Below are 448,312 nucleotides of genomic sequence, written 5' to 3' on the forward strand. Positions count from 1 at the left end.
GATGTGGCGGCGAACCGGTTCTCGGTCATCGTGGGGCCGTCGGGCTGCGGCAAGTCCACGCTGCTGCGCCTTGCGGCGGGGCTCGAGGTGCCGACATCGGGGGTGCTGCGCCTTGACGGCCAGCCGATCGACGGGCCCTCGGCGGACCGCGGCATGGTGTTCCAAAGCTACACCCTGTTCCCCTGGCTGACGGTGCGCGAGAACGTCATGTTCGGCCCCAGGCTGAAGAAGCTCGCGAAATCCGAATGCGAGGACATCGCCGACCGGCTGATCGGCGCGGTCCACCTGAAAGGGTTCGAAAACTCCTATCCGCAGGAGCTGTCGGGCGGCATGAGGCAGCGCGTGGCGCTGGCGCGGGCGCTGGCCAATGACCCGCGCATCCTGCTGATGGACGAACCCTTCGGGGCGCTCGACAGCCAGACCCGCCAGCAGATGCAGGAACTGCTGCTGGAGATCTGGCAGGACAGCCGCAAGACCGTCCTCTTCATCACCCATGACATCGACGAGGCGATCTTTCTGGGTGACGAGGTGCATGTGATGGGGGCGCGGCCGGGCCGCATCCGCCAGTCCTTCGCCATCGACATCCCCCGGCCGCGCGACATCGAGGTGCTGACCAACCCCGCCTTCACCGCCTACAAGCGCGAGATCCTGCACCTGATGCACGGCGGCGAGACCCGCGTGGCCTAACCCGCCAGCTGCGCCGGGGCGATCCGGCGCAGCCGCAGCGCATTCGACAGCACAAAGACCGACGACAGCGCCATCGCCCCCGCCGACAGCATCGGCGACAGCAGCACCCCAAGGCCCGGGTACAGCACCCCCGCCGCCACCGGGATCAGCGCGGCATTGTAGGCAAAGGCCCAGAACAGGTTCTGCCGGATGTTGCCCATGGTCCGGCGCGACACCTGCAGCGCGTTCACCACCCCGCCCAGGGCCCCCGACATCAGCACCACATCGGCAGATTCGATCGCCACATCCGTGCCGGTGCCGATGGCAATGCCCACATCCGCATGGGCCAGCGCCGGGGCATCGTTGATGCCATCCCCCACAAAGGCCACCCGGCGCCCGCCCTGCTGCAGTTCCGCCAGCGCCGCCACCTTGCCATCGGGCAGCACCCCGGCGATCACCCGGTCGATGCCGGTCTCGGCGGCGATGGCACGCGCGGTTTCCGCGCGGTCGCCGGTGATCATCGCGACCTGCAGGCCCTGCGCCTTCAGCGCCGCGATGACCGCGCGGCTGTCGGGCTTGACCGGATCCGCCACGCCGATCACCGCCGCCAGCCTGCCATCGACGGCGGCAAAAAGCGCCGTGCGCCCCTGCGTCGCCAGCGCCGTTTCCCGATCCGCCAGCACCGCCGTGTCGATGCCTTCGCGCGCCATGAAGCGCCCGGCGCCCACCAGCACATCCGCGCCCCCGACCCGGGCCCGCACGCCATGCCCGGTGACCGAGGCAAAGTCTTCGGCGGCAAGTGCGGCCAGCCCCTCGGCCTGCGCCGCGCGGGTGATGGCCTGGGCGACGGGATGTTCCGAACGCCCCTCGACCGCGGCGATCTGCGCCAGCAGGGTGGCGCGGTCAAAGCCGGGCGCAAGCTCCAGATCCGTCAGCGCGGGGCGGCCTTCGGTGACGGTGCCGGTCTTGTCGAGCGCCACCACCTGCACCGAGGCCAGCTGCTGCAGTGCATCCCCCTTGCGGAACAGCACCCCCAGATCGGCGGCCCGCCCGGTGCCCACCATGATCGAGGTGGGCGTCGCCAGACCCATCGCGCAGGGGCAGGCGATGATCAGCACCGACACCCCCGCCACCAGCGCCAGCGTGCCACCGGGACCAAAGATCAGCCAGGCCAGCACCGTCAGCACCGCGATCCCCATGACCACCGGCACGAACCACAGGGTGATGCGGTCCACCAGCCCCTGGATCGGCAGCTTGGCGCCCTGCGCCTCTTCGACCATGCGGATGATCTGCGCCAGCGTCGTGTCGGCCCCCACCCGCGTGGCACGCAGCCCCAGCGCGCCCGTGCCGTTCACCGTGCCGCCGGTCACCGCATCGCCCGGGGCCTTCAGCACCGGGGCAGGTTCGCCGGTCAGCATGCTTTCATCGACGCGGCTTTCGCCCTCGGTCACCTCGGCATCGACGGCGATGCGTTCACCGGGACGAACCTGAAGGATGTCGCCCACGCGGACCTCCTCGACCGGCAGATCGACGGCCTGGCCATCGCGCAGAACCCGCGCGGTGCGCACCTGCAACCCCAGCAGAGACTTGATCGCGGCGCCGGTGCGGCCCTTGGCGCGGGCCTCCAGGAAGCGGCCCAGCAGGATCAGCACGACAATGACGGCGGCGGCCTCGAAATAGACGGCGCGCACCGCCTCGGGCAGCAGCCCCGGCAGGAAGGTCGCGATGACCGAATAAAGATAGGCCGCCCCCGAACCCACCGCGACCAGGCTGTTCATGTCGGGCGCGCCCTTCAGCAGCGCCGGGATGCCGCGCAGGTAGAACATCCGCCCCGGCCCCGCCAGCACCAGCGTCGTCAGCACGAACTGCCCGATCCAGCTGGCTTCCTGCCCCAGCGTGGCATTGATCCAGTGGTGGAAGGCGGGCACCAGATGGCCGCCCATCTCGACCAGGAAGACCGGCAGCGCCAGCACCGCCGCCAGGATCATCCGGCGGGCCAGGTCGTGGGCCTCCTGTTCCTTGCGGGCGCTGCGGTCCAGGGTTTCCCCGGATTGCGCCAGGCTGGCCGGATAGCCCGCCGCCGCGCTGGCCGCCACCAGATCAGCCGGCGTCACCGCGCCTTCGGCATAGCGCACCCGGGCGGTTTCCGAGGCCAGGTTCACGTTCACCTCCAGCACCCCCGGCACCGCCTGCAGCGCCCGGTCCACCCGCCCCACGCAGGAGGCACAGGACATCTCGTGCACGCTCAGCACCGCTTCGGCCGTGCGCGCCGGATAGCCCAGCCGATCAAGCGCCTGCACCACCTGCGGCAATTGCGCGGGCGAGGCCAGCGTCATCCGCGCCGTTTCGGAGGCGAGGTTGACCGAGACATCCCCCACCCCCTCCACCGCCTTCAGGCCACGGTCGACACGGCCCACGCAGGAGGCGCAGGACATGCCTTCGACAGACAGGGTAACAGGGGTTTGCATGGACATCTCGGCCTCCGGTTTGTTTCAGATCTGTGGCCTAGATCGGGCTTCCAGCAACTGGAAGGTCAACCCTCGTCGGAAAACTTTCTGCCGGCCGCGCCGAAAGGCTTGACCTTCCCCCTGCTGGAACCTCCATCTGCTGGGTCAGCAATTTGCAAGGAGAGTTCGCCATGAACTTCAACGTTCCCGAAATGAGCTGCCGTCACTGCACCGCAGCGATCGAAACCGCCGTCAAGGCCGCAGACCCTGCCGCCGCCGTGACCTGCGATCTGGACAGCCATCTGGTGAAGATCGACAGCGGGCTTTCCGCCGAGGCCCTGGGCGCCGCGATCCGCGACGCCGGCTATGACGCCCAGCCGGTCGCCGGCTGAACCAGCCCGGTCAGCCGGTCGAATGCCCTGACAGGGCATAGGCCGGCGGCCGGCGCCCCGGGGCCGGCGCCTGCAGCGCCATGGTCGTCACGGCAAGTTTCGGCGTCAGGCCGATGGCCCGCAGGAAGGTGGCGAAATCCCCCTGCCCCAGCCGCGTGTCGACGCGGACGAATTGCCCACGCCGCCCCGCCAGCAGAGCAGCCACCAGCGCGATGGCATCGGCCTCGTGCCAGGCGGCAACCGGGCCCACGAACAGCCCGCGCCCAAAGCGGCGCCGCAGGGCAAAGCCCCGGATATGCCCGGCCCGCTCGATCACCCGGCTGTCCGACCGGGCCAGCAGCGATTCCAGTACCGCCTTGCGATCGGCGCCATAGACCGCATGGTCAAGGTCCGAGATCTGCGGCAGATCCGCGGCAACGACCGGGCGCACCGCAGGATCCTGCGGCGCCTGCGGCGTCAGCAGATCCCCCGACAACACCCCCTGAAACCGGAAGACGCCGCTGGTGGCCCGGGCCTTCAGATGACGGAACAGCGCCACGTCCTCGGGGCAGGCATTCAGAAAGGTGGCACCACCCCCGGCGCGTTCCAGGATTTCCTGCGCCATGCGGTCCTTCAGGCCGCCGGCGCGCAGGTGCGGATGGCAGATCACCATGCCCACGGCCGCCGGCCCGTCGGCATAGGGAAAGTACATGGCCGAACCATGCACCCGCGCCATCCCGTCTACTGCCACAATGCCCCGGCCCGCCGCCAGATTGTCCGCCCAGTCGTCGCGCCGGTGCGGCCAGCCGACGCTGACCGACAGCCGGTGCAGGGCATCCAGATGCTGCGGACCCATCTCCTGCAACGCCAGCGCGCGCGGCAGGGCCCGCGTGGACTGCGAAGGAACGAGGCTGGACATGACAGGTCTCCGGCAGGCGCAGGGACGGCCCCTGCCCCGCCAGAGGGCGCCATTGCTCCCGCAACGTCAAGCCCGCCCCGGCGGCACCCCGGCCATAGCCCGAACAGGCATCCCCACCCTGGCCGCACGGGCGGTTCCCGGCCATCGGCATCAGCCATTCGGGCCCTGTAACTTTGTCCGAATTTATTTCACCCGTTGCGTTCCCTAACACTGTCTTTGGAAACGATCGGAGGAGCGTTTCCAATTCCAAGGCAAGGCGATTTCTTCGCCAAAAGGGAGGTACCAGAAATGAAAGTTCTTATTGTCACCGCATCCGCATTGTTCCTGACCGCCGGCATCGCATCCGCCGATACCGTGCTGGGGACCGGCGCATGGTCGGGCTCGGAAAGCGGCGCGTCGTTTAGCGGCTCGTCCGGCGCGGGCACCTTCGGCGGCCTGTCGGGCGCATCCAACACCACCACCATGGCCATGAGCTCGTCCGGCCAGGCAGGCGGCACGACCGCCCTTGGCTGGGGCGGCGCGATCTCGGGTGCGGGCTCGACCACCACGTCGGTGGGCAGCGTGCAGAACAGCTCGGCCTCGGGCTCGATCGGCTTTGGCGGCGCGGCGGCTTCGGGGGGCTACTCGGGCTCCAACGGCAGCTCTGCGGGCGCCTTCGGCGGGTTTGGCACCATCTTCTAACGAGGGGTGCCAAATGCCCGGACCAGCCTAGGACCGGTCCGGGCTGGCCGGAGTGGGTATCCGAACGTACCGCTCCGGCCTCACGTTTAACCTCTGCGTTCGGAGGGGAGTATGAAACCATGAAAAGCATCACGAAGGATCTGACAGTCGCCGTCTGCTCGGCCGCCACCCTGTTCGCCGCCACCGCGTTCTTGGACGGCGCGGCCCTGGCCCAGACCACCACCACCAGCACGGCGGGCTCCAGCTCTGCCAGCTCGGCGCAGGTCGAGAGCTCGGCCGGGGCCTATGCCTCTGGCGGCACATCGAATGCCCAGATCTATCTGGACCAGAGCACGCCCGCGACGATCACCAGCAAGCAATATTACCGGGGCGCCTACACGGTGCGCTCGGCCCCTGCGGTGCAGCCGCCCTCGATGGGGTCCGGGCATCCCTGCGCGCTGTCCAGCAGCATCGGGATCTCGATCATCGGCGGCGGCGCAGCGGGCGGCCTGGGCCGCGTCGACGAGGCCTGCCTGCTGGCGCAGATGGGCCAGGGTCAGGCCGCGCTGCTGATGATCGCACGCCGCGACACCGAGGCCTGCATCGCACTGCGCCAGGTCGGCACCATTCCCGCGAACAGCCAGTGCTCGGCCGCGGAACGGCGCGCCAGCGCCCGCGTGCAGCGCACCAGGGCGGCCGATCCCGCAGTCACGCGCACAGCACCGCAGCCCGTGGCCGCGACCCCGGGGCCACGTCCGATCGCCAGCTACGTGCGCTGCTCGCGCCGCTCGGATGGCAAGATCCTGGCGCAACGCCAGAGCGGCACGCCCTATACGGATGCCCAGGTTGCGGACTATTGCCGCAGTCAGATCCGCTGATCCCGCCCCGGACAGGCAATCGGGCCCAGGGCCAATGCGGCCCCGGGCCCTTTCGGCGTGACAACGACATCACATTCAATTTCGATGGGGGGGGGAATTTTAAAAATACACACCCGCCCCAATAGGAATCAACCCTGTCCGAAAATGAATAAATCAACCGGATTTATTTCCATTCAAGGCGAGGAAAAAGGCCAATTTGGCGCAACCCAATTCCCCGCGATACCTCTGAACGTGATCCTTCCCCGCCCGTCAGACACAGCCGGTGTCGGGATCCGGCAGGTAGCCTGCGTAATGGGCACGGATCCCGGCGGTCAATCGCCCGAAATACTCGGCATAGGTGGGCACGGTCATCAGATGGCGCGGCGTCGCCAGCACCATCTTCTGGGCCGTCCGGCCGATGTCGTAGAAGGCCACCTGGCTGCGGATGCGCTGCGACAGATTGCTGTGCAGCGTGATCGAAACATGGCAGCTGGCCAGCCCTGCGGCGACGATTTCGACCGCGCCAAGGTGCAGGTCGCTGCTGAAATAGGGCACTGCGGTCGGCAGATGCGCCTGGAACCACAGATCGCTCGTGGCACGCCATTCATGCGGCACATCCACCAGCACGCGGTTCAGCAAGGGTGCCGGCAGCCCCGAGGGCACCGCCCCCGCCGCGATGATGCCGCGCACCAGCGCCGGATCGACGCTGCGCGGCACCGCCCACAGGATGCGGTCCTCGTACAGGACCTCGGTGCGGAAGGCCGGGGTTTCCGCCAGCGTGCCGGTCATCGCCATCAGCGCCACATTGGCCTTTCGGATCTCAAGGTATTCCAGCAGCACGCTGCTGGAGGGCGCCCAGCTGACCGCGAATTCCGAGATCAGCGGATCGGCCCGTGCCTCGGTCGCGGCCAGTCCCAGCACCCGGCCGGAATGCGACGGCATGGTGGCAAAGCGGATCTTGTAGAGATGCTGACCGAACAGTTCGCGGTGCCGATAGGTGCCGGTTTCAAGATCCGCCAGAACCGAGCGCGCGGTCCGCGCCCAGAGCTCTCCGGCGGCGGTCAGTACCTCTGTTCGCTGGCGGTCGCGATGTACCAACCCGGTGCCGAGCGCCTCTTCAAGCTTGGCCAGCTGCGCCGAGATGGTCGGCTGGGTCAGCCCCAGCAGCTTGCCCGCCTGCCGCATCGAGCCCGCCACCGCGATGGCATTCAGCACCTCCAGCTGGCGTATCGTGATCGCAGTCGAATAACCCATTGCCGTCCCCAAGGGGCGAAGCCGGCCCTACGGCCCCGGACCCGCCCCTGTCGGGATCCGGCCCGGAAACTTCACACCCATAGATTGAACAATACGTTATCCCAAGCGCTTGACCAACCTTTTCGGATCTTCAGCCATGGCCGTGGTGAAAACAGATCGCCGCCTCGGTCCGGTTCGAGACCCCAAGCTTGGTCATGATCCGGTGGATATGCAGCTTGACCGTATGGGCCGACACCGACAGGTCATTGGCGATGACCTTGTTCGGGCGCCCCGCCGCAAGCAGCGTCAGCACCTCACGCTCGCGCGGGGTCAGCCGTGCCACGGCGGCGCTTTCGGGGGCTTCGGGAACGGTCTGCGGCGCCGAAGGCTCGGGTGGTGGCGGCGCCGATAACAGGGTGGCGGGCAGATAATGCGCGCCGCAGTCGATCAGCCGGATCAGCTGGATCCAGGCATTCAGGTTCAGGTTCATCGGCAGGATGCTGACACGCGATCCCGTCAGCAGGCTGCCCCAACGCGCCATCAGCGCTGCCGCGCCCGCCTCTTCGCGGACGGCCAGGGCAAGGATGACGCCCGCCAGCAACGGATCCCTGCCGCGCAGCAGCAGCGCCAGATCCGCCCCCTGACGTTCATCGACGATCAGCAGCCGCAGCGGCGGCCGACCGTCCTGGCCGTGATGCGCAAAGACCAGCGCACAGGTGCCGACATCGGGACAGCGCGCCGCCCTGACCCCCGGAAACTCGGTCTCGATCGTGCGCAGCACCACGTCCGAGAACAACCTTTGCGATCCTATGAAACCGAACAGGACCTGACGGCCCGGTTCCTCTGGCCCAGCGGGCCCGGTCGTTTCCGGTGCGCCCATGGGTCACCTCCTTCACCATTCAATTTAGGGGTCCGGGCACGGCCCTGCCCCCAGTCTGTCCAGCATCCCCAGCAGCCCCAGACACAACCTGAAGGTTAACAGAAATCGAATGCACGTTAATCTATTCGCCGAACGGGAAATCTTTGCCACCTGCCCGAATGGGGGATCCCCATGCCCGCGAGAGATCCAAATAAAATCTTTTAACCACAATATATTGAGAGACATTTTCCGGCCCCTGACCCAAGGGTCTCATGGCGAAATGGCGCGGATATATCCTTAAGGATAGGTAAACAGACGGAGATCATCCGCCCTGCCCGCATGGCTCTGCCACCAGGATTTTTGCGTTCAGTATCCGCAAGTTGGGTAGAAGAGGCGGGGCATCGCCCGAATGTCCGACTGTGCGCAGGCCCTGCCCTGAGGCATCAAGAAAGGGTCCCGGCCCCGTTGACCCCGGGGCCTCCGGGGCGCGGCTGCTGCACTCCGGAGCCGGTGGCGGCGCCCCCTACCCCGGTTGCCGTCGCCAAGGGGCGCGCTTCCCCCGATTGGCATCCCAGTGTCAAAGCGCGCCGCCTCGTCGTCCGGGGGCCGTCCGTTTCCACGGCAGGCGGAAACGGACGCGCCCCGGGCGCCGGGTCAGTGTTCTCCGTGGCAAAGCCATCCGATCCCATGACCCGCAAGACCGCGGCGGCGCTCAGGCCGCGCGGGTCAGCCGGGCCTGCCAGCAATTGTTGCGGGCTGATCGCAGGTCGACAAAGGCCACATCTGCGCGTTCCAGCAGGCTGTCAGCATAGGCTGAGATATCCGCCAGCGGCGTCACCCGGCCGGTTCCATAGAGGATGCGCTCGTCCCTGGAATAGGCCTTCAGAAGGTAGTCCGGCGACACCAGACAGGCCGGCAGCCCGCCCCCCGTGGCAGCACGGCAACGGTCGGCGCACAGAAAGACCGGGCCGGTTTCGGCATAGGGCTGCAATGCACCAAAGGGCCGGTAGGCCAGCACCAGCATCGCCTGCCCCTCGGGGATCATCGACAGGCAGCAGCGACAGGGCGCCCCGCCGGTACTTGGGCGCCGTTCAGGCGCATTGCCATAGGCATCGGGGGCACCGTCACGGTAGGCATCGGCCAGCGCGGGTGGCATTCCGGTGAAAATCGGCATGGGAACCTCCTGTTGTACCGGCCGATGAAGCATCCCGGGGCCGCCCCGCACGACCCGGAACCTGCGCAATCCGGGCGTCGTCCTGACAGCCCGTCCCTGTTCCACGGACACAGCATGCCGCCAAAGCCTGTTGACCAACCTGGCGTCCGCCCTGATCACGCCCCCGACCCGTTTGCAGGCGATTTGGCCGAATTTGACCGTCGGCGCGATCCGCAGCCGTTCGTTCAGAAATCAAGCGGCCAGGATCATCGTAAGCGCTGTCTGCGCCCCACATTGCCGACGATAGGCATCATTGCGAATTGATACGCATCCGAAGAGAGGGAGTGCGTTTCGCAATGTTCGCAAAGAATTCGTTTCTCACAGCGCTTGGTGTTGAATTCTTCGCCTCCGCCCATGTCCAGCGCCCCGCCCCTCAGCACCCCGATCCCCGAGAGCCAGCGCGCCGCTGTGCTGGCTCTCTTGCAGGAGAACGACGCGCTGAAGGACGCCAACCGGCGGCTGGAGCATCTCATTGCCGAGCTGAACCATGTCATGCATGGCAAGCGGTCCGAGTAGCTGCGCGATGATGACCGGCAGCTGGCCTTTGAGGGCGAGCCGTTGTCGCGCCATTGGTCCGAGCGACAATGGCGAGCGAAACCGCCGTCGCCGAGGTCGAGACCCGCAAGGAGCAACCACGACGCCGCGCCGGTCACGGCAGCGCAACCCCGGCCATCTGCCTGCGGGCTTGCCACGCATCGAGCGTGTGATTGAGCCAGCCAGCCTCGATTGGTCGCCATTGTCGCGCCATCGGTCCGAGCGACGATGGCGACGCGGCTGCGGCCGCATGCATCGGATTGGCGAGGACCGCACCGAGCGCCTCGACATCAGTCCCGGCGCAGCTTCGTGTGCTGGTCGACATCCGGCCGAAGCATGCCTGCCGTACCTGCTCGGATGGGCTCACCCAGGGCGAGCCATTGTGCGCCATTGGTTCAAGAACAATGGCGGTCGCCGCGCCTTGGCTGATCGAGGGCGGGCTGCCGACCGAGGGTGCCATCGCCCACGTGCTGGTGTCCAAGTTCGCCGACCACCTGCCGTTTTGCCGGCAAAGCCAGATCCTTGCCCGCTCCGGCATCCAAGTCGATCGCAGCACCCTGGCGGACTGGGCCGGCACTGCGGCCTTCCACCTCGGCCCCGTGGCCGATCGACTGACCGACCTGATCGAGCAGGGTGCGCCGGCGTTCGAAGCCGTCACGCTGCAAGCGTGCCTCCGGCGCGACGCCGATCCTGACGCAGCTCCTGAGGGCTGAGGTCGCGGAGCGCGAGGTGCGCTCGATCGCCTCCCACATGAAGGTGGCACGCTTCCCGGCCTACAAGGATCCGCCCAACTTCGACTTCTCGTCCAGCGAGATGAACGAGGCCCCGGCAGCGGCAGTTGCATCGCGGCGAGTTCATGGAAGGAGCGCAGAACGTCGTTCTCATCCACTGCCCGGCAGGGCATTGCGCAGCAATGTCCCGAGAGGGGCGGCCCCGGCACTGAGAAGACCCACATCGCAACCGCGGTCGGGCATGCCATCGAGCATCATCGCAGGAGAGTGCGCTTCTTCTCGACCATCGAACTCGTCGACGCTCCCGAGCAGGAGAAGGCCAAGGGAAAAGCCGGACACATGGCGGAGCCTCTCACCCGCCTCGACCTGGTGATCCTGGACGAGCTCGGACACCTGCTGTTCAGCGCTTCAGAAGGCGCCTTGCTCTTCCATCTTCTGAGCAAGCTCCAGCGCACCAGCGTGATCATCACCACGAACCTCAGCTTCAGCGAGTGGGCCACAGTGTTCGGCCCCTCTCGTGACTTTGCTGCGCAAAGCACTGCCGGGCAATGGATGCCAAGATGACCACCGCGCTGCTCGATCGGCTGACACATCCTTGAGACCGGAAACGACAGCTTCCGTTTCAAGGACAGCGCGGCTGCAGCAACGCGGAAAAAGAGGGAGGAAAGCCATGTCTTGACCCAAACATGACCCGCTCAGCATAATCCAAGGTGGGTCACTTCTCGATGGAAACCCGGGTCAGTTCTGGGTGGAAATCAACAGGTCCAGAGCGAAGCAAGCTATGACCCCTGGCCGGAAGCGCAGCTGCAAAAGCTGATCAGTGACGGCAAGCCGGAAATCGTCAAGGTCGCGCTGATGGGCATCTACACCGGGCAGCGGCGCGAAGACCTGCTGCAGAAGCTGACCGATGACAGCATTTCCAGCGACGTATGGTACGTCACCCAGGGCAAGACGAAAAACCCGGTGCCCGTGCCGCTCTTGCCGGTCGCCCTGTCCATCATCGACATAGAGCGTCACGCCATGCGCCAGGCTCAGATTACCGATCCCCGCCGCCCCCTGCTGACGAACTCGCGCGGGGAACCCTGGACCAGCAGCGGCTTTGGCGCTTCATGGCGCAAGGAACTCATCCGCCTTGGCCTGAAACCCGAACGCCAGGATGACGCCGCCCCGGATCAGTTCCGCGCGACCTTCCACGGCCTGCGCCACACGAACGCCACGATGATCGCCAACGCGGTGGCCCGGAACCCGAATGTTTTCGGTGGGATTGCCCGTGTAAAATCCATGCTGGGACACCTGACGGAGGCCATGTCCAGGCACTACGCACGACAGGCGGAAGCCGAGCACATGAACCGCGAAACGGCCCTGCTTTTGCCCGAAATTGGGAAACTTCCCGCTTGGATTGGGAAACTTTCCTGATAGGATTTCTCTAAGTATCTGATTTCATGGTGGGTGATGAGGGACTCGAACCCCCGACATCTTCGGTGTAAACGAAGCGCTCTACCAACTGAGCTAATCACCCGCAGGGCGACCCTCTACCCCATGCCCTGCCGGGATGGCAAGAGGTGACATGACACATCCGCCTTTCATCGTCTTCACCGATCTCGACGGCACCCTGCTGGATCATGCCAGCTACGGCTGGGACGCCGCCCGCCCTGCCCTGTCCGCCCTGGCCGCACGCGACATCCCGGTAATTCTGGCCTCGTCCAAGACCGCCCCCGAGATCGCCAAGCTGCGCGCCGCCATGGGCCTGTCGCACTGGCCCGCCATCGTCGAGAACGGCGCAGGCCTGCTGCCCGCGGGCGTGGATGCGCCGGCCGCAGATGCCACCTACAGCCGCCTGCGTGCCGGGCTGGACCGCCTGCCCGCCGCGCTGCGCCGGCCGTTTCGCGGCTTTGCCGACATCGGCCCCGAGGGCGTGGCAGCCGATGCCGGGCTTGCGCCGGAAACGGCGCGGCTGGCCTGCCAGCGCAGCTTTTCCGAACCCGGCCTCTGGGACGGCGATGCCCGCACCGAGGCCGCCTTTGTCGCGGCGCTCGCCCGCGATGGCATCACCGCCCGGCGCGGCGGCCGCTACCTGACGCTGTCGTTCGGCGGCACCAAGGCCGACCGGATGGCTGCCATCGCCGGCAGCTTCGGCGCCCGCCACAGCGTGGCCCTGGGCGATGCCCCGAACGACCGCGAGATGCTTGAGGCCGCGGACATGGGCTTCATCATCGCCAACCCCCATGGCACCGGCCTGCCGCCGCTTCCGGCAGAAGCGACCGGACGCATCCGCCGCAGCACGAAAAACGGCCCCGAAGGCTGGTCCGAGATGATCCTGCCGCTACTATCGAAGGCAACGGACACCTGACAGGAGCTTCCGGTGGCAGACTTTCACCAGAACGGCAACATCGCCACCATCCACAACCTGCGCACCCGCAGCACCGAGGACATGACGCGCGAGCTGGCAAGCTTTGCCACCCTGCGCAAGATCAGCCTGGTGCTGCCCTCGCTTTATTCGGAACTGCAAGGCGAGGCGCTGCCGAACATCCTTCGGGAACTTTCCGAGGTGCCCTACCTGCACCGCATCGTCATCGGCCTGGACCGTGCGACCGAGGACCAGTACCGCCACGCCCGGCAGTTCTTTTCCGTGTTGCCGCAGAACCATGTGGTGATCTGGAACGACAGCCCGCGCATGCAGGCGATCCACCGGCGGCTTGAGGACCTGGGGCTGGGCCCGATCGAACCTGGCAAGGGCAAGAACGTCTGGGGCTGCCTGGGCTTCCTGATCGCCTGCGCCGACAGCGCCGTGGTGGCGCTGCATGACTGCGACATCGCCACCTATCACCGCGACATGCTGGCGCGCATGGTCTATCCGGTGGCGAACCCCACCTTCCCCTACCAGCTTTCCAAGGGCTACTATGCGCGGGTGGGCGCCAGCCGGATCAACGGCCGGGTCAGCCGGATGCTGGTCTCGCCGCTGCTGATCGCGCTCAAGCGCACCATCGGAGACCGCGATTACCTCGATTACCTGCGCGCCTTCCGCTACCCGCTCTCGGGCGAGATGGCGATGCGCACGACGGCCCTGCCGGACCTGCGCATCCCCTCGGACTGGGGGCTGGAAATCGGCGTGCTGTCGGAAGCCTGGCGCAACATGGCCCCCAAGGCCGTCTGCCAGGTCGAGATCGCCGACAGCTACGACCACAAGCACCAGGACCTGAGCCAGGCCGACAAGACGCAGGGCCTGAGCCGGATGTCGATCGACATCTGCAAGGCGATCTTCCGCAAGCTGGCCGCCGACGGCACGGTCTTCACCGAAGAGGTGTTCCGAACGCTCAAGGCCACCTACTACCGCTCCGCGCTCGATCTGCTGGACTGCTACTACAATGACGCCCGCGCCAACGGGCTGATCATTGACCGCCATCAGGAGGAAATCGCGGCCGAGCTCTTTGCGGAAAACATCATCGAGGCCGGGCAGGCCTTCCTGGCGAACCCGCACGAGACCCCGTTCATTCCGACCTGGAACCGCGTCCATGCGGCTGATCCGGACCTGATGGCGGACATGCTGAAGGCCGTCGCGGAAGACCTGAGGGAGTTCGCCTGATACGAACCGTCGCCGGGGGCTCTGCCCCCGCCGGCGCTGCGCGCCGCCTCCCCCGAGGTATTTCAGACAAGAAAATGATGGGGGCCACGCGCCTCTTTTCACCATGGCTGACCCGCAGGTGCTGGCTGAAAAGTGCGTGCCAGCGATAATGCGCAACAACAATCTGCCCGCCGTGGACAAAATGAATGGGACATTGGCATCGGTCGAAAGCACCAGCAATTCGCGGGCGTGGATCACGATGGCGCAACGCTGGTCCCATGGACGAGCCGCTCCGCAACGCCATGGCAGCAGTGTGTCAAGCCAGCTGACCTTGGGCTCATGGATACGGTCGAGGATGTCGGGACGCCTGGCCTGCGGATCTAGCCCGCTCATCTTGGCGGTTTCGATGAGCGTCTTCGCCCGGGCGCCTCCTCGCCTCTGTCGGCTTTTATGCGCGGGCTGCTCTCGCCCAGATCGCGGGCGGCCTCGCCTTCTGGGCCTGGCTCCGTCTGGACGGCTCGGCCCTCTGGCTTTTCCCCGGCGCGATCTCCCTTGCCCTGCTGACCCGGGTTCAGGTCGCGCATACGCGGCCAACGGCGGCATCTATCGCATGGCTTTGTGCGGTAGAGGGGCAGATCCCGACCCGATGGGATATCATCGACACAATCATTTGCATGACCGTCAGTCGCCCCACTGTTTCAGACGCAGGCTGCGGGTTCAACCGGGCGGTTCCTTTTCATCTTTCCCCAAATACGGAAAACGCGACGCCTGCCACGGGCGCACGGCCAGCCTGTTTACAGCTTGCTTTCATCTTTCCCCAAATATGCAATCGCCCCGGAAACCAAAGGCACTTAGCCCCGATTGGTGACCCAGCGGCATTGATAGGGCGCAAAGCGGATCGGGCCGCCCGAAGGGTCTATGGCCTCGTCCGACAGCAGATCCGTCCAGGCCTCTCCGTCGATCATGTTGATTGCCAGGGGATCGATCTCGACCGTCTCGTCCGAGACATTGTGCAGCGCAAAGATCGACTGATCGCGGTCCAGGCTCTGCCGCCAGAGACCGAAGAGACGCTGGTCAAGCTGCAGGGTGAACTGCGTCGCGTTCGGATGGAAGGCGCGCTGGCGGCGGCGCACGCCAATCCGGCGGCGCATCTCGGAAAGGACCTGCGCCTGGGTCGAGGCCGGATCGTCGAGGCGACCAAGCAGCGTCTCGTAATCCCAGCGGTGGCGGTTGATGGCCCGGTTGTGGCCGGATTTCTCGACACCCTCGATGTCATTAGGGGTGCCGAGCAGGGAATGGATGTAGAAGGCCGGGATGCCCTCCAGCGCCATCATCATCGTCTGCGAGGCCAGGAAGCGCTGCAGCTGGTGGCCATCTTCGCCCTTGAAGGTGCCTTTCATCGCCTCGAACCAGGTGATGTTCAGCTCGTAGGGGCTTTCGCCGCCGCCCGGCAGCGCCCGCATCGACACCCGGCCGCCGAAGTCGCGCACCGAGGCGATCACCCGGGCGGTGTCATCCGGGGGCAGGATGCCCTCGGCCGGGCGCATGCCGATGCCGTCATGCGAGGCGGTGAAATTCAGGTAGGCACAGCCCAGCTGCGCCGGTGGCATCGTCGCCTGCCAGCGGATCAGGTATTTCGCCGTCCCCGCCAGCATCGCGTGCAGGATCAGCGGCGGCAGGGAGAAATTGTAGACCGCATGGGCCTCGTTTCGGTTGCCGAAATAGGACAGGTTTTCCGCGTTGGGCACATTGGTTTCGGTCAGCAGGATCAGGCTTTCCGAGGCATAGTCGAAGAACAGCCGCATCAGCCGGATGATCGCATGGGTCTGCGGCAGGTGGATGCATGTCGTACCCACCTCCTTCCACAGGAAGGCCACTGCATCCAGGCGGATGATGCGCACGCCATTGTCGACATGCAGCCGCATCACCCGCAGGAATTCCTTCAGCACCTCGGGGTTGCGGAAATCCAGATCGACCTGGTCGTGGCTGAAGGTGCACCAGACATGTTTCTGGCCATTCGCGGTCGAGACCTCGCGCAGCAGCGGATGGGTGCGGGGCCGGACGACCTGGCTCAGGTCATCTTCGGGCGCGGCCTCGAAGAAGAAGCGGTCGTAGGGCGCATGACCCTGGCGGTAGGCATTGAACCAGGCCGAGGAGCTGGAGACATGGTTCAGCACCAGATCCGACATCAGCAGGAAATCCGCGCCGATCCGCCGGATATCCGCCCAGTCGCCCAGGATCGGGTTCACCGCGCCATAGTCCGTCACCGCAAAGCCATCGTCCGAGGTATAGGGGAAGAAGGGCAGGATATGGACGCCATTGACCACCCCCGCCAGGCGCTCTTTCAGGAAGTCGTGCAGCAGGTCGAGGGGCTTGTGCTGGCCGTCCACGATCGAATTGCCGTAGGTGATGACCAGCGCGTCGCGTTCCGACCACTGCCGGTTGCCGGGCACCCGGCCACGCTTGCGGCGGGTGCCTGCGTCAGGCCAGAAGGCATCGACCAGCTGGGTCGCCAGGGCGGGGGCCGCATGGTCGGGATAGATCTGCCGGACAAGGGTTTCCAGCTTGTGGCGGAAGGTCGAGGTCTGCTCGGATGTCTGCAAGGGCACGCTCCGGTTCTTGCCTGCAAGGGGACCAGACTTTGACCGGGGGTGCAAGACGTTACGTCATCGCGTGCGGCCTTCTGCCCGGCCCGGGCCCGGATCTGTCCCCGCCGCGGTCATCTGGGGGGCAGCGGGCAGCGCCGCCAGCAGGTCCCGGCGCAGCAGCGGGTCATAGCCCTGGGTGGCGGGAAACAGGTCCTCGGGCCAGAGCTGGCCGGGGGTGTCGGCGCGCAGCTGTTCAAGCGCGGCCGGGTCGTGCAGCGCGATGACCCGGGCCGCAAGGTCCTGCGGGCGGGGGCTGCCGCGCAGCGCCCGGGCCGCCGCCTGCTGGCCGGCACGGTCCCCCAGGCGGAACTGGCTGAGGAAAATGGCATAGGCCAGCCCGGCGGCTGCATCCGGGTCCAAAAGCGCGGCGCGGCGCAGGTAGATCAACGCCTCGGCCGCATGGCCGCGCAGCGCCATCGCCTCGCCGACACCGGCAGCAATCATCGCATCATAGGGGTTCAGCCGCACCGCCATACGCCCCGCCGCCAGCGCTGCCGAGACCTCCTCGGCCGCCAGCCGGTCCCGGAACCAGGCATATTGCATCAGCGAGGATCCACCATCGTGGCCCATCCCCCCAGAGACCGGCGGGCCGCCCGCAGCCAGCGCCCGCAGCGCCCGCAGATAGGCCGGATCACCGCGCCCGGTCGTCCGCATCGCGCAGGACGCCGCCTGTCCCCCGGCTTGCGCGGCATAAAGCACGGCCCCGCAATGCAGCGCCCCCGCGATCGCACCCCGCCCGGCAACGTCGCGCCAAAGCGGCCCCTGCCCCTGCACCAGCCCGGCCACCCGTTGCTCGACCGGGCTCAGGTCCAGACCCGACAGGCTGCCGGCCTCGGGCGGGCGGGTCAGGCTGTCGGAGCCCCCGGCACGGCTGACATGGGTCAGCAGCGGCCGGCGGTCCGGCCCGTGACGCAGGATCATCACCACCGTGTCGGGCGTGGCGACGAAATCCAGCACGTAATCCGCCGGCCCCATGGCCTGCGGATGCTCCAGGCCCATGTCGCGCACCTCCAGCATCTCGAAATGCTCCAGCGCCTCATGGGCCTGCACCAGCAGCGGCGCGATCCGCGCCCCCTCGCCACTGCCCTGCAGATACAGCGTCACCCGATCCGGGGTCGCCGCCAGAAGCGAGCGCAGCCACAGCTGCCCCGGCACCGCCAGCGCCGCCACCAGCAACGCCAGCAGCAACGCCAGCAGCCCGAGCGCCACGAAGACCGGACGGCGACGTGACGGCGACGGCACCGGATCCGCGGGCGGCGGCTCTGCAGCGCCGGGCAGCAGCCGCAGGTCCGGGTTCGGCAGGAAGACCGGCCGGTAGCTGCCTTTTTCGAAATGGATGATCAGCCGGCAGGCGCGCCCCTCGCCGGCCTGAAACAGGTCCAGCGCGCGGCGCAGGCGGGCCATCTCGACCCGGACGATGCTGTCGGTGGAGGGGTTGAAATCCGCGCTTCGGCCCAGCACGTCGGTGCCGATGGAATAGGCCTTGATGCGGTTGCCGCGCCCGGCCAGTTCCTCTTGCACCAGATACCCAAGGATCGCCGGCAAGCGCGAGCTTTGGCCCAGATAGCCGCTGTCGACGATCGCCCGGACAAATGCCTGTGCCTCTGCGGCCAGATCTGTTCCGGGACCGCACAGATCCACTGACCGCGCAGGTTCCAACCGGCCCTCCCTTGCTCCCGGAGCCCCTCCCCCGAAGGTTCTCTCCCTTGGGTTGACTGGACTACGCCGCAGCGCAACACGCAAGGGAAAAGACGGGGCCGTGGGCCGGACGCCGCAGGCCCCGCACCGGACCCGGGGGACGGGCTGGCAGGGCCCGACCCAGCTTTTGCGGGCGTTTTGGAAACGGGCCATGCCGGGCGCGCAGCCCCGGATCCCGGACCAAAGGCCCGGCCTTGCGACGCCATGTCGCGGCCCGAAGCCGCCGGGCCGCAGCCTGCCTCAGAACAGCGGTGCGCCGGGCGGGGCCATGGCGGGGGCAAAGCCGTCCAGGCTCTGGGCTTCGATCTTGCGCAGGAGGCCGATCATGCTGTCGACGACGGCCTCGGCATGGATGGCGCCCTTTTCCGGCGTTGCCAGATGCGCCTCGCCCACGACGCCCGCGGGGTTGCAATCGGCCGCCGTCCAGCCATAGGCCACAGCCCCCACCGGCGAGATCAGCGAGGTCTCGGCAGAGGAACGGAAGTCCTCGGCCAGCGACATGTCCACGCTGCCGGGGGCAAAGTTCAGCACCTGGCTGGTCTCGCTGTCGCCGCCATGGATGCCAAAGGTGCGCTCCTGCTCGGAATAAAGGCCCTGAGGCCCACCGGTAGCGCCCCATTGCAGGCGCACGCAGAACATCCCCGCCCGCACCCGCAATTCCCGCGCCACGATGGAAATCAGATCGGTATTGCCGCCGTGGGAATTGACGATGACCATCTTGCGGATGCCGGTGCGGGCGACGGAAAGGCCGATCTCGGTCCAGGCGCGCAGGGCGGTCTCGGCCGAGAGGGTCAGCGTGCCCGCGGCCCAGAGGTGCTCGTTCGACTTGCCCACCGCCTGCACGGGCAGGATGCGGATATCCATGTCTTCGGGGGCGCGGGCCTTCAGCAGCGCCAGGTTGCCCTCGTTGATGATGGTGTCGGTGCCGACGGGCAGATGGGGGCCGTGCTGCTCGATCGCGGCAACGGGCAGGATGGCGATGGTCTTCATCGGGTCCAGGCCGATGAACTCGGGGGCGCGGAATTCCTTCCAGTCACGGGCGCTCATCCGGGTCTCCTTCAGATGCTGAGTGGGCGGACAAGGCGTTTCATCCGGCGCGACACGCGCGCCAGGTGCCTTGCCCGGCTTTCGGGGGTCGAGCTGTCCATCAGGTAATGGGCAGCAAAGCTGCGGCGGGCGCGGCGGTGCAGCAGCAGGCCAAGACCGCGGGCGATGGTGCGCCGTCCGGGGGCGCCGACAAAGCGCGTCAGCCACCACGAGGCGCCGCAGGTGGTAAAGATCCCCAGGCGCGTGATGTGATGCAGGCCGGGGCGGATGACCTCGCCTTCGGCCTTCGGCATCAGGAAGGCCACGTCGGGCAGGAACACCCGGTCCAGCCAGCCTTTCAGCATCGCGGGCAGCCCATACCACCAGGTCGGATAGACGAAGATCAGCGTGTCGCACCATTCGATGTCGGCGCAGTGGTCCTCGACCGGGGCGCGGTTGGCGGGGCTGTCCAGATAGCCCGCCCATTCCGCCAGCGGCAGCACCGGGTCAAAGCCCTCGGCGTAAAGGTCGCGCAGGCGGATCTGGGCGCCTGCATCGCGCAGGTGCTGCAGCACCAGATCGCGGATACCGGCGGTGAAACTTTCCCCCGACGGGTGGCAATAGATGACGAGGGCCTTCATCAGAATGCCTCCATTTCCCGGCCCACGCGGGTCAGGAAGGCAGTGCGGCGTTCATCCGTGGCGCGGTTCATGTCGTAGATCGCCAGGAACTTGCGTTTCGCCATCCCCCCGGTCGAGGCCCAGGCAGAGCGCATCACCGCTCGCCGCGGCGGATCACCGGCAAAGCGCGCCTTCCAGCGGGCGCCGCCATAGGTACAGACCGCGCCGATCTTGCGGATGTTGGTCAGCGCCGGAACCGTCACGCCGTTCTGCATCTTGAAGGACACGCCCGGCAGGTAGACCCGGTCGAAGAACCCCTTCAGCATCGCCGGATAGTACATGTTCCAGACCGGAAAGCACAAAACCAGCGCATCCGCCGCCCGCAGCCGGTCGACATAGGACTGCACCGGTTTCGTGTTGATATCGAGGTTGTGGTAGGTGCGGCGTTCCTCGGCCGTCAGGATCGGGTTGAACCCTTCGGCATAAAGATCGCAGTCATCCACCTGCCAGCCGCCCCGCGTCAGCGCCGCCACGGTTTCCCGGTGCAGCGCCGCGCCAAAGCTTTCCTCGCAGGGATGCGCATAGACGACCAGCGCGCGTTTCATCACTCGGCCGCCTTCTGCAGCCCCGGCCAGGCATACATCGTCTCGTAACCCCAGTCGGGATCATCCCAGCTGATCATCTTGCCCGGGTTCAGCAGCCCCTTCGGATCGGCCGCGCGCTTGAATTCCAGCTGGCGGGCATCGGTGGCCTGGCGCCCGCCCTCTTCCAGCGTATAGCGGTGCGGGTTGAAGTTCGGGATGCCCATCGCCTCGTGCTGGGCGACGATCTGGTCCAGCCGTTCCTCGGTCGAGAATTTGACCAGCGTCAGCCCCGCCATGTTCACCCGGCCGCCGCTGCGCGTCACCTCGATATGCTGCAGGCATTCGGGCGAGAATTCATCGCGCGCCTCCAGCACCTTCGCGACCGGATCCTCGGTCCCGTAGGAGGTCTGCAGATAGGTGATCGAAGGGTCGATCTTCATCGCGCGCAGGGTGGTGTGGTTCCAGCCGTATTCAAAGACATGGCCCGGCGCCTTGGCCCACTGCGTTTCATCGCTGCGATAGATCACCTGCGCGCCTTCGTGGCGGGCGGTGAAGGTGTCAAAGCCGGCCATCGACTGCGGCGCCACCATGATCGCCAGAACGGTCTGATCGGGCGTCACATGGGGTTTGACGCGCAGGAAATAGTCATGCGCGACGGGCGGTTCGAAGACGGAGATCAGCTTCAGCAGGATGCCGTCCTGGCTGGCCAGATCGTAGGCATAGCGCAGCGCGTCGCCGAAATCGGGGAAGGTGACGAACAGGCCCACCCAGTCATAGGCGGCGGTCAGCGGCATCTCCAGCTCGGTGATGATGCCGTTGGTGCCATAGGCATGGGCGACGCGGGTCAGGTCCTCGCCGGTGATTTCCTTGATCTGCGGCTCGGCCTCCATCGTGACGACGCGCAGGCGGATGATGTTGCCGGGATCGCGCAAGGACCCCCAGCGGACGCCCCCCACCCCGCCAGAGCCCCCGGCGATGAACCCGCCGATGGTCGCCGTGGCCCAGGTCGAGGAGAACATCCGCAACTCTTGCCCGCTGTCGGCCTTGCAGGCGGCATCCAGATCGCGCAGCACGGCGCCCGGTTCCACCACCACCGCGCCGGGGCGGATCTGCTTGACCTTGTTCATGTTGGCAAGGTTCAGCACGCAGCCCCCCGCCAGCGGCATCGCCTGGCCGTAATTGCCGGTGCCGGTGCCGCGCGCCGTCACCGGAACGTCATGGGCAAAGCAGGTCTTCAGCACCTCGATCACCTCGGCCTCGCAGGTGGGCGAGACGACGAAATCGGCGGTGACGTGATCCAGCCGCGCCTTCAGCACCGGCGAATACCAGAAGAAATCGCGGCTTTTGGCCTTCACCGAAACCGGCTTGGTGTCGATGTCGAGATGCGAAAGTGCCTTGATGCAGCCTTCGAGGTCCATGTCAGGCGATCCTCATGATATCGTCTAGCTCTTCGTAATCGGGCAGCGTCGTGTCGATGCAGACGCCGCCCACCATCACGAGGCGGTCATGTTGCGGACGCGAGAACAGCTCGGTCCAGTTGCGGGCATTGCAGATCACCATGTCGGCGCGCTTGCCCGGGGCAAAGTCGGGGGTGTCAAAGCCGCAGGCGGCAGCCGGGTTGGCCAGCACGCTGCGGAACCAGGGATAGTCGCAATGGTCCAGATGGCCGATCCGCATCGCCTCGCGCATCACCTCGATCATGTCCAGATCGCCATAGGCATAGAACGGATCACGGGTGTTGTCGGAGGCGAACGAGACGTTGATGCCGCGCTCAGCCATCTCGTGCACCAGGGTCAGGCCGCGATTGCGGGGCGTGCGCCCGGCGTGGCGGTCCTGCAGATAAAGGTTGCACATCGGCAGCGACACCACGTCGATCCCGGCTTCGGCCACCAGGTCGAGGGTCTCCAGCGCCTCCTTTTCCGGCATGGTGGACAGCGAACAGACATGGCCCACCTGCAGCTTGCGGTCATAGCCGCGCGCCAGCACGGTCTTCGCGATCTCGCGCAGGGTGTTGACGGTGGGATCCATCGTCTCGTCGACATGCAGGTCGGTCGACAGGCCGCGGGCATCGGCGGTGTCGAAGAAGGCATCGAGCTGCGCCTGCAGATCGGCATTGGGATAGGTCACCGCCCCCAGGATGCCGCCGGTCTTCTGCACCCAGTCGGCCGTGCCCTGGAAGGCGGGATCGGTCAGGAACAGGCAGGTCACAAGGCAGCTTGCTTGCAGCGCGATGCGGTCGGCCCAGTCTTCGCGCACCTCGGCAAACAGCGGCCAGGACACGCTGTCCTTCGGCGGCTGGCTGTCCAGATGGGTGCGGATGGCGCCGGTGCCATGGGCATAGGCCGATTTCAGGGCGAAGGTCATGCGGGCGCGGACGTCTTCGGTCGTCCAGCGGGCGGCGGCATCGGCGCCGACCGCGCCAAGCGCGCCTTCGAAGGTGCCGTTGGGGTTGGGCATCCGGGGCGCGATATGCCCCTTGTCGAGATGCGTATGCGCCTCGACAAAGCGGGGAAAGGCGATGGCGCCGCGCATGTCGATGACCGGCAGGCCGGTGGTCTCGGCAGTGAAGCGCCCGCCCCGGATCGCGACCGAGGTGGTCGCGAAGGGCGTGTCGGCGCCCACCAGATAGCCGGGCACAGTCAGGTTGGTCAGCCGCAGCGGGCCGTCGGGAAGTTGGGGAAGTGCCATTCGATTACTCTCGGTTCAGCGCCGATTCATGCCATTTGCGCAGGGTCAGCCAGCTCAGCAGAGAGGTCAGACCGTAGATCAGCACGCCGGTCGCCGCGATCAGGATCAGCCCCGCGAACATCCGCGGGATATTGAGGCGATAGCTGGCCTCGAGGATGCGGAACGCCAGACCCGAGCCGATGCCCCCGGTGCCGGCGATGTATTCCGCGACCACCGCCCCGATCAGCGCCAGCCCCCCCGCGATGCGCAGCCCGCCCATGAAATAGGGCAAGGCCGAGGGCAGTTGCAGGTAGCGCAGCCGCTGCCAGCGGTTGGCGCGGTAGATGGTCATCAGGTCGGACAGGTTGTGGTCGACCGACTTCAGCCCCAGCGTGGTGTTCGACAGGATCGGGAAGAAGGCCACGATCCAGGCGCAGAACAAAAGCGCGATAAAGCGGTTGTCGATGTAGATGAAGATCAGCGGCGCGATGGACACCACCGGCGTCACCTGCAGGATCACCGCGAAGGGCGCAAAGGACATCTCGGCAAAGCGCGACAGCGAGAAGAGGACCGCGATCGCCACCCCCCCGATCACCGCGACGCCCAGGGCCATGGCGGTGATCTTCAGCGTCACCAGCAGCGCCGACGACAGGATGCCCCAGTCGGAAAACAGCGTCTTCATCACCAGCCCGGGGCCGGGCAGGATGTATTTGGGGATGTTGTTCCAGACCACCAGGCGGTCCCAGTACCAGACCGCCAGCGCCATCACGAGGACCGGAAGAACGTATTTGGCGATTTTCTCGGCCTTCTTGCGGCGGGCCTTGCGCTCTTCCTGGGCGTCGTGCATCGGCCCGTCCAGGGGCTGGTCATCGGGGCGGGTGTCGGTCAGGCTCATTGCGCGGCCTCCTTGTGGTCCAGGGCACCGTGCAGCGTGTCCGAGGCCTCGCGCGCCAGGCGGCTGTATTCGGCCGAGGTGCGCCATTCGATGCCGCGCGGATAGGGTTCGGGGACCTCGATCTCGCGGATGATGCGGCCCGGGCGGGCGGCCATCACCAGGATGCGGTCCGACAGGAAGACGCTTTCAAAAACCGAATGGGTGACGAAGATCACCGTCGCCCCGGTGCGCGCCTTCAGGTTCAGCAGGTCGTCGTTCAGCTTTTGCCGGGTGATTTCATCCAGCGCGGCAAAGGGTTCGTCCATCAGGATCAGCCGCGGCCGGGTGACCAGCGCCCGCGCGATGGATACCCGCATCTTCATGCCGCCCGACAGTTCGCGCGGATAGGCATTGGCGAATTTCTCAAGGCCCACCAGCGACAGGGCTTCCTCGATCCGGTCCTTCACCGAACGGAACGACTGGCCGCGCAGGCGGAACGGCGTCCAGACGTTCTTGGCCACCGTCGCCCAGGGCATCAGCGTGGGTTCCTGGAACACCACCCCCAGGTCATCGGCGCCCTGCCCTCCGGTCCAGTCGATCTTGCCGATCGAGGGCTCCATCAGGCCGGCGATCATCCGCAGGGCCGTGGACTTGCCGCAGCCCGACGGGCCCAGGAGCGATATGAAATCGCCCTGGTTCACCGTCAGCGACAGCCGGCGGAGCGCGACGACCCCCTTGTTGAACGTCTTGTCGACAGAGCGGACGTTCAGGATCGGGGCACGGTTTCCAAGCTCGGCTGTCATGATCTTACTTCTTCAGGTCCATGCCGACGCCCTTGTCGACAAACTGGGTGGTATAGGACTTGGAGATATCGAGGCCCGCCTTGACGACGCCACCCTCGACCATCTTGTCGTAAAAGTCCTTCTCGCGTTCGTCGGTGATGGCGCCGATGCCCAGCTTCAGCGCGTCGCCGGAATCGACGATCCCCTCGTCCTTCATGGCCTGCACGGCATAGTCGATGGCCGCCTGGCTCATGTCGGGGTTCACCTCCTTGATCATCGCATCGGTCTTCGAACGATCCCCGTAGAGGTAGTTGTACCAACCCTTGATCGAACCATCGACGAAGCACTGGACGACCTCGGGCTTCTTGTCGATCGTGGCCTGCATGGTCTGGATCGTCGTCGCATAGGCGGTATAGCCGTGGTCGGCCAGCAGCCAGACATCGGGTTTCCAGCCGGTCTGCTGTTCGATCGAGAACGGCTCGGACGAGACATAGCCCTGCTGGGCGGAATTCTCGTCGACGATGAAGGGGGCCGAGTTGAAGGTATAGGTCTGGCGCTGTTCATCGGTGAAGCCGTAGGCCGCCTTGAGCCAGCTGTAATAGGGCGTGGCATCCGCCACGATCATCTTCAGCGGCTTCAGATCCTCGAAGGTCTTCACCTTGCCCGGATGGGTCAGCAGCACCTGCGGATCCTTCTGGAACAGCGCCGCCACATCCACCAGCGGCAGGTCCTGTTCCACCCCGAAGAAGGCCCCCAGGGTCGAACCCATGTAGAAGTCGATCTTGCCCGCCAGCAGCAGCGCCTGGTTGTTGACCTGCGGCCCGCCCGGCAGGATCGTCACGTCAAGGCCGCAGGCCTTGTAGGTGCCATCGACGACAGCCTGGTAGAAGCCGCCATGTTCGGCCTCGGCCACCCAGTTGGTGCCGAAGGTCACCTTGGTCAGATCCTGCGCCGCCAGCGGAGCCGCCATCGCCAGAAGCGCCGCAGCCGAGGCAAGTTGAGTACGGAACATCTTTTTTCTCCCTGTCCTGTGACGCCAGCCTTGGCGTGCCCTCGCGCCGAGGCGACGGAAATTCACGGCCCGCTGCGGGACTTTTCCCGCATTGGTGCATTTTTTGACTTTTCGGTCAGGCCATTGCCTATCCCTTGGGCATCACATGGACGGTAGCCTTGAAATCCCGGCAACCGGGGTGCCTGTTTTGGTGGCACATCCCCGGGACCGAGTCTGCACCGCCCGGCCTTAAGGGCACCGATGTTCCCCTGAGCGCAACAGGAAAGAATAGGGATAACAACACCCTAGAAAGCCGCGCCCCGAAATTGCTGGGCTGTCCCCGAACTGCTGCGAAACTATGCCGCGGGGCCTGCGGGGCAGCGGGGAACAGACGGGTATGCCGCAGCGCAGCAATTGACACCGGCGGTGGACGGGCGTTGGGTCCGCGCAGTTTCCGCGCCCTCCCCGCGCCCTTTCGTGTATCCGGTCCGATGTCCCATCCCCTGTCCGCCGCGACCCGCCTTCGGCGCCGTGCCATTCCCCTCGTCGCCCTGCTGCTGTGGCTGCAGACCGTGCAGAACATCCTGTGGCCCGATCCCCATGTCCGGCTGGCAGCGATGGGGCTGTTCGCGCTGTATCTGGCGATGACGGCCGGGCAGGCACAGAAGCCGACGCGGGTGATCGTGGTCATCGGCTCGGCGGTGATGGCGCTGGCGCTGGCTACGGGGGCGCCGCTGGCAGCAGTGGCCAGGGGGCTGGACACGGTGCTGCTGTTCATGGGCTTTTTCCCGGCGATCACCCTGATTTCCGTGATGATCGAGCAGGGCGGCGCGTTGAACCGCGTGACCGAGCGCGTCAGCGCCATGCCTGACCACCAGCGCCCCGGCGCCACGCTGATCGCCGCCCATGCCATCGGCGCGGTGATGACGGTGGGCGCCTTCATCGCCCTCGCCCCGCCCTTCCAGACCCTGACCGGAGACGGCGCCCGCCAGCGCGCGGGCCTGGTCGCCATGCGCGGCGTCGGGCTGGCGCTGCTGTGGACGCCGTTCTCGCTGGGGGCGGGCTTTGCCAGCAGCCACCTGCCCAGCGTGCCGCTGTGGCTGGGGCTGGGCTGCGGAGCGCTGCTGGCGATCTGCGGGCTGCTGCTGTCGCTGCGGGAATGGAACCCGCTGCGGCTGGGGCCGTCGCTGTCGCTGGTCAGCCAGATGGCGCTGCCGATCATCGGCACCGCCGTACTGCTGATCGTGCTGAACGCGGTCACGGGGCTGTCGGGCACGGGGCTGGTGATCCTGCTGACCCCGGTGGCCTTCGGCCTGTGGCTGACCCGCCAGGATACGGCCGTGCGGCGGTCCTCGGGCGACAGGATCTGGCGAGAGCTGGGCAAGCTTGGCAACACCGCCTGGCTGTTCGGCGCCTCGATCACCATGGGGGCGGTGCTGTCGCAGACGCCCTGGTTCCTGACCGCGCTGACCCATCTGGGGCTGGCCGACCTGCCGGCGCCGGCGATCTTCGGCGTGCTGATCCTGTGCAGCATCCTGATGGGCATCTGCGGCATGCATTCCACCGTCATCGGCGCCATCCTGGTGGCGCTGCTGGCCGGGGTGGGCGACGCGCTGGAGCCCCTGGCCGCCTTCATCCTGATCCTCTTCGGCTGGCAATGCGGCATGGCGCTGTCGGTCGCCTCGGCCTCGGTCTCGATCGCGACGCGCAGCTTCGATCTGCCGCTGGCGCGCATCGTCTGCGGGCCGAACCTGGGCTTTCTGGCGGGGCTGGGCGTGGTCACCACGGCGCTTTACACGGCATTGCACCTGACCCTGGGCTGACGCCGCCGCGGCCGGGGTTTGACACGCCCCCCGCCCTGTGAAACACCCGATCCTGCGACAGGGGCGCCCGCACGGGCTGAGACGTACCCTTAGAACCTGACCCAGATAATGCTGGCGGAGGGAGGCGCAGGATCGTCGGCCCCTCGCCCCGCTCCAGCTCTTTCTCGCCGGTCCTCATGCGCGAGTGAAAGAGCGAATGACCGACCTTCCCGCAACCCTGGAACGGATGCGTGCGACCGCGCCGCTGGTCCAGAACATCACCAACTATGTCGCGATGAACGTGATGGCCAACGTGATGCTGGCCATCGGCGCCTCGCCCGCGATGGTCCATGCCCGCGAAGAGGCCGCCGAATTCGCGGGCCTGGCGCAGGCGCTCAGCGTCAATATCGGCACGGCGGATCCCGCCTGGGGGATCTCGATGGCGGAAGCCGCCGCCGCGATGACCGCCCGGGCCAGGCCCTGGGTGCTGGATCCGGTGGCGGTGGGCGCCACCGCCTTCCGCCGCGATCTGGGCGCCCGGCTGCTGGCGCTGCGGCCCACGGTGGTGCGGGGCAATGCCTCGGAAATCCTGGCGCTGGCGGGGGGGCTGGCGGCCGGCAAGGGCGCCGATGCCGCCGACAGCGTCGAGACCGCCCGCGCCGCAGCCCTGGCGCTGGCGCGGGCGTCGGGCTGCGTGGTGGCGGTGACAGGCCCGGTGGATTTCATCACCGACGGCCGCCGCACCGCCGAGGTCGCGAACGGCGATCCGATGATGCCCAAGATCACCGCCCTGGGCTGTGCGCTGAGCGGGGTGGTGGCGGCCTTCACCGTGGGCCAGGACCCGTTCGAGGGCACGCTGGGCGCGCTGACCGCCTATGCCGTGGCGGGCGACATCGCGGCCGAGACCGCGCGCGGCCCGGGCAGCTTTCAGGTGGCGTTCCTCGATGCGCTGCACGCGCTGACGCCGGCCGATCTGGCGGCGCGGGCGCGCGTCAGCGAAGGGGTCGCGGCATGATCCCGGCGCTGTGCTTCATCACCGATGCCGGCGCGCCGCGCCCGATGCTGGCCCAGGCCGAAGCGGCCGCGCGCGCCGGGGCCCGCTGGATCCAGCTGCGCGACAAGACCCTGCCCGATGCCGCCTTCGCCCGCCTCGCCCGCGAGATGGCCGAGCGTCTGGCCCCGACCGGCGCGCGGCTGATCCTGAACGACCGCATCGACGTGGCGCTGGCAATCGGCGCCGACGGGCTGCATGTCGGCCAGAGCGACGGCGACCCGGCCCGCATCCGCGATCTGATCGGCCCCGAGATGATCCTGGGCCTGTCGGTGGAAACCGAACCCCAGCTGGCGGCCATCCCCGTCGACTGCGTCGATTACCTGGGCGTGGGCCCGGTCTACGCGACCGCCAGCAAGCCCGACCATGCCCAGCCCCTGGGCCATGCGGGTCTGGCACGCATCGTTGCGGCCGCGCCGTTGCCCTGCCTGGCCATCGGCGGCATCACCGCCGCCGATGCCGGGCCGCTGAAGGCGATGGGCTGCGCGGGCATGGCCGTCGTCTCGGCCATCGCGCGGGCGCCCGACATGGGGGCCGCCACCGAAACCCTTCTGCACGCATGGAGCGCCGCATGATCCCCAACATCCTGACCATCGCGGGCTCGGACCCTTCGGGGGGCGCGGGCATCCAGGCCGACATCAAGGCGATCAGCGCCAATGGCGGCTATGCCATGAGCGTGATCACCGCGCTGACCGCGCAGAACACCCGGAGCGTCACCGGCGTGGCACTGACCGATCCGGCGATGATCCGCGCCCAGATGCAGGCGATCCGCGACGACATCCGCATCGATGCGGTCAAGATCGGGATGCTGGGCACCCCCGAAATCGTGCAGCTGGTGGCGGACCTGCTGGATGGCCTCGACTGTCCGGTGGTGCTGGATCCGGTGATGGTCGCCAAGGGCGGCGACCGCCTTCTGGCCGCCGAAGCGGTGGCGGCGCTGCGCGACCATCTGCTGCCCAAGGCCACCGTCATCACCCCCAACCTGCCCGAGGCCGCCGACCTGCTGGGCCAGCCCGAGGCCACCGAAAGCGCCCAGATGGAGGCTCAAGCCCGCGCCCTGCTGGCCCTTGGTCCGCGCGCGGTGCTGCTGAAGGGCGGGCATCTGCCCGGCGCGCTCAGCCCCGATCTGCTGGTCACCGAGCAGGCGCAGCTGACCCTGCCCGGGACGCGCATCGCCACCAGGAACACCCATGGCACCGGCTGCACGCTGTCGTCGGCGCTGGCCACGCAGCTGGGCATGGGCCTGCCGCTGGAGACCGCGGTGCGCGCCGCCAAGGCCTATATCACCGCCGCCATCGCCGGGGCGGATCGCCTGCAGGTGGGCCATGGCCACGGCCCCGTCCACCATTTCCACGCCTTCGCCCATCCCCAAACCTTCGCAAGGACCTGATCATGAGCTTTACCAAGGATCTCTGGGCCGCCACCGCCGATCTGCAACGCCAGATCGCCGAGATGCCCTTCAACCGCGAACTGGCCGACGGCACCCTGCCGCCCGAGACCTTCCGCGGCTACATCATCCAGGACGCCCATTACCTGGAAGGCTATGCCCGCGTGCTGGCAATGGCTGCCGCCAAGGCCCCCGATGCCGCCGCCATCGAGCAGCTGGCGCAATCGGCCACCAATGCCATCGCGGTGGAACGCGGGCTGCACGCGCATTACATGGGCCTTTTCGGCGTCACGCCCGAGGATTACGCCGCCACCGGCCCCTCGCAGGCCTGCGACCATTACGTGTCCTATCTTGCCGCGCGGATCACGCTGGGGGATTTCGCCGAAGGTCTGGCCGCGATCCTGCCCTGCTTCTGGATCTATCACGAGATCGGCACCCGGATCCACGCCACCGCCGCCGCCGACAACCCCTACCGCGCCTGGATCGACACCTATGCCGGCGAGGCCTTTGCCGAAGGGGTGCGCCGGATGCTGGCGCTGGTCGACCGCACCGCCGAGGCCGCCACCCCCGAGACCCGCACCCGGATGCACCGCGCCTTTGCCGCGGCCTCCTGGCACGAATGGCACTTCTGGGACAGCGCTTGGCAGCGGCGCGGCTGGGCGCAACCGTAACGCCCTGATCACGGGGATTTTTCAGTTTCCCCCGGATTTCCGCCGGTCCGGGAGCAGGTTTCGGAAAATCCCCGCCACTTTCGCCGGAAGGGGGGCAGATTTCCCCTGCTTTGTTCCTATATGCTGGCAGGGCAAGGCGCCGCCTGCCGGTGCCCTGTCCACCGCCCTTCCAACATCAAGACCTGAACGGACCCGCCCCGCCTTATGGAGATCGTTGCCCTTACCACCATCGTCGCCGGCCTCTTCCTGATCGTGGGGGTGTGCGAGCCCCTGGCCGATCGCCTCAGGCTGCCCTTCACCGTCATCCTGGCCATCGTGGGCATCCTGATCGGATCCGGCGCGGCCTTTTTCCTGTCGGTGAACTTTGCCAATTCGCTGAACTTCATCGCCGCGACGCTGACCGACCTGCCGGTGAAGGCCAATGCCTTCCTCTATATCTTCCTGCCGACGCTGCTGTTCCAGGTGACGCTGGGCATGGACATCCGAAGGATGCTGGACGACTGGGTGCCGATCATCCTGCTGGCGGTGGTGGCGGTGGTGCTGTCGACCTTCGCCATCGGCCTGTCGCTCTACTGGCTGGGGATCGTGTCGCTGGCAACCGGGCTGCTGGTGGGATCGGTCGTGTCGACCACCGACCCCTCGGCGGTGGCCTCGATCTTCAAGTCGCTCTCGGCGCCCAAGCGCCTGGGCCGCATCATCGAGGGCGAAAGCCTGCTGAACGACGCCGCCGCCATCGCGCTGTTCGGCCTGTTCATCAGCTTTACCATGGTCGCCACGCCCGAACCGACGATCCTGGAAACGCTCAAGACCTTCCCCTATCTGGTCGGCGCCGGCGCGCTGGTCGGCTGGGCGATGGGGCGCATCGGCGTCTGGATCATGTCCTGGCTGAACCGCTTCGAACTGGCGCAGGTCAGCGTCTCGGTGGCGCTGCCGTATTTCTCCTATATCATCTCCGAGGAATTCCTGTCCGCCTCGGGTGTGATCTCGGTGGTGGCTTGCGGGCTGGTGCTGAACTTTACCGGGCCCGGCCGCATCGACCCCAGCCGCTGGGACAAGCTGCGCGAGGTCTGGGACATCCTGGCGCACTGGGCCGGGGCCCTGATCTTTATCCTGGCCGCCATCCTGATCCCGAAACTGATGGAAAGCGTCACCTGGATCGACCTGTTCTATGTCGGCGTGGTGGCCCTGGCGGCGATTGCCGCGCGCGCCGTGGTGCTGTTCGTCCTGCTGCCGCTGCTGACGCTGACGCGCCTCTCTCCGAAGGTGGAAACCCCCTACAAGGTGGCGATCCTGTGGGGCGGGCTGCGCGGCGCGGTGACGCTGGCCCTGGCGCTGGCGGTGACGGAAAACCCGCTGATCCAGTCCTCGACCAAGCATGCGGTGGGTATCCTGGCCACCGGTTTCACCCTGTTCACGCTGATGGTCCAGGGCACGACGCTGCGCATGGTCATCGCCCGGCTGAAGCTGGACCGGCTGTCGCCGCTGGATCTGGCGTTGTCGAAACAGGTGGTCGCCGTCGCCCTGCAAAGCGTGCGCGAGCGCGTCGCCATCGCGGCCGATGCGCTGGATCTGACCAAGGAGATCGTGCGCACCGAGGCCAAGGAATTCGGCGAACGCCTGGACACCGCGGTTGAGCAGGCCGAGACCGAGGAGGGCATCCAGGACCGTGACCGCATCACGCTGGGCCTGATCGCCCTGGCCGGGCACGAGCTGGACCTGGTGGACCGCGGCTATGACAGCGGCCTGATGTCGGCCAAGGTCTATGAACAGGTCCGCGCCCTGTCGGAACGGGTGCTGGAAGGCGCGCGCAGTTCCGGCCGGACGGGGTACCGCGCGGCCTACCGTCAGACCCTGGGCTTTGACCGGCGCTTCCGCGCGGCGGTGTTCCTCGACAACCGGACACGGATCTCGCGGCCGCTGGCGGTGCTGACCGCCGACCGGTTCGAACTGCTGCTGGCGCAGCGGCTGGTGCTGAAGGGGCTGCACGGCTTCATCGACACCCGCATCCGCCGCATCCACCGCCGCCGCGTCGCCGACCTGCTGCACGAGCTGGTTGAGCGCCGGATCGAGGCCGTGGAACAGGCGCTGGAGGCGCTGAAGCTGCAATACCCCGGCTATGCCGAGGAGCTGGAGCGCAAGTTCATCCGCCGCACCGGCCTGCGGCTGGAGCGTCAGGAGATGGACGACCTGATGGAAGAGGGCCTGATCGGCCCCGAGCTGCACCTGACGCTGTCGCACCGGCTGGATGCCAAGATGGCCCGCGAACGCGCCCGGCCCAAGCTGGATCTGGCGATGCGCCGGGTCGATCTGGCGCGGCAGATCCCGATGTTCTCGGAATTCGACGACGCGACGCTGAAGAAGCTGTCGAAGACCATGGTCACCCGCTTTGCCAGCCCGGGAGAGATCATCCGCCGCAAGGCCGACGTGGCGCGTTCGGTCTTCTTCATCGCCTCCGGCGCGGTCGAGATCCGCGGCCCCAAGCAGACCACGCGCCTGGGGCGCGGAGAGATGTTCGGCTCGATCTCGTTGCTGACGGGGGAACGGTACCGCGGCGATGTGACGACGATCGCGCCGACGACGCTGCTGGTGCTGGACGAGGCCCGCTTCCGTCACATGCTGCAGACCCGCAAGGGGATCCGCAAGGCGATCCTGCGCATGGCCGAGGGCCGCGAGATGTCAGAGGCAAACCTGGCCAAGCTGCGCGCCATGCTGGGGGGCGATGACGAGGAACTGGCCAGCCGCAGCGCTCCGCCACCGCCAAGCACACCGGCCCCCGACCCCGCGCCCCGCGCGCCCGCTGCGGCGCTGCCGCTGGACGGGACCGGTCAGCCCGACGCGCGCCCGGACGGGGCCGAGGCCGATGCGGCGCCCCCCGGCAATACCGAAAAGCGCGAGGCCCCGGCGGACTGAGCCGCGCGGGTCAGGCGCGGGCCAGGCGCGGGCCAGGCGCGGGCCAGGCGCGGGTCAGTCCGGGGCCCCGGCATGGCCCGATCGGGACACTGGTGCGGCTCAGGTCGGGGCGCTGGTGCGGCCCGGTGCAAGGCGCTGGTGCAGCCCGGCCCGAACCACTGCCGCGGCCCGGTTCAGAGCGCTGGTGCAGCCCGGTCCGGGGCTCTGGTGCCGCCCCGTTCAGAGCGTTGGTGCAGCCTGGCCCGGGCTGTGGTGCCGCTCAGCTCGGGTCGCATTTCTCGGGCAGGGCTTTGTCCAGCGGCGCCTCGACAGGGGCCAGCTGGCCCTGCCGGATCGCGATCGGATCGAAAGGCGGCGTGTCCTGCACCTGTGGATCGGGCTGCGCCAGCGTGTAGCAGCCGGCAAAGACCTTGTGGCTGCCGTCTGTCATGGTGGCCTCGATGGCGGTGGGGACGCTCCAGTAGGTAGTGCCCGCGGCGCCTTCGGGCTGGGGCGTACCCAGCCGCAGCCGCACCGATGCGGTATCGGCATAGCCCGCCTTGAGGGCATCGTAATCGGGGCGCTGCTCTTCGGCGAAATAGCTCCAGGCGCGCAGCGGCTCGTGGCGGTCGATGGCGTTGTAGTAGGATTTCAGCACCGCCTCGGCGCTGGAACGGTCATCGCTGTAGGCGGGCAGTTCGGCCGGGGTTTCGGCCAGCGCGGCACCGGCCGAAAGGGCCAGCATCATCAAGGGGACAAGCGGTTTCATCAGGCCTCCGGGGGAAGGGTGTCCCCCGAAGAGCTAGCGCGCCGTGGCAAAAGTCACGCCGGGCGGTGGCGCCGTCCTGCGGGTCGCCCCTGCCCCAGCACCGGCGCCAGCACCGCCACCATCAGCGCGAAGACCCCCAGCAGCATGAACGCCAGCCGCAGTGACCCCATCTGCGACAGCTGCCCGATCACCGGCGGCCCCAGCAGCAGCGCCCCGTAGCCCAGCGTCGAGACCGAGGCCAGCGCCTGTCCGGGCGGCACATCCGGGTCCGAGGCCGCCCGGCTGACCGCCAGCGGCATCAGCGTCGCATAGCCCACCCCCATCAGGACAAAGCCCGCCAGCGCTGCCTGAAAGCCCGGCAGCAGCGTCGCCATCGCCACGCCCACCGCCGCCAGCAGGCCGCCGCCGCGTGCCACCGGCACCGGCCCCGCCCAGGTGATCACCCGGTCCGCCAGCAGCCGCGTGATCAGCATCGCGACCGAGAACACCCCATAGCCCAGCGTGGCCTGCGCCTCGGTGGCGCCGGCGTTCTGGGCCAGGAAGACGGCGCTCCAGTCGGCCATGGCGCCTTCGCCGATGCCCGAGGACAGGCCGATCAGCCCCACCAGCACCAGCGCGCCGCGCGGAATGGCAAAGATCGCGCCGCCGGACTTCGCGGTGCGGCGTTCGGACTGCCAGGGGATGTTCATCGGCGGCACCGTCAACGCCAGCATCAGCGCCGCGGCGATCAGGAAATGCACCGGCATCGGCGTCCCCAGCTTGACCAGCACAAAGCCCAGGGCCGCCGAAATCCCCGTGCCCACGCTCCACATGGCGTGGATCGAGGACATCACGGCGCGCCCCATGTGGCGTTCGACCTCGGCCGCCCAGGAGTTCATCGCGACATCCATCGCCCCGTGCCCCGCCCCGAAGCAGAACAGGGCGATCCCCAGCCCCACCGCGCCGGGCGCCACCGACACGCACAGCATCGCGCCCGCCAGCCAGAAGGCCAGCCAGAAGGTCACCCGCGCCGGGCCCAGCCGGTCGGTGATCCGCCCGGCCAGCGGAAAGGACACCAGCGCCCCGATGCCCATCAGCAGCAGGTAGATCCCCAGGCCGCTGCGCGTCAGGCCGTGGGCCTCCATTACGGCGGGCACGCGTGCGGCCCAGGTGCCGATCGCCATGCCGTTGAAGATGAAGGCGGCGGCAACGGCGCGCCAGGGGGTCCGGGTCAGGGCCATGCGGCCTCTCCTGAAAATCGACGTCCCGCCGGGGCCCGGGCACGGCCGGTCCGAAGGGGCATGTGAAGGAAGCAGGGCGCGCGTGACACCTGCGGTCACGGAACAGCCCTGCCCCGGACTTGGCAGCTTGGGCGCACACGCGCAAGTGAAGCGATCATGACAGCAGGGGCAAAAGCGCTGTTGCCTGCGATAGCGTTAACGGACGTTTACCGTTGTGGGACGCGGGCGGCACGCAGGCGCAGGATCTGCGACAGGGCCTCGGCCGGGGTGATCAGGCTGAACATCTCGCGCAGCATCTTCGCATCGGCCTTCAGCCCGGCCAGGCGCCCGACCTTCTGGGATTTCCAGGGGCTGTCGACACCGGGCCAGCGCACCACCGCCAGGCGCGCGCGGTCCTGCAGCCAGATCCGGTTCATGAAGACCTCCAGGCCAAAGCCCGGCAGGCTGGCGATCTGCTCTGCCACCGGCGCCAGCATGGCCCGTGGCAGCACCCGTTCGCCCGAAATGTAGTCAAGGCCGATTGCCCGCCACACCCCCGGCGCATTGCGCCGCAGGGAAATCGCCACATCTGCCGCGCCGCTGCGCACCGGCGCGATCAGCGCCGCCAGCGCCGCGGGCGTCAGCCCCAGAAGATCGGCATCGAGCAGCAGCAGATGACTGCCGCGGGCCTCGGCAATACCGCGGGCGACAGCGCGCGACTTGCCGCCGTTCTGTGGCTGCACCAGCACCCGGGCGCGCGGATCGCCCTGCAGCGCGGCGCGGGCCTCGGCCACGGTATCATCGCGGGAGCCATCGTCGATGACGATGATCTCGTCCACCGCATCGCAGGCGCGCAGCACCTGCAGCACGCCGCCGATCCGGCCCGCCTCGTTATAGGCGGGCACCAGGCAAGAGACGCTCAGTTGCATTTGCGGTGCAGGCCGCGGCGGATGAACCAGGCGGCGGCGACAGCGATCAGCAGGCCCGCCATGATCAGCGTGCCCTTGCCGATCCAGCCGTCGATCTTGGTGTAGGCGGAGCCCAGCGTATAGCCCAGCACCACGAAGACCAGGCTTTTCGGCACGGTGGCGACCAGGTTGTACCAGATGAACTGCCAGACCGGCATCCGCGCGATCCCGGCCGAAACCAGCACCAGAAAGCCCGCCGAATGGGTCAGCTTGCCAAGGATCAGCGTGCGCCCGCCCTTCTGGGCGAAATGTTCGGCCAGGGCATTCAGCCGGGCGCGGCGCAGGCCCAGCTTGACCCGCCATTTCGCCGGCACATGGCCCAGCCCCCAGCGGCCGAGCGCATACATCAGCCCGTCGCCGAACAGATCCGCCGCGATCACCACCAAGGTCAGGCTGACCGGATCAAACATTCCCTGCGAGGCCAGCCAGGCCGCGATCACCGTAACGATCGGGCCTTCGATGACAGCGATAGGAGCAACGATCCAAAGGCCCTTTGCAGTCATCAGGGCCACGATGCTCTCAAGTCCGAACATGCTGTCCTTTCGTGCGGGACGTCTTCTTGCGCGTGACCGCCTGGCCCTGCCAGGTCAGCCCGCCACCGCCCCAGGTGGCGTACCACACCGCCGGCAGCATCAGATCGCGCAGGATCATCGCCAGCAGGTCGCGCGGTCGTGCGGGCCAGCCCGCGATGCGCGCCGTGCCCCATTCCATGCCGTACCAGAAGGCCAGCAGGATCGGCACCGTCCAGTCGGGCAGCGCCCCCATGAACCACAGCCCCGCCAGACCCAGCATCGACAGGGTCGGCCCCTGCAGGATCTCGGCCAGGAAGATCAGCGGAAAGCCCTCGCGGCGGATCTGCGACCAGCGCAGCTGCCGCGCCCAGACGGTCTTGGGCGTGCGCCGGGGCACCGGCTGGGCGTAAAGGCGATGGGTCAGGCGCACCCGCATCCCCTGCGCGCGCACCAGCTTGGTCGAGGCGACGTCCTCGGCCAGGTTGCCCGCCAGCGCCTGCACGCCGCCGCCCGCCTCCAGCACGTCGCGGCGATAGGCCAGCGTCTTGCCCTGGGCAAAGCCATGGCCAAGCGCATCTGCGGCCAGCTGCCAGCGCGCCTGGTTGGTGTTCAGGAAGGCGCATTCGACGGCGGCCCAGATGTTCTGCGCCCCCCGCCCGATCGGCGGCCCCGAGACCATGCCGACATCGGGTTCGAACCGGTCGACCAGACGCCAGATGTAATCGGGCTCCAGCATCAGGTTCGAATCCGTCATCACGACGATCTCGCCGGTCGAGGCCTCCCAGCCTTTTTCGACGTTATTAAGCTTGGGGTTGCCGCTGAAATGGCGGTCGCCCACCAGGATGCGCGCATTGACGTTGGGCCGCGCCCGCATCAGGTCGCGAATGAACGGCAGCGCCGGGTCATTGGCCTCGGAGGCGCAGAACAGGATTTCCAGGTTCGGGTAATCCAGCAGGAAGGTCGAGGCGAGCGTGCCCTTCTCGGACGGATCCAGCCCGCGGACCGGGCGGATCAGCGTCACCGGCACGGCGGCCAGGAACGGGCGCACCGGGGCCTCCTTGCCGCGATAGCGCCAGGCTGCCAGCGACAGGGTGGTCAGATGCACGCCAAGCGGTACTGCCACCAGTACCAGACAGACGATCAGGAGGATGCTTTCCATACGCTTCCCTCCGGGACAGTTTCGGGACGCGCGGCGGATGCCGGCGCAGGCGCTTCGGCCTCGTTAAGTAGACGCATAGTCCCGTTGGCAAGTTCCACGAGACCGGTGTGACTGTCGACCCAATCGCCGCAATTGGCAAAAAGGAACCCTTGGGTTTCCTTCAATGCGGGCTGGTGGGAATGGCCGCAGACGACACCGTCGCAGCCATGGGCGCGGGCCAGTTCGGTGACGCGGGCCTCGAAGCGGGGGCCCATGGCCAGGAAGGAATGCACCCGGTCGATGCCCCATTCCAGGAAGGTCCGCTGCGCCTCGGGCAGGTTGCGAATGCGCCGCAGCAGCGCATTGGCGGCACGCGCCGTGCCATCGACGCGGCTGCCGAAGCGGGTCATGAAGTGCCATTGCAGCAGGCGCGGATCGCATTGGTCGCCATGCACCACCAGATAGCGGCGGCCATCGGCGGAATGGTGGATGTCGGTTTCGGCCATCTTCCATTGCCGCACCGGCGACTGTTCGGCCCGGCGCAGCATCGCATCATGGTTGCCGGTCAGATAGATCACCTCGGCGCCGCGTTCGGCATGGGCCACCAGTTCACGGATGATCGCATCATGGGCATCGTCCCAGTGGACGCGACCGCCGTGCCAGATGTCGAAGATGTCGCCCACCAGATAGATCTTGCCGGCCTCGAAGCGCCGCAGGAAATTCAGGATCTTGTCGGCCTGGGCACTGCGCGCGCCCAGGTGGAAGTCAGACAGAAAGACCGTACGGACAAGTTCGCGACCTGACGCTCGCGGCGCATCGAACGCCATGTCATGCTCCACAGTTCCGGAACCCGCACCCGTGCGAGTGTACGATAAGGGGTATATGTCCGCAGAATATTTCTTCAATGTGACAGCGCCTGCAAAACCCTCAACTCACGCAAGCTTGTTGCGTGTTACAATGCAGGTGCAGCATTCCAGTCACACCTTGCGTTCGCCTTACTGACCCTGCTGACGCAACGCGCGCCAGACCAGCCAGGTTTCAAGGTCACCCGCGAACGCATTGATGTCCACGATTCCACTGACCCCGGGCACCACGCCGGTACCCGTATATTGCCAGAAACTCCAGCGTTCGTTCGGATACCTCTCCGAAGGGTGACCGGCAACAGAGCGCAGCCAGAATTCATACCCTACCATGGTCCCCAGCTGGTTGTCGGCGAAAAAGTCCGGCGTGGTATAGATCACCGGCGGCGTGCCGTAATGCGGCGTCACGATATTGACGAACTGACGAATTTCCTGCCGCACCGTCGCCGGATCGGGATTGCGCGAGCAGGTCTTGGATTGGTGATTCCACTCGATATCCAGCACCGGCGGAAGATCGCCGGGCGTATAGGGCACGTTGCGGATGAACCAGTTCGCCTGCTCTGCAGGCGTCCGGCAGAAGTAATAGAAATGGTAGGCGCCAACCGGCACCCCCGCCGCCCGCGCCCGGGGCGCGTTCTGTGCATAGCCCGGATCGACGTAATCGCCGCCTTCGGTGGCCTTCAGCCAGGCGAAGGCGATGCCATGGGCACGCGCCTGCGCCCAGTTGATGGTGCCCTGGTAGCGCGAGGCATCGATGCCGTGCACCTGGTAGAGGCTGGGCGTGACGCCGTCCCAGTCATGCGGCTTGGTATCACCAAAGACCTTCGGAATGCCGTCGGCACGGTAATCCTGGGCGCGCAATTCGCGCGGCGCCGCCATCTTGCCGGTCCGGGGGCCACCGCCCCCGCATCCCGCAAGAATGGATGCCGCGCAGAGGGCCGCCACCCCTGCCCGGATCTGCCGCTGCATTGCCTGCATGTTGTCTCCTGCCTCTCGCGTCCTGCCGGTTTCGCCTGCAACCTAGGGCGGTGACGCGGCCTTTCGACCGTCTTTTTTCACCACGCGCCCGTTGATCCAGCCAGAGCAGAGCCGCCGCCCGCCGTCGAGGGGGCGCGTGAGGTCGGCCGCGAAAAACGCAACAATCTGCCGGTTTTGCCGGACGATCTGCAAGGACAGGGAAGAGAGGGAGAGTGCGGCAGCCCCTAGGGAGGAGGAGTGGGGCTGCCGCATATTTCCGAGGCTCAGGGAGGAGGAGGAGAGCCCCAGGAAAACTCATCGACATCGTTGATGTCTGTGAAAACCTTATGCCATGCGGCACCGCAGCAAACAATCGACGGATCGTCAGACCCGCCTTGCATCCAGCGCATGGCAGGACGGGGGGCCTCAGATCCCCTCGTCGTCCGAGACCACCCGGTTGCGCCCACCGGTCTTGGCCGCATAAAGCGCCCGATCGGCCCGCGCCACGACCTGTTCGGGGCTGCCGGCCGAGACCGGCACAACGACACCGATGCTGACGGTGGCGGGCACATGGGCCCCGCCCGGCAGGACCACGCCGCGACGCGCCACGGTGCGGCAGACCCGTTCGGCGGCCGACAGCGCATCGCTGTCGCGCACCCCGGGCAGGATCATGGCGAATTCCTCGCCGCCATAGCGGAAGGCCATGTCGGTGGCGCGCGCCTCCGAGACCAGGCTTTCGGCGACCTGGCGCAGGGCCTCGTCGCCGGCAAGGTGGCCATGGGTGTCGTTGAACATCTTGAAATGATCGACATCCAGCATCAGCAGGGCAAAGCGGCCGCCCTCTTCGGGCAGCGCCGCAACCTGGGCCTTCAGCGCCTGATCGAAGGCGCGGCGGTTCTTCAGCCCGGTCAGGCTGTCGGTCTCGGCCGCCAGCGCCAGCTGGGTTTCCTGGTGCTGGATCTGCCGGGTCATGACGTTGAAGGCATCGGCCACCTTCGCCAGCTCGGGCGGCACCTGCACGTCGATCACCGCCGAACGATCCCCGGTCGAGATGTTCATCGCCCCCGCCACCAGACGGTCGGTGCTGGCGATCAGCGCCCGGTCGATGATCTGCACCGCCGCCACCACGAAGAGGATCGTCAGCACCACCGCCCCGGCCGCCATGTATTCCAGATGCCGCATCGCCCGCAGCGCCAGGGCATGGCTGGCCTCGTTCTGCTGGCGCAGGTCCTCGCTGAGGGTTTCCAGCCGCCGCGCGGTTTCCGAAATCACGTCCTCGAACCGTTCCAGCGCCGGATCGGCCTGCGCCGGATCACCGGCCTCGACGGCGGCGGCGGCGCGCTGGACCTCGGTCCATTCGCGGCTGACCCCCTCCAGCACCGGACCGTAAAGGCCATAGTCGCGCACCGCCGCCTGCAGTGCCGACAGGTGCTGCGCCACATGGCCCTCGGTCGTCTCAAGGCTGCGGTGATAGCTTTCGGCGCCGTTGTCGGCATAGTCGTTGACGGCCACGCTCAGCTCCCACAGCTCGCCCTGCAGGCGTTCCAGGGGCAGCATGATCCGGTGTTGTGCCATCAGCACGCTGCGGAAGGGCTGCGCGATCCGGCTGTGATAGGTGGCGTAGAACAGCGCCCCCATCACCAGAAGCGGCAGCACTGCCACCACCATCCCCACCGTCAGCCAGCTGCGCAGCGAAAATCCCCGCAGCATTTCGCGCAGGTTTCGGTGTCCGGTCGTCGTCATGGCGTGATCCGCTTCGTTCTGGGCTCTGGCCCGATGGTTGCAGGCAGCGCCCGCACAGGCAAGCACCCACGACAGCGCGCAGGCTTTCGGTTGCAGGATTCGAGGGCAAGGGATCCGGCGACCCCCGTCCCCGCCCCGGGCATCCACCATCACGAAAGCGCGATCCAAACGTGATCCATCCCCCGACCACATCCCCCCGGAACCTGGGCGCCACCCGGCATTTTCCCTGATTTTTCAGAAAAGATGCCGGGCCGCCCCCCTGCCCCGCGATGCTCACGACCGGCCAAATCCACCCGCAGCACCTTCACGCCCCTGTCACAGAAGCGGCCCATCAGACCCCCGAGACCGCCGCCCACCCTGCACTCGGCAGGGGCCAGGGGGACCGGCGGCCGCTGCCACAACCGGAGACACCGATGTCCCTTCGCCTGATCCCGACCCGTACCGCGCTGCTGGCCGGTGCTGCCCTTGTCACCCTTGCCGGCACCGCCATGGCCGGCGACATCTCGGGGGCCGGTGCCACCTTCCCCTTCCCGATCTATTCCGCCTGGGCCAAGACCTACCAGTCCGAGACCGGCACCGGCCTGAATTACCAGGCCATCGGCTCGGGCGGCGGCATCAAGCAGATCGAGGCCCGCACCGTGACCTTCGGCGCATCTGACGCGCCGCTGAAGGGCGACGAGCTGAAGAAAAACACCCTGGTGCAGTTCCCCACCGTCATGGGCGGTATCGTCCCGGTGGTGCATGTCGAAGGCATCGAACCCGGCAAGATGGTGCTGGACGGCCCGACCCTGGCCAAGATCTACCTGGGCGAGATCACCAAATGGGATGACCCGGCCATCGCCAAGCTGAACCCCGGCCTGAAGCTGCCGTCGAAGGCGATCGCCGTGGTCTACCGCTCGGACGGGTCGGGCACGACCTTCAACTTCACCACCTATCTGGGCGATGTTTCGGCGGCCTGGAAGGACAAGGTGGGGGTTGCCACCTCGGTCGAATGGCCGGTGGGCATCGGCGCCAAGGGCAACCAGGGCGTGTCGGCGGATGTCGAGCAGACCGCGAATTCCATCGGCTATGTGGAATATGCCTACGCGCTGCAAAACCACATGACCTATACCGACATGATCAACGCCGCCGGCAAGCGCGTGGCCCCCAAGGCCCAGGCCTTTGCCGCCGCAGCAGCCAATGCCGACTGGTCCAGCCAGCCCGGTTTCGGCGTGATCCTGGCCAACCAGCCGGGCGATGCGACCTGGCCGATGACGGCCGCCACCTTCATCCTGATGCATTCCGACGCCAAGGATGCGAGCGCTTCGGCCGAGGCGCTGAAGTTCTTCGACTGGGCCTATGCCCATGGCGACGATGCTGCCGGCAAGCTTGACTACATCCCCATGCCCGACAGCGTCGTGGCACTGGTCAAGCAGGAATGGCAGCAGATCCAGGGCAGCGACGGCAAGCCGGTCTACACCGACGCCACCAACTGACCTGAGCCCGGCCGGGCGGCGCCCCAATGAGTGCTCCGGCTCTGCCCGGCCCGATCCCTTCCCCAAGGCCCCGCGCGTTCCCCGCGCGGGGCGCCTTCGCTTCGGAGAGACCATGACCGTGATCGATCCCCTTCTGTCCCCCAGCCGCGCCCACAGCCGCGCCCGGCGGGGCGACCGCATCGCCCATGGCGCCAGCCTGGCGGCCGCGGTGCTGGTGCTGGTGGTGCTGGCCGGGGTCTGCCTGTCGCTGGCCGCAGGCGCCTGGCCTGCCTTCCGCGACCTTGGACCGGGCTTCCTGACCGCCCGGGTCTGGAACCCCGTCACCGACCATTACGGCGCCTGGCCCGCGCTTTACGGCACCATCGTGTCTTCGGGGCTGGCGATGCTGATCGCGGTGCCCCTGGGGCTGGGCATCGCCCTTTTCCTGACCGAGATCTGCCCCCGCCCGCTGCGCCGCCCCATCGGCATCGCGATCGAGCTTCTGGCCGGCATCCCCTCGATCATCTACGGGATCTGGGGCCTGTTCGTGCTGGCGCCGGTGATGCAGCATGTCGTGCAGCCGGTGCTGATCGACACGCTGGGGGCGCTGCCGGGGATCGGCGCGCTGTTTCAGGGCCCGCCCTACGGCATCGGCCTGCTGACCGCCGCGCTGATCCTGGCGATGATGGTGCTGCCCTTCGTCGCCTCGCTGTCGCGCGACATCTTCCTGACCACCCCGCCGCTACTGCGCGAGGCCGCCTTCGGCATGGGCCTGACCACCTGGGAGGTCACCCGCCACATCACCCTGCCCCGGGCCGCCCCGGCGCTGATGGGTGGCATGATGCTGGCCCTGGGCCGCGCCCTGGGCGAGACCATGGCCGTCACCTTCGTCATCGGCAATGCCCACCGCGTGCCCAGCAGCCTGCTGCAACCCGGCACGACGATCTCGGCCTCGATCGCGAACGAGTTCAACGAAGCCAGCGCCGGTGCCTACAGCGCGGCGCTGATCGCGCTTGGTTTCGTGCTGTTCGTGCTGACCTTCCTGGTGCTGGCGGGCGCCCAGCTGCTGCTGCGCCGCCTGCAGCGCCGCACCGCCTAGGAGACCCCGCATGACTTCCCCGTCCCGGCTGCGCCGCCGCAAGGCGCTGAACGGCGTGATGATGACGCTCGCCACCCTCTCGGCAGTGGCGGGCCTTGCCGTGCTGGCCCTGATCCTGGGAGAACTGTGCCTGAAGGGCCTGTCGGCACTGAACGCCCATGTGCTGACCCAGGACACCCCCGGCCCGATGCAGGAAGGCGGCCTGCGCAACGCGATCATCGGATCGCTGCTGCTGTCGGGGCTGGCGGTGCTGATCGGCACGCCCATTGGCCTGTTCGCCGGCACCTACCTGTCGGAATATGGCCGCCATTCGCGGCTGGCGCAGGTGCTGCGGTTCCTCAACGACATCCTGCTGTCGGTGCCCTCGATCATCGTCGGCCTCTTCGTCTACCAGGTGCTGGTGCGGCCGGTGGGGCATTTCTCGGGGCTGGCAGGCGCGGTGGCGCTGGCGATCCTGGTCATCCCCACCGTCGTGCGCACCACCGAAAACATGCTGCGCCTGGTCCCCGACACCCTGCGCGAGGCCGCGCTGGCGCTTGGCGCGCCGCGCTGGCACATGATCCGCCGGGTGATCTGGAAGGCCGCGCTGTCGGGCATCGTCACCGGCGTGCTGCTGGCCATTGCGCGGATCTCGGGGGAAACCGCACCGCTGATCTTTACCGCGCTGTCGAACAACTTCTTCAGCCTCGACATGACCCGGCCGATGGCCTCGCTGCCGATCACCATCTACCAGTTCGCGCTGTCGCCCTATGACAACTGGCAGGCCCTTGCCTGGGCCGGCGCCTTCCTGATCACCCTCGCCGTGCTCGCCCTTTCCGTCATCGCACGCACCGTCACCGCCAGAGGACACCGCCCATGACCCTTGATACCCTGACAGCCCCCCCCGAGGTCTTTGCCGGTGTCGATCCCGCCCCCGCCGCCCGCCTGTCGATCCGCGGCCTGAACTTCCACTACGGCACCAGCCACGCGCTGAAGGATGTCTGGCTGGACCTGCCGCGCAACATGGTCACCGCCTTCATCGGCCCCTCGGGCTGTGGCAAGTCCACGCTGCTGCGCTGCCTGAACCGGATGTATTCCCTCTATCCCGGTCAGCGCGCCACCGGAGAGATCCTGCTGGACGGCGCCAACATCCTGGACCCGCGCACCGATCTTGAGGCCCTGCGCAGCCGCATCGGCATGGTGTTCCAGAAGCCCACCCCCTTCCCGATGTCGATTCGCGACAACATCGCCTTCGGGCTGAAGCTGGCCGGGCTGACCGCCCGGTCCGAACTGGACGGCCGAATCGAGGCCGCCCTGCGCGCCGCAGCCCTGTGGGACGAGGTGAAGGACAAGCTGCACGCGCCGGGCAGTTCGCTGTCGGGCGGTCAGCAGCAGCGTCTGTGCATCGCCCGCACCATCGCCACCGAACCCGAGGTCATCTTGCTGGACGAACCCGCCTCTGCGCTTGACCCGATCTCGACCGCGCGGCTGGAAGAGACGATCCTGACGCTGAAGGAGCGATTCACTGTCGCCATCGTCACCCACAACATGGGCCAGGCCCGGCGCGTCAGCCAGCGCACCGCCTTCATGTACATGGGAGAGCTGGTCGAGACCGGCGAAACCGCCCGCCTGTTCGAGGCGCCGCGCGAATCCCGTACCCTCGATTACGTCTCGGGGCGCTTTGGCTGAAAAGCCTTAAAATCTGCAAAACCGCTCTGCATCCACACACTTTGCAGGTGCGGCAAACCCATTCCGCTACCGTAATGTAAACAAGCCGCTGTAATTACAGCGGCTTTTTTACATGCCTGTGACATCCCGCCCCATTGAAAGCCAAATACCGGCACACGCATGCCGAAAATTTCCGCATCGCAGCGATTGAAAAAATAAACCTGCGTAGTAAATCAGGGGCCGGGGAGGAGCTCTCAAAGGGGGCCTCACCATGGAGGAACGCAAGACGCACGCCGACGGCCAGGTCGATGTACTGCTCGTAGGCGGCGGTATCATGAGCACCACGCTGGGTGTGCTTTTGCAGGAGCTGGAGCCGGAGTGGCGGATCGGGATGGTCGAACGTCTCGATGCCGTGGCCGAGGAAAGCTCGAACGGGTGGAATAACGCAGGGACCGGTCACTCGGCCCTGTGCGAGCTGAACTATACGCCGCAGATGGCCGACGGCAGCGTCGACACCACCAAGGCACTGAACATCAACGAGCAGTTCCAGATCTCTCGTCAGTTCTGGGCGCATCAGGTCGAGACGGGCGTGCTGAAGACACCCCGCAGCTTCCTGAACGCGACCCCGCACATGAGCTTTGTCTGGGGCCAGAAGAATGCCGACTTCCTGGCCCGCCGTTACGAGGCCCTGAAACGCAACGCGATGTTTGCCGGGATGGAATTCTCGACCGACCGCGCCAAGATCGCCGAATGGGCACCGCTGATGGTCGAGGGGCTGGACCCGAACGAGACCGTCGCCGCAACCTATGCGCCGCAGGGCACCGACGTGAACTTTGGCGAGTTGACCCGCCAGATGGCCGCTTCGCTGCAGCGTTCTGCCAACTTCGAGCTGCACACTGGCACCGAGGTCACCGACCTGCACCGGGATGGTGACGGCTGGCGGGTGATTCTGCGCGACCGCCGCAGTGGCGCGCGCAAGACCCTGCGGACCCGGTTCGTCTTCCTGGGTGCCGGTGGCGGGGCCCTACCCCTGCTGCAGAAATCCGGCATCCCCGAGGCCGCCGATTACGCCGGCTTCCCCGTCGGCGGGTCCTTCCTGGTCTGCGACAATCCCGATGTCGTGGCCCGCCACAATGCCAAGGTCTACGGCAAGGCCGCCGTCGGCAGCCCGCCGATGTCGGTGCCGCACCTCGACAAGCGGTTCCTTGACGGCAAGGAGGTCCTGCTGTTCGGGCCCTTCGCGACCTTCTCGACCCGGTTCCTGAAGGCCGGTTCGCTGATGGACCTGCCGAAGACGATCACCGGGCGCAACATCTTCCCGATGATGTCGGTGGGTCTGAACAACTTCGACCTGATCAAGTATCTGGTGGGTCAGTTGCTGCTGACCGATGCCGCCCGGATGAAGGCCCTGCGCGCCTACTTCCCCGAAGCCCGCGACGGCGACTGGAAGCTGTGGCATGCCGGCCAGCGCGTCCAGATCATCAAGCGCGAACCGAAGGGCGCGGCGCTGAAGCTCGGGACCGAGATCGTCGCCTGCCAGGACGGTTCGGTGGCAGCCCTGCTGGGGGCCAGCCCGGGGGCCTCGACCGCGGCGCCGATCATGCTGGAGCTGCTGAAGAAGGCCTTCCCGCAGCGGATCCAGCAGATCGACTGGCAGATGAAGCTGCAGCGCATCATCCCCAGCTACGGCACTGCCCTGCGCGACGATGCCCGTGCCCTGGCCCAGGCCTGGACCGACACCTCCCGCACCCTGGACCTGCCCGAGCCCCCGGTCGAGATCGCGGCCCTGGCCGAGCAGCCCGATACCGGCAACGTGCTGCGGATGGCGGCCCGCTAAGGGCAGCCGCTTGCCCTGACAGACAAAACGGCGGGCAGGTCATCGGACCCGCCCGCCTTTTTTTCTCCGTCCGGTATCCGGTCGGCAGCACCGGCCCCCTCGGCCCCCGAACCAGACGCAAGGACAGCCGGACGGCCCGCCCGCCCGACAGCGACAGCGACAGCGACAGCGACAGCGACAGCGACAGCGACAGCGACAGCGACAGCGACAGCGACAGCGACAGCGACAGCGACAGCTATTCTGCGTATGGCCGCCCGCCAAGCGCTGCTGCTTCGGCAGACATCAAAAACGATTGGGTGGTCATCGGGCCCGCCCGCGCTCTTCTCTCCTCCCCGAAGACCCAGGACCACCCGGCAGCGCGCGCGCCCCCGAGCCCCGCAACGGGACGCCAGGGAAAACCACCGTCCTGGCCCGTCCGGCAGCGGCAGAATGGCCGCACGCCAAAGACAGCCGTCCTGAAACGCGAAACGGCGGGCGGATCATCAGACCCGCCCGCCGTCATTCATGCCGTGACAGGACTGGCCCCCAAGAGGACCGGACCGGGATCAGCCCTTGCGGGTCAGCTGCGTGACGTCGCGCACCGCGCCCTTCGCGGCCGAGGTCGTCAGCGCCGCATAGGCCTGCAGTGCCGCCGAAACCTTGCGCTTGCGCGGCTCGGCCGGGACCCAGCCCCTGGCATCCTGCGCGGCGCGGCGTTCGGCCAGAACCGCGTCCGACACGGCCAGGTGGATGGTGCGGTTCGGGATGTCGATCTCGATCTTGTCGCCGTCCTCGACCAGGCCGATGGTGCCGCCCTCGGCCGCTTCCGGCGAGACGTGACCGATCGACAGCCCCGAGGTCCCGCCCGAGAACCGCCCGTCCGTCAGCAGCGCGCAGGCTTTGCCCAGGCCCTTCGACTTCAGATAGCTGGTCGGGTACAGCATTTCCTGCATCCCCGGACCGCCGCGCGGGCCTTCATAGCGGATCACCACCACGTCGCCTTCCTTGACCTTGCCGGTCAGGATGTCGCTGACCGCCGCGTCCTGGCTTTCGCAGACATGGGCGGTGCCGGTGAACTTCAGGATCGAGGCATCGACGCCCGCCGTCTTCACGATGCAGCCGTCCTGCGCGATGTTGCCGAACAGCACCGCCAGACCGCCATCCTGGCTGAAGGCGTGTTCCTTGGCCCGGATCACGCCCTTTTCACGGTCGGTATCCAGCGTCTTGAAGCGGTTTTCGGTGGAAAACGCCTGGGTGGTGCGCACGCCGCCGGGGGCGGCCTTGAACAGCTGCTCGGCCTCGGGGTTGTTGGCAACCTTGATGTCCCAATGCGCGATCGCCTCGCCCATGGTCGAGGAATGCACCGTGGCGCAATCGTCATGCAGCAGGCCGGCGCGCGAGAGTTCCCCCAGGATCGAGAAGATGCCACCGGCGCGGTGGACGTCCTCCATATGGACGTTCTCGATATTGGGCGCGACCTTGCACAGGCAGGGCACCTTGCGCGACAGCTGGTCGATGTGATCCATGGTGAAGTCCACGCCGCCCTCGTTGGCAATCGCCAGCAGGTGCAGCACGGTGTTGGTGGACCCGCCCATGGCGATATCGAGGCTCATGGCGTTCTGGAACGCCTTGAAGGTCGCGATTTCGCGCGGCAGCAGGCCCTCTTCTTCCAGCTCGTAATGGCGGCGGGTGATCTCGACGATCTTGCGGCCGGCTTCCAGGAACAGGCCCTTGCGGTCGGCGTGCGTGGCCAGCGTCGAGCCATTGCCCGGCAGCGCCAGACCAAGCGCCTCGGCCAGGCAGTTCATCGAGTTCGCGGTGAACATCCCCGAGCACGACCCGCAGGTCGGGCAGGCGTTTTCCTCGATATGCTGCAGCTGGGCATCGGTGTACTTGTCCGAGGCGGCGGCGACCATGGCATCCACCAGGTCGATCTTCTTGACCTCAAGATCGGCCAGATCGATCTTGCCCGCTTCCATCGGGCCGCCCGAGACGAAGATCGCCGGGATGTTCAGCCGCATCGCGGCCATCAGCATGCCGGGGGTGATCTTGTCGCAGTTCGAGATGCACACCATCGCGTCGGCGCAATGGGCATTGACCATGTATTCGACCGAATCCGCGATCACCTCGCGCGAGGGCAGCGAATACAGCATCCCGTCATGGCCCATCGCGATGCCGTCATCGACCGCGATGGTGTTGAATTCCTTGGCAACACCGCCCGCGCGCTCGACCTCGGCGGCGACCAGCTGGCCAAGGTCCTTCAGGTGCACGTGGCCCGGCACGAACTGCGTGAAGGAGTTGACGATGGCGATGATCGGCTTGCCGAAATCGCCGTCCTTCATCCCCGTGGCCCGCCAGAGGCCGCGTGCACCCGCCATGTTGCGGCCATGGGTACTGGTTCTGGAACGATAATGGGGCATCGAACCCTCCCTTGATGACATTTGGCGCGGACCATACCGGCCTGGATCATGAGAGTGAAATATATTATTGTGCGCTTATTAGGTCGCAAGGAATATCAGATGGACATTCGCCAGCTGCGCCATTTCCTGGCGGTGGCCGAGGTGCTGCATTTCGGCCGCGCGGCCGAGAGGCTGGGCATGACCCAGCCGCCGCTGTCGCAGTCGATCAAGGCGCTGGAGGCCGAGCTGGGTGCGCAGCTGTTCGCGCGCACCAAACGCTCGGTCGCGCTGACGCCCTTCGGGGCGGGCTGGAAGCCGCATGTCGAGGCGGCGCTCGCGGCCGTCGACCGCCTGCCGGGCACCGCCGCCAGCATCCTGTCGGGCACCTCCGGGCGGCTGGAGCTGTCGTTTGTCTCGACCGCCGACTATTCGATCCTGCCGGCGCTGGTGCACCGCTTCCGCGGGCTTTACCCGGGCGTCGACCTGTCCCTGACCGAGGCCACCAGCGACACCCAGATCGCCGCCCTGCGCGAGGGGCGCGGACAGGTCGGCCTGATCATCCCCGAGGCCGCCACCCCCCTGCCCGACCTGTTCCGTTATCGCCGTCTGGTGCGCGAACCGCTGGTCGCCGCCGTCCCCCAGGCCTGGATCGCCGAAGGCCGCCTGCCGGATGCCCCCCTGACGCCGGGGGCGGTGATCGCCTCGCCGCTGATCGTCTTTCCGCGCCGCGCGTCGCCGTCGTTCTATGATCTGGTGACGGGCTATTACGCCGATTGCGGCGGCAGTGCCCATGTGGTGCAGCAGGCGATCCAGATGCAGACGATCATCAGCCTGGTCTCGGCCGGGATGGGCATCGCGCTGGTGCCGGCGTCGCTGCGGCATCTGGCGCGCTCGGGCGTGCGTTACCTGGATCTGGCGGGGCCGGTGCCGGAACTGGAAACCGGCGTGATCTGGCGGCGCGACGACGCAAGCGCGACGCTGGCGAATTTCCTGGCCATGACCTTTGCCCTGGACCTGCCCTGACCTTCCCGGAACTGGAATCCCGCCCTATATTCAGGACAAAGGAGACCGCCCATGAACATCAGCGACGCCGCCCGCGACACCGGCCTGCCCGCCAAGACGATCCGGTACTACGAAGACATCGGCCTGATCGCGCCCGAGCGGCGCGCCAATGGCTACCGGGATTTCTCGGACGCCCAGCTGCAGCGGCTGCGGATGCTGGCGCAGGCGCGGCTGATGGGCTTTTCCCTTGAGGAATGCCGCAAGCTGCTGGCGCTGAATGCCGACGAGCACCGCGCCAGCCGCGACGTGCGGGATCTGGCGTTGCAGAACCTGGCCTCGGTTCGCGACAAGATCGCAGAGCTGCGCGCGCTGGAGGCGCGGCTGGAAGGGCTGGTGGCGCAGTGCCATGGCGATGACGACCCGGACTGCGCGATCCTGAACAGCCTGACGGGGGCCGCGCCCTGCTGCGCCACCGCCGCCGATCGCGGCCGCTGACCCCGGCCCGGTCACGGGGCACCGCCGCCCCTGCCCGGGGATCATCGGGCCCCACCCTGCCGGGGCCCGATGGCAGGGCCCGCGCCTAGCGCAGGAAGTTGTCGGCCATCAGCTCGACCACCTCTTTCGCGCGGCCATGGGCCACCGCCTTGGCGCCGAACAGCGCGGTCGAGGCGACCTGGCCGAATTCCACCTTGGGCGGCATCACCAGTTCCATCCGCGACACCTTCACATCCAGCACCGCCGGACCCTCGGCCGCCAGCCAGTCGGCCACGGCGCCCGGCAGGTCATCGGCCGTCTCGACCTTGCGCCCCCACAGGCCGATGACCTTTGCAAGCTCGGCGAAATCGGGGTTCTGCAGGTCGGTGAAACTGTCCAGCAGCCCCTCGACGCGCTGCTCCATCTCGACGAAGCCCAACGAGGCATTGTCGTAGATGACGATCTTGACCGGCACCTGCTCCTGTTTCAGCGTCAGCAGATCGCCCATCAGCATCGACAGCCCGCCATCGCCGCACAGCGCAATCACCTGACGGTCCGGATAGGCCTTCTGGATGCCGAGCGCCTGCGGGTAGGCATTGGCCATGGTGCCATGCAGCAGCGAGGTCAGGAAACGCCGCTGCCCCTTCGCCCGGATATGCCGCAGCATCCACACCATGGGCGAGCCGCCATCGGCGGTAAAGATCGCGTCCTCGGCCGCCTGCGCGTCGATCATCCGGGTCAGCGCCTGCGGGTGGATCAGCGTCGGGTCCTTTTCGCGGGCCTCGTCGCGATAGCCTTCCAGATCCTTCTCGTATTGCTTCAGTGCCTTGTCGAGACGGCGCGAGGACGCCACGTCCTCAAGCCGCGGCAGCAGCGCGTCGACGGTGGGGGCGACATCGCCGATCACCCCCAGATCGACCGGCGCCCGGCGCCCCAGGGCCGTGGGGTCGATGTCGACCTGAATGATCTTGGCCTTCTCGGGGTAGAACTGGGTATAGGCGAAATCGGTGCCAAGGCACAGCATCACATCCGCCTCTGCCACGGCCTCCATCCCGGCGCGGTTGCCCAGGATCCCGGTCATGCCGACCTGGAAGGGGTTGCCCGGCTCGATGAATTCCTTGGAGCGCGTCGAATGCACGATGGGCGCCTTCAGCTTGTCCGCCAGCGCGATCAGCTGCGATTTCGCCCCCCGCGCGCCGATGCCCGCATAGATCACCGGGCGCTTGGCCTTGTTCAGCAGCTTGGCCATGCGGTCCAGTTCCTCGGGGTGCGGGACGCTCAGGGGACGGGGGCGGTGGACGGACCAGGGCAGCGCGTCATCGGTCTTTTCGGTGAACATGTCGCCATTGACGATCAGCACCGCCACGCCCCCCCTGGTCAGCGCCGCCTGCGCCGCCATCACCGTCATGCGCCGCGCCTGATCGGGGTGGTTCAGCCGCTCGCAGAAGACCGAGCACTGTTCGTAGATCGGTTTCTGGTCGACCTCCTGCGGGAAACCCAGCCCCTCTTCGTTGCGCGCCACGTTCGAGGCGATCAGCAGCACCGGCGCGCCGTTGCGGTGGCTTTCGAAGATGCCGTTGACGAAATGCAACGAGCCCGGCCCGCAGGTGCCCGCACACAGCGTCAGCTCTCCGGTCATGTAGGCCTCGCCGCCCGCGGCAAAGCCGCCGACCTCTTCGTGGCGCACATGCACCCAGTCGATGCCGGATTTGCGGATCTCGTCGGTGAAATGGTTGATCGTGTCGCCCACCACGCCGTAGCAGCGCTGCGCGCCGGCGGCTTCGAGCGTCTCGGTGATGACCTTTGCAACGGTCTTGCTCATGTCATGTCCTTTCCAGGGGAGGGCCTCAGATCGAGGCAAGGGAATGGGGTTCCACCACGGCGGTGCGCGACAGGTCGGCACAGGGGCGGAAGGAATGCGGGTCGGCGGCATCCCACCAGGCCTTGAAGGCGGTGGTCTCGGGGGCGTCCAGCAGCTGGCCGGGCAGCACCCAGTCATGCAGTTGGCCAAGGCCCCGCGCCCGCACCGGGCTTTCGCGCTTCATCAGGTGGTGCGGTTCGATCTGCGAGGGGTGATCCAGGCCAAGCGCCCCGGTGATGTCGCCAAGCGCATCCAGCGTCTTGCCGTGAAAGCGCGCGGCGCGGTCGGCTTGCACGTCGATCACCAGGCCGCGCTGGCGGGCGGGATCCTGGGTGGTGATGCCGGTGGGACAGGTGCCGGTGTGGCAGCGCTGCGCCTGGATGCAGCCGATCGACAGCATGAAGGCGCGCGCCGCATTGGTCCAGTCGGCGCCAAGCGCCAGAGAATGCGCGATGCCCGCCGCCGAATAGATCCGCCCCGAGGCGCCCAGCCGGATCCGGTCGCGCAGCCCGGTGCCGACCAGCGCATTGTGCACCAGCGGCAAACCGTCGTTCAGCGCCCAGCCGACATGGTCCGACAGCTCCTTGGGGGCCGCCCCCGTGCCGCCCTCGGCGCCATCGACCACCAGGAAATCGGGGGTGATGCCGGTCAGGCGGATCGCCTTCATCAGGGCGAAGACCTCGTGCGGCTGGCCGACGCAGAACTTCAGCCCCACCGGTTTGCCGCCCGACATCTCGCGCATGCGGGCCGCGAATTCCAGCATCCCGACCGGGGTGGCAAAGGCCGAATGGCCGCTGGGCGACAGGCAGTCCCGGCCGGCCTCGACCTGGCGGGCCTCGGCGATTTCCGGCGTCACCTTGGCGCCCGGCAGCAGCCCGCCATGGCCGGGCTTGGCGCCCTGGCTCAGCTTGATTTCCGTCATCTTCACCTGGGGTTCGCGGGATTTCTCGCGGAAGGCGCCGGGGTCGAAGGTTCCGTCATCGTTGCGGCAGCCGAAATAGCCCGAGCCCACTTCCCACACCAGATCCCCGTCATGGGCCAGATGGTGTTTCGACAGCCCGCCCTCGCCGGTGTCGTGGTAAAAGCCGCCCTTCTCGGCCCCGAGGTTCAGCGCCCGGACCGCATGGGCCGACAGCGCGCCGAAACTCATGGCCGAGATGTTGAACAGCGAGGCCGAATAGGGCTGGCTGCACTGATCGCTGCCGATGGTCACGCGGGGGCGGCGTTCGGGGGCCTCGACCGGCTGCATCGAATGGCTGAACCAGTCATAGCCCGGCGCGTCCGGGTCCAGTTCGGTGCCGAAGGGCTGGGTGTCGGTCTCGCCACGGGCGCGGGCCTGAACCAGCTCGCGGGCTTCGAAGGGATAGGGGCGCCCCTCGCGGTCGCCTTCGACGATGTACTGGCGCAGGTAGGGCCGCAGGTCATAGAACAGCCACCGCAGCCGCGCCGCGATCGGATAGTTGCGGGTGATTGTCCAGCGGTGCTGGGCGCAGTCATAGACCCCGAGCGCCACCAGAGGCAGCGTCAGCACCACCAGCACCAGCCCCCATCCCGACACCAGCACCGTCAGCGCCAGCCCCAGCAGGCACAGCGCCAGCGCCAGGATCAGCAGGATGTAACGCTTGGTCAGGGAAAGCAGGCTTTGCATCGGGGGTCCTCGCAGTGTCTGAGCTGTCAACGAACCCGCCGCCGGGGATGTTCCCACACCGTTTCGAGAGGTCCCCCCACCAGCGCCGCAAAACCCGCCTTTGCCCTTGGCAGCCTTCCGCCTTTCGTTATATCGAGAATCGTCCCCAGGGACCCCTGCGCCCGGGCCGTCCCCGGCGCCCCAGATTTCAGGCATACCGGCATGAGCACCCCCCCGACGGCCGCCCCCACGGCCCCTCCCATCCCTCCCCGTCCCGTCGTCAGCCCCGGCCAGCTGAGGCTGATCTTTGCCGGGCTGATGCTGGCCATGGGGCTGGGCGCGCTGGATCAGAGCATCGTCAACACCGCCCTGCCGCGCATGGCGGGCGAACTGGGCGGCCTTGCGCACCTGAGCTGGGTGGTGACGGCCTTCATGCTGTGTTCGACCATCGCCACGCCGATCTTCGGCAAGCTGTCGGACATGTTCGGGCGGCGGAACTTCCTGCTGGGCTGCATCACGCTGTTCATCATCGCCTCGGCGCTGTGCGGGCTGGCGCAGTCGATGGGGCAGCTGATCGCGTTCCGCGCCTTGCAGGGGATCGGCGGCGGCGGGCTGATGACGCTGTCGCAGACGGTGATCAGCGTCGTGGTCAGCCCGCGCGAACGGGTCCGCTATCAGGGGCTGTTCACCGGGGTCTTCGCCTTCTGCTCGGTCGCGGGGCCGCTGATCGGCGGCGGGCTGACCACGGCGCTCAGCTGGCGGTGGGTGTTCTATGTCAACATTCCTGTCGGGCTGCTGGCGCTGGCGCTGCTGCTGGCCGGGCTGAAGCCCACCGGCCTGCCGCGCCAGAAGCACCGCATCGACGTGCTGGGGGCGATGCTGCTGGTGGCCTGCGCGGCGCTGGCGCTGCTGCTGTTCAGCTTTGCCGGATCGGTCTTTGCGTGGAATTCGGCCACGGCGCGGGGCATCGGGGCCGCCGTTCTGGTGCTGCTGGTGCTGTTCGTGCTGCAGGAACGCCGCGCCGCCGAACCGATGCTGGACCTGAAGCTGTTCCGCATCCGCAGCTTTTCCGTCGGCGCCGGCACCACCGGCTGCATGGGGTTCGCCATGATGAGCGCGATGGTCTTCCTGCCGCTCTATTTCCAGCTGGTGCTGGGGCTGAACCCGGCGCAGGCGGGGCTGATGCTGCTGCCGCAGATCACCATGATGCTGGTGACCTCGATTCTGGGCGGGCGGCTGGGGGCCAGGGTGGGCCGGCCGAAGCCCTTCCTGATCTTCGGCATCGTGCTGGAGGCCACGGGCCTGGGCTGTCTGGCGCTGCTGGCCTTCCTGCAGGCCGATCTGGTGTGGTTCCTGGGGGCGCTCGCCGTGCTGGGCACCGGCATGGGCGTGGCGATGCCCAATGCCACCGTGATCGTGCAGAACGGCGTGCCGAAGGCGAACCTGGGGGTGGCGACCTCGGGGATGGCCTTCCTGCGCTCGCTGGGGGGCGCGCTCGGGGTGGCAGTGTCGGGGGGCACGATGGCCGGGCATCTGACGGCGCGGCTGGCGCAGTTCGGCGGCGACATCGACGCGCGGCAGCTGATCGACGGCGGGATGCAGGCGATTGCCGCCCTGCCCGCCGCCCAGCAGGCCGAGGTGGCCGAGGCCTTCCGCCATGCCATCGCCTACAGCTTCCTGACCGGCGGGCTGGTGATGGCGCTGGCGCTGCTGCCTGCGCTGCTGCTGGAAAACGTCAAGCTGTCGGACGAACGCCCGACCCGCTGATCCCTGCCCCTTACGGCCAACGAAAAGCCCCCCGAACCGGGGGGCTTTGCCGTGTTCCGCAGCGCACTCAGCGCATCGAGAACGCTTCCTGGTGGAAATCGCGTCCCACCTTCAGCCCGGCGCGGGCAAAGTCGCGGCGCAGCGCGCGGCCGAAGGCGGCGGGGCCGCAGAACCAGACACTGGCCTGCGGCCAGTCGGGAACGGCGGCGCGGATCCGCGCGCCATCCAGCCGCCCCTGCGCCGCCGTATCGACAAGGTGCAGCGTGACGTTGGCCTCGGCCGCGGCCTGCTGCAGGCGGGCGGCATCATCAGGCGTCACCTCGTGCCGGGTGTGAAAGAAATCAACCCGGGGGGCATCATTGGCCCGTGGCGCGGCGGCCAGATCCGCCAGCCTTGCCAGGAAGGGCGTGATGCCGATGCCCGCCCCCACCCAGATCTGCCGGGGCCGGTCGTCGGTGAAATCGAAGCAGCCATAGGGGCCCTGCACCGTCACCTTCTGACCGGGGGCGACGCTATGGGCCAGCCCGGCGGTGTAGCGGCCGGCCTGCTTGATCAGGAACGACACCTCTTGCGTCTCGGCATCCCAGGCCGAGGTCAGCGAGAACGGATGCGGCCCCTCGCGGCGGTCGAAGGTGACGAAGGCGAACTGGCCCGCGCGATGGCCCGGCCATTTGCCCTGAAGGGCCAGCTGCACGTCGGTGGCCTGCAGCCCCGCGTCCCGGGATACGGCCGTGACCTGCCCCGCAACGCGGCGCTGTGCACCGATGCGGCGGCACAGCGACACCACCGCGCCCCAGCAGCCCCAGGCCATCAGCCCCCCAAAGACCACCCCCAGCGGCGTCGCCCAGTAGCTGGCATCGGTCAGGATGACCGAATGGAAGACCAGCACCAGATAGACCAGCGGCATGACCCGGTGGGTCAGGTAGAACATCTTGTAGGGCAGCCGGGTGATCAGTGCGATCACCAGCACCGCGACCATGACATAGAAGGCATAAAGCCCCCAGACCTCGGACGAGCGGTGGAAGGTGGACACCACCTGCGGCCAGAACCCGGTGGGCGCGGCGCCGCCCTGTGGCCGGTGCCCCGAGGTCGCAAGCCCCAGATCGGCCAGCCAATGCGGCCATTCCGACATGACCCAGTGCAGGACCGAAGCCACCAGCGCGCTGATCCCCAGCCATTTGTGCAGCCGGTACATCTTGTCCAGGCCGCCGATCCAGCGTTCCGGGAAGCGCGGCCGCAGCGACAGGATCATCGAGACCGCCATCGCGCCGGTGGCGATGATGCCGGTGTATTGCAGCACCGGGTTGCGCAGCGCACTGTAGCTGAGCCCGGTCAGGCTGCTCCATCCGACGGACAACCACAGGAGCGTCAGAGCCCCCATGATTCCCCAGAAAATCCTGCCGTGTCGCGTCATCGAAATACCTCCTGGCTGGGCCGCGCGGGCGTGGCGTGGTGCATGTCACAACCAAACGCCGGAACGGCCCTGCTCCGTCGAGGATTTCGATGATTATTCCCGCAAGACCGCGAATGCCCCCGGGCGCGACGAAAGATCCGCTTTGGCGCCAAGGGGTTGTCCGCCGCCTCGCGGATCTTCACAGGGCTGTGAGTCGCGACGGGATCCGCCCCGCGGGCCCGGCCCCGGGATCAGAAATCGGCCGAGATCCGGATGTCGCGCAGCGGCCGCACCCGGTCGATGCTTTCCTGATAGAGCGGATGCGCCTTGAAGGCCTGCAGCGCCGCCATGTCGGGGAATTCGCCGTAGACCACCACGTCCACCACATCCGACAGCGGATCGACCTTGGTGTTCTCCATCACCTCGAAGGTCAGCGACCCGGGAATGCCCTTGAGGATCGACAGGCCCTCGCGGATGCGCTCCAGGTCCGCGCGGTCGCGGGCGCTGAAGAAGACGACGTGACGGATGAAGCTGCGCTCGCTCACGGGGGGATTCCTCTTGCAGATGTGGGCGCAGACGGTGTTTCACCAATCGGCCGGCCATGCAACCGAGTCCCCCGGCCGCCGGCGTCCCCCGCCCCGTCCCCGCCCGTCAGGCCGGCTGGGTGTCATCCCCGGGGCCGAAGTCCTGGCGCAGCGCATCGACCGCCGCCCGCGCCTTTTCCGAGGCCTCGTCCAGCCCCGCCGCGATCTGCCCGATCATCGGATCATCCGACAGCCGCCGCAGCAGGTTGGCGCTGCTGGCACTGATGCTGGAGACATTGGCCATGGCATGCAGCGCCTCGGCAAAGCGATCCAGCCGCGCCTGCGCTGCGGCAGGGCTGCGCTGTTCGCAGGCCAGCACCAGCACCTTGGCCACCGCCCCCTGCTGCCATTCCAGCGGGAACAGCTCGACCTGCCATTCGGCCTCGTGCGCGCAGCGGCCCGCGAACTCGGCCGGGGTGCCGGCAAAGGCCTGCGCCAAGGCGGCCTCGGCGCCGGGGCGGGCGGTCGTATCCCAGAACCCCGCCCACAGCTGGCCGCAGACCTGCGCCGCCTCCTGCCCCATCCGGTCCAGCCCGCGGCGGTTGATGGCTATGATCTGCCCGTCGCGGTCCAGCACCAGCGCGCACAGGTCCGCCCGCTGGGCCAGATAGCCCGTCATGACGGACATCGACTGCGCCGTCAGCCTTTCCGTATCGAAGACAACCACCATCACGCACACCTCACTTCGCGGTGAGATCCATACAACGCCGGGCATGCCGGTTCCAACAGCAGAGTGATGACCGCACGGTCTAATCGCCTGCCAGCGCCCGTTCGAAGGCCGCCTGCAACGCGCTGGCCGAGAACGGCTTCTGCACGATGATGCAGGGCGGGTAGGCCTCCAGCAGCTCGGGCGCGGCGCCGTATCCGGTGGCCAGAACGAAGGGCGTGCCCATGGCATGCAGCCGTTCGGCCACCGGGACCGACTGCTCCTCGCCCAGATTGACATCCAAAAGCGCGAAATCGACCCGGTGGCGGTCCAGGAAGGCCAGCGCCGCAGGCACCGAGGACAGGATCTTGACGTCCTCGCCCCCCAGGTCCTCCAGGATGCCGGCGGCGTCCATGGCGATGATCAGCGTGTCCTCCAGCACCATGCCGGTGCCCTGCAGCGCAAAGGGCTGCGCGGCGGCAGCGGGGGCGGCGGCGGGCCGCGCGGCCTCGGCCTGCCGGACCGAGGAAATCACCACCGCCGGCAGACGGAAATGCGCCTCAAGCCCGGTCAGGCGATAGTTCACCTCGGCATCGCCCTTCAGCTCGTGCGGGACAGAGCCCTCGATGATCATGCTGCCGAAACCGCGCCGCTTGGGCGGCACCACCGGCGGGCCGCCGCGTTCCACCCAATCCAGCGTCACGCTGCCATCGGGACGTTCGCCGATCCGCACCTGGACGCGGCCCGAGGCCTCTTTCAGGGCGCCGTACTTGACCGAATTGGTCGCCAGTTCATGCAGCACCAGCGCCATCGTCGTATAGGCCTGCGGCGCGATCATCGCGTCGGGCCCCTCGATCGACAGGCGCTCGGCCTGGCCGGTGGCATAGGCCTCGACCTCGCAGCGGATCAGCGCGGCCAGCGAGGTGGGCTCCCATTGCTCGTTCGTCAGCTGGTCATGGGCGCGCGCCAGCGCATGGATGCGGCCATCGAGGTTGCGGGTGAATTCCTCCATCGTGCGGGCGGAACTGCGGGTCTGCGACAGCAGGCCCCGCATCAGGTTCAGGATGTTGCGGACGCGGTGGTTCAGTTCGGAAATCAGCAGCTGCTGCTGTTCCTGCGCCCGCTTGCGTTCCAGGTTCGAGGCATCGGTGATCTTCAGGAAGATCTCCAGCAGCACGACGCGCAGCAGCTCGGCCGCATGCAGGTCCTCGGGCGCCCAGGGGGCAGAGCGTCCCTCGACCGTTTCGGCCCACAGATCGAAGCTGCGACGGGGCGTCAGGCGGATGCCGTTCGGCCCCACCTCCATCGCCTTCGCGGGCGCCCCGGCCCAGTCCACCGTCGCACGAACCTCGCGGCGGCACAGCACCAGATAATCGCGCGGCCGCTTCGAGATCGGGATCGCCAGCAGCCCGGCACAGCGCCCGGCGTAATCGCGGGCGGGTTCGTGTTCGTCCCCCAGCCGGTCAGTGGCATGCACCCCCAGCCCCATGCTGCGGTCCAGGTAGCGGGCGATTGAACGGAATTCCTCCTCGGAGGGGGTGCGGCCGCGGGCATGGAAGGTATCGTTCTCGAACAGGACGATGCCGTCATGGGGGATGACGCTGCCGATGTCCTCGGAGACCGCGATCAGGCTTTCCGCCAGCCCCCGCCCATCGGCCATATGGGCCATCAGCCGGGTCTGCAGGCGGTTGGCGTCGCCCTCGGCCTTCTTGCGCTGCGCCTCTTCAAAGCGCGTCAGCTCGTACGAGAACATGTGGGCATACATCTCGATCGCGGTGCGGCGTTCGTAATCGATGTAGCAGGGGCCGGAATGGTGGCAGGCAAACAGCCCCCACAGCATGTCGCCCTTCATGATCGACACTGACATCGAGGCGCCGACCTTCATGTTCTTCAGGTATTCGATATGAATGGGCGACACCGCCCGCGTCACCGCCAGAGACAGGTCGAGCGGCCGGCCCGCATTGTCGATCCCCGGCCGCACCGGGCTGCCGGGATCGGCCACATCGGCAATCAGCCGCAGCAGCGAACGTTTGTAAAGCGCGCGCGCCTGCACCGGAATATCCGAGGCCGGGAACATCAGCCCGTCATAGCGCGTCTCGCCGTCCAGCCGGGTTTCGGCGATCACCTTGCCGGAATGGTCGGGCTGGAACTGGTAGACCATCACGCTGTCAAAGCCCGACAGCGCCTGCAGGCCCCGCGCCGCGTCGCGCGCCAGCGTGCGCAGGTCGCGGTCCTTTCGCAGGCCGGCGATATGGGGGTAGACCTCGGTCATCACGTCGCGGTCAGCGCGGGCGCGCTTGGGTTCGAACTCGATCAGCAGATGGGCGCCCGAGGGGTGGATGCAGATGTCGAAGGCCCGCCCGTTCGGCCGCAGTGCCACGTTGAACAGCCGCATCACCCCGTCGCGGCCGCTGCTGTCGCGCAGATTGCGGCGGATGCGGTCCATGCCCTCGGGCGACAGCAGCGCCGACAGCGGGCTGCCGATGGCGGCATGGGCGTCGACGCCGAAGATCTCCAGCAGGTTTTCCGAGGCGTGCTGGACGATCCAATCGGCCGAGACCGCCAGCAGCGCACCATAGGACTGCACGCGGCCCAGCAGGTGGATCGGCTCGCGGTCGCAATTCGTCAGGTCGGTGGCCTGCCCCATCGAGGCGTCAGGCGAATGATGCATGATCTTGGGCTTTCGGCAGGCAGGAGGGAAGCGGGGACTGGGCGCGCGCGGCCTGCGCGAACAGGGCAAAGCCCGCGCGCACCTGCCCGGTCAGGGCGGCGGCACGGGGGCTGTCGGGGGCGATCCGGTCCAGCCGGGCGCACAGCTGCCCCCAGGCGGCGCGGTCCTCGGGGGCGTCGAAATAGCCGGGAAGGGTCTGCCCTGGCAGATGCGCGGCCAGGCGGCGGCGCAGCACCTCGGTGCCCAGGCGGGACCCTTGAAGGATGTAATCGACCGCCAGCGGATCCAGCGCCTGCCCCGGCACCGCCTGCCAGCCCTGCCCTATCGCGGACAGATCGGCATCCAGCCGCGCCAGCAGCCCCAGGGCCATCCGGCGCGTGGCGTGATCGTCGGGCAGTCCGGGCAGCAGCGCGTCAATACCCGCCCGTTGCGCCGCCAGGAACCAGCCCAGGGCGCCGGTCATGTCGCGCAGGAAGGGCGCGAACAGCGCCTCGGTGTCGTCGTGGGTATCGCGGGTGGCCAGCCTCAGCCGATGACGGAAGCCTTCGGCTCCGGGACGTTGTTCGTCGTGCCCTGGCGGGTCCCCCAGGTCCTGTCCCGTCTGCAACTGCGCTGCCATCTGTCCCCCAGCCCGCAAGGGCCGTTCACGATTAACACGCGGCAGAGGCTCCGGGTTCCCGAAAAATTAAATTAAAGTTAAAGGCAGTTTCGGGCGGATCCGTGCCGCCCCGCCGACCTTCACGCCAATCTTGCCGCAAGGACACCGGCGACAGATCGAAAATAGCGCTTGCGCGCTTCCGGCTGAGCGGCTACATCGCCCCCACGACGCGCTGGTAGCTCAGTTGGATAGAGTACTTGACTACGAATCAAGGGGTCGGGGGTTCGAATCCTCCCCAGCGCGCCATTTCCAACTGACACGACGAAAAGCACCGCCCCTCGGGGCGGTGTTTTCGCGTTTGCATCAGCCTTGCCACAGGGCGCGGTACAGGGCGGCCACCTCGGCCTCGGTCGCAAGGCGCGGATTGTTCGCGGGCGTCCCCGAAGCCAGCGCCTGACGGACCATTTCCGGGATCATCGCCTCGTAGGCGGCAGCGTCGATGCCGCGTGCGCGGATCAGCGGCACCTGCAGGCGGGCGTTCAGCCCCTCAAGCCAGGTGGCCAGATCATCCCCCGCCCCCAGCGCCTGCGCCGCGCGGGCATAGGCCTGCGGCGCGGTGGCGATGGAAAAGCGGGTGACCAGCGGCATCAGCATGGCGTTCGACATGCCATGGGGGACGTGGAAGGCGGCACCGATCGGGCGGCTCATGCCGTGGATCAGCGCGGTCGAGGTATGCGACACCGCCAGCCCCGCCAGCATCGCCCCTGTCAGCATCGCCTTGCGGGCATCGCCATCCTGCGGCGCCCCGGCGACACGTTCCAGAGCGCCCCCGATCAACCCCAGAGCCTGCAGCGCCAGCCCGTCGGAATAGGGGCTGGCATTGCGGTTCACCAGCGCCTCCAGCGCGTGCGACAGCGCATCAAGGCCGCTGTCCACCGTGACGCGGAACGGGCAGCTGACCGTCAGCTGCCAGTCCAGCAGCGCCAGCGCGGGCAGCAGCGCCGTGCCCAGCATCAGCAGCTTTTCGTGGCTGGCGGCATCGGTGATGACCGCAGCCCGCGTCACCTCGCTGCCGGTACCGGCGGTGGTGGGCACGCAGATCACCGGAGCGACCGGCAGATCGACGATCTTGGGGACCGCATGATCGCGGGGGTGGCCGCCATGGCGCGATAGCAGCGCCGCGACCTTGGCAATGTCCATGGCGCTGCCGCCGCCGATGCCGACGATGCCGTCGGCACCATGATCGCGGGCGGCCTGGGCTGCCGCCATCGCCTCGGTGTCCAGCGGATCGGGCGAGACACCGGAGAAGACCGAGACCACCAGCCCCGCCCCCGACAGCGCCTGCAGCGCCGGTTCGGCAATGCCCAGCGCCAGGACGCCGGGATCGACCACCACCAGCGGGCGCAGGCAGCCAAGGCCCCGAACGGCCTCGCCCAGGGTCGAGACGGAGGTGATGCGGATATCGCGGGGGGAAAGAATGCGTGTCATGTCAGTGCTGCAGGATCTTGGAGAGGAATTCGACCGCGCGGGGGCTTTTCGGGGCGCCGAAGAAATCGTCCTTGGGGCTGTCCTCGATCACCTCGCCGGCATCCATGAAGACCACGCGATCCGCGACGCGGCGGGCGAAGCCCATCTCGTGGGTGACGACGATCATCGTCATGCCCTCGCGGGCCAGTTCCACCATCACGTCCAGCACCTCGTTGATCATCTCGGGGTCCAGGGCGGATGTCGGTTCATCGAAGAGCATCGCCACCGGGTCCATCGCCAGGGCCCGGGCGATGGCGACGCGCTGCTGCTGCCCGCCCGACAGCTGGATCGGGAACTTGGCGGCATGGGCGGCAAGGCCCACGCGCTCCAGCAGGGCCATCGCCTTGGCCTCGGCCTCGGCGCGCGGGCGGCCCATGACCTTCTGCGGCCCGATGCACAGGTTGTCGAGGACGCTCATGTGGGGGAACAGCTCGAAATGCTGGAAGACCATGCCGACGCGGGCGCGCAGCTTGGTCATGTCGGTCTTCGGATCGGTGACCTGCGCGGTCTCGATGGTGATAGTGCCGCCCTGCACCGGCTCCAGCCCGTTGACGCATTTGATCAGCGTCGACTTGCCGGACCCGGAGGGGCCGCAGACCACGACCACCTCGCCGCGCGCCACGTCCAGCGAACAGCCCTTCAGCACCTGAAACCCGGGGCCGTACCACTTGTCGATGCCCCGCAGGGAAATCAGCGGTGTCATGGAAGCCTCCTCAATGTCCGGTGGAGATGTCGAAGCCACGGCCGAAGCGGCGCTCGATCCGGCGCTGCACGAAATCCCAGGCGGTGGTCATGATCAGGTAGTAGATCGCGGCCACCACGAAGAGCTCGAGCACCATGAACTTTTCCTGGATCAGCACCTGGGTGCGGCGCAGCAGTTCCTCCATCGAGATGACGGAAGCAATCGAGGTCGTCTTCAGGCAGCCGTTGACCGAATTGCCAAGCGGCGGGATGATGATCCGCGCGGCCTGCGGCGCCACGATGTAGCGCATGATCTGCCAGTCCTTCATGCCGATGGCGCGGGCGGCGTTCGACTGGCCGCGCGGCACCGCGTTGATGCCCGAGCGGATGATCTCGGCCAGATAGGCGGCCTCGTTCATCACCAGACCGATCAGGGTCGATTCCAGCACCGTAAAGCGGATGCCCATCTGCGGCAGGCCGGTGTAGATGATGATCAGCTGCACCAGCACGGGCGTGCCGCGGAACAGCCAGATGTAGAAATGCGCGAACCAGCGCAGCGGTTTCACCGGGCTCATCCGCAGCAAGGCAATGACAAAGCCGAGCACCAGGCCCAGCGCGATCGAGGCGACCGTCAGCCCAAGCGTGACCAGCGCGCCCTGGAACAGGTAGCCATTGGTCAGGTACTCGAAGAATCCGGTCCAGTTCCAGCCGTGCAAGGCGGCCTCCCTTCATGCGTCCTTGGGGGCCGGACCCGGGATGGGACCGGCCGGGTTCGGGGATTACAGGCCGGGGCCCGCCAGCTTCAGACCGCCCTCGGCGGGTTTGACGCCATATTTGGCCATCAGCGCCGGCAGCCAGCCATCAGCCTGCATCTCCTCCATGACCTTCTCGATCTGGGCGGCGAAGTCGGGGTTGTCGAAGGTCAGCGAACCGGGCGTCGCATACATGCCCGACAGCGCCTGCCGGAAATCGCCCTGGTCCTGGTACTGCTTGGCCACCGGGTCGATCGAGACCGCCGCATTCACCTGCCCCGCCCGCAGCGCCTGGAAGACGGTGGCGTAGTTGTCGAACAGCTGGATGGTCATCGGCTTCAGGCCCTTGGCCTCGAACTCCTTGTTCAGCTCGCGCATCTTGGCGGCGTCATAGCCGCTGACCTCGGTGCTGATGGTCTTGCCCGCCAGGTCCTCGATCTTGGTGATCGAATGGTCATCCGGCAGCGTCGAGGCCGAGATCGCCAGGCTTTCGTAGGGGATCATGTAGAGGATCTTCAGCCGCTCGGGGGTGACGAACAGCCCGGCGTCGATCAGGTCCCAGCGGCGCGCCTTCAGCCCCGGCACCATGCTGGCATATTCCGTCGAGACAAAGTTCGGCTCCAGACAAAGGCGCTTCGCGATCTCGTCGCCAAGGTCGATGCGCAGGCCCTTCAGCTTGCCGGTCGAATCCGCAAAGGCCATCGGCGGCAGGGTCGGGCTGACCGCCATGGTCAGCTTGCCCTTCTCGACCAGGTCCTTGGCCGCAATGGGAGAGGTGCAGTCCGCGGCCTGCGCCGCCGCCGCCAGTCCGAAGGCCGCGCAAACCGAAAGCGCGAGGCGTCGGGAAATATGTTTCATGGTCACCCTGCTGTCGTGTGTATGATGGAATACCATAATACGACGCGGGCTTTCCCGCTGCGTCAACTGTGCAGGGGCATCCGCACGCCCTGCACGGGGTGCGTGTGCGGGTTTGCGGAATATATCGGCGCTCAAGGCTTTGGCGCTGGCAGCGCCGGGCCTGGGGACCGGCAGCAGGGGTAAGGGCCAAATGCAAAAAGCAGGCCCAGGGCCTGCTTGCGTTTCTTCAGCGATGTCCATCTTGAAGAAGATGGTGCCCGGGGGCGGAATCGAACCACCGACACGAGGATTTTCAATCCACTGCTCTACCCCTGAGCTACCCGGGCACCGGGGAGGACGCTGTTGTCGTCCTCGGGTGAGGCGTCTTCTAAGTGAGGTGGCGGGCCCTGTCCAGAGGCTTTTTCGAAAAAATCGCCGCCGGACAGGTTTACCTTACAACCCCCTGAGGATACTCAGGAAAGGCGTCCCGACGGGGGCGCCTTCGACAGCTCCTGCTCGACCGCGTCCAGGGCCTCTTCGATATCCTCGGGATCGGTCGAGGGCACGGCGTAGCGGCCGTTCAGCCAGCGCGCCAGATCCAGATCCGCGCAGCGCTTCGAGCAGAACGGCCGGTACTGCGGATCGGTCTTTTCGGCGCAGATCGGGCAGCTCATGCCATCAGCCGCGCCAGAATCGCCGCCTGGGGCAGCCGGTCGCGCTTGCGCTGCAGCTCGAAATTGCCCAGCGGCGTCCAGCCCGCCAGCACCGTCTCGATCGTGTCGGTGCGGAAGGCGGCCTTGATGGCGCCCTCGAACTGGCGGCGGTCCTTCTTGCCCATTGGCGCGAGGTCCAGATAGATGATGCCGCCCAGCCCCCGCACGCGCAGCTGCCGGGGCAGTTCGCGCACGGCGTTCAGGTTGGCCTTCAGACCCGCCGCGGGGCTGTTGTCGCCGCCGGTGTTGACGTCGATGGTGACGCAGGCGCGCGTCGGCTCGACGAAGATCGAGCCGCTGCCCGACAGCGGCACCTCGGCGCCGAAGGGGCCCAGCAGGTCCAGCACGCCCTCGGCCTCGTAGGCGGCCAGGGGCTTGGTGCCCGGATCGGTCACGGGCGCCGCGGGCCAGTCGCGCAGCGCCAGCGCGTGGGCGGTGGGGCCGTCGACCAGCAGTTCCGCCTCGGAGCCCTCGTCCGCCATCACCTGCGCGGCCAGATCGGCCATGGCGGCGATGTCCTCGGCGATGTCGTCCATCTCGGCGCCCTCGCAGGCCGAACGCAGGATCAGCCCGGCGCCCTGGGCGGCCACCGGATGGCCCGCGAAGACCTCATGGGCGATCACCGTCAGCTCGTCGCGCAGGTCATCATCCTTGAGCGCGCGCGAGATGTTCATGCCCGGCGCGCCGGGGGTGACGATGGCATAGCGGCTCTTGAACAGGACCTTGGTGGTCAGCGGCAGCGCCTTGCCGGGTTCGGCATAGCCCGTCACCTGCACCAGCACGGGCTGGCCGGGCGACATGCCGCGCAGCTGGCGCAGAAAGCCGGTGCCGTCGGGGGTTGTCACGAACATGCCCCCCTGCCCCTTCACCGGCCGGTCGCAGATGGCGCGGTAGATCGCGCCCGGCGCGGGCTGGTCGGGGTGATCGACGATCAGGTCCTGAAGACGCCCCTCGGTGATCAGCGCCGCGGTCTCGACGGCTTCGCCGTCCATGTCGATGTGATCGAGGACGATCTGGCTGCCCTTCATGGCTGTTCCCTCCAGAGCGGCCAGCCGGCGGCGCTCAGCAAAGTTGCGGTCTCGGCGACGGGCAGGCCCATCACCGCAGAAAATGATCCCTGGATCCAGGGAATGAAGGCGCCCGCAGGCCCCTGAATGCCGTAGCCCCCGGCCTTGCCGCGCCAGTCACCGGTGGCAAGATAGCCGTTCACCTCGATATCCGAGAGACGTTTCATGCTGACCTGGGTCACCACGTCGCGTTCCCACAGGCGATCCCCCAGCTTGATCGCCAGCGCGGTGATGACCCGGTGGCGGCGGCCCGACAGCGCATGCAGGAAGGCCGCGGCCTCGCCCGCATCGGCAGGCTTGCCCATGATGCGGCGGCCAAGCGCCACGGTGGTATCGGCAACCAGCACCAGTTCATCGGCGGCGGCGGGCACGGCCTGGGCCTTTTCGCGGGCCATGCGCTGGCAATAGGGGCGCGGCAGCTCGGCCTTCAGGGGCGTTTCGTCGATGTCGGGCGGGCGGATATCGTCGGGCACCAGGCCAAGCTGGGCCAGAAGCTCCAGCCGGCGGGGGCTGCCCGATCCGAGGATGAGTTTCATGCGAACCTCGTGTTCTGGTTCCGGGGGGAAGCACCCTTCCCCTGAGAAAAAGGCCCGCCGTCGCCGGCAGGCCCTTTGCAGTCCATCGTGCCGCTTGCGCGGAGGCTTCGTTACTTGAAGCGGTAGTTGATCCGGCCCTTGGTCAGATCGTAGGGGGTCATTTCGACCTGCACGCGGTCGCCTGCGAGGACACGGATACGGTTCTTCCGCATCTTCCCTGCCGTATGTGCGATGATCTCATGGCCGTTCTCGAGCTCGACCCGGAAAGTCGCATTGGGCAGGAGTTCCTTCACGACGCCGGGGAATTCGAGAATGTCTTCCTTGGCCATGTGTACTCCTAATTTGAGGGATTCCGTTCCAGCGGAACGGATGGCGCGTAAATGGGCCTTGTCGGGCGGAAATTCAAGCCGAATCTACCGAAGCACGCAAAGTTCCACGGGCTCCGGCGTCTCTGCCGTCCCGCCGGGCTGTTCGGTCCAGTGCGCCCGGTTGCGCACGTTGCCGTTTTCGCGCACTTCCGCGACCCGGGCAAGGTCCACCTCGGCATAGGTCCAGCCGGGGCGGTTCAGCGCCCCTTCGGCCAGAACGCCGGTGGGCGGGAACCCCGCGTCGGGCGGGCCGAAGATGCCGCCCGTACCTGTGCATTCGGCCACCGCCTCGATCTGCGGGAAATCCCCCACGATCGAGGACATGACGCTGATGAACTGGTTTTCCAGCGCCCGCGCCATGGCGCCGATGCGGACCCGCCAGTAGCCTTCCAGGGCCTCGGTGCAGGACGGCACCAGCAGCAGAACGGCATCGCGCTGCGCCCGGGCGTGCAGGGGATATTCGCTGTCGTAGCAGATGTTTACCCCGATCAGCCCCAGATCGGTATCGAACAGTTTCAGCGGCCGTCGCCCCGCGACACCCCAGGGGTCGCGTTCCCACAGCGTCATGATCTGCTTGTCCTGAAAGCCGCTCTTGCCGTTCGGCGCATAAAGCGGCGCGCGGTTGACCAGCGTATTGTCCGCCAGCAGGACCGGCCCCGAGGCGCCCAGGATATGCACCCCGAACCGCGCCGCCAGATCCAGGTGCAGCGCCGCCACCTGCGGCATCAGGTCCGACACGGTGCGGCTGGCCAGCATCAGGTCGGCGCAGGCTTCGGCCCCGCCCAGCGTCGCCAGCTCCATCGCGCCGTATTCGGGAAAGACCAGCAAATCGGCCCCCTGCCCCGCGGCCTCGGCCACCCAGGCGGTGATCTTGTCGGCATAGGCGGCAAAGTCGTCGAAGGCATCCAGCGGATAGGCGGCGGCGGCAAGTTTCATGCGAGTCTCTTCATCCAGAACGTCAGATCGTGGTCCGAAGGCGCCGCCGCACCGATGTCGGTCCAGCGAAAGCGGGCCACGACGCCCGGCAGCGGCGCATAGCCCCGCTTGTGCCAGAAGCCATCCAGCGGGCGGTACCCCTGGGGGCGCAGCGGATGCGGATCAGGGCGCTGCACGGCACAGAATGCCGCATAATCGCGCCCCAGATCGCGGGCATGGGCCTCGCGCGCGTCAAAGAACGCATGGCCCAGCCCCTGCCCGCGGTAATCCGGCAGCAGCACCGACTCGGCGCAGTAGAAGATGTCCTCCAGCGCCTCGGGGCGGTGCGCGAAGGGGGCCGAGAAATCGTCGGAATGCGCCTCCATCCCCATGCCGGTCGCCACGCCCACGATCCGCGCCCCATCGAGCGCCGCCACCACCACCGCCGTCTCGGAGCGGTAGACATCAAGGTACTGCCGCTCATAGTCCAGCGAGCCCTCGTAGAGATAGGGCCAGTCCCGAAACACCGCGATGCGCAGCCGCGCGACGTCATCAAGCGCCGCATCCAGGCGGGCGCCCGTCAGGACCTCGACCTTCACGCGCTGACCTGACGGATCCAGTCCGCGAGGTTGTAATAGGTGGTGACACGGCTGATCAGCCCGGCCTCGTCCAGCTCCATGAAGGATCCGGCAGGCAGGCGGTAGGTCTGGCCGCGCGCGGGCGGCAGCCCCTCGTCCGAGGCAAGATAGGTGCCGTTGACGATGAATTCGGCCGCGGCGCGACGGCCGCCCTCGGCCTCGAAGATCACCAGATCGGTCAGCTCCTCGCGGTAGCAGCGGGTCATGTGGGCGTTGAATTCCGCGAACAGCGCCTTGCCGCGGCGGATCTGCCCCTCGTTGACGTGGTGGGCGATGTCCTCGGACAGGCAATCGAGCATCGCGTCGGTATCACCGGCGTTGAAGGCCGCGAAATAGCGGCGGACGGTTTCGGTCATGGAAGGGTCCTGAAATCAGAGGGTTTCGGTGGTTCCGAAGCGGCGCTTCAGCCGGTCCGCGATCTGGTCGCGGCTTTGGCGATAGGCGTTCAGCTTCTGCTCGCGTGTTTCTCCGATGCCGGTCGGGTCCATGATGGGCCAGTATTCGACGGACAGGTGAAACAGCCGCGTCAGCTCCAGCGCACAGCGCTGGCTGGCGGGCGACAGCGCCACGATCAGGTCGAAGGACGACAGGTCGTCCCCCCATTCCTGCATTTCCTCGAACGAGCGCGAGCGGTGGCGGTGCAGTTCCACCCCCAGCTCGGCGCAGACGGCAATGGCAAAGCCATCGACCTCCAGGTCATTGTGGACGCCGACGGACTGGACGTAGATGTCCTTGCCGTAGAAGGCCTTCATGATGCCCTCTGCCATGGGAGAGCGGACCGCGTTGTGATCGCAGCAGAACAAAACCGATTGCGGACGTTCCGCTGGCAAGTCCCTTCATCCTCCGAAGTGCAGCACGCAGATCAGCGTGAACAATCGGCGCGCCGTGTCGTGGTCGACGATGGCCTTGCCTTCGAGGCGTTCCACCAGCACGCGAGCGCCCTCATCATGGATGCCACGGCGCGCCATGTCGATGGTCTCGATCTGCGCGGGGGGAAGATTCTTCACCGCGTCGAAGTAGCTTTTGCAGATCGCGAAATAATCCTTCACCACCTGCCGGAACGGCCCCAGCGACAGCAGGAAGCTGGTCGCCTCGGTGCCGTCCTCGGTGCGGATGTCGAAGACCAGGCGCTTTTCGCGAATCGACAGCCCGACGCTGTAGGGGCCTTCGGGCACAAGGCGGTCGTCCCGCTTGGGCAGCGAGAACGAATTCTCTTCCATCAGATCGAACATGGCGACCCGGCGCTCCTGCTCGATCTCCGGGGTCGGGGGCGGCAGATTCCGGTCGTCCAGTTCGATATGGGTGATGCGAGACATGATCATCGGATCCCCTCGGCGGTTACGGATGTTCCTCCGGTCAGCTTATGCTGCATTGCAGAAAAACGCCACAAATTCTTAACAAACGGTAAACGCCGTCGCCGGTTTCTGTGGCGACGGGGCCTCAGTCCTGCGGGGCTTCGTTCAGTCGGTCCAGGCGGGCACGGACCGAAAGTCCATGGGCCTCAAGGCTTTCCGAGATCGCGAGCGTTTCCGCTGCAGGTCCGATAGCACGCAAAGCCGCAGGGGTCATTTGTGCCAAGGTCGTACGCTTGAGGAAGTCCAGAACCGACAGCCCGGAGGAGAATCGAGCCGAGCGCGCGGTGGGCAGCACGTGGTTCGGACCACCGACGTAATCGCCGATGGCCTCGGGCGTCCAGGCGCCCAGGAAGATCGCGCCGGCATGGGTGCAGTGTTCGGCCAGCGCCTGCGGATCGGTCACGCACAGCTCCAGGTGCTCGGGGGCGATGCGGTTCGACAGGGTGGCGGCCTCGGCCATGTCGCGCACGGTGATCACCGCGCCATAGTCGCGCCAGCTGGCCCCCGCGATGGCGCGGCGTTCCAGGGTTTCCAGACGTTTCGCGACGGCCTCGGCCACCGCCTGACCAAAGGCCGCGTCATCGGTGACCAGCAGCGACTGGGCGCTTTCGTCATGCTCGGCCTGGCTCATCAGGTCGAGGGCGATCCAGTCGGGATCGTTGTCACGGTCGGCGATCACCAGGATCTCTGAGGGGCCGGCGATCATGTCGATGCCCACCTTGCCGAAGACCCGCCGCTTGGCCGCCGCCACGAAGGCATTGCCCGGGCCGGTGATCTTGTCGACGGGGCGGATGCTTTCGGTGCCATAGGCCAGCGCGGCAATCGCCTGGGCGCCGCCGACGCGATAGATCACGTCGACGCCCGCCAGGCGCGCGGCCATCAGCACCAGCGGATTGGCCTTGCCATCAGGCGTCGGCACCGCGATCGCCAGACGTTCCACCCCCGCGACCTTGGCGGGAATGGCGTTCATCAGCACCGAGGACGGATAGGAGGCCAGCCCCCCCGGCACGTACAGACCCGCAGCCGACACGGCCGACCAGCGCCAGCCCAGAGACGCCCCGTCGGGATCGGTCCAGAAGGCATTTTCCGGCATCTGGCGCACGTGATAGGCACGGATGCGCTGCGCGGCGGTTTCCAGGGCCTGTTTCTCGGCCTGGGGGACCTGGGCGCAATAGGCGTCGATCTCGGCTTCCGAGAAGGCGATGGTGTCGGGGGTCAGCTGCAGCCGGTCGAAACGCGCGGTATAGTCGATGACCGCCTGGTCGCCGCGCGCCCGCACATCGGCGATGATCGCGGCGACGGCTTCGTCCACGTCGGGGCTGTCCTCGCGCTTGGCATTCAGCAGCGCGGTGAAACGGGTTTCGAAATCGGCATCAGCCGTGGACAGGAAATGCGGCATGGGACCCTCCGGGCGCGGTTCGCCCCTCCTTACAAGGGGGAACCGCGCGCCTCAAGGTCAGGCTGTGATCACAGCCCGTGGTCGGGCGCGCGCCCCGAAGGCGCACGATAGGGCCGCGTCACGTCGCGCAGGCGGACCTCCAGCGCCTCAAGGCGCAGCCGCAGCGCCCCGTCGCCGGCCAGCGTGATCACCAGATCGCCGCCCGGCGGTTCGGCATCGGGGGTGAAATCCAGCGACAGGATCGACAGGATCACCTCGGGGTCCTCGCGGCTGACCCCCTGCCCCGCGACCGACAGCACGTTCTCGAAGACCAGCATCGACTGGACCCGTTCGGCGCCGTGGCGGTCGCGCCCGCCGTCCTCCCAGCGAAAGCGGTTCACCAGCAGGGCAAAGCGGCGTTCGTGCCTGAGAAAGCGCACCTCCTTCAGGGGAACGATGGCATCCTGCACCAGCGCCGAGATCACCTGAAGGTCGCCGGGCTCCAGTGCGCCCAGGTTCAGCGGTGCCTCGCGGGCGTCTTCGAAACGTGCGTCTTCGGTCATTTACTGCCCCGTGATCCGTTCGATCTTGGCGCCGCAGGCCCTCAGCTTTTCCTCGACGCGCTCATAGCCGCGGTCGAGGTGATAGACGCGGCTGACCACAGTTTCGCCCTCGGCGGCCAGACCTGCAAGGATCAGACTGACCGAGGCGCGCAGATCGGTGGCCATCACCGGTGCGCCCTTCATCTTGGGCACGCCATGAACGGTCGCATGACCGCCGTGGACCTCGATATTGGCGCCCATGCGGATCAGCTCGGGGGCATGCATGAAGCGGTTCTCAAAGATCTTCTCTTCCAGCACGGCAGAACCCTCGGCGGTGCACATCAGCGCCATCATCTGGGCCTGCAGATCGGTCGGGAAGCCCGGGAAGGGTTCGGTCACGACATCCACGGCCTTCACCCGGCCATTGCGGCGTTCGACCGCCAGGCCGTTCGCGGTCTCTTCAACCGAAACGCCCGCCTCTTCCAGCTTGTCGCAGAAGGCGGCCAGCAGATCACGGCGCCCGCCCAGCAGCTCCACCCGGCCGCCGCAGATCGCGGGGGCCAGCATGTAGGTGCCCAGCTCGATCCGGTCGGTGACGACGGGATGCGTCGCGCCGCCCAGACGGTCGACGCCCTGGATGGTGATGGTCGAGGTCCCCTCGCCCTCGATCTGCGCGCCCATGCGGCGCAGGCATTGCGCCAGATCGACGATCTCGGGCTCGCGCGCGGCGTTTTTCAGCACCGTGGTGCCCTTGGCCAGCGTCGCCGCCATCAGCGCGTTTTCCGTGGCCCCGACCGAGACGATGGGGAATTCGTAGGTGCCCCCCTTCAGCCCGCCCGGCGCCTTGGCATGGACATAGCCTTCCCTCAGCTCCAGCTCGGCGCCCATGGCCTCCAGGGCGCGCAGGTGCAGATCGACGGGGCGCGCGCCGATGGCACAGCCGCCGGGCAGCGACACGATGGCATGGCCATCGCGCGCCAGCATCGGCCCCAGCACCAGGATCGAGGCCCGCATCTTGCGCACGATGTCGTAATCGGCCTTGTGGTTGTTCAGGTCGTGGCTGGACATGGCCAGCACCTTGCCATCCTGCATCCGGGTCACTTCCGCGCCCAGCGATTCCAGCAGGGTGGTCATGGTGCGGATGTCCGACAGCCGCGGCGCATTGGTCAGCGTCAGCGGCTCTTCGGAAAGCAGCGTGGCCGGCATCAGCGTGAGGCAGGCATTCTTCGCCCCCGCGATCGGGATCTGCCCGTTCAGAGGGCCGTTGCCCGTCACCAGAATCGAATCCATCTGCTCTCTCAATCCTTATCGTTGTCGCCGGGCGATTCTTTCTCGTCCGGTTCGTTGGCCTTGCGGGCCCGGGCCTGCGCCTTGCGCCGTCCCAGATTCGCTTTCAGGGCCGCCTTCAGCCGGTCTTCCCTGCTTTGCAGGCCCTTTTCATGGGGGGATCTATCGCTCATGTGCATTCTGTAAAGGAGCCGCAAAAAAGCGTCCAGTTTCTGCTTGCACCCCCCGAAGTTCACCGCTAGATACCCGCTCACGGTCGGCGGCAACGCTGACACGGACGCCGGAACCGACGCCGCAAGGCAAGGCAAGATCCGGACGGCGCCGCAGTAGCTCAGTGGTAGAGCGCACCCTTGGTAAGGGTGAGGTCGGGAGTTCAATCCTCCCCTGCGGCACCATAAAACACCCCGATATCAGATGGTTGTGCGGCGCCTCGCAGGGCGCCTTCTGTCGTGTGCCGCAAGGGTTCGGGGCGCGCTAGGCGCCCCAGGTCCGTTCCAGCACCGCCAGCCAGTTGCCATGGGTCAGCCGGTCGATCAGCGCCGCATCATAGCCATGGGCGCGCATCGCCTCGACCAGGCGCGGCAGGCCCGCCACATCGCCCAGATCCTGCGGCATCGTCGCCCCGTCGAAATCCGATCCCAGCCCCACGCGGCCCTCGCCCAGGATGCCCAGCAGGTGGTCGAGATGACGCAGCAGCGGATCGAAACCCGCGAAACTGTCGGCCAGCCCGTCGGGACGCAAAAAGCCGGTGGCGTAGTTCAGCCCGACCATGCCGTCGGAATCGCGGATCACCGCCAGCTGCCGGTCGGTCAGGTTGCGCGACGATTCGCTGATCGCATGGGCGTTGGAATGGGTGGCGACCAGCGGCGCATCCGACAGCGCCGCCACATCGTCAAAACCCTTCTCGTTCAGGTGGCTGAGGTCGATCATGATCTTCAGCGCATTGCATTCCTTCACCAGCCGCTTGCCGGCCTCGGTCAGGCCGGGGCCGGTGTCGGGGGAATGCGGAAAGGCGAAGGGCACGCCATGGCCGAAGGCCGTCGGGCGCGACCAGACCGGCCCCAGAGACCGCAGCCCCATCGCGTGCCAGACATAGAGCGCGTCCAGATCCGGGTCGATCGCCTCGGCGCCTTCGAAATGCAGGATGGCGGCGATCTGGCCGGCGGCGATGGCGGCGCGGATCTCGGCGACGGAACGGCAGATCTTCAGCCCGCCCTGGCGTTCCATCCACATCAGATGGCCGACCATCTTCATCGCCATCGGCAGCGCCTGGTCAAAGGGGATCGCCTCGGGCAGCGGGTTGCTGTAGGGCGGCGTGCTCATCATCGACATGACGGAATCGGCATCGGCAGAGGCGGGCGACGGCACGTAGACGGCAAAGAAGCCGCCGACAAAGCCGCCCGCCTTCATCCGCGGCAGGTCCAGCTGGCCGCCAGTGCCCTTCAGCCAGGCGTCCCGGCGGGTTTCGGGGGCATTCAGCAGCCGCAGCAGGAAATCGTTGTGACCGTCAAAGACGGGAACGGGGGTGGTCATGGTGCATCAACTTTCGTGTAACCGGCCGAGGCCTTCAACAGCCGGCGGGTGTAATCGGTCGTGGCGCGGCCCTGCCGCAGGTCCTCGCGGGTCAGCTCCTCGACCGAGAGGCCATGTTCCATCACCAGAAGCCGCTCGCACATATGGGCAATGACGGCCAGGTCGTGGGAAACCATGACATAGGTCAGCCCGCGCTCGATCCGCAGGCGTTCCAGCAGGTTCAGCACCTCGGCCTGGATCGAGGCATCCAGCGCCGAGGTCGGTTCGTCCAGCAGCAGGATCTGCGGCTCCAGGATCAGGGCGCGGGCGATGGCGACGCGCTGACGCTGCCCGCCCGAGAGCTGGTGCGGATAGCGAAAGCGGAACCCCTGCCCCAGCCCCACGTCGTCCAGCGCCCGGGCGATGCGGGCATCGCGGTCATCAAAGCGCTGGATCGCCAGCGGTTCCGACAGGACGGAATCGATGGTGTGGCGCGGGTGCAGCGAGGCATAGGGATCCTGGAACACCATCTGCACCCGGCGATAGAAGGCGGCGGGCCGGGGCGTCGGGATGGGCGCACCATCCAGCAGCATCCGCCCCCCCGTCACCGGCGCCAGACCGCAGAGCGCCCGCAGCACCGTCGACTTGCCCGAGCCCGATTCCCCCACGATGCCATAGCTTTCGCCGCGCGCGACCGTCATGCTGACGCCGCGCACCGCGCGCACCTGATCGGCGCCGCGGGTGAAGGTGACTTCCAGGTCTTCGATCTTCAGCATCGTCCTACCCTGCCCAGGCTGCATCGCGGTCCAGCACCGGCAGCGGATGGCGGTCCTGGTCCAGGCGCGGCAGGCAATCCAGCAGGCCGCGCGTATAGGGGTGGCGGGCCTGCGACAGATCGCTGGCGCGCAGTTCCTCGACCACGCGGCCGGCGTACATCACCAGCACCCGGTCGCAGAAGGAACTGACCAGCCGCAGATCATGCGAGATGAAGATCAGCCCCATGCCGCGATCGCTGACCAGCCGGTCGAGGATGCGCAGCACCTCGATCTGGATGGTCACATCCAGCGCCGAGGTCGGCTCGTCCGCGATCAGCAGGTCGGGTTCCGACACCACCATCATGGCGATCATCACCCGCTGCCCCATGCCGCCCGACAATTCGTGGGGGAAGGCGCGAAAGACGCGCTCGGGGTCGCGGATCTGCACCGCCTCCAGCATCTCAAGGGCGCGGCGGCGGGCCTCGGCGCGGGGCGTGCCATGGGTGCGCAGGGCCTCCATCAGCTGCTTGCCCACCGGCATCACCGGATTGAGCGAGAACTTGGGATCCTGCATCACCATCGACATCCGCTTGCCACGGTAGCGCCGCCATTGCCGGGGCGACAGGGCGCGCAGGTCGGTGCCGTCGAACTGCAACCGGTCGGCCGTGGCCTGCCCCGGGGGCGCCGTCAGGCCCAGGATCGCGCGGCCGGTCTGTGACTTGCCCGATCCGCTTTCACCGACGATCCCCAGACGCTCGCGGCCCAGGGAAAAGCTGACACCGCGCACGACCTCGGCCGGGCCCTGGCGGGTCGGGAAGCTCACGCGCAGGTTTTCCACGTCAAGAAGGCTCATTTCCGCCTCTTCGGATCAAGGACATCGCGCAGCCCGTCGCCCAGCAGGTTGAACCCCAGCGAGACGATGAAGATGGCAAGGCCCGGCATGGTGGCGACCCACCACTGGTCGACCAGAAAGTTGCGCCCGCCCGCGATCATCGCGCCCCATTCGGGCTGCGGCGGCTGGGCGCCAAGGCCCAGGAACCCAAGGCCCGCGGCGGTCAGGATGATCCCCGCCATGTCCAGCGTCACCCGGATGATGACCGAGGACATGCAAAGCGGCACCACATGTTTCCAGATGATGCGCGCGGCCGATGCCCCCTGCAGCCGCGTCGCCGCGATGAAATCGGAATTGCGGATGGTCAGGGTTTCGGCCCGCGCCAGCCGCGCATAGGGTGGCCAGGCAGTGATCGAGATGGCGATGATCGCGTTCTCGATCCCCGGGCCCAGTGCCGCGACGAAGGCCAGCGCCAGGATCAGCTTGGGGAAGGCCAGCACGATGTCGGTAAAGCGCATCAGCACGCTGTCGACCCAGCCGCCGAAATAGCCCGCAGCCGTGCCCACCAGCAGCCCCAGCGGCGTCGCGATCACCGCGACCAGCGCCACCACCGCCAGGGTGATCCGCGATCCGTAGATCAGCCGCGACAGGATATCGCGGCCCTGATCATCGCTGCCCAGCCAGTAGCCCGGGGTCAGCGGCGGCAGCAGCCGGGTGTGGTTCAGATCGCCCGTCAGCGGGTCATGCGGCGCCAGCCAGGGGGCAAAGATGGCCATGATCAGCAGGATCAGCACGATCGCCACGCCGAACATCGCCAGCCCGTTGGTGCGGAAATCCAGCCAGGTGCGATAGGCCTGCCCCATGCGGGCCTGACGGCGCGACAGGGGCTGTTCGCTCAGCAGCCAGTCACGGGTGAGGGTCATCGCTGGTTCCTCGTGCGGGCATCAAGCAGGGCATACAGAAGGTCCGAGAACATGTTCAGCCCCACGAAGATCGCGCCGATCACCAGCGTGCCGCCCAGCACCGCGTTCATGTCGGCATTCTGAAGCGAGTTGGTCAGATATTGCCCCAGGCCCGGCCAGGCAAAGACCGTCTCGGTCAGCACCGAGCCCTCCAGCAGGTTGGCATAGCTGAGCGCCACCACCGTCACCAGCGGCACGGCGGCATTGCGCAGCGCCTGCACCCAGATGATGCGCCATTCCGGCACGCCCTTGACGCGGGCGGTGGTGATGTATTCCTGCCCCAGCTCGGTCAGCATGAAGCTGCGGGTCATCCGGCTGATATAGGCCAGCGACAGGTAGCCCAGCAGCGAGGCCGGCAGGATGATGTGAGAGATCACGTTGAAAAAGGCGCTCCAGGCGCCCTGCAGGGCGGTGTCGATCAGGAACAGCCCCGTCACCGGCGTGAAGTCGTATTCATAGGAAATGTCGACCCGACCCGGGCCCCCGATCCACCCCATCTTGAAGTAGAACAGCAGAAGGCCCATCAGCCCCAGCCAGAAGACGGGCGCCGAATAGCCCACCAGTCCCACGACGCGCACCAGCTGATCGACCAGACGGCCCTGCCGGACCGCGGCCCAGACCCCCATCGGGATGCCGATCACCGTGCCCAGCACGATCGCCACCGTCGCCAGTTCCAGCGTGGCGGGAAAGACGCGGGCGATATCCTCGGCAATCGGGCGGGTCGTCAGGTTCGAGGTGCCAAGTTCGCCGTGAAACACCTTCAGCAGCCAGATCCAGAATTGCTCCAGCAGCGGCTTGTCGAGGCCAAGCGCATGGTAGGCGGCATCGTATTGCGCCTGGGTCGCGCGGTCGCCCACCACCGAAAGCACCGGATCCACCGGCACCACGCGGCCGATCAGGAAGGTGACGAACAGCAGCCCAAGGAAGGTGATCCCCACCTGCCCCAGCGTCGCGCCCCCCTTGCGAAGCCAGAGGGCGCCGCGGCGCCCCCCGATAACAGTCCCCGCCATTCTACTTGGACGCGTGGGCAAAGCTGTTGTCGCTGAAGGACGGGCCGATCACCACGCCTTCGACATTCTTGCGTTCGCCCATGACCTCGATTTCCTGGGCGTAGGTCACGAAAGGCCCGTCGGCCAGCACCTTCTTCTGCTCGTCCACATACATGGCGGCGCGCTTTTCGGGGTCGCGTTCCAGCATCGCGGCCTCGGTTTCCTTCGACAGCTCGGGGATGTCCCAGGCATTGCGCCAGGCCAGCGGCTTGGAGGTGGCCTCGTCCGAATTGTCGGGGTTGTAGGCAAAGGTCGAGGCGTTGGTATGCGGATCCTGGAAATCCGGCCCCCAGCGGCCGATGTAGATGTCATGGGTGCGGGCGCGGTATTTCGTCAGCGTCTGCTTGCCGTCGCCGGGGATCAGCTCCAGCTTGATGCCGGCCTGGGCCATGGTCTGCTGCATGGCCTGGGCCATGGCGGTGATCTCGGGGGTGTTGCGGGTGTCCATGGTGACGGTGAAGCCGTCGGGCAGACCGGCCTCGGTCAGCAGTTCCTTGGCCTTGGCGACGTCCAGCTTGTAGGGGTTCTCGTCATAGGCGCCCAGGAAGCCCTCGGGCAGGAAGGCCTGGTGCACCTTGACCTTGCTGGCCATGATCGTGTTGGCGATCGTGTCGTAATCCAGCAGGTATTTCATCGCCTCGCGGACCTTGGGCTTCGACAGGTACTGGTTCTTCTGGTTCAGGCCCAGATAGTACAGCGTCCCCTTGACGCCGCTGTCGATCTTGACGTCGGCATCGTCCTTCAGCGCCGAGATATCCTCGGCCGTCAGGTTGCGGGCAATGTCGATATCGCCCTTCTGCAGCAGCAGCCGCTGGGTCGAGGTTTCCGGCACATGGCGGTAGATGATGCGCGCCAGCGGCGGCTTGTCCCCGGAATAATGCGGGTTGCGTTCCAGCACGACGGCCTCGTTCGGGCGCCAGTCGCGGATCATGAAGGGGCCGGAGCCCGCGTAATGCGTCTTCAGCCAGGCATAGCCCAGATCGCCGTCCTTCGCGTGTTCCATCACCAGCTTCTTGTCGACGACCGAGGCGACGGTGGCGGTCAGGCAATACAGCACCAGCGAGGGCGCATAGGCCTTGTCCATCTTGAAGTCGAAGGTCATCGGGCCGGTCTGCACGATCTGCTGATCGACGTTTTCCGGCGTCATGCCCAGCTGGCCGATGATGAAGGCGGGCGACTTGTTCAGCTTGACCGCCCGCGTCAGCGAGAACACCGCGTCCTCGGCCGTGATCGGGTTGCCCGAGGCGAAGGTGCGGTCGGGCTTCATGGTAAAGCTGATGGTCTTGCCGTCCTCGGACACGCTCCAGCTTTCGGCGGCCTTGCCGAAGACCTTCGAGACATCCTTGGGATCATAGCCGATCAGGGGCTCGTAGGTGTTGCCGGCGATCTCTCCGGCGGTGAATTCAAAGATCTCGGCCGGGTCTAGGGTGATGATGTCGTCGATCGACCAGGCCTGGACCAGGGTATCGGGGGGCGTGGCGGCAAGGGTGACGGCGGGCGTGGCGCCCAGCAACAGCGCACCCAGGGCGACGCTGGCCAGCAAACGGCTGTGGAACATGGCTCTCTCTCTGTCTGTGGCGGCAGGGTCCGGCCCTGCCCGGCCCGGTTTGTCCGGGCACTGGGATCAACCTAACCGGATGGTCAAATTTCGAGTCAAGGCTGAAGGCCCTCTGTGCCGCCCCCCCGCAGGCGGGGGGCCCAAAGCTTGGTCACTCGGGGCTGCCGCGTGATCAAATGCGCAAGTGCATCCGCCCCGACCCGTCCCAAAGCCCGGATGCCCATGCGTCCGACTGTCACAGGCGGGAAAAATCGCAGGTTTCAGAGGCATTTCTGACGCATTCAAATTTGATCACATCACACCCTGCAAAATCCTGCGCAGCCCCTGATTATTTCACGAGCGCAAAGGTCGAGAATCTGTCAGGATCCGCGATGGCCCGGATCGGCGGCCCTGCGCCCCGATCCACCGCGCCTTGCCGTCAGCGCTGCACAGCACGGCACCTCTCCTGGATCTTCCCAGATGCTTTTCGACCTTGGACCCTATGCGCCCTACGGGGCAATCGTCCTGATCGTCCTGATTTTCCTGATGTTCCTGACCGAGCGTTTCTCGGCCGAGGTGACGGCGCTTGGCGGGGTGGCGGTGGCGCTGCTGTTCGGCCTGGTGGGCACCGACGACGTGCTGAAGGCGCTCAGCAACCCCGCCCCCGCCACCATCGGCGCGATGTTCGTCCTGAGCGCCGCACTGGTGCGCACGGGCGTGCTGGAGGCCGTGGCCGAAACCCTCGGCCGGCAGCTCTCGGCGCGGCCCGCGCTGACCATCGCCTGCTTCTTCGGGCTGGCGGCGGTGGCCTCGGCCTTCATGAACAACACCCCCGTGGTGATGATCCTGATCCCGGTGGTCTTCGGGCTGGCGCGGCAGATGAATGCCCCGGCCTCGCGCTTTCTGATGCCGCTCAGCTTCGTGGTGATCCTGGGCGGCACCTGCACGCTGATCGGCACCTCGACCAACCTGCTGGTGGACGGGGTGGCGCACGGGCTGGGCCTGGTGCCCTTCTCGCTGTTCGAGATCGCCCCCCTGGGCATCGTGCTGGCGCTGCTGGGCTCGGCCTATCTGGCGCTGATGACACCCCGGGTGCTGCCGCTGCGACAGGCGCTGTCGGACAGCAGCGCCCTGCGCGGGTCGCGCTCGTGGCAGGTGGAACTGTTCGTGCCGCAGGGCTCGGCGCTGATCGGGCGCAAGCTGCTGGAGCTGGCCGAGTTCCGCCGCCGCGGCACCCGGCTGATCGACCTGATCCGCGGCGACGTGTCGTTGCGCCGCGACTGGCAGGAGGCCACGCTGCAGGCCGGCGACCGCATCGTGCTGCATGCCGCCGATACCGAGGTCATGGGCTTCCGCGGCAGCGAAACGCCGGGCCTGAGGATCTCGGGGACGGAACAGGCGGGACTGCGGCGGCACCAGCTGGTCGAGGCGCTGGTCAAGCAGCGGCTGGGCAGTTTCGCCACGCTGGGCTGGCGGCGCAGCCATGGCGTCTACCCGATCGCGGTGCATCGCCAGGGCAGTGCGCTCGACATTACCGACACCACGCTGGAACTGCGTCCGGGGGACACGGTGCTGCTGGACGGCGCCCCCGAAGACATCGCCCGCCTGGCCCGCGACCAGGACCTGGTGCTGCTGTCGCCCCTGCAGGTGCGCGCCTTCCGGCGTGGCCGGGCCCCCATCGCGCTGGCGGTGCTGGCGCTGGTCGTCGTGGGGGCGGCGCTGAACCTGGCGCCGATCCTGCCGCTGGCGATCATCGGCGCGGCGGTGGTGTTGCTGACCGGCTGCGTCGACCCGGACGAAGGCCTGGGCGCCATCGACGGCCGGCTGCTGCTGCTGATCGTGTCGATGCTGGTGCTGGGCACCGCGCTCGAGAAAAGCGGCGCCATGACGCTGATCGTGCAGGCGCTGTCGGTGCCGCTGCAGCATGCCGGGCCCTGGGCGGCGCTGGCCTTGATCTACGCCGTGGCTTCGGTGCTGACCGAGGTGGTGACCAACAATGCCGTGGCGGTCATCCTGACGCCCATCGCGGTGGGGGTGGCGCACAGTCTGGGCTTTGATCCGCGCGCCTTCGTGGTGATGGTGATGTTCGGCGCCAGCGCCAGCTTCTCGACCCCGATCGGCTATCAGACCAACACGATGGTCTACAATGCCGGCGGCTACCGCTTTACCGACTTCCTGCGGCTGGGCCTGCCGCTGAACCTGCTGGCGGGCGTGGTGACGGTGGTGATGGCGCCGCTGATCTGGCCCCTGCACCCCTGAGGGTGTTGCCTATGACCGCGGCCCGGGTCTTTATGCCCGGACCGCGGAAGGAGCCCGAGATGAGCAGCCACACCACCCCGGCGACCCAGGCCCTGAAGAAGGCCGGTGTCGCCTATGCGCTTCACGAATACAGCTACGAATCCGGTCACCAGATCGGCGAGCACGCCGCCGCCGCCATCGGCGCCGACCCCGCGCGGGTCTTCAAGACCCTGATGATCGAGGTCGACGGCCGCCCCTGCTGCGTGGTGATCCCCGTCGCCGCCAGCGTGAAGCTGAAGGCCGCCGCCGCCGTGCTGAAGGGCAAGGGCGCCCAGATGATGGATGCCGCCAAGGCCGAGCGCCTGACCGGGTTCCATGTCGGCGGCATCAGCCCCTTCGGCCAGAAAAAGCGTGTGCCGGTGGCGATTGACGACAGCCTGCTGGCGCATCCCTTGGTGATCCTGAACGGCGGCCGCCGTGGTCTGATGGTGGAACTGGCCCCTGCCGAGGCAGTTGCTGCCCTGGGCGCCACCGTCGCCCCCCTGACCGCCTGACCGCCTGACCGCCTGACCCGGACTGCTGCCACTGCGCTGTGTCAAACGGGCCGGCCCGGGGCGCATCGCACGGCCTCTGCACCGCTGCGCAAGGTCGGGATATCGATGACCGACGACAACAGCCCATCTGGATCGACGTCAGCGCCCTGACCGATCAAGGCACCATGATGGCGTTGGCCCGATACGGCACCGTTCGAAGCAAAAGCCTCCTGAGATGCCTCGGACTGGAGCGACACCATCGAACCCAAGCCGGGCCCACAATCCCATCCCATACGCCTTCAAATGAAGGATGTGCAGGAGGCGGGTCCCTGAAACACAATGCCCCCGCCGGAAGGCCTGGCGAGGGCATTGGACAGATCCGTCCCGGTCAGTCCCAGTCGGGGGACATCTCCCCTGGCGAGATGATCCGCCCGTCGGTCCGCGCGAGGCCGTGGATGGCCTGCGTCTCGGCAGCGCTCAGCGCGAAGTCGAAGATGCCAAAGTTCTCGGGCAGACGCCTGAGCTTCGCTGTCTTCGACAGACTTACCACGCGGGGCTGCTGGACCAGCCAGCGCAGGGCAACCTGGGCGGCCGTTTTACCGTGCGCCGCGCCGATATCCTGCAGAACCTCCTCCTGCGGCACCAGGCCATCGGCCATGCCGTAGTAGCCGGTCAGCGCCATGCCGAGGTCTTCGCAGGCCTTCAGAACCGGCGCTTGGCTGAGATAGGGGTGATATTCCACCTGGTTGGTGGCCAGCGGTGCGTCGGAGAGCTCTGCCGCCTCGTGCATCTCGGCGGTGTTGTAGTTGCTGACACCGATGTGGCGCGCCATGCCGCGCGTCACCGTCTGGTTCAGTTGCGCGATCTGCACATCGCGCGGGGTGGCGCTGCCATGCGGCCAGTGCAGCAGCAGCAGGTCGACGTGGTCGACGCCCAGCTTCTTCAGGCCCTCCTCGACGGAGGGCAGGAAGTCGGCCTCGGCGAAATTGCTCACCCAGACCTTGGTGGTCAGAAAGATCTCGTCCCGGGCCAAGCCAGAGGCACGGATCGCCGCGCCCACAGCGGCCTCGTTGCCATAGATCTGGGCGGTATCGATATGGCGGAAGCCAAGCTTCAGCGCCTCGGGCAGCACGGCGGCCACCTCGGCGGCGTCCATGCGGAACGTGCCAAAGCCCAGTGCGGGGATTTCCGCCCCATTTGCGGTTACGTTATGCATCTCGGTTTCCTTCATTTGCCCTTGGGCGGCCGTGTCTGTTCGGCGTGCTGGCGCGCCTTGTCCTCTTCCGACTGGAACTTGCGCTCGGCTCCGATCTTCTGCGTCGCCGCATCGCCGCCGATGACGCTGTTCACGCCATTTCGCATCGCCTCGACACCTTGCCGGGCGACAAGCGCCGGATCGTTCTTCCAGCTGTTGTCGCCGAAACGGGTCGCATCCATACCGGCGCGGTGGTGGAATTCGGTCGCTGTGGCACCGGGATGCAGCAGGGTGACGCAGACCCCGGTCCCGCGCAATTCTTCGCGCAGGCCGTGCCCGAAGGAGGTCATGAAGGCCTTCGACGGCCCATAGACGCTCTCATATGGGGTGGGTCCGAAAGCCGAGATCGAGCTGACCATCAGGATCCTGCCCCGGGTCTCGATCAGGTCGGGCACGAGCGCATGGCACAGCCGCACGGTCGAGCCGATGTTCAGCTCGATCAGGTTGAGGTGCCGCTCCAGCGCGATGTCAAGGAAGGCGCCGCCGACCGCGATACCGGCGTTCAGGACCATGACATGCAGCGGGCCCGCGGCACGTACGGCATCGATGACCTGCTGCACCCCCTCGGGCCGCGACAGATCAGACTGCACCGCGACAACGTCGCAGCCCATGGCGCGCAACTCTTCCGCCGTCGCATGGACCGCGGCACTGATCCCGGTGATGATCAGGTCATGGCCATCTGCGGCCAGCAGTTTGGCGATCTCTTGCCCGATCCCGCTGGATCCGCCGGTGACAAGTGCGTGGGGTTTCACGATTTCATCCATTGGGCAAAGTCCTCCTTGTAATCGGGGTGCCAGCGCGACAGCGCAGGGCGGTTGCGGATCATGTCGTCGGCGGCCCAGCGGATGCGTTTCGCATCCATCGCGGGCGTCACCTCGTTGTCGGGGCACAGGATGTAGAAGTCGCCGTTCAGCAGCCGGGCCATGAAGTAATCGACCATCTGTTCAGCCGACCACGGCGCGTCGGGCCTGGTGTCGCCGGGCTGTGCGTCGGGGAAATTCATCGGGGTGTAGGTGTAGCCCGGCACCAGCAGATGCGCCGAAAGGCGGCCATCGGTGGCGTTGCGCAGCTCGTGCTCCAGCTGCTCGGTCAGCACCTTGATACCAGCCTTGGCGACGGAATAGGCAGCCTGGCCGGGTGGCGTGGTGATGCCCTCCTTGGAGCCGAGGTTGACGATGGCACCGGGCCCATCGCCTGCGATCATGTCCGGCACGAAGAGGTGCTGCATCCGCAGGGCGGAGGTAAAGTTCACGTCCAGCACCTCGCGCCACTCTTCTGGCGAGGCCCACGGCCCCGGTCGACGCATCATGCCCGCGTTATTGATCAGCAGCTGCGGCACGCCGAATTGGTCGGTCACCGCTCTGTGCAGGTCCCCGCAATCCTTTGCCAAGGCTGCATCCCCTGTCACCGTCAGCACTTCGGTGTTCAGCCCGGTCGCAAACGCTTCGAGCGCCTCGGCGTCGCGGTCGAAAAGTGCCAGCTTCATGCCCCGCGCGGCGAGATCTTCGGCGATAGCGGCACCGATGCCCTTCGCCGCACCCGTGATGACGGCGGTCTTGCCGGGAGAGACGATGTCTTGCATGCGCGTCATGGATCAGCCCTTTCGTTGGAATTTCAGCGCGATGGTAAAGATGACCAGCCCGGCCAGCGCGAGCGCCGCGCCCACGTAGCCGGTCGAGGCCCAGCCCAGGCCCGCCGAGATCGCGAGCCCGCCAGTCCAGGCGCCGATGGCATTCGAGAGGTTGAAAGCGGAGTGGTTCATCGCCGAGGCCAGCGACTGTGCGCGGGGGGCCGCGTCCATCAGCCGGGCCTGCAGAGCCGGGACCAGGGCAAATCCGATGCCCACGAGGAACAGCCCCAGCCCCGCCAGCCAGACATTGGCCGCGACCGCACCGAAAAGCGCCAGCGTCGCCGCCGTCCAGGCAAAGAACCCCAGGATCGCGCCGGTCAGGGATTTGTCCGCCAGCCGGCCGCCCAGCGTGTTGCCCACGACCATGCCCAGCCCCCACAGCGCCAGCATCCACGGCACCTGTGCCCTGGCGATCCCGGTGACCTCGGTCAGCGTCGGCGTGATGTAGCTGTAGACCGCGAACATCCCGCCGAAGCCGATGGCCGCCGTCGCCAGCGTCAGCCAGACCTGCAGGGCGCCGAAGGCCGACAGTTCCGAGAGAGGGGACGCATCCCTTTCTGCGGGCCGCTTCGGCACAATCAGCAGGAGCAGGATGAAGAGCAGCACGCCGCCTGCCGCCACCGACCCGAAGGCCGAGCGCCAGCCGAAGACCTGCCCCATCCATGTCACCAGCGGCACGCCCGCCACATTCGCGGCTGCAAGCCCCAGCATGACATGCCCGATGGCCTGCGTGCGCTTCTCGCGCGGCACGAGGGATGCCGCCACCAGCCCCGCCGTGCCGTAATAGGCCCCGTGCGGCAGCCCGGCGACAAAGCGCGCCACGCCGATCTGGCCAAAGCGCGCGGCCAGCGCCGAACCGGCATTGCCCAACACGATCAGAATGGCGAGCGCCATGAGCAGCCGGCGCTTTTCCATCCGCGCGGTGACGACAGTGAGCAGCGGCGCACCGACCACGACCCCGATGGCATAAAGGCTCACCAGGTGGCCAGCAGCAGGCACGTCCACTTGATAGGTTTCCGCAATCGAGGGCAGGAGACCCATGGCCGCGAACTCGGCCGTGCCGAGGAACAGCCCGCCGAGCGCAAGGACGAATTGAGCGATGGCAATTTGCATTCGGGGCTCCTGTCTTGCCTTGCGGACGACAGGTAGCGGCACGACGGGCTGAGGATAAGACAAGCACAGCTGCACGCAGCGTTGAGTGAAATTCACCACACACAGTGTTATATCTGGCCGGAAGGAGCCGTCATGAAACTCAACCGTACCGATCTCGGGGATCTCAACCTGTTCAGGACCATCGCCGAGACGGGCGGTTTCCGGAAGGCTGCGGCCGAATTGGACCTCTCGCCATCCGCGCTCAGCCATGCCATGCGGGGCCTTGAGGCGCGCCAAGGGGTGCGCCTGTTCAATCGCACCAACCGCAGTGTCACCCTCACCCATGCGGGCCGCGAATTGCTGGCGCATGTGCAAGCCGGGTTTGATGCCATCGAAGGCGGGCTTGAGGGGCTGAACCGCTACCGGGATCGCCCAGCGGGCCATTTGCGGATCAACGTTCCCTCGGATGCGGCCCGCCTTGTGCTGGCACCGATCATCGCAGACTACATGCGCCAGTTTCCCGACGTCAGGGTCGAGATCGAGATCAACGACCATGTCATCGACATTGTGCAGGAAGGGTTTGACGCGGGCATCCGCTACGGTGGCACCGTGCCGGAGGACATGATCGCCCTGCCGATCGGCCCCAAGCTGCGCTGGCTGGCGGTGGCCTCGCCGGAATACCTCGCTGCGGCGCCACCGTTGGAGCACCCTAAGGATCTGAGAAATCATCGCTGCATCGGCCTGCGCATGGGAACCGGCAGGATCTACAACTGGGAGCTGGAACGCGGTACCGACGAGGAGGTCGAACTTGCTCTCGACTGGTCCGTCATCGTCAACGAAACGATCCTGTCATTGGAAATCGCAAAAGGCGGCGGGGCAATCTGCTACACGCTTGAAGACCGGGTCCGGGCAGAATTGGAAACTGGAGAGCTGCTTCACGTCTTGCCGGACTGGTCCTCCATGGGCCCGGCCTTCCACCTTTATTATCCCAGCCGCAGGCAATTGCCCGAAGCGCTCCGGGCGCTGCTGCGGTCCATGCAGGGCAGGAATGTGTGTCCGAGCAATTCCACGTCACCGTGGTAATGGCCTGCCCTCGCGCTGACCGAGATCCGCGCGCGCCTGTCGATCCTCGCGCAGCGCGGCCGCATCGGCCCGGTGATCACCAGCGAGCGCACAGGCCTGCCCTACAACACCCACAGCTGGAGCCAGGCCTACCGCCGGATCCGCAATGACCTGGGGCTGCCGGCCGACCTGACGATCATGGACACGCGCGCTGGCCTCGCAGGCCTGGCGCTCGGCCCACCCCTGCTCGACCACACCGGCCAGGATGGGCCGAATGGTCGAGTTCGAGACCTTCGCCAAGTCGGACACGGCGGTGTAGGTCGGCTTCACGCCGCGCTCCATCAAGGCGCACCGCAGTCAGCCCTGCCTGCGATCACTGCTATGCCGAGGGCTGGGCGAAGCGCAGTGGGCATGTCCAATGGGGGCCGCACGGTGGGCGTCGCCGCACGAAGACCTGGGGCAACCCGGTCAAGTGGAACCGGCAGGCCAAAGGCGCCGCCGAGCGCCCGCGCGTCTTCTGCGCCAGCTTGGCCGACGTCTTCGACAACCACCGCAGCATCAAGAACGCATGGCGTCTGGATCTGTGGCATCTGATCCGGCAGACGCCGAACCTCGACTGGCTGCTGCTGACGAAGCGCCCGCAGAACATCGCGCGCTACCTGCCCGCAGATTGGGGTGACGGCTATCCGAACGTCTGGCTAGGCACGACGGTCGAGAACCAGGAAGAGGCAGACCGGCGCATCCCGGCGCTGCTGCGCGTCCCGGCGTGCATCCGCTTCCTTTCCATGGAGCCGCTGCTGGGGCCGGTCGATCTGACCCCATATCTCTGGGGCCGTACGGACCCGTGCCCTGATTGCCCCCGAGATGCTGACTGCGATTGCGGATCGCTTCCAAGGCATATGCTTGGGGAGGAGCTAGACCTGGATTGGGTCATCACGGGCGGCGAGAGCGGACCGAGCTTCCGTCATGCCGATCCTGACTGGTTCCGGTCCCTGCGCGACCAGTGTGCCGACGCTGGGGTGCCGTTCCTTTTTAAGCAATGGGAGGGGCGCCACCAGAAGGAGATCAAGGCCAAGGGCCGCGCGCTCGATGGCGTTGTGCATGACGGATACCCGGAGGTGCGCCGTGGCTGACCATCCCATTCTGTTCAGCGGGCCGATGGTCCGCGCGCTTCTCGAAGGGCGGAAGACGCAGACGCGGCGTATCATAAAGGCCGGGAAATACCCGCCTGAATTCTGCGGAGGGCGCCACGATGACAAGGGCGATCCATCCTGCTGGGGGTGGGAAGACTGCCATTGGGGCGAGTGGATTACGCTCGATCAGTGGATCAATTACACCTTCGTTCCATATCGCGTCGGAACCCGCCTCTGGGTGCGCGAGGCGTGGGCGCCGATTGATGCCTGCACCCACATCGACCCCGGATCACAGGCGCTCGCTGATCGCGGTTTCTATCGCGCTGATCACCCTGTCGATTGCGGAGACGTGTCACGCTGGCGACCCTCAATCCATATGCCCCGGTGGGCCAGCCGCCTGACCCTGCGCGTCACCGATGTGCGCGTGCAGCGGCTGCAGGAGATCAGCGACACTGACGCGGTGGCAGAGGGCGTTGAGCCTTATGGCCTGGCGACATGGAAAAATTACCAGAGCGATGGGGTAACTCATTGCGTCCTTAATGCAAGGAGCAGCTTCCGCACCCTCTGGGACGGCCTCAACGCCAAGCGCGGCTTCGGCTGGGACCAAAACCCGTGGGTCGCTGCCTACAGCTTCACCGTCCACCGCTGCAATATCGACAGCTTGGAGCCGGTAAACACCTGAAAAGGTGCCTCATTAAAGGTCCAGAAAATTAACATGAGGGGGTCAAAATGACTGACCACACGATGACCCGGGATGCTGCCTGTGGCAGCGCCCGATGGGCGGCGGGCTTCATGGGCATGAGCATCCGCACCTTCTACAGCAAGCGCCCGACCCTTGAGGCCAAGGGCTTCCCGCGCCCGGACCCCGTCCTGAACCTCTACATCAAGGCCGACGTGAAGGCCTGGCTGGAGAAACGCCGCCGCATCCAGGATTCGGATAAGGTGGTCGTCGGCATCGAGAGACCGAGCATCAATCTCGACGCCCTCTGATCCGCATGGTGCTCCAAAACGAAAGTGAACCTCATGGCTTACAAGGAAGCCCTCTGGGATGGGTCCGACCCGTCCTATGCCCCAGGCGCGGTAAGGTCCCGCGACCTGTGGTACTGGAAGCCCAGCACGAAATTCCGCCAGCTGGGCTACCCCAAGACCTCTGTGCGGCTGACCGGCGCACATGGCGATGGTCAGGATCTGGTCCGGGCGCGGGAATGCCGCGAGCTGACCCGCGAGATGCTGGCCCATTTCGGCGCAGGCATCGAGCAGCACGAGGTCGGCACCTGGGGCTGGCTGATCCACCGCTTCACGACCGACCGGCACAGCCCGGTCCACGGCGTCAAGGCGAACACGCGCAGCAACTATGTCTGGATCCTCGATCGCTGGACGAAGGCCATCGGCTCCGTGCAGATCGCGAGCACGGATTACACGACGATCTGCGACCTGCGCGACGGCATGAAGGCGAAGGGGCGCGATGCCGCCTACATCCACCGCATGTTCGAGCGCCTGCGCGCTGTCGCGAAATACGGCAAGCTGCTGAAGCACGCGCCGGCGCGCGAGGTTTCGGACATCCTGCGCGACATGCGCTTCCAGTCGCCGCCGCGCCGCTCGGTGACGCCAACGCGCGACCAGATCCGCGCCATCGTGGACGAAGCCGATGCCCGGGGCATGTTCGGGTTCTCGACCGGGCTGCTGATCCAATGGGTCTTCTGCCTGCGCGCCGTCGATGTGCGGGGCCAATGGCTGGACTGCAATCCGAACGAGGGCGGCATCGTCCGCGAGCTGTCGCGCAACCGGAGCCAGATCGGGCTGCCGCAGAAATTCGAGCGCTGGCAGGACGGCCTGACCTGGGACATGCTGGATGACGGCCTGACCTATTTCGAGAAGGTCATCTCCAAGACCTCGAAGTCGATGCCCGACCCGATCCGGTTCGAGCTGACCGATGCGCCCGAGATCCGCGCGCGCCTGTCGATCCTCGCGCAGCGCGGCCGCATCGGCCCGGTGATCACCAGCGAGCGCACGGGCCTGCCCTACAACACCCACAGCTGGAGCCAGGCCTACCGCCGGATCCGCAATGACCTGGGGCTGCCGGCCGACCTGACGATCATGGACACGCGCGCCGGCGCGCTGACCGAGGCGAAGAACCTGGGCGTTGACCCCTACATCCTGCGGGATGCGGGCCAGCACCTGAACGTGACGACGACCGACCGCTATGCGCGTGGCCGGAACGATTCCATCGCCAAGGTCGTCAAGCTCCGCAGCGGGGCCTGAGACCACCGACACAACGGCGACACAACGCGCCCTGATGGCACAACGAAATTCACGCTAAGTTATTGATTTTTGGTGCCCCCACACGGACTCGAACCGCGGACCCACTGATTACAAATCAGTTGCTCTACCAGCTGAGCTATAGGGGCACTCAGGCGGGGTGTACGCGGCTTCCGGGCACCGATCAAGGGGGATTTGGCAGACCTCTCCTCGCCCACCCCGCCCCCCTTGTCAGCGGCAGGGTGTCGCAACCCGGCCCGCACCCGGCAGCCCTCTGCGAAACCCCCTTGGCCTGTGGGATTGCCAATGTATACCTGTGGTTGAGCGAGGAAAGGAACGCGCATGCAGATCGCCCTCCACGCCGGGCTGCACGCCACCGACGAGGACCGCCTGATCCGCGGATTGCTGAAGAACCGCGATGCGCTGTTCGGCGCCGGGATCTGTGTGCCCGGCCCCTCGCGCTATCGCCGCCCGCTGCGCGACGCCCTGCACGAGCTGATCAAGGCCCCCGCCACCGCCGCCACGCGGCAGGCGCTGATGGCGCAGATCTCGGACCATGATGCGCCCTCGCGGCTGGTTCTGTCGCACGAAAACCTGTTCTGCGTGCCCAAGCTCGCGCTGCAGGAGCGCCAGCTTTACCGCACCGCCGAGGGGCGCCTGGCCGACCTCGCTGAACTCTTTCCCGGGGATGACATCACGCTCTACCTCGGGCTGCGCAACCCGGCGTCCTGGATTCCCGACCTGTTCCGCCTGACCCCGGAGGAGGACTTTACCGCCTTCCTCGACGGCTACCGGCCCCGCGACCTGCTGTGGTCTGACCTGATCCGACGGCTGCGCGGCGCGGCCCCCGAGATCCCCCTGACGATCTGGTGCAACGAGGACACGCCGCTGATCTGGGGCGACATCCTGCGCCGGATGACCGGCCTGCCGCCCGAGGCGCCCGTCGCCGGCGGCTGGGACATGCTGCGCGAGATCATGGCCCCCGAAGGGCTGACCCGGTTCCGCGATTTCCTGGATGGCCATCCCGGCATCGACGAAACCCACCGCCGCCGGGCCGCCGAAACGATTCTGGCGCGCCACGCCCTGCCCGATGCGCTGAGCCAGACCATTGCCCTGCCCGGCTGGGACGATGCGCTGGTCGAGGACCTGACCCGCCTCTACGAGGACGACATCGAGGACATTGCCCGCATCGACGGCGTCTGCCTGATCCGGCCGTGACCCGCTGACGGACCGGGCGCCACCGCCCGGTCCCGGCCCCCGCCCCGGCATCATGCCCGGCGGGAAGGCCCTGAAACATGGCCCTTCGGGCTCAGCTCATGCCGAGGGCTTCCATGTACATTTCCAGCACCGCCTCTTCCTCGGCAATGTCGTTCTTGTCGCGCTTGCGCAGCGCGATGATCTTGCGCATCACCTTGGTGTCGTAGCCACGGCCCTTGGCCTCGGCCATGACCTCTTTCTGCTGGTCGGCAATATCCTTCTTCTCGGCCTCCAGGCGCTCGAAGCGCTCGATGAACTGGCGCAGCTCGCCCGCGGAGACGCGGTAGTTTGCCTCGGCAAGGCTTTCCTGTTCTTCCATCTCGATCCCTCTGATGCTTGTCCCGCCCGCAGCGGCAGGCCCTTTTGCTAGCCGCGCAGGCCTTCTGCCGCAAGGGGCGCCGCACCGCTTGCATCGCGCCCTCTGCTGCTTTACGCGCAGGGCCGGACACAGGTGGCGGCGGAGGACGCGCGATGGAATGGCTGATCTGGATCGGGACGGCGGTCTCGGCATGTGGGCTGACCGGGCTGGTCTGGTCGATCGTCCGCGTCGCCCGGGCCAAGCGCGCCCAGCTGGAAGATGCCGAACTGCGCGAAGCCGTGCGCCGCGCCATGCCGCTGAACATGGGCGGGCTGGCATTGTCGGTCATCGGGCTGATGATGGTGATCACCGGCATCTCGCTCAGCTGAGCGGACCTGAGACACCCTGACGCAGGGGCAGCGCCCGTCAAGGCGGCAAAACCCAGGCCCCCCGGGGGATCGCACGGCCCTGCAAGGGACTGTTAACACCGAATCACGACATGTTTCAGCGCCGCAGCATTTCTGCGGCATTGCGGCAAAAGTCATTGGTGCGACTACAAAAAACCCGCCGGATATATCACCGGCGGGGCTCTTGATGGCAATGCGGCCGCCCATGACGGGCGGCAGGCGGTCTTAGATGGGCATGTTGTCGAACCGGGATTCGATGGCCTCGTTGGTGAGGTCCTCCTGCAGACGGCGCAGGTTCGGCGGCACTCCCAGACCCTTCCTGGAGAAATCTCCAACAAGTTCATGGAGTTTCGAGAGGTGCTGATGGCGGTTGCCCGGCCGCGTCCCCGCGATCAGATCCGAGACATCGGCCAGTTTCCGGTGCAGTTCACTTGATGTGGCAGTATTCATGACTCTCTCCTCCGGAAGTTGCGAGGACGACCGGGGCAGCAAATTGGCTGTCTGGCGCACCCTCGCAATTTCATGCTGACACCGGGCGCGTCTCCCATCGCGGTCCGGCTGGGTTAGACTATAACCAAAGTCGTAGTCTGCGCCAAAGAAAATGACTCAGGCTCTTCCCGACCCGCCGAAACGGGCCTATGTCCGGGCAGCGCCAGACGCAGGCACCACAGGAGTCCAGGCATGAACATTCGTCAGATCACCCCGAGCTATTCCGTCTCTCCGCAGATCGAACCCACGGACCTGCCCGCGATCCGCGCGGCCGGGTTCGCCCGCGTCATCTGCAACCGCCCCGACGCCGAAAACCCGCCCAGCCACCAGGCCGAGGCCATGGCCCTTGCCGCCGAACAGGCTGGCATCGACTTTGTCGTGCTGCCGCTGACCCATGACACCATGACCCCCGACAACGTCGCCCTGCAGATGGAGATGCTGGAGACCGCCGGTGGCCCGGTGCTGGCCTATTGCGCCTCGGGCACGCGCAGCTCGGTCATCTGGTCGCTGGGCCAGGCCGTGGCGGGCACCCCCGTGGACGAGATCCTGGCCACCACGGCGCGGGCAGGCTACGATCTGGGCGGCCTGCGCCCCCGCCTGCAGCAGATCCTCGGCTGAGGCACGCTGCCGCCCACGGGGCCGGTCAGACAGGGGCGCCGCACAGGGCGCCCCTTTTGCCATCTGCCCCGGCATCCTGCGCAGGACCGCCGCGTGACCGCCCCCGGATCCCCGGGCGCGGCAGCCCCAACGGCGGGATCCGCCCCCCGGACCTTCGCGGGTCGGGTCTGCCCGAAGCCCCTCGCCCCTCCGGCCGGCCACAGGTCGGCCTTCTCCGGGCCAGTCGGTCAAAGGCCAGCCAGTCACCAGCTGTTCAAAGGCCAATCCTTCAAAGACCCGCCCTTCAAAGACCAGTCCTCAAATGGCAAAGCCTCTCAAGTCCGGCCATCCCTCCGGCAATCTTTCGCCGGACATTGTCAAGAAATCGGGGAACAGGCGGAACAGAGTGGATCTGCAAACACCCTCCCGCCATTCCGCCCGCAGGCAAAAGCGGTTGGCCATAGGGCGCCATAAAGGAACAACATCCTAGAATTTCAGGATAATTTCAGGATCCTGGAGGTTCTCGACACAATCTCCGGGTGGCCCTCCCTCGGACAGCCCGCCGTCACCGATGGGCGCCCGGTCGCGATCCGCCTCCCCCGCGCCGGACGTCCCTCAGCCTTGGATCCGGCGGAAATGCCCCCGATGCCCGCGCCATCCCCGGACAGGCGCGTCGGACGGAAAGCTGCCGCCGGGACCCTGCCCGACCGCCAACCGGGTACGGACCCGGTGGTGGCGCCTCAACCGTCCAGATCCGGCAGGTCCCCCATCGGCGCCATGGCGAAGGAGGGGAAGTCCTCTTCGCCCTCGCCCCCCAGCTCTGGCAGATCCGACAGGTCCGGCAGGTCGTCGAAAGACAGCGGCGGCAGCGGATCCGGTTCAGCCTCGGGCTCGGCCCCGGGCAGATCCATCGCGCCCATATCAAGCGCCGGCAGATCCGGCAGCGGCTCGGGGTCGGGCGCCGCCGTGGCGGGCATGGTCCAGTCGTCCTCCCCGGCCGAGGGATCGGCGGGTTCGAACCCATCGGGTGCCCCGCCCAGCAGGCCGCGGGCCTCGGCCAGTTCGGCCATGGTCAGGCGCACCGCGCGGAAGCCGTTCATCTGCCCCAGCCGCACCTGCCCGATGCAATGCGGCCGGCCGGCATCGCCGGTGGTTTCCAGCCGCGTCTCGGTCAGGGCCGAACGCGGCACCGAAATGACATCCCCGACCTTCAGGCGGCTCATGTCGCGCAGCGGCATCCTGACCCGGTGCAGCACCGCCTGGATCGTCGCCGGCGCCGACAGGACCGCCGCGCCCAGCGTGCGCCCGTCGCCACTGGCATCGCTGCCCACGAAGATCTCGGGCGGCGGGGGACGGTCCGGGAAGGCCATGCGGATCATGCCGCGCTTGATGCCACCGCCGAACTCGACCTCGAGGGTGAACAGGGTGAATTCCGCCGCATCCAGCGCCAGCCCCATCAGCCGCAGGTTCTCGATCCGCGAACCAAAGCGGAAACCGGTCAGCCACCAGCTGTCGCGGTCGCCCTCAAGCATCATCGAGACCCGCAGGAACACATCGTCCAGGAACGGCGCCATCAACGCCGCGTCGGTGGCGGTGGGGGCGCGGGCCTCGGGCTCGGAATGGCTGACGTAGCCCATGGTGTTCTGTTCCACCAGCGCCGAGGTCGCGGGCAGATCCATCGCCACCACGCCCACACAGCGCTCCGGCCCGTCGGTCAGCAACAGCAGCATGTCGTCCGACAGATGCCCCTTCAGCCCCTCGGCCGAAACGACATCCGACGTTGCCGAAATCACCACCAGCGGCAGTTCCAGCAGTTCATCGGCACTTTTCGCACAGGCCAGACGCAAGGCCTTGGCCGGCGACATCGAGCGCGCAAGGTGGACCTCGCGGGCTGCGGACGCCTTTCTGCGCAAGATTGCGTTGGATTTGCTGCTGGACATTCTTCTCCGCCACCGCCAACCGCGGACATTCCCCTGTATCTAGGGGCCCGAAGGTTACCATTCGATTGAAACCGGCCTAGCGGGCGGCAACTTCGCCGCGGCGCGGCAAGGTGATGCGGAAGGCGCCGCCGCCCTGACCCGGCAGATAGGCGATGGTGCCGCCCAGACGGGCCATGATCTCGCGGCAGATGGCCAGACCCAGGCCCGCGCCACCGGCCTTCTGATCCCCGACCCGGGCGAATTTCTCGAAGATGACGGCCTGCTGGTCATGCGGCACGCCACTGCCATTGTCGGTGAAATCGACACTCCAGGCGCGGGCACTGCCCGAGACGGTGATGCGCAGGTCCGGCCGGGGGGCGTCGCAATATTTGCGGGCATTGGCGATCAGGTTGATGAAGACCTGCGTCAGCCGGTCGGCATCGGTCACCACCAGCGCGCTTTCGGCGATCCGGTCGCGGCGGATCCGCAGGCCTGCGGCCTCGGCGCGGGTGGCGTCGATGGCGCGGTCGATGACCTCGGACAGCTGGACGGTCACCAGGTTCAGCGTCACCTTGCCGTTTTCCAGCACCGACAGGTCCAGCAGGTCATCCAGCAGCCGCGTCAGCCGCAGCGCCTCGTCATGGATGATGCGGGCATAGCGTGCCTTCTGCTCGGGCGTCATGTCGGGGACATCGCGCAGGATCTCCGAGAACGAGCGGATCGAGGTCATCGGCGTGCGCAGCTCGTGGCTGATCTGGCTGAGGAAGGCGTCCTTTTGCAGGGAAATCTGGGTCAGCGTCTCGTTCGCCTGGCGCAGCTGGCGGGCGGTGCGCACCAGCTCGGCCGACTTGGCCTCCAGCTGGCTGGAATATTCCATGATCTGCGCGGTTTCATCCGCCACCGCCAGCAGGTCCTCGACCGAGACGGCGGCGCGGCCGACGATCTGGCTGACCATGGCATGGGCGGTGGCCGCGCCCACCGATCCCGACAGCTCGCGCTCAAGCCGCAGCAGGAAGGCGGCCGAGGGATCGGGCAGCACGCCCTTCAGGCCCTGACGCTCGGCCTCGGCCTGAAACAGCGCCTGCGCTTCGCGCGCGCCCAGCAGGCGCTGCGCCATGATCAGCAGGTCCTCGCTCTGGGCGGTGCCGCCGGACCAGCTGCGCGGCGTCGCGGAATGCTGGAAGACATTGACGAACTGGGCGCCCTGCAGGCGCTCCATCGGGCTGGGGAACGACAGCAGCGAGGCCAGCGTGAAAGCCAGCGCGTTCAGCAGGATCGACCACAGCACCCCATGCACCAGCGGATCCAGCCCCGCGATCCCCAGCAGCGCCTGCGGCCGCAGCCAGTCCAGCCCCCAGGGCCCCTGCGCCAGCACCGATGCCGGGATCACAACGCCGTCGCCGAACGAGGGCAGAAAGAGGCACCACAGCCAGATCGCGAACCCCGTGGCCAGCCCCGCCAGCGCCCCCATCCGCGTCGCCCCCCGCCAGAAGATCCCCCCCAGCATCGGCACCAGGAACTGCGCCACGCCGGAAAAGCTGATCAGCCCGATCGAGGCCAGCGCCGCGCCGCCCCCCGACAGCCGATAGTAAAGGTATCCCAGGAACAGCACCCCGATGATCGACACCCGCCGGGCGCTGATCACCACATGGCGCACATCGCCCGACACCATCGCCCCCTGCCCGGCCTGCATCTTCAGCCAGATCGGCATGACGATGTGGTTCGACACCATGGTCGACAGCGCGATTGCCGCCACGATCACCATCGAGGTGGCCGAGGAAAACCCGCCGATGAAGCTGAAGACCGCCAGGCCGTTCTGCCCCTCGGACAGCGGCAGGGTCAGCACGAACATGTCGGGATTGGAGCCCTCGGGCAGCAGCGACAGCCCGGCGATGGCGATCGGCATGACGAAAAGGCTCATGGCGATCATGTAGGCGGGAAAGGCCCAGGCGGCGGTGCGCAGGTGACGCTCGTCCTCGTTTTCCACCACCAGCACCTGGAACATCCGCGGCAGGCACAAAAGGGCGGCACCCGACAGAAAGATCAGCCCCGACCAGCGCCCGCCCGCCACCTGCCAGTGGCCCAGATCCGCATGGGCATCGATGGCCGCCAGCGTCTGCGCGACGCCGCCGCCCAGCCCCCAGACGGTGAAGATGCCCACCGCCAGCAGCGCGCACAGCTTGACCACCGCCTCGACCGCGATGGCGATGACGACGCCGTGGTGGCGCTCGTTGGCATCCAGGTTGCGGGTGCCGAACAGCACCGTGAAGGCCGCCAGCCCCGCCGCCACCCACAGCGCCAGGGATTGCGTGTCGGCCACAGCGCCGGGGCCCTGGGGGGCGGCAAAGACGGCAAAGCTTTGTGTCACGGATTGCAGCTGAAGGGCGATGTAGGGCGTGGTGCCCACCACCGCGATGGCCGTCACCGCCACCGCCAGCAGGTTCGACTTGCCGAACCGGGACGAGATCAGGTCGGCCACCGACGTGACCCGCTGGCTGCGCCCGATCCGCAGGATCTTGCGCAGCCCCACCACCCAGCCGATCATCACCAGCGAGGGGCCGATGTAGATCGTCAGGTATTCCAGCCCCGAACGCGCCGCATAGCCGACGGCGCCGTAGAACGTCCAGGCGGTGCAGTAGACCGACAGCGACAGCGTGTAGACCAGCGGGGCGCGCAGCCAGCCCTTGCCGCCGCGCCGCGCCGCGCGGTCGGCGGCGAAGGCGATCAGGAACAGGAAGGCGCCATAGGTCAGGCAGACCGCGATCAGCAGGTTCAGCGAGGGCATCTAGCGGCTCTCTCCCGGCTCCTGCGGCAGAGGCTGAGGCTGGGGCGCGCGCCCGGTGTCGAAGGCCCCCGCGTCATAGGCGTCCAGCGCATCTTCCGGCAGCCGCCGCACCAGCAGCGCCGCGACGATGGCCAGCCCCGCCCAGACCCCGAAGATGTAAAGGATCGCGCGCGAGGCGGGCACGCCGCCCTCTGCCACAGGCGTCGCCGGCCACAGCATCGGCAGCGCCAGCAGCCCCAGCCCCAGCAGCGGCAGCAACCGCACCGCATCGATCAGCCGGCGCAACCGGTAGCTGCGGCGTTCAAGAAAGACCGGGCCGCGCGGGCGCCTCATGGGGCGATCAGCGCGTTCACCGCCTGCAGCACCTCGGCGTTGGAGAACGGCTTGGTCATGAAATGGCTGGCGCCGGCCTCGGCCGCCAGGCGGCGTTCGCGGGCCTGGCCCCGGGCGGTCAGGATCAGCACCGGCAGATCCCCCGTCGCCGCATCGGCGCGCAGGTCCCGCAGGATGTCATAGCCCGAGCGCCCCGGCAGCATCACGTCCAGGATCACCAGATCGGGCTTGCGCCGCTGCACCGCCTGCACCGCATCGACGCCGTTGGCATGGGTCGCCACGCGCCAGCCATCCCGCGACAGGATAAAGCCGATCGCCTCGCTGATGTTCGGCTCGTCCTCGATGACAAGCACGGATTTGCCCATTCGGTCCTCCCCTCCCTCCTGGCCAAGTCACACAGGTGTTACCAGCCTTTGGCCGCTTCGGGAAAGCACCATCTGCGCCGCGCGGCTTTTGCCGCAGGCTCAGGGGGCCTCGGCCAGGATCGAGGGGTCGCGGCGGCCGCGGCAATCGGGCTTGGGGCAGATCCGGCAGGTGATGCCGATGCGGGGCAGATCCGGCGTGACCTCGACCTCGGGGGCGGGCTGGAACAGCATGTGGGCCTCGAACATCGGTTCCCGGTTCGGCACCGGCGGGCCTGCGGGCTGGGCGATGGCATGGATGCGGAACACCCGGTCGCTGCGCCCCGCCAGCCGCACGACCGAGGCCAGCGGCATCATCGGCCGGCTGAGCGCCTGGAACAGCGGCCACAGCGGACAGGCCGCCCCGAAACGCGGCAGCGCGAAACGATCAAGCGGCTTGCGGAAGGTCAGCGTACCCGAGGCGTCGCAGGCCACCAGCCCCGGCACCGGCTGGCCCAGATCCTGCCAGACCGCGCGCGGCAGCGCCGCCAGCCGCCGCATCATCCGCGCCGGATCCAGCCCGAAACGCGCCGCCAGCGCCCCGGGATCCAGCCGCTCCGGCGCCCGCGGCAGCGCCGGGATCAGCCGTTCGGCCGGCAGAAGCTGCGCATCGGCGGCGTAGCGGCGCAGGATCCGCCGCGCCATGGCCTGCGCCGCGATGCTGCCAAGGGCTGCGCTGTCCAGCACCGCCTCGGCCAGCCCGCCGCCCTCCAGCGCGGGAAAATGGTAGTCATGGGCGGCCAGGAAGGCCTCGACCTCGTCCTCGGGGGTCGACAGATCCGCCGGGCGGTCGCCGTCGCCCTCCAGATCCGCCACCAGCCGCCGGGCGCCCTCGGCCAGGCGGGCGCTGTCCTCGGCGATGTTGCGCTGGAAGCGGTCGCGCCATTCGGGCTCCAGCGTGCGTTCGGCCACCAGGATCCCCGCCGCCGCATGGATCGCCGTCACGGTCGAGAGGACCTCGTGCAGCGAGGCCGCCAGATGCGGATCATGGCCCAGACGGTCGCTCAGGGCCTCGACGCTGCGTTCCAGCGTCGCCAGCCGCCGGTTCTGCACCGCCAGCACCCCCGCCCAGCCGGGAAAACGCCCCGAGAACTCCTCGATCTTCTCCAGCTCGGCCCCGGCCTGGGGCACGGCGGCGGCGGCCTGGCGCAGCGTTGCCAGCAGCGCGGCCTCGGCCCCCTCGCTCAGCGCCGAGGGTTCGACCCCCAGCTGCGCGGCCAGCGCCAGCAGCAGCTTGCCGCCGATTCTGCGGCGGTTGTGCTCGATCAGGTTCAGATACGAGGCCGAGATCCCCGCCGCCCGCGCCAGATCCGCCTGCTTCAACCCCAGGTGCAGGCGCCGGTCACGGATTCGCGTGCCGGTCAGTTCCCGCCCGCGCCCCTCTCGCGCCATGCGATTTCCCTGTCCTATCAAGCCGTTTCTGCAAGCGCGAATGAAGGAATTTACCACTTTCGCGCGATCATGGTGATTTTATTTACAGAAAAATCCTGCGTTTCAAGTGTCTTGTTGCCTGATTTTCCATTTCCCTGCGATGATCCCTTTGCATGGCGCGGCATTCGGGAGATGCCAGGCCTGCACGCGGAAGGGCAGAGGAGGCCCCAACGCACAATCAGGGAGGATACTCATGTCAAAGCTTCTGACCCGTCGCGGGGTGCTGAAGACCGGGGCCATCGGCTCGGCCGGTCTGGCTCTTCCGACGATCTTCACAAGCGCGGCCGACGCCTTTACCAACGCCCCCACCGGCGGCACGGTGACGCTGGGCTTCAACGTGCCGCAATCGGGCCCCTATGCGGACGAGGGCGCCGATGAACTGCGCGCCTTCCAGCTGGCGGTCGAGCACCTGAACGGCGAAGGCGACGGCGGGATGCTGAACACCTTCAGCTCGAAGGCGCTGGAGGGCAACGGCATCCTGGGCAAGAAGGTGGCCTTCGTCACCGGCGACACCCAGACCAAATCCGATGCCGCCCGCGCCAGTGCCAAGTCGATGATCGAGAAGGACGGCGCGATCATGATCTCGGGCGGGTCGTCCTCGGGGGTGGCCGTCGCGGTGCAGGGCCTGTGCCAGGAAGCAGGCGTCATCTTCATGGCGGGGCTGACGCATTCCAACGACACCACCGGCAAGGACCGCAAGGCCAACGGGTTCCGCCACTTCTTCAACGCCTACATGTCGGGCGCGGCGCTGGCACCGGTGCTGGCCAAGACCTACGGCACCGACCGCAAGGCCTATCACCTGACCGCCGACTACACCTGGGGCTGGACCCAGGAGGAAAGCATCAAGGCCGCCACCGAGGCGCTTGGCTGGACCACCGTCAACACGGTGCGCACGCCGCTGGCCGCGACGGATTTCAGCAGCTACATCACGCCGATCCTGCAAACGGACGCAGATGTGCTGATCCTGAACCATTACGGCGGGAACATGGTCAACTCGCTGACCCAGGCGGTGCAGTTCGGCCTGAAGGACAAGATCGTCAACGGCAAGCAGTTCGAGATCGTCGTGCCGCTTTATTCCCGCCTGATGGCGCGGGGCGCGGGGGCTGCGGTCAAGGGCATCTACGGCTCGACCAACTGGCACTGGTCCCTGCAAGACGAGGGCACCAAGGCCTTCGTGAAAAGCTTCGGCACCAAGTACGGCTTCCCGCCCAGCCAGGCGGCGCACACCTGCTACGTGCAGACGCTGCTTTATGCCGATGCCGTGGCGCGGGCCAAGTCGTTCAACCCCTGTGACGTCGGCGCGGCCCTGGAAGGCTACGAATTCGACGGGCTGGGCAATGGCAAGACCCTCTACCGTGCCGCCGATCACCAGTGCTTCAAGGACGTTCTGGTGGTGCGCGGCAAGGAAAACCCGCAGTCCGAATTCGACCTGCTGGAAGTGGTCGAGGTGACGCCGGTCGATCAGGTCACCTATGCGCCCGACCACCCGATGTTTGCGGGCGGATCGCTGGGCGCCTGCAATCCCGGGGCGTAACTCCCTGACATCGCGGCGGTCTTCTGCCGCGATGCTTCGCCCTGCGGGCTGCGCCCCTTCTGCGCGGCCCCTGCCCGGGCCGTGGGTCCCCTCCTCCGGGGGAACCCGCGCCCGGGTTCTTCGCAAAAATTCGAGGTAGGGACATGGACGCCATCATCCTGCAAATCCTGAACGGGCTCGACAAGGGCTCTGCCTATGCGCTGATCGCGCTTGGCCTGACACTGATCTTCGGCACGCTGGGGGTCGTGAACTTTGCCCATGGGGCGCTGTTCATGATCGGCGCCTTCTGCGCGGTGACGCTGAACAAGATCCTGAACCTGTCGTTCCTGACGATCGACCCCAGCCGCACCGATTTTCTGGGCAACCCGCTGAAGGTCAAGACCCCCTATGTCGAGGCCTGGTTCGGCCCCGATGTCGGCGCGGTGCTGATCAACTGGTCGGTGCCCCTTGCCATCCTGTTTTCCATCCCCGTCATGATCGCCATCGGCTATGTCATGGAACGCGGGCTGATCAAGCATTTCTACCGCCGCCCCCATGCGGACCAGATCCTGGTGACCTTCGGCCTGGCCATCGTCCTGCAAGAGCTGATCAAGCACTATTTCGGCGCCAACCAGATCGCCACCCCGGCCCCCGACGTGTTCCGCGGCAGCTTCGATTTCGGGGCACTGCTGGGGATGGATCCGAACGTCATCATCTACCCCTACTGGCGGCTTGTGTATTTCGCCTTCGCCGCCGTCATCATCGGAGGGGTCTTCGCCTTCCTGCAGTTCACCACCTTCGGCATGGTCGTGCGCGCCGGCATGGCGGACCGCGAAACCGTGGGCCTGCTGGGCATCAACATCGACCGCCGCTTCACCATCATGTTCGGCATCGCCGCCGCCGTCGCCGGCATGGCGGGCGTCATGTACGCCCCGATCAATTCGCCCAACTACCACATGGGCATGGATTTCCTGGTGCTGTCCTTCGTGGTGGTCGTGGTCGGCGGCATGGGCAGCCTTCCGGGCGCCGTCATGGCAGGCTTCCTGCTGGGCATTCTGGAAAGCTTCGCCTCGATGAATGCCATCAAGGCGCTGATCCCCGGCATCGACCAGATCATCATCTACGTCGCCGCCATCGTCATTCTGCTTATGCGTCCGCGGGGCCTGATGGGCCGCAAGGGCGTGATGGAGGACTAATCCATGCTGGGTCTCGGAAAGAAAGACTTTGCCCTTCTGCTGATCGTCGCCGCGATGGTGATCTTCGCGCCCTTCATCCTGAACCCCTTCCCCGCCGACAGCGCCCTGGCGCAGTTCAACGCGGGCTATCCCGACCTGATGCAGCGCTTCGTGATCTTCGGGATCTTCGCGGTGGGCTTCAACATCCTGTTCGGCCTGACCGGATACCTGTCCTTCGGCCATGCGGCCTTTCTGGGGGTCGGCAGCTATTCCGCCGTCTGGATGTTCAAGCTTCTGTCGATGAACGTCCTTCCGGCGATCCTGCTGTCGGTCGTCGTGTCGGGCCTCTTCGCGCTGCTGATCGGCTTCATCAGCCTGCGGCGCTCGGGGATCTACTTTTCGATCCTGACGCTGGCCTTCGCCCAGATGAGCTTTAACCTCGCCTATTCGGTCCTGACGCCGCTCACCAACGGCGAGACCGGCCTGCAGCTGACGCTGAACGATCCGCGCATCTTCGGCGCCTCGCAGACGGCCGCCGGCGGCATTCCTGTCACCAACTTCTTCGGGCTGGAAATGCGCGAAACCACCACCCTGGTCCTGGGCGGCTGGAGCTTCCCGTTCAACGCCGGCTACTACCTGTGCGGCGCGGTGCTGCTGGTGGCCTTCTACATCGCCATCCGCATCTTCCGCTCGCCCTTCGGGCTGATGCTGCGGGCGGTGAAATCGAACCAGCGCCGACTGAACTATACCGGGCTGAACACCAAGCCCTACACCCTTGCGGCCTTCGTGATCTCGGGGATGTATGCGGGGCTGGCGGGGGGGCTGATGGCCTCGATGGATCCGCTGGCGGGCGCCGAGCGGATGCAGTGGACCGCCTCCGGCGAGGTCGTTCTGATGACCATCCTGGGCGGCGCGGGCACGCTGATCGGCCCGGTGCTGGGCGCGGGCTTCATCAAGTATTTCGAGAACATCTTCTCGAAAATCAACGACAACGTGCTGCATTCGTGGTTCCACGCCCTGCCCGACAGCATCGAAAATGGCGTGATCTGGGTGGTCGAGCATTTCGTTGGCTCGGGCTGGCACCTGACGCTGGGCCTGCTGTTCATGCTGGTCGTGACCTTCCTGCCCGGCGGGCTGGTCGAGGGCGGCAGCCGCGTGATGCGCCTGTTCCGCAGATCCGAAGAGGCCGGCAAGGCCACCCAGTCCACCCCGGCCGAATAAGGAGGCGACCATGGGCATTCTCGAAGTCAAGAACGTGGGCAAGCGCTTTGGCGGGTTGCAGGCGCTGTCGAACGTCAACCTGTCCATCGCGGAGAACTCGGTCCATGCGCTGATCGGGCCGAATGGGGCGGGCAAGTCCACCCTGCTGAACTGCCTGGTGGGCAAGCTGATCCCCGACACCGGCAGCGTGATGTTCGACGGCCAGTCGGTTCTGGGGCGCACGCCCTATGAAATCAACCAGATGGGCATTTCCCGCGTGTTCCAGACACCCGAGATCTTCGGCGATCTGACGGTGATGGAAAACATGATGATCCCCTGCCTTGCGAAACGCGACGGCGCCTTTCGGCTGAACGGCATCCGCAATGTCGAAAAGGACGCCCAGATCCGCGACAAGGCGGAACAGATGCTGATCGACATGAACATGATCGAAAAGCGCAACATGCATTCCGCCTCGATGAGCCGCGGCGACAAGCGGCGGCTGGAAATCGGCATGTGCCTGGCGCAGGAACCGCGGCTTCTGCTGCTGGATGAACCGACCGCCGGCATGGCGCGGGCGGATACCAACAACACCATCGACCTGCTCAAGCAGATCAAGGCCGAACGCGACATCACCATCGCCATCATCGAACACGACATGCACGTGGTCTTCAGCCTGGCCGAACGCATCACCGTGCTGGCCCAGGGCACCCCCCTGGTCGAGGACACCCCCGAGAACATCAAGGGCCACCCGAAGGTGCGCGAAGCGTATCTGGGCGAAACCGCCGCCGCATAGGAGAGACCGGGATGAACACCAGAGCCGACTTTTCCAGGGGCCACAACCTGGCCGAAACCGCCCCCGCCTTCCTCTCTGTCTGGAACATGGAGAGCTATTACGGCGAAAGCTACATCGTGCAGAACGTCAGCTTCAACGTCCACGAGGGCGAGATCCTGGCCCTGCTGGGGCGCAACGGGGCGGGCAAGACCAGCACGCTGCGCTCGATCGCGCGGATGAATTCCCCGCAGGTGACGCATGGAGAGATCTGGCTGGACCACCAGCCGCTGCACAAGATGGCCAGCCACCAGGCGGCGCAGGCGGGCATTGGCCTCGTGCCCGAGGACCGCTGCATCATCCCCGGCCTCACGGTCGAGGAAAACCTGCAGCTGGCGCAGATCGCCCCGCCCATCGGCTGGTCCATCGACCGCCTCTATGACCTGTTCCCGCGGCTGGGCGAACGCCGCCGGCAGGAGGGCGTGACCCTCTCGGGCGGCGAGCAGCAGATGCTGGCAATTGCCCGCGCGCTGGCCCGCGACATCAAGGTCCTGCTGCTGGACGAACCCTATGAAGGGCTGGCCCCCGTCATCGTTGACGAGATCGAAAAGACCCTGCGGATCATCAAGCAGCAGGGCATCACCACGATCCTGGTGGAACAAAATGCCGTGCGGGCGCTTGAACTTGCGGACCGTGCGGTGATCCTCGACACAGGGTCCGTGGTCTATGACGGCTCGGCCGCCGAGGTCCTCTCGAACGAGGCGCTCCGGGCCGAATACCTCGCGATCTGAGGGGACCTGCGCCCAACGTCGCAGTTGCCGACGCCCGGGCGCGGGCCTAACCATTAACGTGAGGAAAGATATTCGAAGGGAGGAGGCCCCGAGATGAACGATCAAGCGTTTACCCCCAGCGCAGATTTCACCCGCGACGCCCATATCGACATCGCCAGGTACGACAGCATGTACAAGGCCAGCATCGCCGACCCTGACGCCTTCTGGGGCGAACAGGGCAAGCGGCTGGACTGGATGAAGCCCTATACCAAGGTGAAGAACACCAATTTCACCCTGGGTGAGGTGTCGATCAACTGGTTCGAGGACGGCACGCTGAATGCCTCGGTCAACTGCATCGACCGGCATCTGAAGACCCGCGGCAACCAGGCGGCGCTGATCTTCGAACCCGATGATCCGGGCGAACAGGCGCAGTCGATCACCTATCGCGACCTGCACCGCCGGGTCTGCCGGATGGCCAATGTGCTGCGCGACATGGGCGTGGGCAAGGGCGACCGGGTGATCATCTACCTGCCGATGATCCCCGAGGCGGCCTATGCCATGCTGGCCTGCGCGCGCATCGGTGCGATCCATTCGGTGGTCTTTGCGGGCTTCTCGCCCGATGCGCTTGGCCAGCGGATCAACGGCTGCGACGCCAAGGTGGTGATCACCGCCGATTACGCACCCCGCGGCGGCCGCAAGACACCGCTGAAATCCAACACCGACACCGCCCTGCTGCACTGCAAGGACACGGTGAAATGCCTGATGGTGCGCCGCACCGGTGACCAGACCACCTGGATCGAGGGCCGCGACTACGATTACAACGAACTGACGCTGGAGGCCGATGACTACTGCAACCCCGAGGAAATGAACGCCGAGGACCCGCTGTTCATCCTCTATACCTCCGGCTCGACCGGCCAGCCCAAGGGCGTGGTGCATACCACCGGCGGCTATCTGGTCTATACCGCGATGACCCATCAGCTGGTCTTCGACTACCATGACGGCGACACCTACTGGTGCTCGGCCGATGTGGGCTGGGTGACGGGGCACAGCTATATCGTCTACGGGCCGCTGGCGAACGGCGCCACGTCCCTGATGTTCGAGGGCGTGCCCACCTATCCCGATCCCGGCCGCTTCTGGGCGGTCTGCGAAAAGCACAAGGTAACGCAGTTCTACACCGCCCCCACCGCCATCCGCGCCCTGATGGGCCAGGGGCCGGAATGGGTGGACAAGCACGACCTGTCGACCCTGCGCGTGCTGGGCACCGTGGGCGAACCCATCAACCCCGAGGCCTGGAGCTGGTACAACGATCACGTCGGCAAGGGCCGCTGCCCGATCGTCGACACCTGGTGGCAGACGGAAACCGGCGGCCACCTGCTGACGCCCCTGCCCGGCGCCACGCCGCTCAAGCCCGGGTCGGCCACGGTGCCGTTCTTCGGCGTGCAGCCCGTCGTGCTGGATCCGCATTCCGGCCAGGAAATCGAAGAGACCAAATGCGAGGGCGTCCTTTGCCTCAAGGACAGCTGGCCCGCCCAGATGCGCACCGTCTGGGGCGACCACGAGCGCTTCGAGAAGACCTATTTCAGCGACTACAAGGGCTACTACTTCTCGGGGGATGGCTGCCGCCGGGACGAGGACGGCTATTACTGGATCACCGGCCGCGTCGATGACGTGATCAACGTCTCTGGCCACCGCATGGGCACGGCCGAGGTCGAAAGCGCCCTTGTCGCCCACCAGAAGGTCGCCGAGGCCGCCGTCGTCGGCTATCCGCATCCGATCAAGGGTCAGGGCATCTATGCCTATGTGACCCTGATGAACGGAGAAGAGCCCTCGGACGCGCTGCGGGCGGAACTGGAACGCTGGGTGCGCTCGGAAATCGGGCCGATCGCCAAGCCGGACCTGATCCAGTGGGCGCCGGGCCTGCCCAAGACGCGCTCGGGCAAGATCATGCGCCGGATCCTGCGCAAGATCGCCGAGAACGACTTTGGCAGCCTGGGCGACACCTCGACGCTGGCCGACCCCTCGGTGGTGGACGAGCTGATCGAGAACCGCATGAACCGCGACTAAGGGACTGTCGCTTCTGCGATTTCCCCTGACATGCCCGAACCCCGGCCGCGCGAGTGGCCGGGGTTTCACATGACCATTCCGGGAAACGTGACGGAACCCGGACGGAACCATGGCGGGGGGCCCCTCGTTATCTCCCCGAACGACGGAAAAGGAGATCCGCCATGAAACCGCTCAAGACCCTTATGACCAGTGTGGCCGCCATTGCACTTCTCGCAGGGCCGACGCTGGCGCAGACCACCTCGACCGACAGCCAGATGAACCTGACCGCCCAGGCCCAGCAGGACCAGGCGCAAAAGGACCAGGAACTGAAGAAGAAAGAGGCCGAGGCCAAGGCGCATGACGCAGCCCGGGACACCAAGCAGGCCGCCGGCGACACCGGCGCGGCCGTGAAGGATGGCGCCCAGGCCGCGGGCCAGGCCACGGCGAATGCCGCAGGTAATGCTGGTGACGCCATTAAGAAAGGCGCCGAAAACACCAAGGAAGGCGCCGAACATGCCGGCACGGCCGTGAAGAACGGCGCCGAGGCCGCAGGCCACGCGACCGCCGATGCCGCCGGCAATGCCGGTGACGCCATCAAGAAGGGCGCCGACAGCACCATGCAGGCCGCCGGCGACATGGCCCACAAGACCGGCGAGGCGATGAAGAACGGCGCTGACAAGACCGCCGAGGCCGTCGGCAACGGCATGACCAAGGCCGGCAACAAGATCGAGGACCTGGCCGACAAGACCAAGCCCAGCGACCTGTCGCCCGCCACGCTGACCGTGGGCGCGCTGCTGGGCGCCGATGTGAAGGTCTCGGAAAACGAGACCGTTGGCGAGATCGACCAGATCGTCTCGGTCAACGGCAAGGATATGGCGGTGATCGGCGTGGGCGGCTTCATGGGCCTGGGCGAACATGACGTCGCCGTGCCGCTGAGCGACCTCAGCAGCGATGGCAGCAATGTCTGGGCCAAGGGCTATAGCAAGGACAAGCTGAAGCAGATGGCCGCCTTCGACAAGGACAGCGCCACCCCCGTCAACAACGACGCGCCGGTGAAGCTGGGCCAGTCCTGAGCCCCGTTCACCCAAACGTGCACGATATCACCATGGGCCGTCCCGTCAGGGGCGGCCTTTCCCCTGTCATCCACGGCTTTTCCTTGCTGGTCGCATTCTCTATAAGCGGTGCAATCACGGGGGCTGGATGGCCCGCAATCCGACCGAGGGTGCAATGACCGAAAAGACGCATGACGCAGACGTGGCCTTCATCAAGGCTCTGGCAGAACTGCTGCGCGACAACGACCTGACCGAACTTGAAGTGAAGCGGGAATATGCCAAGGACGACCAGCTGAACGTGCGCGTCAGCCGCAAGACCGAGATCGCGCAGACCTACGCGATGCCGGCGCCCGTCGCCGCCGCACCCGTGGCCGCAGCGCCCGCCCCGGCCGCCGCCGCCCCCGCGGCCGCCGCTTCCGAAGACCCGGCCGATCACCCCGGCGCGGTGACCTCGCCGATGGTCGGCACGGTCTACCTGCAGCCCGAACCCTCTGCCCCGGCGTTCGTCAAGGTGGGCGACCAGGTCTCCGAAGGCGACACGCTGCTGATCGTGGAAGCCATGAAGACCATGAACCACATCCCGGCGCCGAAATCGGGCACCGTCACGCGCATCCTGGTCGGGGACAAGGCCGCCGTCGAATACGGCTCGCCGCTGATGATCATCGAGTGAGCGCCATGTTCGACAAGATCCTGATCGCGAACCGGGGCGAGATCGCGCTGCGCGTGATCCGTGCCGCGCGGGAAATGGGCATCCAGAGCGTCGCGGTGCATTCCACCGCCGATGCCGATGCGATGCACGTCCGCATGGCCGACGAAAGCGTCTGCATCGGGCCGAATTCCAGCGCCGAAAGCTATCTGTCGATCCCGGCCATCATCGCCGCCGCCGAAATCACCGGCGCCCAGGCGATCCACCCGGGCTACGGCTTCCTGTCGGAAAACGCCGCCTTCGTGCAGATCGTCGAAGACCACGGCATCACCTTCATCGGTCCGCGCGCGGAACATATCCGCGTCATGGGGGACAAGATCACCGCCAAGGACACGATGAAGAAACTGGGCGTGCCCTGCGTGCCCGGCTCGGACGGGGGCGTGCCCGACATCGCCGCCGCCAAGAAGCTGGGTGCCGAAATGGGCTATCCGGTGATCATCAAGGCCACCGCCGGCGGCGGCGGGCGCGGCATGAAGGTGGCGCATGACGCCTCCGAGATCGAAAGCGCCTTCCACACCGCGCGCGCCGAGGCCAAGGCCGCCTTCGGCAACGATGAAGTCTACATCGAGAAGTACCTGACCACCCCCCGCCACATCGAGATCCAGGTCTTCGGCGATGGCAAGGGCAAGGCGGTGCATCTGGGCGAACGCGACTGTTCCCTGCAGCGCCGTCACCAGAAGGTGCTGGAAGAGGCCCCCGGCCCCTGCATCACCGAGGAAGAGCGCGCGCGCATCGGCAAGGTCTGCGCCGATGCCGTGGCCAAGATCGGCTATGCCGGTGCCGGCACGATCGAATTCCTCTACGAGAACGGCGAGTTCTATTTCATCGAGATGAACACCCGCCTGCAGGTGGAACATCCGGTGACGGAATCGATCTTTGGCGTCGACCTGGTGCGCGAACAGATCCGCGTGGCTTCTGGCCTGCCGCTGTCGTTCGAACAGGACGATCTGAAGATCAACGGCCACTCGATCGAGGTCCGCATCAACGCCGAGACGGTCCCGGGCTTTGCCCCCCGCCCCGGCACGATCACCGCCTACCACGCCCCCGGCGGGCTGGGCGTGCGGATGGATTCGGCGCTGTATGACGGCTACAAGATCCCGCCCTATTACGACAGCCTGATCGGCAAGCTGATCGTGCACGGCCGCGACCGCCGCGAGGCGCTGGCGCGTCTGCACCGTGCCCTGGGCGAGCTGATCGTCGACGGCGTGGAAAACACCGTGCCGCTGTTCGACATGCTGCTGCGGGAACCCGACATCCAGTCGGGCAACTACAACATCCACTGGCTGGAACAATGGCTGGAGCGCACCTTCGCAAAGCATTGATCTTCGCGACCGCGCCAGCGGCGGGGCCCCTGCGGGGGCCCTGCCCTGCTTTCGCCGCATACGCTTTCGAAAGCACCCCTGATCCAGGATCGGCCCCATGAAGGACAACGAACCCGGAATCACCCCCGAACTTTTGCTGCAGGCCTACATGTCGGGGATCTTCCCGATGGCCGAAGGCCGCGACGACCCGGAACTGTTCTGGGTCGACCCCCGCCGCCGCGGGGTGTTTCCGCTGGCGGGCTTCCATGTGTCACGCTCGCTGGCGCGGATGATCCGTCGCAATGATTATACCGTCACCATCGACCAGGATTTCCAGGGTGTCATGGACGGCTGCGCCGACCGCCCCGAAACCTGGATCAATGCCGAGATCCGCGCGCTTTACACCGCGCTCTTCCTGCGCGGCCATGCCCATTCTCTGGAGATCCGGGCCCTCGACGGCCAGCTGATCGGCGGCGTTTACGGCGTCACGCTGGGCGGGGCGTTCTTCGGGGAAAGCATGTTCTCGCGCCGGACGGGGGGCTCGAAGATCGCGCTGGCTTGGCTGGTGGACCGGCTGCGCCAGACCGGGTTCAGCCTGTTCGACACCCAGTTCCTGACCGATCACCTGGCCTCGCTCGGGGCCGAGGAAATCAGCCGCGCCGAATACCATTCCCGCCTGCAGGACGCGCTGCGCCGCAAGGGCGATTTCGCCCGCGAGATCCACCAGGACCGCGACGGCCTGCTGGCCCGGCTGCGGTCCTGAGGCCATGAGGCCATGAGGCCATGAGGCCATGAGGCCATGAGGCCATGAGGCCATGAGGCCATGAGGCCATGAGGCCATGAGGCCATGAGGCCATGAGGCCATGAGGCCATGAGGCCATGAGGCCATGAGGCCATGAGGCCATGAGGCCATGAGGCCATGAGGCCATGAGGCCATGAGGCCATGAGGCCATGAGGCCATGAGGCCATGAGGCCATGAGGCCATGAGGCCATGGTCGGGTCCTGCCACGGCCTCTGCAAGCTATTTTTCGGCGGCGCCAAGGGGCAGATCCGCAGGCCGGGATCCATCGGGACTGGCAGAAAGGGGCGCGGCGACGACCTGGGGCAGCGCTTCGGCGGCTGCGCAACCTGGGCCTACCGCCCCGGCCCGAGCCGCCGCCCCCGCCGGAAAATGGAAACGGGGCCCCAAGGCCCCGCCTGTCTCACTCGTTCGGAATACTCAGTCGTTCGGAATATCGGCGTCCGGCACCGGGTTCTTGCCCTCGGTAAAGTCGGGCTTGGGCGCGGGCTGTTCGGCGCCGGCGGGCACGGTGCAACGCAGCACCCAGACATCGTAGCGGAAATGGTCCAGCGCGTTCAGCGCCGGGCTGGAGGCAATCATCCAGCCATCGAACAGCTCGCTCTTGGCCTTGCCGGGTTCGGTGATGTTCAGATAGGCATAGGCATCCCCCGCCGGGTTGCCCACCGGGTAGCGGCAATCCTTGAGGGTAACCTTCAGGCTGCCGTAGCTGACAGTCTCGCCCATCTTCAGGGTGAAGTCCTGGGTGGTGGCGTCGATCTTGTCGAGACCCCGCAGCATCGCGCCGGTCCCTTCGCTCACCTGATCCTGTGCGATGGTCTGGGCCTGGGATGCGCCCGCCGCAAGGCAGGCCACCACAGCCAGGGCAAGGCCGTTCAGTCGTGTCATTTGCTCTCCGAGGAGTCGTCGTCCTTGCTGCCACCGCCCGCGACGAACTTCAGCAGCAGGTTGATCAGGCTGGTTGCGCCCTGCGTATCGGTGACCTCATCCCCCGGTTCCAGGTTCATCGGCGAGCCGCCAGGCAGGATCTCGACGTAATTTCCCCCCAGAAGCCCCTCCGAGGAAATCACGATCTGGCTATCATCGGGGATCTCGATGCCGGTCTGGACGGTGAAATCGGTGTCGGCGCGGAAGGTCTTGGGATCGAAGGTGATGCCCGTAACGGTGCCGACCTTGACGCCGGCCATGCGCACGTCAGTGCCCAGCTTGACCCCCTCGACCGATCGGAAGGAGGCATGAAGGTGATAGCCCGAGGGCCCGCCGCCGACACCCGCCACCTGGCTGATGTAGAACAGGAAGGCCGCGGCCACGGCCAGCACGCCTGCGCCGACGACGACTTCGGTGGTCTTGTAGGAGGACATGGGAGGAATATTCCGGACAGTCGGGAGGAAGGGGTTATTCGGGGCTCCAGGCCTCGTAATCCTGGCGCGGCTTCGGTTCGGCCTGACGCAGCGAACCGGCAGGGGCATAGGCCAGGGGCGAACCGGTCAGGTTCTCCAGGTGCGGCTTTTCCCAGGCCTTGTGCTTGAGCGGCTGCGCGGTCGGCGGTTCATCATAGGTGTGATGCAGCCAGCCATGCCAGTCGGGGTCGATGCGGCTGGCCTCGACCTCGCCGTTGTAGATGACCCAGCGGCGCGAGCCGTCCGCCAGCTGGTAGAAGACGTTGCCCTGGCTGTCCTCGCCGACCTTCTGGCCCTTGCGGCGGGTGTACATCGCGGTGCCCACGGTCGAGCCGTTCCACCAGGTCACGGCTTTCAGGAAACTGTTCAGAATGGCCATGAGCAACTCCTCTGTTGATCGGCTCCGTTATGACGAATGGGGCGGCAGAGGTCCAGAGCCTGCATGACACGCCACCGTGCCTTCCCCGGCGCCTGCGGGGAAAGCCGCTCAGGCAAGGGCGGTGACCTCGATCTCGATGCGGTATTTCGGATCGATCAGGCCGCATTCCAGCATGGTCGCGGCGGGGGGATTCTCGCCGAAGGCGGCCTGCAGGACCGGCCAGCAGGCCTCGAATTCATGGCGGTCGGGCAGGTAGTAGGTGACCCGCACCACCCGGTCCAGGCCCGATCCGGCACGTTCCAGCGCCTCGCCGATCACGGCCAGCGCCGCGCGGCACTGTTCCATCACCGTGTCGCCCTGCCCGACCGTGCCTGCCACATGCACGAAGCCGCCGGCCACGACGGCCCGGCAGTACCCGATCCGGGCTTCGTAGGGGCCGCCCGATGAAATCCGCGTGATGCTCATTCTGTCCTCATCCAAAGAAAAAGGCGGGGCACCGCTGCCCCGCCTTCCGTTATTTCCGCAACCGCCTGGGCCTCAGCCCGCGGTCACTTCGCCCTTCTTGGCATCGGCGTAGATCAGCAGCGGTGCCGCCGGAGAGGTCACGGCCTCTTCGTTCACCACCACCTCGTTGACGCCTTCCATGCCCGGCAGTTCGAACATCGTGTCCAGCAGGATGTCTTCCAGGATCGACCGCAGGCCACGTGCGCCGGTCTTGCGCTGGATGGCCTTCTTGGCGATCGCGCTCAGCGCGTCATCGGTGAAGGTCAGGTCCACGCCTTCCAGTTCGAACAGGCGCTGGTACTGCTTGACCAGTGCGTTCTTGGGCTGGGTCAGGATGGTGACCAGCGCGTCCTCGTCCAGGTCTTCCAGCGTCGCCAGAACCGGCAGACGGCCGACGAATTCCGGGATCAGGCCGAACTTCAGCAGATCCTCGGGTTCGAGGTCCTTGAAGATCTCGCCGACGCCACGGTTGTCATTGTCACGCACATCGGCACCAAAGCCCATGGCGCTGCCCTTGCCACGCTGCGCGATGATCTTGTCGAGGCCCGCAAAGGCGCCGCCGCAGATGAACAGGATGTTCGTGGTGTCCACCTGCAGGAATTCCTGCTGCGGATGCTTGCGTCCGCCCTGCGGCGGCACAGAGGCCACGGTGCCTTCCATCAGCTTCAGCAGCGCCTGCTGCACGCCCTCGCCCGAAACGTCCCGCGTGATCGAGGGGTTTTCGGACTTGCGGGTGATCTTGTCGACCTCGTCGATGTAGACGATGCCGCGCTGCGCCTTCTCGACATTGTATTCCGAGGCCTGCAGAAGCTTCAGGATGATGTTCTCGACATCCTCACCGACATAGCCTGCTTCGGTCAGCGTGGTCGCATCGGCCATGGTGAAGGGCACATCCAGGATGCGTGCCAGCGTCTGGGCCAGCAGCGTCTTGCCGCAGCCGGTCGGGCCGATCAGCAGGATGTTGGACTTTGCCAGCTCGATGTCGCCGCCCTTGGCCGAGTTGTTGAGGCGCTTGTAGTGGTTGTGGACCGCAACCGACAGGACCCGCTTTGCGCGCATCTGCCCGATCACGTAATCGTCCAGCACGCCGCAGATGTCCTTCGGCGTCGGAACGCCATCCGTGGACTTGAGCCCGGTGGACTTCGTTTCCTCGCGGATGATGTCCATGCAGAGCTCGACGCATTCGTCGCAGATGAATACGGTCGGTCCCGCAATCAGCTTGCGAACCTCGTGCTGGCTCTTGCCGCAGAAGCTGCAGTAGAGCGTGTTCTTGCTGTCACCGCCGGAATTCGTCGCCATTTCTATTTACCTTTCGCCCCGCAGGGCTCTGCTTGCGCACCTCGGACCCCACGCCATCCTCTGTAACAAGAGTAGGACAGCACCCGCGGGCGGACAACACCTGAGTTGTCCTTTTGCCCTCTCCCGCCGTCACGGAAGAGGGCTGGACGATTTACGCAGCGCCGCCAGAGAGGGCTTCACGGCTCTCGACGATTTCGTCGATGAGACCCCAGTCCTTGGCTTCCTGCGCGGACATGAAATTGTCACGCTCCAGCGCATCGACCACCGTCTGGTAGTCCTGGCCGGTATGCTTGACGTAGATCTTGTTGAGGCGCTCTTTCAGCTTCTCGGTGTGGCGGGCGTGGATCAGGATATCCGTCGCCTGGCCCTGATAGCCACCCGAGGGTTGGTGCACCATGACTTCCGAGTTCGGCAGCGAGAAGCGCATGCCTGCGGCACCGCCCGCCAGCAGCAGCGAGCCCATCGAGGCCGCCTGGCCCACGACCAGCGTCGAGACCTTGGGCTTGATGTACTGCATGGTGTCGTAGATCGACAGGCCGGAGGTCACGACACCGCCCGGGCTGTTGATGTACATCGAAATTTCCTTCGACGGGTTCTCTGCCTCCAGGTGCAGCAGCTGGGCGACGATCAGGCTGGACATGCCGTCGTGCACCGGCCCGGAGAGGAAGATGATCCGCTCCTTCAGCAGCCGAGAGAAGATGTCGTAGGCGCGTTCCCCGCGGCTCGTCTGTTCGACGACCATGGGAACCAGGTTATTCATGTAAAAGTCTACCGGATCGTGCATTCCGCCCCTGCCTTCGATGTTCTTTTCGACCCCTAGCGATCGAACCCTAACAGAGTCTTAGTTGTGGCCCTGCCCCGCTGCAAGGGCGGGCGGATAATTTGCGACCCACCCGGTTAACGGGTGCCCCTGCGGATACGGCGGCGCAGGGTCCCGCAGGCCACGTGAACGTGAGGCCCCGTGGCCGGTTTCGCAGGCTGGCACGCATCATTCCCCTGTCATCACGCTGGGGCTAAAAGATACCAAATGCCGCGGAGAGCCCGATGACCGATTACGCCCGTTACGCGATCTATTACCTGCCCGAACCGGGCGATCTTGCCGATTTCGGCGCCGCCTGGCTGGGGTGGGACATCCAGGCGGGCCGCGCCGTGCCCCAGCCCGAAACCGGCCTGGACCTGCCCGCGATCACCCAGACGCCGCGCCGCTACGGCTTTCACGCCACAATCAAGCCGCCCTTCCGGCTGCCCCCCGGCCAGGACCCGCAGGCACTGCGCGAAGCCGCCGTTGCGCTTTGCGCACGGCTGGAACCGGTGACCCTGGCGGGGCTGGCGCTGCATCGGCTGGGGCGTTTCCTGGCGCTGACCCCGCAGGGCGACACTGCGGCGCTCGGGGCCTGCGCGGCGGCTGTGGTGCAGGGCCTGGATGCGTTCCGCGCCGCCCCGACCGAGGCCGAGCTGGCCCGCCGCCGCGCCACCCGCCTGACGCCCCGCCAGGACGCGCTGCTGACCCGCTGGGGTTATCCCTACGTGCTGGAGGAGTTCCGCTTTCACATGACGCTGACGGGGCGGTTGTCCGAAGCCGGCGCCGAGGCCGCCGAATCCGTCCTGCGCTCGCGGCTGGCGCCGCTCACAGCGGGCGCGCTGCGGATCGCGGATCTGTGCCTGTGCGGGGAAACACAGGACGGCCGTTTTCGGTTAATTGAACGCATGCCCCTGAACCGATAACCGGTCGGCCAGCAAAATCCTGCTGGCTGCGGCGCCCTGTCACTGGCCTGTCACGAACACCTGCGATAGAGACACCACAAATTGATTTTCAGCAGCTTAGGCGGCACTCTTCATCTTGAAGAGGCCGCCTTTTTGCATGGGATCACAGGGCCACGCGCAGCAGCGCCTCTTGCCGGACACTGGCCACCAGGCGGCCGTCACGGGTGAAGACGCGCCCCTCGCACAGGCCGCGCGCATGGCCGGTCCAGGGGCTGCGCAGACTGTAAAGCAGCCAGTCATCCATCCGGAAATCCTCGTGGAACCAGATCGCGTGATCCAGCGAGGCGGTGCGGTTGCCCTCGTCGAACAGATCCCGTCCGTGCCGCCACAGCGACGAGATCAGCAACCCCAGATCCGAGGCATAGGCCAGCGCCGCCCGGTGCAGCCCCGGATCGTCGCCCAGCGGCTGGCGGGCACGCATCCAGCGGTGGATCTCGCCCTCGACGGGGCCGGGGCGAAACGGCGGGGTCTCGGTGGCGGGGCGGACTTCGATGGGGCGGTTGCGCTCATAGAAGGCGCGGGCGGTGGGCGTCAGCGCGTCGCCGCGGCGCAGGGCCAGGTCATAGTCGCTTTCCAGATCCTCGGGGGGCGTGACGCCCGCGGGCATCGGATCCTGGTGCGACAGCCCCCCGGCCTCCTGCGCGAAAGAGGCCGACAGCGTCAGGATCGGCCGCCCGGCCTGGATTGCCACGACGCGGCGGGTGGCAAAGCTGCGCCCCTCCATGTCGCGGTGCACCTGATAGAGGACCGGCGCCGTGGCATCGCCCGGGCGCATGAAATAGGCGTGCAGGGAATGGCAGCTGCGGTCGGCCTTGACCGTGCGCCCGGCTGCGGCCAGCGCCTGCGCCACCACCTGACCGCCAAAGCTGCGACCCTGTCCGCCGGGCGTCGCGATGCCACGGAAATAGTCCTGCTCGATCTGTTCAACGTCGAGAATGGGAAGAAGGATATCGCTGCGCATGGGGCCTCCGGGCAAGATCGGGCCGCAGGATCGCGCCTGCGGCCCGGAATGCAAGGGGGCCTGCGGGTTTGTCAGCCGAAGGCGCGGCGGCTGCGGGGGGCGGCATCCAGCAGCGTGACGCCCCAGACCACCAGGCCCGCGACCGACAGCGACGCCCCCACCAGCCCGATGGTCGGCCAGTCGGCCCCCATCGTCAGCGCCAGCCCGCCCAGGATCGGCCCCAGGGCATTGGCCACGTTGAAGGCGCTGTGGTTCAGCGCCGCCGACAGCGTCGGGGCATCGCCCGCCAGATCCATCAGCCGGGTCTGCAGGATGGTCGACAGACCGCCCGTCAGCCCGATCAGGAACAGCACGACGCCGACCAGCCACAGGTTCAGGCTGGCGGTGGCGTACCAGAAGCCCACCAGCAGCACCGCCCCCGCCGCCAGCGTCACGCCGGCCGCGCCCATCAGCGACTTGTCCGCGCCCCAGCCGCAGACCGCCTGGCCGAAGGTCATGCCGATGCCGAAGATCATCAGCATCACCGGCACGACGGTTTCGGGGGCGTGGAAATGCAGCATCACGATCGAGGCGATATAGGTGTAGACGCAGAACATGCCGCCGGTGCCGATCGCTCCGATCAGCAGGGTCAGCCAGATCTGCCGCGACGCCAGGGTCGAGATCTCGCGCATCGGGCTGGCATCTGCCGGGGCCGGCAGGGCCGGGGCAAAGGCGCGCACGGTCAGCGCACAGCCCGCCGCCAGCACCACGACCAGGGCAAAGCTCCATTCCCAGCCCAGACGGGCGCCGAAGATATTGGCCAGCGGCACGCCCAGGATGGTCGCCACCGTCAGGCCCATCATCACCCGGCTGACCGCCTGGGCACGCTTGCCGCGCTCGACCAGCGAGGCCGCCATCAGGCCGGCCACGCCGAAATAGGCGCCATGCGGCAGGCCGGCCAGGAACCGGGTCGCCACGAAGCTGTTCCAGCCCGGGGCAAAGGCCGACAGGCCATTGGCGACCGCATAGAAGGCCATCAGCGCCACCAGCAGGGTGCGGCGCGACACCCGCGCGCCCAGCAGCGCCAGCAGCGGCGCCCCGACACAGACGCCAAAGGCATAGGCGCTGATCGCATGGCCGGCAGTGGCCTCGTTCACGCCGTAGTCGCGGGCAAAATAGGGCAGGATCGACATCGTCGCGAATTCCGCCACCCCGATGGCGAACCCTCCGAGGGCAAGGGCCAGCATCACGAGGCCGCGGCGCGCGGCTTTCGCATCATCGCTCATGTGTCACTCCGGTACACGCAGCGACTGCCACTGGGCCGGCCGGCCCGGCAGCAGCCGGTAAACTGTCTATGGTTGAGTCGGGCAGAGAGGGAGGAAGGCCCGCTGCCCGAAGGAAATGCCATGTACGCCCTGGGCTCAAGCCCCACGGAACGCCAAGACGGGTTTGCATCGCGTGAAACCGCCGCAACGAAGACACGCAGGGGTTGCAAAGCTGAAAACGTTGGCAGCCGCAACCGGATCGTCGGAAAAAGCAAAAGGCCCCTCCTGCCGGAGGGGCCACTTTTCCATCATCTGATGGTGCGGTCGAAAGGACTCGAACCTTCACGGGTGTTACCCCACAGCGACCTCAACGCTGCGCGTCTACCAATTCCGCCACGACCGCACGTGATCAGGTAGATGTGAGGCGCCGTATACCTAGGCCCCACGGCGAAGCCAAGGGGAAAATCACGACCCCCGCCACTTTTCTTATCCACAGGCAAAGACCCCTTGTTTCAAGGGCTTCGCCGGCCCGCAGCGGCCGCGCAGCCCGCCACCCTGGCCTGCCCCATGGCCTTTTGCCCGGCAGGGGACTAATCCCTGCGCCCAGAGAATCCCGCAGCGGAGACCAGACATGAGCACCGAACCCGTCGAATGGATCATCAGCCCCGGCCAGGTGGGCTACGAAGAGGCCCTGGCCTTCATGGAGGCCCGCGTTGCCGCCATTGCCGCAGGCGAGGCCCCCGAGGCGATCTGGCTGCTGGAACATCCGCCGCTTTATACCGCCGGGACCTCGGCGAAAATCGAGGACCTGAAGGACCCCGAGCGCTTTCCCGTCTTCGAGGCGCGCCGCGGCGGTCAGTACACCTATCACGGCCCCGGCCAGCGGGTGGTCTATGTGATGCTGGACCTCAACACCCGCGGCCGCGACATCCGCGCCTTCGTCGAGGCGCTGGAAACCTGGGTGATCCGCACGCTGAACAGCTTTGGCATCTCGGGGCAGATCCGCGAGGGGCGCGTCGGCGTCTGGGTGCCGCGCCCGGAAAAGGCCAGGCTGCCCGATGGCCAGATGCACGAGGACAAGATCGCCGCCATCGGCATCCGGCTGCGCAAATGGGTCAGCTTCCACGGCATTTCCATCAACGTGGAACCCGAGCTTGAGCATTTCAGCGGCATCGTGCCCTGCGGCATCACCGGCCATGGCGTCACCAGCCTGGTCGACCTGGGCCTGCCGGTGACGATGGAGGATCTGGACGTGGCGCTTCAGCAGACCTTCTCGGAGGTCTTCTCTTCGACCACCGCCACGGCCTGAGGATCCGACAGCCCCGCCAACAGGGTATGGATCATCGCCGACAGCAGGCGCCGGTATTCCCCCGGCCCCTGCCCCGCCACATGGGTGCAGCCATGCGCCGCGGCGATCATCTGGGTCGCCGCCGCCGGCAGCCCGGCAATATGCAGCACCGCCTCGACATCTTCCCAGATCGCGGCCTCGTAGGCGGCGATGGTGCCAGCCTCGACCACGGGCGGCAGATAGACCAGTTCCTGCGCATGGGGCGAGGAAAACAGCACCCGCCAGGGCTCGCCCACCGCATGGTGCAGATAGGCCGACAGCGCATGGCCCAGCTCTTCCTCCGAGGTCAGCGCCTCGCGGGCGGTTTCCAGGAAGTCCCGGGTCATCCCCGAGGCGAGCGTCGCAAAGATCTCTTCCTTGGACGTGAACTCCAGATAGACCGATCCCTTGGCGATGCCGGCGGCGCGGGCGATGTCCTCGACCGAGGTGCGCCGGATGCCATGCACCAGATAGAGCCTGCGCGCCGCATCCAGGATGCGCTGGCGGCGCGGGCTTTCCTGACGGGGGGCGGCGGTGGTCTGGCGGGGCGGCTGCGGTGCGGCGGCGCGGCTCATGCGCGGCCCCCGCGCCTGGGATGGCCGCCAGAAACGCTACAGTTCCACATCACTCGTTCCCCCGAAGTCACCGTTACCCCCCGTGGTATAGCTTTGCGATTCCGCTGCTCGCAAGCGGCGGGTGCACAGCGGCGGCAGATCGCCCAGCAGGTGGCGCCGGCGTGCTTCACAAAGACGCGATGCGACAAATCGCCTTCCCCGTGCCGCTTCGGTTCAGGGGACGAATCCTCTATCGCAGGGGCCATCCGCCCCAGAAGGAGCCGCCGATGACCCGTTTCTCTCCTGCCCTTGCCGTGCTGGCCGCGCTGGCGCTGACCGGCCCTGCCGTTGCGGGCAGCCCGCTGGGCGATCCGGCCAAGGGTGCCAAGCTGTTCAACAGCTGCCGCGCCTGCCACAGCATCGTTTCACCTACGGAAACGATCGTGCATGGCGGACGCACCGGCCCGGACCTTTTCGGGGTGATCGGACGGCAGGCGGGATCGCGGGATGATTTCCGCTACGGCGCCGATCTGGTCGAGGCCGGCAAGAAGGGCCTGATCTGGAACACCGACAACATCCAGGACTACATGACCGACCCGCGCAAGTTCGTCTCGGCGCAGCTGGGACGGTCGGCGCAGGTCAAGATGACCTGGCGGCAGACCCGCGACCAGGCCGACCTGGCCGCCTATCTGGCACAGTTCCAGGACCCGGCCACGGGCGACGCCGCAGCGCAGCAGACGCCTGAAAAACAACCATAAGACGAATGCCGCATCCGCGAAAAGCCGGGCCAGATCCGGCGGGCGCGGCCGGAACCCGTGGAAAATAATCGTGCGGGGATCGAAAGGATGTGTTGCCCGAACCGGGCAGCTCTTCTAAGAATCCTTTATTCACAGGCGGTCACGGGCCTCTGAAGGTCAGTGACGCCGGTCCATCAGGAGGCGCAGATGGCGGACGCGATCGTTCACGAGCCCGGCCATGGGGACAACCGTGGGTTTTTCACCCGCTGGTTCATGTCCACCAACCACAAGGATATCGGCATCCTCTACCTGATCACCGCGGCGGTCGTCGGGCTGATCTCGGTGCTGTTCACGGTCTACATGCGAATGGAACTGATGACGCCCGGCGTCCAGTTCATGTGCCTTGAGGGCGCACGGTTCTGGCCCTCGTCGGCGGAATGCACGCCGAACGGCCATCTGTGGAACGTGATGATCACCTACCACGGCGTGCTGATGATGTTCTTCGTGGTCATCCCCGCGCTGTTCGGCGGCTTCGGCAACTACTTCATGCCGCTGCAGATCGGCGCGCCGGACATGGCGTTTCCGCGGCTGAACAACCTGTCCTACTGGCTGTACGTGACGGGCTGCGCCCTTGGCATCGCCTCTTTCCTGGCGCCGGGCGGCAACGGACAGACCGGGGCGGGGGTGGGCTGGGTGCTGTACCCGCCGCTGTCGACCTCGGAGGCGGGGCATGCGATGGATCTGGCGATCTTCGCGGTGCACGTCTCGGGGGCGTCCTCGATCCTGGGGGCGATCAACATCATCACCACCTTCCTGAACATGCGCGCGCCCGGCATGACGCTGTTCAAGGTGCCGCTGTTCGCCTGGTCGGTCTTCGTCACCGCATGGCTGATCCTGCTGTCGCTGCCGGTTCTGGCGGGCGCCATCACCATGCTGCTGACGGACCGCAACTTTGGCACCACCTTCTTCCAGCCGGCGGGCGGAGGGGATCCGATCCTTTATCAGCACATCCTGTGGTTCTTCGGCCATCCGGAGGTCTACATCATCATCCTGCCGGGCTTCGGGATCATCAGCCACGTCATCGCGACGTTCTCCAGGAAGCCGATCTTCGGCTACCTGCCGATGGTGCTGGCGATCATCGCTATCGGCGTGCTGGGCTTCGTGGTCTGGGCGCATCACATGTACACCGTCGGCCTGTCGCTGACGCAGCAGAGCTATTTCATGCTGGCCACCATGGTCATCGCGGTGCCCACCGGCGTGAAGGTCTTCAGCTGGATCGCAACGATGTGGCAGGGCTCGATCGAGTTCAAGACGCCGATGCTCTGGGCCTTCGGGTTCCTGTTCCTGTTCACCGTGGGCGGGGTGACCGGCGTGGTGCTGAGCCAGGCCGCCGTCGATCGGGCCTATCACGACACCTATTACGTGGTGGCGCATTTCCATTACGTGATGTCGCTGGGGGCGGTCTTTGCGATCTTCGCGGGGATCTACTTCTGGTTCGGCAAGATGACCGGGCGGCATTACCCGGAATGGGCGGGCAAGCTGCATTTCTGGATGATGTTCATCGGCGCCAACCTGACCTTCTTCCCGCAGCACTTCCTGGGGCGGCAGGGGATGCCCAGGCGCTATATCGACTACCCGGAAGGCTTTGCGCTGTGGAACTTCTGGTCGTCGATCGGCGCCTTCATCAGCTTCGCCAGCTTCGTGTTCTTCTTCGGCATCGTGTTCTGGTCGCTGTTCAGGGGCGCGAAGGTGACGCAGAACAACTACTGGAACGAATATGCGGACACGCTGGAATGGACCCTGCCCTGCCCGCCCCCGGAACATACCTTCGAGGAACTGCCCAAGCCCGAGGACTGGGATCACGCCAGAGCGCACTGAGCGCGTGGCATAAGGGGGGCGCCTTGCGGGGCGCCCTTCGTGCTTTTGGCACCCGGAGCAGCCCGTATTTGGGGAAAGATGAAAGCCGGGGCGGCGCCTCCGGCGGGCATATTTGGGGAAAGATGAAAGGGAGGCGGCAGTGCCCTATCGCTGGACGGGGCCGGGACGGGTGGAGCTGTGGCCGCATCGCGCGCTGACGGCGCGGGGATTCGCCGCCGTGATCGGGCTGTTCTGCGCCCTGGCCGGGCTGGCGCTGGCCGAGGTGCTGGGAACCTGGGCGCTGTGGGTGATCCTGCCCTTCCTGCTGCTGGCCGGCGGCGGCCTATGGGCGGGGCTGAGGCGGTCAGACCGGGACCGGCAGATCCGCGAGGTGCTGATCATCTCCTCCCGTATCTGCGTCCTGGAGCGCCGCGGCCCAGGATCCGCACGGGCGGGCTGGGACTGTGCGCCGCACTGGGTGGTGCTGGAGTGCCACGAGCAGGGCGGGCCGGTGCCCGCCTATCTGACGCTGCGCGGCAATGGCCGCCAGGTCGAGATCGGCGCCTTCCTGAGCGAGCCGGAGCGCCGGGCCCTGCACGCGGATCTGGCCGAGGCGCTGTCGCGGGCAAGGCGGCCATGAAAACCCCCCGACCTTGCGGTGCGGGGGTGTGTCTGTTTCGGCAAGCTCAGGCGGCGAAACGCTTTTTCACCCGGGCGCCGGCGGCACCGAAGTCCATCTGGCCGGTGTATTTCGTCTTCAGATGCGCCATGATCTTGCCCATGTCGCGGATCGAGGCGGCACCGGTGGAGGCGATGGCCTCTTCGATGGCGGCCTGGATCTCGGCCTCGCTCAGCTGGCGGGGCAGGAATTCCTCGATCACCTTGATCTCGCCCAGTTCCTGCTCGGCCAGGTCGATCCGGCCACCCTCTTCGTAGGCGCGGGCACTTTCCTGGCGCTGCTTGGTCATCTTGCCGAGGATCGCGAGGACCTCGTCATCACCGACGCCATCGTCATTGCCTTCCCCCCTGGCAGCAATGTCGCGGTCCTTGATGGCGGCATTGATCAGCCGCAGGGTGCAGAGCCTGTTGCTGGCACGGTCCTTCATCGCCTGCTTGATCGCGGCGTTGACCTGGTCCCTGAGTTGCATCTCGCCTCTATCCTCGAGTTGATTGCAGGTGCCGACCATATCCGAATGCTGCATCAGCAACAAGCGTTCCGGTGTCCGGCACCCCCGTATCGAAAGGGGGCGGTCTACATCCGGACGGGTCCGGGCGCAAGCCCGCGGCCCTGCAGCCCCGCCCTGTCCCCGCAGGCCTTGACCCTTCCGGCCCCGGGAAATAGGTATGCGCCAATTTGCCCACACCAGAGAGTCGCCACCATGCCCCTTTCCCAAGGACAGAAACCGACCGCCTGCCTCGCCCTGGCCGATGGCACGATCTTCTACGGCAAGGGGTTCGGCGCCACCGGCGTCACCGAAGCCGAGCTGTGCTTCAACACCGCAATGACCGGCTATCAGGAGATCATGACCGATCCCTCCTATGCCGGCCAGATCGTCACCTTCACCTTCCCCCATATCGGCAACGTCGGCGTCAATGCCGAGGATGACGAGACGCTCGATCCCGTCGCCGCCGGCATGGTGGTGAAATGGGATCCGACCGCGCCCTCCAACTGGCGCGCCGCGGAAGAGCTGGGCCCCTGGCTGGCCGCGCGCGGGCGCATCGCCATCGGCGGCATCGACACCCGCCGCCTGACCCGGGCCATCCGGGCCCGCGGCGCCCCCCATGCCGCCCTGGCCCATGATCCCGAAGGCAAGTTCGACGTCGAGGCCCTGGTCGCGCGGGCACGCGGCTTCAAGGGCCTGGTGGGCCTGGACCTGGCCAAGGATGTCACCTGCGCCCAGTCCTACCACTGGGACGAGATGCGGTGGGCCTGGCCGGAAGGCTATGCCCGGCAGACCGGTGCCCGTCACAAGGTCGTGGCCGTCGATTACGGCGCCAAGCGCAACATCCTGCGCTGCCTGGCCTCGGCCGGCTGCGACGTGACCGTGCTGCCCGCCACCGCAACGCTTGAGGACGTGCTGGCGCATAATCCCGACGGCGTCTTCCTGTCGAACGGCCCGGGCGACCCGGCCGCGACCGGTGAATATGCCGTGCCGATGATCCGCGGCGTGCTGGAGCAGACCGACCTGCCGATCTTCGGCATCTGCCTTGGCCACCAGATGCTGGCGCTGGCGCTTGGCGCCAAGACCGTCAAGATGAACCACGGCCACCACGGCGCCAACCACCCGGTGAAGGACATCGAGACCGGCAAGGTCGAGATCACCTCGATGAACCACGGGTTCGCCGTCGACAGCCAGACCCTGCCCGCCGGCGTGATCGAAACCCATGTCAGCCTGTTCGACGGCTCGAACTGCGGCATCCGCATGACCGACCGGCCCGTCTTCTCGGTGCAGCACCACCCCGAGGCGAGCCCCGGCCCGCAGGACAGCTTCTACCTGTTCGAGCGCTTCGCTGCCTCGATGGAAAAGGTCTCCTGAGCCATTCCCCAGGGAAACACGCAACGGCCCGCCATCCCCGGCGGGCCGTTCGCGTTTGCGGGGCTGCGTTACGCACCCGTGCTTTAATGCCTTATTAATCAATCATTAAAAGCGAATTAACCAAGCACTGCCACTGATGACCTGCCGCAACGGGCGGGGGGATCATGGCTGCCGAGCCGCGACAGACGGGAAGGTCCAGACCGGCCGAGGCCGGGGCGCTGGTCTATGCCCATGGTCAGCCCCGCAGCCGGGGCGCCCTGCAGGAGGCCGCCGCACCGTTCCGCCATGCCGGCGCCAGCGTCTCGGACGAGCTGATCGCGGGTCTGCGCCGCGACGTGGCCGAGGGGCAGATCTCGGAGGGGCGGCTGCTGGAGATCCTGGGCCTGTACTACGGAATGCGCTGCATCGACCTGGAGGAAGACCCGCCCGATCCGGACCTGGCCGACCTGCTGACGCCGCAGCTGTGCCTGACGCTGCAGGTGATCCCCTGGCAGCTGGACCAGGACGTGCTGATCGTCGCCACCGCCCGCCCCGAGGCCTTTGCCGCGGTGGCCGCGCGGATTTCCTTTGCGCTGCGCCAGAAGCACCGGCTGTCGCTGCGCCCGGTGCTGGCGCCTCGCAGCGCGATCCAGGGGCTGATCGCCGCCCGCGCCCGCCCCGAACTGACCGAAGCCATGTCCTGCCGGGTGCCCCTGGCCGACAGTTGCCGCAGCTGGGAACGGGCCGAGCACCGGCTGCGCAAGATCGCCATCCCCTCGGCCGTGATCGCGGCGCTGGCGCTGTGGATGCCGGATGCGGTGTTCCTGCTGCTGTTTGCCTGGGCGACGCTGACGCTGATCTTCGCCATCGTGCTGAAGGGCTGCGCCGCGATGATGCACCTGATGCTGCCCGACCCGGATCCGCCCCCCGCCCCCGGCCGCCTGGACCAGCTGCCCGACATTTCCGTGCTGGTGCCGATGTTTCGCGAACGCGACATCGCCGGGACGCTGATCGCCAACCTGCAACGGCTGGACTATCCGCGCGACAAGCTGGACGTGCTTTTGTGCCTGGAAGAGGCCGACCAGGTCACCCAGGACACCGTGGCCGCGATCACCCTGCCGCACTGGATGCGCGTCGTCGTGGTACCGCGCGGCGCCCCGCAGACCAAGCCCAGGGCGATGAACTATGCGCTGGATTTCTGCCGCGGCCAGATCATCGGCATCTTCGACGCCGAGGACCGCCCCGAGCCCGACCAGCTGCACCGCGTCGCCCGGCGGTTCCATGCGGCGCCGCCGGATCTGGTCTGCCTGCAGGGGGCGCTGGATTATTTCAACAGCCGGCAGAACTGGATCGCGCGCTGCTTTGCCATCGAATACAACAGCTGGTTCCGGCTGGTGCTGCCCGGGATGGCGAAGATGGGCTTCACGATCCCGCTGGGGGGCACGACCCTATACATGCGCCGCGACGTGCTGGAACGCATCGGCGCCTGGGATGCCCATAACGTCACCGAGGACGCCGACCTGGGCATCCGCCTGGCCCGCCGCGGCTACCGGACCGAGATCCTGGATACCACCACCTGGGAAGAGGCCAACTGTCACGCCTATCCTTGGGTGAAACAGCGATCGCGCTGGCTGAAGGGCTATATCGTCACCTATCTTGTGCACATGCGCGAACCTCGCCGCCTGATCCGCGAACTGGGGCCCTGGCGCTTTCTGGGCTTCCAGATGCATTTCACCGCGGCGATTTCCCAGTTCCTGCTGGCGCCGCTGCTGTGGTCAAGCTGGCTGATCGTGCTGGGGCTGCCGCATCCGCTGGCGACCCATGTGCCGCAGGCCTGGATGGTGGCGCTGGCGACGCTGTTCTTCAGCGCCGAGATCCTGAACATCGTGCTGGGGCTGATCGCCACCCGCGGCCCCTTCCACCGCCATCTGTGGCCCTGGGTGGTGACGATTTCCCTCTATTTCCCACTGGGATGCCTGGCCTGTTACAAGGCCTCGTACGAGATGGTCACCAACCCGTTCTACTGGGACAAGACCATGCACGGCCATTCGGTCAAGCGGAAAAAGCGGAAGAAGGGTTAAAGCTCGCCCTCGATGCGCGCCGCATCCAGCCGCAGCCGGGTCATGAACGCCTTCGAGATATGGGTGCGCAGCGCCTCGGCGGCCTTGGCCTCGTCATGGGCGGCAATGGCGCGCACGATGGCGTCATGTTCGGCCAGCGCATCGCCGCCGCGCCCTTCCGCCGCCAGCGAGGTCGTCGCCAGCAGCGCCATCGAGCGGTGCACAAGGTCCAGCTGCTGCACCAGGAAGCGGTTGTGCGAGGCCAGGTGGATCTGGTGATGGAACCGCCGGTTCGCCCGCGCCAGCGCCGAAGGGTCGTTCATCAGCTTGCGGTCCTCGGCCACCATGTCCTGCAGCACGCGCACCTCTTCGGGGCTGGCGTGGCGGGCGGCAAGGCGGGCGGCCAGGGCCTCCAGCTCGGCGCGCACGACATAGAGTTCCGAAAGCTGGTTGTGATCCAGCGAGGCCACGATCAGCGAGCGCCCGTCGCGGGTCAGCAGGGCCTGGGTCTCAAGCCGTTGCAGGGCCTCGCGGATGGGCGTGCGCGAGACGCCGAAACGCTCGGCCAGCTCGCTTTCGACCAGCCGGTCGCCGGGGCGGTAGATGCCGACATCGATGGCTTCGAGGATCAGCGAATAGGCATCGCCCTGGGCGGGTTTGCTGGCCATGCAGGGCCTCCTTCTCAAGTCCGGGAACATTAGGCGGGGCGATTCCCCATGGCAAGCGGCAGCCTTGGACAGGGTTTCCGCGCGGCGCCGCTTGCGCCTGCCCCGGGGGCGCACTAGCGTCCCGGTCATGCTGCAGCAATCCTTCTCTCACGTCACCACCTGGGTCTTCGACCTGGACAACACCCTCTATCCGCCCGAGGCGCGCCTGTTCGACCAGATCGAGGTCCGCATGACCGACTGGGTGATGCAGATGCTGGAGGTCGACCACGCCGAGGCCGACCGCCTGCGCGCGCAGTACTGGCACGACCACGGCACCACGCTGTCGGGGCTGATGCGGGTGCACGGCATGGATCCCGGCCCCTACATGCACCATGTCCACGACATCGACATGAGCCACCTGCAGCGCGATCCGGGCCTTGCCGCCAACATCCGCGCCCTGCCCGGCCGCAAGATCGTCTATACCAACGGCTCGGCCCCCTATGCCGAACGGGTGCTGGAGGCGCGCGGCCTGTCGGGGCTGATGGATGCGATCTACGGGGTCGAGCACGCAGGCTACCTGCCCAAGCCCGAGCGCGCCGCCTTCGAGACGGTCTTCGGCCTCGACGGTTTCGACCCCGCCCGCGCCGCCATGTTCGAGGACGACGCCCGCAACCTGGTCGAACCCCACGCCATGGGCCTGCGCTGCATCCATGTCGCCCCCGAGGCAAGACCGGCCGATCACATTCACTTTCACACCGACGACCTGCGCGGATTTCTGGCGCAACTCGTCTGAAAGTGGCGCAATGCGGCGGCTTGTCGCCTTGTGCCTGTGCGTGGCACACTCCACCTGCCCGCACCGGACACGAGAGAAAGAGGAGCCCCCGCATGTCCCCTGCCCCCGCTGCGCCGAAAGGCTGGTTCTACCGCATTCCCGTGATCGGCTGGATGGCCCGGGACCTTGCGCGCGATTTTCACGGCAACATCTATTACGCGCTGGTCGCGGTGCTGACGCTGCTGGTGGTGGCGGTCAAGGTCTGGGGGCTGGTGGCGCTTGGGCTGACGGCGGTGATCGCGACGCCGGTGATGTTCGTCATCCTGATCCTGCTGACCGTCGGGTCGTGACGCCGCAGGGCCTTTTCCCCGCCCCCCCGTCGGCCTAGAACACCGCCCAAGACCGATGCAGGCGCAGGAGACCGGGCCATGGATGAACGCTACGATATCGTGATCTCGGGGGGCGGTGTGGCCGGGCTTTCGGCGGCCTGCATCCTGGGGGCCGACGGGTTCCGCGTGCTGTGCCTGGATCCGACCCCCCCCGTCACCGCGCGCGAGGATGCGGGATCGGACCTGCGCACCACCGCCTTCCTGCAACCCGCCCGTGCCCTGATGCAGGAAGCGGGGCTGTGGGACGTGCTGGCGCCCCATGCCGCGCCCTTGCAGATCATGCGCATCGTCGATGCCGGCGGCCCCGAACCCGAGGCCCGCATCGTCAAGGATTTCAACGCCTCCGACATCTCGGATCTGCCCTTCGGGTGGAACCTGCCGAACTGGCTGCTGCGCCGCGAGATGCTGGCGCGGCTGCAGGCGCTGCCGAATGTCACCTTCCGCGCGGGTCTGGGCACCAAGACCCTGTTCACCCGCGAGGCCGAGGCGCTGGTGGGCCTGTCGGACGGCAGCCGGGTGCGCACGCAGCTGGTGGTGGCGGCCGACGGGCGCAATTCGCCCATGCGCCAGGCCGCGGGCATTGGTGTCAGCACGAAACGCTATGGCCAGAAGGCGCTGGCCTTTGCCGTCACCCACCCGATCCCGCATGGCAATGTCTCGACCGAGGTGCACCGCACCGGCGGGCCCTTCACCCTGGTGCCGCTGCCCGATCACGACGGCCGCCCCTCTTCGGCCATCGTCTGGATGGAGGACGGCGCCCGCGTGCAGGCGCTGGCGGCGATGGATGTCCCCGACTTCGAGGCCGAGATGCTGCGCCGGAGCACCGGCATCCTGGGCCCGCTGAAGCTGGAAACCCGCCGTTCGGTCTGGCCGATCATCACCCAGGTGGCCGAACGCATGTCCGGCCAGCGCCTGGCGCTGGTGGCCGAGGCCGCCCATGTGGTGCCGCCGATCGGGGCGCAGGGGCTGAACATGTCGCTGGGCGACATCCGGGTGCTGCGGGATCTGGCGCTGAAGGACCGCGCCGGGCTGGGCAGCGCCGCGATGCTGGAGCGCTACCACCGCGCCCGCCACCGCGAAGTGCAGATCCGCGCCACCGGCATCGACATGCTGAACCGCGCCAGCCAGGTGTCGGCACAGCCGCTGCGGGACCTGCGGGCGGCGGGACTGGCCGCGCTTTATTCCGCGGCACCGGTGCGCAAGGTGCTGATGCAGATGGGCCTTGGCGCGAAGGGGTAAGTGGTAAGTGGTAAGGGGGCTCTGCCCCCATCGGCCTGCGGCCGATTCCCCCGGCATATTTGAGGAAAGATGAAATCAGCCGAGGGGACCCGGCAGGCGCTCTTCGGTCAGCATGACATTGGCGTCAACGCTGCCGACGCCCGGCAGCGTCATGATGCGGCGGCGCAGGACGCGCTCGAAATCCGCGATGTCGCGGGCGGTGACGCGCAGGCGGTAGTCATAGGCGCCGAGGATGTGTTCCACCGTCTGGACCTCGGGGATCGCCGTGATGGCGCGTTCGAAATCCTCAAGCGAGACACGGCCCTTGGCCGCGAGCTTGATGCCGAGGAAGACCGTGACGCCGAAACCCAGGGCGGCGAAGTCCAGGTCCAGCTGGCGGCCTCGGATGGCGCCGGCGTCCTCCAGGCGGCGGATGCGGCGCCAGGTGGCGGGCTGCGACAGGCCGAAGCGGCGCCCGAGCGCCCCGGCGCTTTGCGTTGCATCCTCGGCCAGGGCGCGCAGGATCTTGCGGTCGATGGTATCGAGTTCGATCATATCGGCAGGCTTTCGTCGGACTTGATCCGCGCGATATGCATCAGCGCGTCCAGGTCGGTGACATGGGGCAGATGCAGGACGCGTTCGCGGTAGATCTGCTGGTAATGCGCCAGGTCCCGTGCGATCAGCCCCAGCCGTACATCGACCTGACCAAGGAAGGTCTGGATTTCCAGCACCTCGGGGATCAGCCGGGCACGGGCGGCGAATTCGTCGAAGGCGCGCGGCACCGACTTGTCCAGCGTCACCCGCAGCGACACCTCGACCGTATAGCCGAGCACCCGCCAGTCGATCACCGCGCGGGTGCCGCGGATGATACCCGCTTCCTGCAGCTTCTCGATGCGTCGCCAGCAGGTTGCGGGCGCCAGATTCGCCCGCTCCGCGATCTGTGCCGAAGAGGCATGCGGATCCGCCTGCAGTTGCCGCAAAATGCGCCGGTCTGTGTCGTCCAGAATAGCCATTCCATCCTTCCACAAATACGGAATAGAAATCTCACAACAAGGCCAACAAATGCAAGTTCTGCAAAGAACGCTGTCCCGGAACCCGTATGGTGGCTGCAACAGAGAAGGAGAAAGACATGCGTGTCTATTACGATCGCGACTGCGACATCAACCTGATCAAGGACATGAAGGTCGCCATCCTGGGCTATGGTTCGCAAGGGCACGCCCATGCGCTGAACCTGCGCGATTCGGGCGCCAAGAACGTCGTCGTCGCCCTGCGCGAAGGCTCGCCCTCGGCCAAGAAAGCCGAAGCGGAAGGCCTGAAGGTGATGGGCATCGCGGAAGCGGCAGCCTGGTGCGACCTGATCATGTTCACCATGCCCGATGAACTGCAGGCCGAGACCTACAAGAAATACGTCCACGACAACCTGCGCGAAGGCGCGGCGATTGCCTTTGCGCACGGCCTGAACGTGCACTTCGGCCTGATCGAGACGAAGCCCGGCGTCGACGTCGTGATGATGGCGCCGAAGGGCCCGGGTCACACCGTGCGCGGCGAATACACCAAGGGCGGCGGCGTGCCCTGCCTGGTCGCGGTCCACAACGACGCCTCCGGCCGCGCGCTGGAAATCGGCCTGAGCTACTGCTCGGCCATCGGTGGCGGCCGCTCGGGCATCATCGAGACCAACTTCCGCGAGGAATGCGAAACCGACCTGTTCGGCGAGCAGGCCGTGCTGTGCGGTGGCCTGGTCGAGCTGATCCGCTGCGGCTTCGAAACCCTGGTCGAGGCAGGCTATGCCCCCGAGATGGCCTATTTCGAATGCCTGCACGAAGTGAAGCTGATCGTCGACCTGATCTATGAAGGCGGCATCGCCAACATGGATTACTCGATCTCGAACACGGCGGAATACGGCCAGTACGTCACCGGCCCGCGCATCCTGCCCTACGAGCAGACCAAGAAGGCGATGAAAGAGGTCCTGACCGACATCCAGCAGGGCAAGTTCGTCCGCGACTTCATGCTGGAAAACACCGTTGGCCAGCCGACCCTGAAGGCCTCGCGCCGCGCCAATGACGAGCACCTGATCGAGGCCACCGGCGCCAAGCTGCGCGGCATGATGCCCTGGATCTCGGCCGGCAAGATGGTCGACAAGGCGAAGAACTGATCGCGCACCCGCAAGGGAACCGATGTCACGCATGGGGGGCCTCGCCGGAAACGGCGGGGCCCTTCGGCTGTCCGTGGCCCGGGGATCACGGCGCCGTGTTGGGGCCAAAATGCACCCTTGCGGGGGCTGCGGGGCCTCGGTAACGCCCGGAACCTGGAAACCCGCCCGGGGACTCGGCGGGCATGGCGAAAGGGCCAAGACGTGATCCTCCGCAAGCGACCGACGATGCTCGGGATGTTTTTCGTTCTCAAGGGATCGGTGATCCAGAAAATCTGGATGCAGGTGGTGGCCATCATGGTCATCGGCGTCGGGGTGGTCTGGGCGCATGGCCACAAGCTGGTGCCGGCGCTGGATCCGGCCCCCTTCGCGCTGATCGGGGTGGCGCTGTCGATCTTCCTCAGCTTCCGCAACGGGGCCTGCTACGACCGCTGGTGGGAGGGCCGCAAGCAATGGGGGATGATGATCCAGACCGCCCGCGACGTGCTGCGCCAGACCATCCTGCTGGAAGGCACGGCCGAACGCCGCACCATCCTGCTGGCCCTGGTCGCCTATGCCCACCGCGCCGCCGAGCAACTGCGGGGCCGTCCCGGACCGGAAAGCGCCGATCTGGCGCTGATGCAGGCCGGGCGCGTCGTCTCGGACCTGGAACGCAGCCAGCGCCTGACCGCGGTCGAGGCCCTGGTGCTGCATGAAAGCTTCAACCGCATGTCCGGCGCCCTGCTGGCCTGCGAGCGCCTGGCCAACACCCCGGTGCCCTTCGCCTATACGCTGCTGCTGCACCGTACCGCCTGCATCTACTGCACCATCCTGCCCTTCGGCTTTGTCGACACGCTGCGGTGGGTGGCGCCGCTGGTGTCGGGTCTGGTGGCCTATGCCTTCTTCGGCCTGGATGCCCTCGCCGATGAGCTGGAAGAGCCGTTCTCGAACAAGATCAATGCCTTGCCGCTTAGCGCCTATGCCACCACGGTCGAAATCGCGATGCGGCGCGGCCTGGGTGACACCGATCTGCCCGAGGCGCCGAAGGCCGTCGATTACGTCCTGCGCTGAGGGGCCTTGCACGGCGCGCGGCGGGGCCTTAGACATCCTGCCTTTGCAGCGCGGGAGTGACGTCATGGACAAGGTGACCCTGGGGGTGGATTTCGGCACGTCGAACTCGGCCGCGGCGGTGGTGACGGGGGGCCGTCTGCGCCGCCTGGCCATCGAACATGGTGCCGAGACCCTGCCGACCGCCGTCTTCTTTCCCGCCGACAAGGGCCGGATGCTGATCGGCGAGGCCGCCGGTGCGGCCCTGATCGAGGGCGAGGATGGCCGCTACATGCGGGCGCTGAAAAGCGTGCTGGGGACGACGCTGTTCCACGAATCGCGGCTGATCGGCGGGCGACGCCAGACGCTGGCGGATGTGGTCACGGCCTTCCTGATCCGATTGCGGGAACGCGCCGAGGCAGAACTGGGCGAACCCGTGGGCGGGGTGCTGTCCGGGCGACCGGTGCATTTCCACTCGAACGACCCCGAGCGTGACCAGAAGGCCGAGGACGACCTGCGCGCCTGCTACCGTGCCGCGGGCTTTGACGAGGTGCGTTTCCTCAATGAACCCGAGGCCGCGGCGCGTGCCGGTCTGGGCCAGGCCCGTGCCGGGGAAATCGGGCTGGTGGTGGATATCGGCGGCGGCACCTCGGACTTTACGGTGTTCCGCACCGGGGCGCAGGGGATCGAGGTCCTGGCCAGCCATGGCGTGCGTCTGGGCGGCACCGATTTCGACAGCGCGATCTCGCTGTCGCATGCGATGCCGCTGCTGGGCCATGGCGGCCAGCTGAAACGAGAGATGGGCGCGGGCCTGCTGCCGATGCCGGTGGCGATCTTTGCCGAGCTGTCGACCTGGGCGAAGATCCCGTTCCTTTACACCCCCGAGACCCGCCGCGCCGCCGCCGCCCTGCAGCGCGACGCGGTCGAGCCCGCCCGGCTGCACCGCCTCTGCGAGGTGCTGGAGCACGAGCTGGGCCACGAACTGGCCTTTGCGGTGGAAAAGGGCAAGATCCGCGCCAATGGCCTGACCGGCGGCGAGGCGATGATCCGCATGACGATGATCGAACGCGGCCTGGGCGCCCCGGTGACGCCGGAATCGCTGGCGGCGGCGCTGGAAGATGCCCGGGCGGCGCTGATCCGGGCGGCATCCGAGACGCTGCAGATGGCCGGTCTGGCGCCGGGTCAGGTCGATGCGGTGGTTCTGGTGGGGGGCTCCAGCCTGATGCGGATGGTGCAGGAGGCGGCGCAGACCCTCTGCCCCGCCGCCCGCATCGAGACCTCCGAGGCCTTCACCGCCGTGGTCGATGGCCTGGCGCTGACGCTGGCGGATCAGGCGGTGGCGGCCTAGGCCCGCCCCGCCTGCACCGCCTGCCACAGGCGGATGGCCTGTGCGGTGCCCGCGACATCGTGGACCCGCACCATCTGCACCCCCTGCGCGATCCCCGCCAGCGCCACGGCGATGGAACCGGGATCGCGGTCGCGGGCCTCGGGCGCCTGTCCCACCGTGCCGATGAAGCGCTTGCGCGACACTCCCAGCAGGATCGCACAGCCCAACCCGTGGAACAGCGACAGCCGGTTCAGGATCTGCAGGTTGTGGCCCAGATCCTTGGCGAAACCGATGCCGGGATCGGCCAGGATGCGGGCCCGCGGAATGCCTGCGGCCTCGACCGCGTCGATGCGCAGGGCCAGCTCGTCATAGGTGTCCAGCAGCGCATGGTCGAACTGCGGATCCAGATGCATGTCCTCGGGGGCGCGACGCATGTGCATGACGCAGACCGGTGCCGCCAGGGCCGCTGCCAGCGGTGCCAGCGCGGGATCGTAGGCAAAGCCCGAGACATCGTTGATCAGCTGCCCGCCCGCGGCCAGCGCCGCCTTCGCCACTGCCGCCTTGCGGGTGTCGATCGAGATCGGCACCCCCAGGGGCGCGATGCGTTCGATCGCCGGGGCGGTGCGGGCGATTTCCTGATCCACCGGAACCTCGGCCGATCCGGGGCGGGTGCTTTCGCCGCCGATGTCGATCATGTCGGCGCCCGCCGCGATCATCGCCTGGGCATGGGCCAGCGCCGCCTCGGGGGCATCATGGCGCCCCCCGTCCGAGAAACTGTCGGGCGTGACGTTCAGGATCCCCATCACCCGCGGCACATCCAGCGACAGCCCCGCGATGGCGGGACGCGGGCGGCAGATGCGGCGCTGCCAGTCCTCGGGCAGCTGGTCGGCGGGCAACACCTGCGCACCGTCGCGCGTCAGCCGTTCCACATGGGTGAACCACAGCGGCCCGCCGCACAGCGGCAGCGCCCCCTCAGGACGCGGCAGGCCACCCTGGGGGATCGCGCGGTAATAGACCTGGGTCATCGGGGCCTCCTTCAGGGCAGCGGCAGCACGGGGGCCGAGGGTTCGGCCCGGATCAGCGTCACCCCGGCGGGCGCGGCCGCATCGGCCCCCACCAGCATCAGCGCCGAGGCCTGCATCTGACCGGCGAACCACGCCGCCAGCGCCGCGCCATCCCCCACCGCATCGGGGCGATCCCCGGCGGCGTCCAGCACGATCTTCGACGGCGCCCAGAGGCACAGCTGGCGCTGCTTCATCGCCCAGTCGATCTCGGTCCGGGTGTTGACCACGACGCAGCGGCGGTCGCGCGCCGCCAGCAGCCAGGCGGCCTGTTCGATGGCCAAAAGGTCGATGCGCCGCTGCACCAGCGCCGAGGGCGCAGCCGGCGGCACCACCGCGCCCCGCCCGCAGGCCAGGATCACCGGCCGCCCTGCCCCCTGCAACTGGTCCAGCCACCCGGTCAGATGTCCCGAAGCCGCGGCCTCGGCGCCCAGGAAGACCACCAGCGGATGGGGAATGCCCTTCAGCTGCGCCTCTTCCAGCTGCGGCAGCGCGTCGCCGCGGGCCCGCACGATCTCGACCCCAAGGGCGCCGGGACCGCGGTCCAGCTTTTCGATGCGGATGAAGGCGCGCTGCGCCATGGGTTCGGCCAGGATCCGGGCGGCGATGCGCTCGGCCAGGGTTTCCAGCAGGTTCAGCCGTTCGGCCGCCAGTTCGGCGGCAATCGCCTCGGTCACCTTGTCGTAGGACATGATGCGGTCCACGTCGTCCTCCAGCGGGCCGGGATCGTGACGGACCTCGACCACGATGTTGAAACGCAGCCGCTGGCGGTGGCCGCGTTCCTGCTGAAAGGCGCCGATCTCGACCTCGACGGGATAGTCCCGCAGCGAGATGCGGTCGGCGGGGGCGTCGCCGCTCAGCGCCTGGGATCGTTCGATCGGGTGGCCGAAGGCCTGGGTAATCTGGTCGCTCATGCTTCCCCCGGAATTCTTGCGGCCTACATGCCGCAGCTTGCCCCGAAAGGCAAAGCACCTGCCCCGCGAAAAGAGACATTCCGCAGGGAACTTCCGCCACGATCGGAAACATCCGCCGCAGATCGGACCCCCGGAAATGGAAAAAGGGCCCGCCGGGGCCCTTTGCGAAACGTGCCGGATTGCACGTGGTTGGGTGGATTTAGTTCTGGGTAAGCTGGGTAGGACGTCGGTAGAATTCGTGGACCCCTATTGTCGTCGTGTGGGTGAACCTTCGGGCCCATCCCGGCTTGACGTGGAGCGTGTGATAGAACGTCGCCCCGTCCGTTAAAGGCCTTGGGGCCCCGTCCACCATCAACTCGGCCACCTTGGCCACCCGGGCATAGGCCATCGGTTCGTTGATCGTCTCGGCCACGCCGTCACAGGTATAGGTGAACTGGCAGGCGTATTTGCGCCCCGACCCCTGATGCACCACCCCACAGACCGAATCCGGGAAGTTCGGACTGTCGACCCGGTTCATGATCACCTCGGCCACGGCGAACTGACCGCGCACGCTTTCGCCGCGCGCCTCGAAATACAGCGCCTCGGCCAGGCATTTGAACTGCGCGTCCCCAGTGGCCTTGGGCAGCTTGGCCAGCCATTCCTTGCTGTACTGGATCCCCAGGGCGGCCCCTTGCGGTGCCTGGAACATCGCCGCCAGCTTGCTGCTGGAGACCGATTTCAGACCCTGCGTTTCCACCTGCATCGCATCCGCAATCGGGTTGTCGGCCCAGGCGGGCACGGCAAGGATCATCAGCGATGCGAACAACGCAGCAGCAAATTTCATCGTCTGTCCCTCGTGGAATTGGACTTGCGCCATTCTCGACCGGCTTGGTTCCGTAGCGAAAAGTGCCGCCAGCGTCCAGTCCGAGGGGTCCTTTTTGCAGGCGAGTTACTGCCACCGCCTTAAATCGGGGGCCATCATGGCCAGACAAACAACTGGGATCAGGTCGTTTTCAGGGCCCGTGCCGGCAGGGTCGGACGGATGCGCAATTGTGCCGCAGCAAGCCTTGCGACGGGCACGCGGAACGGCGAACAGGAGACATAATCGAATCCGACGTCGCGGCAGAAAGCGATTGATTCGGCATTCCCGCCATGCTCTCCGCAAATGGATAACCTAAGGTCAGGCTGCGCCGCACGCCCCCTCTCTGCCCCGATCATGAGCAGTTCGCCCACCCCCTCGGTGTCGAGGGTGTGGAACGGATCTTCCTTGTAGACCCCCTGCTTGACGTAATCCGACATGAACTTGCCGGCATCGTCGCGCGACAGGCCATAGGTCATCTGCGTCAGGTCGTTGGTCCCGAAGGACAAAAAGGCAACATGGGGGGCGATCTCGCCGGCGCGCAGGGCCGCGCGCGGGGTTTCGACCATCACCCCAAGACGATAGGTAAAGCTTTGTCCTGTCTCGTTTTTCACAGCCGCCGCCACGGCGTCGATGCGGGTCTTCACCATCTCGACCTCGCGCTTGGCCGAAACCAGCGGGATCATGATCTCGGGCTCGACCGGGGCACCGTTGCGGCTGGCCTCCAGCGTGGCCTCGAAGATCGCCCGGGCCTGCATGTCGTAGATCTCGGGGATGGTGATCCCCAGGCGCACGCCGCGCATGCCCAGCATGGGATTGTATTCCGACAGCGCCTCGACCCGGCGGGTGACGTCCGACAGCGGCATCGACAGCGCCTCGGCCAGTTCCCGCATACCAGCACGATCCGACGGCAGGAATTCGTGCAGCGGCGGATCCAGCAGCCGGATGCAGACGGGCCGACCCTGCATGATGCTGAACAGCTTGATGAAATCGGCCTTCTGCATGGGCAGCAGCCGTTCCAGGGCGGCGGCCCGGTCAGCACCGTCCTTGGCAAAGATCATCTCTCGCATCACGGTCAGGCGGCCGGGATCGAAGAACATGTGCTCGGTCCGGCACAGGCCGATGCCCTGGGCGTTGAAGCGGCGGGCGACCTCGGCATCGGCGGGGGTATCGGCATTGGCACGGATGCCGATGTCGCAATATTCCTCGGCCCAGGTCATCATCGCCTGGAAGGCATCGTCGCGGGCGGCCTCGTGCAGCGGGGCCTCGCCGGCCAGAATGTCACCGTTGGTGCCGTCGGCGGTGATGATGTCGCCGACACGGAACACCCGCCCGTCACGGGCGCGCAGAACCTGCTCCTTGGCATCAAAGACCAGCCCGGTAACGCCGACCACGCAGGGCAGCCCCAGGCCACGCCCGATCACCGCCGCATGAGAGGTGATGCCGCCGCGTTCCGTGATCACGGCAACGGCCGCGTGCATCCCGCGGATATCCTCGGGGCCGGTCTCGCGGCGAACCAGGATGCAGGCTTCGCCACGGGCCTGCGCCGCCTGGGCCGCCAGCGCCGAAAACACCAGCTTGCCCGAGGCCGCCCCCGGGCTGGCCGCGATCCCCTTGCCGATGACATCGCGCCGGGCGGTCGGATCGACCTGGCGGTGCAGCATCTCGTTCAGGGCGCGCGGATCGACCCGGCACAGCGCCTCGTCACGCGGGATCACGCCATCCTCGGCCAGCGCCACGGCGATGCGCACGGCGGCGCGGCTGCTGCGCTGCACCCGCAACGCATCGAGAACATGGACATTGCCGTTTTCGATGGTGAATTCGGCCTGCATCTCCTCGCGCAGGCGGAACCGCATCAGGCCGCAATAGTCGACCAGCCGGGCAAAGGCCTCGGGCGCCAGCTCCTGCAGCGAGGGCCCGCGCGGATCCCGCGCCAGAAACAGCGATCCGTCGCCGCTGTCCTGCAATGCCTCGCGGCCCTGGCTTTGATTCATGTAGCGCCCGGTGATCCGGGGCCGCCCCGTCCCCGAGGACACCAGCTGGATCACCCCCGAGCCACAGACCCCCTCGCGGCCCAATCCAAGGGCCATCTCCTGCACCACCAGGCCCAGCCCGGCATCGGCAGGGGCACCCTTGGCCTGCCGCAGCAGCCGCGCCGTGGTGCCCCGCCAGGCCCGGGCCATGGATTTCAGCACGGCCGCCAGCTGGATGCGGGGATCCTGCGGGAAGGGTTCGTCGGTTTCCGACCGATAGGCTTCCAGCGCGGCCTGCAGCGCCTCGCGGCCCAAGATCGGCAAGTCGTCGAAGACATCGGGATCCAGGCGCTCGACATGGATGGCATAGGTGCGCACGAACCGGTTGTAGAGCTGCGTCGCGGCATCCTCTCCGATCCGATCGCTCAGGGCGGCATGCACGGCATCGTTCATGCCGATGTTCAGCACGGCCGAAGGCCCGCCCCAATCCGGATCCTCGGACGAGGGCCGCACGCAGAGCAGCGGATGATCCCCGAAAGGCGCCAGCATCACGGAAATGTCGGGCATCCGCCCTTCGGCGATGTCATTGACGGCCCGGAACGACAGCGCCACCGTCAGCGGCACGGGCAGAGACAGCCGCACCAGCCGCTGCAAGCACTTGGCGCGCCCGCCATGCGTCTGCGTGCCGATCGGAGCCGTCTCGGTGACGAGGGTGATGTTGGGATCGTCTTGCTGCACTGCGGCACCCGAAAATTCGTGCTGGCAGCATAGTCCCGGATGGGTGCAGAGCAAGGGGAAAGCGGCGCGACATCTGCGACCGTTCAGGGGGGGCTCTGCCCCCGCCCGCCTTCGGCGGCCTCCCCCGGAGTATTTCCGGTCAGATGATGAAGAACGGCCTTCCCTGTCATCTGACCCGAAATACTCCGGGGTGAATGCCGCCCGGAACGGGCGGCAGAGGGGCAGCGTCCCTCGCCCTGTCTCAGCCCTCGATTTTCGTCAGATCAGCGACCTTCAGCACCGTCGAGCGGATCGTCGACAACAGGTTCAGGCGGTTGCGGCGAACGATCTCGTTCTCGGCATTCACCTGGACTGCTTCGAAGAAGGCATCGATCGGGGCCCGCAGGGCTGCCATGGCGGCCATGGCGGTGGCAAAATCCTGTGTTTTCAGGGCTGCTGCAATGCGCGGCCCGGCCACTTCCAGCGCATCGAAGAGGGCTGTTTCCGTCGCATCCTCGGCGAATTTACGATCGGCGCCGAACTCGTAGGCGACGCCGTCGCGGGCCTCGGCCTGGGTCAGGATGTTGTTCGCCCGCTTGAAGCCCTGCACCAGATTGGTGCCGTCATCGGTTGCCAACGCCTCGGAAAGTGCGCGGGCCCGCTTGACCAGAAGTGTGATGTCGTCATTGGCGTCCATCGCCAGGCAGGCATCGATGACGTCGTGGCGGATGCCTTCGTCGCGCAGGTGCACCTTCAGGCGGTCGTGGAAGAACGACAGTAGGTCGGCGGATGCCTCGGGCGTCAGATCGTGACCAGCGGCGGCAAAGATCGTCGAAAGCGGCGCTGTAACGTCGTTGGTCAGCAGCAGACGGATCACCCCCAGAGCCGCGCGGCGCAGGGCGAACGGGTCCTTCGAGCCGGTGGGCTTTTCGTCAATCGCCCAGAAGCCCGTCAGCGTATCGAGCTTATCGGCCAGCGCCACCGTGGCCGAGACGGGCGCCGTCGGCACGTCGTCAGTCGGCCCCAGGGGCGAGTAGTGGTCCTGGCAGGCGGCCGCGACCTCGGCCGGCAGGCCTGCGGCCTCGGCGTAGTAGCGGCCCATCAGGCCCTGCAGTTCCGGGAATTCATAGACCATTTCCGAGCTGAGGTCGGCCTTCGCCGTGCGCGCAGCCTGTTCGGCCAGCTCGGCATCGGCGCCAAGCGCCGGGGCGATCACCCGCGCCAGCGCCGCGATGCGCTCGATCCGGGCCGCCTGGGACCCCAGCTTGGCATGGAAGGTCACATGCGCAAGCTGCTCGGTCCAGGGCTGCATCTTCTGCAGCTTGGCGACGCGCAGGTCGTTTTCCCAGAAGAAGCGCGCATCCGACAGGCGCGCCGACAGCACCTTCTGGTTGCCCGCCAGGATCGTCGCGCCGTTGTCGCGGGTCTCCCGGTTGGCGACCGTGATGAAACGCTCGATACGGCCGGTCTTCGGGTTCTTCACCGAGAAGAACTTCTGGTGTTCCTTCATCGAGGTCTGCAGCACCTCGGGCGGCAGGTGCAGGAAGTCGGCGCCGATCTCGCCCATCAGGACGACGGGCCATTCGACCAGACCGGACACTTCGGCCAGCAGGCCGCGGTCCTCGACCACCTCAAGGCCGCAGGCAAAGGCCTGGTTGGTGGCCTCCTGCCAGATCGCATCGGCGCGCTCGGCCGCGTCCAGGATGACGAAGCGACGTTTCAGCTGGGCGGCGTAATCGTCGAACGAGGACACCACGAAGCGCCCCGGCGCCATGAAGCGATGCCCTTCGGTGGTGTTCGAGGAGACGATCCCCTCGACCTCCAGGGGCACCACGCGGGCGCCGGCGGCATCCGTCAGCAGGCACAGGATCGAATGCAGCGGGCGCACCCAGCGCAGGCTGCCGGCGCCCCAGCGCATGGATTTCGGCCAGGGGAAGGTGCGGATCGTGCGGTCAAGGACTTCGGCGATGATCTCCTCGGCCGGGCGGCCGGGTTTCTCGATCACGGCGAAGAAAACCTTGCCCTTCTTCTCGTCCCGCTCTTCCAGCTGATCGCGCGACAGCCCGGTCGAGCGCAGGAAGCCCTCGATCGCCTTTTCCGGCGCATCGGTGCGCGGGCCCTTGCGTTCCTCGCGCAGGCGGGGGCTTTCGGCCAGCAACTCGTTCAGCACCAGCGTCAGGCGGCGCGGCGTGTGGAAGGCGGCAGCGCCTGCATAGGTCAGGCCGGCCTCGACAAGGCCATCGGTGACAAGCTTCTTCAGGTCCTCGGCGGCACGGGCCTGCATCCGTGCGGGGATTTCCTCGGAGAAGAGTTCGATCAGCAGATCGGGCATAGGTTCCATCCGGGTCCGGGCGCCGGGACGGCGCGGTTCCGGGGTGGAATATCGGAGGGAACCCGCAGCGTCCAGAGGGGGCAGGCCCGGGAATGCGCATCCGGTCCCGCCCCCTCGGCCGGGCGCGCGATCAGCCCAGCTGGTCGATCACGCGGCGGCTTTCGGCACGGGCGCGGGCATGGGCGCGCTGTGCCAGGGTCTCGATGTCGGGGCCGGTGCGGCGCGGCACGAAGCGGCAGGCGGCCTCGATGAAGCAGTAGACGGCAAAGCCCAGCATCCCCAGGCCCAGCAGCGCCAGCAGCAGCCGCCCAAAGGGCTGGGCGCGCACCGCATCAAAGGCCCGCGACACGCCGCCCGCCTGAGCGGGATCGGCGAAATGGCCGGCGCAGAACAGGAAGATCCCGATGATCGCGATGACGCAGCCCTGCGCCACCAGCCCCGCCTGCGCCACAGGCGACAGCGCCTCGGCCAGACGCGAGGCACGCAGATCACGCTTGTAGCGTTCGCTCAGGCCCTTCCAGCCGTAGAACAGGCCCGTCCCGATGACACAAAGCCCCGCCGCCATGACGATCTGCCGCCCGCCCGGCTGCTGCAGCAGCCACGAGGCCAGCGATTGCGTCGCCTGTCCCTCATCGCCCGCGCCGCCCCCCATCGCCAGCCGCGCGGCCGTCGCGGCCAGGCCCAGCTGGATCACCCCGCTCAGCCCCAGCACCGCCCGCGCGATCCAGCCCTTCAGGCCGTCGCCGTGATGTTCCAGGTCCATCAGCGCCGCGATCCCCCGCCACAGCGCATAGGCCAGGAACCCCGCGGCCAGCATCCACAGCGCGATCCGCCCGTCGGGCTGGCCGCGCAGCGCCGCCAGCGCCTGCTTGATGCCGCCCGCTGCCCCGCCGTGCCAGGCCGCCAGGATCACCAGCGCCCCAAGGATCCCGTAGGTCACCCCGCGTGCACCATAGCCAAAGCGCATCACCGGCACGACCCAGAAGGGGGCGCGGCGGTCACTCGGACAGGGGCTGGGGGGCGTGTCGGGCATGTCGGCTCCTTTCTGCGGCGCGTGCAGGACAAACGATGCAGCAGCGCCCGGGTTCCGGCACCCCGTGACCATGGGCGGGCAGGCGCGCAGGGGGCCGCCTCCCTGTTCCGGCCCCCCGGATCACGCAAGACATGGAGGGCCCTTCGGCGCAGTGCCGCCGTCAGGCCCCTGCCCCGGCGGGACGGAAACGAAGGTGCGGCGTGCGTGGGCAGGTCAGAACGCCGTCCCTGCCGGTATGGGACCGGACGGCCCGTGCCCCTCAGGGGACACAGACGCCCTTCAGGGACACACGCGCCCTTCAGGGACGCACGGTGCCCGAGGGCGGCGGCGCGCAGCCTGCGGGCGCGGGATGGCCGTCAAAGACCTCGCGGCCGCAGGCGTTGATCTGCTGCCAGACATAGCCGTGACCGTCCTCGGTCACCACCAGCACGCGGTCGACACCGTAATGCACGTCGGGCACCGACAGAAAGGCCTGCGCCCGGCCCGCCCGCAGCGCCGCGTCGATCCGGCCGGCATCGTAGCAGTCGAACCAGCCCGGGCCGTTCAGCGGCTGGGCATCGGGATAGGGGGCATAGACCTGCGCCAGCTCCTGCGGGGTGATCTGGGTGGCAAAGCAGGCGCGGTAGCGGATCGGCGAACTGTCGGCATCAATCGCCTGAAAGCCGCTGTGGGCCAGCGCCCGCGGCGCCCCGCCCCCGGCCGGTGTCAGCACCACGTCGCCTGCGCCCTGCGCCGCGACCACGTGGTAGAAGGCATAGACCTGGAAATAGTAGACGGCGGCGCCGGTCAGCAGCGCCGCCCCCAGGATCACCAGCGCCAGGACCTTGCCCATCACCGGTGCGCCCGCCTTATTCGGCCGCCTGCGGCTGCCAGCCGCCGGCCTCGGTCTGCACGAAGGCATCGGCGCATTGCTTGGCCAGCGCCCGCACCCGCCCGATATAGGCCTGCCGTTCCGTGACCGAGATCACGCCGCGCGCATCCAGCAGGTTGAAGATATGGCTGGCCTTGATGCACTGGTCATAGGCGGGATGCGCCATGATGATGCGGCGGCCGGTCTTGGGGTCGTCATGCGGCTGCGACAGGATCGCCTCGCATTCGGCCTCGGCCTCCTCGAAATGCTTCAGCAGCACCTCGGTATTGGCGGTGTCGAAGTTGAAGCGGGAATATTCCTGCTCGGTCTGGCGGAAGACATCGCCGTATTTCAGCGCGATGGCGGCCGAGGGATCGTTGAAGGGCATGTCCATCACATGGTCGATGCCCAGCACGTACATCGCCAGGCGCTCCAGGCCATAGGTCAGCTCGCCCGAGACCGGCTTGCAGTCATGGCCGCCGACCTGCTGGAAATAGGTGAACTGCGACACTTCCATGCCGTCACACCACACTTCCCAGCCCAGGCCCCAGGCGCCCAGCGTCGGGCTTTCCCAGTCGTCCTCGACAAAACGGATGTCGTGCAGCTCCATGTCGATGCCGATCGCCCGCAGCGATCCCAGGTACAGGTCCTGCAGGTTCGCGGGGCTGGGTTTGATCAGCACCTGGTACTGGTAATAGTGCTGCAGGCGGTTGGGGTTCTCGCCATAGCGGCCATCGGTCGGCCGGCGCGAGGGCTGCACATAGGCCGCCGCCCAGGCGTTCGAGCCCAGCGAGCGCAGCGTCGTGGCGGGGTGGAAGGTGCCTGCGCCCACTTCCATGTCGTAGGGTTGCATGATCGCGCAGCCCTGGGCGGCCCAGTAGGATTGCAGCCGCAGGATGATCTCCTGGAAGCTCTTCGGCTTGTCGATGCTCTGCCCGGTCATGTGGCGTCCCTCTTGGCGAAACGGCTTTCAGGCCCCTGATATGGGCGCCCAAGGGGCGGGTCAATGCGCGCCATGCGCATAAATGGGATGAAAACGGGCCGGTTCTTGCTACAACTTCGAAAGACGGTCCCGCGGAGCGCCCCCCCCGGGCTCTCCCAGAAGAGGACCAGCCGAGGAACCGCAGCAGGAGACCCCCATGACCCGCATTCTTCTGGCGCTGGCCGTGATGCTGGCGCTGGCCCCCCGCCTGGCCCAGGCCCAGAGCGGCATCTACGTGCAGATCGATGCCAAGCCCACCCAGGCCGAGGCCCTGGCCGCCATCCAGCGCTACGAAGGCTACCTGCAGGACATCAACGGCTTCACCCTGGCCAGCGGGCTATTCGCGGTGGCGCTTGGCCCCTACACGCGCGACGATGCGGGTCGCGTGCTGCGGGTGCTGCGCGGCGAGGGGCGCATTCCCGGCGACAGCTACCTGGCGGCACCCTCCTGGTACCAGGGCCAGTTCTGGCCCCCCGCCGAGACCCCCGCGCCCCCTGCCCCTGCGCCAGCCCCGCCTGCCCCCGCAGCCCCGCTGACGACCACCCTGCCCGATGAAACCCCGGCCGAGGCCCGCGCCTCTGAATCCGGCCTCGACCGGGCGGCGCGCGACCGGCTGCAACAGGCCCTGCAGGCCGCAGGTTTCTACGACGGTGCCATCGACGGCGCCTTCGGCCGCGGCACCCGCAACGCCATGGCCAGCTGGCAGGCCGCCCGGGGCGAACAGGTCACCGGTGTGCTGACCAGCGCCCAGCGCGCCGCTCTGCTGCGCGACTACGACGCGCCGCTGCAGGATCTGGACCTGCAACAGACGGATGACACACGGGCCGGGATCTCGATCCTGATGCCGCGGGACCTGCTGTCTTTCGACCGGGTGCAAAGCCCGTTTTCGGTGTACAAGGCCGCCTCCGGCGATGCCCCACGGCTGCTGCTGATCTCGGAACACGGGGATCGCGGCACGCTCTCGGCCCTTTACGAGATCCTGCAGACGATGGACTTCGTGCCGAAGGACGGCCCGCGCAGCCGCCGCGCCACCGGCTTTACCATCACGGGGCGCAATTCCAGCATCGTCTCCTATACCGAGGCCAGCCTGCAGGACGGCCAGATCAAGGGCTTCACCCTGGTCTGGCCCGCCGGGGACGACGCCCGCCGCACCCGCCTGGTCGCGGCGATGCGCGCCAGCTTCCGCCGGCTGCCGGGTGTGTTGCCCGCCGCCGCTGCCGCCCCCGACGACGGCAAGCCGGTGGACCTGGTCTCGGGACTGCAACTGGACCGCCCCAGCCTGTCGCGCAGCGGGATCTTCATCGACGACAAGGGCATGGTGCTGACCGTGGCCGAGGCCGTCTCGGCCTGCGGCCGTATCACCCTGGGCCCCGATACCCCGGCCCAGGTGGTCGCGACGAACCCGGCCACTGGCCTTGCACTGCTGCGTCCCTCAAAGGCCATCGCCCCACGCGGCCACGCCATCTTCGCCACCGGAGAAACCCCTCTCGGCGTGCAGGTGGCGGTGGCCGGCTATTCCTACGAAGGCCGCCTCGGCGCCCCCTCGATGAGCTTCGGCAAGGTCACGGCCCTCACCGGCCTCGACGGTGCCCCGGGCACCGATCGCCTGTCGGTCCATGTCCGCCCGGGCGACGCGGGCGGTGCGGTGTTCGACATGGCGGGCCGCGTGCTGGGCCTTGTCCAGCCGGCCCCGACCGCCAATCGCCAGCTTCCTGCGGGCGTTGCCCTTTCAACCGATGCAGACCAGATCACCGCCTTCCTGCGTCAGTCCGGCATCGCCCCCGCCACCGCGGCCCCCGGCCAGCCGATGGTGCCCGAACGACTGACCCGCCAGGCGCGTGACATGTCGACCCTCGTCAGCTGCTGGAACTGACCCCAACCAGCCCAAGATGGTTCCCTGTCATCTGGCCCTAAATACTCCGGGGGAGTCTCCGCAGGAGACGGGGGCAGAGCCCCCTCTTCCGGTGCTTGAGACGAGCCGCGCCAAGAGGGGGGCGCTGCCCCCCGCCAGGGCTGCGCCCTGTCTCCCCCTGGAGTATTTGAGGCCAGATGACAGGGAACGACGCCCTTACCAGGCGTTGAACTGCAGGTATTTGCCGGACATGCGCACCTCGACACGGTCGCCTTTAGGGTTCGGGATGCGCTCTACCGTCATGTCGAAGTCGATGGCGGACATGATACCGTCGCCGAATTTCTCGTGGATCAGCGCCTTCAGGGTCGGGCCGTAGACGCCGACGATCTCGTAGAAGCGGTAGATGCAGGGATCGGTGGGCACGGCCTGGGACCAGATCTTGGTGGGGCTTTCGCTCAGCAGGTCTGCGGCTTCGGGTGGCAGATCGAGCAGTTTCGCCAGGGCTTCGGCCTTCGGCTGCGGCATCGCGTTCATGCCCATGGCGCAGGAATGCGTCCAGACCGGCGACATGCCGATCGCCCGGGCCAGGCCTTCCCAGCTGTGGCCGCCCGCCTTCTTTGCCTTCAGGATCAGCGCGGTGACATCCTCGCGCGTCATCTCTCCGGCGGTGGGTACGTCCTTCATCTTCATCGTCCTCCTGTCATGAAAGGGAAAGCCGCGCGAGCAGCACGATCACCGCCAGCGCCAGCAGCGCCGAGACGCCCTGCCAGAAGCGCACCGGGTTGCGTTCCGCCAGCGGCAGGCGGTGGGCGGCGCGCCAGCCGGGGCCAGGGGCCCGCAGGCCCGCGTCAAATTCCGAGAGCGACGCAAAGCGCCGGCCCGGGTCCGGATGGGTCGCCCGGCGCAGCGCATCGTCGAGCCAGGCGGGCACGTCGTTGCCCTCGGCCCGGGCCGGGCGGTAGACCAGCCGCGCCGCATCCCGGCGCGAGCGCACCCGCGCCACCCTGGCACCATAGGGCAGACGGCCCGTCAGCATCTCGTAGGTCAGCACGCCCAGGGAAAAGAGGTCGGCCTGCCAGCCAGGCGCATCGCCGGTGAAATATTCGGGGGCGGTGTATTGCAGCGTGCCCAGGACCGGGGCCACGGCGGCCTCTTCCGTCAGGCCCGCCACCGCGACCGAGCCCAGGTCGATGATCGTCACCATGCCGGCGGCGTCGATCAGGATGTTTTCCGGGCGCAGGTCCTGGTGCAGCATCTGGCGGCGGTGGAAGGCGCGCAGGCCGCGCACCAGCTGCCCCGCGATGTCGCGCACCTGGGCCAGCGTCGGGCGGGGATGGTCCGTCATCCACTGGCGCAGCGTCTGCCCCTCGATATAGCGCGTCGCGACATAGAGCGCGCTGCGCGTCTCGGGCGGAGGGGCCGCCGCCAGCACATGGGCCGAGGTGATGCGCCGGGCGATCCATTCCTCCAGCAGGAACTGCCGCAGGCAAAGCGGGTCGTCGCGCATCTCTGCGCCGGGGATCTTCAGCGCCACCCGCGTGCCGTCCGGCGCCTCGGCCAGAAAGACCTGCGAACGGTGGCTTTGCTGGATCGGGCGCAGGATGCGGAAGCCGTCGAGCACCTGACCGGGGCCCAGGCCCTGGGGCACCGGCAGCGGGCGCAGGTCATCAAGGACCGGCAGGCTGCCTTCGGGCGGCAGGGCATCGATGCGCAGGATCTGCAGCGTCAGGTTGTCGGCGCTGCCGCGCGCCAGCACCTGCGCCACGATGGCGCGCGCCGCCGCATCCAGATCGGGTTCCAGCCGCAGCGCCGCTGCCACCATCGGGCCGTCCCAGTGGCCATGCACCCCGTCGCTCGACATGAGGAACACATCGCCCACCGCAAGCGGCACGGTGCTGTGGCCCAAAGCCAGATCGGCGCGCAGCCCCATCGCCTGATCCAGAACCACGGTGCCGCCGGGCAGGCAGCGCAGGTGGTCCTCGGTCAGCACCTCCAGGCTTTCACCCGACAGCCGGCTGATCCGGCAGTCGCCCGCATGGAACAGATGCCCCCGGCGCCCCTTCAGCACCAGCGCGGCCATCGCCGCGACATGGCCGTGATCCATGTCCTCGCCCGGGGTGTTGCCCTGGGCGAACAACCAGGCGTTGGTCGCCCGCAGCACGCAGCCCACCGAGGTTTCCACCGTCCAGCCATCCGGCGTGCAGGGATAGTCGTCGATCAGCGCGCGCACCGCGGTTTCCGCCGCCGCCGCCCCGTGGGCCGAGCTGGAGATGCCGTCGGCCACCGCCACGACGATGCCCTTGAGGCCAAGCTGCGGGCCCTCGGGCAGGAGCGCCGCCATGAAATCCTGGTTCTCGGCCTTGCGGCCCGGATCCGAACATTGCCCGAGGCTGATCCCCAGGCGGGGCGGTGCGGCAGAGGTGGCGTCCCGTGGCATGGCAGTCCCGTCGGCAGCAGGCAAAAGCGGCCCCGCGCGGTCGCGGGGCCAGTCGGGGGAGTTTCAGATCACTCGGCCGCCATCGGCGAAGAGGACTTGTCGGCGGGCTTGCGGGTTTCGCCGCCCTTGTAGTGGGTGGCGTAGATCATGCCGCCCACGAAGGTCAGGCCGCCCACCAGGTTGCCCAGCACCACGGGGATCTCGTTGTAGATGAAGTAGTCGGCCCAGGTGAAGTTGCCGCCCAGGATGATGCCCGAGGGGAACAGGAACATGTTCACGATGGAATGTTCGAAGCCCAGGTAGAAGAAGACCAGGATCGGCATCCACATCGCCATGATCTTGCCCGAGACCGAGTTCGACATCATCGCTGCGACGACACCGGTCGAGACCATCCAGTTGCACATCACGGCGCGGATGAAGACGGTCAGCAGGCCGGCACCGCCGGCGGCGGCATAGCCCAGGGTGCGGGCCTCGCCGATCTTGCCGATCTTCTGGCCGATGGCATTCGGTTCCTGGCTGAAGCCCATGGTGAAGATGATCGCCATGAAGATCGCCACCGTCATGGCGCCGGCGAAGTTGCCGACAAAGACCAGGCCCCAGTTGCGCAGCACGCCGCCCCAGGTGCAGCCCGGGCGCTTGGCGATCACCGCCAGCGGCGCCAGGGTGAAGACGCCGGTCAGCAGATCGAAGCCCAGCAGGTAGAGCATGCAAAAGCCCACCGGGAACAGCAGCGCGCCGACCAGAGGTTGCCCGGTGTTGACGGTGATCGAGATCGCGAAGGCTGCAGCCAGCGCCAGGATCGCGCCTGCCATGTAGGCGCGGATCAGCGTGTCGCGGGTGGACATGAAGATCTTGGCCTCGCCGGCCTCGACCATCTTGGAGGCAAACTCCTTCGGAGTGACATATGCCATTCTTGGATACCCTTTCCTGATGCGGGTCCTGCCCCCGGGGGGCAGTGAGGATGCAGTTGCTGAACGCCCTGCCCTGCGGATGCGGGACAGCGACATGCGCCCTGACGGACAGTGCGCGGGGTGGCCCTGAGGGCCGGGGGTATTGCGGAGAACTTGGATCGCAGGATCCCGTCATCCGGCCTGCGCCTTCGGACGAGAGGGCGCGGTTTCCTGTCGGGATCACGGAAAGGTCGGCACCGCTTTCCCACGACCGATCCAAGGGACCGGGCGAAGCTGCAGCGCCATTGCTGCCGCCCCTGTCGGGGCACTTGACGGAAAGCCGCGCCATTGCGGCAGTGTGGGCATCACCGTTTCGACGCGATGCCCTTGCCATAATGCAATAGGCGGGGATGCCGTTTTCGGCAAAGGTTTTCACCATCCCACGCCCCGAAATGGCCGAATTGGCCACCGCTTGCGCAATTATTGTTCAATTCGCCCCGGGCCTGCCTTAGAAATGGCTGCCTCCCGCACGGAAGGCCGCCTTACCCCTCGCGGGCGGCGCGGGCGGATTCGCCCGCCATGGTCAGCAACTTCAGGGTTTCCGGCCGGGACGAGACCGCCTCGGCGACGCTGCAGGTATCCAGGGCGGTGTAGAAGGCGCGCTTGGCCTCGGCCAGCACGCGGACCATGCCGCAGCCGCCCTGCAGGATGCAGCTGGAGCAATCGACCATCTGGCCATCGCCCTCCATGTAGCGCACCACGGCGCCCAGGCGGACCTCTTCGGCGGGGCGCGCCAGGCTGACACCGCCGCGGCGGCCACGGGTACTGGCCAGAAAGCCGCCATCGACCAGCTGGTTGACGACCTTCATCAGGTTGCTCTGGGACAGGTCATGCGCCCGGACGATCTCGGAGATCGGGACCTGACGCCCCTGGTGCGCGGCAAGGTAGAGGCAGACGCGCAGCGCGTAATCCGAGAATTTAGACAATTTCATAGTTTTAACCGGGATGGAAAATCTGTCGTTTCCAAAGAAGGTATTTGAGGCTGTCACGACAACTCAAGCCGTGAAAGCCTCTTTCCCGGAAATATCACGCATTTGCAAAGACCGCACTGTGCGGTTGCGGTATCAGCTTGTGCATTCAGGCCAGGGATACGGGAATGTGTACATCCCTGGGGGCAATCGTTTTCGAATAACGCAACAGGAGGATGGCCGGGCTCTTCACGCCCACGGCCGCCAGCGTCCCCGACAGGCCCTGCAGCGTCGTCGACAGGCAGGTTTCCGAATCACTCGAGGCCCGCGCCACCACATCCACCGGGCAGTCCCCCGGCACGCCCGAGGCCAGCAGGGTGGCCTCGATCTGGGGTGCCTTCTCGACCGCCATGTAGAAGGCCATGGCGGTGCCGGGCCGCGCCAGCGGCTGCCAGTCGGGGGCGGCATCACCGGGGCGGCACATGCCGGTGGTGATGACAAAGCTGTCGGTCTGGCCACGTTCGGTCAGGGGCCGGGTCAGCGCGGCGGCGGCGGCCGAGGCGGCGGTGATGCCCGGCACGATCTCGACATCGACACCGGCGGAGCGGGCGGCGGCGATTTCCTCGGCGGCGCGGCCGAAGATCGAGGGATCGCCGGATTTCAGCCGCACCACGCGGCGACCCCGGGCGGCCTCGGCGACGATCAGCGCGTCGATGCGCTCCTGCGGCCAGGCGCAGGCGCCGACCTCCTTGCCGACATAGACGCGGTCGGCGTCACGGCGGGCCAGTTCCAGCACCTGCGGATCGACCAGTCGGTCGTAGAAGATCACGTCGGCTTCCTGCAGGCGCTGCACGGCGCGCAGGGTCAGCAGATCGCGCGCGCCCGGGCCCGCCCCCACCAGCGAAATCCGCCCCGTGGCGGCCGGTGCGCGGCCCTCGGCGATGGCCTCTTTCAGCAGATCGGCGGCGGCATGTTCATCGCCCCGGCGGTGTTTCGCGAAGGCTTCGCCCGCATAGACCCATTCCCAGAAGGCGCGGCGCTGCTTCGGCGCGATCTTTTCCGCCACCGCATCGCGCAGCCGCCCCGCCAGCGCCACGAAGCTGCCCAGCCGGGGATGCAGCATCGTCTCGATCTCGGTCTTCAGGACACGGCCCAGCACCGGGGCGTTGCCCTCGGTGCCAATGGCCACCACCACCGGGTCGCGGTCGACGATCGAGGGCGTGAAGGCATCGCAATGCTCGGGGCGGTCGACGATGTTGACCACGGCGCCCTTGGCGCGGGCCATGGCGGCCAGGGCCAGTTCCTCGGTCTCGTCGCCGGTGGCGATGAAGGTCAGGATGCAGTTGTCGAACAGATCGGGCGTGGCGGCCTGCACCTGGCGCGCGCGGCCCGAATGCACCAGCCCCTCAAGCTCGGGGTCGAGGGCGGTGGCGCACAGCACGATCTCGGCCTCGGTCTTCAGGATCAGGCGGGTCTTGCGCGCGGCCTCGGCCCCGCCACCGCAGATGACGACACGGCGACCAGCCATCGAAAGAAACATCGGGAAGGTTTTCATCGGGGATCTCCGGCAGAGGAGGAAAACGAAAAAAGGCCGCTGACCTTCGCGTAACAGCGAAGAGCCGAGCCGCCTTGCTCTGGGTCATCCCAATCGTCGGGAGGGGGTGTCCGGGCGCCGTTGCCAGGGACATTGCATCAGTATGACGGAATCAGGCCCCCCCACGCAAGGATTTTCACAAGGCCCCCTCAGCCGCGCCAGAACCGCAGGGTCAGCATCGCGTAGACCACCATCAGTTCCAGCCGGCCGACCAGCATGCCCACCGACAGGATCCATTTCGCCGCATCGTTGAGCGGCCCGAAATTGCCCGCCGGGCCGATGATGGGCCCCAGCCCCGGGCCGATGTTGGCCAGCGCCGTCGCCGCCCCCGAGATCGCGGTGATGAAATCCAGCCGCGTCAGCGCCAGCGCCACCGCAAAGACCCCGACCGAGACGACGAAGAACACGAAGAACGAGATGACCGAGCCCAGCACCTCGTCGCTCAGCGGGCGGCCGTCGTAGCGGGGCACGATGACGGCATGAGGGGCGTGGATGTGGCGGATGCGGGCACGGATGCAGGCGAACAGGATCTGGTAGCGGAAGATCTTGACCGAACAGGTGGTCGATCCCGCGCAGCCGCCGATCAGCCCGACGAAGAAGAACAGCATGATCAGGAACGGCCCCCACTTCATGTAGTCGACCGAGGCATAGCCCGTCCCCGAGATCACCGAGGTGATGTTGAACAGGCTTTCGCGCAGCGCCCGTTCCCAGTGATGCGGGAACTGCACCATCAGCGCCACCGCCGACACCAGTGTCAGTACCCCGATGGTCCACAGGAAGCCACGCACCTGCGGGTCGATAACCAGCGCCCGGCGGTTGCCGTTCAGCAGCTGTACGTAGCGCACGAAGGGCAATGCCGACAGGATCATATAGGCCGAGGCCGCGTATTCCATCTTGCCCGAGAACACCGCGAAACTGGCGTCATGGGTGGAAAAGCCGCCGGTGCTGATCGTCGTCAGCGCATGGACGCAGGCGTCGAAGGCGCCCATGCCCAGCATCATGTAAGTGATCATGCAGGCCACCGTCAGCCCGACATAGATGACCGAGATCTGCCCCGCGATGGCGGTCGCCCGGGGCAGGATCTTGCCCATCGTCTCGAACGCCTCGGAGCGGAACACCTGCATCCCGCCCACCCGCAGTTCCGGCAGAAAGACCATGGCCACGACGATGATCCCGATGCCGCCCAGCCATTGCAGGATGCCGCGCCACAGCAGAAGGCCCCGCGGCAGCGCATCAAGGCCGGTGAACACCGTCGATCCGGTGGTGGTCATGCCCGACATGGCTTCGAAATAGGCATCGGTAAAGCTGGCGTGGGTGGCGCCGATCATGAAGGGGATCGCCCCGAAGAGCGGCAGCATGATCCACACGCCCGAGGCCAGCAGGAAGGTCTGCTGCAGGGTCAGCCCGTCGCGGTTGCCGCTTTGGCAGGCCAGGGCCGTCAGCGCGCCGGTGAAGACCGTGATCAGCGCCGACAGGGCAAAGACCGCCCCCTGCCCGCGCCCGTCCACCAGGTCCACGACCATCGGCAGCACCATCGCAGCCCCCAGCACCGCCACCAGCAACCCGATGACATAGCCCACCGGGCGGATGTCGATCAGGTCACCGCGGCGGGCTGGGCCGCGCAGTCGCAGGGTGTCAGGCGGCAAGGGCCAGGCCGCCGATCTCTTCGATCAGGGCGATGACCTGCGACAGCCCCTCGCCGGTCTTGAGGTTGGTGAAGACGAAGGGGCGGCTGCCGCGCTGGATCTTCGCGTCCCGCTCCATCACCGACAGGTCCGAGCCCACATAGGGCGCCAGGTCGATCTTGTTGATCACCAGGATGTCGGATTTCGTGATGGCGGGGCCGCCCTTGCGGGGGATTTCCTCGCCCGCGGCGGTGTCGATGACATAGATCGTCATGTCGACCAGTTCCGGGCTGAAGGTGGCCGACAGGTTGTCGCCGCCCGATTCCACCAGCACCAGATCAAGATCCGGGAAGGCCCGCACCAGATCGTCGATGGCGGCAAGGTTGATCGAGGCATCCTCGCGGATGGCGGTATGCGGGCAGCCGCCGGTTTCGACGCCGCGGATGCGCTCCGAGGGCAGGACCTGCATGCGCACCAGCGCCTCGGCATCTTCCTGGGTGTAGATGTCGTTGGTGACGACAGCCATCGACAGCCGGTCGCGCAGCGCCCGGCAGAGGCTGGCGGTCAGCGTGGTCTTGCCGGCACCGACCGGGCCACCAAGGCCCAGGCGCAGCGGCCCGTGCGGGGATTTGGACATGGGGGGCCTCCTTTTCAGGACCGGAACAGCCGGGTCGTCAGGGTTTCCTGCCGCATGGCGGCGATGTCGGACCATAGCGCAGCCGATCCGAGCGCGTCGAGATCCCCGGGCGCGGCCTCGACGGCAAGTGCGGCGCAGAGGGGCTCCAGCGCGACCTGCAGACGCTGGCCGTCGGTCTGGCCCAGCGGCACCAGCCGCACCGCGGCCGAGGTCAGCGCCGCCACGAAGGCCTGCAGGTAGAGCGTCAGCACCAGCGGCAGCGGCAGGCCCAGCAGGCGCGCGGCCCGGCCGAAGACCACCGGATAGGCCATGGCGGGCAGGTCGATGTCGTGGATCGCGGCGGTGGTCCGGGCAAAGGCCGCGCCCTGGGCGCAGGTTTCCAGCCGCCGGGTGGCCGAGGGCGCCATGGCCTCGGCCAGTTCGGCGATGGCGGGCAGCGCGGCCGTGTCGGCGCGAAAGGCCGCCGCCAGCAGGATCGCATCGTTGCGGCCCGCGCCCTGCTCCAGCACGTCACGGATCCAGGCGGTGGCGCCAGTGGCATCGCGGATCAGCCCTTCGGCCACGGCGGCCTCGATCCCGTGGGAATAGGCAAAGGCACCAACAGGATAGGACGGTGACAGCCAGCGATGCAGCGTCAGCGCGGGATCAGTGATCATGGGAATGGCCGTGCCCGTGCCCATGGTCGTGACCGTGATCGTGATCGTGCCCGTGGTCATGATCATGCGAATGCGCGTGGTCATGGGCGTGCAATGCTGCGCCGTCATGCAGGGTGCGGCCATGTTCATGGGCCTGGGTGCGGCCATGGCCATAGGCGCCGCCTTCGGGCAGGAAGGGCGCGGTCACGCGGTGCAGATGCGCGCCAAGATGCACCAGCATCTCTCCGATCACGCGGTCTTCGCGGATCAGCAGATGGTCATGGGCGATCTGGCAGGGGGTATGGCGGTTGCCGACATGCCAGGCGAGCCGCGCAAGATCGGGCCCCGTGACATGATAGAGCGGCTCGGCAGCGGCGAGGATGCCTATCAGGCGGCCATCCTCAAGCTGCAGGGCATCCCCCTCGTCGAGGGAGATCGTCTGGGCCAGGTCGACGAGGATCTTGTCGCCTCCGTCGGTGGTCAGGCCCTTGCGGCGCAGAAAGCGCTGTTCGTAATCAAGCGTGACGTGATCGGCAGGCGTGCCGGTCAGCGTTCCGGCCCGGAGGGCGGTCAGAGCGCGGATCATGCCGCACCCCCTGCCCCGTGGGCGATCAGACGTAGAACAGGTCGCGGAAGACGTAGGCCGGGATCTCTTCGCGGGCGATGCCCATCTTGGCCAGCTCGGCGTCGGATTTGGCCTGCAGTGCGGCGATCTGCTCGGAGCGCGAACGGCGTTCCATGTAGGCGGCCAGACCGGCACCCATGGCCGAGAAGAAGGCGCCCAGGGTGGACGGGCGGGATGCGGTAACGTTGCTGGACAGGCTTGCCATCTTGGACCTCATGTATCGAAGCGGTGGGGATCTCCCCGTTGCTCTGAAGATAGGTCAGTGCTTCAGCCGTTACCATTTTCAATCCTTCATTACCGTCATGCGTGCGCTGCAACGCAGAAAGGGGCTGCTGGAACCCTGCCGCAAGGCTGACGTGACCCTGATGCATGGCTTGTCCCGAGAGCCGCCAAAAAGCCGTCAAACCGTGGATAAACTGGCTGAATTTGACGGCACACCGCGAACCGGGATGATACGGACCCTGAATGATGCACCTGCAGCATGGCTGGTCTGCACCCGGGGGCCGGCAGGTGAATCGGGGCCCTGCAGCGGATGCAGGGCCCCGGGATCGCGGCATCAGAACAGGAAGTAGCGCTGTGCCATGGGCAGGACCTCGGCGGGTTCGCAGGTCAGCAGCTCTCCGTCGGCGCGGACCTCGTAGGTCTCGGGGTTGACCTCGATCTTCGGCAGGGCCGAGTTCAGGATCAGGTCCTTCTTGCCGATGTTGCGGGTGTTCAGCACCGCCACGGTTTCCTTGGCCAGGCCAAGGGTGTCGCGGATGCCTTCCGCCTGCGCTGCCGCCGACACGAAGGTGATCGCGGTGCGTTCGACCGAACGGCCATAGGCCCCGAACATCGGCCGCGAATAGACCGGCTGCGGCGTCGGGATGGATGCGTTCGGATCGCCCATCTGCGCGCAGACGATGGTGCCGGCCATCAGCACCATTTCCGGCTTCACGCCGAAGAAGGCGGGGTTCCACAGCACCAGATCGGCGCGCTTGCCGACCTCGATGCTGCCGATCTGGTGCGACAGGCCATGGGCGATGGCGGGGTTGATCGTGTATTTCGCGATGTAGCGGCGGACGCGGAAGTTGTCGTTGGCGCCGGTTTCCTCGGGCAAACGGCCCCGCTGCTTCTTCATCTTGTCGGCGGTCTGCCAGGTGCGGATCAGCACCTCGCCCACGCGCCCCATGGCCTGGCTGTCGGACGCGATGATGCTGAAGGCGCCCATGTCGTGCAGGATGTCCTCGGCCGCGATGGTTTCGCGCCGGATGCGGCTTTCGGCAAAGGCCACGTCCTCGGGGATCGACTTATCCAGGTGGTGGCACACCATCAGCATGTCGAGATGTTCGTCGATCGTGTTGCGGGTAAAGGGCCGCGTCGGGTTGGTCGAGGACGGCAGGACGAATTCCTCGCCGCAGATCTTGATGATGTCGGGGGCATGGCCGCCGCCTGCCCCTTCGGTGTGGAAGGCGTGGATGGTGCGGCCCTTCATCGCCTTCACGGTGTTCTCGACGAAGCCGGATTCGTTCAGCGTATCGGTGTGGATCATCACCTGCACGTCGTAGTCATCGGCGACCGACAGGCAGTTGTCGATGGTGGCGGGGGTGGTGCCCCAGTCCTCGTGCAGTTTCAGGCAGCAGGCCCCGGCGCGGATCTGTTCCTCGAGCGCGGCGGGAAGGCTGGCATTACCCTTGCCCGCGAAGGCCAGGTTCATCGGGAAGGCATCGGCGGCCTGCAGCATCCGCGCCATGTGCCAGGGGCCCGGCGTGACGGTGGTGGCCAGCGTGCCATGCGCCGGGCCGGTGCCGCCGCCGATCATGCAGGTGACGCCGGAATGCAGCGCATCGTCGATCTGCTGCGGGCAGATAAAGTGGATATGGCTGTCGACACCGCCTGCGGTCAGGATGCGGCCTTCGCCCGCGATCGCCTCGGTGCCGGGGCCGACGATGATGTCGACGCCGGGCTGGGTGTCGGGGTTGCCGGCCTTGCCGATCTTGTAGATCCGCCCGTCGCGCAGGCCCACGTCGGCCTTGTAGATGCCGGAATGGTCGACGATCAGCGCGTTGGTGATCACGGTATCCACCGCGCCTTCGGCGCGCGTCGCCTGCGACTGGCCCATGCCGTCGCGGATCACCTTGCCGCCGCCGAACTTCACCTCTTCGCCATAGGTGGTCAGATCCCGCTCGACCTCGATGATCAGGTCGGTGTCGGCCAGGCGCAGGCGGTCCCCGGTGGTGGGGCCGAACATCGCGGCATAGTCCGCGCGGGAAATCTGGGTGGGCATCGGGGGCTCCTGCTGTCGTCCAGTTCACTGTCGAGGGCGCCGGGCCGCACCGGGGTCAGGCACCCCTTTGGCATCGGTCAGGCGGCAAACAGCCCGCGCCGGGGCGCGGGCCGGGATCACATTGCCCGCAAGGGCTGGGAGATCACTCTCCCTCCTTCTTGGCGGGCGCGGGGGTGGCGGGCTTCGGCGCCTCGGGGGCGGCCGCCTTCGGGGCCGCAGCCGGAGCGGCCGGTTTCGGCGCCTCGACCTTGGCGGCGGGGGCCGGAGCAGCAGCCGTGGCGGCCGGCTTCGGCGCCTCGGCCTTGGGGGCGGCAGCAGGCGCGGGCGCCGGGGTCACGGGCTTCGGCGGCTCGACTTTGGCGGCCGGTGCCGGAGCCGCGGCCTTGGGCGCCTCGGCCTTCACCGGAGCGGGCGCGGGCTTGGGCGCCTCGGCCTTGGGGGCCGGAGCGGGTGCCGCAGCCTTGGGCGTTTCGACCTTGGGCGTTTCGACCTTGGCGGCGGGGGCGGCGGCCTCGGGCTTGGCGGCGGGCTTGGGCGCGGCCTTGCGGGCGGTGGGCGTGGTGCGCGCCGCCGGACGGCCGGTCTTGGGCGAGGTCGGAGAGGCCTTGCGCGCCGCAGGCTTGCGCGCGGGGGTGGCGGTCTTGCCCTCGGGTTCGGCCTTGGCGGCGGGTTTCGCCGGGGTGGTCTTGGGGGTTGCCGCCTTGGTCACGGGCTTCGGCGCCACCTTGGGCGCGGGCGCGGCGGCCTTGGGGGCGGCGGCGGGGGCGGCAGCGGCCGCGGGCTTGGGCGCCGCGGCGGGGGCGGCAGCAGCCGCGGGTTTCGGCAGGATCGGTTCGGGCATCGCCTCGACCGCCTTGGCGACCGCGCTCATGCCGTAGCTGAGCGGCCCGAGCGGCGTCAGCGTCATTTCGAACGGGGCAGTCATCAGCGCATGGAAATAGCGCATCTGCCATTCCGCCAGCCGGGCAGAGCCCTGCATGAAGGTCTTCATGATATCGGCCTGGCGCATCATCACCTGGGTGGCATCCACGACGGCGTCTCCCTTCCGTTTCCTGTTGCGATTGACGTGGTCATCCCTGCCTTGCCCGATCCGGCCCTTCTGCGGGGCCGCGACCGGTCGGGATCAGTGACCCGCCCCGGTCAGAGCGGGCCCATGACGGCCTGGTTGAACCCGAAGATCCGCCGGTCCCCCAGAACGGGGATCAGCTGCACCTCGCGGCGCTGGCCGGGTTCGAACCGCACGGCGGTGCCCGCCGCGATATCCAGCCGCAGGCCGCGCGCCGCCGCCCGATCGAAATCGAGCGCGGCATTGGCCTCGGCGAAATGGTAATGGCTGCCCACCTGCACCGGACGGTCACCGGTATTGGCGACCATCAGCGTGATCGCCTGGGCGCCCGCGTTCAGCGTCAGCGTGCCTTCGGCGGGGAACAGCTCTCCCGGGATCATCGACGGCGATCCCAGGGCTGGCGCTTGGGACGCTCCACACGCACCGGGATCGGGGCGGGCTGCGGGGCCAGCCCCAGCAGAGAGAGGATCTTGTCGAGAATGGTCATTTCGATACCCCTTTGCGTCTTTCGTTACGCGAAGGCCCAGGGCCTCCAGGTTGATCCTAGCGGATCGGATTGTGAACGGTCACCAGTTTCGTTCCGTCAGGGAACGTCGCCTCGACCTGAACTTCGTGAATCATCGCCGGAACACCGTCCATGCATTGCGCGACGGTGATCACCCGGGCCCCGGCTTCCATCATCTCGGCCACCGTGCGGCCGTCGCGGGCGCCCTCGACCACCGCATCGGTGATCAGCGCGATGGCTTCCGGGTAGTTCAGCTTGACGCCGCGCGACAGGCGCTTGCGGGCGACCTCGGCGGCCATGGCAACCAGGAGCTTGTCTTTTTCTCTGGGGGTCAGCTGCATGTGTTCAAAGGGTCCAGGTCTTGGGAATGTCTTCACCCGAAAGCGCGGTGATGGCCGGCACCAGGCGCTTGCGCAGCGCATAGCCATCCTCGGCGACGATCCGGGCAAACAGAAGGTCGGTCGCGACCAGACTGGCACCACCTTGGGGTCCAAGCAAGCCGCGCAATTGCGAAAGTTGCGCCTCGGCGCCCGGTGCGGCGAAGAGAAGCGCCGCCATCGCCCGGTTCGGCCCCATGACGGCCGGGCGCGCCAGCTGCGCGGCGATGTCACCGGACAGGCGGAACTGGTCGGCAAAGACCAGCCGGCCGCCCCGGAGCACCCGCCAGCGGTCGTGCAGCAGGCCCGAACGCACCACCTCGCCCATCGCCAGACGCCCGGCGATCAGCGGCTCGACCGACAGGAAGCGCGCGTCTTCGGCCAGATCGACCTGGAAATGCCGTTCGACCCGGGCGCCATCGAACAGGATCGTCTCCTGCGGCAGCCAGTCGAGGCGCGCGCCCGCATCGACCGTCAGGGCGATGTCCATGCGGCCGGTTTCGGTGGGCTGGGCGCGATAGAGGCGTTCGGCCGCCTGGCTGGTCAGCATCAGCGCCGCATCGGCCTCGGCACGAGCCGAGATCAGGAAGCGGTCGCCACCGGTGACGCCGCCAGAGGTGTTCAGGAAGACGGAATTCAGGATGCCGCGGCGCGAGGCCGGGAACAACGCCTTGAGGGATCCCGACTGGTGCAGCCGGCCGATCCGGGCCCCGGGGCGGGCACTGACATGCAGCTCTCCGATCGAGCGGGGCTGGGTCCGCAGCGGCTGCGGCTGTGTCAGGCTGGCGTTGATGGCTCCCTCCCCCGGACCGGCCCCGCCATGGCGGGGTGTTCGGGGAAGAGATTAGCAAAGGTTTCCGGGGATGTAAGGGGCATTTCCGGGCGCCGGCACATTCCGCATGGTCAAGCAGCGCCGCGCCCGGAAAACATGCATCAGCCCGGGTGGTGCAGGCTGGCGAAGAACCGCGGATCAAGGCTGGCGCGGCGGAAGGTTTCGCCCTCGGTCAGCACGGAAATCGCGTCATGGGAATGCAGGCTTTCCTGGTGGCTGGCCGCGACGCGGAAGTCACCGATGCGCGGATCGTCCTGCAGCTGTTCGCAGAACAGGCGCGCCGCGTCCTCGACGAAGATCGGGTTGGCGGCGTTCAGCTCGGCGAAGGCCTGTTCGTCCTCGCGCTTGACCATGACCTGGGTCTCGGTCGGGACGGCGCGGCGGGCCATGTCGATCAGATCCTCGAACCACAGCACATCGGCGCCGTCATGGGGCGCTTCCTGCACCGACAGCCGGGCCACCGAACGCTGCGAATGCGGCGTGGCCAGCTGGTTGCGGGTCATGCGGGCATGTTCCGACAGCTCAAGCGAGCACGGGCAGGTCGAGGAATAGACGTAGTCGAGGTGGATGAAGCGGTTGCGCACGCCCTTGTTGTCCACCACTTCCAGCGCGAAATCATAGTACTGGTAGCCCGACAGGCCCGAGCGCAGCGACTTGATCTTCGCCGGATAGGAAAAGCGCATCATGATCCGCGCGTCATAGCTTTCCAGATCGGACCGGTAGTCGGCCAGCGCCGCCTCGATCACCTCGAAGCTGAAGGCCTTTTCGGAATGGGCATAGAAGCTGCGCATGATGCGCGACATGTTGATGCCCTTCTTGTCGGCCTCAAGGCTGACAGAGCCGATCACCGAGGTCTCCAGCGTCAGCTCGGAGCCGTCGCGGGTGTGGAAGCGGATCGGCAGCCGGAAGTTCGAGATCCCGACATGCTGGATCGGCGCATGGGCGCCGCGGATCAGGCTGGAGGGACCATTCTGCAAATCCGGCAATGTGTCGCGATAGGCGCCATCGGCCTTGAACCCCTCGGGGTAGACACGGGACAGTACCGGATAGCCCCCCTGCCCCGGCAGGAGCGCGGCCAGCGCCGGATCCAGCGCATTGAGCTCCTCGTCCGAGGCCTTCTCTGCCCAGTTGCGCAGAAGGATAAGGGCCTTGCGGGCCTCGTCGGTTTCGGGCTTCAATTCGTTCGGGTGGATGTTCATGCCGCCCCCCTCTTGAGGAAATTTCGCGCGCAGCGCGCCCAGGCGCTGTAGATAGTCTGAATGCCGGAATTTTCCACCATACAAGGGCGGTGTGGCACGACCCCCTTACGGATCAGCAACCTATCCAATGGGATAGGTTGCCAACTTTTTCATGTATATTTTCCGAATATCGGACCGAATTGTCAGGCCTGTTCCAATGCCTGAAGGAAGTCGGCGATCAGATCGTCGGAATCTTCCAGCCCGACCGAGATTCGAATCAGCCCCGGGGTGATCCCCAGATCGGCGCGCTGTTCGTCCGTCAGGCTGGAGTGGGTGGTGGTCTCGGGGTGGGTCAGGATGGTCTTGGCATCGCCCAGGTTGTTCGAGATCACGCCCACTTCGCAGGCATTGAGGAACCGGAACGCCGCCTCGCGCCCGCCCTTGACGTCGATCGCCACCACGGTGCCGCCCTTGCCGCCGGTCTGGCGCTGCACCAGGTCGTACTGGGCATGGCTGGGGTGGCCGGGGAAGATCACCCGGTCCAGCTTGGGATGGCCGACCAGCGCCTCGGTCACCTTCAGCGCCGCATCCGCCTGGGCGCGCACCCGCAGGTCCATCGTTTCAAGGCCCTTCAGCATCAGCCAGGCGTTGAACGGCGACAGCGCCGCGCCGGTGTGCTTGAGGTAGGGCATCAGCGTCTCGCGGATGAACGCGCGGGTGCCCATGACCACGCCGCCCAGGGCCCGGCCCTGACCGTCGATATGCTTGGTGGCGGAATAGACGATCACATCCGCCCCCAGTTCCGTCGCGCGCGAGAAGACCGGCGTCGCGAAGACGTTGTCGACGATGACCAGCGCACCCACCGCATGGGCCAGCTCGGCCACGGCCTTGATATCAATGACCTCAAGCGTCGGGTTCGAGGTGCTCTCGAAGAACACTGCCTTGGTATCGGGGCGGATCGCCACCTTCCACTGTTCCAGGTCCAGACCATCGACCAGCGTGATTTCCACGCCCATCCGGCCCAGCACCTTCTCAAGGATATAGAGGCAGGACCCGAACAGCGCCTTGGCGGCCACGATGTGATCCCCGGCCTGCGCGATGCACATCAGCGCCCCGTTCACCGCCGCCATGCCCGATGCGGTGGCAAAGGCATCCTCGGTCCCCTCCAGCATCGCCAGGCGCTGCTCGAACATGTCGACGGTGGGGTTGCCGTAGCGGGCATAGATGAATTCGTCCGGGCCGGTCTTCTTGAAGCGCGCCTGCGCTTGCTCGGCCGTGTCGTAGACGAAGCCCTGGGTCATGAAGATCGCTTCGGCGACCTCGTTGTACTGCGAACGGCGAATGCCGCCGTGAACCAGCTTCGTGCGCGGTTTCCAGTCGTTGGTCATGCTCTCATCCTTCCGGCCGCCGGCATCGCGGCCAACAAAAAAGCCCCAGACGCGGTCAAGCGAAAGGGGCTTCCTATCCTCGACCTCTTTAGCGGAATCTTTAACGTGGCCCGCAATCCGGTAACAAAGCGCCACGCCCGGGGCTTACTCCCGCACAAGGGCACGGGTCAAGGGAAATGCCCCGCCCGCAAGGCCGCCCCTGCCTGCGTCCCCCTTGCAACCGCGGCCCCATCCTCCATCATGATCCCAGCCACAGGAGGACCCCATGACCGCCCCGATCGAGCTCTACTACTGGCCCACACCCAACGGATGGAAAATCTCCATCGCATTGGAGGAAATGGGGCTGCCCTACACCGTCAAGCTGGTGAACATCGGCAAGGGCGAACAATTCGACCCCGCCTTCCTCAAGATCTCGCCCAACAACCGGATGCCCGCGATCACCGACCCCGACGGCCCCGACGGCGCCCCGATCTCGATCTTCGAAAGCGGCGCGATCCTGCAGTACCTGGCGCGCAAGACCGGCCTTTTCTGCGGCCCCGACGAACGCGCCCGCATCGCCGTCGACCAATGGCTGATGTGGCAGATGGGCGGCCTTGGCCCGATGGCGGGACAGGCGCATCACTTCCTGAAATACGCCCCCGCGCTGCAGCCGCCCCAGGACCTGCCCTATGCCAAGGACCGCTACCGCAACGAGGTCGGCCGCCTGCACCGTGTCCTCGACACCCAGCTGGCGCAGAGCGAATACGTGGCCGGCGATTTCTTCTCGATTGCCGACATGGCGATCTGGCCCTGGGCCTGCCTGTGGGAGGGCCAGCAGCAGGACATCTCCGACAAGCCGCATTTCGCCCGCTGGCTCGATCTTGTGGGTCAGCGCCCCGCCGTCCAGCGCGGCAAGGCGCTGCATGCCGATCTGCGCGCCGCCACCCGCAGCGCCGAGGAACAGAAGGTCCTCTTCGGCCAGAAGGGCTGACCATCTGGCCGGACATATCCCGGGGGGAAGCGCCGTCAGGCGCGGGGCGGGCGGCGCCCCCTCCCCGCCACTCTGCATCCGGGCACAACGCCTGCGCCCTGCCAAACAGTGCCTCCCCATTGCCGCACAGCCCCCCGCATGACTAGGTAGGCTCCAACCGGCAAGGGTCCGGGCGCGGCGGTACCGCGCCGACCCGCCGCAAGGAGACATGACATGAAAAGCATCGGCTTCCTGTCTTTCGGCCACTGGTCCGCCCAGCAGGGCTCGGCCACCCGCACCGCGGGCGACGCTCTGCTGCAGGCCATCGACATTTCCGTCGCCGCCGAGGACCTCGGCATCAACGGCGCCTATTTCCGCGTCCACCACTTCGCCCGCCAGCACGCCTCGCCCTTCCCGCTGCTCGCCGCCATCGGCGCCCGCACGAAAAAGATCGAGATCGGCACCGGCGTCATCGACATGCGCTACGAGAACCCCCTCTACATGGCCGAGGACGCCGGCGCCGCCGACCTGATCAGCCAGGGGCGCCTGCAGCTCGGCATCTCGCGCGGCAGCCCCGAACAGGTGATCGACGGCTGGAAATACTTCGGCTACCAGCCGGCCGAGGATGAAACCGACGCCGACATGGCCCGCCGCCACACCCAGGTCTTCCTGCAGATGCTCGAAGGCGACGGCTTCGCGCAACCCAACCCCCGTCCGATGTTCCCGAACCCGCCGGGCAAGCTGCGCCTCGAACCCTTCTCCGAAGGCCTCAAGGACCGCATCTGGTGGGGCGCGGGCTCCAACAAGACCGCCGAATGGGCCGCCTATCTCGGCATGAACCTGCAAAGCTCGACCCTCAAGGACGACGAAACGGGCGAGCCGTTCCACGTCCAGCAGGCCGCCCAGATCCGCGCCTACCGCGAGGCCTGGAAATCCGCCGGCCACAGCCGCAAGCCCCGCGTCTCGGTCAGCCGCTCGATCTTCGCGATCACCAATGACCTCGACCGGATGTATTTCGGCCGCGGCGGCAAGGAACAGGACAGCGTCGGCTTCATCGACGAACAGCGCTCGATCTTCGGCCGCTCCTATGCCGACACGCCCGACCGCCTGATCGACCAGCTGAAGCAGGACGAGGCCATCGCCGAAGCCGACACCCTGCTGCTGACGATCCCCAACTCGCTCGGCGTCGACTACAACGTCCACGCCCTCGAAAGCATCCTGACCCACGTCGCCCCCGCCCTCGGCTGGCGCTGACGCGAAACCCCGCGCAACCTCTCCGTTGCGCGGGGTTCTTCATCATCTGACCCGAAATACTCCGGGGGGGCGCCGCAAGGCGCGGGGGCAGAGCCCCCCGCAGCCTCAGCCGTGCATCGTGCCGGTGGTCACGTAGCGCTGGTGCCAGCTCAGCGCCTCGTCCAGCAGCACGGGGGCGTGCTTGCCAAAGGACGATTGCTGGGCCCGCTGGTAGTAGTCGCGCAGCGCCGGGCGATAGTCGGGATGGGCGCATTTCTCGATAATCAGATTGGCGCGCTGACGCGGGCTCAGGCCGCGCAGATCCGCCAGACCCTGTTCGGTCACGATCACCTGCACGTCCTGGGGAATGTGGTCGACATGCGCCACCTTCGGCACGATCGCCGAAATCGCCCCGCCCTTCGCCACCGACGGCGTCACGAAGATCGACAGATAGCCGTTGCGCGCGAAATCGCCCGAGCCGCCGATGCCGTTCTGCACCTTCGAGCCCATGATCTTGGTCGAGTTCACCGAGCCGAAGATATCCGCCTCGATCAGCCCGTTCATCGCGATGCAGCCCAGCCGGCGCACCAGCTCCGGGTGGTTCGAGATCTCCTGCGGGCGCAGGATCAGCTTGTCGCGGAAGAAGGCGGCATTGGAATTGAAATACTCGGCCTTGTCCGACGACAGCGAAAACGCCGTGGCCGAGGCCATGCGCAGCGTGCCCGCCTCGATCATGTCGAGCATCCCGTCCTGGATCACCTCGGTGAAGGCGGTCATCTGTTCGAACGGGGCCTTGATCAGGCCGGCCATCACGGCGTTCGGCACGTTGCCCACACCCGACTGGATCGGCAGCAGCGACTTCGGCAGACCGGCGCGTTTGGCTTCCCATTCCAGGAAGTCCAGGATGTTCTCGGCAATCGCCTCGGCCACCGCATCGGGCGGGCTGAAGGGCGCGTTGCGGTCGGGCGCATCGGTTTCCACGATGGCGATGATCTTCGCCGGGTCGATGTCGAAATGCAGCTGACCGATGCGATCATCGGGACGGATCAGCGGGATCGGCACGCGGTTCGGCGGCAGCGCGGTCCCGTAGTAAATGTCATGCATCCCGTTCAGGTATTCGCTCTGCCAGGAGTTGACTTCCAGGATGACCTTGTCCGCCAGTTCCAGCCAGGTCTTGTTGTTGCCGACGGAGGCCGAGGGGATCAGCTTGCCATCCGCCGTGATCCCCGAGATCTCGACGACGGCCACGTCCATCTTGCCCAGAAAGCCCTGCCACGCCATCGGCGCGACCTGGCTGAGGTGCATGTCGAAATATTCCATCTCGCCGGCGTTGATCTTGGCCCGCGCGATCGGATCCGAGTTGTAGGGCAGACGGAATTCGATGCCATCGGCCTTGGCCAGGGCGCCGTCCAGTTCCGGGCCCGTCGAGGCACCGGACCAGATCTTGACCCGGAAGGGCTTGCCCTGGGCATGTTCGCCCTCGATGCGCTTGGCCAGTGCCTGCGGCACCGCCTTGGGATAGCCCGACCCGGTGAAACCGCTCATGCCGATGGTCTGCCCGTTGGAAATCAGGGCAGCCGCGTCCTCTGCGGACATAACACGTTCACGTAGCTTCTGATTGGCTATACGTGTCGTCATAAATCTCGATCCTCCAAAGATTCCGGTGACTCCGGGCCGGACGCCATGCAGCTGACGAACGGCAGACGCTGCAGCGCAGCGACTCGGATTGCCGGAATTTCACATGCAGGATTGGATAGGAATGGGCCCGAAGATACCAGTCCGGAACGTACCCGCCCGGATGCCTATGCGCTCAGTGCATAGCTCAGTTGACATCAGGCCCCTGGGCAGCGTCCTTGTCCTCTTCGATACCGTAGTCGCGGAACACCTTGTTCTGGGTGATGAAGAACAGGAAGATCGCCGCAGTCAGGCCGAAGGTCTTGAAATAGACCCAGGTTTCCGTCGACTGGGTGCGCCAGATGACCTCGTTCAGGACGGCCAGCGCCAGGAAGAAGGCGCACAGGCGACGGGTCAGGATCATCCAGCCCTCGTGACGGATCGGCAGCGCCTCTTCCATCACCAGCTTCAGCCAGCTTTCCCCGCGCATCAGCCCGATGCCCAAAAGGCCGCCAAACAGAAGGTAGATCAGCGTCGGCTTCATCTTGAAGAACCGATCATCGTTCAGCCAGACCGAGAGCCCCCCGAAGACCACCACAAGCACTGCGGTCATGATCTGCATCTTCGACAGCTTGCCGGTCAGCTTCCACAGGATGCCGGTGCAGATCAGCAGCAGCGGAATGAAGCAGGCGGTGACCAGGATGAACCCGTCATACTGGGTGCCACCGATGGTGAAGGTCTGCCCCTTCAGCTTCAGATAGGCCACGAAGAAGGCCACCACCGGCCCCAGTTCCAGGCCCAGCTTGACCGCCGGGCTGATCTTTCTTGCTTGCGCCACGTCGCGTTCCTTTGTCATCCGCCCAGTTCTACTATCACGGCACCGAGCGCGATCAACGTCATCAGCGCGATCCGGCGGGGGCCTGTGGCCTCGCGCAGGATGATCCAGCCGATGGCCGCCGCGAAAACGGTCGAGGTCTCGCGCAGGACGGCCGCCTCGCCCACCTTGTCGAGACGCGTCGCCAGCATCACGAAACCGAACGAGCCGAAGGCGATCACCGCCCCCAGCAGGCCGTTCTGCAGCAGGTCGCGCAGGTTCGGCCGCACCGTCACGCCCTTCCAGCGGAACATCAGCAGGATCGGGAAATCAAGGCCGGTCAGCACGAAGAACCACGCAAGGAAGGTGAAGGGATCGGGCAGCGCCCGGATCGAATAGGCATCATAGGTCGTGTAGATGGCTACCATGCAGCCCGTCATCACCGCGAATGACAAGGCCGAGACCAGCGTCTCGCGCGCGACGGTGATGTGGCGGTAGTTGTAAAGCGCCAGCCCGAAGATCCCCGACAGCAGCACCGCGACCCCCAGCCATTGCAGGGGCGTGAAGGCCTCGCCGAAGATCACCCAGGCGCCCAGCACGGTAAAGGCGGGGCCGGTGCCGCGCACCACCGGGTAGACCACGGTATAGGCGCCCCGGGAATAGGCGCTGGCCATGAAGACCTTGTAGACGAAGTGGATCGGGATCGCGCCCAGGATCAGCAGCCAGTGCAGGCTGGTATCGGGCCAGGGCACCAGGAACAGCGCCACCGGCAGCGCCAGCACGACGATGAAGATGTCGATCACCGCCCGCGATGTCCAGGGATCCAGCCGCCCCTTCTGCAGCGATCCGAAGATCGCATGCAGCAGCGCCGCCCCCAGGGCCAGCAGCATGGCGGCATGATGGCCCGTGGCGGTGCCCTCGACCGAGGCGATCCAGCTGCTCATGCCCGCCCCCCCGGACGGGCGGTCGATCGGCGGGCAAGGGGCGCAGAGAGGGGCATCGCGAAGGCATCCTGTCGGTATCGGGTCAGGCCGGGCAGGCCCCGGCAAGGCGGGCCACCCGCAGACCGGGAAATATACCCCCGTGTCTTTGCAGGCCACCGCGCCCGGCGCAAGAACGCCCCGCCCCGTCATCCCCCCGTCACCGGCGCCTTTGCGGGGCTTGACGGGCCATGAAAAAGGGGCAGCCCCGGCGGGCCGCCCCCGAATGGCGCGACAGGCGCGGATCAGCCTTCCAGGCCGGTCAGCGCGCGGGCGAAATCCTCGGGGTCGAAGGGGGCCAGGTCGTCGATCTGCTCGCCCACGCCGATGGCATGGATCGGCAGGCCGAACTTGTCGGCCAGCGCCACCAGCACGCCACCGCGCGCCGTGCCGTCCAGCTTGGTCATCACCAGCCCCGACACATCGGCCAGCTTCTGGAAGGTCTCGACCTGGTTCAGCGCGTTCTGCCCCGTGGTCGCATCCAGCACCAGCAGGGTGTTGTGCGGCGCCGAGGGGTCCTTCTTGCGGATCACCCGGACGATCTTGGCAAGCTCCTCCATCAGGTCCTGGCGGTTCTGCAGGCGCCCGGCGGTGTCGATCAGCAGCAGATCGGCGCCCTCGGCCTCGGCGCGGGTCATGGCGTCGAAGGCAAGGCTTGCCGGGTCACTGCCCTGCGCGGCCTTCATCACCGGGACACCGGCGCGGTTGCCCCAGATCTCCAGCTGTTCGACGGCAGCGGCGCGGAAGGTATCCCCGGCGGCGATGATCACCTTCTTGCCGGCGGCGCGGAACTGCGAGGCCAGCTTGCCGATGGTCGTCGTCTTGCCGGCGCCGTTGACACCCACCACCAGCACCACCTGGGGCTTTTTCGGATAAAGCGGCATCGGGCGCGCGACGGGCTCCATGATGCGGGTGATCTCCTGCGACAGCAGGCGCTTGATCTCCTCGACCGAGAGGCGTTGGCCATAGCGGCCCTCGGCCATGTTCGATGTCACCCGCAGCGCCGTGTCCACCCCCATGTCCGAGGTGATCAGCAGCTCTTCGAGCTGTTCCAGCATCTCGTCGTCCAGGGCGCGGCGCACCACCGGCTGGGCGCCCTCGCGCTTGAAGAGACGGCCCATGAAGCCGCCCTGCTCGGGCTTGTCCGGCGCGGGCTGGGGCGCTGGCCGGGGCGCAGGTTGCGGGGCCTGCTGCGGCACGGGCGCGGGTTGCGGCGCAGGGATCTGCTCGGGCGCGGGCGCGGGGATCTCCGGGGCGGGAGGCGGCGCGGGGATCGGATCGGCAGGCGGCGGCGCCTCCTGCGGGGCGGGCGCGGGCTGCTCGGGCGCGGCCGGAGCGGGCAGCTCGGCCGGGGTGTCGCGGCTGCCGCCGTCCTCCACGATGGCGTCCAGCCCCTGTTCCAGCTTGCTGGAGGACTTGAACAGACGTTCCTTCAGTTTCGAAAACAGGGCCATGCCTTCTCCCTTCGCGATTGCGGCAGAGGTAATCGCAAAGACCCGCCGATGGAAGGGCCCCGAAGATTTCCGACCCGGCGGCAAGTCTTGAAGCGTGTCCGGTAACCGGTTCCGGGCCAGAATGCAGGCCATGTTGCGATTCGTCCTGGCCCCCCTGATCCCCGTGCCGCTGCTGCTGATGGCCTGCCTGTCGGGGCCGGTCTGGGGCTGGCTGGCGCTCGGCTGGCTGATCGGGCTGACCGCCGTGCTGGACCTGCTGCTGCCGCGCGCCACCGATGCCGGGCCCGCCCGTGGCGCCCCGGCGCTGCTGGTGCTGCTGGGGATCGCGCATCTGGCGCTGCTGGCGGTGGCGGTGAGCGCCCTGCCCCGGGGCCTGGGCGGGTTTCTGGCGCTGGCCGCCTTCTTCGGCCGCGTCTCGCATCCTTGCGCGCATGAGCTGATCCATGCCGCCCCCCGCTGGCACAGGCGGCTGGGGCGCTGGATCTATGCCAGCCTGCTGTTCGGCCATCACGCCAGCGCCCATCTGAAGGTGCATCACCGCCATGTCGCGACCCGCGCCGATCCGAACACCGCGCGGGCGGGCGAAAGCTTTTGGCGGTATGCGCCCAGGGCCTGGCGCGGCAGTTTCCGCGCCGGCTGGCAGGCCGAAAGCCGTGACCTGGCGCGGGCCCGCCGCCCGGCCTGGCGCCATCCCTACCTGGAATATGCCCTTGTCCCGGCGGTGGTGGCGGCCCTGTCGCTGGCCACGGCCGGTCCGGCGGGGCTGCTGATCTGGCTGGGGCTGAGCCTGCTGGCGCAGATGCAGATCCTGCTGTCGGATTACGTGCAGCATTACGGGCTGGACCGCCGCCCCGGCGCCGATGGCACGCCCGAACCCGTCGGCCCCGCCCATTCCTGGAACGCGCCGCAGGCCGCCAGCAGTGCGCTGATGCTGAATGCGACGCGCCATTCCGACCATCATCTGCACCCGACCCAGCCCTATCCGGCCTTGCGGCTGACCTCCGACATGCCGGTACTGCCCCATTCCCTGCCGGTGATGGCGGCGCTGGCGCTGTTCCCGGGGCCCTGGCGGCGCACCATGGCGCCGCCGCTTGCCGCCTGGCAGAAGGCCCGCCGCACCGCCCCCCTGCGCAAGAGCGCCGCACCGGCCCCCGCCGGACCTGATTGACCTTCCGTCACCGCAGGGCTTCTGCCAGACTGGCGCAATGAAACGCCCCGCCCCGTTCCCTGTCGCCCTGCTGCTGGCCCTGCTGCCCATCGGCGCCCTGCCGCTGGCCGCGCAGGACGCCCCCCCGCAGATGCCCGGCCCGCAGATGTCGGCGCAGGATTTCGACAGCTATTCCCGTGGCAAGACCTTCTATTACGGCGCCGGTGGCCGGGCCTACGGCGCCGAGGAATATTTTGCCGGCCGGCGCGTCATCTGGTCCTTCCTCGACGGCGACTGCCAGGAGGGCCGCTGGTACGAGGATCAGGGCAACATCTGCTTCGTCTACGACGCCCACCCCGAGCCGCAATGCTGGAGCTTCTTCCGCGGCCCCGGCGGCATCGCCGCCGAGTTCCGCGGCCCGGGCGAGCCGCAATCGCCGCTCTACGAGATCCAGAGCACGGACCAGCCGATGGTCTGCAAGGGACCCAAGGTCGGCGTCTAGAAAAGCGATCCCTGATCGGGCGGCACGTCCTTCGGACGGCGGGGCTTGCGGGGCGGATCCTCGGGCGGGGTCGCGGCGGTCCCGGCGGTCCCCGCGCCAAGGCTCAGGCGGCCATCCGAGAACTGGATCTCCAGCGCCTCGGCCTGTTCGGCGGCGGCACGGCTGCGCAGCACATGGCCCGCGCCGTCGCGCACCACCGCATAGCCGCGTTCAAGCGTCGCCTCGTAACCCATGGAAAAGCGAAGTCTTTCCAGCGCCCCAAGCCGGTCGCGGCGGGTCTTCAGATCCTGCGTGCCAAGGCGCACCAGCGTGCGGGTCAGGCGGTCGAAATCGGCCTGGCCGCGGGTCAGCCGGTCCTGGATGCGGGCGGGCGACAGGCGTTCGGTGCGGGTCTGCAACCGGTCCTGCTTGAGCGCCACGGCGCGGGCCAGGGCGGGCGCCAGGCGGTTCGACAGCGCGTCCAGTGCGCGCCGCTCGCGCGTCAGGCGCCCGGTCAGCACGCTGGGGCGCAGCGCGCCGCCCGCCTGCGACAGCGCCACCTTGCGCCGCTGCACCAGCCCGGTCAGCCCGCTGCCCAGCCGCTGACCCAGGTAATCCAGGCGCTGCGCCTGGGTTTCGGTCAGGCTTTCGGGGCGCGGCAGGGCGCGGGCCAGGTCGCGCAGGAAGCGCTTGCGGGCCTCCAGCGCCTGAGACTGGGCGCGGGTCAGCCGGGCGCCCTGCTCGGCGGTCCAGGCCATCAGTTCGCTGCGCACGGGCACGGCCAGCTCGGCGGCCGCCGTCGGCGTGGGGGCGCGCCGGTCCGAGGCATAGTCGATCAGCGTGGTGTCGGTTTCATGCCCCACCGCCGAGATCAGCGGGATCTGCGAGGCCGCCGCGGCGCGCACCACGATTTCCTCGTTGAAGCCCCAGAGGTCTTCGAGCGAGCCGCCGCCACGGGCGACGATGATCAGATCGGGTCGGGGCAGCGCGCCGCCGGGGGTTAGCCGGTTGAAGCCCGCGATACCACGGGCGACCTCGGGGGCGCAGTTCTTGCCCTGCACCGCCACCGGCCAGATCAGCACCTTGCGGGGAAAGCGGTCGCGCAGCCGGTGCAGGATGTCGCGGATCACCGCCCCCGAGGGCGAGGTGACGACGCCAATGACCCCCGGCAGGAAGGGCAGCGGCTTCTTGCGGGCGGGATCAAAGAGGCCCTCGGCCTGCAGCATGGTGCGGCGCTTTTCCAGCATCGCCATCAGCGCGCCCATGCCGGCGGGGGCCATGTCCTCGATCACCAGCTGGTATTTCGACTGGCCGGGGAAGGTCGTCAGGCGGCCGGTGGCGACGACCTCCAGCCCCTCTTCGGGGGCGGTGTCGAGGCGCGCGGCCACGCCCTTCCAGATCACCGCCGAGATCACCGAGCGGTCGTCCTTCAGGTCCAGGTAGACATGGCCTGAGCGCGGGAAGGAGACACGGCCGATCTCGCCACGGATGCGGACATGGGAGAAGGCGCCCTCGATCATCTGCTTGAGCGCGCCGGAGAGCTCGGACACGGTGAATTCGGGGGCGTTCGGGGCGTTGTCGGGCGGGGTGTCCTCGAAAAGATCCAACGGTTGGCTCCCTGGTTGTTCAGGCCAAGTGTAGCGGGTCGGCGGCGGAGGCTCCAGAGGGGCGGCGTGGTCGGGGGCTCTGCCCCCGGCGCTGCGCGCCTCCCCCGACATATTTGGGGAAAGATGAAAGGGAGGGGGACGGGCGCGGCGCCGCTTGCCCCGAGGGCGGCGCGCGGGTAAACCGCCGCAAACCTCAGGAGGCCCTGCATGAACATTCTCATCCTCGGCGGCGGTGGCCGCGAACACGCGCTGGCCTGGGCGGCAAAGCAGAACCCGAAATGCGACAAGCTGATCGTCGCGCCGGGGAATGCCGGGATTGCCGCCATCGCGGAATGCGCGGCGCTGGATGTCGAGGACGGCGCGGCCGTGGTGGCCTTCGTCGAGGAGAACGCCATCGACTTCGTGATCATCGGCCCCGAGGCGCCGCTGGCGGCGGGCGTGGCGGATGCGCTGCGCGAGGCGGGCGTGTCGTGCTTTGGCCCGTCGAAGGCGGCGGCGCGGCTGGAGGCCTCGAAAGGGTTCACCAAGGAGATCTGCGATGCCGCCGGGGCGCCGACCGCCGGGTATGCGCGGTTCTCTGATGCGGCCGCGGCCAAGGCCTATATCGAGGCCCAGGGCGCGCCGATCGTGGTGAAGGCCGATGGTCTGGCCGCCGGCAAGGGCGTGATCGTGGCGATGGATGTCGAGACCGCGCTGGCGGCCATCGACGACATGTTCGGCGGTGAATTCGGCGCGGCCGGCGCCGAGGTGGTGATCGAGGAGTTCATGGAGGGCGAAGAGGCGAGCTACTTCATCCTCTGCGACGGCGAGACCGCCCTGCCGATCGGCACCGCCCAGGACCACAAGCGCGCCTACGAGGGCGACGAGGGCCCGAACACCGGCGGCATGGGGGCCTATTCCCCCGCCCCCGTCCTGTCGGATGCCATCGCCGAGCGCGCCATGCAGGAGATCATCCTGCCGACGCTTGCGGAGATGAAGAAGCGCGGCACGCCCTATCAGGGGGTTCTGTACGCGGGTTTCATGATCAAGGATGGCCAGGCGCGGCTGGTGGAATACAACTGCCGCTTCGGCGATCCGGAATGCCAGGTGCTGATGCTGCGGCTGGGCGCCCAGGCGCTGGACCTGCTGCTGGCCGCAGCCGAAGGCCGCCTGGCCGAGGCCCAGGTCAACTGGGCCGATGATCACGCGATCACCGTCGTCATGGCCGCCGAGGGCTATCCCGGGGCCTATGCCAAGGGCACCGAGATCCGCGGCCTCGACACCCTGCCGGAAACCGCGCAGCAGATGTGCTTCCACGCCGGGACGAAGGCCGATAGCGGACGCGTGCTGGCCAACGGTGGTCGCGTGCTGAACCTGACCGCGCGCGGCGCCACCCTGCAGGAGGCCCGCGACCGCGCCTATGCCCTGGCCGACGGCATCGACTGGCCCGAAGGCTTCCTGCGTCGCGACATCGGCTGGCGGGTTCTGGGCCGCGGGTGACGGCCCGCTGAAACCTTCGGCGCGGGCGCAGCGTTTGCTTGCCTGATCCGCACTTTTGCTTAAGCTCGCGCCATGACCTCTGCCCAGCCGCTTGAGGCGGTCCATTTCTCGTTCCGGCCGTCCCGGCTTCGCCCGGTTCAGGACTGGAAACTCTCCGGCGACCGCCTCTGCGGTCCCGAGGGGGATTTCCTGCTGCGCGACGTGACCGGGGTCAGCCTGGTGCAGATGCGTGGCGCCCGGATGCGGCTGCTGCGCTTCGCGCTTGCCAGCCCGTCGGGCAAGCGCCACCTGCAGATCGTCAGCCCGGCCCGCCAGGGCGTGCCCGATACCAACCTGCTGATCTTCCTGACGCTGGTGTCAGAGACCTCGACCCGCCTGGCCGAGGTCTCTCCCCGGCTGACCTACCGGATGGAGGAAAGCGGGCCACGCCGCACCGCCTTCTTCCTGCTGGGGATCCTGGGGCTGCTGGTGGGGCTGACGCTGACCGGGATCGCCTTCCTGACGCTTTACACGGATATCCCGCGACTGCTCCTCAGCCTGCCGGGGCTGGCGGCGCTGAAATTCGCCTCGGCGCTGATGATCCACCGGTTCTGGCCGTTCCGCCGCCCCGAGGCATTCCCCATCGCCACCCTGCCCTTCATCCTGTGGACCATGGGCGGGCCGAAACCCCAGGGCCTGGCCCTGCCGCAAAGCGCGCCGCCGATGTCATGACCCGCAGCGCAGCGCCGCCGCCATCCGCGTGGCGCTGTAGGGGCCAAGGTCGTGCTGCAGGATCCGGCCCCCGGCAGTCAGCTGCAACGCCAGGACCTTTTGCCAGTCGCCGCTGGCCAGGATCATCTGCGGCACCGCGCCGGGACACAGCCGCAGCCCGCCGGTGATCGCGGTCCAGCCGATGCGGTGATTGCTGACCCCCGACTGCGCCGCCACCGGCCATAGCCGGCCATCCCGATAGCGCAGGATGCGCAGGGTCTGGTCCAGGTGTGGCCGGTCGATATAGGCGATCTCGATCACGCCGTCGCCATCCAGATCCGCCGCCCCCACCGGCGCCAACCAGCGATAGGGCCGCCCGATGAAGGCCGTTGCGGTGCGCCGCCCCGTCGCATCCCAGACCGCCAGCCGCGATCCCTGCGTCAGGGCGCTTTCGACCACCAGGATTTCCGGCGCGCCATCACCGTCCAGGTCCACCAACCGCGGCGCCACGTCCTCGAAGACCAGGTTGTCGGGCAGCACCATCCGCCGCCGCTGCCCGTCCGACAGCCGCACAGCCAGGCCGCCATGTTCCACCCGGTCGCCCAGGACCCCATGCGGATACCGCTCTGTCGGCAGGATGAAATCGACCCCCAAGATCACCGGAGCATCGGCCAGGACGGGCCCGGCCGACAGCAGCAGCGCCGCCAGCCACGGGCCCGGCGCCCGCAAGGCGCGGCGGGCGATCCGCCGCCACCGGCACACGGCCCGACGCCGCGCCCGGGGGGCGGGGCGATGCGGGATCTCTCCTGCCCCGCCCCGGTTCATTCTCAGATCTGCCGCTCGGGCATCTGCACGACCAGCCCGTCCAGCGCGTCCGTCACCTTGATCTGGCAGGTCAGCCGCGAGCGCACGGGATCCGGCTGGTAGGCAAAATCCAGCATGTCCTCTTCCATGTCGTCCTTCGCCGGCAGCTTCTCGACCCAGTCTTCTGCCACGTAGACATGGCAGGTCGAGCAGGCGCAGGCGCCGCCGCAATCCGCCTCGATGCCGGGAATGCCGTTGTCACGGGCCCCCTCCATCACGGTCAGCCCGTTCGGGACCTCCACGACATGCTCGGTGCCGCCGTGCTCGATATAGGTGATCTTGGCCATGGGTGCCTCGTCCGATGTCTTGCTTCGTCCGACGTGTCCTAGCCTCGCACGCGCCGCGCTTCCAGCCCCTTTCCCGCCCCCCCTTTGCGGCAGAGCAAAAATGTTCTATATATGTTCACAACCCCTGCCTGTCGCTTGATCACCGCCATGCCCGCTTTGCCCGCACGCCCCACCGACTGGCCCCGCCCCCCCGCGGCGCTGCCGGCCTGCCTGCTCGACCTCCCGCCCCAGGGCGCCCGCGTCACCGTCGCCGGGCTGGTGATCCTGCGCCAGCGCCCCGGCACCGCGAAGGGCGTGGTCTTCCTCACCCTCGAGGACGAGACCGGCGTCGTCAACGTCATCGTCTGGCGCCGCGTGTTCGAGGCCTTCCGCCGCGCGGTGATCTCGGGACGGATGCTGCGCATCACCGGCCCGCTGCAGCGCGCCCATGACGTCACCCATGTCCTTGCCGAACAGGTCGAAGACATCTCGCCCCTGCTCGACACGCTGCTGGCCCCGGGCTGACCCTTCCCCGTCATCTGGCCATAAATACTCCGGGGGAGGCTTCCGCAGGAAGACGGGGGCAGCGCCCCCAAACAGAAGGGGCGCCCGCAGGGGCGCCCCTTCCCTTTTCCGAAACACCCGACCCTTACTTGGTGTCGGTCGACCCGGTGTCCGAGGACCCGGCATCGGGGGCGGCCTTGTCGGCGCCCTTGTCCGACCCCTGGTCGTCACCGCCGTCCAGCGGCAGGGCGACAAAGCGGGGGTCCGAGCCGCGGCGGATCAGCAGCAGGACGGATTTGCGACCGGCCTTCTTGGCATCGTCGATGCGGGCCTGCAGATCGGCCACCGCCTCGACCTTCTCCTGGCCGGCGCTGGTGATCACGTCGCCGGTGCGGATGCCCTTGGTATAGGCTTCCGACATCTCGTCGACATCGGTGACGGCCAGGCCGGTCACGTCGTCATCCAGCCCCAGCTCGGATTTCATGTCCGAGGTCAGCGGGCTCAGCGTCATGCCCATCAGGTCCGAGCTCTGGTCCTTGTCGTCACCAGGCTTTTGCTGGGCGGTCGGGGTGGCCGCTTCCGATGTCTCGCGACGACCCAGGGTGATCTTCAGCGTCTCGGTGCTGCCATTGCGCCAGACGGTGACGCGAACGGTCTTGCCGACGGCGGTGTTGCCGACCTGGCGAACCAGCTCGCGGGTGTCGGTGACGTCCTTGCCGTCAAAGTTGGTGATCACGTCACCCGACTTCATGCCGGCATCCTTCGCCGGACCATCCGGCACATCGGTGACCATCGCGCCATTGGTCGAAGCCAGGCCCATGGCATCGGCCATGTCCTTGGTCACGTCCTGGATGCGCACGCCGATCCAGCCACGGCGGGTCTCGCCGTACTGTTTCAGCTGATCGACGACCTTCGAGACCACGTTCGACGCCATCGAGAAGCCGATGCCGATCGAACCGCCGTTGGGCGACAGGATCGCGGTGTTCACGCCGATGACCTCGCCGTTCAGGTTGAACAGCGGACCGCCCGAGTTGCCGCGGTTGATGGCGGCATCGGTCTGGATGTAGTCGTCATAGGTGCCCGACAGCGCCCGGTTGCGCGCCGAAACGATGCCCGCCGTGACCGAGAAGCCCTGCCCCAGCGGGTTGCCCATCGCCATGACCCAGTCGCCGACGCGGGCCTTGTCGCTGTCGCCGAAGGTGACGAAGGGCAGCGGTTTCTTGGCATCGACCTTCAGCAGGGCGATGTCGGTGTTCGGATCGGTACCCACCAGCTTGGCGTCTTCGGTGTGGCCGTCGTAGAACTCGATCGAGATCTCGTCAGCATTCTCGATGACGTGATTGTTGGTGACGATGTAGCCATCTTCCGAGATCACGAAGCCAGACCCCAGGGCCTCGCTGCGGTGGGGTTTGCCCTTGTCCTTGTTGCGGTTCTGGAAGTCCTTGAAGAAGTCCTCGAACGGGGACCCTTCCGGCACCATGGGCATCTGGTCGTCGGTGGTGGTCACCGTGGTCGAGGTGGTGATCATCACCACCGCGGGGCTGACCTTGTCTGCCAGGTCGGCAAAGCTGTCGGGCAGCGCGCGGGCCGCCATCGTCTGACCCAGCAGCATGACGGTCGCGATCGCGCCCATCCAGAACGCCCGCAGGGCCTGCGGGGACTGGATTCGCAGGGCCGAGGCCTGTCTCATCATTCCCTTGTCTCCTTCAATCTGAAATGTCCGTTCCTGGCCCCCGGACCCGGCCGATCCCGGCCCCGGGCTGAACTGACTTTGGTTCTAATGTAGGCCCAACCGCCCGCAACACAAAGCCTATCGCGCAGCGTCAACAGGACGTGACCGCCACGTGAGAGAGCACGTCGCGACAGCTCAACCACAAGGGGCAGACCCGACCCCGGCAGACTTGCCGGAAACCCCTGATTTTTCGTAAATTTTTGCATCTCTCGGCAAGCCTTTGCCGACCCGAAAAAACCATTTCACGACACCGCACGCAAAGCGGAACGGCCCGGTCCGCCGGCCAAATCCGCAACAGACTGAAACATGCCCGCACGCCGGCTGTCGCGGGATGCGGCGCGCAAAACGAAGGGGCCGGCATGGCAGCCGGCCCCCTGAAACACGCGGTCCCGGCCCTTACTGGCCCGGCGTCGCAGCCCCGGCCTGCGGCACCAGCGAGGGGTTGCCCGCATCGCTGGCCGCCGCATCACCCGCACCGTCCTGCGGCGCGGTTTCCTGGGCGGGGTCGCTGCTGTCCGTCGCGCTGCTGCCCGTCGTGCCTGCGGTCTCGGACGTGGCGGCATCGGCGGCAGGCGCCGCGTCGATGGCCTGGGTGGGTTCGCCCACGGTGGCGCCGTTCTCGTCCATCTTCGACACTTCGTCCGCCCCGGGAATGGGCTGGTCCAGCACCGAGGGATCGAAGGGCGCGGGCTTGGCATCCGTCGGGTTGTCGGACTTCAGATACGAGAAGAACTCGCTGTCGGGCGACAGCACCATGGTCGAGCTGCTGCCCGAAAACGCCTTCCGGTAGGCATTGAGCGAGCGGTAGAAATCGAAGAACTCCGGGTCCTGGCCGAAGGCCTGGGCATAGATCGCGCTGCGCCGGGCATCGGCCTCGCCGCGGATGATCTCGGCCTTGCGGTTGGCATCCGAGACCAGCTCGACCTTTTTGCGGTCGGCCTCGGCGCGGATCTCCTGGGCGCGTTCGTTGCCGCGGGCGATCTCGTCGGCCGCCTCGCGTTCGCGCTCGGCGCGCATCCGGGCAAAGGTGGCGTCCAGGTTCTCGGTCGGCAGGTCGGTGCGTTTCAGGCGCACGTCGATCAGGTCCAGACCCAGGCCCTTGGCCTCGTCCAGCGCCGCCTCCTTGACCCGCGACATCAGCGCCGCACGGTCCGAGGACAGGATCTCGTTCGAGGTGACCGAGCCCAGGACCTCGCGCGTCTGGGCGCGCAGGATGGAATCCAGCCGCGCCTCGGCCGCCGTCAGCCCGGCACTGCCGTTGGCCTGGCGGAACTGGCGCACATCGCCGATGCGGTAGCGGGCGAAGGCATCGACCACCAGGCGGCGGTCATCCAGCGGCGTGACCTCCAGCGGGTCCATGTCGCGCGACAGGATGCGGTCGTCGTAGCGCACGACCTCCTGAATCAGCGGGATCTTGAAGTTCAGACCGGGCTGCTCCTTGACATCAACGACGCGGCCGAACTGCAGCACCAGCACCTTCTGCCGCTCGTCCACGATGTAGACAGAGGAGAACAGCAGCGCCAGCAGGACCACGGCGACGGGGACGAGAATGGTGGTTTTCTTCATGTCTCGGCCTCCTTATTTCTGCGCCGGGGCCGCGGGGGCGGATGCCTGCGGGGCCAGTTGCGGCAGCGGCAGATAGGGCAGCACGCCCGACCCCGCCTTGTCGTCGATGACCACCTTGTTCACATCGCCCAGCACGTCCTGCATGGCGTCGATGTAAAGGCGCTTGCGCGTCACCTCGGGGGCCTTGCGGTATTCGTTCAGCACGGCGATGAAGCGGCTGGCCTCGCCCTCGGCCTCGTTGACGACCTGGGCACGGTAGCCCTCGGCCTCCTGGACGACCTGGGCGGCCTCGCCGCGGGCGGCGGCGGTGACGCGGTTGGCATAGGCATCGGCCTGGTTGGTCAGCTTCTCGCGCTCCTGCTCGGCCGCCTGGACCTCGCGGAAGGCGTCGATCACCTGGGCGGGCGGATCGGCCTTGTCGAAGTTGACGCGCACGACGTGCATGCCGCTGTCGTAGCTGTCCAGCGTCGACTGGATCAGGTCGCGCAGACGGCTGGCGATGCTGCCGCGGTCGCGGTTCAGGATCGGTGCCAGGTCGGACTGGGCGATGATCTCGCGCATGGCGGATTCCGACACGGCCGAAATCGTCATCTGCGGATCGCGCAGGTTGAACAGGTACTTGGCCGGATCGGTGATGTTCCAGACCACCTGGAAGTCGATGTCGACGATGTTCTCGTCACCGGTCAGCATCAGCCCCGCGTTGGAATTGCTGGCGCCGACGCCGATGTCGACGTTGCGTTCGCGGGTGGTGGCGATGACCTCGTGGGTGACGAAGGGCCAGGGCGCAAAGTTCAGGCCCGGATCCTTGGTGGCATGGTACTTGCCCAGCAACAGCTCGACCGATTTCTCTTCGGGGCGCACGGTGTAGACCGAGGCGAACAGCCACAGCGCCACCAGCACCAGCACGCCGATGCCGATCGTCCCGCGCGAGAACAGCGGGCTGCCGCCCTCGCCCGAGGGGCCCGAAGGCTTGCGGGGGCCGCCACCGCGGCCACCCATCAGGACACGCAACTGGTCCTGCCCCTTGCGCACGAGGTCGTCGATATCCGGGATACCGTCACCGCGCCCGCCGTTGCCGGGCTTGCGCCCGTCACCGTCATTTCCGGGGGGCGTCGGACGAGATCCGCCGCCGCCGCCCCAGGGGCCGCCGTTATTGCCTGCCATGTTCTCCCCTTCCCCAAAGGTGTCGTTCGCCCCTAGCTGGGCAAACGACACGGTAATTTCAAGATCTTGTGTACGATAAGCCACAAGGTTTCGAAACCACGGAAAGCGGCATCTACCCGTAGTATCCCGGCCTAGCCCTTGGGCGTCAGGATCCGGGTCGGGTTGCGCATGGTGACCAGTTCCTCGGCGGCGGTCGGGTGCACGGCCACGGTGCGGTCGAAATCTTCCTTGGTGGCGCCCATCTTCACCGCGATGCCGGCCAGCTGGATCATCTCTCCGGCCGAGGGGCCGACGATGTGGCAGCCCAGCACGGTGCGGCTTTCCGCCGCGACCACCAGCTTCATCAGGATCTTCTGCGCGGCGGTGCCGGCAAAGCTTTGCTGCATCGGCTTGAAGGAGGTCGTGTAGATCTCCAGCGGCTCTTTGGTGGTGGCCAGCGCGTCTTCCTCCGACAGGCCCACGGTACCCAGTTCCGGCTGGGTGAAGACGGCGGTCGGGATCAGTTCGTGGTCGGGCTTGGTGGGATTGCCCTTGAAGACGGTCTCGACGAAGGCCATGCCCTCGCGGATCGCCACCGGGGTCAGCTGCACCCGGTCGGTCACGTCGCCGATGGCGTAGATCGAGGGCACGGCGGTCTGCGAGAAATCGTCGACCAGGATCTGGCCCTTGGCGCCCATCGGCACCTCGGCCGCCGCAAGGCCCAGACCGTCGGTGTTGGGCTTGCGGCCGGTGGCGAAGATCACCGCGTCGAAGGCATGGGTCGCGCCGTCGGTGGCGGTCGCGACGATCTCGGCGCCGCTTTGCGCCAGCGCGGTCACGTCGATGCCGGTGCGCAGGTCGATGCCGGCGGTCTGCATCTCGGTCGCGATCAGGGTGCGGGCCTCGTCATCGAAGCCGCGCAGCACCTGCTCGCCGCGGTAGAACAGCGTCACGTCGCAGCCCAGCCCGTTGAGGATGCCGGCGAATTCGCAACCGATATAGCCGCCGCCGACGATCAGCACGCGCTTCGGCAGGACCTCCATGTGGAAGATGTCATCCGAAACGAGGCCCAGCTCGGCGCCGGGGATCGCGGGGCGCACGGGGCGGCCGCCGGTGGCGATCAGGATGTGCTTGGCGGTCTTCGTGGTGCCATCGGCCAGGGTGATGGTATGGGCATCGGCCAGGGTGGCGCGCTGGTGGAATTTCTCGACGCCCGAGCCGTCCAGCAGGCGCTGGTAGACACCTTCGAGGCGGTCGAGTTCCGCGTTCAGCTTGGCCTTGAAGGCCTCCCAGTCAAAGCCGTTTTCCTGGATGTCCCAGCCATAGGCGCGGCCCTCGGCGGCCATGCGGCCATAGCCCGAGGCGAAGACCATCAGCTTTTTCGGCACGCAGCCGCGAATGACGCAGGTGCCGCCATAGCGGCTTTCCTCGGCGATGGCGACGCGGGCGCCTTCGGCGGCGGCCACGCGGGCGGCGCGCACGCCCCCCGAGCCTGCGCCGATCACGAAGAGATCATAGTCGAAACTCATGCTGGGCTCCTTGTCCGGGTGGCCGCCTTCGGGAGGGAGGATGCGGGCGGCCCTTAGTTCAGTTGCCGAGGGTGGCGAAGACGGCGTCCAGGTCGAACTGGCGCTCGTCGATGCTGCCGGTGGCGATGTCGCGGGTCTCGGTGCGGCCATCGGCATGGCCGATGACGACCGCATCGCAGATGTCGATGAAAAGGCCGTTTTCCACCACGCCGGGGATCTGGTTCATCACCATGGCCAGCTGGCGGGCATCCCCGATGCGGCGCAGGTGCAGGTCGAGGATGCAGTTGCCCTCGTCCGTGCGATAGGGTTTGTCGCCATCCATGCGCAGCACCGCCTCGCGGCCGGCCACGTCGAGCGAGGTCAGCGCCTGTTCGACCAGGGTGCGGGTGGCGGTCAGGCCGAAGTCCAGAACCTCCAGCGGCAGCGGGAAGGCCCCGAGGGTCGTGACCTCTTTCGAGGCGTCGGCGATGACGACCATGCGGTCCGAGGCCGTGGCCACGACCTTTTCCTGCAGATGCGCGCCGCCGCCGCCCTTGATCAGGTTCAGATCGGCGTCGAATTCGTCGGCCCCGTCGATGGTCAGGTCGAGCCACTTTGCCTCGTTCAGCGAGACGACCTTGATGCCGAGGGCGCGGGCCTGTTCGGCGGTGCGCGTCGAGGTGGGCACGGTGGTCACCCGCAGGCCTTCGTCGCGGATGCGGGCGGCCAGGCAGCGCACCATCCAGGCGGCAGTGCTGCCGGTGCCGAGGCCGAGGCGCATGCCGTCCTCGACAAAGTCCACGGCGCGGCGGGCGGTGGCGAACTTGGCGCGGTCGGCGGGGGAGAGGTCGAGGGTCATGGCGGTCTCCGAAAGCTTTGGGCGGGTTTATAGGTAGAACGCGCGGGCGATGCGAGGGGGGAAACGCGCCGGAGGACGGGTGGGATGTGCGCGGGTGAACGGCGCGGGCCAGCCCGCACCGTGCCTCCGGCGGCCGTATTTGAGGGAAAGATGAAAGGGCGGGAACGGGCGGAGGGCGCCTCCGGCGGGCATATTTGGGGAAAGATGAAAGGGGCGGCGCTGTCGTGGCGGCAGGGGTCGCTTTTGGGGATGTGGGCGGCGCCGGGGCGGATAGGGTGGATGCGCTTGCTGGAGGTTTGTGCATGTTCCTGTCCGTCTTCGAGATCTTCAAGATCGGCATCGGGCCGTCGTCATCGCACACAATGGGGCCGATGGTGGCGGCGGGGCGGTTCCTGGACCGGCTGCGGGCGGCGCCGTTCCGGGCGGCGCGGCTGCGCGCGGTGCTGCATGGGTCGCTGGCGTTCACCGGTAAGGGCCATGCCACCGACCGGGCGGTGATCCTGGGGCTGGCGGGTTTCGTGCTGGAGCGGTTCGACGCCGGAAAGGCCGAGGCCGAGCTGGTGCGGATCGCGGTCGAGAAGGTCCTGCGGCCGGACGGATTGCCGGAGGTGGCCTTCGATCCCGGGCGGGACCTGGTCTTTGACTATGAACGCGCCCTGCCCGGCCATCCGAACGGGATGCGGATCGAGGCGCTGGACGCCCAGGGCGACGTGATCCTGTCGGAGGTCTATTATTCCGTCGGTGGCGGCTTTGTGCTGACCGAGGCGGAGCTGGAGGCCGGGCAGGCCGTGGCCGAGGGGCCGCCGGTGCCCTATCCGTTCAAATCCGCGGCCGAGATGCTGGACATGGCGCGGGCCTCGGGGTTGAGCATCGCGCAGATGAAGGCCGCCAACGAGGCGGCGCGGGGGCGGCCGGACGTGTCTTCGGGGATCGCGCAGATCTGGCAGGTGATGTCGGAGTGCATCGACCGCGGCCTGCAGGGCGAGGGGCAGCTGCCCGGGGGGCTGGCGGTGCGGCGGCGGGCCGGGGGGCTGCATCAGCAGCTGAAGGCCGAGGCCGGGCAGAACCTGGCGCCGCCGCATGTCGTGAACGACTGGATCAGCTGCTATGCCATGGCGGTGAACGAGGAAAACGCCGCCGGGGGCCGGGTGGTGACGGCGCCCACCAACGGGGCCTCGGGGGTGCTGCCGGCGGTGGTGCGCTACTGGCTGGGCCATGTGCCGACCGCCAGCCGCGACCGGCTGACCGAATTCTTCCTGACCGCCGCCGCGATCGGCGGGCTGGTCAAGTACAATGCCTCGATTTCCGGGGCCGAGGCGGGCTGTCAGGCCGAGGTGGGCAGCGCCTCTGCAATGGCGGCGGCGGGGCTGTGCGCGGTGATGGGCGGCACGCCCGAGCAGATCGAGAACGCCGCCGAGATCGCGCTGGAGCATCACCTGGGGATGACCTGCGATCCGGTGAAGGGTCTGGTGCAGGTGCCCTGCATCGAGCGCAACGGGCTGGGCGCCATCAAGGCGGTCAGCGCGGCAAGCCTGGCGCTGCGCGGCGACGGGCGCCATTTCGTGCCGCTGGACGCCTGCATCGAGACGATGCGCCAGACCGGCCGCGACATGCACGAACACTACAAGGAGACCTCGCTGGGCGGGCTTGCGGTGAACGTGCCGAACTGCTGATCAGTCCCAGGTGGCGGGGGTGGCCAGCAGCTGGGCGCCGACCTCTTCCAGGGCGGCGACCGGCATCAGAACCAGCATCCTGGGCGCATCCATCCGCAGCCGCAGCGGCCCGCTGATCCGGTTCGAGGTCCCGACGCGGGCATCGGGCGCAAAGGCGATGCCGTCGATCGGCCATTCCAGCCCCTGCGACGTGCCGCCGACCGGCCCCAGCGGCCAGAGCGAGAACCGCTCGCCCCGGGGGCGGTCCAGCGCCAGCTCGGGCGGGCAGAGGAAGACCAGGTCCTCGGGGCCGGCCAGCAGGCAGCGCCGCGCCGGATAGCGCGCCAGCACCGTCAGCGCCGCCAGCATGTGATCGGCGCGCTGCCCCAGAAAGCCGGTGCCCAGGATCAGCGGCGCCTCGATGCGCGACAGGCATTTCTCGAAATCGGTGCTGTCCTGCTCGGTGATGCGAAAGATGCGTTCCGGCGGCAGGCGGCGCATCCGCGTGACCGAAAGGGAATCCATGTCGCCGATCACCGCATCGGGCATCCGGCCGCGGCGCAACAGCCAGTCGGCGCCGCCATCCGCCGCAGCCACCGGCCCGCAGAGCGACAGGATGCGTTCGGCCACCTTGGCCGGCACGTCCCCGCCCCCGATCAGCGCCACGGGGCCTGCGCTTTCCATCACCGCTTCCAGAGTTTTTCCCCCGTGATAAATTGAACGGTAACCACATTCTCGTCACAAAAGGAGAGCCTGCTGGATAGAATCGGACCATGAGGTCGGAACGCGGCAGGCGCAGGGGGGGGTGACGGCCCCCCGCTGTCGGTAGCGTCAGTTGGATCGGGAAGTAAAGTGGCTGACCAGCGGAAGATCCTGACCGTGTCCTACGGAACCTTCTCCTGCACGCTGGAGGGGTTCGAGGATGCGTTCGGTGCCATGACGGCGATCGCGGAATATTTCCGCGACCTGTCGGCGCGCGACCGCCACTTCGGGGCGGAACCGCCGCCGCCGGATCCCCAGGTGCTGGCGGCGCTGGCCGCGCGCAGCCTGGCGATGCCCGTCCATGGCGAGGAAGTGCCCGGCGGCCTGGTGCTGCGCCGGGACGCCCCACCGCCGCCCGCCGATCCGATCACCCACGACTTCGAGGAATGGCAGCTGTTCGCCCCGCCGCCGGGCCCGCACCGGGCCCGTGATCGCGGATGCCGGCTGAAGCTGTCGCCGGTCACGCCCCAGGCCGTGGACCCGCGTGCCGCCCGGGCCCGCCGGGTGCCGCTGCCGCGCGAAGATGCCATGGCCGAGCCCGCCTGGCCGGTCGCCACAGCGCCCCTTGCCACGCCCAAGGCGGATCCTGCGCCAGAGCCGACTGAGACGGCGCCAAGTGCCCCGGCGCCGGACGCCGCGCCCGAACCATCTGCCGCCTTGCCCGAAGCGGCGTCCGATGCAGCACCGCTGCAACCGCAGGCCGGGACTGAGGAGATTGCCCTGCCCGCCTCCGCACCAGCCGTTGAACCGGCGCCCGACGTGGAGGCAGCCGACCCTGACCTGCCGTCACAGGCCGATCAGGGGCCTGCGGCCATGTCGACGCAGAACGCTGACGCCAAAGACGAAGACGAAGACGAAGACGAAGACGAAGACGAAGACGAAGACGAAGACGAAGACGAAGACGAATTGGCGGATCCCGCCGCGCCCGCCCCGGCAAGCGGAAATCCGGCTGTGGCACAGGAAACCCTTCCGTCGCTTGCCCCGACGCTGCTGGAGCGCCTCGCCCAGGCCGAGGCCGCCGATTCCATCACCTGGTCCGAGGATTTCCTGCCGCCCGCCTCGGCCCCCCGGCCCTCGGCGGAGGGCACCAGCGAGCTGGAGCGTGAACTGGCGGCCCTCTCGGAGGAGATCCGCGGCACCGGCCTGAGCGCGGTGCTGAAGGCGCTGCCGCCGGTGCGCGGCGAAACGCCCTCCGAGGCCGCCCTGCCCCCCGCCACCGGCACCGCCGGCCCGGAATTCGACCGCATTCTGCGCGAAACCGCCGAGCATCACGAGGAAGACGGCGCCGCCCGTCGCCGCGCCACCCTGGCGGCGCTGCGCACCGCCGCCGATGCCGGCGAGGCCCCGGCCGCAAGCGATCCCTCGGGACCTTACCGGGCCGATCTGGCCCAGGCCGTGCGGCCCTCGGCCACGCATCCGCCGCTCAAGCTGGTGGCGGAACAGCGTGTCACCGAACAGCCCGCCCTGCCCCCCGCCTTCCCCGATTACGCGGCCGAGGTCGGCGCCCGCGACGTGCCCGCCCTGCTGCAGGCCGCCGCCTGCTACCTGGTGCTGATCCTGGGGCGCGAGGCCTTCTCGCGCACGCAGCTGATGGGACGGGTGCGGCAGGTCATCGGTGACGGTTTCGACAAGGAAGAGGGGCTGCGCCTGTTCGGCGCACTGGTCCGCGAGGGGCGGATCCTGCGCAGCGGCACCGGCGTCTTCACGATCTCGGAAAGCACCCTGTTCCGTCCCGAAACCGCCGCAGCCGAATAACCCCGGCCGCGAAGCCCCTTGCACCGCCGCACGGCCCGTGTCTTATGACAGCATGACCCACGCCCGCCTGACCCCGCTTGCCGCCGCCCTGCCCTCTACCGTGCCCTTCGTCGGCCCCGAGGAAATGGAGCGTTCGCGCGGCGGGCCGTTCACCGCAAGGCTGGGCGCGAATGAGAACGGCTTTGGCCCCTCGCCGCGCGCCATCGCCGCGATGCAGGATGCGGCCCAAGGCATCTGGATGTACGGCGATCCGACCAGCCACGATCTGCGCGCGGCCCTTGCCCGGCACTGGGACTGCGCCCCCGGGAACATCGTGGTGGGCCAGGGCATCGACGGGCTGCTGGGCGATCTGGTGCGCCTGACGGTGGGTCCGGGCGACAGCATCGTCACCTCTTACGGCGGCTATCCGACCTTCAACTACCATGTCGCGGGCTTTGGCGGGCAGATCCACACCGTCCCCTACCAGGGCGACCACGAGGACCTGCCGGCGCTGCTGGCACGCGCGGCCGAGGTCGATGCCAAGCTGGTCTATTTCGCCAATCCCGACAATCCGATGGGCAGCTACATCCCCGGCGCGCAGATCCTGGCCGCGCTGGACGCCCTGCCCCAGGGCACGCTGCTGATCCTTGACGAGGCCTATGGCGAACTGGCCCCCGAGGACGCCCTGCTGCCGCTGCCCATCGACGATCCGCGGGTGATCCGGATGCGGACCTTCTCGAAGGGCTACGGCATGGCGGGCGCGCGCGTCGGCTATGCGATGGGCGATGCCGCGCTGATCCAGGCCTTCGACAAGGTGCGCAACCATTTCGGCATGAACCGGATGGCGCAGGTCGGCGCGCTGGCGGCGCTGCAGGATCAGGACTGGCTGCAGCATATCCGCACCGAGGTCGCCTCGGCCCGCGCGCGGATCGCCGGGATCGCCGCGGCGCATGGCATGACCGCCCTGCCCTCGGCCACGAATTTCGTCGCGGTCGACTGCGGCGGTGACGGGGACCGCGCCCGGGCGCTGGTCGCGGCCTTCGCGGCCGAAGGGATCTTCATGCGGATGCCCGGCGTTGCGCCGCAGAACCGCTGCATCCGGATCTCCTGCGGGCCCGAAGCAGACCTGGACGCGCTGGAAGCGGCCTTCCCGAAGGCCCTGGCCCGGATCGCCACCCCGGCCTGAACGCGACCACCGCCCCCAGGGGGGGGACATGGGGACGCGCGGGCACCTTGATCGCATTGCAGAACGTCCACGTTCCGGCGCGGATCCCCCGTTGCAAGATGCCGCGCCTCGGCGAGGGGAAAAGCGCGGGCATCGAAGACATGCCCCCTTGGGAGGCGGTGTGATCGTCCCGCCTGCGCTCCCACGTCTGTCGCGCCTGCCCGCCCGCGTCGCGGGGCGCGTCGCACTCGGTGACGGCCCCCTGCCACGGATACCCCGGGGCCCCTGCCGGACGGGTCCCCGCCAGATCGGCACCGACCGCCCGGCAATCCTGCAACGGCGGGGTCGCGCAACGTCAGGATGTATCCGGTCTGGACGCCGCACGCCGGCAGGCTAAACCCTGACGCGAGGGAGGCCAGTCGCAGGAACAGATCCATGCCGCATGTCCGCCCGCCCCTTGCCGGGGCCGCCCCGAACTATACCACGCCCGTGCTGGTGATGACCTTCGTCAACCTGCTGTGGATGCTGGGCGCCGTCTGGGCCGCCTGGGGCATCCAGTGGGTCTTGGCCGCAGCCTATGTGCTGAACCTGGCGATCAGCTGGCTGGCACGTCGCCGGGCGCAAACCCGGCGACGCGGTTTTTCCGCCTGAAAATCAGGCAGCCGCCACCACGGCCGCTGCGGCATCAAGGCCGCCCTGCCCATGCGGGATCTGCAGTGCGGTCAGACCGGCCTCGATCACGCCAAGCGCCCCCAGCACCATATGCGCGTTCAGATGGCCCATGTGGCCAATGCGGAAGAAGCCGGTGCCGGCGGGATCCTCTGGCGTCGACATGCCCAGGCCCAGCCCCAGCGTCAGCCCGGCGCTGTCGGCGGTCCAGCGGCGCAGCTTGTCGCCCATGCCGGTGCCCACCCCAAGCGCCGTCACCGCATGGCTGCGCAGCGCGCGGTCGCGGATATTGAGGCGCAGCGCCCCGCCCTGTTCCCAGACCTCGCAGGCGGCCCAGATGGTCGAGGCCAGCGTTGCCTGACGCGCCCAGACGTTTTCCAGCCCCTCGTCCTTGATCAGGTCCAGCGCCGCGCGCAGGCCCAGCAGGTGGTGGGTGGGCGCGGTGCCGCCGAAGTAGTTGTAGAAGAACTCGGGCTGGGACCGCGGCTGCCAGTCCCAGTAGCGCGACACGCGGGGCATCCGGGCGCGGGCCTCGGCGGCGCGGTCGTTGAAGAAGACAAAGCCCAGACCCGGCGGCGTCATCAGCCCCTTCTGCGAGGCCGAGACCATCACGTCGATGCCCCAGGCGTCCATCTCGAAGCGCTCGACCCCGAGGGAGGCCACGCAATCGGCCATCAGCAGCGCCGGGTGGTCCAGATCGTCCAGCAGCCGGCGCAGCATCGTCGGATCATTGCGCACCGAGCTGGCCGTATCGACATGGCTGAACATCACCGCCTTGACGGCATGGGCCTTGTCGGCGGCCAGGACCTCGGCCAGGCGCGTGGGGTCGATGGTCGCGGCGGTGCCGAATTCGACGATCTCGACCTCGATCCCCAGGCCCTCGGCCATGTCGGCCCAGCCATGGGCAAAACGCCCCGTCGAGGGCACCAGCACCTTGTCGCCGGGCGCCAGCACGTTCGACAGCGCCGCTTCCCAGGCGCCGTGGCCATTGGCGATGTAGATCGCCGCGTGGTGCCGGGTGCGGGCCACGTCGCGCAGATCGGGAATCAGGGTTTCGGTCATGCGGACCAGCTCGCCCTCGTAGATATTGGGCGCGGGCACATGCATCGCCTGCAGCACCGCATCCGGCATGACGGAGGGACCGGGGATGGCAAGATACGGGCGGCCGCGGGCGAGGCTCATGGAATTGTCCTTTCAGGATAAGTCGATCTGCCGGCGTTCCGGCGGCCGAAGCATTAGCCAGCGCTGGCGCAAGGTCAATCCGCGCCGCCTGCACGGGCGCCGCCACGGTAACTATACCCTGAGACGAGCCGTCGCTGCACACCCGTAAAGCTTGCCACAAGGGGGTCTGCTCGCCTAAACCGATATGGACCTTTCCCGCCACAGCGAGACAGCCAGATGATGATCGTGCGAAAGTTCAGTGCCTGGGAACGCAGCAAACGGGCCCATTTCAACACTGACCTCTCGACCCCCGAAAATCGCCGCAAGGCCGAGGTCTACAACCTTTGGTTCGATCACGGCATCCTGCGCCGGGCCTGGACCAACTATTTCACCGTGGCGCCGGGCGTTTATCGCAGCAACCACCCCTGCCGCCACCGCCTGCTCAAGATCAAGGCCCATGGCGTGAACACGGTGCTGAACCTGCGCGGCCGCGGCACCTCGGCACATTTCCTGACCGAGGAAGAGAACTGCGCGCTGCTGGGGCTGAACTTTTACGTTTGCCGGCTGAAGGCCCGCCACGCCGCGCCCCGCGAAGACATTCTGGATCTGATCGAGACTTTCCGTAGCCTGCCGCGACCCTTCGTGATGCATTGCAAATCCGGCGCAGACCGGGCAGGGTTCGCCTCTGCTGTCTACCTGATGGCAATCGAAGGCCAACCCGTTGAAAAGGCTCGCCATATGCTATCCATGCGCTACATGCACTTCCGCTGGACACGAACCGGTGTGCTGGACCACATCCTGGACGTTTATGCCGCCCGCACTGCCCGCTCGCCCATCGCATTCGAATCCTGGGTTGCCACGGAATACGATTCCGAGGCCATCCAGCGCGAATTCGACGGCATGAGCTTCCGGCAGCGCATGGGCTGGCGACAATGACCGGGGCAAAAGAGCCCGCAAAACCCGCCCCGCCCCAAAGATCCGAAACCGCAGGCCAGCTGACGCTCTGGCTGTGGAAGATCTATCTGCGCGGTTATCTGTGGCAACTGCTGCTGGCCCTGCTGCTGATGACGGTCGAGGGCTCGATGCTGGGCGCGCTGTCGTGGATCATGAAGCCGATGTTCGACACCGTCTTCATCCAGGGCCATTCCGGTGCCATCGTCTGGGTGGGCGCCGCGATCCTGGGGATCTTCACCGTCCGCGCCATGTCGGCTATCGGCCAGCGGGCGCTGCTGTCGCATATCTCGCAGAATAGCGCCGCCAAGCTGCGCAAGGACCTGCTGGCGCAGATGATGCGGCAGGACACGACCTTTCACCAGACCCACCCGCCGGGCTTCCTACTGCAGCGGATCCAGAGCGACGTGAACTCGATCAACCAGATCTGGGCGGCGATCCTGACGGGCGCGGGGCGCGATGTCATGTCGATCTTCATCCTGATGGGGGTCGCGATCTCGGTCGACTGGCGCTGGACGCTGGTGGCGCTGATCGGCCTGCCGGTGCTGCTGGCGCCTTCGGTCGTGGTGCAGAAATTCGTCCGCGCCCGCGCCCGCGAGGCCCGCGACATTGGTGCCGCGCTCTCGACCCGGCTGGACGAGATCTTTCACGGCATCGTACCGGTCAAGCTGAACCGGCTTGAGGCGCACCAGTCGGACCGCTTCGGCGGCCTGGCCGACACCATGGTCGAGGCCGAGGTCCGTGCCACCATGGGGGCCGCCACCATCCCCGCGCTGGTCGACATCATGGCGGGCCTGGGCTTTCTGGGCGTCGTCGTCTTCGGTGGCCGCGAGATCATCGAGGGCACCAAGACCGTCGGCCAGTTCATGTCGTTCTTCACCGCCATCGGCCTGGTCTTCGAACCGCTGCGCCGGTTGGGCAACGTCAGCGGCACCTGGCAGGCCGCCGCCGCCGCGATCGAACGCATCAAGGAGCTGATGGCGACCGAACCCTCGATCGTCTCGCCGCCCAATCCCCTGCCCGCGCCCACCGGCATCCCCGGCGTCGCGCTGGAGAACGTCCGCCTGTCCTATGGCGAGACCGAGGTGCTGCGCGGCCTCAGCTTTACCGCCGAACCGGGCAAGACGACCGCGCTGGTGGGCGCCTCGGGGGCGGGCAAGTCGACGGTGTTCAACCTGCTGACGCGGCTGGTCGATCCGCAGGGCGGCGACGTCCTGGTGGGCGGCACCCGGGTCGACCAGATGGATCTGGGCGGCCTGAGGGACCTGTTCTCGGTGGTCAGCCAGGATGCGCTGCTGTTCGACGAGACGCTGCGCGACAACATCTGCCTGGGCCGCACCGACGTGTCGGATGAAAAGCTGCAGGCGGCGCTGGATGCGGCCCATGTCAGCGACTTCGTGGCGACGCTGCCGCTGGGGCTGGAAACTCGCGTCGGTCCGCGCGGCTCGGCGCTGTCAGGGGGCCAGCGGCAACGGGTGGCGATCGCCCGCGCGCTGCTGCGCGACACCCCGATCCTGCTGCTGGACGAGGCGACCTCGGCGCTGGATGCGCAATCCGAAGCGCTGGTCCAGGAGGCGCTGGACCGCCTGGCCGAAGGCCGCACCACGCTGGTCATCGCACACCGGCTGTCGACCGTGCGCGGTGCCGACAAGATCGTCGTGATGGAGGCCGGCGTCGCCGTCGACCAGGGCACCCATGACGAGCTGCTGGCGCGCGGCGGGCTTTATGCCCACCTGCACGGCCTTCAGTTCCGCAGCGGTGCCGAGCGTGCCGAGACCGCGGCCCTGGCCAAGATGCGCCGGGCCGAGGCCCAGGGCGATGCCGACGACAGCGTGATCAAGCGGCTGGCACAGACGATCTTCCCGCGCTGATCCGCGCGGGAAGCACCACCGGCCTTTGCCCGAGCGTGCGCAGCAGCATGCGCTCGGGCGCGGGCACATCGGCAAAGCCCCCGGCCCGGCCATAGTCGGCCGCCCGCAGCAGCAGCCCGTGTTCGGGCCGCGCCGGGGTCAGCCAGCGGCGCAGCCCCGGCGCGCATGGCGCAAAGATCGCCGGGGTTTCCTGCCCCAGATGCGCGATCACCGCCTCGGCCCAGCCGGAATCCGGCAGCGCGCCCATCGGCAGGAACAGCAGCCATTCGCCCCGCGCCACCTCGGCCCCCTTCGCCATCCAGGCGCCGCGCCCGCCCGTGGCCTGGACGAATTCCGCCCCCAGTTCCTCGGCGATCAGGGGCGTGTCGTCGCTGGATCCGCCATCCGCCAGGATCAGCTCTCGCAGCAGGCCCAGCTGGACGGCCTCGAACAGGGCGGCCGCCTGCTGCGCCAGCTGCGCCTGTCCGTTGCGGCAGGTCACGATCACCGAGAGTTTCGCGCGCATGGCACCCCTTGTCCTTCCGTGGTCAGGGGTGCACCTTCGACCATAAACCGCTCTGAAAACAAGGGGGGCCCTACCGGCCCCGATGCTGCCATGACCGATCCCGAAACCCACCGCCGCGTCCTGCGCCTGACCGGCGCCGATACCCGCCATTTCCTGCAGAACCTGGTGACGAACAATGTCGAGCGTCTGGACGACGGCCCCGTCTATGCCGCGCTGCTGACGCCGCAGGGCAAGTACCTGGCCGATTTCATCCTGGTGGCCCAGGGCGACGCCGTGCTGCTGGACTGTGCGGAACCGCTGGCCGCGCCGCTGGTGCAGCGCCTGTCGATGTACCGCCTGCGCGCCGACGTGAAGATCGAGGAGACCGCCCTGCAGGTCCGCCGCGGCACCGGCCCCGCCCCCGAGGGCGCCATCACCGATCCGCGCGATCCGGCGATGGGCTGGCGCCTTTACGGCAGCGAAGGCGGCGATGACGGCACCGATTGGGCGGCGCTGCGGGTGGCCCATGCCATCCCCGCCTCGGGGATCGAGCTGACGCCCGACACCTATATCCTTGAGGCCGGGTTCGAGCGCCTGCACGGCGTCGACTTCCGCAAGGGCTGCTATGTCGGCCAGGAGGTCACCGCCCGGATGAAGCACAAGACCGAGCTGAAGAAGGGTCTGGTGCGGCTGACGGTCGAGGGCAGCACCGCCCCCGGCACCGCCATCCTGGCCGGAGACCGCCCGGCCGGGCAGATCTTTACCCAGGCGAACGGCCTGGCGCTGGCGCAGATGCGCTTTGACCGGCTGGACGAGGCGCTGACCGCCGGCGAGGCCCGGCTGAGCCGCCCCGCCGACTGAGCCCACCCGGGGCAGGCCCGGACCTGTCCCGCGCCGGAGGGTTCCGGCGTCCGATGCAGAGAAATGCCCATCTGATAATCGAAAGATGAAACCTTGGGCATTTCCGTCCGGTCACCCTGGGATACACCCCCGGAGGCACCCTGGATTCGGGAAAATATCCAACACGGACAACTTTGACGGGATTTTCGCCCTGCAAAGGGCTGGCGCGCGACGACCGGCCCGGGGCAGGCTACAGTGCCAAAGCCATGCAGTCAGATCATTGGTAATCGACCCATCCGCCCCGCGACACACCGTCCCAGCCAAAAGGGCGCCCCCGCCCAGCCAAAAGGGCGACCCCGCCCAGCCAAAAGGGCGCCCCCGCCCAGCCGAAATGGCGCCCCCGCCCAGCCAAAGGGGCGACCCCGCCCAGCCAAAAGGGCCGCCCCGCCACCGGCGGAACGGCCCCTGATGCGGTCCGGCGGCGCTCAGGCGCGTTCGGAATATTCCATGGTCTCGGTGTGGACGACGATGTTCTCGTCCTGGCCGACGAAGGGCGGCACCATGACTTTCAGACCGTTATCCAGCAGCGCCGGCTTGAAGCTGTTGGCAGCGGTCTGGCCTTTCACGACGGGCTCGGTCTCGACGATCTTGCAGATGACCTTGGCAGGCAGCGTCGCGTTCAGCGCCTCTTCCTCGTAGAATTCCACCGCGATGGTCATGCCATCCTGCAGGAAGGGGCGACGCTCGCCCAGCAGGTCGGCGGGCAGCTCGACCTGCTCGAAGGTCTCGACATCCATGAAGGTCAACATGCCGTCGGTTTCGTAGAGGAACTGCATGTCCTTGATTTCAAGGGAAACACGCTCGACCTTGTCGACACTGCGGAAGCGTTCGTTCAGCTTCGAGCCATTGCGCAGGTTCTTCATCTCAACCTGGGCGAAGGCGCCGCCCTTGCCGGGCTTGACGTGGTCGACCTTCACGGCAGCCCACAGACCACCGTTGTGTTCCAGCACGAAGCCGGGACGAATCTCGTTACCGTTGATCTTGGGCATGTCAGCCGCCTGCACATGGTTGAACCGTTTCAAAGCCGGGCTATATAGAGCCTCCGGCCGTGAAGCAAGCGACGCGAAGGGGCCGGCGCCACCCCTTGAAGCCATGCGCCGGACGCATGACAGGACTGCGTGATTGCGCTACCCGAATCGCGCCGAAATAGTCATAAGAGGCGGCACGCCCGAAACACAAGAGCAATAAGCAAGGACGGATCATGAAAGACTTCGTTGATGGCACCGCCTTCAATAACGAACAGGGCAACCGCGCCCGCAAACTGTTTGCAGCCGTTGTTCTGGCCGCTCTCGACGACGCAATTGCTGACGACAAGAAATACGGCAACGGCCCGGAACAGATCGCCCGCTGGGCACGCTCGCGCGATGGCCGCGAAGTGCTAAGCTGCGCCGGCATCGACCCGAACGAACGTGTCGTCACCGGCCTGATGGACTTTGTTGCCAAGGGTGTGCGCACCTCGGTCGCGCTGTCCCGCGAAGAAAGCGAACGCCGCCACGCCGCCGAACAGGCCGAAGCCGCGTAACCTCCGACATCTCCCTGTCGATCCTTTGAAAAGCGCGTCCTGCCCAAGGGCGCGTTTTTCATTGCCCGCCCCCCCGGTGCGATGGCAGAACCCCCCGAGACCGGGCAGGAGGCAGCGATGACACGGGCGATCATGGTGCAGGGGACGGGCTCGAACGTGGGCAAGTCGATGCTGGTCGCGGGGCTGGCGCGCGCCTTTGCCAACCGCGGTCTGCGGGTCGCCCCCTTCAAGCCGCAGAACATGTCCAACAATGCCGCCGTCACCCCCGACGGAGGCGAGATCGGCCGCGCCCAGGCGATGCAGGCGCAGGCCTGCCGCATTGCCCCTTCGGTGCATATGAACCCCGTCCTGCTGAAACCCGAAAGCGACACCGGATCGCAGGTCATCGTGCAGGGCCAGCGCTGGACCACGGCGCCGGCAATGCGCTACGGCGCGCTGAAGCCGCAGCTGCTGGAGAAGGTGCTGGAGAGCTTCCGCATCACCTGCGCGGGCGCCGATCTGGTCATCGTCGAGGGCGCCGGCAGCCCGGCCGAGGTCAACCTGCGCGACCGCGACATCGCCAACATGGGCTTTGCCGAGGCGGCGCGCGTGCCGGTGCTGCTGGTGGGCGACATCGACCGCGGCGGCGTCATCGCGCAGATCGTGGGGACGAAGGCGGTGATCTCGGGCAGCGATGCCGGGCTGATCCGCGGCTTTGCCGTCAACAAGTTCCGCGGCGATCCGCGCCTGTTCGAGGCGGGCGTGACGGCGATCCGCGATCACACCGGCTGGCCCTGTCTGGGCGTGCTGCCCTGGTTCCCCGAGGCCTGGCGCCTGCCGGCCGAGGACGTGATGGACCTGGACCGCGCCCCCGCCCATGCCGGCGCGCTGAAGGTCGTGGTGCCGCGGCTGGGGCGGATCGCCAATTTCGACGATCTGGATCCGCTGTCGGCGGAACCGGGGGTGACGTTGCAGATCATCCAGCCCGGCCAGCCGCTGCCGGGCGATGCGGATCTGGTGCTGATTCCGGGGTCGAAATCCACCATCGCCGATCTGCAGGCCTTCCGCGACAGCGGCTGGGACATCGACCTGCTGGCGCATCACCGGCGCGGCGGCCATGTGCTGGGCCTGTGCGGTGGCTACCAGATGCTGGGGCGGACGGTCTCGGACCCCGAGGGGATCGAGGGGCGCCCCGGCACCTACCCGGGCCTTGGCCTGCTGGCGGTCGATACGCTGATGACCCCGGCCAAGCGGCTGGCGCTGAACGCCGCCCGCCATCCCGACAGTGGCGCCACCCTGACCGGCTACGAGATCCACCTGGGCGAAACCACCGGCCCAGACTGCGCCCGTGCCTGGCTGGAGGTCGACGGCCGCCCCGAAGGCGCCGCCAGCGAAGACGGGCGGGTGCGCGGCAGCTACCTGCACGGGCTGCTGGCGGCGGATGGCTTCCGCCGCGCCTATCTGGAAGGGATCGGAGGGACCTCGCAGCCGGGCTATGCGGCGGCGGTGGACCGCACGCTTGACCGGCTGGCGGACCACGTCGCGGCGCATCTAGACCTGGACGCGCTGCTGGCGATGGCCGAACCGGTCTGAGGCCTCAGCCGCCGAAGCGGTCCTGAAGCGCCCGCTGGATCTCGCGCTGGACCAGCGCGCGGATCTCGGCCGCGCCTTCGCCGGACAGCGCCCGGGCGATTTCCTCGCGGACGACTTCGGCCACCAGGCCGCGCAGCGCATCGGCGGCGGGGTCGGGGTCCGGGGCCTCGACCTCGGGTTCAGCTTCGGGTTCAGCTTCGGGCGGGGCGCCGAAGACCTTCACCACCGCCTCTTCCGGCAGATCGCCGTCCAGCGCGATGAAAGGGGCCTCGGGGGTGTCCTCGACCCCCGGCGCGGGATCACGCACCCGCATCCCCGGCACCAGCAGGAAGGGCTGCGCCGCCCGTACCCCCTGCCCGTCCGTCACCAGCTTGCGGATCGAACTCAGCACGTCCTCGATCCCGGTCTGCGGTCCCGTCATGATCCTGCCCCCTACACAACCGACACCGGCGGGCCGCGATCGGGGCCGCGGCCTGCCCTATTGCGCACCGGACCCGGCCCCGCAGGGGCCGGTGCCGTCACTTCTCTCCGATCGCGCGCAGCATCTTGTCGAGCTGCTGCCCCCGGGACGAGATCGACGACGGTGCGTTCTTCACCATGTTATAATAGGCCGCCGGATCATAGATATCGACATCCAGCTTCAGGTTCTTCGCCGTCAGCAGCCCCATCGCCGACAGAAGCGTATAGCGCGCCTCGACCTCGTCGACCTGGGCCGACAGGTAGGTGACGCGGGCATCCAGCAGGTCCTGCTCCTGGGTCAGCACGTCCAGCGTGGTGCGCGAGCCCAGGTTGGCCTCTTCGCGCACACCATCGAAGGCGACCTTGGCGGCACGCACGGCCTCCTTGCCCGACACGGTGGCGGCGCGGGCGATCTGGATGTCGGACCAGGCCGAGGCCGCCGACTGCCGGACATCATCGGTGACGACATGCAGGTTGGCCATGGTGGCCCGCTGGTTCAGCAGCGCCGACCGCTTGGCCGAGGCCAGCGCACCGCCGCTGTAGATCGGCCCCGACAGCGACAGGCCGATGGCACCGGCCAGCTCGTGCGTATTGTCGCTGACATCGTCATCGGAATAGCCGTAAGAGCCCGTCAGATCGAGCGTCGGCTTGGTCGCCGCATCAGCCACCTTGACCTGCAGCTGCGCGACGGTGACCTGACGGCGCGCCACATCCATGCTGGGATGGGTCTTCAGCGCCACGCCCACCGCATCATCCGAGGTCGCAGGCACCGTGCCCATGCGATCTGCGGGCGCCAGCTTGCCCGGCGGATGGCCGACGGCGGCGGTATATTCCAGCTTGGCCTGCGCCAGCGTCCCCTGCGCCGAGGTCAGCGAACTGCGCGCCGAGGCCAGCGCGGCTTCGGCCTGGGCCACGTCGGTGCGGGTCACTTCGCCCACGTCGAACTTGTCCTGGGCCGCCTTCAGTTCCTGCTCCAGCAGGGTGACGTTGGCCTGGCTCAGGTCCAGTGTGTCGGCGGCGCGGCGGACCTCCATATAGGCGGTGGCGGCGCGCAGCAGCACGGTCTGTTCGACCTGCAGCAGCTGCTGACGTGTCAACAGCACGGTTTCCTTGGCGATTTCGACGCTGGTCCGGCTGGAGCCCGCATCCCACAGCAGCAGCGACATGGTCAGCCCCGCCGAGGCGCTGCTGGCCGCGCTGGAGGTTTTCACATGCCCCACATAGGCCGTGCCCACCGTCCGCTCGGTCGAGACCGACCAGCTGAGGACCGGCCGCAGCGCCGCAAGCGACTGCGCGGCGTCTTCGTCGGCGGCTTCCAGCACCGCGCGGTTCTGCTCCAGAAGGCCCGAATTGCGGTAGGCGTCGGCCAGCGCCTGACCCATGGTCTCGGCCCCGGCCAAACCGGGGACCAGCGCCAGAACCGTGCCCAGGGCAGCCCCGCGCAGCGCGCGCGCGACCCGACCCCGTTGTCCGCGCGACCCTTGCCGCGCGGGCTCTGCTGCCTGTTTCAGCATCATCCCATCCCTCGTTCGACCGGTGCCCCGGCCCGTCAAATTGGCGCCCGGCACACCGATCCCCGAAGGATCAGAGCGTGAAGGCCGCGTGTCGTTCGAAGCCCGGCAGAACCGGGGCCCCCGCGTTGAAGGAGAAGCGCCAGCTCAGGTGGCCATCGATCTTGTAGCCGATGCGCACCACGCCCAGGTGGCCTTCGGCGAACAGCACCGCGATGCGGCCGCCTTCCTTCAGCTGGTCGGTGATGGCGGCCGGCAGATGTTCCACCGCGCCCTCGACCAGGATCACGTCATAGGGGCCGTGCTCGGGGGCGCCCTCGGTCAGGGCGGCCTCGTGCAGGATCACGTTGTCGGCGCCCAGGTCGCTGATGATCTGCTGGCTGTCGCCGGACATCTCGCGGTCTTCCTCGACGGCGATGACGGCCTCGGCCAGGCGCGACATGACGGTGGCGGCATAGCCCTGCCCCGCGCCCAGATCCAGCACCAGCTCGTCTTTCTGGATGTCCAGCGCGTCCAGCATCTTGGCCAGGGTGCGCGGCTCCAGCAGGACGCGGCTGCCGCCGAGGCTGATGTTCTCGCCCAGGTAAGCGGCCTCCTTGCGGTCCTGCGGCACGAAAAGCTCGCGCGGGACGTTCAGCATTGCCTCGATGATGTTGTATTTGGTGACATCGGAGGGGCGGACCTGCGCATCGACCATCATCGTGCGGCGGGCAGTATAATCGGTCATGCTATACTCACGCGTTCGGAATCTTCTCCCTGTTCTGCCACATAGATGCGCCAGCGGCAACGACGGGTTGGTGCCCCGGACCCGATGGCACGCCCGCCCCTGCCTGCCGCCGCGTCTTCTCAAAGCATTAACCAAGTTGGCCTAGCCTGACGGATGAGGCAGCTGACGGAGAGCAGAATGCGAGAGATCGAGGGAACCGAGGCCTTTTCAGGGGCGCTGCGCAACCGCCAGCGCCGTTTTCCGGACCGCGACGATGGCCGCAGCCTGGGCCACATGTTGTGCCCCGAGGGCACGCCCGGCTTTACCCTGGCGCCCGGCGACGGCGTCTTCACCATCGGGTCGTGCTTTGCCCGCAACGTCGAGCGCGCGCTGATCGCCGAGGGGCTGCGGGTGCCGACCGCCGCCTTCGCCGCCCCCCCGGAAGAGGCGCCGGGCCAGCCGAACCGGCTGCTGAACCAGTACAACCCCGGCACCATGCTGCAATGCCTGCGCGACGTGGACACGCCCCTGGGCAGCCGGGCGCTTTATCCGGTCAGCGAGGACAAGGTGCTGGACGCGCTTCTGGCCACCGGATCGCGGCCCGTGACGCCCGGCCGCGCGCTGGCGCGTCGGTCCGAGATTCGCCGCCTTTATGCCGAGGGCCTGGCGACATGCAGCCACGTCGTGGTGACGCTGGGCCTGGTCGAGGCCTGGTATGACCGCGCCGAGGACCTCTACCTGAACGAGGCCCCGACCCGGCCGCTGCTGAATGCGCATCCCGGCCGGTTCACCTTCCGCCAGCTTGGGGTCGAGGACTGCCGCCCCCTGCTGTGGGAGCTTCTGGACCGGTTGCTGCAGGGCGGGCGCCACGTGCTGCTGACGGTCTCGCCGGTGCCGCTGCAGGTGACCTTCGCGGGCGGCGACGCGATCTGCCGCAATGCCTATTCCAAGTCCGTGCTGCGCGTGGTGGCCGAGCTTGCCGCCCAGGCCTTTGACCGGGTAGATTATTTCCCCAGCTACGAGATGGTCACCAGCGCCGGCCTGCAGGCCTATGGCGAGGACCAGGTGCATGTGCGCCCGGCGATCGTCGATCAGGTCATCGGCACGATGGCGCGCCGATACGCCCCCCGTCCGCAGGCAGCGGCCAGCTGACGGTACGTCGCCCGCCCCCGGTGCGAAAGAGGCACGTTTCGGCGCGAAGATCCCCTTGCGCCGGGCTGCCGCTTCGTCTAAACGCCTCAACACACCTCCGGCGGCGAGTTGGCGGAGAGGTTACGCAGCGGATTGCAAATCCGTGTAGACCGGTTCGATTCCGGTACTCGCCTCCAATATTTTCAATGACATATCTGGTTCCTCTTCTTAGGGGTATCACCCTGGGTATCAGGTTCTTTGCCTGATCCCTGTTCGTTCCCCGTGTCATTCCGCTTCTCTGCCGCCTGCCGCGCCCGCATGATCTGGCGCGCTTCACCGGCATATTTCCGGACCATCGCGTCGGTCGCGTGGCCGCTGAAAGATTTGATCTCGTCGTCAGAGCAGCCCGCCCAGGCCAACTCCTTGATTCCACGATAGCGCAGGGCATGAAGATCGAACTGCTCCAGCTGCATGCGTCGCCACGCCTTGAGCATGATCTGCGCCATATAGCGGTAGCTCATCTTGCCGCCGGTCTGCGTGCGCAGGATCGGGCCGTCGGCATTACCTTCAAGCCGCGACTGAGCATCGAGCAGCGCGGCCTTCAGTTCCGCTGTGCAGGGCAATTGAAGCGCGTAGCCGGTCTTGCTCTGCTGAACCGCCAGCGTTTCGCCATCAAAGTCCGACCAGATGAAATCCACCCAGTCCCCGGGCCGCTGTACTGTGCCGACGCCAATTTCGAAAATAAGCCGCTCGATGCTCGTCGCCTGCTCTCGAAAGGTCGCCACGGCCTGATCGGTCCACGGCAAGTGGGCCTGCTTCTTGTCGTCGGGCGTCGGCAAATGGCGGACACCCTTCGCCGGGTTCTGCGACAGCCAACCAAGGTCGATCGCGTGCTCGCACAGGATGACCAGCATCTGCGGGATGTAATTGGCAAGACGGACACGGCGCGCGTTGGCCCGTTGCGCTTTGATGACATCCTGCCGCGACAACAGCTTCACGTCGCGCTCGCCGATCTTCTCTTCGAGGTAGGTCAGGACCTTTTCGTAATCTTGACGGGTACGTGGCTTCAGCGATGTCCAGCGATCCGAGACCCGATAGTCCTTCATCAAGGCAGACCAGCTGGTCTTGGCCTGCATCCTCTTGCCGGTCAGAATCTCCCAGTATTCGAGATCGAACTCGGGGGTCCCCTCCTGCGCCGAAATTCGTTGATACCGGCCCTGGACACGAACATACCAACATCCGCTGGGGTGCCGCCAAGGAGCTTCTTCTTCACCAATCGACGTCCTCCAGCCCTTGCACGGCCTTGCCCGAGACAAAGGCCGAAAGCTCCTCGACGCTCCAGCGTGTCAGGCCCGGCGCCAGCTCTCGCCCACGCGGGACGCTGCCATGGGCGACAAGGCTGCGGAATTCGTCGATCCGGACGCTCAGTAGATGTGCTGCGCCTCTCTCAGAGACGACCAATGGGCGAAGGTTGCTCATCAGAGGCCTCCTCGTCGGTCTGATCGTTGCGAAGGGCCTGGACCGTATGCGCATCCAGAAACTCGTTGAGGGCGCTCTCAGGAACGAGGAAGCGGCGCCCCACGCGGACGTGCCGTAGGCGGCGATCACCAAGCAGGGATCGGACATGCCGCGGGGACAGTGACAGTCGCTCAGCCGGACGACGAACCTCCAGTGACCGCACCCGACGCCAGTCCAGGCCGGCGAACATGACCGACGCCGCATGCCGGGGCGCCAAGCCCGATTGCTCGGGGAAGCCATTCAAGCTGACCGACGGTGGTGGGCTGCACCTCTTCGTGCCGCCCGCGGGCGGCACGTTCTGGCGTCTGCGGTAGCGCTTCGAAGGCCCCGAGAAGCTGCTAAGCTTGCCCGAAGGTCTTTCTGTCCGCCGTGGGTCTCGCAGCAACTGTCTTCTTCTGGCTTTGAGAAGGAACGAGCCAGACCCTAGTAGCCGCGCGCCGCATCGGCCAGCGACGGCACGACGCGCTGCGCCTCGAAATCCTGCAGCAGGCCCGCGACGATACGAGCGCCGGTCTCGACGTCGATGCTGGAGGCGATATGCGGCGTTACCGTGATCTTCGGGTGATCCCAGAACGGGTGATCCCGGGGCAGCGGCTCGACATGGAAGACATCGAGCGTGGCCGCCGCCAGCTGCCCGCTCGCCAGCGCCGCCAGCAGGTCGTCATCGACCATGTGGCCGCCGCGCGCGGCATTGATCACCGAGGCCCCCGGCGCCAGCCGCGCGAAGGTTTCCGCGTTCAGGATGCCGGTGGTCTGCGGTGTCAGCGGCAGCAGGCAGACCAGGATCTCGGTCCCCGTCAGGAAGTCGGTCAGCCCGTCCTCGCCCGCATGACAGGTGACGCCCGGGATCTGGCGCGGGCTGCGCGCCCAGCCATGGGTGTCAAAGCCTATGACCGACAGCAGTTGCGCCACCTCGGCCCCCAGGTTGCCCAGGCCCATCACGCCGACCCGGCGGCGGGTGGCGGGGGGCACGGTGATCTGGTTCCAGCTATGGCTGCGCTGAGAGGCCGCGATGGTCGGCATGTCGCGATGGTGGCGCAGCATGTGCAGCGCCACGTATTCCTTCATCCGCTGGGTCAGGTCCTGGCCCACGCAGCGCAGGATCGGCACATCCTTCGGCAGGTCGGGATCGGCCAGCAGGTGATCGATCCCGGCGGCCAGCGACAGGATCGCCTTCAGCTTCGGGAACCGCGCCAGATCGCCCTTGGGGGGCTGCCAGGCGGCGGCATAGTCGACGGTCGCGGGGTCGGCCTCGTCCCAGGACAGGACCTGGTGTTCGGGCAGCAGGTCCTGCAGCCAGCGCGTCCAGATCTCTCGACTGGCGGGTTTCGGCAGGTAAACGGCCACGGTTGCCATGCGCGCCCCCTCAGACCCGGGCCAGCACGCGTTCCAGCGTGCTCAGCAGCCGGTCCACATGCGAGGCGTTGAAGATCAGCGGCGGCCGGATCTTGAGGATGTTGGCCGCGGGACCGGTGGCCGAGATCAGCACGCGCTCGGCCCGCAGGCCATTGACGCAGCCGCTGGCGGTGGCGGCATCAGGGGTCTTGGCATCGCGGTCGGTGACGAATTCGCAGGCCACGTAAAGGCCCGCGCCGCGGATGTCGCCGATACGCTCGTCCTTCTGCGCCAGCGCCCGCAGGCCCTCGCGGATCGCCTCGCCCATCTTCAGGGCATTGTCCTGCAGATTGTCCTGCCGGATCGTGTCCAGCACCGCCTGGGCTGCCGCAACCGCCACCGTGTTGCCGCCGAAGGTGTTGAAATAGCGGGTGTCTTCGCCAAAGCCCGCGATCACCTCGTGACGGATCGCCATGGCCGCGACCGGGAAGCCGTTGCCCATCGGCTTGCCCATCGTCACGATGTCGGGGTCGATGCCATGTCGCTGGAAGCCCCACATCGCCTCGCCCGAACGGCCAAAGCCCGACTGGACCTCGTCCGCGATGAAGAGGCCGCCATGGGCGCGCACGACCTCGGCCACGGGCGCCAGCAGATCGGTCGGATGCGAATAGATCCCGTCCGAGGAAAACAGGCTGTCGGCGATGAAGCAGGCGATGCCGTCGCCGTGGCGTTCCAGATCCAGGATCTGCGCCTCGACCTCGGCGGCCATCCTGGCGCCCAGCGTGGCCGGGTCCTCGCGGTAGCTGTCGGGGGCGGCGACGCGGCGCACCCAGGTGCCCAGCGGCGATTTCGCCCCGAGCGAGGGCGAATAGCCCGCCGTCAGGTAGGAATTGCCGTGATAGGCCTCGGAGGTGATGATGATGCCGCGCTTGCCGGTCTTGTGCATGGCGATGCGGGTCGCCAGGTCATTCGCCTCGGAGCCGGTGCAGGTGAACATGATGTGCCCATCCTGCGCGATCGTGCCGCCGAAGGTGGGCAGGATGTCCTCGGCCAGCTTCAGGATGCCTTCCTGGACATAGCGGGTGTGGGTACACAGCGTCCCCATCTGCTTCGCCACGGCCTCGACCACGCGGGGATGGGCATGACCCAGCGAGGCCACGTTGTTGTAGGCATCCAGGTAATCGTTGCCCTCGGGGTCGAACAGCAGCGCGCCCTCGCCGCGTTCGACGGTGACGGGTTCCTTGTAGAACAGCCGGTAGGCCGGGCCCAGCAGCCGGTCGCGGCGGCCGATGCGGTCGGCCAGCACCGGGTCCAGCGCGCCAAGGGTCGAGGGGTCGAAACTGTTGACCATCTTGCCGCGAAGATCGGCCGGGTTGGTCTGCGTGGTCATGGGAGGCTCCTTCAGAGGGTCTTGGCACGCAGGAGGTCGTCGACCTGCGTCACGGATCGCGCGAGGAACCAGTCCAGCTGAGCCCAGCTGGGTCCGGCGTTGCGCAGGATGTAGGTGGCGTTTTCCGGCATCAATGCGGCCCGCCACTGGGTCATGACCGCGCGCACCAGCACCCGGGCCATGCAAAGGTGTGGAATCATGGCGATTTCTGCGTCCCCAAGGGGGGCGATGTCCAGATATCCCGCAAGCACGGGGCGCGCCGGGGCAAAAATGTCGTCTGCGGCGGCGAAATCGCGGGCGATCTGGCCGGTGACGGCCGTGGCCACGTCGATGGCGATGGCGGTTTCCACCACATCGCCAAAGTCGATGACGCCGGTGACGAAACCGGGCGCCTGCGGATCCCCCACGATGTTCGAGGAATAGAAATCGTTGTGCAGCACCTGCCGGGGCAGTGCCGCCAGACGTGGCGCCAGATCTGCCAGCCGGTCGAAGGCGCGTTCTGCCAGGTCGCGCTGCGCGGGGGTGATCTGTACCTCGGCCAGCAGCGGCCGCAGGATCAACGCGTGCTGGACATCCCAGATCAGCGCCCGACCCTGCGCGGGGTGGCTGAAATCGGCCAGCGCCAGCCGCAACCGCGCCAGCGCCCGGCCGACCTGCAGGCATTTCGCGTCATCCAGCGCCAGATGATCAAGCGGCGTGCCCTCGACATAGCCCAGCAGCCGCACCATGCGCCCGCTCGCCGGATCACGCACCATCGCCTGCCCGTCGCGCGCCGGCACCACCCGCGGCACCGGCAGATCAAAGCCCTTCGCCTCCAGGTGACGCAGGGCCTGCAACTGCAGGTCCAGCTCGGCCTCGGATTCGTCAGGATTGGCGATCTTCAGGATAAAGCGCCCCTGCGGCGTGGTCAGGCGGAAGGTGTCATCCTTCTCGGTCGCCAGACGCTCCAGCGGGCCGCTCAGGCCGTAAAGGTCCAGGCACAGCGCCGCGGCCTGATCGGCATCGAGCGGCGTGAAGACCGTGGCCAGCCCCCCCTGCCCCGCCAGCGCCAGCGCCCGGTCGAGATCGTTCGTCATGTCGTGCTCACTTCGCTCAGGCGGGGGCCGGGCACAGCCGCCCGCCCCCCTTGGTCGTCTCAATGCCCGGTTCAGCCGCGGGGTGCATCCGGGAAAGGTTCCGGGTGCACGGCCTGATAGGCAGCCGCCAGTGCCAGGACCGTCTCGTCCTCGAACCAGCGGCCGACGAATTGCAGGCCGATCGGCAGGCCGTCGGGATCAAAGCCGCAGTTCACCGAAACGGCGGGCTGTTCGGTCATGTTGAACGGATAGGTGAAGGGCGACCAGTCGGTCCATTCCGTCATCCCCGAGCCCACCGGCCAGTCGACGCCGGCCTCGAAGGCCACCAGCGGCATGGTCGGCAGCATCAGCGCGTCATAGCGTTCGTGGAACTTCGCCATCGTCACCTTCAGCGCCGCGCGCACCTGGTCGGCCGCGATGAAGTCGCGGGCGGTCAGCAGGCGGCCCTGTTCGGTGATCGACAGGAACCCGGGGTCCATCTGCGCGCATTGCTCGGGCGTCGGATCGACCTGTTCCACGGCCCAGGCCTGGGCGGCGTACCACAGATCCAGCAGCGCCTTCTGCGGGCTGGCAAAGCCGGGATCGGCCTCTTCCACGATGGCGCCCATCGCGGCCATGCGGGCGGCGGCACGGTCGATGGCCTCGGCCACGGCCGGGGCGACGGGGTAGCCGTCAAGCGTCTTGGCGTAGCCGATGCGCAGGCCCTTGATGCCCTCGGGGCCCTTGCGGCAGGCGGCGGCAAAGTCGGGCACCTGAGCGGGCGAACGGCCGTAAAGCGCGTTGACCGAAGGCCCTGCCACGGCATTCAAGAACAGGCCCGAATCCTCGACCCGGCGGGTCAGCGGGCCCCGGTGCGCCAGTTCCGCCAGACCCGTCGGCGCGGTCGAGGGGACCCAGCCGAAGGTCGGCTTGATGCCGAAGACGCCGCAGAAGGACGCCGGGATGCGGATCGAACCCGCCCCGTCCGAGCCCTCGTGCAGCACGCCCATGTTCAGCGCCGCAGCCACTGCCGCCCCGCCCGAGGACCCGCCAGAGGCCCGGGTGATGTCCCAGGGGTTGGTGGTGTTGCCGCCGACGGGGCCGTGGGTCAGCCCCTTCCAGCCGAATTCCGGGCTGGCGGTGGTGCCAAGGATCGGGGTGCCGGCCGCGCGCAGCTTGGTGACGATCTCAAGATCCGTGGCCGAGGGTTCGGTTTCCCCAAGGATCGACCCCTTGCGGAACGGGATCCCCTTGACGCGGGTCAGTTCCTTGATCGTCGCGGGCACGCCGTCGATGGGCGACAGCGGCGTGCCAGCCTTCCAGCGCGCCTCCGAGGCGCGGGCCTCGGCCAGGGCCTCGTCGCCGACGACATAGACGAAGGCATTCACCTTGTCGTCGAACCGAGAGATCCGCGCCAGGGCGGCTTCGACCGCCTCGACGGGCGAGGCCGCGCCGCTGGCAAAGGCTGCCGACAGCTCGGTCGCGCTCATCTCGCCAAGGTCGGTCTTGGTCATCGTGTCAACCATGGTCTCAGGCCTCTGCCAGAACGGTTTTCGCAAGGGAATCAAGGGCGCGGGTGATCGCGGCGAACAGGTCTTCGATCTGCTCGGCGGTGATGATCAGCGGCGGGCACAGGCAGATGGCATCGCCGATGGCCCGGCAGATCACGCCCTCTTCCAGCAGCGCGGCCTGCGCCAGCTGGCCGACCTGACCGGCCTTGGCACCGGGCTTCAGCTCCAGCGCGCCGATCAGGCCGACACCGCGGGACCACAGCGCCATCTCGTGGCTTTCCAGCGCCTTCAGACCGGCCAGGAAGGGCGCTTCGAGGCGGGCAGCATTGCCGACCAGATCGCGTTCCTCGATGATCTTCAGGTTCTCAAGGCCGACGGCGGTCGCCACCGGATGCCCCGAGGCCGTGTAGCCATGGCCGAAGATGCCCAGCTTGTGGCTTTCGTCGGCGATGGGCTGGTAGAACTTGTCGCTCATCAGGATGGCGGAGAGCGGCATGTACGAGGACGAGATCTGCTTGGAGGTCACCATCACGTCGGGGGTGATGCCGAAGACCTCGCTGGCGAACATCTTGCCGGTGCGGCCGAAACCGCAGATGACCTCGTCCGCGACCAGCAGGATGTCGTATTTCTTCAGCACGGCCTGGATCGCCGCCCAGTAGCCCTTGGGCGGCACGATGACGCCGCCGGCGCCCATGACGGGTTCACCGAACATCGCGGCGATGGTCTCGGGGCCTTCCTTCAGGATCAGCTCTTCGAGGGCGGCCGCCATGCGGGCCGAGAACGCCTCTTCGGTCTCGCCGTCCAGATGGTCGCGCGGGTAATCGGGGGTCAGGGTGTGGATCATGCGGTCCAGCGGCAGGTCGAAGCTGCCGTGGTTCGCCGGGATCCCGGTGACGGAGCCCGCGGCGATGGTCACGCCGTGATAGCCCTTCACGCGGCCGATGATCTTTTTCTTCTCGGGCAGGCCGAGGGCGTTCGAACGGTACCAGATCATCTTGACGACCAGGTCGTTCGCCTCGGAACCCGAGGAGGTGAAATGCACCTTGGTCAGATGCGCGGGAGAGATCTGCACCAGCTTCTCGGCCAGGTCGACCGAGGGGCCGTGGGCCTTGTAGTTGAAGGTGTGGTAGTAGGGCAGCTTGCGCATCTGCGCATAGGCGACATCGGCCAGGCGCTTTTCGTCAAAGCCGACGGCCACCGACCACAGGCCCGCCAGGCCCTCGATGTAGCGCTTGCCGGCCTGGTCGAAGACATAGATGCCTTCGCCGCGGTCGATGACCAGGCCACCGGTTTCCTCGTATTTGCGCAGATCGCACGAGGGGTGCATGTGATAGGCGATGTCGCGGGCCTCGATCGAGTTCGGCGCGGGTTTCGCAGTCGCGGTCATGATAGGTTCGTCCTTGCTGGGAGGTCGGGGGGCAACGTCCGGGCAGCCCCCCGTTATGGGTGTCAGCCGACCTGAAGGTCCCATTCCTTGCCGGGAATGGCCTCGATCAGAGAGCGGGTATAGGGATGTTTCGGGTTGTCGAAGACCTGCGATCCGGGGCCGATCTCGACGCAGACGCCCTTTTGCATGACCATCACGCGGTCGCAGATCTGGGCGGCGACGCGCAGGTCGTGGGTGATGAAGACCAGGCTCAGGCCCAGTTCGCGCTTCAGCTCTTCCAGAAGCTCCAGCACCTGGGCCTGGATCGACACGTCAAGCGCCGAGACGGCCTCGTCCGCGACGATGACCTCGGGCTTCAGCGCCAGCGCCCGGGCGATGCCGATCCGCTGCCGCTGCCCGCCCGAGAATTCATGCGGGAAGCGGCGTGCCGATCCGGGCAGGCCCACACGTTCCAGAAGCGCCTCGGCCTCGGCCATGGCCTGGGCCACGGGGGTGCCATAGGCGATGGGACCGTCGGCAATGGCGCGCCCCACCCGGATCCGCGGGTTGAGCGAGGCAAAGGGATCCTGAAAGATCATCTGCACGCGGCGGCGCATCTCGCGCAGATCGGCGCCCTTGGCATGGGTCATATCCTTGCCATCCAGCAGGATCCGGCCCGCGTCGACATCCTGCAGCTTGACCAGGCAGCGCCCGAAGGACGACTTGCCCGATCCGCTTTCGCCAACGATGCCAAGGGTTTCCCCCTGCCCGATGGTGATGGTGATATCCTTCACCGCCTCGACCTTGCGGACCGGACGGAACAGACCCCCGCCCATCTTGTAGGTCTTGCAGGCGGCTTCGACCTGCATCAGCGGCGGCCGTTCGGGGGCGGCGGCGCGGCCCGCGCGCAGCTTCGGGATCGCGTCGATCAGACCGATGGTATAGGCGTGCTGCGGATTGGTCAGCACTTCGGATGCGGGGCCTTCCTCGACCACGCGGCCGAACTGCATGACCGCGACATGGTCGGCGATCTCGGCCACGACGCCGAAGTCGTGGGTGATGAACATCACCGCCATGTTGCGTTCGACCTGCAGCTTGCGGATCAGTTCCAGGATCTGCGCCTGGGTCGTCACGTCGAGCGCGGTGGTCGGTTCGTCCGCCACCAGGACCTCGGGTTCCAGGGCCAGCGCCATGGCGATCACCACGCGCTGCCGCTGCCCGCCCGACAGCTGGTGCGGATAGCTGCGCGCGGCGCGTTTGGGATCGGGCAGGCCCACCTCGTCCAGCAGTTCCAGCGCGCGCACGCGCCGTTCCGCGGGACGCAGCATGCCATGGGCCTCGAAGACCTCGGCGATCTGGTCCTCGATCCGCATCAGCGGGTTCAGCGCCGACATCGGTTCCTGGAAGATCATCGCGACACGGCGGCCGCGCAGCGCCAGAAGCTGCGCCTCGGTCAGGCGCGTCAGGTCCTGATCGCCCAGCAGGATGCGGCCCGCATTGACCTTCAGCCCCTCGGGCAGAAGGCCCATCAGGGCATTGGCGGACATCGACTTGCCCGAGCCGCTTTCGCCCACCACGCACAGGATCTTGCCGGGCCACAGGTCGAAGCTGACGCGATCGACGGCATAGGGACGGTCGGCGCCCTCGGGCAGCGCGATGCGCAGGTTCTCGATGCGGACGGCGGGGGCAAGGGAGGGTGCTACGGTCATGGTCACGCGTTCCGCTTCTTGAGACGCGGGTTCAGGGCGTCGTTCAGCCCCTCGCCGATCAGGTTGAAGGCCAGCACGGTCAGCAGGATCGCCAGCCCCGGGAAGAAGCTGATCCACCAGGCCTGGCGCAGCACGGTGCGGCCGGCGCCGATGATGTAGCCCCAGCTCATGACGTTGGGATCACCAAGGCCCATGAAGTCCAGCGCGCTTTCCGTCAGGATCGCCGTCGCCACCATCATCGAGGCCAGCACGATGACCGGAGAGATGGTGTTGGGCAGGATCTGGCGGCGGATGATGGTCAGGCTGCTCTGGCCCGACAGCTCGGCCGCCTCGATGAATTCGCGACGGCGCAGCGACATCACCTCGCCGCGCAGCAGGCGGGCGACGGGCGGCCAGCTGACCAGCGCGATGGCGATGATGATCGAGGTGATCGAGGGCTGGAAGATCGCGACCAGCACGATGGCGAAGGCAAAGCTGGGGATCACCTGGAAGAATTCGGTGATGCGCGACAGGATGTCATCCACCCAGCCGCCGAAATAGCCCGCAGCCGCCCCGATCGGGATGCCGATGGCCAGGCTGACCACGGTCGACACGATCCCCACCAGCAGCGAGACATAGGCGCCATGCGCCAGCCCCGAGGCAATGTCGCGGCCCAGCGTATCGGTGCCCAGCATGACCGTCGGGTCCTGGAAGGGCGCCATGAAGGGCATGTTGACCATGTCCCAGGGGCTTTCGGGGAACAGGAAGGGCGCGACGATCGACAGGACCAGCACGATCCCCAGGATCCACAGGCCGACGACGGCGCCGCGGTTCTGCTTGTAGGCTTTCCAGAAGTCTTTCATGACAGGCGGATCCTCGGGTCGACGACACGGTACAGGATGTCGGTGATCAGGTTGAACAGCAGCACCAGCGCGGCCGACACGGTGAAGACCCCCAGAAGCAGGTTGTAGTCGCGGCTTTGCAGGGCTTCGAACATCAGCCGGCCGATGCCCGGCCAGGCGAAGACGGTTTCGATCAGCACGGCGCCGCCGACCAACTGGCCTGCGTGCAGGCCGGCCAGCGTCACCACCGGCAGGATCGCGTTGCGCAGCACGTGACGGCGCTGGATGACATGCGATTTCAGGCCCTTGGCGCGGGCGGTCTTGACGAAGTCCAGCCGGTTCACCTCCAGCATGGAGGCCCGGGTGATGCGCACATAGGTCGCCATCGAGAACAGCCCCAGCGTCACCGCGGGCAGGATCAGGTGCTTGAGGATATCAAGCATCCTTGCGACACCGGTCAGCGTCGAGGCCGCCTGTTCATAACCGAAGGCCGGCAGCCAGCCCAGCTCGACCGAGAACAGCAGCACCGCCATCAGCGCCATCCAGAACAGCGGCGTAGCGTAGAACAGCAGCGCGATGGTGCTGATGATGCTGTCCGAGGGCTTGCCCTGCCGCGCGGCGGCGATGACGCCCGCAAAGACCCCCAGCACCAGCGAGATCGCGAAAGCCGAGAGCGACAGCAGCAGCGTCGCGGGCAGCCGGTCGAGGATCAGCGACAGAACCGAGGCCTGCTGGCGGTAGGAATAGCCCAGGTCCAGATGCGCCACGTGGCTGATGTAGGTCCACAGCTGGATGTAGAATGGCTGATCCAGACCGAATTGCGCACGCAGCTCCGCGATGAATTTCGGGTCGGCGTCACCCGCCTCGCCCGCCATGACCAGCGCCGGATCGCCCGGGGCCATGTGGATGAGGCAGAAGTTGAGGACGGAGATGGCGAAGAGGATGATGACGATCTTCACCAGCCGCCCGAACAGGAAACGTATCATGAGGGAGGGGCCCGTTCTGTCACGGTAAGAGGGGACCCGGCGCGCCGCAGGCAGTGCCGCGCGCCGGGCCTAGGCAAGGGCCGGGGACCCGCAGGCCCCCTGCCCGGCTTACTTCTTGATCCAGGCGTCGCCCAGAGAGTTGCCGATGCCGTTCGCGGTCTTCACCAGGTCCTGCACCGAGCAGTCGTAGAGGGTCGGGAAGCTGAGTTCCTGCAGCCAGGCCACGGGCACGTCGGCCTGCAGCTTTTTCTGGATGTCGGTATAGAGCGACTGGCGTTCCTCGTCGGTGGGGGCGACGGCGGCCTTGTCGAACAGGGTGTCGATCTCGGGGTTGGAATAGCCCTCGACGTTGGCGAAGGGGTTGCCCTTGGTGATCTGGCTGGAAATGTAGTTCCGTGCCACGCCAAGCGCCGGGTCGCCGTTTTCATACAGATAGGTGAAGGCGATGTCGTAATCCCATTGCGAGGTCTTCTGGTTCCAGCCCGCGACGTCGGTGGATTCGATCTCGACCGGGATGCCGACGGCCGAAAGGTTCTGCTTGACCACCTCGGCCCAGCGTTGCCAGGTCTCGCCATAGGGCAGCGGCAGCAGGCGCAGGGGCTTGTCGCCCTTGTAGCCGATATCCTTCAGCAGTTCCTTGGCCTTCTTGGGGTCATAGTCGTACTGCGGATCGACCTTGTCGAAGAACGGGATCGACGAGGTGATCGGCCCGCTGGCGACCTTGCCATAGCCGTTCCACAGCACCTTCAGCATCATCGGCCGGTTCAGCGCGTACATCACCGCCTGACGGAACTTGACGTTGTCCATCGGGGCTTCGCGGTTGTTCAGCCACAGGAAGGACATCGGGCCGTTGTATTCCCAGCCCTTCTCGGTCAGGCAGACGTTCTTTTCCTTGGCCAGCCGCGGAATGTCGAAATTCTCGACCGAGCCGCCCGGCAGCACCGACACGGTGCGTCCCTCGAAGGCCGTCGCGCGCGAGGCCGCGTCGGGGATCACGTGGTAGACGACTTCATCCAGGTAGGGATGGCCGGGGTTCCAGTAGTGGGGGTTCTTCACCAGGTCGATGTACGAGCCCTTCTGCCATTCCTTCAGCATGAAGGGACCGGTGCCGACGGGCTTGTCGTTGTTGGGGTTCTTGCTGAAGTCGGTGCCTTCATAGAGATGCGCCGGGATGATCGGCGAAACCGTATAGCTGAACGAGCGGATGAAGGGGCCGTAGGGTTCCTTCAGCTTGAAGACGATGGTGTTGTCGTCGGGGGCGGTGATCGTCTCGACATGGCGCATGACCTCGCGCCATTTCGGGTTCGTCTCGGTCAGGAACTTGGTGAAGGTGAACAGCACGTCCTTCGAGCTGAACGGCTGCCCGTCCGAGAACTGCACGCCCTTGCGCAGGTGGAAGGTATAGGTCAGCGCGTCGGCGGATTTCTCCCAGCTTTCCGCCAGCGAGGGCATCGGCTTGAGGTGTTCGTCATAGCGCAGCAGCCCCTCGTAGATCGAGCCCGCCACCAGCAGGCTGGGGCCGTTCGTGGTGATGCCGATCATCAGGCTGGGGGGTTCGGGCTGGACCACCAGGTCCAGGCGGCCACCGGCGACGGGGGTGTCCTCGGCCAGGGCTGCCGTGGTGCCAGCCGTCAGGCAAAGGGAAAGCGCAAGCGCTCCGCGGCGGAGCGCAGTCGAAGAAAGCATGGTCGTGACCTTCCTGTTGGAACGGCCGTTTATCCGGCCTTTTCTGGAAGGACCCCCTGCCGTCATGGGTGAAGGCGGTTGGGTCCGGTACGTCTCTGGGGCGTCTACCCTGACCCCAAGACTGCGGACGCCCCCCCATCATGTCGAATTATTTTGACCAATCCGGCCTATCAGGCCCGTCTATGCCGCATCAGAGGTCAAGAATTTTCCCGCATGTTTTCAATGCCCTGATGGCGGTCTCGCGGAGAGGCGCCAAACACCCGCATCTCGGGCGGGCGATCGGCGATCTGCTCGGAAAATGCGCGATGCAGTTCTTCTTCCATGCGGTTGCGCAGCCCGGCGGGCTGGCTGACGAAGTAGATCCCGGCCTGCGGCGTGCCCTCGTAGGGGGGCAGCCGCCACAGCCGGCCGGCGGCGCAATCACGTTCCACCACATGCACCGGCAACGGCCCGATGCCAAAGCCCGCGATCACCATCCGCTTGACCTCTTCAAGGTTATGGGCGCGGCCCACCAGATCGGGGTTCAGCCCGCAGCGCAGGCGCAGCGCCGCCAGCTCGTGCATGGCGCGGTTGGAATGTTCGGCCAGGTAGCCCACGGAATCATGCCCCGCCAGGTCGGTGGGCTGCAGCCCCTCGACCCCGAAAAGCGGATGGGCGGGCCCGCAGTAAAGGCCGAAATGCTCGTGAAAGAGCAACGTGTAATCCAGTTGCAGGTTGCGCTCGCCGATGATGCAGACGCCCATCTCGGCGCGCCGCGCCGCCACCATCGCCAGCCCCTCGCGCGAGGCCTCGACGCGCAGCGTCAGCTGCACCTGCGGGTGGCGGCGGTGAAAGGTGGCCAGGGCCGCGTCGAAATCCGGGCTTTCGACATGGCTGGCCAGAACGATGGTCGCCTCTCCGGTCAGCACCTTCTCGGCCTGCCCCAGCGAGGCCGGCAACCGAGAGACCGCGGCCGTGATCTCCAGCGCTTCGGCCAGCAGGGTGCGCCCGGCCTCGGTCAGTTCGAACATGGTCGAGCTGCGCTCGATCAGCCGGTGGCCCACCTGTTCCTCCAGCCGTTTCAGGCTGCCCGAGACCGCCGGCTGCGTCAGGCACAGCCGCTGTGCCGCATCGGTGATCGAGCGCGACTGCGCAATCGTCACGAAGCTGCGCAGCAGGTTCCAGTCCAGATGAGAAAATCCCGAATCCATGGTCCCGCGTCCCTTGTGTCCTGCCCTCCCTGACGGGCCACCAGCGGAAGGCCCGGCTGACACAGGGGTCGCCGGTCACCGGACGAAGGTCAAGAACGCGGCCCGCCTGCCCGCGGGGCAGCGGGCAGACGGCGTATCTTCGGGCAGGCGAACGCCCGTTTCAAGCGCAGATCAGGCGGCGGCCTCCTGCACCATCCGCAGCAGCAGCTGGGCGCCATGGGCGGCCTGTTCCGGCGTGCACCATTCCGCTTCGCTGTGCGAAACGCCGCCCCGGCAGGGCACGAAGATCAGCGCCGTCGGGCAGCGTTCCGACAGGGTCAGCGCATCATGGGCCGTGAGCGTCGGCATGGTGGTGACCCCCAGGCCCATCTGCTGCGCCAGCTGCTGACCGCGGTCGATCATCGCCGCATCAAAGATGCAGGGCTCGCGGTAGTGGCGGTGTTGCAGGTCGATCTCCAGGCCGGTTTCGGCGGCGATTTCGGCAACGGCGGCGGCGATGCGGTCGGTGATTGCGGTGCGGCCCGCCGGATCCTGATGCACCACCGCCCAGCTTAGGGTGCTGAGATGCGGGATGTTGACCCGGTTGTTCGGCCAGTTGCCGATCACCGAGGCGCTGACCATGCCCTGGGGTTCGACACTGGCGCCGATGGCCTCGATCCGCAGGATCAGCTTGGCGGCGGCGACCAGCGCGTTGCGGCGTTCCGACATTGCCAGCGTCTGGGTATGGCCATTGGCGCCCCGGATCGTCGCATAGCCCGAACACATCGCCGAAGAGCGCGTCACCATCGCCACGTCAAGGCCCGCGGCCTCCAGCTCGGGGCCCTGTTCGATATGCAGTTCAAGATAGGCATGGGGGGCGGGACCGGGCACGGGGGCATCGCCCGCCGCCCCGATGCGCGCCAGCTCGGCGCCCAGCACGCGGCCCTCGGGATCGGTGCGCGACAGTGCCTCTTCCAGCGACAGGGTGCCGGCATGGACCGCCGATCCCATCACGCCGGGCTGGAAGCGGGCGCCCTCCTCGTTGGTCCAGTCGACGATCTCGAGGGGGCGGCGGGTGGTGATGCCGGCGCGGTCCAGGGCGCGGCACAGTTCCAGCCCGGCCAGCACGCCCAGCACGCCGTCAAAGCGCCCGCCCGGCAGCTGGGTATCCAGATGGCTGCCCACCATCACCGGCGCGGCCAGGGGATCAGAGCCCTCGCGGCGGGCGAAGATGTTGCCGATCCGGTCGGTGCGCAGGCTCAGCCCGGCCTCCTGCGCCCAGTGGCGGAACAGCGCCCGCCCCTCGCGGTCGGCATCCGTCAGCGCCCCCCGCATCGAGCCCCCGGCGGCCGTGCCGCCGATCGCGCCCATGGTCATCAGGTCGGACCACAGGCGCGCGGCCTCGATCCGGGGTTCAGTGGGGTTCGCCTGCATCATCGGCCCTCTCCTGTGCGGGGGCGGGCCGTGGTGGCCGCCCCTTCTGTTGCCGGGATCGAACCATGTGCGCGACGCCGGGACCAATCAGGATGCGGGATACTGCGCATTACCGGACCCTATGGCGGGCCACGAACCGGGGATTGCCGGGGCCGGCCAGATCCGCCGGCCAGCTGCGATGTGCAAGGGCCCGGTCCTGCTGTGGCAAGGCCAGTCCAGGCCCCGGGATCATGGACTTGGCCGCATTTGATGATCCTGGGGTTGCCCGTCATCCGTCCGAACCGGGGCGGGTGCACTGGCATAAGGCATCCGCTTTGCCCCGGGCCCAGCGCAGAACGGGAACCACGCCCCGGGGGTCCCGGTCAGGATCCCCGCGCCGCATCCCCCCAAGGCCCCGCAGGATCGCGGCGGGAAGCCGCGCCATGCTGCCCGAAATCCAGGCAGTTCCGGCGGCCTTCAGGCGGGACGCCCCCCTGGGCCCTAGCGGTCAGGCGCGTCGGGGTCGGCAATATCGGCCGGACACAGGCTCAGGACCTGGTTCTGGTCATCCAGGTTCTGCACGATGGCATGCAGGGTGCGGATCGTGACCTCGATATCCTCGGCCGGCACGCCTTTCAGGGCCCGGGTGCCGATACCGTCGATGCGGGTGCGGGTCTGCTCCATCAGCCGGGCACCGGGTTCGGTCAGGATCACCCGCTTGGCGCGGCTGTCGGCCGGGTCGGTCTCGCGCTGGATCAGGCCGCGGCTTTCCAGCCGCTCGGCCGCATCCGAGATCGTCATCGCCCGCGCTTTCATCAGGCTGGCCAGTTCCGTCTGGGTGCTGGGCCCGCGCGTCATCACGATCCCCAGAATGCGCCAATGCGTCAGCGTCATCTTCTGCGCCCGCGTTTCGCATTCGAAGGCACGTTTGAGAAGTTGCGCCGCCTCGTGCAGCGGCAGGGCAAGCCTCTTCATGGCATTTCACCTCTCCGTCTTGCCAAGTCTTACGGAGACTTATAATAAGCCATCGTAAGAAGTAAAGACACCCCTCCCCACGGTCAGCCCAACATCTGCCCAACACGACGCAGCTTTGCCGCTGCACCCGCCCTCTCCTCGGGGCGGTGCGGACGTCACGGTACGAGAAGGACGAAGTGACATCATGAGCGAACAGCCCGAAAAACAAAGCACCCCGGACGCCCCCAAGAAAAAGGGCAGCAAGGGCAAGGTCATCCTTCTGGTGATCCTCATCGCCGCTCTGGTCGGGGCCGGCTGGTGGGGCTATGGCTGGTGGACCGAAGGCCGCTTCATGGAAAGCACCGACGACGCCTATATCCAGGCCGACCAGGTGGCCGTGTCGCCCAAGGTGACCGGCTATGTCGATGAAGTGCTGGTGCAGGACAATGCCGACGTGAAGGCGGGCGACGTGCTGGTGCGCATCGACGCGGCGGATTACAAGGCGGCGCTGGAACAGGCGGATGCCCAGAAGACCGCCGCCGAGGCCGACCTTGGCAGCGCCCAGGCCGAGCTTGAGCGTTCCAAGACCATGGTCGACCAGGCCGAGGCCCAGGTCGAAAGCGCCCAGACCAAGGCCGATTTCGCGCAAAGCCAGGTGGATCGCTATGCGCCGCTGGTGAAATCCGGCGCCGCGACCTCGGAACAGATGTCGCAGCTGACCTCGACCCGGGACGAGACCGCCAGCCAGGTGAAGGTTGCGCAGACTCAGCTGGCCTCGGCCAAGGCTGCCGTCGCCACCGCCGAGGCATCCGTCGGGCAGGCCAAGGCAGGCATCGTGCAGGCCCAGGCGCAGCAGCGCCGCGCGCAGCTCGATGTCGATCACACCGAGGTCCGCGCCGCCATCGACGGCAAGATCGGCGACCGGTCGGTGCAGAAGGGCCAGCTGGTGCAATCGGGGACCAACCTGATGACCATCGTGCCGATGACGCAGCTTTATCTGGCCGCCAACTTCAAGGAGACCCAGCTGGCCGAGATCAAGGTCGGCCAGAGCGTCAAGATCGAGGTCGACGCCCTGCCCGATGCCGAACTGCACGGCACGGTGGAAAGCTTCTCTCCCGGGACCGGCGCACGGTTCTCGCTGCTGGGGTCGCAGAATGCCACCGGCAACTTCACCAAGATCGTGCAGCGCGTCCCGGTGCGGATCTCGATCCAGGCGGATCCGGCGGTGATGGCGCGGCTGATCCCGGGCATGTCGGTCACCGCGACCGTCGACACCCGCACCGGTGACGACAAATGAGCGACGTCCAGCCTGGCGCCCGCCGCCAGTGGAAGCCGGGCGAGAAGGCGGATGGGTCGGACTGGCTGACCGTCTTCGCCGGGACGCTCGGCGCGCTGATGGCGACTCTCGATATCTCGATCACCAACTCGGCGCTGCCGACGATCCAGGGGGCGATCGGCGCCTCCTCGACCGAGGCCACCTGGATCTCGACCGCCTATCTGGTGCCCGAGATCATCATGATCCCGCTGACCGGCTGGTTCACCCGGATGCTGGGCCTGCGCACCTTCCTGCTGAGCATGACCATCCTGTTCGTCATCTTCTCGATGATGTGCGGGGTGTCGGACACGCTGGGCAGCATGATCGCGGGCCGGATCGGCCAGGGCTTCACCGGCGGGGCGATGATCCCGACGGCGATGACCATCGTGTCGACCCGGCTGCCGCCGGCGCAGCGCCCCGTGGGCATGGCCCTGTTCGGCTTCACCGCCGTCATGGGCCCGGTCCTGGGCCCGCTGCTGGGCGGCTACCTGACCGAGACCGTCAGCTGGCACTATGCCTTCTTCATCAACCTGCCGGTGGGGATCTTCCTGACCGTGCTGCTGTTCACCGGCATGAAGCACACCCCCGTGCGCCTGAAGGTGCTGGAAGAGGCCGACTGGCTGGGCATCATCGGCATGTCGATGGGCCTGGGCTGCCTGACCGTGGTGCTGGAGGAAGGCCAGCGCGACAACTGGTTCCAGTCCGACATGATCGTCACCCTGTCGGTGCTGACGGCGGTGGGGCTGTTCCTGCTGATGGTGGGCCAGGTCTTTGCCAAGCGGCCGGTGATCGACCTGTCGATCCTGCTGGGACGCGAATTCGGCTCGGTCTTCATCATGGCGCTGCTTTTGGGCGCGGCGCTTTATGGCATGGCCTACATGATCCCGCAGTTCCTGGCATCCATCGCCGATTACAATTCGCTGCAATCGGGGATCATCGTGCTGATCTCGGGGTTGCCGACGCTGGCGATGATGCCGTTCATCCCGATCCTGATCAAGGCAATCGACCTGCGGGTCGCGGTGGCCTTCGGCTTTTGCATGTATTCCCTTTCGTGCTGGGTCGACACCACGCTGACCGCCAATGCGACGGGGGCGGATTTCTACGTCTCGCAGGTGCTGCGGGGGATCGGCCAGGGCTTCTCGATGCTGTTCCTGAACCAGGCCGCCAGTTCCTCGGTGCCTGACGAGAAGGCCGAGGACGCCTCGGGGCTGTTCAACGCCGCGCGTAACCTTGGCGGCTCGATCGGGCTGGCGCTGATCGCCACGCTGAACTCTCAGCGCTCGGCCTTCCATGCCGAACGCCTGAGCGAGCAGATCACCGCCAATTCCCCCCAGGTGCAGCAGATGCTGAGCCAGGCCTCGGGCTCCCCGCAGGGAACCGAGACAGTGCTGGGCTATCTTTCGCAACTGGTGAATGTGCAGGCGCTGGTGATGACCTACAATGACATCTTCTGGCTTTATGCGGTGGCGCTGATCGTCGTCGTGCCGCTGGCCTTCATCCTTCGTCCCCTGCCCAAGGGCCAGGGGCCTTCCGCAATGCATTGAAAGGGCGGCCGATGCGCACCAGATCCCTTCTTCTTCTCTCGGCCCTGCCCTTCCTGGCGGCTTGCACCGTGGGCCCGGATTATGCCGGTCCCCCCAAAGTGGCCCCCAAGGCCGAGGCCGCGAAGTCCTTCCAGAACACCGGACAGGGCATCACCGGCTACTACCCGCCCGCCCAGTGGTGGGCCGGGTTCCACGATGCCGAGATGACACGGCTGATCGACATCGCCCTGAAATCCAGCCCCGATGTGGCCGCCGCCCGCGCCCGTGTCAGCGCCTCCGAGGCGCAGTTCGGCTCGACCAAGGCGGGGCTGCGGCCAAGCGGGTCCGCCAGCGTCGGCGCGATGCGCGCCCATGTCGGGCTGGGCGATACCTCGGGGCTGACCGAGGCGCTGCGCAACGCTTCGGGTGATGATACCGTGACGGTGCCCGGCAGCTACAACACCACGATCTACAACGACCTGTTCACCGCCTCGTGGGAATTCGACCCCGCCGGCGGCGACACCCGCAAGCTGCGCGGCGCCCAGGCCAAGGCCGAAGCCGCCGCCGCCCAGCTGGCGGATGCCCAGGTGCAGCTGTCGGCCGAGGTGGCGCGCGCCTATGTCAGCCTGCGGGCCGCGCAGGAACAGCTGGCGATCTCGCGCCGGTCGATCGGGTTGCAGCAGCGCACTCTGACGCTGACCCAGCAGCAGGTCGAACAGGGCACGGCATCCGACCTGTCGCTGGCCCGGCTGAAGACCCAGCTGGCCACGACCGAGGCCGACCTGCCGCTGATGCAGGCCCAGGTCAAATCCCTTTCGGCGCAGATCGCGGCGCTGTGCGGGCTGGAGCCGGGCACGCTGGACAAGGAGCTGTCGCGGTCGGGTCGCATCCCGGCGCCGCCGAAGGTGGTCAACGTCGGCTCGCCCTCGGCCATGCTGCGCCGCCGCCCCGACATCCGGGTCGCCGAACGCAATCTGGCCGCCAGCAACGAACAGATCGGCCAGGCCATCGCCGGCTACTTCCCGAAGATCACCTTCATGGGCGTGGCGACCACCGGATCGACCGATGCGAACGCGCTGCTGCGGACGGATTCGATCTCTATCCTGGGCGGGCCGTCGCTGTCGTGGAACTTCCTGAACCTCGGGCGGACGAAGGCGGCGATTGCCTCCAGCCAGGCGGGCTTTGATGCCTCCGAGGCCGAGTACCGCAAGGCCGTGCTGGGCGCGCTGGAAGACGCCGAAAGCTCGCTTGCGCAGTTCGAGGGGCGGCGGGCCAACGTGGCGAAGCTGGCCGATGCCAGCGCCAATGCGACGCGCGCCTCGGACCTGTCGCAGACGCTGAACCAGGCGGGCACGCTGTCGCTGATCGACATGCTGGATATCCAGCGCCAGGAACTGCAGACCCAGCTGGCGCTGGCACAGGGCCGTGCGCAGCTGTCGACCGCCTATATCGCGCTGCAGAAAAGCCTTGGCCTGGGCTGGACGGCACCGCCCGCCCCCCAGCAGACCGCCGCGGCGCAACCGGCGAAGGCCGCCGCCAAGGGCTGACGCCAGGGCGCCACCGGACAGAGCGGAAACGAAAAGGGGCGGAACCGATGGTTCCGCCCCTTCCCTTTCGGATCGTCCCGGCCTCAGTTCAGCTGGGTGATGAAGCGGGTCTGCAGGTAGGCCTCGATCGCTTCCGAGCCCCCTTCGGTGCCCTGGCCGCTGTCGTTGATGCCGCCGAAGGGGACCTCGGGCAGCGCCAGACCGTTGTGGTTCACCGTGACCATGCCGGCCTGCACTTCGGCGCGGATGCGCTGGCTGCGCGCGGCCGAGGTGGTCCAGGCATAGGCCGCCAGACCGAAGGGCAGACGGTTGGCCTCGGCAAAGGCCTCGTCATCGGTGGTGAAGCGGTTGATGATCGCCACCGGGCCGAAGGGCTCTTCGTTCATGATGCGGGCATCGGTGGGCACGTCGGTCAGCACGGTGGGTTCGAAGAACCAGCCCTCGTTGCCGATGCGCTTGCCGCCGGTGGCCAGCTTGGCGCCACGCTCGATGGCGTCGCCGATCAGCTCTTCCATGGCGGGGATGCGGCGGTCATTGGCCAGCGGGCCCATCTCGACGCCCTCTTCGGTGCCGGCGCCGACCTTGACGGCGCGGGCGGCGGCCACGAAGCTTTCGGTGAAGGCATCGGCCACCGGATCCTGGATCAGGAAGCGGGTGGGCGACACGCAGACCTGGCCCGCGTTGCGGAACTTCGAGCCCGCCATCACCGACACGGCCGCGTCGATATCGGCATCGTCGAAGACCAGCACCGGCGCGTGGCCGCCCAGTTCCATGGTCGATTTCTTCATGTGCTGCGCGGCGAGGCCCGCCAGCATCTTGCCCACGGGGGTCGAGCCGGTGAACGAGATCTTCTTGATCAGCGGATGCGGGATCAGATAGCCCGAGATTTCCGCCGGAACGCCATAGACCAGGTTCAGCACGCCATCGGGCAGGCCCGCATCGACAAAGCACTGGATCAGGGCGGCGGGCGATGCCGGGGTTTCCTCGGGCGCCTTGACGATGATCGAGCAGCCGGCGGCCAGCGCGGCCGAGACCTTGCGCACCACCTGGTTGACGGGGAAGTTCCACGGCGTGAAGGCTGCGACGGGACCGACGGCTTCCTTGATGGTGATCTGGGTGACGGCCGGGTTGCGCGGCGGGATCACCTGACCATAGGTGCGGCGCGCCTCACCGGCGAACCATTCGATGGTGTCGGCGGCGCCCATCAGTTCGACCTTGGCCTGGGCGACGGGTTTGCCCTGCTCGGCGGTCATCCAGGCGGCAACCTCGTCGGCGCGTTCGCGCATCAGGGCGGCGGCCTTGTTCATCACCTTGAAGCGGTCCAGCGGAGAGCTGGTCTTCCAGATTTTGAAACCGGCCTCGGCCGCGGCCAGTGCCTCGTCCAGGTCGACCTTCTCGGCATGGGCGACGGTGCCGATCTGCTGGGCGGTGGCCGGGTTGATCACGGGAATCGTCTTGCCGGATGCCGCGGGCTTCCAGGTGCCGTTGATGAAGAGTTGGGTATCGGGATAGCTCATGGCAGATCCTCCTGTCTTGCGATTGCGCGCACCTGATCAGGACAGGGCGGGCTCTGCAAGGGGTTCTCCCTGCAATTGCGCCGTCCGGCTGAGCGCATGCCACAAGGTGCCCGCAGAACTGCGCATTCCCATGACACAAAGCCGTGTGTCCTCGGGGCGCAGCACGAAAACGCCCATGTGATGAACAGCCGTGCGCGTCGCGTGACCGGCCGACAGGCGGTCGGTGTCGATGTTCACCAGCTTTTCCAGCAGCCGAATGATCGGCGCCGCACCCGCGCTGCTGGTGATTTCGACCATGGCCCAGCCGTCGGTCTGTTCGGTCACCGCGCATCCCGGTGCACGGGCGGCGATCCGGGCGGCAAAGTCGGTTTCCGCCTGACCCGGCGCCAGGATCAGCCATTGGTCCGCCATCGAGGCAAAGGACCAAAGCCCCTCGGCCTCGGCCAGATCCATCGGCGCGGGCAGCGGCAGGTCGGGACGCGCCGCCCCCCGGCCCGGCGCGACCGAGGCAATGGCCACGTCGGGGCGTTCGCTCAGCATGAGGGGCCCGTGGGTTTCGGTCCTGGGGGTCGTGCCGCCCAGGGCGGTCAGCGGGATCAGGGGATCAGGCACGAAGACGCTCTCCTTCGGGGTCGATGAAATGGGGCGAGGTGACACGCACGCGGACCTCGGCACCCTCGATCGGGTTGGCGGCAATCACCACCTCGCCCAGGCGGGTGTCGCCGTGTTCCAGGTAGCCAAGCGCGATCGGGTGGCCCAGATGCGGCGAATGGCAGGTCGAGGTGATCCAGCCCTGATCCGTCGCCATGGTCCGTTCCGCCCCGTCGGTGAACAGGTGCGATCCCCCGGCGATGGCGGATGCCCCATCCTCGGGGACAAGGCCCACCAGGCGGCGGGCATCACCCGCCAGACCTTCGCGGCGCGACATGATGGCGCCCAGGCTGTCCTTCTTCTGCGACACCATCCGGCCCAGCCCCATCATCGCGGCGGTGGCCTGGCCGTTCAGCTCGGCGCCGGCGGCATGGCCCTTCTCGATGCGCAGGACCGCGAGCGCCTCGGTCCCGTAGGGGGTGACGCCCAGATCGGCGCCCTGCTGCATCAGCCGTTCCATCAGCGCATTGCCATAGCGGGCGGGCACGGCGATCTCATAGGCCAGCTCCCCCGAGAACGAGATCCGGAACAGCCGCGCGCGCAGCCCGCCGCAGATCGTCAGGTCGCTGCAGGCCATGAAGGGGAAGGCCGCGTTCGACAGGTCGAACCCGTCGACGATGCGTTCCAGCAGGGCGCGGGATTTCGGCCCGGCGACGGCGATCTGCGCCCAGGCCTCGGTGGTCGAGATCAGCTGCACGTCCAGATCCGGCCACAGACCCTGCCGCGCGAATTCCATGTTGCGATAGACCAGCCCCGCATTGGCGGTGGTGGTGGTCACGACATAATGGTCCGCGCCCAGCCGGGCACAGGTGCCGTCGTCATAGGCAAAGCCGTCCTCGCGCAGCATCAGCCCATAACGGACCCGGCCCACGGGCAGCGTCGCCATCATGTTGGAATAGAGCCGGTTCAGGAATTCGCCCGCATCGGCGCCCTGCACATCGACCTTGCCCAGCGTGGTCACATCGCAGAGGCCGACGCCCGCGCGCACCGCAAGGACCTCGCGGTCGACGGACTGGCGCCAGTGGGTTTCGCCCGGCACGGGGAAGTACTGCGCGCGCATCCACTGGCCGACCTCGACAAAGGGCGCGCCACGGGATTTCGCGAAAGCGTCAGTGGGGGTCAGGCGACGGGGGCGGAAATCGGGGCCGGTGTCGCCACCGCCCAGCACCCCAAGCGAGACGCCGGTATAGGGCGGACGGAAGATCGTGGTGCCGGTCTCGGGGATGGATCTGCCGGTCAGTTCCGCCATGACGGCAAGCGCCGTGACGTTGGCGGTCTTGCCCTGATCGGTCGCCATGCCAAGGGTGGTCCAGCGTTTCAGATGCTCGACCGGGCGCATGTTTTCCTTGTGCGCCAGGGCGATGTCCTTGACCGTCACGTCGTTCTGGAAATCGACCCAGGCGCGGCCCTTGCCCGGCACATGCCAGAGGGCCACACCATTCGCAGGCGTATCCTCGGCCTCTGGCAGGGGGATGGCGGGGGCCAAGATGTTCAGTTCGGCCAGCGCCTGGACGGCCACGGCAGCGCCATCGCGCAGGGCGGCGGCGGTGCTGCCCTGCCCGCGTGCGGCCCCGGCCACCAGCAGCCCGCCCGGGCCATCGGTGCCGGGCACAAAGGCCTGCAGCGCGCCATCCCAGAGCGGCCGGCCACGGTGGTGCGACGACAGGTGCACGTTGGGGTTCCACCCGCCCGAGACGCCAAGCGCGCCGCAGGTGATGTGCTGCGTGCCCTTCGGCCCTGCAACGGTGATGCCCCGCAGCCCCAGCCGCCCGACCGATCCGGTGACCTGCGCGCCCGCGATCAGGCGATAGTCGCCCTGCGGCTGCGCATCCATACGGCTGTCGATGACGGCGGTGACGGGCACGCCCTTCAGCATCAGGTCGCGCGCGGTGCGGTGGCCGTCGTCATGGCTGGTGAAGATCGCCACCGGCTGGTCGGTGCCGGGCGCCGTGGCCCAGCGGTTGGCATAGGCGCGCATGGCGCCCGCCAGCATGATGCCCGGACGGTCGTTATTGGCGAAGGGAATGTGGCGTTCGGTGGCGCCAGCGGCCAGCACGGCGCGTTTCGCGGTGATCCGCCACAGGGTCTGGCGCACGCCCTTGCCGGGCGTCGGCAGGTGGTCCGAGACGCGCTCGACCGCGCCATAGATGCCGTGATCGTAGACGCCGAAAACGGTGGTGCGGGGCAGCAGGCGGACGTTGTCCATACGGCGCAGTTCGGACAGCACCGCGTCGATCCAGCCGGTGGCGGGTGCGCCGTCCAGCAGGTGGCTTTCGGCCAGCAGGCGGCCACCGAAACGGCTGTCCTCGTCCGCAAGGATCACCTTCGCCCCGGCGCGCCCCGCAGTCAGCGCCGCAGCAAGGCCCGCCGCACCGCCGCCGATCACCAGCAGGTCGGCATGAAGAAAGCCCTTGTCATAGGCATCGGGATCGTCGCCCTCGGCCAGGCGCCCAAGGCCCGCGGCACGGCGGATCGCCGGTTCATACAGCTTTTCCCAGAACGCCCGGGGCCACATGAAGGTCTTGTAATAGAAGCCCGCCGCAAAGAAGGGCGACAGCAGGTCGTTCACCGCCAGCAGGTCGCGGTTCAGCGGCCCGAGGTGGTTCTGGCTGAGGGCCTCCAGCCCGTCGAACAGCTCGGCCACGGTGGCGCGGGTGTTGGGCTCGCGCCTAGGGCCGGTGCGCAGTTCGACCATGGCGTTCGGCTCTTCCGAGCCCGCCGCCACGACGCCGCGCGGGCGGTGGTACTTGAAGCTGCGGCCCATCAGCTGCACGCCATTGGCCAGCAGTGCGGACGCCAGCGTGTCGCCCGCATGGCCGGTATAGCTGCGGCCGTCGAACCGGAACGAGAGGGTCTTGCTGCGGTCGATCAGACCGCCGGTCAGGCGCTTCATGCGGCACCGCCTTTCACGTCGCGCGCCAGTTCCGCGCCCAGGATTTCATGGGTCAGCGTGTTGCGCGTGACCACCAGCCAGGACCGGTCGCCCTGTTCGTGGAACCACAGTTCCCGGTGCACGCCCGCCGGGTTGTCGCGCAGAAAGACATAGTCGCAGAACGCGGCCTCGCCGGCGGCGGGGTCGGGGCGGTTCAGCAGCGACGCATCGCCCAGATAGGTGAATTCGGCCGCGTCGCGCAGGCCCAGAAGGGGATGGGGGATCAGCATGGGAAGGCCTCAGTGCAGGTTGGGCTGCGCGCCGGCGCCGCGTTCATCGATCAGGTGGCCGCGGGCAAAGCGGTCCAGCCGGTAGGCCGCGGCGGTTTCCTGCGGCCGCCCCGTGGACAGCAGATGCGCGAAGGCATAGCCCGAGGCCGGCGTCGCCTTGAACCCGCCATAGCACCAGCCCGCATTCAGATAGAGACCATCCACAGGCGTATGGTCGATGATCGGAGAGCCATCCATCGACATGTCCATGATGCCGCCCCACATCCGCAGCAGGCGAGCGCGGCCGATCCGCGGCATCAGCGCCATGCCGCTTTCCAGCACTTCCTCGACCACCGGCAGGTTGCCGCGCTGCGCATAGGAATTGTAGCCGTCGATATCGCCGCCAAAGACCAGCCCGCCCTTGTCGGACTGGCTGATGTAGAAATGCCCGGCGCCGAAGGTGATGACGCCATCGACCACCGGCTTCAGCCCCTCCGAGACGAAGGCCTGCAGCACGTGGCTTTCGATCGGCATCCGCAGGCCCGCCATCTGCATGACCCGGCTGGTGGACCCGGCCACCGCGACGCCCACCTTCTTCGCGCCGATATAGCCCCGGGAGGTCTCGACCCCCAGCACCCGGCCACCGTCGATGCGGAAGCCCGTGACCTCGCAGTTCTGGATGATGTCGACGCCGCGCTGGTCGGCGGCGCGGGCATAACCCCAGATCACCCCGTCATGGCGCGCGGTGCCGGCGCGGCGCTGCATCAGCCCGCCCTTGATCGGGAACCGCGCATTGTCGAAATTCAGCCAGGGGTACATGGCGCGCACCCCCTCGCGGTCCAGCAGTTCGGACCCCGCCCCCGAGATCTGCATCGCATTGCCGCGCCGCCGGTAGGCATCACGCTGCGCATCCGTATGGATCAGGTTCAGGATCCCGCGCTGCGACACCATCGCGTTGAAGTTCAGGTCCTGCTCCATCTTCTCCCACAGCTTCATCGACATTTCGTAGAAGGGCTGGTTGCCGGGCAGCAGGTAGTTCGAGCGGATGATGGTGGTGTTGCGGCCGATGTTGCCAGAGCCCAGCCAACCCTTCTCGATCACCGCGACGCGGGCTTCCTTGAAGGTTTCGGCCAGGAAATAGGCCGTGGCCATGCCGTGGCCGCCGCCGCCCACGATGACGATGTCGTAATCGGCCTTGGGCGCGGGATCGCGCCACAGGGGTTTCCAGCCGGTATGGCCCTTCAGCGCCTCGGCGAAGACCTTGAACCCCGAGAATTTCATCATGCGACTCCCTTGTCCTTGCCCTCAGGCTACGCCCGCAGCCGCGCCGGTTCTTCCTTTCAACGGACATTTCCTTTCGATATCCTGCCGAACATGTCACAGCGCCGTTTCGCCTTTGTCCTGCTGGAGGGCTATGCCCTGATGTCCACCGCCGCCGCGCTGGAACCCCTGCGCGCGGCCAACCTGTTCGCCGGCCGGACGCTGTATGACACGGTGATCCTGACACCCGGCGGCGGGCCGGTGGCGGCCTCGGCCGGCAGCCATTTCGACAGCCTGCCGCTGGCGCAGGCACCGCAGGACCTGGACATGGTGTTTGTCGTGGCGGGGGGCGATCCGCTGGCGGTGCGCGACGGGCGGCTGCTGGCGTGGCTGCGCCGGCAGGCGGACCGGGGCACGGCGATGGGGGGGATTTCGGGCGGGGCGGCGATCCTGTGGCGCGCGGGCCTGCTGGAGGGGCGGCGCTTTACCCTGCACTGGCACCATGTGGGCGACCTGAGGGCGCAGGACCCGGGCGCGCTGGTGGAACAGCGCCTGTTTGTCATCGACCGCGACCGCTACACCTGCGCGGGCGGCACGGCGCCGCTCGACATGATGCACGCGATCATCGCCCGCGATCACGGCGCCCGCTTTGCCGCCGCCATCAGCGACTGGTTCATCCAGACCGAGGTCCGCCTGGCCGATGCCCCCCAGCAGGGCAGCACCGCCGCGCGCTACGGCGCCCTGCCCCCGCCCGTGCAGGCCGCGCTGGAGCTGATGGAGACCCATGTCGCCGATCCGCTGTCGGTCGATCAGATCGCGGCGCTGGCGGGGCTGTCACCGCGCCAGTTGCAACGCCTGTTCCGCGAGGCCCTGTCCGCCCCCGTGGCCGAGGTCTACCGCCATCTGCGGCTGGATGTGGCGCGCGATCTGGTGCGCCGCGCCCGGCTGCCGCTGTCGGAGGTGGCGCAGATGACGGGCTTTGCCACCCAGGCGCATTTCTCCGAGGCCTACCGCAGCCGTCACGGCATCAGCCCGCGCGCCGACCGCCGGGCCGAGGCGTGAAAAAAGGGGGCCAGAAGGCCCCCAGATCCGCATGCCGTCAGGAAGCGCAGCATCCGGGAACACCCGTCAGATATCGAGCGTATGGTCGCGTTCCCATTTCGAGAAATGCGACACGAAACTGTTCCATTCCTGCCGCTTCATCTTGATGAACGAGGCCGAGAACCCCTCGCCCAGCATCGTTTTCAGCTCGGCATCCGCATCCAGGGCACGGATCGCGTCCAGCATGTTCAGCGGCAGCTTGGGCGCATTCTTGACCGTATGGCCTTCGGCATACATGTCGATGTCGTAGCGCGGGCCGGGATCGGCGGCCGAACGCACGCCCGACAGGCCCGCCGCGATGATCACCGCCTGCAGCAGATAGGGGTTGGCGGCACCGTCGGGCAGGCGCAGCTCGAACCGGCCGGGGCCCGGGACGCGGACCATGTGGGTGCGGTTGTTGCCGGTCCAGGTGACCGAATTCGGCGCCCAGGTCGCCCCCGAGATCGTCCGCGGTGCGTTGATCCGCTTGTAGCTGTTGACGGTCGGGTTGGTCAGCGCCGCCATGGCGGTGGCGTGCTTCATGATGCCGCCCAAGAAGGTGCGGCCCTGGTCCGACAGGCCCAGTTCCTTCGACTTGTCGACGAAGACGTTGGTCTTGCCCACGACATCCCAGACCGAGATATGCGCATGGCAGCCGTTGCCGGTCAGCCCCTCGATGGGCTTGGGCATGAAGGTGGCGCGCAGGCCGTGCTTTTCGGCGACCGATTTGACCATGAACTTGAAGAACGAATGGCGGTCGGCGGTGACCAGCGCATCGTCATAGTCCCAGTTCATCTCGAACTGGCCATTCGCGTCCTCGTGGTCGTTCTGGTAGGGGTTCCAGCCCAGTTCCAGCATGTAGTCGCAGATTTCCGCGATCACGTCATAGCGGCGCATCACCGCCTGCTGATCGTAGCAGGGCTTGGCCGCGGTGTCGTAGGGGTCCGAGATTTCCGTGCCTTCGGGGGTCAGCAGGAAGAATTCGGCCTCGATGCCGGTCTTGACGCGCAGGCCGGCCTCGGCGGCATCGGCCACCAGGCGGCGCAGCACGTTGCGGGGGGCCTGTTCGACCTCGGCGCCGTCCATGACGCAGTTGGCAGCGACCCAGGCGACCTCGGGCTTCCAGGGCAGCTGGATCACCGTCGAGGGATCCGGCACCGCCAGCATGTCCGGATGCGCCGGCGTCAGGTCGAGATGGGTGGCGAAGCCCGCAAAGCCCGCGCCGTCCTCCACCATGTCCGCGATGGCCTGGGCGGGCACCAGTTTCGCCCGCTGGCCACCGAACAGATCGGTGTAGGAGATCATGAAATACTTGACGCCCTTTTCCTTCGCGAAGGCGGTGAGATCCGTCATGCCTCTGGTCCTTTTCCCTGTTGTGCGCCCCGGCAGGCCGGTGGCCCCGGGGTCTGTTCCTGCGGGCGGTCGATCCGCCCGGGTATGCGCCCTGCCCCGCGGACAGGAGGGGGCGGAGGTTGCCCCCCGCCCCGTCAGATCAGAACCCCTTGCCCGGCCACCAGTTGGTGCCCGCCAGCGGCACCTGGGTCATCGCCGCGGCCTCCATGGTCAGCGCGCAAAGGTCCTCGGGTTCCAGGTTGTGGACGTGGCTTTTGCCGCAGGCGCGGGCCAGGGTCTGGCATTCCAGCGTCATCACGTTCAGGTAGTTGCGCAGACGGCGGCCGCCCTCGATCGGGTCGAAACGCTTCATCAGCTCGGAATCCTGGGTGGTGATGCCCGCAGGGTCCCGCCCCTCGTGCCAGTCGTCATAGGCGCCGGTGGTGGTGCCCAGCTTCTGGTATTCGGCTTCCCACTTGGGGTCGTTGTCGCCAAGCGCAACCAGGGCCGCCGTGCCGATGGAGACCGCATCGGCGCCAAGCGCCAGCGCCTTCGCCACATCCGCGCCGTTGCGGATCCCGCCCGAAACCACCAGCTGCACCTTGCGGTGCATCCCCAGATCCTGCAGCGCCTGAACGGCAGGGCGGATGCAGGCCAGCGTCGGCTGGCCGACGTTCTCGATGAAGACATCCTGCGTGGCAGCCGTGCCGCCCTGCATCCCGTCGATCACCACCACGTCGGCGCCCGCCTTCACCGCCAGCGCGGTGTCGTAATAGGGGCGCGCGCCGCCGACCTTGATGTAGATCGGCTTTTCCCAGTTGGTGATCTCGCGCAGTTCGAGGATCTTGATCTCAAGGTCATCGGGGCCGGTCCAGTCGGGGTGACGGCAGGCCGAGCGCTGGTCGATCCCCACCGGCAGGTCGCGCATCCCGGCGACGCGCTCGGTGATCTTCTGGCCCAGCAGCATGCCGCCGCCACCGGGCTTGGCGCCCTGCCCCACCACCACTTCGATGGCATCGGCGCGGCGCAGGTCGTCTGGGTTCATGCCGTAACGGCTGGGCAGGTACTGGTAGACCAGCTTTTCGGAATGGCCGCGCTCTTCCTCGGTCATGCCGCCGTCACCGGTAGTGGTCGAGGTGCCCGCCAGCGTCGCGCCACGGCCAAGGGCCTCCTTGGCGGGGCCAGAGAGCGCGCCGAAGGACATGCCCGCGATGGTGATCGGGATCTTCAGTTCAATCGGCTTCTTGGCGAAACGGGTGCCCAGAACCACCGAGGTATCGCATTTCTCGCGGTAACCCTCCAGCGGGTAGCGGCTCATCGAGGCGCCAAGGAACAGCAGGTCGTCGAAATGCGGCAGCCGCCGCTTGGAACCGCCGCCGCGGATGTCGTAGATGCCGGTTTCGGCGGCGCGGCGGATCTCGGCGTTGGTCTCGCGCGAGAAGGTCCAGGACTGGCGCGGTTCGGTACGGGGTGTCTTGTCCATCTGCCTGCCCTCAGTATTCGTCTGCGTGGTCGATGTTGAAATTGTAGAGCTTGCGGGACGACCCGTAGCGCTTGAACTCTTCGGGCTTGGCGTCGGCACCGGCCTTGGCCAGCAGGTCCTTCAGCAGTTCGATATGCTCGGGGCGCATCTCCTTCTCGACGCAGTCGGCGCCCAGCGACTTGACCGAGCCGCGCACAAACAGCTTCGCCTCGTACAGGCTGTCGCCAAGGGCATCGCCCGCGTCGCCCAGCACCACCAGATTGCCGCGCTGCGCCATGAAGGCCGACATGTGGCCGATGTTGCCATGCACCACGATGTCGATCCCCTTCATCGAGATCCCGCAGCGCGACGAGGCATTGCCCTTGATGACCAGCAGACCGCCCCGGCCGGTGGCGCCCGCATACTGGCTGGCGTCGCCCTCGATCACCACGGTGCCCGACATCATGTTCTCGGCCACGCCCGGACCGGCGCTGCCCTCGACGGTGATCGTCGCCAGCTTGTTCATGCCCGCGGTGTAATAGCCGGTCGAGCCCTTGACCCGCACGCTCAGCGCGCCGTCCAGACCCACGGCCATGGCATGGCTGCCGCGCGGGTTCTCGATGACGTATTCCTCGTTGGCCTGGCCCTTGGCGGCCGCCTGCAGGGTCTGGTTGACCTCGCGCAGCTCGGTCTTGGCCATGTCGATGGTCTGCATGTCTCAGCGCTCCCAGAAATAGACGGTGGCGGGTTCGGGTTCCCAGACGCGGGCGGCCTCGATGCCGGGCAGGTCCGCGAAAGCGCGGTATTCGCTGGCAAAGGCCACGTAGTCGTCGGTTTCGGCCAGCACGGCGGGCTTGCAGGCGATGGGATCGCGCACCACGCCAAAGCCGTTCCGGGTGCCGGTGACGAAGGTGAAGAAGCCGTCCAGATCCTTCAGCGTGCCTTCCAGCGCCTCGCCCAGCGTGTCGCCCTTGGCAATGCGCGAGGAAATATAGGTGGCGCCCACTTCGGTGTCGTTCTCGGTGCGGGTGAAGAAGCCTTCCTTGGCCAGCACGCGCCGCATCTGGTTGTGGTTCGAGAGCGAGCCGTTGTGCACCAGGCACTGGTCATCGGCGGTCGAGAACGGGTGCGCGCCCAGCGTCGTCACGGCGCTTTCGGTGGCCATGCGGGTGTGGCCGATGCCATGGGTGCCGCCCATGGCGCGGATGCCAAAGCGGGCGGCCACGTCCTTGGGCAGGCCGGTTTCCTTGTAGATCTCCATCCGCTGGCCGACACCCATCAGGCGCAGGCCGCGTGCTTCCAGCGCGGCAACGGCGGCCGCTTCCTGATCGGCGGGCACGGTCAGCACGGCATGGGTGTCGATGGCCTTCATCGTCACCGGCACGCCCAGCACCCCGGCCAGCGCCGCATCAAGGCCCGCGAAATCGGTGGCGGGGGTGTCGGATTGCACCGTCACCTTCACGCCATCCGCGCTGTCGCCATAGATCGCGATCCCGGCCGAGTCGGGCCCGCGATCGGTCATGGTGATCAGCATGTCGGTCAGCATGTCGCCCAGACGCGGCGACAGCTCGTCATTCTTCAGGAACAATCCCACAATGCCACACATGGTGTCCTCCGGATGTCTTGCGGCCAGGCCGCCTCGACTCCCGAGGTATCAGGAAATTAATTTTCCTCCAAAGAAATTTCTTCGTGGGAGAAAAAGATTCCCTCCAGTGCGATCCGACCTGCATAAAAAAGCACCGTCCCGCGGCAGCGGAACGGTGCGGACGGACATCCCTGCTGAGGAGATCAGAGCTGTCCGGTCAGGAACTGGGGTTCCCCCCGTCCAAAGGACCAGTCGCTTTCCGAGGCGGTGACCAGGTTGATGATCACGTCCTCGGGGCGCTGGCCGCAGGCCTCGCCCAGACGTTCGACCACCAGCCGGTAGAAGGCCTTGCGGGCGGCCAGCGGGCGCGGCGTGGTGGTCATCTGGATGACGATCACACGCTCGGTGCGGTCCATCCCCAGCCCCACGTCCTGCAGGACCATGCGGCCGGGCTTGTGCTCGGTCACGATCTGGAAGCGGTCGCGTTCGGGCACACCGAAGGCCGCCAGCACACAGCCGTGCAGCACGTCGAGGACCTGGGCGATCTCGTCATCCGAGCGGCCCTCGACCATGTCGATGCGCAGAAGGGGCATGGTTACGCCCCGACCTTCGACAGGCCCTTGCGCATCGCCGCCATGTCGACGTCGCGCGCGACAAAGACCGCACCGGCCTCGATGGCCTGTTCGTAGACCGCGTTGTCAGTGGTCAGGATGCCGGCGGGCAGCCCCGCGGCCGTGATGCGGCGGATGGCGTCCAGGACCACCTTCGTCACCTCGGGATGCGAGGGTTCGCCCACATAGCCCAGCGAGGCCGCCAGATCCGCCGGCCCCACGAAGATCGCATCGACCCCCGGCACCGCCGCCATGCTTTCGATATTGCCGAGCGCCTCGACCGATTCCACCTGGATGATCAGGCAGATCTCTTCGCGGGCGCGCTTGTGGTAGCCCGGCACGGTGGCAAAGCGGGTCGCGCGCGTCAGCCCCGAGACACCGCGGATGCCCTCGGGCGGATAGCTGACGGCGGCCACGGCAAGGGCCGCCTGCTCGGCGTCCTGGACCATCGGCACCAGCAGGGTCTGGGCGCCCAGGTCCAGCAGCTTCTTGATCTCGGCCGCATTCAGGCACGAGGGGCGCACGATGCCCGAGACCGGATAGGGCGCGATGGCCTGCAGCAGCGACACCGCCATGCCCGCGTCGATGGGCGAATGTTCGGTGTCGAACATCATCCAGTCGAACCCGCAGGTGGCCAGCATCTCGGCCGCGAGGGGATCGCGCAGGGTGCACCAGATGCCGCGCACGACCTGGCGTTCGGCCAGCGCCGCCTTGAAGGCGTTCTTGGGAAGGTCAGCCATGATGCCCCCTTACGAGAAGCTGCAGTTGATGGCGCCGAGGGGACCGTAATCGGCAAAGATCACGTCGCCCGCGGCGATGTCGACGGGGCGCGTGAACGAGCCCCCCAGCACGATGTCGCCCTTCTTCAGGCCGTCATCCAGCGCCGCCAGCTTGTTGACCAGCCAGGCCACGCCCGCGGCCGGATGGCCCATGATCGCCGCCGACACGCCCGATTCCTCGATCGTGCCGTTCTTCGACAGGGTCGCGCTCTGCCAGCGCAGGTCGATGTCGAAGGGCCGCACGATGCGTCCGCCCAGCACGATCGCCCCGTAGGCCGCGTTGTCGGCGATGGTGTCGACGATGGCGCGCGGCACCTCGGTGCGGTAGTCGATGACCTCCAGCGCGGGGGTGACGAATTCGGTCGCCCGCAGCACGTCATGCAGCTGGCAGCCCGCGCCCTTCAGATCCTCGCCCATCACGAAGGCCAGCTCGACCTCAAGGCGCGGTTTGATGAACCGGGCCGCCGGAATGCGGGCGCCGTCCCGATACAGGCTGTCGTCCAGCATCACGCCGTAATCGGGTTCGGTCATCTTCGAGGCCATCTGCATGGCCCGGCTGGTCAGACCGATCTTGCGGCCGATGATCTTGGCGCCCCTGGCGATGCGGGCATCGGCCCAGATGCGCTGGACGGCATAGGCGTCCTCCAGCTCCATCTCGGGGTACTGCTTCGACAGCTGGACGCAGGGCGTCAGCGACGTCTCGGCGTCCAGGATCGCCTGCGCGGCGGCCTGTCTGTGTTCTTCGTTCAGCATGGTCTTTCCTTGGATTGCCGGGGAATGCCAGCCGTCGTCAGACGGCCGGGAACGTCGCCAGCGCCAGCACCACCGAGCCCGAGCCAAGAAGCAGCACGGCCGTGGTGAACAGGGTCAGGTTGGCATCGCACTGGCCCAGCACCGGCAGCATGAAGGGCGGCACGCCGTTCACTTCGTCCACCAGGTTCAGGCCCAGCTTGTGGCGCAGCGCAACGGCGGTCCAGAAGCCGCCATAGGCGCACAGCGACAGGATCGCGGGCACCCAGAGCTTCCAGCTCTCGTCGGTCGCGGTCCAGATCAGGAACAGCGACAGCAGGGCGATGTAGACATAGGACATCACCTGCCAGACGCAGTGGAACCGCGCGTGACGGGTCCAGCTTTCGTTGAACCAGTGGGTCTTGTTGGAATCGAAGGCCAGCGGAATGGCGCTGTAGCCCAGGGTCGCAATGGTCAGCAAAATCTTAGCGGTGATCAGCATGGTGTCCTCCCTTTGGTGATCCGCCTCCGGCCGCTCCTCAACGGCCGGTGTACCGCAATGCAGTACACTGTATTACAAAATGCGGAATGCAAATCGACCTGTCAAGCGCGCTTTTCAGCGGTGCGGTCCGGACAAAAATATGCGGATGGGTGGGGGGGCGCCTCAGATCGAGGCGCCGAACCGCTCCTGGACGGTGCGGCGGAACTCCAGCAGGGCGGTCTTGACCTCTTCCTCGCGGCGTTCGAATCGGAACCGGGGCATGGCGATTCCCACCCCCAGGCACATGCCCGCAACCGACGGCAGAGTGGTGGCCATCGCGCAGGCATCCTCCGAGAATTCCTCGCGATCTATGTACAGGCCGATTTCCCGGAAGGCCGCGACCTGGGCCAGCAGGCGTTCGGGGTCGGTGATGGTACGGGGGGTGTAGGCCTCCATGCCTTCGGCGGCCAGGCAGGCCAGCGCCTCGTCGCGCGGAAGCTGCGCCAGATGCGCCTTGCCGTTGGCGGTGCAATGCATCGGATGATTGCGGCCGACGTAGGAAATAACCCTGATTCCCTCGTGCGAGGCCAGCTGTTCGATCACCACGACACGGCCTGATTCCATGGTGGTCAGGTCGATATTGTCACCGATTCGGGCGTGCAGCTCTTCCATCAGGGGGCGCAGCAGGGCGCGCACGTCGATGTTCACCCGCGCCCCCAGCCGGGCCAGTTCCATCCCCAGGAAAACACCCTGGTGGCCGAAGTTCTTGGTCAGCAACCCCTCGTTGTTCAGCGCCCCCACCAGACGCTGCACCGTCGAGCGCGCCAGTCCGGTGATTTTCGCGATCTCTCCAAGGCTTGAGCCCGGATGATCGCCCACCGCCCGCAGCACTGCCACGGCCCGCGAAATGGATTGCCCGTCGCTTGCGCGGCCCTTCTCGGTCACCTGCGGTTTCCCCCTGATCTCAGTCACTTCCATGCTGTGCATCAGCTACCCCCCCGCCCCTTCGGACGCAAGCAAGCCAGAGGGGCCTGCAAAATCTGTATTGACAGCTCATCATCTGATCTGCATTTTCGGTATAGTGTATTGCTGAACGATACATCTTGAAATTGCGGCCTCTCCCCTTCGCTGTCAAACGCGGAGCGGCAGGATCCCGGGAAGGAGGACCCCGGCCCTGCAGGAGAACGGTCGGGCCGCCCAGGGAGGATCACCATGATCACCAGACGCCGTCTGTTGAAGTCTGCCGCCATGTCCGGTGTGGCCGCCGCCGCTGCCAGCCAGTTCGCCCTGCCCGCCTATGCCAAGGCGCGGCCCATCAAGATCGGCTTCGTGTCGCCGCAGACTGGGCCGCTGGCCATCTTCGGCGAACCCGATGGCTTCGTGCTGGACCAGTACCGCGCGGCGCTGAAGGACGGGCTGGACATCGGCGGCACCAAGCACCCGGTCGAATTCATCATCAAGGACAGCCAGTCGTCCTCGAACCGCGCCTCGGCCGTCGCGCAGGAGCTGATCTTCCAGGACGAGGTCGACATCATCTGCGCCTCCTCGACGCCCGACACCACCAACCCCGTCGCCGACCAGGCCGAGCTGAACGGCGTGCCCTGCGTGACCAACGACACCCCCTGGCAGGCGCATTTCTTTGGCCGCCAGGGCAACCCCAAGACCGGCTTCGATTACACCTACCACTTCTTCTGGGGCCTCGAAGACGTCATCCAGGTCTTCATGTCGCTGTGGGACGGCGTGCCCAACAACAAGGTCGTGGGGGCGCTGTGGCCCAACGACAGCGACGGCAACGGCTGGTCCGACCCAGAGCTGGGCTTTCCCGCCGACATGGCCAAGGCCGGCTACACGCTGGTCGATCCGGGCCGCTACCAGAACATGACCGACGATTTCTCGGCGCAGATCTCGGCCTTCAAGAAGGCGGGGGTCGAGGTGGTCTCGGGCGTGATGATCCCGCCCGACTTCACCACCTTCTGGACCCAGGCCGCGCAGCAGGGCTTCAACCCCAAGGTCGTCAACGTCGCCAAGGCGACCGAGATGCCGCAGGCGGTGGCCTCGCTCGGGGATCGCGCCGATGGCCTCTCGGTCGAGGTCTGGTGGCACAAGGCCTTCCCCTACAAGTCGTCCTTCAACGGCCAAAGCTGCACCGAACTGGCCGAGGCCTATGAAAAGGCCACCGGCAAGCAGTGGACCATGCCGCTGGGCGCCAAGCATTCGCTGTTCGAGGTCGTCACCGACGTCCTCAAGCGTGCCGAGGACCTGGACGATCCCGACACCATCGCGGCCGCCATCAAGGCCACGAACCTCGAAACCGTCATGGGCAAGGTCAACTTTGCCACCGGGCCGGTGCCGAACATCTCCAAGACCCCGCTTGCGGGTGGCCAGTGGCAGAAGGAGGGCGACAAGATGACCCTTCAGATCGTCACCAACAGCCATACGCCGGCGATCCCGACGACCGGAACGCTCAAGCCCATCGCCTGATCACCGCCACATGGCGTGCCGGGGCGGATGCCCCTGCCCCGGCCCCCCGGGAGGAGACCCCATGCAACCACTGCTCAGCCTGAACGGCGTGTCGAAAAGCTTCGGCGCCCTCAAGGTGTCGGACGACATCACCTTCGACCTGGCGCCGGGAGAGGCGCTTGGCATCATCGGCCCGAACGGCGCCGGGAAATCGACGCTGTTCAACCTGATCGGCGGCGGGCTGAAACCCTCGGCGGGGACGGTGACCTTCGACGGCCAGGACGTGACGCCGCGGCCCGCCTCGGAACGCTGCCGCGCCGGCATCGCCCGCAGTTTCCAGATCCCGCATCCCTTCGTCGGCATGACGGTGTTCGAGAACCTGCTGACCGCCGCGTCCTTCGGCAACGCGGGCTTTGACGACAAGCGCGACGCCTGCCGCGACATCCTTAAGCGCACGGGGCTTCTGCCCAAGGCCAACAAGCCCGCCGGGTCGCTGACCCTGCTGGAACGCAAGCGGCTGGAGCTGTCGCGGGCGCTGGCCACCGGCCCCCGCCTGCTGCTGCTGGACGAGATCGCCGGCGGCCTGACCGAGGCCGAGTGCCACGAGCTGGTCGAGACGATCCAGGGGATCCATGCCGCGGGCACCTCGATCATCTGGATCGAGCATATCGTGCACGCACTGCTGGCGGTGGTGTCGCGGCTGATCGTGATCGACTTCGGCAAGATCGTCGCCCAGGGCGAGCCCCGCGCCGTCATGGCAGATCCCATGGTCCAGGAGATCTACATGGGCCTCTCGGTCGAGGAACAGGCCGCCTGAACACCCATGGCCGGCCAGGAGGAGGCCGTCCCAAACCCGCAGGGAGGAGGCATCATGCCGATCTTGCAGACCCGTGGGCTGACCGCCCATTACGGGGATTTCCAGGCGCTGTTCGGCGTCGACATGACCATGAACGAAGGCGAGACGGTCGCCATCATCGGGGCCAACGGCGCCGGCAAGTCGACCTTCCTGCGCGCCCTGACCGGGCTGCGCCCGACCCCCGGCCAGACCATCGAATTCGCCGGGCAGAACATCGCCGGATGGTCGCCCGAACGCATCCACAAGGCGGGGCTGGCCATGGTGCCGGAAGGCCGCCGCCTGTTCCCCTCGCTCTCGGTCGAGGAAAACCTGCTGATCGGGGCATCCGGCGGGCGCAAGGGGCCGTGGAGCCTGCAGAAGGTCTATGACCTGTTCCCCGATCTGCTGGCCAAGAAGAAGAACCCCGGCACCGCGCTGTCGGGGGGCCAGCAGCAGATGGTGGCGATCGGCCGGGCGCTGATGTCGAACCCCGCGCTGCTTCTGTGCGACGAGATCAGCCTGGGGCTCGCGCCCAAGATCATCAAGCACATCTACGAGGCCGTGCCGCTGATCCGCGATCAGGGCACCGCCATCCTGGTGGTCGAACAGGATGTCAGCAAGGCAATGGCCGTCTCGGACCGTCTGTACTGTTTCATGGAGGGTCGCGTGACCCTTGAAGGCACACCGCAAAGCCTGACCCGGGCGCAGATCGCGGAAGCCTATTTCGGCATGGGGGAGGCCGCCTGATGGACTGGATCAACGCACTGATGCAGGGCATCCTGCTGGGCGGGCTTTACGCGCTGTTCGCGGCCGGGCTCAGCCTGATGTTCGGGGTGATGCGCTTTGTCAACATCGCCCATGGCGACTTCATCGTGGTGGGCGCCTATGCCATCCTGTTCTTTGTCGTCAGCTGGGGCCTGCCGCCGCTGGTGGGCGTCGTTCTGGTGATCCTGCTGATGGCCTGCGCGGGCTATCTGAACCAGCGCTTCCTGCTGAACCGGGTGCTGGGCAAGGACATCCTGCCGCCGATCCTGGTGACCTTCGGCATGTCGATCATCATCCAGAACGCCCTGCTGGAGATGTTCTCGGCCGACAGCCAGAAGCTGCAGACCGGCTGGCTCGAGACGACGTCGCTGCCGCTGGGTCAGGAACTGGCGATCGGGCTGCTGCCGCTGGCGATGTTCGGCACGGCCGTGGCGGTGATCGCGGTGCTGCAATGGGTGTTCTACAACACCTCGCTGGGGCGGATGCTGCGCGCCACCTCCGACGACCCCGAGATGGTGCCCCTGATGGGCGGCAACCGCGCCCATACCTTTGCCATCGCCACGGCGCTGGCCTCGCTGGTGGTGGGGATCGCCGGGATCTGGCTGGCGATGAAGACCAACTTCGATCCCTCTGCCGGTCCCTCGCGGCTGCTCTTTGCCTTCGAGGCGGTGATCATCGGCGGTCTTGGCAACCTGTGGGGCACGCTTCTGGGCGGCATCATCCTGGGCGTCGCCCAGACCATGGGCGCCCAGATCGACGCGGGCTACCAGATCCTGGCCGGGCACCTGGCCTTCCTGCTGATCCTCATCTTCCGGCCTACGGGCCTCATGCCGAAAGTGAGCCACTGACATGTCCGACACGACGCTGCACAAAACCGATCCGATGCCGCTGGGGCGATATGCCGTGTCCCTGCTGATCCTGCTGGTGGTGGCGGGGCTGGCACTGGCCCCCTGGTGGGCCGGCCGCGCCGACCTGCGCCTGCTGATGGAGGCGCTCAGCTATCTGGCGCTGGCGCAGATGTGGAACTTGCTGGCGGGCTATACCGGGCTGGTTTCAGTGGGTCAGCAGGCCTTCGTGGGTCTGGGCGGCTATATCTTCTTTGCGCTGGCGATCTTTACCGGGCTGCCGGTCTGGGCCGCGATGGTGGGGGCTGCGGTGATGACCGGACTGATCGCCCTGCCCACCGGCTGGATCGCCTTTCGCCTGAACGGCGCCTATTTCGCCATCGGCACCTGGGTCATCGCCGAGGTCTTCCGCCTGGTTGCCGCCCAGGTCGGCGCGCTTGGCGGCGGCTCGGGGATCTCTCTGCCGGTGTCGGTGGCGCGCTCGCTGGCTGAAAGCCGCGAAGGCCGCGAGATGGTGATGTACTACATCGCCTTCGCCATCGCGGTGGGATCGGTGCTGTTCGTCTGGGGGCTGCTGCGGTCCCGCTGGGGCCTGGCGCTGACCGCCATCCGCGACAGCGAAACCGCCGCCGAGACGCTGGGCGTCAACACCCGCCGGGTCAAGTTCCTGATCTACATCGCCACCGCCGCCATCACCGCCCTGGCCGGATCCTTCGTCTTCCTGCAAAAGCTGCGGATCACCCCCGACGCGGCCTTCAGCCTGAACGACTGGACCGCCTTCGTGATCTTCATCGTGGTCATCGGCGGCATCGGCACAATCGAAGGGCCGATCCTGGGCACCATCGTCTTCTTTGCCCTGCGCCAGGTCGCGGCCGACTGGGGCGCCTGGTACCTGATGCTGATGGGGGCGCTGGCGATCGCGGTCATGCTGATCGACAAGCGTGGCCTGTGGGGCGCGGCCAAGGCCCGCTTCGGCTGGACGATCTTCCCCGTGTCTCGCCGACTGGACTGATCGCCCTGCTCTGCGGGTCCCTCGATGCCACACCGCGGCACCCCGAGATGGCGCCCGAGTTCGCGTGACCATACGCTCTTGCCGATCCCCGGCGGGCCGTCGAGCAGCACGGGCGGCAGACAGAATCCGGGCTCCCCCACCCGCACCGAACGGCGCATCGCTTTCCAGAGGAAGTCAGTGGCGGCCGCCATCCAGGGCATCTCGGCATGAATGGCCGCGGCGATCTCATCAGCGCGGTGTTCGCTGCCAATGCCGACCAGATCGGCCCCGCCGCGGAACACCTCGAGCGCGCGCCGGTCATCCGCGCTGAGATGGCTGAGCCCGGAAGCCTTGGCACGCGCGCCCATTACCCGGCGCGCACGGCGCAGCACCTTGTTGCGGTCCTTTTCCGAGAGCGGCACGGCGATGAGGTCCTCGTTCCAGCGCAACTCATCCTCAAAGTCTCCCGGAACCTTTGGGGACACCCCGTCATGAAGGGCACGGAGCTTGCGCAGATGCCACTCGAAGCGGCGCTTTAGGGCGAACTCGTTCTCGTCGGCATCGGCGAAGCGGTCATCGATGAACTTGATCTTCGTCATAGAGGTCCTTTCAGGCGCATGGCGCCATGCCCTCGGGCAGACGCTCTACACGAGGGGGAAGTTGGAAAGAACCCGGCCGGATTGGCCCTGAGGGATGCCGAAAGCGCCGCTAGCCGTCAACGGCGCCCACCAGGACGGAACACTGCCACGGCGCATCAAAGGCCGCAAATCCGCCAGTCTCGCAAGCCATTGATATAAAAAGAAACCACCGGCTGCAGCGCAGCCGATGGTCATTAATCCTGTGCCGGAATGGACAAATTACCCCGGAAATGGACAAGTTTTAGTGGGGCCTACATCTATCGCGCACCATCCTCAGCCGCATTTCGAGTGGCCGCAGGAGGTGCAGGTCATGCAGCCCTCGACCATCTGCAGAGAGAACTGGCCGCAGCTCGGGCAGGCCTTGCCGCGGTTCTGGCCGACGCTGCTGCCGCCTTCCAGGCCCACGACCTGCGCGGCTGGGTCTTCCTTCAGGCCCAGCCCCTCGCTTTCCATGAAGCCGGTCTCGACCAGGTGACGCTCGATCACGCCGCCGATCGCCGCCAGGATCGAGGGGATGTACTTGCCCTTGATCCAGGCGCCGCCGCGCGGATCGAAGACCGCCTTCAGCTCTTCCACCACGAAGGAGACGTCGCCGCCACGGCGGAACACGGCCGAGATCATCCGCGTCAGCGCGACGGTCCAGGCGTAATGCTCCATGTTCTTCGAGTTGATGAAGACCTCGAAGGGGCGACGGTGGCCGCCGATCACGATGTCATTGATCGTGATGTAGATCGCGTGCTCGCTGTCGGGCCATTTCAGCTTGTAGGTGTTGCCCTCCAGCGCCTGCGGACGGTCCAGCGGATCGGCCATGTAGACGACCTCGCCACCCTCGGCGGGCATGGCGGGCTTTTCCTCTTCCTTCTTGGTCTCGACCGACAGGACCGAACCGGTGATGTCGTTCGGGCGGTAGGTGGTGCAGCCCTTGCAGCCCGTTTCATAGGCCTGCATGTAGACATCCTTGAAGGACTCGAAGTCGATGTCCTCGGGGCAGTTGATGGTCTTCGAGATGCTCGAGTCGATCCATTTCTGCGCCGCCGCCTGCATCTTGACGTGATCGAGCGGTGCCAGCGTCTGGGCGTTGACGAAATAGTCCGGCAGCGCCGCGTCGCCCTTCAGATCCTTCCACAGCTTCACCGCGTAATCGACGACCTTCTCTTCGGTGCGCGATCCGTCCTTCTGAAGCACCTTGCGGGTGTATTCATAGGCGAAGACGGGCTCGATCCCCGACGAGACGTTGCCGGCGTAAAGCGAGATCGTGCCGGTCGGCGCGATCGAGGTCAGCAGGGCGTTGCGGATGCCGTGCTCGGCCACTGCCTGGCGCACATCCTCGTCCATCATCTGCATGGTGCCGGAGGCCAGGTAGGCGTCCTTGTCAAACAGCGGGAAGGCACCCTTCTCCTTCGCCAGATCGACGGAGGCCAGGTAGGAAGCCCGGGCGATGGCGCGCAGCCATTCCTCGGTCTTCGCAGCAGCTTCATCCGAGCCGTAGCGCAGGCCGACCATCAGCAGCGCGTCGGCCAGACCGGTGACGCCCAGACCGATGCGGCGCTTGGCCTCGGCCTCGCGCGCCTGGGCCTCCAGCGGGAAGTTCGAGGCATCGACGGTGTTGTCCATCATGCGCACGGCCATGCGGACCAGCTCGTCCAGGGCCTTCACGTCCAGCGTCGCGCCCTTGGTGAAGGGCTTGGCGACCAGACGCGCCAGGTTGATCGAGCCCAGCAGGCAGGCGCCATAGGGCGGCAGGGGCTGCTCGCCGCAGGGGTTGGTCGCCGCGATGGTCTCGCAGTAGTTCAGGTTGTTGGCCTTGTTGATGCGGTCGATGAAGATCACGCCCGGCTCGGCGTAATCATAGGTCGCCTGCATGATCTTGTTCCACAGGTCGCGCGCCTGCACGGTGTGGTAGACCTTGCCGTCGAACACCAGATCCCACGAGGCATCTGCCTTGACCGCTTCCATGAACGGGTCGGTGACGAGGACGGACATGTTGAACATCCGCAGGCGGGCGGGATCGCGCTTGGCCTCGATGAACTGCTCCACATCCGGGTGGTCGCAGCGCATGGTGGCCATCATCGCACCGCGGCGCGAGCCTGCCGACATGATCGTGCGGCACATCGCGTCCCAGACATCCATGAACGACAGCGGGCCCGAGGCATCCGCCGCCACGCCCTTCACATCGGCGCCCCGCGGCCGGATGGTGCTGAAGTCATAGCCGATGCCGCCGCCCTGCTGCATGGTCAGCGCGGCCTCTTTCAGCATGTCGAAGATGCCCGACATGGAATCCGGCACGGTGCCCATGACGAAGCAGTTGAACAGGGTCACGCGGCGCGCGGTGCCGGCGCCTGCGGTGATCCGGCCGGCGGGCAGGAACTTGAAATCCTCCAGCGCACCGTAGAATTTCTTTTCCCAGGTGGCGGGATCCTGCTCGACCGCGGCCAGGGCACGGGCAATGCGCCGCCAGCTGTCCTCGACCGTGCGATCGATCGGCGTTCCGTCTGCCTCCTTGAGACGATATTTCATGTCCCAAACCTGTTCGGCGATGGGGGCAGCAAAGCGGGTCATGGCAGATTCCCTGAACGTGAAGTGACTGGTAGAGCGTGATTTTCAACAGCCGGCCGGGTTGCAGATGCCCCGGTTCGGACTATCTGATTATCGCAAGATATAGCGCCCCACAAGACTACATATACCGCCTCTAGTGCATTTACCCCCTTGCCAGATTGATGTAATCGACGTCTCATGCCCATGATCCACCTCGTCAAACTCAGCGTCGGAACCGAAAGCGTCGAGGACCTCGCCGCCTGGCAATCTTCGCCCCTGGCGCAAACGGCGGACGGGCTGCCCTGCCATGTCACCCGCATGTGGCCGAAGAAGGAACAGGAGCTTCTGTCGGGCGGATCGATCTACTGGGTGATCAAGGGACAGATCCAGGCCCGCCAGCGCGTCCTGCGCCTGGACGAGGTCGACGCCGGCGACGGCGTGCGCCGCTGCGCCGTAGTGCTGGACCCGCAGTTGGTGCGCACCACCCCGGCGCAAAAGCGTCCCTTCCAGGGCTGGCGCTACCTTTCGCCCGCCGATGCGCCGCGCGATCTGGGCACCCGCCGCGCCAAGGATGACGACCTGCCGCCCGAACTTTCCGCGGAACTGGCCCGCATCGGCGTCCTCTGACGCCGCACCGCGTCACGCCGATTGACGCAGGGGCAACACCAATGCTGCACTGGGGCCGCAACACCGCAGGGAGCCCCGCCGATGTATCCCCTCTCGACCATCTTCGCCTTCTGGAAGGCACCCTTCTCGGGTGACGTGACGCAGAACATCGAACCGCGCCTCTTCTCGAACGACATCGCCGGCGACCCCGAGACCGAAAGCTACATCCACACCAACGTCGCCAGCTACGGCACCCAGCTCGACCGGATCATGGGGGCCCTGCTGGAACTCGCGCCCCAACAAAAGCAGGCAGGCTCTGACCTGCAGAAGCTTCAGGAGCTGTCGGACAACATCCAGGCCGCCAAGAAGGACCTGCACCTGGCCGCCGCCACCCAGGCCCTCGACCGCCTGAAGGCCGCCGACCCCGAAGGCTATGCCAGCATCCTGCGCGACCGCCAGCCGTCCTGAGCGCCGCGTTCCCCGTCATCTGACCCCAAATACTCCCGCCGGAGGCCCCCGCCCGCCACGAAAAAGCCGCCCGGGATCCCCGCGCGGCTTTGCCTCATGACCGCTCCCGCAGCCCCTGTCGCACCTGGCCGCCTCAGTCGATGCCCAAGCGTTCCTCAAGCTCGGCCAGGGTGCGGCGGTCCTGATCGCTCATCGGCGCGCGGCGGGCGCGGAACAGCGTGGCCTGGCTCTTCAGCATCAGCCCGTCCGACAGGATCTTCAGGTGGTTCGCCCTCAGCGTCTCGCCGGTCGAGGTGATGTCGGCCACCGCCTCCGCGGTCTCGTTCTTCACCGTGCCCTCGGTCGCGCCCTGGCTGTCGACCAGCTGGTAATCCGCCACGCCCCGCTCGCGCAGGAAATCCCGCACCAAGCGGTGATACTTCGTCGCGATCCGCAGCCGGAAGCCGTGGCGCGCCCGGAAGGCCGCCGCCACCGCATCCAGATCATCCATCGTCTCGACATCGACCCAGAACTGCGGCACCGCGATGATCAGGTCGGCATGGCCAAAGCCCAGCTCGGCCAGCTCCTCGACCCGCTGATCCCAGTGGCCCAGCTTCTCGCGCACCAGATCGGTGCCGGTGACGCCCAGGTGGATGCGGCCCGCGTTCAGCTCGCGCGGGATTTCACCGGCGCTCAGCAGCACCAGCTCGACCCCCTCGATGCCCTCGACCTTGCCGGAATATTCCCGGTCCGATCCGGCGCGGCTCAGGCCGATGCCATGGGCCCCGAACCAGTCGAAGGTCTTCTCCATCAGCCGTCCCTTGGACGGCACGCCCAGCTTCAGGGTCATGCCCGGCCTCCCAGTTCGACGACCATGCCGGGGCGGATGATGCCGCCGACGGCCGGAATGCCCTCGGGCCGGCCCAGCCTGCGCCCGACCTCGCGCGTCAGCGCATCATAGCGCCCGCCCGAGGCCACCGCCGGCAGGTCCGGACGCCCCTCGACCACGAAGCCGAAGACGAAACCGTCGTAATATTCCATGTGGGTGCGCCCGTAGGCCGCTTCGAATTCCAGCGCCTCGACATCGATGCCCTGCGCCGCCATGGCCTGCATCCGCCGCCCCAGCCGTTCCACGGCCGGACCGATGGCGGGCATGTCCACGGCGATGTCGCGCAGATGCTCCAGCGCATGGGGCAGCGTCTCGCGCACCGACAAAAGCGCCTCCAGCAGCTCGACCTCATGGGCGGCGATGGGCGGCAGGGCGGCATCGGCGCGCAGCGCCTCGATCCGGGCCACCACGTCGGTCAGGCTGCGCAAGCCGATCTCGGGGCCCGCGCCCTCCAGCGGATCGCGCGAGGCCAGCAGCGCCTTGCGCCCCGCCGGCACCGGCACCCGCCCCGAATAGCGATCCAGCAGCGCCTTGAACCGCATCGGACGCCACAGGTGCCGCCGCAGCGCCGCCTTGCGCGCACCAGAGGTGTTCAGCCCCTCGACTGCGGCCATCAGGATGCCGATGTCGCCCATCATGGCCTTCAGCCCCAGCGGCGCGACGGCGGCACGGATGCGGGCAAAGACCTCGGCATCAGCGGCCGCCGGATCCGAGCCATCGAAGATCTCGAAGCCCACCTGGACATATTCGTTGGCCCGCGCCTCGTCCTCTTCCTGGCGGCGGAAGACCTCGCCGGAATAGGTGTAGCGGGCGGGTTCGGCGCCCTGCTTCATGTGCTGTTCGACCACCGGCACGGTAAAGTCGGGGCGCAGCATCTGCTCGCCCCGCAGCGTGTCCGAGGTCGTATAGGCGCGCGCCCGCAGGTCCTCGCCGTAAAGATCCAGCAGATCGCCCGCCGACACCAGGATCGGCGCCTCGACCGGCACCGCCCCCGCGGCCTCGAATTCCGCGCGCAGGGCGGCGGCACAGGCCAGGACCTGCGCCTTCTCAGGGCTGAGCCATGCCATCAGGAGTGCTCCGCCAGGATCTCGCGGATCTTCGCGACCAGATCGGCGCGCGGGATCTCGAACTGAGAGGGGCGTTCCTTCCATTCCTCCAGCGTCGCCTCCTGGGCGATCTTCGCCCCCAGGATCAGGTCCTTGACCTGCACGACACCGCGGGCCTTCTCGTCGGCGCCCTCGATCACGGCAACGGGGCTTTCGCGCTTGTCCGCATATTTCAGCTGGTTGCCAAAGTTCTTGGGGTTGCCCAGATAGACCTCGGCGCGGATGCCCGCGTTGCGCAACTCGGCGACGATGGTCTGGTAATCAGCCATCCGGTCCTTGTCCATCACGGTCACCACCACCGGGCCCTGCACGCGGCCGCCCATGCGGCCCTTCTCGCGCAGCGCCGCCAGCAGCCGGTCCACCCCGATCGAGACGCCCGTCGCCGGCACGCTCTGCCCGGTGAAGCGTTTCACCAGGTCGTCATAGCGCCCGCCGCCCGAGACCGACCCGAACTGCCGCTTGCGGCCCTTGTCGTCGAAGATTTCAAAGGTCAGCTCGGCCTCGAACACCGGCCCGGTGTAATAGCCCAGCCCCCGCACGACGCTGGGGTCGATCTGCACCCGGTCGGCGCCATAGCCCTGCGCATCCATCAGGCTGGCCATCATCTCCAGCTCGTCGACGCCCTCGGCGCCCACGGCCGATCCGCCGATGGCCGCCCGCAGGTTCGCCAGCGTCGCGCCCGCATTGGCACCTTTCGAGGTCAGGAAGGCGATCACCGGCTCGGCCTGCGCCGCCGCCAGCCCCACGCCGTCGATATAGGCCCCCGAGGCATCAAGACGGCCCTTGCCCAACAGCTCGCGCACGCCGGTCTCGCCCACCTTGTCGAACTTGTCGATGGTGCGCAGCACGTCGGCCTGCTGGCCTTCGTCTGACACGCCCATCGCCTCCAGCACGCCGTTCAGCACCTTGCGGTTGTTGATGCGCACCATGTAGTCGCCGCGCGGGATCCCCACGGTTTCCAGGCAGTCCGACAGCATCGCGCAGATCTCGGCGTCGGCGGCCACCGAAGGTGCCCCCACCGTATCGGCATCGCATTGATAGAACTGGCGGAACCGCCCGGGCCCGGGCTTTTCGTTGCGCCAGACCGGCCCCATCGCATAGCGGCGATAGGGGGTCGGCAGGCTGTCGCGGTGCTGCGCATAGACGCGCGCCAGCGGCGCCGTCAGGTCATAGCGCAGCGCCAGCCAGTCGCCGCGCTTGTCCTCGGCAGTGTCCTTCTCGTCGACCTCCTGCCAGGCGAAGACGCCCTCGTTCGGCCGGTCCACGTCGGGCAGGAACTTGCCCAGGGCCTCGACCGTCTCGACGGCGGAACTTTCCAGGGCGTCAAAGCCGTAACGATGGTAGACATGGGCGATCTTGCCCAGCATCTCCGTCCGTTCCGTCACCTCGGCGCCGAAGTAATCCCGGAAGCCCTTCGGGGTCTCCGCCTTCGGGCGCGGCGTCTTCTTCACCTTGGCCATCTTGTTTTCCTGCGTTCTGGATCGCGTGGGCGGCATAGCCCAGACTGCCTGAGGGGGCAAGCAAAGCCCGCATCTCCCCCGCAACAGGTTCTTTCATCTGACCACAAATACTCCCGCCGGAGGCCGGGCCGCAGGCCCGTTTCCGTTGCCATCCCGCGTTTCCCTTGCCAGACCGCGCCCCCTGCGCTACCGCCCCCGCAAAGGAGCCCGCCCATGTCCGACACCCGCCTGGAAGAACAGATCGCCCATCTGACCCGCACGCTCGAGGATCTTTCCGACACCGTCGCCCGCCAGTCGACCGAGATCGCCCTGCTGACCCGCCGTGTCCAGCTGCTGCTGGAACGCGAGGCCCGCCGCGAAGTCGATGCCGGAGGCACCATCTTCATGGGCGACGAAAAGCCACCGCATTACTGACGGGCCCGCAGGCCCGACGGCCACCCGCGCCCGGGCGGCCCTGCCAAAGACCCGGCACGGCGGATGCTCCGGGCCTCATGACGGTGCCAATCCACTGCCCCCCGCGTCACCAGGACCGCAGCCCCACCGACAAACCCGTTCCACGGGCACCGCCGCTCCGCTGACGGCGCGGCCTCAGATCTCCTCGACGGTCAGCACCCCCGGCAGGGTGCGGATCGCGCCCTTGACCTGCGGGGTGATCGGGAATTCCGCATGGGCGTCGATCTCGACCTCGCCGGGCAGGGCCGGATCGACCAGGCAGAAGTGGATCGGCCCGTTGCGCACGCCGCGCACGCTGTCCCTTGCGCCTTCCAGCACCCCCTGCACCGCCCCCAGCCCCGTCGCGTCGCTGAGGAAGATCTTCAGCCCGATGGCCCCCGCATCGGCCACCATCTGATCCATCGGCACCACCGAATCCGCCAGCAGTTTCAGCTGGTCCGAGACCACCTCGGCCTTGCAGGTCACCACCACCCGCGACCCGTTGTCGAGGAAGTCCCGCGACGCCTCCAGCGCCTCGGAGAACAGCGTCACCTCGTAGCCGCCCGTCGGATCCGACAGCTGCGCGAAGGCAAAGCGGTTGCCGCGGGCGGACTTGCGTTCCTGACGGCCGGTCACGATGCCGGCGATCTTGGCGATGATCGGCCCGCCCTGGGCGGCGCGGATGACCTCGTCCATGGTCATCACCTTCTTGCGCTTCAGCGCGCCCATGTAATCGTCCAGCGGGTGCCCCGACAGGTAAAAACCGATGGCCTTGAATTCCTCCGACAGCCGTTCGGCAGGCAGCCAGTCCTGCGCGGCGCTCAGGCGCGGCTCGGGCAGATCGTCGCCGCCGTCGCCGAACAGCGACACCTGGTTGGAATTCTTCTGCTCCCAGTAGGCGGCCGAATAACTGACCAGCCCTTCCAGGCTGTCAAAGATCCGCCGCCGGTTGCGATCCAGCTGGTCGAAGGCCCCGGCACGCGCCAGCATCTCCAGCGGGCGCTTGCCGACCTTCTTCAGCTCGACCCGGCGGGCAAAGTCGTAGACATTCGCAAAGGGCTTGCCGGCGCGGCCGCGCACGATCAGCTCCATCGCCTCGACGCCGACGTTCTTCAGCGCCCCCAGCGCATAGTGCAGCGCGCCCTCGATCACCGTGAAGGTCGCGTCCGAGCGGTTCACGCAAGGCGGCACATAGGGCAGAGCCAGCGCCTTCTTCACCTCCTGGAAATAGATCGCCAGCTTGTCCGTCAGGTGGATATCGCAGTTCATCACGCCGGCCATGAACTCGACCGGGTGGTTGGCCTTCAGCCAGGCAGTCTGGTAGCTGACCACCGCATAGGCGGCCGCGTGCGACTTGTTGAAACCGTAGTTGGCGAATTTCTCCAGCAGGTCGAAGACCTCCGAGGCCTTCTTGGCATCGACGCCGTTCTTCGCCGCACCCGCCTCGAACTTGGGACGCTCGGCGTCCATCGCCTCCTTGATCTTCTTGCCCATGGCGCGGCGCAGCAGGTCGGCGCCACCAAGGCTGTAGCCCGCCATCACCTGGGCAATCTGCATCACCTGTTCCTGGTAGACGATGATGCCCTGGGTCTCGGCCAGGATATGGTCGATCGTATGGTGGACCGAGGTGATCTCTCGCAGGCCGTTCTTGACCTCGCAATAGACGGGGATGTTCTCCATCGGGCCGGGACGGTACAGCGCCACCAGTGCCACGATGTCCTCGATGCAGGTGGGTTTCATCTGCTTCAGGGCATCCATCATGCCCGAGCTTTCCACCTGGAACACCGCGACCGTGCGCGCCTTCGAATACAGGTCGTAGGTCTTTTCGTCGTCGAGCGGGATCAGGTTGATCTCGTTCTCGCCGCCGGGGGGCGGATCGTAAAGCTGCGTGCCATCGGCCGCCACATGCAGGTCGCGCCCGCCGCCGAGGATCTGCTGGATGGCGTTCTGGATCACCGTCAGCGTCTTCAGGCCAAGGAAGTCGAACTTCACGAGGCCGGCCTGTTCCACCCATTTCATGTTGAACTGGGTCGCCGGCATGTCGGATCTGGGATCCTGGTAGAGCGGCACCAGCGCATCCAGCGGCCGGTCCCCGATCACCACCCCCGCCGCGTGGGTCGAGGCATTGCGCAACAGCCCCTCGACCTGTTCGGCATATTCGAACAGGCGCTTGGCGGGGTTCACCTTGCCGTCGCGGATGTCCTGATCGCTTTCGCGCATCTCCTCGCGCAGGCGCGGCTCGTCGCGCAGGGCCTGGGCGATGCCGACGGGCTTGACGCCTTCCACCGGGATCAGCTTGGACAGCCGGTCCACCTGACCGAAGGGCATCTGCAGCACCCTCCCGATGTCGCGCACCGCCGCCTTCGACAGCAGCGCACCGAAGGTGATGATCTGGCCCACCTTGTCGCGCCCGTAGCGCTGCTGCACGTAGCGGATCACCTCTTCGCGGCGGTCCATGCAGAAGTCGATGTCGAAGTCGGGCATCGACACCCGTTCCGGGTTCAGGAAGCGTTCGAACAGCAGCGAATAGCGCAGCGGATCAAGGTCGGTGATGGTCAGCGCATAGGCCACCAGCGAGCCCGCACCAGACCCCCGCCCCGGCCCCACCGGAATGCCGTGATCCTTGGCCCATTTGATGAAATCGGCCACGATCAGGAAGTAGCCCGGGAACCCCATCCCCTCGATGATGCCCATCTCGAAATCAAGGCGCGCCTGATAGTCCTCGACGCTGACGGCATGGGGGATCACCGCCAGGCGCTGCTGCAGACCCTCGTTGGCCTGACGGCGCAGTTCCTCGACCTCGTCATCGGCAAAGCGCGGCAGGATCGGGTCGCGCTTGTAGGTCTTGAAGGCGCAGCGCTGCGCGATTTCGACCGTGTTCTCGATGGCCTCGGGCAGGTCGGCGAACAGCGTCACCATCTCCTGCTGGGACTTGAAGTAATGCTGGCGGGTCAGCCGGCGGCGCGGTTCCTGCTGGTCGACATAGGCGCCTTCCGCGACGCAGATCATCGCGTCATGGGCCTCGTACATCTCGGGCTTGGGGAAGTAGACGTCGTTGGTGGCGACCAGCGGCAGCTCCATGGCATAGGCCATCTCGAGGAAGCCGCGTTCGGTCAGGCGCTCGGGCTCGGGCAGGCCGCCCTCGCCGGGATGGCGCTGCAGCTCGACGTAAAGGCGATCGGGGAACATCTGCGCGAAGCGGGTCAGCAGTGCCTGCGCCTCGGGGCGGTGGTTGGCCTGCAGCAGCTGCCCCACCGGGCCGTTCGCCCCGCCCGACAGGCAGATCAGCCCCTCGGCATGGGCCTCAAGCTCTTCCAGCGTGACCCAGGGCGGCTCGCCTCCGGCATCGACGAAGAGGCAGGTCGAGAGCTTCATCAGGTTCTCGTAGCCCGCCTCGTTCTGCGCCAGCAGCACGACGGCGGCGGCGGGCCTGGCGCGTTCGCCGGGTTCGGGGCGGTGCCATTGCACATCGACCTGACAGCCGATGATCGGCTGGATCCCCTGCCCCGAGGCGGTGACGGAAAACTCCAGCGCCGAGAACAGGTTGTTGGTGTCCGTCACGGCGACGGCGGGCATTTCGGCGGCCGCGCACAGGCCCGGCAGCTTCTTCAGCCGCATGGCCCCTTCCAGAAGGGAATATTCGGTATGGACGCGGAGGTGGATGAATCGGGGCGCTGTCATGGCGCGATGGTAGGACCCCCGCGCCGCCGCAACAAGACCGCCGCCGCGCCATCCCCCCTTGCGGGGAATCGCGCAGCCCCCGATCCTGGTGCCGATCCGCGGGAAAGGACCCCCATGAGCCTCTTTGACACGATCCCCCCCGATCCCGCGCTGGACCTGACGCTGATGCGGGCGATCGACGTGCCGCCGCAGGTGCTGTGGCAGCTCTGGACCCAAGGGGCGCTTTTGTGCCGCTGGTTCACCCCCGCGCCCGTCGTCACCCTTGCGGCCGAGGTCCATCCCACCCCCGGCGGGCGCTTCTTCACCCGGATGCAGATGCCCGACGGCACCACCATCGACAGCGAGGGCTGCGTGCTGCAGGCGGAACCGGGGCGGCGGCTGTCATTCACCGATGCGCTCGGGCCGGGGTTCCGGCCGCGGGGTCAGGGCTTCATGACTGCGACCATCGGTTTCACCCCGCGCGACGGCGGCACCCTCTACGAGGCGCTGGTGCGCCATGCCACCCCCGAGGACCGCCAGCGGCACGAGGACATGGGCTTTCACCCCGGCTGGCAGGCCGCCACCGCGCAGCTGGTAAGCGAAGCCCTTAAGCTGAAAACCTGAGCCCTGCCGCAACGCCGGGGCGCCATGCGGGATACCGGGGCTTGCAATGCCGCCCGGCTGCGGCTTTGCTGGGCAAAAAGCAAAAGGCCCGCCCCTCTATGCCGCATCGGGGGGACCGACGGGTGCTAGGGGTAAGGCGGCGGAAGATACATATATGACACTCTCCTTTCACCTGAACGGAGAACGCGTGGATATCGCCGATATCCCTCCGGCCACGACGCTTCTGGACTGGCTGAGGACGACGCGCGGGCTGACCGGCACCAAGGAAGGCTGCAACGAGGGCGATTGCGGCGCCTGCACGGTGATGGTCACCGATGCCGAGGGCCCGAAGGCGCTGAATGCCTGCATCCTGTTCCTGCCGCAGCTGCAGGGGAAATCCGTCACCACGGTCGAGGGGCTGAAGGGCCCCGATGGCGCGCCCCATCCCGTCCAGCAGGCGATGGTCGATCACCATGGCTCGCAATGCGGGTTCTGCACGCCGGGGTTCGTCATGTCGATGGCCACCGCCCAGCTGACCGGCGCGGCCGACCATGACCTGACGCTGGCGGGCAACCTGTGCCGCTGCACCGGCTATGCGCCGATCATCCGCGCCGCCGAGGCCGCAATGCAGCAGCCCGTCCCCGATCACCTGCCCCGCCGGTTCGAGATGCCCATCGACGTGCGCGGCGTGGCCTTCCAGCCCGAAAGCGCCGATGCCCTGGCCCGCTGGTACGAAGCCCACCCCGACGCCACGCTGATCGCCGGGGCCACCGATCTGGGGCTGCATGTCACCAAGGCGCTGCGCGATCTGGGCCAGGTGGCCTTTCTGAACCGCTGCCGCGACCTGAAGGGTGTCAGCGTTTCCGACACCGAGATCCGCATCGGCGCCATGACGACGTTTTCCGATCTGCTGCCCGCCATCGCGCCCTACCATCCGGGGCTGGCGCGGATGCTGCGCCGGTTTGCCTCGACCCAGGTGAGGAATGCCGCGACCGTGGGGGGCAACATCGCCAACGGCTCGCCCATCGGGGACAGCCCGCCCGCCTTCATCGCCCTGGGCGCCACGCTGCACCTGCGCAAGGGGGATCAGCGCCGATCCCTGCCGCTGGAGGAGTTCTTTGTCGAATACGGCCGCCAGGACCGCGTGCCCGGCGAATTCGTCGAGGCGATCACCCTGCCCCGCCAGCCCGACCGGCTGGCCTGCTACAAGCTGTCGAAGCGGCCCGATCAGGACATTTCCGCGGTCTGCGGCTGTTTCAACGTCACCGTGACCGAAGGCCGCGTCAGCGCCGCCCGCATCGCCTTCGGTGGCATGGCCGGGGTGCCCAAGCGGGCCTCCCATGTCGAGGCCGCCCTGCTGGGTCAGCCCTGGGATGCCTCGATCCTGGAGCGCGCGGCACCGGAATGGGCGAAGGATTTCACCCCGATGAGCGACATGCGGGCCTCGGCCGGGTATCGCCTGACGGCGGCGGCGAACCTCTTGGAGCGCTACCTGCGCAGCGATCTGGGCGAAGCTGTCGATCTGGAAGAGGTGCAGGCATGACCACCATCGTTCACAAGCCCCTGCCCCATGATGCCGCGCCCCTGCATGTCTCGGGCGAGGCGCGTTACATCGACGACATCCCCCTGCCCGCCAATGCGCTGCATCTGGCCTTCGGGACCTCGCCGGTGGCGCGCGGCGTGCTGAACGGCGTCGGGCTGGAGGCGGTGCGGGCCGCGCCGGGCGTGGTCGCGGTGCTGGTGGCGGGGGATCTGCCCTTTGCCAATGACGTGTCCTCGGCCCCCGTGCATGACGAGCCGCTGCTGGCGACGGATCGGGTGAATTTCGTGGGCCAGCCGGTCTTTGTTGTGGCGGCGACCAGCCATCTGGCGGCGCGGCGGGCGGCCCGGCTGGCGGTCTGGGACATCACCGAAGAGGATCCGATCCTGACGGTGGAGGCCGCGCTGGCGGCGCAAAGTTACATCGAAGAGCCGCCGCTGGTCTGGAGCAAGGGCGATGCGGCCCGCGCCATTGCGGCGGCGCCGCACCGGCTGGACGGCCGGATCGAGATGGGCGGGCAGGAGCATTTCTACCTGGAGGGTCAGGCGGCGCTGGCCATCCCGCAGGAGGGCGGCGACATGTACGTGTCGTCCTCGACCCAGCACCCGACCGAGATCCAGCACAAGGTGGCCGAGGCGCTTGGCCTGCCGATGCATGGCGTGCGGGTCGAGACGCGGCGGATGGGCGGCGGGTTCGGCGGCAAGGAAAGCCAGGGCAACCCTCTGGCCGTTGCCTGTGCGGTGGTGGCACGCGCGACGGGGCGGCCCTGCAAGATGCGCTATGACCGCGATGACGACATGCAGATCACCGGCAAGCGCCATGATTTCCGCATCGATTACGCGGTCGGGTTCGACGCGACGGGGCGCATCCGGGGGCTGGAGTTCCGCCAGTACACCCGCTGCGGCTGGTCCCAGGACCTGAGCCTGGCGGTGGCCGACCGGGCCATGCTGCATGCCGACAATGCCTATCTGATGGAGCATATCCGCATCGAGAGCCACCGGTTGCGCACCAATATGTGCTCGGCCACGGCCTATCGCGGCTTTGGCGGGCCGCAGGGGGTCGTGGGGGTCGAGCGGGTGGTCGATCACATCGCCCATGAGCTGGGGCTGGACCCGGTCGAGGTACGGCGGGCGAACTATTATGCCGATGCGCCGGTGGCAGGCGTGGAGGGGGGCTCTGCCCCCGCGCCTGCGGCGCCCCCCCGAGGTATTTCGGACAAGAAAATGGATCTGGCGGTCGCGGCGCCGGAAGATGCCGGAGGGGACGTGGCCGCTGTGCAGACGACGCCCTACGGGATGGAGGTGACCGATTTCGCCCTGCACCGGATGACGGCGCGGTTGCTGGAGAGCGCGGATTATGCCGCGCGGCGGGCAGAGGTGGCCGCGTGGAATGCAAGGAACCCGGTGCTGAAGAAGGGGCTGGGGTTCGCGCCGGTGAAATTCGGGATCTCTTTCACGCTGAGCCATCTGAACCAGGCGGGGGCGTTGGTGCATGTGTATCAGGACGGATCGGTGCATCTGAACCATGGCGGCACCGAGATGGGACAGGGGCTGTTCCAGAAGGTGGCGCAGGTGGCGGCGTCGCGGTTCGGGATCCCGCTGGAGTGCGTGAAGATCACCGCGACCGATACGGCGAAGGTGCCCAATACCTCGGCCACGGCGGCGTCTTCGGGATCGGATCTGAACGGCATGGCGGTGCAGGCCGCCTGCGACACCTTGCGGGACCGGATCGCGGGGGTGGTGGCGGAGCTGTGTCAATGCGCGCCGGAGGCCGTGGTCTTCGAGGCCGGAGAGGTGCGCGCGGGCGACATGGTGATGTCCTTTGCCGAGGCCGCGATGCGGACCTACCAGGCGCAGGTCAGCCTGTCGGCCACCGGCCATTACCGCACCCCGGACCTGAGCTGGGACCGCATCCGCGGCCAGGGGCGGGCGTTCTACTACTTTGCCCATGGGGCGGCGCTGTCGGAGGTGGTGATCGACACGCTGACCGGCGAATACCGGTTCCTGCGCACCGATATCCTGCATGATGCGGGCGCCAGCCTGAACCCGGCGCTGGATCTGGGCCAGGTCGAGGGCGGCTATGTGCAGGGCGCCGGATGGCTGACCAGCGAGGAGCTGGTCTGGGACGGCAAGGGGCGGCTGCGGACCCATGCGCCCTCGACCTACAAGATCCCGGCGGTGTCGGACCGGCCGAAGGTGTTCAACGTCGCCCTCTGGGACGAGCCGAACCCGGCGGCGACGATCTATCGCTCGAAGGCGGTGGGAGAGCCGCCCTTCATGCTGGGCATCGCGCCTTTCCTGGCGCTGTCGGATGCGATCGCGGCCTGTGGCAGCACCTATCCCGACCTGCACGCCCCCGCCACGCCCGAGCGCGTGCTGGCCGCCGTGCGGAGGCTGAGGGGGTGATCGAGCGCGCCGAGCTGGCCCGGGCGCTGGCCCGGGCGCCGCAGGTCACCCGGATCGTCGTGGCCGAAAGCCGAGGGTCCGTCCCGCGCGAGGCCGGCACCGCCATGCTGGTGGGGCCGGGGTTCGCCTGGGGCACCATCGGCGGCGGCACGCTGGAACATGCGGCCATTGCGCGCGCCCGCGATCTGCAGGCCGACCTGCTGGAGCGCCGCGCCCTGGGGCCCGACCTTGGGCAATGCTGCGGCGGTGCGGTGGTGCTGCTGTACGAGGTCTGGGATGCGGCGCGGCTGGCGGCGCTGCCGGAGGCGGTCCATGCCCGCCCCCTGCCCGGCACCGAAGGCCCGATGCCGCTTGCCGTGCGGCGGCTGCTGGGGAATGCGCGATCCCAGGGCACGCTGCCCGAGGCCTCGGTCGTGCAGGGCTGGCTGGTCGAGCCGCTGGCCCGTCCCGCCCGGCAGGTCTGGATCTGGGGCGCGGGCCATGTGGGGCGGGCGCTGGTTGCGACCCTGGCCCCCCTGCCCGGGATCGAGATCACCTGGATCGACACCGCCCCCGAGCGGTTCCCCGACCAGGTGCCCGAAGGCGTCAGCGTGGTGCCCGTGGCCGATCCCGCGCGGCTCGCGGCCCATGCGCCGGCAGGGGCCGAGCATGTCATCCTGACCTATTCCCATGCCCTCGACCTGGCGCTGTGCGATGCGCTGCTGGCGCGCGGTTTCGGCTGGTGCGGGCTGATCGGGTCCGACAGCAAATGGGCGCGGTTCCGCAAGCGGCTGGGGGAACGGGGCCATCCGCCCGCACGCATCGCGGGCATCACCTGTCCCATCGGCAATCGCAGCTACGGCAAGCACCCGCAGGAGATTGCTATCGGGGTCGCCGCCGGGTTACTGGATCGGAAGGCGCAGCAAGACGCCAAGGGGGAAAAGACAGCGTGAGCGGGACACTTCTATCCATCCGCGGCCTGACCAAGGCCTATCCGGGCGTCGTCGCCAACGATGACGTCAGCTTCGAGATCGCCGAGGGCGAGGTCCACGCCCTGCTGGGCGAGAACGGCGCCGGGAAATCCACCCTGGTCAAGATGATCTACGGTCTGGTCAAGCCCGACCAGGGCCAGATGCTGCTGCGCGGCAGCGCCTATGCCCCCTCGGAGCCGCAGGAGGCGCGCGCCAGCGGCGTGGCGATGGTGTTCCAGCATTTCAGCCTGTTCGACGCGCTGAACGTGGCCGAGAACGTCGCCCTTGGGATGGCGGATCCGCCGAAGACGCGCGAACTGGCCGAACGCATCCGCACGGTCTCGGAGCAATACGGGCTGCCGCTGGATCCCTGGCGGCTGGTGGGGGATCTGTCCGCGGGCGAGCGCCAGCGGGTCGAGATCATCCGCTGCCTGCTGCAGGATCCCAAGCTGCTGATCATGGATGAACCGACCAGCGTGCTGACCCCTCAGGAGGTCGAGATCCTGTTCGCCACGCTCAGGAAACTGAAATCCGAGGGGACCTCGATCCTCTATATCTCGCACAAGCTGGAAGAGATCCGGGCGCTGTGCGACGAGGCGACAATCCTGCGGCTGGGCCGCAAGGTGGCGACCTGCACCCCGCGCGAGGTGACGGCGGCGCAGATGGCCGAGCTGATGGTCGGCGCCGAGCTGCACCGCCCCGAGCGCGAACCCTCGGTGCCGGGCGCTGTGCGGCTGGCGCTGAAGGGGCTGTCGGTGGCGTCTCCGGGGCAATTCGGGACCTCGTTGAAGGACATCACGCTGGAGGTCCGCGCGGGCGAGGTGCTGGGGCTGGCAGGGGTGGCCGGCAACGGCCAGGACGAGCTGCTGGCGGCCCTGTCGGGCGAGATCCGCGCCAAGCCCGCCATGGTGGTGCTGGACGGGGTCGAGATCGGCGCCAAAGGCCCGGCCGAACGGCGCCGCGCCGGTCTGCTGACCGGCCCGGAGGAACGCCTTGGCCATGCCGCCGCCCCCGACATGAGCCTGACCGAGAACGCCCTGCTGACCGGCGCCGAGCGCGAGGGGCTGATGGCGAACGGGTTCCTGAAATGGGGCAAGGCGCGGGAGTTCGCCGCCAAGATCATCGAGCGCTTCGACGTGCGCACGCCCGGCACCGAGACCGCGGCCCGGGCGCTGTCGGGGGGCAACCTGCAGAAATTCGTCATCGGCCGCGAGGTGCTGCAGCGCCCCGAGGTGCTGGTGGTGAACCAGCCCACCTGGGGCGTCGATGCGGCGGCGGCCGCCACCATCCGGCAGGCTCTGCTGGATCTGGCGGCGGGGGGGGCTGCGGTCGTGGTGATCAGCCAGGACCTGGATGAGCTGATGGAAGTGTCGGACAATTTCGGCGCGCTGAACGAAGGACGCCTGTCTCAGATCCGGCCCGCCAAGGGGCTGTCGATGGAGGAGATCGGGCTGATGATGGGCGGCGCCCATGGAATGGAGGTGGCCCATGGGTGATCGGGCTTGTGAGCGGGCAGTGTTTGAACGGGCGGCGGGAACGCCGGTGGACAGGTGCGCCTCCGGCGGGAGTATTTCCGGCCAGATGATGAAGAACCGGGAGGCGCGGGGATGCTGAGGCTGGAGAAACGGCCGCAGCCGTCGAAGACCCTGTCCTATGTGACGCCGGTGCTGGCGGTGCTGATCACCATGGTGGCGGGCGGCGCGCTGTTCGCGGTGCTGGGCAAGGATCCGGTGGTGGCCATCCGGACGATCTTCTGGGATCCGCTGTTCGGGCAGTTCGCCTTCTATTACCTGCCGCAGCTGCTGGTGAAGGCGGGGCCGCTGATCCTGATCGCCATCGGGCTGAGCCTGGGGTTCCGCGCCGGGATCTGGAACATCGGCGCCGAGGGGCAGTACATCCTGGGGGCGATCTGCGGCGCCGGGGTGGCGCTGGCCTTCTATCCGCTGGAGGCCTGGTGGATCTTTCCTCTGATGGTGCTGGCGGGGGCCTTTGGCGGTTTCGTCTGGGCGATGATCCCGGCGATCCTGAAGGTGCGCTTCGGCACCAACGAGATCCTGGTCAGCCTGATGCTGGTCTATGTGGCCGAACAGCTGCTGGCCTCGATGTCGATCGGGCTGATGAAGAACCCCGAAGGCTACGGGTTTCCCGGATCGCGGAATTTGCAGCAGTATCCGGCCGCCCATAATGCCGACCTGATCCCCGATACCGGGCTGCACTGGGGCGTGGTTGCGGCCTTCGTGGCGGCGGGGCTGGCCTATGTGCTGCTGAACCGCCACATCCTGGGCTTTCAGATCCGGCTGACCGGTGCGGCGCCGCGGGCGGCGCGCTTTGCGGGCGTCAAGCCGCCGCGGCTGGTGCTGTTCTGCATGGGCACCGCCGGCGCGCTGGCAGGCATGGCCGGCATGTTCGAGGTCGCGGGCCCCGCGGGCCAGATCAGCACCGGCTTCAACGTGGGCTATGGCTTTACCGCGATCATCGTGGCCTTCCTGGGGCGTCTGCACCCGGTGGGTATCGTGCTGGCGGGGCTGCTGATGGCGCTGACCTATATCGGCGGCGAAGCGGCGCAGAGCACGCTGCAGCTGCCCGCTGCAGCCATCCAGGTGTTCCAGGGGATGCTGCTGTTCTTCCTGCTGGCCGTCGACCTGCTGACCAACTACCGCATCCGCCTGAGCAAACGGGAGACCGCCTGATGGATCTGAGCGCAATCAACCCGGTTCTGCTGTTCGCCTCGCTGATGGTGGCGGCAACCCCGGTGCTGCTGGCCGCCATCGGGGAACTGGTGGTGGAACGGGCGGGCGTGCTGAACCTGGGCGTCGAGGGGATGATGATCACCGGGGCGATCTGCGGCTTTGCCGCCGCCGTCACCACCGGATCGCCGCTGGTGGGCTTTGTGGCCGCAGCCCTGGGCGGGGCCGGTCTGTCGCTGCTGTTCGCGCTGCTGACGCAGGTGGCGCTGGCCAACCAGGTGGCATCGGGCCTGGCGCTGACGCTGTTCGGGCTGGGGCTGTCGGCGCTGTTCGGGCAGGGCTACGTGGGGCTGAAGCCGCCCGCGACGCCGCGCCTCGACATCCCGGTGCTGAGCGATCTGCCCGTGGTGGGCCGTATCGTCTTTGCCCATGACCCGATGGTCTATGTCGGGCTGGTGCTGCTGGTCGCCGTCTGGCTGTTCCTGAAATTCACCCGCGCGGGCCTGGTGCTGCGTGCGGTGGGCGAGAACCACACCGCCGCCCATGCCCTGGGCTACAAGGTGGTGCGCATCCGCATTCTGGCGATCCTGTTCGGCGGCGCCTGCGCGGGGCTGGGCGGCGCCTACATCAGCCTGGTGCGCGTGCCGCAATGGACCGAAGGCATGACCGGCGGCGCCGGCTGGATCGCCCTGGCGCTGGTGGTCTTCGCCAGCTGGAAGCCCTGGCGGGTGCTGCTGGGGGCCTGGCTGTTCGGGGGTGTGACAGTATTGCAGCTGAACCTGCAGGCCGCCGGTCTTGAAATCCGGGCCGAATATCTTTCCATGTCCCCGTACCTGGTCACCATCCTGGTGCTGGTCATCATGTCGGGCCAACGCAGCGGGGCGCCTGCCTCGCTCGGGCGCACGTTCCATGCCTCTCAGTGAGGCGCAATTGCAAGGTAGTCAGGGAGCACAGACCATGCAGATGAAAAAGAGAACCTTCCTTGCCACCGCGGCCTCCGCGCTTGGCCTGTCGGCCATGGGCAGCGTCGCCGCCATGGCGGCCGACAAGAAGGTCAAGGTGGGCTTCATCTACCTGGGCCCGATCAATGACGGCGGCTGGACCCAGCACCATTACGAATCCGCCCAGGCCATGTTCAAGGCCATCGGCGACGACAAGATCGAGATGGTCTATCAGGACAACGTGCCCGAAGGCCCCGATGCCGAACGCGCGATGACCCAGATGGCGCTGAACGGCTGCGACATCATCTTTGCCACCTCCTTCGGCTACATGGATTTCACCCTGAACGTGGCGAAGAAATTCCCCAAGGTGAAGTTCGAGCACGCCACCGGCTACAAGACCGCGCCCAACATGTCGGCCTATTCCGCCCGCTTCTATGAAGGCCGCGCGATCGAGGGCACCATCGCAGGTCGCATGACCAAGACCAACAAGATCGGCTATATCGCGGCCGTTCCGATCCCCGAGGTCGTGCGCGGCATCAACTCGTCCTACATCCACGCCAAGAAGGTGAACCCGGATGTCGAGTTCTCGATCATCTGGCTGTTCACCTGGCTGGATCCGGCCAAGGAAGCCGATGCTGCGCGCACGCTGATCGAACAGGGCTGCGACGTGATCCTGCAGCACACCGATTCCACCGCGCCCCTGGCGGCTGCGCAGGCCGCAGGCAATGTCATCGGCTTCGGCCAGGCGGGCGACATGATCGAATATGCGCCCTCGCCGCGCGTCGCCTCGATCATCGACAACTGGGCGCCCTATTACGAACAGCGCGTCACCGACGTGATGAACGGCACCTGGGAAAGCCACAACGTCTGGGAAGGCCTGTCGACCGGCATGGTCAAGATCGGCGAGATCACCAGCGCCGTGCCCGATGACGTGAAGAAGGAAGCCGAGGACATGATCGCCGCGATTTCCTCGGGCAAGTACCACCCGTTCACCGGCCCGCTGAACAAGCAGGACGGCTCGGTCTGGCTGAAGGAAGGCGAAGTGGCCGACGATGGCACGCTTGCGGGCATGAACTTCTACGTCGAGGGCCTGAAGGGCGACGTCCCCAGCTGACCCTGACCTGCCACGGATTGCAAAGGCCCGCCCCCCGGCGGGCCTTTCGCATGTTCGGGGCCCTTGCCGCCCGGCCCCTGCCCTGGCACGCTGGCCCGGATCTGAACGGGCGGCAGAATGCGGCGGAACTGGAGCGAGGCAGAGGTGACCGAGGCGCTGGCGCTGTACCTGCGCCTGCCCTTTGGGCGCCTGCACAGCCGCACCCCCGCCATCATCGCGCTGGCCGAACGGCTGGGGCGCACGCCCTCGGCGGTGGCGCTGAAGCTGACGAACCTGGCGGCGCTGGACGACAGCCTGCCGCAGCGCGGGATGGCCAATGCCTCGGCCACCGACCGCCGCGTCTGGGCCGCCTATCGCGCCGCCCCCGATCAGGTGCTGCAGGCCTTCGCCCGCCAGACCGCCCCCGCCCCCCGTGGCTTTGCCGACCGGCAGGCCGACTACACCGCCCGTCAGGCCGAGGATCCCCGTGCCACCGTGCGCCAGCGCATCGGCCAGGGATTCTTTCGCGAGATGATCCTGACATCCTATCGCGGCCGCTGCGCCCTGACCGGGATCGAGGACCCCCGCCTGCTGACCGCCAGCCATATCGTCGGCTGGGCCGATGACCCGGCCGAGCGTCTGAACCCCAGGAACGGCATCGCGCTGAACGCGCTGCACGACCGCGCCTTCGACCGTCACCTGATCACCTTCGACACAGAGCTGCGCCTGCTGATCGCCGCCGACGTGCCCCCCGCCACCCGCCGCCAGCTGGAACGCATCGACAGCCCCCGGCTGACCCTGCCCGAACGCTTCCTGCCCGACCCGGCCCTGCTGGAACGCCACCGCCAGCGGTTTCACGCCCGCACGGCCTGAGGACAGGCGACCAGCGGGCAGATGGCCCGGGCAAGGGATGGCCTGCGGACAGATCGCCCGTGAACAGGCCGCCGGAAACGGAGGGCCCGGCACGGATGGCCTGTAAACGGAGGGCCGGAAACAGATAGCCCCAGCACGGGTGGCCCCAGCACGGGTGGCCAGAAATGGGTGGCCAGAAATGGGTGGCCGGAAGCGGATGGGCTTTAAACGGAGGACCTGCAACGGAGGGACGAAAACGAAACCGGGCGCCGAAGCGCCCGGTCGAGGGATGGTGATCCGAAGGCTCAGATATCCTTGCGGATCGTCTCGTTCTTCGGGTCATAGGGGCTGTCGACGGTGACCTCGGCATCCCACAGCTGGTCGAACATCTTGACCTTCAGCTTCGTGCCCGGCACCGCCAGATCGGGTTCGACATAGCCCATGCCGATGGATTTGCCGAAAGCCACCGAATAGCCGCCCGAGGTCAGCCGCCCCACCTTGCGGCCGTCCAGATACAGCGCCTCGCGGCCCCAGGGATCGGCATCTTCGGGGCCGTCGATCAGCAGCGTGCAGCACTTGGCGCGGATGCCCTTGGCCAGCATCGCCTCCTTGCCGAAGAAGTCCTTGGACTGGTCGATGAAGCGCGGCAGATCGGCCTCGGCAGGGGTCGCATCGCGGCCCAGCTCGGTGCCGAAGGCGCGATAGGATTTCTCCTGGCGCAGCCAGTTCTGGGCCCGGGCGCCGACCAGCTTCAGGCCGAATTCCTCGCCCGCCTCTATCAGCTTGTCCCAGAGGTGGGTCTGCATCTCGATCGGGTGGTGCAGCTCCCAGCCCAGTTCACCGGTATAGGCCACGCGGATCGCGTTGACCGGCACCATGCCCAGCTCGATCTTCTTGGCGGAAAGCCAGGGGAAGCGCTTGTTCGACAGCGCGGTTTCGGGCTCGGCGTCGCGGATCAGCTTTTGCAGCACGTCGCGGGATTTCGGCCCCGCGATGGCGAAGACGCCCCATTGGGTCGTGACATCCTGCACGATGACCAGCTGACCGGTTTCGGCCATGAAATCCTCGGCTGCCTTCAGCAGGTAATCCTCGTCATAGGCCGCCCAGGCCCCGGCCGAGACCAGGTAATAGTCGTTCTCGGCGTTGCGGACGATGGTGTATTCGGTGCGCGTGGTGCCGGCGCTGGTCAGCGCGTAGGTCAGGTTGATGCGGCCGACCTTCGGCAGCTTGTTGCAGGTGAAGCGGTCCAGGAAGGCCGTGGCGCCGGGGCCCTTCACCGTATGCTTGGCAAAGGCTGTGGCGTCGATCAGGCCTGCGGTCTCGCGCACGGCCTTGGCCTCGGCCACGGCATATTGCCACCAGCCACCACGGCGGAAGCTGCGCGCGGCGTGATCGTCAAAGCCCATCGGCGCATAGTAGTTCGGACGTTCCCAGCCGTTCACCTGGCCGAACTGCGCGCCTGCGGCCTTCTGGCGGTCATAGGCGGGCGAAGTGCGCAGCGGACGCCCGGCTTCGCGTTCCTCGTCGGGGTGGTGCAGGATGAAGACGTGCTCGTAGGCTTCCTCGTTCTTGGCGACCGCGTAATCGGTGGTCATCCAGGGGCCGTAGCGTTTCGGGTCGAGCGAGGCCATGTCGATCTCGGCCTCTCCTTCGGTCATCATCTGCGCCAGATAGTAGCCGGTGCCGCCCGCGGCGGTGATGCCGAAGCTGAAGCCCTCGGCCAGCCACATGTTGCGCAGGCCCGGCGCCGGGCCGATCAGGGGATTGCCATCGGGGGTATAGCAGATCGGGCCGTTGAAATCGTCCTTCAGACCCACGGTTTCCGAGGTCGGCAGACGGTGGATCATCGACATGTATTCCTCTTCGATCCGCTCCAGATCGAGGGGGAAGAGGTCGGCGCGGAAGCTGTCGGGCACGCCGTACTGGAAGCGCGCGGGGGCGCCCAGCTCATAGGGGCCAAGGATCCAGCCGCCGCGTTCCTCGCGGACGTACCACTTGGCATCGGCATCGCGCAGCACGGGATGCTCGGCGCCGCCGTTCTTGCGGTATTCGACCAGCGCGGGGTCGGGTTCGGTGACGATGAACTGGTGTTCGACCGGGATCGCGGGGATCTTGATGCCCAGCAGCTTGGCGGTGCGCTGCGCGTGGTTGCCGGTGGCGGTGACGACATGTTCGGCGGTGATGACGGCGGTTTCCTCGGTTGGCACCAGGTTGCCGCCCTTTTCCCCCATCTTGGTGACGGTGACCTTCCATTCGGAACCCGTCCATTCGTAGCCGTCGACCTGCCACTTGCGCTCGATCAGCACGCCGCGCTGGCGGGCGCCCTTGGCCATGGCCATGGTCACGTCGGCGGGGTTGATGTAGCCATCGGTCGGATGGAAGATCGCGCCCTTCAGGTCATCGGTCATCACCAGCGGCCAGCGTTCCTTGATCTGCGCCGGGGTCAGCCATTCGTAGGGCACGCCTGCGGTCTCGGCCGTCGAGGCATAAAGCATGTATTCGTCCATCCGCGCCTGCGTCTGGGCCATGCGCAGGTTGCCGACGATGGAGAAGCCGGCGTTGAGGCCGGTTTCGGCCTCCAGGCTCTTGTAGAACTCGACCGAGTACTTGTGGATATGGGTGGTCGCATAGCTCATGTTGAAGAGCGGCAGCAGGCCCGCGGCGTGCCAGGTCGAGCCGGAGGTGAGCTCGTCACGCTCCAGGAGCATGACGTCGTCCCAGCCGGCGCGGGCCAGGTGATAGGCGATGGAGGTCCCGACGGCACCACCGCCGACGACAAGGGCCTTGACGTGAGATTTCATGAGAGCGGATTCCCTGCGAACTGTCTGTGTCCAGATCTAGCAGGCCCAGCGGGGCGGGATGGGTCCAGCCGACGCAATGCTGCACGAAACCGACAAGGCCCCGTCGCAGGCCCCGTTTTCGGCCTGTCGCGGGCAGGATATGGCGCGGGGGCGCTGCCCCCGTCGCCTGCTGCGCAGGCGCCTCCCCCGGCATATTTCGGGAAAGATGAAAGAGCGGGCGCAAGGGTGCTCAAATCGGGTCATGCCGTTGCAAGGCCAGAGAAAGTCTGTTTTGACATGTCGCGACCTTTCGCGGGGTATTAATCACCTCGCGGAAGGCGGCATCATGGCGCGAATCCGCAGCCCGTGCCGCGAATGAAACTGAGGGAGTGTCCGCCGATGAAGGTTCTTGTGCCTGTCAAACGCGTGATCGACTACAACGTGAAGGTCCGCGTGAAGGCGGATGGCAGCGGTGTCGATCTTGCGAACGTGAAGATGTCGATGAACCCGTTCGACGAGATTGCCGTGGAAGAGGCGATCCGGCTGAAGGAAAAGGGTATCGCGACCGAGGTTGTTGCGGTTTCCATCGGCGTCAAGCAGGCGCAGGAAACCCTGCGCACGGCGCTGGCGATGGGCGCCGACCGCGCCATCCTGGTGGTTGCGGCCGATGACGTGCATCAGGATATCGAGCCGCTGGCCGTCGCCAAGATCCTGAAGGCGATCGTCGCCGAAGAGGCGCCGCAGCTGGTCATCGCCGGCAAGCAGGCCATCGACAACGACATGAACGCCACCGGGCAGATGCTGTCGGCGCTGCTGGGCTGGTCCCAGGCGACCTTTGCCGGCGAAGTGGGCGTCGAGGGCGATGCCGCCACCGTCACCCGCGAGGTCGACGGCGGCCTGCAGACCATCAGCGTCAAGCTGCCCGCGGTCGTCACCGCCGACCTGCGCCTGAACGAGCCGCGCTATGCCTCGCTGCCCAACATCATGAAAGCCAAGAAGAAACCCCTGGCCGAAAAGACCGCGGCCGAGCTGGGCGTCGACGTGACCCCGCGGCTTGAGATCGTCAAGACCTCGGAACCCGCAGCGCGTCAGGCCGGCGAGATGGTGGCCTCGGTCGACGAGCTGGTGTCGAAACTGAAAGAGAAGGGGATCCTCTGATGGCTGTCCTGCTGCTTGCCGAGATCAACGAGGGCGCGCTGGCACTGGATGCCACCGCCAAGGCCGTGACCGCCGCCCAGACGCTGGGCGATGTGACCGTGCTGTGCCTGGGCGCCGCTGCCGGTGCCGAAGCCGCCACCATCGCCGGTGTGGCGAAGGTGCTGGTGGCCGAGGACGCCGCCCTGGCCCACCGCCTGGCCGAGCCCGTCGCGGCGCTGATCCTGTCCCTGGCGCCGGGCTATAGCCACATCGTGGCGCCGGCGACCTCGGATGCAAAGAACATCCTGCCGCGCGTGGCGGCCCTTCTCGACGTGATGATCCTGTCTGATGTCACCTCCGTGGTGGATGCGGATACGTTCGAGCGCCCGATCTACGCGGGCAATGCCATTCAGACCGTGAAATCCAAGGATTCGGTTAAGGTGATCACCTTCCGGACCTCGACCTTCGAGGCGGCGGGCCTGGGCAACGCCGCCCCGGTCGAGACGCTGGGCGCCGTGGCGGATCCGGGCCTGTCGGCCTGGGTCGAGGACAAGGTTGCGGCCTCGGACCGGCCCGAGCTGACCTCGGCGAAGATCGTCGTCTCGGGCGGGCGCGGCGTTGGCTCGGAAGAGGATTTCGCGCTGATCGAGGCGCTGGCGGACAAGCTGGGCGCGGCAGTGGGCGCCTCGCGGGCGGCGGTCGATTCGGGCTTTGCGCCGAACGACTGGCAGGTTGGCCAGACCGGCAAGGTCGTGGCACCCGAGCTGTACGTGGCGGTCGGGATTTCCGGGGCGATCCAGCACCTTGCGGGGATGAAGGATTCGAAGGTGATCGTGGCGATCAACAAGGACGAAGAGGCGCCGATCTTCCAGGTGGCCGATTACGGCCTGGTCGCGGACCTGTTCGCCGCCGTGCCGGAGCTGACCGGCAAGCTGTAAGGCCCTGCGAAGACGATGAAAAGGCCCGCCACGGCGGGCCTTTTGCATGCACGCTCAGGCGCGGCGGCGGGTCGACAGCAGATCCTGAAGGGGCGCTTCCATCTGCCTGGCGGCCTCGGTATGGGCGGCGACCGGCAGCACCCGCGCCGCCGCCGGCACCTCAAGCGCCGAGAAGACCATGCCCCGGGTCCCCTCACCCAGGGCCTGCGCCGAGGGGACCGCGATGACCTGCCCTGCCGCATGGGGGACAAGCGCCTCCAGCATTGCGCGGGTGACCAGGGCCGGGCCGGGGGCCGCGGGATCGCGGGCCTTTTCAGGGGGTGCATAGGCCGCAAACCACAGCAGCAGCACGGGGCCCGGCAGCGCCTGCAACAGCGCCTGCATCCGGGCGATCCAGATGCGCTGCAAGTCCGCCAACACGGTGTCGAACGCCTCGGGGGCGGCGGTGGCCAGGCAAGACATCAGGTGGCCGGTGAAATGGACCTCGGTGAAATCGACGGAGGGGGCCAGGCTGCGCAGCAGTGGCGTCGCCTGCAGGAAGCGGTCGTTGCGGCGCGGATGCACGGCATAGAAGCGGTTCGTCAGGTTCACCGCCCCCGGCACCTGCAGCACCACCGCCCGCGCCTGCCCGGCCAGCCGCTGCACGCCGGGATCCGCCAGCAGCGCATCGGGCCCCGCCCCCGGCCAGCCCAGGTTCACGCAAGGCAGGCCCAGCCGTGCCTCGATCCCGGCGGGAAAGGGCTGCGGGATGAAGCGCCCGTAGGTTTCGGCCCCCCCCAGAAAGGCGATGTAATCGCCATCCACCGGTCGCTTCGGCCCGCGGAACAGCACCCGCGACCCGTCATACCGGCATGGAAAATAATCGAGCCCCCCCTGGCCCATCGGTTCCAGTGTCATCGTACCCACCATCATTCACCCGGCGCACAGTCTGGCGGGCAGATGTTGCGAAAAGCTGAATTGGTGTGCAGCAGCGCCCCTGCCCTTCCGGTTCCGCTCTTGCGGCGGCGCAGCGACGCGGGCACATTGCCCCCGAGGTACAAGCAGGAGGGCCCTCATGGAGATCCAACGGGTAGGCGTGATCGGCGCCGGGCAGATGGGCAATGGCATCGCGCATGTGATGGCCATGGCGGGTTACGACGTCCTGCTGAACGACATCAGCCGCGAGGCGCTGGACCGCGGACTTGCCACGATCACCAAGAACCTCGACCGCCAGGTGAGCCGGGAAAAGATCACCGCCGAAACCCGCGACACCACGCTGGCGCGGATCTCGACGACGCTGACGCTCAGCGATCTTGGCCCCTGCGACCTGGTGATCGAGGCCGCGACCGAGAAGGAAAGCGTCAAGGACGCGATCTTCCGCGAACTTCAGCCGCATCTGGGCGAACAGACGATCCTGACCTCGAACACCTCGTCGCTGTCGATCACCCGGCTGGCCAGCCGCACCGACCGCCCCGAGCGGTTCCTGGGCTTCCACTTCATGAACCCGGTGCCGGTGATGCAGCTGGTCGAGCTGATCCGCGGCATCGCCACCGACGAGGCCACCTATCAGGCCTGTCTGGCAGTGGTCAGGAAGATCGGCAAGACCGCGTCCTCGGCCGAGGATTTCCCCGCCTTCATCGTCAACCGCATCCTGATCCCGATGATCAACGAGGCGGTCTATACGCTGCTGGAAGGCGTCGGCAACGTCGAGAGCATCGACATGGCGATGAAGCTGGGCGCGAACCACCCGATGGGCCCGCTGGAGCTGGCGGATTTCATCGGCCTGGACACCTGCCTGGCGATCATGAACGTGCTGCATGACGGGCTGGCGGACACCAAGTACCGCCCCTGCCCGCTGCTGGTGAAATATGTCGAGGCCGGCTGGCTGGGGCGCAAGACCGGCCGTGGCTTCTACGACTACCGGGGCGAGACCCCGGTGCCCAGCCGCTAGGCAGCCCGCAGCCTTGCATCGGGGTCAGACCGGCCGTGCCGGTCGCGGCCTTCCCTGGCGTCCCCTGTCGGGCTAGACGGGAACCGGGGAGGCTGAAAGGATCACGATGCAGACTGCCGACCTGACGCGCGCCCTGCGCCTTTTCATTGCCGCCTTCGGGGCGCTGGCGATCGCGATGGCGCTTGGGCTGCACAATCCGTTCTGGGCCGCGATGCCGGTCTGGGTGGTCAGCCAGCCCTGGCGCGAAGACCTGGTGATCCGTGGCGTGCTGCGGCTGGCGGGTACGCTGGCGGGGGCGGGATATGGCGTTGCGGTGCTGCATCTGGGGACCACGCCGCAGGTGTTGATCCCCGGGATCGCCCTGGGCGCGGGGCTGGGCGTCGGCCTCGCCTTCTGGATCGGCACCGTCTACAGCTATGGCGCGATGCTGTTTTCCATCACCTCGGCCGTGGTGCTGCTGCCGGTGGTGGCGACCCAGGCGAATGCGGTGGATCTGGCGATGGACCGGGTCTGGTGCACGCTGATCGGGGTCTGCATGGTGACGCTGGTCACCTTCTTCTTCACCCCGCGCCGCGACCAGGTGCCACCGCTGCGCCAGGCGCATCAGACCGGCACCGCCCTGCAGCGCGGGCTGATCGCCGCCGCGGCCGCGGCCCTTGGCATGGCGCTGACGCTGGGTCTGCCCGGCCCCGTCACCCTGGGCGGCGCGCTGGCGATCTGCATCTTCGGCACCATCCTTTCGGCCATGCCCGATCCCCGCCCGCCGCTGCGCTTTCTGGTGCCGGGCGTCGCCATCGCGGTGGCTGCGGCCCTTAGCTATCGCGGCCTGCTGGCGCTGTTCGATGTGCAGGACCTGCGGGTAATCCTGCTGATCACCGCCGCCTTCATCCTGGGCGGCGCCCTGCTGCGCGCCAGCCCGAAGACCGCGCCGCTGGGGCTGGATTCCAACATGTGCTTCCTGCTGGCGGGCGAAGTGGGCCAGCCGGGCCATCCGCTGGCGGTGCAGGCGGTGTCGTCGCTGGCGCTGCTGGGGGGCGCCTGCCTGTGCGTGCTGGTGATCCGCCGCCTGCTGAAACGCAGCCTGCCGGGCTAGGCCGGATCAGCCGCGCCCGACATAGGGCATCTTGGTCGCCATCAGCGTCATGTACTGCACATTGGCCGACAGCGGCAGGCTGGCCATGTGCAGCACCGCGCGGGCGACCTCAGCCACCTCGATCACCGGGGGCGGGTCATCGGATCCGGCGGTTGCGGCCTCGAACAGCTCGGTCCGGGCATTGCCGATGTCGATCTGGCCGCAGGCGATGTCATGGGCCCGCCCGTCCAGGCTGAGGCTGCGGGTCAGCCCCGTCACCGCATGCTTGGTGGCGGTATAGGCCACCGCCCCCTCGCGCGGGGCATGGGCCGAGACCGAACCGTTGTTGATGATCCGCCCGCCCATCGGCTGCTGCCGCCGCATCTGCGAGAACGCCGCCCGCGCGCACAGGAACATCCCCGTCAGGTTCACGTCCAGCAGGCGACGCCATTCGTCCAGCGACACCTCGTCGATGGGCGCCTGGGATCCGTAGGCGCCGGCGTTGTTGAACAGCACATCCAGCCGCCCGGTCTGCTGCACGAAGCCCGCGAAGGCGCCCAGAACCTGGGTTTCATCGGTCACATCGGCAGGCAGCACGATCGCGCGGCGGTAGTCCTCGGCCAGCGATTGCAGCACGCTTTCCCGCCGCGCCAGAAGGCCCACCGTCCAGCCGGCCTCGAGGAAGGCGCGGGCAGTGGCCCGACCGATCCCAGAGCTGGCGCCGGTGATGACGATGGTGTTCACTCGGGCTCCTCCGCCTCCAGCTCCAGCGTCGGGGCGGCGCCGCGCAGGTCCTCGATGCCCAGGGGCGCCTCGGGGCGGGACAGGCGGTTGCGCACCACCCAGTGCAGGCGCTGCTCGGCGCGGGTGATGGCGACATAGGCCAGGCGCTTCCACAGGGGCTGGCCGGCCTCGGCGCGGCCCATCTTGAAGGCGGCGTAAAGATCGGGCGCAAAGACCTGCACATCGGGCCATTGCGACCCCTGCGCCTTGTGGATCGTCACCGCCGCGCCATGCAGGAAGGTGGCACCCATATGGGCGGCGAAGGGGATGAAGGGCTCTTCCTCGTCGGGTTTCTCGATCTTGACGATCGAGGCGGCCGAGACCTGCGGGCTTTCCGCCCCCACCACATGCAACCGAGAGAACCCCCGCCGCTTGCCCGGCCCGAGGTAGATCACCTGCGCGCCCTTGATCAGCCCGCGGGCCTCAAGGTCCAGCCGCTTGCGGCGGTGCTTCAGCGGCAGTTCCAGCCCGTCGCAGATCAGCGGCTCGCCGGGCAGCAGGGCGTCCTCGGGGGCGCCGTGGACGGTGCGGAAGGCGTTGATCAGCCGGATCCGCGTCGCGTTGCGCCAGACCAGCACCGGCGAGCGCGCCATCAGCCCGGCCTCGACCCTTTGGGCGAACTGCACCCGTTCGTCGCGGCGGGCGGCCTCTTCGACCATGCGTTCGAACCGGTAGAAGTCGACCTCGGGGTCGGCCAGGGCATGGGCCAGGTCCAGGATCGGGTTGTCGGCATCCTGCCGGTGGATGCGCGCCAGCGTCAGCTTTGCGGGCTCGGGCAACGCATCGAAGACCATCTTGCCGGACTGGCCCACGGGCGCCAGCTGCGCCGGATCGCCGAACAGCACCAGGTTCGGGAAGATCTCGCGCAAGTCGTCGTACTGCTTTTCGTCCAGCATCGAGGCTTCGTCGATAAAGCCCACGTCCAGCGCCTCTTCGCGCCGCTTCCAGCCGGTGATGAAATCGGATCCCCGCAGCCCCGCCACCGCCAGCGCGGCCGGGATCGACTTGTTGGTCTCGTAGCTGGCCTTGGCGCGTTCCAGCGCCTCGGGGGTGATGGACTCGATCTCGGGACGCTCGCCGTGGCCTTCCAGCCATTCGGCGATGCGTTCGTATTCGGGATCATAGACCGGCTTGTAGAGGATCCGGTGGATCGTCGTCGCCGGCACGCCGCGCAGCCGCAGCACCGAAGCCGCCTTGTTGGTCGGCGCCAGGATCGCCAGCGACCGGCCCTCCTTGTCGCGCTTGGGCTCGTAATCGCCCGAAACGACGGCCAGACCGGCCTGCTTGCAGGCCTCGGCCAGCGCCGACAGCAGCATGGTCTTGCCAGAGCCCGCCTTGCCCATCACCGCCAGCACGCGCGAGCGGCCCTCCAGCGGGGGGCTGAGCGTGCCGTTTTCGATGTCGATGCCGGCGCCGCGCAGGCTGTCGGCCACGCGGTCATAGGCTTCGGCCTGGTCATGAGAGAAGGTGATCGCGGGCAGGGACATGGCCGGAGGCTAGCCGCTCGCGGGCCAAAGCACCAGAGACCGCGATGCCGGTGAACCTGCCGTCAGGCGGAATTGCAGGGCCAGGCAGGGCAGCGGCAGGATTGACGCGCGGCCACCCCTCAGCCGAGGCACGCCGCCCGAGCACGGGCACAGCCCCCTGTTCGGGGCCCCCGCCCGGCACCGGTCACGGGGCCCGAACAGGTCCACGACCCCGCATGCCCCCCAGCCCCGAACCGGCGCGTCCGGCAGGGGACTTGGGACCCCGGCACGGTCCCGGTACACCCGGCACTGGACCGGTACGCCTAACACGGCACCGGCACACCCGGCACGGCACCGGTACGCCCGGCACGGCACCGGTACGCCCGGCACGGCACCGGTACACCCGGCACGGGACCGACGCGCCCCGGCATCGGGGTCGGCACATCTGGCACGGGACCGCCCCCTGACCCCGGTCAGGCACAGGGCCAACCAGACAGGAAGAAGGGCGCGACCCCGCCCGGGACACGCCCTTTCGGTACCCCCTGCGGAGTCCCTGTCCCGCTGCCCCGGGATCAGTTGCGCCTGGAATAGGCGGATCCCTCGGCCAGGCCATGGCCGGTGCCGCGATTGCGGCGGGCCTCGTTACGCTTGCGGGCGATCTCGCCCTGCACAAGGCGCGTCGTCTCGGCCAGATGTTCGGCCACCGAATACATCGCCCGGTCCAGCGCGGCCTCCTGAAGTTCGGCCAGCACATCGACCATCCAGGCATCCGCCGAGATCCGCGCGAAGGCGGCCGCGTCCATGCCCGGAGCACTTCTGATATCGACCCGCATCTTGCACCTCACATAGCGGGCCCGGGGCAGTCCGGGCGCCACTGATCACCTGATTTGGAGACCATTTTCCGGCGCCCGCCCTAATAAAACGTTAAGGCCGGCAGGCCACCACGTCCTCGACGGTGCGCAGGCCGGTGCGCGGGGCCTGCACCAGCACCGCCATGTTGCCGGGCTTGTGCTGGTTGTTCATCATCTTGACATGGGCGGCGGGGATCTCGGCCCAGGGAAAGACCTCGGACATGCAGGGATCCAGGCGCCGCTCGACCATCAGCCGGTTGGCGGCCGCCGCCTGCTTGAGATGGGCGAAATGGCTGCCCTGCACGCGCTTCTGGTGCATCCACAGGTAGCGCACGTCGAAGGTGCAGTTGAACCCGGTGGTGCCCGCGCAGATCACCACCATGCCCCCCTTCTTGCACACCAGCGTCGACACCGGGAAGGTCGCCTCGCCCGGATGTTCAAAGACGATATCGACATTGTTGCCCTTGCCGGTGATGTCCCAGATCGCCTTGCCGAATTTGCGCGCCTCGGCGAACCAGGCCTTGTATTCGGGCGTGTTCACCGTGGGCAGCTGGCCCCAGCAGTTGAAATCCTTGCGGTTGATGACACCCTTGGCGCCGAGGCTCATGACGAAATCGCGCTTGTCCTCGTCGGAAATCACCCCGATCGCATTGCCGCCCGCAGCATTGATCAGCTGGATCGCATAGGATCCCAAGCCCCCCGAGGCGCCCCAGACCAGCACGTTCTGGCCGGGCTTCAGCTCATGCGGGTGATGGCCGAACAGCATCCGGTAGGCGGTGGCGAGCGTCAGCGTGTAGCAGGCGCTTTCCTCCCAGGTCAGGTGCTTGGGACGCGGCAGCAGCTGCTGGGCCTGCACGCAGGTGAACTGCGCGAAAGACCCGTCGGGGGTCTCGTAGCCCCAGATCCGCTGCGAGGGGCTGAACATCGGGTCGCCGCCGTTGCATTCCTCGTCGTCGCCATCATCCTGGTTGCAGTGGATCACGACCTCGTCGCCGACCTTCCAGCGGGTGACCTTGTCGCCCACCGCCCAGACCACCCCCGAAGCATCCGAACCCGCGATGTGATAGGGCGCGCCATGGCTGTCGAAGGGGCTGATCGGCACCCCCAGGCCCGCCCAGACGCCGTTGTAGTTCACCCCTGCCGCCATCACCAGGACAAGGACCTCGTGGCTGTCGGGCGTCTTCACGTCGACGACCTCCTGCAGAAAGCTCTTGTCAGGGGTGCCGTGACGCTCGCGGCGGATGCACCAGACGTGCATCTTCGCAGGCACGTGGCCCAGCGGCGGCAGCTCTCCCACGTCATAGAGTTCCTTGCGGGGGGCGTCATAAGGGGCAATGCCCGTGTCAGTGTCGAAAGCCATCACGTCCTCCTCCTCCTCGGGAGATGCCGCGTTGCAGAATCGCGGTTTACGTGACGAGAGATACGATCCGACGGGTAACATTGCAACCCATTCGACCGGTAATTGCGCAACTATATGTCTCACAGACGAAACATCCTCAGCCGGTCGCCGCCACGCCGGAGCCATAAATCCCTTGATTTACTGGCATTTCCTGGAAGGGCGATTGATTGCCCCCGTTCATCATCCTCCGACCAAGGTCCAAGACCTACAGGCATAGTGTCGCGCTGCGATGCAGAAGCTTGACGCGGATGCATTGTTTCGCACATACGATGGATGGAGAAATTTAATTACCTCTCAGAATCAGCGAGGCCGACATGACCGCGCACGACCCCAAGACCCCCACCGCCGCCCCCCGCAAGGACCAGCCCTGGCTGTTCCGCACCTATTCGGGCCATTCCAGCGCCGCCGCGTCGAACGCGCTTTATCGCGGCAACCTGGCCAAGGGTCAGACGGGCCTTTCGGTGGCCTTCGACCTGCCGACGCAGACGGGCTATGACAGCGACCACGTGCTGGCGCGCGGAGAGGTCGGCAAGGTCGGTGTGCCGGTCTGCCACCTGGGCGACATGCGGCGGCTTTTTGACCAGATCCCGCTGGGGCAGATGAACACCTCGATGACGATCAATGCCACGGCCCCCTGGCTGCTGGCGCTCTACATCGCCGTGGCCGAGGAACAGGGCGCCGAACGCGCGGCCCTGCAGGGCACGGTGCAGAACGACCTGATCAAGGAATACCTCAGCCGCGGGACCTATATCTTTCCGCCCGCCCCCAGCCTGTCGATGATCGCCGACGTCGCCGAATACTGCGCCGCCGAGCTGCCGAAATGGAACCCGATGAACGTCTGTTCCTACCACCTGCAGGAGGCGGGCGCGACACCGGAGCAGGAACTGGCCTATGCGCTGGCCACCGCCCAGGCGGTGCTGGACGCGCTGCGCCCACGGGTGCCTGCGGCCGATTTTCCCCGCATCGTCGGGCGCATCAGCTTCTTCGTCAACGCCGGCATCCGCTTCGTCACCGAGATGTGCAAGATGCGTGCCTTTGCCGAACTCTGGGACGACATCGCCCTGACCCGCTACGGCGTCGAGGATCCGAAATACCGCCGCTTCCGCTATGGCGTGCAGGTCAATTCGCTGGGGCTGACGGAACCGCAGCCGGAAAACAACTCGCACCGCATCCTGATCGAGATGCTGGCGGTCACCCTGTCGAAATCCGCCCGCGCCCGCGCCGTGCAGCTGCCCGCCTGGAACGAGGCCCTCGGCCTGCCGCGCCCCTGGGATCAGCAATGGTCGCTCAGGATGCAGCAGATCCTGGCCTATGAAACCGACCTGCTGGAATATGACGACCTGTTCGAGGGCAACCCCGCCGTCGAGGCCAAGGTCGCCCAGCTCAAGGCCGCGGCGCTCGAAGAACTGGCCAGCCTGCAGGCCATGGGCGGCGCCATCGCGGCGATCGACCACATGAAGGCGCGCCTTGTCGAAAGCAACGCCGCCCGCCTCTCCCGGATCGAGCGCGGCGAGACCGTCGTCGTCGGCGTCAACCGCTGGACCGAGGCTGAACCCTCCCCCCTCATGGGGGCCGACGGCGGCATCATGACCGTCGACGCCGGTGCCGAGGCCGACCAGCTGGATCGCCTCGCCGCCTGGCGGGCGGGGCGCGACGCAGACGCGGTTCGCGCGGCGCTCGATGCGCTGCGCGAAGCGGCCCTGGCGGGCGAAAACATCATGCCCGCCTCGATCGCTGCGGCCAAAGCCGGCGTCACCACCGGCGAATGGTCCCAGACCCTGCGCGCCGTGCATGGCGAATACCGCGGGCCCACGGGCGTTGCCGAGGGCCGCTCGAACCAGGCCGAGGGGCTCGACGATCTGCGCGACGCGGTCGATGCGGTCTCGGCCCGCCTCGGTCGGCGCCTGTCGATCCTGATCGCCAAGCCCGGCCTCGACGGCCATTCCAACGGCGCCGAACAGATCGCCTGCCGGGCCCGCGACTGCGGCATGCAGATCCGCTACGACGGCATCCGCCAGACCCCGGAACAGATCGTCGAGGCCCTGGCCGAAACCCGCGCCCATGTGCTTGGCGTCTCGGTCCTTTCCGGCTCGCACGTGGCGCTGGTGACGGAACTCCTCGAACGGATGCAGGCGCGCGGGCTCTCGCACATCCCCCTCGTCCTCGGCGGCATCATCCCCGAGGCCGACATCGCCCGGCTGCGCGCCGCCGGCGTCGCGCGGATCTACACGCCCAAGGATTTCGAGGTGAACCGCCTGATGGGCGATCTCATCACCTTGGCGGACCCCGGCGTCTCGGCCGCGCAATAGACCGGCCGGGCGCCCGCAAAACCGGCGTCCCGGCCCCCTGGCCGGGTTTTTGACCGGCCCGACAATGGACCCTGCCGCCCCGGGATGGCATCCTGGGGCCAGCCTCCCGGACATGCCGTTCCGGGGACGCCTTCCGGGGACGCGCCAGATGACCGACATCACCTGCACCGCCCGCATCACCGGCCGCGTCCAGGGCGTGGGCTACCGCGCCTGGACCCGACGCCGGGCCACGGCCCTCGCGCTGACCGGCTGGGTCCGCAACGAGGCCTCCGGCGCCGTCACCGCGCTCTTTCACGGGCCCGCGCCGCGCGTCGCCGAAATGCTGCGCGATTGCGCCCGGGGCCCCGCCCTCGCCCGTGTCACCGCGGTCGAGACCACCGCCGCCGACCCGCCCGGCACTGCCGGTTTCCGGGTCCTGCCCTGAACCGCCGCGCCGGATCCCGCCCGCGGCACAACCGACGAAAGGACCGATGCTGGCACGACTGATCACCGCCCTGGCCTGCAGCCTCGCACTGCTTCCCCGCCCCTCCGACGCCGCCCCGGCCACCAGCCAGGATCTGACGTTGCTGCGCCCGCAGGCGATTTCCTACGCCAGCACCGGCAGCTACACGCTGACCGCCACGCCGGCCTGGAAGGCCCTGGGACTGTCGCTGTTCCGCCCGACGGCCGTGGCCCCGCGCAGCGCCCGCTTTGCCGAAACGCGCCTGTCCTTCGCCGGCAATTCCGGCAGCCGCAGCGCGCAGTTCAGCTACGGCACCATCTGGCGCCGCGCCCTGCCGCGCGACAGGGTGCTGGGCGTCAATGCCTATCTCGACTTCGGCAAGCGCCCGGAACTGCGGCCGATCCTCGGCCAGATGACCCTTGGCGCGGAATACGAGGTCGCCCACCCCCACGGCTACCGCGGCGAGAACCTGGTCTTCGGCGGCAACATCTACCTGCCCTTCCTGAACTACACCGCCGCGAAATACGCCACCACCGTCGCCGTGCCCCGCCGCGGCATGGACAGCTATGTCCGCTGGAGCCACGCCGTCGATGACGATTTCGACGTCGGCGCCAAGCTCAGCGTGTTCCACTACCCGGCGACCTCGACCCGGGCCTCGCGCGGGATCGGCACCCTGGCCTTCACCGGCAGCTATTCCGGCGGCCTGCCCCCCGGCACGACGCTGAAAAGCGCCTTCTCCGGGCGCTATACCGAAGGCGGCGCGCTAGAGCCCACGGTCAGCCTGGCCCTGACCTTCGCCCGCCCCTCGGTTGCCGCGCTCGGCAACAAGAGCTTCGGCAGCCTGCAGCCCAGCCGTGCCTGCCATGTCATCCCCGGCGACCGCCGCATCGACCGGCTGGACTGTGGCCACAGCAGCTACCGCGCCGCCGCCGACCCTGCCGCGCGGCTCGGCTGGCAGACCTCGGCACCCGAAACCCTGGCCTCGGTGCCCAGCCCCGACCGTTTCCTGGGCTATTCTTCCCCCTACGTGCCCTGAGCCTCTCTTGCCCCTGCCGCCCCAGCCCCTAGTCTGGCCCCCAGGAGCGGAGGAGAGATCATGACCATCCACATCGGGGCCACCCCGGGAGACATTGCCGAAACCGTGCTGCTGCCGGGCGACCCCTACCGGGCCCGCTGGGCGGCACAGACCTTCCTGACGGCGCCGCGCCTGGTCAACGAGGTCCGTGGCATGCTGGGCTACAGCGGCACCTGGAAAGGCCATCCGGTGACCATCCAGGGATCCGGCATGGGGATGCCGTCACTGTCGATCTACGTCAACGAGCTGATCCGTGACTACGGCGCCCGGACCCTGATCCGCATCGGCTCCTGCGGGGCGATGCAGCCACGGGTGCAGCTGCGCGACATCGTTCTGGCAATGACGGCCTCGTCGATCTCGACCCCCTCGCGCGGCATCTTCCGAGAGCTGAACTTTGCCCCCTCGGCCGATTACGGCCTGCTGGCCGCCGCCCATGCCTCAGCCCGCGCCCGGGGCGTGCCGGTCCATGCCGGCGGCATCTACTCGGCCGATGTCTTCTACGACGAGCGCCCCGACCTCAACGACCAGATGACCCGCCACGGGATCCTGGCCGTCGAGATGGAGGCCGCCGAACTCTATACCCTCGCGCTGCGCCACGGCTGCCGGGCCCTGGCGGTGCTGACCGTGTCGGACCACCTGGTCACCGGCCAGGCCCTGCCCAGTGCCGAGCGCGAACAAAGCTTTGCAGATATGATTGAAATAGCCCTGGAGGCAGCCTTCACATGACATTCAAGACAGTCGAACTGGGCCGAGGTGGCCCGCAGGTCCCGCAGCTGGGCTTCGGCGCCATGTCCTTCGGCGGCATGTTCGGCCCGACGGACGAAGAGACCAGCTTTGCCTGCCTCGACGCCGCGATCGAGGCCGGGATCACCTTCTGGGACGTCGCCAACATCTATGGCATGGGCGTGTCGGAAACGATCCTGGGCCGCTACATGGCGGCGAAGAAACCGAAGGTGGTGCTGGCCACCAAGGCCAGCATCATCAACGGCCCGCCGCGCCGCATCGACAATTCCCGCGACCACCTGCTGGCCGAGATGGAGGGCTCGTTCAAGCGGCTGGGCGTCGACCGGGTGGACCTGTTCTATGCCCATCGCCACAACCCCGAAACCCCGATCGAACAGGTCGCAGAAACCATGGCCCGCTTCATCGAGGAAGGTCTGATCGGCGGCTACGGCCTGTCCGAAATCGCCCCCTCGACACTGCGCCGCGCCCATGCGGTGGCACCGGTCAGGGCGGTGCAGAACGAATATTCCCTCTGGACCCGCCAGCCCGAGCTGGGCCTCATCGACACCTGCGCGGAACTGGGCACGGCCTTCGTCGCCTTCTCGCCCCTGGCGCGCGGCATGTTCGGCGAAACCTCGGTGCGCCGCGAAGACATGCGCGAGGGCGATTTCCGCCTCAACAATCCCCGCTTCGTGGAACCGAACTTCTCCTTCAACCTCGCCTATGTCGAGGCTTTCCGGCAATGGGCCCACGGCAAGGGCTGGACGGTGGCCGGCGCGGCCCTGGCCTGGGTCCTGGCCCGCGGGCCCCATGTCATCCCGATCCCCGGCACCCGCACTGCCGCCCATCTGCAGGAATGGCTTGATGCCGCCCGGATCGAACTGGGCCCCGAAGAGATGGCTGAAATCGCCCGCATCCTGCCCACGGGCTTTGCCCATGGCGACCGCTACGGCGATCACCAGATGGTGGCCATCCAGCGCTATTGCTGAGACCGGGGCGGGGGGCTCTGCCCCCGTCTCCTTCGGAGCCTCCCCCGGAGTATTTCCGGCCAGATGACAGGGAACGCGGTTCTTCATCATCTGGCCATAAATACTCCCGCCGGAGGCTCCGACAGAGGCCAGAGGCCCGGCGCCGGATCTAGGTCGTGTTGACAAAACGGATTCGCACCGAGCCTTAGGCGTGATTCAAGCTGGTATCGGCGATCGAGACCAGCTTGGCACGAGACCTGATGCCGGATGAGGAGTGGGCGTTCTTTGAGCGTTTTGCCCTGGCGATCCGCGCTCCGAACCGGCGCAAACCCATCAACCACCGTCTTGTTCTCGATGGGATTTTCTGGATTGCCCGCACGGGCGCCCCCCTGGCGGGACCGGCGCGAAGAGTTTGGCAAGTGGTCGATCGCCTACCGACAGTTTCAACGCTGGACGCTGGCAGAGTTGTGGGAGGACATCATGGAGGCTCTGAACCAAAGCGGGGCGATGCCGGACGCCCTGCAGATGATCGACAGCACCGTGATCCGCGCCCAGCATCCACTGCCCGGCAGGGCATTGCGGCAGCAATGTCCCGAGAGGGAGGCGGCCGGCGCAAAAGGGGGACTCCGCGACAGGGTTTTGGCCGTTCGCGAGCGTCCGGTGGGAAAACGATCCGCAGGATCGTTTTCTGGACCACCTATCACTTAACGACCAAGATCCACCTCTGCGTCAACGCAGCAGGCCTGCCCATGAGAACCGAGATCACGCCGGGCCAGACATCCGATTACACGGGCTTCGATCTGGTCATGACCGACAACCTACCCGAGCCGAGCGTGCTGTTGGCCGACAGAGGCCATGATGCTGACAGCTTTCGGAAAAAGATGGAGGCGAGGAACGTGCTCGCCCAAATCCCCATGCGCAAATCAAGAAATATGCGCGTCGGCGTGGATCATTCCCTGTATTCGCTGCGCAACCTGGTCGAACGGTGCTTCAACAAATTGAAGAACGCTCGCCGGGTCGCAACCCGTTACGACAAGACCGCTGAGAGTTTCCTCGGCTTCATAGATATAACATCCATCCGCCTCTGGCTGCGCATTTTGTCAACATGACCTAGAGACCGTGGCTGCGATCATAGCCGTTCACCGGCGGCGACTGCCAGCCGGCAAGGGCGTCGGGCGCGGGCGCCAGGATGTCGATCTCCAGCGGATGGCAGCTGGCTTCGTCCGAGGAATGCTCTGACGCGCAATCGCCGCCCGGGCAGGCCGAGAGGGCCCCCAGAAGGTCGATCTCGGCCAGGAAGGTCAGCTGGTCGCCGGGGCGCACCGGGCTGGCCTTCATGAAGTACTGGCCGGTGTCGCGGGTGAAGCCCGTGCACATGAAGACGTTCAGCACGTCATGGACATGGGGTTCGGCCTCGGCCGCTGGCAGGTCCGTGGCCCGCGCCAGGGCCCGCGTCAGGTTGGAATGGCAGCAATGGTGGTACTGGCTGTCCGACAGCAGATTGCCGGTATAGGGATCGCAGCGGGTGCCGATCACGTCATGGACCGAGCCACCGAAAGCATCCATGCCGTACCATTCCAGGCTGTCCTCGACGATGGTGGCCATCGGGCGCAGAAAGGGGAAGGCCGACCAGAGGCGTTCTCCGGTCGTGACATGGGTGCCGTGCAGCGCGCGGGTCTTGCCGGAATAGAAACGCTCGGACAGGTCATGGGCATTCCAGAGGTTCAGGTCGCCCACTTGCGGCCCCCCGACCGAGCGGATGCGGAAGAAATGACCGGCCGGCACGCGAAAGCTGGCGGCATCGCGCGCCGGGGCGACCACCGTTTCGGTGACCCGCGCCGTGGCAAGGGCCGCCGCGTAGAGGGCCATGTCGGGCTGCGGCAGGGTTTCGTTCGGATAGCAGATAACGGGGGGAATGTCGCGGCGGGCCTGGGCGTCTTCGGGAATGGGGAAGGTCATGGTTTCTCCTGTTTGCGCAAGGGAAGCGGGCATGCGACCGAAAGGCAAGAGCCAGGAGGCGATCCGGGACCAGGGCGGCTGCGCTCCGATCCCGGAAGAGGCAGAACGGCGGACGGGCCCTCGCACGTCCCCCGCGATCCGGGCGGTGCGGCGTGGCACGTTCTGTACCGCCCTTCGGAACCGGCCGCGCCGGCGGCACAGGGCGGGGACCGGGCGCCCCCGGCAGAGGCCGGACAGACCCCGGGACGCCGAGAGAAACATCCGACGCCCCGGGCCCTGCCCATACCTGCCCCGTCCCTGAACGCTCTGGCGCGGGCCCGCAAGTGCCGGTCCGCAGAGAGGTGGGCGCCGGACGCAGGCAGGAGGCCGGGGGGCCGTCATCCGGGCCTCGGCCAGGCTGGGCGACGACATCCGGCGACGGAACGCCGCCAGAGCCGGCCGGGGCATGGCTGGACCTACAGACCCTGCAAACGCGCAGGATCACCCGGTCACCCGCCCGCAGATCCAGCGGCAGTGCGGCCGGACGCCCCTGGTAAAGACCAGCGGCGCTGTCTCAGGTGGGACCCTCAAGGATACGGGGACCGGGCGCCCCGGCGTCGCGCCCGGTCAGCTGCGGTTGGCGGATCGCCGCGCCCAGGGCTGCGGCCGACCCCGAGAACCTGCCGATATCCAGATGGATCCATGTGTGGATGCCCGGCTGAGGTCAGGGTGGCTTTGGCCAATTGGGATGAGTGATCGCTGAGGTCCTCTGTCAGGCCTGGTGCGCGGCGCTTTCCCAAGACCGCTGACCGGTATGGCGAGGTGCCTTCCCCCGCATGGCCGAACGCGATCTGCCCGGTGCCACCCCCTGGGCCAGGCAGAGCGTGATTTCGGCCCGCGCCCCCGCAGCCATGCGCCACCAGACGCCCCCGGAATGGCGCGCCCGACGGCAGAGTGCAACTGCGCCTGCCCCGCCCGCAGTGCGTGGACCTGCCCTGTGACCTGGGCCAGGTCCAGCACCAGAAACCGGCCGGGCCAAGCGGGTGCGGCGGACATAGGCCTCGGCCCGGGTCCCGTCCGGGCGGGCGGCAGCCCTGGGGCCGAGCCAATCCGGGGAAAGCGGATGCCGGGCCGTGACCTGCGCGGCAAGACCGTTCATCGCCACCTCCATGGACCCAGCCCTTCAGGACCCCTAGACGTTACCGTCGCTGCATGCCGCCCAGAGGTTTCGCCCTGATGTCCCCTCCAAAGTCTTCCAGAGGCTGCCCCTTTCGACAGGGGCGCCTGCGCTGGCATCCTGGCGGGCGTATCGGGCAAGGCCGCAGGCCGATCAACCAGATGCCTCCGGCAGGCCCGATGCATTTGCGGGCCCGGGGCATCGCGCCTTGCGCCCAAACATTTGTTCAAAAGAAGAAGGACCCTCAGCGCCCGAGCGAGACGCACAGGCTGGGCGGCGCACCGTCTTCGGACAGGAATTCGGCCCCGCAGGCGGCGCAGTGGTAGAAGGTCTTGCCGTCCCGGTCATGGGCCCGGTTCATCCGCCAGCGACAGCCCTTCATCTGCGGCCGCGCGTAGATCCGGATCAGGATGATCGCGACGACGAAAGCGATGGGAACGAGGATCAGCATGACTTACCCCTTGCACGTATGGTCCAGAAACGCAAACCGCGTGGCCCGAGGGGACCACGCGGAATGTGACGTTTCGTCCGGGACTGAGACCGAACTGGGATGTCAGGCGGCGTAAGGGATGTAGACCGGTTCCTGCTGCTCGGTCTCGGCCGGTTTCACGACCTCTTCCGGGCTGTAGTAAGAGAGCGACTCTTCCAGCAGTGCCAGAGCCTCTTTCGGGGAAATGGTTTTCTGTTGTTGCGTCGCCATCGGATGCCTCATCGGTTACACGCGCCTCCACCCTGCGGGGCTTATGGCAGATCCGCCTTTGCACGAGCACCGCCAATCCGTCAGAGGCGCTATGCTGCGGGTGCAAAGGTGGCCCCTGCCCCGGCCCCCTGTCCGGCAGGACGGCTTGCCAAGACGGGCCCGCTGGTGTTTGAGGGGCCATTCGCCTTTCGGGAGAGAACCATGGACTACAGCAAATCGGGTGGCGCCAAGGGCCACGGCAAGGGCCCCAAGCACGAGGCCGAGAACAGCCGCAGCAACGGCAAGCCCGGCACGGACGGCCGCAGCACCAAGGCAGAGCTGCTGGCACGCATGAAGGCCGCCGCCGAAGCCAAGAAGAAGGGCTGAACACCATCCGGCCCAGACGAAAAGGCCCCGGAGGATCTCCGGGGCCTTTCGCATGTTCGGGGGTCTGACGGATCAGACGTGACGCTCGACCATCATCTGCTTGATATGCGAGATCGCCGCGGCCGGGTTCAGGCCTTTCGGGCAGGTCTTGGCGCAGTTCATGATGGTGTGGCAGCGGTACAGCTTGAACGGATCTTCCAGCTGGTCCAGACGCTCGCCGGTGGCTTCATCGCGCGAGTCGATGATCCAGCGGTAGGCGTGCAGCAGGGCTGCCGGGCCCAGGTAGCGGTCGCCGTTCCACCAGTAGCTGGGGCAGGACGTCGAGCAGGATGCGCACATCACGCATTCATACAGGCCATCGAGCTTCTTGCGGTCTTCGATCGACTGCTTCCACTCTTTCGCCGGGCGGTTGGTCTTGGTTTCCAGCCAGGGCATGATCGAGGCATGCTGCGCGTAGAAGTGCGTCAGGTCAGGGATCAGGTCCTTCACCACCGGCATGTGCGGCAGCGGGTAGATCGTGACATCGCCCTTGATCTCGTCCAGGCCGAAGATGCAGGCGAGCGTGTTGTGCCCGTCGATGTTCATCGCGCAGGAGCCGCAGATCCCCTCCCGGCAAGAGCGCCGGAAGGTCAGGGTCGGGTCGATCTCGTTCTTGATCTTGATCAGCGCGTCCAGGACCATGGGACCGCATTTGTCCATGTCCAGGAAGTAGGTGTCGACGCTGGGGTTCTCGTTGTCGTCAGGCGACCAGCGATAGATCTTGAACTTGCGAATGTTCTTCGCACCCTCGGGCTTCGGCCAGGTCTTGCCGGTCTTGATCCGGGAGTTCTTGGGGAGCGTGAGCTGAACCATCTGGCGTCCTCCTTAGAACGTCCGCGCCTTGGGCGCGATTTTCTTGAGCGAAATGCCGCCGTCCTCTTCCTTGGTCAGCGGATCGACCACGATCGGGCGGTAGGACAGTTCGACCTTGTTGCCGTCCACGCGCGAGATGGTGTGGACACGCCAGTTCTCGTCGTCGCGGGTCGCGTAGTCCTCGTGGGCATGGGCGCCGCGGGATTCGTGACGCGCCTCGGCGCCGACGATGGTGGCCATCGCGTTCGGCATCAGGTTGGTCAGTTCCAGCGTTTCCATCAGGTCCGAGTTCCACACCAGCGAGCGGTCGGTGACCTTCAGATCGGGCAGCTTGGCCGCGATCGCGGTCATCTTGTCGACGCCTTCCTTCAGGCTTTCGGAGGCCCGGAACACGGCAGCGTCGGCCTGCATGGTCTTTTGCATTTCCAGACGCAGTTCCGCGGTCGGGATCCCGCCCTTGGCGTAACGGAAGTAGTCGAAGCGCTCGAAGGCCTTTTCGACCGCGGCCTTGTTGGTCGCGGGGATCGCGGCTTCGCGGTCGACCACCTCACCGGCGCGGATGGCGGCGGCACGGCCGAAGACCACGAGGTCGATCAGCGAGTTCGAGCCCAGACGGTTCGCACCATGCACCGAGGCGCAGCCGGCTTCGCCCACGGCCATCAGGCCCGGAACGACGGCATTGGGGCTTTCCGCGGTGGGGTTCAGCACCTCGCCGTGGTAGTTCGTCGGGATGCCGCCCATGTTGTAGTGCACGGTCGGCAGAACCGGGATCGGTTCCTTCGTCACGTCGACACCGGCGAAGATCTTGGCGGATTCGGAAATCCCCGGCAGACGTTCGGCCAGCGCTTCCTTGGGAAGGTGCGACAGGTTCAGGTGGATGTGGTCGCCATGTTCGCCCACACCGCGGCCTTCGCGGATTTCCATGGTCATCGAACGCGAAACGTAGTCGCGCGGTGCCAGGTCCTTGTACTGGGGCGCGTAGCGCTCCATGAAGCGTTCGCCTTCGGAGTTGGTCAGATAACCACCCTCGCCGCGCGCGCCCTCGGTGATCAGGCAGCCCGAGCCGTAGATGCCGGTCGGGTGGAACTGGACGAATTCCATGTCCTGCAGCGCCAGGCCCGCACGGGCCACCATGCCGCCACCGTCGCCGGTGCAGGTGTGGGCCGAGGTGGCGCTGAAATAGGCGCGCCCGTAGCCGCCGGTGGCCAGCACGACCATCTTGGCGTTGAAGACGTGCATCGTGCCGTCGTCCAGCTTCCAGCAGACGACACCGGTGCAGACGCCGTCATCGCTCATCAGCAGGTCGATGGCGAAATATTCGATGTAGAACTCGGCGTTGTTCTTCAGCGACTGACCATAGAGCGTGTGCAGGATGGCGTGGCCGGTGCGGTCGGCGGCAGCACAGGTGCGCTGTACCGCGGGGCCTTCGCCGAATTCGGTGGTGTGGCCACCGAAGGGACGCTGGTAGATCTTGCCTTCTTCGGTCCGGCTGAACGGCACACCGTAGTGTTCCAGTTCGTAGACGGCCTTGGGGGCGGAACGTGCGAGGTATTCCATCGCGTCGGTATCGCCCAGCCAGTCCGACCCCTTGACGGTGTCGTACATGTGCCATTGCCAGTTGTCCGGGCCCATGTTCGCCAGCGAGGCGGCGATGCCGCCCTGTGCGGCCACGGTGTGCGAGCGGGTCGGGAAGACCTTGGTCACGCAGGCGGTGCGCAGACCCTGTTCGGCCATGCCGAGGGTCGCACGCAGGCCCGCGCCGCCGGCACCGACAACCACGACGTCATATTCGTGCGTTTCGTATTCGTAAGCAGCCATTGGAGGAACCTCGGGGTCTTAAAGGGCGATGCGGATCAGCGCGAAGATGGCCGACGCGGCGATCAGGTAGGACAGGCAGTCGATCAGGATGACCAGCAGGCGGCCGGTCAGGCCGTGGACGTAGTCCTCCAGCGCCATGCGGCAGCCGTTGCGGAAGTGCATCATGCCGACGCCGAAGGTCAGCGCGGCGACCAGCGCCGGCCAGGGGCGCGAGTAATAGGCGACGATCTCTTCGTAAGAGCCGCCCAGGTGGGGGCCGAAGGTGAAGACGAAGAACGGCACCAGGAAGATGAGCGCGATCGAGCTCACCTGCATGGACCAGTGGTGCTCGGTGCCGGTCTTGGAGGCACCCATGCCAACGGCGCGCTTGCGGTCGGTCAGATAACGCATGGCTGGCTTCCCCCTCAGACGAAGATGATGGTGATGATGGTCAGGACGAGCGAACCGTAGACGACGATCCAGCTCAGCTTGTCTGCCGACTTGACGTCCAGGCAGTAGCCGTTGTCCCAGATGAGGTGGCGGATGCCGGCAAGGGCGTGGAACCACAGGCCCAGCGTCGACAGCAGCAGGATCAGGTCACCGATCCAGGAGGTGACGACAAAGTCGGCCACCGCGAAGTAGTCGGGCCCCGTCGCCGCAGCGATCAGCCACCAGGCGATCAGAAACGCCTCGACCACCAGCGCGTTGCCGGTGATCCGGGTGAGGATCGAAGTGACGGAGTTGAGCTGGAACTTGTAGTACTTCCCGAGCATGAAAGGTGAAAGCGGGCGGTTGCCCCGGTTCACATCGGCCATGACATGTCCTTTCCGGTTTCCCTTGCACGGGTTCTATCCAGAGTTTCCGGCGGTGTCATCCTCCGACCATACCGCAGTCGGCAGAATTTGAAGGGATCACCGGCAGGTTTTGGCCCTCTGTGATCACAAGATTTGAGCGTGTGATCACATATTCACCCCTCGCTTGCGCTAACGGTTTTCCGACTGATTTGCTAGGTTTTACAGGGCGATTCCTTTTGCCGGAACGCTGCCCCCCTGCCCCGAAGCGCCCCCGAAACGACAAGGGGCCGCGGTTTCCCGCGACCCCCGTCCGATCGGATCCCGCCGGGCCCGGCCCTGCGGAATTGTTGAAAAGTCTCAGAAACTGACGTCCACCGAGAACACGCCCAGGCTGTCGTACTGATCGCTGTCGACATAGGCGCCGGTCAGCGAGACCTTGTCGTTCAGCGCATAGGAGGCGCTGGCCGACATGTAGTCCTGGCCGCCCTTGTTGATCTGGCCGACTTCCAGCGCGACCGAGATCGCATCCGACACGGCATAGCCGATGTCGACGCGGCTGTTGGTCACTTCCGCATCCGGATCGTAGGACACCTTGCCGCCCACCGACAGCGCATCGGTCAGCTGGTAGGATCCGCTGACGAAATATTCGCCGCAGCAGTTGGTATAGGGCTTCAGGTAATAGTAGCGCGCATAGCCGACGTCGTAGCTGAAGGCGCCGATCTCGTTGCGATAGCCCAGGGTCAGGTCGACCTCGTAGTCACCGCCGGTAATGTCGGCATCGGTGTTCGAGGCCCAGACGTTGCCGTAAAAGCCCTCGTAGCCGACTTCGGCCCAGGGCTGGATCGCGGCGCCACTGCTTTGCGGAGCACCATTGCTGACATAGCGGCTGGTCAGCGTTGCGCCGCCCGAGAAAGTCAGACCGTCGGCCGAGGCCATCCCCGGCAGGGCAACGGCCAGGGCAACAAGAGACATTGCTGCGAAAGACTTCATTCGAATCTCCATGAAAGGCTCGCAAGTAACGCATTGATGAGAGCCAAAGGACAGATTCGTGAAAGCGGTGCCGGAGGGGATGTCACAGTTTTGCCGCGCTCGCCCTGAGCGGGCGTTTCGAGAAGATGAAAGCTCAGGCAAATGCTCAACTTGAGGCCAGCGCACGAACGGCGCGGGGGCCATGCCGGACACGAAACGGGCCGCGGATATCCGCGGCCCGATCCCGACCGTCCCGAAGGGGCGCCAGGACCGTCAGCCCCTTGTCCCCGAGGGGACCAAAGGCCGTCAGCCCGACCGTCCTGAAGGGACCAAAGGCCGTCAGAAGGTGAAATCGACGCCCACGACGCCATAGGCGGGGGTTTCGTCGCTGTCGTGGTACTTGGCCACCAGCGAGACCTTGTCGTTGACCTTGTAGCTGCTGCCGGCGATCACGTAGGTCTTGCCGCTGTGGTTGTACTTGCCCACATCCAGCGACACGTCGATCAGCTTGTTGACCGCATAGGAGGAGGTCAGGCGGCTGTCGAGCGCGTTGGAGTTCGGGTCATAGGACATGTGCACGCCCAGCGTCAGCTGGTCGTTCGCCGGTGCCGAGAGGTTCACGTAATACTCGCCGCAGCAGTTGTCGTCCGGGCTGGAGTAGTAGTAGCGCGTATAGCCAAAGTCGTAATCAACCTTGCCGGCGGTGTTGCGATAGCCGACGGACAGGTCGTATTCCTCGCCGTTGCCGGCGATATCCTTGTCCATGTTGGACATCCACAGGTTGGTGTAGAAGCCGTCGTAGCTGAGTTCCAGCCAGGGTTGGAAGGCCAGGCCGTCGCTGTACTTGGTGCCCGAGCTGCCGATGTACTGGCTCATCAGGCTGGCGCCGCCGGTCAGTTTCAGATCCAGGCTGTCAGCCGAAGCAAGGCCCGGTGCGGCGATGGCCAGCGTGAAAAGCGAGAGCGCTGCGTAGGGTTTCATTCCGATCTCCGAGAGGGTTGGTTGCGGTCAGGCCCTCAATATTGATCAAATCGGGATGATCCATCCTTCACGTTCCGCGGCGTAGGGTTATTCCCCGACGGCAACATCGCTTGACGTCGGGAATTGCTGAATTCTCAACCACGAAAAGTCGGCAAATATATCATTTTATTAATTAAATTCACCGAATGGTCGAAAGGATCCGGCGCGATACCCGCCATGGGACCCAAGGGTCACATGGGAATCAGGGCCCAATAGTCGAGGTCCAGCAACACTTCGGGGTGGTATTTCCCGGCCGCGTCGCGCAGCGTGAACGGCGCCCCGCCCGAGGTCGCCACCAGCCGCAGCCGCAGCGCCCCGATGCCCGGAACGGTGGTCTCGGCGCGCTCCAGGACCTCGGACCAGGCCTTGACGGTGGTGCCGGCAAAGCACGGGTTGGCATGGGCGCCGCCGTTCAGCCCGACCATCAGCTGCGCATTCGCCAGCCCGTTGAAGCTGAGCGCGCGCGCCAGAGAGATCACGTGCCCGCCATAGATCAGGCGCCGGCCGTCCTCGCGCAGGGTGGCGTCGAAATGCACCTTCGAGGTGTTCTGCCACAGCCGCGTGGCCATCATGTGCTCGGCCTCCTCGATGGTCACGCCATCGACATGGTCGATCACCTCGCCCGGCTCGTAATCGCCCCAGCGGTGCGCCTCGCCCGCCAGGGTGAAATCGTAGCCCGAGAAATCCAGCCCCTCGGGCACGATCAGCTGGTCCGCCGTCAGCGCGCCCGGCAGGTCGGGGATCACCGTGTCGGGCGCGGGCGCGTCCAGGTCGCCCTTGCGCACCATGACCCAGCGGACATAGTCCATCACCAGCTCGTCATTCTGGTTGCGCCCTTCGGTGCGGACATAGACGACGCCGCTTTTGCCGTTGGAATTCTGCTTCAGCCCGATGACCTGCGAGGTCGCCGACAGCGTGTCGCCCGGCCAGACCAGCCGGTGCCAGCGGCCCTGCGCATAGCCCAGGTTCGCCACCGCATTCAGCGACACGTCGGGCACCGTCTTGCCGAAGATCACGTGGAAGACCGCCAGATCGTCCAGCGGCGCCCCCGGCAGCCCGCAGGCCCGCGCGAAAGCATCCGAGGAATGGATCGCCGTCCGGGCGGGATAGAGCGCATGGTACAGCGCCCTCTCGCCCGCCCCGACGGTTCGCGGCACCGCGTGATGAAGGGTTTCGCCGATGCGATAGTCTTCAAAGAAACGGCCCGCGAATGTTTTCATGTCAGTACTCGCCCAGTTTGATGTCAGGTGAATAGTCGTGCCCTTCGACCTCCTTCACCACGGCCTGGCCGCAGCGCATGGTGCCGTTGGCAGCGTCAAAGGCATAGGTCGGGGAACCGTGCAGTTCCCATCCGGCGTTCAGCGCCTTGGTGACCTTGTGGCAGAAGGCCGAAGTGTCGTCTTCGGTCAGAAAGCGATAGAGTTTCATGCCGCCTCACATTGGCAGGGGGTTGGGACCAAGCCATCCGTGGATGACCACGATCACGGCATAGACCACCACGGTGATCACGGCGAGGCGGATGTCGCCCTTCAGGCTGCCCTGCGGGCGCACCCATGGCCCCTGGTTGCGGCTGGAGACCGCCCAGCCCGCGATCCCCCACAGGATCATGCCGCCCCACATCAGCACCGAGGCCGCATCCCCCCGCACCAGCAGATGCGCGATGCCCCACAGGATGACGGCGGTGAACATCGGATGACGCACCACCGCCTTCAGGCGGCTTTTCGAATGGGCGGCGCCAAAGCAGGCGACGGCGATCAGCATCAGCAGGTTGTTGACATGCTGGCCCCAGACGGGCGGCGCATAGACAAAGACGACATCCGCATGGCGATAGCCCAGCACCAGGCACAGCACCGCCAGAACGGCACTGGCTGCCCCCACCGCCTTGCGGGTTTTCACCGGCAGGCGCGCCGCCAGGGAGGGGCTGTATTCCTTCATCAGATGCGGCCAGGTCCACAGGACCAGACCAATAAGAATCAACAACATGCGGGCGTCCTTTCCGGTGGCGGCACGATGCGCAGCCTGCCCCGCCTAGCCCATGGCCGCAATGGCCTCGGCCCGGGCAAGGGTCTTGCGGGCGGTCTCGACATGCAGGTTCTCGACGATCTTGCCATCGACCACCGCCACCGCCTGGCCGGCCGCCACGCAGTCCTCGTAGGCGGCGATCTGGCGGCGGGCCAGATCGACCTCGGCCTCGGCGGGGGCGAAGACGGCATTGGCGATCGCCAGCTGCGCCGGGTGGATCAGCGTCTTGCCGTCCATGCCCAGATCGCGCCCCTGTTCGCATTCGGCGCGCAGACCCTCGTCATCCTTGAACTGGTTGTAGACGCCATCGACGCAGACCTTGCCATGGGCGCGCGCCGCCAGCAGCATGGTCTGCAGCGCCATCTGCATCGGCAGGCGGTCGGGCCGGGTCCGGCAGCCCACGTCCTTGGCCAGGTCATTGGTGCCCGCGACAAAGCCCTGCAACCGGGGATGTGCCGCGATTTCAAGGGCATGAAAGATCGCCAGCGGCGTTTCCATCATCGCCCAGACAGGCAGGTCGGTCAGCCCGGAGAGGGTCTCGATATCGGCGGCGGAATTGACCTTGGGCAGCAGCAGCGCCTCGGCCCCCGAGCCGTTCAGCGCCGCCACGTCGTCGCGGCCCCATTCGGTGTCCAGCCCGTTGATCCGCACGATCCGGGCGCGGGTGCCATAGCCGCCCATGCTCAGCGCCGCCTTCAGCGTACTGCGGGCCTCGACCTTCACATCGGGCGCCACCGCGTCCTCCAGGTCGAAGATGATGCCGTCTGCGGCCAGGTCGCGGGCCTTTTCCAGCGCCCGTTCGCGCGAACCGGGAATATAGAGCAGCGAACGATAAGGACGCAGCGTGGCTTCCATGGTCGATTCCTCCGGGTAATAATGTTGCGCAGTGATGCCATTCCGAGGGCGTTTCCGACAACCCCCTCCCTTGGTCGCAGGACAGAATTTCGCACCTGCAGCAATTTCATCCTGCCGCATCCGGCGCCCGAAGCCGATTGGATTTTACGCAAAAGCCCCTGTGCCGGCCGCGACAAATTTACCGGATCGCAGCAGGTCGGGGCGCAGCCTGCCCCTGCCCGCCCGCTTCCGGAGGATCCGATGACCGTGACGCGCCTTGCCCTGCTGCTGCTTGTCCCCGCCCTGCCCACCCTGGCCCAGGAGGGGCCCAGACCCTGCGCGCCCCGTGACGTGGTGCTGGATCGCCTGGCCAGCACCTATGGCGAAACCGCGCGGTCGGCCGGGCTGGCCTCGGGCAATGCCATGTTCGAGGTCTTCGCCTCCGAGGAAAGCGGCACCTGGACGATCATCGCCACCTCGCCCGACGGGCTGAGCTGCCTGGTCGCCAGCGGCCAGTCCTTCGCCACGCTGTCCGGCCCCGCCATCCCCCCGGGCGAGGACGCCTGACGCAGCCCCTGCCTTGCAGAATCGCATTAACCATACGGAAGTCGGGGTTTTTCCGCCCCCCGATCCCGCTTGGGTTGCGAGCGATAACATGCCCCCAGAGGCACCGCACGCGCCCCTGCGCCGCGGCCTTTCCGCCCGGGGATGAACATCACAACATGTTGTTTTATAATGATTAGATAGGGTATCCCCCGGTATGCGGCGCGGGCGCGTTCCCTTACGGCTCTTGCGTCGCCGGGACAAAACACATACGCCGATCCCGACGTTTCAAACCGGACCGGAGACAGATCCAATGGCCAGACCCAAGATTGCCCTGATCGGCGCGGGCCAGATCGGCGGCACGCTCGCCCATCTCGCAGCCCTGAAAGAGCTGGGTGACGTTGTTCTTTTCGACATCGCCGAAGGCACCCCCGAGGGCAAGGCGCTCGACATCGCGGAATCCGGCCCCTCCGAGGGGTTCGACGCCAAGCTGAAGGGCACCCAGTCCTACACCGATATCGCGGGCGCCGATGTCTGCATCGTGACGGCCGGTGTGCCGCGCAAGCCGGGCATGTCCCGCGACGACCTGCTGGGCATCAACCTGAAGGTCATGAAATCCGTCGGTGAAGGCATCCGCGACAATGCCCCCGACGCCTTCGTCATCTGCATCACCAACCCGCTCGACGCGATGGTCTGGGCCCTGCAGAAGTTCTCGGGCCTGCCCGCCAACAAGGTCTGCGGCATGGCCGGCGTGCTGGACAGCGCGCGCTTCCGCCACTTCCTGTCGGTGGAATTCGACGTCTCGATGAAGGACGTCACCGCCTTCGTGCTGGGCGGCCACGGCGACACCATGGTCCCCTCGGTCCGCTATTCCACCGTCGCCGGCATCCCGCTGCCCGACCTGGTCGAGATGGGCTGGACCACCCAGGAGAAACTGGACGCCATCGTCCAGCGCACCCGTGACGGCGGCGCCGAGATCGTCGGCCTGCTGAAGACCGGCTCGGCCTTCTACGCGCCCGCGACCTCGGCGATCGAGATGGCGGAATCCTACCTGAAGGACCAGAAGCGCGTCCTGCCCTGCGCCGCCTGCTGCAATGGCGAATTCGGCCTGAAGGACATGTATGTGGGCGTTCCGACCGTGATCGGCGCCGGCGGCATCGAGAAGATCGTCAACATCAAGCTCACCAAGGAAGAGCAGGAGATGTTCGACAAGTCGGTCGACGCCGTGAAAGGCCTGGTCGAGGCCTGCAAGGCCATCGACGGCTCGCTGGCGTAAGCCCGCCGCAGGTCATCAAGGGGACGGCCCGCGATCCAGACCGGATCGCGGGCCGTTTCCATTTCCTGCACTGCCCCAGCGGCAGGTCTGGCACTCGACTCGCCGCGATGCAGAAAAAGCAGGGGCTTGGCGGATCTCCCGGAGCCGTGAACGTAGCATCCGGACAGTTGTGATCACACGAAAAACGGCTGTGATCACAAAGCGCAAAAAATCCGCCGAAAATCCGCCGAAGCATGAAAAATCAGTTCATCGGGCGGAAAGACTGTGCCAGTACCGGTGGCAATCGTAGCAAGCGAGGTACGAATTCATGAATATCCATGAGTATCAGGCGAAGGCAGTTCTTCGCGAATACGGCGCGCCGGTCTCGGAAGGCCGTGCCGTCTTCAAGGCGGAAGAAGCCAAGGCTGCCGCAGGCGAGCTTCCCGGCCCGCTGTGGGTCGTGAAGGCGCAGATCCACGCAGGTGGTCGCGGCAAGGGCCACTTCGTCGAGGAATCCGCTGGCCCCAAGGGCGGCGTGCGCCTGGCCAAGTCGGTCGAGGAAGCTGCTGAAGAAGCCAAGAAGATGCTGGGCCGCACCCTGGTCACGCACCAGACGGGCCCCGCCGGCAAACAAGTGAACCGCATCTACATCGAGAACGGTTCCGACATCGAGCGCGAGCTGTACCTCGCCCTGCTCGTGGACCGCGGCACCTCCTCCGTGTCCATCGTCTGCTCCACCGAGGGCGGGATGGACATCGAGGAAGTAGCGGCGTCCACCCCCGAGAAGATCCTCAGCTTCTCGATCGACCCGGCGACCGGCTACCAGCCGTTCCACGGCCGCAAGGTCGCCTTCGCCCTGGGCCTGGAAGGCCTGGCGATGAAGCAGTGCGTCAAGCTGGTCGGCCAGCTGTACCAGGCCTTCATGGAGAAGGACATGGAGCAGCTGGAAATCAACCCGCTGCTGCTGATGCCCAACGGCGAGCTGAAGGTGCTGGACGCCAAGCTGGGCTTTGACGGCAACGCCATGTACCGTCACCCCGACATCGCCGCGCTGCGTGACGAGACGGAAGAGGACCCCAAGGAACTCGCCGCCTCCAAGTACGACCTGAACTACATCGCCCTCGAAGGCGAGATCGGCTGCATGGTGAACGGCGCGGGCCTGGCAATGGCCACGATGGACATCATCAAGCTGAAGGGCGGCGAGCCGGCGAACTTCCTCGACGTGGGTGGCGGCGCCACCAAGGAGAAAGTCACCGAGGCCTTCAAGATCATCACGTCCGACAAGAACGTGAAGGGCATCCTGGTGAACATCTTCGGCGGCATCATGCGCTGCGACATCATCGCCGAGGGCGTCATCGCCGCGGTGAAAGAAGTCGGCCTGCAGGTTCCGCTGGTCGTGCGCCTGGAAGGCACCAACGTCGAGCAGGGCAAGGAAATCATCGCGAATTCCGGCCTGAACGTGATCGCCGCTGACGACCTCAGCGACGGTGCGGAAAAAATCGTTAAAGCAGTGAAGGGCTGAGGATCATGGCAGTTCTCGTCGACGAAAATACCAAGGTGATCTGCCAGGGCTTCACCGGCTCGCAGGGCACCTTCCACTCGGAACAGGCGATTGCCTACGGCACCAAGATGGTCGGCGGCGTCACCCCCGGCAAGGGCGGCCAGACGCACCTGGGCCTGCCGGTCTTCGACAGCGTCGCGGAAGCGAAAGAGCGCACCGAAGCCAACGCCACCGTGATCTACGTGCCGCCGCCCTTCGCGGCCGACTCGATCATGGAAGCCATCGACGCCGAGTTCGAGCTGATCGTCTGCATCACCGAGGGGATCCCGGTCCTCGACATGATGAAGGTGAAGGCCGCGCTGCAGCGTTCCAAGTCGCGCCTGATCGGTCCGAACTGCCCCGGCGTCATCACCCCCGACGCCTGCAAGATCGGCATCATGCCGGGCCACATCCACAAGCGTGGTTCTGTGGGCGTCGTGTCGCGTTCGGGCACGCTGACCTATGAAGCGGTCAAGCAGACCTCGGACATCGGCCTGGGCCAGTCCTCGGCCGTGGGCATCGGTGGCGACCCGATCAAGGGCACCGAGCACCTGGAAGTGCTGGAAATGTTCCTGGCAGACCCCGAAACCCAGTCGATCATCATGATCGGTGAAATCGGCGGTTCCGCGGAAGAAGAAGCGGCACAGTTCCTGGCAGACGAGAAGAAGCGCGGCCGCTGGAAACCGACCGCAGGCTTCATCGCCGGCCGCACGGCTCCTCCGGGACGCCGCATGGGCCACGCAGGCGCAATCGTCGCCGGCGGCAAGGGCGGCGCGGAAGACAAGATCGAAGCCATGAAGATGGCCGGCATCATCGTCGCCGACAGCCCGGCCGAGCTGGGCCAGGCGGTTCTGAAGGCGATCGGTTGATCCCTTCGCCGCATAGGCAAGGCTGCACCCCGGTGGTGCAGCCCGGCCCCGGGCGCCCTGCGCGCCCGGGCCTTTCGGTGCAGCGCCGGGCGCTGCGCTGCACGACCCGGTTTGCCCCGCAGGCGGCCGCTGCCCTCGCCCTGGCCCTTCTGTCGGCCTGCGAGGCGCCCGACGCCCTGCAGGACCAGTTCCGTGGCGACACCGAGCGGCGCACCACCGCTTCGGTCGATTACAACGACGCGGCCTTGACGCCGCAGGCGGCGCAGGCCATGGCCCGTGCCAATTGCGGCACCGCCGAGGTGCTCTCCGTTTCCCGGCCGCGGTTGCTGGAAAACGGTCTCTACAGGGTGACGGCCGAGTGCCTTGCCACATATGACCGCAAGGGCCATCTGAAGCCCAACAGGATCACCGGCCCGGGCGGCTGACCGCCCCGACCAAGACGACGACGAAGACGACCGCAACCCGAAGCCCCGAAAGCCCTGTGCCGCATCCGGCCGCGCAGGCAACCTCCAGGCTCCACCCGAACGGCAATGCACTGGGATCACCAAATGATCGCGCGCCGAGACATCGCAGCCAAGGACCGAGGCCACCTTAGCGTGACCCCGCACTGCCCTGCGCTGGCCTGGGGAGACGCCGCATGAGCCCGCTTCCGGCCCGTCGTCCTGCCCGGCCCTGCGCCGCCGCCCCCCTTGGGGCAGGCCCGCGCCCCCGGCCCCCCATCGCATCCCGCCGCCCCGCTCTGCTGCGGACCTGCGACAGCGCGCTGTCGCGGTTCTGGCATGGCGACGGGCGGTGCGACCTCAATCCCGACGGCCCCAGTGTCGCGCGGCGCTGCCATGCGCCGCCCGCCCTTGACGGGCCCGTCGCGGAAGCGGATGAGCCGCGTCGATACCCGGCCACCACCGACGTTTCCAAGACGCCAGCCCCGCCCGCCCGCAGATTTAACCCGCTTAAGATCAAGCGCACCGTTTCAAGGTGAAAGTATGACCGATCAGAGCCCCAACGATCTTTTCCACGCCTCCAGCTTCCTGCAGGGGCATAACGCCGCCTACCTCGAGCAGCTCTATGCCGTCTGGGCCAACGACCCTTCGGCGGTCGATGCCGCCTGGGCCGATTTCTTCGCGCAGCTCGGCGACAGCGAGATGGACGCCAAGAAAGAGGCCGCAGGCCCCTCCTGGTCGCGCACCGACTGGCCGCCGACCCCCAATGATGACCTGACCGCGGCCCTGGACGGCATGTGGCCCGCCCCCGCCGAGGCCAAGGGCGCGGGCAAGAAGATCAAGGAAAAGGCCGCCGAGAAGGGCGTGCAGATCTCGGACGACCAGATCAAGCGTGCGGTGCTGGATTCGGTCCGCGCGCTGATGCTGATCCGCGCCTACCGCATCCGTGGCCACCTGGCCGCCGATCTGGACCCGCTGGGCATGAAGGATCCGGTCGCGCATCCGGAACTGAACCCCGCGACCTACGGCTTCACCGCCGCCGACATGGACCGCCCGATCTTCCTGGACAACGTCCTGGGCCTGCAGGTCGCCTCCATGCGTCAGGTCGTGGACATCGTGAAGCGCACCTATTGCGGCACCTTCGCGCTGCAGTACATGCACATTTCCGACCCCGAGCAATCGGCCTGGCTGAAAGAACGCATCGAGGGCTTTGGCAAGGAAATCACCTTCACCCGTGAAGGCCGCCGCGCCATCCTGAACAAGCTGGTCGAGGCCGAGGGCTTCGAGAAGTTCTGCCACGTCAAGTTCATGGGCACGAAGCGTTTCGGCCTGGACGGCGGCGAGGCCCTGATCCCCGCGATGGAACAGATCATCAAGCGGGGCGGCAGCCTGGGCGCCAAGGAGATCGTGATGGGCATGCCCCACCGCGGCCGCCTGTCGGTGCTGGCGAACGTCCTCTCCAAGCCCTACCGCGCGATCTTCAACGAATTCCAGGGCGGTTCCTACAAGCCCGAGGACGTGGACGGTTCGGGCGACGTGAAATACCACCTCGGCGCCTCCTCGGACCGTGAATTCGACGGCAACAAGGTGCACCTGTCGCTGACCGCGAACCCCTCGCACCTCGAGGCGGTGAACCCGGTCGTCCTGGGCAAGGTGCGCGCCAAGCAGTACCAGCTGAACGATCCCGACCGCACCTCGGTCATTCCGATCCTGCTGCACGGCGACGCGGCCTTCGCGGGCCAGGGCGTCGTGGCGGAATGCTTTGGCCTGTCGGGCCTGGTCGGCCACCGCACCGGCGGCACGATCCACATCGTCGTGAACAACCAGATCGGCTTCACCACCGCGCCGCACTTCTCGCGCTCCTCGCCCTATCCGACGGATATCGCGCTGATGGTCGAGGCGCCGATCTTCCACGTCAACGGCGATGACCCCGAAGCCGTGGTCCATGCCGCCAAGGTCGCCACGGAATTCCGTCAGAAGTTCCACAAGGACGTGGTCATCGACATCTTCTGCTACCGCCGGTTCGGGCACAACGAGGGCGACGAGCCCATGTTCACGAACCCGATCATGTACAAGAAGATCAAGAAGCAGAAGACCACGCTGTCGCTCTACACGGATCGTCTGGTCAAGGACGGCCTGATCCCCGAGGGCGAGATCGAGGACATGAAGGCCGCCTTCCAGGCCCTGCTGAACGAGGAATTCGAAGCCGCCAAGGACTTCAAGCCGAACAAGGCCGACTGGCTGGACGGCAAGTGGTCGGGCTTTGAGCGCGAGAAGGAAGAATACCAGCGCGGCGAAACCGCGATCGCGCCCGAAACCATGGCCGAAGTCGGCGCCTCGCTGACCAAGGCACCCGAGGGCTTCCCGCTGCACAAGACCGTCGAACGTCTGCTGGAAACCAAGTCCAAGATGTTCGAGTCCGGCGAAGGCTTTGACTGGGCAACCGGCGAGGCCCTGGCCTTCGGCTCGCTGCTGACGGAAGGTTATCCGGTGCGCCTGTCGGGCCAGGATTCGACCCGCGGCACGTTCTCGCAGCGTCATTCGGGCCTGATCAACCAGGAAACGGAAGAGCGTTACTATCCGCTCAACAACATCCGTGCCGGCCAGTCGCGCTACGAAGTCATCGACTCGATGCTGTCGGAATACGCGGTGCTGGGCTTCGAATACGGCTATTCGCTGGCCGAACCCAATGCGCTGGTGATGTGGGAAGCCCAGTTCGGCGACTTCGCCAACGGCGCGCAGATCATGTTCGACCAGTTCATCTCTTCGGGTGAATCGAAATGGCTGCGGATGTCCGGTCTGGTCATGCTGCTGCCGCACGGCTTCGAAGGCCAGGGCCCGGAACACTCTTCCGCCCGCCTGGAACGCTTCCTGCAGATGTGCGGTCAGGACAACTGGATCGTGGCGAACTGCTCGACCCCGGCGAACTACTTCCACATCCTGCGTCGCCAGATGCACCGCAGCTTCCGCAAGCCGCTGGTGCTGATGACGCCGAAGTCGCTGCTGCGCCACAAGCTGGCGGTCAGCAAGGCCGAGGACTTCACCACCGGCTCCAGCTTCCACCGGATCCTGTGGGACGATGCGCAGAAGGGCAGCTCCTCCACCCAGCTGGTGGCGGACGAGAAGATCAAGCGCGTCGTCATGTGCTCGGGCAAGGTCTACTACGACCTGCTGGAAGAGCGTGACGCCCGCGGCATCGACGATGTCTACCTGATGCGGATCGAGCAGTTCTATCCCTTCCCGGCGATGACGCTGGTCAAGGAACTGGAACGCTTCAAGGGCGCCGAGATGATCTGGTGCCAGGAAGAACCGAAGAACCAGGGCGCCTGGACCTTCCTCGAACCGAACATCGAATGGGTGCTCAGCCGCATCGGCGCCACCCATTCGCGCCCGCGTTACGTGGGCCGCGCTGCCTCTGCAGCACCCGCAACGGGCCTCGCGGCTCAGCACAAAGCACAGCAAGAGGCGCTCGTCGACGAAGCGCTGACCATCGAAGGAAACTAAGGCACCATGAGCACCGAAATCCGAGTCCCCACCCTGGGCGAAAGCGTGACCGAAGCCACCGTCGCCACCTGGTTCAAGAAGCCGGGTGACACGGTCGCGGTCGACGAAATGCTGTGCGAGCTGGAAACCGACAAGGTGACCGTCGAGGTTCCCGCGGCAGCCGCCGGCGTCCTGGCTGACATCGTCGCCAAGGAAGGCGAAACCGTCGGCGTCGACGCGCTGCTGGGCTACATCGCAGAGGCCGGCAATGCCGGCCCCGAAGAGATGAAGGCCAAGGTGTCGGCCCCCGCCGCCGCCCCCGCGGCTGCCGCGGCCACCGAAGTCGCCGTGATGGTCCCGACCTTGGGTGAATCCGTCACCGAGGCCACCGTCGCCACCTGGTTCAAGAAGGAAGGCGACACCGTCGCCGCCGACGAGATGCTGTGCGAACTGGAAACCGACAAGGTTTCGGTCGAAGTGCCCGCCCCCGCGGCTGGCGTTCTGACCAAGATCCTGGCGGCCGAAGGCTCGACCGTGGGCGCGGGCGGCCAGCTGGCCGTTCTGTCCTCGGGCGCAGGTGCGGCCGCTGCCGCCCCCGCCGCCGCTGCCCCCGCTGCTGCCCCCGCGGCCGCGTCGGGCGCCAAGGATGTCGAGGACGCGCCCTCGGCCAAGAAGGCCATGGCCGAAGCGGGCCTGTCGGCCGGCCAGGTCACCGGCACCGGCCGTGACGGCCGCATCATGAAGGACGACGTGGCGAAGGCTCTGGCCGCCGCCAAGGCCGCTCCGGCACCGGCAGCCGCCGCGCCGCGCGCCCCCGTCGCCGCCGATGACGTTGCCCGCGAAGAGCGCGTGAAGATGACGCGCCTGCGTCAGACCATCGCCCGCCGCCTGAAGGACGCGCAGAACACCGCCGCCATGCTGACCACCTACAACGAGGTGGACATGACCGAGGTGATGGCCCTGCGCAACCAGTACAAGGACCTCTTCGAGAAGAAGCACGGCACCCGTCTGGGCTTCATGTCCTTCTTCACCAAGGCCTGCGTGCACGCGCTGAAGGAAGTCCCCGAGGTGAACGCCGAGATCGACGGCACCGACGTGGTCTACAAGAACTTCGTGCACATGGGCATCGCCGCCGGCACGCCCCAGGGCCTGGTGGTTCCGGTCATCCGCGACGTCGACAGCATGTCGTTTGCGGATATCGAAAAGGCGATCTCCGAGAAGGGCAAGCGCGCCCGTGACGGCAAGCTCTCGATGGCAGAAATGCAGGGCGGGACCTTCACCATCTCTAACGGTGGCGTCTACGGCTCGCTGATGTCCTCGCCGATCCTGAACCCGCCGCAATCGGGGATCCTGGGGATGCACAAGATCCAGGACCGCCCGATGGTCGTCAACGGCAAGATCGAGATCCGCCCGATGATGTACCTGGCGCTGTCCTACGATCACCGCATCGTCGACGGCAAGGGCGCCGTGACCTTCCTGGTGCGCGTCAAGGAAGCGCTGGAAGATCCCCGCCGCCTGCTGATGGATCTGTGATCCACAGGCCCTCTCCGGTCCGCCGGAGGGGGCCTGCACCCCGGATCCCCCCGTGCCGGGGGGCGGGGTGCAGGCCGCCCGGACGCTGTCCGGGCCACCGCAAGCTTCGACCGGGGCGCCCTGATTGCGCGCCCCGCCTTCCCGGCAGGGACCCGCAATCCCAGGTAGGGCCATGACCCCCGAACTCCTCGCCCTCTCTCTTGTCGCGCTCGAGCATGTCGTGCTCGTCGTCTGGTCGCAGCGCCTGCTGACCCGCGACGTGGGCGAAGCCGGCAACACCGGCCCCCGGGACGACCTGCCGCCGCTGTCGCAGGACACCCAGCGAATGCGCCGGGCACTTGCCAACCATACGGAAAACTTCCCCTTCTTCATCGGTGCGATCACCGTGGTCAGCCTATCCCAGGCGACCGGCCTCTTCACCGCCCTCGCCGCCTTCACCTATGTCGCCGCACGGGCGCTCTACATCCCGGCCTACCGTTACGGCTGGACGCCCTGGCGCTCGGTCTTCTACATGCTGGGCGCCCTGGCCACGATCGCGCTCTACCTGGCGGCGTTCCTGTGATGGACAGCCAGCTGCATATCCTGGCCCTGGCTGCCCTGCTTCAGGTCGCGCAGATCGCCCTGATGGCCGTGCCCGCCAACCTGGAGCTCGGCACGAAGGCCACCACCGGCCCGCGCGATCCCCAGGACATCCCCGGCGGCAATCCGCAGCTCCTGATGTCGCGCCGCACCGGCCGGCTGCATCGCGCCGTGACCAACCATTTCGAGGCGCTGATCCTCTTCACCATCGCCACCCTCACCGTGGCCCTCACCGACAGCACCTCGCCCCTCACCCTCGGCTGCGGCTGGATCTACCTCGCCGCGCGCCTCCTCTACATTCCGGCCTATGCCCTCGCCTGGGCGCCCTGGCGCTCGCTCTTCTGGGCAGCAGGCCTTCTCGCCACCACGATCATGCTCCTGGCCACCCTCGCCTAGCATTTTCTTGTCCCAAATACCTCGGGGGGGTCAGCCGCAGGCTGACGGGGGCAGCGCCCCCACCCCGCGCAAGCCAACCGGGCCCGACGCCCGCAGTCAAAGACCAAGGAGACCTCAAATGGCCCAATACGACGTCATCGTCATCGGTGCAGGCCCCGGCGGCTACGTGTCCGCCATCCGCTGCGCCCAGCTCGGACTGAAAACCGCCTGTGTCGAGGGCCGCGAGACCCTGGGCGGCACCTGCCTCAACGTCGGCTGCATCCCCTCGAAGGCGCTGCTGAACGCCACCCACAACCTGCACGAGGCGCAGCACAACTTCGCCACCATGGGCCTCAAGGTTCCGGCACCGGAAGTCGATTTCGACCAGATGAAGGCCTACAAGCAGGACGTCGTCGACGGCAACACCAAGGGGATCGAGTTCCTCTTCAAGAAGAACAAGATCGACTGGATCAAGGGCTGGGCCTCCATCCCCGAGGCCGGCAAGGTCAAGGTCGGTGACACCGTCTACGAAACCAAGAACATCGTCGTCGCTTCCGGCTCCGTGCCGACCGCCCTGCCGGGCATCACCGTCGACAACGAAGCCGGCATCGTCGTGGACAGCACCGGCGCCCTGGCGCTGCCGAAGATCCCCGAGAAGATGATCGTCATCGGCGCGGGCGTCATCGGCCTGGAAATGGGCTCGGTCTACGCGCGCCTCGGCGCCGAGGTGACCGTGGTCGAATTCCTCGACGTGATCACCCCCACCATGGACACCGAAGTCCAGAAGACCCTGCAGAAGATCCTCGCCAAGCAGGGCATGAAATTCGTCCTGGGTGCCGCCGTCCAGGGCGTGGAAACCGTCGATGGCAAGGCCAAGCTGACCTACAAGTCGCGCAAGGACGACAGCGAAACCGTGCTCGACGCCGATGTCGTGCTGGTCGCCACCGGCCGCCGTGCCTTCACCGATGGCCTCGGGCTGAAGGAACTGGGCGTCGACATGACCGAGCGCGGCGTCGTCAAGACCGACGGCCACTGGGCGACTTCCGTCAAGGGCGTCTATGCCATCGGTGATGCCGTCGCTGGCCCGATGCTGGCCCACAAGGCCGAGGACGAAGGCATGGCGGTTGCCGAGGTGATCGCGGGCAAGCATGGTCACGTGAACTACGACGTGATCCCCGGCGTGATCTACACCCACCCCGAGGTTGCATCCGTCGGCAAGACCGAACAGCAACTGAAGGAAGAAGGCCGCGCCTACAAGGTCGGCAAGTTCTCGTTCATGGGCAATGCCCGCGCCAAGGCCGTCTTTGCCGCCGACGGTTTCGTCAAGCTGCTGGCCGACAAGGAAACCGACCGGATTCTGGGCTGCTCGATCATCGGCCCGGCAGCGGGCGACATGATCCACGAGATCTGCGTGGCGATGGAATTCGGCGCCTCGGCCCAGGACATCGCCCTGACCTGCCACGCCCACCCGACCTATTCGGAAGCCGTGCGCGAAGCGGCTCTGGCCTGCGGCGACGGCCCGATCCACATGTGATCGCTCCCGGCGCCCGCCGATGGGGCGCCGGACCGCGGACAGGCCCGGTCCCCTTCGGTGGGCCGGGCCTTCTGCCCCTGGCAGAGCCGATCCGCCGGACTGCCCTTGACCGGGCGCCAAACCGGACGACCTTGCCCCCTGCGGAGTGATCCGCGGGGGGTTTTCGTCCGTACCCTTCGCATCGCAGTCGAAGGGGGCACCATGGCCGATCCCGAAGTCTCCGTCATCATCCCGGCCTATCGGGCCGCGCCGACCCTGCCGCGCGCCCTGCGCGCCATCGCCCGCGCCGGCCTGCCGGCCGATGCGCTGCAGATCGTCATCGCCTCGGACGACGGTGCCGATTACCGCCAGCTGGTGCCGGCGCGCCGCAATCTGGTCTTTGCCCCCCATGGCCCGGTCCGCACCGGCGCCGGTCCCGCCCGCAACCGGGCGCTGGCACAGGCGCGCGGCCGCTTCATTGCCTTCCTCGATGCCGATGACAGCTGGGCGCCGGGCTATCTGACAGCCCTTCTGCCGCTGGCGCGATGCCACGGCGCGGCCTTCGGGCGCACCGCCGTGCTGGAAGGAAACCGCCTGCTGCAGGAGCTGCCCCGCAACGCCCGCCGCCTGACGCTGCATCACCTGGGCGAAACCGGCGCCAGCTTTCACCCGCTGATGCACCGCGACCAGATCCGGCCGTTCTCGGCCTTGCCCAGCCAGGACGTGCGCCACGCGGCCGAGCTGATCGCCCGCCTTGGCGGCGCCGTGCCGCTGGCAGATACCACCTACCGGCTGCACCTGAGGCCCTCGACCACCACCGCCGATCCCGGCTTTCCGACCCGGGTGGCCCAGGCCTATCTGGCACATGCGACGCAGGTCCTGTCGGGGGCCGCGGACATCCCCCTGTCATCGCGCGCCGAAGTTGCCCGCGTCTTCACCCGCAAGGGCACCCTCAACGCCGCATATGCAGCCGAGGGCCGGGGCCGGTCGTTCTATCGCTTCATGGCCGAGCGCGCCGCCGCCTCGTCCGGCACCACCAGCACCAGCGCCGCGGCGTGACCGTTGGCGTGTTCGCGCAGCGACGGATAGACCCCTTCCAGCCGCCCGGCGGCGGCGCGCGGCTGGTCATAGACCGGCATGGTGCGGCGCAGCACCTCCGAGAGGGCATCAGGCAGCAGGATCCGGCAGCCCAGCCCCTCTGCGCCGTCCAGCAGGCACAGCAGATGCGGGTGACGCCCCTCGACGCTGCCGGGGCAGATCGTCGGAAAGACCACGACCCCCTCCAGATCGCTGAGCGCGCAGGCCTGCAGCATCTGTTCCGCACCCCAGTTGCCGCCGCGCGCATCGCAGTGGCGCAGCCAGACCCGGCGCCCCTTCAGCGGCAGGCCCGAAGGCGACACCAGCTGTACCGACAGCCGCAGCGGCCGTCCCGGCAGATCATCGTGCAGCGGCGCATGCTCCAACGCCAGGGTGCCTGCGGCATGCAGCGCCATCTCGACCAGATCGGCCTCGGTGGCGGGGGTGGGATGGGCGACATTGGCGCTGATCAGCCCCGCCGCACGCGCCCGCGCCCGCGTCGCCGCGGCAAAGCTGCCGATGCCCTGACGGACCACCGGCGAAAGAGAAAGAAACCGCAGCAGATCGGCACCCTGTCCGGGCTGCCCAACCTGCTGCGAGGCCGTTCGGGCCGTCCATGCCGCCATCCACGCGTCCTCCTGCTGCAGTGCAGGGGATATACGCATCTGCCCGGCAGATCCGGCACACACGGGCCATCACCTCGGCGTGTGTCGGCGGCGCTCTGCCTTACCACATGGTGCGCGCGGCGCGTTCGGCCCAGGTTTCATCATAGGGGCGGCCGCCCTCTTCGCCATTCGTCATGGCGGCCAGGATCTGGCCAACGCTGGGCAGATCCGCGCTTTCGTCGCCGCTGGTCCACAGCCCCGAACGCATCATCGCCCGGGCGCATTGGCTGTAGATCTCGTGGATCTTGATGACGATGACAGTGGCAGGCTGGCGGCCGTGCTTTTCGAACCCCGCCCTCAGCGCCGCATCGTCAGTGACCCTTGCCGCCCCGTTCACCCGCACCGCATTGTTCGAGCCCGGCACCATGAACATCAGCGCGATGCGCGGATCGCGCACGATGTTGCGCAGCGTGTCCAGCCGGTTGTTGCCACGCCAGTCGGGCAGCAGCAGCGTCTGCGCATCCAGCACCGTCACCACCGGCCCCTCGTCACCGCGCGGGCTGCCGTCGGCGCCCTCGGGACCCACGGTCGAGACCACGCAGAACCGGCTGGCCGCGATCCAGTCGCGATATTCCGGGGTCAGCCGGTCCGCCACCTTGCGGGTCGCGGCCGGACCGGGCGTGCCATAAAGCGCCTCGAGCGCCTCAATCGATGTGAGGTAGTTCATCGGCCGGGAATCCTTCTTCCACCATCAGAGCGTTCGAGCGCGTCTCGATCATCCGGCGCGAGGTCGCGCGGAATTCATTGCGGCTGAGACCCGGCGGGATCGGGTCCAGGAATTCGACCGTGGCAGTGCCGCGCTTGCGCAGGATGCCATGGCGCGGCCAGAACAGGCCGACGTTGCAGGCCGCCGGAATGCAGGTCTGGCCGGTCTGTTCATAGATCGCGGCCACCCCCACCTTGTAGGGTTCGTCGGCGCCGGGGGCGACGCGGGTGCCTTGCGGAAAGATCACCAGCTGGCCGGGCGTCTCGCGACCCTTCTGGACCGCCTGCATCATGGACTTGATCGCCTCGCCACGCTTGCCGCGCTTGACCGGCACGCAGCCAATGCGCAGCGCGTACCAGCCGAAGATCGGCATGTAGCGCAGTTCGTCCTTCATGATGAACTTGGCATGCGGCAGCGCCGAGATCAGGATGATGATGTCGAGAAAGCTTTGATGTTTCGAGGCCACGACGACATCGCTGTCGGGCACGGTGCCGCGGACCTCGGTCTTCAGGCCGCAGATCAGCGCCAGCGACCAGCGCACGTAACGCGCATAGCTGCGGGTGGCCGTATAGGCCCCACGACGCGAGACGATGGACCAGGGCAGGAACAGGATGCCCGCGACCGGCATCGCCAGGTACATCTGGATGATGAAGATGAGCGACAGGAACCATTGCAGGCTGGGCATGTCAGGCGAGTCTCCTAAGGATGCGGCGGGCGGCGGCGCGCGTCGCCCAGAAGGCCACCGCGGCAGCCAGGATGGGGATGAAGAAGGGCAGCAGCCACTGCCAGCCCTGCAGGCCAAGGCCGGTCAGGAAGGCGCCCTCGGCCTCGTTCGGCAACAGCCAGATCGCCACCAGTCCGGCCATCATGCCGATGCCCGCACCCGTCAGCGCCCGCAGGGTGAAGCGGCGCACGAAGGCGCGGGCAATGAAGTCGTCGCGCGCGCCCACCAGGCGCAGCACCTCGATCACGCGGGCATTGGCGGCCAGCGCCGAATGCGCGGCCAGCGTCAGGATCACCCCGGTGACACCGGCGATCAACAACAGCGACAGCGCGCCCAGCTGGCGCAGCCGGGTCGCGGCCTTGATCAGCGGGCGCCGCCAGCGGGTGTGGTCATCCAGCACCGCGCCGGGGACCTCTCCGGCCAGGCGCAGCCGCAGCCCTTCGGCATCAAAGCCCTTGCCCGCCTCGACCACCGCGATCAGCCGCGGCAGCGGCAGCTGGTCGATCGGCAGGTCCGGCCCCAGCCAGGGCGTCAGCAGCTTCTGTTCCTCGGCATCGTCCAGCACCCGCGCCGAGGCCACCCCCGGCGTCGTCGTCAGCACCCGCATCGCGGCCTCGGTCTGGGCCTGCATCTGCGCCGCCGGCGCGGAAATCCGCACGGTCGAACTGCGCGCCAGCGCGCCGCCCCATTCGGTGGCCATCCGCCCCGCCGCCAGCGACAGCGCCAGCGCGAAGACCGCCAGGAAGGCCATGGCGGCGGCCGCCCACAGCGTCAGCCCGGCGGTAAAGCCGGTGGGCGGCACCACCCGGTCCGCCTGCACGTCGCCGCGCATCAGCGTCAGGATGCCACGCAGCCCGTGGCCCAGGCCGGGCCTGCCGCCGGTGCCGGTCACAGGTCCGCCCCCGCATATTGCAGCTGGCCACCGGCGATGCGCAGCACCCGCGCCTGCACCCGCGATTTCGTCGCCCGGATCATCGCCAGGTCGTGGGTGGCGATCAGCACGGTCTTGCCCAGGCGGTTCAGTTCGACCAGCAGCGACAGCAGGCGCTGCGACATCTCCCAGTCGACATTGCCGGTGGGCTCGTCCGCCAGGATCACGTCGGGGCTCATGATCAGGGCGCGGGCCAGGGCGGCCCGCTGGCGCTCGCCGCCCGACAGCTCGGGCGGGTGCGCGCGCGAACGGGCGCCCAGACCCACCCAGGCCATCAGTTCCTTCAGGTTGCGCGTCTCGGAGGCCAGATCGCGCCCCGACACCATCAGCGGCAGGGCGATGTTTTCCACCAGCGTCATATGGTCCAGGAACTGTGCCTCCTGGTGGACCACGCCGATGCGCCGGCGCAGCCGCGCCAGGTCATCGCGGTCCATCGCCTCCAGCGGCTGGCCGAAGACGGTGACCGTGCCGCCGGTGGGCTGCAGGGCGCCATAGCACAGTTTCAGCAGCGTCGTCTTGCCCGCCCCCGAAGGCCCGGTCAGGAAATGGAACGAGCCCGGCAGCAATTGCAGCGAGATCCCGCGCAGAAGCGCCGCATCGCCGTAGCTGTAGCAAAGGCCGTCAAGCTCGATCACCGCCGGTGTCCCGTTCCCTTGGGCCCTTTCAGGGGCCTTTTCCGGCGCCTTTCTGCCCTTTTCCGCGTCCACGTGCAATCAGCCGCACCGCAGCACGCGCCCTCGTGAGCCGGGATGGGTCTTTTCGCTGTCGGCGGAAACCCATAGTCTGGGCAACGCAGCACGGGGGCCCGCCCCCGCCCGATCAGAATCCAGCCGAGGCTCTGCATGCGACTGACCTGTCCTTCCTGTGGTGCAACCTACGAAGTTCCCGACGGCGTGGTCCCCGAACAGGGGCGCGACGTGGAATGCTCGGCCTGCGGAATCAGCTGGTTCCAGCGCCCCGGCATGGCCGGCACGTTGCGCCTTGCCCCGCAGGACCGCAGCGACGACCCCGAGGATCCGCATCGCAACCCGGTCCCCTCCGGCGCGCTGCGCAGCCCCTCGGACCCGGCCGAGGCACCGCTGACCCTCTCGGCCCGGGCTGATGCCGAAGAGCTGCTCTCGGCGCAGCCGCCGCTGATTTCCTCGCGGCGGGCGCAGCTGCAGCGCCGCGAGATCGAGAAGGACGTGCTGGACATCCTGCGCGAGGAAGCCGCCTTCGAGGCCCAGGCCCGTGCCCGCGAGGGCCGTCCCGCCGAAGCCGCCCCCGCGCGCCCGGCCCCCGAACCCCTGCCCGACACCTCCTGGCTGAACCGGCTGCAGGACGAGGACGACCGCGCCGCCCAGGCCGAGGACCGCCCCCGCCTGACCCCCGATGCCGAGGAACGCTTGGCCGCGGCCCCGGCGGCATCGCCCGCCCTGGCCTCGGCGCCGCGACGGGTGGGGCTGGTTCTGGGGATGGCATTGCCGTTGCTGGTGGTGGTGGTGGTGCTGCTGGCCTATACCCGCGCCCCGGCGCTGGCCCGCGCGCTGCCCGGCGCCGCACCGGGCCTGACCGGCTATGTCACGGCCATCGACCAGGCGCGCAGCTGGGTGGGGGGGCAGTGGCATGCCCTGACCGGCACGCCCCGCTGACCGATGCGGCAGCGGTGTCCTTCGCGCGGCGGCATCCCGGGCCCTCCGACTGACGTTCCTGCAAAGCGCTTCCGTCCCTCTGCGGCCTCGCGGTTTGCCGCCGTCGAGGGGCCGCGCCCATCCCATGCGGATTGGTCGAACACCCTGACCGCCAAGCCGCATCCCGGCTGGCACGCCAAGCCCTTTGCGGCGACCACGCTCGACCGGGCGTGATCCCCGACGGGCTGCCAGAGCCAGAGCCAGAGCCAGAGCCAGAGCCAGAGCCAGAGCCAGAGCCAGAGCCAGAGCCAGAGCCAGAGCCAGAGCCAGAGCCAGAGCCAGAGCCAGAGCCAGAGCCAGAGCCAGAGCCAGAGCCAGAGCCAGAGCCAGAGCCAGAGCCAGAGCCAGAGCCAGAGCCAGAGCCAGAGCCAGAGCCAGAGCCAGAGCCAGAGCCAGAGCCAGAGCCAGAGCCAGAGAAAAGGCCATCCCTGCTACGGCCCGTCAATTCTTTTCCCCACAGAGAGGCAGGCTCGGCTCGCGAATCGGACCCTTTTCGCCGACACAGCGCAGCATCTGCCCGCCGCAAACGAGGCCCTGTCAGAACCGGTCGAGCAGACGGTTCAGGTAATCGCGTTCCTCTTCCGGGCGGGCATTCTCGGCCGAGCGGCGACGGATCTCGTCCATCAGCTGCTGCGCGCGCTGGTTGTTGTCGAGTTCTCCGTTCAGCATCTCGCGGTCATTGCCCATGGTGCCGTTGCTGCCCGAGCTGCGCCCCAGAGGATCGTTCTGCTTGTCGCCGCCCGGGCCCTGCGCCTGGCCTTGCTGGCCATTCAACTGGCGTTCGGCATCCGCCATCGCCTCGCCCAGGCTGCGCATCCCGTCCCGCAGGGCGTTCATCGCGGTGGCCTGATCGTCGATCGCCTCGGCCAGATCGCCCTTGCGCAGGGCGTCCTCGGCCTGGCCCATGGCCCGATCAGCCCGCTCCAGGCTGTCGCGGGCGGCGCGCCCGGCCTCGGTGCCGGCGCCCGGCAGGTTGCCCCGCTGGCGCTGCAGCTCCTGGCGCAGGGCCTGCTGACGCTGTGCCAGGCCTTCGGCATCCAGACCCTGCTGCCCCTGGCCTTGCCCGCCGCCGCTGCCCTCGGCCCCCTGCTGGTCCCCCTGAGGACCACCGGCACCGGGTTGGCCCTGCTGCTCGCCCGGGCGCTGCCCCGGCTGGCCACCGCCCTGACCGGGATTGAAGCGATCCTGCAGATTGCGGAAGGCATCGTCCGACAGGCCCTGCTGGTTGCGCAGGGTTTCCCCCAGACCGTCCATGGCCTGCTGGCCGGGGCTGGGTTGGCCCTGCCCGCCCTGGCCCTGGGTCACGCGCATGTTCTCCATCATCTTCTGCAGCTCGCGCAGGGCCTCCTGCGCCTCGCCCATCTTGCCCTCTTCCATCAGCTGCTGGATGCGATCCATCATCTTCTGAAGATCGTCCTGGTTCATCCGCATGGCATTCTGCATGTCCATCGGCGGCTGGTTCGGATCGCGCTCGGAGCGGCGGGCGGCCTGCTGCGACAGCTGGCGCATATAGTCCTGGGTGGCGTCGCGCAGCTCCTGCATCAGCTTGGCGATCTCCTGGTCCGAGGCCCCGTTGCGCATCGCCTCCTGCAGGCGCTCCTGGGCGCGCTCCATGCGGTCCTTCGCATTGTCCAGATCGCCGTCCTCAAGCTCGATCGCCATGTCCCAGAGGGATTTCGCGGTCTCGGCCACCTCGGCATCGGGCAGCGACACCTTCGTCGCGGCCAGCCGGTCGGCAATCGCGCCGATTTGCGCCTTCATCGCGGCCGAGCGGATCGCCCCGCCGTCCTGCCAGGTGATCGCGCGCAGCACCTCGGCCACGCGCCCGGCATTGGCGCGGTTCCACAGCAGGTCGCGGCGCATCTCGATCAGGCTGGCGGCCAGCGGATCGAAGAAGCGGCGCGCGACCAGCACGGTCTCGTAATCGGGGCTGACCCCCTGCTGACCGGCGCTGTCGGTGACCTGCAGCGACACCTTCACCGGCATGTTCGCCCATGGATTCTGAGAGAAATTCTCGATCAGAGTTTGCGTGAAATCGGCACGGCTGCCCGAGATCGGCATCGGCAGGGGCACGGTGATCGGCGGGCGCGGCTCGGGGTCGATGGTCAGGCCATAGCGGCGTTCGACCTTGGGCAGGTCCAGGGTGATCCGCGCCTGGCCGCTTTCGACACCGTAATCGTCCGAGGCATGGAACGGCAGCGACAACTGCCCCTCGACCGAGGCAACGGCGGGCCCGGTGGCCTGGACGCTGGGCTTGTCGTCGGGGATCAGCGCCACCTTCCAGACCCGCCCGCCGGGCCCGTCGATGGCAATCCGGCCATCGCGGTTCATGCTGAATTCCTGCGCATTTGCATCCGAGGGCGGCAGATCGCCCACCCGCCCCGAGACATCCTCGGCGACCTTCAGCTTGCCCTGCGGCCCGTACAGCCGCAGCGTCACCTTCGATCCCTTGGGCGCGGTCAGCGTGCCGGTGGTGATGTCGGGCAGGTACAGAACCGGCAGCCGGGTCTGCGGCGGCGGCGAGATCCACCCCTCCCAGCTGGGACCGGCGGCGGCCTCGGCGGCGCCTCCGGGGGTCATCTGGGAAATTGAGCCGATCCGCCAGAAAGAGCCGAACAGCAGCGCCGTCATCAGGCACAGAAGCGCCACGTAGCGCAGGCCGAAGGGATCGCGGGTGGTCAGCTTCAGGTCGGGCTGGACGGCCCGGGCACCCTCGGTCCGGCGGGCCATGCGCGCCAGATGCGCGGCCCACAGCGCCTGGGTGCCCGGATCGCCCGCCCCGGTCGCCATGGCATCGCCAAGCGCCTGCAGCGGGTTGCCCGGCAACGAGGCATCAAGGCGCCTGAGCGCCTCGGCCCGGCGGGGAAAGCGAAAGCGCAGCGCGCCGCGGATCAGGAACCAGACGATGGCCAGGAAGGCCCCTGCCCCGACGCTCCAGACCAGGATGATGTTGCTGCTGTCCTGGATCCCCAGCATCAACAGCGCCAGCACCGTGACGCACAGGGTCCAGAGCGGCCAGAACGCCCGCATGAAGCGTTCGGCCAGCATCCCGGCCCAGGTCAGGCGCAGCGGCCATTTCAGCCGCTGCAGGATGTCGTCAAAGGCGTTGTTCTCGGCCATGCTCCGTCCCGCAGGGGCGGCGCGGGGATCGCGCTACACCCAAGCGGGTATCGTATCGCGGTTAATGATTTCCTCAAAGGAGGGTCTTGCACGGATCACTTCGAACCGGTCGCCCTTGACCAGGACCTCGGGGATCAGGGGGCGGGTGTTGTATTCCGAGGCCATCACGGCGCCATAGGCCCCGGCCGAGCGGAAGGCCACCAGATCGCCCGCCACCAGCGGCGCGAGGGAGCGGTTCTTGGCGAAGGTATCGCCGGTCTCGCAGACCGGGCCGACGACGTCATAGGGCTGCTGCTCGATCCCCGGAAGGGCCTCTCTCACAGGCACAATATCGTGATGGGCGTCATACATGGCAGGCCGCACCAGGTCGTTCATCGCGCCGTCGAGGATCAGGAAATCGCGCCCCTCGCCGTGCTTGACGTAGATCACCTTGCTGACCATCAGACCGGCATTGCCGGCGATCAGACGGCCCGGCTCGATCTCGATCTCGACGTTCTTGGGGCCCAGGATCTCCTTGACCAGAGCGCCGTATTCCACCGGCAGCGGCGGCGCGGCATTTCCCCGCTCATAGGGAATACCAAGGCCGCCGCCCAGGTCGAGGCGGATGATGTCATGCCCGTCGGCGCGCAGCGAATCGGTCAGCTCGGCCACCTTGGTGAAGGCCAGGCGGTAGGGTTCCAGATCCGTCAGCTGCGATCCGATGTGCACGTCGATGCCCACGGCCTTCAGGCCCGGAAGCTGCGCGATGCGGGCATAGACCTCGCGGGCGCGGGCGATCGGGATGCCGAACTTGTTCTCGGACTTGCCGGTGGCGATCTTGGCGTGGGTCTTGGCATCCACGTCGGGGTTCACCCGCACGGTGACGGGGGCCACGACACCCAGCGACAGGGCGACCTCGTTCAGGGCCTCCATCTCGGGTTCGGATTCCAGGTTGAACTGGCGCACGCCATGGGTCAGCGCCAGGGTCATTTCCGCGCGCGTCTTGCCGACGCCGGAAAAGACGATGCGTTCGCCCGGCACGCCCGCGGCGATGGCCCGGCGGTATTCGCCGCCCGACACCACGTCCATGCCGGCGCCGAGGCCCGCCATGATCTTCAGGATCGCCTGGTTGGACGCGGCCTTCATCGCGTAGCAGATCAGGTGGTCCATGCCCGCCAGCGCCTCGTCGAACAGGCGGAAGTGGCGCGTCAGCGTGGCGTGGGAATAGACGTAGAAGGGCGTGCCGACCTGGGCTGCGATCTCGGCCACGGGCACGTCCTCGGCATAAAGTTCACCGTCACGGTAGAGGAAATGGTCCATGGCAGGCCTCCGGTCAGCGTTCACCGCCCCGAGTGGCGGCGCCACCGGATACACCGGCCCGCAGACGCTGGAAACCCTTCGCGGAACGGAAAACGGCCCCCGGAGGGGCCGCTGTCACAGGTTGCCTGCGGGGGGCGCGATCATAGCTCGTTGTCGTAGATCGTCGACTTGCTGTTTTCCAGCGCGCCCAGCGATCCCGCCCCCTGGTCCATGCCCCCCGTGCGCGAGGCCCAAGTGTTGTGCTCAGGCGGGGTCGGCGCCCCGTTGATGCCGCAGCCTGCCACCAGCAGGCACAGGCTCAGGACAGCCGCGCGCGCCATGCGGCCACCTGCTGCTTGACCTGCGCGGGCGCGGTGCCGCCGTAGGACACCCGGCTGGCGACCGAATTGTGCACGCCCAGCACCGAATAGATTTCCTGGGTGATGCGCGGCTCGACCGCCTGCATTTCGGCCAGGCTCAGCTCGGGCAGGTCACAGCCCTTGCCCTCGGCCACGGCAACCAGCGACCCGGTGACATGGTGCGCATCGCGGAAGGGCATCCCCAGCACCCGGACCAGCCAGTCGGCCAGATCGGTCGCGGTGCTGAAGCCCGCACCGGCGGCGGCTTCCAGCACGGGCACGTTGGCCTTCATGTCGCCCACCATGCCGGTCATCGCCGCCAGCGCCAGCATCAGGTTGTCGGCGGCATCGAAGACCTGTTCCTTGTCTTCCTGCATGTCCTTGGAATAGGCCAGCGGCAGCCCCTTCATCACCGTCATCAGCGCCACGTTGGCGCCGAAGATCCGGCCGATCTTGGCGCGGATCAGCTCGGCCGCGTCGGGGTTCTTCTTCTGCGGCATGATCGAGGACCCGGTGCTGAACCGGTCCGACAGCACGACAAAGCGGAACTGCGCCGAGGACCAGATCACCAGCTCTTCGGCGAAGCGCGACAGGTGCATCGCGCAGATCGAAGCCGCGGCCAGGAATTCCAGCGCGAAATCGCGGTCCGACACTGCATCGAGCGAGTTGGCGCAGGGCCGGTCAAAGCCCAGGGCCTCGGCGGTCATGTGGCGGTCGATCGGGAACGAGGTCCCCGCCAGCGCCGCGGCGCCCAGGGGGGATTCGTTCATCCGCACCCGGGCATCGGCAAAGCGCGACAGGTCGCGGCTGAACATCTCGACATAGGCCATCATGTGGTGGCCCCAGGTGACGGGCTGCGCGGTCTGCAGGTGGGTAAAGCCCGGCATGACCCAATCGGCCCCGGCCTCGGCCTGGTCCAGCAGCGCCCCGATCAGCGCCCCCAGGCCCCCGATGGCCGCATCCGCCTGGTCGCGGACCCACAGGCGAAAGTCGGTCGCCACCTGGTCATTGCGCGAGCGCCCGGTGTGCAGCCGGCCCGCAGGTGCGCCGATGACCTCCTTCAGGCGGGCCTCGACGTTCATGTGGATGTCTTCCAGCGCGGTCGAGAAGGCGAACTTGCCCTGCTCGATCTCTGACAAGATGGTGAGAAGCCCTTCCCGGATCGCGGCTGCATCACTATCACTGATGATGCCCTGCGCCGCCAGCATCGCGGCATGGGCACGCGAGCCCGCGATGTCCTGGGCTGCCAGTCGCTGGTCGAAACCGATCGAGGCGTTGATCGCCTCCATGATCGCATCGGGGCCTTCGGCAAAGCGGCCGCCCCACATCTTGTTCGCGTTCTTGTCGGTCATCGGGCCACCTGTCGGAGGGTACATGAGGAAAATTCGTTCCGCGCTCGTTTATACGGGGCTGGCGCTCGGTGCAATGATGCCGGGGCTTGCGGCACAGGCCGATCCGGCGCCGATCATCCGCCAGCACGCCACGGGGGCGCTGCGCAAGCTGACCGTGACCAGCCCCGCCCGCCCGCTGGTCGATGCGGAATGGGAAAACGGCACGGCCTCGGCCCGGCTAAAGGACTACCGCGGCAAATGGGTGCTACTGAACATCTGGGCCGTCTGGTGCGCCCCCTGCCGCGAAGAGATGCCGACCCTCTCGGCGCTGCAAAAGGACATGGGCGGCAAGGATTTCGCCGTGGTGACGCTGGCCTCGGGGCCGAATGCGCCGGCGGCGGTGACGAAGTTCCTCAAGGACGAGGGCGCGGCGAACCTGCCCGATTTCCGCGACCCGAAGGCGGTGCAGGCGCGCGACGCCTCGGTCTTCGGGATGCCGGTGTCGATCCTGGTGGACCCCGAGGGCCGCGAGGTCGCCCGGCTGATCGGCGGCACCGACTGGCACGCCCCCGAGGCCCGCGCGCTGATCGGCGCGCTCACCTCCGGGTCCTGAGCCCTGCCCGGGCCCTGCCCGGGCGCCAGCATCGTGTGCGCCGCAGGCGCGCCTTTGGATCACGCCGCCCGCAGCGCCGCGCAACGTGCGTGGCAGTGACAGCCCGTCAGGTGATCGTTGACCAGCCCGCAGGCCTCCATGAAGGCATAGACGATGGTCGGCCCGACAAAGCGGAACCCCGCCTTGCGCAGATCCTTCGACACCCGCTCCGACAGCGGCGTCGCGGGCGGTACCTCGGATTGCGTGGCATATTGCGGCTGCAGCGCCACGCCGTCGACATAGCGCCACAGGAACTGGTCGAACCCGCCCTGCTCTTCCAGCGCGATCCAGGCGCGGGCATTGCCGATGGTGGCCTCGATCTTGCCGCGGTGCCGGATGATGCCGGGATCCGCCAGCAGCCGCTGGACCTCGGCCTCGCCCCAGCCGGCGACAACATGGGGATCGAAGCCCGCGAAGGCCGCGCGGAAATTCTCGCGTTTTTTCAGGATGGTGATCCAGCTCAGCCCGGCCTGGAACCCATCCAGCACCAGCTTTTCCCACAGCGCCCGGCTGTCGCGCTCCGGCACGCCCCATTCGGTGTCGTGATAGTCCAGATAGATCGCATCGGGCCCCGCCCAGGTGCAGCGCGGCAGATCGGCCAAAGTCACCCTTAACTCCTTCTTGAACAAACCGCCCCATAACGGACCGGATCACAGAGGGCATGATCCGATGATGCATGGCAAGGCGAAATGGGCAGGCGCCCCCCAGGGCCTGGGCGATCCGCTGAGCGAGGCCACGGCCGCCCGCGACGCCGAGATCATGGCCCATGTCCGTGCCGCGGTCGAGGCGAACGAACTGGCCATGGCCTTCCAGCCGGTGGTGCGCGCCGGCCCCGGCGGCCGCATCGCCTATTACGAGGGGCTGGTGCGCCTCTTCGATCCCAGCGGCCGGATCATCCCCGCCGCCGATTTCATGGCCGAGGCCGAGATCAGCGAACTGGGCCGCAAGATCGACTGCATCGCCCTCGACATGGGGCTGCGCACGCTGCACGCCCAGCCGCATCTGCGGCTGGCGATCAACATGTCGGCCCGCTCGATCGGCTATCCGAAATGGAGCCGCATCCTGAAGCGGGCGCTGATGCGCGATCCGACGCTCGGCGACCGGCTGATCCTGGAGATCACCGAGCAGTCCGCCATGCTGGTGCCGGAACTGGTCATCAACTTCATGCGCGACCTGCAGCGGCAGGGAATCAGCTTTGCCCTGGACGACTTCGGTGCAGGATATACTTCGTTCCGATTCTTGCGGGATTTCTACTTTGACATCCTGAAAATCGACGGCGGCTTCATCGGCGGGATCGCCGATAACCCCGACAATCAGGTGCTGACACGGGCCATCCTGACGATTGCACAACAATTCGACATGTTCACAGTAGCGGAACGGGTCGAGGATTCCCGCGATGCAGAGTGGCTGACAGACGCTGGCGTACAGTATCTTCAGGGGTATTTCTTTGCCGCGCCCACGCTCTATCCGCCCTGGGCGAGCAAACCGGCCTGACGGCAACCTGCGGCATCGCGTCGCGACCGAACGCCGCTGCGATATGTGGGACTTTGGCCTTCATTGTCCTAGGGGAATGTGTACGTTAACCATCATGACAGGGGCGCGGCCTCCCCGCGCCCGAATTGGTGGAGGAATACCATGACCAATGTCGTTATCGTCTCGGCGGCGCGCACGCCCGTCGGGTCTTTTCTCGGCTCGTTTGCAACCGTTCCGGCCCATGACCTCGGCGCCGCCGTCCTGAGCGAGATCGTCGCCCGCGCCGGCATCGACAAATCCGAAGTCTCGGAAACCATTCTCGGTCAGGTGCTGACCGCCGGTCAGGGTCAGAACCCCGCCCGCCAGGCGCATATCAACGCCGGTCTCCCCATCGAATCCGCCGCCTGGAGCATCAACCAGGTCTGTGGCTCGGGCCTGCGCACCGTCGCGCTCGGCGCGCAGCACATCATGCTGGGCGATGCCGCCATCGTCGCCGCCGGTGGCCAGGAAAGCATGTCGCTGTCGCCCCATGCTGCGCATCTGCGCGCCGGTCACAAGATGGGCGACCTGAAATACATCGACACGATGATCAAGGACGGCCTGTGGGATGCCTTCAACGGCTACCACATGGGCCAGACCGCCGAAAACGTCGCCAACCAGTGGCAGATCAGCCGCGACATGCAGGACGAATTCGCCGTCGCCTCGCAGAACAAGGCCGAGGCCGCCCAGGCCGCCGGCAAGTTCGCAGACGAGATCATGGCCTTCACCATCAAGGGCCGCAAGGGCGACACCGTGGTCGATTCGGATGAATACATCCGCAAGGGCGCCACGCTGGAAGCCATGCACAAGCTGCGTCCCGCCTTCACCAAAGAGGGCTCGGTCACCGCGGGCAACGCATCGGGCATCAACGACGGCGCCGCCGCCGTGCTGCTGATGTCCGCCGACGAGGCCGAGAAGCGCGGCCTGGAGCCGCTGGCGCGCATCGCCTCCTACGCGACCGCGGGCCTGGATCCGTCGATCATGGGCACCGGCCCGATCCCGGCCTCGCGCAAGGCGCTGGCCAAGGCCGGCTGGAGCGTCGACGACCTGGACCTGATCGAGGCCAACGAGGCCTTCGCCGCCCAGGCCTGCGCCGTCAACAAGGACATGGGCTGGGATCCGGCCAAGGTGAACGTCAACGGCGGCGCGATCGCCATCGGCCACCCGATCGGCGCCTCGGGCTGCCGCATCCTGAACACCCTGCTGTTCGAGATGAAACGCTCGAGCGCCAAGAAGGGTCTGGCAACCCTGTGCATCGGTGGCGGCATGGGCGTCGCCATGTGCCTCGAACGTCCCTGATCCTTCCCCCGGCCCCGCGCCCCGGCGCGGCGGCCCCTTCCAGGACATAGCAGCCGTCATGGCCCGATCACCGGGCCATGGCACGAGACCTTGCGGCCATCGTGGAGCGTGACCGCAGGGCTGAAACGGATCTTTCAAAGGGGCCAGCCGGGGAACACGGACGGCCCGACATTAGACAGACGAGAGGACATTACATGGCGCGCATTGCACTGGTCACCGGCGGCACCCGCGGTATCGGCGCGGCAATCGGCAAGGCCCTGATGGACGCGGGCTACGCGGTTGCGGCAACCTACATGGGCAACGACGAGGCCGCGGCCAAGTTCACCGCCGAAACCGGCATCGCCACCTACAAGTGGGACGTCAGCGATTACGAGGCCTCGGCCGCAGGCGTGAAGAAAATCGAAGCCGAGATGGGCCCGATCGACGTCGTGGTGGCCAACGCCGGCATCACCCGCGACGCCCCCTTCCACAAGATGACCCCGCAGCAGTGGTCCGAGGTGATCAACACCAACCTGACCGGCGTCTTCAACACCGTGCACCCGATCTGGCCGGGGATGCGCGAACGCAAGTTCGGCCGCGTCATCGTGATCTCGTCGATCAACGGTCAGAAGGGCCAGTTCGGCCAGGCCAACTATGCCGCCACCAAGGCGGGCGACCTGGGGCTGATCAAGTCGCTGGCGCAGGAAGGCGCGCGCTACAACATCACCGCCAACGCGATCTGCCCCGGCTATATCGCGACCGAAATGGTGATGGCCGTCCCCGAAAAGGTGCGCGAGGCGATCATCGGCCAGATTCCCGCCGGCCGCCTGGGCGAGCCCGAGGAAATCGCCCGTTGCGTGGCCTTCCTGGCCTCGGATGATGCGGGCTTCATCAACGGCTCGACGATCAGCGCCAACGGCGCCCAGTTCTTCGTCTGACGCCACAGCGGTCGAAACGGGGCTGCCAGGACATGTCCTGGCAGCCATTTTCCTTGCCCGCAAACGAAAGGCGGCGCCCCCAGGGGGACGCCGCCACTTCCGCATGCCGGAGGGCCCTTCCGGCAGTGAATCCTGTCATGATCCGGGCTGCGAGCCCCGGATCACTGCGCGAAGGCCTCCGGAGAGATGCGCGAAATCTGCTCTTTCAGACGGAGTTTCTGTTTTTTCATGGCCGTCACTTCCAGATGCGACGTGCTGGGCGACCGCTGTGCCTGATCGACAGCGGCCGAGAGGGATGCGTGCTTCTTCTTCAGTTCTTCGAGGTGGGAACTAAGGCTCATCAGGTCGTCTCCTCTCTGAGGTTGTAGTCCGGTCAGTGCAGCATATTTTTACAAATCTGTCACGCTGCGCCTGCGAGACTGGCGGGAAAGGTCCTAACGGGATCTGAATTTCCGGCTGTTTCCTGCCGCAAGGTAAACGAAGCGGGCAAATTCACGTGTCAGCCCGTGAAGTTGAAGGCCTCTCCGCCGCGCAGGATCCGCATAGCGGTCTCGGAATAATCCTCGCGGTCGCCCTCGTGGCTGTCGCTGCGGTGCAGCACCAAACCCGCATGCAGACGAAAGGCCGCACGCCCCCCCTTTCGCCCGCGCAGCAGCACCAACTGCGATTCGCGCCCCCGGCGCGGCAGCAGCGGCATCAGCTCGACCGAGCCCAGCACCCCCTGAAAGGCCGCCAGCAGTTCGGGCAGGCGCTCGGTACGGTGGATAAAGGTGACATGGCCGCCCTGAACGCAGCGCCGGGCCGCGGTGGCGACCCAGGTCTCCAGCGGGGTTTCCTCGCCCAGGGCGGCCTCGCGGTCGGCATCGCGGGCCCGCGACGAGGCCGCGCGGTCGAAATAGGGAGGGTTGGCAATGACATGATCGAACCCGCGCTGGCGCAATGCGACAGGCATCTGCGCCAGGTCGCCCTCGTACACATCCATTTGCAGGCCGTTCTCGGCCGCATTGCGCCGCGCCAGCGCCGCATAGGCGGGCTGGCGTTCCAGCCCGGCGATCCGCAGCCCCGGCACCCGCCGCCCCGCACACAGCGCCGCCGTCCCGGCACCACAGCCCAGATCCAGCAGGCTTTGCCCCGCCCGCGCCGGCACCGAGGCCGCCAGCAGGACCGGATCCACCCCGGCCCGATAGCCCCGCCGCGGCTGGCGCAGCAGCAGCCGGCCATCCAGGAACCGGTCGCGGCTCAGCGCGTCCTCGCTCCAGAAGGGGGCGGTCTCAGTCTCGGGGGCGGGGTGGTTCATGGGGCAGGCCATTGTCGGAAAGTGCCGTAACGGCAGCATCATAGTCACGGTCCGCCACCATCAGCCGACGTGGGAAAATCCCGATGGACCCTTCCAGAACGCTCATATTTACGTCCATTTCAAAGCAGTCTATACCCTCGCCCTGAAGCAGTGCCCGGGCGAAGGCCAGCTCTGTCGGATCGTTGGTGCGCATCAACATCTTCATCCGGCGCAGATAAGGACAGACCGCCCGTTTTGTCGAGAACCATCGAGGGGAGACCGGTTTGGACCAGATCGCCACCAGGCCGCACGATGCGCTGGCCGCAGCGCTCAAGCCCGAGCTCGAAGCCGTCAACACGCTGATCCATGACAAGATGATCTCGCGTCATGCGCCGCGCATCCCCGAGGTGACGGCGCATCTGATCGACGCCGGCGGCAAGCGCCTGCGCCCGATGCTGAACATCGCGGCCGCCAAGCTGTGCGGCTACGAGGGCCCCTACCACATCCACCTGGCGGCCACCGTGGAATTCATCCACACCGCTACCCTGCTGCACGACGACGTGGTCGACGAAAGCCAGCAGCGCCGCGGCCGCCCGACGGCGAACCTGCTGTGGGACAACCAGAGCTCGGTGCTGGTGGGCGACTACCTGTTCTCGCGCGCCTTCGAGGTGATGATCGAGCCGGGCAACCTGCGCGTCCTGCAGATCCTGGCCTCGGCCTCGGCCACCATCGCCGAGGGCGAGGTGCTGCAGCTGACCGCCGCCCAGGACCTGAAGACCACCGAAGACACCTATCTGACGGTGATCCGCGGCAAGACTGCGGCGCTTTTCTCGGCCGCCACCGAATCCGGCGCCGTCCTGGCCGAGGCCCCCGACGCGCAGATCCGCGCCCTGCACACCTATGGCGACGCCCTCGGCATTGCCTTCCAGATGGCGGATGACCTGCTGGATTACATGGGCGACGCGGGCCAGACCGGCAAGAACGTCGGCGACGACTTCCGCGAGCGCAAGCTGACCCTGCCGGTGATCCGCGCCATCGCCGCCGCCGACGCCGAGGAACACGCCTTCTGGCACCGCACCATCGGCCGCGGCAAGCAGGAAGAGGGCGATCTGGACACTGCGCTGGCACTGCTGAACAAGCATGGCACCCTCGACAGCACCCGCGCCACGGCGCTGGAATGGTCGGCCAAAGCGCGCGAGGCCCTCACCGTCTTCCCCGACACCGAGCTGCGCCGCCTGCTGTCGGACCTGGCCGCCTATGTGGTCGCCCGGATCAACTGATCCTTTCATCTTTCCCCAAATACGGAAAACGCGCGCCCTCCGCAGGCGCGCGTTTTCATATCGGAAGCGGCGTGACCACCAGACCCGGCCGGGGCCCCGCCTGGCGCGCCCCTGCCGGGCCCGGACGGGGCGCGTCCGCGCTTATTCGTAGATGACGGAAAGCACTTCGTAGGACTTTTCGCCGCCCGGGGTTTTCACCTCGACGGAATCGCCCTCGTCCTTGCCGATCAGCGCGCGCGCCAGCGGCGACTTCACGTTCAGCAGGCCGGCCTCGATATTGGCTTCGTATTCGCCAACGATCTGCCAGACCTTCTCTTCTTCGGTGTCCTCGTCCACCAGCGTCACCTTGGCGCCGAACTTGATCGCGCCCGACATGCCCGAGGGGTCGATGACCTCGGCCAGGCCCAGCACGCCTTCCAGCTCCTTGATGCGGCCCTCGATGAAGCTCTGCTTCTCGCGGGCCGAATGGTATTCGGCATTCTCGGACAGGTCACCATGCTCGCGCGCTTCCGCGATCGCCCGGATGATTTCCGGACGTTCCACGGACTTGAGCTGCTTCAGCTCCGCCTCAAGCTTGGCGTATCCCGCGCGCGTCATCGGTATCTTTTCCATCACGGCCCTCCTAGGTACGCAGAAAGGGGCCGGTCGCGGCCCCTTCGCACAGAATTATCGTCTGGCTAACTGACCCAAAGCCCCCCTCCAATGCAAGCGCTTTGCGGAGAAAACAGGCGACAGGATCCGCCCGGGGCCTGCGCTGTGACGGCCCGCCCCCTGCCCCAGATAGGCAGCCCGGGCCGCGCCGCAAGGCCAGGTCGCGAATGACGGATATCCTGACGCTCTGCGCAATGCCGCGACGCAGAAGTTTGGCGACCACAAGAGTTGCAATTGGCCTTAACGTCGTTAAGAACTTGGCCAGCGAAACAATATTACCCCAGATACCCCCCAGCAATTCCAAGGGAGAGCCAACCGCATGTCCGAGATCCAGCGCGAAACCATGGCCTATGATGTCGTCATCGTCGGCGCCGGCCCTGCGGGCCTCTCTGCCGCGATCCGCCTCAAGCAGCTGGACCCGAACCTGGAGGTCGTGGTTCTGGAAAAGGGCTCGGAGGTGGGTGCGCATATCCTGTCGGGTGCGGTGCTGGATCCCTGCGGGCTGGACGCGCTGATTCCCGACTGGAAGGAAAAGGGCGCCCCCCTGAACACCCCCGTGACCGAGGACCACTTCTACGTCCTGGGCGCCGCCGGGGAATCGAAGATCCCCAACTGGCCGATGCCCAAGTTCATGTCGAACCACGGCAACTACATCGTCTCGATGGGCAATGTCTGCCGCTGGATGGCCGAACAGGCCGAGGCCCTGGGCGTCGAGATCTTCCCCGGCATGGCGTGTTCGGAACTGGTCTATGGCGAAAGCGGCACCGTGAAGGGCGTCGTCGCCGGTGAATTCGGCAAGAACGCCGATGGCACCCCCGGCCCCGGCTACGAACCCGGCATGGAGCTGCACGGCAAGTACGTCTTCATCGCCGAGGGCGTGCGCGGCAGCCTGGCCAAGCAGCTGATCTGGAAATACGACCTGTCCTCGGGGCACGAGCCGCAGAAATTCGGCCTGGGCATGAAGGAAATCTGGGAAATCGACCCCGCCAAGCACAAGCCCGGCTCGGTCACCCACACGATGGGCTGGCCGCTGGGCTCGAACGCGGGGGGCGGGTCGTTCATCTATCACCTCGAAAACAACCAGGTCTACGTGGGCTTCGTGGTGCACCTGAACTACAAGAACCCGCATCTTTATCCCTACATGGAATTCCAGCGCTTCAAGCACCATCCGATGGTCAAGGAACTGCTGGAGGGCGGCAAGCGCGTGGCCTATGGCGCCCGCGCGATCTCCGAAGGGGGCTTCCAGTCGATGCCCAAGATGGTGGTGCCGGGGGCGGCGCTGCTGGGCTGCTCGGTGGGCATGGTCAACGTGCCGCGCATCAAGGGCAACCACAACGCGATGCTGTCGGGCATCGCCGCAGCCGAAGCCGCGCACGAGGCGATCAAGGCCGGCCGCGAAAGCGACGAGCTGACCACCTACGAGGCCACCGTGCGCGAAGGCGCCATCGGCCAAGACCTGTGGAAGGTGCGCAACGTCAAGCCGCTGTGGTCGAAACTGGGCATGGCGGCCTCGATGGCGATCGGCGGCTTCGACATGTGGTGCAACCAGCTGGGCTTTTCCGTGCTGGGCACGATCGGCCATGGCAAGACCGATGCCGAGGCAACCGAACCCGCCGCCAAGCACAAGCCCATCGACTATCCCAAGCCCGATGGCGTGATCAGCTTTGACCGGCTGACCAACGTGTCCTTCGCGGCCACCAACCACGAGGAAAGCCAGCCCTGCCACCTGCGGCTGGCCGACCCCGAGATCCCGGTGAAGCAGAACCTGCCTATCTATGCCGGCCCCTCAGCCCGCTACTGCCCGGCGGGCGTCTACGAATTCGTCGGTGAAGGGGCGGATCTGCGCTTTCAGGTGAACTTCCAGAACTGCGTGCACTGCAAGACCTGCGACATCAAGGATCCGGCGCAGAACATCACCTGGACCACGCCCCAGGGCGGCGACGGCCCGAACTATCCCAACATGTGAGCGTTGGCGCTCCGGTCACGAGAACTTTTTCGCGACCGGAGCAATTCGCCTCACGGGTCAGTTGAAATGAAGGGCTCGCCTGCCCTAGGCTTCGTGAAACCGAACGCACGAGGTGACCGAATGACGTTCCGCAGGCTGTCCGCCCATGTTTCCGCGCTGGCTCTGGCCGTGGCCCTGCCATGGCAGGCCATGGCCCAGGACAGCGGAAGCACCGGGTCCGTCAGCGCTTCGGCGCCGCTCAGCGCGCCCGGCGTCACCGGCCTTTATGTGGCCGGCGAGGTCGCCAAGGGCCGCAACGATTTCCTGAACGCCGCCGATTACTTCAACCGTGCCCTGCAGAAGGCCCCGAACGATCCGGTGATCCTGGGCCATCTGATTGACGCCGAGGTTGCCGGTGGCGATCTGGACCAGGCCATCGCGCCGGCCAAGCAGCTGCTGGCGGCGGGGCAGCAGAACGACCTGGCGCAGATCGTGCTGATGATGGATGGCGTCCGCCAGGGCCATTACACCGAGGTCCTCGACCGGATCGGCCAGACCCCCAGCCTGGGCCCGCTGGCCGCCGGCCTGCTGACCGCCTGGATGCAGATCGGTCAGGGCGACGTGAAGGCTGCGCTGGCGCAGTTCGATGCCCTGGGCCAGAAGCAGGGGCTGGAACGCTTCGCCGCCTATCACAAGGCGCTCGCGCTGTCCTACATGGGCGATTACAAGGCCGCCGAGGCGATCTATGCCGCCCAGGGCGATACCACCCAAGTGACCCGCCGCGGCGCCATCGCCCGGCTGGAAACCCTGTCGCAGCTGGGCCGCGATGAGGATGCGGTCAAGCTGCTGGATACGCTTTTCGGCACCGACCTCGATCCCCAGCTGACGCAGCTGCGCGCCGCGCTGGTGGCGGGCGACAAGGTGCCGTTCTCGCTGGTGACATCGGTCACGGACGGGGCGGCGGAATCCTTCTTCACCATCGCCGCGGCGTTGCAAAGCGAACTGCCGCCGCGGGTGACCCTGCTTTATGCCCGCATGGCCCAGGCGCTGCGCCCCGATCACGCCGAAGACCTTCTGCTGACCGGCAGCCTGCTGGAAAAGCTGGGCCAGCCGGGACAGGCCGTCGCCACCTACCTGCAGGTGCCGCGTGACGACCCCGACTTTTTCCGCGCCGAGACCGCCCGCGCCGGCGCCCTGCTGGCCGATGGCCGCGCCGACACCGCCCGCGAGGTCCTGGATCAGCTGGCCGTCGCCTATCCGGGCATTGCCTCGGTGCAGACCGCGCGCGCCAATTTCTACCGCCAGACCGGCAATTTCCTCGAGGCCCGGCGCAGCTTTGACAAGGCGCTCGGGCTTTATGCGGCGGCTGACGGGCGGCGCTGGTTCGCCCTCTATGCCCGCGGCATGACCGAGGACAAGCTGGGCGACTGGCACGCCGCGCAGGCCGATTTCGAAGCCGCGCTGAAGATCAGCCCCGACAATGCCAACCTGCTGAACTACTACGGCTACGCCCTGGTGGAAAAACACCAGGACCTGCCGCGCGCCTTGGCGATGATCCAGAAGGCCGAGCAGCTCAGCCCCGATGCGGGCTATATCATCGACAGCCTGGGCTGGGCCTATTACCGGATGGGCCGCTGCCAGGATGCCGTGGCGCCGATGGAACGCGCGGTCGAACTGATGCCGCGCTCGGCCGAGGTCAACGACCATCTGGGCGATGTCTACTGGTCCGTGGGCCGCAAGCTTGAGGCGCGCTTCCAGTGGCGCCGGGCCCTGGCCATGAACCCCGACGCCAACGAGGCCGACCGCATCCACCGCAAGCTGAACGCGGGCCTGGATGCCGTGCTTGCGGACGAGGCCCGCCCGGTGCATCAGGTCGCACAGGACTGACACCGACCGAAGGCCTGCACATGACGACGATCGAGGGCACCCCGCTGGGCGCGGGGCTGAGCATCCTGGCCCCTGCCAAGGTGAACCTGGCGCTGCACGTCACCGGGCGCCGCCCCGACGGCTACCACGAGCTCGACAGCCTGACCCTGTTTGCCGATGTGGGTGACCTGCTGACGGTCACCCCGGCCAAGGGATTCGCCCTGCAAATCACCGGCCCCAGGGGCGCCGGACTGCCCGCGGGCGACGACAACCTGTGCCTGCGCGCGGCCCGCGCCGCCGGTCTGCCCGTTTCCGTGCATCTGGACAAGCGACTTCCCGCCGAAGCCGGGCTGGGCGGCGGATCGGCTGATGCGGCCGCCGTGCTGCGTGCCGTGGCGCGCCTGACCGGCCGCCCGCTGATCGACGCGCCGGAACGTCTGGGCGCCGATGTTCCGGTCTGCTGCCTGTCGCGCGCGGCGCGGATGCAGGGCCTGGGCGAACGCATCACCCCGGTCGAGGGCCTGCCGCCCCTGCCGGCGGTGCTGATCAACCCTGGCGTGCCCGTCGCCACCCCCCCGGTCTTCAAGGCTTTGAGAGACCGCGAGAATCCGCCGATGGAACCGCTGCCGCAGGCTGTTGCCTCGGTCGCGGATCTGGCAGGATGGCTGTCACGGCAGCGCAATGACCTGCAGGAACCGGCGATCTCGATCGCGCCGGTGATCGCGCGGGTTCTGGACCATCTGGGCAGCGCCCCGGACTGCCTGCTGGCACGGATGTCGGGCTCGGGCGCGAGCTGTTTCGGGCTGTTCACGACGCCCCAGGCCGCCGAGCGGGCGGCCCGAAAGATTTCAGAAACCTTCCCGTCGTGGTGGGTGCAGGCCGCACGGTTGCAGTGATCCGCCGATTCCGGGGGGGGCGGCAAAATGCTTTTGCTTTGCACCACCGCCGTCATCGCGCATACCGGAAACCAGTTAGCAACCACGACGGACCCCCGGCCGATGCCCTATGCCCGTGCCACTGCCCTGATGCTTCTTGTCTCGCTGGCCGCCTGTGCCGGCAGCCCCGCGACAAATGCGCCGCACATGTCCTTCGTCGACGACAGCCCTCTCTATCCCAACGAGACCCCGCAGCTGCGTCAGATGATCGAGAAGGTCTCGGCGAAATACGATGTCCCGGTCGACCTGGTGCAAAAGGTGGTCAAGCGCGAGAGCGGTCATGTGCCGGATGCGCGCAACGGGCAGTATTACGGGCTGATGCAGATCTCGGCGCCGACGGCGCGTTCGATGGGATTTGAGGGCAAACCGCAGGACCTGCTGAGCCCGCGCACCAACCTGACCTATGCGGTGAAATACCTGCGCGGCGCCTGGCTGCTGGCCGGCGGCAGCTACGACCGCGCGGTCAAATGGTATTCTCAGGGCTACTACTACGAGGCCAAGCGCCGCGGCATGCTGAAAGAGACCGGCCTGCGCTGAGGCCCGGTCCGCCGGGCAACGGCGATCCGCGTCAGGCCAGCAGCGCCTCGGCCCGGGCCAGGTCCTCGGGCGTGTTGACGTTGAAGAAGGGCGCCCCCAGATCCGGCAGCGCCGCCAGCGCCAGCCCCCGGCTTTCGGCAAACAGGCGCACCTTGCGCAGCCCCCCCGCCAGGGCGTCCCGCAGATCCTCGCGCGCCGCCACCGGCCAGAGGCCGCAGGCCGGTTGCGCCAGCAGCCTGCCGTCTTCCCCCCGCACCGCCGCCAGCGCCCCCGGCGCCCCCGCCAGTTCCGCGGCAAGGCGCATCTGCGGCACCAGATCGCCCGGCAGCAAGGGCGTGTCGGCGGGCACTGTCACCACCTGCGCCGCCCCCTGCCCCGCCGCCCAGTCCATCGCCGCCAGCACGCCCGCCAACGGGCCGGGATGGTCGGGCAGGCTGTCGGGCAGCACCGGCAGGCCGAAGCCCGCAAAGCGCGCCGCATCGCCATTGGCATTCAGCGCCAGCACCTCCAGCTGCGGTGCCATCCGCGCGATGACATGCGCCAAGAGCGGCACCCCCGCCAGCGGCAGCAGGGCCTTGTCGCCGCCGCCCATGCGCCGCGACAGCCCGCCCGCCAGGATCACCCCCGGATAGCCCATCAGCCCTGTCCCTTGCGGCAGTGCAGAGAGGGCCGGCAGAAGCGGTTGTGCATCACGGCGAATTGTCTCCTTCCGAGGGACCGGGTAGCTGGCAATCCATGTCAGACTATGTGCAATCCCCGCCCCCCGCCAGCCCGCGCCGCGCCTTCGTGAAGGGCGTGCTGGACGGGCTGCCCTTCCTGCTGGTTGTCGGCCCCTTCGGGCTGTTGTTCGGCGTCGTGGCCTCGGAGGCGGGGCTGCAGGTCTACGAGGCGCTGACCTTTTCCGTCACCGTGATCGCGGGGGCGGCGCAGTTCACCGCCCTGCAGTTGCTGGAGCACCACACGCCCGCGCTGATCGCGCTGGCCTCGGCGCTGGCGGTGAACCTGCGGATGGCGATGTACTCGGCCTCGCTGACGCCCTATTTCACCGGCGCGCCGCTGTGGCAGCGCGCGATCGGGTCCTACCTGCTGATCGACCAGACCTATGCCTGCGCCATCGTCGCCTACGAGGATCACCCCGAATGGGACCTGCGGGCGCGCACGGCCTATTTCCTGGGGGTGGCGCTGCCGCTGATCCCGATGTGGTACATCCTGACGGTGGTGGGCGCGCTGCTGGGTAATTCCATCCCCGACAGCCTGTCGCTGGATTTTGCCCTGCCGATCACCTTCATCGCCATGGTGGCGCCGATGCTGAAGACGCTGCCGCATCTGGTGGCCTGCCTCAGCGCCATCGTGCTGGCGCTGCTGCTGGCGGGGCTGCCGTGGAACCTTGGCCTGCTGGTGGCGGCACTGGCGGGCATGATGGCGGGCGCTGCCGCCGAAAAGGCGCTGCTGCGCCGCCGGGAGGGCAAGGCATGATCGAACGTAGCGACCTTTGGATCGTGATGCTGGGGCTGGGCCTTGGCAGCTACGGGCTGCGGTTTGTCTTCCTGGGGCTGGTGGGCAACCGCCAGCTGCCGGAATGGCTGCTGCGGCACCTGCGCTATACCGCCGTTGCAGTGCTGCCGGCGCTGGTGGCCCCGCAGGTGCTGTGGCCTGCCGCCACGGGCGGCGCGTTCGACACCGCCCGCTTCAGCGCTGCCTGCACCGCCCTGCTGGCGGGCATCGTGCTGCGCAAACCCATCGCCGCCATCCTGGTCGGCCTGGCGACGCTTTACCTGATGCTGTGGATCACCGGCTGAACCCTCTCAGCCGGTATAGGGCACGACCTGCGATTTCAGCGCCGGATTGCCACCCGGGGGGGTAAAGTCCTCGTAGAGCAGCGTGCCCTTCACGCCGGTCACGGCCTGGAATTCCGCCGCCAGATGCGTCGGGAACCAGGTGCGGCCGATCCCTTCGAAGCCCGGCAGCTGCTGCAGCAACCCCGAGGTCGACCAGGCGCAGCGCGCATCCCAGACGCGGCCCTCGGCCAGGGCCAGCTGCAGCGCCTTGTCGGCGACGGCGGTGGGCACCTCGATGGTCTGGCGGCGCACATGGTAGACGTCGCGCGCATGCATCAGCTGGAACGCCCTGAGGAACGCCGGGGTCATGCCGATCAGCACGTCGCCTTCGCGGCGGATCTGCGGATGGTGGAAGCTGCCGGCGGGATCAAAGACCACCTGTTGGCTGCCGTTGATCACCAGCGCCGTATGCCCGCCCGATCCGGTGCGGTTGTTGATCACCGTGATCAGCGTCAGGCTGGACGGCCCCGTGGCGACATAGGACGGCAGCACGGGCTTGGCGCGTTCGGCGGCGGAATAGTGCAGCGTCGGAGCCTTCTGGACGCAGGCAGCAAGGCCGCACAGCAGCAGAAGGCCCGTCAGGACCGCAAGAAGACGTTTCATTCAGCAGGCCTCCGGTGCCCGACAGGTAGGCGATGCCGGGAAGCACCGCCGGAGACGCTCAGCTGTTGACCAGCGCGAGGACGACCAGAATGCAGACCGCCGCACCGGCGACCAGGGCGGCTGCGCGCACGAAGCCCTCGAAGGTCCTTTCGTGATCCTTGATGTTCATGGTGCCATGGGAATGGGCAGGCATGGGCCGAAACCTCCGGTAGATGGATCCTGCCCCAGAGATAGACCGCCCCTGCCCGCCTGTCACCTTTTTCGCGCCCCCTCAGGGCACCAGATCATCCGGGCCGAGCGCATAGAGATCCCCGGCGCCCGCCATGGCAGCGGCCAGCAGGCCGGCATGTTCGGGCAGCAGGCGGAAGGCATAGACCTTGGCCAGTGCCGTGCGGGGACCGGGGGCGCCCTCGGCCAGCGACGCCTTCAGGTGCAGATGCGCCCCCAGCACCCGGGCAAAGCCCTGAAGATAGGGCACGGCGCCGGCGTGGCGATCCTGCAGGTCGTCCTGTTCCAGCATCCATTCGGTGGCCTCGCGCAGGGTCTCGACCGCCTGCCAGAGGGCACCGGCCAGACGCGGGCGGGCGCTGCGGGCGGCCTCGGCGGCCTCCTGCATCTCGTCGATCAGCGCCAGCGCCGCTTCGCCGTCATCGGCCAGCTTGCGGCCCACAAGGTCCATCGCCTGGATGCCGTTGGTGCCCTCGTAGATCGCGGTGACGCGGACATCGCGGTAAAGCTGGGCGGCGCCGGTTTCCTCGATAAAGCCCATGCCGCCATGGACCTGCATCCCCTGCTCGGCCAGCCTCATGCCGGTGGCGGTGCCGAAGGCCTTGGCGATCGGCGTCAGCAGCGCGGCACGCGCCTGCGCCGCCGCATTGCCGCAGCGCGCCAGATCCAGCCCCACCGCGCAGGTCAGCGCGATGGCCCGGGCGGCGAACAGATCCGCCTTCATCTCGGCCAGCATCCGCCGCACATCGGCATGGTCCAGGATCGTGCCGGTGCCGCCCGCAGGGCCACGGCCCTGGATACGCTCGGCGGCGAAGGCGGCGGCCTTCTGATATGCCGCCTCGGCCACGCCGATGCCCTGCACGCCAACCCCCAGGCGGGCGTTGTTCATCATGGTGAACATCGCCGCCATGCCGCGATGCGCCTCGCCCACCAGCCAGCCGGTGGCGCCCTCATAGGCCATGACCGCCGTGGGCGACCCGTGCAGGCCCATCTTGTGTTCCAGGCTGACCACATGCAGCGCATTGGCCGCGCCCGGTTCGCCCTGCGCATCGGGCAGGTATTTCGGCACCAGGAACAGGCTGATCCCCTTCGTGCCCGGCGCCGCATCCGGCAGCCGCGCCAGCACCAGATGGCAGACATTGCCGCCGAAATCGTGATCCCCCCACGAGATGAAGATCTTCTGCCCGTAAATCCGGTAGCTGCCGTCGCCCCCAGGGTCCGCCCGGGTGCGCAGCGCCCCCACGTCGGACCCGGCCTGAGGTTCGGTCAGGTTCATCGTCCCGGTCCATTCCCCCGAGATCAGCCTGGGCAGGTAAAGCGCCTTCAGCGCGTCGCTGGCGTGATGTTCCAGCGCCTCGATCTGGCCCTGGCTCATCAGGGGGGCCAGTTCCAGCGCCAGGCAGGCGCCTGACAGCATGTCGTTCATCACCGTGGCCAGCGTCAGCGGCAGGCCCATGCCGCCCTGCGCCGGATCCGCCGCCAGCCCGATCCAGCCGCCTTCGGCCAGCGCCCGATAGGCGGCCTCATAGCCCTTCGGGGTGTAGACCACGCCGCCCTCCAGCCGCGCCGGGTCGATGTCGCCCGCCCGCTGCAGGGGGGCCCAGACAGTGTCGGTCAGGCGGGCCAGTTCGCCCAGGATGGCCTCGACCAGATCGGGGGTCGCCTCGGCGAAACGGGGGGTGGCGGCGACGGCCGCCATGTCGACCACGTGATCCAGCAGGTAACGGTATTCCTCCACGGGTGCGCGGAATGACATGGGCTCCTCCTCAGCCGTCTTTCATCGCCCCGGCCGCTGCTGTAAGGCAGGGCCAGTTCTGCAGGCAGGCTAGCCGTGCCCTGCCCGCCCGCACAGGAAAACGCGGCGTCACAGCGCAGGAGCCCGCCATGTCCCAGCCCCCCAAGCCCCAGACGAGCAAGGCCCAGACGACCGAGCTGCTGCCCGCCACCGACGCAGGCATCGCCCGGGCGGCCGCGCTGCTGCGCGAAGGCGCGCTGGTCGCGATGCCCACGGAAACGGTCTACGGGCTGGCGGGTGATGCGGCATCAGACCAGGCGGTGGCGGCGATCTATGCGGCCAAGGGGCGGCCCAGCTTCAACCCGCTGATCGCCCATGTGGCCGAGATGGAATATGCCGAGACCCTGGTCGATCTGCCGCCCGCCGCACGCGTGCTGGCCGGCGCCTTCTGGCCCGGTCCGATGACGCTGGTGCTGCCGATGAAGCCGGGCGCCCGGGTGTCGCCGCTGGTCACGGCGGGGCTGCCGACGCTGGCGGTGCGCCTGCCCGGCAACCCGATCGCGCGCAAGCTGCTGCGGGACTTCGGCGGCGCGCTGGCCGCGCCCTCGGCCAATCCCTCGGGGCGGATCAGCGCGACCGAGGCCCATCACGTGATGGCGGGCCTTGCGGGCCGCATCGCGGCTGTGCTGGATGATGGCCCCTGTGGCGTGGGGGTGGAATCGACCATCCTGGCGGTCGGCGCCGACAACAGCGTGCGGCTGCTGCGCCCCGGTGGCCTGACCGCCGAGGCCATCCTGGCCGCCACCGGCATCGAGGTACTGACCAACACCGCCACCGGCATCGAGGCGCCCGGGCAGATGACCTCTCACTATGCGCCGAAGGGGACGATGCGGCTGAACGCCGGGGCGCCCGAAGCCGGCGAGGTGCTGCTGGGCTTCGGTGCGGTGCAGACCGACTGGAACCTCTCGCCCACCGGTGATCTGACCGAGGCAGCGGCGAACCTGTTTCGGATGATGCATGCGCTGGATGCGGCGGATGTGGCGCACATCGCCGTCTCGCCCATCCCGGAAACCGGCATCGGCCTGGCGATCAACGACCGCCTGCGCCGCGCCGCGGCCCCCCGGGACTGACCGTTCGGCCGCCTTGCGCCCGGCAGGCCCTTGGCCCGCGGCGGCCATCCCTCAGGCGCGCCCGACGGCGGGTCGAACCGACAGCTTGCCTGAACCGGACAGGAAGACATCCCCATGCGGACCCGGCGGCAGGTAGGCCTATGCACGCCCGGCGGCGGGCATCCCTTCAGGCGCGCCCGGCGGCGGGGTCCTCTCAGGCGCGCCCGGCGGCGGGGTCCTCTCAGGCGCGCCCGGCGGCGGGGTCCTCTCAGGCGCGCCCGGCGGCGGGGTCCTCTCAGGCGCGCCCGGCGGCGGGGTCCTCTCAGGCGCGCCCGGCGGCGGGCGACAACAGCAGCGGGTCGATCCCCTGCGCGGTCATCGACATGCCCCACTTGCGGGCATTCTCGCGGTCAAAGATCAGCTCTTGCGAGACCTCGCCCACCAGCCAGCCATTCTCGGCCAGCTCTGATTCCAGCTGCCCGGGGCCCCAGCCGCAATAGCCCAGCATCATCATCGACTGCGCCGGGCCGCGCCCCTCGGCGATGTCCTCCAGGATGTCCAGCGTCGCCGTCATCGACAGCCCGTCCGAGATCGGCAGCGTCGAGACCGACCCCTTGTATTCCGACGAATGCAGCACGAAGCCGCGCTCGCGCTCGACCGGGCCGCCGGAATGCACGGCACGCGCGGCCATCTTGCGCGGCACCTCGATCGACAGCTGGTTGCACAGCGCGCCAATCGTCACCTCTCCGGCCTGGCGGTTGATCATCAGACCCATCGCACCGTCATCGCCATGGGCGCAGATCAGGATCACCGATTGCTCGAATCGGCTGTCCATGATGCCCGGCATGGCGATCAGGATCTGACCGGTAAGGTTAAGTCCGTCCTGCACGATATCCCTCCTTCGATCAGGGGCGGCGCCGGCGGCGTGGTCCGGGCCCATAGTGCAACGCCTTGGAACAAGGTGAGGTCTGCCGCCCCCTCTGACAAGGCGCCATGTGGCCCGCGTGACAATTTCGCCGAATGTGTCAGCCGGTTCGAGGCTTTGTGAATTGGCTTTTAAGCCTTTCGCCTGCATCTCTTTCGCGATGAAAAAGCTGCTTGCTCGCCTCTTTCTTGCCTGTCTTTGCGCTGCCGGGGCTGCCCAGGCGGCGACGGCCAATCCCTATGCGGAAATGCTGGTCGCCCAGATCCTGCCCGGCTGGCGACAGGACAACGGCGAACATATCGCCGGGCTGGAACTGACGCTGGCGCATGGCTGGAAGACCTACTGGCGCAGCCCCGGCAGCGCCGGCATCCCGCCGCGGTTCGACTGGACCGGCTCTGACAACGTCAAAAGCCTGCAGATCGTCTGGCCCAAGCCCGTGGTCTTCGACTGGGACGGGCTGCGCTCGATCGGGTACAAGGATCACGTCGTCCTGCCGCTGGAGGTCGTGCCGGTGGATCCCGGCCGCCCCGTCCGCCTGCAGGGCGAGATCAACCTTGGCATCTGCGAGGCCGTCTGCGTGCCGATGGACGTGCATGTCACCGCCACCCTGCCCGCCGAGGCCGGCCACCGCGACCCGCCGATTGCCGCCGCCCTTGCGGGCCGCCCCTATTCCGCCCGCGAGGCCAAGCTGACCAGCGTCATCTGCACGCTGACGCCCGCCTCCGACAACGGCAAGCCCGCGGGCGCGCTGCTGACGGCACGGCTGACCATGCCCTCGGCCGGGGGATCCGAGGTCGCCGTGTTCGAGCCGAACCTGCCCGATGTCGCGGTCTCGGACGCCACCACGAAACGCGAGGGCGACGTGCTGGTGGCCAGCGCCCGGCTGCAGGCGGGCGATGCGGGCGGCGCGGTGCTGGACCGCTCGCGGCTGCGCATCACCGTGCTGGGATCGCAATACGCGGTCGACGTGGAAGGCTGCGCGGCGCCCTGACCCCTTGGGCAGGGATCAGGCTGTTGCCGGGCCGAAGGGCCGATCCCATGGCCCGGCCCCTGACCGCCCCCACTGTTGCTTCCCGAACCTGTCTTTGGCGCTGCCCTCTGCCCGACCCGGCGTTTCCCGGCCGGTGTTCTTGCAGCTACGGCGTTTTTCCCGGCCCGGTCCGGGCCCGACCCTGTGCCTTTCACAGCCCCTTTTCAGGTCCCGAGAAGGGCCCCGACCGGTCCGCGTGGCAGGCCCTCTGCGCCGGTCACTTGCGGCGCAGATGCTCGTCCAGGCGCGGCAGGATCTCGACGAAATTGCAGGGCGCGTGGCGATAGTCCAGCTGCTTGACCAGGATCTCGTCCCAGGCATCCTTGCAGGCCCCGGTGCTGCCCGGCAGGGCGAACAGGTAGGTGCCCCCCGCGACGCCCCCCGTGGCGCGGCTTTGCACCGCCGAGGTGCCGATCTTCTGCATCGAGACGATCGTGAAGACCGTGGCGAAGGCCTCGATTTCCTTTTCATAGACATCGCGATGCGCCTCGACGGTCACGTCGCGGCCGGTCAGCCCGGTGCCGCCGGTGGAAATCACCACGTCGATCTGCGGATCGGCGATCCAGACGCGCAGCTGATCGGCGATCCGGGCGCGTTCGTCGGGCAGGATGGCGCGGGCCGCCAGCTGGTGCCCGGCGCCCTCGATCCGCGCGACCAGCGTGTCGCCTGAACGGTCATCGGCCAGCGTCCTTGTGTCGGAAACCGTCAGCACCGCGATGCGGACGGGAAGAAAGGCACGTTCGGCCATCGGGATTGCCATGGGGTCAGCTCCGTTCCAGGAAGAGAAGGCGCAGGGCAAGCCCCGCAAAGATCGCAGCCGAGAGCCGCCGCAGCCAGACCCCGCCCTGACGGCGCGCCTGCAGCACACCCGCGACGGATCCGGCCAGCCCGTTCACCACCAGCCCGCCCAGCGACAAGACCGCGCCAAAGCACAGGAACTGCGCCAGCAGCGGCCGGGCGGGATCGACGAATTGCGGCACGAAGGCCAGGATGAACAGGATCACCTTGGGATTGGTCAGGTTCACCAGCAGCCCGTCGCGGAACGGCCGCGCGGCGCCGGGGGCCGCCCCCGCGCCTTGCGCCCGCAGGATCTGCACCGCCATCCACAGCAGGTAGCCCGCGCCCAGCCAGCGGATCAGCGTCAGCGCCTGTGGATGGGCCGCGACCAGCGCCCCCAGCCCCAGACCCGCCACGACGGCATGGATCATCCCGCCAAGGGCCACCCCGGCGCTGGCCCGCCAGCCCGCCGCCCGGCCCGCCCGCAGCCCCTGACCGATGCAGAACATCATGTCCGCCCCGGGCGTCAGGTTCAGCGCCAGCGCCGCCGGCACGAAGGTCAGCAGCACGGCCAGATCGACCGGCATCAGTCCTGGCCCAGCAGGCGGGCGCGGATCTGCAGCAGATCGGCCCAGGCCTCGCGCTTGGCATGGGGCTGGCGCAGCAGGTAGGCGGGGTGGGTCATCGGCAGGGCGGGCAGACCGAAGGCCTGCGCCCAGTGGCCGCGCAGCTTCAGGATGCCGCGCTTGTTCAGCGCCGCCTGACACGAGATGTTGCCCATCAGGATCAGCAGCTCGGGGCGCGCAAGCGCCACGTGACGCTGCACGAAGGGCAGCATCATGGCGATTTCCTCGGGCTTGGGATCGCGGTTCTGCGGCGGCCGCCAGGGCATCACATTGGTGATGTAGAAGGCGGTTTCGGGCGTCTGGGCGGTGCGCGACAGGCCGATGGCCTCGAACATGCGGTCCAGCAGCTGACCGGCGCGGCCGACGAAGGGACGGCCCTGCAGATCCTCGTCCCGCCCCGGAGCCTCGCCCAGGATCATCACCCGCGCGCCCGGCAGCCCGTCGCTGAAGACGGTGTTGCGGGCACCGTGGCGCAGTTCGCAATGCTCGTAGGCGGCGACGGCGGCGTTCAGCTCTTGCAGGGTGGTGGCGGCCTGGGCGGCAGCCTGGGCCACCTCGACCGCGTCCAGCTCGTGGCGGACGACGGGGGGGGCCTGCATCACCGGCGCGCGGGGTTTCGCGGCCGCCTCGGCCACGACGAAACGGTCCACCGGGGTGTCCCCGATGCACTCGTCCACGCCCATTTCCAGCTGCCATTCCAGCAGCGCCCGGGCCAGATGCCAGTCTTCAGCCGATTCCATGCCGCCACCCTATCGCCGGGCGCGGCCAAGCGCACGCCTCACCTTGCCGCCCGCCCCCGCCGCGGCCTATAAGCGCCCCGTATCCACGAACCGGGGAGTCCACCATGACCTTTCGCCAGACCCACCTGCTGGGGATCGAACAGCTTGCCCCGGACGAGATCGTCACCGTGCTGGACCTCGCGGACGACTACGTCGCGCTGAACCGCTCGCACGACAAGCACGGCGATGCGCTGAAGGGCCTGACCCAGGTCAACATGTTCTTCGAGAACTCGACCCGCACCCAGTCCAGCTTTGAGCTGGCCGGGCGGCGGCTGGGTGCCGACGTGATGAACATGTCGATGCAGGCCTCCTCGATCAAGAAGGGCGAGACGCTGATCGACACGGCGATGACGATCAACGCCATGCATCCCGACCTGCTGGTGGTGCGCCATCCGCATTCCGGTGCCGTCGAGATGCTGTCCCAGAAGGTCAATTGCGCCGTGCTGAACGCCGGTGACGGCAAGCATGAACATCCGACCCAGGCGCTGCTGGATGCGCTGACCATCCGGCGGGCCAAGGGCCGCCTCCACCGCCTCAACATCGCCATCTGCGGCGATATCGCCCATAGCCGTGTGGCGCGTTCGAACCTGCTGCTGCTGCACAAGATGGAAAACCGCATCCGCCTGGTCGGCCCCACCACGCTGGTTCCCGGCGCCTTCGCGGAACTGGGCTGCGAGGTCTATGACGACATGCGCGAGGGCCTGAAGGATGTCGACGTGGTGATGATGCTGCGGCTGCAGAAGGAACGGATGGACGGCGGCTTCATCCCCTCCGAGCGCGAGTATTACCACCGTTACGGCCTGGATGCGGAAAAGCTGTCCCATGCCAAGGACGATGCCATCGTGATGCACCCCGGCCCGATGAACCGCGGCGTCGAGATCGACGGCACCATTGCCGACGACATCAACCGTTCGGTCATCCAGGACCAGGTGGAAATGGGTGTCGCCGTGCGCATGGCCGCGATGGACCTGCTGGCCCGCAACCTGAAGCGGCGCCGCACTGCGGCGTAATCGCTGCCGCGGCGAAATATCTTCGGAACGAAACCTTGCTGGGTTACGTTCCGTTATATGGAAAATGCGACTCGCCCCACTGATTCCGATCTTCCCGGCCTGACGCTGACCCCGGCGGACAGGGATGCGGTCTTTGTGCTGGCCGCCGATCCCGGGATGCCCTTCCTGACCGCCCGCATCCGCGCCGCCGAAGCCAAGGGCGAGGCCGCGCGGCTGATCTCGGGCCTGCTGGGGCTGGGCGAGGAAGAGACCCTTGACCGGATCGAACTGATCGACCCTGCCGACCTGACCGGCATCGGCCTGAGCGGCTATCTGCTGGAAGGGCTGGGCATGGCCGAGGAAGACGTTTTTCCTGATCGGGATACCCTTGATGCGCTGACCGGCCCGGTGCTACTGATCCATGGCCGCCTGGTGGATCGCAGCCCCCGCGCCCTGACCCTGCCGCGCGGCCTGATGCGGATTGGCCGTTACGAGCCCCCCCGCCTGCCCATCGGCCTGTCACCGCTGCCCAGCCCCGGCGCGCGGGGCACGATGCCGCTGCTGGGATCGCCGCTGATCACCGATCCGTCACGCTCGAAGCTGTGGTTGCCGCTGTCGATCCTGGCGGGGCTGCTGGTGGCGGCGCTGCTGGGGCTGGGGGTGATCCTCGCCATCCGGTGAAACCGCGCAATTCGCGCCTACACCCTGCCCGGCACATGGCGTATAGCTGCCCCGAACGAGAGACTGCCGGGGACCCGCCGATGACCAGCACGCTTCTGACCAACCTTCGCCTGATCGATCCCGAAGCCGGGACCGAGGCGGCGGGCGACCTGCTGATCGGGCCCGACGGGCGCATCGCCGCCTTGGGCGATCTGTCCGGCACCACCGCCGAGACGGTGATCGACGGCTGCGGCCTGTGCCTGGCGCCGGGCATCGTCGACATCGGCGTCAAGGTCTGCGAACCGGGCGAACGCCACAAGGAAAGTTTCGGCACCGCGGGCGCTTCGGCTGCGGCAGGCGGCGTCACGACCATCGTCACGCGCCCCGACACCCACCCTTCGATCGACAATCCCGAGACGCTGGAATTCGTCTCGCGCCGCGCCCGAGAGGACTGCGCCGTCAACGTGCTGCACATGGCCGCGCTGACCAAGGGCCGCGATGGCCGCGAGATGACCGAGATCGGCTTCCTGCTGGATGCGGGCGCCGTGGCCTTCACCGATTGCGACCGGGTGATCACCGACACCAAGGTGCTGACCCGCGCGCTGACCTATGCGAAATCCAGCGGCGCGCTGGTGCTGGGCCATATCCAGGAACCCAGCCTGTCGAAGGGCGCCTGCGCCACCTCGGGCAAATTCGCCACGCTGCGCGGCCTGCCGGCCGTATCCCCCATGGCCGAGCGCATGGGGATCGACCGCGACATTTCCCTGATCGAGATGACCGGGGTAAAGTACCACTTTGACCAGGTGACCACCGCCCGGGCCCTGCCGGCGCTGGAACGCGCCAAGCAAAACGGGCTGGACGTGACCGCGGGCGTGTCGATCCACCACCTGACGCTGAACGAATATGACGTCGCGGACTATCGCACCTTCTTCAAGGTCAAGCCGCCGCTGCGCGCCGAAGAGGACCGCCAGGCCGTGGTCGAGGCCGTGGCCTCGGGGCTGATCGACATCATCAGTTCCATGCACACGCCGCAGGACGAGGAATCCAAGCGCCTGCCCTTCGAAGAGGCAGCATCGGGTGCGGTGGCGCTGGAAACCCTGCTGCCCGCCGCGATGCGGCTGGTCCATGCCGGAGACCTCAGCCTGCCGGTGCTGTTCCGCGCCCTGTCGCTGAACCCCGCGAAACGGCTGGGGCTGGACTGCGGGCGGCTGGCCGTCGGCGCGCCGGCCGATCTGGTGCTGTTCGACCCGGATGCGCCCTTCGTGCTGGACCGCTTCAAGATGCGGTCGAAATCCAAGAACACGCCCTTTGACAGCGCCCGGATGCAGGGCCGCGTCAAGGCCACCTTCGTCGGCGGCCGCCAGGTCTTTGGGGGGCTGTCGTGATCCCGGCGCTGACCTCGGCCCCGGGCGTTCTGATCGCCACGGCGATCCTGGGCTATTTGCTGGGCTCGATCCCCTTCGGCATCGTCATCACCCGCGCCTTCGGGCTGGGGGATCTGCGCCAGATCGGGTCGGGCAACATCGGCGCGACCAACGTGCTGCGCACCGGCAACAAGCTGGCAGCCTTCCTGACGCTGATCCTCGACAGCGGCAAGGGCGCCATCGCGGTGCTGGTCGCCATGGCGCTGGCCGGTCAGGATGCGGTGCAGGTGGCGGGCTTTGCCGCCTTCCTGGGCCACTGCTTTCCGGTCTGGCTGCGCTTCAAGGGCGGCAAGGGCGTCGCGACCTATCTGGGCACGCTGCTGGCGCTGTTCTTCCCCGGTGGGCTGGCGGCCTGCGCGACCTGGCTGGTGATGGCGCTGATCTTCCGCATCTCTTCGCTGGCGGCGCTGGTTGCGGCGGCCGTTCTGCCGCTGTGGCTGTGGGCCCTGGGCCAGCCGCAGATGACCCTGCTGGCGATCGCGCTGGCGGTGCTGATCTTCATCCGCCACAAGGCCAACATCGCCCGCCTGCTGAAGGGCGAAGAGCCGAAAATCGGCAAGAAGGGCTGACGCCCGAAAGGACCCACCATGACCTTTTCCGAAGCGATCCGCACCTGCTGGAGCAAATACGCCACCTTCTCGGGGCGGGCGAGGCGCGCGGAGTTCTGGTGGTGGACGCTGATGGTGCTGATCCTCGACATCGTGCTGTCGCTGTTCGAGGGCATCGTGCTGGGCGGCACCACCCATGGCGTGATCGCCGGGATCGTTGGGCTGGTGCTGCTGCTGCCGGGGCTTTCCGTCGCCGCCCGCCGCCTGCATGACCGCAACATGCGTGCCTGGTGGCTGCTGGCCTATCTGTTCCCGGTAGTGGGCTTTGTCTTCCTGCAGATCATGTACATGCTGCGCGGCACCGAGGGGCCGAACCGCTTCGGCCCCGACCCCCTGCCCCCCGAAGCCCATCTGGAATGACGAAAGGGGCCCTGCGGGGCCCCTTTTCACATCTGCCTCCGGGCTGGTGCGCCAGGTCAGGTCTCAGTAGGCGTATTCGCCAAAGATCTTCGACAGATCGCCACCCCAGGCGCCGTGGTATTTCTCCAGCAGCTCGTCCGAGAGGACCTTGCCGGTGTCGACGCTTTCCTTCAGCGCGTTCAGGAAATGGGTCTCGTCGGGGATCAGGCCACCGGCGCCGGGACGGGCGCGGCGCTTCAGCCCCTCGTCCGCGATCGCCAGGACCTCGCGCGCCAGATCATGCATATCGATGCCCTCGACCTTGGCCTGCAGGCCATCGGTGCCGGCGGCGACGCGCAGCGCCTCGCGCTGCTGGGCCGACCAGCCCTTGGCCAGGTCCCAGGCGGCATCCAGCGACGTGCCGTCATACATCAGCCCCACCCAGAACGCCGGCAGCGCGCACAGCCGCCGCCACGGGCCGCCATCGGCGCCGCGCATCTCGATGAACTTCTTCAGCCGCGCCTCGGGGAAGATCGTGGTCAGGTGGTCCGCCCAGTCCGAAAGCGTCGGCTTTTCGCCCGGCAGCGCCGGCAGCTGACCCTTCAGGAAATCACGGAACGACTGGCCGAGCGCATTGATGTACTTGCCGTCGCGATAGACGAAATACATCGGCACATCGAGCGCATAGTCCACGTAGCTTTCGAACCCGAAGGCATCGTCGAAGACGAAGGGCAGCATCCCGGTGCGCGCGTCGTCAAGGCTGCGCCAGACCGCCGAACGATAGCTTTTCATGCCGTTGGGCTTGCCCTCGAAGAAGGGCGAGCTGGCGAAAAGCGCGGTGGCGACGGGTTGCAGCGCCAGCGCCACGCGCAGCTTTTTCACCATGTCGAATTCGGACCCGAAATCGAGGTTCACCTGCACCGTGCAGGTGCGGCGCATCATGGTGGTGCCGGTGGTGCCGACCTGGCCCATATAGGCATCCATCAGCTTGTAGCGGCCCTTGGGCATCAGCGGCATTTCGTCGTGCTGCCAGGTGGGCGCCGCGCCCAGACCGATGAAGCCCACGCCGATCTTGTCGGCAATGCCCTTCACCTCGCGCAGGTGTTCGTTCACCTCGTCGCAGGTCTGGTGGATGGTTTCCAGCGGTGCGCCCGACAGTTCCAGCGCGCCGCCCGGTTCCAGCGACACGTTGGCGCCGTCCTTGGTCAGGCCGATCAGCTTGCCGGCCTCTTCCACGGGGGCCCAGCCATGGGCGTCGCGCAGCCCTTCCAGCACCGCCAGGATCGAGCGCGTCCCCTCGTAGGGCAGCGGCTCCAGCGTGTCGGTCAGAAAGCCGAATTTCTCGTGCTCGGTGCCGATGCGCCAGTCTTCGGGCGGCTTGCAGCCGGCCTCGAGGTATTCGGCCATCTGCTCGTGATGCTCGATCGGCCCGCCGCCGGATTGGGGAATGGACATCTAGGGGGCCTCCGCCTTGGGTCTCGTGCCGTGCTCGGTGCTTCGGGGCACAAGTCCTGAGATGAAAACGGCCGGGTGTCAATGCAGCCGCAGCGAGGATCTCTGCCACAGCAGGACCGGTGCATCGCGATTGCCCGCCACCGTTTGCCGGACCTCCTCGATCAAGCGCGCGGTGCGCAGACCCGGGAGTGCGGCGAAGACATCGAAAAGCGCCTCGGCGCCTGCCGCATCCAGGGGGATGCACAGGTCGGGCTGGCCAAATTGCGACAGCCGCCAGCAGGGCGGCGTGGCGGCCGCATCCAGCATCAGCCGGTGCAGTTCGCTCAGCGCCACCGCCCCCCCGGTGAAGGGGCCGAAATAGGCGATCTGGCCCTCGGTCACGCGCACCACCCCCGGGCCGCCCGCGCCTGCGGCAAAGCGGGCGCGCTGGATCCCGGTCCAGCCCAGGGCCGCGCCGCCCGCCATCACCGCCCAGCCGCACCAGTGCAGCAGCCCGTAGAATTGCAGCACCATCCACAGCCCCAGCCCCAGCACCAGCAGGCCCGCCAGGGCCTCGGACCAGCGTTTCAGACCGGCGGCGGCGGCGGGACGGATCATGCGGGGACCTCTCCGAGGATCAGCGGGTCGGTGGGGATGGCGATGCGGTAGCGGCCGACCTGCACGAACCCAAGGGCCTCGTAGGCGCGAGCGGCGGCGGCATTGTTGGCAAACAGGATCGCGGTGCGGGCGCCGCGGTCATGGGCCTCGGCCAGCACGGCCCGGGCGACGCGGCGGCCAAGACCCGCATTGCGCGCCCCCTGCGGCACGTAGACCCCGCCCAGCTGCACCATGTCGGCCAGCTGCGCATTCAGCGCCGCCATGGCGACGGGGCGGTCGCCCTCCAGCATAAGCCGCACGGGGCTGGCGCCCGAGACCGCGGCCTCGGCCCGCAGGAAGGCCTGGAACCGCGCCTGTTCGGCATCGGCAGGCGCCAGTTTCGTGTCGCGTTCATAGGCGCCGAACCAGCCCGCCAGCAGCGTCAGATCCGAAGGCCGCGGCGTGCGCATCCGTTCGTGCCCCTCGGGCAGATCCGCCAGATCCAGCCGGTAGAGCGGTTCGACCGCGTTGACGCGCAGCTTGTACCACAGGCCAAGCGCCTTCAGCAGCAGCTCGGCCTGGCGGGCCTCGCCGGTCAGGGATTTCATGCGCTGGCCGCGCAGGGCACGGGCGGCGGCCGGGAAGGCCTGCGGGTCGACCCCCGGCAGTTGCAGCATCAGATTGCCCGAGCGCGTGGCGCCCACAACGCCCTGCAGCTGCCCGCCCGGTTCCCACAGCCAGAAGGCGGTGGAATGGGGATGATCCGTCAGCCCCACACCCTGCGATGCCAGATTGCCGCGCAGGAACATCGAGGTCTCGGGGTGACGGGCCAGGAAGGCCTCGATCCGGTCCGCATCCTCCGGCGCGGCGGCGCGGATCATCGGCGGACCGTCATGACCAGTCCCCAAGCGCCGCCTGCCACAGCGCCAGCGCCGCCACCGCCGCCGTATCGGCGCGCAGGATGCGGGGGCCAAGCTGCACCGGCCAGGCGAAATCGAGGCCCCGCAGACGGGCCCGTTCGGCCTGGGAAAAGCCGCCCTCGGGGCCGATCAGGATCGCCCAGGGGCCTTTCGGCGCGTTCGTCAGCCCGGCGGGGGTCTCGTCCTCGGCCAGGGCCTCGTCGCAGAACATCAGCTGGCGGCCTTCGGGCCAGTCTGCCAGCATCCGGTCCAGGCGCTCCAGCTCGACCACCTCGGCCACGTAGGTATTGCCGCATTGCTCGGCTGCCTCCAGGGCATGGGCCTGCAGCCGGTCGCGGCGGATCCGTTCGGCATTGGTGAATTCGGTCTGCACCGGGCAGATGCGGGCGGCGCCCATTTCCGCGGCCTTCTCGACGATGAAATCGGTGCGGGCCTTCTTGATCGGCGCGAACATCAGCCAGACATCGGCCGGCGCCCCCTGCGGACGGGTCTGCCGCACGCAGGTCAGTTCACCGCCGCGCTTGCCCGCCTGGCTGACCTCGGCCCGCCATTCGCCGTCGCGGCCGTTGAAAAGCGACACAGCGTCACCATCCGACAGCCGCATCACCCCGAAAAGGTAATGCGCCTGCTCACGCTCCAGTGGAACGGTTTGCCCCTGACCCAAAGGGTGCTCTACACAGAGCCTGACTTTTGCAGCATTTTCCATGAGGCCTACATATGTCCAAGATCAACTCTATGCCAGAGGATGCATCGCCCCAGGGGCAGGTCTCGGATGCGGTCAAGGGCAACTGGGTCGACCACACGGCCCCCGCCTGGACCCGCCCCTACCTGAGGCTGTCGCGCGCCGACCGCCCGATCGGCACCTGGCTGCTGCTGCTGCCCTGCTGGTGGGCGCTGCTGCTGGCGATGGCCTCCGACGGGCGGGCCGGCTGGATGGACCTGTGGATCTTCGTGGGCTGCGGCCTGGGCGCGGTGCTGATGCGCGGCGCGGGCTGCACCTGGAACGACATCACCGACCGCAACTTTGACGGCAAGGTGGAACGCACGCGCTCGCGGCCGATCCCCTCGGGGCAGGTCAGCGTGACGGGGGCGGTGATCTGGATGGGGATCCAGTGCCTGGTGTCGCTGGCGATCCTGCTCAGCTTCCCGCGCGCCGCGGTGATCATGGGGGTGCTGTCGCTGGTGCCGGTCGCGGTCTATCCCTTTGCCAAGCGCTTTACCTGGTGGCCGCAGGTCTTCCTGGGGCTGGCGTTCAACTGGGGCGCCCTGCTGGCCTGGTGCGCCCATACCGGCAGCCTCGGGCTGCCGGCGGTGCTGATGTATGTCGCAGGGATTTCCTGGACGCTTTTCTACGACACCATCTATGCCCACCAGGACAAGGAAGACGACGCGCTGATCGGCGTCAAATCCACCGCCCGCCTGTTCATGGAGCGCACCCGCGCCTGGCTGATCCGCTTCATGCTGATCGCCTTCGTGCTGCTGTGCCTGTCGGTGCTGGCGGCGCTGGCGCCGTCCGGCGATCACGCGCGGGTCATCGTGGCGCTGCTGGGGATCGTCGCCTGGCTGTGCCACCTGCTGTGGCAGCTGCGCCGTTTCGACAGCGAGGACATGGGCGGGCTGCTGATGCTGTTCCGCGCCAACCGTGACGCCGGTTTGCTGCCCTTGCCGTTTTTCGCCGTCGCCCTGCTGGTCTGATTGCAAGGGGGGCCGGGCGCCGATACACCGGGGGCCACTGTTTCCCAACCCCCGAAGTCCATGCGCCTGACGTCCCTTGCCATCTTCTCTGGCACCCTGATTGCCGCCGCCGCCGGAAGCGTGGCCACCGCCAGCTACGTCGCCCGCGTGATCGAGCGGACCTCGCTGCGCGATGTGCACACTGCGCTTGAGCAGGCCCAGCTGGGCTGGGCGGGGGTGCAGACCGACGGGCTGCAGGTGATCCTGACCGGCACCGCCCCCTCCGAGGCATCGCGGTTCCAGGCCCGCACCGTGGCCGCGCGGATCGTCGATGCCTCGCGGGTGATCGACCAGATGCAGAACCCGGCGACCAAGGACCTGCAGCCGCCGGAATTCTCGGTGCAGATCCTGCGCAACGGGGGCGATCTGTCGCTGATCGGGCTGATCCCCGCCGCCACCGACCGCGCCGCCCTGCTGAAGCGGGTGCGCGCGATCCCGGGCGTCGACAGCATCAACGACCTGCTGCAAAGCGCGGCCTATCCGGTGCCCAAGGACTGGGCCCCCAGCCTCGATTACGCGCTGAGCGCGCTGGAGCGGCTGCCCAATGCCAAGATCTCGGTCGAGGCCGATGTCGTGGCCATCACCGCCATGAGCGACAGCCCCGCGCAGAAACACGCGCTGGAGGCCTCGCTGCGGGATCAGGCCCCCGAGGACATGACGCTGACGCTGGCGATCTCGGCGCCGCGGCCGATCATCGCCCCCTTCACGCTGCGCTTTGTCAAGGATGCCGCCGGGGCGCGGTTCGATGCCTGTTCCGCCGATACGGTGGTCGCGCGGGCACGCATCCTGTCGGCGGCACGTGACGCCGGGCTGAAGGCTGCGGCGGACTGCACCATCGGCCTGGGCGTGCCCTCCTCCGACTGGGGCACCGCGGCCGCCATGGCGATCCGCGCCGTGGGCACCCTGGGTGGCGGCAGCGTGTCGTTCTCGGATGCCGACATCAGCCTGGTGGCGGCCGAAGGCACCCCGCAGGCCACCTACGACAAGGTGGTGGGCGAACTGGAAAGCAACCTGCCCGATGTCTACGCCCTGCACGCGGTGCTGCCGCCTGCCCCCGATGCCGCCAAAGCGCTGGCCGGGCCGCCCGACTTTACCGCCACGCTGACCCCGGAGGGGCTGGTGCAGATGCGCGGCCGGGTCAGCGACGGGCTGATGCGCGATGCGGCCGAGGCCCTGGCCAAGGCGCGCTTCGGCAGCGCCCATGTCTACATGGCCGCGCGGCTTGACGACAGCCTGCCCGCGCTCTGGCCGACACGGGTGCTGAGCGCGCTTGACGCGCTGTCGCATCTGTCGAACGGCCAGGTCCAGGTCACCCCCGACACGATCCGCATCAAGGGCGACACCGGATCGCAGACCGCCAGCGCCGACATCGCCCGCCTGTTCGGGGCGCGCCTGCCGCGCGGCGCCAGCTATTCGATCAACGTGACCTACAAGAAGGACCTGGATCCGACCGCCGCCGCGCCCTCGGCCGATGAATGTCTGGCGCAGCTGCAGGGGATGCAGAAGGACCAGAAGATCAACTTCGAGCCGGGCTCGGCCACGGTGACGGCCGACAGCCGCAAGGTGCTGGATGCGATGGCGAAACTGCTGCGCACCTGCCCCGGGCTGCCGCTCGAGATCGGCGGCTATACCGACAGCCAGGGCCGGGACGAGATGAACCTGGCACTGTCGCAGGAGCGCGCGCAATCGGTGCTGACGGAACTGCGCACCCGCCGGGTGCTGACCCGCAGCTTCCTGGCCAAGGGCTATGGCGATGCCGACCCGATCGCCGACAACGGCACCGAAGAGGGCCGCGAGGCCAACCGCCGGATCGAGTTCCGCCTGCTGAAGGACAGCGCCGACGACAGCGCGGCAACATCCGTCGCTCCGGCGGCCCAGGACGATGCGACAGCGCCGGATGACAGCACGGCCGCACCGGACGTCGGCGCCCCCGAAGCCCCCGCCACCGACATCCCCGACGGCCCCGGCGACGGGCCCGATGGCGGCGATGCGGGTTCGGGCGACGAGACGACGGACTAAGGCCAGCACGAAGCATTACAGGGGGACCCGGACGTGAACCGGACCGAATTCATCATCGCCACCGCCATCATCCTCTTCGTGGCCTTCCTTCTGGGGTGGTTCGCCTACTGGCTGCTGCACCGCTTCACCCGCGTCGCCACCGCCGACATGGGAGAGCTGGAGCGCATGGCCCACGAACTGCATGAGGCCGAGGAAATGCGCGACCAGGCCATCACCTATTTCGAGCAGCGCGAACGCGAGCTGACGACCCAGCTGTCGCAGACCACCGCCGAGCTGGAAGCCGCAATGGAAGGCCTGCGCGAGACGCGCCACGAAGCCGAGGAACTGCGCGCCTATATCGAACGGATCCACAAGCCTGGCTGAAGACACGCGCCCCTTGCGGGGCGCGCGGCCTCCGGCGGGAGTATTTATGGCCAGATGAAAGAACCGGGCACGCCCTGCCCTTCATCTTTCCCCAAATATGCATGCGCCCGCCGGGGCGGTCACTGCCAGCGGGTCAGTGCGTCCTCGTCCGCGTCGCGGGCGGCCACCCAGGCGGTGCCATCGCGGGTTTCCTCCTTCTTCCAGAAGGGGGCGCGGCTTTTTAGGTAGTCCATCAGGAATTCCGCGGCCTCGAAGGCGGCGGCGCGGTGGGCCGAGGCGGTCGCCACCATCATGATCGGCTCCTGCGGCAGCAGGGGGCCGAAGCGGTGCAGGATCAGCACGCGTTCCAGCGGCCAGCGCGCAGCGGCCTCGGCCGCGATCTTGTCCAGAGCGCGTTCGGTCATGCCGGGATAATGCTCGATGACCATCCGCGACAGCCCGCCCGCCCCGGGCAGATCGCGCACCAGCCCCGAGAAGCTGACCACCGCGCCCGCCGCCTGCACCGCGGCGGTGAAGGCGTTGAGTTCCGCCCCCGGATCGAAGGCGGCGTTCTGGACGCGGATGTCATGCATGGCTCAGCCTCCGGTCATGGGGGGGAAGAACGCCACCTCGCGCACGCCGGCGAGCGGGGCGTCGAAATCCGACAGCTCCTGGTCGAGCGCCACCCGGAGCGCGCGCAGGTCCGAGAAGGCCTCGGCGTAGCGGTCCTCGCGGGCGCGCAGTTCATCGACCAGCTGGGCGACGGTGGCTGCAGAGGTCTCGATCCGCTCCTTCGGCAGGCCGATGCGTTCCCGGACCCAGGCGAAGTAGAGGATGTCCATCACTTGTCCCTCAGATGCGGGCGCGCCTTCAGGAAATAGTCGGCCCCGGTGATCACCGTCAGCAGGGCGGCGATCCAGGTCAGCACCAGGCCGGCCCAGGTAGACCAGTCGGTGAGAGTCGTGAGGCCGCGCAGGTTTTGCCCGTCCGGATCGGTGCCCGACAGGATGTCCTGGACCTGGTCGTTCTCAAGGCCGAAGACCAGCATGCCCATCTGCTGTTCCGCGATCCCCTGCGCGAGCAGCACGGCAATGGCGACCATCTGGAAAGTGGTTTTCCATTTCGCCAGCTTCGTCACCTTCAGCAGGCCCGCGGTATCGCCCAGATATTCCCGGAGGCCGGAGACGAAGACCTCCCGGAAGAGGATCAGCGCCGCGGGCAGCATGATCTGGTCAGCCAGCGAGGAATAATGCGCCAGCGTTGCCAGCGCGATGATCACCATGGCCTTGTCGGCGATCGGGTCCAGCATGGTTCCGAGCTTGCTGATTTGACCGAGGCTGCGCGCCAGATAGCCATCGAACCAGTCGGTGGCCGACGCGACGATGAACAGGACCAGCGCGCACCAGTCAGCGAAGGGACGCGGCAGGGCAAGGTAACACACGGCGATCCCGGGCGCGGCCAGCAGGCGCAGGATCGTGAGGATATTGGGCAAGGTCAGACTCATGGCCCCTGTCCTATCCTTCCTCGGCGCGACGGGGAAGCGCCATTGCGGCGCCCGCCCCCCACACCTTCCGGTGAAGCGGGAAATCGCGCCGTCCGGCGCGATGCCTCCGGCGGGCATATTTGTCGGAAAGATGAAATCCGGGGCGCTCTTTCATCTTTCCAAAAATATGCACGCACCGGCCGCCACCGGCCCCATGATCCGCCACCGGGCACACTTGTCTGCCACCGGGGCCGCGCCTACATGCGAAGCCATGGCAAAGTGGCATCCCTTCAAGAAGCGCGGCCCCCAGGTCGCCGTCATCCGGCTGAGCGGTCTGATCGCCGCCGGCTCCCGTGGACAGCTGAGCGACGCGGGCCTCGCGCCGCTCCTGGAAAAGGCCTTCCGGCGCGGCAAGCCCGCGGCGGTGGCGCTGGTGATCAACTCGCCCGGGGGATCCCCGGTGCAAAGTTCGCTGATCGCGGCGCGGATCCGGCGGCTGGCCGAGGAGCGCAAGGTGCCGGTCTATGCCTTCGTCGAGGATGTCGCGGCCTCGGGCGGCTACTGGCTGGCCTGCGCCGCCGACCGGATCCTGGCCGACGAGAGCTCGATCGTGGGCTCGATCGGGGTGATCTCGGCCGGGTTCGGCGCCTCGGACTTCCTGGCCCGCCACGGCGTCGAGCGCCGCGTCTATACCGCCGGGCGCTCGAAAAGCATGCTGGACCCGTTCCGCCCCGAGAAGGAAGAGGATGTCGCGCGGCTGAAGGTGCACCTTGAGGACATCCATCAGGCCTTCATCGCCCATGTGAAGCGCCGCCGCGGCGAGCGCCTGACCGACGGCGCCGATCTGTTCACCGGAGAGATCTTCCTGGGGCCGCGCGCCGTCGAGGCCGGCCTGATCGACGGCATCGGCCATCTGGTCCCCGAGATGCAGGCCCGCTTCGGCGCCAAGGTCCGCTTCCGCGACTACGGGCGCAAGCGCGGCCTGCTGAGCCGGCTGACCGCGAAGGCCCTCGACGACGGGATCGCCGCCATCGAGGAACGGGCCGCCTACGCCCGTTTTGGCCTCTGACGTGGTCCTGAAGATCGTCCTGCTGTTCCTGGTGTTCATGGGGGTGCTGGCCATGTTCGGCAAGCTGCACCTGCTGGGCATCGGCAATGGCCGCCGGGGCCGCAAGCCCGCCAAATGCCCTTCCTGCGGGCGCTACCTGATCGGCACCGGCCCCTGCCCCTGCCGCACCAAGAAGGATTAAGCCCCGATGATGCCCTGGATCTTCTGCGGGATCGGCCTGGTCCTGCTGGTGGTGGCCGGCGACCTGCTGGTGCGCGGCGCCAGCCAGCTGAGCCTGCGTCTGGGCGTGCCCGCCCTGCTGGTCAGCCTGACCGTCGTGGCCTTCGGCACCTCGGCGCCCGAGCTGATCGTCTCGCTTGAGGCGGTGGGCAAGGGCCAGGCGGCACTGGCGCTTGGCAACGTGGTCGGATCGAACATCGCCAACGTGCTGCTGGTGCTGGGGCTGCCCGCGATGCTGGCGGCGCTGAACACCAGCGCCCATGACACGCGCAAGTCCTACTGGGTGATGCTGGGCGCCACCGCGCTGACCATCGCGCTGGCCTTCCGCGGCACCTTCGACCTGTGGTCCGGGCTGATCATGCTGGCCGTGCTGGCGCTGGTGCTGATCGACCAGGCGCGCGAGGCCCTGGCCCATCGCCGCGACGGCCACGCCTCCCCCGACCCCGAACTGGAAGAGCTGACCGAAGGCGGCCCGCAGCCGATGTGGAAGATCGCGATCTGCCTGGTGCTGGGGCTGGTCGGGCTGCCGGTGGGGGCGAACCTGCTGGTCGATGGCGCCTCGGACATCGCCCGCACCTTCGGCATCAGCGAGGCCGTCATCGGGCTGACGCTGGTCGCCATCGGCACCTCGCTGCCGGAACTGGCCACCACGGTGATGGCGGCGCTGCGCCGGCAGGCGGATGTGGCACTTGGCAACGTGATCGGCTCGAATATGTTCAACCTGCTGGCGATCCTCGGCATCACCTCGGTCTTCGGCAAGGTCGCGGTGGATCCGGCCTTCCTGCGGTTCGACCTGTGGGTGATGGCGGCCTCGGCGCTGTTGCTGGTTCCCTTCGTGCTGATGAAAAAGGATATTTCCCGCCTCTGGGGGGCTGTGCTGACGGCGCTCTACGTGCTCTATGCCGGTATCATTCTGACCTAGGAGGATCCTGATGACCCAGACCCCCCGCAAGGCGCTGGTCACCGGTGGCGCGAAACGTCTGGGCCGGGCGATGGCCCTGGCCCTGGCCGAGGACGGCCACGACCTGGCCATCCACTACAACGGCTCGGCCGCGGCGGCGGAAGAGGTCGCGGAGCAGATCCGCGCCATGGGCCGCCAGGCCGTCACCCTGCAGGCCGACCTGACCCAGGAGGCCGAGGTCGCCACCCTGGTGCCGCGCGCCGCAGAGGCGCTCGGCGGGCCGCTGACCTGCCTGGTCAACAATGCCTCGGCCTTCGAATACGACAATATCGACAGCATGAGCCGCGCCAGCTGGGACCTGCACATGGAGGCCAACCTGCGCGCGCCCGTGCTGCTGACCCAGATGTTCGGTGCCCAGGCCCCGGCGCCGCTGATCGACGCCATGGACGAACCCCGTGCCCAGGCGCTGGTGATCCAGCTGCTGGACCAGCGGGTGCGCAAGCTGACGCCCGAATTCACCAGCTACACGATCTCGAAGATGGCGCTGTGGGCCTTCACCCAGACGGCGGCGCGCGCGCTGGCGCCGAAGGTGCGGGTCAATGCCATCGGCCCCGGCCCCACCCTGCAGGGCGCCCGCCAAAGCCCCCGCCATTTCAAGGACCAGCGCATCAACACCGTGCTGGAGCGCGGTTCGAACCCCGAGGACATCGTGGGGGCGCTGCGCTACTTCCTGGGCGCCCATGGCGTCACCGGGCAGCTTCTGTGCACCGACGGTGGCCAGCACCTGGCCTGGAAAACCCCGGACGTGCTGGGGGTCGAATAACCCGCGCGGGCGAATCGGACAGGGCCGCGGCAGCACCGCGGCCCTTCGCCTTTCGTGGCACCGCAGCTACCGTAGGGGCGCCCGGAAAGACGCAGCGGAAGGAGTCCTAGGGGAAGTTTTACACCTGTCATCTGGCTGTTTCATGGATGTTACCAAAACTCTAACGATTCCAGTGTTTTGCCATCCGTATAACTTTTTTCCGTTCGCTTTCAACGGCTTAAAAAAGTGCCTAAAATTAGGGCATGTCAAGGAAAGGGCCATGAAACAACGGTTTTTTCACGATGTCAAAATGGTATCCCCACAGTTATCCACACAGACCGGGGAAACCTTTGCCCTTGCCGCCACCGGATACATTTTGCAGCCACAGCAGAGAATCGAGACCCCACCCCATGGCTGACATGCAAGACGCGACCCCGCCCTCCGACACACCGCTGACCGGCCACCGGCTGATCCAGTCCTACCTGGCGCTGCTGGACGGCTCTCCGGGAGTGTACCGGATGCTGGATGGCGACAGCCGGGTCCTCTACGTCGGCAAGGCGCGCAACCTGAAGGCCCGGGTGTCGAACTATGCGCGGCCCTCGGGGCATTCGCACCGCATCGCGCGGATGATCTCGGAAACCCGGTCGATGATGTTCCTGACCACCAGGACCGAGACCGAGGCCCTGCTGCTGGAACAGAACCTGATCAAGCAGCTGAAACCAAAGTTCAACGTGCTGCTGCGCGACGACAAGAGCTTTCCCGAGATCGTCGTCGCCAAGGACCATGCCTTTCCGCAGATCCGCAAGCACCGCGGCGCCCGGAAGGCCAAGGGCGCCTATTACGGCCCCTTCGCCAGCGCCGGGGCGGTGAACCGGACGCTGAACCAGCTGCAGAAGGTCTTCCTGCTGCGCAATTGCTCGGATGCGATGTTCACCGGGCGCACGCGCCCCTGCCTGCTCTTCCAGATCAAGCGCTGCTCGGCGCCCTGCGTGGGCCATATCTCGGAAGCCGATTACGCCGCCTCGGTGGCGGATGCGGAACGCTTCCTGCAGGGCCGGTCGACCGATGTGCAGGAAAAGCTGGCCGAAGAGATGCAGAAGGCCTCGGACGAGATGGAGTTCGAGCGCGCCGCCGCCCTGCGCGACCGGATCCGCGCGCTGACCCAGGTGCAGACCGCCCAGGGCATCAACCCCCGCGCCACCGCCGAGGCCGATGTCGTGGCGCTGCACCTCGAAGGGGGGCAGGCCTGCGTGCAGGTCTTCTTCATCCGCGCGCATCAGAACTGGGGCAACCAGGATTTCTATCCCCGCACCGGCCCCGATGTCGACGAGGCCGAGGTCCTGGAGGCCTTCCTGGGCCAATTCTACGACGGCAAGGAGCCACCCCGCCAGATCCTGCTGTCGCACCCGATCGAGAACGCCGACCTGATGGAACAGGCCCTGTCGGAAAAGGCCGGCCGCAAGGTCGCCCTGCTGGTTCCCCTGAAGGGCGAGAAGGCCGAGCTGATCGCGGGTGCGGCCCGCAACGCCAAGGAAAGCCTTGGCCGCAAGATGTCGGAAAGCGCCACCCAGGCGAAACTGCTGCAGGGCGTGGCCGATGCCTTCGGCCTCGACGCCCCCCCGCAACGGATCGAGGTCTACGACAACTCGCATATCCAGGGCACCGATGCGGTGGGCGGGATGATCGTGGCGGGCCCCGAGGGCTTCCTGAAATCGCAGTACCGCAAGTTCAACATCCGCGGCGAGGACCTGGTGCCGGGCGATGACTTCGGCATGATGAAAGAGGTCCTGACCCGCCGCCTGAAACGCCTGCAAAAAGAAGACCCCGAGCGTGAAAAGGGCCTCTGGCCGGACCTGCTGCTGATCGACGGCGGCGCGGGCCAGGTCTCGGCCGTGCAGGAGATCCTCGACGAGATGGGCGTGCCGGACCTGCCGATGGTGGGCGTCGCCAAGGGCATCGACCGCGACCACGGCAAGGAGGAATTCCACAAGCCCGGCAAGCCGCCCTTCGCGCTGCGCATGAACGACCCGGTGCTCTACTTCATCCAGCGGATGCGCGACGAGGCCCACCGCTTCGCCATCGGCACCCACCGGGCCAAGCGCGCGAAATCCAACATGGCCAACCCGCTCGACGACATCCCCGGCGTCGGCGCCACCCGCAAGCGCGCGCTGCTGCAGCACTTCGGCTCGGCCAAGGCCGTCAGCCGCGCCAACCTCGCGGATCTGAAGGCGGTCGAGGGCATCTCGGACAGCATGGCCGAAACCATCTACGACCACTTCCACGCCCAGGGCTGAACCCGCGCGCCTGCCCGCAGCCGCCCGACATGCATATTTGTGGAAAGATGAAACCGAAAGGGCGCGCCCGGATCCCCCGGCCGCGCCCTGCCCTCATTTTCTTGTTCCGAAATACCTCGGGGGAGGCCGCCGCAGGCGGACGGGGGCAGCGCCCCCTGCCCGGTCTCAGTCCCGCAGGCGCCAGCCGGTCTGGAAGATCCGCCAGATGACCGCGATGCAGATGCACAGGAAGACGAAGACCGCGAACAGCGAAATCCCCACCGGCACGTCCGAGGTCTCGAAGAAGGCCCAGCGGAAGCCCGAGATCAGGTAGAGCACCGGGTTGAACAGCGTCACCTTCTGCCAGAACTCCGGCAGCATCGAGGTCGAGTAGAACGAGCCCCCAAGGAACACCAGCGGCGTCACCACCAGCAGCGGCACCAGCTGCAGCTGCTCGAAATTCTTCGCCCAGATGCCGATGATGAACCCCAAAAGCGCGAACGACAGGCAGGTCAGCAGCAGGAAGGCCACCATGGCCAGCGGATGCGCTATGGTGATGTGCACGAAAAGCGAGGCCGTCCCCAGGATCACCAGCCCGATGAACAGGGCCTTGGTCGCCGCCGCCCCCACGAAGCCCAGAAGCACCTCCAGGAAGTTCACCGGGGCCGAGAGGATCTCGAAGAAGGTGCCGGTGAATTTCGGGAAATAGATGCCGAAGCTCGCGTTCGAGATCGACTGCATGATCACCGACAGCATGACCAGCCCCGGCACGATGAAGGCGCCGTAGGGCACACCTTCGACCTGGTCGATGCGCGAGCCGATGGCGGCGCCGAAGACCACGAAGTAGAGCGAGGTCGAGATGACGGGCGAGACGAAGCTTTGCAGGATGGTGCGGAAGAACCGCGACATCTCGTTCATGTAGATCGCCTTGATGGCCAGCAGGTTCATGCCTTGCCCTCCGACACCAGGTCCACGAAGATCTCTTCCAGCGAGCTTTGCGAGGTCGAGATGTCCTTCAGAACGATGCCCGCCTCCTGGATGGCGCGCATCAGACCGGCGATGCCGGTGCGCTCGGCGCGGGTGTCGTAGCTGTAGGTCAGCGACAGCCCGTCGGGCGCCAGGCTCAGGTCCCAGTCGGTCAGCGCAGCGGGGATCGCGGCCAGACGCTCGCGCAGCTCGATCGTCAGCGCCTTGCGGCCGAAACGGCGCATCAGGTCGGCGGTGGGCTCGACCATCAGGATCTCGCCCTTGCGGATCACCGCGACGCGGTCGGCCATGGCCTCGGCCTCTTCGATGTAGTGGGTCGTCAGGATGATCGTGACGCCCTCTTTCTTCAGCTGGGCCACCGCATCCCACATGTCCTTGCGCAGCGCCACGTCGACGCCCGCAGTGGGTTCATCCAGGAACAGCACCCGCGGTTCATGCGCCAGCGCCTTGGCGATCAGCACCCGCCGCTTCATGCCGCCCGACAGCTCGCGCACCCGGTTGCGGCGCTTGTCGTAGAGCGAGAAGCGCTTCAGCAGGCCATCGACCAGCGCCGTATCGCGCGGCTTGCCGAACAGCCCACGCGAGAAATGCAAGTTCATCCCCACGTAAGAGAAGGGTTCAAGGTTGATCTCCTGCGGGACCAGGCCGATCAGGTCGCGGGCGCGGCGGTAGTCGGTGCGGATGTCGTGCCCCGCCACCGTCGCCGTCCCCGATGTGGGCCGGGTGATGCCGCAGAGGGTCGAGATCAGCGTCGTCTTGCCGGCGCCGTTCGGCCCCAGCAGCGCGAGGATCTCGCCTTCCTCAATGTCCAGATTGATGCCCTTGAGGGCCTCGAAGCCGCCCTCGTAGGTCTTGCGCAGGTCTTTCACCTGGAGGATCGGTGCCATCGGCTCTCCCCTGAGGATAATTCGGAAAACGCGCCACACGGGCAGGCGGCGCCGGTCAGACACCGGACATATGCCAGAATGGCCCGGGGGGAACTGTGGGATTTCACACAACGGCGCCGTCTGCCCTGCGGGCGGGGCAATGGACAGGCCTGCGCAACGGCGGCAGACAGGGGCGGATCAGCCGCGCAGGCGCTTCAGCCAGCCCCTGCGTTCGGGTGGATCGGTATCGCCGCCGGGCGGGTCTTCGGGGGTGTCCTCGGGCGGGTCCTCAAGGCCCTCCTGCAGGCGGGCAAAGAATTGGTCCGCCATCTTTTTCGCGAAACCGTCGATGATCCGGCTGCCCAGCTGCGCCAGCTTGCCGCCGACGCGGGCCTCGACCTCGTAGAAGATCTGCGTGCCCTCGGCGTGATCCTCCAGCCGCACCTTCGCCGATCCCTTGGCAAAGCCCGCAGCCCCTCCCTTGCCTTCGCCGCTCAGCGTCAGCGCCGTGTCCGGCTGCAGGTCCGACACCGTGACGCCCCCCTTGAACGTCGCCTTCACCGGGCCGACCTTCTGCACGACGGTCGCTTCGAACCCGTCCTGCGGGGTGCCGGTGACCTCCTCGGCGCCCGGAACGCAGTCCTTCAGGACCTCGGGCGACAGCAGGGCGGCGAAGACCGTGGCGCGATCGGCGCGGATGATCCGGCTGTCGCTCATCTCCATGGCGAGTCCTTTCCTGTTGATACCCGCAGGCTAGTGCAGCCCTGCCCGTCCGCCAAGCACCGCGTGCAAAGGCTGCCCCGCGACACCTGCCGCCCCTTGCGCAGGGCCCCGAACCGTGATCTGAACGCGCCATCCACAGGGGGGTCCCGCAATTGCCGGGGCTGAGATGCGGGGCGTCAGGCCCCCGGACCCTCAGAAGCTGATCTGGGTCATGCCAGCGGAGCAAGGAGGAACCATGTTCACAGGCGCGCAAATTTCCCTCTACCCGATGACCGGGGCCTTCGTGCCCGTCATCCTGGATGCGATCCGGGCGCTCGATCCCTGGAAGGATCGCCTGCGGATCCAGACTGACGACATTTCCACCCTGATCGTCGGCCCGCCCGAGGTGCTGTTCCCGGCGCTGCGCGATCTTTACGTGCGCGCTGCCGCCACCCGCGAACATGTCGTGCTGCATGCCACCCTGTCGCGCGGCTGCCCGGGCGAACCCGACGATCCGATGTGCGTGACCGGTGCGCTGGCCAATCCCGACGAACCCGTGGCGCAGCGCATCACCGACGCGCTGGCGGCCGTCGCAGGCACCCCCCTGACCGGCGAGGCCGCGGCCGCGCAGATGTCGCTTTACGTGATGGGCCAGGGCGACCACATGGCCGAGATCTACGGCTGCATCGACTTCATCAAGGCCAGCGGCGTCTTCGAGAAATCGAAGAACTTCTGCACCAAGCTGCGGGGCGACGCGGGCCCGGTCTTTGCCACCATCGCCGAGGCCTTCTGCCGCTTCGGCCCGCCCGAAGGCCATGTCACCGTCGATCTGACGGTGTCCGCGAACAGCCCCTCGAAGGTCTGAGCCATGCCCCCCCTGTCCTTCCGCCGCAAGGCGGGGCGGGCGCTTCCGGCGCTCGTGGCCGTCTGCGCGATCGTGATCGCCTGGGAGGCCTATGCCGACCTGTCGGGCGTGTCCTCCAGCCTGTTGCCGGCGCCCTCGCGGGTGGTGACGCAGGGTTGGGGCGCGCGCATGGTGCTGCTGGCCAACGCGGGCCCGACGCTGGTGGCGACGCTGGCGGGTTTTGCCGTGTCGCTGCTGACCGCCTTCGCCTTTTCCGTGGCCATCGACTTTGTCCCGGTGCTGCGGCGCGCGCTGTTCCCGGTCTTCGTGATCAGCCAGACCCTGCCGCTGGTGGCCATCGCGCCGCTGATCGTGCTGTGGTTCGGCTTTGGCCTGATGCCCAAGATCCTGCTGGTGGCGCTGGTGACGTTCTTCCCGATGCTGGTGGCCCTGGTCGATGGCTATGACAGCACCGAGGACGACCTGCAGCGCCTGCTGCGCAGCATGGGTGCGCGCCCCTTGGGCGTCTTCCTGCGCGCCCGCCTGCCCTCGGCGCTGCCGTTCTTCTTTGCCGGGCTGCGGATTTCCATCACCTATGCGGTGGTGGCGGCGATCTTTGCCGAATATGCGGGCGCGGCGAAGGGGCTGGGGATCTTCATCCTGAACGCCAAGAACAATTTCCGCCCCGATCTGGTGCTGGCGGCGGTGGCGGTCAGTTCCGCCCTGACGCTGGTGCTGTTCGCGCTGGCCGCCCTGCTGCAGCGGGTCTCGATGCCCTGGAGGCGCGCATGACCGCCCTCAGCCTGCAGGGCCTGGCCCTGACCCGCGGCACGACGCGCGTGCTTGATGACATCACCTTCGACGTGCGGCCGGGGGAATTCACCTCGATCATCGGGCCGTCGGGGGCGGGGAAATCGACGATCTTCGAGCTGCTGCTGGGCAATCTGCCCCCCGATGCCGGCCGGATCGAGATGCCCAAGCCCCCCCGCGACACCTTCGCCTACATGCCGCAGCGCGATGCGCTGATGCCCTGGCGGCGGATCATCGACAACGTGGGCCTGGGGCTGCAGGTGCAGGGCATGTCGCGCAGCAAAGCCCGCGCCGCAGTGGCGCCGCTCATGCCGCGCTTTGGCCTGCAGGGGTTCGAACGGCACTGGCCCGCGCAATTGTCGGGGGGGATGCGGCAGCGCGCGGCGCTGGCGCGCACCATCGTGCAAAACCGCCCCGTGCTGCTGCTGGACGAACCTTTCGGCGCCCTGGATGCGCTGACCCGCACCGAGATGCAGCGCTGGCTGGAAACCCGCTGGGCCGAGGAACGCTGGACCGCGATCCTGATCACCCACGACATCCGAGAGGCGATCTGCCTGTCGGACCGCATCCATGTCCTGTCGCCCCGCCCCGCCCGCATCGTCGAAACCTTCGACGTCGACCTGCCGCGTCCCCGCCTGGGCCGCGCCCTGCCCCCCGAGGCCCACGCCCTGGAAGCCCGCATCACCGCCGTCCTGACCGGCACCGCCTGATCCCTGCCCCCCGAGGAGCCCCTGATGACACGTCCCCTTCGTACCCTGATGGCTGCGGGTCTTGCCGCGCTGATCGCTACCGCCGCCCCCGCCCAGACCACGGCCGAAACCCAGACCACCGTGAAGATGGCGCTGGACTGGACGCCCAACACCAACCACATCGGCCTCTACGTCGCCGAGGCCAAGGGCTATTACAAAGATGCGGGGCTGGACGTGCAGATCCTGCCCTATACCGATACCTCGGCCTCGACGCTGGTCGCGAACGGGGTGGCACAGTTCGGCATCCTCAGCTCGGTCGGGTTCTTCACCCAACGCGCCGCGGGCGTCATGCTGCAACCCGCCTATGCCGTCGTCCAGCACGAGACCGGCCGCGTCGTCTTTGACGGCACGCGCGAGGACATCTCGCGCCCCGCGGATCTGGACGGCAAGACCTACGGCGGCTTCGGCAGCGCCTGGGAAGACGCGCTGGTGCGCACCATCATCAAGTCCGACGGCGGCAAGGGCGATTTCAAGACCGTGACGCTGGGCACCTCGGCCTACGAGGCGCTGGCCTCGGGGCGGGTTGATTTCACGCTGGAAATCCTGACCTGGGAAGGCGTCAATGCCGATCTGCTGGGCCGCCCGCAGCGCAGCTTTACCTATGCCGATTACGGCGTGCCGGACCAGTACACCACGATGATCGGCGGGATGCAGGACTGGATGCAGGCCCATCCCGACACCACCCGCGCCTTCATCCAGGCGACCGAGAAGGGCTATCGCTATGCCGCCGAACACCCGGACGAGGCCGCCGATATCCTGATCAAGGCCACCGACGGCATGCTGTCGAACCCCAAGCTGATCAAGGCCTCGATGGCGGCGCTGGTGAAGGGCCAGTTCCTGATGAGCGCCGATGGCACGATCGGGGCGATGGATCCGGGCCGGATCGCGGCGATGGGGAATTTCCTCTATGACCACGGGCTGCTGAAGGATGCCGACGGCCATGTCCTGACCACCCGGCCCGATTTCACCGGCTGGACCACCAACGCCTATCTGTCGGACAACTGATCGAACGGGGGCCCGTGCGGCCCCCTTTCCCGTCAGAACCGGTAGCTGAAGTCGATGCTGCAATCGACCGAGCGGTAACTGTAAAGCGCCACGTTGGATCGGTTCCGGCGCGACATGCAGGTGATCTCGGGCGAGGTGCCCAGCACCTTCAGCTTCGGAAAGGCCGCCGACAGCCCCAGGCTGGTGCCGCGGTCCAGGCGTGCATAGCTGAGCGCCGGGAAGATGCCGTCGTAGTCGCGCCAGTCCAGCCCCGCCAGCACGCCACCCCGGAACCGCGGCCCGAAGTTGCGCTTGTAACTCCCGGACAGCGCCAGCCCCCGGTAGGCATTATGGGCACTGTCGGGCAGGCTGCGGTCCAGCGTCATCCCCAGCTTGGCCCGGCCGTCCTGCGGGCCCATCGCCCAGGTATAGGCCGCCCGCACCGCCCCGTAGGGCCCGTCCAGGTAATCGCGCTGGTCGTAGTCGCGCTGTTCCAGCTGCAGGTCCAGCAGCCAGAAGGCACGGTTCGGGCGGCTGATCTGCAGATGCCCCGCCACCCCGGTGACAAAGCGCCCGGGCGTGCTGACCCCTTCCACGTCGGGATAGAAGCGCCGGCTGACATAGCCTTGCAGGCTCCATTGCCGGGGATAGCCCAGCCGGGTCCACGACAGCGCCAGGCGCGGCTCGGCGTAGCGCAGGGCGCGGTCGGCGTACCAGCCCCCCGCCAGCTGCCCCTGCAACCGCCACAGCGTCCCCGGCCCCGAGGGCAGATGGTACTCTGCCATCCCCGAGACCCGCAGCCCCAGCCCCGTCTGTTCCTTGCCGCCATCGGTGATCAGGAAGGTCCCGAGTTCGGTGTCGAAAACGGTTTCCGAGGACGTGCGCTCGATATTGGTCGAGGGCAGCAGCGCCAGACCGGCGCTGAAGCGCCAGGGCTCCAGCCGGTCCAGCGCGGCAAGGCTGGCCAGATAGGCGGCGCGGCGCGCGGCCGCGGGATCCTGGGACGAAAGATAGCGCAGGTAGGCCTCGACGCGCGCGGGGCCGCCGGCCTTCGCCACCGCCTGCCGCAGCAGCGCCAGCGCCGCCGGATCGCGCGGCGCCTTCGCCAGCAGATAGCCCAGCACCAGCACCGCGCGTTCGGGACGGCTGCCCGCGGCTTCTTCGCGGGCGCGCTGCAGGACCTCGGCGGCGGTGGTGGTGACCTCGGCCGCCACGGCCCGCTGCGGCACCAGCCCGGCCCCAGGGGCCAGCAGGAAGATCAGCAGGGCCAGCGCCCGAAGGCTGCGGGAAAGGGGCATTCGGAACCTCCGGTCAGGGGCCCGCGGGCCCCGGTCTTGCAATCAGTTCTGAACGGCGAAGAAGGTGCCCGCCTGGCCCGTCTCGCCGTCGATGGTGCCCAGGGTCTGCCCCTGGAGGTACAGCGCTTCGCTGCTGTCCTGGTAGAAGGTGCCTTGCATCACCAGCGCCACGTCATGGTCCGTGTCATCCGTCAGCGTCCCCGAGGCCGCCGCCACCACCGTGCTGCCGCTGATCACCCCGGTGACATCCAGCGTGCCATCGACATCGGTCTGAAGGGTCTGGCTGGCACTGTCATAGAGCGCGAAATCCGAGGCCGTGCCCGTCAGGGTCGAGGCATCGAAATCCGCCGTCACCTCCAGCAGGCCCGCCGCCGTCTGGCTGTCGGCGCCAAGACCCGCCATCACGATGCCCCCTTCCAGCGTCGCGCTGCCCGAGGGCAGGCTGTCGGCGACGCTCAGGTCTCCGTCGCCCACCCGGGATGCGACGCTGTCATAGGCCTGCTGCAGGCTGGCCAGGGTCTGGGCGGCGGCAACAGTGCCGGTTTCGTCGGCAATCGTATCCTCGGTGCCCGAGGACATGCAGCCCGCCAGCCCCAAAACCAGAACCAAAACCAGACCGAAGGCCGGGACCGGACCCGGGATGAAGCTGCGCATGTCTGCCCCCTTGATGGATGACCGGGCCGTGGCGACCTGCCGCCTCACGCCGGCGTGATCTGACCAGCCATGGCGGGGCGCCGGCATCCGGTCAAGCGTCCTGCCATCGCAGGCGGGCCGACGACCCGAAACCGGCCCGCCCGCAAGGGCCGACCGGTCTGCCGCCCGAAGCGGATGCAGGCAAGGGGTGGGGGCCGCCCCACCCCGGGCAAGGTTACTCCTCGACGGCGTAGAAGATCGTCTCGTAGCCGCTTTCGCCATCGATCGTGGAGGTGCCGTCACCCGAAACGTACAGCGTGTCGCTGCTGTCTTCGTAGAAGGTGCCGTTCATCGTGGTTGCGACGCTGTGCTCCTCGTCATCCGCCAGCGTGCCCGAAGCCGTCGCCGACATGGTCGAACCCGAGATCGTCCCCGACACCGCCAGCGTGCCGTCAAGGTCGGCCTCCAGCGCATCGGTGTCCTCGCTGTAGAGGCCGAAGTTCGAGGCCGTGCCGCTGACCGTCGAGGCGTCGAAATCGGCGGTGATCACCAGTTCGCCGACCGCGTTCATGTCCTCTTCGTCGCTGACGTCGAGCACGCCGATATGGCCCGCCAGGGTCGCGCTGCCCGAGGGCAGGTTGTCGGCCACGGTCAGGTCGCCATCGTCGATCATCGCCAGCACGCTGTCATAGGCTTCGCTGGCTGCAACCGAGGTCGAGGCCGGGGTTTCCGAGGTGGAGCTGCTGCTGCCCGAGGAGGACGAGCCCGAGGAAGAGCTGGAGGGCGTGTCTTCGCCGTCCGAGCTCGACAGGCAGCCTGCCAGGGACATGATCAGGATAAGGGCCGTGCCCAGGGTCAATTCGCGCATTTCTCTACCCTTGATGAAAGCTATCCAGCGAGGTCACGTGGCCTCACTTATTCGTGAACTGAACAACCCAGAGAAGAGAGTGTCAACCTATCAAAAACTATATATTGACAGGCAAAGGTCGAATTCGAATTGGATTCGGACGCTTGCGCATTGCCTCAGGCGTGATCATATTGCCTCTATTCATTTAAAATCACGGAACAAACTTTGCCCGATTGAAGGGCAATTATTGCACACTTCCCCGTGAGTCAGCAAAACTCTGGCATTCAAATGGGTGAATGCATGCCAGCCACGATTGATCATCACATGATCTACGACGCCATCCTCGACGAGGACGCATTCCAGAACCTGCCCGCGCAGCTTGCACAGTTTGCCCGGGCCCGATCTTGCTGGATGCTGTGGCAGGATGCCTCGGAGGATTTCATCGTCAGCAGCCAGTCCGGCCACTGGTCCCCGCTGGAGATCGCCCATTACGCGGCCGAGGGCGCGCCCACGGACCCGCTGATCGCCGCCAGCCGCAAGCCCGGGGTGATCAACCATTTCGACCGGGCCTCGAACGTGCTGGGCCAGGAGACCTTTCTGCGTTCGGAATTCTACAACGAACAGGTGCGCCCCTCTGGCAGTGGCACCTACTGGATCGCCGGCGCCAGCTTTGACACGGCGCATGGCATCGGCACCATCGGCATGCACCGCGACAAGTCCGCCGGCGATTTCAGCGACGACGACCTGAAGCGGCTGCAATCGGTCAGCCGCGACATCCGGCGGATGCTGATCCTGCGCAGCGAACTGGCCTCGGCCCGGATACCGGCAAGCCTGGATTTTCCACTGCGCGCGGCGCTGCGGCTGAATGCCGAAGGCCGCGTGCTGGGCCTTGATGCCGCCGCCGACCACCTGCTGCGCGAACATCCCCTGCTGGCGCTGACGCCAAGGGGCTTTGACCTGCTGGGCACGCTGGGGCCGGTGTTCCTGGACCGGCTGGCGCGTGCCACCGACCTGCGCAACCCGCGGCCCGACATCCTGCGCCTGCCCGCCCCTTCGGACGACCTGCCGGACCTGCAGCTGAATTTCGTGCCCGACCTGCATGCCCCGGGCGAGGTGCTGTTGATCATTGCCCAGAATGCGCGGCCGCGCGATGCCCTGCCCTCGCCGCTGGACATGCCCGCACCGCCCCGGCTAAGCCCGCGCGAACACGAGATCCTGATCCTGCTGACCGCCGGCGAGCGGCGCGACCGGATCGCCCACCGGCTGGGGATCTCGGTGCCGACGGTGGATCTGCACCTGAGCAAGCTGCGCCGCAAGATGGGCACCCGCACCCTGCCCGAGATGGTCGCCGAAGCGGTCCGCTGGGGCCTGATCTGACCGTCAGGCGGCGCGGCAGCGATTGCGGCCCTCGTGCTTGGCCCGGTAAAGCGCCCGGTCGGCACTGCTCAGCCAGTCCTCGACCCCGTGCACCGCCGGATGCAGAGCACAGATCCCGAAGCTGGCGGTGACATGCAGGCAATGCGCCCCGGCCTGGAAAGGGGTGCGCGCAAAGCGGGCGCGCAGGCGCTCGGCACAGACCATGGCCTGCTGCGCATCCGCATGGGGCAGGAAGATGGCGAATTCCTCGCCGCCGACACGGCCGAACAGATCGGCGCTGCGCAGTTCCTCCAGGCAGATCTGCCCCAGCCGGTGCAGCACCGTGTCACCGGCGTGATGGCCGAAGCTGTCGTTGATCGCCTTGAAGTGATCCACGTCCAGCATCACCAGCGACCCCGGGATGTCGTAACGGCGGCAGCGGGCGATCTCGTTCTCGACGGCCTCGGACCAGCTGCGCCGGGTCATCGCACCGGTCAGCACGTCCCTGGCGGCGATCTCGCGCAGTTCGAATTCCTTCATCACCAGCGCCGCGAGGTGGCGCATGATCTCGATCTCGGTCGCATCGAAGTGGCGCACTCTGGTATCGAAGGCCGCCAGCGCCCCGATGTTGAAATCGTCGCTGGTGTTCAGCGGCACCCCCAGATAGGCGCGCACCCGCCCCTCCTGCACCGAGGGCAGATCCCGGAACCGCGCATCCTCCAGCGCGTCGGGGACCACCAGCGGCTGGTCCTGGCGGATGGTGTGATCACCGAACGACAGATCCCGCGGCAGTTCGGTCACCGAAATCCCGACCGAGGATTTCAGCCAGTGCCGCTGGGCATCCATCAGCCCGACGCTGGCCATCGGGACCTTCAGCACCAGCCGCACCAGTTCGGTGATCCGGTCAAAGGGTTCCTCGCGCGGGGTATCCAGAACCGCCGCACGTTCCAGCGCAGCCAGACGGCCCTTTTCGCTGATGTCGAGCATTGCCCAATCCCCCCGGAAATCCTTGATTGGCCCCCTGCTAAACATGCCAATGCAATTCATTTCAATAAGAAATTCCAGCACCTATTCCTTGGGATATAGCCCCTTCCCCCGCCGGGTATGCCAATCAGCCCGAAGAGCCGCCGCATTTCCGCCATGCGGCCGCCTGCACACAACCTGGGCATGCATGCCAGATCAGGCGGGGCGGCGCAGCGCCGCCTTCAGCCGCGGCAGCATGAAGTCCAGAAAGGTGCGCACCCGCTGCGGCTGACGCTCGCCGCCCAGAAACAGCGCATGGACATCCTCGCTGTCGCCCTCGATCCCGGCGACCTTGACCTCGACCAGCGCGCCCGAGGCCAGATCGGCGCGGATGTGGAATTCGCCCATTCGTGCCAGCCCGACCCCGGCCAGCGCCATCTGTCGCACCGTCTCGCCGTTGTTGGCCAGCAGCGGCCCGCTGTCCTGCAGCGGCCAGACCGGAGAGGAGCGGCGGAAGTTGAAGCCCAGAAAGACATGGCCTGCCAGGTCGGCCTGGCTGCGCGGCACGCCGTGACGCGCCAGGTAGGCGGGCGCGGCGACGATCTTGCGCGGCACGGTGGCCAGCTTGCGCGCCGTCAGGCTGGAGGCCCCCAGCGCCCCCACCCGAAAGGCCACGTCGGTGCGGTCCATGTAAAGGTCCGCGATCTCGTCCGACAGCGACAGGTCGATGACGATGTTGGGATAGGCGGCCCAGAAGGCCGGCAGCAGCGGCTGCACCCCCACCAGCCCGAATCCGACCGAGGCCGTCACCCGCACCGTGCCGGTGATGCTGGCCGCGCCCTGCGACAGCTCGCGCTCGACCGCGTCCAGTTCCGCCAGCAGCGCCAGGCTGCGTTCGTAATAGCGCCGCCCCTCGTCGGTCAGCGACAGCCTGCGGGTCGAGCGTTCCAGCAGCCGCACGCCCAGGCGCACCTCGATCCGGCCGACCAGCTTGGAAACGGTCGAGGGCGTCATGCGCATCTGCCGCGCGGCCTCGGAAAAGCTGCCCGTTTCGACCACCCGCAGGAAGACCTGCATCTCTCCGGCGCGGTTGTCCATCATGGCCTCCTGTGAACCCAATTCACAGATCATGTGCCTTTCGGGCGGATTATCAAGCGCGGACAATGGGGTTAAACCGGGGGCAATCCCTGACCGGCCCCGTCTCCTCCTCCGGGGCCCCTTCCTGATGGAGTTCCCATGCAAACCATGACTGCCCATGGCACGCAGATCCCCGCCCTTGGCTTTGGCGTCTTCCGCATGTCCGAGGCCGAGGTCGAGGCCCTGGTGCCCGCCGCGCTGGACACCGGTTTCCGCCATTTCGACACCGCGCAGATCTATGGCAACGAGGCCGCCCTGGGCCGCGCCCTGAAGGCCGCCGGTGCGGCGCGCGACAGGCTGTTCCTGACCACCAAGGTCTGGGTCGACAACTACAGCGCCGATCGTTTCCTGGCCTCGGTCGACGAAAGCCTTGAGAAACTGGGGGTCGATCAGGTCGACCTGCTGCTGGCGCACTGGCCGGGCAACACCGTGCCGGTGGAACAGCAGATCACCTGGCTGAACCAGGCCCATGCCGCCGGCAAGACCCGCGGCATCGGTGTCAGCAACTACAACCGCGCCCAGCTGCGCGCCGCCCAGGCCGCGAGCGATGCTCCGATCCTGACCAACCAGGTCGAGGTCCATCCCTATCTGGACCAGTCCGCCCTGGCCGCCGTTGCCGCGGCAACCGGCACCCTGCTGACCGGCTATTACGGCATGGCCGACGGCGCAGTGCCGCAGGACGCTGCGCTGGCGCGGATCGGTGCCGCCCATGGCAAGACCGCCGCCCAGGTCGGCCTGCGCTGGCTGATTCAGCAGGGCATCGTCGCCCTGTCGAAGACCGCCCGCCCGGACCGCCTGGCCGAGAACTTTGCCATCTTCGACTTTGCCCTGACCGAGGCCGAGATGGCGCAGATCACCGCCCTGGCCCGTCCCGACGGCCGCATCGTCACCCCCGAGGGCCTGGCCCCCGACTGGGCCGCCTGAGGAGAACCGGGATGAGCAAGCAATCCTTCAACTGGCCGCTCCTGGCGCTGGCAACCGGCGCCTTCGGGATCGGCGTGACCGAGTTCTCGCCCATGGGGATGCTGCCGGTGATTGCCGATGGCGTGGGCGTGTCTATTCCCACGGCGGGGCTGCTGGTCAGCGCCTATGCCCTGGGGGTGATGGTGGGCGCGCCGGTTATGACACTGCTGCTGAGCCGCCTGGGCAAGCGCACGGCGCTGATCTGCCTGATGGCGATCTTCACCCTTGGCAACATCCTGTCGGCGCTGGCGCCGGGTTACGGGATGCTGATGCTGGCGCGTGTCGTCACCAGCCTGAACCACGGTGCGTTCTTCGGGCTGGGCGCGGTGGTGGCGGCCTCGGTCGTGGCGCCTGAAAAGCGCGCCAGCGCCGTGGCCGCGATGTTCATGGGGCTGACCATCGCCAATGTGGGCGGCGTGCCGCTGGCGACATGGCTGGGGCAGCAGGTGGGCTGGCGCACGGCCTTTGCCGGCACTGCGGTGCTGGGGCTGATCACCATCGCCGCGCTGACGCTGGCGCTGCCGCGCGGTGCCGCCGGCACCCGCCCCGACGTGAAGCGCGAACTGGGCGTTCTGGTGCGCCCGCAGGTGCTGCTGGCGCTGCTGACGACGGTGCTGGGCGCCAGCGCGATGTTCACCCTTTACACCTACGTGGCGCCGGTGCTGCACAGCCTGACCCAGGCGGGCCCCGGCTTTGTCACCCTGGCGCTGGTGCTGATCGGGCTGGGCTTCACCTGTGGCAACTGGCTGGGCGGCAAGCTGGCCGACTGGTCGCTGGACGGGGCGACCGCGCTGTTCCTAGCGGCACTCGCGGTCCTCAGCTTTGCCCTGCCGGTGGCGGCCCAAAGCCCCCTTGGCGCCGGGATCGGCCTGTTCCTGTGGGGCGCCGCCGCCTTTGCCATCGTGCCGCCGGTGCAGACCCGCGTCATGCAGGCCGCAGCCGAGGCCCCGGGCCTGGCGTCTTCGGTCAACATCGGGGCGTTCAACCTGGGCAATGCCCTGGGCGCGGCCCTGGGTGGCGCGGTGATCAGCCTGGGCGCGGGCTATGCCATGGTGCCGGTCGCAGGCGGGCTGACCGCCGCCCTTGGCCTGGCGCTGGTCTGGCTGGGACGGCGCAACGCCGCCGCCCGGATGCTGAACGCCTGAGCCCTGCGGCGGGGGCCCCTAGCGGGCCCCTGCCATCGCGCCCTCCAGCAGCAGGCGGGCGCGGGCCAGCGTTTCGTCGGCGGGGCCTGTGGCCTCCAGCCGGTGCCAGCCGCCCAGAGGGCCGGTGCCGCGCGCCAGCTGCCCTTCCAGCACCAGCACATCCGCATCCGACCAGTCGGCGCCCCGCCCGGCGATGCGGGCGCGCAGCAGTGCCTCGGGGGCGGTCAGGAACAGCGCCTGCAAGGGGATGCCCATGCGATCGGCCAGCGCCTGCGCGGCGCGGCGGGCCTCGGGGTTCAGGAAAGTCGCATCGAGGATCACCGAAGCGCCTGCCGCCAGCAGCCGCTCGGCCCGTGCCAGCAGCCCGTCGTAGACCGCCGCCCGCGCCCCCGCGCCATAGCCCTGCCCCGGCAGATGCCCCTGGGGGCCAAGCCCCACGGCGACCTTGCGGGCCTCGTCCGTGGCCAGCAGCACCGCCCCCGGCAGCGCCCCCATCCCGGCGGCCAGCCCCCGCGCCAGCACCGACTTGCCGCTGCCGGAATAGCCGCCCACCGCGAGGAAGCGCCCCTTTTGCGGGACAAGGGCCCGGGTGGCCAGGTCCAGATAGGCCCGGATCTCGGCCGCCTGGGCCCCCGGTTGGCCGCAGGCGGCATCGGTCTGCAGCAGCACCATGGCCCGGATCATCGCCCGCACCGCCAGGAACAGCGGCAGCAGCGCCAGACCCGCGTCCTCGGTCCCCCGGGCGGCCGCAAGATAGGCCGACAGGACCCCGCAGGCCGTGCGCTTCAGATCGCGGTGGCACAGGTCCATCACCAGGAAGGCCAGATCATAGAGGACATCGCAAGTGCCCAGGTCCTCGCTGAATTCCAGCGCGTCGAAGGGCACGGGATGGCCCTGCAGCAGCACCAGGTTGCGCAGGTGCAGGTCGCCATGGCCGCGCCGGACATGGCCGCGCGCGGCGCGACGCTCCAGCAGCGGGGTGCCGCGCCGCAGGGCGGCCCGGGCGGTGCGGCGCAGGGCGGGCAGGCCCTCGGTGCCCGGGGCGTCGGAGAATTCGGCAAAGACGCGGTCCAGCTCGTCCAGAATGGCCTCCATCCGCGCCGCGCCCGGCCCCTGAACCACCGGGCATCCGGCATGGTAGCGGTGCAGCATGTGCCCCGTTTCAGCCGCCAGCGCATCGTCGAAGGCGCCACGGGTGGCGATGGCCTCCAGCTCGTCCTCGCGGGGGAAGCGGTGCATCCGCAGCACCCAGTCGACCGGCACGCCATCACCGCCCAGCGACAGGCCCTGCGGCCCTGCCACCACCGGCAGAACCGCATCGTAAAGGGCGGGCGCGGCGGGGGCATTCAGCTGCAGCTCGCGCTCCAGCATCCGGTGCCGCAGCCTGGGCGTCGACAGGTCCATGTAGTCATAGCGCACCGCCCGCTTCAGCTTCAGCACCAGATCCCCCTTCAGGAACAGCAGGGCGCCGTGGGTCTGGATGGTCTCGACCCGGCCCGGACCGGCCGGGAAGGCCGCCCCCGAGGACAGGAAGGCGAGGATGGCAGATTGGTCCGACATGGGGTCCCCCTTTTCGGCCGCCATCCAATCACCGGGGGCGGCGCGGGGCCTTGAGGTCGATCAAGCGGGGCGCCAAAAACGAAAAAACCTGCATGGTGAGATGCAGGTTTTCTTCGGATTTTCTTCCATCAGGGAAGTGGCGCGCTGGGGAGGATTCGAACCCCCGACCCCTTGATTCGTAGTCAAGTACTCTATCCAACTGAGCTACCAGCGCGTCGTGGGGTGCGATCTACAGCCCCCGCCCGGACCACGCAAGAGCGAATTCGGCGAAAGCTGTGGAAAACTTCGACTTTCCGCGATGCCCTTGCGGCAGGGTCATTGCGCCGCCAGATCGCGGCCGGGGATGTCGCGGCTGGCGATCTCTTTCGGCAGGTAGATCAGGAAGACCGTGCCGTCGGGGCCGGTGCGCTCCAGGTCGATATGGCCGCCATGGCCGCGCACCAGTTCGGCGGCGATGGCAAGGCCCAGCCCGGTGCCGCCCTTGCGCGCCCCGCCCGAGAACGGCGTGAACAGATTGTCGCGCGCCTTGGGCGGCAGGCCGGGGCCGGTATCGGCCACCCGGATCGTCCAGCAGCTGTCGGTTTCCTCGGCCGCCACGGCGATCTCGCCGGCGGCACCGGTGCTTTCGATGGCCTGCCGGGCGTTGCGCACCAGGTTGAAGATCACCCGGTGCAGCTGTTCGGGGTCGGCCCGTAGGCGCAGGGTGGCGGGGATGTCCTCGGCAAAGGAGATGTCGTGATCGCCCACCGCCAGCCGTTCGCTGTCGATCACGTCGCCCACCACATCCATCAGCGCCACATGCGCCAGCCGGGGCGCCGGTTCCTCGGACTTGCCGAAGGCCAGAGTTGCCTCGCACAGGTTCACCGCGCGGGTGATCGAATTCACCACCTTCGGCGCCAGCCGCTTGACGGCGGGATCCTCGGACACCTCCAGCCGGTCGGTGAACAGCTGCGCCGAGGTCAGGATGTTGCGCAGGTCATGGCTGATCTTGGCCACGGCGGATCCCAGCTGCGCCAGCCGCTCCTTCTGCTTGAGCGAGGCGGAAAGCTGCGTTTCCAGATCCAGCAGCGCCTCTTCGGCATCGCGCAGGTCGCGCACACTGGCCTTGGGCTGGATCACCCGGCGCACGTCCTCGGGGTCTTCGGTATAGGCGCGCATCTCGGCGATGAAACGCTTCATCGGCTCAAGGATGAAGCTGCGCACGGTGATGAACAGCAAAAGCGCCGTGAAGACCGAGAAGATCGCCGAGATCAGGAACATGTTGCGCCCGTAATCGATCATCGCGGTGCGCAGCGGCCCCGAGGGCATCGTGACCTCGATCAGCAGGCCGGCCTCGCGGACGGGGCTGCCGATGACGCGGATGACGCGGTTCTTGGGCGTGGCCAGCGTCACCAGCGCCTGGTGGATCAGCTGGGTCGCGGTGGCGTCGCGCAGGTCGAACGTGGCCTCGACCGGGCCCGGCACCGGCGAGGACAGCACCAGCTGGCGCGCCTCGTCACGGCGCAGCACGACGTTGTAGACCTCGGCGTTCTTCAGCAGCTCCTGCTCCAGCGAGGGCGAGATCTTGTTGTCATCCGCCAGAAGCGACAGCGAGGCGATCTGGGCGCGTTCAAGGCGCGACAGCAGGTAATCCTCGCGGAAGCGCGCGACCGAGGGGACCAGGATCAGCACTTCGGCAAGGATCACGAACAGTGCCGTGAGGATCAGGAAGCGGCCGGAAAGCGATCGGATCATGCGCAAGCTCTTGCAGCGACGGGCCCCTGCCCGCCGACGGGTCGTGACGGTTTGCCGCAAACCTAGTGCGTTGCACGACGTTATACCAGTTCCGTGACGGCAGGTCCCTGCGTCGCCCGGCCGGGAAAACATCGCCCGGGGCGGGGAATTGCCTGCAACTTGGGTTTGACAACGGGCAGGGCCGTTCTTATAGACCGGGCTTCGAACACGGCGGGTTCCCTGGGCGATTCCCGGGGCTGCATCGCCCTACCCCTTCCCTGAGCGTCCAGAAGACGGGCAAGGCGGGGATCACAGCAACGCCCCGGTGGAACTGCCGGCGGGGATAGTAACGGAGACGGAGCGATGAAACGCACCTACCAACCTTCGAACCTGGTCCGCAAACGGCGCCACGGTTTCCGCGCCCGCATGGCCACCAAGGCCGGCCGCAAGGTTCTGAACGCACGCCGCGCACGCGGCCGCAAGAGCCTCTGCGCCTGATCGGGTGCGCCTCTTCGCCTGCGAAGGGGACAGCAAGACCATGACACCGCCGAGTGCCCCGCCCGAAGCTTCCGACAAGCCGAGGGTTCAGGCCTCGGCGGTTTCGTCATGTCCGGGCGGCACGCGCCTGAGCGTGCTGCAGAAGCGGTCAGAGTTCCTGGCCGCCGCCCAGGCCCGTCGCCAGGGCACGCCGGCGATGATGCTGCAGGCGCGCCGCCGCGCCCCCCATGAAACCGCCACCGGCATCCGCATCGGCTTCACCTGCTCGAAGAAGGTGGGCAATGCCGTCGCGCGCAACCGTGCCAAACGGCGGATGCGCGAAGTGGCCCGCCTGGTGCTGCCACTGCACGGGCTGGACGGCTGGGACTACGTGCTGATCGGCCGCCGCGACGCCACCGCCGAACGCGATTTCGTGCTGCTGCAGCAGGATCTGGTGAAAGCCCTGGCAAAGCTGCACGCACCGCGCGGAGACCGCACATGAGCCCCGCCGCCCGGATCCTGGCCCTGCCGATCCGGGCCTACCGGCTGATCTTCTCGCCCTGGGTGGGACACAACTGCCGCTACGACCCGACCTGCTCGGCCTATATCCTTCAGGCGCTGGACCGCCACGGCGCGCTCAAGGGCGGCTGGCTGTCGATCCGCCGGGTGGCGCGCTGCCACCCCTGGGGCGGCATGGGCGTGGATGACGTGCCGAAGTAACCCCTGCCCTGTCCCCGCGGGCCCGCCCGTGCTAGACAGACCCATCCTTTCCGCCTCTCCAGCCAACCGGATCCTTCCGATGTTCGACGACGACGACAGCGACGACATTCACCCGCTCTTTCACGGCGCACCCTCCTCGACCGAGTTCAAGAAGCTGAGGAAACGCATCGTCCGCCAGACCCGCGAGGCGATCGAGCAATACGGCATGGTCGAGCGCGGCGCCAAATGGCTGGTCTGCCTGTCGGGCGGCAAGGACAGCTACACGCTGCTGGCGGTCCTGCACGAGCTGCAGTGGCGCGGCCTGCTGCCGGTCGAGCTGCTGGCCTGCAACCTCGACCAGGGGCAGCCCGGGTTCCCCGCGACGGTGCTGCCGGAATTCCTTGAAAAGATGGGCGTTCCGCATCGGATCGAATACCAGGACACCTATTCCGTGGTGATGGACAAGGTGCCCCAGGGGCGGACCTATTGCGCGCTTTGCTCGCGGCTGCGGCGCGGCAACCTCTATCGCATCGCGCGCGAGGAAGGCTGTTCCGCCGTGGTGCTGGGCCACCACCGCGACGACATTCTCGAGACATTTTTCATGAACCTCTTCCATGGCGGGCGGCTGGCCACCATGCCGCCGAAGCTGGTGAACGAAGAGGGCGACCTGTTCCTGTACCGTCCGCTGGCGCATGTCGCCGAGGCCGATTGCGAGAAATTCGCGCAGGCGATGAACTATCCGATCATTCCCTGCGATCTCTGCGGTTCTCAGGATGGTCTGCAACGCCAACAGGTGAAACAGATTCTGGATGGCTGGGAACGCAATTCGCCCGGACGGCGCCAGGTGATGTTCCGCGCATTGATGAATGCGCGCCCCTCGCATCTGCTGGACCCCAAGCTGTTCGATTTCGCCGGCCTGTCGCTGGGGCCGCGGGCGGTGGAAGAGGATTCCATTCCGAGCTTGCGTTAAACCGGTGTTGAGTTTCTGGTCCTAGCGTGCGGACCAAATGGTCTGGGAAGGCAAGTCATGTACGCAATCACGGGGAAACAGGTGCAGCAGATCCGCCGCGCGCTGATCTGGCTGACGTCCGGCACGCAGCTGCTGGTGCTGCTGCCGCTCCTGTGCCTCCTGGGCTACTGGATCGCCGGAGAGGTCGCGCTGATCGTGATTGCCCTGGTGGTGCCGCTGCTGCGCATCGCCTCCGGCATGAGCCAGACCCGACCCGATGCCCCGCCGCCGCGCGCCTGCGATGCGGTGACCGGGCTGGCGCTGCGGGATTCGCTGGAAATGATGCTGGATGGCGCGCTGCAGACCCAGGCCGTGTCGACGATGCGGACCGCCTGCGTGATGCTGCAGATCGACGACTATGACGCGTTTTCAGATCGTTACGGCCCGAATGCCAGCGATGACGTGCTGTATCGGGTGGCCGGCCGGCTGCGCAGCGCCATGCGTGACGACGACCTGATCTGCAAGATGGGCCACGCCACCTTCGGCATCGGCATGGCCCCCGCCACCCATATGGACCTGGAGGCGATGATCCAGCTCGCCGCGCGGCTGCAGCAGATGGTCGAGGAACCGATCGCGCTGGATTCGACCACCGTCTACATTTCCTGCTCGATCGGCTTCTGCCTGGGATCGCGCAGCCCGATGCCCACCGGCGCCTCGCTGATCGCCGCATCCCAGGGCGCCCTGCTGGAGGCTTCGCGCTACGCGCCCTCTGCCATCCGGTCCTTCTCGGCCGAGATGATGCGCGGCAAGCGCGGCCGGGCGCTGCGCGTGGAAGAGGTCGCGGCGGCGCTGGAAAAGGGCCAGATCGTGCCGTTCTTCCAGCCGCAGGTATCGACCGACACCGGCCTGGTCACCGGTTTCGAGGCCCTGGCGCGCTGGTGCCACCCGGATCGCGGCATGATCTCTCCGGCGGAATTCCTGCCGCTGATCGAACAGGGCGGGCTGATCGAACGGCTGGGCGATACCATGCTGGTGCAGTCGCTGACCGCGCTGACACAATGGGATGCAGCGGATGTGCAGGTGCCGCAGGTGGGCGTCAACTTCTCGATGGAAGAGCTGATGAACCCGCGGCTGATGGAAAAGCTGCAGTGGCAGCTGGACCGCTTTGGCCTGGCGCCGCAGCGGCTGGCGATCGAGGTGCTGGAAAACGTCGTCGCCGCCTCGCCCGAAGATGTCGTGGCCCGCAATATCAATGGCCTGGCCAAGCTGGGCTGCCGGATCGACCTGGATGATTTCGGCACTGGCCATGCCTCGATCTCGTCCATCCGGCGCTTCGCGGTCGAGCGGCTGAAGATCGACCGCAGCTTCGTGATGAAGGTCGATTGCGACGCCGAGCAGCAGCGCATGGTGGCCGCGATCCTGACCATGGCCGAACGCCTTGGCCTGTCGACCCTGGCCGAGGGGGTCGAAACCCCCGGCGAACACGCCATGCTGGCGCAGCTGGGCTGCGACCACGTCCAGGGCTACGAAGTCGCCCGCCCGATGCCCTTCGAACAGACCATCGAATGGATCCGCGCCTATCACGCCGGGTTGACCGAAGCGCCGAAATTCGGCCGCGGCGCGTCCTGAGGCACCGCCCGGATCAACCCTGACGCGCATCCGGCGGCGCAACGCCCCGCCTCAGGCGGCCCTTCGGATGGCGCCCGCCAGCCCTCTGGTTTCGCTCTGAAAAGCCGCGTTTTCGCAGGAAACGGCGCGGCGGCATCCTCTTCACTTCCGCTTGGAAACCGTGATTGCCCTTGACCTTTGGGCCTTCGGCTTGTTGAACGCCGCTTACCGGATTTTGTAAATCGCAAATACCAGAGGTGGCGCAGCGCGATGGACTCGCAGAACAAGAATCTCATCCTGGCCACGGTGCTCAGCTTCATCGTGGTCGTCATCTGGTTCGTGGTCTTCCCGCCGCCGGAAAAACCCGCCAATACCGCACCGACCGAGACCTCGGCCGCAGCGGGCAGCGCGGTCCCCGGCGTCAGCGCCTCCACGGCGACGACCGACAGCGGCGCCGCAGCGCCTGCGACCCAGACCTCGGCCGAGGCGAATGCCCCCCGCGTCGACATCGACACGCCCGCTCTGGCCGGCTCGATCTCGCTTGACGGTGGCCGCATCGACCAGCTGAGCCTGAAGAAATACCACGAGACGCTGGACCCGAATTCACCGGACGTCACGCTGTTCAACCCCTCGGGGGACAAGGACGCCTATTACGCGATCTACGGCTGGATCCCGACCGATGGCAGCACCCAGCCCGTTCCCGGCGCCAGCACCCGCTGGACGCTGGAGAGCGGCGACAAGCTGACGCCCTCGACCCCGGTGACGCTGAAGTGGGACAACGGCCAGGGCCTGGTCTTCCACAAGACCTACGCCATCGACGACAAGTTCATGTTCACCGTGACCCAGTCGGTCGAGAACACCACCGACAAGCCGGTGGCCCTGCGCCCCTACGGCCTGCTGCGCCGCGAGGGCCTGCCCTCGACGCTGCAGAACTTCTTCGTTGTGCACGAAGGCCTCATCCGCATGTCCGATGGCAAGCTGGAAGAGACCAAGTACAAGAAGATGCCGGACATGGAGGTCTCGAAGACCGACGGCATCCCGGAAGAGCGCATCGACGTCCAGAAAAGCGGCTGGATCGGCCTGACCGAACACTATTGGATGAGCACGCTGATCCCCGGCGACCAGCCCTTCCGCAGCTCGGCCAAGTACTATCCGTCGCAGAACGTCTACCAGACCGAAGCGGTGCTGGACACGCAGACCGTCGCGCCGGGGGCAACCGCCCAGGTCAAGACGCAGCTGTTCGCAGGTGCCAAGGAAGCCGACACCATCAAGGCCTATCAGGATGCCGGCGTGCCGCGCTTCTTCGACAGCATCGACTGGGGCTGGTTCTTCTTCCTGACCAAGCCGATCTTCTGGCTGATCCACTGGCTGCACAGCTTCATCGGCAACATGGGCTGGTCGATCATCGCGATGACGATCTTCCTGAAGGCGCTGCTGTTCCCGCTGGCCTACAAGTCCTACGCCTCGATGGCGAAGATGAAGGAACTGCAGCCGCAGATGGAGAAGCTGAAGGAGAAGTGCGGCGACGACCGTGCGAAGCTTCAGAAAGAGATGATGGCGCTCTACAAGAAGGAAAAGGTCAACCCCGCCGCGGGCTGCCTGCCGGTCCTTCTGCAGATCCCGATCTTCTTCTCGCTCTACAAGGTGATCTTCGTCACGCTTGAACTGCGCCAGCAGCCCTGGATCGGCTGGATCCACGACCTGTCCTCGCCGGACCCGTCCTCGATCCTGAACCTGTTCGGCCTGCTGCCCTGGAGCACCCCCGGCATTGACAGCCCGTTCCACATCATCAGCCTCGGCGTGCTGCCGATCCTGCTGGGTATCTCGATGTGGCTGCAGCAGCGTCTGAACCCGGCACCGCAGGATCCGGGCCAGAAGATGATCTTTGCCTGGATGCCCTGGGTGTTCATGTTCATGCTGGGCCGCTTTGCCTCGGGCCTGGTGCTGTACTGGATCACCAACAACACCATCACCTTCTGCCAGCAGTACCTGATCATGCGGTTCCACGGTTACAAACCGGATGTGTTCGGCAACATGAAGGACAGCTTCAAGATGCCGAAGTTCGGCAAGAAGGGCGGCAAGTAACATGGCCAGCGTCGCGCAGATCTGGCGGCACCCGATCAAGGGGATCGGGGCCGAATCCCTGGACGGCGTGACGCTGACCGCCGGTCGCCCGATGCCGGGCGACCGGGCCTGGGCCATGACGACGGGGGACACTGTCGACACCGGCACCTGGCAGTCGTGCAAGAACTTTGCCCGGGGCTGCTACGGCCCCCAGCTGATGGCCATCACGGCCGAAACCCGCGGGCAGGTCATCCACCTCGACCATCCCGCCGCCGGCCCGATCGCCATCGACCCCGCCCGTGACGGCGCGGCGTTGCGCGACTGGCTGGCCCCCCTCTGGCCCGAGGCGCGTCCCGCCCTCGGGTCCCTCATTCCCGCGCCCGAGGACACCGGTCTGTCGGATGCGAACTATGCCTGCCTGTCGATCCTGGGCACGGCCTCGCTGCAGGCGCTGTCGCAGGCCTGCGGGCGCCCCCTTGATCCGCGTCGCTTTCGTGGCAACATCTGGCTGGACGGCCTCGCCCCCTTCGAGGAGCTTGACTGGACCGGACGGCGGATGCAGATCGGCGACACGGTGCTGGAGGTGGTCGAACGGATCGACCGCTGCCGCGCCACGCAGGTCAACCCGGAGACGGGCGAAGAGGACACCCCCACTCTTCTGACCCTGCGCAAGACCTGGGGACATATCGATTTCGGCGTCAAGGCCCGGGTGATCACCGGCGGCGCCCTTACCACCGGACAGGAGATCACCCTGCTATGACCGCCCTGCCCTTCCCGCTTGCCGAAGAGCCCGATCCCCAGACCGCCGAGCGCGGCCGCCTGATGTTCGCCGGCCCCGTCGATTTCGTCAAAGGCGTGGTCGCCATGTCGGGCCTGCCCGATGCCGACCGCCTGGAGGTCTGCTTTGCCGGGCGTTCGAATGTCGGCAAGTCCAGCCTGATCAACGCGCTGACCGGCCGCAAGGGTCTGGCGCGGGCCTCGAACACGCCCGGCCGCACCCAGGAGATCAACTATTTCTCGCTGGGCGAGGAACGCTTTCTGGTCGACCTTCCGGGTTATGGCTATGCCAATGCGCCGGTGGCCGTGGTCGAGAAATGGCAGCGCCTGCTCAAGCAGTATCTGCAGGGCCGCGTGACGCTGCGCCGGGCCTTCGTGCTGATCGACACCCGCCATGGCATCAAGGCCGTGGACGAAGAGATCCTCAAGCTGCTCGACAGCGCCGCCGTGACCTTCCAGGTGGTGATGACCAAGGCCGACAAGGTGAAGGCCTCGGACCGCGAGAAGATCATGGAGCAGGTCCGGGCAGCCCTGGCCAAGCACCCCGCCGCCTACCCCGAGATCATCATGACCTCGTCGGAAAAGGGCGACGGCATCCCGACGCTGCGCGCCATCATCGCCAGCCTGACCTGAGCAACAGACGGATCCGGTGATCTGACGACAGGGCCCCACGCGCGGGCCCTGTTTTTTGCCAACGTCCCCTTTCTGGATCCGTAAGCATCAGGAGGGCAGGCTGCCGGTTCCCTGCTCAGGCTTGCCACGACAAAGCGGCCCCGCTCTGGCATCGGGTTCTGCGCGTGGCAAAACCGATGACAGCCCACGCCCCGGCCAGTGTGCCGCCCGCGCCGGTCATCAAACCAGATCCGCAATGTTGGAACAGCTCTCGCCCGAAGCAGACCATGCCGGGGGCGGTCGCGCCGCCTGCGCCCCACATCCGAGCGCATCCCGTCCTTCCGTCATGCGGCCTCCGGTCCTGGCCAGGCACTGGTGCGCCACCGCAGACCATGGTCCACCCCTCGTCGCCCGGCGGCCAGACGCCAAGGTCCCGCCCGGGTCTCGGGGCCTCGGGCCCAGGTCTTGCGGCTCAAGTCTTGCGGCTCAGGTCTAGGGGCCTAGGTCTCAGAGCCCAGGTCCTGAAGGTCGGGTCTCGGGGCCTAGGTCTCGGGGCCAACAGTCCCGCCAGCAAGGATCGGTCCTCCCAAGGGCATCGCGCCGCTCAGGTCGCGGGCTGGTCCCGGCGTGCCATAGCAAACTATGCCCGGCAGAAGGCCGGACAGCGCTCCGTCGCTCTGGTTCACCCACAGCTCTGGTTCAGAAGCGCCAGGAGACCCGGGCAGTGAGGGTCGAAATACCACCGCCGCCCTTTTCCAGGTCGCGCAGTTCGTGGTGCAGGATCTCGGCCCCCAGCGACAGGTGGCGGTTCCAGGCATAGTCAAAACCCAGCCCCAGCACGCCCCCGGTCTGGGTTCCGAAAGATCCCCGCGCCACGGCAATGCCCCCGGTGACGTAGTACAGCAGCTGGTTGTCGCCGGTGCCCAGCGACAGCTTCAGATGATCCAGATGCCGGATGTCGCCATGGGTGGTGCCGATATCGGTGTTCGACAGTTCCAGCTCGGCCCCGGTGACGGCACCGCCATAGGACTGGCGATAGCCCAGATGCAGGCTGCGGATGGACGAATCGTCGCTGTCGAGAACCAGCGCCATGTTGCCGCCGATATAGGCCCCATCCCAGCGATCCAGCGCCTGCAAAGGGGCGCAACAAATAAGAACCAGGGCCCCGGAGAGCGGGGCAGCACGAGCGATCATTCTGGCGCGGTTCCCTGTCATCATGTCTTTATAACACACGACAGGGTTGAAAGTTTCGTGAAAAAGTGACCCGAGGTCAGGGAACCGCGAAAATTGTCACCAGATTGCGCCGCCCTCCAGCCGGACCTGGCGGTCCATGCGGGCGGCAAGCTCCAGGTTGTGGGTGGCGATCAGGGCGGCCAGGCCTTCGGTGCGCACCAGCGTCAGCAGCGCGGCAAAGACCAGCTCCGAGGTGCCGGGATCAAGGTTGCCGGTGGGTTCATCCGCCAACAGCAACGCCGGACCATTGGCCAGCGCCCGGCAGAAGGCGACGCGCTGCTGTTCCCCGCCCGACAGTTCCGCCGGACGGTGGCTGGCACGGGCGGTCAGGCCGACGGTCTCCAGCAGGGCGGCGGCGCGGGCGCGGGCGGCACTGCGGGACTGGCCGGCCGCCAGCTGCGGCAGAACGATGTTTTCCTCGGCGGAAAACTCCGGCAGCAGGTGGTGGAACTGGTAGACAAAGCCCACCTTGTCGCGCCGGATCGCGGTGCGGCGGCGGTCATTCAGGCCGGTGACGTCCTCGTCCGAAATCAGCACCTTGCCGCTGTCGGGCTGATCCAGCAGCCCGGCGATGTGCAGCAGCGTCGACTTGCCCGAGCCCGAGGGCGCGACCAGGGCCACGACCTCTCCGGCATGGACGGTCAGATCGGCATCGCGCAGCACCGTGATCTCGTTCGGCTGGCCGTGGTTGTAGCCCTTCGAGAGCGCCTGAAGGGTCAGGACGGGATTATTCATAGCGCAGCGCCTCCACGGGGTTCATGCGGGCCGCACGGCGGGCCGGGAAGATGGTGACCCCGAAGGAGAGGCCGAGGGACAGGCAGACCGAGGAGACCACGTCGCGCAGCTGCAGCTTGGCGGGCAGATGGTAGATGCCGCGGATCGAGGGATCCCAGACGCCGCCGCCCGAAAGGTAGTTCACCACCGAGAAGATCGGGTCGATCCAGATCGCGAACAGGCAGCCCAGGATCACCCCCACCGCCGTGCCGATCAGCCCGGTGAAGGCGCCGCAGATGAAGAAGACGCGCAGCACCGCGCCCTCGGTCAGGCCCATGGTGCGCAGGATGCCGATGTCGCGGCCCTTGTTCTTGACCAGCATGATCAGCCCCGAGACGATGTTCATCGAGGCGATCAGCACCAGGATCGACAGGATGACGAACATCACGTTGTCCTCGACCGTCAGCGCGTTCAGGAAGGATCCGTTGGCATCGCGCCAGGTCCAGGCCAGGGCGCGGTCGCCGGCGGCCTTCAGCAGCGCGGGAACGATGGCTTCCACGTGGTCGGGATCGGCGGTCATCACCTCGATCTCGTCGGCGGTGCCTTCGCGGTTGAAATAGGACTGGGCCTCGGCGAAGGGCATGTAGAGGCGGGTGCGGTCGATGTCGTAGCGCCCGGCGGTGAAGATGTAGGTGACTTCGTAGTTCTTCACCCGCGGCGAGGTGCCGAAGGGCGTCTTGACCCCTTCGGGAGAGATCAGCCGGATCTGGTCGCCGACCTGCACGCCCAGTTCCTGCGCCACGCCCGAGCCGATCGCCACGCCCTTGTCGAAATCGGCGAAATCGCCCCAGGACTTGTCGGCATGGGCGATGCGCGGGATCGCGGCAAGGTCCTTGGCGGTGATGCCGAAGACCTCGATCCCGGCGTTACGGCCGTTGGCGGTGGCCATGATCTGGCCCTTGATCAGCGGCGCCGCGCGGGTGACGCCGGGGACCTTGGCGATCGCCTCGGCCTCCTGGGTGTAGTCGGTGATGGCGCGGTTCAGGCGGCCATTGGGGTCGACCTCGCCGGAATTGTAGATCGTGACATGGGCGTTGGCGCCCAGGATCGTGTCGACGAATTCGGCGCGGAAGCCTTCGCGCACCGCCAGCGTCGCGATCAGCGCGAAGACGGCCAGCGCGATGCCGATCAGCGAGATCCAGGTCATCACGGAGACGCCGCCCTCGGCCCGGCGGGCGCGCAGGTAGCGCCAGGCAATCATCCATTCGTAGCGGGAAAACGGGGGGGCGCTGCTCACGTCGGGGTTCCTCGTTGTTGCCGGGCGGAAGGTGGGGCGGTTGGCCCGGGGGGTCAAGGGCACGCGGGAACTGGCGCCCTTGCGGGCGCCAGGCCTCCGGCGGAGGTATTTCAGAACAAGAAAATGCGGAAGGCCGCGCGCCCGCACCTTGTCGTGAGGGCGCGGGAGGCCGCCTAGCGCAGGATCGGCGGCTTTGCCGGATCCGAGCCGGGGGCGATGCGGGTGATTTCCTGCGGCTTCAGCGCCTCGGGGAGGTCGAAGCGCAGGCCGACGCGCGCGAGCGCCCCGGAATGCACGTCGGAGGCGCGGAAGAAGCCCACATCCATCTGCCCCGCCTCGATGCCGGAGAAGGTGAGGGCCTCGGAGGCGGCCTTGGCGAGCGCCCCCTCGGCGCCCGGCACCGCGTCGATGAAGGCCAGCATATGCGAGCGGCGGCCCTTGTCGTCCTCGGTCCCGGCAAGGAAGGCGCAATCGGCAAGGCCTGCGGCCATGGCGAGTTTCGTGTCGAGCGCGGTGATCAGGGTTTCGGGCAGGCCGTGCGGCGGGTGGAAGGCCTCGATCTGGGCCTCGACCTCTTCGGGGGCATGGCCGATGGTCTCGGCCAGCCAGGAGACGGCCTCGGGGGGGATGAGGATCGCGGAAGGGGTGTCGAGGTTGACCGCAAGGCCCACGCCCTGCCCCGCCAGCTGTTCGACCACCGCGCGCCCCGAAAGCGCCACATAGGGCGAGATGCGCCCGGTGAAGGCCGCCAGGCGTTCCTCTCGGTCGAAGAGCAGCACGAAGGTCACGTCCTCGACGGGGAAGAGTTCGGGCGTGGCATTGTCGCCGGTGGCCTCGGCGCCCAGCAGCAGGAAGAGCTCGCTGTCGGCGAGGCGCTCGTAGAAGCGCAGGCGGGCGGCGTCGTCCTCGGGGGCGCCGTCCATGGCCGCATGGGCCAGATCCAGGGGGGTGGTTTCGCTCATTCCATCGCCTTTCGTACCTCGGCGCGCAGCACCGGGAGGAGGTCCGTTTCGAACCAGGGGTTGCGGCGCAGCCATGCCGTATTGCGCCAGGAGGGATGAGGCAAGGGGATCGTGCCGGGAAGATGGTCGCGCCAGCCTGCCACGGTTTCGCTGAGCGGCAGGCGGCGGCCAAGGTGCAGGCGCTGCGCATGGGCACCGATCAGCAGCCGAAGCCGCAGGTTCGGCAGCCCTGCCAGCAGGGCCGCGTGCCAGGTCCGGGCACAAAGCGGCGGCGGCGGCAGGTCGGACCCCTTCGCGTCATATCCCGGGAAACAGAAGGCCGTGGGCAGGAAGGCCATCCGCGCCAGGTCGTAGAAATCGTCGCGACCGACCCCCATCCAGTCGCGCAGCCGGTCGCCCGAGCGGTCGTCGAAGGGGCGCTGACGCTCATGCGCCTGCAGCCCCGGAGCCTGGCCCGCGATCAGGATGCGGGCGCGCGGGTCCAGCCAGACCACCGGCGCGGGGGCATGGCGGGTGCGCGTCGCGGCAAAGCGCGCGGCGCAGAGGCGGCAGGCCCGCAGATCATCGAGAAGCGCTTGCATCTGCGCAATCTGTGGGCAGGACGGGGCGGGCGCAAGCCCCGGGGTCGCGCGGAAGCTGCAGCGCTCGGCACCCCTGGCCCTGTGGTTGCGCGACCTTGCGGGAACCGGCCGTCCGGCGGCCCCGGGCGGTTGCCGTCCCCCGGCAAATCCCTTAACCCCCAAGGGCAAAAGAGCCAAAGGGACAGGGGATCAAGGCCGCATGTACCGCGTCTGGAGTTTCATCACAAACTATTCGCTGCTGCTGATCATCGGCGCGGTGATCGCGCTGGTCTGGGCGAATGTCGACCCCGACCACTACCACCATTTCGTGCACATGGTGATCTGGGACAACGCCCCGATCGGAGCCTACGAGGACGGCCACCGCGTCCTGACGCTGCACTACCTGATCAACGACATGCTGATGGCCTTCTTCTTTGCCATCGCGGCCAAGGAAGTCTGGGAAGCGGTGATCCTGGAGGAGGGATCGCTGCGGGGCAAGAAGGCGGCGACGCCGCTGTTTGCCACCGCCGGCGGGATGCTGGGGCCGATCGCGGTCTATCTGGGGCTGGCGCTGGTGCTGGGGTCCGACACGTTCAGCGCGGTGAAGAACGGCTGGGCGATCCCGGCGGCGACCGATATCGCGTTTTCCTACCTGGTGGGGCGGCTGGTTTTCGGCGCGGGCCACCCGGCGGTGCGCTTCCTGCTGCTGCTGGCCATCGCCGATGATGCGGGCGGGCTGATCATCCTGGCGATCTTCTATCCCTCCAGCGCGCTGGCGCCGGAATGGCTGCTGCTGTCGCTGGCGGCGGCGCTGCTGGTGTTCTTCCTGTTCAACCACCTGCCCCGCCGCATGGACAAGCACAACCAGGACCGGCCGAATTCCACCTGGGTGCGCGACCGGCTGGGCTTTTGGCCCTATCTGATCGCCGGCTGCTTCAGCTGGTACGGCTTCATGAAGGCGGGCATCCACCCGGCGCTCGGCCTGCTGCCGATCGTGCCGACGATCCCCCATGCCGACCGCGCCTTTGGCTTCTTCTCGGAGGCCGAGCAGTACCTGACCGACCTGCTGAACCATATCGAGCACGGGCTGAAGCACCCGGTCGAGATCGTGCTGTTCTTCTTCGGCCTGATGAACGCCGGGGTCGAGTTCAACGCGATTTCCGAACCCACCTGGCTGGTCATGGCGGGCCTGTTGATCGGCAAGCCGCTGGGCATCACGATTTTCGGCATCGTCGGCGCGCACCTGCTGCGGCTGGGCCTGCCACAGGGGATGCGCACCATCGACCTGTTCGTGGTGGGCTGCGTGGCGGCGATCGGCTTTACCGTGTCGCTGTTCGTCGCCTCGGTCGCCTTCCCGGGCGGCGACGTGCAGGATGCCGCCAAGATGGGCGCCCTGTTCAGCTTTGCCGCGGCGATTGTGTCGATCGTGGCGGGGGTGCTGTGCCGGGTGCAGAAGGTCGAAGGCTAAGGCCCCTTCCCCAGACAATCCTTCAAAGGGCGCGGCCGGACGGCTGCGCCCTTTCTGCTGCGCCCCTTCTGATCCGGCATTCGAAACAGGATGGCCAAAGCTCTTCCACTCGGACATACTTATAACGTGCTTTGATAAACAAAGTTGCAACCTTAGAGGGTTAACCAAGTCTGCAAGCCACGTGCGCCGAGGGGGAGGGTTCGCCACGCCATGCTTGAATTCGAAGCGGTCTCCAAGTCCTTCTGGACGGGCAGCCATCGCAAGGTGATCCTGGACCGGGCCAGCTTCCGGGTCGAGCTGGGCCATTCCCTGGGCATCCTGGCGCCCAATGGCACCGGCAAGACGACGCTGGTCAACATGATGGCCGGTCTGGAAAAACCCGACGAGGGCGAGATCCGCCGCAGCTGCAACATCTCGTTCCCGCTGGGCTTCATGGGCGGTATCACCAACAAGCACTCGGCGGTCGAGAATTCCCGTTACATCGCGCGCATCTACGGGCTGGATCCCGACTATGTCGAGGCCTTCTGCCGCTGGCTGTGCGATCTGGGGGAATATTTCGACCGGCCGCTGGCCAGCTATTCCTCGGGGATGCGGTCGCGGTTCAGCTTTGCGCTGCTGCTGGCGCTGGAATTCGACATCTACCTGATCGACGAGGGGATGCCCGGTACCGGCGACGTGGAATTCAACCGCAAGGCCGGCGACATCCTGCGCGAGCGGCTGGACCGCACCACAATCATCATCGTCTCGCACAGCCCCCGCACGCTGGAGAAATACGTCCGCGAGGCCGCCGTGCTGCGCGATGGCCAGCTGCATCTGTTCGACACCCTGGAAGAGGCGCGCAGGCTATATGACTACAAGGGTTGAACGCTACCGCTTCCGCCGTCCCCAGGGCGCGGTCGAGGCGCTTCTGGCCGACGACACGCCACAGGGCCTGCCGGACGTCCCACCGCTGCCCGCAGAGGATGCCCTGCCCCCCGATGCCGCCGAAGCCGAGGGGCTGACCGGCCGCCAGCTGCGCATGGCACGGCGCAAGGCGCAGAAACACGGGATGGAGCCGCGCTCGGACCAGGATGCGGTGCGGATGCTGCGGGCCGAGGGAATCGATCCGTTCTCGGCCGACAGTGCGCTGGAGCCGCTGGCCGAAGACGCCGCCGGTTCGGTCGTGCCCGCGGACGAGCATCTGCCGGCCCGGGGGCTGACGCCCTCGGAACGGCGCGAGCGGCAGATCATCGACATCCGCCGCGACATCGCCCGGCGGCGGCGGCGGCGCTCGGCCCAGCTGATCGCGCGGCTGACGGTCTTCATCTTCCTGCCGACGCTGCTGGCGGGCTATTACTATTACCGCATCGCCACGCCGATGTACGCCACCAAGGCGGAATTCGTGATCCTGCAGGCCGATGCCGCCACCGGCCCGCTGGGGGGGCTGTTCGCGGGCACCCAGTTTGCCACCAACCAGGACAGCATCTCGGTCCAGGCCTACCTGCAGTCGATGGATGCGATGCTGCGCCTTGATGCCGATCTGGGGTTCCGCCAGCATTTCGCGCAAAGTTGGATCGACCCGATCCAGCGGATGCCGGCGGATGCCACCAACGAACAGGCCTACGGCGTCTACAAGAAGCGCGTTCAGATCGGCTATGACCCGAGCGAGGGGCTGATCCGGATGGAGGTCTCGGCCGCCGATCCCGGACTGGCAGAGGCCTTCGCGACCCACCTGATCCACTACGCCGAAGAGCGCGTGGATACGCTGTCGCAGCGCAAGCGCGCCGATGCCATGGCCTCGGCCGAGAAGAGCCTGACCGAGGCCCGTGACGAACGCCGTGCCGCGCAGGAGCGGCTGGTGCGCCTGCAGGAGGGGACGCTGCTGGACCCTGCGGCGGTGGTGGCCAGCCTGCGGGGCCAGATCAGCACGGTCGAGGTCCAGATCCAGGACAAGCAGCTGCAGAAGGAGGCGCTGCTGGACAACCTGCGACCGAACATGGCGCGCGTCTCGGGGATCGAGGCCGACATCACGCGGCTGAACGACATGCTGGGCCAGCTGAACGCACGGATGACCCAGGTGCAGGCGGACAAGAGCTCTCTCGCGGAAACGACGGTGCAGGTGCAGATGGCGCAGGCGGATCTGGCGACGATGGACATGTTCCTGCAATCGGCGCTGGAGAACGAAAAGCAGGCCTCGCTGGAGGCCAGCCGCCAGGTGCGCTACCTGACAACATCGGTGCGGCCCGTCATGCCACAGAGCCCAAGCTACCCGCGCGCCTTCGAGGACACGCTGCTGGTGATGCTGGTGCTGTCAGGGGCCTATCTGATGATCTCGCTGACCTCGGCGATCCTGCGGGAGCAGGTGTCCAGCTGAGGCAGGACGGCACCCCGGGCGGCGGTCGGACCGCTTGCCACGGGGACGGCGGCAGCGTCAGGGGGGGAAGGCAGGGGGCTCTGCCCCCTCTTGAGCCTGCGGCTCAATTCACCCCCGGAGTATTTATGGCCAGATGACAGGGAACACGTTTCGCGCGGGGGCGGCCGGCTCCGACAGGAGACGGCAGGTCCGGTTCCGGCTCGATGCCGGGCCCGGACCTTTCCCCGTTCAACGGGCAGCGAGACCCCGGCCGCGCAGCAGCGCCTCGGGTCCGGGCATCCGGCCGCGGAAGCGGGTGTAGAGGACGTCGGCCTCTTCGGAACCGCCTTTCGACAGGATGTCCTGTTCCAGCGCGCGGGCGGTGTCGAGATCGAAGGCATCGCCCTTTTCCTCGAAGGCCGCGAAGGCGTCGGCATCCATCACCTCGGACCACATGTAGCTGTAATAACCCGAGGAATAGCCGTCGCCCGAAAACACATGGGCGAAATGCGGCGTGGCGTGGCGCATCACGATCGCCTCTGGCATTCCGATGTCCGAGAGGATCCCGGCCTGGCGTGCCATCGGATCGGCCGGCGCCGCGCCATCGTGGAACTCCAGGTCCACCAGGGCCGAGGCCACGTATTCCACCGTCTGGAAGCCCATGTCAAAGGTCGCCGCCCCCAGAACTTTCTGCAGCATCTCCTGCGGCATCGCCTCGCCGGTTTCGACATGGGTGGCAAAGCGTTGCAGCACCTCCGGCACTTCCAGCCAGTGCTCGTAAAGCTGCGAGGGCAGCTCCACGAAATCGCGCGACACCGAGGTGCCCGAGACGCGCTCGAAGGTCACGTCCGAGAGCATCTGGTGCAGCGCATGGCCGAACTCGTGGAAGAGCGTGCGCGCATCGTCATAGGACAGCAGCGCCGCCTCGCCCGCGGGGGGCTTGGTGAAGTTGCAGACATTGACGACGATCGGGGCCTGGACCCGCGGCAGCTTCGCCTGCGCGCGGATGGCCGAGCACCAGGCCCCCGAGCGTTTCGAGCCGCGGGCGAAATAATCCCCGATGAAGAGCGCCACGTGCCGGCCGTCGCGGGTCACCTCCCACAGCCGGCAATCGGGATGATAGCCCTTCAGATCGACCGGGGCAAAGTTCAGCCCAAACAGGCGATGGGCGCAGTCGAAGGCGGCTTCGATCATCCGGTCTAGCTGCAGATAGGGCTTCAGTTCGGTCTCGTCGACGTCGTGCAGGGCCTTGCGGCGCTTTTGCGCGTAGTAGCGCCAGTCCCAGGGCCTGAAGGGGCCGTTGTGGCCATCGGCGGCCAGCATGGGCGCCATCGCCTCCTGGTCCGCCAGCGCGGCGGCGCGGGCGGGTGTCCAGACCTGCATCAGCAGATCGCGCACGCGTTCGGGCGTGCCGGCCATCTCGGTCTCCAGCTTGAAGGCCGCGAAATTGGCGTAGCCCAGCAGCTTGGCGCGTTCCTCGCGCAGCTTCAGGATCTCGGCCACGGCGGCGCGGTTGTCGGTGGCGCCGCCCATCTCGCCGCGCGCGGCCCAGGCGGTGAAGGCCTTTTCGCGCAGGGCCCGGTCCGGGGACGATTGCAGGAACGGCACGATCAGCGAGCGCGACAGGGTGATCACCGCCCCCTTGCCGCGCTCTTCGCCAGCCGCGCGCGCGGCATCCTTCAGCCAGCCCGGCAGACCCTGCATCTGATCCTCGGACACCTCCATGAACCAGTCGCGTTCATCCGCCAGCAGGTTCTGGGTGAACTGGGTGCCAAGCTCTGCCAGACTCCCCATGATCTGCTTCATGCGGGCGGCCTCGCCCCCCTCCAGCGCCGCACCCGAGCGGATGAAGCCGCGATGCGAGAGATACAGCACCCGCGCCTCGTCCGGCGTCAGGCCCAGGGTCTCGCGGGCCTCCCACAGGGTGGCGACGCGGGCAAACAGCGCCTTGTTGGCGGTAATGTCCGAGAAATGCGCCGAAAGCCGGGGCGAGAACTCCCTCTGCAGGGCCTCGCGCGCGGGCGTGCTGTCGGCGCCGGCCAGCGCGTAGAAGGGCGAGAGCACCTTTTCCAGCGCCTCGCCCGCGCCTTCCAGCGCCAGGATCGTGTTGGCAAAGCTCGGCGCTTCGGGGTTTTCCGCGATCGCCTGGATCTCGGCATTATGCTCGGCCAGGGCGATCTCCAGCGCGGGGGCGAAATCCTCGTCGCGGATCCGGTCGAAGGGCGGCAGGTCGAAGGGGGTGTTCCAGTCGGCCAGAAGCGGGTTCGTCATCAGCTCACCTTTGCATGGGTGCCGCAGACCGGACAGTCCGGGCGGGGTTTCAGGGCGATCTTGCGGGTTTCCCCCCAGAGCGCGTCATAGATCAGCATCTCGCCCGCCAGGGGCGCGCCGGTGCCCGCGATCAGCTTGACGGTTTCCACCGCCATCATCGCGCCCACGACCCCCGGCAGGGGCGACAGCACGCCCGCCACGGAACACGACGGCGCCAGCCCGGGCGCCGGGGCCTCGGGGAAGATGCATTGGTAACATGGGGTTCCGCGGGCGGGATGGAAGACCGAAAGCTGCCCCTCCCACTGCGCCAGCGCGCCCGAGACCAGCGGCTTGGCCGCCTCCACACACAGGCGGTTCGCCAGATAGCGGGTCTCGAAATTGTCGGTGCCGTCCAGGATGATGTCATAGGCGGCGACCAGATCGGCGGCGCGCGTCCCCTCGAAACGTTCCGGGTGGGGATGGACGGTGATGAAGGGGTTCAGCGCCGCCATGGCCCGCGCGGCCGAGGTGACCTTGGGCGTGCCGATATCGGCATCGCGGTGGATCACCTGGCGCTGCAGGTTGGAATTGTCGACGACATCGGCGTCGATCACCCCGATGGTGCCCACCCCGGCCCCGGCCAGATACAGCAGCGCGGGCGATCCCAGCCCCCCGGCCCCGATCACCAGCACCTTCGCCTGCTTCAGCTTCCTCTGGCCCGGCCCGCCCAGCTCCCTCAGGATGATGTGGCGGGCGTAGCGTTCCAGTTCGGCTTCTTCGAACAGCGGCCGTTCAGCGGGTTCTGGCGCCACCGCCCGCGCCCGCAGCACCGCCAGCCCCTGCCGGTAGGCCAGCACCAGGGCAACGACCGCCCCCACCAGCGCCCAGGGCAAGGGCCCGCCGCCGAACCCCACCCGCAGCGGAGACGCCCCCGGCAGCAGCGCCAGAAGCACCAGCAGCCAGACCGCCGCCAGCATGACACTGCGCGCCCGCACGGAAACGCCGAAACGCCCCCCCGCGATCCACAGCAGCATCAGTGCCAAAAGCAGCCAGCCCATGGTTCAGCCCCGCCCGGTCGAACCGAAACCACCCGCGCCGCGCGCGGTATCCTCCAGCGTCTCGACCACCTCGAAAACGGCCCGCCAGACCGGCGCCACCAGCATCTGCGCGATGCGGTCGCCATGGGCGATGGTGAAGGGCTCACTGCCCGCATTCATCACGATCACCCCCAGCGGCCCGCGATAATCGCTGTCGATGGTGCCGGGCGCATTCGGCAGGGTGATCCCGTGCTTCAGCGCCAACCCGGAGCGCGGCCGCACCTGCACCTCGAACCCCTCGGGAATGGCGATCCGCAGCCCCGTCGGCACCAGCGCCCGCGCTCCCGGCGCCAGCGTCACCGACCCGCGATCGGCAAAGTTAGCCCGCAGATCGGCCCCCGCAGCCCCCGCGGTCTCGTACCGCGGCAGCCCAAGCGCCCGGTCGGCGCCCTCGTCCCAGATCACCCGGATCCCAACGTCTTGCATTCATCTTTCCTTAAATATGCCCGCCGGAGGCGGAAATGTCGTCACGCCAGCGCCAGCGCCACCCGTTCGGCCAGGCGCCGCGCCACCAGGTCCTTGCTCATGCGCGGCCAGCGCTCGGCGCCGTCGTCCGACAGGATCACCACGGCATTCTCCGTCCCGCCCATGATCCCAGTCGCCGGGCTGACGTCATTGGCGACGATCCAGTCGCAGCCCTTGCGCAGGCGTTTCGCAGCCGCATTGGCCTCGACATCATCGGTCTCGGCGGCAAAGCCCACGACCAGCCCGGGCCGCCCCACCCCCATCTGCGACACGGTGGCCAGGATGTCGGGATTTTCTGCGAATGTCAGCACCGGCAGCGCCCCGGCCTGTTTCTTGATCTTCGACTGCGACGCGGAACTGACCCGCCAGTCGGCCACGGCGGCGGCAAAGATCGCGGCATCGGCAGGCAGCGCGGCCTCGACCGCCTCCAACATCTGGCGGGCGCTTTCCACCCGCACCAGCTCCACCCCCTCGGGCGGCGGCACATCGGCCGGGCCGGTGACAAAGACCACATCTGCCCCCAGTCCCATGAGCGCCCGCGCGATCGCCGTGCCCTGCGCCCCCGAGGACCGGTTGGCGATGTATCGCACCGGGTCGATGGGTTCATGCGTGGGCCCGGACGTCACCAGCACCCGCTTGCCCGCCAGCGGACCGGCCTTCAGCCGGGCGGTGATCGCCTCAAGGATATCAGCGGGTTCGACCATCCGGCCGGGGCCATATTCGCCACAGGCCATGTCGCCATCGACGGGGCCCGCAAAGGCCACGCCATCGCCCTTCAGCGTCGCGATGTTGCGCTGTGTCGCCGGGTGCTGCCACATCCGCACGTTCATCGCCGGCGCGATCAGCACCGGCGTGTCGGTCGCCAAGAGCAGGGTCGAGGCCATGTCATCGGCCATCCCATGCGCCATCTTCGCCATCAGATCGGCGGTCGCGGGCGCCACGACCACCAGATCGGCCACCCGCGACAGCTGGATATGGCCCATCTCGGCCTCGGCCGTCAGATCGAACAGGGAGGTATAGACCTTTTCACCCGCCAGTGCCGAGATCGTCAGCGGCGTGACGAACTGGCTGGCGGCCTCGGTCAGCACGGGGGTCACGGCGGCGCCCTGGCGACGCAGCCCCCGGATCAGCTCGGGCATCTTGAAGGCGGCGATCCCGCCACCGATGATCAGCAGAATGCGCTTGCCTGCCAGCATCTTCGTCCCCCTTCAGGTCTGGGGCGAAGACTAGTGCCCCCGGCAGGCAGGGACAAGCAGGCAGGGACAGCCAGACAGGGACAGGACATCAGGGACGAAGCGGGCACCAAAGCGAAAACGGCAAGCCCCGCCACCGCCTGCCCTTGGCCGCCAGGTCGCGGCCATGGCCCCTGCTCAGTGCAGCAGGGCCTCGGCCTCGAAGGAACGCGCCTGCAGCGAGCGGCGCATCTTGGTGAAGGCGGCGGCCTCCAGCTGGCGGACCCGTTCCTTCGACAGGCCCAGCTCGGCCCCCAAGCTTTCCAGCGTGCGGGGATCCTCGCGCAGCTTGCGTTCGCGCACGATCAGGCGCTCGCGGTCGTTCAGCTCGGACATGGCGCCCATCAGCCAGCCGCGCAGCGCCCGGCGGTCATGATCCTCCGAGACCTGCTCGGCGGCATGAACGCTGTCATCCTCGATGGTCTCGATCCATTCGCGGCCGTCTTCGTCGCTCGATTGCGTGGCGTTCAGCGAGAAATCGGACCCCGACAGGCGGCCCGCCATCATTTCCACGTCGCGCAGCGGCACGCCCACTTCGGTGGCGATCATCTGCTGCAGCTGGTGGGTATCCAGGTTCTCGCCGCGCGACAGCGCCTCGCGTTCCAGGCGGGCCTGGACGCGGCGCATGTTGAAGAACAGCGATTTCTGGGACGAGGTCGACCCGGTGCGCACCATCGACCAGTTGCGCATCACGTAATCCTGGATGCTGGCCTTGATCCACCACACCGCATAGGTCGAAAAGCGCACGCCGCGGTCGGGGTCGAACTTGTCCGCGGCCTTCATCAGGCCCAGCCCCGCCTCCTGGATCAGATCGTTCATCGGCGCGCCGTAGCGACGGTATTTCGCCGCCATCGAGATCGCCAGCCGCATATAGGCCGTCACCAGCCGGTGCAGGGCGGCGGTGTCACGCTCGTCCCGCCACGCATAGGCCAGTTTCAACTCGGTTTCCGCGTCGAGAAGTTCGGCCTTCATGACGCTGCGGGCGAAAGTGCTGGTCTGCGTGTCGGAAAAGGACATCAATACCCCCTGAAATAACCTGAGAGGTCCGATCCGCCCCACCACCGGGCTTGTTTCTTTGCGGACCTCTGCACACAAGACGCGCGAGCCCCCCAAAAAGTTCCCCCGCGCAGGAGAAAAAAATGCACCCACGGCACATCCTGGTCCTCGGCGGTGCGGCCTCGGGCAAGTCCGAGTTCGCCGAAGATCTGGTCATGGCGCTTGGTCCGAAACGCCTCTATGTCGCCACCGGCCGGGCCTATGACGCTGAGATGCAAGCGAAAATAGACCTTCACGCGGCACGTCGCGGCGCCAGTTGGCAGCTGGTCGAAACGCCCCTGGATCTGGCCCCCGCCCTGGGCGGCGACCTGCCGGTGCTGTTCGACTGCGCCACCATGTGGCTGTTCAACCATATGGAGGCCGGCAGCGATCTGTCGAAGGCGCAGGCGGATCTTCTCTCATCCATCGCGTCGCACCGGGCCCCGGTGGTGACGGTCACGAACGAGGTCGGACAGGGGATCGTGCCGGAAAACGCCCTTGCCCGGCAGTTCCGCGAGGCGCAGGGGCGCCTCAATATCGCGCTGGCGCGGCACGCCGATGTGGCGGTCCAGGTGGTCGCCGGATTGCCCAATGTCCTCAAGGGGAAACTGCCATGAGCCGCCTGTTCCTGGTGCGTCACGGGCCGACCCATGCCAAGGCCATGGTGGGCTGGTCCGACCTGCCTGCCGACCTGTCGGACACGGCCCGCGTGCAGGCCCTCAGCGATTTTCTGCCGGAACGGGCGCGCCTTGTCTCTTCGGACCTGTCGCGGACGCGGGCGACGGCCGATGCGCTGGCCGGCCCCGGGCGGCTGCGCCTGCCCGACGCCCCCCTGCTGCGCGAGATCCACTTCGGCGACTGGGAACTGAAACCCTTCGCCGAGATCGACGCCGAACACCCCGAGCTGTCGCGCCGCTACTGGAGCGAGCCGGGCGATGTCGCGCCGCCGAACGGCGAAAGCTGGAACCAGATGGCCGCGCGGGTGCAGGCGGGCCTGCAGGCGCTGATGGCCCCCGAAGACGACCTGATCGTGGTGGCGCATTTCGCGGTGATCCTGTCCTGCCTGGCCCGGTTCCGCGGCTGCACCCCGGCCGAGGTCCTGTCGCAGCCGATCGAACCGCTCTCGGTCACCTGCCTCGATTACCGCAGCGCGCCGCCCGCCGCGCCCTGGATCAATCACCGCCCGGAATAGCCTGCGCGTCAAATCGTCATGAGGAAATCCCGCGCCGCGCGCTAGACTGCCCCTGCCCTCATCCGGAGACCTCCCATGACCTACGAGCTTTTCATCGCCGACCGTGCCTTTTCCAGCTGGTCCCTGCGCGGCTGGCTGATGTTCGAGAAATTCGGCCTTGCCGTAAAGGTCACCCTGGCCGAACTTTACGGCAAGGGCATGGCTGAAACCATGGCGCCGCTTTACCCCGCGCGCCTGGTGCCGGTGCTGCGCACCCCCGAGGGCCACGTGATCGGTGAAACGCTGGCCATTGCGGAAACCCTGGCCGAACGCCACCCCGAGGCCGGTCTGTGGCCCGCCGATCCCGGGGCGCGGGCGCTGGCGCGGTGGCTTTCGGCCGAGATGCACGCAGGCTTCGGCGCGCTGCGCAGCGCCTGCCCGATGCAGCTGCTGTATCGTTACGAGGGGTTCCAGCCCTCGGCCGCGGTGCAGGCGGATCTGGACCGGATCTCGGCGCTGTTCGCCCATGCGCGCGGCCTTTACGGCGCTGACGGCCCATGGTTGCTGGGGCGCTATTCGCTGGCCGATTGCTTCTACGCCCCGGTCGCGGCGCGGATCGCGGGCTATGGGTTGGACGTGCCCGATCACGTGGCCGCCTATGTCGAAACGACGCTGGCGGACCCCGCCTTCCGGCAATGGCGTGCGCTTGGCCTGACGCGCAGCTACGATCCCGTCCCCTATGCCCTGGACCTGCCCACCACCGCCTGGCCGGATCCCCTGTCGGCCCCTGCGAATTAACCAAGGCGTAACCATGGCCAGCGTACCCCTGAGGTGATCCTTGGGGGGAAACCATGGTCCTGCGCACCTATACCGTCGCCTTCCAGGGGGCCGAGGCCGCCCCTGTCGAAGTCCAGTGCGCCCTGGGCGCGGGTCTGCCCGGGGTCGCCATCGTCGGTCTGCCCGACAAATCCGTCAGCGAGGCGAAGGAACGCGTGCGCGCCGCCCTTTCGGCGATGCGCATCGCACTGCCGACGAAACGCTTCACCATCAACCTCTCGCCCGCCGACATGCCGAAGGCGGGCAGCCATTACGACCTGCCGATCGCCCTGGCAATGCTGGGCGCGATGGAGGTCATCCCGGCGGATGTTGCAGCGGACCTGACCTCGCTGGGCGAGCTGTCGCTGGACGGGCGGCTGGTCAAGGTCGCGGGCGCCCTGCCCGCCGCCGTCAATGCCGCAACCGAGGGGCGGATGCTGCTGTGTCCCGAAGGCTGCGCCCCCGAGGCCGCCTGGGTCGAGGACACCCGCGTTGTCGGCGTGCCCACCCTGATGGAACTGGTGCGCCACCTGACCGGCCGCGCCCTGCTGCCCAATGCCGAGGCCCGGCTGAGCCCCGAAGCCCCCCCCCTGCACGACCTGTCGCAGGTGCGCGGCCATGAACGGGCCCGTCGCGCGCTGGAAATCGCCGCCGCCGGGCGCCACCACCTGCTGATGATCGGCCCGCCGGGGGCCGGAAAATCCATGCTGGCCAAGTGCCTGCCCGGCATCCTGCCGCCACTTTCAGCGCGCGAAATGCTGGAAACTTCGATGGTGCATTCGGTCGCCGGGCGGCTGTCGGGCGAAGGGCTGTGCCACCAGCGGCCATTCGAGCAGCCGCACCACGGCGCCTCGGCCCCCGCGATCGTCGGCGGCGGGCGCAATGCCGGCCCCGGCGCGATCAGCCTGGCGCACAATGGCGTGCTGTTTCTGGACGAGATGGCGGAATTTGCCCCCGCCGTTTTGGACCAGCTGCGCGAACCCCTTGAAAACGGAGAGATCTTTGTCTCGCGCGCCCAGGCGCATGTGCGCTATCCCGCGCGGGTGCTGCTGGTGGCGGCGGCCAATCCCTGCCGCTGCGGCCACCTGGCGGATGCGGGGCGAGCCTGTGGCCAGGCGCCGCTCTGCGGTCAGAAATACCTCGGCCGGATTTCGGGGCCGCTGCTTGATCGCATCGACCTGCGGCTGGAGGTCCCGGAAGTCAGCTTTGACGAGCTTGACCGCCCGGCGAGCGGCGAGCATTCGGCCAGCGTGCGCGCCCGCGTCACCGCCGCCCGCGCCCGGCAGGCCGGGCGGCTGGGCGCGGGGCTGCTGAACGCCGATCTGCAGGGCGCAGCCCTCGACCGTTTCGCCACCCCCGATGACGAGGGGCGCACCCTGCTGCGCCGGGCGGGCGAACGTTTCGGCCTGTCGCCGCGCGGCTATCACCGGCTGATGCGGGTGGCCCGCACCATCGCGGATCTTGAGGGCAGCGACACCGTGCGCCGCCCCCATGTCGCCGAGGCCATCGGCTTTCGCATCACCACCCTGCAGGGTTAGGCGCGCTTGGCCTCGATGGCTTCCCAGATCATCGCGGCGACGTTGATGCCGTCGAAACGCTCCAGCTCCTGGATGCCGGTGGGCGAGGTCACGTTGATCTCGGTCAGGTAGTCGCCGATCACGTCGATGCCGACGAAGACCTGGCCCTTTTCCTTCAGCACCGGGCCGATGGTGGCGCAGATCTCGCGGTCTCGCGCGGTCAGCTCGACCTTCTCGGGGCGCCCGCCCACATGCATGTTCGAGCGCGTCTCGCCAGCAGCCGGCACGCGGTTGATCGCGCCCACGACCTCGCCATCGACCAGGATCACCCGCTTGTCGCCCTGGGTCACGGCGGGCAGGTATTTCTGCACGATCAGCGGCTCGCGCGAGAAACCGGTGAACAGTTCATGCAGCGACGACAGGTTGCGGTCATTCGCATCCAACCGGAACACGCCCGCCCCGCCATTGCCGTAAAGCGGCTTCAGGATGACATCGCCGTGCTTGTCCTTGAAGGCCCGGATGGTCGCCAGATCGCGCGCGATGGTGGTGGGCGGCGTCAGCTGCGGGAAGTTCAGCACCAGCAGCTTCTCGGGCGAATTGCGCACCCAGAACGGATCGTTGACCACCAGGGTCTTCGGATGGATCCGCTCCAGCAGGTGGGTCGTGGTGATGTAGAACATGTCGAAGGGCGGGTCCTGGCGCAGCCAGACCACGTCGAAATCCGCCAGGTCCACATCGGTCATCTCGCCCAGGATCGCGTGGCTGCCCTGCACGCGCTGCACCTGCAACGACTGGCCACGCGCCATCACCCGCCCCTCGCGGAAGCTCAGCATGTCGGGGGTGTAGTAGAACAGCTCATGGCCCCGCGCCTGGGCTTCCTCCGCCAGGCGGAAGGTACTGTCGGCGTTGATGTTGACCGCGCCGATCGGGTCCATCTGAAAGGCAATTTTCATGGCACCGGGCCTCCTGGAATAGCGTCACCCGCAGGTGATGACCGATCCGGCGCCGGGGTGCAATGGCGGCTCAGGCCGCCATCGAGACATTCTCAAGCAGCTGCACCGCGCCCTGGCCGTCGACCAGCGCCACGTCGATGCGCATCTCGGGCGGCCAGCCCCCCAACCGGGCGGCATAGATTTCAGCCGCGCGGAAGATCCGGTGCATCTGGTCCCAGCGGACCAGGCGCGCCGCCGCATCGAAATCGCGGCTTGCCTTGACCTCGATGAAAACCAGCACGCCCGCCTGTTCCACGATCAGGTCGATCTCGGCGCCGGGACCGCGCCAGCGGCGCTCCAGCACGCGGGCGCCCTGCCGTTCCAGGTGGCGTGCCACGCAGTCTTCGGCCGCCTGCCCCGCGACATGCGCCCGGTGCCCGCGGCGCTGGTCGCTGTCCATGGCTTCGAACCGAAGAAGCTGTGCCATTACCCGGTTTCCCCCAGTTTCAGCGCCATCTGATAAACCTTGCGGCGCGGCAGGTTGAACTTGGCGGCCATTTCGTCGGCGGCATCGCGCACCGACGACACCAGCAGCGCCGCCTTCAGCTGGGACTCTAGGTCAGATTCGCTAACGGTTTCCGAATTTCCCCGATCCACCAGCAAAACGATCTCGCCGCGCGGCGGATCGTCGTGGCAGCCCTGCGCCAGTTCGGCCAGAGAGCCGCGGCGCACTTCCTCGAAGCGCTTGGTCAGCTCGCGGCAGAGCGCGGCGGGACGCTCGGCACCCAGGATCTCGGCGGCGGCTTCCAGGGTCTGAGCGACGCGGTTGGGAGATTCGTAGAGAACCAGCGTGGCGCGCACGTCCTTCAGTTCCAGCAGGGCGGTCTTGCGGGCGCCGTCGGCAGCCGGCAGGAAGCCTGCGAAATGGAAGCGGTCGGTGGGCAGCCCCGCCAGCGTCAGCGCGGTGATCACCGCCGAGGCACCCGGCGCGGTGGTGACATAGGCGCCCTCGGCGCGCAGGTCTCGGGCCAGCTCGAAGCCCGGATCGGCGATCAGCGGCGTGCCGGCCTCGGAGGCATAGGCGACGGACCGCCCGTCGGCGATCTCGCGCATCAGGCGCTCGCGGACCTTTTCGGCGCTGTGGTCGTGGTAGGCCAGCAGCGGCCTGTCGCCCAGGGCAATCCCGTGTATATCAAGGAGCCTGCGCAGTGATCGCGTGTCCTCGGCCGCCAGCACCTCGGCCGAGGCGAGGATGTCGAGCGCCCTCAGGGTGATGTCGCGGGCAGTGCCGATCGGCACCGCCACGAGGTAGAGGCCTGGCGGCAGCTCGCGCTTTTCGGCATTCATCGCTGGACCCTTCGATGGATGGACTTATTATCTGGTTCGCCACAAAAAACAGGCCGGTTCCCGCCGATCGCGAGTTTCCGGCCGCCCGATTTGAGGAGATGCCCATGTTCGCTCTTTTGAGCGCCGCCCGCAAGGCAGTCGCCGCCCGGCGCTTTACCGCTGCGCGACGCCGGTTCCTGCTTGCCCTGCCCGTGCTGGGCCTGGCCGCCGCCTGCCAGCCGGTTTCGATGGGCGGGCCGCGCGGACCGGCCCTGGACAGCGGCAAGCCGGTCCAGGTTGCCCTGCTGGTGCCCAAGGGGTCCGGGCAGTCGGGCGATGCCATCCTGTCCGAAAGCCTGGAAAACTCGGCCCGCCTGGCCGCGTCCGAGCTGAACGGCGTGCAGATCGACCTGCGGGTCTATGACACCAAGGGCGATCCGGCCACCACCCAGGCGGTGACCGAACAGGCCATCACCGAGGGCGCCAAGATCATCCTGGGCCCGGTCTATGCCGGGGATGCCAATGCCGCGGGCCACGTCGCCAAGGCGCATGGGATCAACGTGCTGGCCTTCTCCAACAACTCCTCGATTGCGGGCGGTAACGTCTTTATCCTGGGGCCGACCTTCCAGAACACCGCCGACCGCCTGACCGCCTATGCCGCCAGCCAGGGCCGCTCGCGTATCGTGGTGGCCTATGCCGATACGGCCGAAGGCCAGGCCGGCAATGCCGCCATCCAGGCCGCCGCCCAACGCTATGGCGCCACCATCACCGCCAGCGTGCCGTTCGAATATTCGCAGCATGGCGTCACCCAGGCCGTGCCCTCGATCGTCTCTGCCGCCGGCAACGGCAAGGCGGATGCGCTGTTCCTGACCGCCAGCACCGCCGGTGCGCTGCCGATGCTGACGACATCGCTGCCGCAGCAGGGCCTGCCGCCGACCGCGATCCAGTACATCGGCCTGACCCGCTGGGACATCCCGACGCAGACCCTCAGCATTCCCGGCGTGCAGGGCGGCTGGTTCGCCACCCCCGATCCGAACATGACCGCGCAGTTCGTCCAGCGCTACCGTGCAGCCTACGGCGGCGACCCGCATCCGATCGGCGGCCTGGCCTTCGACGGCATCAACGCCATCGGCGCGCTGGTCCAGCAAGGCGGCCCCGATCCGCTGAGCGTGCAGTCCCTGACCCAGAACGCGGGCTTCCAGGGGGTGGGTGGCGCCTTCCGCCTGCGCGCCGACGGCACCAACGAAAGGGCCCTGGCCGTCGCGACGGTGCGTGACAAACAGGTCGCAATCCTTGATCCTGCGCCGCGTAGCTTCTCCGGGGCAGGTTTCTGACCCCGGCTTCCCCCGACCATCCCGCAGGATGCACCATGACTGAAACACTGACCTTGCCGGACGACCTTGTGCGTCCGGCTCGGGACATCCTGGACCCCGTTGCCTTCCAGGCGGCCCTCGCCGAGGCAGCGGGGGCCGATCCGTCTTCCCCCGAGGCGCGCACCCGCGTCGTGCAGGTCCTCACGAAGGCACGCAGCGACGGCGCCGCAGCGATTGCCGAGGCGCTCTCGGCCAGCCCCTTCGCCGCCCGTCCCACCACCCGCGCCTATACCTGGCTGACCGACATGCTGATCCGGGCCGTGCTGGACCAGGCCCGCGCCAGCCTGCCGGCCGATCAGCAGCGCGCCCTGGGCGATTTCGCCGTCTGCGCCGTCGGCGGCTATGGCCGGGGCGAAATGGCCCCCCATTCCGACGTCGACCTGCTGTTCCTGGCCAGGGGCAAGATCACCCCGGCGCTCGAGGCGCTGATCGAGGCGATGCTCTACATGCTGTGGGACCTCAAGCTGAAGGTCGGCCACGCCAGCCGCACCATCAAGGAATGTCTGAAGCTGGGCGCCGAGGATTACACCATCCGCACCGCGCTGATGGAGAACCGCCTGCTGGCCGGCAGCGAGGCGCTCTCGCAGGAGCTGAACACGCGGCTGTGGTCCGACCTGTTCAAGGGCACCGAAACCGATTTCATCGAGGCCAAGCTGAAGGAACGCTTCGAGCGTCACCGCAAGCAGGGCGGCCAGCGCTACGTCGTCGAGCCCAACGTCAAGGAGGGCAAGGGCGGCCTGCGCGACCTGCAATCGCTCTACTGGATCGCCAAATACGTCCATGCGGTGCAGTCGGTGAAGGAACTGGTCAAGCTGGGCGTCTTCACCCAGGACGAATACGACCGCTTCCTGAAGGCCGAGGATTTCCTCTGGGCGGTGCGCTGCCACCTGCATCTGCTGGCCGGCCGCCCGATGGAACAGCTGACCTTCGACATGCAGGTCCAGGTGGCCGAACGCATGGGCTACAAGGATCGCGGCGGGATGCGCGCGGTCGAGGTCTTCATGCAGGCCTACTTCCGCCATGCCAATGCCGTGGGCGAACTGACGCGCATCTTCCTGGTCAAGATGGAAGACGCCCATGTGAAGAAGAACCCGACGCTGACCAAGGTGCTGCGCCGGCGGCCGCGCAAGAACGACATCTACCGGGTCGAGCACAACCGCCTCGACGTCGCGGATGAACCCGCCTTCCTGGCCGACAAGCTGAACATGCTGCGCATCTTCGACGAGGCGCTGCGCTCGGGCATGTTGCTGCACCCCGATGCGATGCGGCTGATCCACGCCAACCTGCACACGATCGACGACCGGATGCGCGAGGACCCGGAGGCCGCCAAGATCTTCCTGGGCACGCTGCTGAAACACGGCAACCCCGAACGCGGCCTGCGCCGGATGAACGAACTGGGGCTGCTGTCGGCCTTCATCCCCGAGTTCGAGCCGATTTTCGCGCTGATGCAGTTCAACATGTACCACCACTACACGGTGGACGAACACACCATCCAGGTGATCCGCAACCTGGCGCTGATCGAACATGGCGACCTGCGCGAGGAACTTCCCATCGCCTCGACCATCCTGGCCGAGGGGGTGAACCGGCGGGTCCTCTACGTGGCGCTGCTGCTGCACGACATCGGCAAGGGCCGCGAAGAGGACCATTCCGTGCTGGGTGCCAAGATCGCCCGCAAGGTGGCGCCGCGCCTTGGCCTGACGCCCGATGAATGCGACACGGTGGAATGGCTGGTGCGCTATCACCTGCTGATGTCGGACATGGCGCAGAAACGCGACATTGCCGATCCGCGCACGGTGCGCGATTTCGCCAAGGCCGTGCGCACCCGCGAAAGGCTGGACCTGCTGACGGTGCTGACGGTCTGCGACATCCGTGGCGTCGGCCCCGATACCTGGAACAACTGGAAGGCCCAGCTGCTGCGCGGCCTCTACCGGCAGACCCGGCGCGCCATGGAAACCGGCCTGGAGGAGCTGAACCGCACCCATCGCGGCCGCGAGGCCCGCCGCAACCTGCGCGAACGCCTGACCGGCTGGAGCCGCGCCGAGCTGGACCGCGAGGTCAAGCGCCACTACCCGCCCTACTGGCAGGGGCTGCATGTCGATGCCCATGCCACCTTCGCCGAGATGCTGCGCGACCTGCCGGTGGATGAAATCCGCATCGACCTGCACCCTGACGAGGACCGCGCCGCCACCCGGGCCCTGTTCACCATGTCCGACCACCCCGGCATCTTTGCGCGGCTTTCGGGCTCGCTGGCGCTGGTGGGGGCGAATGTGGTGGACGCGCGCACCTATACCACCAAGGACGGTTACGCCACCGCCGCCTTCTGGATCCAGGACGCCGAGGGCCGCCCCTACGAGGTCTCGCGCCTGCCGCGCATGACCCAGATGATCCACAAGATCCTCAAGGGCGAACTGGTCGCGCGCGAGGCCATGCAGGACCGCGACAAGATCAAGAAGCGCGAACGTGCCTTCAAGGTCTCGACCTCGGTCGCCTTCGACAACGAGGGCTCGGAAATCTACACCATCATCGAGGTCGACACCCGCGACCGTCCGGGTCTGCTTTATGACCTGACGCGGACCATGGCCTCGAACAACGTCCAGCTGGCCTCGGCGGTGATTGCCACCTATGGCGAGCAGGTCGTGGACACATTCTACGTGAAAGACATGTTCGGCCTGAAACTTTACTCCGAATCCAAGCAGAAATCGCTGGAACAGAAACTGCGTGACGCGATCACCGCCGGCCAGGAAAGGGCGCGGTCTTGACGCCCATCCGACTGGTCTCGGGCATCTTCACCGTTGGCATCTGGACCCTTCTCAGCCGCGTGCTGGGGCTGGCGCGGGACATCATCCTGCTGGCCACCCTGGGCACCGGCCCGGTCTACGAAGCCTTCGTGGTGGCCTTCCGCCTGCCCAACATGTTCCGCCGCTTCTTCGCCGAAGGGGCCTTCAACATGGCCTTCGTGCCGATCTTCTCGAAGAAGCTCGAGGCCGATGACGCCCCCCGCGATTTCATGAACGAGGCCTTCTCGGGCCTCGTGACCATCCTGATCGCGCTGACGGTGCTGGCACAGGTCTGCATGCCCTGGCTGATCCTGGCGCTGGCCTCCGGTTTCCAGGGGTCGGAACAGTTCCCGCTGACCGTGGCCTTCGGGCGCATCGCCTTTCCCTACATCCTGTTCATCTCGCTGGCAGCGCTGCTGTCGGGGGTGCTGAACGCGGCCGGGCGCTTTGCCGCCGCGGCCGCCGCGCCCGTGCTGCTGAACATCCTGCTGGTGGGGGCGATGGCGGTGGCGAAACCGCTGGGGCTGAACCTGGGCTACACGCTGATCTGGATGATCCCGGTGGCGGGTGTGGCGCAGTTCGGCCTGCTGTGGATCGCGGCACGGCGGGCGGGCTTTGCCCTGCGGTTCCGCCGGCCGCGCTTCAGCCCCGACATGCGGCGGCTGGTGCGCATCGCCATTCCGGCAGCCCTGGCGGGCGGCGTGGTGCAGGTGAACCTGCTGGTGGGCCAGCAGGTCGCCAGCTATTTCGACCGCGCGGTGGGGTGGCTGTTCACGGCCGACCGGCTGTACCAGCTGCCGCTGGGCGTCGTCGGCATCGCCATCGGCGTGGTGCTGCTGCCGGACCTGTCGCGGCGCCTCAAGGCGCAGGACACCCAAGGGTCCCGCAACGCCCTGTCGCGCGCAGGCGAACTGGCGCTGGCGCTGACCCTGCCCTGCGCGGTGGCGCTGGTGGTGATCCCGCTGCCCATCGTGTCGGTCCTGTTCGAACGCGGCGCGGCGCGCCCCGCCGACAGCGCCGCCATCGCGCTGGCGGTCGGGGTCTACGGTGCGGGCCTGCCGGCCTTCGTGCTGCAGAAGGTGCTGCAACCGCTGTTCTTCGCCCGCGAAGACACCCGCCGGCCGTTCAACTATGCGCTGGTCGCCATGGTGGTGAACGCGGTGATGGCCATCGGCCTGGCACCCGTGATCGGCTGGATCGCCCCGGCCATCGCCACCACCACCGCCGGCTGGGCCATGGTGATCCTGCTGGTGCTGGGCGCCCGCCCGATGGGCGAAACTGCCCGCTTTGACGACCGCTTCCGCCACCGCGCGCCCCGCATCCTTGCGGCCTCGCTGGCGATGGGGGCGGCGCTGATCCCGGCGCGGATGCTGCTGCACCCCTGGCTGCACACCGATTTCATCCGCTACCCGGCGCTGCTGGTACTGATCGCCTGGGGCTGCGTGGTCTACTTCGGCGTGGGTCCGCGCATCGGCGCCTTCGCGCTGTCGGACTTTACCAAGGCGGTGAAACGCGGCGGCCGGGGCTGAACCTTTCGTGAGGGCGGGGCGTTATCCTGACGTCCCGTTCACCTCCTCAAGGGTTCGATCATGCCGAAAGACAAGGACCTCTTCCCGAGGCTCGACCTTCTCGTTACCGCCGCCGAGATGTTCCCGGCCCTGGAGCGGCTGTGCCTTGAGGCGCGCGAAGAGGTACTGCTGTCGTTTCGCATCCTCGATCCGCTGACCCCCCTGCAAAGCCCCGAGGCCCAGGCCCTGGGACTGGCCACATGGGGCCAGCTGCTGGGCCATGTGGCGGACCGTGGTGTCCGGCTGCGGCTGCTGATCGCCGATTTCGACCCGCTCTTTGCCGCCGGGCTGCACCGCGATGCCTGGGCCAGCGCCCGCGGCTTTGCCGCCACGCTGGGGGATCGGGCGCAGATCCTGTGCGCCCAGCACGAGGCCACCGCCGCGCCGATCTGGAAGACGGTCTTCCGCCCCAAGATCCGCGCCCTGCAGGCCCGCCTCGCGCGCCATGCCCCCGACCAGCTGACCCCGCCGCAACTGCAGGCGCTGTCGGGGCACATGGTGCTGCGGCCCGCCTCGCTGCACCAGAAATTCGCCATTGCCGATGCCGAACACATCATCCTGGGCGGCATCGACGTGAACCAGCGCCGCTGGGACGACGAAGACCACGACCAGCGCGCCGAAGACACCTGGCACGACGTTTCGGTCGCCGTCTCGGGGCGGGTGGGCGAGGACCTGCGCCACCATTTCGCCGATTGCTGGGACCGCGCGATCCGCGCCGGGGCAGCCTCGTTCGGGGCCGATCCCACCCCCGTCACCGCGACGCGGGCCCTTGGCGCGATGCTGCCGCCCTCGGGCGGGCCGCGGCTGCTGCGCACGCTGTCGCGCCGGCGCGGCGGGCTGTTCCACCTCGGGCCGCGCCCCGAGATCCGCGAGCATGAAGAGGCCCACCTGGCCGCCTTCGAGACCGCCCGCCGGATGATCTACATGGAAACCCAGTTCTTCCGGCACCTGCCGCTGGCGCGCGCCCTGGCCGCACAGGCCCGCCGTGCCCCCGACCTGCAGGTGGTGCTGGTGCTGCCGACGGAACCCGAACGGCAGATCTTCGACGGCCATTCCGGCATCGACGTGCGCCATGCCCAGGCGTTGCAGCTCCGCTGCCTGCGGCTGCTGAAACGCGCCTTCGGGGACCGCATCGCCATCGTCTCGCCCGCGCAGCCGCGCCCGGCACCGCCGCATACGCCGATGCCGCTGCATGGCGCGGGCATCGTCTATCTGCATTCCAAGGTGACGCTGGTCGATGACCGGCTGGGGATCATCGGTTCGGCCAACCTGAACGGGCGTTCGATGCGATGGGACACCGAGGCCTCGCTGCAGTTCCACGAACCCGAGGAGATCCTGGCGATCCGTCACCGCCTGATGGCCCACTGGCTGCGCGGGCGCCAGTCCGAGGTCAGCCCCTGCCAGGCCGCCGACTGGCAGCGCCTGGCCGAGGCCGAGGCCGCCCGCCCCCCCGAGGACCGCCAGGCCTATATCCTGCCCTGGCCCGAGGCCCGCAACCGCCGCTTTGCCCGGCCCTTCCCGCTGCTGCCCGCCGACATGTTCTGACGGGCGGGCCGCGGGACGTTCAGCGGCGCTGCAACCGGGTGCGCAGCCTGCCGATGCCACCGGGCAGCAACAGCGGCGACAGCGCAAAGCCCGCGACAAAGCCCGAAAGCTCGGCCGTCCAGCCCATGCCGACCTCCATGAAGATGCCGAACAGCAGCTGGATCGCCATCAAAAGGCCGATCAGCCGGAACGCCGAAATCGCCCGTTCCCCCACCCGCTTGTAGGTCACGAACAGGATATAGCTGTAGGCGCCGATCAGCCCGTAGACCGACGGATAGGCACCATAAAGCGGCTGGGTCTGCGGCGCCACCAGCCCAAAGACCAGCGCCCCCACGATGGCCGAGGCGAAGAACAGCACCAGGATGCCCCAGGCCTTCATCACCTCGCCGACGAACTTGCCAAGCGCCAGCAGCATGACCCCCGCGATCACCGCCTGGGTGAAGCTGCCATGCACGAAGGGATAGCTGACAAAGCGGATCAGCGCCGCCGGATCGGTGGCATGGCCCTGCAGGAGATAGGTCAGGAAGGCGGGGAAGAAGGCGTAATCCTGCAGCGCCGCGACGCGCCAGCCCACCGCCGCGGGACCGCCCACGAACCCGGCCTGGCCCAGGGCAAAGATCCCCTCGATGCCGATGATGGCGATGAACAGCAGCACGACCGCCGGAGGCACCGGGTTGACGGGATGCTCGGGGCGCCGCTGGAAGGGGTCGTTCATGGGCTGTCCTTTTCGATGGCCTGCGCGCTTCGGGCCGCGGTTGACGGCCCCCGGACGCATGGGTAAGCCAGCTCAGACGGAATTTCCAGACGAAGCCCAGCAGGAGCGGGACATATGTCCGACGTGACCGACCAAAGCAAAAGCACCTTCCAGCCTCGCGTGTTCTCGGGGATCCAGCCTTCGGGCGGCCTGACCCTGGGCAACTACCTCGGCGCCATGCGCCGTTTCGTGGACTGGCAAGAGCGCGGGCTGAAGGAGGGTTTCGAGACGATCTTCTGCATGGTCGACCAGCACGCGATCACCGTCTGGCAGGATCCCGATGCGCTGCGCCGACAGACCCGGGAACTGGCGGCGGGCTACATCGCCTCGGGCCTCGACCCGGCAAAGTCGATCCTGTTCAACCAAAGCCAGGTGCCCGAACATGCGCAGCTGGCGTGGATCTTCAACTGCGTCGCCCGCATGGGCTGGATGCAGCGGATGACCCAGTGGAAGGACAAGGCGGGCAAGAACGCGCAGAATGCCTCGCTGGGGCTGTTCGCCTATCCCGCGCTGATGGCTGCCGACATCCTGATCTACCACGCCACCCATGTGCCCGTGGGCGAGGACCAGAAGCAGCATGTCGAACTGACCCGCGACATCGCCGCCAAGTTCAACCACGACTACAAGGTGGATTTCTTCCCGCTAACCGAACCGGTGATCGAGGGCGCGGCCACCCGCGTCATGTCGCTGCGCGACGGCTCGAAGAAGATGTCGAAATCCGATCCGTCGGACATGGCGCGCATCAACATGACCGATGATGCCGAGGCGATCTCGAACAAGATCCGCAAGGCACGCACCGATCCCGATGCCCTCCCGTCCGAGGTTGCGGGCCTGGCGGAACGCCCCGAGGCGAAGAACCTGGTCAACATCTATGCGGCCCTGGCGGACATGACGATGGAACAGGTGCTGGGCGAATACGGCGGCAAGCAGTTTTCCGACTTCAAGCCCGCGCTGGCCGATCTGGCGGTGGCGAAACTGTCGCCGATCTCGACCGAGATGGCCCGCCTGATGACCCAGCCCGACGAGATCGACGCGATCATCGGCAAGGGCGCCCTGAAAGCCCGCGAGATCGCCGAGCCGATCCTGAAGAAGACCTACGACATCGTCGGCATGATCCGCAGCTGATCAGACCGGCAGACGCATGGGGGGCGGTGCCGGGCACCGCCCCTTTTGCATGTTCGAAAGGCCCCTCTCTGGCCGTCCCACGCGGCGCGCGCCCCCCGGCTGCGGGGGCCAAGGCGGCCCCCGTACGACGCTCCCGGGATCGGCGCAGCCCCTGCATCACTGGCCCGCGCATCCTCTGTCCGCCAGCATCGCCCGCACATTGCCTGCCCGCATCGTCGGCTCACACGTCACCTGCCCGCAGATCGTCTGCCGGGACAACGGCCGAAACCTGCCCCCTCGCGCCCGAACGCCGCCCTTTGGGGCCGGACCCTGCGCAGGATCGTGCCCGAACGCCTCTCTGCCCTCGGCTGAGGGCAGGCCCGCACATCGCCGCCGGACCCGCCATTGCGCCGCCCAGATCCTCTGCAGAGCACTCAGGTTGGGCGTGCCTGCGGCCTGCCCGCCACGTCAGGGGCCGCCGGAGCGCGTTTCGCATCCCCCTTCGCCCCGGACCCGCCGGCATCCTTGCCTGCCGCCCGAACGGCCCCGGGCCACGTCGCCCCTTACCGGCGCCCCCGCTGCATGTCCGCACAGGGCCGGTGCACCCCCGGGGCTACCGCCAGGCCCGCGCCTGCCCCTAGATAAAGGGCATCCCCACCACAGGAGGCCCGCATGATTACCCCCATCCCCTCCGGCGTCCGCGTCGGCCATGTCCACCTGAAGGTCGCCGACCTGGATCGCGCCATTGACTTCTACTCGGGCGTGCTGGGCTTTGCCGTGACACAGCGTTACGGGCGGGCAGCGGCCTTCCTGTCGGCGGGCGGCTATCACCACCACATCGGCCTGAACACCTGGGAAAGCCGCGATGGGGCACCGCCGCCGAAGGGCTCGACCGGGCTCTATCACCTGGCGCTGCTCTATCCCGACCGGGCGGCGCTGGCGGATGCGCTGCACCGTCTGGATGTCGCCGGCATCCCCCTGGACGCCGCCTATGACCATGGGGTCAGCGAGGCGCTCTACCTGACGGACCCGGACGGCAACGGCGTGGAACTCTATTACGACCGCCCCGAGTCGGACTGGCCCCGCCAGAGCGACGGACAGCTGGCAATGTATTCTGCACCGCTCAACCTGGAGGCTTTGCGGGACACAATCAAGGATTGAATTTCGCCGGGAAGGTGAGCGCTAACGACGGCAAAAGGACGCATGTTGCCGTAACGTCGGCAAAGCGTCATGGAACCTATGCACGGGCAGTGCACTTATAGCCACGTGAAGCGGGTCATGCTGGCCGCGGCCCGCCACATTACCTCCCAAGGTCTTTTCAGAACCAAATACCCCCGGTCCCCCCGACCGGGGGTTTTTCCTGTCCCACCCTTCCGCTGGCGCGGCCCTTGTCCTATCCCTTGGCCAACATTTCAGGAGACCAGATCATGGCGGGCGAGACCCATACCTATTTCGAAGGCAGCTGGCACCAGGGCGACGTGGCGGTGATGAAGGCGGGCGATCACGGCGCCTGGCTGGGCAGCACAGTCTTTGACGGCGCGCGGATGTTCGACGGGCTGATCCCCGACCTGCGCCCCCACCTGGAGCGCGTCAACCGCTCGGCCGAGGCGCTGATGATCAAGCCGACCGTCGGCGTCGACGAGATGATCGAACTGACCCGCGAGGGCCTGAAACGCTTCGCCCCCGGCACGCCGGTCTACATCCGCCCGATGTACTGGGCGCTGGTGGGCAATGAAACCGTGGTGCAGCCGGGCTATGGGCTGGGCACCGGCTTCTGCATGGCGCTGGAGGAAATCCCCCTTGCCGCCCCCGAGGCCGCCACCACCCTGACCCGCACCCGCTTCCGCCGTCCGACGCTGGATTGCGCACTGACCAACGCCAAGGCCGGCAGCCTTTATCCCAACAACGGCCGGATGCTGGCCGAGGCCCGCGCCAAGGGCTTTGGCAATGCGCTGGTGACCGACATCGCCGGCAATGTCGCCGAAAGCGCCACCGCCAATGTCTTCATGGTCAAGGACGGAGAGGTCTTCACCCCGATCGCCAACGGCACCTTCCTGTCGGGCCTGACCCGCAAGCGCCACATCGCCAACCTGCGCGCCGATGGCGTGACGGTGCACGAGGCCGTCCTGACCTATGCCGATTTCGAGGCCGCGGATGAAATCTTCCTGTCCGGCAACCTCAACAAGGTGACGCCCGTCACCGCCTTCGACGACGTGAGCTATGCCATCGGCCCGATGACGAAACGGGTGCGCGACCTCTACTGGGACTGGGCGCAGTCCGACCTGAAGCTTTAAAGCACGGGATCGGGGGTGCGCAGCGGCGCGGTCAGGGCCGAAAGCCGCGTCACCTGCTGCCCCCGGTCATCGAAATTCCCCGGCGCCAGCCAGCGGTCATAGGCCACCTTCAGCTGTGGCCAGCGATCTTCGGTGATGGCGAACCAGGCGGTATCGCGGTTGCGGCCCTTGACCACCATATGCCGGGCAAAGCATCCTTCATAGCCAAAGCCCAGCCGCTGCGCCGCCCGGCGCGAGGGCAGGTTCAGCGCGTTGCATTTCCATTCATAGCGCCGGTAGCCCGCGGCGAAGGCCCAGCCCATCATCAGCACCATCGCCTCGGTCGCGGCCGGGCTGCCCTGCAGCGCCGGGGACAGGCAGATGTTGCCGACCTCGACAGATCCGTTCGCCGGCACGATGTTCAGATAGCTCGCCACCCCCAGCGGCGCCCCGGTTCCGGCCGCGCACAGGGTGTAGAAGCGCAGCGTGTCATCGGCCAGCGCGCCCTCGATCCAGGCGCGGTAGGCGGGCGCATCGGCGAAGGGGCCGTTCGCCATGTAATCCCACAGCCAGTCATGCCCCTGCCAGCCGGCAAACAGCGCCTCGACATGGTCGGGCGACAGCGGCACCACCGAAACGAACCGCCCGTGCAGCGTCAGATCGCGCGGCGGGACGGGCGGCGGGGTCCAGTCGTCCAGGACCTGACCAAGGGGGCGGGGATCTTGCATGGCGTGCTCCGAAGGCTGTTCCTTGCCAGCCTAGACACCCCGCGCCCGGACGCAAGGAACAGCCGCCCCTGCCCCTGCGTTGGCCCCGGTTCCAAACCGACACAGCAGGAGATCCCATGCCCTCGATCTACGATGCCATCGAAAAGGACCACGCCCGCCACCGCGCGCTGCTGCGCACCATCGACGCCACCCATGGCGACAGCGCCGAGCGCCGCATGGCCTGGGACGAATTCTATCACGAGGTCAAATCCCACGCCGCCGCCGAGGAAGAAACCTTTTATTCCAAGCTGATGCACGAAACCTGGGGCCAGGACATGGCGCGTCATTCCGTGTCCGAACACCACGAGATGGACGAGATCATGGAAGAGCTGCGCGCCATGGACATGTCCAGCCCCGGCTGGATCCAGCGGTTCCGCAGGCTGAAGCACGATTACGAACACCACATGCAGGAAGAGGAACAGGACCTCTTCGCCCGCGCCCGCAAGCTCATCGGCCAGGAACATAACGCCCGTTTCGGCGCCGCTTTCCTGAAGCGCAAGGAAAAGGAACAGGGCCTGATCGAGGCCAAGCGCGAAGAGGCCCTGGAAGACTAGGCGCCCGGGGGGTGGATCCCCCCCGGGGCCGCAGATCTTACAGGACGGCCGCCACCGATTGCGCCAGCGTCGTCGTCGGGCGGCCGATCAGCTGCGACAGGGTGGTGCCGTCATCGGCCAGCGCGCCTGCCTTGGCGCCGGTATCGAAGCTGGCGAAGGCCGCCGCCAGAAAATCGGGCAGGCCCGCGCCTTCCAGCGCCTTGGCATAATCGGCCTCGGCCATGTCGACATAGGGGATCGTCTTGCCGGACTGGGCCGAAAGCTCGGCCGCCAGTTCGGCCAGCGAATAGTCGGTGTCGCCCGACAGCTCCAGCACCTGGCCGTCAAAGCCGCCCTGCACCAGCACGGCCACCGCCGCCGCCGCATAATCCGCCCGCGCGGCCGACGCGATGCGCCCCTCGCCCGCCGCGCCAATGAAGGCGCCATGTTCCAGCGCCGGACCGGCCGAGGCCAGGTAGTTTTCGGTGTACCAGCCATTGCGCAGGATCACCGTCTTCAGCCCCGAGGCCGCCAGCATCTGCTCGGTCGCCAGGTGTTCCGGCGCCAGGCTCAGCGGCGAGGCATCGGCATGCAGCAGGCTGGTGTAGACGATGCGCGCCACGCCCGCGGCCTTTGCCGCCTCGATGACATTGCGGTGCTGCGCCTCGCGCTGGCCGATCTCGCTGCCGGAAATCAGCAGCAGGGTCTCTATCCCCGCCAGCGCCGGGGCCAGGGTTTCGGGGGCGGCGTAATCGAAGGCGCGCACCGCGACGCCCAGGCCCTGGGCCTTCTCGGGGCTGCGGGCCAGGGCAACGATCTGCCCTGCAGGCAGCGCAGCCTTCAGGCCCGCGATCACCAGTTGGCCCAGCTGGCCGGTGGATCCGGTAACGGCGATGGTCATGTCAGTCTTCCTTTGCACAATGTGATGCGACTCACATATACATCTGCACAAACTTTTCGTAAGTACGCACAAATTTGTTAGTGTCCCAGGAGGGATCATGGAAAACCCCGGACCACTGGAACCCGAAAAGCTGTCGGATCGCCTGCGCCGGGGCGACCTGATGGATGCCGACTGCCCCTCGCGCGATGTGCTGAAACATGTCACCAGCCGCTGGGGCGTGCTGGTGCTGATCGCGCTGGAGCATGAAACGCTGCGCTTTTCCGCCCTGCGCCGCCGTATCGGCGGGGTCAGCGAACGGATGCTGGCGCAGACGCTGCAATGGCTGGAAGGCGACGGGCTGGTGCTGCGGGTGGCCCATGACGTGATCCCGCCGCATGTGGATTATTCGCTGACGCCGCTGGGCCGCGAGGCCGCACAGCATGTGCGCGGCCTTGCCGACTGGATCGAGGTCTCGATGCCCCGGATCGCCGCCCACTGGCAGCCCCCCGGGGCCTGACGGATCAGCCCTTGCGGGCCTGATCGAACAGCCACTTGCGGGCGCCTTCGATCGTGTAGGCGATGGGCCACGTGGCCATATGGGCGGCCGCGCCCTCGGTGCTGGCGCCATCGGCCAGCACGGTGCCCTTGCGCAGCACGACATAGTTCACCTGCGCCTTCTGGCTCCTCAGCGCGGCACAGGCGCGGTCGAATTCCTCGGCGCTCTAGCGGCCGTTCCAGCTGGCACGGGCCAGGCTTGCGCCCTCCTTCACCAGCGCGGCCGTGTCGGCATTCTGCCCCGGAAACGCCTTCTGATCCTCCTCGGCCACGATGATAAACAGCGGCAGCTTCGCCATCGGCTTCAGCGCGCTGTCATCCCACTGGCACGCCACCAGCAGGCCCGCGGCAAAGAAATCCGGGTACTTGATCATCATCGCCATCGACAGCATCCCGCCGCCCGACTGCCCGGTGGTATAAAGCCGGTCCCGATCCAGCGAGAGCTCCTGGCTCAGAGCCTCGATCAGCCGCTTCACCGTGTCGACATGGCCGCTGGTCTTCCAGGTGTCGCTGGCCACCTCGACATCGAAGGCCGGGGCAATGACGAAACAGGGCCGCTGGTCCTGCTCCTCGGGGCGGGTCCAGACCACGGCCCCCAGGCCCTGTTCCAGCGTCATCTTCACCCCCGCCCCCGTCAACGAGGCATCGTGCATGAAGTTCACCAGCGGATAGGTCTGCCCGGCGTCATAGTCGCGCGGCGTGAACAGGTTGTACTGCAGCGTGATGCCGTTCTGCGGATCGATGTAGCTGCGCTGCTCGAACCGGTCGACCAGCAGATCGACCTGCCCCGAGGTCTCGATCTGCCCCCCCCCGACAGTCACGCTGGCAGCGGCCTGCGCCAGCGTCACGCTGCGCCCCGACGCCTTGTAAAGCAGCGCCCCCTCATCCTCCGGATCCAGCATGATCAGGATGAAATGCCCCTGCGGCCCCGCATCCGCCGGATCGGCCGAGGTCGCGGTCATCACCGCTGTGACATGCCGTCCCTCGACCGCGAAATCCCGGGCCACCAGCCCCCCAGCCCCCTGCACCTGCGGATACTCCAGCGCCACCCCCACCAGCCTCTGGCCGTTGCCGAAGACCTCCGTGATCGCCTGTGCCGCCTGCGGCGTGCCACGCTCGGCCGCCACCACCAGCCGCGGCAGGGCCAGGGTTGCGGCAGAAACAAGGGTCAGGGTCAGGAACTGGCGGCGCGCGATCATCGAAACATCCTCGGATTACCTGCATCAGCATCGATGATACGCCCGGATGCCCCGCCTCCGTCGCCCCTCACGCGAACGTGTCCCAGCCTTCCTGATGCCCCGGCCCGCCCGGCATTTTCTTGTCCCAAATACCTCGGGGGGATCGGCCGCAGGCCGATGGGGGCAGAGCCCCCTCTTCCTGCTCCGAAAGCCCCCGCCCCAAACGGAAACACCCGGCCCTGGGAGGGGCCGGGTGTGCTGCCTGTATATTTCGATCTGCCTCTGCCCAGGGTGCCCGGCACCCCGGAATCTGAGGTGCCGAATCCTTGGATCATTCTTGCGGGATAACCCGCAGGTTCAGCTCCATGAGCTGTTCGGGGGTGGGCTCGCCGGGGGCGCCCATCATCAGGTCTTCCGCGCGCTGGTTCATCGGGAACAGGATGACCTCGCGGATGTTCTGCTCGTCTGCCAGCAGCATGACGATGCGGTCGATGCCGGCCGCGCAACCGCCGTGCGGGGGCGCGCCGAACTGGAAGGCGTTGACCATGCCGCCAAAGCGCTTGATCACCTCTTCCTTGCCATAGCCCGCCAGTTCAAAGGCCTTGAACATGATCTCGGGCTTGTGGTTGCGGATCGCGCCCGACACCAGCTCGTAGCCGTTGCAGGCCAGGTCGTACTGGAAGCCGCGCACATCGAGCGGGTTGCCCTCCAGCGCTTCCATGCCGCCCTGGGGCATCGAGAAGGGGTTGTGCTCGAAGTCCAGCTTGCCGGTCTCGGGGTCCTGTTCGTAGATCGGGAAATCGACGATCCAGGCAAAGGCGAAACGGTTCTGGTCGGTCAGGCCCAGCTCATCGCCGATGACGGTGCGGGCCTTGCCGGCAACCGTCTGGAACTGCTTCGGCTTGCCGCCCAGGAAGAAGGCCGCATCGCCGACGCCCAGGCCAAGCTGCTGGCGGATCGCCTCGGTGCGCTCGGGGCCGATGTTCTTGGCCAGGGGACCTGCCGCTTCCATCTCGCCATTGGCTTCGCGCCAGAAGATGTAGCCCATGCCGGGCAGACCTTCCTTCTGGGCGAAGGCGTTCATGCGGTCGCAGAACTTGCGGCTGCCGCCCGTCGGCGCGGGAATGGCGCGGATCTCGGTGCCGTCCTGTTCCAGCAGCTTGGCGAAGATCGCGAAACCGGATCCCGCGAAATGCTCGGAGACGACCTGCATCTTGATCGGGTTGCGAAGGTCCGGCTTGTCGGTGCCGTACCACAGCGCGGAATCCTTGTAGGAGATCTGCGGCCAGCTTGCCGGATCATCCACTTTCTTGCCTTCGCCGAATTCCTCGAAGACGCCCGCCAGCACCGGGCTGATCGTGTCGAACACGTCCTGCTGGGTGACAAAGCTCATTTCCAGGTCAAGCTGGTAGAAGTCGGTGGGCGAACGGTCGGCGCGCGGGTCCTCGTCGCGGAAGCAGGGCGCGATCTGGAAATACTTGTCAAAGCCCGACACCATCAGCAGCTGCTTGAACTGCTGCGGCGCCTGCGGCAGCGCGTAGAACTTACCCGGGTGCAGACGCGAAGGCACCAGGAAGTCGCGCGCGCCTTCGGGGCTGGAGGCGGTGATGATCGGCGTCTGGTATTCGCGGAAGCCCTTGTCCCACATCCGCCGGCGCATCGAGGACACGACATCCGAGCGCAGCGTCATGTTCTTCTGCATCACCTCGCGGCGCAGGTCCAGGTAGCGGTAGCGCAGGCGGGTTTCCTCGGGGTATTCCTGATCGCCGAAGACCATCAGCGGCAGTTCCTTCGCGGCGCCCAGCACCTCGATGTCGCGCACGAAGACCTCGATCTCGCCGGTGGGCAGCTTGGGGTTCACCAGGCTTTCGTCGCGGGCCTTCACCTCGCCGTCGATGCGGATGCACCATTCGGAACGGACCTTCTCGACAGCGGCGAAAGCCGCGCTGTCGGGGTCGCACAGAACCTGGGTGGTGCCGTAGTGGTCGCGCAGGTCGATGAAGAGAATGCCGCCGTGATCGCGCACCCGGTGCACCCAGCCGGACAGGCGAACGGTTTCGCCGACGTTGGCCTTCGTGAGAGCGGCGCAGGTGTGGCTGCGATAGGTATGCATGTGTCTGTCCTCGGGTGTGGCGTCGGTGGGCGTCGGGCGGCGTCGCGCGGGCGCGCGGGAAAATCCTGCGCCGGATCTCATGGAAAAGGCGGTAAAGTCAAGGGAGGCAGGGCCGCGACTGCCGGAACGGCAGCGGGGGGATTCGTACCGTCTGGCGGTACGAGTGCCCATCAATTAAGCGCCCGTTTCCGGTTCTGTTCCCGTTTTGCGGGACCGGAGTGCGCCTGTACACATTGCAAAGGCCCCCTCGCGATTTACAATCCTATTCACGCTCTGCACAAATTGCAGGACCAATGGCTTTTGCCGGTGGTGTCCCGAGGGTGGCGGGAAGTGCCGGGCCAGCATTCAGGACAGGGGCTCCCTTCTGGGGAGGCACGACTATGTGGGAAAAACTGATCAACACTTTCCTGGAACGCGCGATCCGAAAGGGTCGGCTGACCATTACCTTCGCCGATGGCACGGTACGGACCTACGGCGGCGCGCCGGGTGGCCCCGACGTGGCGGTGCGCATCCACGACGCCGATCTGCCGCGCAAGATGGTGTACGATTTTGAACTGGCCTTCTGCGAAGCCTATATGGACGAGCGGCTGACCATCGACGGGGATGACCTTTATGGCATCATCTCTCTGGGGCTGCTGAACCTGCGCGATGCGCCCCCCGCCTGGTGGCAGCGCCCGATGCAGATCCTGCGCCATGCCTCGCGCCGGATCGCCCAGTTCAACCCGGTGGGCAAGGCCCAGGACAACGTGGCGCACCACTATGACCTGTCCGGCAAGCTGTACGATCTGTTCCTGGACGAGGACAGGCAGTATTCCTGTGCCTATTGGCCGAACCTGGAGATCACCCTGGAAGAGGCGCAGCTGGCCAAGAAGCGCCACATCGCCAACAAGCTGCGCCTGGAGCCCGGCATGAAGGTGCTGGACATCGGCTGCGGCTGGGGCGGCATGGCGCTGACGCTGGCACAGGAATACGGCGCCCGGGTGGTCGGCGTGACCCTGTCGAAGGAACAGCACGCCATCGCGGTCGAGCGTGTCAGGGCCCTGGGTCTGGAAGGCCAGGTCGACATCCGCCTGCAGGACTATCGCCACGTGGACGAGACCTTTGACCGGATCGTGTCGGTCGGCATGTTCGAACACGTGGGCGTACCGCATTACCGCGAATACTTCCGCCACGTGCGGAAATTCCTGGCCCCAGACGGCGTGGCGCTGATCCACACCATCGGCCGGTCGGACGCACCGGGGATCACCAACAACTTCATCACCAAGTACATCTTCCCCGGCGGCTACGTGCCCGCCATGTCCGAGGCCATGGCCGCGGTCGAGAAGGAACGCCTGGTGGCCACCGATGTCGAGGTCTGGCGCCTGCATTATGCCGAGACGCTGAAGCACTGGCACGACCGTTTCATGGAAAACGTCGACAAGGCGCGCGAGATCTATGACGACCGCTTCGTGCGGATGTGGCGGCTGTACCTGATCGCCTGCGAGATGACCTTCCGGCTGAACGACCAGGTGGTGTTCCAGTTCCAGCTGGCGCGCGACCAGGAAGCCGTGCCGCTGACCCGCGACTATCTTTATGTCGAGCCCGAGCACGTGCCCCTGCCCCAGGCGAAGGCCGCGCAGTAAGAAGGATCAAGGTTTCGGGACGGCGTCCTTCGGGGCGCCGTTTCGCGTTCTGCGGCGGCGCGGGGGGCGCTGCCCCCATCGGCCCAGGGGGCCGATTCCCCCGAGGTATTTCCGACAAGAAAATGACCGGGCCCGAGTTTCCCTTGGGCCACGGGGCTTTGGCGTGAAGGCGGGGCTGCGTGCCGAGAGGGGTTGAACCCTGCCGCCTCCCGGATATAACGCAGCCAATTTGCGTGGGGCTTACCTGGCCCCTGATTTGCTCTGCCTGAGGGGTCTGCCATGCCGAAAAGAACCGATCTGCAATCCATCATGATCATCGGTGCGGGGCCCATCATCATCGGGCAGGCCTGCGAGTTCGACTACTCGGGCGCCCAGGCGTGCAAGGCGCTGCGCGAAGAGGGCTACCGGGTGATCCTGGTGAACTCGAACCCGGCGACGATCATGACCGACCCGGACATGGCCGATGCCACCTATATCGAGCCGATCACCCCCGAGGTCGTCGCCAAGATCATCGAGAAGGAGCGCCCCGATGCGCTGCTGCCCACCATGGGCGGGCAGACCGGCCTGAACACCGCGCTGGCGCTGGATGATGCGGGCGTGCTGGAGAAATTCGGCGTCGAGCTGATCGGGGCCAACCGCGACGCCATCGAGATGGCCGAGGACCGCAAGCTGTTCCGCGACGCCATGGACCGGATCGGCCTGGAAAACCCGAAGGCCACCATCGTGACCTCGCCCAAGCTGGAGAACGGCAAGCGCGACATCGCCGCCGGCATGCGCGACGCCATGGAGGCGCTGGACCACATCGGCCTGCCGGCGATCATCCGCCCGGCCTTCACCCTGGGTGGCACCGGCGGCGGCGTGGCCTACAACCGCGACGATTACGAACATTTCTGCCGCTCGGGCATGGAAGCGTCTCCAGTGGGCCAGATCCTGGTCGACGAGAGCCTGCTGGGCTGGAAAGAGTTCGAGATGGAGGTCGTGCGCGACAAGGCCGACAACGCCATCATCGTCTGCGCCATCGAGAACGTCGATCCGATGGGCGTGCACACCGGGGATTCGATCACCGTCGCCCCGGCGCTGACGCTGACCGACAAGGAATACCAGATCATGCGCAACGGCTCGATCGCCGTGCTGCGCGAGATCGGCGTGGAAACCGGCGGGTCGAACGTGCAATGGGCGATCAACCCTGCCGACGGCCGCATGGTGGTGATCGAGATGAACCCGCGGGTGTCGCGGTCGTCGGCGCTGGCGTCCAAGGCCACCGGTTTCCCGATCGCCAAGATCGCCGCGAAGCTGGCCGTGGGCTATACGCTCGATGAGCTGGACAATGACATCACCAAGGTGACGCCGGCGAGCTTCGAGCCCACCATCGACTATGTCGTCACCAAGATCCCGCGCTTTGCCTTCGAGAAATTCGCAGGCTCCGAACCGAAGCTGTCGACCGCGATGAAATCCGTGGGCGAGGTGATGGCGATCGGCCGCACCTTCCACGAGAGCTTCCAGAAGGCCATGGCCTCGATGGAGACGGGCCTGACCGGCATCGACGACATCGAGATCGAGGGCGCCCCCGACAAGGCCGCGATCATCAAGGCGCTGTCGCAGCAGACCCCGGACCGCATACGCGTCATCGCCCAGGCGATGCGCCTTGGCCTGACCAACGACGAGATCCAGGGCGCCACCGCCTTTGATCCCTGGTTCCTGGACCGCTTCCGCGAGATCGTCGATTTCGAGGAAAAACTGAAGGCCGAGGGCCTGCCGGTCACCGAAGAGGGCCTGCGCGCCTGCAAGATGATGGGCTTCAGCGATGCGCGCCTGGCCAAGCTGACCGGCCGTGACGAGGACAACATCCGCCGCGCCCGCCAGAATCTGGGCGTCACCGCGGTCTTCAAGCGCATCGACACCTGTGCCGCGGAATTCGAGGCCCAGACCCCCTACATGTATTCGACCTACGAAGCGCCCATGATGGGCGAGGTCGAGGACGAGGCACGCCCCAGCGACCGCAAGAAGGTCGTCATCCTGGGCGGCGGTCCGAACCGGATCGGCCAGGGGATCGAATTCGACTACTGCTGCTGCCATGCCTGCTTCAGCCTGACCGAGGCCGGCTATGAAACCATCATGGTCAACTGCAACCCGGAAACCGTGTCGACCGACTACGACACTTCGGACCGGCTGTATTTCGAACCGCTCACCTTCGAGCACGTGATGGAGATCCTGCGCGTCGAGCAGTCGAACGGCAGCCTGCACGGCGTCATCGTGCAGTTCGGCGGCCAGACGCCGCTGAAGCTGGCCAATGCGCTGGAAGAGGCCGGCATCCCGATCCTGGGCACCACCCCCGACGCCATCGACCGCGCCGAGGACCGTGAACGCTTCCAGGAGCTGGTGAACAAGCTGGGCCTCAAGCAGCCCAACAACGCCATCGCCCATTCCGACGAGGAAGCCCTGGCGATCGCCGAGAAAATCGGCTTCCCGCTGGTGATCCGCCCCAGCTACGTGCTGGGTGGCCGCGCGATGGAGATCGTGCGCGACATGGACGGGCTGCGCCGCTACATCCGCGACGCCGTGGTGGTGTCGGGCGACAGCCCGGTGCTGCTTGACAGCTACCTGTCGGGTGCGACGGAAATCGACGTCGATGCGCTCTGCGATGGGCAGCAGGTCCACGTGGCCGGCATCATGCAGCATATCGAGGAAGCCGGCGTGCACTCGGGCGACAGTGCCTGCTCGCTGCCGCCCTATTCGCTGTCCCCGGCGATCATCGCGGAACTGAAACGCCAGTCTGAGGCCCTGGCCCTGGAACTGGGCGTGGTCGGCCTGATGAACGTGCAATATGCCGTCAAGCCCAACGAAGAGGGCGTCGAAGAGATCTACCTGATCGAGGTCAACCCGCGTGCCTCGCGCACCGTGCCCTTCGTCGCCAAGGCGGTGAACAGCCCGATCGCCACCATCGCCGCGCGCGTCATGGCCGGTGAAAAGCTGTCCACCTTCGAGCTGATCGACCCCCAGATCGACCGCTTTGCCGTGAAAGAGGCCGTGCTGCCCTTCGCCCGCTTCCCCGGCGTCGACACGCTGCTTGGCCCGGAGATGCGCTCGACCGGCGAGGTCATGGGCCAGGACACCTCCTTTGCGCGCGCCTTCCTGAAGGCGCAGATGGGCGCAGGTACGATCCTTCCGACCGAGGGCCGCGTCTTCCTGTCGATCCGCGATGCCGACAAGACCGCCGACATGATCGAGGCCGCAACGCTGCTGATCGGGATGGGCTTTGTCATCGTCGCCACCCGCGGCACCGCGGCCTGGCTGACCGAGGCGGGCCTGGCCTGCGAAGTGGTGAACAAGGTCTACGAGGGCCGTCCGAACATCGTCGACCTGCTGAAGGACGATGCCGTGGCGCTGGTGCTGAACACCACCGAGGGCGCGCAGTCGGTCTCCGACTCGCGCGAGATCCGCTCGGTCGCGCTCTATGACAAGATCCCCTACTTCACCACCGCAGCCGGCGCCAAGGCGGCCGTCAAGGCGATGAAGGCCCGCGAGGACGGGGAACTGACGGTGGACAGCCTGCAGTCGCTCTGACAGGCTGGCCGGAAAACAGGAGGTGTGATGACATCCGTTTTCCGGCTTGCCGCCCTGGGCGCGGCGCTGGCCCTTGCGGGCTGCGGCGTGCCGCTGGTGCCCTTCGTGTAACGCGCGACATTCTGCGAAGGCCCGCCCGGTTTCCCCCGGGCGGGCCTTCGGCCTTTCCGGGGTAGCGGTTTTCGGGGGCGCTGGTTTTTCCCGGACCGCCGGCCTGCCTCCGCCGATCGCCCGCCGGTGTCGGAACCACCCCCGGCCCCTCGTGCGTTTTGTCGTCGATCCAACCGCAACGACGCGAAGGAGAGACGTCATGAAGGACCTGCAAACCGATATCGCCCAGGAATTCTGGACCCGCATGGACAAGGCCACGGCGGGCATGTTGCTGACCGAACCCCACAGCTTCGTGCCCATGGCCCACCAGGCCGACCCCGAGGAGGGCGTGCTGTGGTTCATCACCGCCCGCGGCACAAAGGCCCACCAGGCCGGAATCGAAAAGCGCCACAGCCATTTCCTGGTCTCCGACCCCGCGGCCCGCATCCACGCCCATGTCAGCGGCACCCTGACCGAGGTCCTGCGCCCCGCCAAGCTGGATGAGCTGTGGTCGCGCGCCGCCGACGCCTGGTTCGCCGAAGGCCGCAACGACCCCGAGGTCCGCCTGGTCTGCTTCCGCCCCGAGCGCGCCGAACTCTGGCTGACCGAGGGTGGCGCGAAATTCCTCTACGAGGTGCTGCGCAGCACCAAAGGGGATCGCCGCCCGGACCTCGGTCAGCACGCCGAGCTCAGCTTCTGAAGGCCCCTCCCCGCGGCGTCTTTCCCGCCGCGGGGTGTTGCCGCCCGGGGTTTCCAAGAGTAATCCCCCCGCATGGCCAAGCTCTATTTCCAGTATTCCACCATGAACGCGGGCAAGAGCACCCTGCTCCTGCAAGCCTCTCACAACTACATCGAGCGCGGCATGCAGACCTATCTGATGACCGCCCGCATCGACGATCGGGCGGGTGCGGGGCAGATCGGCAGCCGCATCGGCATCTCGGCCCCGGCGGATGCCTTCGATCCCTCGGACGACCTCTTCGCCCGGATCGAGGCCCGGCTTGCCGCTGCCCCCTGCGCCTGCATCTTCATCGACGAGGCCCAGTTCCTGACCCGCAGCCAGGTCTGGCAACTGGCCCGCGCGGTGGATGACCTGAAGATCCCGGTGATGTGCTACGGCCTGCGCGTCGACTTCCGCGGAGAGCTGTTCGAAGGCTCTGCCGCCCTCCTGGCCCTGGCCGACGAGATGCGCGAAGTCCGCACCATTTGCCATTGCGGCCGCAAGGCCACGATGGTCGTGCGCCGTGGCCCCGATGGCCACGCCCTGCGCGAGGGCGCGCAGATCCAGATCGGTGGCAACGAAACATATGTCTCGCTCTGCCGCCGTCACTGGCGCGAGGAAATGGGCGATCCCCTCACCTGAAGGGACACCGCCGGTGACACGCGTCGGAGCCTCCGGCGGGAGTATTTATGGTCAGATGATAAAGAACCCCGGTTCCCTGTCATCTGACCGAAAGTACTCCGGGGGAGCCTCCAAAGGAGGCGGGGGCAGAGCCCCCCGCCCGGCCGGCCGTCAGTTCACCCGGTTGGGGACATCTTCATTGGCAAAATAGGCGCGCAGGTTCTCGACCGCCATTGCGCCCATGCTCTCGCGCACTTCAAGGCAGGCGGTGCCGAGGTGAGGCAGAAGGACTGCGTTCTCGTGGCGCAGCAGCGCCTCCGGGACCTGGGGCTCGAACTCGTAGACATCAAGCCCGACGGCCGCGATCCCGCCGGTGTCGAGGGCCTCGATCAGGGCGGCCTCTTCGACGATGTCGCCGCGAGCGATGTTGATCAGCACGCCATGCGTGGGCATCGCATCCAGGACCCCCGCATCGACCATGTGCCTGGTTTCGGGGCTGGCGGGGACAGCGACGACCAGAATGTCGGCCCAGGCGGCCAGAGCCGTCAACTGTTCGTGGCGGGTGGCCGGGAAGGCCAGTGTCTTTTCGGAGCGCGCGACATAGCCCACCTGCATGCCAAAGCCGAAGTGGCAGCGGTGCGCGATGGCCTGGCCGATCCGGCCCATCCCGAGAATGCCCAGCCTGCGGCCCGTCACATGCATCCCCAGCATCTGCGTCGGATGCCAGCCCGTCCAGCGGTTGGCGCGCACCAGCCGCTCGGCCTCGCCGGCGCGGCGGCAGGCCATCAGGATCAGCGTCATCGCCACATCTGCCGTCGCATCCGTGACCGCACCCGGCGTATTGGTCACCGTCACGCCATGGGCGCGGCAGCTCTCGACGTCGATGTGGTTGTAGCCTACCCCGAAATTCGCCAGGATCTTGCAGCGCGGCCGGCCGAAATCCTGCAGCAGATCGGCGCTGACCACATCCCCCAGCGTGACCATCATCCCATCGAACAGCGCCAGACCCGAGCGCAGCTCGGCCCGGGTCATCGGGCGGTTGCTTTCGCGGATCTCGACCTCGAACAGGTCACGGGCCGCAGCGATGGTCGCGGGCGGCATCGGGCGCGACAGCAGGATGCGCTTGGGTCTCAATGCATCCGCTCCCCGGGCGCGACCTCGTGGTCAGGCGCGATCAGCACGATGCCGCCCTCGGCATCGGCCACGCCCAGCGTCAGGACCTCGGACATGAAGGGGCCGATCTGGCGGGGCGGGAAATTCACCACCGCCATCACCATGCGGCCGATCAGGGCCTCGGGCGTGTAATGGGCGGTGATCTGCGCCGAGGTCTTCTTTTCGCCGATCTCGGGGCCGAAATCGATCCACAGCTTGATCGCGGGTTTGCGGGCCTCGGGGAAGGGTTCCGCGCGGGTCACGCGACCCGCCCGGATATCGACCTTGAGGAAATCGTCGAAGGCGATCTCAGCCATTGGCCAGCTCCCGGCCACGATCGGTGGCGGCTTTCACAGCCTTTTTCAGCAGCGGCGGGAAGCCGGTCTGCGCATCCATCAGCACCTCGAGCGCCGCCTGGGTGGTGCCGTTGGGCGAGGTCACGTTGATGCGCAGCTGCGCGGGACTGTCGGCGGCCTCTTCCGCCAGCGCCCCGGCCCCGGCGACGGTGGCCTTGGCCAGCTGCATCGCCATATCCTCGGGCAGGCCCTCGGCGACGCCTGCGGCGGCCAGCGTCTCGATCAGGTGGAAGACATAGGCGGGACCCGAGCCCGACACGCCCGTGACCGCATCGATCTGATGCTCGCCCTCCAGGCGCACGACCTGGCCCACGGCCGACAGCAGGGCCTCGGCGAGGGTCATCGCGGCCTCGCTCACATGGGCATTGCCGCAAAGCGCGGTGATGCCGCGGCCAATGGCGGCGGGGGTGTTGGGCATGGCGCGGATGATCGGGCTTTGCGCCCCAAAGGCCGCTTCGAAGGCGGCGATCTGGGTGCCCGCCGCAATCGACAGGAACACGGTCGAGCCATTGCCAAGCGCCTGAAGCCCCGGCAGGGCGGCGCCCATCATCTGCGGCTTGACGGCGATGATGGCCACCGCCGGTGCCGGCGGCAGGCCCTGGTTCACATGCACCCCGGTGGCCAGAAGCCAGTCAGACGGGTGCGGATCCAGCACCCAGACCGAGCCCGGCGGCACGCCCCGTGCCAGCCACCCCGCCAGCATCGCGCCACCCATCTTGCCACATCCCAGCAGGACGAGGCCGTTTTCGGCCACCTGTTCCAGTGCCATGGTACCCCCTTGGATTTATCCGTGTCGGGGGCAAGTGTTACGCGCGGCCGTAAGCCTCTGCAATGGCCACTTCCAGCGCCGATTTCGGGCTGCGGCCACCATAGACGTTCATCTGGAAAGCCGGATAGAAGCGTTCCGCAGAATTGACCGCGGCCGAGATCAGCGTGGTGATCTGCTCGGGCGAGGCCAGCTGTTCGCCCGCCAGCAGCAGGCCGTAGCGATAGACCATCATCTGCTGATCGGCCCAGAAGGTGAACGATCCAGCCCAGCACTGGTCGTTGACATGGTTCAGCAGTTCATAGAGCCCCGGCAGGGCTTCGGGCGGGGGCTCCATTTCGAAGGTGCAGACCAGGCGCAGGGTCTCGTCATAGGCGGACCACGCCAGGGTCACAGAGTAGGTGCGCCATTGGCCTTCGACGACCATGGCGATCTGGTCTTCACCGATGCGGTCGAACTCCCATTCCTGGTGTTCGGCAAGGGTCTCGACGATGTCGATCGGGTGCAGTTCTTCGGAGATGAAGGTTTCGGACAGTGCCATGACGCCACCTCATTCGTGCGTAGCGCGAAGGGGTTGGCTCCCCCCCTAACGCTAGGTGCCTGCTCTAGAAACGGGGACGATTTCCTCGTCTCATACGAGATATGGTGGGGCTGCTCCGGGTGTCTGTAAAGGAGTTATTTGGCCACGCGGGAGATTTGTTGTGGATAGGAAAAACCTATCCGCGAAAGGCCGCCGCTTTTCAGAGCACAGGTGTACAACCATGCCGCACCGCAGAGAGCGCCCTGAATTTAGGCAGCCAAATGGCCGGAACGCCCGTTTCAGGGCGCTCCGGGAACAGAATCGGGTCAGCTGAAGTCGACCGGCAGGTTGAAGCTGTAGCTGGGATCGGTCAGTTCGGCCGGGGCCGGCGGCATCCGCCCGGCGCGCTGCACGGCCGCCAGCGCCTCCTGATCGAAGGCCGCGAAGCCGGACGAGCGGATCACCTTGCACCCCAGCAGCGTGCCGTCACGCGCCACGGTCAGGCGCACGACCACCCGGCCGGTATTGCCCCGCATGGCGCCGGGAAAGCGCTTGCGGCGTTCGATCCAGCCCCGGATCTTGGCACCCCAGACGGCCTCCAGCCTGGCCTCGCGGCCGCCATCGCCGGTGCGCACCGTCCCGCCCGAGCGCCCGGCCTGGGCGCTGCCGCCCTGGCCTGCGGCCCGTTGGGTCACGCCGCCCTCGCCGCCCGCACGCGCCGCCTGGGTGACCGGGCCGGGGCGGGCCTTTTCGGGCTTGGGTTGCGGCTCGGGTCGGGGCGCCAGCTTGACCGGGCGCGGCTTCGGGCGCTGCGATTCCACCGGGGCGGCGGTGTCGGGCGGGGTTTCGGCCTGCGCGGTGTCCTGCGGCTTGGGGGCGTCCTCGACCACGGGCTTGGGATCGGGTTGCGGCGGCGGCGGCACCTCGGTGTCGATCTTGGGCAGAGCGACGGTATCGGGGCGGGCCTCGGCCAGGTCAAGCTTCGGCAGCGCCGGGGCCGGAGTATCGGCCTTCGGGACCACCGGGGCGGGCGGCGGCGGCACGTCGGGCTGGACCTGGTCGACCACCTGCGCGGGATCGGGCGGGGTTTCCCATTGCTGGACCATGGCGATGGTGCCGGGCGGCGCGCCCTTCAGCGACACCAGCGCATCGCCCCCCTGCCCGCCGGCATCGGCACCGGTGTCCTGATCCGGCAGGCGGATCGCGATGGCCACGTGCAGCCCCACGGCCAGCGCGGTGAAGACGGCGGCCTCGGCCAGGCGCTTGGGCATCGTGCGGGTCATTGCGGCGCCACCACCAGGGCCACCTTCGACAGCCCGTCTGCGGTCAGCTGCGACAGCACATGGGCCACGGCCTCGGCATCTGCCTGGCCATCGGCGCGCAGTTGCGGCGTGTGGGCACTGTCCCTGGCGGCGGCGACAAAGGCCGCGATGGCGGCATCGCCCTCGTCGCCCATGTAGCCCAGCTTGCCCTCGGACGAAACGTAGAGGATCTGCGTGCCCTCGGCCTCGGTCCCTTCGGCGGCATGGGGCGGCGTCACCTTGAAGGGTTCGGCCGGTGACAGCTTGGAGGTCATCAGGAAGAAGATCAGCAGCAGGAACACCACGTTGATCATCGGCACGATGGATTCCGCCCGCGGCCGGCGCGGCGGCGGCGTGAAGTTCATCATCGACATCGGATCACTCCACCAGCACCAGCGAGGTAAAGCCCGCGGCACGCAACTGCCCCGCGACGTCCACCACCCGCTGCAGTTTGGCGCCATCCTGGCCGCGCAGGATGATGGTATCCTGGGGCTTGTCGGTCAGCGCCTGCATCTTTGCGTCCAGATCGGCAGAAGCGGTCTCGACGCCATTCACCTTCAGCCCTTCGGGCAGCACGTCAACCAGCCGCGGCGGCCCCTCGTATCCCTGCCCGCCCGAGGCCAGCGGCAGCGGCAGCACCTGGTCGGTGCCAAAGCGCGAGGCCAGCATGAAGAACACCAGCAGCAGGAACACCACGTCGATCATCGGCGTGAGCGAGGGCTTGCGGCGGGGCCGCGGCGGTTGATCGATAAAGCTCATCTCGGGCCGTTCCGCGCCTTACTGCGCCGCGAGCTTGGTCACGGAAGCCGAGGCGCGGCCCAGCCCCTCGCCGGGGATCTCGGCCACGAAGATGCGGGCGGCCAGGTCCTCCAGGTCGGTGCGCAGGTTTTCCAGCACGGCCTCGAACCAGGTCAGCGCGGCCGATGCGGGGATCGCCACCGCCATGCCGGCGGCGGTGGTCAGCAGCGCCTCCCAGATGCCGCCTGCCAGCATCGAGGGATCGGCGTTGGAGCCCGCTTCCTGCAGCGTCTGGAAGGCCGAGATCATCCCCATCACCGTGCCCAGAAGGCCCAGCAGCGGCGCGATGGTCGAGATCAGTTCCAGTGCCCGCAGCGCCACCCCCTGCGAGGCCAGCAGCTTCTTCGCCACGCGCGCGGTTTCCTCGCGGGCGGCGGTTTCATCCAGCCCCAGCCGGGCGCGCATGGCCTGACGCACCAGCGTCGAGCGCAGCCCGTGGCGGTTCTGGATCAGGGCCAGCGCGCCCTGCGCATCGCCCTTTTCCCAGGATTCGACGGCCCGGCGCGACGCCCGGCGCGACCAGGCACCATCGGCCAGCAGTCGCCAGATCTTCCACAGGATCAGCGCCACGGTGACCACCGACAGCGCCGCGATGGCCCAAATCGACGGGCCGCCGGTGACCAGGAAATCGGTGGTGCGCTGCAGCGCGGCCGCGATCGTGCCCTGGGGCGGCGCGGGCTTGAAGTCGGGGGTGGTGGTGAAGGTCGGGGTTTCACCGGTGGTGGCTTCGGGTTCGACCGCGTTCGGATCATCGGCCGCAGAGGTCGCCATGGGCGCCGTAGCGTCAGTCGTGATTTTTCCGTCCGGGACGACGACGGAACCGTTTTGCCCATCCGTACCATCTGCGGAAGCGGCGGGGGCGTCCCCTGCGGTCTGGCTCTGCACGGCATCCCTCGTGGCGGTCACGGCCGGAGCCCCGTCGCTTTCTTGATGCGCCGCGGGCATGGACTGACCCGGCGCTTCGGTCACCACGGCGGCGTCCTGCGCTGCCAGCGGAAGGGCCAGGGCCGTTGCGGCCGCAAGGCCCAGTACCACACGATGTGCCAGGCTTTGTGCTGCCATCTCGAACTCCATCACTGCCTCGGGGCGGCGCGAAAGCGCGGCCGCTCGAACGATCTGTCGGGAAAACCCCGGCCAAAGTGCCACTTGATCGCACTTCGGCCTCTGACGAGGGAAGCTGGCAGCGCCGAGAAATCCGGGAAAGGGGCGCGTTGGCTGGCGTTCCAGCGCAGACCTAGAATAACTGACCAAAGCAGTCAACTATGAACCGGGATTTCCCGGCGGCAGCGCTGCAAGCACAGGGATGCGGGATCAGACCAGGACCTGCGGCCGACCGCCGATCAGGGAAATCTCGGCATCGGTGCCAAAGACGTCGCGCAAGAGCGCGGTATCGACGATCTGCGCGGGCGTGCCCTGGGCGGCGACGCGGCCGTCCTTCAGCGCCACGATCCGGTCGGCAAAGGCGCTGGCATAGTTGATGTCGTGCAGCACGATGACGATGGTCTTGCCGTCCCTGTCCGCCATCTCTCTCAGCAGGCGCATCAGGCTGCGCGCGCCCGCAATGTCGAGGTTGTTGAGCGGCTCGTCCAGCAGCAGGTAGTCGGTGTCCTGGGCAAAGGCCATGGCCACGAAGGCCCGCTGGCGCTGCCCGCCCGACACCTCGTCCAGAAAGCGATCGGCGATGGGCAGCAGGTCGAAGCGTTCAAGGGCGGCCTGGGTCAGGGCGTGATCGCGGGCGCCAGGGCGGCCCTGGTGCCAGGGATAGCGGCCAAAGCCCACCAGTTCACGCACCCTCAGCCGGGCCGAGACATGGGTGCTTTGCGCCATGATCGCCAGCACCTTGGCCAGCTCGCGGTCGGAACAGGCGCCGATCTTCAGCCTGTCCACGGTGATTTCGCCCTGTTTCAGCGGCGCCAGGCGCGCGACCAGCGACAACAGCGTCGACTTGCCCGCGCCATTGGGGCCAATGAGCGCGGTGATGCCGCCCTTGGGGATATCAAGGTCGATGCCATGCAGGATCCGGGCCTTGCCGATCGCATGGTGCACGCCGCGGATCCGGATCATGCGCGTCTCCGTTTCACCAGAAGGAAGAGGAACAGCAGCCCGCCCAGAAGCTCGATCACCACGGTGAGGGGGGTGGTCAGGTTCAGGAAACGCTCCATCACGGTCTGGCCCGCGACCAGCAGGATGCAGCCGGTCAGCGCCGAGGACGGGATCAGCGTGGCGTGGCGTTCGGTGGGGGTCAGGGCATGGGCGATGGCGGTGGCGATCAGGCCGAAGAAGTTCGCAGGCCCCCCGCCGCCGCCCGACATCGGGCCGACAAGGGCGGTGGCGGCCGCGACCAGCAGGCAGATCAGCACCAGCGCCTGGGCCTGGCCACGGGCGGGACGTTCGCCCAGGCCCGTTGCAGGCACCTCGCCCAGGGCCAGCACGTCAAGGCGCGCGCGCATCCGCCAGGCCAGCACCAGCACCGGCAGGGTGACGGCAGCGGTCAGCCCCAGCAGCTTTGGGTCGACGGTGGTGAAGCGGGCAAAGCTGATCGCCTGCACGACGGAAAATTCCGCCGGGTCGATCATGCGTTGCAGGAATTCGGTGACCGAGCGCAGCAGGATGCCCAGGATGATGCCGGTCAGCACCAGCCGCATCATGTCGCCGCGCGCGCCGCGCCGCAGCAGGGTGAACAGCAAGAGCCCCAGCAGGGTCATGCCGGTGACGTTGATCGCAAACAGCACCACCGAAGGGATCGCCGCAAAGCCCGCCGAGCCGAACAGATGCACCACGCTGGTCAGCACCAGGATATAAAGCGCATCGAACCCCATGACCGAGGGCGTCAGGATGCGGTTCGCGGTGATGGTCTGGAACAGGACGGTCGCCACCGACAGGCAGGTGCCCACCAGCAGCATCGCCCCCAGCTTCTGCGCGCGGAACGGCAGCAGAAAGCCCCAGGACCCTTCCGCCCCCACGAACATGTAAAGCCCCGAGACCACGACCAGAAGCGCGGCCAGACCTGCCAGCCTCCTACCCATGGCGCGGCTCGCTATAAAGCAGGACCAGGAAGGCCAGCGCACCGGCAAGGCCCACGACGGTCGCGACGGGGATCTCGAACGGGGCGCGCAGGACGCGGCCCAGGATGTCGCCCGCCAGCACCAGAAGGGCGCCGGAATAGGCCGCCACCGGCAGCGCCCGGCGCAGGTTGTCGCCCATCCGCCGGGCGACGATGTTGGGAATGACCAGCCCGACGAAGGGGATCGCCCCCAGCGTCACGACGACCAGCGCGGTGGTGACGGAAATCGCCGCCAGCCCCGCCGCGGTGATCAGCCCGACGTTCAGGCCAAGGCCGCGGGCGGCGTCCTCGCCCAGACTTAGAACAGTGATGCGGTCAGCGATGAACCAGGTGACCCCGGCAGCGGCCGCCGCCGCCCAAAGCAGCTCGTACCGGCCCTGCAGCACCCCCGACAGCTCGCCGGTCAGCCAGGTGCCGATGAACTGCATCATGTCACCCTGATAGGCGAAATAGGTGACGAAGGCGCCGATCACCCCGCCGTAGACCAGCGCCACCAGAGGCACCAGCAGCGGCTGGGTCGGCGGCAGCGGCCGGATCAGCAGCAGCAGGCCGCCGGTGCCGATCAGCGTGGTGATCGCGGCAATCCCCATCTTGGCCCAGATCGCGGTCGCCGGGAAAAGCAGCGCGGCGATCAGAATGCCCAGGGCGGCGCTTTGCCCCGCGCCCGCGGTCATCGGCTCGACGAAGCGGTTGCGGGCCAGGATCTGCATGACCTGGCCACAAACCGCCAGCGCGCCCCCCGCCAGCAGCGCCGCCAGCGTGCGCGGAATGCGCGAGACGACCAGCACCTTGTGGGCCTCGGGGTCGGTGAAGACATCGCGCAGGCCCACGGGAACCGCGCCGATCATCAGCGAGGCAAGCGACAGCGCCGCCAGCAGGACCAGCGCGAAGGACCAGCGCAGCGAGATCAGGACTGCGCCTCCTTCAGCGCCTCGGCGATCTGGCCGAAGCTCACCATCAGCGACTGGATGCCGCCGGCGGCCACGTAGGCCTCGGGGGTCGACAGGTAGACGACGCGCTTGGTCTTCCAGGCGGTGGTGCCCTGGACCAGCGGGTTGTTCAGGGTCTGGGCGGCCGATTGCGCCCCCTCGCCCACGGTGGTGCCCCGGTCGATCACCAGCAGCGTGTCCGGGTTGGCCTGGGCAATATATTCGAAGGACACCGGTTCGCCATGGCGCGAGGCCTTGGCGACATCGGTGGCCTCGGGCCAGGCGAGGGCCTTGTTGATCCAGCCAAAGCGGCTGTCAGCCCCGAAGGCCGTGACCTTGGGCCCGTTGGTCAGCAGGATCATCACCTTGCCGCCCGACTTGGCCACCTGGTCCTTGGTGTCCGCGATCGTCGCATCCAGCAGCGAGGCCAGCGACTCGGCCTGATCCTGCTTGCCAAAGAGCGCCGCATAGGCGTGCAGGCGGGCCAGCCCATCAGCCACGGCATCATCGCCGATGCTCATGTCGGCGACCGGTGCGATGCGTTTGAGGGTGTCGTCCTGCGCCTCGGCGCGCAGGCCGGTGATGATCAGGTCGGGGCGCAGCGCCGCGATCTTTTCCAGATCGGCATCGAACATCGTTCCGACCGAAGGCACGCCGCTGACCGCGTCCTCCAGGAAATCCACGTAGACCGGGGTCGAGATCCCCGCCATCGGCACCTCAAGCGCCGCCAGCGTGTCGATCGCGGCCACATCCAGCACCACCAGCGACTGCGGCACGGCCTTCAGCGTCAGCGCGCCCTTGGCGGTCTGCAGCGTGATCGCATCGGCAGCGCGCGCCGGGCCACTCAGGGCCAGAGCCAGCGGCAGCGCCGCCCCCCCCATCAGCACCCTGCGGCGGCTCAGCACGGAACGGGACACTTCGGACAAGGGCATGGTTCTCTCCGGGTAGCAGGGGCGCCCGCGCCGCGCGCGGATCCTGCCCCGGGGCTAGACCGATGCCGGAAAGCCGTCAAGCGCATACCCTACCAAAAGGATCAGCTTTGCGCGAGCCCGCCCTTGCCCTCGCCCCACCCGGGCCGGGGGCTCAGAACGCCTTGAAGGTCAGCGTCGTCAGGGTGCGTTCGACCCCCGGGATACCGGCAAAGCACTGGTTGACGAAATGGCCGACATCCGAACCCTCGGGGGGGTAGACCTTGATCAGAAGGTCGAATTCCCCGGAAGTCGAGTAGAGTTCCGAGTGGAATTCGCGCAGCGCCAGCGCCTCGGCCACCTTGTAGGTGAGGCCCGGCGTGCAGCGCACCTGGATGAAAAGCGGCGTCGACATGGCATGCGTCCTTCGATCTTGGAAACCACCGGGCAGGCCCGGCGCCGGCAGATTGCGCGGCCCCGCCTGCCGGTGCAAGCGGATCGCGGCGGCAGCGCGTCGCGCAGACGTGACGAAACGTCACCGGCCCGTGGCCTGTCCCTGCAGCAGCAAACGCCCCTGCCCCGGCGGGCGGGACAGGGGCGTTCAGACCCGTGCGGGACGAGGGGACCCGGCGGGCCGTCCGGTTCAGGCGGTGGCCGGCTGTTCGACCGGGGTGGGGGCGGGCTGGGCAGCCTCGCCGGTCCAGCGGGCGTGAATGGCGCGGTAACTGGTCACGATCTCGGTCGGGGCGACCTCTTCGGGGGTCAGGAACAGGCTGCGGCCGATGGGCTGCGACGACCAGGAGATGATCCAGGGCGCGATCAGCATCGGGATGCCGACGGGCAGCATCCAGATCAGCAGCTCGGGGGCGATGTACCACACCAGCGCCAGCGCCAGCGCGCCGAAGACCTGGATCCAGGCGGTGGCGGCGAACCCCTCGGCCAGCGACAGGCGCCCCTCGCCGCGCTGGTTGGCAGGCCAGCCGCCGTCGCGGCCCGACAGCACCTGCAGGACGGCCTTGGACTGGTACATCAGCATGACCGGCGCCATCAGCGACGACAGCAGCAGCTCGATCAGCACCGAGGCCGCCAGCTTGCCCGCGCCGCCATAGGCCCGGCCCCGCCCCGAGGCCGCCGAGATCCCCAGGATCGCCAGCTTCGGCACCACCAGCAGGCCGAAGATCCCGATGCCCAGGGCAATGATCTGCTGCGTCCGGTCCGAGGGGAAGACGGGGAACAGCTGGTAGGGTTCGGGGAAGTAGTCCGGCGCCGGGGCCATGATCGTCGCGATCACCGAGGCGATCAGGAACAGCCCCCAGATCAGCGACACGATATAGGCGAAGATGCCCTGCACGAAGACGAAGCGCGACCAGGGGCGCAGGCCCGGCGCGGTCAGCAGGCGGATGTGCTGCAGGTTGCCCTGGCACCAACGGCGGTCGCGCTTGGCAAAGGCCAGAATGTTGTCGGGGCCTTCCTCGTAGGACCCTTCGATGGTCTCGTCGACCTTGACCGTCCAGCCCGCCCGCGCCAGCAGCGCCGCCTCGACATAGTCATGCGACAGGATATGACCGCCGAAGGGCGGGTTGCCCGCCAGCGGCGGCAGCGCGCAGCTTTCGGCAAAGGCCTTGACGCGGATGATCGCATTGTGGCCCCAGAACGGCCCGGTCTTGCCCTGCATCCGCGCCAGCCCGCGCGAGAACACCGGACTGAAGAAGCTGGCGGCGAACTGCTGGGCCCGCCCGAACAGCGAGCTGGAGCCGGTGATCTTCGGCAGCGTCTGCAGCAGGCCCATCCTGGGGTCGGCCTGCATCTGGGCGACCATCTGGCGGATGGTGGTGCCTTCCATCAGGCTATCGGCATCCAGGATCACGGCAAATTCGTAGGCCCCGCCCGAATTGCGGATGAAGTCCTCGATATTGCCGGCCTTGCGGCCGCGATTGTCCTGCCGGCGGCGGTAGTAGATCCGCCCGGCGCCGTTGGTTTCCTCAAGCAGGCGCGCGAAGGCGGCGCGTTCGGCGTTGAAGTTCGTCTCGTCGCGGGTGTCCGACAGCACGGCGATGTCCGATGTCACCCCCGCCGCCCGGATCGAGCGGTCCATCGCCGCGATGCGGGCGAAGGTGGCCACCGGGTCCTCGTTGCAGATCGGCACCAGCACCACCGTCGGATCGCCGTTGCGGAACACGAAACGGTCGGCCCGGCCATAGCCCTTCGGCCGCGGCGCCAGCCCCAGAAGCGCCATCGCGGCACCCCAGGACAGCCAGGCGGTGGTCACGAAGATCAGGAAGGCCCGCACCACGTCCCAGACATCCAGCCCGTCCTCGACCGCGGCCTCGGCAAGAAGCACGGTCGCGGTGACGGCGGCAACGATGGCAAACAGGATCGCGGCAACGCGGTACAGGGGGGTGGGGTCGAAGCGCATCTCGGGCTCCCTGGGGCATGGCCTGGCAGTGACAGGCCCTGGGGGAAGAAAGAACGCGTCCCGATGGGAGATCGGGGCGCGATCAGCGTGGCAGCAGCAGCTCAGGAACGATCAGGCGAGGTGC

General features: G+C 67.4%; 426 protein-coding genes, 8 tRNA genes, 6 pseudogenes and 3 riboswitches (2 of these 443 only partly in view). Of the genes and pseudogenes, 185 read left to right on the forward strand and 255 right to left on the reverse strand.

The features are described from left to right. Window positions 1–687, forward strand: partial view of an ABC transporter ATP-binding protein gene (locus tag AC2ITM_RS12230; RefSeq protein WP_486466919.1) — the 3' portion only. 90 nt of this gene lie to the left of the window's left edge; 687 of the gene's 777 nt are visible here — the last part of the coding sequence; its start codon lies off the left edge, out of view; the stop codon is at window positions 685–687. Here AC2ITM_RS12230 and AC2ITM_RS12235 read toward each other — a convergent pair. Further along, a complete protein-coding gene (locus tag AC2ITM_RS12235) occupies window positions 684–3,140 on the reverse strand; it encodes a heavy metal translocating P-type ATPase (RefSeq protein WP_486466920.1) in 2,457 nt (818 codons plus the stop codon). The two genes, AC2ITM_RS12230 and AC2ITM_RS12235, sit on opposite strands and share 4 nt — an antisense overlap. A 164-nt stretch (window positions 3,141–3,304) precedes the next feature. Between AC2ITM_RS12235 and AC2ITM_RS12240 the strand changes: the two genes are divergently transcribed. Continuing rightward, on the forward strand, window positions 3,305–3,505 hold the full coding sequence (locus AC2ITM_RS12240) for a heavy-metal-associated domain-containing protein (RefSeq protein WP_486466921.1): 201 nt from the start codon (window positions 3,305–3,307) through the stop codon (window positions 3,503–3,505). A 10-nt stretch (window positions 3,506–3,515) separates the two neighbouring features. On the opposite strand, the gene AC2ITM_RS12245 is transcribed toward AC2ITM_RS12240, so the two are convergent. Next, window positions 3,516–4,403: a GNAT family N-acetyltransferase gene (locus AC2ITM_RS12245; RefSeq protein ID WP_486466922.1), complete on the reverse strand. Its 888-nt coding sequence runs from the start codon at window positions 4,401–4,403 to the stop codon at window positions 3,516–3,518. A gap of 288 nt (window positions 4,404–4,691) precedes the next feature. Between AC2ITM_RS12245 and AC2ITM_RS12250 the strand changes: the two genes are divergently transcribed. Both AC2ITM_RS12250 and AC2ITM_RS12255 read left to right on the forward strand, forming a co-directional pair. Beyond that, window positions 4,692–5,084: a hypothetical protein gene (locus AC2ITM_RS12250; protein WP_486466923.1), complete on the forward strand. Its 393-nt coding sequence runs from the start codon at window positions 4,692–4,694 to the stop codon at window positions 5,082–5,084. A gap of 119 nt (window positions 5,085–5,203) precedes the next feature. Beyond that, window positions 5,204–5,941, forward strand: a complete 738-nt coding sequence (locus AC2ITM_RS12255; RefSeq protein ID WP_486466924.1) for a hypothetical protein — start codon at window positions 5,204–5,206, stop codon at window positions 5,939–5,941. Between the two features lie 249 nt (window positions 5,942–6,190). On the opposite strand, the gene AC2ITM_RS12260 is transcribed toward AC2ITM_RS12255, so the two are convergent. The 3 genes from AC2ITM_RS12260 to AC2ITM_RS12270 form a co-directional block, all read right to left on the reverse strand. After that, window positions 6,191–7,174 carry a LysR family transcriptional regulator gene (locus AC2ITM_RS12260; RefSeq protein ID WP_486466925.1) on the reverse strand — a complete coding sequence of 328 codons (984 nt, stop codon included), beginning with the start codon at window positions 7,172–7,174 and terminating at the stop codon, window positions 6,191–6,193. A 130-nt stretch (window positions 7,175–7,304) separates the two neighbouring features. Beyond that, window positions 7,305–8,033, reverse strand: coding sequence for a helix-turn-helix transcriptional regulator (locus AC2ITM_RS12265; protein ID WP_486466926.1), 729 nt, complete (start codon window positions 8,031–8,033; stop codon window positions 7,305–7,307). 691 nt (window positions 8,034–8,724) lie between these two features. Then, window positions 8,725–9,186 carry a DUF1203 domain-containing protein gene (locus tag AC2ITM_RS12270; protein ID WP_486466927.1) on the reverse strand — a complete coding sequence of 154 codons (462 nt, stop codon included), beginning with the start codon at window positions 9,184–9,186 and terminating at the stop codon, window positions 8,725–8,727. 393 nt (window positions 9,187–9,579) lie between these two features. Here AC2ITM_RS12270 and AC2ITM_RS12275 point away from each other — a divergent pair, with 393 nt between their 5' ends. From AC2ITM_RS12275 to AC2ITM_RS12290, 4 genes and pseudogenes are all read left to right on the forward strand, one after another. After that, the gene (locus AC2ITM_RS12275) at window positions 9,580–9,741 is read left to right on the forward strand and encodes a hypothetical protein (protein WP_486466928.1); all 162 of its coding nucleotides are present in this window, start codon (window positions 9,580–9,582) and stop codon (window positions 9,739–9,741) included. 112 nt (window positions 9,742–9,853) lie between these two features. After that, window positions 9,854–10,373 (forward strand): annotated as a pseudogene (locus tag AC2ITM_RS12280) (IS66 family transposase); the annotation flags it as partial. Window positions 10,374–10,379: 6 nt separating this feature from the next. Further along, window positions 10,380–11,180 (forward strand): annotated as a pseudogene (locus AC2ITM_RS12285) (ATP-binding protein). A gap of 165 nt (window positions 11,181–11,345) precedes the next feature. Then, window positions 11,346–11,906: a tyrosine-type recombinase/integrase gene (locus tag AC2ITM_RS12290; protein ID WP_486466929.1), complete on the forward strand. Its 561-nt coding sequence runs from the start codon at window positions 11,346–11,348 to the stop codon at window positions 11,904–11,906. Between the two features lie 27 nt (window positions 11,907–11,933). On the opposite strand, the gene AC2ITM_RS12295 is transcribed toward AC2ITM_RS12290, so the two are convergent. Further along, a tRNA-Val gene (locus tag AC2ITM_RS12295) sits at window positions 11,934–12,009 on the reverse strand. Between the two features lie 48 nt (window positions 12,010–12,057). On the opposite strand from AC2ITM_RS12295, the gene AC2ITM_RS12300 reads away from it, so the two are divergent. Next, a complete protein-coding gene (locus AC2ITM_RS12300) occupies window positions 12,058–12,840 on the forward strand; it encodes an HAD-IIB family hydrolase (RefSeq protein ID WP_486466930.1) in 783 nt (260 codons plus the stop codon). A 12-nt stretch (window positions 12,841–12,852) separates the two neighbouring features. After that, window positions 12,853–14,073: a glycosyltransferase family protein gene (locus AC2ITM_RS12305; protein ID WP_486466931.1), complete on the forward strand. Its 1,221-nt coding sequence runs from the start codon at window positions 12,853–12,855 to the stop codon at window positions 14,071–14,073. A 291-nt stretch (window positions 14,074–14,364) separates the two neighbouring features. Here AC2ITM_RS12305 and AC2ITM_RS12310 read toward each other — a convergent pair. After that, a pseudogene (locus tag AC2ITM_RS12310) lies at window positions 14,365–14,460 on the reverse strand (hypothetical protein); the annotation flags it as partial. Window positions 14,461–14,495: 35 nt separating this feature from the next. On the opposite strand from AC2ITM_RS12310, the pseudogene AC2ITM_RS12315 reads away from it, so the two are divergent. Then, window positions 14,496–14,720: pseudogene (locus AC2ITM_RS12315) on the forward strand (YnfA family protein); the annotation flags it as partial. 183 nt (window positions 14,721–14,903) lie between these two features. Here the strand turns inward: AC2ITM_RS12315 and AC2ITM_RS12320 are convergent. The 10 genes from AC2ITM_RS12320 to AC2ITM_RS12365 form a co-directional block, all read right to left on the reverse strand. After that, complete coding sequence (locus AC2ITM_RS12320; protein WP_486466932.1) at window positions 14,904–16,655, reverse strand: sugar phosphorylase; 1,752 nt, start codon at window positions 16,653–16,655, stop codon at window positions 14,904–14,906. 63 nt (window positions 16,656–16,718) lie between these two features. After that, entirely contained in the window at window positions 16,719–18,359 is a 1,641-nt protein-coding gene (locus AC2ITM_RS12325) for a hypothetical protein (RefSeq protein WP_486466933.1), read from the reverse strand. A gap of 279 nt (window positions 18,360–18,638) precedes the next feature. Then, the gene (locus AC2ITM_RS12330) at window positions 18,639–19,445 is read right to left on the reverse strand and encodes a creatininase family protein (RefSeq protein WP_486466934.1); all 807 of its coding nucleotides are present in this window, start codon (window positions 19,443–19,445) and stop codon (window positions 18,639–18,641) included. 11 nt (window positions 19,446–19,456) lie between these two features. Then, entirely contained in the window at window positions 19,457–20,065 is a 609-nt protein-coding gene (locus tag AC2ITM_RS12335; RefSeq protein WP_486466935.1) for an NAD(P)H-dependent oxidoreductase, read from the reverse strand. Beyond that, entirely contained in the window at window positions 20,065–20,649 is a 585-nt protein-coding gene (locus AC2ITM_RS12340) for an NAD(P)H-dependent oxidoreductase (RefSeq protein WP_486466936.1), read from the reverse strand. The genes AC2ITM_RS12335 and AC2ITM_RS12340 overlap by 1 nt, the downstream gene beginning before the upstream one ends. After that, on the reverse strand, window positions 20,649–22,046 hold the full coding sequence (locus tag AC2ITM_RS12345; RefSeq protein WP_486466937.1) for an FAD-binding oxidoreductase: 1,398 nt from the start codon (window positions 22,044–22,046) through the stop codon (window positions 20,649–20,651). The genes AC2ITM_RS12340 and AC2ITM_RS12345 overlap by 1 nt, the downstream gene beginning before the upstream one ends. A 1-nt stretch (window position 22,047) precedes the next feature. Then, window positions 22,048–23,316, reverse strand: a complete 1,269-nt coding sequence (locus AC2ITM_RS12350) for a cytosine deaminase (RefSeq protein WP_486466938.1) — start codon at window positions 23,314–23,316, stop codon at window positions 22,048–22,050. A 4-nt stretch (window positions 23,317–23,320) separates the two neighbouring features. Beyond that, complete coding sequence (locus tag AC2ITM_RS12355) at window positions 23,321–24,190, reverse strand: ABC transporter permease (protein WP_486466939.1); 870 nt, start codon at window positions 24,188–24,190, stop codon at window positions 23,321–23,323. Then, on the reverse strand, window positions 24,187–24,972 hold the full coding sequence (locus AC2ITM_RS12360; RefSeq protein WP_486466940.1) for an ABC transporter ATP-binding protein: 786 nt from the start codon (window positions 24,970–24,972) through the stop codon (window positions 24,187–24,189). Before AC2ITM_RS12360 ends, AC2ITM_RS12355 begins: the two co-directional genes overlap by 4 nt. Window positions 24,973–24,976: 4 nt before the next feature. Then, window positions 24,977–25,963 (reverse strand): ABC transporter substrate-binding protein, encoded by a 987-nt coding sequence (locus tag AC2ITM_RS12365; protein ID WP_486466941.1) that lies wholly within the window; start codon window positions 25,961–25,963, stop codon window positions 24,977–24,979. Window positions 25,964–26,433: 470 nt separating this feature from the next. Here AC2ITM_RS12365 and AC2ITM_RS12370 point away from each other — a divergent pair, with 470 nt between their 5' ends. The 6 genes from AC2ITM_RS12370 to AC2ITM_RS12395 all read left to right on the forward strand — a co-directional run bounded on the left by AC2ITM_RS12370 (window position 26,434) and on the right by AC2ITM_RS12395 (window position 33,763). Then, window positions 26,434–27,765 (forward strand): hypothetical protein, encoded by a 1,332-nt coding sequence (locus AC2ITM_RS12370; protein ID WP_486466942.1) that lies wholly within the window; start codon window positions 26,434–26,436, stop codon window positions 27,763–27,765. 49 nt (window positions 27,766–27,814) lie between these two features. After that, window positions 27,815–27,905, forward strand: a riboswitch (TPP riboswitch). A gap of 56 nt (window positions 27,906–27,961) precedes the next feature. Continuing rightward, on the forward strand, window positions 27,962–28,759 hold the full coding sequence (gene thiM / locus AC2ITM_RS12375) for a hydroxyethylthiazole kinase (protein ID WP_486466943.1): 798 nt from the start codon (window positions 27,962–27,964) through the stop codon (window positions 28,757–28,759). Continuing rightward, window positions 28,756–29,370 (forward strand): thiamine phosphate synthase, encoded by a 615-nt coding sequence (gene thiE, locus AC2ITM_RS12380; RefSeq protein ID WP_486466944.1) that lies wholly within the window; start codon window positions 28,756–28,758, stop codon window positions 29,368–29,370. Before thiM ends, thiE begins: the two co-directional genes overlap by 4 nt. Continuing rightward, entirely contained in the window at window positions 29,367–30,185 is an 819-nt protein-coding gene (thiD, locus tag AC2ITM_RS12385) for a bifunctional hydroxymethylpyrimidine kinase/phosphomethylpyrimidine kinase (protein ID WP_486466945.1), read from the forward strand. Before thiE ends, thiD begins: the two co-directional genes overlap by 4 nt. Before the next feature lie 2 nt (window positions 30,186–30,187). Further along, window positions 30,188–30,853, forward strand: coding sequence for a thiaminase II (gene tenA / locus AC2ITM_RS12390; protein ID WP_486466946.1), 666 nt, complete (start codon window positions 30,188–30,190; stop codon window positions 30,851–30,853). A gap of 204 nt (window positions 30,854–31,057) precedes the next feature. Beyond that, the gene (locus AC2ITM_RS12395) at window positions 31,058–33,763 is read left to right on the forward strand and encodes a cation:proton antiporter (RefSeq protein WP_486466947.1); all 2,706 of its coding nucleotides are present in this window, start codon (window positions 31,058–31,060) and stop codon (window positions 33,761–33,763) included. Window positions 33,764–34,022: 259 nt separating this feature from the next. Here the strand turns inward: AC2ITM_RS12395 and AC2ITM_RS12400 are convergent, their stop codons facing one another. The 8 genes from AC2ITM_RS12400 to AC2ITM_RS12435 all read right to left on the reverse strand — a co-directional run bounded on the left by AC2ITM_RS12400 (window position 34,023) and on the right by AC2ITM_RS12435 (window position 41,888). Next, entirely contained in the window at window positions 34,023–34,511 is a 489-nt protein-coding gene (locus AC2ITM_RS12400; RefSeq protein ID WP_486466948.1) for a hypothetical protein, read from the reverse strand. A gap of 53 nt (window positions 34,512–34,564) precedes the next feature. After that, a complete protein-coding gene (locus tag AC2ITM_RS12405) occupies window positions 34,565–35,830 on the reverse strand; it encodes an MFS transporter (protein ID WP_486466949.1) in 1,266 nt (421 codons plus the stop codon). Window positions 35,831–35,937: 107 nt separating this feature from the next. Next, window positions 35,938–36,639: a glycosyltransferase family 2 protein gene (locus AC2ITM_RS12410; RefSeq protein WP_486466950.1), complete on the reverse strand. Its 702-nt coding sequence runs from the start codon at window positions 36,637–36,639 to the stop codon at window positions 35,938–35,940. Beyond that, a complete protein-coding gene (locus AC2ITM_RS12415) occupies window positions 36,630–37,211 on the reverse strand; it encodes a DedA family protein (RefSeq protein ID WP_486466951.1) in 582 nt (193 codons plus the stop codon). The genes AC2ITM_RS12410 and AC2ITM_RS12415 overlap by 10 nt, the downstream gene beginning before the upstream one ends. Then, a complete protein-coding gene (locus AC2ITM_RS12420; RefSeq protein ID WP_486466952.1) occupies window positions 37,198–38,349 on the reverse strand; it encodes a glycosyltransferase in 1,152 nt (383 codons plus the stop codon). The genes AC2ITM_RS12415 and AC2ITM_RS12420 overlap by 14 nt, the downstream gene beginning before the upstream one ends. After that, window positions 38,331–39,155: a UDP-2,3-diacylglucosamine diphosphatase gene (locus AC2ITM_RS12425; RefSeq protein ID WP_486466953.1), complete on the reverse strand. Its 825-nt coding sequence runs from the start codon at window positions 39,153–39,155 to the stop codon at window positions 38,331–38,333. The genes AC2ITM_RS12420 and AC2ITM_RS12425 overlap by 19 nt, the downstream gene beginning before the upstream one ends. A 168-nt stretch (window positions 39,156–39,323) precedes the next feature. Further along, complete coding sequence (locus AC2ITM_RS12430; RefSeq protein ID WP_486466954.1) at window positions 39,324–40,166, reverse strand: glycoside hydrolase family 25 protein; 843 nt, start codon at window positions 40,164–40,166, stop codon at window positions 39,324–39,326. A 405-nt stretch (window positions 40,167–40,571) separates the two neighbouring features. After that, window positions 40,572–41,888 carry a GGDEF domain-containing protein gene (locus AC2ITM_RS12435; protein WP_486466955.1) on the reverse strand — a complete coding sequence of 439 codons (1,317 nt, stop codon included), beginning with the start codon at window positions 41,886–41,888 and terminating at the stop codon, window positions 40,572–40,574. 413 nt (window positions 41,889–42,301) lie between these two features. On the opposite strand from AC2ITM_RS12435, the gene pstS reads away from it, so the two are divergent. From pstS to mqo, 5 genes are all read left to right on the forward strand, one after another. Beyond that, window positions 42,302–43,363, forward strand: coding sequence for a phosphate ABC transporter substrate-binding protein PstS (gene pstS / locus AC2ITM_RS12440; RefSeq protein ID WP_486466956.1), 1,062 nt, complete (start codon window positions 42,302–42,304; stop codon window positions 43,361–43,363). Between the two features lie 112 nt (window positions 43,364–43,475). Then, window positions 43,476–44,441, forward strand: coding sequence for a phosphate ABC transporter permease subunit PstC (gene pstC / locus AC2ITM_RS12445; protein ID WP_486466957.1), 966 nt, complete (start codon window positions 43,476–43,478; stop codon window positions 44,439–44,441). Between the two features lie 10 nt (window positions 44,442–44,451). Beyond that, window positions 44,452–45,300 (forward strand): phosphate ABC transporter permease PstA, encoded by an 849-nt coding sequence (gene pstA / locus AC2ITM_RS12450; RefSeq protein ID WP_486466958.1) that lies wholly within the window; start codon window positions 44,452–44,454, stop codon window positions 45,298–45,300. Further along, window positions 45,297–46,109, forward strand: coding sequence for a phosphate ABC transporter ATP-binding protein PstB (gene pstB, locus AC2ITM_RS12455; protein ID WP_486466959.1), 813 nt, complete (start codon window positions 45,297–45,299; stop codon window positions 46,107–46,109). Before pstA ends, pstB begins: the two co-directional genes overlap by 4 nt. Window positions 46,110–46,359: 250 nt before the next feature. Next, window positions 46,360–47,925, forward strand: a complete 1,566-nt coding sequence (mqo, locus tag AC2ITM_RS12460) for a malate dehydrogenase (quinone) (protein WP_486466960.1) — start codon at window positions 46,360–46,362, stop codon at window positions 47,923–47,925. A 545-nt stretch (window positions 47,926–48,470) separates the two neighbouring features. On the opposite strand, the gene ilvD is transcribed toward mqo, so the two are convergent. Then, the gene (gene ilvD, locus AC2ITM_RS12465; protein ID WP_486466961.1) at window positions 48,471–50,324 is read right to left on the reverse strand and encodes a dihydroxy-acid dehydratase; all 1,854 of its coding nucleotides are present in this window, start codon (window positions 50,322–50,324) and stop codon (window positions 48,471–48,473) included. 99 nt (window positions 50,325–50,423) lie between these two features. On the opposite strand from ilvD, the gene AC2ITM_RS12470 reads away from it, so the two are divergent. Further along, window positions 50,424–51,326: a LysR substrate-binding domain-containing protein gene (locus AC2ITM_RS12470; protein WP_486466962.1), complete on the forward strand. Its 903-nt coding sequence runs from the start codon at window positions 50,424–50,426 to the stop codon at window positions 51,324–51,326. Window positions 51,327–51,377: 51 nt separating this feature from the next. Next, window positions 51,378–51,800, forward strand: a complete 423-nt coding sequence (locus tag AC2ITM_RS12475; RefSeq protein WP_486466963.1) for a MerR family transcriptional regulator — start codon at window positions 51,378–51,380, stop codon at window positions 51,798–51,800. Between the two features lie 85 nt (window positions 51,801–51,885). Here AC2ITM_RS12475 and AC2ITM_RS12480 read toward each other — a convergent pair whose 3' ends face one another. Both AC2ITM_RS12480 and AC2ITM_RS12485 read right to left on the reverse strand, forming a co-directional pair. Then, the gene (locus AC2ITM_RS12480) at window positions 51,886–53,601 is read right to left on the reverse strand and encodes a thiamine pyrophosphate-dependent enzyme (protein WP_486466964.1); all 1,716 of its coding nucleotides are present in this window, start codon (window positions 53,599–53,601) and stop codon (window positions 51,886–51,888) included. A 25-nt stretch (window positions 53,602–53,626) separates the two neighbouring features. Next, a complete protein-coding gene (locus AC2ITM_RS12485) occupies window positions 53,627–55,288 on the reverse strand; it encodes an FMN-binding glutamate synthase family protein (protein WP_486466965.1) in 1,662 nt (553 codons plus the stop codon). A 201-nt stretch (window positions 55,289–55,489) separates the two neighbouring features. Here AC2ITM_RS12485 and AC2ITM_RS12490 point away from each other — a divergent pair, with 201 nt between their 5' ends. Beyond that, the gene (locus AC2ITM_RS12490) at window positions 55,490–57,034 is read left to right on the forward strand and encodes an MDR family MFS transporter (protein WP_486466966.1); all 1,545 of its coding nucleotides are present in this window, start codon (window positions 55,490–55,492) and stop codon (window positions 57,032–57,034) included. A 67-nt stretch (window positions 57,035–57,101) separates the two neighbouring features. Here the strand turns inward: AC2ITM_RS12490 and AC2ITM_RS12495 are convergent, their stop codons facing one another. The 5 genes from AC2ITM_RS12495 to AC2ITM_RS12515 form a co-directional block, all read right to left on the reverse strand. Continuing rightward, on the reverse strand, window positions 57,102–58,448 hold the full coding sequence (locus tag AC2ITM_RS12495; protein WP_486466967.1) for a ferredoxin reductase family protein: 1,347 nt from the start codon (window positions 58,446–58,448) through the stop codon (window positions 57,102–57,104). A gap of 230 nt (window positions 58,449–58,678) precedes the next feature. Beyond that, window positions 58,679–58,972, reverse strand: coding sequence for a Dabb family protein (locus AC2ITM_RS12500; RefSeq protein ID WP_486466968.1), 294 nt, complete (start codon window positions 58,970–58,972; stop codon window positions 58,679–58,681). Window positions 58,973–59,078: 106 nt separating this feature from the next. Beyond that, a complete protein-coding gene (locus AC2ITM_RS12505; protein ID WP_486469428.1) occupies window positions 59,079–59,681 on the reverse strand; it encodes a PAS domain-containing protein in 603 nt (200 codons plus the stop codon). A gap of 79 nt (window positions 59,682–59,760) precedes the next feature. After that, window positions 59,761–62,328: an HWE histidine kinase domain-containing protein gene (locus AC2ITM_RS12510; protein WP_486466969.1), complete on the reverse strand. Its 2,568-nt coding sequence runs from the start codon at window positions 62,326–62,328 to the stop codon at window positions 59,761–59,763. Next, a complete protein-coding gene (locus tag AC2ITM_RS12515) occupies window positions 62,312–62,947 on the reverse strand; it encodes a heme oxygenase-like domain-containing protein (RefSeq protein WP_486466970.1) in 636 nt (211 codons plus the stop codon). Before AC2ITM_RS12515 ends, AC2ITM_RS12510 begins: the two co-directional genes overlap by 17 nt. A 208-nt stretch (window positions 62,948–63,155) precedes the next feature. Between AC2ITM_RS12515 and AC2ITM_RS12520 the strand changes: the two genes are divergently transcribed. Continuing rightward, a tRNA-Arg gene (locus AC2ITM_RS12520) sits at window positions 63,156–63,232 on the forward strand. A gap of 57 nt (window positions 63,233–63,289) precedes the next feature. Here AC2ITM_RS12520 and AC2ITM_RS12525 read toward each other — a convergent pair. The 18 genes from AC2ITM_RS12525 to AC2ITM_RS12610 form a co-directional block, all read right to left on the reverse strand. Continuing rightward, window positions 63,290–64,414 carry an iron-containing alcohol dehydrogenase gene (locus tag AC2ITM_RS12525; RefSeq protein ID WP_486466971.1) on the reverse strand — a complete coding sequence of 375 codons (1,125 nt, stop codon included), beginning with the start codon at window positions 64,412–64,414 and terminating at the stop codon, window positions 63,290–63,292. A 1-nt stretch (window position 64,415) separates the two neighbouring features. Then, on the reverse strand, window positions 64,416–65,156 hold the full coding sequence (locus tag AC2ITM_RS12530) for an amino acid ABC transporter ATP-binding protein (protein ID WP_486466972.1): 741 nt from the start codon (window positions 65,154–65,156) through the stop codon (window positions 64,416–64,418). A 10-nt stretch (window positions 65,157–65,166) separates the two neighbouring features. Then, window positions 65,167–65,850 carry an amino acid ABC transporter permease gene (locus AC2ITM_RS12535; protein WP_486466973.1) on the reverse strand — a complete coding sequence of 228 codons (684 nt, stop codon included), beginning with the start codon at window positions 65,848–65,850 and terminating at the stop codon, window positions 65,167–65,169. 63 nt (window positions 65,851–65,913) lie between these two features. After that, window positions 65,914–66,744 (reverse strand): ABC transporter substrate-binding protein, encoded by an 831-nt coding sequence (locus AC2ITM_RS12540; RefSeq protein ID WP_486466974.1) that lies wholly within the window; start codon window positions 66,742–66,744, stop codon window positions 65,914–65,916. Between the two features lie 251 nt (window positions 66,745–66,995). Then, window positions 66,996–67,070: transfer RNA gene (locus AC2ITM_RS12545), tRNA-Phe, on the reverse strand. A gap of 126 nt (window positions 67,071–67,196) precedes the next feature. Next, the gene (locus AC2ITM_RS12550) at window positions 67,197–67,397 is read right to left on the reverse strand and encodes a DNA gyrase inhibitor YacG (protein WP_486466975.1); all 201 of its coding nucleotides are present in this window, start codon (window positions 67,395–67,397) and stop codon (window positions 67,197–67,199) included. Then, window positions 67,394–68,464, reverse strand: coding sequence for a ribonuclease E/G (locus tag AC2ITM_RS12555; protein ID WP_486466976.1), 1,071 nt, complete (start codon window positions 68,462–68,464; stop codon window positions 67,394–67,396). Before AC2ITM_RS12555 ends, AC2ITM_RS12550 begins: the two co-directional genes overlap by 4 nt. Further along, entirely contained in the window at window positions 68,461–69,039 is a 579-nt protein-coding gene (locus tag AC2ITM_RS12560) for a Maf family protein (protein ID WP_486466977.1), read from the reverse strand. Before AC2ITM_RS12560 ends, AC2ITM_RS12555 begins: the two co-directional genes overlap by 4 nt. 110 nt (window positions 69,040–69,149) lie before the next feature. Next, entirely contained in the window at window positions 69,150–69,368 is a 219-nt protein-coding gene (gene infA, locus AC2ITM_RS12565; protein WP_007792573.1) for a translation initiation factor IF-1, read from the reverse strand. 84 nt (window positions 69,369–69,452) lie between these two features. Beyond that, on the reverse strand, window positions 69,453–70,343 hold the full coding sequence (locus AC2ITM_RS12570) for a carbon-nitrogen hydrolase family protein (protein WP_486466978.1): 891 nt from the start codon (window positions 70,341–70,343) through the stop codon (window positions 69,453–69,455). Continuing rightward, entirely contained in the window at window positions 70,340–70,921 is a 582-nt protein-coding gene (locus AC2ITM_RS12575; protein ID WP_486466979.1) for a GNAT family N-acetyltransferase, read from the reverse strand. The genes AC2ITM_RS12570 and AC2ITM_RS12575 overlap by 4 nt, the downstream gene beginning before the upstream one ends. Continuing rightward, window positions 70,918–71,316, reverse strand: coding sequence for a ketosteroid isomerase-related protein (locus AC2ITM_RS12580; RefSeq protein ID WP_486466980.1), 399 nt, complete (start codon window positions 71,314–71,316; stop codon window positions 70,918–70,920). The genes AC2ITM_RS12575 and AC2ITM_RS12580 overlap by 4 nt, the downstream gene beginning before the upstream one ends. 15 nt (window positions 71,317–71,331) lie before the next feature. Further along, complete coding sequence (locus AC2ITM_RS12585) at window positions 71,332–71,790, reverse strand: arsenate-mycothiol transferase ArsC (RefSeq protein WP_486466981.1); 459 nt, start codon at window positions 71,788–71,790, stop codon at window positions 71,332–71,334. A gap of 6 nt (window positions 71,791–71,796) precedes the next feature. Continuing rightward, on the reverse strand, window positions 71,797–72,276 hold the full coding sequence (locus AC2ITM_RS12590) for a UPF0262 family protein (RefSeq protein WP_486469429.1): 480 nt from the start codon (window positions 72,274–72,276) through the stop codon (window positions 71,797–71,799). Between the two features lie 124 nt (window positions 72,277–72,400). Then, on the reverse strand, window positions 72,401–73,714 hold the full coding sequence (hisD, locus tag AC2ITM_RS12595) for a histidinol dehydrogenase (protein ID WP_486466982.1): 1,314 nt from the start codon (window positions 73,712–73,714) through the stop codon (window positions 72,401–72,403). A gap of 68 nt (window positions 73,715–73,782) precedes the next feature. Continuing rightward, window positions 73,783–74,256: a DUF2948 family protein gene (locus AC2ITM_RS12600; RefSeq protein ID WP_486466983.1), complete on the reverse strand. Its 474-nt coding sequence runs from the start codon at window positions 74,254–74,256 to the stop codon at window positions 73,783–73,785. Beyond that, window positions 74,257–75,525 (reverse strand): UDP-N-acetylglucosamine 1-carboxyvinyltransferase, encoded by a 1,269-nt coding sequence (gene murA / locus AC2ITM_RS12605; RefSeq protein WP_486466984.1) that lies wholly within the window; start codon window positions 75,523–75,525, stop codon window positions 74,257–74,259. It abuts the gene before it with no gap. Between the two features lie 8 nt (window positions 75,526–75,533). Then, window positions 75,534–75,701 (reverse strand): hypothetical protein, encoded by a 168-nt coding sequence (locus tag AC2ITM_RS12610; RefSeq protein ID WP_486466985.1) that lies wholly within the window; start codon window positions 75,699–75,701, stop codon window positions 75,534–75,536. Window positions 75,702–75,842: 141 nt separating this feature from the next. Here AC2ITM_RS12610 and AC2ITM_RS12615 point away from each other — a divergent pair. Next, window positions 75,843–75,917: transfer RNA gene (locus AC2ITM_RS12615), tRNA-Thr, on the forward strand. 79 nt (window positions 75,918–75,996) lie between these two features. On the opposite strand, the gene AC2ITM_RS12620 is transcribed toward AC2ITM_RS12615, so the two are convergent. The 6 genes from AC2ITM_RS12620 to AC2ITM_RS12645 are packed head-to-tail and all read right to left on the reverse strand — an operon-like array spanning window position 75,997 to window position 82,190. Beyond that, window positions 75,997–77,055, reverse strand: a complete 1,059-nt coding sequence (locus tag AC2ITM_RS12620; RefSeq protein WP_486466986.1) for a dipeptidase — start codon at window positions 77,053–77,055, stop codon at window positions 75,997–75,999. Beyond that, window positions 77,052–77,810 carry an ABC transporter ATP-binding protein gene (locus AC2ITM_RS12625; RefSeq protein ID WP_486466987.1) on the reverse strand — a complete coding sequence of 253 codons (759 nt, stop codon included), beginning with the start codon at window positions 77,808–77,810 and terminating at the stop codon, window positions 77,052–77,054. Before AC2ITM_RS12625 ends, AC2ITM_RS12620 begins: the two co-directional genes overlap by 4 nt. A 4-nt stretch (window positions 77,811–77,814) precedes the next feature. Continuing rightward, window positions 77,815–78,642 carry an ABC transporter ATP-binding protein gene (locus AC2ITM_RS12630; RefSeq protein WP_486466988.1) on the reverse strand — a complete coding sequence of 276 codons (828 nt, stop codon included), beginning with the start codon at window positions 78,640–78,642 and terminating at the stop codon, window positions 77,815–77,817. After that, the gene (locus AC2ITM_RS12635; protein ID WP_486466989.1) at window positions 78,639–79,544 is read right to left on the reverse strand and encodes an ABC transporter permease; all 906 of its coding nucleotides are present in this window, start codon (window positions 79,542–79,544) and stop codon (window positions 78,639–78,641) included. Before AC2ITM_RS12635 ends, AC2ITM_RS12630 begins: the two co-directional genes overlap by 4 nt. Beyond that, window positions 79,541–80,593 (reverse strand): ABC transporter permease, encoded by a 1,053-nt coding sequence (locus tag AC2ITM_RS12640; protein WP_486466990.1) that lies wholly within the window; start codon window positions 80,591–80,593, stop codon window positions 79,541–79,543. The genes AC2ITM_RS12635 and AC2ITM_RS12640 overlap by 4 nt, the downstream gene beginning before the upstream one ends. 1 nt (window position 80,594) lies before the next feature. Further along, a complete protein-coding gene (locus AC2ITM_RS12645; protein ID WP_486466991.1) occupies window positions 80,595–82,190 on the reverse strand; it encodes an ABC transporter substrate-binding protein in 1,596 nt (531 codons plus the stop codon). Window positions 82,191–82,649: 459 nt separating this feature from the next. On the opposite strand from AC2ITM_RS12645, the gene AC2ITM_RS12650 reads away from it, so the two are divergent. Together AC2ITM_RS12650 and ybaK are read left to right on the forward strand one after the other, a co-directional pair. Further along, entirely contained in the window at window positions 82,650–84,428 is a 1,779-nt protein-coding gene (locus AC2ITM_RS12650; protein WP_486466992.1) for an SLC13 family permease, read from the forward strand. A gap of 59 nt (window positions 84,429–84,487) precedes the next feature. Then, window positions 84,488–84,961, forward strand: a complete 474-nt coding sequence (ybaK, locus tag AC2ITM_RS12655) for a Cys-tRNA(Pro) deacylase (protein ID WP_486466993.1) — start codon at window positions 84,488–84,490, stop codon at window positions 84,959–84,961. A gap of 367 nt (window positions 84,962–85,328) precedes the next feature. On the opposite strand, the gene AC2ITM_RS12660 is transcribed toward ybaK, so the two are convergent. The 4 genes from AC2ITM_RS12660 to AC2ITM_RS12675 are packed head-to-tail and all read right to left on the reverse strand — an operon-like array spanning window position 85,329 to window position 88,938. Next, entirely contained in the window at window positions 85,329–86,156 is an 828-nt protein-coding gene (locus AC2ITM_RS12660; protein ID WP_486466994.1) for an aldo/keto reductase, read from the reverse strand. An 11-nt stretch (window positions 86,157–86,167) separates the two neighbouring features. Continuing rightward, window positions 86,168–86,959 carry an SDR family NAD(P)-dependent oxidoreductase gene (locus AC2ITM_RS12665; protein WP_486466995.1) on the reverse strand — a complete coding sequence of 264 codons (792 nt, stop codon included), beginning with the start codon at window positions 86,957–86,959 and terminating at the stop codon, window positions 86,168–86,170. Beyond that, the gene (locus tag AC2ITM_RS12670; RefSeq protein WP_486466996.1) at window positions 86,944–87,786 is read right to left on the reverse strand and encodes an SDR family NAD(P)-dependent oxidoreductase; all 843 of its coding nucleotides are present in this window, start codon (window positions 87,784–87,786) and stop codon (window positions 86,944–86,946) included. Before AC2ITM_RS12670 ends, AC2ITM_RS12665 begins: the two co-directional genes overlap by 16 nt. A 3-nt stretch (window positions 87,787–87,789) precedes the next feature. Beyond that, window positions 87,790–88,938 (reverse strand): MFS transporter, encoded by a 1,149-nt coding sequence (locus AC2ITM_RS12675; RefSeq protein WP_486466997.1) that lies wholly within the window; start codon window positions 88,936–88,938, stop codon window positions 87,790–87,792. A 132-nt stretch (window positions 88,939–89,070) separates the two neighbouring features. Here AC2ITM_RS12675 and AC2ITM_RS12680 point away from each other — a divergent pair, with 132 nt between their 5' ends. Further along, a complete protein-coding gene (locus tag AC2ITM_RS12680) occupies window positions 89,071–90,000 on the forward strand; it encodes a LysR family transcriptional regulator (RefSeq protein ID WP_486466998.1) in 930 nt (309 codons plus the stop codon). On the opposite strand, the gene AC2ITM_RS12685 is transcribed toward AC2ITM_RS12680, so the two are convergent. After that, the gene (locus tag AC2ITM_RS12685) at window positions 89,989–90,309 is read right to left on the reverse strand and encodes a hypothetical protein (RefSeq protein WP_486466999.1); all 321 of its coding nucleotides are present in this window, start codon (window positions 90,307–90,309) and stop codon (window positions 89,989–89,991) included. The genes AC2ITM_RS12680 and AC2ITM_RS12685 overlap by 12 nt on opposite strands. An 80-nt stretch (window positions 90,310–90,389) precedes the next feature. On the opposite strand from AC2ITM_RS12685, the pseudogene AC2ITM_RS12690 reads away from it, so the two are divergent. The 4 genes and pseudogenes from AC2ITM_RS12690 to AC2ITM_RS12705 form a co-directional block, all read left to right on the forward strand. Further along, a pseudogene (locus tag AC2ITM_RS12690) lies at window positions 90,390–91,112 on the forward strand (DUF5131 family protein); the annotation flags it as partial. After that, window positions 91,105–91,794 (forward strand): hypothetical protein, encoded by a 690-nt coding sequence (locus AC2ITM_RS12695; protein ID WP_486467000.1) that lies wholly within the window; start codon window positions 91,105–91,107, stop codon window positions 91,792–91,794. The pseudogene AC2ITM_RS12690 and the gene AC2ITM_RS12695, both read left to right, overlap by 8 nt. Window positions 91,795–91,841: 47 nt before the next feature. After that, complete coding sequence (locus AC2ITM_RS12700) at window positions 91,842–92,102, forward strand: hypothetical protein (RefSeq protein WP_486467001.1); 261 nt, start codon at window positions 91,842–91,844, stop codon at window positions 92,100–92,102. Window positions 92,103–92,135: 33 nt separating this feature from the next. Then, on the forward strand, window positions 92,136–93,374 hold the full coding sequence (locus tag AC2ITM_RS12705) for a recombinase (RefSeq protein ID WP_486467002.1): 1,239 nt from the start codon (window positions 92,136–92,138) through the stop codon (window positions 93,372–93,374). A gap of 70 nt (window positions 93,375–93,444) precedes the next feature. Here the strand turns inward: AC2ITM_RS12705 and AC2ITM_RS12710 are convergent. After that, window positions 93,445–93,520: transfer RNA gene (locus tag AC2ITM_RS12710), tRNA-Thr, on the reverse strand. A gap of 193 nt (window positions 93,521–93,713) precedes the next feature. Here AC2ITM_RS12710 and AC2ITM_RS12715 point away from each other — a divergent pair. Continuing rightward, window positions 93,714–94,589: a hypothetical protein gene (locus AC2ITM_RS12715; protein ID WP_486467003.1), complete on the forward strand. Its 876-nt coding sequence runs from the start codon at window positions 93,714–93,716 to the stop codon at window positions 94,587–94,589. Between the two features lie 91 nt (window positions 94,590–94,680). Here AC2ITM_RS12715 and AC2ITM_RS12720 read toward each other — a convergent pair whose 3' ends face one another. Beyond that, window positions 94,681–94,947: a DUF2312 domain-containing protein gene (locus AC2ITM_RS12720; RefSeq protein WP_486467004.1), complete on the reverse strand. Its 267-nt coding sequence runs from the start codon at window positions 94,945–94,947 to the stop codon at window positions 94,681–94,683. 152 nt (window positions 94,948–95,099) lie between these two features. Between AC2ITM_RS12720 and AC2ITM_RS12725 the strand changes: the two genes are divergently transcribed. After that, window positions 95,100–95,315: a hypothetical protein gene (locus AC2ITM_RS12725; protein ID WP_486467005.1), complete on the forward strand. Its 216-nt coding sequence runs from the start codon at window positions 95,100–95,102 to the stop codon at window positions 95,313–95,315. A gap of 243 nt (window positions 95,316–95,558) precedes the next feature. On the opposite strand, the gene AC2ITM_RS12730 is transcribed toward AC2ITM_RS12725, so the two are convergent. Then, window positions 95,559–95,783 (reverse strand): hypothetical protein, encoded by a 225-nt coding sequence (locus AC2ITM_RS12730; protein WP_486467006.1) that lies wholly within the window; start codon window positions 95,781–95,783, stop codon window positions 95,559–95,561. Between the two features lie 231 nt (window positions 95,784–96,014). On the opposite strand from AC2ITM_RS12730, the gene AC2ITM_RS12735 reads away from it, so the two are divergent. Further along, complete coding sequence (locus AC2ITM_RS12735) at window positions 96,015–96,440, forward strand: protein tyrosine phosphatase family protein (RefSeq protein WP_486467007.1); 426 nt, start codon at window positions 96,015–96,017, stop codon at window positions 96,438–96,440. A gap of 719 nt (window positions 96,441–97,159) precedes the next feature. On the opposite strand, the gene AC2ITM_RS12740 is transcribed toward AC2ITM_RS12735, so the two are convergent. From AC2ITM_RS12740 to AC2ITM_RS12760, 5 genes are all read right to left on the reverse strand, one after another. Next, complete coding sequence (locus AC2ITM_RS12740) at window positions 97,160–98,359, reverse strand: FliM/FliN family flagellar motor switch protein (protein ID WP_486467008.1); 1,200 nt, start codon at window positions 98,357–98,359, stop codon at window positions 97,160–97,162. 76 nt (window positions 98,360–98,435) lie between these two features. Continuing rightward, window positions 98,436–101,123 (reverse strand): ATP-binding protein, encoded by a 2,688-nt coding sequence (locus AC2ITM_RS12745; RefSeq protein WP_486467009.1) that lies wholly within the window; start codon window positions 101,121–101,123, stop codon window positions 98,436–98,438. Next, window positions 101,124–101,456 carry a hypothetical protein gene (locus AC2ITM_RS12750; RefSeq protein WP_486467010.1) on the reverse strand — a complete coding sequence of 111 codons (333 nt, stop codon included), beginning with the start codon at window positions 101,454–101,456 and terminating at the stop codon, window positions 101,124–101,126. It abuts the gene before it with no gap. Further along, window positions 101,453–101,821: a response regulator transcription factor gene (locus tag AC2ITM_RS12755; protein WP_486467011.1), complete on the reverse strand. Its 369-nt coding sequence runs from the start codon at window positions 101,819–101,821 to the stop codon at window positions 101,453–101,455. Before AC2ITM_RS12755 ends, AC2ITM_RS12750 begins: the two co-directional genes overlap by 4 nt. A gap of 99 nt (window positions 101,822–101,920) precedes the next feature. After that, entirely contained in the window at window positions 101,921–103,249 is a 1,329-nt protein-coding gene (locus tag AC2ITM_RS12760) for a helix-turn-helix domain-containing protein (RefSeq protein ID WP_486467012.1), read from the reverse strand. Between the two features lie 232 nt (window positions 103,250–103,481). On the opposite strand from AC2ITM_RS12760, the gene AC2ITM_RS12765 reads away from it, so the two are divergent. The 10 genes from AC2ITM_RS12765 to aat all read left to right on the forward strand — a co-directional run bounded on the left by AC2ITM_RS12765 (window position 103,482) and on the right by aat (window position 114,580). Then, window positions 103,482–104,822 carry a substrate-binding protein gene (locus AC2ITM_RS12765; RefSeq protein ID WP_486467013.1) on the forward strand — a complete coding sequence of 447 codons (1,341 nt, stop codon included), beginning with the start codon at window positions 103,482–103,484 and terminating at the stop codon, window positions 104,820–104,822. Between the two features lie 143 nt (window positions 104,823–104,965). Further along, window positions 104,966–105,997 carry a branched-chain amino acid ABC transporter permease gene (locus tag AC2ITM_RS12770; RefSeq protein ID WP_486467014.1) on the forward strand — a complete coding sequence of 344 codons (1,032 nt, stop codon included), beginning with the start codon at window positions 104,966–104,968 and terminating at the stop codon, window positions 105,995–105,997. A gap of 3 nt (window positions 105,998–106,000) precedes the next feature. Continuing rightward, window positions 106,001–107,197, forward strand: coding sequence for a branched-chain amino acid ABC transporter permease (locus AC2ITM_RS12775; RefSeq protein WP_486467015.1), 1,197 nt, complete (start codon window positions 106,001–106,003; stop codon window positions 107,195–107,197). Window positions 107,198–107,207: 10 nt separating this feature from the next. Then, window positions 107,208–107,969, forward strand: a complete 762-nt coding sequence (locus tag AC2ITM_RS12780) for an ABC transporter ATP-binding protein (protein WP_486467016.1) — start codon at window positions 107,208–107,210, stop codon at window positions 107,967–107,969. 11 nt (window positions 107,970–107,980) lie between these two features. After that, window positions 107,981–108,736 carry an ABC transporter ATP-binding protein gene (locus AC2ITM_RS12785; protein ID WP_486467017.1) on the forward strand — a complete coding sequence of 252 codons (756 nt, stop codon included), beginning with the start codon at window positions 107,981–107,983 and terminating at the stop codon, window positions 108,734–108,736. A 93-nt stretch (window positions 108,737–108,829) separates the two neighbouring features. Next, entirely contained in the window at window positions 108,830–110,779 is a 1,950-nt protein-coding gene (gene acs / locus AC2ITM_RS12790; RefSeq protein WP_486467018.1) for an acetate--CoA ligase, read from the forward strand. Between the two features lie 161 nt (window positions 110,780–110,940). Beyond that, the gene (locus AC2ITM_RS12795) at window positions 110,941–111,831 is read left to right on the forward strand and encodes a hypothetical protein (RefSeq protein WP_486467019.1); all 891 of its coding nucleotides are present in this window, start codon (window positions 110,941–110,943) and stop codon (window positions 111,829–111,831) included. A 154-nt stretch (window positions 111,832–111,985) separates the two neighbouring features. After that, a complete protein-coding gene (accB, locus tag AC2ITM_RS12800; protein WP_486467020.1) occupies window positions 111,986–112,480 on the forward strand; it encodes an acetyl-CoA carboxylase biotin carboxyl carrier protein in 495 nt (164 codons plus the stop codon). A 5-nt stretch (window positions 112,481–112,485) separates the two neighbouring features. Next, window positions 112,486–113,838, forward strand: coding sequence for an acetyl-CoA carboxylase biotin carboxylase subunit (gene accC, locus AC2ITM_RS12805; RefSeq protein ID WP_486467021.1), 1,353 nt, complete (start codon window positions 112,486–112,488; stop codon window positions 113,836–113,838). Between the two features lie 97 nt (window positions 113,839–113,935). Continuing rightward, window positions 113,936–114,580: a leucyl/phenylalanyl-tRNA--protein transferase gene (gene aat, locus AC2ITM_RS12810; protein ID WP_486467022.1), complete on the forward strand. Its 645-nt coding sequence runs from the start codon at window positions 113,936–113,938 to the stop codon at window positions 114,578–114,580. 456 nt (window positions 114,581–115,036) lie between these two features. Here aat and AC2ITM_RS12815 read toward each other — a convergent pair whose 3' ends face one another. The 6 genes from AC2ITM_RS12815 to AC2ITM_RS12840 form a co-directional block, all read right to left on the reverse strand. Further along, the gene (locus tag AC2ITM_RS12815) at window positions 115,037–115,504 is read right to left on the reverse strand and encodes a DUF2155 domain-containing protein (protein ID WP_486467023.1); all 468 of its coding nucleotides are present in this window, start codon (window positions 115,502–115,504) and stop codon (window positions 115,037–115,039) included. Further along, entirely contained in the window at window positions 115,501–115,977 is a 477-nt protein-coding gene (gene mlaD, locus AC2ITM_RS12820) for an outer membrane lipid asymmetry maintenance protein MlaD (protein WP_486467024.1), read from the reverse strand. Before mlaD ends, AC2ITM_RS12815 begins: the two co-directional genes overlap by 4 nt. Before the next feature lie 34 nt (window positions 115,978–116,011). Next, the gene (locus AC2ITM_RS12825) at window positions 116,012–116,395 is read right to left on the reverse strand and encodes an NADH:ubiquinone oxidoreductase subunit NDUFA12 (RefSeq protein WP_486467025.1); all 384 of its coding nucleotides are present in this window, start codon (window positions 116,393–116,395) and stop codon (window positions 116,012–116,014) included. 108 nt (window positions 116,396–116,503) lie between these two features. Beyond that, entirely contained in the window at window positions 116,504–116,860 is a 357-nt protein-coding gene (locus tag AC2ITM_RS12830; RefSeq protein WP_486467026.1) for a RidA family protein, read from the reverse strand. A gap of 72 nt (window positions 116,861–116,932) precedes the next feature. Further along, the gene (gene clpX, locus AC2ITM_RS12835) at window positions 116,933–118,198 is read right to left on the reverse strand and encodes an ATP-dependent Clp protease ATP-binding subunit ClpX (protein ID WP_486467027.1); all 1,266 of its coding nucleotides are present in this window, start codon (window positions 118,196–118,198) and stop codon (window positions 116,933–116,935) included. A 151-nt stretch (window positions 118,199–118,349) separates the two neighbouring features. Then, window positions 118,350–118,982 carry an ATP-dependent Clp protease proteolytic subunit gene (locus tag AC2ITM_RS12840; protein WP_486467028.1) on the reverse strand — a complete coding sequence of 211 codons (633 nt, stop codon included), beginning with the start codon at window positions 118,980–118,982 and terminating at the stop codon, window positions 118,350–118,352. A gap of 260 nt (window positions 118,983–119,242) precedes the next feature. Here AC2ITM_RS12840 and AC2ITM_RS12845 point away from each other — a divergent pair, with 260 nt between their 5' ends. Then, a complete protein-coding gene (locus AC2ITM_RS12845; protein ID WP_486467029.1) occupies window positions 119,243–119,923 on the forward strand; it encodes a DUF1045 domain-containing protein in 681 nt (226 codons plus the stop codon). Between the two features lie 142 nt (window positions 119,924–120,065). Here AC2ITM_RS12845 and AC2ITM_RS12850 read toward each other — a convergent pair whose 3' ends face one another. From AC2ITM_RS12850 to AC2ITM_RS12860, 3 genes are all read right to left on the reverse strand, one after another. Continuing rightward, complete coding sequence (locus AC2ITM_RS12850; RefSeq protein WP_486467030.1) at window positions 120,066–120,923, reverse strand: acyl-CoA thioesterase; 858 nt, start codon at window positions 120,921–120,923, stop codon at window positions 120,066–120,068. Window positions 120,924–120,994: 71 nt separating this feature from the next. Next, on the reverse strand, window positions 120,995–122,188 hold the full coding sequence (locus AC2ITM_RS12855) for an MFS transporter (RefSeq protein WP_486467031.1): 1,194 nt from the start codon (window positions 122,186–122,188) through the stop codon (window positions 120,995–120,997). 295 nt (window positions 122,189–122,483) lie between these two features. Continuing rightward, a tRNA-Leu gene (locus tag AC2ITM_RS12860) sits at window positions 122,484–122,570 on the reverse strand. 228 nt (window positions 122,571–122,798) lie between these two features. Here AC2ITM_RS12860 and lipB point away from each other — a divergent pair. Further along, the gene (gene lipB / locus AC2ITM_RS12865; RefSeq protein WP_486467032.1) at window positions 122,799–123,476 is read left to right on the forward strand and encodes a lipoyl(octanoyl) transferase LipB; all 678 of its coding nucleotides are present in this window, start codon (window positions 122,799–122,801) and stop codon (window positions 123,474–123,476) included. Here the strand turns inward: lipB and AC2ITM_RS12870 are convergent. After that, window positions 123,428–124,069 carry a TetR/AcrR family transcriptional regulator gene (locus tag AC2ITM_RS12870; protein ID WP_486467033.1) on the reverse strand — a complete coding sequence of 214 codons (642 nt, stop codon included), beginning with the start codon at window positions 124,067–124,069 and terminating at the stop codon, window positions 123,428–123,430. The genes lipB and AC2ITM_RS12870 overlap by 49 nt on opposite strands. A 266-nt stretch (window positions 124,070–124,335) precedes the next feature. Here AC2ITM_RS12870 and AC2ITM_RS12875 point away from each other — a divergent pair, with 266 nt between their 5' ends. From AC2ITM_RS12875 to AC2ITM_RS12885, 3 genes are all read left to right on the forward strand, one after another. Next, window positions 124,336–124,806, forward strand: a complete 471-nt coding sequence (locus AC2ITM_RS12875) for a c-type cytochrome (protein ID WP_486467034.1) — start codon at window positions 124,336–124,338, stop codon at window positions 124,804–124,806. Window positions 124,807–124,992: 186 nt separating this feature from the next. Next, window positions 124,993–126,663: a cytochrome c oxidase subunit I gene (gene ctaD, locus AC2ITM_RS12880; RefSeq protein ID WP_486467035.1), complete on the forward strand. Its 1,671-nt coding sequence runs from the start codon at window positions 124,993–124,995 to the stop codon at window positions 126,661–126,663. 139 nt (window positions 126,664–126,802) lie between these two features. Beyond that, window positions 126,803–127,282 (forward strand): DUF2244 domain-containing protein, encoded by a 480-nt coding sequence (locus AC2ITM_RS12885; protein ID WP_486467036.1) that lies wholly within the window; start codon window positions 126,803–126,805, stop codon window positions 127,280–127,282. A 46-nt stretch (window positions 127,283–127,328) separates the two neighbouring features. On the opposite strand, the gene AC2ITM_RS12890 is transcribed toward AC2ITM_RS12885, so the two are convergent. Next, window positions 127,329–127,790 carry a GatB/YqeY domain-containing protein gene (locus AC2ITM_RS12890; RefSeq protein ID WP_486467037.1) on the reverse strand — a complete coding sequence of 154 codons (462 nt, stop codon included), beginning with the start codon at window positions 127,788–127,790 and terminating at the stop codon, window positions 127,329–127,331. Window positions 127,791–128,021: 231 nt separating this feature from the next. Here AC2ITM_RS12890 and carA point away from each other — a divergent pair, with 231 nt between their 5' ends. Further along, entirely contained in the window at window positions 128,022–129,179 is a 1,158-nt protein-coding gene (carA, locus tag AC2ITM_RS12895) for a glutamine-hydrolyzing carbamoyl-phosphate synthase small subunit (RefSeq protein WP_486467038.1), read from the forward strand. A 164-nt stretch (window positions 129,180–129,343) separates the two neighbouring features. Then, window positions 129,344–131,239: a glycosyltransferase gene (locus tag AC2ITM_RS12900; protein ID WP_486467039.1), complete on the forward strand. Its 1,896-nt coding sequence runs from the start codon at window positions 129,344–129,346 to the stop codon at window positions 131,237–131,239. Here the strand turns inward: AC2ITM_RS12900 and AC2ITM_RS12905 are convergent. Beyond that, on the reverse strand, window positions 131,236–131,886 hold the full coding sequence (locus tag AC2ITM_RS12905) for a GntR family transcriptional regulator (protein WP_486467040.1): 651 nt from the start codon (window positions 131,884–131,886) through the stop codon (window positions 131,236–131,238). The genes AC2ITM_RS12900 and AC2ITM_RS12905 overlap by 4 nt on opposite strands. A 127-nt stretch (window positions 131,887–132,013) precedes the next feature. Between AC2ITM_RS12905 and AC2ITM_RS12910 the strand changes: the two genes are divergently transcribed. The 3 genes from AC2ITM_RS12910 (at window position 132,014) to AC2ITM_RS12920 (ending at window position 134,265) form a co-directional block, all read left to right on the forward strand. After that, a complete protein-coding gene (locus AC2ITM_RS12910) occupies window positions 132,014–132,658 on the forward strand; it encodes a pyrimidine 5'-nucleotidase (RefSeq protein WP_486467041.1) in 645 nt (214 codons plus the stop codon). Between the two features lie 92 nt (window positions 132,659–132,750). Continuing rightward, entirely contained in the window at window positions 132,751–132,987 is a 237-nt protein-coding gene (locus AC2ITM_RS12915; RefSeq protein ID WP_486467042.1) for a hypothetical protein, read from the forward strand. Between the two features lie 78 nt (window positions 132,988–133,065). Further along, window positions 133,066–134,265 (forward strand): UbiH/UbiF family hydroxylase, encoded by a 1,200-nt coding sequence (locus tag AC2ITM_RS12920; protein ID WP_486467043.1) that lies wholly within the window; start codon window positions 133,066–133,068, stop codon window positions 134,263–134,265. Between the two features lie 75 nt (window positions 134,266–134,340). On the opposite strand, the gene AC2ITM_RS12925 is transcribed toward AC2ITM_RS12920, so the two are convergent. Further along, window positions 134,341–134,799, reverse strand: coding sequence for an Lrp/AsnC family transcriptional regulator (locus tag AC2ITM_RS12925; RefSeq protein WP_486467044.1), 459 nt, complete (start codon window positions 134,797–134,799; stop codon window positions 134,341–134,343). Next, window positions 134,796–135,251 carry an Lrp/AsnC family transcriptional regulator gene (locus tag AC2ITM_RS12930; RefSeq protein WP_486469430.1) on the reverse strand — a complete coding sequence of 152 codons (456 nt, stop codon included), beginning with the start codon at window positions 135,249–135,251 and terminating at the stop codon, window positions 134,796–134,798. Before AC2ITM_RS12930 ends, AC2ITM_RS12925 begins: the two co-directional genes overlap by 4 nt. Before the next feature lie 122 nt (window positions 135,252–135,373). On the opposite strand from AC2ITM_RS12930, the gene ilvC reads away from it, so the two are divergent. From ilvC to AC2ITM_RS12945, 3 genes are all read left to right on the forward strand, one after another. Continuing rightward, window positions 135,374–136,396, forward strand: a complete 1,023-nt coding sequence (gene ilvC, locus AC2ITM_RS12935; protein ID WP_486467045.1) for a ketol-acid reductoisomerase — start codon at window positions 135,374–135,376, stop codon at window positions 136,394–136,396. A 201-nt stretch (window positions 136,397–136,597) separates the two neighbouring features. Beyond that, window positions 136,598–137,443 carry a bestrophin family protein gene (locus AC2ITM_RS12940; RefSeq protein ID WP_486467046.1) on the forward strand — a complete coding sequence of 282 codons (846 nt, stop codon included), beginning with the start codon at window positions 136,598–136,600 and terminating at the stop codon, window positions 137,441–137,443. A 64-nt stretch (window positions 137,444–137,507) separates the two neighbouring features. After that, window positions 137,508–138,767, forward strand: a complete 1,260-nt coding sequence (locus tag AC2ITM_RS12945) for an Hsp70 family protein (protein WP_486467047.1) — start codon at window positions 137,508–137,510, stop codon at window positions 138,765–138,767. On the opposite strand, the gene folP is transcribed toward AC2ITM_RS12945, so the two are convergent. The 8 genes from folP to AC2ITM_RS12985 form a co-directional block, all read right to left on the reverse strand. Continuing rightward, window positions 138,764–139,771, reverse strand: a complete 1,008-nt coding sequence (gene folP, locus AC2ITM_RS12950; RefSeq protein ID WP_486467048.1) for a dihydropteroate synthase — start codon at window positions 139,769–139,771, stop codon at window positions 138,764–138,766. The genes AC2ITM_RS12945 and folP overlap by 4 nt on opposite strands. A gap of 11 nt (window positions 139,772–139,782) precedes the next feature. Next, window positions 139,783–140,721: a dihydroneopterin aldolase gene (locus tag AC2ITM_RS12955; RefSeq protein WP_486467049.1), complete on the reverse strand. Its 939-nt coding sequence runs from the start codon at window positions 140,719–140,721 to the stop codon at window positions 139,783–139,785. Between the two features lie 199 nt (window positions 140,722–140,920). Further along, entirely contained in the window at window positions 140,921–141,544 is a 624-nt protein-coding gene (locus tag AC2ITM_RS12960; RefSeq protein WP_486467050.1) for a cell wall hydrolase, read from the reverse strand. A 158-nt stretch (window positions 141,545–141,702) separates the two neighbouring features. Beyond that, entirely contained in the window at window positions 141,703–144,270 is a 2,568-nt protein-coding gene (locus AC2ITM_RS12965; RefSeq protein WP_486467051.1) for a putative PEP-binding protein, read from the reverse strand. 241 nt (window positions 144,271–144,511) lie between these two features. Then, on the reverse strand, window positions 144,512–146,581 hold the full coding sequence (glyS, locus tag AC2ITM_RS12970) for a glycine--tRNA ligase subunit beta (RefSeq protein ID WP_486467052.1): 2,070 nt from the start codon (window positions 146,579–146,581) through the stop codon (window positions 144,512–144,514). A gap of 130 nt (window positions 146,582–146,711) precedes the next feature. After that, on the reverse strand, window positions 146,712–147,614 hold the full coding sequence (locus AC2ITM_RS12975; protein ID WP_486467053.1) for a DUF1206 domain-containing protein: 903 nt from the start codon (window positions 147,612–147,614) through the stop codon (window positions 146,712–146,714). A 298-nt stretch (window positions 147,615–147,912) separates the two neighbouring features. Further along, window positions 147,913–148,446: a DUF6446 family protein gene (locus tag AC2ITM_RS12980; protein ID WP_486469431.1), complete on the reverse strand. Its 534-nt coding sequence runs from the start codon at window positions 148,444–148,446 to the stop codon at window positions 147,913–147,915. A 16-nt stretch (window positions 148,447–148,462) separates the two neighbouring features. After that, window positions 148,463–149,407, reverse strand: a complete 945-nt coding sequence (locus AC2ITM_RS12985; protein WP_486467054.1) for a glycine--tRNA ligase subunit alpha — start codon at window positions 149,405–149,407, stop codon at window positions 148,463–148,465. 196 nt (window positions 149,408–149,603) lie between these two features. Between AC2ITM_RS12985 and AC2ITM_RS12990 the strand changes: the two genes are divergently transcribed. Next, the gene (locus tag AC2ITM_RS12990; protein ID WP_486467055.1) at window positions 149,604–151,319 is read left to right on the forward strand and encodes a trypsin-like peptidase domain-containing protein; all 1,716 of its coding nucleotides are present in this window, start codon (window positions 149,604–149,606) and stop codon (window positions 151,317–151,319) included. A 195-nt stretch (window positions 151,320–151,514) separates the two neighbouring features. On the opposite strand, the gene cynS is transcribed toward AC2ITM_RS12990, so the two are convergent. The 17 genes from cynS to metZ form a co-directional block, all read right to left on the reverse strand. Then, window positions 151,515–151,982: a cyanase gene (gene cynS / locus AC2ITM_RS12995; RefSeq protein WP_486467056.1), complete on the reverse strand. Its 468-nt coding sequence runs from the start codon at window positions 151,980–151,982 to the stop codon at window positions 151,515–151,517. A gap of 16 nt (window positions 151,983–151,998) precedes the next feature. Then, window positions 151,999–153,735, reverse strand: a complete 1,737-nt coding sequence (locus AC2ITM_RS13000; protein WP_486467057.1) for a bifunctional protein-serine/threonine kinase/phosphatase — start codon at window positions 153,733–153,735, stop codon at window positions 151,999–152,001. Between the two features lie 68 nt (window positions 153,736–153,803). Then, complete coding sequence (locus AC2ITM_RS13005; RefSeq protein ID WP_486467058.1) at window positions 153,804–154,646, reverse strand: formate/nitrite transporter family protein; 843 nt, start codon at window positions 154,644–154,646, stop codon at window positions 153,804–153,806. Window positions 154,647–155,167: 521 nt separating this feature from the next. Next, complete coding sequence (locus tag AC2ITM_RS13010; RefSeq protein ID WP_486467059.1) at window positions 155,168–155,617, reverse strand: RrF2 family transcriptional regulator; 450 nt, start codon at window positions 155,615–155,617, stop codon at window positions 155,168–155,170. Window positions 155,618–155,762: 145 nt separating this feature from the next. Then, a complete protein-coding gene (cysG, locus tag AC2ITM_RS13015) occupies window positions 155,763–157,148 on the reverse strand; it encodes a siroheme synthase CysG (RefSeq protein WP_486467060.1) in 1,386 nt (461 codons plus the stop codon). Window positions 157,149–157,336: 188 nt separating this feature from the next. Then, window positions 157,337–158,785, reverse strand: a complete 1,449-nt coding sequence (locus AC2ITM_RS13020; RefSeq protein WP_486469432.1) for a TrkH family potassium uptake protein — start codon at window positions 158,783–158,785, stop codon at window positions 157,337–157,339. A 37-nt stretch (window positions 158,786–158,822) separates the two neighbouring features. Then, window positions 158,823–159,449: an urease accessory protein UreG gene (gene ureG / locus AC2ITM_RS13025; protein ID WP_486467061.1), complete on the reverse strand. Its 627-nt coding sequence runs from the start codon at window positions 159,447–159,449 to the stop codon at window positions 158,823–158,825. 14 nt (window positions 159,450–159,463) lie between these two features. Beyond that, a complete protein-coding gene (locus tag AC2ITM_RS13030; protein WP_486469433.1) occupies window positions 159,464–160,102 on the reverse strand; it encodes an urease accessory protein UreF in 639 nt (212 codons plus the stop codon). Continuing rightward, window positions 160,095–160,670 (reverse strand): urease accessory protein UreE, encoded by a 576-nt coding sequence (locus tag AC2ITM_RS13035; protein WP_486467062.1) that lies wholly within the window; start codon window positions 160,668–160,670, stop codon window positions 160,095–160,097. Before AC2ITM_RS13035 ends, AC2ITM_RS13030 begins: the two co-directional genes overlap by 8 nt. A 25-nt stretch (window positions 160,671–160,695) precedes the next feature. Beyond that, complete coding sequence (locus tag AC2ITM_RS13040; RefSeq protein ID WP_486467063.1) at window positions 160,696–160,914, reverse strand: hypothetical protein; 219 nt, start codon at window positions 160,912–160,914, stop codon at window positions 160,696–160,698. A gap of 351 nt (window positions 160,915–161,265) precedes the next feature. Continuing rightward, the gene (gene ureC, locus AC2ITM_RS13045) at window positions 161,266–162,975 is read right to left on the reverse strand and encodes an urease subunit alpha (protein ID WP_486467064.1); all 1,710 of its coding nucleotides are present in this window, start codon (window positions 162,973–162,975) and stop codon (window positions 161,266–161,268) included. 142 nt (window positions 162,976–163,117) lie between these two features. Beyond that, on the reverse strand, window positions 163,118–164,005 hold the full coding sequence (locus AC2ITM_RS13050) for a hypothetical protein (protein WP_486467065.1): 888 nt from the start codon (window positions 164,003–164,005) through the stop codon (window positions 163,118–163,120). Between the two features lie 110 nt (window positions 164,006–164,115). After that, entirely contained in the window at window positions 164,116–164,421 is a 306-nt protein-coding gene (locus AC2ITM_RS13055; protein WP_486467066.1) for an urease subunit beta, read from the reverse strand. A gap of 163 nt (window positions 164,422–164,584) precedes the next feature. Beyond that, a complete protein-coding gene (locus tag AC2ITM_RS13060) occupies window positions 164,585–164,887 on the reverse strand; it encodes an urease subunit gamma (protein WP_486467067.1) in 303 nt (100 codons plus the stop codon). Between the two features lie 4 nt (window positions 164,888–164,891). After that, window positions 164,892–165,590, reverse strand: coding sequence for an urease accessory protein UreD (locus AC2ITM_RS13065; RefSeq protein WP_486467068.1), 699 nt, complete (start codon window positions 165,588–165,590; stop codon window positions 164,892–164,894). Between the two features lie 266 nt (window positions 165,591–165,856). After that, a complete protein-coding gene (folE2, locus tag AC2ITM_RS13070) occupies window positions 165,857–166,954 on the reverse strand; it encodes a GTP cyclohydrolase FolE2 (protein WP_486467069.1) in 1,098 nt (365 codons plus the stop codon). 182 nt (window positions 166,955–167,136) lie between these two features. Continuing rightward, on the reverse strand, window positions 167,137–168,321 hold the full coding sequence (gene metZ / locus AC2ITM_RS13075; RefSeq protein WP_486467070.1) for an O-succinylhomoserine sulfhydrylase: 1,185 nt from the start codon (window positions 168,319–168,321) through the stop codon (window positions 167,137–167,139). A 67-nt stretch (window positions 168,322–168,388) separates the two neighbouring features. Then, a riboswitch (SAM riboswitch) is annotated at window positions 168,389–168,466 on the reverse strand. A gap of 120 nt (window positions 168,467–168,586) precedes the next feature. On the opposite strand from metZ, the gene AC2ITM_RS13080 reads away from it, so the two are divergent. Together AC2ITM_RS13080 and AC2ITM_RS13085 are read left to right on the forward strand one after the other, a co-directional pair. Then, a complete protein-coding gene (locus AC2ITM_RS13080; protein WP_486467071.1) occupies window positions 168,587–169,291 on the forward strand; it encodes a glutathione S-transferase N-terminal domain-containing protein in 705 nt (234 codons plus the stop codon). Between the two features lie 213 nt (window positions 169,292–169,504). Beyond that, window positions 169,505–170,524 (forward strand): LLM class flavin-dependent oxidoreductase, encoded by a 1,020-nt coding sequence (locus AC2ITM_RS13085; RefSeq protein WP_486467072.1) that lies wholly within the window; start codon window positions 169,505–169,507, stop codon window positions 170,522–170,524. Between the two features lie 105 nt (window positions 170,525–170,629). Here the strand turns inward: AC2ITM_RS13085 and scpC are convergent, their stop codons facing one another. The 4 genes from scpC to ftsY form a co-directional block, all read right to left on the reverse strand. Further along, window positions 170,630–172,141, reverse strand: a complete 1,512-nt coding sequence (gene scpC, locus AC2ITM_RS13090) for a succinyl-CoA:acetate CoA-transferase ScpC (protein WP_486467073.1) — start codon at window positions 172,139–172,141, stop codon at window positions 170,630–170,632. A gap of 184 nt (window positions 172,142–172,325) precedes the next feature. Beyond that, window positions 172,326–172,973, reverse strand: coding sequence for an inner membrane-spanning protein YciB (locus AC2ITM_RS13095; RefSeq protein ID WP_486467074.1), 648 nt, complete (start codon window positions 172,971–172,973; stop codon window positions 172,326–172,328). Then, window positions 172,970–173,875 carry an EamA family transporter gene (locus tag AC2ITM_RS13100; protein WP_486467075.1) on the reverse strand — a complete coding sequence of 302 codons (906 nt, stop codon included), beginning with the start codon at window positions 173,873–173,875 and terminating at the stop codon, window positions 172,970–172,972. The genes AC2ITM_RS13095 and AC2ITM_RS13100 overlap by 4 nt, the downstream gene beginning before the upstream one ends. Window positions 173,876–174,156: 281 nt before the next feature. Continuing rightward, complete coding sequence (gene ftsY, locus AC2ITM_RS13105; RefSeq protein WP_486467076.1) at window positions 174,157–175,365, reverse strand: signal recognition particle-docking protein FtsY; 1,209 nt, start codon at window positions 175,363–175,365, stop codon at window positions 174,157–174,159. 130 nt (window positions 175,366–175,495) lie between these two features. Between ftsY and AC2ITM_RS13110 the strand changes: the two genes are divergently transcribed. Then, window positions 175,496–176,533: an alkane 1-monooxygenase gene (locus AC2ITM_RS13110; RefSeq protein ID WP_486467077.1), complete on the forward strand. Its 1,038-nt coding sequence runs from the start codon at window positions 175,496–175,498 to the stop codon at window positions 176,531–176,533. Between the two features lie 37 nt (window positions 176,534–176,570). Beyond that, window positions 176,571–177,014: a hypothetical protein gene (locus AC2ITM_RS13115; protein WP_486467078.1), complete on the forward strand. Its 444-nt coding sequence runs from the start codon at window positions 176,571–176,573 to the stop codon at window positions 177,012–177,014. Here AC2ITM_RS13115 and xseA read toward each other — a convergent pair. Further along, window positions 177,011–178,600 (reverse strand): exodeoxyribonuclease VII large subunit, encoded by a 1,590-nt coding sequence (gene xseA / locus AC2ITM_RS13120; protein ID WP_486467079.1) that lies wholly within the window; start codon window positions 178,598–178,600, stop codon window positions 177,011–177,013. The genes AC2ITM_RS13115 and xseA overlap by 4 nt on opposite strands. A gap of 207 nt (window positions 178,601–178,807) precedes the next feature. Between xseA and purD the strand changes: the two genes are divergently transcribed. Both purD and AC2ITM_RS13130 read left to right on the forward strand, forming a co-directional pair. Then, the gene (gene purD / locus AC2ITM_RS13125; RefSeq protein ID WP_486467080.1) at window positions 178,808–180,079 is read left to right on the forward strand and encodes a phosphoribosylamine--glycine ligase; all 1,272 of its coding nucleotides are present in this window, start codon (window positions 178,808–178,810) and stop codon (window positions 180,077–180,079) included. Between the two features lie 72 nt (window positions 180,080–180,151). After that, window positions 180,152–180,790, forward strand: a complete 639-nt coding sequence (locus AC2ITM_RS13130) for a hypothetical protein (RefSeq protein ID WP_486467081.1) — start codon at window positions 180,152–180,154, stop codon at window positions 180,788–180,790. Here AC2ITM_RS13130 and AC2ITM_RS13135 read toward each other — a convergent pair. Then, the gene (locus tag AC2ITM_RS13135) at window positions 180,785–181,594 is read right to left on the reverse strand and encodes an FG-GAP repeat domain-containing protein (protein ID WP_486467082.1); all 810 of its coding nucleotides are present in this window, start codon (window positions 181,592–181,594) and stop codon (window positions 180,785–180,787) included. The genes AC2ITM_RS13130 and AC2ITM_RS13135 overlap by 6 nt on opposite strands. Before the next feature lie 2 nt (window positions 181,595–181,596). Further along, window positions 181,597–181,920 (reverse strand): 2Fe-2S iron-sulfur cluster-binding protein, encoded by a 324-nt coding sequence (locus AC2ITM_RS13140; protein WP_486467083.1) that lies wholly within the window; start codon window positions 181,918–181,920, stop codon window positions 181,597–181,599. Window positions 181,921–182,067: 147 nt separating this feature from the next. Here AC2ITM_RS13140 and AC2ITM_RS13145 point away from each other — a divergent pair, with 147 nt between their 5' ends. Continuing rightward, a complete protein-coding gene (locus tag AC2ITM_RS13145; protein ID WP_486467084.1) occupies window positions 182,068–182,424 on the forward strand; it encodes an OB-fold nucleic acid binding domain-containing protein in 357 nt (118 codons plus the stop codon). A 124-nt stretch (window positions 182,425–182,548) separates the two neighbouring features. Here the strand turns inward: AC2ITM_RS13145 and AC2ITM_RS13150 are convergent, their stop codons facing one another. The 5 genes from AC2ITM_RS13150 to rpiA all read right to left on the reverse strand — a co-directional run bounded on the left by AC2ITM_RS13150 (window position 182,549) and on the right by rpiA (window position 189,211). Further along, window positions 182,549–184,096, reverse strand: a complete 1,548-nt coding sequence (locus AC2ITM_RS13150) for a DegQ family serine endoprotease (RefSeq protein WP_486467085.1) — start codon at window positions 184,094–184,096, stop codon at window positions 182,549–182,551. Window positions 184,097–184,531: 435 nt separating this feature from the next. Then, window positions 184,532–185,701, reverse strand: coding sequence for a protease modulator HflC (hflC, locus tag AC2ITM_RS13155; RefSeq protein ID WP_486467086.1), 1,170 nt, complete (start codon window positions 185,699–185,701; stop codon window positions 184,532–184,534). Window positions 185,702–185,713: 12 nt separating this feature from the next. Further along, a complete protein-coding gene (hflK, locus tag AC2ITM_RS13160) occupies window positions 185,714–186,865 on the reverse strand; it encodes an FtsH protease activity modulator HflK (RefSeq protein WP_486467087.1) in 1,152 nt (383 codons plus the stop codon). A 131-nt stretch (window positions 186,866–186,996) separates the two neighbouring features. Beyond that, complete coding sequence (gor, locus tag AC2ITM_RS13165; RefSeq protein WP_486467088.1) at window positions 186,997–188,373, reverse strand: glutathione-disulfide reductase; 1,377 nt, start codon at window positions 188,371–188,373, stop codon at window positions 186,997–186,999. 58 nt (window positions 188,374–188,431) lie between these two features. Then, on the reverse strand, window positions 188,432–189,211 hold the full coding sequence (gene rpiA / locus AC2ITM_RS13170) for a ribose-5-phosphate isomerase RpiA (protein WP_486467089.1): 780 nt from the start codon (window positions 189,209–189,211) through the stop codon (window positions 188,432–188,434). Between the two features lie 302 nt (window positions 189,212–189,513). On the opposite strand from rpiA, the gene AC2ITM_RS13175 reads away from it, so the two are divergent. After that, window positions 189,514–190,884, forward strand: a complete 1,371-nt coding sequence (locus AC2ITM_RS13175; protein WP_486467090.1) for an L-serine ammonia-lyase — start codon at window positions 189,514–189,516, stop codon at window positions 190,882–190,884. Here AC2ITM_RS13175 and AC2ITM_RS13180 read toward each other — a convergent pair whose 3' ends face one another. Then, window positions 190,885–191,547, reverse strand: coding sequence for a thiamine diphosphokinase (locus tag AC2ITM_RS13180; RefSeq protein WP_486467091.1), 663 nt, complete (start codon window positions 191,545–191,547; stop codon window positions 190,885–190,887). It abuts the gene before it with no gap. A 168-nt stretch (window positions 191,548–191,715) separates the two neighbouring features. On the opposite strand from AC2ITM_RS13180, the gene AC2ITM_RS13185 reads away from it, so the two are divergent. The 3 genes from AC2ITM_RS13185 to AC2ITM_RS13195 all read left to right on the forward strand — a co-directional run bounded on the left by AC2ITM_RS13185 (window position 191,716) and on the right by AC2ITM_RS13195 (window position 195,175). Beyond that, a complete protein-coding gene (locus tag AC2ITM_RS13185) occupies window positions 191,716–193,380 on the forward strand; it encodes a hypothetical protein (RefSeq protein WP_486467092.1) in 1,665 nt (554 codons plus the stop codon). Between the two features lie 52 nt (window positions 193,381–193,432). Beyond that, window positions 193,433–194,545: a pyridoxal phosphate-dependent aminotransferase gene (locus tag AC2ITM_RS13190; RefSeq protein WP_486467093.1), complete on the forward strand. Its 1,113-nt coding sequence runs from the start codon at window positions 193,433–193,435 to the stop codon at window positions 194,543–194,545. Window positions 194,546–194,959: 414 nt separating this feature from the next. After that, window positions 194,960–195,175, forward strand: a complete 216-nt coding sequence (locus AC2ITM_RS13195; protein WP_486467094.1) for a hypothetical protein — start codon at window positions 194,960–194,962, stop codon at window positions 195,173–195,175. 3 nt (window positions 195,176–195,178) lie between these two features. Here the strand turns inward: AC2ITM_RS13195 and AC2ITM_RS13200 are convergent, their stop codons facing one another. Continuing rightward, entirely contained in the window at window positions 195,179–196,375 is a 1,197-nt protein-coding gene (locus AC2ITM_RS13200) for a pyridoxal-phosphate-dependent aminotransferase family protein (RefSeq protein WP_486467095.1), read from the reverse strand. 216 nt (window positions 196,376–196,591) lie between these two features. Between AC2ITM_RS13200 and AC2ITM_RS13205 the strand changes: the two genes are divergently transcribed. Further along, complete coding sequence (locus tag AC2ITM_RS13205) at window positions 196,592–197,290, forward strand: tyrosine-protein phosphatase (protein WP_486467096.1); 699 nt, start codon at window positions 196,592–196,594, stop codon at window positions 197,288–197,290. Beyond that, the gene (locus AC2ITM_RS13210; RefSeq protein ID WP_486467097.1) at window positions 197,287–199,176 is read left to right on the forward strand and encodes an ABC transporter ATP-binding protein; all 1,890 of its coding nucleotides are present in this window, start codon (window positions 197,287–197,289) and stop codon (window positions 199,174–199,176) included. Before AC2ITM_RS13205 ends, AC2ITM_RS13210 begins: the two co-directional genes overlap by 4 nt. Here the strand turns inward: AC2ITM_RS13210 and AC2ITM_RS13215 are convergent. Next, the gene (locus AC2ITM_RS13215; protein WP_486467098.1) at window positions 199,142–199,681 is read right to left on the reverse strand and encodes a glycosyltransferase; all 540 of its coding nucleotides are present in this window, start codon (window positions 199,679–199,681) and stop codon (window positions 199,142–199,144) included. The two genes, AC2ITM_RS13210 and AC2ITM_RS13215, sit on opposite strands and share 35 nt — an antisense overlap. Window positions 199,682–199,771: 90 nt before the next feature. Here AC2ITM_RS13215 and ygfZ point away from each other — a divergent pair, with 90 nt between their 5' ends. Continuing rightward, entirely contained in the window at window positions 199,772–200,521 is a 750-nt protein-coding gene (gene ygfZ / locus AC2ITM_RS13220; protein WP_486467099.1) for a CAF17-like 4Fe-4S cluster assembly/insertion protein YgfZ, read from the forward strand. A gap of 464 nt (window positions 200,522–200,985) precedes the next feature. On the opposite strand, the gene efp is transcribed toward ygfZ, so the two are convergent. Next, window positions 200,986–201,549, reverse strand: coding sequence for an elongation factor P (gene efp, locus AC2ITM_RS13225; protein WP_486467100.1), 564 nt, complete (start codon window positions 201,547–201,549; stop codon window positions 200,986–200,988). 212 nt (window positions 201,550–201,761) lie between these two features. Between efp and AC2ITM_RS13230 the strand changes: the two genes are divergently transcribed. Further along, window positions 201,762–202,082, forward strand: coding sequence for a DUF6280 family protein (locus tag AC2ITM_RS13230; protein WP_486467101.1), 321 nt, complete (start codon window positions 201,762–201,764; stop codon window positions 202,080–202,082). A 117-nt stretch (window positions 202,083–202,199) separates the two neighbouring features. Further along, the gene (locus AC2ITM_RS13235) at window positions 202,200–203,654 is read left to right on the forward strand and encodes a cobyric acid synthase (RefSeq protein WP_486467102.1); all 1,455 of its coding nucleotides are present in this window, start codon (window positions 202,200–202,202) and stop codon (window positions 203,652–203,654) included. A gap of 4 nt (window positions 203,655–203,658) precedes the next feature. On the opposite strand, the gene AC2ITM_RS13240 is transcribed toward AC2ITM_RS13235, so the two are convergent. From AC2ITM_RS13240 to AC2ITM_RS13250, 3 genes are all read right to left on the reverse strand, one after another. After that, window positions 203,659–204,075, reverse strand: coding sequence for a hypothetical protein (locus AC2ITM_RS13240; RefSeq protein ID WP_486467103.1), 417 nt, complete (start codon window positions 204,073–204,075; stop codon window positions 203,659–203,661). Window positions 204,076–204,172: 97 nt separating this feature from the next. Further along, window positions 204,173–205,627: a TolC family outer membrane protein gene (locus tag AC2ITM_RS13245; protein ID WP_486467104.1), complete on the reverse strand. Its 1,455-nt coding sequence runs from the start codon at window positions 205,625–205,627 to the stop codon at window positions 204,173–204,175. A gap of 70 nt (window positions 205,628–205,697) precedes the next feature. Further along, on the reverse strand, window positions 205,698–206,351 hold the full coding sequence (locus AC2ITM_RS13250) for a protein-L-isoaspartate O-methyltransferase family protein (protein WP_486467105.1): 654 nt from the start codon (window positions 206,349–206,351) through the stop codon (window positions 205,698–205,700). A gap of 177 nt (window positions 206,352–206,528) precedes the next feature. Here AC2ITM_RS13250 and AC2ITM_RS13255 point away from each other — a divergent pair, with 177 nt between their 5' ends. Both AC2ITM_RS13255 and AC2ITM_RS13260 read left to right on the forward strand, forming a co-directional pair. Next, the gene (locus AC2ITM_RS13255) at window positions 206,529–207,482 is read left to right on the forward strand and encodes a GSCFA domain-containing protein (RefSeq protein WP_486467106.1); all 954 of its coding nucleotides are present in this window, start codon (window positions 206,529–206,531) and stop codon (window positions 207,480–207,482) included. A 102-nt stretch (window positions 207,483–207,584) separates the two neighbouring features. Then, window positions 207,585–207,658, forward strand: a tRNA-Cys gene (locus AC2ITM_RS13260). Between the two features lie 6 nt (window positions 207,659–207,664). On the opposite strand, the gene AC2ITM_RS13265 is transcribed toward AC2ITM_RS13260, so the two are convergent. From AC2ITM_RS13265 to AC2ITM_RS13335, 15 genes are all read right to left on the reverse strand, one after another. Next, complete coding sequence (locus tag AC2ITM_RS13265; protein WP_486467107.1) at window positions 207,665–208,597, reverse strand: site-specific integrase; 933 nt, start codon at window positions 208,595–208,597, stop codon at window positions 207,665–207,667. Between the two features lie 133 nt (window positions 208,598–208,730). Continuing rightward, entirely contained in the window at window positions 208,731–208,940 is a 210-nt protein-coding gene (locus AC2ITM_RS13270) for a hypothetical protein (RefSeq protein WP_138469940.1), read from the reverse strand. After that, window positions 208,909–209,169 (reverse strand): helix-turn-helix domain-containing protein, encoded by a 261-nt coding sequence (locus AC2ITM_RS13275; RefSeq protein ID WP_486467108.1) that lies wholly within the window; start codon window positions 209,167–209,169, stop codon window positions 208,909–208,911. The genes AC2ITM_RS13270 and AC2ITM_RS13275 overlap by 32 nt, the downstream gene beginning before the upstream one ends. Before the next feature lie 233 nt (window positions 209,170–209,402). Beyond that, on the reverse strand, window positions 209,403–210,335 hold the full coding sequence (locus tag AC2ITM_RS13280; protein ID WP_486467109.1) for a 2-hydroxyacid dehydrogenase: 933 nt from the start codon (window positions 210,333–210,335) through the stop codon (window positions 209,403–209,405). A 10-nt stretch (window positions 210,336–210,345) separates the two neighbouring features. After that, the gene (locus AC2ITM_RS13285; RefSeq protein ID WP_486467110.1) at window positions 210,346–211,704 is read right to left on the reverse strand and encodes an aspartate aminotransferase family protein; all 1,359 of its coding nucleotides are present in this window, start codon (window positions 211,702–211,704) and stop codon (window positions 210,346–210,348) included. Window positions 211,705–211,715: 11 nt separating this feature from the next. Beyond that, complete coding sequence (locus AC2ITM_RS13290) at window positions 211,716–212,780, reverse strand: phosphotransferase (RefSeq protein ID WP_486467111.1); 1,065 nt, start codon at window positions 212,778–212,780, stop codon at window positions 211,716–211,718. Window positions 212,781–212,851: 71 nt separating this feature from the next. After that, window positions 212,852–214,285 carry an amidase gene (locus AC2ITM_RS13295; RefSeq protein ID WP_486467112.1) on the reverse strand — a complete coding sequence of 478 codons (1,434 nt, stop codon included), beginning with the start codon at window positions 214,283–214,285 and terminating at the stop codon, window positions 212,852–212,854. Window positions 214,286–214,289: 4 nt separating this feature from the next. Then, window positions 214,290–215,657, reverse strand: a complete 1,368-nt coding sequence (locus AC2ITM_RS13300) for an aspartate aminotransferase family protein (protein WP_486467113.1) — start codon at window positions 215,655–215,657, stop codon at window positions 214,290–214,292. A 62-nt stretch (window positions 215,658–215,719) separates the two neighbouring features. Beyond that, complete coding sequence (locus tag AC2ITM_RS13305) at window positions 215,720–217,345, reverse strand: ABC transporter ATP-binding protein (RefSeq protein WP_486467114.1); 1,626 nt, start codon at window positions 217,343–217,345, stop codon at window positions 215,720–215,722. 2 nt (window positions 217,346–217,347) lie between these two features. Next, window positions 217,348–218,187, reverse strand: a complete 840-nt coding sequence (locus AC2ITM_RS13310; protein WP_486467115.1) for an ABC transporter permease — start codon at window positions 218,185–218,187, stop codon at window positions 217,348–217,350. Then, on the reverse strand, window positions 218,184–219,152 hold the full coding sequence (locus AC2ITM_RS13315; RefSeq protein WP_486467116.1) for an ABC transporter permease: 969 nt from the start codon (window positions 219,150–219,152) through the stop codon (window positions 218,184–218,186). Before AC2ITM_RS13315 ends, AC2ITM_RS13310 begins: the two co-directional genes overlap by 4 nt. Before the next feature lie 108 nt (window positions 219,153–219,260). Beyond that, complete coding sequence (locus AC2ITM_RS13320) at window positions 219,261–220,838, reverse strand: ABC transporter substrate-binding protein (RefSeq protein ID WP_486467117.1); 1,578 nt, start codon at window positions 220,836–220,838, stop codon at window positions 219,261–219,263. Between the two features lie 197 nt (window positions 220,839–221,035). After that, entirely contained in the window at window positions 221,036–222,028 is a 993-nt protein-coding gene (locus AC2ITM_RS13325; RefSeq protein ID WP_486467118.1) for a LysR family transcriptional regulator, read from the reverse strand. A 171-nt stretch (window positions 222,029–222,199) separates the two neighbouring features. Beyond that, complete coding sequence (locus tag AC2ITM_RS13330) at window positions 222,200–223,444, reverse strand: hydantoinase/carbamoylase family amidase (protein ID WP_486467119.1); 1,245 nt, start codon at window positions 223,442–223,444, stop codon at window positions 222,200–222,202. A gap of 477 nt (window positions 223,445–223,921) precedes the next feature. After that, window positions 223,922–224,395 carry a MarR family winged helix-turn-helix transcriptional regulator gene (locus AC2ITM_RS13335; protein WP_486467120.1) on the reverse strand — a complete coding sequence of 158 codons (474 nt, stop codon included), beginning with the start codon at window positions 224,393–224,395 and terminating at the stop codon, window positions 223,922–223,924. A gap of 184 nt (window positions 224,396–224,579) precedes the next feature. Between AC2ITM_RS13335 and AC2ITM_RS13340 the strand changes: the two genes are divergently transcribed. Genes AC2ITM_RS13340 through AC2ITM_RS13350 form a run of 3 tightly spaced genes read left to right on the forward strand, consistent with a single transcriptional unit; the run spans window position 224,580 to window position 228,759 of the window. Beyond that, window positions 224,580–225,671, forward strand: a complete 1,092-nt coding sequence (locus AC2ITM_RS13340; protein WP_486467121.1) for an HlyD family secretion protein — start codon at window positions 224,580–224,582, stop codon at window positions 225,669–225,671. Then, window positions 225,668–227,233: a DHA2 family efflux MFS transporter permease subunit gene (locus tag AC2ITM_RS13345; protein WP_486467122.1), complete on the forward strand. Its 1,566-nt coding sequence runs from the start codon at window positions 225,668–225,670 to the stop codon at window positions 227,231–227,233. Before AC2ITM_RS13340 ends, AC2ITM_RS13345 begins: the two co-directional genes overlap by 4 nt. Before the next feature lie 11 nt (window positions 227,234–227,244). Next, a complete protein-coding gene (locus tag AC2ITM_RS13350; RefSeq protein WP_486467123.1) occupies window positions 227,245–228,759 on the forward strand; it encodes an efflux transporter outer membrane subunit in 1,515 nt (504 codons plus the stop codon). Between the two features lie 83 nt (window positions 228,760–228,842). On the opposite strand, the gene AC2ITM_RS13355 is transcribed toward AC2ITM_RS13350, so the two are convergent. The 5 genes from AC2ITM_RS13355 to AC2ITM_RS13375 are packed head-to-tail and all read right to left on the reverse strand — an operon-like array spanning window position 228,843 to window position 235,349. Then, a complete protein-coding gene (locus AC2ITM_RS13355; protein WP_486467124.1) occupies window positions 228,843–230,276 on the reverse strand; it encodes an NAD-dependent succinate-semialdehyde dehydrogenase in 1,434 nt (477 codons plus the stop codon). A gap of 36 nt (window positions 230,277–230,312) precedes the next feature. Then, window positions 230,313–230,888 (reverse strand): sarcosine oxidase subunit gamma, encoded by a 576-nt coding sequence (locus AC2ITM_RS13360; RefSeq protein WP_486467125.1) that lies wholly within the window; start codon window positions 230,886–230,888, stop codon window positions 230,313–230,315. Then, on the reverse strand, window positions 230,881–233,820 hold the full coding sequence (locus AC2ITM_RS13365; protein WP_486467126.1) for a sarcosine oxidase subunit alpha family protein: 2,940 nt from the start codon (window positions 233,818–233,820) through the stop codon (window positions 230,881–230,883). Before AC2ITM_RS13365 ends, AC2ITM_RS13360 begins: the two co-directional genes overlap by 8 nt. Then, entirely contained in the window at window positions 233,817–234,089 is a 273-nt protein-coding gene (locus AC2ITM_RS13370) for a sarcosine oxidase subunit delta (protein WP_486467127.1), read from the reverse strand. The genes AC2ITM_RS13365 and AC2ITM_RS13370 overlap by 4 nt, the downstream gene beginning before the upstream one ends. A gap of 9 nt (window positions 234,090–234,098) precedes the next feature. Further along, complete coding sequence (locus tag AC2ITM_RS13375; protein ID WP_486469434.1) at window positions 234,099–235,349, reverse strand: sarcosine oxidase subunit beta family protein; 1,251 nt, start codon at window positions 235,347–235,349, stop codon at window positions 234,099–234,101. A gap of 93 nt (window positions 235,350–235,442) precedes the next feature. Between AC2ITM_RS13375 and AC2ITM_RS13380 the strand changes: the two genes are divergently transcribed. Continuing rightward, window positions 235,443–236,390 carry a GlxA family transcriptional regulator gene (locus tag AC2ITM_RS13380; protein ID WP_486467128.1) on the forward strand — a complete coding sequence of 316 codons (948 nt, stop codon included), beginning with the start codon at window positions 235,443–235,445 and terminating at the stop codon, window positions 236,388–236,390. Between the two features lie 66 nt (window positions 236,391–236,456). Here AC2ITM_RS13380 and glnT read toward each other — a convergent pair whose 3' ends face one another. The 9 genes from glnT to AC2ITM_RS13425 all read right to left on the reverse strand — a co-directional run bounded on the left by glnT (window position 236,457) and on the right by AC2ITM_RS13425 (window position 244,332). Beyond that, window positions 236,457–237,761 (reverse strand): type III glutamate--ammonia ligase, encoded by a 1,305-nt coding sequence (gene glnT, locus AC2ITM_RS13385; protein ID WP_486467129.1) that lies wholly within the window; start codon window positions 237,759–237,761, stop codon window positions 236,457–236,459. A 139-nt stretch (window positions 237,762–237,900) separates the two neighbouring features. Further along, on the reverse strand, window positions 237,901–239,223 hold the full coding sequence (locus AC2ITM_RS13390) for an FMN-binding glutamate synthase family protein (protein ID WP_486467130.1): 1,323 nt from the start codon (window positions 239,221–239,223) through the stop codon (window positions 237,901–237,903). Between the two features lie 10 nt (window positions 239,224–239,233). Next, entirely contained in the window at window positions 239,234–239,917 is a 684-nt protein-coding gene (locus AC2ITM_RS13395; protein WP_486467131.1) for a protein GlxC, read from the reverse strand. A 3-nt stretch (window positions 239,918–239,920) separates the two neighbouring features. Next, window positions 239,921–240,808 carry a class II glutamine amidotransferase gene (locus AC2ITM_RS13400; RefSeq protein ID WP_486467132.1) on the reverse strand — a complete coding sequence of 296 codons (888 nt, stop codon included), beginning with the start codon at window positions 240,806–240,808 and terminating at the stop codon, window positions 239,921–239,923. A gap of 182 nt (window positions 240,809–240,990) precedes the next feature. Next, a complete protein-coding gene (locus AC2ITM_RS13405; RefSeq protein ID WP_486467133.1) occupies window positions 240,991–241,380 on the reverse strand; it encodes a tautomerase family protein in 390 nt (129 codons plus the stop codon). 2 nt (window positions 241,381–241,382) lie between these two features. Continuing rightward, window positions 241,383–242,138 (reverse strand): HpcH/HpaI aldolase family protein, encoded by a 756-nt coding sequence (locus AC2ITM_RS13410; protein WP_486467134.1) that lies wholly within the window; start codon window positions 242,136–242,138, stop codon window positions 241,383–241,385. A gap of 9 nt (window positions 242,139–242,147) precedes the next feature. Then, window positions 242,148–242,930, reverse strand: a complete 783-nt coding sequence (hpaH, locus tag AC2ITM_RS13415) for a 2-oxo-hept-4-ene-1,7-dioate hydratase (RefSeq protein ID WP_486467135.1) — start codon at window positions 242,928–242,930, stop codon at window positions 242,148–242,150. 37 nt (window positions 242,931–242,967) lie between these two features. Further along, a complete protein-coding gene (locus AC2ITM_RS13420; protein WP_486467136.1) occupies window positions 242,968–243,408 on the reverse strand; it encodes a hypothetical protein in 441 nt (146 codons plus the stop codon). A gap of 162 nt (window positions 243,409–243,570) precedes the next feature. Then, a complete protein-coding gene (locus AC2ITM_RS13425) occupies window positions 243,571–244,332 on the reverse strand; it encodes an IclR family transcriptional regulator (protein WP_486467137.1) in 762 nt (253 codons plus the stop codon). A 267-nt stretch (window positions 244,333–244,599) separates the two neighbouring features. On the opposite strand from AC2ITM_RS13425, the gene AC2ITM_RS13430 reads away from it, so the two are divergent. From AC2ITM_RS13430 to AC2ITM_RS13455, 6 genes are all read left to right on the forward strand, one after another. After that, window positions 244,600–245,868 (forward strand): ABC transporter substrate-binding protein, encoded by a 1,269-nt coding sequence (locus AC2ITM_RS13430; RefSeq protein ID WP_486467138.1) that lies wholly within the window; start codon window positions 244,600–244,602, stop codon window positions 245,866–245,868. Between the two features lie 61 nt (window positions 245,869–245,929). Continuing rightward, window positions 245,930–246,664: an ABC transporter ATP-binding protein gene (locus AC2ITM_RS13435; RefSeq protein WP_486467139.1), complete on the forward strand. Its 735-nt coding sequence runs from the start codon at window positions 245,930–245,932 to the stop codon at window positions 246,662–246,664. A 54-nt stretch (window positions 246,665–246,718) separates the two neighbouring features. After that, window positions 246,719–247,429 (forward strand): ABC transporter ATP-binding protein, encoded by a 711-nt coding sequence (locus AC2ITM_RS13440; protein WP_486467140.1) that lies wholly within the window; start codon window positions 246,719–246,721, stop codon window positions 247,427–247,429. Next, window positions 247,429–248,295, forward strand: coding sequence for a branched-chain amino acid ABC transporter permease (locus AC2ITM_RS13445; protein WP_486467141.1), 867 nt, complete (start codon window positions 247,429–247,431; stop codon window positions 248,293–248,295). Before AC2ITM_RS13440 ends, AC2ITM_RS13445 begins: the two co-directional genes overlap by 1 nt. Window position 248,296: 1 nt before the next feature. Further along, on the forward strand, window positions 248,297–249,304 hold the full coding sequence (locus tag AC2ITM_RS13450; protein WP_486467142.1) for a branched-chain amino acid ABC transporter permease: 1,008 nt from the start codon (window positions 248,297–248,299) through the stop codon (window positions 249,302–249,304). 206 nt (window positions 249,305–249,510) lie between these two features. Beyond that, on the forward strand, window positions 249,511–249,822 hold the full coding sequence (locus AC2ITM_RS13455) for a hypothetical protein (protein ID WP_486467143.1): 312 nt from the start codon (window positions 249,511–249,513) through the stop codon (window positions 249,820–249,822). A 372-nt stretch (window positions 249,823–250,194) separates the two neighbouring features. Here AC2ITM_RS13455 and AC2ITM_RS13460 read toward each other — a convergent pair whose 3' ends face one another. Next, window positions 250,195–252,480 (reverse strand): adenosylcobalamin-dependent ribonucleoside-diphosphate reductase, encoded by a 2,286-nt coding sequence (locus tag AC2ITM_RS13460; RefSeq protein ID WP_486467144.1) that lies wholly within the window; start codon window positions 252,478–252,480, stop codon window positions 250,195–250,197. 174 nt (window positions 252,481–252,654) lie between these two features. Here AC2ITM_RS13460 and AC2ITM_RS13465 point away from each other — a divergent pair, with 174 nt between their 5' ends. Both AC2ITM_RS13465 and AC2ITM_RS13470 read left to right on the forward strand, forming a co-directional pair. Continuing rightward, window positions 252,655–253,083, forward strand: a complete 429-nt coding sequence (locus AC2ITM_RS13465; RefSeq protein ID WP_486467145.1) for a DUF1489 family protein — start codon at window positions 252,655–252,657, stop codon at window positions 253,081–253,083. Between the two features lie 81 nt (window positions 253,084–253,164). Further along, window positions 253,165–253,530 (forward strand): hypothetical protein, encoded by a 366-nt coding sequence (locus AC2ITM_RS13470; RefSeq protein WP_486467146.1) that lies wholly within the window; start codon window positions 253,165–253,167, stop codon window positions 253,528–253,530. 133 nt (window positions 253,531–253,663) lie between these two features. Here the strand turns inward: AC2ITM_RS13470 and hisG are convergent, their stop codons facing one another. The 3 genes from hisG to hisS are packed head-to-tail and all read right to left on the reverse strand — an operon-like array spanning window position 253,664 to window position 256,964. Beyond that, window positions 253,664–254,359 (reverse strand): ATP phosphoribosyltransferase, encoded by a 696-nt coding sequence (gene hisG, locus AC2ITM_RS13475; RefSeq protein WP_486467147.1) that lies wholly within the window; start codon window positions 254,357–254,359, stop codon window positions 253,664–253,666. Next, window positions 254,356–255,465 carry an ATP phosphoribosyltransferase regulatory subunit gene (locus tag AC2ITM_RS13480; protein WP_486467148.1) on the reverse strand — a complete coding sequence of 370 codons (1,110 nt, stop codon included), beginning with the start codon at window positions 255,463–255,465 and terminating at the stop codon, window positions 254,356–254,358. Before AC2ITM_RS13480 ends, hisG begins: the two co-directional genes overlap by 4 nt. After that, window positions 255,465–256,964 carry a histidine--tRNA ligase gene (gene hisS / locus AC2ITM_RS13485; RefSeq protein ID WP_486467149.1) on the reverse strand — a complete coding sequence of 500 codons (1,500 nt, stop codon included), beginning with the start codon at window positions 256,962–256,964 and terminating at the stop codon, window positions 255,465–255,467. The genes AC2ITM_RS13480 and hisS overlap by 1 nt, the downstream gene beginning before the upstream one ends. A 213-nt stretch (window positions 256,965–257,177) precedes the next feature. Between hisS and AC2ITM_RS13490 the strand changes: the two genes are divergently transcribed. Then, window positions 257,178–257,378: a SlyX family protein gene (locus tag AC2ITM_RS13490; RefSeq protein ID WP_486467150.1), complete on the forward strand. Its 201-nt coding sequence runs from the start codon at window positions 257,178–257,180 to the stop codon at window positions 257,376–257,378. Window positions 257,379–257,552: 174 nt separating this feature from the next. On the opposite strand, the gene dnaE is transcribed toward AC2ITM_RS13490, so the two are convergent. Further along, window positions 257,553–261,077: a DNA polymerase III subunit alpha gene (gene dnaE, locus AC2ITM_RS13495; RefSeq protein ID WP_486467151.1), complete on the reverse strand. Its 3,525-nt coding sequence runs from the start codon at window positions 261,075–261,077 to the stop codon at window positions 257,553–257,555. Between the two features lie 114 nt (window positions 261,078–261,191). Between dnaE and AC2ITM_RS13500 the strand changes: the two genes are divergently transcribed. From AC2ITM_RS13500 to AC2ITM_RS13540, 9 genes are all read left to right on the forward strand, one after another. Continuing rightward, a complete protein-coding gene (locus tag AC2ITM_RS13500; RefSeq protein WP_486467152.1) occupies window positions 261,192–261,680 on the forward strand; it encodes an SRPBCC domain-containing protein in 489 nt (162 codons plus the stop codon). Between the two features lie 154 nt (window positions 261,681–261,834). Beyond that, window positions 261,835–263,202 (forward strand): xanthine dehydrogenase small subunit, encoded by a 1,368-nt coding sequence (xdhA, locus tag AC2ITM_RS13505; protein WP_486467153.1) that lies wholly within the window; start codon window positions 261,835–261,837, stop codon window positions 263,200–263,202. Then, a complete protein-coding gene (xdhB, locus tag AC2ITM_RS13510; RefSeq protein ID WP_486467154.1) occupies window positions 263,199–265,604 on the forward strand; it encodes a xanthine dehydrogenase molybdopterin binding subunit in 2,406 nt (801 codons plus the stop codon). The genes xdhA and xdhB overlap by 4 nt, the downstream gene beginning before the upstream one ends. Further along, window positions 265,601–266,536, forward strand: a complete 936-nt coding sequence (gene xdhC, locus AC2ITM_RS13515) for a xanthine dehydrogenase accessory protein XdhC (protein WP_486467155.1) — start codon at window positions 265,601–265,603, stop codon at window positions 266,534–266,536. The genes xdhB and xdhC overlap by 4 nt, the downstream gene beginning before the upstream one ends. Continuing rightward, complete coding sequence (locus AC2ITM_RS13520; protein WP_486467156.1) at window positions 266,533–268,050, forward strand: ABC transporter ATP-binding protein; 1,518 nt, start codon at window positions 266,533–266,535, stop codon at window positions 268,048–268,050. The genes xdhC and AC2ITM_RS13520 overlap by 4 nt, the downstream gene beginning before the upstream one ends. 111 nt (window positions 268,051–268,161) lie before the next feature. Further along, window positions 268,162–269,244, forward strand: a complete 1,083-nt coding sequence (locus AC2ITM_RS13525; protein WP_486467157.1) for an ABC transporter permease — start codon at window positions 268,162–268,164, stop codon at window positions 269,242–269,244. Further along, the gene (locus AC2ITM_RS13530) at window positions 269,244–270,164 is read left to right on the forward strand and encodes an ABC transporter permease (protein ID WP_486467158.1); all 921 of its coding nucleotides are present in this window, start codon (window positions 269,244–269,246) and stop codon (window positions 270,162–270,164) included. The genes AC2ITM_RS13525 and AC2ITM_RS13530 overlap by 1 nt, the downstream gene beginning before the upstream one ends. 40 nt (window positions 270,165–270,204) lie before the next feature. Further along, window positions 270,205–271,296 (forward strand): BMP family ABC transporter substrate-binding protein, encoded by a 1,092-nt coding sequence (locus AC2ITM_RS13535; RefSeq protein WP_486467159.1) that lies wholly within the window; start codon window positions 270,205–270,207, stop codon window positions 271,294–271,296. A 117-nt stretch (window positions 271,297–271,413) separates the two neighbouring features. Further along, window positions 271,414–272,148: an HNH endonuclease gene (locus tag AC2ITM_RS13540; protein ID WP_486467160.1), complete on the forward strand. Its 735-nt coding sequence runs from the start codon at window positions 271,414–271,416 to the stop codon at window positions 272,146–272,148. Between the two features lie 284 nt (window positions 272,149–272,432). On the opposite strand, the gene AC2ITM_RS13545 is transcribed toward AC2ITM_RS13540, so the two are convergent. Next, window positions 272,433–274,928 carry a GcvT family protein gene (locus tag AC2ITM_RS13545; RefSeq protein WP_486467161.1) on the reverse strand — a complete coding sequence of 832 codons (2,496 nt, stop codon included), beginning with the start codon at window positions 274,926–274,928 and terminating at the stop codon, window positions 272,433–272,435. Window positions 274,929–275,306: 378 nt separating this feature from the next. On the opposite strand from AC2ITM_RS13545, the gene AC2ITM_RS13550 reads away from it, so the two are divergent. Further along, window positions 275,307–276,065 (forward strand): electron transfer flavoprotein subunit beta/FixA family protein, encoded by a 759-nt coding sequence (locus AC2ITM_RS13550; protein ID WP_486467162.1) that lies wholly within the window; start codon window positions 275,307–275,309, stop codon window positions 276,063–276,065. Then, a complete protein-coding gene (locus AC2ITM_RS13555; protein ID WP_486467163.1) occupies window positions 276,065–276,982 on the forward strand; it encodes an electron transfer flavoprotein subunit alpha/FixB family protein in 918 nt (305 codons plus the stop codon). Before AC2ITM_RS13550 ends, AC2ITM_RS13555 begins: the two co-directional genes overlap by 1 nt. 54 nt (window positions 276,983–277,036) lie before the next feature. On the opposite strand, the gene AC2ITM_RS13560 is transcribed toward AC2ITM_RS13555, so the two are convergent. Continuing rightward, entirely contained in the window at window positions 277,037–277,879 is an 843-nt protein-coding gene (locus AC2ITM_RS13560; RefSeq protein WP_486467164.1) for a DUF6473 family protein, read from the reverse strand. 157 nt (window positions 277,880–278,036) lie between these two features. On the opposite strand from AC2ITM_RS13560, the gene AC2ITM_RS13565 reads away from it, so the two are divergent. Together AC2ITM_RS13565 and AC2ITM_RS13570 are read left to right on the forward strand one after the other, a co-directional pair. Beyond that, window positions 278,037–278,912 carry a 3-hydroxybutyryl-CoA dehydrogenase gene (locus AC2ITM_RS13565; RefSeq protein WP_486467165.1) on the forward strand — a complete coding sequence of 292 codons (876 nt, stop codon included), beginning with the start codon at window positions 278,037–278,039 and terminating at the stop codon, window positions 278,910–278,912. Window positions 278,913–279,018: 106 nt separating this feature from the next. Continuing rightward, window positions 279,019–280,005 carry an FUSC family protein gene (locus tag AC2ITM_RS13570; RefSeq protein ID WP_486467166.1) on the forward strand — a complete coding sequence of 329 codons (987 nt, stop codon included), beginning with the start codon at window positions 279,019–279,021 and terminating at the stop codon, window positions 280,003–280,005. A gap of 6 nt (window positions 280,006–280,011) precedes the next feature. On the opposite strand, the gene AC2ITM_RS13575 is transcribed toward AC2ITM_RS13570, so the two are convergent. From AC2ITM_RS13575 to ccrA, 4 genes are all read right to left on the reverse strand, one after another. Continuing rightward, the gene (locus tag AC2ITM_RS13575; RefSeq protein ID WP_486467167.1) at window positions 280,012–280,728 is read right to left on the reverse strand and encodes an SDR family oxidoreductase; all 717 of its coding nucleotides are present in this window, start codon (window positions 280,726–280,728) and stop codon (window positions 280,012–280,014) included. Continuing rightward, window positions 280,725–282,254, reverse strand: a complete 1,530-nt coding sequence (locus AC2ITM_RS13580) for an ATP-dependent DNA helicase (protein ID WP_486467168.1) — start codon at window positions 282,252–282,254, stop codon at window positions 280,725–280,727. Before AC2ITM_RS13580 ends, AC2ITM_RS13575 begins: the two co-directional genes overlap by 4 nt. A gap of 551 nt (window positions 282,255–282,805) precedes the next feature. Beyond that, window positions 282,806–283,036 carry a hypothetical protein gene (locus tag AC2ITM_RS13585; protein WP_486467169.1) on the reverse strand — a complete coding sequence of 77 codons (231 nt, stop codon included), beginning with the start codon at window positions 283,034–283,036 and terminating at the stop codon, window positions 282,806–282,808. Window positions 283,037–283,157: 121 nt separating this feature from the next. After that, the gene (gene ccrA / locus AC2ITM_RS13590) at window positions 283,158–284,444 is read right to left on the reverse strand and encodes a crotonyl-CoA carboxylase/reductase (RefSeq protein WP_486467170.1); all 1,287 of its coding nucleotides are present in this window, start codon (window positions 284,442–284,444) and stop codon (window positions 283,158–283,160) included. 353 nt (window positions 284,445–284,797) lie between these two features. Between ccrA and AC2ITM_RS13595 the strand changes: the two genes are divergently transcribed. The 6 genes and pseudogenes from AC2ITM_RS13595 (at window position 284,798) to AC2ITM_RS13620 (ending at window position 291,109) form a co-directional block, all read left to right on the forward strand. Further along, the gene (locus tag AC2ITM_RS13595; protein WP_486467171.1) at window positions 284,798–286,792 is read left to right on the forward strand and encodes a methylmalonyl-CoA mutase family protein; all 1,995 of its coding nucleotides are present in this window, start codon (window positions 284,798–284,800) and stop codon (window positions 286,790–286,792) included. Between the two features lie 148 nt (window positions 286,793–286,940). Further along, the gene (locus AC2ITM_RS13600) at window positions 286,941–287,216 is read left to right on the forward strand and encodes an acylphosphatase (protein ID WP_486467172.1); all 276 of its coding nucleotides are present in this window, start codon (window positions 286,941–286,943) and stop codon (window positions 287,214–287,216) included. Window positions 287,217–287,262: 46 nt separating this feature from the next. After that, window positions 287,263–288,270, forward strand: coding sequence for a hypothetical protein (locus AC2ITM_RS13605; RefSeq protein WP_486467173.1), 1,008 nt, complete (start codon window positions 287,263–287,265; stop codon window positions 288,268–288,270). A 60-nt stretch (window positions 288,271–288,330) separates the two neighbouring features. After that, a complete protein-coding gene (deoD, locus tag AC2ITM_RS13610; RefSeq protein WP_486467174.1) occupies window positions 288,331–289,035 on the forward strand; it encodes a purine-nucleoside phosphorylase in 705 nt (234 codons plus the stop codon). Next, entirely contained in the window at window positions 289,032–290,021 is a 990-nt protein-coding gene (locus AC2ITM_RS13615; RefSeq protein ID WP_486467175.1) for an aldo/keto reductase, read from the forward strand. The genes deoD and AC2ITM_RS13615 overlap by 4 nt, the downstream gene beginning before the upstream one ends. Window positions 290,022–290,233: 212 nt before the next feature. After that, window positions 290,234–291,109 (forward strand): annotated as a pseudogene (locus AC2ITM_RS13620) (IS5 family transposase). A gap of 1 nt (window position 291,110) precedes the next feature. Here the strand turns inward: AC2ITM_RS13620 and AC2ITM_RS13625 are convergent. The 3 genes from AC2ITM_RS13625 to AC2ITM_RS13635 all read right to left on the reverse strand — a co-directional run bounded on the left by AC2ITM_RS13625 (window position 291,111) and on the right by AC2ITM_RS13635 (window position 293,815). Further along, window positions 291,111–291,959: an urea carboxylase-associated family protein gene (locus tag AC2ITM_RS13625; RefSeq protein WP_486467176.1), complete on the reverse strand. Its 849-nt coding sequence runs from the start codon at window positions 291,957–291,959 to the stop codon at window positions 291,111–291,113. 1,400 nt (window positions 291,960–293,359) lie between these two features. Continuing rightward, window positions 293,360–293,566, reverse strand: a complete 207-nt coding sequence (locus tag AC2ITM_RS13630) for a hypothetical protein (protein WP_486467177.1) — start codon at window positions 293,564–293,566, stop codon at window positions 293,360–293,362. Window positions 293,567–293,668: 102 nt separating this feature from the next. Further along, a complete protein-coding gene (locus tag AC2ITM_RS13635; protein ID WP_486467178.1) occupies window positions 293,669–293,815 on the reverse strand; it encodes a hypothetical protein in 147 nt (48 codons plus the stop codon). A 201-nt stretch (window positions 293,816–294,016) separates the two neighbouring features. On the opposite strand from AC2ITM_RS13635, the gene AC2ITM_RS13640 reads away from it, so the two are divergent. Beyond that, a complete protein-coding gene (locus AC2ITM_RS13640; protein ID WP_486467179.1) occupies window positions 294,017–294,181 on the forward strand; it encodes a hypothetical protein in 165 nt (54 codons plus the stop codon). 72 nt (window positions 294,182–294,253) lie between these two features. Here AC2ITM_RS13640 and AC2ITM_RS13645 read toward each other — a convergent pair whose 3' ends face one another. From AC2ITM_RS13645 to AC2ITM_RS13690, 10 genes are all read right to left on the reverse strand, one after another. Then, window positions 294,254–295,033 (reverse strand): succinate dehydrogenase iron-sulfur subunit, encoded by a 780-nt coding sequence (locus AC2ITM_RS13645; protein ID WP_160894306.1) that lies wholly within the window; start codon window positions 295,031–295,033, stop codon window positions 294,254–294,256. A 12-nt stretch (window positions 295,034–295,045) separates the two neighbouring features. Next, window positions 295,046–296,851, reverse strand: a complete 1,806-nt coding sequence (gene sdhA / locus AC2ITM_RS13650; RefSeq protein WP_486467180.1) for a succinate dehydrogenase flavoprotein subunit — start codon at window positions 296,849–296,851, stop codon at window positions 295,046–295,048. A gap of 18 nt (window positions 296,852–296,869) precedes the next feature. Beyond that, window positions 296,870–297,241 (reverse strand): succinate dehydrogenase, hydrophobic membrane anchor protein, encoded by a 372-nt coding sequence (gene sdhD, locus AC2ITM_RS13655; RefSeq protein WP_486467181.1) that lies wholly within the window; start codon window positions 297,239–297,241, stop codon window positions 296,870–296,872. A gap of 14 nt (window positions 297,242–297,255) precedes the next feature. Beyond that, window positions 297,256–297,645, reverse strand: coding sequence for a succinate dehydrogenase, cytochrome b556 subunit (gene sdhC, locus AC2ITM_RS13660; protein ID WP_486467182.1), 390 nt, complete (start codon window positions 297,643–297,645; stop codon window positions 297,256–297,258). Window positions 297,646–297,981: 336 nt separating this feature from the next. Next, a complete protein-coding gene (locus AC2ITM_RS13665; protein ID WP_486467183.1) occupies window positions 297,982–298,614 on the reverse strand; it encodes a TorF family putative porin in 633 nt (210 codons plus the stop codon). A 318-nt stretch (window positions 298,615–298,932) separates the two neighbouring features. Then, a complete protein-coding gene (locus AC2ITM_RS13670) occupies window positions 298,933–299,574 on the reverse strand; it encodes a TorF family putative porin (protein ID WP_486467184.1) in 642 nt (213 codons plus the stop codon). Between the two features lie 230 nt (window positions 299,575–299,804). After that, entirely contained in the window at window positions 299,805–300,833 is a 1,029-nt protein-coding gene (locus AC2ITM_RS13675; protein ID WP_486467185.1) for a MaoC family dehydratase, read from the reverse strand. 1 nt (window position 300,834) lies between these two features. Next, window positions 300,835–301,041 (reverse strand): DUF1737 domain-containing protein, encoded by a 207-nt coding sequence (locus AC2ITM_RS13680; RefSeq protein ID WP_486467186.1) that lies wholly within the window; start codon window positions 301,039–301,041, stop codon window positions 300,835–300,837. Between the two features lie 6 nt (window positions 301,042–301,047). Next, window positions 301,048–301,596: an NnrU family protein gene (locus AC2ITM_RS13685; protein WP_486467187.1), complete on the reverse strand. Its 549-nt coding sequence runs from the start codon at window positions 301,594–301,596 to the stop codon at window positions 301,048–301,050. Between the two features lie 45 nt (window positions 301,597–301,641). Then, window positions 301,642–302,490 carry an HpcH/HpaI aldolase/citrate lyase family protein gene (locus AC2ITM_RS13690; protein WP_486467188.1) on the reverse strand — a complete coding sequence of 283 codons (849 nt, stop codon included), beginning with the start codon at window positions 302,488–302,490 and terminating at the stop codon, window positions 301,642–301,644. Window positions 302,491–302,730: 240 nt separating this feature from the next. Here AC2ITM_RS13690 and AC2ITM_RS13695 point away from each other — a divergent pair, with 240 nt between their 5' ends. From AC2ITM_RS13695 to AC2ITM_RS13745, 11 genes are all read left to right on the forward strand, one after another. After that, on the forward strand, window positions 302,731–303,036 hold the full coding sequence (locus AC2ITM_RS13695) for a hypothetical protein (RefSeq protein ID WP_486467189.1): 306 nt from the start codon (window positions 302,731–302,733) through the stop codon (window positions 303,034–303,036). A gap of 289 nt (window positions 303,037–303,325) precedes the next feature. Beyond that, complete coding sequence (gene mdh / locus AC2ITM_RS13700; RefSeq protein WP_486467190.1) at window positions 303,326–304,288, forward strand: malate dehydrogenase; 963 nt, start codon at window positions 303,326–303,328, stop codon at window positions 304,286–304,288. A 307-nt stretch (window positions 304,289–304,595) separates the two neighbouring features. Then, window positions 304,596–305,789 carry an ADP-forming succinate--CoA ligase subunit beta gene (gene sucC / locus AC2ITM_RS13705; protein ID WP_486467191.1) on the forward strand — a complete coding sequence of 398 codons (1,194 nt, stop codon included), beginning with the start codon at window positions 304,596–304,598 and terminating at the stop codon, window positions 305,787–305,789. 5 nt (window positions 305,790–305,794) lie between these two features. Continuing rightward, complete coding sequence (gene sucD / locus AC2ITM_RS13710; RefSeq protein ID WP_486467192.1) at window positions 305,795–306,676, forward strand: succinate--CoA ligase subunit alpha; 882 nt, start codon at window positions 305,795–305,797, stop codon at window positions 306,674–306,676. Beyond that, the gene (locus tag AC2ITM_RS13715; RefSeq protein WP_486467193.1) at window positions 306,673–307,101 is read left to right on the forward strand and encodes a hypothetical protein; all 429 of its coding nucleotides are present in this window, start codon (window positions 306,673–306,675) and stop codon (window positions 307,099–307,101) included. Before sucD ends, AC2ITM_RS13715 begins: the two co-directional genes overlap by 4 nt. Window positions 307,102–307,659: 558 nt before the next feature. Further along, a complete protein-coding gene (locus AC2ITM_RS13720) occupies window positions 307,660–310,620 on the forward strand; it encodes a 2-oxoglutarate dehydrogenase E1 component (RefSeq protein ID WP_486467194.1) in 2,961 nt (986 codons plus the stop codon). A 6-nt stretch (window positions 310,621–310,626) separates the two neighbouring features. Beyond that, entirely contained in the window at window positions 310,627–312,132 is a 1,506-nt protein-coding gene (gene odhB / locus AC2ITM_RS13725; RefSeq protein ID WP_486467195.1) for a 2-oxoglutarate dehydrogenase complex dihydrolipoyllysine-residue succinyltransferase, read from the forward strand. A gap of 172 nt (window positions 312,133–312,304) precedes the next feature. After that, entirely contained in the window at window positions 312,305–312,694 is a 390-nt protein-coding gene (locus AC2ITM_RS13730) for an MAPEG family protein (protein ID WP_486467196.1), read from the forward strand. After that, the gene (locus tag AC2ITM_RS13735) at window positions 312,694–313,107 is read left to right on the forward strand and encodes an MAPEG family protein (protein WP_486467197.1); all 414 of its coding nucleotides are present in this window, start codon (window positions 312,694–312,696) and stop codon (window positions 313,105–313,107) included. Before AC2ITM_RS13730 ends, AC2ITM_RS13735 begins: the two co-directional genes overlap by 1 nt. A gap of 118 nt (window positions 313,108–313,225) precedes the next feature. Continuing rightward, window positions 313,226–314,620 (forward strand): dihydrolipoyl dehydrogenase, encoded by a 1,395-nt coding sequence (gene lpdA, locus AC2ITM_RS13740; protein WP_486467198.1) that lies wholly within the window; start codon window positions 313,226–313,228, stop codon window positions 314,618–314,620. A gap of 201 nt (window positions 314,621–314,821) precedes the next feature. Beyond that, window positions 314,822–315,658: a glycosyltransferase family 2 protein gene (locus AC2ITM_RS13745; protein WP_486467199.1), complete on the forward strand. Its 837-nt coding sequence runs from the start codon at window positions 314,822–314,824 to the stop codon at window positions 315,656–315,658. On the opposite strand, the gene AC2ITM_RS13750 is transcribed toward AC2ITM_RS13745, so the two are convergent. The 5 genes from AC2ITM_RS13750 to AC2ITM_RS13770 form a co-directional block, all read right to left on the reverse strand. Continuing rightward, window positions 315,592–316,302, reverse strand: coding sequence for a peptidase associated/transthyretin-like domain-containing protein (locus tag AC2ITM_RS13750; RefSeq protein WP_486467200.1), 711 nt, complete (start codon window positions 316,300–316,302; stop codon window positions 315,592–315,594). The genes AC2ITM_RS13745 and AC2ITM_RS13750 overlap by 67 nt on opposite strands. Before the next feature lie 100 nt (window positions 316,303–316,402). Continuing rightward, complete coding sequence (locus AC2ITM_RS13755) at window positions 316,403–317,008, reverse strand: pyridoxamine 5'-phosphate oxidase family protein (protein ID WP_486467201.1); 606 nt, start codon at window positions 317,006–317,008, stop codon at window positions 316,403–316,405. Then, complete coding sequence (locus AC2ITM_RS13760) at window positions 316,986–317,732, reverse strand: lysophospholipid acyltransferase family protein (protein ID WP_486467202.1); 747 nt, start codon at window positions 317,730–317,732, stop codon at window positions 316,986–316,988. The genes AC2ITM_RS13755 and AC2ITM_RS13760 overlap by 23 nt, the downstream gene beginning before the upstream one ends. Before the next feature lies 1 nt (window position 317,733). Continuing rightward, window positions 317,734–318,603 (reverse strand): cell division protein FtsX, encoded by an 870-nt coding sequence (locus tag AC2ITM_RS13765; RefSeq protein ID WP_486469435.1) that lies wholly within the window; start codon window positions 318,601–318,603, stop codon window positions 317,734–317,736. A gap of 56 nt (window positions 318,604–318,659) precedes the next feature. Further along, window positions 318,660–319,337, reverse strand: a complete 678-nt coding sequence (locus AC2ITM_RS13770) for a cell division ATP-binding protein FtsE (protein ID WP_486467203.1) — start codon at window positions 319,335–319,337, stop codon at window positions 318,660–318,662. 207 nt (window positions 319,338–319,544) lie between these two features. Here AC2ITM_RS13770 and AC2ITM_RS13775 point away from each other — a divergent pair, with 207 nt between their 5' ends. Beyond that, a complete protein-coding gene (locus AC2ITM_RS13775) occupies window positions 319,545–320,333 on the forward strand; it encodes a zinc-ribbon domain-containing protein (RefSeq protein ID WP_486467204.1) in 789 nt (262 codons plus the stop codon). Between the two features lie 576 nt (window positions 320,334–320,909). Here the strand turns inward: AC2ITM_RS13775 and AC2ITM_RS13780 are convergent. The 4 genes from AC2ITM_RS13780 to argH form a co-directional block, all read right to left on the reverse strand. Next, window positions 320,910–323,492, reverse strand: coding sequence for a TIGR02302 family protein (locus AC2ITM_RS13780; RefSeq protein ID WP_486467205.1), 2,583 nt, complete (start codon window positions 323,490–323,492; stop codon window positions 320,910–320,912). A gap of 33 nt (window positions 323,493–323,525) precedes the next feature. After that, window positions 323,526–324,791, reverse strand: coding sequence for a diaminopimelate decarboxylase (gene lysA, locus AC2ITM_RS13785; RefSeq protein WP_486467206.1), 1,266 nt, complete (start codon window positions 324,789–324,791; stop codon window positions 323,526–323,528). 140 nt (window positions 324,792–324,931) lie between these two features. Then, window positions 324,932–325,111 (reverse strand): hypothetical protein, encoded by a 180-nt coding sequence (locus AC2ITM_RS13790; RefSeq protein ID WP_486467207.1) that lies wholly within the window; start codon window positions 325,109–325,111, stop codon window positions 324,932–324,934. Then, window positions 325,090–326,481, reverse strand: coding sequence for an argininosuccinate lyase (gene argH / locus AC2ITM_RS13795; protein WP_486467208.1), 1,392 nt, complete (start codon window positions 326,479–326,481; stop codon window positions 325,090–325,092). Before argH ends, AC2ITM_RS13790 begins: the two co-directional genes overlap by 22 nt. A gap of 22 nt (window positions 326,482–326,503) precedes the next feature. Between argH and AC2ITM_RS13800 the strand changes: the two genes are divergently transcribed. Then, window positions 326,504–327,073, forward strand: a complete 570-nt coding sequence (locus AC2ITM_RS13800; protein WP_486467209.1) for a TlpA disulfide reductase family protein — start codon at window positions 326,504–326,506, stop codon at window positions 327,071–327,073. Window positions 327,074–327,132: 59 nt separating this feature from the next. Here the strand turns inward: AC2ITM_RS13800 and AC2ITM_RS13805 are convergent, their stop codons facing one another. Further along, window positions 327,133–327,705 carry a DNA-3-methyladenine glycosylase I gene (locus AC2ITM_RS13805; protein ID WP_486469436.1) on the reverse strand — a complete coding sequence of 191 codons (573 nt, stop codon included), beginning with the start codon at window positions 327,703–327,705 and terminating at the stop codon, window positions 327,133–327,135. Between the two features lie 79 nt (window positions 327,706–327,784). Between AC2ITM_RS13805 and AC2ITM_RS13810 the strand changes: the two genes are divergently transcribed. From AC2ITM_RS13810 to phbB, 3 genes are all read left to right on the forward strand, one after another. Continuing rightward, window positions 327,785–328,606, forward strand: coding sequence for an EAL domain-containing protein (locus AC2ITM_RS13810; protein ID WP_486469437.1), 822 nt, complete (start codon window positions 327,785–327,787; stop codon window positions 328,604–328,606). Between the two features lie 141 nt (window positions 328,607–328,747). Further along, window positions 328,748–329,923 (forward strand): acetyl-CoA C-acetyltransferase, encoded by a 1,176-nt coding sequence (locus AC2ITM_RS13815; protein WP_486467210.1) that lies wholly within the window; start codon window positions 328,748–328,750, stop codon window positions 329,921–329,923. Between the two features lie 194 nt (window positions 329,924–330,117). After that, a complete protein-coding gene (gene phbB, locus AC2ITM_RS13820) occupies window positions 330,118–330,840 on the forward strand; it encodes an acetoacetyl-CoA reductase (RefSeq protein ID WP_486467211.1) in 723 nt (240 codons plus the stop codon). Between the two features lie 161 nt (window positions 330,841–331,001). On the opposite strand, the gene AC2ITM_RS13825 is transcribed toward phbB, so the two are convergent. The 3 genes from AC2ITM_RS13825 to AC2ITM_RS13835 all read right to left on the reverse strand — a co-directional run bounded on the left by AC2ITM_RS13825 (window position 331,002) and on the right by AC2ITM_RS13835 (window position 332,342). Beyond that, complete coding sequence (locus AC2ITM_RS13825) at window positions 331,002–331,181, reverse strand: YdcH family protein (RefSeq protein ID WP_486467212.1); 180 nt, start codon at window positions 331,179–331,181, stop codon at window positions 331,002–331,004. A 158-nt stretch (window positions 331,182–331,339) separates the two neighbouring features. Continuing rightward, a complete protein-coding gene (locus AC2ITM_RS13830; protein ID WP_486467213.1) occupies window positions 331,340–332,137 on the reverse strand; it encodes a tRNA1(Val) (adenine(37)-N6)-methyltransferase in 798 nt (265 codons plus the stop codon). Continuing rightward, the gene (locus tag AC2ITM_RS13835; protein WP_486469438.1) at window positions 332,112–332,342 is read right to left on the reverse strand and encodes a putative signal transducing protein; all 231 of its coding nucleotides are present in this window, start codon (window positions 332,340–332,342) and stop codon (window positions 332,112–332,114) included. The genes AC2ITM_RS13830 and AC2ITM_RS13835 overlap by 26 nt, the downstream gene beginning before the upstream one ends. Window positions 332,343–332,400: 58 nt before the next feature. On the opposite strand from AC2ITM_RS13835, the gene AC2ITM_RS13840 reads away from it, so the two are divergent. Beyond that, window positions 332,401–333,396 carry a polyprenyl synthetase family protein gene (locus tag AC2ITM_RS13840; protein WP_486467214.1) on the forward strand — a complete coding sequence of 332 codons (996 nt, stop codon included), beginning with the start codon at window positions 332,401–332,403 and terminating at the stop codon, window positions 333,394–333,396. Window positions 333,397–333,537: 141 nt separating this feature from the next. Here the strand turns inward: AC2ITM_RS13840 and greA are convergent, their stop codons facing one another. Continuing rightward, window positions 333,538–334,008, reverse strand: coding sequence for a transcription elongation factor GreA (greA, locus tag AC2ITM_RS13845; protein ID WP_486467215.1), 471 nt, complete (start codon window positions 334,006–334,008; stop codon window positions 333,538–333,540). 358 nt (window positions 334,009–334,366) lie between these two features. On the opposite strand from greA, the gene AC2ITM_RS13850 reads away from it, so the two are divergent. From AC2ITM_RS13850 to AC2ITM_RS13865, 4 genes are all read left to right on the forward strand, one after another. Further along, window positions 334,367–336,013 (forward strand): electron transfer flavoprotein-ubiquinone oxidoreductase, encoded by a 1,647-nt coding sequence (locus AC2ITM_RS13850; RefSeq protein WP_486467216.1) that lies wholly within the window; start codon window positions 334,367–334,369, stop codon window positions 336,011–336,013. 120 nt (window positions 336,014–336,133) lie between these two features. Further along, a complete protein-coding gene (locus AC2ITM_RS13855) occupies window positions 336,134–337,879 on the forward strand; it encodes a tetratricopeptide repeat protein (RefSeq protein WP_486467217.1) in 1,746 nt (581 codons plus the stop codon). 20 nt (window positions 337,880–337,899) lie between these two features. Beyond that, window positions 337,900–338,754 carry a 4-(cytidine 5'-diphospho)-2-C-methyl-D-erythritol kinase gene (locus tag AC2ITM_RS13860; protein WP_486467218.1) on the forward strand — a complete coding sequence of 285 codons (855 nt, stop codon included), beginning with the start codon at window positions 337,900–337,902 and terminating at the stop codon, window positions 338,752–338,754. Window positions 338,755–338,856: 102 nt separating this feature from the next. Further along, window positions 338,857–339,330, forward strand: a complete 474-nt coding sequence (locus AC2ITM_RS13865; protein WP_486469439.1) for a transglycosylase SLT domain-containing protein — start codon at window positions 338,857–338,859, stop codon at window positions 339,328–339,330. A gap of 31 nt (window positions 339,331–339,361) precedes the next feature. Here AC2ITM_RS13865 and mobA read toward each other — a convergent pair whose 3' ends face one another. Beyond that, window positions 339,362–339,967: a molybdenum cofactor guanylyltransferase MobA gene (gene mobA / locus AC2ITM_RS13870; RefSeq protein WP_486467219.1), complete on the reverse strand. Its 606-nt coding sequence runs from the start codon at window positions 339,965–339,967 to the stop codon at window positions 339,362–339,364. A 98-nt stretch (window positions 339,968–340,065) separates the two neighbouring features. Here mobA and AC2ITM_RS13875 point away from each other — a divergent pair, with 98 nt between their 5' ends. Then, window positions 340,066–340,806, forward strand: coding sequence for an AzlC family ABC transporter permease (locus AC2ITM_RS13875; RefSeq protein WP_486467220.1), 741 nt, complete (start codon window positions 340,066–340,068; stop codon window positions 340,804–340,806). Further along, window positions 340,803–341,129 carry an AzlD domain-containing protein gene (locus AC2ITM_RS13880; protein ID WP_486467221.1) on the forward strand — a complete coding sequence of 109 codons (327 nt, stop codon included), beginning with the start codon at window positions 340,803–340,805 and terminating at the stop codon, window positions 341,127–341,129. Before AC2ITM_RS13875 ends, AC2ITM_RS13880 begins: the two co-directional genes overlap by 4 nt. A gap of 6 nt (window positions 341,130–341,135) precedes the next feature. Here the strand turns inward: AC2ITM_RS13880 and AC2ITM_RS13885 are convergent, their stop codons facing one another. The 3 genes from AC2ITM_RS13885 to AC2ITM_RS13895 all read right to left on the reverse strand — a co-directional run bounded on the left by AC2ITM_RS13885 (window position 341,136) and on the right by AC2ITM_RS13895 (window position 343,755). Then, on the reverse strand, window positions 341,136–341,771 hold the full coding sequence (locus AC2ITM_RS13885) for a hypothetical protein (protein WP_486467222.1): 636 nt from the start codon (window positions 341,769–341,771) through the stop codon (window positions 341,136–341,138). A gap of 58 nt (window positions 341,772–341,829) precedes the next feature. Continuing rightward, on the reverse strand, window positions 341,830–341,964 hold the full coding sequence (locus AC2ITM_RS13890; RefSeq protein ID WP_486467223.1) for an aa3-type cytochrome c oxidase subunit IV: 135 nt from the start codon (window positions 341,962–341,964) through the stop codon (window positions 341,830–341,832). A 78-nt stretch (window positions 341,965–342,042) separates the two neighbouring features. Then, window positions 342,043–343,755 carry an acyl-CoA dehydrogenase family protein gene (locus AC2ITM_RS13895; protein WP_486467224.1) on the reverse strand — a complete coding sequence of 571 codons (1,713 nt, stop codon included), beginning with the start codon at window positions 343,753–343,755 and terminating at the stop codon, window positions 342,043–342,045. Window positions 343,756–343,883: 128 nt separating this feature from the next. On the opposite strand from AC2ITM_RS13895, the gene AC2ITM_RS13900 reads away from it, so the two are divergent. Continuing rightward, entirely contained in the window at window positions 343,884–344,864 is a 981-nt protein-coding gene (locus tag AC2ITM_RS13900; RefSeq protein WP_486467225.1) for an L-threonylcarbamoyladenylate synthase, read from the forward strand. A 301-nt stretch (window positions 344,865–345,165) separates the two neighbouring features. Here AC2ITM_RS13900 and AC2ITM_RS13905 read toward each other — a convergent pair whose 3' ends face one another. Next, window positions 345,166–345,732, reverse strand: coding sequence for a YqgE/AlgH family protein (locus AC2ITM_RS13905; RefSeq protein WP_486467226.1), 567 nt, complete (start codon window positions 345,730–345,732; stop codon window positions 345,166–345,168). Window positions 345,733–345,928: 196 nt separating this feature from the next. Between AC2ITM_RS13905 and AC2ITM_RS13910 the strand changes: the two genes are divergently transcribed. Further along, window positions 345,929–346,759: a protein-disulfide reductase DsbD domain-containing protein gene (locus tag AC2ITM_RS13910; protein ID WP_486467227.1), complete on the forward strand. Its 831-nt coding sequence runs from the start codon at window positions 345,929–345,931 to the stop codon at window positions 346,757–346,759. Window positions 346,760–347,015: 256 nt separating this feature from the next. Here the strand turns inward: AC2ITM_RS13910 and moaB are convergent, their stop codons facing one another. The 3 genes from moaB to AC2ITM_RS13925 are packed head-to-tail and all read right to left on the reverse strand — an operon-like array spanning window position 347,016 to window position 348,941. Next, complete coding sequence (gene moaB / locus AC2ITM_RS13915) at window positions 347,016–347,558, reverse strand: molybdenum cofactor biosynthesis protein B (RefSeq protein WP_486467228.1); 543 nt, start codon at window positions 347,556–347,558, stop codon at window positions 347,016–347,018. A gap of 4 nt (window positions 347,559–347,562) precedes the next feature. Next, window positions 347,563–348,162, reverse strand: a complete 600-nt coding sequence (locus AC2ITM_RS13920) for a LysE family translocator (RefSeq protein ID WP_486467229.1) — start codon at window positions 348,160–348,162, stop codon at window positions 347,563–347,565. Then, complete coding sequence (locus AC2ITM_RS13925) at window positions 348,162–348,941, reverse strand: uracil-DNA glycosylase (protein ID WP_486467230.1); 780 nt, start codon at window positions 348,939–348,941, stop codon at window positions 348,162–348,164. Before AC2ITM_RS13925 ends, AC2ITM_RS13920 begins: the two co-directional genes overlap by 1 nt. A gap of 104 nt (window positions 348,942–349,045) precedes the next feature. On the opposite strand from AC2ITM_RS13925, the gene AC2ITM_RS13930 reads away from it, so the two are divergent. From AC2ITM_RS13930 to AC2ITM_RS13950, 5 genes are all read left to right on the forward strand, one after another. Further along, window positions 349,046–349,990, forward strand: a complete 945-nt coding sequence (locus tag AC2ITM_RS13930; protein ID WP_486467231.1) for an aspartate carbamoyltransferase catalytic subunit — start codon at window positions 349,046–349,048, stop codon at window positions 349,988–349,990. Between the two features lie 57 nt (window positions 349,991–350,047). Beyond that, window positions 350,048–350,650 (forward strand): hypothetical protein, encoded by a 603-nt coding sequence (locus AC2ITM_RS13935; RefSeq protein WP_486467232.1) that lies wholly within the window; start codon window positions 350,048–350,050, stop codon window positions 350,648–350,650. An 80-nt stretch (window positions 350,651–350,730) separates the two neighbouring features. Next, window positions 350,731–352,014, forward strand: coding sequence for a dihydroorotase (gene pyrC / locus AC2ITM_RS13940; RefSeq protein ID WP_486467233.1), 1,284 nt, complete (start codon window positions 350,731–350,733; stop codon window positions 352,012–352,014). Next, complete coding sequence (plsY, locus tag AC2ITM_RS13945) at window positions 352,014–352,622, forward strand: glycerol-3-phosphate 1-O-acyltransferase PlsY (protein ID WP_486469440.1); 609 nt, start codon at window positions 352,014–352,016, stop codon at window positions 352,620–352,622. Before pyrC ends, plsY begins: the two co-directional genes overlap by 1 nt. Window positions 352,623–352,640: 18 nt before the next feature. Further along, a complete protein-coding gene (locus tag AC2ITM_RS13950) occupies window positions 352,641–353,021 on the forward strand; it encodes a DUF805 domain-containing protein (protein ID WP_486467234.1) in 381 nt (126 codons plus the stop codon). A gap of 63 nt (window positions 353,022–353,084) precedes the next feature. On the opposite strand, the gene AC2ITM_RS13955 is transcribed toward AC2ITM_RS13950, so the two are convergent. From AC2ITM_RS13955 to AC2ITM_RS13970, 4 genes are all read right to left on the reverse strand, one after another. Next, window positions 353,085–354,455 (reverse strand): glutamate--cysteine ligase, encoded by a 1,371-nt coding sequence (locus AC2ITM_RS13955; RefSeq protein ID WP_486467235.1) that lies wholly within the window; start codon window positions 354,453–354,455, stop codon window positions 353,085–353,087. 78 nt (window positions 354,456–354,533) lie between these two features. Next, a complete protein-coding gene (locus AC2ITM_RS13960; protein ID WP_486467236.1) occupies window positions 354,534–355,052 on the reverse strand; it encodes a hypothetical protein in 519 nt (172 codons plus the stop codon). Then, window positions 355,049–355,912 (reverse strand): GNAT family N-acetyltransferase, encoded by an 864-nt coding sequence (locus tag AC2ITM_RS13965; protein ID WP_486467237.1) that lies wholly within the window; start codon window positions 355,910–355,912, stop codon window positions 355,049–355,051. Before AC2ITM_RS13965 ends, AC2ITM_RS13960 begins: the two co-directional genes overlap by 4 nt. A gap of 10 nt (window positions 355,913–355,922) precedes the next feature. Continuing rightward, a complete protein-coding gene (locus AC2ITM_RS13970; protein WP_486467238.1) occupies window positions 355,923–356,657 on the reverse strand; it encodes a 16S rRNA (uracil(1498)-N(3))-methyltransferase in 735 nt (244 codons plus the stop codon). Window positions 356,658–356,668: 11 nt separating this feature from the next. Here AC2ITM_RS13970 and ubiA point away from each other — a divergent pair, with 11 nt between their 5' ends. Genes ubiA through AC2ITM_RS13985 form a run of 3 tightly spaced genes read left to right on the forward strand, consistent with a single transcriptional unit; the run spans window position 356,669 to window position 360,067 of the window. After that, window positions 356,669–357,646, forward strand: coding sequence for a 4-hydroxybenzoate octaprenyltransferase (gene ubiA / locus AC2ITM_RS13975; RefSeq protein WP_486467239.1), 978 nt, complete (start codon window positions 356,669–356,671; stop codon window positions 357,644–357,646). A gap of 60 nt (window positions 357,647–357,706) precedes the next feature. Beyond that, window positions 357,707–359,704: an OmpA family protein gene (locus AC2ITM_RS13980; protein ID WP_486467240.1), complete on the forward strand. Its 1,998-nt coding sequence runs from the start codon at window positions 357,707–357,709 to the stop codon at window positions 359,702–359,704. A 33-nt stretch (window positions 359,705–359,737) separates the two neighbouring features. After that, the gene (locus AC2ITM_RS13985) at window positions 359,738–360,067 is read left to right on the forward strand and encodes a hypothetical protein (RefSeq protein ID WP_486467241.1); all 330 of its coding nucleotides are present in this window, start codon (window positions 359,738–359,740) and stop codon (window positions 360,065–360,067) included. Between the two features lie 119 nt (window positions 360,068–360,186). Here the strand turns inward: AC2ITM_RS13985 and AC2ITM_RS13990 are convergent, their stop codons facing one another. From AC2ITM_RS13990 to pgsA, 3 genes are read right to left on the reverse strand one after another with little or no spacing between them, the layout of a single operon-like run. Further along, window positions 360,187–360,639, reverse strand: coding sequence for a molybdenum cofactor biosynthesis protein MoaE (locus AC2ITM_RS13990; RefSeq protein WP_486467242.1), 453 nt, complete (start codon window positions 360,637–360,639; stop codon window positions 360,187–360,189). A 3-nt stretch (window positions 360,640–360,642) separates the two neighbouring features. Further along, window positions 360,643–360,888, reverse strand: coding sequence for a molybdopterin converting factor subunit 1 (gene moaD, locus AC2ITM_RS13995; RefSeq protein ID WP_486467243.1), 246 nt, complete (start codon window positions 360,886–360,888; stop codon window positions 360,643–360,645). Then, window positions 360,888–361,550, reverse strand: a complete 663-nt coding sequence (gene pgsA, locus AC2ITM_RS14000; protein WP_486467244.1) for a CDP-diacylglycerol--glycerol-3-phosphate 3-phosphatidyltransferase — start codon at window positions 361,548–361,550, stop codon at window positions 360,888–360,890. The genes moaD and pgsA overlap by 1 nt, the downstream gene beginning before the upstream one ends. Window positions 361,551–361,800: 250 nt before the next feature. Between pgsA and AC2ITM_RS14005 the strand changes: the two genes are divergently transcribed. The 5 genes from AC2ITM_RS14005 (at window position 361,801) to uvrC (ending at window position 366,814) form a co-directional block, all read left to right on the forward strand. Next, a complete protein-coding gene (locus AC2ITM_RS14005) occupies window positions 361,801–362,598 on the forward strand; it encodes a S49 family peptidase (RefSeq protein ID WP_486467245.1) in 798 nt (265 codons plus the stop codon). A gap of 1 nt (window position 362,599) precedes the next feature. Next, a complete protein-coding gene (locus tag AC2ITM_RS14010; RefSeq protein WP_486467246.1) occupies window positions 362,600–362,779 on the forward strand; it encodes a hypothetical protein in 180 nt (59 codons plus the stop codon). Between the two features lie 6 nt (window positions 362,780–362,785). After that, a complete protein-coding gene (locus AC2ITM_RS14015) occupies window positions 362,786–363,739 on the forward strand; it encodes a calcium/sodium antiporter (RefSeq protein ID WP_486467247.1) in 954 nt (317 codons plus the stop codon). 10 nt (window positions 363,740–363,749) lie between these two features. After that, window positions 363,750–364,541, forward strand: coding sequence for an SDR family oxidoreductase (locus AC2ITM_RS14020; RefSeq protein WP_486467248.1), 792 nt, complete (start codon window positions 363,750–363,752; stop codon window positions 364,539–364,541). A gap of 389 nt (window positions 364,542–364,930) precedes the next feature. After that, window positions 364,931–366,814 carry an excinuclease ABC subunit UvrC gene (gene uvrC, locus AC2ITM_RS14025; RefSeq protein ID WP_486467249.1) on the forward strand — a complete coding sequence of 628 codons (1,884 nt, stop codon included), beginning with the start codon at window positions 364,931–364,933 and terminating at the stop codon, window positions 366,812–366,814. A gap of 165 nt (window positions 366,815–366,979) precedes the next feature. Here uvrC and AC2ITM_RS14030 read toward each other — a convergent pair whose 3' ends face one another. The 3 genes from AC2ITM_RS14030 to AC2ITM_RS14040 all read right to left on the reverse strand — a co-directional run bounded on the left by AC2ITM_RS14030 (window position 366,980) and on the right by AC2ITM_RS14040 (window position 369,369). Further along, window positions 366,980–367,741, reverse strand: a complete 762-nt coding sequence (locus tag AC2ITM_RS14030; RefSeq protein WP_486467250.1) for an ABC transporter permease — start codon at window positions 367,739–367,741, stop codon at window positions 366,980–366,982. Then, window positions 367,738–368,667, reverse strand: a complete 930-nt coding sequence (locus tag AC2ITM_RS14035; RefSeq protein ID WP_486467251.1) for an ABC transporter ATP-binding protein — start codon at window positions 368,665–368,667, stop codon at window positions 367,738–367,740. Before AC2ITM_RS14035 ends, AC2ITM_RS14030 begins: the two co-directional genes overlap by 4 nt. Window positions 368,668–368,844: 177 nt before the next feature. Next, a complete protein-coding gene (locus AC2ITM_RS14040; RefSeq protein WP_486467252.1) occupies window positions 368,845–369,369 on the reverse strand; it encodes an SRPBCC family protein in 525 nt (174 codons plus the stop codon). 127 nt (window positions 369,370–369,496) lie between these two features. Continuing rightward, a riboswitch (TPP riboswitch) is annotated at window positions 369,497–369,613 on the forward strand. Between AC2ITM_RS14040 and AC2ITM_RS14045 the strand changes: the two genes are divergently transcribed. From AC2ITM_RS14045 to AC2ITM_RS14060, 4 genes are all read left to right on the forward strand, one after another. After that, entirely contained in the window at window positions 369,605–370,213 is a 609-nt protein-coding gene (locus AC2ITM_RS14045) for a YkoF family thiamine/hydroxymethylpyrimidine-binding protein (protein ID WP_486467253.1), read from the forward strand. It overlaps the preceding riboswitch by 9 nt. 3 nt (window positions 370,214–370,216) lie before the next feature. Continuing rightward, window positions 370,217–370,984 carry an ABC transporter permease gene (locus AC2ITM_RS14050; RefSeq protein ID WP_486467254.1) on the forward strand — a complete coding sequence of 256 codons (768 nt, stop codon included), beginning with the start codon at window positions 370,217–370,219 and terminating at the stop codon, window positions 370,982–370,984. Next, entirely contained in the window at window positions 370,981–371,712 is a 732-nt protein-coding gene (locus tag AC2ITM_RS14055) for an ABC transporter ATP-binding protein (protein ID WP_486467255.1), read from the forward strand. The genes AC2ITM_RS14050 and AC2ITM_RS14055 overlap by 4 nt, the downstream gene beginning before the upstream one ends. A 24-nt stretch (window positions 371,713–371,736) precedes the next feature. Then, entirely contained in the window at window positions 371,737–372,756 is a 1,020-nt protein-coding gene (locus tag AC2ITM_RS14060; protein ID WP_486467256.1) for an ABC transporter substrate-binding protein, read from the forward strand. Between the two features lie 32 nt (window positions 372,757–372,788). On the opposite strand, the gene AC2ITM_RS14065 is transcribed toward AC2ITM_RS14060, so the two are convergent. The 3 genes from AC2ITM_RS14065 to AC2ITM_RS14075 all read right to left on the reverse strand — a co-directional run bounded on the left by AC2ITM_RS14065 (window position 372,789) and on the right by AC2ITM_RS14075 (window position 375,534). After that, complete coding sequence (locus tag AC2ITM_RS14065; protein ID WP_486467257.1) at window positions 372,789–374,033, reverse strand: surface lipoprotein assembly modifier; 1,245 nt, start codon at window positions 374,031–374,033, stop codon at window positions 372,789–372,791. A 42-nt stretch (window positions 374,034–374,075) separates the two neighbouring features. After that, window positions 374,076–374,687, reverse strand: a complete 612-nt coding sequence (locus AC2ITM_RS14070) for a HupA family protein (protein WP_486467258.1) — start codon at window positions 374,685–374,687, stop codon at window positions 374,076–374,078. Window positions 374,688–374,901: 214 nt separating this feature from the next. Further along, window positions 374,902–375,534, reverse strand: a complete 633-nt coding sequence (locus AC2ITM_RS14075) for a hypothetical protein (RefSeq protein ID WP_486467259.1) — start codon at window positions 375,532–375,534, stop codon at window positions 374,902–374,904. Window positions 375,535–375,813: 279 nt separating this feature from the next. Here AC2ITM_RS14075 and AC2ITM_RS14080 point away from each other — a divergent pair, with 279 nt between their 5' ends. Then, the gene (locus AC2ITM_RS14080; protein ID WP_486467260.1) at window positions 375,814–376,890 is read left to right on the forward strand and encodes a helix-turn-helix transcriptional regulator; all 1,077 of its coding nucleotides are present in this window, start codon (window positions 375,814–375,816) and stop codon (window positions 376,888–376,890) included. A 3-nt stretch (window positions 376,891–376,893) separates the two neighbouring features. Here the strand turns inward: AC2ITM_RS14080 and AC2ITM_RS14085 are convergent, their stop codons facing one another. Further along, the gene (locus AC2ITM_RS14085) at window positions 376,894–377,856 is read right to left on the reverse strand and encodes a GGDEF domain-containing protein (RefSeq protein WP_486467261.1); all 963 of its coding nucleotides are present in this window, start codon (window positions 377,854–377,856) and stop codon (window positions 376,894–376,896) included. A 192-nt stretch (window positions 377,857–378,048) separates the two neighbouring features. Next, complete coding sequence (locus AC2ITM_RS14090; protein WP_486467262.1) at window positions 378,049–378,930, reverse strand: LysR substrate-binding domain-containing protein; 882 nt, start codon at window positions 378,928–378,930, stop codon at window positions 378,049–378,051. 138 nt (window positions 378,931–379,068) lie between these two features. Between AC2ITM_RS14090 and AC2ITM_RS14095 the strand changes: the two genes are divergently transcribed. Continuing rightward, on the forward strand, window positions 379,069–379,893 hold the full coding sequence (locus AC2ITM_RS14095; RefSeq protein ID WP_486467263.1) for an aldo/keto reductase: 825 nt from the start codon (window positions 379,069–379,071) through the stop codon (window positions 379,891–379,893). An 11-nt stretch (window positions 379,894–379,904) separates the two neighbouring features. Beyond that, window positions 379,905–381,077 (forward strand): MFS transporter, encoded by a 1,173-nt coding sequence (locus AC2ITM_RS14100; RefSeq protein ID WP_486467264.1) that lies wholly within the window; start codon window positions 379,905–379,907, stop codon window positions 381,075–381,077. A gap of 18 nt (window positions 381,078–381,095) precedes the next feature. Here AC2ITM_RS14100 and AC2ITM_RS14105 read toward each other — a convergent pair whose 3' ends face one another. The 3 genes from AC2ITM_RS14105 to AC2ITM_RS14115 form a co-directional block, all read right to left on the reverse strand. Then, the gene (locus AC2ITM_RS14105) at window positions 381,096–382,637 is read right to left on the reverse strand and encodes a bifunctional aminoglycoside phosphotransferase/ATP-binding protein (protein WP_486467265.1); all 1,542 of its coding nucleotides are present in this window, start codon (window positions 382,635–382,637) and stop codon (window positions 381,096–381,098) included. Between the two features lie 137 nt (window positions 382,638–382,774). Continuing rightward, window positions 382,775–382,851 (reverse strand) — tRNA-Arg (locus tag AC2ITM_RS14110). A gap of 101 nt (window positions 382,852–382,952) precedes the next feature. Then, a complete protein-coding gene (locus tag AC2ITM_RS14115) occupies window positions 382,953–384,371 on the reverse strand; it encodes a sensor histidine kinase (protein ID WP_486467266.1) in 1,419 nt (472 codons plus the stop codon). Between the two features lie 342 nt (window positions 384,372–384,713). On the opposite strand from AC2ITM_RS14115, the gene rpmH reads away from it, so the two are divergent. The 8 genes from rpmH (at window position 384,714) to yihA (ending at window position 391,557) form a co-directional block, all read left to right on the forward strand. Beyond that, the gene (rpmH, locus tag AC2ITM_RS14120; RefSeq protein ID WP_189681726.1) at window positions 384,714–384,848 is read left to right on the forward strand and encodes a 50S ribosomal protein L34; all 135 of its coding nucleotides are present in this window, start codon (window positions 384,714–384,716) and stop codon (window positions 384,846–384,848) included. A 40-nt stretch (window positions 384,849–384,888) separates the two neighbouring features. Further along, entirely contained in the window at window positions 384,889–385,329 is a 441-nt protein-coding gene (gene rnpA, locus AC2ITM_RS14125; protein WP_486467267.1) for a ribonuclease P protein component, read from the forward strand. Continuing rightward, the gene (gene yidD / locus AC2ITM_RS14130; protein WP_486467268.1) at window positions 385,326–385,547 is read left to right on the forward strand and encodes a membrane protein insertion efficiency factor YidD; all 222 of its coding nucleotides are present in this window, start codon (window positions 385,326–385,328) and stop codon (window positions 385,545–385,547) included. The genes rnpA and yidD overlap by 4 nt, the downstream gene beginning before the upstream one ends. Window positions 385,548–385,626: 79 nt before the next feature. Next, complete coding sequence (ttcA, locus tag AC2ITM_RS14135) at window positions 385,627–386,496, forward strand: tRNA 2-thiocytidine(32) synthetase TtcA (protein WP_486467269.1); 870 nt, start codon at window positions 385,627–385,629, stop codon at window positions 386,494–386,496. Window positions 386,497–386,553: 57 nt separating this feature from the next. Next, complete coding sequence (locus AC2ITM_RS14140) at window positions 386,554–388,104, forward strand: putative bifunctional diguanylate cyclase/phosphodiesterase (protein WP_486467270.1); 1,551 nt, start codon at window positions 386,554–386,556, stop codon at window positions 388,102–388,104. 249 nt (window positions 388,105–388,353) lie between these two features. Next, window positions 388,354–390,168 carry a membrane protein insertase YidC gene (gene yidC / locus AC2ITM_RS14145; protein WP_486467271.1) on the forward strand — a complete coding sequence of 605 codons (1,815 nt, stop codon included), beginning with the start codon at window positions 388,354–388,356 and terminating at the stop codon, window positions 390,166–390,168. 1 nt (window position 390,169) lies between these two features. Beyond that, window positions 390,170–390,907 (forward strand): MOSC domain-containing protein, encoded by a 738-nt coding sequence (locus AC2ITM_RS14150; RefSeq protein WP_486467272.1) that lies wholly within the window; start codon window positions 390,170–390,172, stop codon window positions 390,905–390,907. Next, window positions 390,904–391,557 (forward strand): ribosome biogenesis GTP-binding protein YihA/YsxC, encoded by a 654-nt coding sequence (yihA, locus tag AC2ITM_RS14155; RefSeq protein ID WP_486467273.1) that lies wholly within the window; start codon window positions 390,904–390,906, stop codon window positions 391,555–391,557. Before AC2ITM_RS14150 ends, yihA begins: the two co-directional genes overlap by 4 nt. Window positions 391,558–392,235: 678 nt before the next feature. On the opposite strand, the gene AC2ITM_RS14160 is transcribed toward yihA, so the two are convergent. The 5 genes from AC2ITM_RS14160 to AC2ITM_RS14180 form a co-directional block, all read right to left on the reverse strand. Next, window positions 392,236–392,730: an outer membrane protein gene (locus AC2ITM_RS14160; protein WP_486467274.1), complete on the reverse strand. Its 495-nt coding sequence runs from the start codon at window positions 392,728–392,730 to the stop codon at window positions 392,236–392,238. A 96-nt stretch (window positions 392,731–392,826) separates the two neighbouring features. Further along, complete coding sequence (locus AC2ITM_RS14165; RefSeq protein ID WP_486467275.1) at window positions 392,827–393,504, reverse strand: ABC transporter ATP-binding protein; 678 nt, start codon at window positions 393,502–393,504, stop codon at window positions 392,827–392,829. Beyond that, window positions 393,497–394,744: a lipoprotein-releasing ABC transporter permease subunit gene (locus AC2ITM_RS14170; protein WP_486469441.1), complete on the reverse strand. Its 1,248-nt coding sequence runs from the start codon at window positions 394,742–394,744 to the stop codon at window positions 393,497–393,499. Before AC2ITM_RS14170 ends, AC2ITM_RS14165 begins: the two co-directional genes overlap by 8 nt. Before the next feature lie 209 nt (window positions 394,745–394,953). After that, on the reverse strand, window positions 394,954–395,742 hold the full coding sequence (locus AC2ITM_RS14175; RefSeq protein WP_486467276.1) for an SseB family protein: 789 nt from the start codon (window positions 395,740–395,742) through the stop codon (window positions 394,954–394,956). Continuing rightward, entirely contained in the window at window positions 395,739–396,323 is a 585-nt protein-coding gene (locus tag AC2ITM_RS14180; protein WP_486467277.1) for a uracil-DNA glycosylase family protein, read from the reverse strand. The genes AC2ITM_RS14175 and AC2ITM_RS14180 overlap by 4 nt, the downstream gene beginning before the upstream one ends. A 199-nt stretch (window positions 396,324–396,522) precedes the next feature. On the opposite strand from AC2ITM_RS14180, the gene AC2ITM_RS14185 reads away from it, so the two are divergent. The 3 genes from AC2ITM_RS14185 (at window position 396,523) to AC2ITM_RS14195 (ending at window position 400,123) form a co-directional block, all read left to right on the forward strand. Further along, the gene (locus tag AC2ITM_RS14185) at window positions 396,523–397,770 is read left to right on the forward strand and encodes a Na+/H+ antiporter NhaA (protein ID WP_486467278.1); all 1,248 of its coding nucleotides are present in this window, start codon (window positions 396,523–396,525) and stop codon (window positions 397,768–397,770) included. Between the two features lie 210 nt (window positions 397,771–397,980). Beyond that, the gene (locus AC2ITM_RS14190) at window positions 397,981–398,634 is read left to right on the forward strand and encodes an ABC transporter ATP-binding protein (protein ID WP_486467279.1); all 654 of its coding nucleotides are present in this window, start codon (window positions 397,981–397,983) and stop codon (window positions 398,632–398,634) included. Continuing rightward, complete coding sequence (locus tag AC2ITM_RS14195; protein WP_486467280.1) at window positions 398,618–400,123, forward strand: KpsE/RkpR family capsule polysaccharide export protein; 1,506 nt, start codon at window positions 398,618–398,620, stop codon at window positions 400,121–400,123. The genes AC2ITM_RS14190 and AC2ITM_RS14195 overlap by 17 nt, the downstream gene beginning before the upstream one ends. A gap of 228 nt (window positions 400,124–400,351) precedes the next feature. On the opposite strand, the gene AC2ITM_RS14200 is transcribed toward AC2ITM_RS14195, so the two are convergent. From AC2ITM_RS14200 to AC2ITM_RS14220, 5 genes are all read right to left on the reverse strand, one after another. Next, complete coding sequence (locus tag AC2ITM_RS14200; RefSeq protein WP_486467281.1) at window positions 400,352–402,373, reverse strand: M3 family metallopeptidase; 2,022 nt, start codon at window positions 402,371–402,373, stop codon at window positions 400,352–400,354. After that, on the reverse strand, window positions 402,373–403,410 hold the full coding sequence (locus AC2ITM_RS14205) for a HesA/MoeB/ThiF family protein (RefSeq protein WP_486467282.1): 1,038 nt from the start codon (window positions 403,408–403,410) through the stop codon (window positions 402,373–402,375). The genes AC2ITM_RS14200 and AC2ITM_RS14205 overlap by 1 nt, the downstream gene beginning before the upstream one ends. Window positions 403,411–403,413: 3 nt before the next feature. After that, window positions 403,414–403,875, reverse strand: coding sequence for a dUTP diphosphatase (dut, locus tag AC2ITM_RS14210; protein WP_486467283.1), 462 nt, complete (start codon window positions 403,873–403,875; stop codon window positions 403,414–403,416). A gap of 41 nt (window positions 403,876–403,916) precedes the next feature. Then, window positions 403,917–405,110, reverse strand: coding sequence for a bifunctional phosphopantothenoylcysteine decarboxylase/phosphopantothenate--cysteine ligase CoaBC (gene coaBC, locus AC2ITM_RS14215; protein ID WP_486467284.1), 1,194 nt, complete (start codon window positions 405,108–405,110; stop codon window positions 403,917–403,919). A 174-nt stretch (window positions 405,111–405,284) separates the two neighbouring features. Beyond that, complete coding sequence (locus AC2ITM_RS14220) at window positions 405,285–406,163, reverse strand: RNA polymerase factor sigma-32 (RefSeq protein ID WP_486467285.1); 879 nt, start codon at window positions 406,161–406,163, stop codon at window positions 405,285–405,287. A gap of 122 nt (window positions 406,164–406,285) precedes the next feature. On the opposite strand from AC2ITM_RS14220, the gene AC2ITM_RS14225 reads away from it, so the two are divergent. The 4 genes from AC2ITM_RS14225 (at window position 406,286) to AC2ITM_RS14240 (ending at window position 409,706) form a co-directional block, all read left to right on the forward strand. Then, window positions 406,286–406,798, forward strand: coding sequence for a bifunctional adenosylcobinamide kinase/adenosylcobinamide-phosphate guanylyltransferase (locus tag AC2ITM_RS14225; protein WP_486467286.1), 513 nt, complete (start codon window positions 406,286–406,288; stop codon window positions 406,796–406,798). Beyond that, complete coding sequence (locus tag AC2ITM_RS14230) at window positions 406,795–407,373, forward strand: histidine phosphatase family protein (protein WP_486467287.1); 579 nt, start codon at window positions 406,795–406,797, stop codon at window positions 407,371–407,373. The genes AC2ITM_RS14225 and AC2ITM_RS14230 overlap by 4 nt, the downstream gene beginning before the upstream one ends. Before the next feature lie 75 nt (window positions 407,374–407,448). Next, window positions 407,449–408,150 (forward strand): glutathione S-transferase, encoded by a 702-nt coding sequence (locus tag AC2ITM_RS14235; RefSeq protein WP_486467288.1) that lies wholly within the window; start codon window positions 407,449–407,451, stop codon window positions 408,148–408,150. A 53-nt stretch (window positions 408,151–408,203) separates the two neighbouring features. After that, on the forward strand, window positions 408,204–409,706 hold the full coding sequence (locus AC2ITM_RS14240) for a YifB family Mg chelatase-like AAA ATPase (RefSeq protein WP_486467289.1): 1,503 nt from the start codon (window positions 408,204–408,206) through the stop codon (window positions 409,704–409,706). Here the strand turns inward: AC2ITM_RS14240 and gshB are convergent. The 3 genes from gshB to rsmI all read right to left on the reverse strand — a co-directional run bounded on the left by gshB (window position 409,703) and on the right by rsmI (window position 411,964). After that, the gene (gshB, locus tag AC2ITM_RS14245) at window positions 409,703–410,638 is read right to left on the reverse strand and encodes a glutathione synthase (protein ID WP_486467290.1); all 936 of its coding nucleotides are present in this window, start codon (window positions 410,636–410,638) and stop codon (window positions 409,703–409,705) included. The genes AC2ITM_RS14240 and gshB overlap by 4 nt on opposite strands. 70 nt (window positions 410,639–410,708) lie before the next feature. Then, window positions 410,709–411,104 (reverse strand): YraN family protein, encoded by a 396-nt coding sequence (locus AC2ITM_RS14250; RefSeq protein WP_486467291.1) that lies wholly within the window; start codon window positions 411,102–411,104, stop codon window positions 410,709–410,711. Then, window positions 411,104–411,964, reverse strand: a complete 861-nt coding sequence (rsmI, locus tag AC2ITM_RS14255; protein WP_486467292.1) for a 16S rRNA (cytidine(1402)-2'-O)-methyltransferase — start codon at window positions 411,962–411,964, stop codon at window positions 411,104–411,106. The genes AC2ITM_RS14250 and rsmI overlap by 1 nt, the downstream gene beginning before the upstream one ends. A gap of 104 nt (window positions 411,965–412,068) precedes the next feature. Here rsmI and AC2ITM_RS14260 point away from each other — a divergent pair, with 104 nt between their 5' ends. From AC2ITM_RS14260 to AC2ITM_RS14275, 4 genes are read left to right on the forward strand one after another with little or no spacing between them, the layout of a single operon-like run. Then, window positions 412,069–413,277 carry a penicillin-binding protein activator gene (locus tag AC2ITM_RS14260; protein WP_486467293.1) on the forward strand — a complete coding sequence of 403 codons (1,209 nt, stop codon included), beginning with the start codon at window positions 412,069–412,071 and terminating at the stop codon, window positions 413,275–413,277. Between the two features lie 35 nt (window positions 413,278–413,312). After that, entirely contained in the window at window positions 413,313–416,075 is a 2,763-nt protein-coding gene (locus AC2ITM_RS14265) for a [protein-PII] uridylyltransferase (RefSeq protein WP_486467294.1), read from the forward strand. After that, window positions 416,072–417,622 carry a murein biosynthesis integral membrane protein MurJ gene (murJ, locus tag AC2ITM_RS14270; protein ID WP_486467295.1) on the forward strand — a complete coding sequence of 517 codons (1,551 nt, stop codon included), beginning with the start codon at window positions 416,072–416,074 and terminating at the stop codon, window positions 417,620–417,622. The genes AC2ITM_RS14265 and murJ overlap by 4 nt, the downstream gene beginning before the upstream one ends. A gap of 60 nt (window positions 417,623–417,682) precedes the next feature. After that, complete coding sequence (locus tag AC2ITM_RS14275) at window positions 417,683–419,206, forward strand: phospholipase D family protein (RefSeq protein ID WP_486467296.1); 1,524 nt, start codon at window positions 417,683–417,685, stop codon at window positions 419,204–419,206. A 19-nt stretch (window positions 419,207–419,225) separates the two neighbouring features. Here the strand turns inward: AC2ITM_RS14275 and AC2ITM_RS14280 are convergent, their stop codons facing one another. Then, entirely contained in the window at window positions 419,226–419,921 is a 696-nt protein-coding gene (locus AC2ITM_RS14280) for a rhomboid family intramembrane serine protease (RefSeq protein ID WP_486467297.1), read from the reverse strand. 114 nt (window positions 419,922–420,035) lie between these two features. Here AC2ITM_RS14280 and trpS point away from each other — a divergent pair, with 114 nt between their 5' ends. From trpS to AC2ITM_RS14295, 3 genes are all read left to right on the forward strand, one after another. After that, on the forward strand, window positions 420,036–421,085 hold the full coding sequence (trpS, locus tag AC2ITM_RS14285) for a tryptophan--tRNA ligase (protein WP_486467298.1): 1,050 nt from the start codon (window positions 420,036–420,038) through the stop codon (window positions 421,083–421,085). Window positions 421,086–421,736: 651 nt separating this feature from the next. Beyond that, window positions 421,737–422,225: a VOC family protein gene (locus tag AC2ITM_RS14290; protein ID WP_486467299.1), complete on the forward strand. Its 489-nt coding sequence runs from the start codon at window positions 421,737–421,739 to the stop codon at window positions 422,223–422,225. A 266-nt stretch (window positions 422,226–422,491) separates the two neighbouring features. Further along, entirely contained in the window at window positions 422,492–423,358 is an 867-nt protein-coding gene (locus AC2ITM_RS14295) for a branched-chain amino acid aminotransferase (RefSeq protein WP_486467300.1), read from the forward strand. On the opposite strand, the gene AC2ITM_RS14300 is transcribed toward AC2ITM_RS14295, so the two are convergent. Next, entirely contained in the window at window positions 423,355–424,065 is a 711-nt protein-coding gene (locus AC2ITM_RS14300) for a GNAT family N-acetyltransferase (protein ID WP_486467301.1), read from the reverse strand. The genes AC2ITM_RS14295 and AC2ITM_RS14300 overlap by 4 nt on opposite strands. A gap of 116 nt (window positions 424,066–424,181) precedes the next feature. Between AC2ITM_RS14300 and AC2ITM_RS14305 the strand changes: the two genes are divergently transcribed. Continuing rightward, on the forward strand, window positions 424,182–424,658 hold the full coding sequence (locus AC2ITM_RS14305; RefSeq protein ID WP_486467302.1) for a hemerythrin domain-containing protein: 477 nt from the start codon (window positions 424,182–424,184) through the stop codon (window positions 424,656–424,658). A gap of 37 nt (window positions 424,659–424,695) precedes the next feature. On the opposite strand, the gene AC2ITM_RS14310 is transcribed toward AC2ITM_RS14305, so the two are convergent. Beyond that, window positions 424,696–425,538, reverse strand: a complete 843-nt coding sequence (locus AC2ITM_RS14310) for an SDR family oxidoreductase (protein ID WP_486467303.1) — start codon at window positions 425,536–425,538, stop codon at window positions 424,696–424,698. Between the two features lie 97 nt (window positions 425,539–425,635). Here AC2ITM_RS14310 and AC2ITM_RS14315 point away from each other — a divergent pair, with 97 nt between their 5' ends. Continuing rightward, window positions 425,636–426,034, forward strand: coding sequence for a winged helix-turn-helix transcriptional regulator (locus AC2ITM_RS14315; RefSeq protein WP_486467304.1), 399 nt, complete (start codon window positions 425,636–425,638; stop codon window positions 426,032–426,034). 4 nt (window positions 426,035–426,038) lie between these two features. On the opposite strand, the gene AC2ITM_RS14320 is transcribed toward AC2ITM_RS14315, so the two are convergent. From AC2ITM_RS14320 to aspS, 3 genes are all read right to left on the reverse strand, one after another. Further along, on the reverse strand, window positions 426,039–426,185 hold the full coding sequence (locus AC2ITM_RS14320) for a hypothetical protein (protein WP_486467305.1): 147 nt from the start codon (window positions 426,183–426,185) through the stop codon (window positions 426,039–426,041). Window positions 426,186–426,239: 54 nt separating this feature from the next. Next, entirely contained in the window at window positions 426,240–427,271 is a 1,032-nt protein-coding gene (locus tag AC2ITM_RS14325; RefSeq protein ID WP_486467306.1) for a prolyl oligopeptidase family serine peptidase, read from the reverse strand. 310 nt (window positions 427,272–427,581) lie between these two features. Continuing rightward, window positions 427,582–429,363, reverse strand: coding sequence for an aspartate--tRNA ligase (gene aspS, locus AC2ITM_RS14330; protein WP_486467307.1), 1,782 nt, complete (start codon window positions 429,361–429,363; stop codon window positions 427,582–427,584). A gap of 380 nt (window positions 429,364–429,743) precedes the next feature. Between aspS and AC2ITM_RS14335 the strand changes: the two genes are divergently transcribed. The 4 genes from AC2ITM_RS14335 (at window position 429,744) to AC2ITM_RS14350 (ending at window position 435,999) form a co-directional block, all read left to right on the forward strand. After that, window positions 429,744–430,985, forward strand: coding sequence for a class I SAM-dependent methyltransferase (locus AC2ITM_RS14335; RefSeq protein ID WP_486467308.1), 1,242 nt, complete (start codon window positions 429,744–429,746; stop codon window positions 430,983–430,985). A 279-nt stretch (window positions 430,986–431,264) separates the two neighbouring features. Next, window positions 431,265–434,549, forward strand: coding sequence for a carbamoyl-phosphate synthase large subunit (carB, locus tag AC2ITM_RS14340; protein ID WP_486467309.1), 3,285 nt, complete (start codon window positions 431,265–431,267; stop codon window positions 434,547–434,549). Between the two features lie 310 nt (window positions 434,550–434,859). Beyond that, the gene (locus AC2ITM_RS14345) at window positions 434,860–435,339 is read left to right on the forward strand and encodes a pyridoxamine 5'-phosphate oxidase family protein (RefSeq protein WP_486467310.1); all 480 of its coding nucleotides are present in this window, start codon (window positions 434,860–434,862) and stop codon (window positions 435,337–435,339) included. Between the two features lie 72 nt (window positions 435,340–435,411). Beyond that, window positions 435,412–435,999 (forward strand): thymidine kinase, encoded by a 588-nt coding sequence (locus AC2ITM_RS14350; protein WP_486467311.1) that lies wholly within the window; start codon window positions 435,412–435,414, stop codon window positions 435,997–435,999. Window positions 436,000–436,149: 150 nt separating this feature from the next. Here the strand turns inward: AC2ITM_RS14350 and AC2ITM_RS14355 are convergent, their stop codons facing one another. The 15 genes from AC2ITM_RS14355 to AC2ITM_RS14425 form a co-directional block, all read right to left on the reverse strand. Then, complete coding sequence (locus tag AC2ITM_RS14355) at window positions 436,150–437,112, reverse strand: 2-hydroxyacid dehydrogenase (protein WP_486467312.1); 963 nt, start codon at window positions 437,110–437,112, stop codon at window positions 436,150–436,152. Further along, a complete protein-coding gene (locus AC2ITM_RS14360) occupies window positions 437,109–437,447 on the reverse strand; it encodes a tRNA-binding protein (RefSeq protein ID WP_486467313.1) in 339 nt (112 codons plus the stop codon). The genes AC2ITM_RS14355 and AC2ITM_RS14360 overlap by 4 nt, the downstream gene beginning before the upstream one ends. Further along, entirely contained in the window at window positions 437,440–438,255 is an 816-nt protein-coding gene (proC, locus tag AC2ITM_RS14365) for a pyrroline-5-carboxylate reductase (protein ID WP_486467314.1), read from the reverse strand. The genes AC2ITM_RS14360 and proC overlap by 8 nt, the downstream gene beginning before the upstream one ends. Before the next feature lie 37 nt (window positions 438,256–438,292). After that, window positions 438,293–438,793: a type III secretion system chaperone family protein gene (locus tag AC2ITM_RS14370; protein ID WP_486467315.1), complete on the reverse strand. Its 501-nt coding sequence runs from the start codon at window positions 438,791–438,793 to the stop codon at window positions 438,293–438,295. A gap of 305 nt (window positions 438,794–439,098) precedes the next feature. Next, a complete protein-coding gene (gene tolA / locus AC2ITM_RS14375) occupies window positions 439,099–440,055 on the reverse strand; it encodes a cell envelope integrity protein TolA (RefSeq protein WP_486467316.1) in 957 nt (318 codons plus the stop codon). After that, window positions 440,052–440,447, reverse strand: a complete 396-nt coding sequence (locus tag AC2ITM_RS14380; protein ID WP_486467317.1) for an ExbD/TolR family protein — start codon at window positions 440,445–440,447, stop codon at window positions 440,052–440,054. Before AC2ITM_RS14380 ends, tolA begins: the two co-directional genes overlap by 4 nt. A 4-nt stretch (window positions 440,448–440,451) precedes the next feature. Next, window positions 440,452–440,832, reverse strand: coding sequence for an ExbD/TolR family protein (locus tag AC2ITM_RS14385; RefSeq protein ID WP_486467318.1), 381 nt, complete (start codon window positions 440,830–440,832; stop codon window positions 440,452–440,454). Window positions 440,833–440,850: 18 nt separating this feature from the next. Beyond that, a complete protein-coding gene (locus tag AC2ITM_RS14390; RefSeq protein ID WP_486467319.1) occupies window positions 440,851–441,642 on the reverse strand; it encodes a MotA/TolQ/ExbB proton channel family protein in 792 nt (263 codons plus the stop codon). Window positions 441,643–442,182: 540 nt separating this feature from the next. Then, entirely contained in the window at window positions 442,183–442,935 is a 753-nt protein-coding gene (locus AC2ITM_RS14395) for an iron ABC transporter ATP-binding protein (RefSeq protein ID WP_486467320.1), read from the reverse strand. Beyond that, window positions 442,932–443,897, reverse strand: coding sequence for an iron chelate uptake ABC transporter family permease subunit (locus AC2ITM_RS14400; RefSeq protein ID WP_486467321.1), 966 nt, complete (start codon window positions 443,895–443,897; stop codon window positions 442,932–442,934). Before AC2ITM_RS14400 ends, AC2ITM_RS14395 begins: the two co-directional genes overlap by 4 nt. After that, window positions 443,890–444,837 (reverse strand): iron chelate uptake ABC transporter family permease subunit, encoded by a 948-nt coding sequence (locus AC2ITM_RS14405; protein ID WP_486469442.1) that lies wholly within the window; start codon window positions 444,835–444,837, stop codon window positions 443,890–443,892. The genes AC2ITM_RS14400 and AC2ITM_RS14405 overlap by 8 nt, the downstream gene beginning before the upstream one ends. 5 nt (window positions 444,838–444,842) lie before the next feature. After that, the gene (locus AC2ITM_RS14410) at window positions 444,843–445,796 is read right to left on the reverse strand and encodes a siderophore ABC transporter substrate-binding protein (RefSeq protein WP_486467322.1); all 954 of its coding nucleotides are present in this window, start codon (window positions 445,794–445,796) and stop codon (window positions 444,843–444,845) included. Between the two features lie 151 nt (window positions 445,797–445,947). Then, window positions 445,948–446,187 carry an Lrp/AsnC ligand binding domain-containing protein gene (locus tag AC2ITM_RS14415; RefSeq protein WP_486467323.1) on the reverse strand — a complete coding sequence of 80 codons (240 nt, stop codon included), beginning with the start codon at window positions 446,185–446,187 and terminating at the stop codon, window positions 445,948–445,950. Window positions 446,188–446,415: 228 nt separating this feature from the next. Next, window positions 446,416–448,188, reverse strand: coding sequence for a glucans biosynthesis glucosyltransferase MdoH (gene mdoH / locus AC2ITM_RS14420; RefSeq protein ID WP_486467324.1), 1,773 nt, complete (start codon window positions 448,186–448,188; stop codon window positions 446,416–446,418). A gap of 111 nt (window positions 448,189–448,299) precedes the next feature. After that, window positions 448,300–448,312: the 3' end of a hypothetical protein gene (locus tag AC2ITM_RS14425; RefSeq protein WP_486467325.1), read on the reverse strand. 167 nt of this gene lie beyond the right edge of the window; 13 of the gene's 180 nt are visible here — the last part of the coding sequence; the start codon falls outside the window, past its right edge; the stop codon is at window positions 448,300–448,302.

The sequence above is a fragment of the Pseudooceanicola sp. NS-SX9 genome, assembly GCF_057380705.1.

Coding starts and splice junctions, on each gene's coding strand:
- AC2ITM_RS12235 (WP_486466920.1), bottom strand. CDS start 3,140: ATGTCCATGCAAACCCCTGTTACCCTGTCTGTCGAAGGCATGTCCTGC.
- AC2ITM_RS12240 (WP_486466921.1), top strand. CDS start 3,305: ATGAACTTCAACGTTCCCGAAATGAGCTGCCGTCACTGCACCGCAGCG.
- AC2ITM_RS12245 (WP_486466922.1), bottom strand. CDS start 4,403: ATGTCCAGCCTCGTTCCTTCGCAGTCCACGCGGGCCCTGCCGCGCGCG.
- AC2ITM_RS12250 (WP_486466923.1), top strand. CDS start 4,692: ATGAAAGTTCTTATTGTCACCGCATCCGCATTGTTCCTGACCGCCGGC.
- AC2ITM_RS12255 (WP_486466924.1), top strand. CDS start 5,204: ATGAAAAGCATCACGAAGGATCTGACAGTCGCCGTCTGCTCGGCCGCC.
- AC2ITM_RS12260 (WP_486466925.1), bottom strand. CDS start 7,174: ATGGGTTATTCGACTGCGATCACGATACGCCAGCTGGAGGTGCTGAAT.
- AC2ITM_RS12265 (WP_486466926.1), bottom strand. CDS start 8,033: ATGGGCGCACCGGAAACGACCGGGCCCGCTGGGCCAGAGGAACCGGGC.
- AC2ITM_RS12270 (WP_486466927.1), bottom strand. CDS start 9,186: ATGCCGATTTTCACCGGAATGCCACCCGCGCTGGCCGATGCCTACCGT.
- AC2ITM_RS12275 (WP_486466928.1), top strand. CDS start 9,580: ATGTCCAGCGCCCCGCCCCTCAGCACCCCGATCCCCGAGAGCCAGCGC.
- AC2ITM_RS12290 (WP_486466929.1), top strand. CDS start 11,346: ATGGGCATCTACACCGGGCAGCGGCGCGAAGACCTGCTGCAGAAGCTG.
- AC2ITM_RS12300 (WP_486466930.1), top strand. CDS start 12,058: ATGACACATCCGCCTTTCATCGTCTTCACCGATCTCGACGGCACCCTG.
- AC2ITM_RS12330 (WP_486466934.1), bottom strand. CDS start 19,445: ATGAGCGCCCGTGACTGGAAGGAATTCCGCGCCCCCGAGTTCATCGGC.
- AC2ITM_RS12335 (WP_486466935.1), bottom strand. CDS start 20,065: ATGAAGGCCCTCGTCATCTATTGCCACCCGTCGGGGGAAAGTTTCACC.
- AC2ITM_RS12340 (WP_486466936.1), bottom strand. CDS start 20,649: ATGAAACGCGCGCTGGTCGTCTATGCGCATCCCTGCGAGGAAAGCTTT.
- AC2ITM_RS12345 (WP_486466937.1), bottom strand. CDS start 22,046: ATGGACCTCGAAGGCTGCATCAAGGCACTTTCGCATCTCGACATCGAC.
- AC2ITM_RS12350 (WP_486466938.1), bottom strand. CDS start 23,316: ATGGCACTTCCCCAACTTCCCGACGGCCCGCTGCGGCTGACCAACCTG.
- AC2ITM_RS12355 (WP_486466939.1), bottom strand. CDS start 24,190: ATGAGCCTGACCGACACCCGCCCCGATGACCAGCCCCTGGACGGGCCG.
- AC2ITM_RS12360 (WP_486466940.1), bottom strand. CDS start 24,972: ATGACAGCCGAGCTTGGAAACCGTGCCCCGATCCTGAACGTCCGCTCT.
- AC2ITM_RS12365 (WP_486466941.1), bottom strand. CDS start 25,963: ATGTTCCGTACTCAACTTGCCTCGGCTGCGGCGCTTCTGGCGATGGCG.
- AC2ITM_RS12370 (WP_486466942.1), top strand. CDS start 26,434: ATGTCCCATCCCCTGTCCGCCGCGACCCGCCTTCGGCGCCGTGCCATT.
- thiM (WP_486466943.1), top strand. CDS start 27,962: ATGACCGACCTTCCCGCAACCCTGGAACGGATGCGTGCGACCGCGCCG.
- thiE (WP_486466944.1), top strand. CDS start 28,756: ATGATCCCGGCGCTGTGCTTCATCACCGATGCCGGCGCGCCGCGCCCG.
- thiD (WP_486466945.1), top strand. CDS start 29,367: ATGATCCCCAACATCCTGACCATCGCGGGCTCGGACCCTTCGGGGGGC.
- tenA (WP_486466946.1), top strand. CDS start 30,188: ATGAGCTTTACCAAGGATCTCTGGGCCGCCACCGCCGATCTGCAACGC.
- AC2ITM_RS12395 (WP_486466947.1), top strand. CDS start 31,058: ATGGAGATCGTTGCCCTTACCACCATCGTCGCCGGCCTCTTCCTGATC.
- AC2ITM_RS12400 (WP_486466948.1), bottom strand. CDS start 34,511: ATGAAACCGCTTGTCCCCTTGATGATGCTGGCCCTTTCGGCCGGTGCC.
- AC2ITM_RS12410 (WP_486466950.1), bottom strand. CDS start 36,639: ATGCAACTGAGCGTCTCTTGCCTGGTGCCCGCCTATAACGAGGCGGGC.
- AC2ITM_RS12415 (WP_486466951.1), bottom strand. CDS start 37,211: ATGTTCGGACTTGAGAGCATCGTGGCCCTGATGACTGCAAAGGGCCTT.
- AC2ITM_RS12420 (WP_486466952.1), bottom strand. CDS start 38,349: ATGGAAAGCATCCTCCTGATCGTCTGTCTGGTACTGGTGGCAGTACCG.
- AC2ITM_RS12425 (WP_486466953.1), bottom strand. CDS start 39,155: ATGGCGTTCGATGCGCCGCGAGCGTCAGGTCGCGAACTTGTCCGTACG.
- AC2ITM_RS12430 (WP_486466954.1), bottom strand. CDS start 40,166: ATGCAGGCAATGCAGCGGCAGATCCGGGCAGGGGTGGCGGCCCTCTGC.
- AC2ITM_RS12435 (WP_486466955.1), bottom strand. CDS start 41,888: ATGACGACGACCGGACACCGAAACCTGCGCGAAATGCTGCGGGGATTT.
- pstS (WP_486466956.1), top strand. CDS start 42,302: ATGTCCCTTCGCCTGATCCCGACCCGTACCGCGCTGCTGGCCGGTGCT.
- pstC (WP_486466957.1), top strand. CDS start 43,476: ATGACCGTGATCGATCCCCTTCTGTCCCCCAGCCGCGCCCACAGCCGC.
- pstA (WP_486466958.1), top strand. CDS start 44,452: ATGACTTCCCCGTCCCGGCTGCGCCGCCGCAAGGCGCTGAACGGCGTG.
- pstB (WP_486466959.1), top strand. CDS start 45,297: ATGACCCTTGATACCCTGACAGCCCCCCCCGAGGTCTTTGCCGGTGTC.
- mqo (WP_486466960.1), top strand. CDS start 46,360: ATGGAGGAACGCAAGACGCACGCCGACGGCCAGGTCGATGTACTGCTC.
- ilvD (WP_486466961.1), bottom strand. CDS start 50,324: ATGCCCCATTATCGTTCCAGAACCAGTACCCATGGCCGCAACATGGCG.
- AC2ITM_RS12470 (WP_486466962.1), top strand. CDS start 50,424: ATGGACATTCGCCAGCTGCGCCATTTCCTGGCGGTGGCCGAGGTGCTG.
- AC2ITM_RS12475 (WP_486466963.1), top strand. CDS start 51,378: ATGAACATCAGCGACGCCGCCCGCGACACCGGCCTGCCCGCCAAGACG.
- AC2ITM_RS12480 (WP_486466964.1), bottom strand. CDS start 53,601: ATGAGCAAGACCGTTGCAAAGGTCATCACCGAGACGCTCGAAGCCGCC.
- AC2ITM_RS12485 (WP_486466965.1), bottom strand. CDS start 55,288: ATGCAAAGCCTGCTTTCCCTGACCAAGCGTTACATCCTGCTGATCCTG.
- AC2ITM_RS12490 (WP_486466966.1), top strand. CDS start 55,490: ATGAGCACCCCCCCGACGGCCGCCCCCACGGCCCCTCCCATCCCTCCC.
- AC2ITM_RS12495 (WP_486466967.1), bottom strand. CDS start 58,448: ATGACGCGACACGGCAGGATTTTCTGGGGAATCATGGGGGCTCTGACG.
- AC2ITM_RS12505 (WP_486469428.1), bottom strand. CDS start 59,681: ATGGTGGTTGTCTTCGATACGGAAAGGCTGACGGCGCAGTCGATGTCC.
- AC2ITM_RS12510 (WP_486466969.1), bottom strand. CDS start 62,328: ATGCATCATTCGCCTGACGCCTCGATGGGGCAGGCCACCGACCTGACG.
- AC2ITM_RS12515 (WP_486466970.1), bottom strand. CDS start 62,947: ATGGCAGCGCAGTTGCAGACGGGACAGGACCTGGGGGACCCGCCAGGG.
- AC2ITM_RS12525 (WP_486466971.1), bottom strand. CDS start 64,414: ATGACACGCATTCTTTCCCCCCGCGATATCCGCATCACCTCCGTCTCG.
- AC2ITM_RS12530 (WP_486466972.1), bottom strand. CDS start 65,156: ATGACACCGCTGATTTCCCTGCGGGGCATCGACAAGTGGTACGGCCCC.
- AC2ITM_RS12540 (WP_486466974.1), bottom strand. CDS start 66,744: ATGAAACATATTTCCCGACGCCTCGCGCTTTCGGTTTGCGCGGCCTTC.
- AC2ITM_RS12550 (WP_486466975.1), bottom strand. CDS start 67,397: ATGAGCTGCCCGATCTGCGCCGAAAAGACCGATCCGCAGTACCGGCCG.
- AC2ITM_RS12555 (WP_486466976.1), bottom strand. CDS start 68,464: ATGAAGGGCAGCCAGATCGTCCTCGATCACATCGACATGGACGGCGAA.
- AC2ITM_RS12560 (WP_486466977.1), bottom strand. CDS start 69,039: ATGAAACTCATCCTCGGATCGGGCAGCCCCCGCCGGCTGGAGCTTCTG.
- infA (WP_007792573.1), bottom strand. CDS start 69,368: ATGGCCAAGGAAGACATTCTCGAATTCCCCGGCGTCGTGAAGGAACTC.
- AC2ITM_RS12570 (WP_486466978.1), bottom strand. CDS start 70,343: ATGAAACTTGCCGCCGCCGCCTATCCGCTGGATGCCTTCGACGACTTT.
- AC2ITM_RS12580 (WP_486466980.1), bottom strand. CDS start 71,316: ATGACCGAAACCGTCCGCCGCTATTTCGCGGCCTTCAACGCCGGTGAT.
- AC2ITM_RS12590 (WP_486469429.1), bottom strand. CDS start 72,276: ATGTCTCGCATCACCCATATCGAACTGGACGACCGGAATCTGCCGCCC.
- hisD (WP_486466982.1), bottom strand. CDS start 73,714: ATGCCGCATTTCCTGTCCACGGCTGATGCCGATTTCGAAACCCGTTTC.
- AC2ITM_RS12600 (WP_486466983.1), bottom strand. CDS start 74,256: ATGACCGAAGACGCACGTTTCGAAGACGCCCGCGAGGCACCGCTGAAC.
- murA (WP_486466984.1), bottom strand. CDS start 75,525: ATGGATTCGATTCTGGTGACGGGCAACGGCCCTCTGAACGGGCAGATC.
- AC2ITM_RS12610 (WP_486466985.1), bottom strand. CDS start 75,701: ATGCACATGAGCGATAGATCCCCCCATGAAAAGGGCCTGCAAAGCAGG.
- AC2ITM_RS12620 (WP_486466986.1), bottom strand. CDS start 77,055: ATGACCACCCCCGTTCCCGTCTTTGACGGTCACAACGATTTCCTGCTG.
- AC2ITM_RS12625 (WP_486466987.1), bottom strand. CDS start 77,810: ATGCTGAAGATCGAAGACCTGGAAGTCACCTTCACCCGCGGCGCCGAT.
- AC2ITM_RS12630 (WP_486466988.1), bottom strand. CDS start 78,642: ATGAGCCTTCTTGACGTGGAAAACCTGCGCGTGAGCTTCCCGACCCGC.
- AC2ITM_RS12635 (WP_486466989.1), bottom strand. CDS start 79,544: ATGACCCTCACCCGTGACTGGCTGCTGAGCGAACAGCCCCTGTCGCGC.
- AC2ITM_RS12640 (WP_486466990.1), bottom strand. CDS start 80,593: ATGGCGGGGACTGTTATCGGGGGGCGCCGCGGCGCCCTCTGGCTTCGC.
- AC2ITM_RS12645 (WP_486466991.1), bottom strand. CDS start 82,190: ATGTTCCACAGCCGTTTGCTGGCCAGCGTCGCCCTGGGTGCGCTGTTG.
- AC2ITM_RS12650 (WP_486466992.1), top strand. CDS start 82,650: ATGCTTTTCGACCTTGGACCCTATGCGCCCTACGGGGCAATCGTCCTG.
- ybaK (WP_486466993.1), top strand. CDS start 84,488: ATGAGCAGCCACACCACCCCGGCGACCCAGGCCCTGAAGAAGGCCGGT.
- AC2ITM_RS12660 (WP_486466994.1), bottom strand. CDS start 86,156: ATGCATAACGTAACCGCAAATGGGGCGGAAATCCCCGCACTGGGCTTT.
- AC2ITM_RS12665 (WP_486466995.1), bottom strand. CDS start 86,959: ATGGATGAAATCGTGAAACCCCACGCACTTGTCACCGGCGGATCCAGC.
- AC2ITM_RS12670 (WP_486466996.1), bottom strand. CDS start 87,786: ATGACGCGCATGCAAGACATCGTCTCTCCCGGCAAGACCGCCGTCATC.
- AC2ITM_RS12675 (WP_486466997.1), bottom strand. CDS start 88,938: ATGCAAATTGCCATCGCTCAATTCGTCCTTGCGCTCGGCGGGCTGTTC.
- AC2ITM_RS12680 (WP_486466998.1), top strand. CDS start 89,071: ATGAAACTCAACCGTACCGATCTCGGGGATCTCAACCTGTTCAGGACC.
- AC2ITM_RS12700 (WP_486467001.1), top strand. CDS start 91,842: ATGACTGACCACACGATGACCCGGGATGCTGCCTGTGGCAGCGCCCGA.
- AC2ITM_RS12705 (WP_486467002.1), top strand. CDS start 92,136: ATGGCTTACAAGGAAGCCCTCTGGGATGGGTCCGACCCGTCCTATGCC.
- AC2ITM_RS12715 (WP_486467003.1), top strand. CDS start 93,714: ATGCAGATCGCCCTCCACGCCGGGCTGCACGCCACCGACGAGGACCGC.
- AC2ITM_RS12720 (WP_486467004.1), bottom strand. CDS start 94,947: ATGGAAGAACAGGAAAGCCTTGCCGAGGCAAACTACCGCGTCTCCGCG.
- AC2ITM_RS12725 (WP_486467005.1), top strand. CDS start 95,100: ATGGAATGGCTGATCTGGATCGGGACGGCGGTCTCGGCATGTGGGCTG.
- AC2ITM_RS12730 (WP_486467006.1), bottom strand. CDS start 95,783: ATGAATACTGCCACATCAAGTGAACTGCACCGGAAACTGGCCGATGTC.
- AC2ITM_RS12735 (WP_486467007.1), top strand. CDS start 96,015: ATGAACATTCGTCAGATCACCCCGAGCTATTCCGTCTCTCCGCAGATC.
- AC2ITM_RS12740 (WP_486467008.1), bottom strand. CDS start 98,359: ATGTCCAGCAGCAAATCCAACGCAATCTTGCGCAGAAAGGCGTCCGCA.
- AC2ITM_RS12745 (WP_486467009.1), bottom strand. CDS start 101,123: ATGCCCTCGCTGAACCTGCTGATCGCGGTCTGCCTGACCTATGGCGCC.
- AC2ITM_RS12750 (WP_486467010.1), bottom strand. CDS start 101,456: ATGAGGCGCCCGCGCGGCCCGGTCTTTCTTGAACGCCGCAGCTACCGG.
- AC2ITM_RS12755 (WP_486467011.1), bottom strand. CDS start 101,821: ATGGGCAAATCCGTGCTTGTCATCGAGGACGAGCCGAACATCAGCGAG.
- AC2ITM_RS12760 (WP_486467012.1), bottom strand. CDS start 103,249: ATGGCGCGAGAGGGGCGCGGGCGGGAACTGACCGGCACGCGAATCCGT.
- AC2ITM_RS12765 (WP_486467013.1), top strand. CDS start 103,482: ATGTCAAAGCTTCTGACCCGTCGCGGGGTGCTGAAGACCGGGGCCATC.
- AC2ITM_RS12770 (WP_486467014.1), top strand. CDS start 104,966: ATGGACGCCATCATCCTGCAAATCCTGAACGGGCTCGACAAGGGCTCT.
- AC2ITM_RS12775 (WP_486467015.1), top strand. CDS start 106,001: ATGCTGGGTCTCGGAAAGAAAGACTTTGCCCTTCTGCTGATCGTCGCC.
- AC2ITM_RS12780 (WP_486467016.1), top strand. CDS start 107,208: ATGGGCATTCTCGAAGTCAAGAACGTGGGCAAGCGCTTTGGCGGGTTG.
- AC2ITM_RS12785 (WP_486467017.1), top strand. CDS start 107,981: ATGAACACCAGAGCCGACTTTTCCAGGGGCCACAACCTGGCCGAAACC.
- acs (WP_486467018.1), top strand. CDS start 108,830: ATGAACGATCAAGCGTTTACCCCCAGCGCAGATTTCACCCGCGACGCC.
- AC2ITM_RS12795 (WP_486467019.1), top strand. CDS start 110,941: ATGAAACCGCTCAAGACCCTTATGACCAGTGTGGCCGCCATTGCACTT.
- accB (WP_486467020.1), top strand. CDS start 111,986: ATGACCGAAAAGACGCATGACGCAGACGTGGCCTTCATCAAGGCTCTG.
- accC (WP_486467021.1), top strand. CDS start 112,486: ATGTTCGACAAGATCCTGATCGCGAACCGGGGCGAGATCGCGCTGCGC.
- aat (WP_486467022.1), top strand. CDS start 113,936: ATGAAGGACAACGAACCCGGAATCACCCCCGAACTTTTGCTGCAGGCC.
- AC2ITM_RS12815 (WP_486467023.1), bottom strand. CDS start 115,504: ATGACACGACTGAACGGCCTTGCCCTGGCTGTGGTGGCCTGCCTTGCG.
- mlaD (WP_486467024.1), bottom strand. CDS start 115,977: ATGTCCTCCTACAAGACCACCGAAGTCGTCGTCGGCGCAGGCGTGCTG.
- AC2ITM_RS12825 (WP_486467025.1), bottom strand. CDS start 116,395: ATGGCCATTCTGAACAGTTTCCTGAAAGCCGTGACCTGGTGGAACGGC.
- AC2ITM_RS12830 (WP_486467026.1), bottom strand. CDS start 116,860: ATGAGCATCACGCGGATTTCATCGGGCGGCCCCTACGAAGCCCGGATC.
- clpX (WP_486467027.1), bottom strand. CDS start 118,198: ATGGCGACGAATTCCGGCGGTGACAGCAAGAACACGCTCTACTGCAGC.
- AC2ITM_RS12840 (WP_486467028.1), bottom strand. CDS start 118,982: ATGCACGATCCGGTAGACTTTTACATGAATAACCTGGTTCCCATGGTC.
- AC2ITM_RS12845 (WP_486467029.1), top strand. CDS start 119,243: ATGACCGATTACGCCCGTTACGCGATCTATTACCTGCCCGAACCGGGC.
- AC2ITM_RS12850 (WP_486467030.1), bottom strand. CDS start 120,923: ATGCGCAGCGATATCCTTCTTCCCATTCTCGACGTTGAACAGATCGAG.
- AC2ITM_RS12855 (WP_486467031.1), bottom strand. CDS start 122,188: ATGAGCGATGATGCGAAAGCCGCGCGCCGCGGCCTCGTGATGCTGGCC.
- lipB (WP_486467032.1), top strand. CDS start 122,799: ATGAGCACCGAACCCGTCGAATGGATCATCAGCCCCGGCCAGGTGGGC.
- AC2ITM_RS12870 (WP_486467033.1), bottom strand. CDS start 124,069: ATGAGCCGCGCCGCCGCACCGCAGCCGCCCCGCCAGACCACCGCCGCC.
- AC2ITM_RS12875 (WP_486467034.1), top strand. CDS start 124,336: ATGACCCGTTTCTCTCCTGCCCTTGCCGTGCTGGCCGCGCTGGCGCTG.
- ctaD (WP_486467035.1), top strand. CDS start 124,993: ATGGCGGACGCGATCGTTCACGAGCCCGGCCATGGGGACAACCGTGGG.
- AC2ITM_RS12890 (WP_486467037.1), bottom strand. CDS start 127,790: ATGCAACTCAGGGACCAGGTCAACGCCGCGATCAAGCAGGCGATGAAG.
- carA (WP_486467038.1), top strand. CDS start 128,022: ATGCCCCTTTCCCAAGGACAGAAACCGACCGCCTGCCTCGCCCTGGCC.
- AC2ITM_RS12900 (WP_486467039.1), top strand. CDS start 129,344: ATGGCTGCCGAGCCGCGACAGACGGGAAGGTCCAGACCGGCCGAGGCC.
- AC2ITM_RS12905 (WP_486467040.1), bottom strand. CDS start 131,886: ATGGCCAGCAAACCCGCCCAGGGCGATGCCTATTCGCTGATCCTCGAA.
- AC2ITM_RS12910 (WP_486467041.1), top strand. CDS start 132,014: ATGCTGCAGCAATCCTTCTCTCACGTCACCACCTGGGTCTTCGACCTG.
- AC2ITM_RS12915 (WP_486467042.1), top strand. CDS start 132,751: ATGTCCCCTGCCCCCGCTGCGCCGAAAGGCTGGTTCTACCGCATTCCC.
- AC2ITM_RS12920 (WP_486467043.1), top strand. CDS start 133,066: ATGGATGAACGCTACGATATCGTGATCTCGGGGGGCGGTGTGGCCGGG.
- AC2ITM_RS12925 (WP_486467044.1), bottom strand. CDS start 134,799: ATGATCGAACTCGATACCATCGACCGCAAGATCCTGCGCGCCCTGGCC.
- ilvC (WP_486467045.1), top strand. CDS start 135,374: ATGCGTGTCTATTACGATCGCGACTGCGACATCAACCTGATCAAGGAC.
- AC2ITM_RS12945 (WP_486467047.1), top strand. CDS start 137,508: ATGGACAAGGTGACCCTGGGGGTGGATTTCGGCACGTCGAACTCGGCC.
- folP (WP_486467048.1), bottom strand. CDS start 139,771: ATGACCCAGGTCTATTACCGCGCGATCCCCCAGGGTGGCCTGCCGCGT.
- AC2ITM_RS12955 (WP_486467049.1), bottom strand. CDS start 140,721: ATGAGCGACCAGATTACCCAGGCCTTCGGCCACCCGATCGAACGATCC.
- AC2ITM_RS12960 (WP_486467050.1), bottom strand. CDS start 141,544: ATGAAATTTGCTGCTGCGTTGTTCGCATCGCTGATGATCCTTGCCGTG.
- glyS (WP_486467052.1), bottom strand. CDS start 146,581: ATGCCCGATCTGCTGATCGAACTCTTCTCCGAGGAAATCCCCGCACGG.
- AC2ITM_RS12975 (WP_486467053.1), bottom strand. CDS start 147,614: ATGCCCGACACGCCCCCCAGCCCCTGTCCGAGTGACCGCCGCGCCCCC.
- AC2ITM_RS12980 (WP_486469431.1), bottom strand. CDS start 148,446: ATGGGCAAGGTCCTGGCGCTGGTGATCCTGGGGGCGGCGCTGCTGACC.
- AC2ITM_RS12985 (WP_486467054.1), bottom strand. CDS start 149,407: ATGACCGGGCAGAGCATCGACAAGCCGAAGAGCTTCCAGGAGATCATC.
- AC2ITM_RS12990 (WP_486467055.1), top strand. CDS start 149,604: ATGACCCGCATTCTTCTGGCGCTGGCCGTGATGCTGGCGCTGGCCCCC.
- cynS (WP_486467056.1), bottom strand. CDS start 151,982: ATGAAGGACGTACCCACCGCCGGAGAGATGACGCGCGAGGATGTCACC.
- AC2ITM_RS13000 (WP_486467057.1), bottom strand. CDS start 153,735: ATGCCACGGGACGCCACCTCTGCCGCACCGCCCCGCCTGGGGATCAGC.
- AC2ITM_RS13005 (WP_486467058.1), bottom strand. CDS start 154,646: ATGGCATATGTCACTCCGAAGGAGTTTGCCTCCAAGATGGTCGAGGCC.
- AC2ITM_RS13010 (WP_486467059.1), bottom strand. CDS start 155,617: ATGAAATTGTCTAAATTCTCGGATTACGCGCTGCGCGTCTGCCTCTAC.
- cysG (WP_486467060.1), bottom strand. CDS start 157,148: ATGAAAACCTTCCCGATGTTTCTTTCGATGGCTGGTCGCCGTGTCGTC.
- ureG (WP_486467061.1), bottom strand. CDS start 159,449: ATGTCCAAATCCCCGCACGGGCCGCTGCGCCTGGGCCTTGGTGGCCCG.
- AC2ITM_RS13035 (WP_486467062.1), bottom strand. CDS start 160,670: ATGATCCGCGCTCTGACCGCCCTCCGGGCCGGAACGCTGACCGGCACG.
- AC2ITM_RS13040 (WP_486467063.1), bottom strand. CDS start 160,914: ATGGCAAGCCTGTCCAGCAACGTTACCGCATCCCGCCCGTCCACCCTG.
- ureC (WP_486467064.1), bottom strand. CDS start 162,975: ATGCCCACCCAGATTTCCCGCGCGGACTATGCCGCGATGTTCGGCCCC.
- AC2ITM_RS13055 (WP_486467066.1), bottom strand. CDS start 164,421: ATGATCCCGGGAGAGCTGTTCCCCGCCGAAGGCACGCTGACGCTGAAC.
- AC2ITM_RS13060 (WP_486467067.1), bottom strand. CDS start 164,887: ATGCAGCTGACCCCCAGAGAAAAAGACAAGCTCCTGGTTGCCATGGCC.
- folE2 (WP_486467069.1), bottom strand. CDS start 166,954: ATGAACATCCACCCGAACGAATTGAAGCCCGAAACCGACGAGGCCCGC.
- metZ (WP_486467070.1), bottom strand. CDS start 168,321: ATGACCAACGACTGGAAACCGCGCACGAAGCTGGTTCACGGCGGCATT.
- AC2ITM_RS13080 (WP_486467071.1), top strand. CDS start 168,587: ATGACCGCCCCGATCGAGCTCTACTACTGGCCCACACCCAACGGATGG.
- AC2ITM_RS13085 (WP_486467072.1), top strand. CDS start 169,505: ATGAAAAGCATCGGCTTCCTGTCTTTCGGCCACTGGTCCGCCCAGCAG.
- scpC (WP_486467073.1), bottom strand. CDS start 172,141: ATGACGACACGTATAGCCAATCAGAAGCTACGTGAACGTGTTATGTCC.
- AC2ITM_RS13095 (WP_486467074.1), bottom strand. CDS start 172,973: ATGACAAAGGAACGCGACGTGGCGCAAGCAAGAAAGATCAGCCCGGCG.
- AC2ITM_RS13100 (WP_486467075.1), bottom strand. CDS start 173,875: ATGAGCAGCTGGATCGCCTCGGTCGAGGGCACCGCCACGGGCCATCAT.
- ftsY (WP_486467076.1), bottom strand. CDS start 175,365: ATGGCCCTGTTTTCGAAACTGAAGGAACGTCTGTTCAAGTCCTCCAGC.
- AC2ITM_RS13110 (WP_486467077.1), top strand. CDS start 175,496: ATGTTGCGATTCGTCCTGGCCCCCCTGATCCCCGTGCCGCTGCTGCTG.
- AC2ITM_RS13115 (WP_486467078.1), top strand. CDS start 176,571: ATGAAACGCCCCGCCCCGTTCCCTGTCGCCCTGCTGCTGGCCCTGCTG.
- purD (WP_486467080.1), top strand. CDS start 178,808: ATGAACATTCTCATCCTCGGCGGCGGTGGCCGCGAACACGCGCTGGCC.
- AC2ITM_RS13130 (WP_486467081.1), top strand. CDS start 180,152: ATGACCTCTGCCCAGCCGCTTGAGGCGGTCCATTTCTCGTTCCGGCCG.
- AC2ITM_RS13135 (WP_486467082.1), bottom strand. CDS start 181,594: ATGAACCGGGGCGGGGCAGGAGAGATCCCGCATCGCCCCGCCCCCCGG.
- AC2ITM_RS13140 (WP_486467083.1), bottom strand. CDS start 181,920: ATGGCCAAGATCACCTATATCGAGCACGGCGGCACCGAGCATGTCGTG.
- AC2ITM_RS13145 (WP_486467084.1), top strand. CDS start 182,068: ATGCCCGCTTTGCCCGCACGCCCCACCGACTGGCCCCGCCCCCCCGCG.
- AC2ITM_RS13150 (WP_486467085.1), bottom strand. CDS start 184,096: ATGATGAGACAGGCCTCGGCCCTGCGAATCCAGTCCCCGCAGGCCCTG.
- hflC (WP_486467086.1), bottom strand. CDS start 185,701: ATGAAGAAAACCACCATTCTCGTCCCCGTCGCCGTGGTCCTGCTGGCG.
- hflK (WP_486467087.1), bottom strand. CDS start 186,865: ATGGCAGGCAATAACGGCGGCCCCTGGGGCGGCGGCGGCGGATCTCGT.
- gor (WP_486467088.1), bottom strand. CDS start 188,373: ATGAGTTTCGACTATGATCTCTTCGTGATCGGCGCAGGCTCGGGGGGC.
- rpiA (WP_486467089.1), bottom strand. CDS start 189,211: ATGACCCTCGACCTCTCCCCCGCCGACCGCGCCAAGTTCGCCACCGCC.
- AC2ITM_RS13175 (WP_486467090.1), top strand. CDS start 189,514: ATGTTCCTGTCCGTCTTCGAGATCTTCAAGATCGGCATCGGGCCGTCG.
- AC2ITM_RS13180 (WP_486467091.1), bottom strand. CDS start 191,547: ATGGAAAGCGCAGGCCCCGTGGCGCTGATCGGGGGCGGGGACGTGCCG.
- AC2ITM_RS13190 (WP_486467093.1), top strand. CDS start 193,433: ATGACCCACGCCCGCCTGACCCCGCTTGCCGCCGCCCTGCCCTCTACC.
- AC2ITM_RS13195 (WP_486467094.1), top strand. CDS start 194,960: ATGCCGCATGTCCGCCCGCCCCTTGCCGGGGCCGCCCCGAACTATACC.
- AC2ITM_RS13200 (WP_486467095.1), bottom strand. CDS start 196,375: ATGAGCCTCGCCCGCGGCCGCCCGTATCTTGCCATCCCCGGTCCCTCC.
- AC2ITM_RS13205 (WP_486467096.1), top strand. CDS start 196,592: ATGATGATCGTGCGAAAGTTCAGTGCCTGGGAACGCAGCAAACGGGCC.
- AC2ITM_RS13210 (WP_486467097.1), top strand. CDS start 197,287: ATGACCGGGGCAAAAGAGCCCGCAAAACCCGCCCCGCCCCAAAGATCC.
- AC2ITM_RS13215 (WP_486467098.1), bottom strand. CDS start 199,681: ATGCGCGCGAAACTCTCGGTGATCGTGACCTGCCGCAACGGACAGGCG.
- ygfZ (WP_486467099.1), top strand. CDS start 199,772: ATGACCGATCCCGAAACCCACCGCCGCGTCCTGCGCCTGACCGGCGCC.
- efp (WP_486467100.1), bottom strand. CDS start 201,549: ATGCCCAAGATCAACGGTAACGAGATTCGTCCCGGCTTCGTGCTGGAA.
- AC2ITM_RS13230 (WP_486467101.1), top strand. CDS start 201,762: ATGAAAGACTTCGTTGATGGCACCGCCTTCAATAACGAACAGGGCAAC.
- AC2ITM_RS13235 (WP_486467102.1), top strand. CDS start 202,200: ATGACACGGGCGATCATGGTGCAGGGGACGGGCTCGAACGTGGGCAAG.
- AC2ITM_RS13240 (WP_486467103.1), bottom strand. CDS start 204,075: ATGACGGGACCGCAGACCGGGATCGAGGACGTGCTGAGTTCGATCCGC.
- AC2ITM_RS13245 (WP_486467104.1), bottom strand. CDS start 205,627: ATGCTGAAACAGGCAGCAGAGCCCGCGCGGCAAGGGTCGCGCGGACAA.
- AC2ITM_RS13250 (WP_486467105.1), bottom strand. CDS start 206,351: ATGACCGATTATACTGCCCGCCGCACGATGATGGTCGATGCGCAGGTC.
- AC2ITM_RS13255 (WP_486467106.1), top strand. CDS start 206,529: ATGCGAGAGATCGAGGGAACCGAGGCCTTTTCAGGGGCGCTGCGCAAC.
- AC2ITM_RS13265 (WP_486467107.1), bottom strand. CDS start 208,597: ATGCAGGCCAAGACCAGCTGGTCTGCCTTGATGAAGGACTATCGGGTC.
- AC2ITM_RS13270 (WP_138469940.1), bottom strand. CDS start 208,940: ATGAGCAACCTTCGCCCATTGGTCGTCTCTGAGAGAGGCGCAGCACAT.
- AC2ITM_RS13275 (WP_486467108.1), bottom strand. CDS start 209,169: ATGTTCGCCGGCCTGGACTGGCGTCGGGTGCGGTCACTGGAGGTTCGT.
- AC2ITM_RS13280 (WP_486467109.1), bottom strand. CDS start 210,335: ATGGCAACCGTGGCCGTTTACCTGCCGAAACCCGCCAGTCGAGAGATC.
- AC2ITM_RS13285 (WP_486467110.1), bottom strand. CDS start 211,704: ATGACCACGCAGACCAACCCGGCCGATCTTCGCGGCAAGATGGTCAAC.
- AC2ITM_RS13290 (WP_486467111.1), bottom strand. CDS start 212,780: ATGACGAACGATCTCGACCGGGCGCTGGCGCTGGCGGGGCAGGGGGGG.
- AC2ITM_RS13295 (WP_486467112.1), bottom strand. CDS start 214,285: ATGGTTGACACGATGACCAAGACCGACCTTGGCGAGATGAGCGCGACC.
- AC2ITM_RS13300 (WP_486467113.1), bottom strand. CDS start 215,657: ATGACCGCGACTGCGAAACCCGCGCCGAACTCGATCGAGGCCCGCGAC.
- AC2ITM_RS13305 (WP_486467114.1), bottom strand. CDS start 217,345: ATGACCGTAGCACCCTCCCTTGCCCCCGCCGTCCGCATCGAGAACCTG.
- AC2ITM_RS13310 (WP_486467115.1), bottom strand. CDS start 218,187: ATGAAAGACTTCTGGAAAGCCTACAAGCAGAACCGCGGCGCCGTCGTC.
- AC2ITM_RS13315 (WP_486467116.1), bottom strand. CDS start 219,152: ATGATACGTTTCCTGTTCGGGCGGCTGGTGAAGATCGTCATCATCCTC.
- AC2ITM_RS13320 (WP_486467117.1), bottom strand. CDS start 220,838: ATGCTTTCTTCGACTGCGCTCCGCCGCGGAGCGCTTGCGCTTTCCCTT.
- AC2ITM_RS13325 (WP_486467118.1), bottom strand. CDS start 222,028: ATGGATTCGGGATTTTCTCATCTGGACTGGAACCTGCTGCGCAGCTTC.
- AC2ITM_RS13330 (WP_486467119.1), bottom strand. CDS start 223,444: ATGATGCAGGCGAACCCCACTGAACCCCGGATCGAGGCCGCGCGCCTG.
- AC2ITM_RS13335 (WP_486467120.1), bottom strand. CDS start 224,395: ATGAAGAGGCTTGCCCTGCCGCTGCACGAGGCGGCGCAACTTCTCAAA.
- AC2ITM_RS13340 (WP_486467121.1), top strand. CDS start 224,580: ATGAGCGAACAGCCCGAAAAACAAAGCACCCCGGACGCCCCCAAGAAA.
- AC2ITM_RS13345 (WP_486467122.1), top strand. CDS start 225,668: ATGAGCGACGTCCAGCCTGGCGCCCGCCGCCAGTGGAAGCCGGGCGAG.
- AC2ITM_RS13350 (WP_486467123.1), top strand. CDS start 227,245: ATGCGCACCAGATCCCTTCTTCTTCTCTCGGCCCTGCCCTTCCTGGCG.
- AC2ITM_RS13355 (WP_486467124.1), bottom strand. CDS start 230,276: ATGAGCTATCCCGATACCCAACTCTTCATCAACGGCACCTGGAAGCCC.
- AC2ITM_RS13365 (WP_486467126.1), bottom strand. CDS start 233,820: ATGAAGCGCCTGACCGGCGGTCTGATCGACCGCAGCAAGACCCTCTCG.
- AC2ITM_RS13370 (WP_486467127.1), bottom strand. CDS start 234,089: ATGCTGATCCCCCATCCCCTTCTGGGCCTGCGCGACGCGGCCGAATTC.
- AC2ITM_RS13375 (WP_486469434.1), bottom strand. CDS start 235,349: ATGAAATTCTCGGGGTTCAAGGTCTTCGCCGAGGCGCTGAAGGGCCAT.
- AC2ITM_RS13380 (WP_486467128.1), top strand. CDS start 235,443: ATGTCACAGCGCCGTTTCGCCTTTGTCCTGCTGGAGGGCTATGCCCTG.
- glnT (WP_486467129.1), bottom strand. CDS start 237,761: ATGACGGATCTCACCGCCTTCGCGAAGGAAAAGGGCGTCAAGTATTTC.
- AC2ITM_RS13390 (WP_486467130.1), bottom strand. CDS start 239,223: ATGGACAAGACACCCCGTACCGAACCGCGCCAGTCCTGGACCTTCTCG.
- AC2ITM_RS13395 (WP_486467131.1), bottom strand. CDS start 239,917: ATGCAGACCATCGACATGGCCAAGACCGAGCTGCGCGAGGTCAACCAG.
- AC2ITM_RS13400 (WP_486467132.1), bottom strand. CDS start 240,808: ATGTGTGGCATTGTGGGATTGTTCCTGAAGAATGACGAGCTGTCGCCG.
- AC2ITM_RS13405 (WP_486467133.1), bottom strand. CDS start 241,380: ATGCCCCTTCTGCGCATCGACATGGTCGAGGGCCGCTCGGATGACGAG.
- AC2ITM_RS13410 (WP_486467134.1), bottom strand. CDS start 242,138: ATGGCTGACCTTCCCAAGAACGCCTTCAAGGCGGCGCTGGCCGAACGC.
- hpaH (WP_486467135.1), bottom strand. CDS start 242,930: ATGCTGAACGAAGAACACAGACAGGCCGCCGCGCAGGCGATCCTGGAC.
- AC2ITM_RS13420 (WP_486467136.1), bottom strand. CDS start 243,408: ATGCTGATCACCGCTAAGATTTTGCTGACCATTGCGACCCTGGGCTAC.
- AC2ITM_RS13430 (WP_486467138.1), top strand. CDS start 244,600: ATGATCACCAGACGCCGTCTGTTGAAGTCTGCCGCCATGTCCGGTGTG.
- AC2ITM_RS13435 (WP_486467139.1), top strand. CDS start 245,930: ATGCAACCACTGCTCAGCCTGAACGGCGTGTCGAAAAGCTTCGGCGCC.
- AC2ITM_RS13440 (WP_486467140.1), top strand. CDS start 246,719: ATGCCGATCTTGCAGACCCGTGGGCTGACCGCCCATTACGGGGATTTC.
- AC2ITM_RS13445 (WP_486467141.1), top strand. CDS start 247,429: ATGGACTGGATCAACGCACTGATGCAGGGCATCCTGCTGGGCGGGCTT.
- AC2ITM_RS13450 (WP_486467142.1), top strand. CDS start 248,297: ATGTCCGACACGACGCTGCACAAAACCGATCCGATGCCGCTGGGGCGA.
- AC2ITM_RS13455 (WP_486467143.1), top strand. CDS start 249,511: ATGAATGGCCGCGGCGATCTCATCAGCGCGGTGTTCGCTGCCAATGCC.
- AC2ITM_RS13460 (WP_486467144.1), bottom strand. CDS start 252,480: ATGACCCGCTTTGCTGCCCCCATCGCCGAACAGGTTTGGGACATGAAA.
- AC2ITM_RS13465 (WP_486467145.1), top strand. CDS start 252,655: ATGCCCATGATCCACCTCGTCAAACTCAGCGTCGGAACCGAAAGCGTC.
- AC2ITM_RS13470 (WP_486467146.1), top strand. CDS start 253,165: ATGTATCCCCTCTCGACCATCTTCGCCTTCTGGAAGGCACCCTTCTCG.
- hisG (WP_486467147.1), bottom strand. CDS start 254,359: ATGACCCTGAAGCTGGGCGTGCCGTCCAAGGGACGGCTGATGGAGAAG.
- AC2ITM_RS13480 (WP_486467148.1), bottom strand. CDS start 255,465: ATGGCATGGCTCAGCCCTGAGAAGGCGCAGGTCCTGGCCTGTGCCGCC.
- hisS (WP_486467149.1), bottom strand. CDS start 256,964: ATGGCCAAGGTGAAGAAGACGCCGCGCCCGAAGGCGGAGACCCCGAAG.
- AC2ITM_RS13490 (WP_486467150.1), top strand. CDS start 257,178: ATGTCCGACACCCGCCTGGAAGAACAGATCGCCCATCTGACCCGCACG.
- dnaE (WP_486467151.1), bottom strand. CDS start 261,077: ATGACAGCGCCCCGATTCATCCACCTCCGCGTCCATACCGAATATTCC.
- AC2ITM_RS13500 (WP_486467152.1), top strand. CDS start 261,192: ATGAGCCTCTTTGACACGATCCCCCCCGATCCCGCGCTGGACCTGACG.
- xdhA (WP_486467153.1), top strand. CDS start 261,835: ATGACACTCTCCTTTCACCTGAACGGAGAACGCGTGGATATCGCCGAT.
- xdhB (WP_486467154.1), top strand. CDS start 263,199: ATGACCACCATCGTTCACAAGCCCCTGCCCCATGATGCCGCGCCCCTG.
- AC2ITM_RS13525 (WP_486467157.1), top strand. CDS start 268,162: ATGCTGAGGCTGGAGAAACGGCCGCAGCCGTCGAAGACCCTGTCCTAT.
- AC2ITM_RS13530 (WP_486467158.1), top strand. CDS start 269,244: ATGGATCTGAGCGCAATCAACCCGGTTCTGCTGTTCGCCTCGCTGATG.
- AC2ITM_RS13535 (WP_486467159.1), top strand. CDS start 270,205: ATGAAAAAGAGAACCTTCCTTGCCACCGCGGCCTCCGCGCTTGGCCTG.
- AC2ITM_RS13540 (WP_486467160.1), top strand. CDS start 271,414: ATGCGGCGGAACTGGAGCGAGGCAGAGGTGACCGAGGCGCTGGCGCTG.
- AC2ITM_RS13545 (WP_486467161.1), bottom strand. CDS start 274,928: ATGAAATCTCACGTCAAGGCCCTTGTCGTCGGCGGTGGTGCCGTCGGG.
- AC2ITM_RS13550 (WP_486467162.1), top strand. CDS start 275,307: ATGAAGGTTCTTGTGCCTGTCAAACGCGTGATCGACTACAACGTGAAG.
- AC2ITM_RS13555 (WP_486467163.1), top strand. CDS start 276,065: ATGGCTGTCCTGCTGCTTGCCGAGATCAACGAGGGCGCGCTGGCACTG.
- AC2ITM_RS13560 (WP_486467164.1), bottom strand. CDS start 277,879: ATGACACTGGAACCGATGGGCCAGGGGGGGCTCGATTATTTTCCATGC.
- AC2ITM_RS13565 (WP_486467165.1), top strand. CDS start 278,037: ATGGAGATCCAACGGGTAGGCGTGATCGGCGCCGGGCAGATGGGCAAT.
- AC2ITM_RS13570 (WP_486467166.1), top strand. CDS start 279,019: ATGCAGACTGCCGACCTGACGCGCGCCCTGCGCCTTTTCATTGCCGCC.
- AC2ITM_RS13580 (WP_486467168.1), bottom strand. CDS start 282,254: ATGTCCCTGCCCGCGATCACCTTCTCTCATGACCAGGCCGAAGCCTAT.
- AC2ITM_RS13585 (WP_486467169.1), bottom strand. CDS start 283,036: ATGGACGCGGCCGCCTTCGCGCGGATCTCGGCGGATGCCTGGATGGTC.
- ccrA (WP_486467170.1), bottom strand. CDS start 284,444: ATGGCTTTCGACACTGACACGGGCATTGCCCCTTATGACGCCCCCCGC.
- AC2ITM_RS13595 (WP_486467171.1), top strand. CDS start 284,798: ATGACCGCGCACGACCCCAAGACCCCCACCGCCGCCCCCCGCAAGGAC.
- AC2ITM_RS13600 (WP_486467172.1), top strand. CDS start 286,941: ATGACCGACATCACCTGCACCGCCCGCATCACCGGCCGCGTCCAGGGC.
- AC2ITM_RS13605 (WP_486467173.1), top strand. CDS start 287,263: ATGCTGGCACGACTGATCACCGCCCTGGCCTGCAGCCTCGCACTGCTT.
- deoD (WP_486467174.1), top strand. CDS start 288,331: ATGACCATCCACATCGGGGCCACCCCGGGAGACATTGCCGAAACCGTG.
- AC2ITM_RS13615 (WP_486467175.1), top strand. CDS start 289,032: ATGACATTCAAGACAGTCGAACTGGGCCGAGGTGGCCCGCAGGTCCCG.
- AC2ITM_RS13625 (WP_486467176.1), bottom strand. CDS start 291,959: ATGACCTTCCCCATTCCCGAAGACGCCCAGGCCCGCCGCGACATTCCC.
- AC2ITM_RS13630 (WP_486467177.1), bottom strand. CDS start 293,566: ATGCTGATCCTCGTTCCCATCGCTTTCGTCGTCGCGATCATCCTGATC.
- AC2ITM_RS13635 (WP_486467178.1), bottom strand. CDS start 293,815: ATGGCGACGCAACAACAGAAAACCATTTCCCCGAAAGAGGCTCTGGCA.
- AC2ITM_RS13640 (WP_486467179.1), top strand. CDS start 294,017: ATGGACTACAGCAAATCGGGTGGCGCCAAGGGCCACGGCAAGGGCCCC.
- AC2ITM_RS13645 (WP_160894306.1), bottom strand. CDS start 295,033: ATGGTTCAGCTCACGCTCCCCAAGAACTCCCGGATCAAGACCGGCAAG.
- sdhA (WP_486467180.1), bottom strand. CDS start 296,851: ATGGCTGCTTACGAATACGAAACGCACGAATATGACGTCGTGGTTGTC.
- sdhD (WP_486467181.1), bottom strand. CDS start 297,241: ATGCGTTATCTGACCGACCGCAAGCGCGCCGTTGGCATGGGTGCCTCC.
- sdhC (WP_486467182.1), bottom strand. CDS start 297,645: ATGGCCGATGTGAACCGGGGCAACCGCCCGCTTTCACCTTTCATGCTC.
- AC2ITM_RS13665 (WP_486467183.1), bottom strand. CDS start 298,614: ATGAAGTCTTTCGCAGCAATGTCTCTTGTTGCCCTGGCCGTTGCCCTG.
- AC2ITM_RS13670 (WP_486467184.1), bottom strand. CDS start 299,574: ATGAAACCCTACGCAGCGCTCTCGCTTTTCACGCTGGCCATCGCCGCA.
- AC2ITM_RS13675 (WP_486467185.1), bottom strand. CDS start 300,833: ATGAAAACATTCGCGGGCCGTTTCTTTGAAGACTATCGCATCGGCGAA.
- AC2ITM_RS13680 (WP_486467186.1), bottom strand. CDS start 301,041: ATGAAACTCTATCGCTTTCTGACCGAAGACGACACTTCGGCCTTCTGC.
- AC2ITM_RS13685 (WP_486467187.1), bottom strand. CDS start 301,596: ATGTTGTTGATTCTTATTGGTCTGGTCCTGTGGACCTGGCCGCATCTG.
- AC2ITM_RS13690 (WP_486467188.1), bottom strand. CDS start 302,490: ATGGAAGCCACGCTGCGTCCTTATCGTTCGCTGCTCTATATTCCCGGT.
- AC2ITM_RS13695 (WP_486467189.1), top strand. CDS start 302,731: ATGACCGTGACGCGCCTTGCCCTGCTGCTGCTTGTCCCCGCCCTGCCC.
- mdh (WP_486467190.1), top strand. CDS start 303,326: ATGGCCAGACCCAAGATTGCCCTGATCGGCGCGGGCCAGATCGGCGGC.
- sucC (WP_486467191.1), top strand. CDS start 304,596: ATGAATATCCATGAGTATCAGGCGAAGGCAGTTCTTCGCGAATACGGC.
- sucD (WP_486467192.1), top strand. CDS start 305,795: ATGGCAGTTCTCGTCGACGAAAATACCAAGGTGATCTGCCAGGGCTTC.
- AC2ITM_RS13720 (WP_486467194.1), top strand. CDS start 307,660: ATGACCGATCAGAGCCCCAACGATCTTTTCCACGCCTCCAGCTTCCTG.
- odhB (WP_486467195.1), top strand. CDS start 310,627: ATGAGCACCGAAATCCGAGTCCCCACCCTGGGCGAAAGCGTGACCGAA.
- AC2ITM_RS13730 (WP_486467196.1), top strand. CDS start 312,305: ATGACCCCCGAACTCCTCGCCCTCTCTCTTGTCGCGCTCGAGCATGTC.
- AC2ITM_RS13735 (WP_486467197.1), top strand. CDS start 312,694: ATGGACAGCCAGCTGCATATCCTGGCCCTGGCTGCCCTGCTTCAGGTC.
- lpdA (WP_486467198.1), top strand. CDS start 313,226: ATGGCCCAATACGACGTCATCGTCATCGGTGCAGGCCCCGGCGGCTAC.
- AC2ITM_RS13745 (WP_486467199.1), top strand. CDS start 314,822: ATGGCCGATCCCGAAGTCTCCGTCATCATCCCGGCCTATCGGGCCGCG.
- AC2ITM_RS13750 (WP_486467200.1), bottom strand. CDS start 316,302: ATGGCGGCATGGACGGCCCGAACGGCCTCGCAGCAGGTTGGGCAGCCC.
- AC2ITM_RS13755 (WP_486467201.1), bottom strand. CDS start 317,008: ATGAACTACCTCACATCGATTGAGGCGCTCGAGGCGCTTTATGGCACG.
- AC2ITM_RS13760 (WP_486467202.1), bottom strand. CDS start 317,732: ATGCCCAGCCTGCAATGGTTCCTGTCGCTCATCTTCATCATCCAGATG.
- AC2ITM_RS13765 (WP_486469435.1), bottom strand. CDS start 318,603: ATGCGCGGCGACGTGCAGGCGGACCGGGTGGTGCCGCCCACCGGCTTT.
- AC2ITM_RS13775 (WP_486467204.1), top strand. CDS start 319,545: ATGCGACTGACCTGTCCTTCCTGTGGTGCAACCTACGAAGTTCCCGAC.
- AC2ITM_RS13780 (WP_486467205.1), bottom strand. CDS start 323,492: ATGGCCGAGAACAACGCCTTTGACGACATCCTGCAGCGGCTGAAATGG.
- lysA (WP_486467206.1), bottom strand. CDS start 324,791: ATGGACCATTTCCTCTACCGTGACGGTGAACTTTATGCCGAGGACGTG.
- AC2ITM_RS13790 (WP_486467207.1), bottom strand. CDS start 325,111: ATGGCGCGCGCGGCTGTCCTGAGCCTGTGCCTGCTGGTGGCAGGCTGC.
- argH (WP_486467208.1), bottom strand. CDS start 326,481: ATGACCGACAAGAACGCGAACAAGATGTGGGGCGGCCGCTTTGCCGAA.
- AC2ITM_RS13800 (WP_486467209.1), top strand. CDS start 326,504: ATGAGGAAAATTCGTTCCGCGCTCGTTTATACGGGGCTGGCGCTCGGT.
- AC2ITM_RS13810 (WP_486469437.1), top strand. CDS start 327,785: ATGCATGGCAAGGCGAAATGGGCAGGCGCCCCCCAGGGCCTGGGCGAT.
- AC2ITM_RS13815 (WP_486467210.1), top strand. CDS start 328,748: ATGACCAATGTCGTTATCGTCTCGGCGGCGCGCACGCCCGTCGGGTCT.
- phbB (WP_486467211.1), top strand. CDS start 330,118: ATGGCGCGCATTGCACTGGTCACCGGCGGCACCCGCGGTATCGGCGCG.
- AC2ITM_RS13825 (WP_486467212.1), bottom strand. CDS start 331,181: ATGAGCCTTAGTTCCCACCTCGAAGAACTGAAGAAGAAGCACGCATCC.
- AC2ITM_RS13830 (WP_486467213.1), bottom strand. CDS start 332,137: ATGAACCACCCCGCCCCCGAGACTGAGACCGCCCCCTTCTGGAGCGAG.
- AC2ITM_RS13835 (WP_486469438.1), bottom strand. CDS start 332,342: ATGAAGATGTTGATGCGCACCAACGATCCGACAGAGCTGGCCTTCGCC.
- greA (WP_486467215.1), bottom strand. CDS start 334,008: ATGGAAAAGATACCGATGACGCGCGCGGGATACGCCAAGCTTGAGGCG.
- AC2ITM_RS13850 (WP_486467216.1), top strand. CDS start 334,367: ATGTCCGAGATCCAGCGCGAAACCATGGCCTATGATGTCGTCATCGTC.
- AC2ITM_RS13855 (WP_486467217.1), top strand. CDS start 336,134: ATGACGTTCCGCAGGCTGTCCGCCCATGTTTCCGCGCTGGCTCTGGCC.
- AC2ITM_RS13860 (WP_486467218.1), top strand. CDS start 337,900: ATGACGACGATCGAGGGCACCCCGCTGGGCGCGGGGCTGAGCATCCTG.
- AC2ITM_RS13865 (WP_486469439.1), top strand. CDS start 338,857: ATGCCCTATGCCCGTGCCACTGCCCTGATGCTTCTTGTCTCGCTGGCC.
- mobA (WP_486467219.1), bottom strand. CDS start 339,967: ATGGGCTATCCGGGGGTGATCCTGGCGGGCGGGCTGTCGCGGCGCATG.
- AC2ITM_RS13875 (WP_486467220.1), top strand. CDS start 340,066: ATGTCAGACTATGTGCAATCCCCGCCCCCCGCCAGCCCGCGCCGCGCC.
- AC2ITM_RS13880 (WP_486467221.1), top strand. CDS start 340,803: ATGATCGAACGTAGCGACCTTTGGATCGTGATGCTGGGGCTGGGCCTT.
- AC2ITM_RS13885 (WP_486467222.1), bottom strand. CDS start 341,771: ATGAAACGTCTTCTTGCGGTCCTGACGGGCCTTCTGCTGCTGTGCGGC.
- AC2ITM_RS13890 (WP_486467223.1), bottom strand. CDS start 341,964: ATGCCTGCCCATTCCCATGGCACCATGAACATCAAGGATCACGAAAGG.
- AC2ITM_RS13895 (WP_486467224.1), bottom strand. CDS start 343,755: ATGTCATTCCGCGCACCCGTGGAGGAATACCGTTACCTGCTGGATCAC.
- AC2ITM_RS13900 (WP_486467225.1), top strand. CDS start 343,884: ATGTCCCAGCCCCCCAAGCCCCAGACGAGCAAGGCCCAGACGACCGAG.
- AC2ITM_RS13910 (WP_486467227.1), top strand. CDS start 345,929: ATGAAAAAGCTGCTTGCTCGCCTCTTTCTTGCCTGTCTTTGCGCTGCC.
- moaB (WP_486467228.1), bottom strand. CDS start 347,558: ATGGCAATCCCGATGGCCGAACGTGCCTTTCTTCCCGTCCGCATCGCG.
- AC2ITM_RS13920 (WP_486467229.1), bottom strand. CDS start 348,162: ATGCCGGTCGATCTGGCCGTGCTGCTGACCTTCGTGCCGGCGGCGCTG.
- AC2ITM_RS13925 (WP_486467230.1), bottom strand. CDS start 348,941: ATGGAATCGGCTGAAGACTGGCATCTGGCCCGGGCGCTGCTGGAATGG.
- AC2ITM_RS13930 (WP_486467231.1), top strand. CDS start 349,046: ATGACCTTTCGCCAGACCCACCTGCTGGGGATCGAACAGCTTGCCCCG.
- AC2ITM_RS13935 (WP_486467232.1), top strand. CDS start 350,048: ATGGAAAATGCGACTCGCCCCACTGATTCCGATCTTCCCGGCCTGACG.
- pyrC (WP_486467233.1), top strand. CDS start 350,731: ATGACCAGCACGCTTCTGACCAACCTTCGCCTGATCGATCCCGAAGCC.
- AC2ITM_RS13950 (WP_486467234.1), top strand. CDS start 352,641: ATGACCTTTTCCGAAGCGATCCGCACCTGCTGGAGCAAATACGCCACC.
- AC2ITM_RS13955 (WP_486467235.1), bottom strand. CDS start 354,455: ATGTCCATTCCCCAATCCGGCGGCGGGCCGATCGAGCATCACGAGCAG.
- AC2ITM_RS13960 (WP_486467236.1), bottom strand. CDS start 355,052: ATGATCCGTCCCGCCGCCGCCGCCGGTCTGAAACGCTGGTCCGAGGCC.
- AC2ITM_RS13965 (WP_486467237.1), bottom strand. CDS start 355,912: ATGATCCGCGCCGCCGCGCCGGAGGATGCGGACCGGATCGAGGCCTTC.
- AC2ITM_RS13970 (WP_486467238.1), bottom strand. CDS start 356,657: ATGGAAAATGCTGCAAAAGTCAGGCTCTGTGTAGAGCACCCTTTGGGT.
- ubiA (WP_486467239.1), top strand. CDS start 356,669: ATGTCCAAGATCAACTCTATGCCAGAGGATGCATCGCCCCAGGGGCAG.
- AC2ITM_RS13980 (WP_486467240.1), top strand. CDS start 357,707: ATGCGCCTGACGTCCCTTGCCATCTTCTCTGGCACCCTGATTGCCGCC.
- AC2ITM_RS13990 (WP_486467242.1), bottom strand. CDS start 360,639: ATGCATGACATCCGCGTCCAGAACGCCGCCTTCGATCCGGGGGCGGAA.
- moaD (WP_486467243.1), bottom strand. CDS start 360,888: ATGGACATCCTCTACTTCGCCTGGGTCCGGGAACGCATCGGCCTGCCG.
- pgsA (WP_486467244.1), bottom strand. CDS start 361,550: ATGAGTCTGACCTTGCCCAATATCCTCACGATCCTGCGCCTGCTGGCC.
- AC2ITM_RS14005 (WP_486467245.1), top strand. CDS start 361,801: ATGGCAAAGTGGCATCCCTTCAAGAAGCGCGGCCCCCAGGTCGCCGTC.
- AC2ITM_RS14015 (WP_486467247.1), top strand. CDS start 362,786: ATGATGCCCTGGATCTTCTGCGGGATCGGCCTGGTCCTGCTGGTGGTG.
- AC2ITM_RS14020 (WP_486467248.1), top strand. CDS start 363,750: ATGACCCAGACCCCCCGCAAGGCGCTGGTCACCGGTGGCGCGAAACGT.
- uvrC (WP_486467249.1), top strand. CDS start 364,931: ATGGCTGACATGCAAGACGCGACCCCGCCCTCCGACACACCGCTGACC.
- AC2ITM_RS14030 (WP_486467250.1), bottom strand. CDS start 367,741: ATGAACCTGCTGGCCATCAAGGCGATCTACATGAACGAGATGTCGCGG.
- AC2ITM_RS14035 (WP_486467251.1), bottom strand. CDS start 368,667: ATGGCACCGATCCTCCAGGTGAAAGACCTGCGCAAGACCTACGAGGGC.
- AC2ITM_RS14040 (WP_486467252.1), bottom strand. CDS start 369,369: ATGGAGATGAGCGACAGCCGGATCATCCGCGCCGATCGCGCCACGGTC.
- AC2ITM_RS14045 (WP_486467253.1), top strand. CDS start 369,605: ATGTTCACAGGCGCGCAAATTTCCCTCTACCCGATGACCGGGGCCTTC.
- AC2ITM_RS14050 (WP_486467254.1), top strand. CDS start 370,217: ATGCCCCCCCTGTCCTTCCGCCGCAAGGCGGGGCGGGCGCTTCCGGCG.
- AC2ITM_RS14055 (WP_486467255.1), top strand. CDS start 370,981: ATGACCGCCCTCAGCCTGCAGGGCCTGGCCCTGACCCGCGGCACGACG.
- AC2ITM_RS14060 (WP_486467256.1), top strand. CDS start 371,737: ATGACACGTCCCCTTCGTACCCTGATGGCTGCGGGTCTTGCCGCGCTG.
- AC2ITM_RS14065 (WP_486467257.1), bottom strand. CDS start 374,033: ATGCCCCTTTCCCGCAGCCTTCGGGCGCTGGCCCTGCTGATCTTCCTG.
- AC2ITM_RS14070 (WP_486467258.1), bottom strand. CDS start 374,687: ATGCGCAGCTTCATCCCGGGTCCGGTCCCGGCCTTCGGTCTGGTTTTG.
- AC2ITM_RS14075 (WP_486467259.1), bottom strand. CDS start 375,534: ATGCGCGAATTGACCCTGGGCACGGCCCTTATCCTGATCATGTCCCTG.
- AC2ITM_RS14080 (WP_486467260.1), top strand. CDS start 375,814: ATGCCAGCCACGATTGATCATCACATGATCTACGACGCCATCCTCGAC.
- AC2ITM_RS14085 (WP_486467261.1), bottom strand. CDS start 377,856: ATGCTCGACATCAGCGAAAAGGGCCGTCTGGCTGCGCTGGAACGTGCG.
- AC2ITM_RS14090 (WP_486467262.1), bottom strand. CDS start 378,930: ATGGACAACCGCGCCGGAGAGATGCAGGTCTTCCTGCGGGTGGTCGAA.
- AC2ITM_RS14095 (WP_486467263.1), top strand. CDS start 379,069: ATGCAAACCATGACTGCCCATGGCACGCAGATCCCCGCCCTTGGCTTT.
- AC2ITM_RS14100 (WP_486467264.1), top strand. CDS start 379,905: ATGAGCAAGCAATCCTTCAACTGGCCGCTCCTGGCGCTGGCAACCGGC.
- AC2ITM_RS14105 (WP_486467265.1), bottom strand. CDS start 382,637: ATGTCGGACCAATCTGCCATCCTCGCCTTCCTGTCCTCGGGGGCGGCC.
- AC2ITM_RS14115 (WP_486467266.1), bottom strand. CDS start 384,371: ATGATCCGATCGCTTTCCGGCCGCTTCCTGATCCTCACGGCACTGTTC.
- rpmH (WP_189681726.1), top strand. CDS start 384,714: ATGAAACGCACCTACCAACCTTCGAACCTGGTCCGCAAACGGCGCCAC.
- rnpA (WP_486467267.1), top strand. CDS start 384,889: ATGACACCGCCGAGTGCCCCGCCCGAAGCTTCCGACAAGCCGAGGGTT.
- yidD (WP_486467268.1), top strand. CDS start 385,326: ATGAGCCCCGCCGCCCGGATCCTGGCCCTGCCGATCCGGGCCTACCGG.
- ttcA (WP_486467269.1), top strand. CDS start 385,627: ATGTTCGACGACGACGACAGCGACGACATTCACCCGCTCTTTCACGGC.
- AC2ITM_RS14140 (WP_486467270.1), top strand. CDS start 386,554: ATGTACGCAATCACGGGGAAACAGGTGCAGCAGATCCGCCGCGCGCTG.
- yidC (WP_486467271.1), top strand. CDS start 388,354: ATGGACTCGCAGAACAAGAATCTCATCCTGGCCACGGTGCTCAGCTTC.
- AC2ITM_RS14150 (WP_486467272.1), top strand. CDS start 390,170: ATGGCCAGCGTCGCGCAGATCTGGCGGCACCCGATCAAGGGGATCGGG.
- yihA (WP_486467273.1), top strand. CDS start 390,904: ATGACCGCCCTGCCCTTCCCGCTTGCCGAAGAGCCCGATCCCCAGACC.
- AC2ITM_RS14160 (WP_486467274.1), bottom strand. CDS start 392,730: ATGATCGCTCGTGCTGCCCCGCTCTCCGGGGCCCTGGTTCTTATTTGT.
- AC2ITM_RS14165 (WP_486467275.1), bottom strand. CDS start 393,504: ATGAATAATCCCGTCCTGACCCTTCAGGCGCTCTCGAAGGGCTACAAC.
- AC2ITM_RS14170 (WP_486469441.1), bottom strand. CDS start 394,744: ATGATTGCCTGGCGCTACCTGCGCGCCCGCCGGGCCGAGGGCGGCGTC.
- AC2ITM_RS14175 (WP_486467276.1), bottom strand. CDS start 395,742: ATGAGCGAAACCACCCCCCTGGATCTGGCCCATGCGGCCATGGACGGC.
- AC2ITM_RS14180 (WP_486467277.1), bottom strand. CDS start 396,323: ATGCAAGCGCTTCTCGATGATCTGCGGGCCTGCCGCCTCTGCGCCGCG.
- AC2ITM_RS14185 (WP_486467278.1), top strand. CDS start 396,523: ATGTACCGCGTCTGGAGTTTCATCACAAACTATTCGCTGCTGCTGATC.
- AC2ITM_RS14190 (WP_486467279.1), top strand. CDS start 397,981: ATGCTTGAATTCGAAGCGGTCTCCAAGTCCTTCTGGACGGGCAGCCAT.
- AC2ITM_RS14195 (WP_486467280.1), top strand. CDS start 398,618: ATGACTACAAGGGTTGAACGCTACCGCTTCCGCCGTCCCCAGGGCGCG.
- AC2ITM_RS14200 (WP_486467281.1), bottom strand. CDS start 402,373: ATGACGAACCCGCTTCTGGCCGACTGGAACACCCCCTTCGACCTGCCG.
- AC2ITM_RS14205 (WP_486467282.1), bottom strand. CDS start 403,410: ATGGGCTGGCTGCTTTTGGCACTGATGCTGCTGTGGATCGCGGGGGGG.
- dut (WP_486467283.1), bottom strand. CDS start 403,875: ATGCAAGACGTTGGGATCCGGGTGATCTGGGACGAGGGCGCCGACCGG.
- coaBC (WP_486467284.1), bottom strand. CDS start 405,110: ATGCTGGCAGGCAAGCGCATTCTGCTGATCATCGGTGGCGGGATCGCC.
- AC2ITM_RS14220 (WP_486467285.1), bottom strand. CDS start 406,163: ATGTCCTTTTCCGACACGCAGACCAGCACTTTCGCCCGCAGCGTCATG.
- AC2ITM_RS14225 (WP_486467286.1), top strand. CDS start 406,286: ATGCACCCACGGCACATCCTGGTCCTCGGCGGTGCGGCCTCGGGCAAG.
- AC2ITM_RS14230 (WP_486467287.1), top strand. CDS start 406,795: ATGAGCCGCCTGTTCCTGGTGCGTCACGGGCCGACCCATGCCAAGGCC.
- AC2ITM_RS14235 (WP_486467288.1), top strand. CDS start 407,449: ATGACCTACGAGCTTTTCATCGCCGACCGTGCCTTTTCCAGCTGGTCC.
- AC2ITM_RS14240 (WP_486467289.1), top strand. CDS start 408,204: ATGGTCCTGCGCACCTATACCGTCGCCTTCCAGGGGGCCGAGGCCGCC.
- gshB (WP_486467290.1), bottom strand. CDS start 410,638: ATGAAAATTGCCTTTCAGATGGACCCGATCGGCGCGGTCAACATCAAC.
- AC2ITM_RS14250 (WP_486467291.1), bottom strand. CDS start 411,104: ATGGCACAGCTTCTTCGGTTCGAAGCCATGGACAGCGACCAGCGCCGC.
- rsmI (WP_486467292.1), bottom strand. CDS start 411,964: ATGAATGCCGAAAAGCGCGAGCTGCCGCCAGGCCTCTACCTCGTGGCG.
- AC2ITM_RS14260 (WP_486467293.1), top strand. CDS start 412,069: ATGTTCGCTCTTTTGAGCGCCGCCCGCAAGGCAGTCGCCGCCCGGCGC.
- AC2ITM_RS14265 (WP_486467294.1), top strand. CDS start 413,313: ATGACTGAAACACTGACCTTGCCGGACGACCTTGTGCGTCCGGCTCGG.
- AC2ITM_RS14275 (WP_486467296.1), top strand. CDS start 417,683: ATGCCGAAAGACAAGGACCTCTTCCCGAGGCTCGACCTTCTCGTTACC.
- AC2ITM_RS14280 (WP_486467297.1), bottom strand. CDS start 419,921: ATGAACGACCCCTTCCAGCGGCGCCCCGAGCATCCCGTCAACCCGGTG.
- trpS (WP_486467298.1), top strand. CDS start 420,036: ATGTCCGACGTGACCGACCAAAGCAAAAGCACCTTCCAGCCTCGCGTG.
- AC2ITM_RS14290 (WP_486467299.1), top strand. CDS start 421,737: ATGATTACCCCCATCCCCTCCGGCGTCCGCGTCGGCCATGTCCACCTG.
- AC2ITM_RS14295 (WP_486467300.1), top strand. CDS start 422,492: ATGGCGGGCGAGACCCATACCTATTTCGAAGGCAGCTGGCACCAGGGC.
- AC2ITM_RS14300 (WP_486467301.1), bottom strand. CDS start 424,065: ATGCAAGATCCCCGCCCCCTTGGTCAGGTCCTGGACGACTGGACCCCG.
- AC2ITM_RS14305 (WP_486467302.1), top strand. CDS start 424,182: ATGCCCTCGATCTACGATGCCATCGAAAAGGACCACGCCCGCCACCGC.
- AC2ITM_RS14310 (WP_486467303.1), bottom strand. CDS start 425,538: ATGACCATCGCCGTTACCGGATCCACCGGCCAGCTGGGCCAACTGGTG.
- AC2ITM_RS14315 (WP_486467304.1), top strand. CDS start 425,636: ATGGAAAACCCCGGACCACTGGAACCCGAAAAGCTGTCGGATCGCCTG.
- AC2ITM_RS14325 (WP_486467306.1), bottom strand. CDS start 427,271: ATGATCGCGCGCCGCCAGTTCCTGACCCTGACCCTTGTTTCTGCCGCA.
- aspS (WP_486467307.1), bottom strand. CDS start 429,363: ATGCATACCTATCGCAGCCACACCTGCGCCGCTCTCACGAAGGCCAAC.
- AC2ITM_RS14335 (WP_486467308.1), top strand. CDS start 429,744: ATGTGGGAAAAACTGATCAACACTTTCCTGGAACGCGCGATCCGAAAG.
- carB (WP_486467309.1), top strand. CDS start 431,265: ATGCCGAAAAGAACCGATCTGCAATCCATCATGATCATCGGTGCGGGG.
- AC2ITM_RS14345 (WP_486467310.1), top strand. CDS start 434,860: ATGAAGGACCTGCAAACCGATATCGCCCAGGAATTCTGGACCCGCATG.
- AC2ITM_RS14350 (WP_486467311.1), top strand. CDS start 435,412: ATGGCCAAGCTCTATTTCCAGTATTCCACCATGAACGCGGGCAAGAGC.
- AC2ITM_RS14360 (WP_486467313.1), bottom strand. CDS start 437,447: ATGGCTGAGATCGCCTTCGACGATTTCCTCAAGGTCGATATCCGGGCG.
- proC (WP_486467314.1), bottom strand. CDS start 438,255: ATGGCACTGGAACAGGTGGCCGAAAACGGCCTCGTCCTGCTGGGATGT.
- AC2ITM_RS14370 (WP_486467315.1), bottom strand. CDS start 438,793: ATGGCACTGTCCGAAACCTTCATCTCCGAAGAACTGCACCCGATCGAC.
- tolA (WP_486467316.1), bottom strand. CDS start 440,055: ATGACCCGCACGATGCCCAAGCGCCTGGCCGAGGCCGCCGTCTTCACC.
- AC2ITM_RS14380 (WP_486467317.1), bottom strand. CDS start 440,447: ATGTCGATGATGAACTTCACGCCGCCGCCGCGCCGGCCGCGGGCGGAA.
- AC2ITM_RS14385 (WP_486467318.1), bottom strand. CDS start 440,832: ATGAGCTTTATCGATCAACCGCCGCGGCCCCGCCGCAAGCCCTCGCTC.
- AC2ITM_RS14390 (WP_486467319.1), bottom strand. CDS start 441,642: ATGGCGACCTCTGCGGCCGATGATCCGAACGCGGTCGAACCCGAAGCC.
- AC2ITM_RS14395 (WP_486467320.1), bottom strand. CDS start 442,935: ATGATCCGGATCCGCGGCGTGCACCATGCGATCGGCAAGGCCCGGATC.
- AC2ITM_RS14400 (WP_486467321.1), bottom strand. CDS start 443,897: ATGGGTAGGAGGCTGGCAGGTCTGGCCGCGCTTCTGGTCGTGGTCTCG.
- AC2ITM_RS14410 (WP_486467322.1), bottom strand. CDS start 445,796: ATGCCCTTGTCCGAAGTGTCCCGTTCCGTGCTGAGCCGCCGCAGGGTG.
- AC2ITM_RS14415 (WP_486467323.1), bottom strand. CDS start 446,187: ATGTCGACGCCGCTTTTCATCCAGGTGCGCTGCACGCCGGGCCTCACC.
- mdoH (WP_486467324.1), bottom strand. CDS start 448,188: ATGCGCTTCGACCCCACCCCCCTGTACCGCGTTGCCGCGATCCTGTTT.